The organism is Micromonospora sp. NBC_00860, assembly GCF_045207375.1.
Taxonomy (GTDB): domain Bacteria; phylum Actinomycetota; class Actinomycetes; order Mycobacteriales; family Micromonosporaceae; genus Micromonospora; species Micromonospora vinacea.
Genome location: NZ_CP108825.1, coordinates 1,086,565 through 1,547,937 on the forward strand (window position 1 = coordinate 1,086,565; position 461,373 = coordinate 1,547,937).

The 461,373-nt window shown below is 69.1% G+C and carries 409 protein-coding genes, 5 tRNA genes and 12 pseudogenes (1 of these 426 only partly in view); 222 read left to right on the forward strand and 204 right to left on the reverse strand.

Features of this window, described 5'->3' with window-relative positions; genetic code table 11:
- A protein-coding gene (locus OH804_RS04870) for a CHAT domain-containing protein (protein ID WP_406063072.1) crosses the window boundary here: on the reverse strand, positions 1-829 show its 5' portion. 464 nt of this gene lie to the left of the window's left edge; only the first 829 of its 1,293 coding nucleotides appear in the window; it begins with the start codon at positions 827-829; its stop codon lies off the left edge, out of view.
- 160 nt (positions 830-989) lie between these two features.
- On the opposite strand from OH804_RS04870, the gene OH804_RS04875 reads away from it, so the two are divergent.
- From OH804_RS04875 to OH804_RS04885, 3 genes are read left to right on the forward strand one after another with little or no spacing between them, the layout of a single operon-like run.
- Positions 990-1,346 (forward strand): CATRA system-associated protein, encoded by a 357-nt coding sequence (locus OH804_RS04875; protein ID WP_406063073.1) that lies wholly within the window; start codon positions 990-992, stop codon positions 1,344-1,346.
- The gene (locus OH804_RS04880; protein ID WP_406063075.1) at positions 1,315-2,802 is read left to right on the forward strand and encodes a CATRA conflict system CASPASE/TPR repeat-associated protein; all 1,488 of its coding nucleotides are present in this window, start codon (positions 1,315-1,317) and stop codon (positions 2,800-2,802) included. The genes OH804_RS04875 and OH804_RS04880 overlap by 32 nt, the downstream gene beginning before the upstream one ends.
- A 3-nt stretch (positions 2,803-2,805) precedes the next feature.
- The gene (locus tag OH804_RS04885) at positions 2,806-4,185 is read left to right on the forward strand and encodes a hypothetical protein (RefSeq protein WP_406063077.1); all 1,380 of its coding nucleotides are present in this window, start codon (positions 2,806-2,808) and stop codon (positions 4,183-4,185) included.
- Between the two features lie 1,094 nt (positions 4,186-5,279).
- Here the strand turns inward: OH804_RS04885 and OH804_RS04890 are convergent.
- A complete protein-coding gene (locus OH804_RS04890) occupies positions 5,280-6,449 on the reverse strand; it encodes an IS110 family transposase (protein WP_406063079.1) in 1,170 nt (389 codons plus the stop codon).
- A gap of 1,168 nt (positions 6,450-7,617) precedes the next feature.
- Here OH804_RS04890 and OH804_RS04895 point away from each other — a divergent pair.
- A complete protein-coding gene (locus OH804_RS04895) occupies positions 7,618-8,736 on the forward strand; it encodes a hypothetical protein (RefSeq protein WP_406063081.1) in 1,119 nt (372 codons plus the stop codon).
- 76 nt (positions 8,737-8,812) lie between these two features.
- Positions 8,813-9,154: pseudogene (locus OH804_RS04900) on the forward strand (transposase); the annotation flags it as partial.
- A 79-nt stretch (positions 9,155-9,233) separates the two neighbouring features.
- Here the strand turns inward: OH804_RS04900 and OH804_RS04905 are convergent.
- From OH804_RS04905 to OH804_RS04930, 6 genes and pseudogenes are all read right to left on the reverse strand, one after another.
- Positions 9,234-9,374 (reverse strand): annotated as a pseudogene (locus OH804_RS04905) (RNA 2'-phosphotransferase); the annotation flags it as partial.
- 60 nt (positions 9,375-9,434) lie between these two features.
- A complete protein-coding gene (locus OH804_RS04910; protein WP_406063083.1) occupies positions 9,435-9,647 on the reverse strand; it encodes a hypothetical protein in 213 nt (70 codons plus the stop codon).
- 209 nt (positions 9,648-9,856) lie between these two features.
- On the reverse strand, positions 9,857-10,510 hold the full coding sequence (locus tag OH804_RS04915; protein ID WP_406063085.1) for a hypothetical protein: 654 nt from the start codon (positions 10,508-10,510) through the stop codon (positions 9,857-9,859).
- Between the two features lie 15 nt (positions 10,511-10,525).
- Positions 10,526-12,271, reverse strand: a complete 1,746-nt coding sequence (locus OH804_RS04920; RefSeq protein ID WP_406063087.1) for a hypothetical protein — start codon at positions 12,269-12,271, stop codon at positions 10,526-10,528.
- A gap of 465 nt (positions 12,272-12,736) precedes the next feature.
- Positions 12,737-14,260: a recombinase family protein gene (locus OH804_RS04925; RefSeq protein WP_406063089.1), complete on the reverse strand. Its 1,524-nt coding sequence runs from the start codon at positions 14,258-14,260 to the stop codon at positions 12,737-12,739.
- Positions 14,257-14,523, reverse strand: coding sequence for a hypothetical protein (locus OH804_RS04930; protein WP_406063091.1), 267 nt, complete (start codon positions 14,521-14,523; stop codon positions 14,257-14,259). Before OH804_RS04930 ends, OH804_RS04925 begins: the two co-directional genes overlap by 4 nt.
- 974 nt (positions 14,524-15,497) lie before the next feature.
- On the opposite strand from OH804_RS04930, the gene OH804_RS04935 reads away from it, so the two are divergent.
- Entirely contained in the window at positions 15,498-15,956 is a 459-nt protein-coding gene (locus OH804_RS04935) for a DUF6924 domain-containing protein (RefSeq protein WP_406063093.1), read from the forward strand.
- A gap of 265 nt (positions 15,957-16,221) precedes the next feature.
- Here the strand turns inward: OH804_RS04935 and OH804_RS04940 are convergent, their stop codons facing one another.
- Positions 16,222-16,716 (reverse strand): hypothetical protein, encoded by a 495-nt coding sequence (locus OH804_RS04940; RefSeq protein WP_406063095.1) that lies wholly within the window; start codon positions 16,714-16,716, stop codon positions 16,222-16,224.
- 1,241 nt (positions 16,717-17,957) lie between these two features.
- On the opposite strand from OH804_RS04940, the gene OH804_RS04945 reads away from it, so the two are divergent.
- The gene (locus tag OH804_RS04945) at positions 17,958-18,542 is read left to right on the forward strand and encodes an IS110 family transposase (protein WP_406066430.1); all 585 of its coding nucleotides are present in this window, start codon (positions 17,958-17,960) and stop codon (positions 18,540-18,542) included.
- A 22-nt stretch (positions 18,543-18,564) separates the two neighbouring features.
- Positions 18,565-18,993, forward strand: a complete 429-nt coding sequence (locus OH804_RS04950; RefSeq protein WP_406063097.1) for a hypothetical protein — start codon at positions 18,565-18,567, stop codon at positions 18,991-18,993.
- Between the two features lie 386 nt (positions 18,994-19,379).
- Here OH804_RS04950 and OH804_RS04955 read toward each other — a convergent pair whose 3' ends face one another.
- A complete protein-coding gene (locus OH804_RS04955; RefSeq protein WP_406063099.1) occupies positions 19,380-23,780 on the reverse strand; it encodes a LamG-like jellyroll fold domain-containing protein in 4,401 nt (1,466 codons plus the stop codon).
- 515 nt (positions 23,781-24,295) lie between these two features.
- Between OH804_RS04955 and OH804_RS04960 the strand changes: the two genes are divergently transcribed.
- Both OH804_RS04960 and OH804_RS04965 read left to right on the forward strand, forming a co-directional pair.
- The gene (locus tag OH804_RS04960; RefSeq protein ID WP_406063101.1) at positions 24,296-31,099 is read left to right on the forward strand and encodes an RHS repeat-associated core domain-containing protein; all 6,804 of its coding nucleotides are present in this window, start codon (positions 24,296-24,298) and stop codon (positions 31,097-31,099) included.
- Positions 31,090-31,983, forward strand: coding sequence for a hypothetical protein (locus OH804_RS04965; RefSeq protein WP_406063103.1), 894 nt, complete (start codon positions 31,090-31,092; stop codon positions 31,981-31,983). Before OH804_RS04960 ends, OH804_RS04965 begins: the two co-directional genes overlap by 10 nt.
- Before the next feature lie 347 nt (positions 31,984-32,330).
- Here the strand turns inward: OH804_RS04965 and OH804_RS04970 are convergent, their stop codons facing one another.
- Together OH804_RS04970 and OH804_RS04975 are read right to left on the reverse strand one after the other, a co-directional pair.
- On the reverse strand, positions 32,331-32,543 hold the full coding sequence (locus tag OH804_RS04970; protein ID WP_406063105.1) for a hypothetical protein: 213 nt from the start codon (positions 32,541-32,543) through the stop codon (positions 32,331-32,333).
- A gap of 66 nt (positions 32,544-32,609) precedes the next feature.
- Positions 32,610-33,779 (reverse strand): IS110 family transposase, encoded by a 1,170-nt coding sequence (locus OH804_RS04975; protein ID WP_406063107.1) that lies wholly within the window; start codon positions 33,777-33,779, stop codon positions 32,610-32,612.
- A 298-nt stretch (positions 33,780-34,077) separates the two neighbouring features.
- Here OH804_RS04975 and OH804_RS04980 point away from each other — a divergent pair.
- The 11 genes and pseudogenes from OH804_RS04980 to OH804_RS05030 form a co-directional block, all read left to right on the forward strand.
- Positions 34,078-34,254: pseudogene (locus OH804_RS04980) on the forward strand (transposase); the annotation flags it as partial.
- Positions 34,255-34,473: 219 nt separating this feature from the next.
- Positions 34,474-35,511: a DUF808 domain-containing protein gene (locus OH804_RS04985; protein WP_406063109.1), complete on the forward strand. Its 1,038-nt coding sequence runs from the start codon at positions 34,474-34,476 to the stop codon at positions 35,509-35,511.
- 123 nt (positions 35,512-35,634) lie between these two features.
- Positions 35,635-35,910, forward strand: a pseudogene (locus tag OH804_RS04990) (IS5/IS1182 family transposase); the annotation flags it as partial.
- A 74-nt stretch (positions 35,911-35,984) separates the two neighbouring features.
- Positions 35,985-36,536: an RNA polymerase sigma factor gene (locus tag OH804_RS04995; RefSeq protein WP_406063111.1), complete on the forward strand. Its 552-nt coding sequence runs from the start codon at positions 35,985-35,987 to the stop codon at positions 36,534-36,536.
- A complete protein-coding gene (locus tag OH804_RS05000) occupies positions 36,533-37,411 on the forward strand; it encodes a zf-HC2 domain-containing protein (RefSeq protein ID WP_196924244.1) in 879 nt (292 codons plus the stop codon). The genes OH804_RS04995 and OH804_RS05000 overlap by 4 nt, the downstream gene beginning before the upstream one ends.
- Positions 37,408-38,103: a hypothetical protein gene (locus tag OH804_RS05005; RefSeq protein ID WP_196924243.1), complete on the forward strand. Its 696-nt coding sequence runs from the start codon at positions 37,408-37,410 to the stop codon at positions 38,101-38,103. The genes OH804_RS05000 and OH804_RS05005 overlap by 4 nt, the downstream gene beginning before the upstream one ends.
- The gene (locus OH804_RS05010; protein WP_406063113.1) at positions 38,100-38,915 is read left to right on the forward strand and encodes a hypothetical protein; all 816 of its coding nucleotides are present in this window, start codon (positions 38,100-38,102) and stop codon (positions 38,913-38,915) included. Before OH804_RS05005 ends, OH804_RS05010 begins: the two co-directional genes overlap by 4 nt.
- 33 nt (positions 38,916-38,948) lie before the next feature.
- On the forward strand, positions 38,949-39,875 hold the full coding sequence (locus OH804_RS05015) for an ATP-binding cassette domain-containing protein (protein WP_406063115.1): 927 nt from the start codon (positions 38,949-38,951) through the stop codon (positions 39,873-39,875).
- 343 nt (positions 39,876-40,218) lie between these two features.
- Positions 40,219-40,623 (forward strand): DUF1062 domain-containing protein, encoded by a 405-nt coding sequence (locus OH804_RS05020; protein ID WP_196924240.1) that lies wholly within the window; start codon positions 40,219-40,221, stop codon positions 40,621-40,623.
- A 147-nt stretch (positions 40,624-40,770) separates the two neighbouring features.
- A complete protein-coding gene (locus OH804_RS05025; RefSeq protein ID WP_406063117.1) occupies positions 40,771-40,968 on the forward strand; it encodes a hypothetical protein in 198 nt (65 codons plus the stop codon).
- Between the two features lie 3 nt (positions 40,969-40,971).
- Entirely contained in the window at positions 40,972-41,196 is a 225-nt protein-coding gene (locus OH804_RS05030; RefSeq protein ID WP_406063119.1) for a hypothetical protein, read from the forward strand.
- 138 nt (positions 41,197-41,334) lie between these two features.
- On the opposite strand, the gene OH804_RS05035 is transcribed toward OH804_RS05030, so the two are convergent.
- Positions 41,335-42,219: an alpha/beta fold hydrolase gene (locus tag OH804_RS05035; RefSeq protein WP_406063121.1), complete on the reverse strand. Its 885-nt coding sequence runs from the start codon at positions 42,217-42,219 to the stop codon at positions 41,335-41,337.
- 88 nt (positions 42,220-42,307) lie between these two features.
- Here OH804_RS05035 and OH804_RS05040 point away from each other — a divergent pair, with 88 nt between their 5' ends.
- Positions 42,308-42,817 (forward strand): CGNR zinc finger domain-containing protein, encoded by a 510-nt coding sequence (locus OH804_RS05040; RefSeq protein WP_406063123.1) that lies wholly within the window; start codon positions 42,308-42,310, stop codon positions 42,815-42,817.
- 565 nt (positions 42,818-43,382) lie between these two features.
- On the opposite strand, the gene OH804_RS05045 is transcribed toward OH804_RS05040, so the two are convergent.
- Complete coding sequence (locus tag OH804_RS05045; protein WP_406063125.1) at positions 43,383-43,712, reverse strand: aminotransferase class III-fold pyridoxal phosphate-dependent enzyme; 330 nt, start codon at positions 43,710-43,712, stop codon at positions 43,383-43,385.
- A 405-nt stretch (positions 43,713-44,117) separates the two neighbouring features.
- Here OH804_RS05045 and OH804_RS05050 point away from each other — a divergent pair, with 405 nt between their 5' ends.
- Positions 44,118-44,648, forward strand: a complete 531-nt coding sequence (locus OH804_RS05050) for a hypothetical protein (RefSeq protein WP_406063127.1) — start codon at positions 44,118-44,120, stop codon at positions 44,646-44,648.
- Positions 44,649-44,881: 233 nt separating this feature from the next.
- Here the strand turns inward: OH804_RS05050 and OH804_RS05055 are convergent, their stop codons facing one another.
- Complete coding sequence (locus tag OH804_RS05055) at positions 44,882-46,195, reverse strand: aspartate aminotransferase family protein (protein ID WP_406063129.1); 1,314 nt, start codon at positions 46,193-46,195, stop codon at positions 44,882-44,884.
- Between the two features lie 84 nt (positions 46,196-46,279).
- Between OH804_RS05055 and OH804_RS05060 the strand changes: the two genes are divergently transcribed.
- Positions 46,280-47,167 carry a LysR family transcriptional regulator gene (locus tag OH804_RS05060; RefSeq protein ID WP_406063131.1) on the forward strand — a complete coding sequence of 296 codons (888 nt, stop codon included), beginning with the start codon at positions 46,280-46,282 and terminating at the stop codon, positions 47,165-47,167.
- A 261-nt stretch (positions 47,168-47,428) separates the two neighbouring features.
- Here the strand turns inward: OH804_RS05060 and OH804_RS05065 are convergent, their stop codons facing one another.
- The 3 genes from OH804_RS05065 to OH804_RS05075 all read right to left on the reverse strand — a co-directional run bounded on the left by OH804_RS05065 (position 47,429) and on the right by OH804_RS05075 (position 49,438).
- Positions 47,429-47,830, reverse strand: a complete 402-nt coding sequence (locus OH804_RS05065; RefSeq protein WP_406063133.1) for a DUF4260 domain-containing protein — start codon at positions 47,828-47,830, stop codon at positions 47,429-47,431.
- 102 nt (positions 47,831-47,932) lie between these two features.
- Positions 47,933-48,130: a hypothetical protein gene (locus tag OH804_RS05070; RefSeq protein ID WP_406063135.1), complete on the reverse strand. Its 198-nt coding sequence runs from the start codon at positions 48,128-48,130 to the stop codon at positions 47,933-47,935.
- Between the two features lie 594 nt (positions 48,131-48,724).
- Complete coding sequence (locus OH804_RS05075; RefSeq protein WP_406066432.1) at positions 48,725-49,438, reverse strand: SDR family oxidoreductase; 714 nt, start codon at positions 49,436-49,438, stop codon at positions 48,725-48,727.
- Between the two features lie 110 nt (positions 49,439-49,548).
- On the opposite strand from OH804_RS05075, the gene OH804_RS05080 reads away from it, so the two are divergent.
- Positions 49,549-49,932, forward strand: coding sequence for a MerR family transcriptional regulator (locus tag OH804_RS05080; protein ID WP_406063137.1), 384 nt, complete (start codon positions 49,549-49,551; stop codon positions 49,930-49,932).
- Between the two features lie 490 nt (positions 49,933-50,422).
- Here the strand turns inward: OH804_RS05080 and OH804_RS05085 are convergent, their stop codons facing one another.
- From OH804_RS05085 to OH804_RS05095, 3 genes are read right to left on the reverse strand one after another with little or no spacing between them, the layout of a single operon-like run.
- The gene (locus tag OH804_RS05085; protein ID WP_406066434.1) at positions 50,423-50,881 is read right to left on the reverse strand and encodes a MarR family winged helix-turn-helix transcriptional regulator; all 459 of its coding nucleotides are present in this window, start codon (positions 50,879-50,881) and stop codon (positions 50,423-50,425) included.
- Positions 50,882-50,932: 51 nt separating this feature from the next.
- Positions 50,933-51,328 (reverse strand): nuclear transport factor 2 family protein, encoded by a 396-nt coding sequence (locus OH804_RS05090; RefSeq protein ID WP_406063139.1) that lies wholly within the window; start codon positions 51,326-51,328, stop codon positions 50,933-50,935.
- A gap of 2 nt (positions 51,329-51,330) precedes the next feature.
- Positions 51,331-51,672: a MoaF-related domain-containing protein gene (locus OH804_RS05095; protein ID WP_406063141.1), complete on the reverse strand. Its 342-nt coding sequence runs from the start codon at positions 51,670-51,672 to the stop codon at positions 51,331-51,333.
- Positions 51,673-52,363: 691 nt separating this feature from the next.
- Here OH804_RS05095 and OH804_RS05100 point away from each other — a divergent pair.
- The 6 genes from OH804_RS05100 (at position 52,364) to OH804_RS05125 (ending at position 56,077) form a co-directional block, all read left to right on the forward strand.
- Complete coding sequence (locus tag OH804_RS05100; RefSeq protein WP_406063143.1) at positions 52,364-52,672, forward strand: GNAT family N-acetyltransferase; 309 nt, start codon at positions 52,364-52,366, stop codon at positions 52,670-52,672.
- 39 nt (positions 52,673-52,711) lie between these two features.
- Positions 52,712-52,993 (forward strand): (4Fe-4S)-binding protein, encoded by a 282-nt coding sequence (locus tag OH804_RS05105; protein ID WP_406063145.1) that lies wholly within the window; start codon positions 52,712-52,714, stop codon positions 52,991-52,993.
- A 75-nt stretch (positions 52,994-53,068) separates the two neighbouring features.
- Positions 53,069-53,236: a hypothetical protein gene (locus OH804_RS05110; RefSeq protein WP_406063148.1), complete on the forward strand. Its 168-nt coding sequence runs from the start codon at positions 53,069-53,071 to the stop codon at positions 53,234-53,236.
- 193 nt (positions 53,237-53,429) lie between these two features.
- Positions 53,430-53,669, forward strand: coding sequence for a hypothetical protein (locus OH804_RS05115; RefSeq protein ID WP_406063150.1), 240 nt, complete (start codon positions 53,430-53,432; stop codon positions 53,667-53,669).
- A 4-nt stretch (positions 53,670-53,673) separates the two neighbouring features.
- A complete protein-coding gene (locus tag OH804_RS05120; RefSeq protein WP_406063152.1) occupies positions 53,674-54,576 on the forward strand; it encodes a DUF5996 family protein in 903 nt (300 codons plus the stop codon).
- 589 nt (positions 54,577-55,165) lie between these two features.
- Positions 55,166-56,077, forward strand: coding sequence for a replication-relaxation family protein (locus tag OH804_RS05125; RefSeq protein ID WP_406063154.1), 912 nt, complete (start codon positions 55,166-55,168; stop codon positions 56,075-56,077).
- Positions 56,078-56,457: 380 nt separating this feature from the next.
- Here the strand turns inward: OH804_RS05125 and OH804_RS05130 are convergent, their stop codons facing one another.
- The 5 genes from OH804_RS05130 to OH804_RS05150 all read right to left on the reverse strand — a co-directional run bounded on the left by OH804_RS05130 (position 56,458) and on the right by OH804_RS05150 (position 63,359).
- The gene (locus OH804_RS05130) at positions 56,458-58,614 is read right to left on the reverse strand and encodes a hypothetical protein (protein WP_406063156.1); all 2,157 of its coding nucleotides are present in this window, start codon (positions 58,612-58,614) and stop codon (positions 56,458-56,460) included.
- A 208-nt stretch (positions 58,615-58,822) separates the two neighbouring features.
- Positions 58,823-60,535, reverse strand: coding sequence for a carboxylesterase/lipase family protein (locus tag OH804_RS05135; protein WP_406063157.1), 1,713 nt, complete (start codon positions 60,533-60,535; stop codon positions 58,823-58,825).
- Between the two features lie 260 nt (positions 60,536-60,795).
- Complete coding sequence (locus OH804_RS05140; RefSeq protein ID WP_406063159.1) at positions 60,796-61,137, reverse strand: hypothetical protein; 342 nt, start codon at positions 61,135-61,137, stop codon at positions 60,796-60,798.
- A gap of 206 nt (positions 61,138-61,343) precedes the next feature.
- On the reverse strand, positions 61,344-62,222 hold the full coding sequence (locus OH804_RS05145; protein WP_406063161.1) for an LLM class flavin-dependent oxidoreductase: 879 nt from the start codon (positions 62,220-62,222) through the stop codon (positions 61,344-61,346).
- A 117-nt stretch (positions 62,223-62,339) separates the two neighbouring features.
- Positions 62,340-63,359, reverse strand: a complete 1,020-nt coding sequence (locus OH804_RS05150; protein WP_406063163.1) for an aldo/keto reductase — start codon at positions 63,357-63,359, stop codon at positions 62,340-62,342.
- 157 nt (positions 63,360-63,516) lie between these two features.
- Here OH804_RS05150 and OH804_RS05155 point away from each other — a divergent pair, with 157 nt between their 5' ends.
- Positions 63,517-64,095: a TetR/AcrR family transcriptional regulator gene (locus OH804_RS05155; RefSeq protein ID WP_406066436.1), complete on the forward strand. Its 579-nt coding sequence runs from the start codon at positions 63,517-63,519 to the stop codon at positions 64,093-64,095.
- 134 nt (positions 64,096-64,229) lie between these two features.
- Here the strand turns inward: OH804_RS05155 and OH804_RS05160 are convergent, their stop codons facing one another.
- Both OH804_RS05160 and OH804_RS05165 read right to left on the reverse strand, forming a co-directional pair.
- On the reverse strand, positions 64,230-64,538 hold the full coding sequence (locus OH804_RS05160) for a DUF4260 family protein (RefSeq protein ID WP_406063165.1): 309 nt from the start codon (positions 64,536-64,538) through the stop codon (positions 64,230-64,232).
- Positions 64,539-64,770: 232 nt separating this feature from the next.
- Positions 64,771-65,502, reverse strand: a complete 732-nt coding sequence (locus OH804_RS05165; protein WP_406063167.1) for an NmrA family NAD(P)-binding protein — start codon at positions 65,500-65,502, stop codon at positions 64,771-64,773.
- Between OH804_RS05165 and OH804_RS05170 the strand changes: the two genes are divergently transcribed.
- The 4 genes from OH804_RS05170 to OH804_RS05185 all read left to right on the forward strand — a co-directional run bounded on the left by OH804_RS05170 (position 65,420) and on the right by OH804_RS05185 (position 69,043).
- On the forward strand, positions 65,420-65,800 hold the full coding sequence (locus OH804_RS05170) for a GbsR/MarR family transcriptional regulator (RefSeq protein WP_406063169.1): 381 nt from the start codon (positions 65,420-65,422) through the stop codon (positions 65,798-65,800). The two genes, OH804_RS05165 and OH804_RS05170, sit on opposite strands and share 83 nt — an antisense overlap.
- A 464-nt stretch (positions 65,801-66,264) precedes the next feature.
- Positions 66,265-67,629, forward strand: a complete 1,365-nt coding sequence (locus OH804_RS05175; protein ID WP_406063171.1) for a TrkH family potassium uptake protein — start codon at positions 66,265-66,267, stop codon at positions 67,627-67,629.
- The gene (locus OH804_RS05180; protein WP_347662510.1) at positions 67,622-68,296 is read left to right on the forward strand and encodes a TrkA family potassium uptake protein; all 675 of its coding nucleotides are present in this window, start codon (positions 67,622-67,624) and stop codon (positions 68,294-68,296) included. The genes OH804_RS05175 and OH804_RS05180 overlap by 8 nt, the downstream gene beginning before the upstream one ends.
- A 144-nt stretch (positions 68,297-68,440) precedes the next feature.
- Complete coding sequence (locus OH804_RS05185) at positions 68,441-69,043, forward strand: hypothetical protein (protein ID WP_406063173.1); 603 nt, start codon at positions 68,441-68,443, stop codon at positions 69,041-69,043.
- 25 nt (positions 69,044-69,068) lie between these two features.
- On the opposite strand, the gene OH804_RS05190 is transcribed toward OH804_RS05185, so the two are convergent.
- The 3 genes from OH804_RS05190 to OH804_RS05200 form a co-directional block, all read right to left on the reverse strand.
- A complete protein-coding gene (locus OH804_RS05190) occupies positions 69,069-69,542 on the reverse strand; it encodes a hypothetical protein (RefSeq protein ID WP_406063175.1) in 474 nt (157 codons plus the stop codon).
- Complete coding sequence (locus OH804_RS05195; protein ID WP_406063177.1) at positions 69,539-69,721, reverse strand: recombinase family protein; 183 nt, start codon at positions 69,719-69,721, stop codon at positions 69,539-69,541. Before OH804_RS05195 ends, OH804_RS05190 begins: the two co-directional genes overlap by 4 nt.
- A 127-nt stretch (positions 69,722-69,848) precedes the next feature.
- Positions 69,849-70,115, reverse strand: coding sequence for a hypothetical protein (locus OH804_RS05200; protein ID WP_231392743.1), 267 nt, complete (start codon positions 70,113-70,115; stop codon positions 69,849-69,851).
- Between OH804_RS05200 and OH804_RS05205 the strand changes: the two genes are divergently transcribed.
- Together OH804_RS05205 and OH804_RS05210 are read left to right on the forward strand one after the other, a co-directional pair.
- Positions 70,092-70,517, forward strand: coding sequence for a pyridoxamine 5'-phosphate oxidase family protein (locus OH804_RS05205; protein WP_231392742.1), 426 nt, complete (start codon positions 70,092-70,094; stop codon positions 70,515-70,517). The two genes, OH804_RS05200 and OH804_RS05205, sit on opposite strands and share 24 nt — an antisense overlap.
- Positions 70,518-70,722: 205 nt before the next feature.
- Positions 70,723-73,275, forward strand: a complete 2,553-nt coding sequence (locus OH804_RS05210) for an excinuclease ABC subunit UvrA (protein ID WP_406063180.1) — start codon at positions 70,723-70,725, stop codon at positions 73,273-73,275.
- A gap of 189 nt (positions 73,276-73,464) precedes the next feature.
- Here OH804_RS05210 and OH804_RS05215 read toward each other — a convergent pair whose 3' ends face one another.
- Together OH804_RS05215 and sigJ are read right to left on the reverse strand one after the other, a co-directional pair.
- Complete coding sequence (locus OH804_RS05215; RefSeq protein WP_406063182.1) at positions 73,465-75,522, reverse strand: MMPL family transporter; 2,058 nt, start codon at positions 75,520-75,522, stop codon at positions 73,465-73,467.
- Between the two features lie 103 nt (positions 75,523-75,625).
- A complete protein-coding gene (gene sigJ, locus OH804_RS05220; protein WP_231392741.1) occupies positions 75,626-76,567 on the reverse strand; it encodes an RNA polymerase sigma factor SigJ in 942 nt (313 codons plus the stop codon).
- Positions 76,568-76,897: 330 nt separating this feature from the next.
- Here sigJ and OH804_RS05225 point away from each other — a divergent pair, with 330 nt between their 5' ends.
- Together OH804_RS05225 and OH804_RS05230 are read left to right on the forward strand one after the other, a co-directional pair.
- Positions 76,898-77,560: a DoxX family protein gene (locus OH804_RS05225; RefSeq protein ID WP_406063184.1), complete on the forward strand. Its 663-nt coding sequence runs from the start codon at positions 76,898-76,900 to the stop codon at positions 77,558-77,560.
- Between the two features lie 208 nt (positions 77,561-77,768).
- Positions 77,769-78,890, forward strand: a complete 1,122-nt coding sequence (locus OH804_RS05230; RefSeq protein WP_406063186.1) for an NAD(P)/FAD-dependent oxidoreductase — start codon at positions 77,769-77,771, stop codon at positions 78,888-78,890.
- 167 nt (positions 78,891-79,057) lie between these two features.
- Here the strand turns inward: OH804_RS05230 and OH804_RS05235 are convergent, their stop codons facing one another.
- A complete protein-coding gene (locus OH804_RS05235; protein WP_406063188.1) occupies positions 79,058-80,401 on the reverse strand; it encodes an OmpA family protein in 1,344 nt (447 codons plus the stop codon).
- A 530-nt stretch (positions 80,402-80,931) separates the two neighbouring features.
- Between OH804_RS05235 and OH804_RS05240 the strand changes: the two genes are divergently transcribed.
- The 4 genes from OH804_RS05240 to OH804_RS05255 all read left to right on the forward strand — a co-directional run bounded on the left by OH804_RS05240 (position 80,932) and on the right by OH804_RS05255 (position 83,573).
- On the forward strand, positions 80,932-81,579 hold the full coding sequence (locus OH804_RS05240; RefSeq protein ID WP_406063190.1) for a TetR/AcrR family transcriptional regulator: 648 nt from the start codon (positions 80,932-80,934) through the stop codon (positions 81,577-81,579).
- An 80-nt stretch (positions 81,580-81,659) separates the two neighbouring features.
- Positions 81,660-82,721 carry an amidohydrolase family protein gene (locus OH804_RS05245; protein ID WP_406063192.1) on the forward strand — a complete coding sequence of 354 codons (1,062 nt, stop codon included), beginning with the start codon at positions 81,660-81,662 and terminating at the stop codon, positions 82,719-82,721.
- Positions 82,722-82,817: 96 nt separating this feature from the next.
- On the forward strand, positions 82,818-82,937 hold the full coding sequence (locus tag OH804_RS05250) for a transposase (RefSeq protein WP_406063194.1): 120 nt from the start codon (positions 82,818-82,820) through the stop codon (positions 82,935-82,937).
- Positions 82,938-82,997: 60 nt separating this feature from the next.
- The gene (locus OH804_RS05255) at positions 82,998-83,573 is read left to right on the forward strand and encodes a hypothetical protein (RefSeq protein ID WP_406063196.1); all 576 of its coding nucleotides are present in this window, start codon (positions 82,998-83,000) and stop codon (positions 83,571-83,573) included.
- A 122-nt stretch (positions 83,574-83,695) separates the two neighbouring features.
- On the opposite strand, the gene OH804_RS05260 is transcribed toward OH804_RS05255, so the two are convergent.
- Positions 83,696-84,064 (reverse strand): DoxX family protein, encoded by a 369-nt coding sequence (locus OH804_RS05260; RefSeq protein WP_406063198.1) that lies wholly within the window; start codon positions 84,062-84,064, stop codon positions 83,696-83,698.
- A gap of 120 nt (positions 84,065-84,184) precedes the next feature.
- Here OH804_RS05260 and OH804_RS05265 point away from each other — a divergent pair, with 120 nt between their 5' ends.
- From OH804_RS05265 to OH804_RS05295, 7 genes are all read left to right on the forward strand, one after another.
- Positions 84,185-85,102: a sigma-70 family RNA polymerase sigma factor gene (locus tag OH804_RS05265; protein ID WP_406063200.1), complete on the forward strand. Its 918-nt coding sequence runs from the start codon at positions 84,185-84,187 to the stop codon at positions 85,100-85,102.
- Entirely contained in the window at positions 85,089-85,628 is a 540-nt protein-coding gene (locus OH804_RS05270) for a TetR/AcrR family transcriptional regulator (protein WP_406063202.1), read from the forward strand. The genes OH804_RS05265 and OH804_RS05270 overlap by 14 nt, the downstream gene beginning before the upstream one ends.
- 114 nt (positions 85,629-85,742) lie before the next feature.
- Positions 85,743-87,377: an FAD-dependent oxidoreductase gene (locus OH804_RS05275; protein ID WP_406063204.1), complete on the forward strand. Its 1,635-nt coding sequence runs from the start codon at positions 85,743-85,745 to the stop codon at positions 87,375-87,377.
- Between the two features lie 180 nt (positions 87,378-87,557).
- On the forward strand, positions 87,558-87,911 hold the full coding sequence (locus tag OH804_RS05280; RefSeq protein ID WP_406063206.1) for a DoxX family protein: 354 nt from the start codon (positions 87,558-87,560) through the stop codon (positions 87,909-87,911).
- A 167-nt stretch (positions 87,912-88,078) separates the two neighbouring features.
- Positions 88,079-91,120 carry a tetratricopeptide repeat protein gene (locus tag OH804_RS05285; RefSeq protein ID WP_406063208.1) on the forward strand — a complete coding sequence of 1,014 codons (3,042 nt, stop codon included), beginning with the start codon at positions 88,079-88,081 and terminating at the stop codon, positions 91,118-91,120.
- A 440-nt stretch (positions 91,121-91,560) separates the two neighbouring features.
- Positions 91,561-92,592 carry a hypothetical protein gene (locus tag OH804_RS05290; protein WP_196924176.1) on the forward strand — a complete coding sequence of 344 codons (1,032 nt, stop codon included), beginning with the start codon at positions 91,561-91,563 and terminating at the stop codon, positions 92,590-92,592.
- A gap of 296 nt (positions 92,593-92,888) precedes the next feature.
- Entirely contained in the window at positions 92,889-94,043 is a 1,155-nt protein-coding gene (locus tag OH804_RS05295; protein WP_406063210.1) for a hypothetical protein, read from the forward strand.
- 59 nt (positions 94,044-94,102) lie between these two features.
- Here OH804_RS05295 and OH804_RS05300 read toward each other — a convergent pair whose 3' ends face one another.
- Both OH804_RS05300 and OH804_RS05305 read right to left on the reverse strand, forming a co-directional pair.
- Positions 94,103-94,258 (reverse strand): hypothetical protein, encoded by a 156-nt coding sequence (locus OH804_RS05300; RefSeq protein WP_406063212.1) that lies wholly within the window; start codon positions 94,256-94,258, stop codon positions 94,103-94,105.
- Positions 94,255-94,746 (reverse strand): serine hydrolase domain-containing protein, encoded by a 492-nt coding sequence (locus OH804_RS05305; protein WP_406063213.1) that lies wholly within the window; start codon positions 94,744-94,746, stop codon positions 94,255-94,257. Before OH804_RS05305 ends, OH804_RS05300 begins: the two co-directional genes overlap by 4 nt.
- Positions 94,747-95,533: 787 nt before the next feature.
- Between OH804_RS05305 and OH804_RS05310 the strand changes: the two genes are divergently transcribed.
- The gene (locus OH804_RS05310; RefSeq protein WP_406063215.1) at positions 95,534-97,210 is read left to right on the forward strand and encodes a family 43 glycosylhydrolase; all 1,677 of its coding nucleotides are present in this window, start codon (positions 95,534-95,536) and stop codon (positions 97,208-97,210) included.
- A gap of 81 nt (positions 97,211-97,291) precedes the next feature.
- Here the strand turns inward: OH804_RS05310 and OH804_RS05315 are convergent, their stop codons facing one another.
- The 3 genes from OH804_RS05315 to OH804_RS05325 form a co-directional block, all read right to left on the reverse strand.
- Positions 97,292-100,351 (reverse strand): immunoglobulin-like domain-containing protein, encoded by a 3,060-nt coding sequence (locus tag OH804_RS05315; RefSeq protein ID WP_406063217.1) that lies wholly within the window; start codon positions 100,349-100,351, stop codon positions 97,292-97,294.
- Between the two features lie 411 nt (positions 100,352-100,762).
- On the reverse strand, positions 100,763-101,878 hold the full coding sequence (locus OH804_RS05320) for a hypothetical protein (RefSeq protein ID WP_406063219.1): 1,116 nt from the start codon (positions 101,876-101,878) through the stop codon (positions 100,763-100,765).
- Between the two features lie 247 nt (positions 101,879-102,125).
- On the reverse strand, positions 102,126-102,926 hold the full coding sequence (locus OH804_RS05325) for a helix-turn-helix transcriptional regulator (RefSeq protein WP_406063221.1): 801 nt from the start codon (positions 102,924-102,926) through the stop codon (positions 102,126-102,128).
- A 122-nt stretch (positions 102,927-103,048) separates the two neighbouring features.
- Between OH804_RS05325 and OH804_RS05330 the strand changes: the two genes are divergently transcribed.
- Positions 103,049-103,498: a VOC family protein gene (locus tag OH804_RS05330; RefSeq protein ID WP_406063222.1), complete on the forward strand. Its 450-nt coding sequence runs from the start codon at positions 103,049-103,051 to the stop codon at positions 103,496-103,498.
- Between the two features lie 152 nt (positions 103,499-103,650).
- Positions 103,651-106,347 (forward strand): AAA family ATPase, encoded by a 2,697-nt coding sequence (locus OH804_RS05335; RefSeq protein ID WP_406063224.1) that lies wholly within the window; start codon positions 103,651-103,653, stop codon positions 106,345-106,347.
- Between the two features lie 68 nt (positions 106,348-106,415).
- Here OH804_RS05335 and OH804_RS05340 read toward each other — a convergent pair whose 3' ends face one another.
- The 6 genes and pseudogenes from OH804_RS05340 to OH804_RS05365 form a co-directional block, all read right to left on the reverse strand.
- Positions 106,416-107,051 (reverse strand): SRPBCC family protein, encoded by a 636-nt coding sequence (locus OH804_RS05340; protein ID WP_406063226.1) that lies wholly within the window; start codon positions 107,049-107,051, stop codon positions 106,416-106,418.
- The gene (locus tag OH804_RS05345; RefSeq protein ID WP_406063228.1) at positions 107,048-107,533 is read right to left on the reverse strand and encodes an SRPBCC family protein; all 486 of its coding nucleotides are present in this window, start codon (positions 107,531-107,533) and stop codon (positions 107,048-107,050) included. The genes OH804_RS05340 and OH804_RS05345 overlap by 4 nt, the downstream gene beginning before the upstream one ends.
- Before the next feature lie 709 nt (positions 107,534-108,242).
- Positions 108,243-111,128 (reverse strand): glycosyl hydrolase family 95 catalytic domain-containing protein, encoded by a 2,886-nt coding sequence (locus OH804_RS05350; protein ID WP_406063230.1) that lies wholly within the window; start codon positions 111,126-111,128, stop codon positions 108,243-108,245.
- Positions 111,129-111,168: 40 nt separating this feature from the next.
- Positions 111,169-111,369, reverse strand: coding sequence for a hypothetical protein (locus OH804_RS05355; RefSeq protein WP_406063232.1), 201 nt, complete (start codon positions 111,367-111,369; stop codon positions 111,169-111,171).
- Positions 111,370-111,780: 411 nt separating this feature from the next.
- Positions 111,781-111,981 (reverse strand): annotated as a pseudogene (locus OH804_RS05360) (VOC family protein); the annotation flags it as partial.
- A gap of 40 nt (positions 111,982-112,021) precedes the next feature.
- Positions 112,022-112,654 (reverse strand): CatB-related O-acetyltransferase, encoded by a 633-nt coding sequence (locus OH804_RS05365; protein WP_372433016.1) that lies wholly within the window; start codon positions 112,652-112,654, stop codon positions 112,022-112,024.
- 105 nt (positions 112,655-112,759) lie between these two features.
- Here OH804_RS05365 and OH804_RS05370 point away from each other — a divergent pair, with 105 nt between their 5' ends.
- The 3 genes from OH804_RS05370 to OH804_RS05380 all read left to right on the forward strand — a co-directional run bounded on the left by OH804_RS05370 (position 112,760) and on the right by OH804_RS05380 (position 114,851).
- Complete coding sequence (locus OH804_RS05370; RefSeq protein ID WP_196924166.1) at positions 112,760-113,338, forward strand: TetR/AcrR family transcriptional regulator; 579 nt, start codon at positions 112,760-112,762, stop codon at positions 113,336-113,338.
- Positions 113,339-113,588: 250 nt separating this feature from the next.
- On the forward strand, positions 113,589-114,299 hold the full coding sequence (locus tag OH804_RS05375; protein ID WP_196924165.1) for an SDR family oxidoreductase: 711 nt from the start codon (positions 113,589-113,591) through the stop codon (positions 114,297-114,299).
- Between the two features lie 240 nt (positions 114,300-114,539).
- Complete coding sequence (locus OH804_RS05380) at positions 114,540-114,851, forward strand: pyridoxamine 5'-phosphate oxidase family protein (protein ID WP_196924164.1); 312 nt, start codon at positions 114,540-114,542, stop codon at positions 114,849-114,851.
- Between the two features lie 17 nt (positions 114,852-114,868).
- On the opposite strand, the gene OH804_RS05385 is transcribed toward OH804_RS05380, so the two are convergent.
- Together OH804_RS05385 and OH804_RS05390 are read right to left on the reverse strand one after the other, a co-directional pair.
- Positions 114,869-115,834 (reverse strand): ABC transporter substrate-binding protein, encoded by a 966-nt coding sequence (locus OH804_RS05385; protein ID WP_196924163.1) that lies wholly within the window; start codon positions 115,832-115,834, stop codon positions 114,869-114,871.
- A 513-nt stretch (positions 115,835-116,347) separates the two neighbouring features.
- Positions 116,348-117,325: a LuxR C-terminal-related transcriptional regulator gene (locus OH804_RS05390; protein WP_196924161.1), complete on the reverse strand. Its 978-nt coding sequence runs from the start codon at positions 117,323-117,325 to the stop codon at positions 116,348-116,350.
- A gap of 188 nt (positions 117,326-117,513) precedes the next feature.
- Between OH804_RS05390 and OH804_RS05395 the strand changes: the two genes are divergently transcribed.
- Entirely contained in the window at positions 117,514-118,548 is a 1,035-nt protein-coding gene (locus OH804_RS05395; RefSeq protein WP_196924160.1) for an NAD(P)-dependent oxidoreductase, read from the forward strand.
- A 14-nt stretch (positions 118,549-118,562) separates the two neighbouring features.
- On the opposite strand, the gene OH804_RS05400 is transcribed toward OH804_RS05395, so the two are convergent.
- Together OH804_RS05400 and OH804_RS05405 are read right to left on the reverse strand one after the other, a co-directional pair.
- On the reverse strand, positions 118,563-119,954 hold the full coding sequence (locus OH804_RS05400; RefSeq protein WP_196924159.1) for an MFS transporter: 1,392 nt from the start codon (positions 119,952-119,954) through the stop codon (positions 118,563-118,565).
- A 51-nt stretch (positions 119,955-120,005) separates the two neighbouring features.
- Positions 120,006-120,377 (reverse strand): annotated as a pseudogene (locus tag OH804_RS05405) (sulfotransferase domain-containing protein); the annotation flags it as partial.
- A 251-nt stretch (positions 120,378-120,628) separates the two neighbouring features.
- Here OH804_RS05405 and OH804_RS05410 point away from each other — a divergent pair.
- On the forward strand, positions 120,629-122,221 hold the full coding sequence (locus OH804_RS05410) for an FAD-dependent monooxygenase (RefSeq protein WP_406063236.1): 1,593 nt from the start codon (positions 120,629-120,631) through the stop codon (positions 122,219-122,221).
- Positions 122,222-122,441: 220 nt separating this feature from the next.
- On the opposite strand, the gene OH804_RS05415 is transcribed toward OH804_RS05410, so the two are convergent.
- From OH804_RS05415 to OH804_RS05440, 6 genes are all read right to left on the reverse strand, one after another.
- Positions 122,442-122,849, reverse strand: a complete 408-nt coding sequence (locus tag OH804_RS05415; RefSeq protein ID WP_406063238.1) for an arsenate reductase ArsC — start codon at positions 122,847-122,849, stop codon at positions 122,442-122,444.
- Positions 122,849-123,025, reverse strand: a complete 177-nt coding sequence (locus OH804_RS05420) for a hypothetical protein (RefSeq protein WP_196924155.1) — start codon at positions 123,023-123,025, stop codon at positions 122,849-122,851. The genes OH804_RS05415 and OH804_RS05420 overlap by 1 nt, the downstream gene beginning before the upstream one ends.
- Positions 123,022-123,768, reverse strand: a complete 747-nt coding sequence (locus OH804_RS05425; protein ID WP_196924154.1) for an MIP/aquaporin family protein — start codon at positions 123,766-123,768, stop codon at positions 123,022-123,024. The genes OH804_RS05420 and OH804_RS05425 overlap by 4 nt, the downstream gene beginning before the upstream one ends.
- 60 nt (positions 123,769-123,828) lie before the next feature.
- Positions 123,829-124,491, reverse strand: coding sequence for an arsenate reductase ArsC (locus OH804_RS05430; protein WP_196924153.1), 663 nt, complete (start codon positions 124,489-124,491; stop codon positions 123,829-123,831).
- The gene (locus tag OH804_RS05435) at positions 124,484-125,185 is read right to left on the reverse strand and encodes a helix-turn-helix domain-containing protein (protein WP_196924152.1); all 702 of its coding nucleotides are present in this window, start codon (positions 125,183-125,185) and stop codon (positions 124,484-124,486) included. Before OH804_RS05435 ends, OH804_RS05430 begins: the two co-directional genes overlap by 8 nt.
- A 212-nt stretch (positions 125,186-125,397) precedes the next feature.
- A complete protein-coding gene (locus tag OH804_RS05440) occupies positions 125,398-125,727 on the reverse strand; it encodes a helix-turn-helix transcriptional regulator (RefSeq protein WP_196924151.1) in 330 nt (109 codons plus the stop codon).
- 62 nt (positions 125,728-125,789) lie between these two features.
- Between OH804_RS05440 and OH804_RS05445 the strand changes: the two genes are divergently transcribed.
- Positions 125,790-126,899 carry a flavin-containing monooxygenase gene (locus tag OH804_RS05445; RefSeq protein WP_406063241.1) on the forward strand — a complete coding sequence of 370 codons (1,110 nt, stop codon included), beginning with the start codon at positions 125,790-125,792 and terminating at the stop codon, positions 126,897-126,899.
- On the opposite strand, the gene OH804_RS05450 is transcribed toward OH804_RS05445, so the two are convergent.
- The gene (locus OH804_RS05450; protein WP_196924150.1) at positions 126,871-127,248 is read right to left on the reverse strand and encodes a metalloregulator ArsR/SmtB family transcription factor; all 378 of its coding nucleotides are present in this window, start codon (positions 127,246-127,248) and stop codon (positions 126,871-126,873) included. The genes OH804_RS05445 and OH804_RS05450 overlap by 29 nt on opposite strands.
- A 265-nt stretch (positions 127,249-127,513) precedes the next feature.
- Between OH804_RS05450 and OH804_RS05455 the strand changes: the two genes are divergently transcribed.
- The 4 genes from OH804_RS05455 (at position 127,514) to OH804_RS05470 (ending at position 131,125) form a co-directional block, all read left to right on the forward strand.
- Positions 127,514-127,864: an ArsR/SmtB family transcription factor gene (locus tag OH804_RS05455; RefSeq protein ID WP_406063244.1), complete on the forward strand. Its 351-nt coding sequence runs from the start codon at positions 127,514-127,516 to the stop codon at positions 127,862-127,864.
- Positions 127,864-128,361, forward strand: a complete 498-nt coding sequence (locus tag OH804_RS05460; RefSeq protein ID WP_406063246.1) for a GNAT family N-acetyltransferase — start codon at positions 127,864-127,866, stop codon at positions 128,359-128,361. The genes OH804_RS05455 and OH804_RS05460 overlap by 1 nt, the downstream gene beginning before the upstream one ends.
- Before the next feature lie 77 nt (positions 128,362-128,438).
- Complete coding sequence (locus OH804_RS05465) at positions 128,439-129,854, forward strand: FAD-dependent oxidoreductase (RefSeq protein ID WP_406063248.1); 1,416 nt, start codon at positions 128,439-128,441, stop codon at positions 129,852-129,854.
- On the forward strand, positions 129,854-131,125 hold the full coding sequence (locus OH804_RS05470) for an MFS transporter (RefSeq protein ID WP_406063250.1): 1,272 nt from the start codon (positions 129,854-129,856) through the stop codon (positions 131,123-131,125). The genes OH804_RS05465 and OH804_RS05470 overlap by 1 nt, the downstream gene beginning before the upstream one ends.
- Positions 131,126-131,289: 164 nt before the next feature.
- Here OH804_RS05470 and OH804_RS05475 read toward each other — a convergent pair whose 3' ends face one another.
- The gene (locus OH804_RS05475; protein WP_406066438.1) at positions 131,290-131,628 is read right to left on the reverse strand and encodes a hypothetical protein; all 339 of its coding nucleotides are present in this window, start codon (positions 131,626-131,628) and stop codon (positions 131,290-131,292) included.
- A 224-nt stretch (positions 131,629-131,852) separates the two neighbouring features.
- Here OH804_RS05475 and OH804_RS05480 point away from each other — a divergent pair, with 224 nt between their 5' ends.
- Together OH804_RS05480 and OH804_RS05485 are read left to right on the forward strand one after the other, a co-directional pair.
- Entirely contained in the window at positions 131,853-131,969 is a 117-nt protein-coding gene (locus OH804_RS05480; RefSeq protein ID WP_406066440.1) for a hypothetical protein, read from the forward strand.
- An 82-nt stretch (positions 131,970-132,051) separates the two neighbouring features.
- The gene (locus tag OH804_RS05485; RefSeq protein ID WP_406063252.1) at positions 132,052-134,187 is read left to right on the forward strand and encodes an MMPL family transporter; all 2,136 of its coding nucleotides are present in this window, start codon (positions 132,052-132,054) and stop codon (positions 134,185-134,187) included.
- Between the two features lie 163 nt (positions 134,188-134,350).
- On the opposite strand, the gene OH804_RS05490 is transcribed toward OH804_RS05485, so the two are convergent.
- The 3 genes from OH804_RS05490 to OH804_RS05500 all read right to left on the reverse strand — a co-directional run bounded on the left by OH804_RS05490 (position 134,351) and on the right by OH804_RS05500 (position 137,281).
- On the reverse strand, positions 134,351-135,802 hold the full coding sequence (locus OH804_RS05490) for an ATP-binding protein (RefSeq protein WP_406063254.1): 1,452 nt from the start codon (positions 135,800-135,802) through the stop codon (positions 134,351-134,353).
- Positions 135,799-136,482 carry a response regulator transcription factor gene (locus OH804_RS05495; protein WP_406063256.1) on the reverse strand — a complete coding sequence of 228 codons (684 nt, stop codon included), beginning with the start codon at positions 136,480-136,482 and terminating at the stop codon, positions 135,799-135,801. Before OH804_RS05495 ends, OH804_RS05490 begins: the two co-directional genes overlap by 4 nt.
- 355 nt (positions 136,483-136,837) lie before the next feature.
- Entirely contained in the window at positions 136,838-137,281 is a 444-nt protein-coding gene (locus OH804_RS05500; RefSeq protein WP_357518310.1) for a peptidase inhibitor family I36 protein, read from the reverse strand.
- Positions 137,282-137,387: 106 nt separating this feature from the next.
- On the opposite strand from OH804_RS05500, the pseudogene OH804_RS05505 reads away from it, so the two are divergent.
- A pseudogene (locus OH804_RS05505) lies at positions 137,388-137,996 on the forward strand (conjugal transfer protein TraC); the annotation flags it as partial.
- Positions 137,997-138,162: 166 nt separating this feature from the next.
- On the opposite strand, the gene OH804_RS05510 reads toward OH804_RS05505, so the two are convergent.
- Both OH804_RS05510 and OH804_RS05515 read right to left on the reverse strand, forming a co-directional pair.
- Positions 138,163-138,855 (reverse strand): DUF6348 family protein, encoded by a 693-nt coding sequence (locus tag OH804_RS05510; protein WP_406063258.1) that lies wholly within the window; start codon positions 138,853-138,855, stop codon positions 138,163-138,165.
- A 71-nt stretch (positions 138,856-138,926) separates the two neighbouring features.
- Positions 138,927-139,595: a class I SAM-dependent methyltransferase gene (locus OH804_RS05515; RefSeq protein WP_406063260.1), complete on the reverse strand. Its 669-nt coding sequence runs from the start codon at positions 139,593-139,595 to the stop codon at positions 138,927-138,929.
- Between the two features lie 60 nt (positions 139,596-139,655).
- Between OH804_RS05515 and OH804_RS05520 the strand changes: the two genes are divergently transcribed.
- Both OH804_RS05520 and OH804_RS05525 read left to right on the forward strand, forming a co-directional pair.
- Positions 139,656-140,294: a TetR/AcrR family transcriptional regulator gene (locus OH804_RS05520; protein WP_196924135.1), complete on the forward strand. Its 639-nt coding sequence runs from the start codon at positions 139,656-139,658 to the stop codon at positions 140,292-140,294.
- Between the two features lie 61 nt (positions 140,295-140,355).
- The gene (locus tag OH804_RS05525) at positions 140,356-140,532 is read left to right on the forward strand and encodes a hypothetical protein (RefSeq protein ID WP_196924134.1); all 177 of its coding nucleotides are present in this window, start codon (positions 140,356-140,358) and stop codon (positions 140,530-140,532) included.
- Positions 140,533-140,538: 6 nt separating this feature from the next.
- On the opposite strand, the pseudogene OH804_RS05530 reads toward OH804_RS05525, so the two are convergent.
- Positions 140,539-140,769, reverse strand: a pseudogene (locus OH804_RS05530) (IS5/IS1182 family transposase); the annotation flags it as partial.
- 97 nt (positions 140,770-140,866) lie between these two features.
- On the opposite strand from OH804_RS05530, the gene OH804_RS05535 reads away from it, so the two are divergent.
- The 3 genes from OH804_RS05535 to OH804_RS05545 all read left to right on the forward strand — a co-directional run bounded on the left by OH804_RS05535 (position 140,867) and on the right by OH804_RS05545 (position 143,433).
- Positions 140,867-141,658 (forward strand): hypothetical protein, encoded by a 792-nt coding sequence (locus OH804_RS05535; RefSeq protein ID WP_231392737.1) that lies wholly within the window; start codon positions 140,867-140,869, stop codon positions 141,656-141,658.
- A 146-nt stretch (positions 141,659-141,804) separates the two neighbouring features.
- Positions 141,805-142,644 (forward strand): DUF4253 domain-containing protein, encoded by an 840-nt coding sequence (locus tag OH804_RS05540; RefSeq protein ID WP_406063263.1) that lies wholly within the window; start codon positions 141,805-141,807, stop codon positions 142,642-142,644.
- Positions 142,645-142,782: 138 nt separating this feature from the next.
- Positions 142,783-143,433 carry a hypothetical protein gene (locus OH804_RS05545; protein ID WP_406066442.1) on the forward strand — a complete coding sequence of 217 codons (651 nt, stop codon included), beginning with the start codon at positions 142,783-142,785 and terminating at the stop codon, positions 143,431-143,433.
- A gap of 180 nt (positions 143,434-143,613) precedes the next feature.
- Here OH804_RS05545 and OH804_RS05550 read toward each other — a convergent pair whose 3' ends face one another.
- Positions 143,614-143,934, reverse strand: coding sequence for a hypothetical protein (locus OH804_RS05550; RefSeq protein ID WP_406063265.1), 321 nt, complete (start codon positions 143,932-143,934; stop codon positions 143,614-143,616).
- Between the two features lie 111 nt (positions 143,935-144,045).
- On the opposite strand from OH804_RS05550, the gene OH804_RS05555 reads away from it, so the two are divergent.
- Genes OH804_RS05555 through ptsP form a run of 8 tightly spaced genes read left to right on the forward strand, consistent with a single transcriptional unit; the run spans position 144,046 to position 150,678 of the window.
- On the forward strand, positions 144,046-144,807 hold the full coding sequence (locus OH804_RS05555; RefSeq protein ID WP_112676261.1) for a DeoR/GlpR family DNA-binding transcription regulator: 762 nt from the start codon (positions 144,046-144,048) through the stop codon (positions 144,805-144,807).
- Between the two features lie 13 nt (positions 144,808-144,820).
- Positions 144,821-145,729 (forward strand): 1-phosphofructokinase, encoded by a 909-nt coding sequence (pfkB, locus tag OH804_RS05560; RefSeq protein ID WP_406066444.1) that lies wholly within the window; start codon positions 144,821-144,823, stop codon positions 145,727-145,729.
- A gap of 60 nt (positions 145,730-145,789) precedes the next feature.
- Positions 145,790-146,950, forward strand: a complete 1,161-nt coding sequence (mtlA, locus tag OH804_RS05565) for a mannitol-specific PTS transporter subunit IIC (RefSeq protein WP_406063267.1) — start codon at positions 145,790-145,792, stop codon at positions 146,948-146,950.
- Between the two features lie 4 nt (positions 146,951-146,954).
- Positions 146,955-147,263: a PTS lactose transporter subunit IIB gene (locus tag OH804_RS05570; RefSeq protein ID WP_124778212.1), complete on the forward strand. Its 309-nt coding sequence runs from the start codon at positions 146,955-146,957 to the stop codon at positions 147,261-147,263.
- Positions 147,256-147,690: a PTS sugar transporter subunit IIA gene (locus OH804_RS05575; protein ID WP_406063269.1), complete on the forward strand. Its 435-nt coding sequence runs from the start codon at positions 147,256-147,258 to the stop codon at positions 147,688-147,690. The genes OH804_RS05570 and OH804_RS05575 overlap by 8 nt, the downstream gene beginning before the upstream one ends.
- The gene (locus tag OH804_RS05580; protein ID WP_406063271.1) at positions 147,687-148,727 is read left to right on the forward strand and encodes a zinc-dependent dehydrogenase; all 1,041 of its coding nucleotides are present in this window, start codon (positions 147,687-147,689) and stop codon (positions 148,725-148,727) included. The genes OH804_RS05575 and OH804_RS05580 overlap by 4 nt, the downstream gene beginning before the upstream one ends.
- Before the next feature lie 9 nt (positions 148,728-148,736).
- Positions 148,737-149,012 (forward strand): HPr family phosphocarrier protein, encoded by a 276-nt coding sequence (locus tag OH804_RS05585; protein ID WP_124820844.1) that lies wholly within the window; start codon positions 148,737-148,739, stop codon positions 149,010-149,012.
- Positions 149,005-150,678 carry a phosphoenolpyruvate--protein phosphotransferase gene (gene ptsP, locus OH804_RS05590; protein WP_196924128.1) on the forward strand — a complete coding sequence of 558 codons (1,674 nt, stop codon included), beginning with the start codon at positions 149,005-149,007 and terminating at the stop codon, positions 150,676-150,678. The genes OH804_RS05585 and ptsP overlap by 8 nt, the downstream gene beginning before the upstream one ends.
- A 213-nt stretch (positions 150,679-150,891) precedes the next feature.
- On the opposite strand, the gene OH804_RS05595 is transcribed toward ptsP, so the two are convergent.
- Both OH804_RS05595 and OH804_RS05600 read right to left on the reverse strand, forming a co-directional pair.
- A complete protein-coding gene (locus OH804_RS05595) occupies positions 150,892-151,170 on the reverse strand; it encodes a MerR family transcriptional regulator (RefSeq protein WP_406063274.1) in 279 nt (92 codons plus the stop codon).
- Positions 151,171-151,604: 434 nt separating this feature from the next.
- Entirely contained in the window at positions 151,605-151,985 is a 381-nt protein-coding gene (locus tag OH804_RS05600; RefSeq protein WP_406063276.1) for a winged helix-turn-helix transcriptional regulator, read from the reverse strand.
- 84 nt (positions 151,986-152,069) lie between these two features.
- Here OH804_RS05600 and OH804_RS05605 point away from each other — a divergent pair, with 84 nt between their 5' ends.
- Positions 152,070-152,987: an NAD(P)-dependent oxidoreductase gene (locus OH804_RS05605; protein WP_406063278.1), complete on the forward strand. Its 918-nt coding sequence runs from the start codon at positions 152,070-152,072 to the stop codon at positions 152,985-152,987.
- Between the two features lie 255 nt (positions 152,988-153,242).
- Here OH804_RS05605 and OH804_RS05610 read toward each other — a convergent pair whose 3' ends face one another.
- From OH804_RS05610 to OH804_RS05630, 5 genes are read right to left on the reverse strand one after another with little or no spacing between them, the layout of a single operon-like run.
- A complete protein-coding gene (locus OH804_RS05610) occupies positions 153,243-154,634 on the reverse strand; it encodes a NarK/NasA family nitrate transporter (RefSeq protein ID WP_196924124.1) in 1,392 nt (463 codons plus the stop codon).
- 53 nt (positions 154,635-154,687) lie between these two features.
- Positions 154,688-155,017, reverse strand: coding sequence for a Rieske (2Fe-2S) protein (locus OH804_RS05615; RefSeq protein WP_196924123.1), 330 nt, complete (start codon positions 155,015-155,017; stop codon positions 154,688-154,690).
- Positions 155,017-157,611 (reverse strand): nitrite reductase large subunit NirB, encoded by a 2,595-nt coding sequence (nirB, locus tag OH804_RS05620; protein WP_406063280.1) that lies wholly within the window; start codon positions 157,609-157,611, stop codon positions 155,017-155,019. The genes OH804_RS05615 and nirB overlap by 1 nt, the downstream gene beginning before the upstream one ends.
- Complete coding sequence (locus OH804_RS05625) at positions 157,611-157,958, reverse strand: molybdopterin oxidoreductase (protein WP_196924121.1); 348 nt, start codon at positions 157,956-157,958, stop codon at positions 157,611-157,613. Before OH804_RS05625 ends, nirB begins: the two co-directional genes overlap by 1 nt.
- Positions 157,959-157,974: 16 nt before the next feature.
- Positions 157,975-160,101: a molybdopterin oxidoreductase family protein gene (locus tag OH804_RS05630; protein WP_406066446.1), complete on the reverse strand. Its 2,127-nt coding sequence runs from the start codon at positions 160,099-160,101 to the stop codon at positions 157,975-157,977.
- A gap of 844 nt (positions 160,102-160,945) precedes the next feature.
- Between OH804_RS05630 and OH804_RS05635 the strand changes: the two genes are divergently transcribed.
- Positions 160,946-161,323 carry a hypothetical protein gene (locus OH804_RS05635; protein ID WP_196924120.1) on the forward strand — a complete coding sequence of 126 codons (378 nt, stop codon included), beginning with the start codon at positions 160,946-160,948 and terminating at the stop codon, positions 161,321-161,323.
- A gap of 254 nt (positions 161,324-161,577) precedes the next feature.
- On the opposite strand, the gene OH804_RS05640 is transcribed toward OH804_RS05635, so the two are convergent.
- Positions 161,578-162,738 carry an epoxide hydrolase family protein gene (locus OH804_RS05640; RefSeq protein ID WP_196924119.1) on the reverse strand — a complete coding sequence of 387 codons (1,161 nt, stop codon included), beginning with the start codon at positions 162,736-162,738 and terminating at the stop codon, positions 161,578-161,580.
- On the opposite strand from OH804_RS05640, the gene OH804_RS05645 reads away from it, so the two are divergent.
- Positions 162,720-163,166 carry a DUF6896 domain-containing protein gene (locus OH804_RS05645; protein WP_196924118.1) on the forward strand — a complete coding sequence of 149 codons (447 nt, stop codon included), beginning with the start codon at positions 162,720-162,722 and terminating at the stop codon, positions 163,164-163,166. The genes OH804_RS05640 and OH804_RS05645 overlap by 19 nt on opposite strands.
- A gap of 260 nt (positions 163,167-163,426) precedes the next feature.
- On the opposite strand, the pseudogene OH804_RS05650 reads toward OH804_RS05645, so the two are convergent.
- The 17 genes and pseudogenes from OH804_RS05650 to OH804_RS05730 all read right to left on the reverse strand — a co-directional run.
- Positions 163,427-163,804 (reverse strand): annotated as a pseudogene (locus OH804_RS05650) (DUF4240 domain-containing protein); the annotation flags it as partial.
- A gap of 255 nt (positions 163,805-164,059) precedes the next feature.
- Complete coding sequence (locus OH804_RS05655; RefSeq protein ID WP_406063284.1) at positions 164,060-165,850, reverse strand: hypothetical protein; 1,791 nt, start codon at positions 165,848-165,850, stop codon at positions 164,060-164,062.
- A gap of 259 nt (positions 165,851-166,109) precedes the next feature.
- The gene (gene zwf / locus OH804_RS05660) at positions 166,110-167,603 is read right to left on the reverse strand and encodes a glucose-6-phosphate dehydrogenase (RefSeq protein ID WP_196924116.1); all 1,494 of its coding nucleotides are present in this window, start codon (positions 167,601-167,603) and stop codon (positions 166,110-166,112) included.
- Positions 167,604-167,937: 334 nt separating this feature from the next.
- Positions 167,938-168,801, reverse strand: coding sequence for an alpha/beta fold hydrolase (locus OH804_RS05665; RefSeq protein ID WP_406063286.1), 864 nt, complete (start codon positions 168,799-168,801; stop codon positions 167,938-167,940).
- Positions 168,802-168,984: 183 nt separating this feature from the next.
- Positions 168,985-169,734: a pyruvate formate-lyase-activating protein gene (gene pflA / locus OH804_RS05670; protein ID WP_406063288.1), complete on the reverse strand. Its 750-nt coding sequence runs from the start codon at positions 169,732-169,734 to the stop codon at positions 168,985-168,987.
- Positions 169,734-171,971, reverse strand: a complete 2,238-nt coding sequence (pflB, locus tag OH804_RS05675; RefSeq protein WP_406063290.1) for a formate C-acetyltransferase — start codon at positions 171,969-171,971, stop codon at positions 169,734-169,736. Before pflB ends, pflA begins: the two co-directional genes overlap by 1 nt.
- Positions 171,972-172,081: 110 nt before the next feature.
- A complete protein-coding gene (locus OH804_RS05680; protein ID WP_196924113.1) occupies positions 172,082-172,393 on the reverse strand; it encodes a hypothetical protein in 312 nt (103 codons plus the stop codon).
- Positions 172,394-172,402: 9 nt separating this feature from the next.
- Positions 172,403-175,060, reverse strand: a complete 2,658-nt coding sequence (gene ppdK / locus OH804_RS05685) for a pyruvate, phosphate dikinase (RefSeq protein WP_406063292.1) — start codon at positions 175,058-175,060, stop codon at positions 172,403-172,405.
- Between the two features lie 270 nt (positions 175,061-175,330).
- Complete coding sequence (locus OH804_RS05690) at positions 175,331-177,733, reverse strand: phosphoketolase (protein ID WP_406063294.1); 2,403 nt, start codon at positions 177,731-177,733, stop codon at positions 175,331-175,333.
- A gap of 115 nt (positions 177,734-177,848) precedes the next feature.
- Positions 177,849-178,325 (reverse strand): nitroreductase/quinone reductase family protein, encoded by a 477-nt coding sequence (locus OH804_RS05695; protein WP_406063296.1) that lies wholly within the window; start codon positions 178,323-178,325, stop codon positions 177,849-177,851.
- Positions 178,322-179,275, reverse strand: coding sequence for an Acg family FMN-binding oxidoreductase (locus OH804_RS05700; RefSeq protein ID WP_406063298.1), 954 nt, complete (start codon positions 179,273-179,275; stop codon positions 178,322-178,324). Before OH804_RS05700 ends, OH804_RS05695 begins: the two co-directional genes overlap by 4 nt.
- Entirely contained in the window at positions 179,272-179,841 is a 570-nt protein-coding gene (locus OH804_RS05705; protein WP_406063300.1) for an SRPBCC family protein, read from the reverse strand. Before OH804_RS05705 ends, OH804_RS05700 begins: the two co-directional genes overlap by 4 nt.
- Before the next feature lie 42 nt (positions 179,842-179,883).
- The gene (gene adhE, locus OH804_RS05710; protein ID WP_406063302.1) at positions 179,884-182,538 is read right to left on the reverse strand and encodes a bifunctional acetaldehyde-CoA/alcohol dehydrogenase; all 2,655 of its coding nucleotides are present in this window, start codon (positions 182,536-182,538) and stop codon (positions 179,884-179,886) included.
- A gap of 156 nt (positions 182,539-182,694) precedes the next feature.
- Positions 182,695-185,166: an ABC transporter permease gene (locus OH804_RS05715; RefSeq protein ID WP_406063304.1), complete on the reverse strand. Its 2,472-nt coding sequence runs from the start codon at positions 185,164-185,166 to the stop codon at positions 182,695-182,697.
- The gene (locus OH804_RS05720; RefSeq protein WP_091404619.1) at positions 185,163-185,924 is read right to left on the reverse strand and encodes an ABC transporter ATP-binding protein; all 762 of its coding nucleotides are present in this window, start codon (positions 185,922-185,924) and stop codon (positions 185,163-185,165) included. Before OH804_RS05720 ends, OH804_RS05715 begins: the two co-directional genes overlap by 4 nt.
- Positions 185,925-186,035: 111 nt before the next feature.
- On the reverse strand, positions 186,036-186,692 hold the full coding sequence (locus OH804_RS05725; RefSeq protein WP_196924109.1) for a response regulator transcription factor: 657 nt from the start codon (positions 186,690-186,692) through the stop codon (positions 186,036-186,038).
- Positions 186,680-187,906 (reverse strand): sensor histidine kinase, encoded by a 1,227-nt coding sequence (locus OH804_RS05730; RefSeq protein WP_406063306.1) that lies wholly within the window; start codon positions 187,904-187,906, stop codon positions 186,680-186,682. Before OH804_RS05730 ends, OH804_RS05725 begins: the two co-directional genes overlap by 13 nt.
- A 168-nt stretch (positions 187,907-188,074) precedes the next feature.
- On the opposite strand from OH804_RS05730, the gene OH804_RS05735 reads away from it, so the two are divergent.
- Positions 188,075-188,308, forward strand: coding sequence for a hypothetical protein (locus OH804_RS05735; RefSeq protein ID WP_406063308.1), 234 nt, complete (start codon positions 188,075-188,077; stop codon positions 188,306-188,308).
- A 124-nt stretch (positions 188,309-188,432) separates the two neighbouring features.
- Here the strand turns inward: OH804_RS05735 and OH804_RS05740 are convergent, their stop codons facing one another.
- The 4 genes from OH804_RS05740 to OH804_RS05755 all read right to left on the reverse strand — a co-directional run bounded on the left by OH804_RS05740 (position 188,433) and on the right by OH804_RS05755 (position 192,760).
- Positions 188,433-189,113, reverse strand: a complete 681-nt coding sequence (locus OH804_RS05740) for a hypothetical protein (RefSeq protein WP_196924106.1) — start codon at positions 189,111-189,113, stop codon at positions 188,433-188,435.
- Positions 189,114-189,428: 315 nt separating this feature from the next.
- Positions 189,429-190,502, reverse strand: coding sequence for an aromatic acid exporter family protein (locus OH804_RS05745; protein ID WP_196924105.1), 1,074 nt, complete (start codon positions 190,500-190,502; stop codon positions 189,429-189,431).
- Positions 190,503-190,834: 332 nt separating this feature from the next.
- The gene (locus OH804_RS05750) at positions 190,835-191,098 is read right to left on the reverse strand and encodes a hypothetical protein (protein ID WP_406063311.1); all 264 of its coding nucleotides are present in this window, start codon (positions 191,096-191,098) and stop codon (positions 190,835-190,837) included.
- A 465-nt stretch (positions 191,099-191,563) separates the two neighbouring features.
- On the reverse strand, positions 191,564-192,760 hold the full coding sequence (locus OH804_RS05755; protein WP_196924103.1) for a DUF2254 domain-containing protein: 1,197 nt from the start codon (positions 192,758-192,760) through the stop codon (positions 191,564-191,566).
- Positions 192,761-193,214: 454 nt separating this feature from the next.
- On the opposite strand from OH804_RS05755, the pseudogene OH804_RS05760 reads away from it, so the two are divergent.
- Positions 193,215-193,529, forward strand: a pseudogene (locus tag OH804_RS05760) (ChaB family protein); the annotation flags it as partial.
- Positions 193,530-193,639: 110 nt separating this feature from the next.
- On the opposite strand, the gene OH804_RS05765 reads toward OH804_RS05760, so the two are convergent.
- Entirely contained in the window at positions 193,640-195,619 is a 1,980-nt protein-coding gene (locus tag OH804_RS05765) for an acyl-CoA dehydrogenase (protein ID WP_196924102.1), read from the reverse strand.
- Positions 195,620-196,169: 550 nt separating this feature from the next.
- Between OH804_RS05765 and OH804_RS05770 the strand changes: the two genes are divergently transcribed.
- The 5 genes from OH804_RS05770 to OH804_RS05790 all read left to right on the forward strand — a co-directional run bounded on the left by OH804_RS05770 (position 196,170) and on the right by OH804_RS05790 (position 200,254).
- Positions 196,170-197,417, forward strand: a complete 1,248-nt coding sequence (locus tag OH804_RS05770) for a glycine betaine/L-proline ABC transporter ATP-binding protein (protein WP_406063313.1) — start codon at positions 196,170-196,172, stop codon at positions 197,415-197,417.
- Positions 197,414-198,307 (forward strand): ABC transporter permease, encoded by an 894-nt coding sequence (locus tag OH804_RS05775; protein WP_406063315.1) that lies wholly within the window; start codon positions 197,414-197,416, stop codon positions 198,305-198,307. Before OH804_RS05770 ends, OH804_RS05775 begins: the two co-directional genes overlap by 4 nt.
- 86 nt (positions 198,308-198,393) lie before the next feature.
- Positions 198,394-199,272: a glycine betaine ABC transporter substrate-binding protein gene (locus tag OH804_RS05780; protein WP_196924100.1), complete on the forward strand. Its 879-nt coding sequence runs from the start codon at positions 198,394-198,396 to the stop codon at positions 199,270-199,272.
- Positions 199,273-199,465: 193 nt separating this feature from the next.
- The gene (locus tag OH804_RS05785; RefSeq protein WP_196924099.1) at positions 199,466-199,894 is read left to right on the forward strand and encodes a PRC-barrel domain-containing protein; all 429 of its coding nucleotides are present in this window, start codon (positions 199,466-199,468) and stop codon (positions 199,892-199,894) included.
- A gap of 81 nt (positions 199,895-199,975) precedes the next feature.
- Entirely contained in the window at positions 199,976-200,254 is a 279-nt protein-coding gene (locus tag OH804_RS05790; protein ID WP_196924098.1) for a BON domain-containing protein, read from the forward strand.
- Between the two features lie 105 nt (positions 200,255-200,359).
- Here the strand turns inward: OH804_RS05790 and OH804_RS05795 are convergent, their stop codons facing one another.
- Together OH804_RS05795 and OH804_RS05800 are read right to left on the reverse strand one after the other, a co-directional pair.
- Entirely contained in the window at positions 200,360-201,103 is a 744-nt protein-coding gene (locus OH804_RS05795; protein WP_406063318.1) for an ATP-binding protein, read from the reverse strand.
- Positions 201,104-201,460: 357 nt separating this feature from the next.
- Positions 201,461-201,958, reverse strand: coding sequence for a MarR family winged helix-turn-helix transcriptional regulator (locus tag OH804_RS05800; RefSeq protein ID WP_372433054.1), 498 nt, complete (start codon positions 201,956-201,958; stop codon positions 201,461-201,463).
- A 271-nt stretch (positions 201,959-202,229) separates the two neighbouring features.
- Between OH804_RS05800 and OH804_RS05805 the strand changes: the two genes are divergently transcribed.
- Entirely contained in the window at positions 202,230-203,543 is a 1,314-nt protein-coding gene (locus OH804_RS05805) for a cation:proton antiporter (protein ID WP_307788767.1), read from the forward strand.
- 25 nt (positions 203,544-203,568) lie between these two features.
- Here the strand turns inward: OH804_RS05805 and OH804_RS05810 are convergent, their stop codons facing one another.
- The 4 genes from OH804_RS05810 to OH804_RS05825 form a co-directional block, all read right to left on the reverse strand.
- Positions 203,569-203,868 (reverse strand): BON domain-containing protein, encoded by a 300-nt coding sequence (locus OH804_RS05810; protein WP_196924095.1) that lies wholly within the window; start codon positions 203,866-203,868, stop codon positions 203,569-203,571.
- A 63-nt stretch (positions 203,869-203,931) separates the two neighbouring features.
- Positions 203,932-204,207, reverse strand: a complete 276-nt coding sequence (locus OH804_RS05815) for a GlsB/YeaQ/YmgE family stress response membrane protein (protein WP_196924094.1) — start codon at positions 204,205-204,207, stop codon at positions 203,932-203,934.
- A 67-nt stretch (positions 204,208-204,274) separates the two neighbouring features.
- Positions 204,275-204,892, reverse strand: coding sequence for an STAS domain-containing protein (locus OH804_RS05820; RefSeq protein ID WP_196924093.1), 618 nt, complete (start codon positions 204,890-204,892; stop codon positions 204,275-204,277).
- Between the two features lie 129 nt (positions 204,893-205,021).
- The gene (locus OH804_RS05825) at positions 205,022-205,438 is read right to left on the reverse strand and encodes an STAS domain-containing protein (protein ID WP_372433015.1); all 417 of its coding nucleotides are present in this window, start codon (positions 205,436-205,438) and stop codon (positions 205,022-205,024) included.
- 154 nt (positions 205,439-205,592) lie between these two features.
- Here OH804_RS05825 and OH804_RS05830 point away from each other — a divergent pair, with 154 nt between their 5' ends.
- The 3 genes from OH804_RS05830 to OH804_RS05840 are packed head-to-tail and all read left to right on the forward strand — an operon-like array spanning position 205,593 to position 208,191.
- Positions 205,593-206,282, forward strand: coding sequence for a response regulator transcription factor (locus tag OH804_RS05830; RefSeq protein ID WP_406063322.1), 690 nt, complete (start codon positions 205,593-205,595; stop codon positions 206,280-206,282).
- A complete protein-coding gene (locus OH804_RS05835) occupies positions 206,279-207,634 on the forward strand; it encodes a sensor histidine kinase (RefSeq protein WP_406063324.1) in 1,356 nt (451 codons plus the stop codon). The genes OH804_RS05830 and OH804_RS05835 overlap by 4 nt, the downstream gene beginning before the upstream one ends.
- A complete protein-coding gene (locus tag OH804_RS05840) occupies positions 207,631-208,191 on the forward strand; it encodes a GerMN domain-containing protein (protein ID WP_406063326.1) in 561 nt (186 codons plus the stop codon). Before OH804_RS05835 ends, OH804_RS05840 begins: the two co-directional genes overlap by 4 nt.
- A 524-nt stretch (positions 208,192-208,715) precedes the next feature.
- On the opposite strand, the gene OH804_RS05845 is transcribed toward OH804_RS05840, so the two are convergent.
- Together OH804_RS05845 and OH804_RS05850 are read right to left on the reverse strand one after the other, a co-directional pair.
- Positions 208,716-209,576 carry a PhzF family phenazine biosynthesis protein gene (locus OH804_RS05845; RefSeq protein WP_406063328.1) on the reverse strand — a complete coding sequence of 287 codons (861 nt, stop codon included), beginning with the start codon at positions 209,574-209,576 and terminating at the stop codon, positions 208,716-208,718.
- 76 nt (positions 209,577-209,652) lie between these two features.
- Positions 209,653-210,192, reverse strand: a complete 540-nt coding sequence (locus OH804_RS05850; protein ID WP_406063330.1) for an RNA 2'-phosphotransferase — start codon at positions 210,190-210,192, stop codon at positions 209,653-209,655.
- Between the two features lie 450 nt (positions 210,193-210,642).
- Between OH804_RS05850 and OH804_RS05855 the strand changes: the two genes are divergently transcribed.
- From OH804_RS05855 to OH804_RS05870, 4 genes are read left to right on the forward strand one after another with little or no spacing between them, the layout of a single operon-like run.
- Positions 210,643-213,111 carry an NB-ARC domain-containing protein gene (locus OH804_RS05855; protein ID WP_406063332.1) on the forward strand — a complete coding sequence of 823 codons (2,469 nt, stop codon included), beginning with the start codon at positions 210,643-210,645 and terminating at the stop codon, positions 213,109-213,111.
- Positions 213,112-213,144: 33 nt separating this feature from the next.
- On the forward strand, positions 213,145-216,525 hold the full coding sequence (locus OH804_RS05860) for an NB-ARC domain-containing protein (protein WP_406063334.1): 3,381 nt from the start codon (positions 213,145-213,147) through the stop codon (positions 216,523-216,525).
- On the forward strand, positions 216,497-217,780 hold the full coding sequence (locus tag OH804_RS05865; protein ID WP_406063336.1) for a CHAT domain-containing protein: 1,284 nt from the start codon (positions 216,497-216,499) through the stop codon (positions 217,778-217,780). Before OH804_RS05860 ends, OH804_RS05865 begins: the two co-directional genes overlap by 29 nt.
- Positions 217,777-218,559: a hypothetical protein gene (locus tag OH804_RS05870; RefSeq protein ID WP_196924084.1), complete on the forward strand. Its 783-nt coding sequence runs from the start codon at positions 217,777-217,779 to the stop codon at positions 218,557-218,559. The genes OH804_RS05865 and OH804_RS05870 overlap by 4 nt, the downstream gene beginning before the upstream one ends.
- Before the next feature lie 90 nt (positions 218,560-218,649).
- Here OH804_RS05870 and OH804_RS05875 read toward each other — a convergent pair whose 3' ends face one another.
- Positions 218,650-222,012 carry an FG-GAP-like repeat-containing protein gene (locus OH804_RS05875; RefSeq protein WP_406063338.1) on the reverse strand — a complete coding sequence of 1,121 codons (3,363 nt, stop codon included), beginning with the start codon at positions 222,010-222,012 and terminating at the stop codon, positions 218,650-218,652.
- Positions 222,013-222,253: 241 nt separating this feature from the next.
- On the opposite strand from OH804_RS05875, the gene OH804_RS05880 reads away from it, so the two are divergent.
- Complete coding sequence (locus OH804_RS05880) at positions 222,254-224,092, forward strand: NAD-binding protein (protein ID WP_406063340.1); 1,839 nt, start codon at positions 222,254-222,256, stop codon at positions 224,090-224,092.
- Positions 224,093-224,120: 28 nt separating this feature from the next.
- Here OH804_RS05880 and OH804_RS05885 read toward each other — a convergent pair whose 3' ends face one another.
- Complete coding sequence (locus OH804_RS05885) at positions 224,121-224,477, reverse strand: STAS domain-containing protein (protein ID WP_406063342.1); 357 nt, start codon at positions 224,475-224,477, stop codon at positions 224,121-224,123.
- 322 nt (positions 224,478-224,799) lie between these two features.
- Here OH804_RS05885 and OH804_RS05890 point away from each other — a divergent pair, with 322 nt between their 5' ends.
- Positions 224,800-226,008: a CehA/McbA family metallohydrolase gene (locus OH804_RS05890; protein WP_196924080.1), complete on the forward strand. Its 1,209-nt coding sequence runs from the start codon at positions 224,800-224,802 to the stop codon at positions 226,006-226,008.
- A gap of 101 nt (positions 226,009-226,109) precedes the next feature.
- Here the strand turns inward: OH804_RS05890 and OH804_RS05895 are convergent, their stop codons facing one another.
- Complete coding sequence (locus OH804_RS05895; protein ID WP_406066449.1) at positions 226,110-227,450, reverse strand: M1 family metallopeptidase; 1,341 nt, start codon at positions 227,448-227,450, stop codon at positions 226,110-226,112.
- Positions 227,447-231,304, reverse strand: a complete 3,858-nt coding sequence (locus OH804_RS05900) for a Pls/PosA family non-ribosomal peptide synthetase (protein ID WP_406066451.1) — start codon at positions 231,302-231,304, stop codon at positions 227,447-227,449. Before OH804_RS05900 ends, OH804_RS05895 begins: the two co-directional genes overlap by 4 nt.
- A gap of 560 nt (positions 231,305-231,864) precedes the next feature.
- Here OH804_RS05900 and OH804_RS05905 point away from each other — a divergent pair.
- Genes OH804_RS05905 through OH804_RS05915 form a run of 3 tightly spaced genes read left to right on the forward strand, consistent with a single transcriptional unit; the run spans position 231,865 to position 240,710 of the window.
- Entirely contained in the window at positions 231,865-238,806 is a 6,942-nt protein-coding gene (locus OH804_RS05905; RefSeq protein ID WP_406063345.1) for an amino acid adenylation domain-containing protein, read from the forward strand.
- Between the two features lie 26 nt (positions 238,807-238,832).
- The gene (locus OH804_RS05910) at positions 238,833-239,744 is read left to right on the forward strand and encodes a pyridoxal-phosphate dependent enzyme (RefSeq protein WP_406063347.1); all 912 of its coding nucleotides are present in this window, start codon (positions 238,833-238,835) and stop codon (positions 239,742-239,744) included.
- A gap of 30 nt (positions 239,745-239,774) precedes the next feature.
- Complete coding sequence (locus OH804_RS05915; RefSeq protein ID WP_406063349.1) at positions 239,775-240,710, forward strand: fatty acid desaturase family protein; 936 nt, start codon at positions 239,775-239,777, stop codon at positions 240,708-240,710.
- 82 nt (positions 240,711-240,792) lie between these two features.
- Here OH804_RS05915 and OH804_RS05920 read toward each other — a convergent pair whose 3' ends face one another.
- From OH804_RS05920 to OH804_RS05935, 4 genes are read right to left on the reverse strand one after another with little or no spacing between them, the layout of a single operon-like run.
- Complete coding sequence (locus OH804_RS05920; RefSeq protein ID WP_196924075.1) at positions 240,793-241,449, reverse strand: response regulator transcription factor; 657 nt, start codon at positions 241,447-241,449, stop codon at positions 240,793-240,795.
- Positions 241,446-242,600, reverse strand: coding sequence for a sensor histidine kinase (locus tag OH804_RS05925; protein WP_196924074.1), 1,155 nt, complete (start codon positions 242,598-242,600; stop codon positions 241,446-241,448). Before OH804_RS05925 ends, OH804_RS05920 begins: the two co-directional genes overlap by 4 nt.
- A 23-nt stretch (positions 242,601-242,623) precedes the next feature.
- A complete protein-coding gene (locus OH804_RS05930) occupies positions 242,624-243,373 on the reverse strand; it encodes an ABC transporter permease (RefSeq protein WP_196924073.1) in 750 nt (249 codons plus the stop codon).
- Positions 243,370-244,266, reverse strand: a complete 897-nt coding sequence (locus OH804_RS05935; protein ID WP_406063352.1) for an ABC transporter ATP-binding protein — start codon at positions 244,264-244,266, stop codon at positions 243,370-243,372. Before OH804_RS05935 ends, OH804_RS05930 begins: the two co-directional genes overlap by 4 nt.
- A 549-nt stretch (positions 244,267-244,815) precedes the next feature.
- On the opposite strand from OH804_RS05935, the gene bla reads away from it, so the two are divergent.
- Positions 244,816-245,715 carry a class A beta-lactamase gene (gene bla, locus OH804_RS05940; protein WP_406063354.1) on the forward strand — a complete coding sequence of 300 codons (900 nt, stop codon included), beginning with the start codon at positions 244,816-244,818 and terminating at the stop codon, positions 245,713-245,715.
- Between the two features lie 283 nt (positions 245,716-245,998).
- Complete coding sequence (locus tag OH804_RS05945; RefSeq protein WP_406063356.1) at positions 245,999-246,886, forward strand: CPBP family intramembrane glutamic endopeptidase; 888 nt, start codon at positions 245,999-246,001, stop codon at positions 246,884-246,886.
- Here the strand turns inward: OH804_RS05945 and OH804_RS05950 are convergent, their stop codons facing one another.
- Together OH804_RS05950 and OH804_RS05955 are read right to left on the reverse strand one after the other, a co-directional pair.
- Positions 246,887-247,807, reverse strand: a complete 921-nt coding sequence (locus tag OH804_RS05950; RefSeq protein ID WP_196924069.1) for a serine hydrolase — start codon at positions 247,805-247,807, stop codon at positions 246,887-246,889.
- Positions 247,804-248,676, reverse strand: coding sequence for a LysR family transcriptional regulator (locus OH804_RS05955; protein WP_406063358.1), 873 nt, complete (start codon positions 248,674-248,676; stop codon positions 247,804-247,806). Before OH804_RS05955 ends, OH804_RS05950 begins: the two co-directional genes overlap by 4 nt.
- Before the next feature lie 251 nt (positions 248,677-248,927).
- Here OH804_RS05955 and OH804_RS05960 point away from each other — a divergent pair, with 251 nt between their 5' ends.
- Positions 248,928-250,127, forward strand: a complete 1,200-nt coding sequence (locus tag OH804_RS05960; protein ID WP_307788766.1) for a low temperature requirement protein A — start codon at positions 248,928-248,930, stop codon at positions 250,125-250,127.
- 219 nt (positions 250,128-250,346) lie between these two features.
- Here the strand turns inward: OH804_RS05960 and OH804_RS05965 are convergent, their stop codons facing one another.
- Positions 250,347-251,390 carry an NAD(P)-dependent alcohol dehydrogenase gene (locus OH804_RS05965; protein WP_406066453.1) on the reverse strand — a complete coding sequence of 348 codons (1,044 nt, stop codon included), beginning with the start codon at positions 251,388-251,390 and terminating at the stop codon, positions 250,347-250,349.
- Positions 251,391-251,655: 265 nt separating this feature from the next.
- Between OH804_RS05965 and OH804_RS05970 the strand changes: the two genes are divergently transcribed.
- Both OH804_RS05970 and OH804_RS05975 read left to right on the forward strand, forming a co-directional pair.
- A complete protein-coding gene (locus tag OH804_RS05970; protein WP_406063360.1) occupies positions 251,656-251,832 on the forward strand; it encodes a hypothetical protein in 177 nt (58 codons plus the stop codon).
- Between the two features lie 99 nt (positions 251,833-251,931).
- Positions 251,932-252,180, forward strand: a complete 249-nt coding sequence (locus OH804_RS05975) for a hypothetical protein (RefSeq protein WP_406063362.1) — start codon at positions 251,932-251,934, stop codon at positions 252,178-252,180.
- Between the two features lie 51 nt (positions 252,181-252,231).
- On the opposite strand, the gene OH804_RS05980 is transcribed toward OH804_RS05975, so the two are convergent.
- Positions 252,232-252,354 (reverse strand): hypothetical protein, encoded by a 123-nt coding sequence (locus OH804_RS05980; protein ID WP_406063364.1) that lies wholly within the window; start codon positions 252,352-252,354, stop codon positions 252,232-252,234.
- A 127-nt stretch (positions 252,355-252,481) separates the two neighbouring features.
- A complete protein-coding gene (locus OH804_RS05985; protein ID WP_406063366.1) occupies positions 252,482-253,261 on the reverse strand; it encodes an SDR family NAD(P)-dependent oxidoreductase in 780 nt (259 codons plus the stop codon).
- 127 nt (positions 253,262-253,388) lie between these two features.
- Here OH804_RS05985 and OH804_RS05990 point away from each other — a divergent pair, with 127 nt between their 5' ends.
- Entirely contained in the window at positions 253,389-254,069 is a 681-nt protein-coding gene (locus tag OH804_RS05990) for a TetR/AcrR family transcriptional regulator (RefSeq protein WP_406063368.1), read from the forward strand.
- Between the two features lie 220 nt (positions 254,070-254,289).
- On the opposite strand, the gene OH804_RS05995 is transcribed toward OH804_RS05990, so the two are convergent.
- Positions 254,290-254,649: a DUF1801 domain-containing protein gene (locus OH804_RS05995; RefSeq protein ID WP_269215351.1), complete on the reverse strand. Its 360-nt coding sequence runs from the start codon at positions 254,647-254,649 to the stop codon at positions 254,290-254,292.
- 879 nt (positions 254,650-255,528) lie between these two features.
- Between OH804_RS05995 and OH804_RS06000 the strand changes: the two genes are divergently transcribed.
- The 3 genes from OH804_RS06000 (at position 255,529) to OH804_RS06010 (ending at position 259,704) form a co-directional block, all read left to right on the forward strand.
- Positions 255,529-257,271 carry a hypothetical protein gene (locus OH804_RS06000; RefSeq protein ID WP_406063371.1) on the forward strand — a complete coding sequence of 581 codons (1,743 nt, stop codon included), beginning with the start codon at positions 255,529-255,531 and terminating at the stop codon, positions 257,269-257,271.
- 491 nt (positions 257,272-257,762) lie between these two features.
- Entirely contained in the window at positions 257,763-258,314 is a 552-nt protein-coding gene (locus OH804_RS06005) for a hypothetical protein (protein ID WP_406063373.1), read from the forward strand.
- 325 nt (positions 258,315-258,639) lie between these two features.
- On the forward strand, positions 258,640-259,704 hold the full coding sequence (locus OH804_RS06010; protein ID WP_406063375.1) for a trypsin-like serine peptidase: 1,065 nt from the start codon (positions 258,640-258,642) through the stop codon (positions 259,702-259,704).
- A 179-nt stretch (positions 259,705-259,883) separates the two neighbouring features.
- Here the strand turns inward: OH804_RS06010 and OH804_RS06015 are convergent, their stop codons facing one another.
- From OH804_RS06015 to OH804_RS06035, 5 genes are all read right to left on the reverse strand, one after another.
- Positions 259,884-260,255, reverse strand: a complete 372-nt coding sequence (locus OH804_RS06015) for a hypothetical protein (protein WP_406063377.1) — start codon at positions 260,253-260,255, stop codon at positions 259,884-259,886.
- An 87-nt stretch (positions 260,256-260,342) separates the two neighbouring features.
- Positions 260,343-261,062 carry a VOC family protein gene (locus OH804_RS06020; protein WP_196924057.1) on the reverse strand — a complete coding sequence of 240 codons (720 nt, stop codon included), beginning with the start codon at positions 261,060-261,062 and terminating at the stop codon, positions 260,343-260,345.
- A 119-nt stretch (positions 261,063-261,181) separates the two neighbouring features.
- Positions 261,182-262,003: an S-methyl-5'-thioadenosine phosphorylase gene (locus OH804_RS06025; RefSeq protein ID WP_406063379.1), complete on the reverse strand. Its 822-nt coding sequence runs from the start codon at positions 262,001-262,003 to the stop codon at positions 261,182-261,184.
- 40 nt (positions 262,004-262,043) lie between these two features.
- Positions 262,044-262,583 (reverse strand): hypothetical protein, encoded by a 540-nt coding sequence (locus tag OH804_RS06030; RefSeq protein WP_406063381.1) that lies wholly within the window; start codon positions 262,581-262,583, stop codon positions 262,044-262,046.
- Positions 262,576-263,943, reverse strand: coding sequence for a molybdopterin-dependent oxidoreductase (locus tag OH804_RS06035; RefSeq protein ID WP_406063383.1), 1,368 nt, complete (start codon positions 263,941-263,943; stop codon positions 262,576-262,578). Before OH804_RS06035 ends, OH804_RS06030 begins: the two co-directional genes overlap by 8 nt.
- A 115-nt stretch (positions 263,944-264,058) precedes the next feature.
- Between OH804_RS06035 and OH804_RS06040 the strand changes: the two genes are divergently transcribed.
- Positions 264,059-265,120: an NAD-dependent epimerase/dehydratase family protein gene (locus tag OH804_RS06040; protein ID WP_406063385.1), complete on the forward strand. Its 1,062-nt coding sequence runs from the start codon at positions 264,059-264,061 to the stop codon at positions 265,118-265,120.
- A gap of 25 nt (positions 265,121-265,145) precedes the next feature.
- Here OH804_RS06040 and OH804_RS06045 read toward each other — a convergent pair whose 3' ends face one another.
- Positions 265,146-266,558: a hypothetical protein gene (locus tag OH804_RS06045; protein WP_406063387.1), complete on the reverse strand. Its 1,413-nt coding sequence runs from the start codon at positions 266,556-266,558 to the stop codon at positions 265,146-265,148.
- Positions 266,559-266,703: 145 nt separating this feature from the next.
- On the opposite strand from OH804_RS06045, the gene OH804_RS06050 reads away from it, so the two are divergent.
- The 3 genes and pseudogenes from OH804_RS06050 to OH804_RS06060 all read left to right on the forward strand — a co-directional run bounded on the left by OH804_RS06050 (position 266,704) and on the right by OH804_RS06060 (position 268,876).
- A complete protein-coding gene (locus tag OH804_RS06050; protein WP_406063389.1) occupies positions 266,704-267,378 on the forward strand; it encodes a glycosyltransferase family 2 protein in 675 nt (224 codons plus the stop codon).
- A pseudogene (locus OH804_RS06055) lies at positions 267,375-267,977 on the forward strand (DUF2064 domain-containing protein); the annotation flags it as partial. The gene OH804_RS06050 and the pseudogene OH804_RS06055, both read left to right, overlap by 4 nt.
- Before the next feature lie 206 nt (positions 267,978-268,183).
- Entirely contained in the window at positions 268,184-268,876 is a 693-nt protein-coding gene (locus OH804_RS06060) for a class I SAM-dependent methyltransferase (protein ID WP_406063391.1), read from the forward strand.
- Positions 268,877-268,996: 120 nt separating this feature from the next.
- Here OH804_RS06060 and OH804_RS06065 read toward each other — a convergent pair whose 3' ends face one another.
- Positions 268,997-270,598, reverse strand: coding sequence for a hypothetical protein (locus OH804_RS06065; RefSeq protein ID WP_406063393.1), 1,602 nt, complete (start codon positions 270,596-270,598; stop codon positions 268,997-268,999).
- Positions 270,595-271,485 carry an ABC transporter ATP-binding protein gene (locus tag OH804_RS06070; RefSeq protein WP_406063395.1) on the reverse strand — a complete coding sequence of 297 codons (891 nt, stop codon included), beginning with the start codon at positions 271,483-271,485 and terminating at the stop codon, positions 270,595-270,597. The genes OH804_RS06065 and OH804_RS06070 overlap by 4 nt, the downstream gene beginning before the upstream one ends.
- Before the next feature lie 208 nt (positions 271,486-271,693).
- On the opposite strand from OH804_RS06070, the gene OH804_RS06075 reads away from it, so the two are divergent.
- Genes OH804_RS06075 through OH804_RS06085 form a run of 3 tightly spaced genes read left to right on the forward strand, consistent with a single transcriptional unit; the run spans position 271,694 to position 274,496 of the window.
- Positions 271,694-272,620: an ABC transporter ATP-binding protein gene (locus tag OH804_RS06075; RefSeq protein ID WP_406063397.1), complete on the forward strand. Its 927-nt coding sequence runs from the start codon at positions 271,694-271,696 to the stop codon at positions 272,618-272,620.
- Entirely contained in the window at positions 272,598-273,386 is a 789-nt protein-coding gene (locus OH804_RS06080; protein ID WP_196924045.1) for an ABC transporter permease subunit, read from the forward strand. Before OH804_RS06075 ends, OH804_RS06080 begins: the two co-directional genes overlap by 23 nt.
- Before the next feature lie 60 nt (positions 273,387-273,446).
- A complete protein-coding gene (locus OH804_RS06085; RefSeq protein ID WP_406063399.1) occupies positions 273,447-274,496 on the forward strand; it encodes a PucR family transcriptional regulator in 1,050 nt (349 codons plus the stop codon).
- Between the two features lie 15 nt (positions 274,497-274,511).
- Here the strand turns inward: OH804_RS06085 and nhaA are convergent, their stop codons facing one another.
- The 3 genes from nhaA to OH804_RS06100 form a co-directional block, all read right to left on the reverse strand.
- Positions 274,512-275,831: a Na+/H+ antiporter NhaA gene (gene nhaA, locus OH804_RS06090; RefSeq protein ID WP_406063401.1), complete on the reverse strand. Its 1,320-nt coding sequence runs from the start codon at positions 275,829-275,831 to the stop codon at positions 274,512-274,514.
- A 151-nt stretch (positions 275,832-275,982) separates the two neighbouring features.
- Positions 275,983-276,264, reverse strand: a complete 282-nt coding sequence (locus OH804_RS06095; protein WP_406063403.1) for a hypothetical protein — start codon at positions 276,262-276,264, stop codon at positions 275,983-275,985.
- 233 nt (positions 276,265-276,497) lie between these two features.
- Positions 276,498-276,632, reverse strand: coding sequence for a hypothetical protein (locus OH804_RS06100; protein WP_269215350.1), 135 nt, complete (start codon positions 276,630-276,632; stop codon positions 276,498-276,500).
- Positions 276,633-277,242: 610 nt separating this feature from the next.
- On the opposite strand from OH804_RS06100, the gene OH804_RS06105 reads away from it, so the two are divergent.
- The 11 genes from OH804_RS06105 (at position 277,243) to OH804_RS06155 (ending at position 282,333) form a co-directional block, all read left to right on the forward strand.
- Positions 277,243-277,755: a hypothetical protein gene (locus OH804_RS06105; RefSeq protein ID WP_406063405.1), complete on the forward strand. Its 513-nt coding sequence runs from the start codon at positions 277,243-277,245 to the stop codon at positions 277,753-277,755.
- A gap of 121 nt (positions 277,756-277,876) precedes the next feature.
- On the forward strand, positions 277,877-278,395 hold the full coding sequence (locus OH804_RS06110; RefSeq protein WP_196924040.1) for a SigE family RNA polymerase sigma factor: 519 nt from the start codon (positions 277,877-277,879) through the stop codon (positions 278,393-278,395).
- Positions 278,395-278,892: a hypothetical protein gene (locus OH804_RS06115; RefSeq protein ID WP_196924039.1), complete on the forward strand. Its 498-nt coding sequence runs from the start codon at positions 278,395-278,397 to the stop codon at positions 278,890-278,892. Before OH804_RS06110 ends, OH804_RS06115 begins: the two co-directional genes overlap by 1 nt.
- Before the next feature lie 202 nt (positions 278,893-279,094).
- Positions 279,095-279,616: a hypothetical protein gene (locus OH804_RS06120; protein ID WP_196924038.1), complete on the forward strand. Its 522-nt coding sequence runs from the start codon at positions 279,095-279,097 to the stop codon at positions 279,614-279,616.
- Between the two features lie 355 nt (positions 279,617-279,971).
- On the forward strand, positions 279,972-281,201 hold the full coding sequence (locus OH804_RS06125; RefSeq protein WP_406063408.1) for a cytochrome P450: 1,230 nt from the start codon (positions 279,972-279,974) through the stop codon (positions 281,199-281,201).
- Positions 281,198-281,425: a ferredoxin gene (locus tag OH804_RS06130; protein WP_406063410.1), complete on the forward strand. Its 228-nt coding sequence runs from the start codon at positions 281,198-281,200 to the stop codon at positions 281,423-281,425. The genes OH804_RS06125 and OH804_RS06130 overlap by 4 nt, the downstream gene beginning before the upstream one ends.
- 331 nt (positions 281,426-281,756) lie before the next feature.
- A tRNA-Trp gene (locus tag OH804_RS06135) sits at positions 281,757-281,829 on the forward strand.
- 186 nt (positions 281,830-282,015) lie between these two features.
- Positions 282,016-282,092: transfer RNA gene (locus OH804_RS06140), tRNA-His, on the forward strand.
- A gap of 1 nt (position 282,093) precedes the next feature.
- Positions 282,094-282,177 (forward strand) — tRNA-Tyr (locus OH804_RS06145).
- A 5-nt stretch (positions 282,178-282,182) separates the two neighbouring features.
- A tRNA-Arg gene (locus tag OH804_RS06150) sits at positions 282,183-282,253 on the forward strand.
- Between the two features lie 9 nt (positions 282,254-282,262).
- A tRNA-Cys gene (locus tag OH804_RS06155) sits at positions 282,263-282,333 on the forward strand.
- Between the two features lie 35 nt (positions 282,334-282,368).
- On the opposite strand, the gene OH804_RS06160 is transcribed toward OH804_RS06155, so the two are convergent.
- On the reverse strand, positions 282,369-282,803 hold the full coding sequence (locus OH804_RS06160; protein ID WP_406063412.1) for a hypothetical protein: 435 nt from the start codon (positions 282,801-282,803) through the stop codon (positions 282,369-282,371).
- A 240-nt stretch (positions 282,804-283,043) separates the two neighbouring features.
- Positions 283,044-285,314, reverse strand: coding sequence for a glycoside hydrolase family 44 protein (locus OH804_RS06165; RefSeq protein ID WP_406063414.1), 2,271 nt, complete (start codon positions 285,312-285,314; stop codon positions 283,044-283,046).
- Between the two features lie 344 nt (positions 285,315-285,658).
- On the opposite strand from OH804_RS06165, the gene OH804_RS06170 reads away from it, so the two are divergent.
- The 4 genes from OH804_RS06170 (at position 285,659) to fxsT (ending at position 292,688) form a co-directional block, all read left to right on the forward strand.
- Entirely contained in the window at positions 285,659-286,432 is a 774-nt protein-coding gene (locus OH804_RS06170; RefSeq protein ID WP_406063416.1) for a hypothetical protein, read from the forward strand.
- Between the two features lie 120 nt (positions 286,433-286,552).
- Positions 286,553-287,098 carry a GNAT family N-acetyltransferase gene (locus tag OH804_RS06175; protein ID WP_406063418.1) on the forward strand — a complete coding sequence of 182 codons (546 nt, stop codon included), beginning with the start codon at positions 286,553-286,555 and terminating at the stop codon, positions 287,096-287,098.
- Between the two features lie 269 nt (positions 287,099-287,367).
- Complete coding sequence (locus tag OH804_RS06180) at positions 287,368-288,870, forward strand: effector-associated domain 2-containing protein (protein WP_269215349.1); 1,503 nt, start codon at positions 287,368-287,370, stop codon at positions 288,868-288,870.
- Positions 288,867-292,688: an FxSxx-COOH system tetratricopeptide repeat protein gene (fxsT, locus tag OH804_RS06185; RefSeq protein WP_406063420.1), complete on the forward strand. Its 3,822-nt coding sequence runs from the start codon at positions 288,867-288,869 to the stop codon at positions 292,686-292,688. The genes OH804_RS06180 and fxsT overlap by 4 nt, the downstream gene beginning before the upstream one ends.
- A gap of 12 nt (positions 292,689-292,700) precedes the next feature.
- Here the strand turns inward: fxsT and OH804_RS06190 are convergent, their stop codons facing one another.
- Complete coding sequence (locus OH804_RS06190) at positions 292,701-294,497, reverse strand: HEXXH motif domain-containing protein (protein ID WP_406063422.1); 1,797 nt, start codon at positions 294,495-294,497, stop codon at positions 292,701-292,703.
- Positions 294,498-294,538: 41 nt separating this feature from the next.
- Entirely contained in the window at positions 294,539-294,799 is a 261-nt protein-coding gene (locus OH804_RS06195) for a hypothetical protein (RefSeq protein WP_196924029.1), read from the reverse strand.
- A gap of 118 nt (positions 294,800-294,917) precedes the next feature.
- On the opposite strand from OH804_RS06195, the gene OH804_RS06200 reads away from it, so the two are divergent.
- Positions 294,918-295,919: an effector-associated domain 2-containing protein gene (locus tag OH804_RS06200; protein ID WP_406063424.1), complete on the forward strand. Its 1,002-nt coding sequence runs from the start codon at positions 294,918-294,920 to the stop codon at positions 295,917-295,919.
- 15 nt (positions 295,920-295,934) lie between these two features.
- Here OH804_RS06200 and OH804_RS06205 read toward each other — a convergent pair whose 3' ends face one another.
- Positions 295,935-297,416 carry a protein kinase domain-containing protein gene (locus OH804_RS06205; RefSeq protein ID WP_406063426.1) on the reverse strand — a complete coding sequence of 494 codons (1,482 nt, stop codon included), beginning with the start codon at positions 297,414-297,416 and terminating at the stop codon, positions 295,935-295,937.
- Between the two features lie 296 nt (positions 297,417-297,712).
- Between OH804_RS06205 and OH804_RS06210 the strand changes: the two genes are divergently transcribed.
- Positions 297,713-298,108 (forward strand): VOC family protein, encoded by a 396-nt coding sequence (locus tag OH804_RS06210; RefSeq protein WP_406063428.1) that lies wholly within the window; start codon positions 297,713-297,715, stop codon positions 298,106-298,108.
- A 79-nt stretch (positions 298,109-298,187) separates the two neighbouring features.
- On the opposite strand, the gene OH804_RS06215 is transcribed toward OH804_RS06210, so the two are convergent.
- Both OH804_RS06215 and OH804_RS06220 read right to left on the reverse strand, forming a co-directional pair.
- Entirely contained in the window at positions 298,188-298,502 is a 315-nt protein-coding gene (locus tag OH804_RS06215) for a hypothetical protein (RefSeq protein WP_406063430.1), read from the reverse strand.
- Positions 298,471-298,830, reverse strand: a complete 360-nt coding sequence (locus tag OH804_RS06220) for a hypothetical protein (RefSeq protein WP_406063432.1) — start codon at positions 298,828-298,830, stop codon at positions 298,471-298,473. The genes OH804_RS06215 and OH804_RS06220 overlap by 32 nt, the downstream gene beginning before the upstream one ends.
- Positions 298,831-299,023: 193 nt before the next feature.
- Between OH804_RS06220 and OH804_RS06225 the strand changes: the two genes are divergently transcribed.
- Both OH804_RS06225 and OH804_RS06230 read left to right on the forward strand, forming a co-directional pair.
- Positions 299,024-300,034: a mechanosensitive ion channel family protein gene (locus OH804_RS06225; protein ID WP_406063434.1), complete on the forward strand. Its 1,011-nt coding sequence runs from the start codon at positions 299,024-299,026 to the stop codon at positions 300,032-300,034.
- 193 nt (positions 300,035-300,227) lie between these two features.
- A complete protein-coding gene (locus tag OH804_RS06230) occupies positions 300,228-300,923 on the forward strand; it encodes a DUF1345 domain-containing protein (protein ID WP_406066455.1) in 696 nt (231 codons plus the stop codon).
- 64 nt (positions 300,924-300,987) lie between these two features.
- Here OH804_RS06230 and OH804_RS06235 read toward each other — a convergent pair whose 3' ends face one another.
- The 6 genes from OH804_RS06235 to OH804_RS06260 all read right to left on the reverse strand — a co-directional run bounded on the left by OH804_RS06235 (position 300,988) and on the right by OH804_RS06260 (position 306,222).
- Positions 300,988-301,833, reverse strand: coding sequence for a hypothetical protein (locus tag OH804_RS06235; protein ID WP_406063436.1), 846 nt, complete (start codon positions 301,831-301,833; stop codon positions 300,988-300,990).
- Positions 301,834-301,883: 50 nt separating this feature from the next.
- A complete protein-coding gene (locus OH804_RS06240; RefSeq protein WP_406063438.1) occupies positions 301,884-302,291 on the reverse strand; it encodes a DUF2267 domain-containing protein in 408 nt (135 codons plus the stop codon).
- A 73-nt stretch (positions 302,292-302,364) separates the two neighbouring features.
- Positions 302,365-302,997 carry a TMEM175 family protein gene (locus OH804_RS06245; protein ID WP_406063440.1) on the reverse strand — a complete coding sequence of 211 codons (633 nt, stop codon included), beginning with the start codon at positions 302,995-302,997 and terminating at the stop codon, positions 302,365-302,367.
- A gap of 189 nt (positions 302,998-303,186) precedes the next feature.
- Positions 303,187-304,362, reverse strand: a complete 1,176-nt coding sequence (locus OH804_RS06250; RefSeq protein ID WP_406063442.1) for a zinc-dependent alcohol dehydrogenase — start codon at positions 304,360-304,362, stop codon at positions 303,187-303,189.
- Positions 304,359-305,279 carry an SRPBCC family protein gene (locus tag OH804_RS06255; protein ID WP_406063444.1) on the reverse strand — a complete coding sequence of 307 codons (921 nt, stop codon included), beginning with the start codon at positions 305,277-305,279 and terminating at the stop codon, positions 304,359-304,361. The genes OH804_RS06250 and OH804_RS06255 overlap by 4 nt, the downstream gene beginning before the upstream one ends.
- Positions 305,280-305,640: 361 nt before the next feature.
- Entirely contained in the window at positions 305,641-306,222 is a 582-nt protein-coding gene (locus tag OH804_RS06260; RefSeq protein WP_406063446.1) for a type 1 glutamine amidotransferase domain-containing protein, read from the reverse strand.
- Between the two features lie 172 nt (positions 306,223-306,394).
- Between OH804_RS06260 and OH804_RS06265 the strand changes: the two genes are divergently transcribed.
- Positions 306,395-307,237: an aldo/keto reductase gene (locus OH804_RS06265; protein ID WP_406063448.1), complete on the forward strand. Its 843-nt coding sequence runs from the start codon at positions 306,395-306,397 to the stop codon at positions 307,235-307,237.
- A gap of 45 nt (positions 307,238-307,282) precedes the next feature.
- Positions 307,283-307,417, forward strand: coding sequence for a hypothetical protein (locus OH804_RS06270; RefSeq protein WP_406063450.1), 135 nt, complete (start codon positions 307,283-307,285; stop codon positions 307,415-307,417).
- 26 nt (positions 307,418-307,443) lie between these two features.
- Here the strand turns inward: OH804_RS06270 and OH804_RS06275 are convergent, their stop codons facing one another.
- Complete coding sequence (locus OH804_RS06275; RefSeq protein ID WP_406063452.1) at positions 307,444-308,571, reverse strand: hypothetical protein; 1,128 nt, start codon at positions 308,569-308,571, stop codon at positions 307,444-307,446.
- Positions 308,572-309,463: 892 nt separating this feature from the next.
- Here OH804_RS06275 and OH804_RS06280 point away from each other — a divergent pair.
- Entirely contained in the window at positions 309,464-311,641 is a 2,178-nt protein-coding gene (locus OH804_RS06280) for an MMPL family transporter (protein WP_196924023.1), read from the forward strand.
- 123 nt (positions 311,642-311,764) lie between these two features.
- A complete protein-coding gene (locus OH804_RS06285; RefSeq protein ID WP_406063454.1) occupies positions 311,765-313,057 on the forward strand; it encodes an MFS transporter in 1,293 nt (430 codons plus the stop codon).
- Between the two features lie 74 nt (positions 313,058-313,131).
- On the opposite strand, the gene OH804_RS06290 is transcribed toward OH804_RS06285, so the two are convergent.
- The 3 genes from OH804_RS06290 to OH804_RS06300 are packed head-to-tail and all read right to left on the reverse strand — an operon-like array spanning position 313,132 to position 314,547.
- Positions 313,132-313,464, reverse strand: coding sequence for a hypothetical protein (locus OH804_RS06290; RefSeq protein ID WP_231392727.1), 333 nt, complete (start codon positions 313,462-313,464; stop codon positions 313,132-313,134).
- Positions 313,451-314,218 carry a cation transporter gene (locus tag OH804_RS06295; RefSeq protein ID WP_196924021.1) on the reverse strand — a complete coding sequence of 256 codons (768 nt, stop codon included), beginning with the start codon at positions 314,216-314,218 and terminating at the stop codon, positions 313,451-313,453. Before OH804_RS06295 ends, OH804_RS06290 begins: the two co-directional genes overlap by 14 nt.
- Complete coding sequence (locus OH804_RS06300; RefSeq protein ID WP_196924020.1) at positions 314,218-314,547, reverse strand: helix-turn-helix transcriptional regulator; 330 nt, start codon at positions 314,545-314,547, stop codon at positions 314,218-314,220. Before OH804_RS06300 ends, OH804_RS06295 begins: the two co-directional genes overlap by 1 nt.
- 157 nt (positions 314,548-314,704) lie before the next feature.
- Between OH804_RS06300 and OH804_RS06305 the strand changes: the two genes are divergently transcribed.
- Complete coding sequence (locus tag OH804_RS06305) at positions 314,705-315,205, forward strand: LURP-one-related/scramblase family protein (protein WP_196924019.1); 501 nt, start codon at positions 314,705-314,707, stop codon at positions 315,203-315,205.
- A 60-nt stretch (positions 315,206-315,265) separates the two neighbouring features.
- Here the strand turns inward: OH804_RS06305 and OH804_RS06310 are convergent, their stop codons facing one another.
- Positions 315,266-316,618: an FAD-binding oxidoreductase gene (locus tag OH804_RS06310; RefSeq protein ID WP_196924018.1), complete on the reverse strand. Its 1,353-nt coding sequence runs from the start codon at positions 316,616-316,618 to the stop codon at positions 315,266-315,268.
- Between the two features lie 47 nt (positions 316,619-316,665).
- Here OH804_RS06310 and OH804_RS06315 point away from each other — a divergent pair, with 47 nt between their 5' ends.
- From OH804_RS06315 to OH804_RS06325, 3 genes are all read left to right on the forward strand, one after another.
- Positions 316,666-318,120, forward strand: coding sequence for a PLP-dependent aminotransferase family protein (locus OH804_RS06315; protein ID WP_406063458.1), 1,455 nt, complete (start codon positions 316,666-316,668; stop codon positions 318,118-318,120).
- Between the two features lie 86 nt (positions 318,121-318,206).
- A complete protein-coding gene (locus tag OH804_RS06320; protein WP_196924016.1) occupies positions 318,207-319,013 on the forward strand; it encodes an alpha/beta fold hydrolase in 807 nt (268 codons plus the stop codon).
- Positions 319,014-319,096: 83 nt separating this feature from the next.
- Positions 319,097-320,263, forward strand: a complete 1,167-nt coding sequence (locus tag OH804_RS06325) for a PP2C family protein-serine/threonine phosphatase (RefSeq protein ID WP_406063460.1) — start codon at positions 319,097-319,099, stop codon at positions 320,261-320,263.
- Positions 320,264-320,305: 42 nt separating this feature from the next.
- On the opposite strand, the gene OH804_RS06330 is transcribed toward OH804_RS06325, so the two are convergent.
- Positions 320,306-321,598 carry a serpin family protein gene (locus tag OH804_RS06330; RefSeq protein ID WP_406063462.1) on the reverse strand — a complete coding sequence of 431 codons (1,293 nt, stop codon included), beginning with the start codon at positions 321,596-321,598 and terminating at the stop codon, positions 320,306-320,308.
- 102 nt (positions 321,599-321,700) lie between these two features.
- Here OH804_RS06330 and OH804_RS06335 point away from each other — a divergent pair, with 102 nt between their 5' ends.
- Both OH804_RS06335 and OH804_RS06340 read left to right on the forward strand, forming a co-directional pair.
- The gene (locus tag OH804_RS06335; protein ID WP_196924013.1) at positions 321,701-322,093 is read left to right on the forward strand and encodes a nuclear transport factor 2 family protein; all 393 of its coding nucleotides are present in this window, start codon (positions 321,701-321,703) and stop codon (positions 322,091-322,093) included.
- Positions 322,094-322,353: 260 nt separating this feature from the next.
- Positions 322,354-323,220, forward strand: coding sequence for an alpha/beta fold hydrolase (locus OH804_RS06340; RefSeq protein ID WP_196924012.1), 867 nt, complete (start codon positions 322,354-322,356; stop codon positions 323,218-323,220).
- 106 nt (positions 323,221-323,326) lie between these two features.
- Here OH804_RS06340 and OH804_RS06345 read toward each other — a convergent pair whose 3' ends face one another.
- Positions 323,327-324,172, reverse strand: coding sequence for an alpha/beta fold hydrolase (locus OH804_RS06345; RefSeq protein ID WP_196924011.1), 846 nt, complete (start codon positions 324,170-324,172; stop codon positions 323,327-323,329).
- Between the two features lie 11 nt (positions 324,173-324,183).
- Positions 324,184-325,017 (reverse strand): alpha/beta fold hydrolase, encoded by an 834-nt coding sequence (locus tag OH804_RS06350; RefSeq protein WP_196924010.1) that lies wholly within the window; start codon positions 325,015-325,017, stop codon positions 324,184-324,186.
- A gap of 126 nt (positions 325,018-325,143) precedes the next feature.
- Between OH804_RS06350 and OH804_RS06355 the strand changes: the two genes are divergently transcribed.
- The 4 genes from OH804_RS06355 (at position 325,144) to OH804_RS06370 (ending at position 330,396) form a co-directional block, all read left to right on the forward strand.
- Positions 325,144-328,101 carry a BTAD domain-containing putative transcriptional regulator gene (locus tag OH804_RS06355; RefSeq protein WP_406063465.1) on the forward strand — a complete coding sequence of 986 codons (2,958 nt, stop codon included), beginning with the start codon at positions 325,144-325,146 and terminating at the stop codon, positions 328,099-328,101.
- Between the two features lie 92 nt (positions 328,102-328,193).
- Entirely contained in the window at positions 328,194-328,625 is a 432-nt protein-coding gene (locus tag OH804_RS06360; RefSeq protein ID WP_231392725.1) for a LuxR family transcriptional regulator, read from the forward strand.
- 26 nt (positions 328,626-328,651) lie between these two features.
- On the forward strand, positions 328,652-329,899 hold the full coding sequence (locus tag OH804_RS06365) for an FAD-dependent oxidoreductase (protein WP_406063467.1): 1,248 nt from the start codon (positions 328,652-328,654) through the stop codon (positions 329,897-329,899).
- A gap of 8 nt (positions 329,900-329,907) precedes the next feature.
- Entirely contained in the window at positions 329,908-330,396 is a 489-nt protein-coding gene (locus tag OH804_RS06370; protein ID WP_406063469.1) for a MarR family winged helix-turn-helix transcriptional regulator, read from the forward strand.
- 94 nt (positions 330,397-330,490) lie between these two features.
- On the opposite strand, the gene OH804_RS06375 is transcribed toward OH804_RS06370, so the two are convergent.
- A complete protein-coding gene (locus OH804_RS06375; protein ID WP_406063471.1) occupies positions 330,491-331,081 on the reverse strand; it encodes a GNAT family N-acetyltransferase in 591 nt (196 codons plus the stop codon).
- A gap of 258 nt (positions 331,082-331,339) precedes the next feature.
- Here OH804_RS06375 and OH804_RS06380 point away from each other — a divergent pair, with 258 nt between their 5' ends.
- The gene (locus OH804_RS06380; RefSeq protein WP_406063473.1) at positions 331,340-334,525 is read left to right on the forward strand and encodes a penicillin acylase family protein; all 3,186 of its coding nucleotides are present in this window, start codon (positions 331,340-331,342) and stop codon (positions 334,523-334,525) included.
- A gap of 132 nt (positions 334,526-334,657) precedes the next feature.
- On the opposite strand, the gene OH804_RS06385 is transcribed toward OH804_RS06380, so the two are convergent.
- Positions 334,658-335,086: a carboxymuconolactone decarboxylase family protein gene (locus OH804_RS06385; protein WP_406063475.1), complete on the reverse strand. Its 429-nt coding sequence runs from the start codon at positions 335,084-335,086 to the stop codon at positions 334,658-334,660.
- A 350-nt stretch (positions 335,087-335,436) separates the two neighbouring features.
- On the opposite strand from OH804_RS06385, the gene OH804_RS06390 reads away from it, so the two are divergent.
- Positions 335,437-335,922: a YkgB family protein gene (locus OH804_RS06390; protein WP_406063477.1), complete on the forward strand. Its 486-nt coding sequence runs from the start codon at positions 335,437-335,439 to the stop codon at positions 335,920-335,922.
- Between the two features lie 82 nt (positions 335,923-336,004).
- Here OH804_RS06390 and OH804_RS06395 read toward each other — a convergent pair whose 3' ends face one another.
- The 5 genes from OH804_RS06395 to msrB form a co-directional block, all read right to left on the reverse strand.
- Complete coding sequence (locus tag OH804_RS06395; protein ID WP_406063479.1) at positions 336,005-337,900, reverse strand: Na+/H+ antiporter NhaA; 1,896 nt, start codon at positions 337,898-337,900, stop codon at positions 336,005-336,007.
- Positions 337,901-338,083: 183 nt separating this feature from the next.
- On the reverse strand, positions 338,084-338,512 hold the full coding sequence (locus OH804_RS06400) for an OsmC family protein (RefSeq protein WP_196924002.1): 429 nt from the start codon (positions 338,510-338,512) through the stop codon (positions 338,084-338,086).
- A gap of 391 nt (positions 338,513-338,903) precedes the next feature.
- Positions 338,904-339,560, reverse strand: coding sequence for a TetR/AcrR family transcriptional regulator (locus tag OH804_RS06405; RefSeq protein WP_196924001.1), 657 nt, complete (start codon positions 339,558-339,560; stop codon positions 338,904-338,906).
- A gap of 284 nt (positions 339,561-339,844) precedes the next feature.
- Positions 339,845-340,306, reverse strand: a complete 462-nt coding sequence (gene msrA / locus OH804_RS06410) for a peptide-methionine (S)-S-oxide reductase MsrA (protein ID WP_406066457.1) — start codon at positions 340,304-340,306, stop codon at positions 339,845-339,847.
- Between the two features lie 41 nt (positions 340,307-340,347).
- Complete coding sequence (gene msrB, locus OH804_RS06415) at positions 340,348-340,839, reverse strand: peptide-methionine (R)-S-oxide reductase MsrB (protein WP_196923999.1); 492 nt, start codon at positions 340,837-340,839, stop codon at positions 340,348-340,350.
- A 481-nt stretch (positions 340,840-341,320) separates the two neighbouring features.
- Between msrB and OH804_RS06420 the strand changes: the two genes are divergently transcribed.
- Complete coding sequence (locus OH804_RS06420) at positions 341,321-342,238, forward strand: NADP-dependent oxidoreductase (protein ID WP_406063482.1); 918 nt, start codon at positions 341,321-341,323, stop codon at positions 342,236-342,238.
- A gap of 172 nt (positions 342,239-342,410) precedes the next feature.
- Here OH804_RS06420 and OH804_RS06425 read toward each other — a convergent pair whose 3' ends face one another.
- The 7 genes from OH804_RS06425 to OH804_RS06455 all read right to left on the reverse strand — a co-directional run bounded on the left by OH804_RS06425 (position 342,411) and on the right by OH804_RS06455 (position 353,992).
- Positions 342,411-342,818: a GNAT family N-acetyltransferase gene (locus tag OH804_RS06425; RefSeq protein ID WP_196923997.1), complete on the reverse strand. Its 408-nt coding sequence runs from the start codon at positions 342,816-342,818 to the stop codon at positions 342,411-342,413.
- 49 nt (positions 342,819-342,867) lie between these two features.
- A complete protein-coding gene (locus tag OH804_RS06430) occupies positions 342,868-343,167 on the reverse strand; it encodes a DUF6510 family protein (RefSeq protein WP_196923996.1) in 300 nt (99 codons plus the stop codon).
- The gene (locus OH804_RS06435) at positions 343,164-343,904 is read right to left on the reverse strand and encodes an FAD-binding oxidoreductase (protein ID WP_406063484.1); all 741 of its coding nucleotides are present in this window, start codon (positions 343,902-343,904) and stop codon (positions 343,164-343,166) included. Before OH804_RS06435 ends, OH804_RS06430 begins: the two co-directional genes overlap by 4 nt.
- Entirely contained in the window at positions 343,874-344,470 is a 597-nt protein-coding gene (locus OH804_RS06440; RefSeq protein WP_196923994.1) for a sulfite oxidase-like oxidoreductase, read from the reverse strand. The genes OH804_RS06435 and OH804_RS06440 overlap by 31 nt, the downstream gene beginning before the upstream one ends.
- Before the next feature lie 182 nt (positions 344,471-344,652).
- Complete coding sequence (locus OH804_RS06445; protein WP_406063486.1) at positions 344,653-350,841, reverse strand: S8 family serine peptidase; 6,189 nt, start codon at positions 350,839-350,841, stop codon at positions 344,653-344,655.
- Between the two features lie 14 nt (positions 350,842-350,855).
- Positions 350,856-351,017 (reverse strand): hypothetical protein, encoded by a 162-nt coding sequence (locus tag OH804_RS06450; protein ID WP_406063488.1) that lies wholly within the window; start codon positions 351,015-351,017, stop codon positions 350,856-350,858.
- An 80-nt stretch (positions 351,018-351,097) separates the two neighbouring features.
- Positions 351,098-353,992 (reverse strand): ATP-binding protein, encoded by a 2,895-nt coding sequence (locus tag OH804_RS06455; protein ID WP_406063490.1) that lies wholly within the window; start codon positions 353,990-353,992, stop codon positions 351,098-351,100.
- A 390-nt stretch (positions 353,993-354,382) separates the two neighbouring features.
- On the opposite strand from OH804_RS06455, the gene OH804_RS06460 reads away from it, so the two are divergent.
- The 3 genes from OH804_RS06460 to OH804_RS06470 all read left to right on the forward strand — a co-directional run bounded on the left by OH804_RS06460 (position 354,383) and on the right by OH804_RS06470 (position 355,904).
- Positions 354,383-355,219 (forward strand): TIGR02452 family protein, encoded by an 837-nt coding sequence (locus OH804_RS06460; protein WP_406063492.1) that lies wholly within the window; start codon positions 354,383-354,385, stop codon positions 355,217-355,219.
- Between the two features lie 141 nt (positions 355,220-355,360).
- Entirely contained in the window at positions 355,361-355,540 is a 180-nt protein-coding gene (locus OH804_RS06465) for a hypothetical protein (protein WP_406063494.1), read from the forward strand.
- Positions 355,541-355,634: 94 nt separating this feature from the next.
- Positions 355,635-355,904, forward strand: coding sequence for a hypothetical protein (locus tag OH804_RS06470; protein WP_406063495.1), 270 nt, complete (start codon positions 355,635-355,637; stop codon positions 355,902-355,904).
- A 74-nt stretch (positions 355,905-355,978) separates the two neighbouring features.
- Here the strand turns inward: OH804_RS06470 and OH804_RS06475 are convergent, their stop codons facing one another.
- Positions 355,979-356,740, reverse strand: coding sequence for a DUF5984 family protein (locus tag OH804_RS06475; protein WP_406063497.1), 762 nt, complete (start codon positions 356,738-356,740; stop codon positions 355,979-355,981).
- Positions 356,741-356,952: 212 nt separating this feature from the next.
- Between OH804_RS06475 and OH804_RS06480 the strand changes: the two genes are divergently transcribed.
- Entirely contained in the window at positions 356,953-358,038 is a 1,086-nt protein-coding gene (locus tag OH804_RS06480) for a branched-chain amino acid aminotransferase (RefSeq protein WP_406063499.1), read from the forward strand.
- A 25-nt stretch (positions 358,039-358,063) separates the two neighbouring features.
- On the opposite strand, the gene OH804_RS06485 is transcribed toward OH804_RS06480, so the two are convergent.
- Positions 358,064-359,293 carry a PucR family transcriptional regulator gene (locus OH804_RS06485; RefSeq protein ID WP_406063501.1) on the reverse strand — a complete coding sequence of 410 codons (1,230 nt, stop codon included), beginning with the start codon at positions 359,291-359,293 and terminating at the stop codon, positions 358,064-358,066.
- A gap of 255 nt (positions 359,294-359,548) precedes the next feature.
- On the opposite strand from OH804_RS06485, the gene OH804_RS06490 reads away from it, so the two are divergent.
- The 5 genes from OH804_RS06490 (at position 359,549) to OH804_RS06510 (ending at position 365,805) form a co-directional block, all read left to right on the forward strand.
- Positions 359,549-360,466, forward strand: coding sequence for a dihydrodipicolinate synthase family protein (locus OH804_RS06490; RefSeq protein WP_406063503.1), 918 nt, complete (start codon positions 359,549-359,551; stop codon positions 360,464-360,466).
- Positions 360,467-360,646: 180 nt separating this feature from the next.
- Positions 360,647-362,692, forward strand: coding sequence for a M6 family metalloprotease domain-containing protein (locus OH804_RS06495; RefSeq protein WP_307788761.1), 2,046 nt, complete (start codon positions 360,647-360,649; stop codon positions 362,690-362,692).
- Positions 362,693-362,779: 87 nt separating this feature from the next.
- The gene (locus tag OH804_RS06500; protein WP_406063505.1) at positions 362,780-363,214 is read left to right on the forward strand and encodes a hypothetical protein; all 435 of its coding nucleotides are present in this window, start codon (positions 362,780-362,782) and stop codon (positions 363,212-363,214) included.
- On the forward strand, positions 363,211-363,789 hold the full coding sequence (locus OH804_RS06505) for a TlpA family protein disulfide reductase (protein ID WP_406063507.1): 579 nt from the start codon (positions 363,211-363,213) through the stop codon (positions 363,787-363,789). The genes OH804_RS06500 and OH804_RS06505 overlap by 4 nt, the downstream gene beginning before the upstream one ends.
- A 120-nt stretch (positions 363,790-363,909) precedes the next feature.
- Positions 363,910-365,805, forward strand: coding sequence for a CocE/NonD family hydrolase (locus tag OH804_RS06510; RefSeq protein ID WP_406063509.1), 1,896 nt, complete (start codon positions 363,910-363,912; stop codon positions 365,803-365,805).
- 133 nt (positions 365,806-365,938) lie between these two features.
- Here the strand turns inward: OH804_RS06510 and OH804_RS06515 are convergent, their stop codons facing one another.
- Entirely contained in the window at positions 365,939-367,279 is a 1,341-nt protein-coding gene (locus OH804_RS06515; protein ID WP_406063511.1) for a carbohydrate-binding protein, read from the reverse strand.
- Between the two features lie 563 nt (positions 367,280-367,842).
- Between OH804_RS06515 and OH804_RS06520 the strand changes: the two genes are divergently transcribed.
- A complete protein-coding gene (locus OH804_RS06520) occupies positions 367,843-369,816 on the forward strand; it encodes a heavy metal translocating P-type ATPase (RefSeq protein WP_231394499.1) in 1,974 nt (657 codons plus the stop codon).
- Positions 369,817-369,947: 131 nt separating this feature from the next.
- On the opposite strand, the gene OH804_RS06525 is transcribed toward OH804_RS06520, so the two are convergent.
- Entirely contained in the window at positions 369,948-371,033 is a 1,086-nt protein-coding gene (locus OH804_RS06525) for a hypothetical protein (protein WP_406063513.1), read from the reverse strand.
- Between the two features lie 198 nt (positions 371,034-371,231).
- Positions 371,232-373,469, reverse strand: a complete 2,238-nt coding sequence (locus OH804_RS06530) for a hypothetical protein (RefSeq protein WP_406063515.1) — start codon at positions 373,467-373,469, stop codon at positions 371,232-371,234.
- A gap of 289 nt (positions 373,470-373,758) precedes the next feature.
- Between OH804_RS06530 and OH804_RS06535 the strand changes: the two genes are divergently transcribed.
- Entirely contained in the window at positions 373,759-374,973 is a 1,215-nt protein-coding gene (locus tag OH804_RS06535) for a low temperature requirement protein A (RefSeq protein ID WP_406063517.1), read from the forward strand.
- 223 nt (positions 374,974-375,196) lie between these two features.
- On the opposite strand, the gene OH804_RS06540 is transcribed toward OH804_RS06535, so the two are convergent.
- Both OH804_RS06540 and OH804_RS06545 read right to left on the reverse strand, forming a co-directional pair.
- On the reverse strand, positions 375,197-376,303 hold the full coding sequence (locus OH804_RS06540; protein ID WP_406063519.1) for a Gfo/Idh/MocA family protein: 1,107 nt from the start codon (positions 376,301-376,303) through the stop codon (positions 375,197-375,199).
- A gap of 46 nt (positions 376,304-376,349) precedes the next feature.
- A complete protein-coding gene (locus OH804_RS06545; RefSeq protein WP_406063521.1) occupies positions 376,350-377,321 on the reverse strand; it encodes an aldo/keto reductase in 972 nt (323 codons plus the stop codon).
- Between the two features lie 123 nt (positions 377,322-377,444).
- Between OH804_RS06545 and OH804_RS06550 the strand changes: the two genes are divergently transcribed.
- Positions 377,445-377,957, forward strand: a complete 513-nt coding sequence (locus tag OH804_RS06550; protein ID WP_406063523.1) for a MarR family winged helix-turn-helix transcriptional regulator — start codon at positions 377,445-377,447, stop codon at positions 377,955-377,957.
- Positions 377,958-377,974: 17 nt separating this feature from the next.
- Here the strand turns inward: OH804_RS06550 and OH804_RS06555 are convergent, their stop codons facing one another.
- From OH804_RS06555 to OH804_RS06570, 4 genes are read right to left on the reverse strand one after another with little or no spacing between them, the layout of a single operon-like run.
- On the reverse strand, positions 377,975-379,039 hold the full coding sequence (locus OH804_RS06555) for an alpha/beta hydrolase family esterase (RefSeq protein WP_406063525.1): 1,065 nt from the start codon (positions 379,037-379,039) through the stop codon (positions 377,975-377,977).
- 32 nt (positions 379,040-379,071) lie between these two features.
- Positions 379,072-379,752: a GPP34 family phosphoprotein gene (locus tag OH804_RS06560; RefSeq protein WP_406063527.1), complete on the reverse strand. Its 681-nt coding sequence runs from the start codon at positions 379,750-379,752 to the stop codon at positions 379,072-379,074.
- Positions 379,749-380,468: an ABC transporter permease gene (locus OH804_RS06565; protein WP_196923972.1), complete on the reverse strand. Its 720-nt coding sequence runs from the start codon at positions 380,466-380,468 to the stop codon at positions 379,749-379,751. The genes OH804_RS06560 and OH804_RS06565 overlap by 4 nt, the downstream gene beginning before the upstream one ends.
- A 26-nt stretch (positions 380,469-380,494) precedes the next feature.
- Positions 380,495-381,376, reverse strand: a complete 882-nt coding sequence (locus tag OH804_RS06570) for an ABC transporter ATP-binding protein (protein WP_196923971.1) — start codon at positions 381,374-381,376, stop codon at positions 380,495-380,497.
- A 108-nt stretch (positions 381,377-381,484) separates the two neighbouring features.
- Here OH804_RS06570 and OH804_RS06575 point away from each other — a divergent pair, with 108 nt between their 5' ends.
- The 3 genes from OH804_RS06575 to OH804_RS06585 all read left to right on the forward strand — a co-directional run bounded on the left by OH804_RS06575 (position 381,485) and on the right by OH804_RS06585 (position 383,825).
- Entirely contained in the window at positions 381,485-382,639 is a 1,155-nt protein-coding gene (locus OH804_RS06575; protein ID WP_196923970.1) for a sensor histidine kinase, read from the forward strand.
- Complete coding sequence (locus tag OH804_RS06580; protein WP_196923969.1) at positions 382,636-383,238, forward strand: DNA-binding response regulator; 603 nt, start codon at positions 382,636-382,638, stop codon at positions 383,236-383,238. Before OH804_RS06575 ends, OH804_RS06580 begins: the two co-directional genes overlap by 4 nt.
- An 80-nt stretch (positions 383,239-383,318) precedes the next feature.
- Positions 383,319-383,825 carry a GNAT family N-acetyltransferase gene (locus OH804_RS06585; RefSeq protein WP_406063530.1) on the forward strand — a complete coding sequence of 169 codons (507 nt, stop codon included), beginning with the start codon at positions 383,319-383,321 and terminating at the stop codon, positions 383,823-383,825.
- A gap of 161 nt (positions 383,826-383,986) precedes the next feature.
- On the opposite strand, the gene OH804_RS06590 is transcribed toward OH804_RS06585, so the two are convergent.
- Positions 383,987-385,309 carry a ricin-type beta-trefoil lectin domain protein gene (locus OH804_RS06590; protein ID WP_406063532.1) on the reverse strand — a complete coding sequence of 441 codons (1,323 nt, stop codon included), beginning with the start codon at positions 385,307-385,309 and terminating at the stop codon, positions 383,987-383,989.
- Between the two features lie 164 nt (positions 385,310-385,473).
- Entirely contained in the window at positions 385,474-387,918 is a 2,445-nt protein-coding gene (locus OH804_RS06595) for a non-reducing end alpha-L-arabinofuranosidase family hydrolase (protein ID WP_406063534.1), read from the reverse strand.
- 578 nt (positions 387,919-388,496) lie between these two features.
- Between OH804_RS06595 and OH804_RS06600 the strand changes: the two genes are divergently transcribed.
- A complete protein-coding gene (locus OH804_RS06600) occupies positions 388,497-388,997 on the forward strand; it encodes a hypothetical protein (RefSeq protein WP_406063536.1) in 501 nt (166 codons plus the stop codon).
- 182 nt (positions 388,998-389,179) lie between these two features.
- Here OH804_RS06600 and OH804_RS06605 read toward each other — a convergent pair whose 3' ends face one another.
- Positions 389,180-390,091 carry a GNAT family N-acetyltransferase gene (locus OH804_RS06605; RefSeq protein ID WP_406063538.1) on the reverse strand — a complete coding sequence of 304 codons (912 nt, stop codon included), beginning with the start codon at positions 390,089-390,091 and terminating at the stop codon, positions 389,180-389,182.
- A 480-nt stretch (positions 390,092-390,571) separates the two neighbouring features.
- Here OH804_RS06605 and OH804_RS06610 point away from each other — a divergent pair, with 480 nt between their 5' ends.
- The 5 genes from OH804_RS06610 to OH804_RS06630 all read left to right on the forward strand — a co-directional run bounded on the left by OH804_RS06610 (position 390,572) and on the right by OH804_RS06630 (position 394,234).
- Positions 390,572-391,462 (forward strand): hypothetical protein, encoded by an 891-nt coding sequence (locus OH804_RS06610; RefSeq protein ID WP_406063540.1) that lies wholly within the window; start codon positions 390,572-390,574, stop codon positions 391,460-391,462.
- Positions 391,455-391,955 (forward strand): SigE family RNA polymerase sigma factor, encoded by a 501-nt coding sequence (locus tag OH804_RS06615; protein WP_196923962.1) that lies wholly within the window; start codon positions 391,455-391,457, stop codon positions 391,953-391,955. The genes OH804_RS06610 and OH804_RS06615 overlap by 8 nt, the downstream gene beginning before the upstream one ends.
- A gap of 248 nt (positions 391,956-392,203) precedes the next feature.
- Complete coding sequence (locus OH804_RS06620) at positions 392,204-392,797, forward strand: hypothetical protein (RefSeq protein WP_406063542.1); 594 nt, start codon at positions 392,204-392,206, stop codon at positions 392,795-392,797.
- On the forward strand, positions 392,790-393,713 hold the full coding sequence (locus OH804_RS06625; protein ID WP_406063544.1) for a serine hydrolase: 924 nt from the start codon (positions 392,790-392,792) through the stop codon (positions 393,711-393,713). The genes OH804_RS06620 and OH804_RS06625 overlap by 8 nt, the downstream gene beginning before the upstream one ends.
- Positions 393,714-393,874: 161 nt before the next feature.
- Positions 393,875-394,234, forward strand: a complete 360-nt coding sequence (locus OH804_RS06630; RefSeq protein ID WP_307788760.1) for a VOC family protein — start codon at positions 393,875-393,877, stop codon at positions 394,232-394,234.
- Between the two features lie 170 nt (positions 394,235-394,404).
- Here the strand turns inward: OH804_RS06630 and OH804_RS06635 are convergent, their stop codons facing one another.
- From OH804_RS06635 to OH804_RS06645, 3 genes are all read right to left on the reverse strand, one after another.
- Complete coding sequence (locus OH804_RS06635) at positions 394,405-395,010, reverse strand: lytic polysaccharide monooxygenase (protein ID WP_091405127.1); 606 nt, start codon at positions 395,008-395,010, stop codon at positions 394,405-394,407.
- Between the two features lie 266 nt (positions 395,011-395,276).
- Positions 395,277-395,855, reverse strand: a complete 579-nt coding sequence (locus tag OH804_RS06640) for a hypothetical protein (protein WP_196923957.1) — start codon at positions 395,853-395,855, stop codon at positions 395,277-395,279.
- A gap of 361 nt (positions 395,856-396,216) precedes the next feature.
- Positions 396,217-396,972 (reverse strand): alpha/beta fold hydrolase, encoded by a 756-nt coding sequence (locus tag OH804_RS06645; protein ID WP_196923956.1) that lies wholly within the window; start codon positions 396,970-396,972, stop codon positions 396,217-396,219.
- A gap of 62 nt (positions 396,973-397,034) precedes the next feature.
- On the opposite strand from OH804_RS06645, the gene OH804_RS06650 reads away from it, so the two are divergent.
- The 6 genes from OH804_RS06650 to OH804_RS06675 all read left to right on the forward strand — a co-directional run bounded on the left by OH804_RS06650 (position 397,035) and on the right by OH804_RS06675 (position 404,771).
- Entirely contained in the window at positions 397,035-397,562 is a 528-nt protein-coding gene (locus tag OH804_RS06650) for a PadR family transcriptional regulator (RefSeq protein ID WP_196923955.1), read from the forward strand.
- Positions 397,563-397,794: 232 nt separating this feature from the next.
- Positions 397,795-398,340: a carboxymuconolactone decarboxylase family protein gene (locus OH804_RS06655; protein ID WP_406063547.1), complete on the forward strand. Its 546-nt coding sequence runs from the start codon at positions 397,795-397,797 to the stop codon at positions 398,338-398,340.
- A gap of 133 nt (positions 398,341-398,473) precedes the next feature.
- Positions 398,474-401,071 carry a class III lanthionine synthetase LanKC gene (gene lanKC / locus OH804_RS06660; protein WP_406063549.1) on the forward strand — a complete coding sequence of 866 codons (2,598 nt, stop codon included), beginning with the start codon at positions 398,474-398,476 and terminating at the stop codon, positions 401,069-401,071.
- Positions 401,072-401,076: 5 nt separating this feature from the next.
- Positions 401,077-401,196, forward strand: coding sequence for a SapB/AmfS family lanthipeptide (locus OH804_RS06665; RefSeq protein WP_013734295.1), 120 nt, complete (start codon positions 401,077-401,079; stop codon positions 401,194-401,196).
- A 72-nt stretch (positions 401,197-401,268) separates the two neighbouring features.
- Positions 401,269-402,996, forward strand: coding sequence for an ABC transporter ATP-binding protein (locus OH804_RS06670; RefSeq protein WP_406063552.1), 1,728 nt, complete (start codon positions 401,269-401,271; stop codon positions 402,994-402,996).
- Positions 402,993-404,771 (forward strand): ATP-binding cassette domain-containing protein, encoded by a 1,779-nt coding sequence (locus tag OH804_RS06675; RefSeq protein ID WP_406063554.1) that lies wholly within the window; start codon positions 402,993-402,995, stop codon positions 404,769-404,771. Before OH804_RS06670 ends, OH804_RS06675 begins: the two co-directional genes overlap by 4 nt.
- 30 nt (positions 404,772-404,801) lie before the next feature.
- On the opposite strand, the gene OH804_RS06680 is transcribed toward OH804_RS06675, so the two are convergent.
- The 4 genes from OH804_RS06680 to OH804_RS06695 all read right to left on the reverse strand — a co-directional run bounded on the left by OH804_RS06680 (position 404,802) and on the right by OH804_RS06695 (position 408,969).
- Entirely contained in the window at positions 404,802-405,386 is a 585-nt protein-coding gene (locus OH804_RS06680) for a response regulator transcription factor (protein WP_196923950.1), read from the reverse strand.
- Between the two features lie 283 nt (positions 405,387-405,669).
- On the reverse strand, positions 405,670-406,278 hold the full coding sequence (locus tag OH804_RS06685) for a response regulator transcription factor (RefSeq protein ID WP_196923949.1): 609 nt from the start codon (positions 406,276-406,278) through the stop codon (positions 405,670-405,672).
- Between the two features lie 197 nt (positions 406,279-406,475).
- A complete protein-coding gene (locus OH804_RS06690; protein ID WP_406063557.1) occupies positions 406,476-407,645 on the reverse strand; it encodes a hypothetical protein in 1,170 nt (389 codons plus the stop codon).
- Between the two features lie 184 nt (positions 407,646-407,829).
- Positions 407,830-408,969 (reverse strand): substrate-binding domain-containing protein, encoded by a 1,140-nt coding sequence (locus tag OH804_RS06695; protein ID WP_406063559.1) that lies wholly within the window; start codon positions 408,967-408,969, stop codon positions 407,830-407,832.
- Positions 408,970-409,265: 296 nt separating this feature from the next.
- Between OH804_RS06695 and OH804_RS06700 the strand changes: the two genes are divergently transcribed.
- The 10 genes from OH804_RS06700 (at position 409,266) to OH804_RS06745 (ending at position 419,721) form a co-directional block, all read left to right on the forward strand.
- Positions 409,266-411,269, forward strand: coding sequence for a DUF2264 domain-containing protein (locus OH804_RS06700; RefSeq protein WP_406063561.1), 2,004 nt, complete (start codon positions 409,266-409,268; stop codon positions 411,267-411,269).
- A gap of 42 nt (positions 411,270-411,311) precedes the next feature.
- Positions 411,312-412,616: an ABC transporter substrate-binding protein gene (locus OH804_RS06705; RefSeq protein WP_196923945.1), complete on the forward strand. Its 1,305-nt coding sequence runs from the start codon at positions 411,312-411,314 to the stop codon at positions 412,614-412,616.
- Between the two features lie 116 nt (positions 412,617-412,732).
- Entirely contained in the window at positions 412,733-413,596 is an 864-nt protein-coding gene (locus tag OH804_RS06710; protein ID WP_307788758.1) for a sugar ABC transporter permease, read from the forward strand.
- Positions 413,596-414,492, forward strand: a complete 897-nt coding sequence (locus tag OH804_RS06715; RefSeq protein WP_406063564.1) for a carbohydrate ABC transporter permease — start codon at positions 413,596-413,598, stop codon at positions 414,490-414,492. The genes OH804_RS06710 and OH804_RS06715 overlap by 1 nt, the downstream gene beginning before the upstream one ends.
- Before the next feature lie 5 nt (positions 414,493-414,497).
- Positions 414,498-415,175, forward strand: a complete 678-nt coding sequence (locus tag OH804_RS06720; RefSeq protein ID WP_406063566.1) for a hypothetical protein — start codon at positions 414,498-414,500, stop codon at positions 415,173-415,175.
- Positions 415,176-415,259: 84 nt separating this feature from the next.
- Positions 415,260-416,444 carry a glycoside hydrolase family 88 protein gene (locus OH804_RS06725; protein ID WP_406063568.1) on the forward strand — a complete coding sequence of 395 codons (1,185 nt, stop codon included), beginning with the start codon at positions 415,260-415,262 and terminating at the stop codon, positions 416,442-416,444.
- 45 nt (positions 416,445-416,489) lie between these two features.
- Positions 416,490-417,314 carry a 5-deoxy-glucuronate isomerase gene (iolB, locus tag OH804_RS06730; protein ID WP_406066459.1) on the forward strand — a complete coding sequence of 275 codons (825 nt, stop codon included), beginning with the start codon at positions 416,490-416,492 and terminating at the stop codon, positions 417,312-417,314.
- A gap of 126 nt (positions 417,315-417,440) precedes the next feature.
- Positions 417,441-417,830 (forward strand): GntR family transcriptional regulator, encoded by a 390-nt coding sequence (locus OH804_RS06735; RefSeq protein WP_196923939.1) that lies wholly within the window; start codon positions 417,441-417,443, stop codon positions 417,828-417,830.
- Positions 417,827-418,708 carry an ABC transporter ATP-binding protein gene (locus tag OH804_RS06740; protein ID WP_196923938.1) on the forward strand — a complete coding sequence of 294 codons (882 nt, stop codon included), beginning with the start codon at positions 417,827-417,829 and terminating at the stop codon, positions 418,706-418,708. Before OH804_RS06735 ends, OH804_RS06740 begins: the two co-directional genes overlap by 4 nt.
- Positions 418,705-419,721: a hypothetical protein gene (locus OH804_RS06745; RefSeq protein WP_406063570.1), complete on the forward strand. Its 1,017-nt coding sequence runs from the start codon at positions 418,705-418,707 to the stop codon at positions 419,719-419,721. The genes OH804_RS06740 and OH804_RS06745 overlap by 4 nt, the downstream gene beginning before the upstream one ends.
- Positions 419,722-419,738: 17 nt before the next feature.
- Here OH804_RS06745 and OH804_RS06750 read toward each other — a convergent pair whose 3' ends face one another.
- Entirely contained in the window at positions 419,739-420,716 is a 978-nt protein-coding gene (locus OH804_RS06750; protein ID WP_406063572.1) for a phosphotransferase family protein, read from the reverse strand.
- Between OH804_RS06750 and OH804_RS06755 the strand changes: the two genes are divergently transcribed.
- Positions 420,715-421,020, forward strand: a complete 306-nt coding sequence (locus OH804_RS06755; protein ID WP_406063574.1) for a hypothetical protein — start codon at positions 420,715-420,717, stop codon at positions 421,018-421,020. The two genes, OH804_RS06750 and OH804_RS06755, sit on opposite strands and share 2 nt — an antisense overlap.
- A 31-nt stretch (positions 421,021-421,051) precedes the next feature.
- On the opposite strand, the gene OH804_RS06760 is transcribed toward OH804_RS06755, so the two are convergent.
- Both OH804_RS06760 and OH804_RS06765 read right to left on the reverse strand, forming a co-directional pair.
- On the reverse strand, positions 421,052-422,566 hold the full coding sequence (locus OH804_RS06760; protein ID WP_406063576.1) for a DUF4419 domain-containing protein: 1,515 nt from the start codon (positions 422,564-422,566) through the stop codon (positions 421,052-421,054).
- A 316-nt stretch (positions 422,567-422,882) separates the two neighbouring features.
- On the reverse strand, positions 422,883-424,103 hold the full coding sequence (locus tag OH804_RS06765; protein WP_406063578.1) for a PP2C family protein-serine/threonine phosphatase: 1,221 nt from the start codon (positions 424,101-424,103) through the stop codon (positions 422,883-422,885).
- Positions 424,104-424,285: 182 nt separating this feature from the next.
- On the opposite strand from OH804_RS06765, the gene OH804_RS06770 reads away from it, so the two are divergent.
- From OH804_RS06770 to OH804_RS06795, 6 genes are all read left to right on the forward strand, one after another.
- On the forward strand, positions 424,286-424,720 hold the full coding sequence (locus OH804_RS06770; RefSeq protein WP_406063580.1) for an ATP-binding protein: 435 nt from the start codon (positions 424,286-424,288) through the stop codon (positions 424,718-424,720).
- 137 nt (positions 424,721-424,857) lie between these two features.
- Positions 424,858-425,619 carry a cyclase family protein gene (locus tag OH804_RS06775; protein ID WP_406063582.1) on the forward strand — a complete coding sequence of 254 codons (762 nt, stop codon included), beginning with the start codon at positions 424,858-424,860 and terminating at the stop codon, positions 425,617-425,619.
- A 12-nt stretch (positions 425,620-425,631) separates the two neighbouring features.
- Positions 425,632-427,269 (forward strand): thiamine pyrophosphate-binding protein, encoded by a 1,638-nt coding sequence (locus tag OH804_RS06780; protein ID WP_406063584.1) that lies wholly within the window; start codon positions 425,632-425,634, stop codon positions 427,267-427,269.
- 108 nt (positions 427,270-427,377) lie between these two features.
- Complete coding sequence (locus tag OH804_RS06785) at positions 427,378-427,761, forward strand: VOC family protein (RefSeq protein WP_406063586.1); 384 nt, start codon at positions 427,378-427,380, stop codon at positions 427,759-427,761.
- Between the two features lie 4 nt (positions 427,762-427,765).
- The gene (locus OH804_RS06790) at positions 427,766-428,065 is read left to right on the forward strand and encodes a hypothetical protein (protein ID WP_406063588.1); all 300 of its coding nucleotides are present in this window, start codon (positions 427,766-427,768) and stop codon (positions 428,063-428,065) included.
- 71 nt (positions 428,066-428,136) lie between these two features.
- Entirely contained in the window at positions 428,137-428,346 is a 210-nt protein-coding gene (locus OH804_RS06795; protein WP_196923928.1) for a hypothetical protein, read from the forward strand.
- An 8-nt stretch (positions 428,347-428,354) separates the two neighbouring features.
- On the opposite strand, the gene OH804_RS06800 is transcribed toward OH804_RS06795, so the two are convergent.
- Entirely contained in the window at positions 428,355-429,068 is a 714-nt protein-coding gene (locus OH804_RS06800) for a GAF and ANTAR domain-containing protein (RefSeq protein WP_196923927.1), read from the reverse strand.
- Between the two features lie 553 nt (positions 429,069-429,621).
- Here OH804_RS06800 and OH804_RS06805 point away from each other — a divergent pair.
- From OH804_RS06805 to OH804_RS06840, 8 genes and pseudogenes are all read left to right on the forward strand, one after another.
- A complete protein-coding gene (locus OH804_RS06805) occupies positions 429,622-430,017 on the forward strand; it encodes an STAS domain-containing protein (RefSeq protein WP_196923926.1) in 396 nt (131 codons plus the stop codon).
- Between the two features lie 155 nt (positions 430,018-430,172).
- Positions 430,173-430,838, forward strand: a complete 666-nt coding sequence (locus tag OH804_RS06810; protein ID WP_196923925.1) for a GntR family transcriptional regulator — start codon at positions 430,173-430,175, stop codon at positions 430,836-430,838.
- Between the two features lie 85 nt (positions 430,839-430,923).
- Positions 430,924-432,363 (forward strand): annotated as a pseudogene (gene atzF / locus OH804_RS06815) (allophanate hydrolase); the annotation flags it as partial.
- A gap of 77 nt (positions 432,364-432,440) precedes the next feature.
- Positions 432,441-432,725, forward strand: coding sequence for a hypothetical protein (locus OH804_RS06820; protein WP_406066461.1), 285 nt, complete (start codon positions 432,441-432,443; stop codon positions 432,723-432,725).
- Positions 432,726-432,762: 37 nt separating this feature from the next.
- The gene (locus tag OH804_RS06825; protein ID WP_406066463.1) at positions 432,763-433,452 is read left to right on the forward strand and encodes a cysteine hydrolase family protein; all 690 of its coding nucleotides are present in this window, start codon (positions 432,763-432,765) and stop codon (positions 433,450-433,452) included.
- A gap of 9 nt (positions 433,453-433,461) precedes the next feature.
- The gene (locus OH804_RS06830) at positions 433,462-434,154 is read left to right on the forward strand and encodes a cysteine hydrolase family protein (RefSeq protein ID WP_406063591.1); all 693 of its coding nucleotides are present in this window, start codon (positions 433,462-433,464) and stop codon (positions 434,152-434,154) included.
- Between the two features lie 12 nt (positions 434,155-434,166).
- On the forward strand, positions 434,167-435,795 hold the full coding sequence (locus OH804_RS06835; protein ID WP_406063593.1) for a regulator: 1,629 nt from the start codon (positions 434,167-434,169) through the stop codon (positions 435,793-435,795).
- A gap of 83 nt (positions 435,796-435,878) precedes the next feature.
- Positions 435,879-436,265 carry an AtzH-like domain-containing protein gene (locus OH804_RS06840; RefSeq protein WP_406063594.1) on the forward strand — a complete coding sequence of 129 codons (387 nt, stop codon included), beginning with the start codon at positions 435,879-435,881 and terminating at the stop codon, positions 436,263-436,265.
- Positions 436,266-436,323: 58 nt separating this feature from the next.
- On the opposite strand, the gene OH804_RS06845 is transcribed toward OH804_RS06840, so the two are convergent.
- The 9 genes from OH804_RS06845 to OH804_RS06885 all read right to left on the reverse strand — a co-directional run bounded on the left by OH804_RS06845 (position 436,324) and on the right by OH804_RS06885 (position 444,625).
- Entirely contained in the window at positions 436,324-437,613 is a 1,290-nt protein-coding gene (locus OH804_RS06845) for a ricin-type beta-trefoil lectin domain protein (protein WP_406066465.1), read from the reverse strand.
- Positions 437,614-437,732: 119 nt separating this feature from the next.
- A complete protein-coding gene (locus tag OH804_RS06850; protein ID WP_406063596.1) occupies positions 437,733-439,085 on the reverse strand; it encodes a ricin-type beta-trefoil lectin domain protein in 1,353 nt (450 codons plus the stop codon).
- A 371-nt stretch (positions 439,086-439,456) separates the two neighbouring features.
- Complete coding sequence (locus OH804_RS06855) at positions 439,457-440,041, reverse strand: DM13 domain-containing protein (protein WP_406063598.1); 585 nt, start codon at positions 440,039-440,041, stop codon at positions 439,457-439,459.
- A gap of 66 nt (positions 440,042-440,107) precedes the next feature.
- Entirely contained in the window at positions 440,108-440,947 is an 840-nt protein-coding gene (locus OH804_RS06860) for an S-methyl-5'-thioadenosine phosphorylase (RefSeq protein WP_406063600.1), read from the reverse strand.
- A gap of 43 nt (positions 440,948-440,990) precedes the next feature.
- Positions 440,991-441,416 carry a hypothetical protein gene (locus OH804_RS06865; protein WP_406063602.1) on the reverse strand — a complete coding sequence of 142 codons (426 nt, stop codon included), beginning with the start codon at positions 441,414-441,416 and terminating at the stop codon, positions 440,991-440,993.
- Complete coding sequence (locus OH804_RS06870; RefSeq protein ID WP_406063604.1) at positions 441,413-442,567, reverse strand: molybdopterin-dependent oxidoreductase; 1,155 nt, start codon at positions 442,565-442,567, stop codon at positions 441,413-441,415. The genes OH804_RS06865 and OH804_RS06870 overlap by 4 nt, the downstream gene beginning before the upstream one ends.
- Positions 442,564-443,277 (reverse strand): class I SAM-dependent methyltransferase, encoded by a 714-nt coding sequence (locus OH804_RS06875; RefSeq protein ID WP_372433013.1) that lies wholly within the window; start codon positions 443,275-443,277, stop codon positions 442,564-442,566. The genes OH804_RS06870 and OH804_RS06875 overlap by 4 nt, the downstream gene beginning before the upstream one ends.
- Positions 443,274-443,951 (reverse strand): DUF2064 domain-containing protein, encoded by a 678-nt coding sequence (locus tag OH804_RS06880; protein WP_406063607.1) that lies wholly within the window; start codon positions 443,949-443,951, stop codon positions 443,274-443,276. The genes OH804_RS06875 and OH804_RS06880 overlap by 4 nt, the downstream gene beginning before the upstream one ends.
- Positions 443,948-444,625 (reverse strand): glycosyltransferase family 2 protein, encoded by a 678-nt coding sequence (locus OH804_RS06885; protein WP_406063609.1) that lies wholly within the window; start codon positions 444,623-444,625, stop codon positions 443,948-443,950. The genes OH804_RS06880 and OH804_RS06885 overlap by 4 nt, the downstream gene beginning before the upstream one ends.
- 147 nt (positions 444,626-444,772) lie before the next feature.
- Between OH804_RS06885 and OH804_RS06890 the strand changes: the two genes are divergently transcribed.
- Entirely contained in the window at positions 444,773-446,137 is a 1,365-nt protein-coding gene (locus OH804_RS06890) for a hypothetical protein (RefSeq protein ID WP_406063610.1), read from the forward strand.
- On the opposite strand, the gene OH804_RS06895 is transcribed toward OH804_RS06890, so the two are convergent.
- A complete protein-coding gene (locus tag OH804_RS06895; RefSeq protein WP_406063612.1) occupies positions 446,109-447,188 on the reverse strand; it encodes an NAD-dependent epimerase/dehydratase family protein in 1,080 nt (359 codons plus the stop codon). The two genes, OH804_RS06890 and OH804_RS06895, sit on opposite strands and share 29 nt — an antisense overlap.
- Positions 447,189-447,347: 159 nt before the next feature.
- Between OH804_RS06895 and OH804_RS06900 the strand changes: the two genes are divergently transcribed.
- Together OH804_RS06900 and OH804_RS06905 are read left to right on the forward strand one after the other, a co-directional pair.
- Complete coding sequence (locus OH804_RS06900; protein ID WP_406063614.1) at positions 447,348-448,043, forward strand: response regulator transcription factor; 696 nt, start codon at positions 447,348-447,350, stop codon at positions 448,041-448,043.
- Entirely contained in the window at positions 448,036-449,052 is a 1,017-nt protein-coding gene (locus OH804_RS06905; RefSeq protein ID WP_196923910.1) for a sensor histidine kinase KdpD, read from the forward strand. The genes OH804_RS06900 and OH804_RS06905 overlap by 8 nt, the downstream gene beginning before the upstream one ends.
- Positions 449,053-449,127: 75 nt before the next feature.
- Here the strand turns inward: OH804_RS06905 and OH804_RS06910 are convergent, their stop codons facing one another.
- Complete coding sequence (locus OH804_RS06910) at positions 449,128-449,595, reverse strand: VOC family protein (protein WP_196923909.1); 468 nt, start codon at positions 449,593-449,595, stop codon at positions 449,128-449,130.
- 111 nt (positions 449,596-449,706) lie between these two features.
- Here OH804_RS06910 and OH804_RS06915 point away from each other — a divergent pair, with 111 nt between their 5' ends.
- From OH804_RS06915 to OH804_RS06955, 9 genes are all read left to right on the forward strand, one after another.
- A complete protein-coding gene (locus OH804_RS06915; protein WP_406063617.1) occupies positions 449,707-450,690 on the forward strand; it encodes a helix-turn-helix transcriptional regulator in 984 nt (327 codons plus the stop codon).
- A 58-nt stretch (positions 450,691-450,748) separates the two neighbouring features.
- Positions 450,749-451,216 (forward strand): SAM-dependent methyltransferase, encoded by a 468-nt coding sequence (locus tag OH804_RS06920; protein WP_406063619.1) that lies wholly within the window; start codon positions 450,749-450,751, stop codon positions 451,214-451,216.
- Between the two features lie 189 nt (positions 451,217-451,405).
- Positions 451,406-451,828 carry a YbaB/EbfC family nucleoid-associated protein gene (locus OH804_RS06925; RefSeq protein WP_196923906.1) on the forward strand — a complete coding sequence of 141 codons (423 nt, stop codon included), beginning with the start codon at positions 451,406-451,408 and terminating at the stop codon, positions 451,826-451,828.
- The gene (locus OH804_RS06930) at positions 451,825-452,148 is read left to right on the forward strand and encodes a hypothetical protein (protein WP_196923905.1); all 324 of its coding nucleotides are present in this window, start codon (positions 451,825-451,827) and stop codon (positions 452,146-452,148) included. Before OH804_RS06925 ends, OH804_RS06930 begins: the two co-directional genes overlap by 4 nt.
- A gap of 4 nt (positions 452,149-452,152) precedes the next feature.
- Positions 452,153-452,647, forward strand: a complete 495-nt coding sequence (locus OH804_RS06935) for a hypothetical protein (protein ID WP_196923904.1) — start codon at positions 452,153-452,155, stop codon at positions 452,645-452,647.
- Positions 452,640-453,170 carry an endonuclease gene (locus OH804_RS06940; protein WP_196923903.1) on the forward strand — a complete coding sequence of 177 codons (531 nt, stop codon included), beginning with the start codon at positions 452,640-452,642 and terminating at the stop codon, positions 453,168-453,170. Before OH804_RS06935 ends, OH804_RS06940 begins: the two co-directional genes overlap by 8 nt.
- Before the next feature lie 8 nt (positions 453,171-453,178).
- Positions 453,179-453,709, forward strand: a complete 531-nt coding sequence (locus tag OH804_RS06945) for an SUKH-4 family immunity protein (RefSeq protein WP_406063622.1) — start codon at positions 453,179-453,181, stop codon at positions 453,707-453,709.
- Positions 453,706-454,245, forward strand: a complete 540-nt coding sequence (locus OH804_RS06950; RefSeq protein WP_196923901.1) for an SUKH-4 family immunity protein — start codon at positions 453,706-453,708, stop codon at positions 454,243-454,245. The genes OH804_RS06945 and OH804_RS06950 overlap by 4 nt, the downstream gene beginning before the upstream one ends.
- 108 nt (positions 454,246-454,353) lie before the next feature.
- Positions 454,354-455,361 carry a hypothetical protein gene (locus OH804_RS06955; protein ID WP_196923900.1) on the forward strand — a complete coding sequence of 336 codons (1,008 nt, stop codon included), beginning with the start codon at positions 454,354-454,356 and terminating at the stop codon, positions 455,359-455,361.
- 168 nt (positions 455,362-455,529) lie between these two features.
- Here OH804_RS06955 and OH804_RS06960 read toward each other — a convergent pair whose 3' ends face one another.
- Positions 455,530-456,699 (reverse strand): IS110 family transposase, encoded by a 1,170-nt coding sequence (locus OH804_RS06960; RefSeq protein WP_406063625.1) that lies wholly within the window; start codon positions 456,697-456,699, stop codon positions 455,530-455,532.
- Positions 456,700-456,991: 292 nt separating this feature from the next.
- Here OH804_RS06960 and OH804_RS06965 point away from each other — a divergent pair, with 292 nt between their 5' ends.
- Positions 456,992-457,438 (forward strand): hypothetical protein, encoded by a 447-nt coding sequence (locus tag OH804_RS06965; protein ID WP_406063627.1) that lies wholly within the window; start codon positions 456,992-456,994, stop codon positions 457,436-457,438.
- An 86-nt stretch (positions 457,439-457,524) separates the two neighbouring features.
- Here OH804_RS06965 and OH804_RS06970 read toward each other — a convergent pair whose 3' ends face one another.
- Positions 457,525-458,313, reverse strand: a complete 789-nt coding sequence (locus OH804_RS06970; protein WP_406063629.1) for a GNAT family N-acetyltransferase — start codon at positions 458,311-458,313, stop codon at positions 457,525-457,527.
- Between the two features lie 154 nt (positions 458,314-458,467).
- Here OH804_RS06970 and OH804_RS06975 point away from each other — a divergent pair, with 154 nt between their 5' ends.
- Complete coding sequence (locus tag OH804_RS06975; protein ID WP_406063631.1) at positions 458,468-458,911, forward strand: hypothetical protein; 444 nt, start codon at positions 458,468-458,470, stop codon at positions 458,909-458,911.
- A 47-nt stretch (positions 458,912-458,958) separates the two neighbouring features.
- On the opposite strand, the gene OH804_RS06980 is transcribed toward OH804_RS06975, so the two are convergent.
- The 3 genes from OH804_RS06980 to OH804_RS06990 are packed head-to-tail and all read right to left on the reverse strand — an operon-like array spanning position 458,959 to position 460,595.
- A complete protein-coding gene (locus OH804_RS06980; RefSeq protein WP_145794049.1) occupies positions 458,959-459,465 on the reverse strand; it encodes a polyketide cyclase in 507 nt (168 codons plus the stop codon).
- Positions 459,466-459,492: 27 nt separating this feature from the next.
- A complete protein-coding gene (locus tag OH804_RS06985; RefSeq protein ID WP_406063633.1) occupies positions 459,493-460,023 on the reverse strand; it encodes a GNAT family N-acetyltransferase in 531 nt (176 codons plus the stop codon).
- A 44-nt stretch (positions 460,024-460,067) separates the two neighbouring features.
- Positions 460,068-460,595 (reverse strand): MarR family winged helix-turn-helix transcriptional regulator, encoded by a 528-nt coding sequence (locus OH804_RS06990; RefSeq protein ID WP_406063635.1) that lies wholly within the window; start codon positions 460,593-460,595, stop codon positions 460,068-460,070.
- Between the two features lie 39 nt (positions 460,596-460,634).
- Between OH804_RS06990 and OH804_RS06995 the strand changes: the two genes are divergently transcribed.
- Positions 460,635-461,261 (forward strand): disulfide bond formation protein DsbA, encoded by a 627-nt coding sequence (locus OH804_RS06995; RefSeq protein WP_406063637.1) that lies wholly within the window; start codon positions 460,635-460,637, stop codon positions 461,259-461,261.
- Positions 461,262-461,373: the final 112 nt, after the last annotated feature.

Consider the following 461,373-nt stretch of genomic DNA (forward strand, 5'->3'; position numbering starts at 1 on the left):
CCTCGCCGCACAGCAGCTCGAGCCGATCGGGCAGCAGCCGTTGCAGCAGTTCCACCTCGCGGGTCACGTTCGGCAACGACGTCTGTCCGGGGGTGTCGCTGAGTGCCACCACCGCCATCGAATCGCGCACTGCGGTGGCGGGCGCCGACGTGGAGCGGGTCTGTGCTTCCAGCAGTGCGCGAAGCGTCGGTGTGTAGGAGGACACCACCCGGTCGATCACGGATGCTCCGGGTATGTCGTGACGGCCGGCGGCGTGCATGGGCAGCAGCGTCAGCGCCCCGGTCGGGCACCACCACAACCGCGGCGGATCCTGATCGGCCGGCGCAGACCCGTTCAGTTTGAGCGCGTCGAGGACGGGTTTGGTGATCACGTCCCACATCCAGGCGAGGAGGCCGGTGAGATGAGCCTCGGTGGCCGCGTTCACCTGTTCATAGGCTTGTATCGCGGCGAGCAGGTCAGCACGGGAGATGTTTCCGGCCAGCTCCTCGTCGCGGGCATCCACCATCGCTAGGTGCGCTGTTTGATCGTCGTGCAATGCAATGAGGTAAGCCTGGACTCGGTCGGTTACCGCGTCCAGCGTTAGGTCACCGAGTTCGACTCCAGCGACCTCGACGCCGGCTCGCACGATCAACGCGTCGCAGCGCCACTGGCTGACATTGATGATTACCACCGGGCCGCCGGCGGCTGCCTCGCGCAACCGTTCGATGCGCGGCGGGCGCAGGAAATCCTCGAAACCCTTCAGGGCGCGGACCTGTTCGACGAGCTCGTCCCACTCGCGCGCCAGCGCCATGCGACGGTCGATTTGGCGGGATAGGTCGGGTTCGGTCACGTCGATCCTCTCCGCAGACAGAATTGGTATCAATGCATATCGCACCGAGACGGAGATCGGCGAGTGCCGCCGTGCCACGCCTGAACGAGGGTAGGAGGAGACCGAAAGCCCCCTCGGCTGTCAAGCGGGTGCGGGGCGGCGTTCGGCTAAGGTGAGCACTGTGGAACACGATCGGTACCGCGAGCGTGTCGAGTCCATCATGACGCTGCAGCTGACCTCCGCCGAGTGGGACCGCGTCCACCGGGAGCTCACGGCCGCCGTTACCGCGCTCGCCATCGGCGACGAGACCGCCTTGCAAGAGCCGATGACCCTGCTCCGGGCCTACGACGGTCTGCGGACACGCCGACGGTTCAACCCCGACATGGGCACGTCGGAACTGTCGCCGATGCCGGACTCCGTGCGCGCGGTCGCCAACGACCTGGTGCACCGTCTCACACCCGAGCCGCCGGATGAGCAGCCGCAGCCCAATACCCGCGAAACCTCCGATGACGATGCCGGCATCGTTGACCGTCACTGAGCCGGCGCTGCTGGCCCATGCGTTCTTCGCGGCGGACGGCCGGGGACCCGAGCACGGCGGCGAAACGGGCCTGCGTGCGTTGTGGGATGCGATGGCGAAGATCGGCCTGGTTCAGGAGATCGCCGGTATCCCCGAAGAGCTGCGGCCCGTCGCGGTCGGCGGTTTCACCGAGCGGCTGACCGTCCTGGGCGGGCTGCAGACGGCCGACGGCGCCGGACAGTTCATCGTCTACCAGGACCACGATGTCCTCGGAGCCAGCCTGCTCCTTGCTCCGGACACGGCAGGCACCTCCTGGATCGGCTTACAACGGGAGTGGGAAAAAGTACTCGGAGAGGAGCTGGCGGTCACCGGCGCATTCGGATCTGCGGTCGTTTATCTGGCTCAGGTCAACGGTGAGATTGCCGCCCACACATCGATCAAGCCGTTACTGGCGCTATTACCCGCCGCTGACCGGGCGAATCCGGCCAAGGCCATGTTCGATCGCGGAATCAGCTTGTGGGAGCTGCCACCGATCGGTGCCGGCGCGGTCGCCCAGCATCGGCGTTTCGCCGCGATCGCTCCTCCATCAGAGAAGGACGCACTCGACCGCTGGCTCTGGAGTGATGACCGCCCGGGGCTGGTGCCCTTCACCCGCTACCTGCTGCACGCCGCGAAACTGCGCTATCAGCAGCTCGTCCTGGTACGGGACCTCCCCGCCGTCCGCGAGGCCATCGCCGATGCCAGGAAACAATGCGACGCCCTGACCGCGGAGCTTCAACACCCCCTGCCGCCGGTCCGGCTGCGGGCCACCAGCGGACGGCTTGCTGGCGCTCAGTCGCGGGAACGAGGCCTGGTGGACTCACTGAGCCGCATCCGGGCGATGGCCGGAACCGTGCATACCGCCGAGCGCAACATGACGGCGGCACTCGAGAAGCCTGCCATCGACCAGCCGGGCAGCCCGCTCGACAACGACCGGCACATCGCTGCCTGGCTTACCGATCAGCTCGCAACCGAGGAGACGTATCTGCAGGCCACGAACGAACGCGTCAGCCAGGTAACCGGCATCGTCGCCACCGCCGTCGAGACAACACAGAGAACACGGCAAGAGTCGCTCACCCTGCTGCAGACCTCGCTACTCGGCGGCCTGGTCACCATGCTCGCCGCGATCCAGAGCCTGGAGTACAAGCTGCCAATCCGGCCGGCGCTCAACGCCCCGCTCATCGCCGCGCTGTCTGCGATCGCCGTGTGGCTGCCCACCGCGATCCTGCACTGGCCGCCAGGATCCCGGCGCGGCCGGTGGAGGCTGTTCGACGGGCTGCTCTACGGCTTCGTCGGGGGCACACTCGCCTGGCTAGCGACCGGGATCGTCGGCGTGCTCACCACAGGCGACACGCCGCACCCGCATTGGACACTGCCGATCGCCGCCATTGCCGGGTTGTGTGCCACCGCGGTGCCCCGGCTGCGCCGCGGAGCTTGACAGGTGGGTTCCGATCTGGCCGAGCTCGTGTTGGCCGCCAGCGAGACGCAATTGATGCGGCTATTGGATTCTTGGGCGAATCCCACCGATCCGCGCCTGACGAGCGAGCCTCGCGAGGTCATGGCGGCCGCGCTGCCGTCGGCCTTGCTGCTGAGGTACCAGGAGTCAGGCAACGCGACACTTCTCGACCGGGCAATCACCTTCATCCGAGGCTGCCTGCACGACGGCGGATTCGCCGCCGACCTGCAATCCAGCCTTCGCTCCAACCTGGCGACCTTCCTGTTGCTGGTATACGAGCGGACCGGCGCGGCCGCCCTGCTCCAGGACGCCATCGCCACCTTCCAGGCAGTTGTCGATGACGGCACCGCCCGAGGCGACGAACTCGCCGGGCGGCTCGCGGCTCTGGGCCATTCCTACGCCTTACGTGCTGACGGCTTCAACTCCCCGGACGACCTCGACCGAGCGATCACCTCGCTGCACGCTGCGGTCACCGTGCCCGGGCTAAGTGCGGACAAGGCCGCTGAGTGCTGGTCTGACCTTGCCGGCGCGTGGCGCGACAAGTACGCCCGAAGCAAGGATCCGGCCGCCCTGGCGAACGCGGTGAACGCCCTGCGGCAAGCCGTCCGGTCTGCGACACCCGGAACCCGGCCGGAACTTGTCAACCGGATCAACCTCGCTGGCACTATGCGGATACACGCCGGCCTGATCGGGGATCTCGCCGAGCTCGACGAGTCGATCCGAGAGCTGCTCGAGATCGCCGCCGGGCCGACACCCGATGGCCATCATCTTCAGTACAACCTTGGACGAGCTTACCTGGAGCGGCACAAGCTCACCGGAGCCGACGACGACCTGACGGAGGCGATCTCGGCGTTGCAGGGCGCGCTCGTCGCCGCGGACGCTGATGGGCAACGCTACGCCCGCATCGCGCTGGACCTGGCCGGTGCGCTGATCCGGGCCGGGAACGGATCCGGCGCGGCACTGCGACTGATCACGATCGCTGCACGGCATCCGTCCGCGACGGTCATGACGCGATTCGAGGCGGCGACGGCTGCCGCCCAAATGGAAGCGGCGCCCGCATCGCTGGCGTGGTGGCGTGCGGCCGTCGACCTACTACCCGTTCTGGCCTGGCGGGGTTCGCGACATCGGGACCGGCAGATGGCGATCAAACGGTCCGCCGGAGCTGCCCGGACCGCTGCCGCCTGTGCCAGCGCCATCGGAGAGCCTGCTGAGGCGGTCAGCATGCTGGAGACCGGCAGGACAATCCTGTGGAATCAGCTCTTGGAGGCCCGTGCCGGTCTGGACGAACTGGCGGCAGCACGGCCCGATCTGGCTGAACGCATGATCGTCATCCGACGCGATCTCGATCGAACGCATCACGGGTGACTGGCGAGCCCGGATCCTCGCTCGGCCACGGATGCCAGCCACCGCCGATGACGATGTGCTCAGGAGGGTGAGTCCAGTTGGGTACGAAGCCCATTGGGGCGCTGTGCGAGGTCGGTGCTACAGCGGAGACCTTACCGGGGTCATTAGCAAGCCCGCTGTGAGGCGGCCGGAGATCCCTGGGTCGACTCCGGCTACGTGTTCGTACGCAAGACGGCAGTCCCATCCACCCCGGCTACGGCATCCGCCGATTCCGGCTACTGACTAACCGGGCAGGTGGCCCGCTGATGTGGCTGCACGATCTGCGCTACGGCGCTGCGTCCCTCGCCCACGAAGCCGGCGTCGACCTCAAAGCTTGGTGAACGGTTCGGACACAAGCATCCTGGTTAACGGCACCTGCACCAGCGTCCTACCCCTCGCCGAGCGCCGCTGCGTCGATGCTCCCACCTAGGTCCGCGACCGTGCCTGAGAACCCGTGCACAGGTCCGCGGCCTACCGGTCGCAACGCAATGGGATACGGCGGGCCGAGCGTTCAACGGCGGCGACATGCGCGGGCGATGATGGCTGCGCGATCTACGGCAACGAGCGGTGCGCCGTCCGAAGGTACGGCGGCTATCGGAGGGTATTGATAGCAGGTGCCGGTGGGAACAGTTGACGCAGCGTCGGGCCGATGGCCGTGGCCAGTGTGCGTCGTCGCCGGAGTGCATGATCAGGTTGATTGCCCCTGTCGCAACGTGTCCGGTGCGGGTTTCGGCGGCCGCGGCCGCGATGTCGGGCAGGCTGAGGTCGGCGAGTAGTCGCCGTACCAGGACGCCTTCACCCCTCAAGGCCTCGGCGTTCGGATTCTCGCCGAGCAGCCGCGCACTCTCCAGGCACAAGTCTTCGCCGAACAGTTGGTTGCCGTGGGAGTCGGTGCCCCACGCGTAGTCGGCGCAGGCAGCGATGGCCCGCCATGTATAGCCTTCAGCCCGCCATTGCCTCACTTGGCGCGCGATGTTCGTGGTCAGGGTCAGCCCCCACGCCTCCAGCACTTTGCCAATCTAGGCTGAGCGTCCTGACGTAGCCGCCGGTGCGTCCGGATATGGCTCCCCTCTGTGTCAAGACAACGCTGGGAGCGGAGTTCTAAGCTGGGTCTTGGCGGGTCCGGGAAGTGACTTCTCCGAAGAGCCGGCTTGGGGATGCGAGCTGGTCACGCTGGAGTCAGTGGTCGTTCCCCGTTGTCCTCCCGGGCCCGCTGCCGTGGCGGCCACGGCGTCGTTGATCATGCACCGGTAGACGATGTCGGATAGGCGTCGTTTCAGCGCGCGCAACGCTTCCATTGACGTCTTGCCGGAGGCTTTCTTGCGGTCGAAGTAGGCGCGTCCTTCGGTGGGGTTGCGGAGCTGGACGGTGGCCATGATGTGCAGCACTCGGTTGATCTGCCGGTTTCCGGCGCGGGAGAGCCGGTGTCGCACCTGCTCGCCGGAGGATGCGTCGATGGGGGCGGTGCCGTTCCAGGAGGCGAAGTGGGCCCGGTTCGGGAACCGGGTGATGTCTCCGACCTCGACCAGGAGCCGGGCGGCGCCGGATGGTCCGATGCCGTGCAGGTCCATGAGGGTGGTGCCGGTGGAGGCGACGAGTTCTTTCAGTTCCTTGTCGGCGTCCTTGGTGCGTTGGTAGACCCGTTCGAGGTCGCTGATCAGCTCCGCGGCGACCCGGCGTCGGGCTTTGCCGACCGTGTCGCGGGGTCGGACCTTGGCCAGCAGTGCCTTGGCCTGGGCGGCGGACAGGCTCTTCTTCGCCCCACCGGGAATCAGTTCCAGCAGCAGTTGGTGCAGCTGGGAGACTATTCGGGTGTGGTCGACACCGAGGGAACGGCGCCTGTCGATCAGGATCCGCAGCAGGGCGAGCTGTTCGTCGTTGACCACTGGGCGCAGTCCGGCCATGCGGGTGCCGACCAGCGCGATGGAGTGAGCGTCGGTGGCGTCGGTCTTGCGGCCTTGGCCGGTGGCGAACACCCGCGCCCTGGCGGACAGCTTCGGCGGGACGTCGACGACCTGTTCGCCGTCGGCGAGTAGCCGGTTGGCGATGTGCCGGCCGATGCCCTGGCAGCCCTCGATCGCCCAGACCCGGTTCGGCCACTGCTTGGCGTACTTTGTCATCGCCGCATAGCCGTCGCGGTCGGTGTCGAACCGGCCGCCGCCGACGATGGTCTCGTCGCTGGTCATGACCTCGATCGTGGCGGAGCGTTTGTGCGGGTCCATCCCGATGACCACACGATCTGACATGCCACTCACCGCGCTCTCCGATGCTCGATCCGCTTGGGTTGTCGAGCCGGGAGGGCAACGCTACTTCGAGCCGAGCAAACCCCTCTTGAGCCTCTCCCCGCCCTGGGGCGGCGCCCGGGCCGCGCAGGCCAAATGAGAGCCACACGACCAGCGTGGGCAGCCGCAATGAGAGCGACAGCCCGGGCGCCTCGACCGAAGCCTGGCCGGGCCACGGTCGCAGGTCAATGAAACAAGTAGCCGCTGACAAGGCGCGGCGATCGTGGGTGGTCTCCCCGATCGGCCGATGCGGCTGCGGGAGCCAGCGCTGGTGCCCACCAGGGCCCCGGGCCGGCAGCTAATGATCGGCGGCCTGGTGCGAGCCCGGTTTGGGGGAGCAGGTTGGGAGCAATGGGCTGCCCTGAACGGCCCTGAACTGCGTCCAGCGGCATCGAACGGCGCTCAACTGCATCCACCCCTGCCTGCGGTTTCACGTTGCCGCAGGTCAGAGTCGGTGCGGCGTCCTGTTTCACACCGGAGTGCTCCGCGGTTCTGCATAGCGGTCGACAGCGCTCTATGTCGCCTGGCAGTGGAGTGTGCGCGGGTCACGGCGGTAAGGAGCCGTCAGGTGCTCCGGCCTTGCAACTGGGAGCAGGTTGGGTGCATGTTGGCGAAGTGGTCGGCGCGCCCGAAGTGCTCACCGATGTTGGACAGGGTGGCGGGCGTTGACCTGCGATGATGCGGACGATCGGTCCGGCGTGAGCTCCCAGAGAAGATCGAAGAGGTCAGCCTTCGCTGCTCCCGACCTGGCCGGTGCCGGCTGTCGTCGTGGAGTCCTCAGGCGCCCATTGAAGAGAGTCGGTCCCATCGACGTACCGCGCTTGGCCGTCCGTGCTGCTGTCGGTATGGATCCCGGAAGCCGAGACTCAAATCCCACCAGCAACCTTCTGACCAGGGCTTCTTGCTACGAGACCTCTTCGGCGGGCCCGAAGGCATCAGCACGAGCGGCTCACGCCTCAGGAGCGGGCTTCGTGCATACATAGCCGCTGTTCGCGAAGACGTGTGCTTATCTGCACCTGTGCGGGTGTCAACTACCGGCAAGGCGCTTGACGGGTGTTGCCGCTTGCTGAAGGGTGCGCGAGGGTGGGATCATCGCGGCCATGATCGAAAGAATCGAGTCCGCCGTCCGCCGGTGAGCGTGACGACCGAGCCTGAACTGCTCGGACCCCAGATTCCTCTGTTCGAGCACGCTCTGCGTCTCCATCAGCAACATCCCGACTGTGCTCTGCCTCGCGACGGTGAGCCGTATCCGGACGAAGACCGTCACCATTCGCGGCCGTCCACTCGACGTGTGAGGGATCGACGACTTTACGGAGCTGATGTCGCCGTCATCCTCGACAAGCACTTCAGCCAGCCTGACGCGCAGGCGAGTGAACTTGTCGACGCCTTCCGCGATGCCTACGTCCCGATCCATCGCAACGACCACATCGTTGCCGCGGCGCTGCGCGCGGATCGGCAGCGCATGCAGCAGACCGGCCGGTGGTTGGTGCGGCACAGCAACGAACGCAATGCCGCAACGGTCGGACTCGCGCTGCTGGCCGCCGGTTGGGCCGAGGAAGACATCCCGCTGATCCAAACCATCGGTCTACTGTCGAACCAGTTCGGGCCGTTAGCCGCAGACGCGTTGCAACGCCGCCGTGGAGGTGCAGAAGCACTGCAGTGGCTCGGCGAGCGTGTCGCTGGCTGGGGCCGGGTCTACATCGTTGAGGCGCTTTGTCGACAAGGCGCTGCCAGTTCCCGGCCATGGTTGCTGCGCCATGCCTGCGACGGCGACTACCTCAACGGCTACTTCGCCGGCAAGGTGGCGACCACAGCGCACCTGCACGAAGCGATCACTAGCACTGATGCCGACGACGAGCTGATCGATCACACCGGCCGGCTCCTGAGGACCATGGCGGACTGTGGTGGCATGGGTATGACTCTCGAGTACTACCCGTCGGCACCTGTCGTGCTGGCCGCGCATGCTGCTCACCTCGCCCAGCAGCCGCCGACCGCGAATCGGTACATGGATGCCGCGATGATCGCCAATTATCTGGTGGCCAAGGCTCCGAACCGATGTGGCTGCACTGCGGAGCAGCGGGACCGCATTGTGCAGCATTACCTCGCAGTACTCGACCAGCCGGATTGGCGCAACGCGGTCCGCGCAGGCTTCGGCCCGACCAGCAGCTTCTTCGCCTGGTTCGTCGACCACGTAGCAGCGCGGCTGCGTCTCGGCGCGTTGTCCGACGTGGCTGAAAGTGACGAGCGATGAACCCCGTCTCCCAATAGCGCTTGGTCGAAGCAGAAGGCTGTCCCTGACCGGTCCGGAGGGGCTGCTCCGGCAGTTGACCAAGATCTACACCGCCGTCAGCGCGAAGCTGCCAGGGCGGCGTTCGACGACCTGCCGGAGAAGTGGGGCGGGCGGTATCCGGCGGTGATCCGCCTGTGGGACAACGCTTGGGCGGATTCATCCCGTTCCTCGACTACGACGTGGAGATCCGCAAGGTCATCTGCTCCACGAAGGCGATCGAGTCGTTTACCCCCGCTCCCGGCGGGCGGTCAAAGCCCGCGGCCACTTCCCGAACAAGCTGGCCGCGATGAAGTGTCTGTATCTGGTGACCCGGTCCCTGGACCACACCGGAGCAGGCAAAACCCGATGGACGATGCGCTGGAGACCCGCATTGAGCGCCGCGCCGGATGTCTGGTGCCGCATCCCGTTCGAGGCCGCCCGCACCCCGCCGGAAACAGCGGCGCGGGCCGGGCCAGGGCTCAGGCGAGCAGATAGCTGGCAGGGACCGCGTTGGTGAGCCAGACGCCGTTGGCGCTGCGGTGGAACACGTGCCCGTCGGCGGCCATCGTCGCCGCGTTGATGGTGAGGATCACGACCCGACCGGCCCGTCGGGCGCCGACCCGGTGGGCGGTCTCGGTGTCGGGCCCCGCCGCGGAGTAACCGCGAAAGCGGACGGGCGATCAGTTCCAGGGATCGGCGTTCGGATTCTCGCCGAGTAGCCACGCACTCTCCAGGCACAAGTCTTCGCCGAACAGTTGGTTGCCGTGGGAGTTGGTGCCCCACGCGTCGTCGGCGCAGGCAGCGATGGCCCGCCATGTATAGCCTTCAGTTCGCCATTGCCTCACTTGGCGCGCGATGTCCTTGGTCAGGGTCAGCCCCCACGCCTCCAGCACGTTGCCAATCTAGGCTGGGCGTCCTGACGTAGCCGCCGGTGCGTCCGGATCTGCCGCTGAACATGCGCGACCCCTGCCAGCTATAGATGGTCGCGGTATGGAGAGCAACGACGGCCGAGGGGAGTAGGGCTCTCTGCTCGGTGACCTCTTCGGCGGACCCTAAGGTGCCAGCGTTGGCGCCCTCCGCAGCGGTGTAGGGCGGCGTCCGCTCATGCCGTTGAGAGTGCGGCCGCCGTCACTAACGCGTTGCGCGCAAGGGCTTCGCGGGCACCGTCCGGGCCGAGGGCAATCACCGCGCGAACGCGTTCGAGGATCTCATCCTCCCAGGCGACCGGGTGCGGGCGAGAACGGTTCAGTTCGCCGGCCTCCTCAGCCAGCGCTGCTGCGGCCAGCGCCGCGTCCCAGTCACCGCGGATCACCTGCAGGTAGGCGATTTCCTCGGACGCAACCATGTCGGGGTCGGTCAGGCCACGTTCCGCGTCCCGGGCTTCCCACTCTCGCCGGTACGCGAGGAAGCCCTCCACATCTCCGTAACGGTCCAGAAACGGAACGCCCTCCCTTAGAATAACGTCCCGGATGCCGGCCATCACCGGTTCGTAGCCGGCCAGGGTGTCCGGCTCAGGGAACACCCCGTGTAGCCGCCGGGCGCACGTGTAGCTGTCGGCGACCGGCACCGCGAGCAACCAGACGACTACCTCCATCTGGAAGTTGGGCCGTCGGTGCCGTGGTGGTAGCGGTTGCACCGTCTGTGCGGTCCAGCCGACCGACCCCCGCACCAACCGGCCCTCCACAGCGCGCCAGCCGTCACCCAGAGCGGGTAGTAGATACGTGTCGACGGCCTTCTCCCACCTGCCGACATCCACGTGCTCATCCCCTTCTCAGCATCGAACCGTGATCGCCACAACGTCTCTATATCTTGCCGGGAGCTGGTTCTGCAGGTCCCCGTACCACTTGGTCTCGAGTCCTTTGGCGCCGGTCTTCAGGTCGAGGAAGAGTTCCGGTTCCACTTCGTCCACGCCGAGCACGACATCCGGCGCCTTAGTACCCTTCTCCCAGCCCTCCCGCCCGGTGACCGGGTTTTTCCACTTGCCAGCGAGACGACCGCCGCGGTAGCCGACTTCCGCGAACAGGTTGGCCGAGGCCGGTTCCGCACCGACGAGTTCCGCGAGTCGTTTATGCACCCGGTCGCCCCAGTGCTGCGGTGACTCCCCGGGCCAGCGCTGCACGTCTTTGCAGGCCTGCTTCGCGAGCTGTTCGACACGGGTCTTCGCCTGCTGCTGACGGGTGTTCAGGGTCGGCGGATTCGCGCCGGTCGGCAGGTACTCGTGGGGTTTGTCCGCCGGCTTGACGCCCAACGCGCCGTTGCGCTTGATCTCGTCAGCGAGGTCCGCGGCCATCTTCTTGGCGTCCGCCGTGGTGATCGCACGGGCGATCGCCGTGTACGCGGCGTACACCTGGTAGGTCTTGGGTCTTCGGGACGGCGGAATGTAGTAAGACGCGCGGCACTTGATCGTGGCGGTGTCCTTCGGCTTCATAGTCAGGATTTGTGGTTGCGGGCAGGTATGCACCGGCTTGCCGCTCAACGTCATGGTGATGCTGACCTCGACGGTAACTTGCTTACCGACCGTCACGTACTTCGATGCCGACGTCACCCTGCTACGGAGATTCAGGTTCGCGGTGCAGCCGCTGGTGTTGCAGGGGCTGAGGGTCACCTTGCCGGTGAGCGACACCTGGACGATGCTGTCAAGGGACCGGGCCAGGACGCCCATCTGGCGTTGCACCTCGTCGAACAGCAGCTGCCGCTGGTCGTCGGTGAGGACCTGCAACTTCGCGCGCAACTCGACGGCGCTGACTCGGTGCGCGATCGTCTGGAAGCCGTTTCCTCCGTCGGCCACCCGGGCGGTGCTCACGCCCAGCAGCTGTTTCGGTTCGATCGTGCTGATCAGGTACGTGACACCGTTGAGGATCACCGCTCGTGCCTCAACGCCGTCCACCGAGGTGACCACGCCGAGTTCTAGCGACTCATCCTGTTGCGGGTAGCCGTCCTCCTCGATGCTCGGCACCATGCCGGTGGCGAGCAGAGCGGGCGCCAGGACGTCGCCGAAGTCGAATCCGAAGAGGTCGCCGGCTACCCGCACCCACCGGTTGGCAAAGGCGTTTTCGCGCCCGTCGGTGAGTCCGGCCTCGCGCCAGAACGCGGCGCCGACCTGGAGGAATGTTCGATCGCTCAGGTCCAGGATTTCGGCGGTCTGGCCTCCGATGGTCAGCTTGCCTCGCACCGTGCCTTCATTGGTGACCTGGACGTCCATGCTGATGCGGTCGCCGTCTGGTCCGGTGAACGATCCTCGGTAGCGGACCGCTGGCGTGGTGAGCAGCTGCTCAGCCGCCTGCCTCAGCTCCTGATCGGCGGTGTTCGCCGCCGCCTGCGCCTCAGTGGCTCGCTCCTCCTTGTCACCGGGCTTGCCGGTGAAACGGGGCACCATGATGAGCGCGCTGGTCACGCAGATCAGCAGAAAGGCCAGGGCCAGGCCACCGAACAGCAGCCCGAGCCGTCGCGGCCGTGTCTGTGCCTGCGGCGAAGGCGGTGGGGGCGGAGGAAATTGCGGCGGCGTTGGGAAGCTCATGGCCTCGGCCCCCGATCCATTGACGGTGAATAGGCCTTTGCCAAGGTATATGGTTCCGCAAGCCCGCATGTGCCACTGCGCTGGCGACTGGCAAGCAAGATCGAGTTCCCTCTTCTGCCGCTGACAAGGGGCGGCCATCGGGGGCGTGCTCCCCGATCGACCGATGCGGCCGCGGGAGCCAGCGCTGGCGCCATCCAAGGCGCTGACCGGCAGCTCAGGCGGTCGTGCGGTTCCGCCGTGCCGGACCAGGAGTTAGTCCCGTCGGCTGAGTCACCGATCCCACCCGCGAGGCGGTGGACAGCGCATCGTCTGTGGTGACATCCTCGGCGGGCCCGAAGAGGTCAGCATCGCAGCTAAGCCTGCGCGAGCTTCAGAGTCGCGCTGAGCGTTATCGGTTGTGGGGTAATGGTTCGTGTCGCCCCTCGGACACGAACCATAGGCCCACGGTGCGCGCTGAGATCGGTTTCAGCGTGCACCGTTTGCGCTTCCGGGTGGTACGTCAGCCGCAGACCGAGCTGACGGTAGACCTCGGCTTTGTCCGCAGGGTCCGCATCGCGGAGCACGGTGACGATGTTCCCGAGGGCGTGAACAGTTGCTGACGATCGAGGGGTCGGCTCCGGCGTCCAGAGCCGCCCGGTAGCGCTGAAGTTTCGCGTCGCACTCGGTGATGGTCGCGCGGGCGGCGGTGATGGCGGGGGATGGGTGGTCGCCCAGCTGGGCGTCTCCCATCGCGGTGATCGTGTTCTCGATCTGGTCGGGGTGGAACGCGGTAGCGAGCCAGGTGTCGAGTGGATCGGTGAGGGTCTCCTCGCGCAGGTAGACGTTGCGGGGATGGTCGACGTCGTTGGCGAGGGCGTATTCCTGGGGGAAGCGGCAGCGGTAGTAGGCGGCGCCGTGGTTGTACTGGCCCTGCATGCGCCGGTTGCAGGCGGCGCAGTAGATCAGGCCGCGGAAGACGTACGGGTTGCGGGCGCGGCGTTGTCTTTGCGGGATGTCCAGGCCCAACCGGTGTCGTGCGAGCAGTGTCTGCGCCTGTTCGAAGGCGGCCTCATCGATGATCGGTGGGTGGGTGATCTCTTTGGAGATGACCCACTTGTCCCGCGGGTTCCAGCGCATGACACCGGTGTGACCGAGCGCGACGTCGTCGACGTCGAGAAGGACCTCGTCGGTGCGTTGCTTGTTCCAGACCTGCCGGCCGGTGTACCGGGGGTTGGTGAGGATGACGCGGACGGCGCTCTTGGACCAGGCGATGCCGCTGCGGTGGGGGTTACGGGCCCGGTCGTGTGCGGAGGGGCAGGGCACGTGGTTACTGGTGAGTGCTTCGGCGATGGCGTAGGGGCCGCTGCCGCTGAGGAACTCGTGGAAGATCTGGCGGACGATCGGGGCGGTCCGCGGGTCGGGGGTGAGGCCGCGTAGGTGTTTGCCGTCGGCTGCCTTCGCCGGGTTGGGGTGGGGGCCGAGGTCCTGCAGGGTGTAGCCGTATGGGGGACGCCCGCCGAGGTAGCGGCCTTCGAGCAGGGTCTGAGCGGCCATGGCGGTACGGACGCGCAGCTTGATGCGGTTGCGTTCACCTTTGGTCATGCCGCCGAAGACGGACATGACCAGTTCGTGGGCTTCGTTGCCCGGGTCGATCGGACCGCCGACCTCCGGTACCCACAGTTCGACGCCGTAGTGGGCGAACAGCGGCACGGTGAGACCGAACTGGTTGCCGTAGAACGCGCGGTGGGGTTCTCCGACGACGACGGCGGAAAATCCGCGTCTGGGGTCGCGGAGCGCGGCGAGAAGTCGGCTGGCGTGCGGGCGGCGCTGCCACGGCAGCGAACGGCTCTGGCCGATGTCGAAGTACTCGGCGGTGATCTGGCCGCCGTGGGGCTGGATGAGGGTTGTCGCCCGACTGAGTTGCCAGCTGCGGGAGGACTCGGGGTCTTGGTTGTCCTCGGTCGACACGCGGCCGTAGAACGCGAAGGGTTTCGGTTGAGGGGCGGTCATCGGTTCTCCTGGTTCGAGTTGTCGGTGCGGCGGTCGTTCACGTGTCTGAGTAGCTTCAGGAGGGCGGCAGCGGCGCCGGGGTGCAGCTCGGGTGGCTGCCCGGGTATCACCACGCTGGTAACGCCGGGCGGTGCGCTGCCGTCGATGGTCCCGACCGTCCATGAACCGTTGTCTTCGCTGGGCTGGTCAAGTCGCTCGTCGGCCGGCGCGGTCGAACCCGGCTCTTTGTGATGTTCAGATTGGTGGTCGGGCGGCAGTGTCATGCGCCTCCGTCCCGCGGTCGCCCCGGCCGGGACGCGCGGCGGTGGGCGTGTGCCGTTCGCTCCTTTGCCTCCGTCATTTCGCGGTGAGAGGGGGCGGCTTGAAGGGCGATGCCAGCATCGGCCGTGTGGTTGGGCGGGATCGTGGCGCTGTAGCTCGTAACGCTGGTCACTCGTGTCGTGGCAGATGAGTGGGTTGTCATGGGAGACGTCCTTCGGGTTGGTCGGTGCCGGTTGCTCCGGCGGGCATGAAGAAGCGGCCGGTGCCGTCAGGCACCGGCCGCTCGCTGAGCAGCGGGGGCATTACGTCTCTGCGGTCGTCAGGTTGGTTGGCGGCGGCCGTTGAGGTGGGGGCAAGCGCATGATGGCGCGGCTTGCCGCGCGCCCGGGTGGGCCAACTTGCTGGGAAGACCACTCTGTTCACACCGGAGTGCTCTGCGGTTCTGCATAGCGGTCGACGGTTCTCTATGTCGCCTGGTGGGGGAGTGTGCACAGGTCAAGGCGTAAGGAGCCCTTGGTTGCGCTGGCCTTGCAACTGGGAGCAGATTGGGTGCAGGTTGGCGAAGAGGTCTCCGCGCCCGAAGTGCTCACCGTTGCCGGATAGAGACGAGCGGCCTTGGCCTGCAGTGATGGAGGTCGACTGGTGTGGCGCGACCTCCCAGTAGAGGTCGAAGTGGTCAGGCGTGTTGTTCACGTATGGCTGGCGTCGGCCGGTGTCTCGGGTCGCCTAACGCTACGCCTGTGGGTCTGCTGTAGATCGATGTGGAGCATTGCGGCGAGCCTGCTGGAGTCCGTCACGGTTCCGTCATCTGAGACGCCGATCCCACGGGCAGCGCGGTGACCAGGCCCTTCAGTCTGGAGACCTCTTCGGCGGCATCGAAGATATCAGCCATGGTGCTCCCGGCCGTCACTTGGGCGACGTCCGCTCATGTCGATGAGAGTGCGTTCGATGCTGCCGGTGGCCTATCCTCCCGTGCGTGGATGAGCGCATGTGGCACCAGAGTTCCGACGTATCCCTTGTCATCCGTACCGATTTTGCCCATCCGCAGGAATGGGCAGCGATTCAGGCGGCGATCGCTGAACCCCAAACAGAAGACGGGTTCACCGCTTTCGCTGCATTCGTCGATGATCGTGCCTTCGAGGGGATCACGCCGTCGCAGCTCCTGGAGGTGGTGCCCGCGGATTTCAATCATGCCGTTGCCTTCCTCGTCGACACGAAGGCGCTGACCCACCCTGATCGGCCGATCCTGGTAGTCAACCTCTACGACTACGTGGAAGATCTAGAGGACCAGGGCAAGGGGCCGCAGTACGGTGCCACGTTCCGAGTCCTGCCGTCCGAGATGTGGTCGGTTCAGAACAACCTCACGATTTCGAACATGGACTGGGAAGAGTTTGCCGACAATGCGAACGGCGAAGGCATCTTCCGCGGCTTCTAGTAACACGCAACCTGATGCGAACATCTGCCGCCGGCATGGCGCATTAGCCGTCCGTACACTCCCACGGCCAGTGCGGCACCGAGGTCGCCCGCCGAATCAGCAGGCGATGATCGTGGCTGCAGACCCGGCCGCCAGCGCCGTGGTCGGCGTGACTCACCATGATTGCTGGACGAGTCAGCTGACGGACCTACCCGAGCAGCGCCGCCGCTGCGGATGCCCCGCCGATAGCGTGGGCGGCAGCCGGTTCGGGTGGGCACACGTCCTGCTACTTGAGGATCGAGGGCTTCACCGCGGTGATGATCAGGACAGCGGCGGCGGCAAGGCCGAAGACAGACAGGCCCGCCATCCACACCTGGAACCCCTTAAAGCGTGCTAGGAGGCCGCTTCCTTGCTCTCGGTTGCGGTGTGCGGCCCAGGCGTGGCCATGCCAGGCTCGCCCGAAACGGGCAAGTTCGTAGTCCTCGATCCAGTGAGCATCTGTATGTTCGGCCTGCCGGTGGCGTGACATCAGGTGCATCGACAGAATGGTCATGACGATGGACAGCGTCGAAGCCACGATCCGCGCCATGCGGCTGCTGTCCGCCCCCAACGCGATCGTGAACAGGAAGGCTTGACCGGTCAGACTGAGAGTCGGGACCTGCCACAGCATGTTGTCCCATTGCAGGCGTCGAGCGGCAATCGCCGAATACATCACGGCGTCGTCGGGCTGAGCCGGAGCGTGGTGAGTCTCTCTTGCTGCGGGTAGATCGGCGGCTGTCACCCTTGCAGAGTGCCATCGCCATGCAAAGGGGTATGCACGCACTTCTGCAGCTTCGCGTGGGCGTAAGTAGACGAAGAGCGGTCACTCGGTGTTCGGCGCCCCTGCTGTAGGGCATCCTCCGCCAACGTGAAGTGGCTGGGTGAGTCGGCGACCATCTGACACGAGCGGTAGGGCTCAGGACTTGGTTGCCACCCGGACGACGCTTGCTCCGCTCACGGTTCCCCCACCCTGACGTACGGAAGTGATCAGGTTGTAGTAACCGGACAGGGCATCCGTGCCGATTGAGATGACGCTGACTGGCCGTTCGTCTGCCGCCCCGGATGGCCGCACCAGCGGAGCCTCGAAGGTCACCTCTCCCGAGGCGGGCTGAGCTTTGCCCCTCGAGGCGTTCTTCAGGTCGCCGACACTTGAATAGGGGCCGGTCAGACGAGCGGCGAGCTCAACCTGTGAGGGCCTTGCGGCGGGGTCAGTCCCCAGTTCGACGGTCCAGTGAACCGCCACGTGGTGACCAGGCTCGTAGATCGTGTCGACGTCCGTGCTATTGCAACACGTGTACGTCGTCGGAATGCTTGCCGTGGTTGTGGACGGCTCAGGGCCACAGCCCGATAGGACCGGTGAGACCAGGCAGGCAACAACCATCAGCCGCCACGCTCTCATGTGCATGATCGTAGCTCCAAGAACTCAACAGGCTCCCGTGCATCGTGTCTCCCAAGGTCTACAGCAGTCCCCAGCATGACTGCACTGCAAGACTGGCAAGCGTCGATTGAACGAGCGGATTCGCTCCGGAGTGCTCGCTCTCCAGAGGAGAGCCAGGTTTCCTACGTGCTCGGCATGTACGTGCTGGACGGGCTGAACGGACCACCCGTCGCCCGGGTCATTCGGCAGGTCGACCCGGGTCTGACCAGACTATTCCAGACCTCGATGGCCGCGGTGAGGTGCACCCAAGTACGGACCAGCTCTACCGGCCGGCGTCGCAGGGCAGCGGCCTGCCTCGGGCACCGCGACCAGCGCGGATCGGCTTACCCTTACCGTCCGAGCCGACGTTCGCCGCCAGCGCGGTGCCGAGAGTCCATGGGTGACTGCTGGAGGTGTTTGCTTGGCACCGCGCGGCGGCGGTCGCCCTCGGGCAGATGGCCGCCGAGATCCTCGCCATCAAGCACCGCATTTATGGCGTCGATGACCTCATCGCCGAACACCTCGATCAACACCCACTTGCACCGATCGTGAGCAGCCTGCCCGGCATGGGCACCCTGCTCACCGCCGAACTCCTCGTCCACACCGCCGGCATGACCGAATACCCGACCGCTGCGAAACTTGCCGCCCACGCCGGCCTGGCGCCTGTCAGCCGCGACTCCGGTGCCATATCTGGCAACCACCGCGGGCCCCGCCGATACCACCGAAAGCTGCGCCACATCCTTTGGATGGCCACGTTCACCGCCATCAGGCAATGCCCGACATCCCGCGCCTACTGCGACAAGAAACGCGCCGAAGGCAAGCAGCGCCGCCAAGCCAGATCGCCCTCGCCCGACGACACGTCGACGTGCTCTTCGCGCTCGTTCGCGACGGCACGACCTCACCCAACCCGCCCCACCCGCCAGCACCCCAGACTGACCGGCAACCTCCACCGACGACGCCTTGACCGCGCCGGCCGGCAGCATCCTGACCTGCAAGATCAGCCAGATTCGCATCGGGGCCCCATGTGCCTCTGCGGCCCCGTGTTGACCGCTCATCGGGCACGCAATCAGGCAAGGCCGGGCACCCGCGCCAATCGCCGCCGGCTTGCCAGAGGCCTGCGCGTATGGGGTGGTAGCTTACGGCTCCCTTGATCAGGAGAAGTGAGACCCAAGAATGCATGACTCCCAGGCCGCCCTCGGTCCCTCTACTGGCTCGAAATCTCGGCGCCGGTGGATCGGCCTGGCGGCGGCGTCGGTTGTTCTGCTCGCTCTGGTGGGTGGCGCCGCGATGTACTGGCAGCTAGCCGACCCTGGGGATGAAGACCCGGGGGTGACGGGATGCCGGTCGGCGGGGATGTTGTTACGCGCCGAGGACGGGCAGGTCGCGCCCGCTGACGAGCTGCGGCGAATCGGTGAGCTGTTCGAACGCTCGACTCACGAGGACCTGAAGACTGCGGGCGTGACAGCGGTGGGAATGGTGCAGCGTGTGCAAGACCCCCGCAATACGGGTCCGGGAGGGGACTTCCTGCGTGCCCGGTTACGTCAAGCCATTCCGGCGATGATCGCTGCCTGCGGGAACCACCAGGTCACCGTCAAGGCATAGCGCGGGCGTCCACGACGGCGCTTGCCTTCGCCTGTGGCACTCACTATCGCTCAGTCGTTAGCTTCGCCGAGCGGGACACCCAGAAAAGATCGGAGCGCCAGGGCTCGTTGTCGAGGAGGCGTTCGGCGGCGGTCGCTCTGCTTGGCCCGAGGGACGGACGTGGCCGCTCGTGCGGCGGGGCAGGAGCCGTCGAATCGGTATCAATCGCATCCGAGCGGTGACGCAGGTCCGAGTGCAGGGCCCGGGGCAAGCATCAATCAGGAAGAACAGCGGGATTTCGCGGGGTCCTTCTCGCGACGCGAGTGGCGTTATGCCTCTGCGCTCACTCGTTGTTCTGGACCTGGGGTGGGGCCGGGCACCACGGTGCCCGGCCCCACCCCAGCGGTTCACCAGCCGCTAGAGATCTGTGCGCGGGTGCCCAGCAGACCGTTGGCGGCACCGGGGTACATCCAGAGGATCCCGGTCGAGTTCTCTCTGGCGATGACGTCCGGTTTGCCGTCGCGGTTGAAGTCGGTGAGCCCGAATGAGGTGTAGCCACCCCAGCCGATCCCCGCCTGCGATACCGCGCCCGCCGGGAAGTCGTAGAGCCGCAGGATGCCGGTGCTCGTCAGTCGGGTGTATACGTCCGGTGTGGTGTCACCGACGACGTTGGCGATGCCGAACGGTGTGAAGTCGGTCGTCCATCCTTCGCCGATCGCCAGCCTGGTCGCCTTGCCGCCCTTCAGGTCTCCGGGGTAGTTGTACATGTCCGTGGAGGTCGCGGTGATGACGTCCTGGTATCCGTCTCTGTTCCAGTCGACGACACCGAAGGGGCGGTAGCTACACCATCCGCTGCCGAGGAAGGTGGGCGTCGGGCTCAGGTCGTCTGCTGTGCCGAGGAAGACTTGAAGGTTGCAGGAGATGTTGTCCCGAACCACTAGGTCTTGGTATCCGTCATGGTCCATATCCGCGATGCCGAACGAGGTGAACTGGTTCCATCCTGTCGATACAAGGCGGGGGGTGGGGTTCATCTGGGCGTTCTGCTTGCGGTACTTCCACAAGTTGCCGGCGGGGTCGGCGGCATAGACGTCGGTCTCGGTCGTTCCGGTGCCGGGAGGCGTCCAGGTGGTCGCACTGAACGGCGTGAGAGAACCAAGCCTGGTGGTGTTGCTCACCCCTACCTGCGTCGGCGTGAGCGCGCGTTTCCACACCTGGAGGTTGCTGATCTTCCCGGCGTAAAACGCGGTAGGTGCGGCTTGGTACTTGTACCGGCCGACGACGAACTTGCCGGTGCTCGGCCAGGTCGGGGTCGCGGTGAACTGGGCGCTGCCCTTTACCACTCCGTTGACGATGAGCGTGAGCATCCGGGTCTCAGCGTTGTAGGTGGCGACCAGGTGCGTCCAGACACCCAATGCCGTGCCGGCCGGGGTGACGACCTGCGTGTAGGACCAACCGCTGTCGGCGTTGCCCATGCCGAAGCGCCAGGTGTTGTCACTCTCGTTGTTCCACAGAAGGAAGCGTGAGGCGTTCGCTCCGTCTTCGGAGGCGATGACTCCTCCGGCCGTGGTGGGCTTGACCCAGGCCGAGATGCTGAACGATTTCGTCGTGTCGATCAATAGTTCGCTTCGTGACAGCTCACCTTTGAGACCGGTGTTCGGGGCCGCTGTTGCGGGGTCCATGTTCAGCATGAGGCTTGGGCTGAACATGTCGCCGCTGCGCCATTGCACCCCACTGGCGGTGGCGGTGAGGGTCTTGCCTCCGGTGGAGTCAATGGCGGATGCGGCGGCGCCGTCACTGCCGTTGGCGGTGCCGTCGTTGAGGAGCCAGGTGTGTTGTGAGGTGATCAGGGACTGGGCCGGCTGCGCCTCGATGGGGTTGGGGTTGGTCGTCGCGCCCACGAGCCAGGATGTGGCGGTTCCACTGGCGCCGATGGCCCAGAGGTCCGGGTTGGTGTCGCCGTCGATGTTGGCGGCCCGCAGGGTCAGGGTCGCCGCCTTGTTCCAGTTCGCGGTAGCGAGGGTGCGGGTGCTGTGGGTGAGTTGGGCGGTGTCGAAGTCGAAGTTGAGGTTGGTCCAGAGGTGCAACGCGCCGGTGGCGCGGTTCCAGAGAAACATGGCGGTGCCGGTGGCGGTTTGGGCGGTGGCGAGGGTCCAGTTGTTCCAGTCGGTGCCACCGGTAGGGGTCAGCGCGGTGGTACGGGTGGCTTGTTGGTATCCGCCGGGATACCCGGTGGGGTAGTAGGTGAGGTAGTAACCGCTGGTGCTGTTGCCGCTGGTGCCGATGAGGTCCGGATAGGGGGAGTCGACGTGGCGGGTGTCGCCCGCGTTGACGATCTGGATGGGCGACGTACCGGCTTCGTCGAGGAGTGACTCGCGTTGGATCAGGGCTTGTTGGTCGCCGCCTCCCTCCGGCTGAATCACGGAGCCGTCACCGTTGGCGTGCAGCATGACCCCGTTACCTGCAGTGGGGTGGTAGACCAGAATGTCCTGCAGACCGGTGCCGAAGAAATGACCGGAGAGCACCTGGGAGCCGTCGTAGTTGGCGGCGGTGCTTTCAGTGGCGACGCCGGTGCCCTCTACGCCGATGTTGGTGATGTTCGGGTTGACGCCGAGCCCTCCGTTGTTCTCGGCGAGCCAGAGACCTGACGACAGGTTGTTGGTCGCTCCTGGGGTAATCAGGTCCGCCTTGCCGTCGCCGGTCATGTCGCCGTCGGGGGCGGACGCGGCCGGGTCGGCATTGAACATTTTCAGCGCCGTGTCGCCGGCGTTGCCGCCAGCGGAGATGCCGGTAACGACGAGGGTGTTGGTGTATCGGGTGGGCTTAAGCGTGATTGAGGCGTTGCCGGCCGACGCGGCGATGATGATTGGTGGGGCGCTGTTCAGTTGGTAGCTGTAGCTGGTGGGGGTGCTGCCGCCGCTCGGCGCGGTGACGGCGAAGGTGACTGGTTGGCCGACGACGATAGGAGCGTCGGGGGAAGCCAGTTCGACCTCGGGCTTGCCCGTACGAGTGGGGTCGAAAATGAACTTGCAGGTGACCGACCAATCGCTGGGAGTACGGAAGTCGGTGGCCTGGACCCTCCAGGAAAAGCTGGTCACCGTGCCCGTGCCGGGACCGGTGTAGCCCGCGTACTTACGCAACTCACTCTGCGGAACGACGAGGACGGGGGTACTGCCGGAAGAGGCGGTGAGCTTGTTGGGGTCTGATGTGGCGACGCTCGCCCCGTCGCTGGTCCGGGTGACCTTGAAGCTGACGCCGAGAACGCCACCGTTGCGGTCGGAGACCGGCGCGTACAGCGACACCGAGGAGTCGCCGACCACCGTTGGTGTTGCCGCGGTGCATGAGGTTGTCGGGGAGGTCTTCAGGCCGGTTGGCGTGTTGGGCTTGTGGTTGTAGAGGATCTCCAGCGTGGGACTGTTTTCCTGGAACTCTTTCCAGCTCTGCACATCGCTGGCCTCGCTGGCGGCCTTCATCCAGAGGGTTCTGGTTCCCCTCTTGTCCGCCACGTCTCTCTCTACCTGTGCTTTGACATCGAAGGAGACCGGTAGGGCCGCGCATCCGCTGTATCCGTAGGCGAAGCTCTTGCTGGCAGCGAGCGGGCCGTTGCTTTGGTCGTCCCAGAAGTTCCAGGTCGCGTTTCCCGCGCTGAGCGTCGTGGCAGGGGCGTAGACGTTGACCGTCTTCGCCGTGCAGCTCCACGACCGAGTGTTCGTGATCTTGAAAGTCGCGGAGCTGATTTCGGCATTGGCGAGGGTGGCGTGCGGGATGGAGAAGTTGATGAGTGTGTTGGAGCGTTGCTCTCCGGAGTTGCCGACCTGCATCCGGTTGTACGGATCGGGCGTGTTCATCCAGTAGTTCGATGATGGGTGCTGGTAGGAGATGCTGGCCCACCCGCCCCGGCCAGATCCCGTGGGTGTCCAGTTGAACGTGGGGTCGATATAGACGGGGTAGACCGTCTTCGTATCGGTGAGAAGCTTCCGGTCCGGGGTGAGTTCGAGTCTTCCGGTGCTGATCTTCACCTTGATCGGAGCAGTTCGGGCGCTGCGTCCCGCGGTGGTGGGGGACGAGGTCGCCGCGCCGCGGGCGGCGGTGCCACCGGTCGCGTCGGTGGAGGAGTCCCACATGATCGGGGCGGGGGCGGTGATGACAGCTATGCCGGATCGGTCTCGACCCGCGATGTTGCCGTCCGCGTCGGCGGAGAGGGCGAACCCGGTGGCCTCGGTGCTCATGGCAAGAGTGGTGAGCTGCGGGTTTGCCGCCGCCTCCGGGGTATGCACCACAAAGACGTGGGAGAAGGCGCCGTCTTGGCCCACGGTGACGTTCAGGTCGACGTCGGGAAGCACGCCCGGGTAGGTAGCCGTGGCCCCGGACAGGGTGGGAGTGGGAAGTGGGAGCGGCGCGCCAAAGGTCAGCGCGCGGTCACCGGAAATCATCTCCGCCAGAGGTTCGGTGCCCCCTGGGGACAGACGGACCTCGTTGGTGGTCAGCGTGGAGGTGATGCTGCCGTCGGCGTGCCGAACCAGCGTCGGATTCAGTGCCTCCCACTTGCCGCCGACCCAGCTTCGGGTCGGCCCGGCGGACTGGGTCAGCTGGATTTGACCATCAGGCCGAGCGGTGACGACGGACGTCGACGTGCCAGACGCAGTTGCCTCGACTGGCTGGCCGGTGCGCCGAGCCTCGGCAACCGCCTGATCAATGCCCAGCGACGGGGGAGCGGAGCGTTGCGGCGACTGGGCGCTCGCTGGCTTGGCCACGGCGGGTTCCGGACTGTGCCAGTTGACGGCGGCGGTGAGGAGCAGGCTTGCCGCCACCGCGGACGCTGTTACTCGCGTCCGATGTAGAGGACGGTTTCCGGGCATGAAGAGGTGTCTCCCCGTGGGTCAGAGGGCGTGCCGGTGCACGCTCGGTGGCGGGCACAGTGAAGCAGCCAGGTTCGGATGCGGGAACGCCACGCGTCGGATCGGGGTGTCCCTTTAGGGGACTCTTCGGCAGGTCTGACCAACCCCAGACGATCTTTCGTTATGGTCCCGTGACCTGCGCTACCTCGGGACGTGAAACATTGTTCGCGCCACGGGGGTGTGCGACCTGACACCCTGCGTGGTTTTTGTCGGTCATCACTCAGGCTGGGGTTCGCATGGTCAGGCACGGTGGATCACGGCTGCTGACACAGCGCAGACGTCTGATCGCGCTTTTCTCAGTGGCGGCGGTCGCCGCAGGAACGCTGACGGGGACACCGGCGGCTGCGAGCCCGGACGGTCCCGCCCGGCCACCGGTACCGTCACCGGGCAGGTCGGTCAAGGGTGTCAAGCCCCTGCCCAGCACGTTCGTGACCCCACGCGACGCGGCGAAGGACAACTACCGGCCCACGCGCACCACCTGGCCGAAAGCGGCCGCCGCCCAGGTCGACCTGCTCACCCCCAGCGCCCGTACCTCGGCCCCGGTCAAGACCCACGCTGCGGGCACCCCGGTCTGGGTGCAGCCGGTAACCAAGCCAGGCGCCGCCTACGACGGCCCGACGCACGTCGACGTACGAGTGCTCGACCGTGCGCTGACCGAATCAGCTGGCATCGACGGCGTCCTGGTCAGCGTCGCATCCTCGGCGACGCCAGCCTCGACGGCGGCCACTGACGCATCGGTACGGGTCGGCGTCGACTACGCCGACTTCGCTGAGGCCTACGGCGGCAACTACGGCCTCCGGCTCAAGCTGGTCCGACTGCCTGCCTGTGCACTGACTACCCCGAAGCTGGCACAGTGCCGCACCGTCGAGCCGTTGGCCGCGACCAACGACGCAGCGGCGAAGACGGTTTCGGCAGAAATCCCGGTCAGTCCCGCCTCGGCGCAGGCCGGCTCGGCGAGCTCTGCCCCCTTTGTTCTGGCGGCGGTGGCCGGCGCTGGCGACGAGGGTGGTGCCGGCGGCACCTACGCGGCAACGGATCTGAAGCCGTCAGGTTCATGGAACGCCGGCGGCAGCACCGGGTCCTTCAGCTACTCCTACCCGTTGACGGTCCCGCCGAGCCGCTCGAAGCTCGCACCGCAATTGGCCCTGTCGTACGACTCGAGTGCCGTCGACGGGCAGACCTCCGCCACCAGCGCTCAGGCGTCCTGGGTGGGCGACGGCTGGTCAACCCCCCGCAACTACGTCGAGCAGACCTTCGTCTCCTGCGAGGACGAGCCGGGTGGCAGCGCCTCGCCAAAGGAAACCTTCGATCGCTGCTACACCGGACCCATCCTGACGCTGTCGCTGAACGGCTCGTCGACGTCAATGATCTGGGATGCCGGCAAGAAGACCTGGAAGCTGCGAAACGACAACGGCTCGGTCGTCACCCAGGTGACCAACTCGAACAACGGCAGCGGCACGTACAACACCGACTACTGGCGGATCACGGAGCCCGACGGCACGACATACGAGTTCGGCCGCAACCGGCTGCCCGGTTGGGTCGCCAACAAACCGGAAACCAAGTCGGTGGACTACGTACCGGTCTACTCGCCGCACGACGGCGACCCCTGCTACAACTCCGCCGGCTTCGCCTCCTCAGTGTGCACCATGGCCTACCGATGGAACCTTGACTACGTCAAGGACGTCCACGGCAACGCCATGGCCTACTACTACAAGCAGGACACCAACTACTACGGCCGCAACGAGGGCACCACCGACGTTTCCTACATCCGCGACAGCTGGCTCACCCGCATCGACTACGGCTTCACCGACAACAACGCCTTCGGCACCGTGCCGAACCAGGTTGTCTTCACCACCGGTGACCGCTGCCTCTCAGGTACCTGCCAGCCCTTGAACGCCGCCAACAAGGCCAACTGGCCCGACGTGCCGTTCGACCTGATCTGCAATGAGGGAACCGACTGCAAGTCCTGGAGCCCCTCCTTCTTCTCCACCGTTCGCCTCACCTCCATCCAGACCCAGCAGTACGACACCGCCACCAGCAAATATCTGCCGGTTGACTCATACGCGCTGGCTTACACGATCCCGCCCACCCTCGACGTCACCGCCCCGACCCTCTGGCTGAGTTCCATCACCCGCACCGGCCACGACCTCACCTCCGGCGGATCGACCACCCCGATCAGCCTGCCCTCGGTGTCGTTCACCAGTGTCAAACTCCCCAACCGGGTCGACACCTTGGGTGGCCTGCCCTCGTTCTTCCGGCAGCGCGTCGAGACCGTGACCACTGAAACCGGCTCGGTCATCACCGCCAGCTACGAGTTACCGGAACCCTGCACCGCTCCCGTCAGCGTCAGTCCGGCCTCGAACACCAAGTCCTGCTACCCCGTGTATTGGACCCCCGAAGGCCTCACCGACCCGCTGCGGGACTGGTTCCACAAGTACGCCGTCACCCGCGTCACGGCCACCGACCCAACCGGTGGAGCCCGGATCACGTCGACGAATTACAAGTACCTCAACGGCGCGGCGTGGCGTTATGACGACAATGAAGTGGTCAAGGCCAAGTACCGCACCTACGGCCAATTCCGCGGCTACGGCAAGGTCGAGACCCGCAACGGTGATGGGGTCAACGACCCGTACACGCTGACGACGTCCACCTACTACCGCGGCATGTCAAAGAACAACAACAGCACCGTCGTCAACGTCACTGACTCCGCCGGAGGAGCCCACGAGGACGTCGATCAACTAGCCGGCCGTGAGCTCGAGACCACCACCTACCGTGGCGACGGAGGCCCGGTAGAGACCTCCGCGGTCACCTCCTACTGGGTGTCCGAGGCGAGCGCGACGCGGTCCCGCACAGGCCTTTCCGCGCTGACGGCCAACAGGATGGCGCCGATCCAGACCTGGACCCGCCAGGCAGTCACCACCACCGGCGCCACCACGTGGCGCTACAGCCAAACCGACAAGGCCTACGACACGTCCGTCGACTCGCCGACCTTCGGGCTACTCAGGCACTCCTACGACCACACCGTGCCGACCAACCCGGCCTACGACCGGTGCACCACCACCGAGTACGCGCCCGCCAACGCAGCCAAGAACATCACCGGGCTGATCAGTCAGGTCGAGACCGTGTCGGTGGCCTGCGGCAGCTTCACCCAGGGATCACCCGCCTCCCAGCCCGGCAGCATCAACACCCTCACCGCTCCGGCCGCCGTCAACCGGCCGGCGCAGGTCGTCTCGCACCTGCGGACCTACTACGACGACCCGAGCTTCGCCACCGCCTTCCCGCAGACCACCGCACCGACCGCGGGCAACGTGACCATGGTGCGCAAGGCGTCGGACTACGTCTCCGGCGCGTACGTCTACCAGACCACCGACCGCGCCGAATTCGACTCCTACGGCCGGAGCACCGCGTTCTACGACGCGAACGGCCACAAGACCACCACCACCTACACGGACAACACCGTCGGCCTCACCACCGGCATCTCCACCACCAACGCCGAAGGCCACACCTCCTCCACGACCGTCACGCCGATGCGGAACCTGACCACCGTCTCCACCGACGTGAACCTGGTGTCGACCCGTCGGCAATTCGACGCGCTCGGTCGCGTCAAGGCGGTCTGGGCGGCAGGCCGTGCCACCAGCAACCCGCCCCACCATCGCTACACCTACACCGTGCAAAAGACCGGACCAACCGCGACGACGACCGAGACGTTGAACAACATCGGCGGTTATGCCACGTCCACGGTCATCTACGACGCCCAGCTGCGGGTCCGCCAAACCCAGGCCACCAGCCCGACCACGGGCCGCCTCATCACCGACAACTTCTACGACAGCCGGGGCTGGGTTCGCACCACCTACAACGGCTGGTGGGACGCCGCGAATAACCCCGGCACCAGCCCGGTCTCCGCCACCGACCTCAAAAAGACGGTCTACAACCAGACCTTCAACACCTACGACGGAGCCGGTCGCATCACCCTGACCGAAAATGCCCGCGACAACGAGGTGGTCTCCTCCACCAGGACCGTCTACAACGGCGACCGCACCACGGTCATCCCACCTGCAGGCGGTACCACCACCGCCACCACCACCGACCCGATGGGTCGCACCGAGAAGGTCCTCCAATACACCTCGGCACCAACCCTGAACACGCCCGCGAACGCCGTCACGGGCACCTACTACCTCACCGGCGGAACCACCGTCGCGACCAGCTACGGCTACGACGAACACGGCAACCAGTCAAACCTCACCGACGCCGACAACAACCCGTGGAGCAGCCAATTCGACCTGCTCGGCCGAGTGACCAGCAAAACAGATCCGGACGCCGGAACCAGCAGCACCAAGTACGACGCGGCCGGCAACGTCACCGAAGCCACCGACGCCCGACTCAAGACCGTCTCGTACACCTACGACAAGATCAACCGGAAGACCGGTAGTTACGCAGCAGCGGCCTCCGCTCAGTCATCGACGAACCGGCTCGCGTCATGGGTGTACGACAACGACAACTCCGCTGTCCTGAACATGGAGAACCCCGTCGGCAAGCTGACCACGGTCACCGCCTACCGCCAGGGCGCCGCCTACGTCACGCAGTACAAGGGATTCACCGCATTCGGCGCCTCCACCGGAGAGGCGATCACGATCCCCGCGGCTGACGGAGTGCTGCTCGCCAACACCTACAGCTTCGATCACAAGTACCTCGCCGTAACCGGCAATCCGTACAGCAACACCTACGAGGCCAAGGGCGGCCTGCCCTCGGAGACGGTCACCTACGGCTACACCAGCGCCTTGGAGTTGCCCAACACGGTCGGCAGCCTTCTGGGTGCCTACGGCAACTCGACCTACTACGACGCCTGGGGCCGGCCCACCGGCGGCGGCATCAACGCAAGCAACAGCCAGGCGACGCTCCTCAACGTCTACGACGAGCACACCAGTCGACTGAAGCACCAAAAGATCACCAAGACGACGACCACCACCAAGGACATCGGCCAGAGGAACTACGAGTACGACCTGTTCGGCAACATCATCAAGCAGGTCGAGACCCGCTCCGATCCCACCGCAGCCGCTGAAACCCAGTGCTACTCGTACGACTCGCTGCGCCGAATGACATCCGCCTGGACAGCTAAAGACAGCTGCGCGACCAAGCCGAGCACCGGTAACCGCTCGATGATCGGCAGTGGAATCGGTTCCACCAGCGCCTACTGGACCGAGTGGACTCTGGACTCGCTGGGCAACCGCAAGAGCCAGAAGCAGTACTCCACCAGCGGCGGCACCGACACCACCACCGATTACGCCTACAACGGCAACGGCAAGAAGCAGCCCCACACACTGACCAGCACCACCACCACCGGCGGGCTGACTGGCACCACCGCCTACAGCTACGACCAATCAGGCAACATGGTCACGCGCAGCGCGGGCCAGGGCAGCCAAACACTCACCTGGGACAACACCGGGGAGCTGACCGCCGTCACCGGCGGCACCGGCGGGACCAGTTCGTTCCTGTACGACGCCGATGGCAACCTGATGATCCAAAAGGATCCCGGGAAAACGACCCTGTACCTGCCAAATCAGCAGATCACCCTCAACACCGCCACGCAGACCCTCACCGGCGTGCGGTATTACCCGCTGCCGAATGGTGCCACCGCCGTGCGCACAGGCACTGGCACCAACTACAGCTACATGCTCCCCGACCACCAGGGCACACCAAGCCTCTACCTCAACAACACCGCCCAAACCCCGACCTGGCGCCAGTACACCCCCTACGGCAACCCACGCGGAGCCACCGTCACCACCCCCGACAACCGCGGCTTCCTCAACCAACCACTCAACACCAACACCGGCCTAACCCAGGTCGGCGCACGCAACTACGACCCCACCACCGGCCGCTTCGTCTCACTCGACCCCCTGCAAGACCTGGCGGATCCACAACAGTGGAACGGCTACGCCTACGCCAACAACTCACCAGTCACCTCCAGCGACCCCAGCGGACTGATCCCGGCAGACTGCGCCGAATTCGACTGCTACGGCTACAGCCCCACCACCGGCTGCCCCGGAGGCTGCGGCACCCCCGAGAACGAAGCCTGGGGCGAAGGCGGCGGCCAAACCGGAAGCGCACCCACAAAGCGAAACGACGTCCGGATCCTCGGCCACGTCATACGCGTACCCGAGACCGTGCCGCTGGAAGAATTCAGCCGCCGGTGGAACGAACAGCGCGGTGAATGGTTTGGGCGGGAATTCTTCTCCAACGCTGAGTTGGAGGCTGACGACGAGCGCACCCTTGCCATGAACATCTGCCACGAGATGGGCCGTCCTGGCGGCTGTCAGCAGTGGATCGAGGAGCTTTACAACCCCCACATCGATTTCCTGGCGGCCAACCTGCCCTCCGACGACATGATTCCGGGCGGGATCGGTGGACTGGGTGCCGCGGCGAGCGCGGGGCGCGCGACCGGGTCTGGTGTTGTCGGTCGACCATCTACCGGCGGTTGCAGAAGCTTCAGCGGCGACACCGAAGTGTTGATGGCGGACGGCAACACAAAGCGCCTCGACGAGATTGTAGTCGGCGACGAGGTGTTTGCGGCAGATCCGCAAACCGGCACCCAAGGCCCACGAACGGTAATGAATGTCTGGGTTCACCCAGATGAGCTGATTGACATGGAAATCGGCGGGGCAACCCTCACCACGACCGAGGACCATCTCTTTTGGAACCGCACGGATAATCAATGGCAGCAGGCCAACGAACTCGATCCCGGCGATCTGATCCTTAGTCCTGACGGTCAAATGCGCGCCGTCGGCGGTCTTCGTCCCGCTACCGCTCACGTTGCTTCGGCTTTCAATCTAAGCGTGAGCGGTATCCATACGTACTTCGTTCGAGCCGGCGACTATCTCGTCCTTGTTCACAACGATGGCGATTACTCAAGGCCTGGTTTTAGTAACTACGTCTTGTTAGACAAGTCCGGGAAGGTCTATTACTCGGGAATGTTTGGACCGGGTGATACGGCCGCCGGTGTTCAGTATCGGCATTCGAAAAACCACAATCGCTTTAACGGCGCGAGCGGTGACACGATGAGGGTGATGCCTGGAACTCGGACTTACGGTGAGTCTCGGTTGATGGAGCAGCGGCTGGCGGAGAAGCACGGTACAGTCATTGGACGAGGCGGGCAGAACTATCGCGGAAATCGGCAGAACCCGCTGTCCACCAAAAAGATGGCTAAGTATGAGGCCTACGAGAAGGGATGCCGGTGACGCACTTTTTGCCTCCAGCTGATACGCGCGCGGAGGCGAAGCGCCGTCTCCGCTTGGTGGTTCAATATCTTCAAGACGAGATCGGAACTCAGCCTCGGCTCGGCGATTTTCTCGAAGTTCTTAGCCTTTCCGTTCCAGGGAATAGCGAGGCCGTTCGTGATCTGCCGGTTCCGATAAGGTTGACTGTCAAGATGGCGGGTGGCGGGCGCTACTCATTCGAACGGAGTAATGCGGTGTCCGGGCTAAATGACGCCGCGTTCGTCGAGACAGCAGAACTGATTTCATTCGTGTCTGAGAACTCTCGGTCAGATTCGAGCAAGCCTACGTCGCGGGGAGAATTTGCATCCGGAATCCTATCCGCTATCCAGGATTCAGGGCGGTTGTTCGGTGATGTTGATGGCGGGCAAATCTCCTCCCTCTCGATAGAGTCGCCAGTGAGGAATGTTCGACCGAAACCCGGGGATGTAGTAGCGATACGCCCCAGGAATAACGACTTTCGACTCGCGGTCGTGCTGGCGCACAATCGGTTTGGCATGGCCGTCGCGTTCCTGCAGGGCACTTCTCGTTCTTCATTGAAAATACCTGATCGTCCGAAGTCTGCAACCCTACCCGTTTACACCGATGACCATCTGATCAGAAATGGTACCTGGCCTATTGTTGGGCACGACGAGGGACTGCTAACCTTATTCTCATCGGATCCCGAAATATACCACGCGCCTGATCCGATCTTTGCGGATGTTGGAATAGGCGAGTATGGCTCGGCCGAGACGGCTGCTGGTGTTCTGCGAAATTTGTCTGAGCGGGAAGCCCGCGAAGTTGGCCTTCTGGACGGAACGTACCGCCAGATCGTTACTAGTGAAGAAATCCACCGCAATCCTTCCTAGCCTTGAACCTCTCTTCCCTGGTGATCTTCATGGAGGTTCAGGTGTACCCGTCAGGAAGCTGCGGGGCATGTAGGCCTTGAGGACGACATCGTCTACGGCCGTCGCGGTGGCCCTGTAGTCGACGGGTACCAGGCACGGAGCAGCCATTGCTGGACGCGCTTGTGGTCACTTGCGGTGGTGCCGTGGTCCGGCATCGAAGCTGCCGTGCTGTGGACGCAACATGCCGGCCGACCACAGTCCCGTACGTCGGCCTGCAGCGGCGGCCGGGTCCGCCGCTGCTGTCAGGCGCAAGGGCACATGCTGCCCTCAGGCCGCGCCGTGGAGAAGCCGCGAAGACGGACGGGCGATCAGTTCCAGGGGTCGGCGTTCGGATTATCGCCGAGCAGCCGCGCACTCTCCAGGCACAGGTCTTCGCCGAACAGTTGGTTGCCGTGGGAGTCGGTGCCCCACGCGTCGTCGGCGCAGGCAGCGATGGCCCGCCACGTATAGCCTTCAGCCCGCCATTGCCTCACTTGGCGCGCGATGTCCGTGGTCAGGGTCAGCCCCCACGCCTCCAGCACGTGGCCAATCTACGCTGAGCGTCCTGACGTAGCCGCCGGTGCGTCCGGATCTGGCTCCCCTCTGTGTCAAGACAACGCTGGGCGCGGAGTTCTAAGCTGGGTCTTGGCGGGTCCGGGAAGTGACTTCTCCGAAGAGCCGGCTTGGGGATGCGAGCTGGTCACGCTGGAGTCAGTGGTCGTTCCCCGTTGTCCTCCCGGGCCCGCTGCCGTGGCGGCCACGGCGTCGTTGATCATGCACCGGTAGACGATGTCGGATAGGCGTCGTTTCAGCGCGCGCAACGCTTCCATTGACGTCTTGCCGGAGGCTTTCTTGCGGTCGAAGTAGGCGCGTCCTTCGGTGGGGTTGCGGAGCTGGACGGTGGCCATGATGTGCAGCACTCGGTTGATCTGCCGGTTTCCGGCGCGGGAGAGCCGGTGTCGCACCTGCTCGCCGGAGGATGCGTCGATGGGGGCGGTGCCGTTCCAGGAGGCGAAGTGGGCCCGGTTCGGGAACCGGGTGATGTCTCCGACCTCGACCAGGAGCCGGGCGGCGCCGGATGGTCCGATGCCGTGCAGGTCCATGAGGGTGGTGCCGGTGGAGGCGACGAGTTCTTTCAGTTCCTTGTCGGCGTCCTTGGTGCGTTGGTAGACCCGTTCGAGGTCGCTGATCAGCTCCGCGGCGACCCGGCGTCGGGCTTTGCCGACCGTGTCGCGGGGTCGGACCTTGGCCAGCAGTGCCTTGGCCTGGGCGGCGGACAGGCTCTTCTTCGCCCCACCGGGAATCAGTTCCAGCAGCAGTTGGTGCAGCTGGGAGACTATTCGGGTGTGGTCGACACCGAGGGAACGGCGCCTGTCGATCAGGATCCGCAGCAGGGCGAGCTGTTCGTCGTTGACCACTGGGCGCAGTCCGGCCATGCGGGTGCCGACCAGCGCGATGGAGTGAGCGTCGGTGGCGTCGGTCTTGCGGCCTTGGCCGGTGGCGAACACCCGCGCCCTGGCGGACAGCTTCGGCGGGACGTCGACGACCTGTTCGCCGTCGGCGAGTAGCCGGTTGGCGATGTGCCGGCCGATGCCCTGGCAGCCCTCGATCGCCCAGACCCGGTTCGGCCACTGCTTGGCGTACTTTGTCATCGCCGCATAGCCGTCCCGGCCGGTGTCGAACCGGCCGCCGCCGACGATGGTCTCGTCGCTGGTCATGACCTCGATCGTGGCGGAGCGTTTGTGCGGGTCCATCCCGATGACCACACGATCTGACATGCCACTCACCGCGCTCTCCGATGCTCGATCCGCTTGGGTTGTCGAGCCGGGAGGGCAACGCTACTTCGAGCCGAGCAAACCCCTCTTGAGCCTCTCCCCGCCCTGGGGCGGCGCCCGGGCCGCGCAGGCCAAATGAGAGCCACACGACCAGCGTGGGCAGCCGCAATGAGAGCGACAGCCCGGGCGCCTCGACCGAAGCCTGGCCGGGCCACGGTCGCAGGTCAATGAAACAAGTAGCCGCTGAACATGCGCGAGCCCTGCCAGCTATAGATGGGGTGGCCTTGTCCTGCCGTCCGCGCCGGGCATAAAACACCACGTCATCACCGACGGGGTGGCATTCCCGTCGCCGCGTCCCTGACGGCGGCAACCGTCACGACGTCACCCAACTACTGCCCCTGGTCGACAAGATCCCGCCGATCAAGGGCATCCGGGCCGATCCAGACAGCGACCGATACGCATCTACGCCGACCCTGGCTAACGGTTGACTGCGGCGGACGGGTTCGGCCTGAGCTGGCGCCAGGTGATGACCCGGCCGCGGTGGTGGTGGGTCGTCGGCTGAGCGCGATAGCCGGTCACCTCGAGCTCTCGCCCGGCTTCCCGCCCCAGATGCGACCGGGCGGTGGCATGCCGCGCGCGAGGACTTGGGCGAGAATGGGCCAGTTCGGACTCTGCGCAACCCTGGAAGGACCCTCCCTTGGCCAGTGGACTCGTAGCCCTGCTGGATGACGTGGCGGTGCTGGCCCGTGCCGCTGCCGCGTCGATCGATGACATCGGGGCGGCCGCCGCGAAGGCCGGCGCCAAGGCTGCGGGCGTCGTCGTCGACGATGCTGCCGTCACGCCGCAGTACGTGCGGAGCCTGGCGGCCGAGCGCGAATTGCCGATCATCAAGCGCATTGCGCTGGGGTCGCTGCGCAACAAGTTCTTCATCATCCTGCCGGCGGTGCTGCTGCTCAGTCAGTTCGTGCCTTGGCTGCTCACTCCGATCCTCATGCTCGGCGGCGCCTACCTCTGTTACGAAGGCGCGGAGAAGGTGTGGGCCAAGATCGCCCATCACGGTGCCTCCGGCGCGGGCGAGGAAGAGGTGCAGGACGAGACGACACTGGTGTCTGGGGCGGTACGAACCGACCTGATCCTCTCGGCGGAGATCATGGTCATCAGCCTTAACGAGGTGATCGATGAGGCGTTCGGGTCCCGCCTGGCGATCCTGGCTGTCGTCGCCGTCGTCATAACCGTCCTGGTGTACGGCGTGGTGGCCCTGATCGTAAAGATGGACGACGCCGGGCTGCGCCTGTCGCAACGTTCCGGCGCCGTCGCCACGTTCGGCCGCGGTCTGGTGAGGGCGATGCCGGTGGTCCTCACCGTGCTGACGGTAGTCGGCACCGCGGCGATGCTGTGGGTGGGCGGGCACATCCTGCTGCTAGGCACGAACGAGCTGAACCTGCACTTCCTGTACGAGGCCGTGCACCACGTGGAGGTCGCCGCCCACGACGCCACGGGTGTTCTCGGCGGGCTCGTCGGCTGGCTCGTCAACACGGTGGCCAGTGCGATCCTCGGGCTGATCGTCGGAGCGCTGGTCGTGCTGGTCATGACTCTCACGCTCCACCGCCGCAAATCCAAGGCTGCGGCTGCGACTGCGGCGGGCCCGACTCGTGCTGACGGCACCATCCCCGCGCCGCCGAGCCGTGCAGCTCAGCGTCGCGACGCTCCTGCGGACCAAGCGCCGCGCGGATGACCGGAAAATCATTGCAACTCGACCACGCGGTCAGGCGTTCTGGTGCCGAGCCGCGCTCAACCCGGCTGAGCTGCGCGGGTCGTCCCGGGCCGACCCGCGGCCCTTCGTGCTCTTCCTGGCCGCGGCGTGCTCACCGGCGGCAACCGCCACCACGTCACCCAGCTCATGCCCTTGGTCGACAAGATTCCACCGATCACAGGCATCCGAGGCAGGCCGCGACGACGACCCGAGCGGATCTACGCCGACCGCGGCTAACACTGCTACCGCCGTGAGTTACGTGCCAAGGGCATCACCCCGGTCATCGCCCGACGTGGCACCGGACACGGCTCAGGACTCGGTACCCGACGCTGGGTCGTCGAACAGACCATCGCCCTACTGCACTGTTCCGCTCGAGATCGGCTCGCCCGCCCGCATACTCGTCTGAACCTTTCGCCCCGGCGGCTGCTACCCATTTGGAGTAGGGGGGTGAGCGCATGGATCCGGGCAGTGACGACGCGTTGCTGCGGTCGGTCGCGTCTGGTGACGCCGCCGCGCTGTCCCGGCTCTACGAGCGGTACTCCGGCGCGCTCTTCGGCTATCTGCACCGGCTGGCCGGCGACCGGATGACCGCCGAGGAGATCCTGCAGGACACGATGCTTGCGGTCTGGCGGTCGGCCGGCGGCTTCGAGGGGCGGTCGAAGGTGACGACGTGGCTGTTCGGCATCGCCCGCCGCCAGGCGCACAACCGCTTACGCGGCCGGTCCGCGCCCGAGCCGGCCGGCGCCGACCTTCCCGACCGGCCCGATCAGGGCACCGGCCCGGAGGACCTCGCGATCGCGGCGGCCGGCGGGACCCCGGTGGCCGCCGCCATCAACCGGCTCCCCGCGCATCACCGGGACGTGATCGCGCTGGTGTTCGTGGCCGGCCTGCCGCTCGCCGACGTCGCCGAGGTACTCGCGATCCCGGTCGGCACGGTCAAGAGCCGGCTGTATCACGCTCGGGCCGCCGTCGCTGCGGCGCTCACCGCTCAGGAGGTGCCCGAATGAAGGACCTGTTGCCCGCATACGCCGCCGGCTCGCTCTCCGGGCCGGACCGCGATCGGGTCCGCGCGCATCTCGCCGGCTGCCCGCGCTGCCGCGCCGACCTGGCCTCCTGGCAGGCTATCGCGCTGGCGGCCGCGCCGGCCGCGACGCCGCCGGACCCGGCGTCGCTGGTGCGGACGGTGCTGAGCCGCAGCACCGTCGAACCCACCGTCCGCCGGCCCCCGCGGCGGGTGCGTCACCTCGTCGCGCTGGTCGCGGCCGAGGCGCGGCTGATCCGGCCGGCCACGCCGATCGCCTCGGCGCTGGTGATGGCCCTCGGCGCGGGGCTCGTGCTGCTGCGGACCACGGCCGGCGCGGACCTGATGCTCTCCCTGATCGCGCCGATCGTCGCCGCTGCGGGGGTCGCGGGCACCTACCGTTCCCGCCGCGACCCGGCCGCCGAGCTGCTCGCCGCCACACCTACGTCCGGCCGGCTGCTGCTGCTCATCCGCATCGTGCTGGTGTTCGGCTACGACCTGGTGCTCGCCCTGGGCGCCTCTGCGGTGCTGACCGCCACCGGCGCGGCGGGCGCGGACGGCCTGAACGAGCTCGTCGGTGCCTGGCTCGGGCCGATGGCGCTGCTGTCCTCGATCAGCCTGTTGATCGCCGTCTTCCTCGGGCCGGACGCGGCGCTGGGCACGGCCGTCGGGTTGTGGGCGGTGCGGGTGCTGGCGGGCGGCGTGCTGATCCCCGACGACTGGCCGGCCTGGTTCATCGTGGAGGTCTGGTCGACGAAGGCGCCGGTGCTCTTGGTCAGCGCCGCCCTCGCGATCGTCGCGGTGGTGATGTCCGGCCGCGGTGAACCTCACGGCGGCGGACGCGCTACCCACCCGATGTGAGACCACTGACCCTTTGGCGGTACGAGATGCGCCGGGCGGGATGGACGGCCTTCCTCGGCCCGCCCATCGCCCTCGTCCTCGGCATCACGGCCGCGCTCGCGAATCCGCAACCGAGCGACCCGACCACCGCCCGCATCTTGCTCGGCGCCCTGGAGATGGCGATACCGCTCGCCGCCGCGGTCGCCTGTTCCTCCCTCGTCGGCCGGGATCCGGCCCGCGAGCTCCAGCTCGCCTCGCCGACGCCGTACCGCGTCACGCTGCTGCGCCGGATGGTCGTGACGCTCGGCTGGACCGCGGCGGTCGCCGTGCCGGCGGCGGTCGTGCTGATCGCGACCGGCTGGTGGGCCCGCTGGCCGGAGAACCACGGCCCGTTCGCCGGCCAGCTCACCTGGCTGGCGCCGACCCTGGGCCTGAGCGGCCTGGCCTTCGCCGCGGGCGCCGTCTTCCGCAGCCCGGGCGCGGCCGGCGCGCTGGTCACCTCCGTGTGGGCGATCCAGCAGTTCTTCGCCGGCTCGGCGCAGGCGCACCTGCCGGGCCGGCTGCTCTACCTCTTCGCGACGACCCGGGGCGCGGCGCCCGGCGACTGGACCGCGAACCGCCTGACGTTGCTCGGCGCGGGCGCCGCGCTCATCGTGTTCGCCCTGGTCCTGCTGGGCCGCTCGGAGCGCCTCATCGGCGAGGAGGACGAATGACCACCTTTGTTGCCAGCCTGCGGTACGAGTTCCGGATGCAGGTCCGCAAGCGGACGGTGTGGATCGTGCCGGCGCTGACCCTGGTGCTGTTCGTGCTGATCGGGGGTAGCCTGCTGCGGGACCTGTTCGATCCGGGCGAACGGTCGGTCGATCCGCGGACCGCCGTGGTCGGTCTGGCGGTCCAGCTCCACGCGCTGCTGTCGATCGGGTTCGGCTGCCTGCTCGCCGACCGGCTGATCCGCGACGACCGGCTGCAGGTGGCGTCGATCCTGGACGCGACACCCGCGTCGCCGAAGGCGCGCCTGCTCGGCAAGTACGTGGGCGCCGGCGCCGCGACGGCCATCCCGGTCGCGGTGGCGTACTTCGGCTTCGCCGCGGCGTACGCGGTCGACACCGGGGAGCCCCGGGCGCTGGGCTGGGCCCTGGCCGCCTTCGGGGCCGTGTTCATCCCCGGCCTGCTGTTCGTGGCCGCCTTCGCGCTGGCCGCGCCGCTGGTCATGCCGGCGCCGCTGTTCCGCGTCCTGTTCGTCGGCTACTGGCTGTGGGGCAACGTGGTCTCGCCGGACATGATGCCGACGCTCGCACGGACCCTGGTCCACCCCCTGGGCGGCTATCCGCTCGCCGCGCTGTTCGACTTCCACGGCATCGACGGCCAGGACACCTGGGCCGGCCCGATACCCGGCGCGACACTCAACGCCCTGCGGCCCGACCCGACGCCGGCGCTGGCCTGGCTGTCCATCGCCCTGCTGTTGATCATCGCCGCCGCCGTGCTCGCGGGCGGCCACGCCCTGCGCGCGCGCCGCGTCCGATAACGAGCCCGCGTCCAACAACGAGAAGGAACTCCCATGCGAATCGAGATCTCCGGCCTGACAAAGACGTACCGAGGTGGGGTGGCCGCCATCGACGGCCTCGACCTGGCCGTGCCCACCGGGATGTTCGGCCTGCTCGGCGCGAACGGCGCCGGCAAGAGCACGCTGATGCGCATCCTGGCCGGCATCGTCCGTCCGACGTCCGGCCGGGTCACCGTGGGCGAGCACGATCTCGGCACCGGCGCCGGGCGGACCGCCGTGCAGCGTGACCTCGGCTACCTGCCGCAGGACCTCGGCGTCTACCCCGACCTGACCGCCCGGCAGTTCCTCGACTACGTGGCGCTGCTCAAGGGCATGGACGACCGGACCGTCCGGCGCCGGCGGGTCGGCGAGCTGCTGGAGGTGGTGGCGCTCACCGAGCACGCGGACCGGCGGCTGCGCGGCTTCTCCGGCGGAATGCGGCAGCGGGTCGGCATCGCCCAGGCCCTGCTCGCCGACCCGCAGCTGCTGATCGTGGACGAGCCGACCGCGGGCCTCGACCCGGAGGAGCGAATCCGTTTCCGCACGCTGCTGTCCCAGTTCGCCGGCCGGCGCACGGTCCTGCTGAGCACGCACATCGTCGACGACATCGGGCAGACCTGCCGGGAGGTGGCGGTGCTCGCCAAGGGGCGGCTCATCTTCCGTGGCACGGTCGAGGAGCTGACCCGCCGCGCCCAGGGGCAGGTCTGGTCGGTCGTCACGGACGGACCGGCGCCGACCGAGGGGACGGTGGTGTCCGCGCTGCCGCACGACGACGGCATGCGCTACCGGATCGTGGCACCGTCCGCGCCGAGCCCCGGGGCGCGTCTCCTGGAGCCCGGCCTGGAGGACGGCTACCTCGCGGTGGCTACGGTCGCGGTAACGCTTCGCGGCAGCCAGCTTCGCCGCCAGGACCTCGGCCGTGACCCGGGCCTTCTGCCCTAAGTTCTTAGGATTGCACCAGCGCTTTTAGTGTTTCGCATGGCCGCAACCAACGGGGCGGCCGGAATACGGCAGACAGGGGCCGCGAGGGCGAACGACGCGTGCTAGATGCCTGGTTCGCCGGCCCCGACCCTCAGCGCTCGGTACCAACACAAAAATCGGTGGCCTGGCCAGCCCGTCCCGCCCTACCTTGCAACTGGATCTTCTTTCTCCGACCCTCTCACGAGAGGACTTCACCCCGCGTGACGCCGCCTGCTCTTTAGACCTGACACCCTTCCCCACGCATCGGTCGCCGACGTCGCCGTCGGCTCTTTCCCATGCCTTTCGTCAGGTCTTCAGAGGGATCATGTCTACGCGTCCTCATATCGTTGCGTCCTGGACTCTTCGGCGCACGCACCTTCCCCTGCTCGCGTTCCGCTGCGTCCACTGCCATTCCGGCCTCGCCAGCGCTGGCGACGGCAAGTTCCGCGTCAATGCCAACGGCAAACTCTTCGACATCCCGCTCCTGGTCACCTGCGTTCCCTGCGACCACGCCAGCAAAATCGCGGTTCACGATCGCGTCCCGGTCCGGTACCCGGATCCGCTCCTTCTGGGGGGCTACTCCGCCAACTCCTCCCGCGGTTGGCCTGAGCTGGGGCGAGAGGCAAGGTGGCCTTGCCCCGGACTGCATCATGCGGCGGTCCGCGCGCGGTCGCTCATGACCGGGCGCGAACGAAGATCAGGGCCGGCCCGATACCGGCGACGAAGGTAAACGGCCGGGTGCACATCCGGTGCGGCTGCTGCTCCGCTCAGCCGATCCGGCGACCTGCGGCAGGCTGTCCGCCAGCTGCGGCCCGGCTGGGCGGAGACCGTCGCGGCTGCCGGCGATGCCAGGGGTTCCGAGTAGCAGCGCGTCTACGTGGGCCGCAAACGCGTCGAGCGGCTGATGGCGCAGCAGGGATGGCAGGGTGAGTTCCTGCGTCGAGGCTGGCGCGGCGGCTCCACGAGGCAGGACCCACGGCACACGCCGGCGCCGGATCTGGTCAACCGGCAGTTCACCGCCGACGGGCCGAACCGGCTCTGGGTCGCCGATGCCACCCGCATTCCCTGCGGTTAGGGCGTGTTCTGGCTCGCCGCGGTCCGCGACGCGTTCTCCCGCCGCATCGTGGGGTGGAAGACCTCCGACCGCTGCGACACCGACCTGATCCTCGCCGCCCTCGAATACGGCATCTGGTCCCGGGATGTCCGCGACGGCCAGTTGATCCACCACCGCAGCGTCATGGACGCTGGGAGATCGGGCTGTATCACGCTCGGTGCGCGTCGCCGTCACATCGCGATGCAGTGACGTCGCGAGGCTGAGCCGGCGTAGCCACCCCTGGGTCGACTCGCTGAACGCGGCGATCCTGCGGCCACCCCCTCAGTATCCGGCAGCCACCGGCCCTGGCCAGTGGCGCCATGTCACACGTATCGGTGAGGAGCAGCCTCAGGGTTGGTCCGGGCCGGACGTTACGAGCGCTCGGCCGAGGAAGTCGTTGATGAGTTCCGCCACTGTCCGCCCTTCGCTCTCCAGCAGAAAGTGCCCGCCGTCCAACAGGTGAATCTCCGCGTTGGGCAGGTCGTCCCGGAATGCCTCCGCACCCTCCGCGGAGAAGATCTCGTCGTTGCGACCCCAGACCGCGAGGAGGGGGATCTGGCTGTCACGCAGATACTCCTGCAGCCGAGGGTAGAGCTCACGGTTGGTGTGGTAGTCGCCGAACAGCCGCAGCTGCACCGCGTCGTTGCCGGGCCGCTGCAGCAGTGCGTGATCGAGCGTCCAGGTGTCGGGGGCGACCACGCTGGGGTCCGGTACGCCATGGGTGTACTGCCAAACGATCGCGTCGAGGCTGAGGGCGGGTCGGAGGGCGGCTTCGTTCTGTGCGTTCGGGTCGTCGCCGTACGCCCAGATCGGGGCCCAGAATTCGGGCACGAAGCCGGCCTCGTAGCCGTTGCCGTTCTGGCTGATGATGGCGGTCACCGGGGCGGTCGGCTGAAGCGCGAGGCGCCACCCGATCGGCGCGCCGTAGTCCTGGACGTAGATGGCGTAGCGGTCGACCCCGAGGTGGCCGAGCAGCCCGGCGGTGAGTCGCGCCAGGGCGTCGAAGCTGTAGTCGAACTCGTCAACCGTCGGGGCGTCCGACTGGCCGAAGCCAAGGTAGTCCGGCGCGATCACGTGGTAGCGATCGGCCAGCCTCGGGATGAGGTCGCGGAACATGAACGAGCTGGTCGGGTAGCCGTGCAGCAGTATGACGGCAGGAGCGCCGGCAGGGCCCGCCTCGCGGTAGAACAGTCGCCGCCCTTCGATGGTGGCGTACCGGTGATGAACCCGCATCCCTAACCTTCATAAACTAGTAGGAAGGTTAGGAGCCTACTGATAGACTTCTACCCTGTCAAACTCGTGAAGATGGTTAGGCGGTGCGATGCCGGTCTCCACTGGCGAGGAACTCCTCCTGTTCATTCTGAACAGCACCCCGCTGGTCAACGGCGATTCACAGGATCTGCTCGCCGATCCGACCGGCGCTCCCCCAGCGCTGCGGCGATTCGGCGGTACGGGCTCGCCCGAGGAGTTGGAGGCCGTACGCGCCATTCGTCCCCTACTGCAACAGGCGGTCCGCGGCGATATCCCGGCCGACGCTCTCGCTTCCGCCCTGACCGGTGTCCACCGGACACCGCGACTGACCGCGACCGGCCTCACCTGGCCGCTGGTGGTCGCTCCGGACCGGAGGCTCGCTGTCCAGGCCGTGCTCGCCTGGGCCGAGATGCGCGAAAGCGCCCCCGGACGGCTACGCCCCTGTGCCAACGACGAGTGCCGCCTGTTCCTGGTCGACCGCAGCCGGGCGAACACCGCCCGGTGGTGCTCGATGGCGACGTGCGGCAACCGACTCAAGGCTCGACGTCACTACCGCCGTTCGGTGAGCCCGGACGTCTGACGCTCCCGCTCGGTCCAGCCGGGATCGTCTACCTCCAAGCAGGCGACATCGTCCGACATGCTTTTCCACCCTGGGCCGATCGCTTCAAGGGCCTCGCCCTCTCGCTCGTGCAGCGTCGTAGGCGGTAGCCACCACGTCGAGAACGGACCTACGCCGGTTGAAAAACGCTCAAGGAAGGGCGTCAGATGAACTCACAGGTGCCACTGTGGTTCCACGCTTCGCCCAAAATGCCAGGCCTCCACTATTCCCCGCCGCCGAGGGCTGGACGTGTCCACGCTCAGGCAGCGCAGGGTGCGCCCGACCGTGAACCGCCGGCCGGACATGCCGCCGTCGCTGAGTTGGCCGATGCCGAACGGAACCACCAGTCATGCCCCTGCCGGTGCTTACCGTCTCGGTGATTCCCGTAAGGCGACAAGAACACCTGTCGCGCACCCTCGCCGAAGCTCTCGAGTTACCCGGTGAACCCGCTGACTATCACTTCGCAATCCCGGAGGTCATCTCCATCCTGTGGTCACGTCGCACCGAAGGGCCACAGGAATTGGTCGAGTTGGAACGGCTGTGCTGGCTAGACCTTCAACTGATCCAGGGCGTGCCCCAATGCGGTCACTACGATTTCGAGCTTGCCGGTGACCAGCTTCGCCATCCGGATCGCCGCCTCGTTCGACTCCGCGCCGGTGGTGAGCAGCAGCACCTGGGTAAGCGGCTCGGGCAGCGAATCGGGCAGCCGCCGCGCGAGGTCTACGACGGGACGGCTGAGCATGCCGCTGAACAGGTGGTCGAGCGTCGCCGTCTGCCGCTGGATCGTCGCGACGATGTGCGGGTGCGAGTTGCCGAGGATCCCACTCATCTGCCCCGATGTGGGGCCGAGCAGCCGCCGGCCCGACTCGGTGAACACCCACGCTCGACAGACCCGTGACCGGGGCGCGAGCACCGGCATGGTCTAGCCAGCGGGCCGCTCGCCCAGCGCGGCGCGGCCCCGCACGCCGCACTCGTAGGCAAATGGGTAGGTGGCGGGCGGTTCGGATCTTCACCACCAGCGTGGTTGGGCGCAAGCCCAACGGCTCATGCGCCAGTCGCCGCACGACCGTGGCAGGCCCTCGCAGCCACAGCGGTGACACCATTGAGGTGCTGATGATGCTCACGGTTCCTTCCGTGCGTCGGGTACTCGCGCCTGAACGCATGGACTTGGCACCTCGAAATGGCGAGACTGCGAATACGCACACGCCCTCCTCGGTCGCCCGTATGGTGACCGAGAGACTGCCGTCGGGACATCTTCCATGCTGAAGGGGAGTCGGTCGCGATGCGAGAAATTAGCGACGAGTTTTTTTTGACTATGGCAGAAGTTTCTGCTGCTCTTGTCGGCACACTTCTCGTCGGAGTCTTCTTCTACCTCGACTCCGACCTGCACAAGACCCGCCGGGGCGCAGCTGCGGCCGACCGCTACATGCGCTCGGGAGTGCGGTGGATCTTCTTGGTCTCGGCCATGCCGCTCATCGTGTCCCTCACACTCGCCGGCCTGGAGCCGATCTGGGGTGCTCTTACTTTCATCGCGCTCTCGGTCGTGCTGGTTGCCGCCACTGCCAACACGACCTACCGCACAGTCGCCCGCGGCGGCTCGGCAATATCGACCGCATTCATTGTCAACGAAGTGGCCACCACGGCAGCGGTCGTCGTCCTTGTCACGCTGCCCTGGGTGCTTGGTGGCTGGGTGCCACCACCATCTGCCTTCGTGCCCTCGCTTCTGCTGGCCTTGGGATCTGGCTTCTTCAGCATTGTGGCGCTCGTCATGACTCTCTTCGGTCCGGCGCGGCAAGACGACACCCCTGGATAGCCCCCGCCGTGCGCTCGGGCGGGCTTCGCCCTGCTTGAGGGGTGCTGCACCGTGGTACGCCGATTACAGAAGTTGAGGTCCTCGGTGGACAGTTGCTGATTCAAGCCACGGCTGGCGCGATGATCGCGCGGACGGCTCCGAAGATCTCCCGCACGATGTAGTGCTTGAAGCTGCTCGACGGCGCCGCGAAGTGGTCATTCATCCAACCGGGATCACGATCCCCGACTCATGTATCAGGGTATGAACTGCGGCACCACGTCGGCGAGTGCTTGGTCGAGGATTTCCAGGCCCAGGTCCAGCTCGGCGTGGGTGGAGGTGAGCGCTGGCGCGATGCGGAAGACGCCGCCCATGCCGGGCAGCTGCACCACGTTCATGTGCAGGCCCAGCTCCAGGCAATGCCCTGTCACTGCGGCGCCCAGCGCGTCGGCCGGTCGTTTCGACTCCCGGTCGCTGACCAGCTCGAGCCCGACAAGCAGCCCGCGGCCCCGCACGTCACCGATCACCGGGTGCCGTTGGCTGATCTCTTGAAGGCCCTTCCGCAGGTACGAGCCCAGCTGCGCCGCCTGTTCGTCGAGCCTGTCGGCCTCCAACACGTCCAGGACCGTGTTGCCGACCGCGGCCACCATCGGGTCCGAGACGTGCGTGGTGAAGAAGAGGAAGCCGCGCTCGTGCGCCGTCTGCTCGATCTCCGGGCTGGTCACCACAGCGGCCAGCGGCAGGCCGGCGCCGAGCGTCTTGGACAGGGTCAGGATGTCCGGCACCATGCCGTCACGCTGGAACGCGTACCACTCTCCGGTGCGGCACAGACCGGTCTGCGCCTCGTCGAGGATCAACAGCCCGCCCCGCTCGTGCACCTTGTCGCGCAGCGCCACGAGGTATCCCGGCGGCAGGTCGATCACCCCGCCGGAGCTGAGGATCGGCTCGACGATGCACGCCGCCAGGCTGCCCACCGACTGGGCGTCGAACAGCTCGAACGCGAACTCCAGCTGATGCCGCCAGTCCAGCTCGCCGCTGGGAAGGGTGAAGTCGGGACGGTATGCGTTCGGCGTGGGGATCGCGAAGTTGCCGGGCGCCGCGGGCCCGTACCCCTTGCGCCCCGAGCTGTAGGTGGCGCTCGCCGCAGCCTGCGTCATCCCGTGCCAGGACCGGGCGAACGAGATGATTTCGTGCCGGCCGGTGACCAGCTTCGCCATCCGGATCGCCGCCTCGTTGGACTCCGCGCCGGTGGTGAGCAGCAGGACCTTGTCCAGCGGCGCGGGCAGCGAGCCGGCGAGGCGGCGTGCCAGCTCGACCACGGGCCGGCTCAGCATGCCACTGAACAGGTGGTCGAGAGTGGCTGCCTGCCGCTGGATCGTGGCGACGACGGCAGGGTGGGAGTGGCCGAGGATCGCGCTCATCTGCCCCGAGGTGAAGTCGAGCAGGCGGCGGCCGTCGGCGGTGAAGACGAAACTGCCCTCGGCGCGGTCGATGATCTCGCGTACGAAACTGCCCGCGCCGATGTAGCGGACCAGGTGACGATCGGCGTCGGCCCAGAACGAATCAGTCATGGACCGACGCTAGGCAGCCCGGACAGGCGCGTCCATCGCACATTTCCGCTGTCGCTGTTAAGCAAATCCGTACAGTCGGGGGTCATGACGCTGAATCCGTGGCGGCTGCGCCTGCTCGCCGACCTGGCGACCTACGGCACCGTTCGGGCCGTTGCGCAGCGCGGCAACCTGAGCCCGTCGGCGGTGTCGCAGCAGCTGAGCACGCTGGAACGGGAGACCCGGACCGCTCTGCTGGAACGCACCGGGCGGCGGGTGCGGCTCACTGCGGCCGGAATGTTGCTCGCCGGCCGGGCTCGGGAGATCCTCGCAGCCATGGATGCGGCCGAGTCGGAGCTGCGCCGCCTTGCCGACGAGCCGGTCGGCACGGTCACCGTTGCCGCGTTCCAGAGTGCGGTGCAAGCCCTCGTCGAACCGGCGCTTGTCCGTCTTGCGGCCCGACACCCGGACGTGAGCGTGGTGTTGCTGGAGCTGGAGCCGCACGAGAGCATGCCGGCGCTGCGTCGCGGCGACGTCGACCTGATCATCACGACGGCCGACTTCGCCGGCGCCGAGCTCTCCCCGGAGATTCACCTGGTGCCGCTCGCCACCGACCCGATTGTGCTCGTGCTGCCCCCGGAGCATCCGCTGACCAGCGCCGAGTCGGTCGCCCTTGAGGCGTGCGCGCAGCAGCGCTGGACGTTCGACGTCGCCGGCTCGTACATGTCCGAGCTGTCCACCCGGCTGTGCCGGGAGGCCGGCTTCGAGCCTGTGGTGATCTGTCGGTTCAACAACTACATGCTGGCGCTCCAGCACGTGGAGAACGGCCGCTCGATTACCATGCTGCCGAAGCTGGCGGTGGACCCGCGATACCGGGTGGTGACCCGCCCGCTGAGCCCGCCGCTGACCCGGCGCATCACCGCCGGGGTCCGGCGACCGGCCGCGTCGCGCCCCGAGGTGACGGCCGTGCTCAATGCGCTGAGAGCAGGTGACTGACCTTGGCGGGGCCGTCGGTCGGCCAGCGCCCGCTCCTCGGCCTCGCGATTGGACCCGGTCGGCCCGCCGCCGTGCGTCTACGGTCGCCGACGGCCGGGCGGCGGATGCGTACGGGCCTGAGCCGCAGCGGCCCACGGGTCACCCCCCGGGCAGGCGAGGGTCGGTTGCCCGACCCGCTACCGCAGTCGGCCTACGACACCATCGCCGAGAACTCACGCGGTGCCGACGACAACCCATCGGGTTTTTGATCCTGGATGTCCGTCAAAGCGGGTCAGGCCCTCGGGCCTTGCCGATCAAGCCGAGGTGGGTGTGCTCGAATCCTTCGGCCGTCTTGAGGCCGTAGCCGAGGCCGCGATCGACGGCGATGTGGAACACCCAGGCAAGAGCCAGAACTCCGAGCCAACCGATCCGGTAGCCGAACCCGGCCGCGGCCACGGCTACCGCGCCCAGCGCGGCCGGCAGCGTGTAGGAGTGCGCCAGGTTGTAGCAAAAGGCCCCGAGGCGTGGCCCGCGCAGGTAGCCGAGCATGGACAGGTCGAAGACGAGGAAGAGGGCGAGCAGCGACCACCACGGGTACCCGGCGGTGACGGTCACGACGACGGCGAGGGCCGCGACGACGAGGCCCTCGACGCGCTGCACTGCGACCGGACTCAGATACGGCATGTCACACCTCAATGTCGGTCAGGGACACGGGTGGGTTGTCTTCCCGTCGCTGGCCTGACCTCGGGAAGAGGATAGACCGGCGGTGACGACCCTCGTGCTCCGTTACCGGACAACAGCTTCGTCGAAGGCGACGATCCGCCCCGCGAACCAGGCGGGGTCGGCCAGATGGGGGTAGTGGGTGACGGCCGGCGCCGACTTGACGAGCGCACAGGGAAGGCGGCTGCGCAGCCAGTCGGGGTAGCCGTCGGCGAGGGGCAGGCCGCGCAGTGACAGGTACGGCGTGGGTTGCTGCGGCGGCATCAGGTTCTCCACGTATGTGGTCAGGTCCTGCGGTCCGAGGTCGAGCAGAGGAGCCCACTCCGAGTAGGGCGTCCTGGCGTGCCTTGCGGCGTGCCTGGAGGTGTTCGGCGACGGGGGGGAGTTGCCCGTACATCTGGGTGAAGGTCGACATCATGACGTCGGCGATGGCGTCGCCGCGCAAGGGCTGGGCCATCGGTGTCGGCACGGGCGTCACGTCTGGTCTCGCTGGTCCTGCTGCCGCCCGGCCGGTTGCAATCGCCCCTGCAGCAGGTGGCCGGCCTGACCCACTTCGACTACCTGACCCCTCAGCCACATGTCGGAGGCACCCGACCGGCGCTGCGCGTTTCCAGGTGAGGTGGACCCGCCGATCATGGAGTTGTGGTGCCTGACTTGGCGTTTTGCGGGCGTTTTGTTTCCCACCACAACTCCATGATCGGCGAGGTGCGTGCCTCGTGCGGAGGTCGCGCGGGCCGCCCGGCTCCTGGACGCCATACGGGGAGGCGGCCCGGCTCCCGCGGTACGGCGGGCCTGCGCGTCCCCACCGGCCGCGCAGAAGTGGCCGACGTGCCCGGGGCCTCCCGTCGACCTGCTTTGTCAGCTCGCCGAGGCGGAGGCGGCGGTGTAGAACTCGCTCGGGTCCCCGGCGAGGGATGCCTTGACGTAGGCGCTCCATTCGTCGGCAATGACCTCGAGCTTGTCGGCCTCGATGCCATCGAGTGCGGCACGGACAACCTCGGCGGGGGCCATCTTGTCGCCGTCATAGCCGGCTGCCATGTCGGTGTCGGCAGCGCCCAGGTGCAGCCCGGTCACGAGGGTGCCCTGCTCGGCGAGTTCGATGCGGATGCCGTTGGTCAGGCTCCACGCGGCTGCCTTCGCCGCGCTGTAGGCGTTGGCCCCGTCGTAGGAGAACCATGACAGAGCTGACAGGGCGTTGAGAATCCCCCCGCCGCCGTTACTGGCGAGCACTGGCGCGAATGCCCGAACCATGCCGAGGGTGCCGTAGAAGTGTGTGTCCATTTCCAACCGGATCTTGCTCAGGTCGCCGCTGACCAGGTTTGCCCCGGTGGCGAGCCCGGCGTTGTTGATCAGCAGGGTGACATCGGGGGCGGCGGCCGCCGCGTCCGCGACCGACTGTGGGTCGGTGACGTCCAGGCGCAGCTTCTCAACGCCGGCGATGTCGATCAGTTCCGGGTTGCGGGCCGTGGCATACACCTTGCTCGCGCCCCGCTCCAGCAGGTGTTGGGTGAAGTGCTTGCCGAGTCCACGGTTGGCGCCGGTGACGAGCGCGACCGAACCAGAAATACGCATGGGTGCCTCCACAGGCTCAAGATGTTCCGTTGCGTGGGCTACGCTAGAACCTGACGCTGACGTTAGAGGCAAGTGTTGTGTCTGGCGTCACCAGTTGAGGGGGAGAAGTCGTGCGGATCGGTGAACTCGCCACCAGGACCGGGGTGTCGGTGCGAGCGCTGCGCTACTACGAGGAACAAGGACTGCTGACCAGCACACGCAGCAACGGCGGTCAGCGTCACTATGGCGACATGGCGGCCGACCGGGTGCACCTGATCCAGATGCTGTACGGCGCAGGCCTGTCCAGCAAGACGATCCTGGACCTCCTGCCGTGCGTCGACGCGAAGGTCACCACACCGCAGTCTCGAGCCATGATGGACAGCGAGCGCGACCGCATCGACAAGCAGATCACCCGACTCGTCGAGGTCCGGGACCGGCTCGACGCGGTCATCGCGCTCAGCCTGAGCCCGGCCAGTGGCTGCACCACGGTGGACACCGTCACCGCGACGGCGTAACGCACACCAGCGGCCGCGCGGTCAGCTCAGGACGTGCCGCCGCCGACGATACTGGCCTGCATCTTCATGCTGGAACTCGGTGGGGATCTGCGGTCGACCAGCCACCAAGCGGTGCAGCGACTGGTCGACCAGAATCAGTGGGAGGTACGCAGCGCCGGCACGGGTCTGGCCACCGCGCACCATGACGACGCCTCGCCGCTGCACTCGGCGAATGCGCCACTGGTGGAGCGGGCCGCCGCCCTGCCGGACCGGGCCAAGGCGGCCGGCAATGTGGCCGGAGAGTCACCGCGAACGAGGTGTTCGAACTGGGACTTGCCCTGTCCTGGGCGATCGACGGCTTCGGCGACGACGAGGCCGAGGCGCGGGCGTGGCTTGGTGCACACGCAGGTCAGTGATCACGTAGACGGTCTGAACTACGGCACACTCGCCCGAGAGCAACTGGTGTCAACTGGATAGTACTAAGCCACCACACCGTCCTGTGGCATCTTCACTAGGCTTCTGCCTCGTCGAAAACTCGCACAACACGCGCGCTGATCCTGCCGAGGGCGGCGGCATCCGCTGCGCCCAGGCTATCGAAAAGGACGTCTCGAATCTCTGCACGTTGCGCGCGTAGCACGCGTACCACGAGCAGTCGACCTTGCGAGGTCAAGGTGGCTTCGTAGGCGCGTCGTCCCGTTGGTACACGACCGCGGGTGACCAGATCCTGGCGTTCCAGAACGTTTAGCGTGTGGCTGACGCGGCTGGGCGAGAAGCGCAGCATGCCGGCGAGCGCTTTCAGGCCCAGCGTCTGATTCTCCGCGGCGCTAAGCAGGACCAGCAACTTGAAGTGCCCGTGCGAGATGTTCCCGTCGCGCTGGGATTGTCGTTCCAGCGCGACCTCGAGGAGGTGGGCCGCCAGCACGAAGTCCTGCCATACTGCGGCCCGGTCGAGGTCGTCGTCACGTCGCATCGTCACGGTGTTCATTTTGCGCCGACGCACCGGCATGTCGACCTTCCGGGCCTACACCATGGCGTTGCCGTTGGCGGAGGCTTCGGCGGTGACGATGTCCTGAACGACGTCCCAGTGTTCCACGATACGTCCGTTCTCCAGCCGGAAGATGTCGACGATGGCCACAGGGTTCGGGGCCCAGCCACGGACGATGCTGTGGGTAAAGACCAGATCGCCCTGAGCGGCAACCCGTTGCGGCTCCCAGGAGAAGCCCTCCAGCCCCGGGACGACGTTGCGCAAGGTGTCAAGCCCGTTGGGCATCTGCGGGCTGTGCTGGACATAGGGTTCGGCCCAGTATCGGTCGATCGCGGTGAGATCCTTCTCCGCGAACAACTCTCGCATCGCGGTGAGCACGATTTCGGTGTTTCGCTTTGCCTGGTCGTCCTGGGTGGCGGGGTACTGGGTCATGTTCAGGCCTCCTTGATCGTTCCGACGAAGTTGTAGAGCTTGCCGTCGACGGTCACGTTGGAATAGACCGTCCCGTTCTCGAAGTCCTCCAGGTGCGTGACGGTGGCCCCGCTCGCCTCGGTCCAGGAGTTCAGATAGACGCCTTCACGAATCTCTTGCAAGTTCAGAGCCACCGTTTCAGCGTGACCGTCGGGGGCGAGCCCCGCGCCCTGCACGACGACGAAGCTGCCCTGGGTCGGCGAATCAAAGGTGAACCGCACCTTCAGGTCGCCCAGATCGAAGCGGTAGCTACGGCCCGTTAATTGCCTGGTCATGACACTGCCCTTCTGTTGCTCGCGCGGCACGACTCGCCCCTGAGTTGAACTCTCAACTCAGGGGCGCGTTTCAGCAAGGGATTGGGATGCAAGTCACCCAGCCGCTGCGAGCGGCTCGTCCCGAACGTCCGGGAGAGCCCGCTCTCCTAGCAGGACACCCATCGGGGACGTACTCGCCGTGGATCGCGCGGACTGCGCCTGAACACAGGCACTGCCGGAGATCCGAGCACGGGCGCTGTGCCGGAGTTCGGCGTCCGGTGCCCCTCAATGACCTCCAGGGTCGAGGTCCTCCCGGCATCGTTGTTGCCGAGCGGCACGCGTTGCTCGCCTCGCCGTACCTGGAAAGACGGGTCCTTCACTGAATGAGTGCCGCTGTAGATGACGGTTAAGCCGTTCGACTTCGTGACTGGTTGGTGGACAGGCCTCCTCGAAACGCGTTCGCAGCCGGTCCGGTAGTGGCGCCGTGTCATCACCGCATGTGACGCAGTGTCACTGGTCGCGGCCGGTTGCTGACGCACACTGGATGGTGACCGCGGGATCGCCGCGTCACCGAGACGACGCGGGGACAGCTGCGCCCGCACAACTTGGCGAAGTCCAGCGACGCGTCGTCCACCAAGTCCTGACAACGGGTCGGCCCCGGAGGCCGGTGACGTTAAGTGACGCATCAACTAGACCGAACCACCGTGGCTTGAGATCCACGCTAAAGACACCTGGAGGAGACATGGCGGTAAGAGTGAGTGATGTCCCCGAGGCCAAGCGATACGAGGCCCGCGTCGACGGAGAGTCCAAGGTCGCGGGCGTCGCGCAGTACATCCGCACCACGGAACTCGTCGCGTTCGTACACACCGAGGTCTCGCCGGAGTACGAGGGAAGGGGAGTCGGGGCAGCACTGGCCCGCACCGCCCTCGACGAGGCGCGCGCCGCGAACCTGCTGGTCCTGGCCACCTGCCCATTTATCGCGGGGTGGATCGCCAGGCACCCCGAGTATCAGGACCTGGTGTACCAGGCCTACAGCAGGGTCAGTGACTGAACGGCCGAGCATGGCGACGACGCGACGACGGAGGCCGCTATGAGCAGCGGAGCCAACAAGAAGGCGTACAAGGGCCAGAAGATCACTGTCACGTTCGAGGCGAGGCGTTGCTTGCACGCCGCCGAGTGCGTCCGCGGCTTGCCGGAGGTCTTCGACACGGGCCAGCGCCCGTGGATTCGGCCCGACCTTGCCGAGGCCGAGCGCCTGGCCGAAGTGGTGGGGCGCTGCCCCTCGGGGGCACTGCAGTACGAAATCGTGAACGGCGGGGCCGAGACCCCGACCGGCCCACGCAGATCACGCGCAACTCCGTCGGACAGTTGAGGAGAAGAACTACGCCGCCGGGCAGTGGGTCGTTACCTATGACGCCACCCACGGGCTCGACCCGGCCGCCTCGCGATGGCCGGCGACTCCGTCGGCGGGAACGCGGCTATCGCTCTCACCCTGGCTGCCAAGCAGCACTGCGCCGTGCCGCTCGCCGGGCAGGTCTGTTCTCCCCGGTTACCGACGCAAGTTTCGACACACGCTCTACCGGCAGTTCGCGGAGGGCTTCTTCCTGTGCCGTGACGTCATGCAGTGGTAATGCGACCAGTACTCCACCGACGCCGCGCAGCGTGGCGAGATCACCGCCTCGCCGCTGCGCGCCATCGCCGAGCAACTGGCCGGGTTGCACGCTCCGCGGAATCCGAGCGGCCGAGGCGATCCGCCAGGCCGCCAACTTCCTGTCCGCCCTTCTGTCGACCCGATGAAAGGTACTGGAATGAAACCCACCATCGTCCTTGTCCACGGCGCGTTCGCCGAGTCCGCCAGCTGGAACAGAGTAGTCCAGCGGCTGCACGCCGACGGCCCGCTCGCGGCACACCGCTTCATGGCCGAGCCCGCCGATGCTCGCGCCAACGTGGAACTTCCCGGGACGTCGCATGCTATCGCCGCCTCAGAGCCCACCGCGGTGGCCGAGATCATTCGCAAGGCGGCCACGTCGAGCGGCTGGGAGGGTTAGGGCGATGCAGAACGCGATCACCGGGTCATGGCCCCGGCTGCGCGTGGCGGACTGGGCCGATACCCGTGACACGCTGCACATGTGGACCCAGATCATTGGCAAGATCCGGATGGCCTACGCGCCGACGGTCAACCACTGGTGGCACGTCACGCTCTATCCGACCGCGCGCGGCCTGACCACGTCGCCGGTGCCGTACCGCGAGGGGACCTTCGACATCGAGTTCGACTTCCTCGATCACCGGCTTCGCCTGCGCACCAGCGACGGCGGCTTGAGCGACATCGCGCTCGAACCGAAGCCAGTTGCGACGTTCTACCTCGAAACCTTCGAGGCGCTGGCAGCGCTCGGACTCAAGCCGCAGATCCATGCGATTCCCAACGAGGTCGAAATCGCGATCCCCTTCGCCGACGACCACAAGAACAAGTCGTACGACGGGGAGGCCGCGCGACTTTTCTGGCAGCAACTCTCGCAGGCCGAACGGGTTCTCGGCCACTTCCGCTCCGAGTTCGTGGGCAAGGCAAGCCCGGTGCACTTCTTCTGGGGAGCGATGGATCTGGCCTATACGCGCTTCTCCGGCCGCGTCGCCCCGGCCCACCCGGGCGGCGTGCCCAACTGCCCGCCGGCGGTGATGCATGAGGGCTACTCGCACGAGCTGGCGAGCTTCGGGTTCTGGCCGGGCGGCGGCGAGGAGGGCGCCTTCTATGCGTACGCCTACCCGGAGCCGCCGGGCTATCCAGAGCGCACGGCCGCCTTCTACGACAAAGACCTGCGGGAGTGCGTGCTGCCCTATGAGACGGTCGCCAGCGCGCCCGATCCCGACGCCGTGCTGACCGAGTTCCTCCGCTCGACCTACGCGGCCGCCGCCGACCTGGCCAGATGGGAACGCTCCGCCTTGGAGGCGAAGCGCTAGCGCGGTGAGAGACGCGGATCGTGCTGGCCTGCGGAGACAGGCCCGAACACCCCTGGTTGCTGCCCAACCGGCGATCGACCGGGACTCGGTGTGGACCTGTCGGTCACGGTTCGGCGGCACCGGCCCGGACGGGTTGCTGGACGACCCTGTCCGGGCCGGCCGCGGGTGGGGTGACTGCGGAGCAGGTGAAGCGCAGGTCGTGGTCGCGACCTTGAGAAAGCCTCGGCGGACGCGACGCACTGGTCGACCCGGTCTTTGGTCGCACGCCCCAGCATGAGCCGCCTGAGCGACGTGACAGAGCTGCGAAGGTAGTGCCACCCGTTGGCAGGGTTCAGTCATTGTCGTTCGGGTCGGGCAGATGAACGCCTTCTGGACCAGATGGCGCTGTCACAACCGATCACCGGTTTCATTGACGCCCTCTGCTGCGGCTTCACTGAACCTGCACCACCCGTGCCGCTGACTGGCGCCCGGATGCGGCTTGTCAACGCAGCACGCCGCCCGTGACCGTCCACCGTCATCAAGGGCGACAGTTCCAGGCTCCCTCTCCACGGGAGAGGTCCCGTCCCTCTACTCCCTGAAGAAACTCCTTATGAACAGCGATTCCTCTATTCCCCTGTTCCGTCCGTCGTCGTCCCGAAATCCGTTCAATAAGTCTCAGCGATTGTCGCAACTGCGTCGGCTGACCCTGCTCGACCGTGAGCTCCTCCCGTGGCTCGCTGAGCACTACGTGCTGTCCACCGCCCAGATCACCCGGGCGCTGTTCCCCTCGGAGCACTCGGCCCGGCTGCGCCTGGACACTCTGCACCGCATCGACGCCGTGCACCGGTTCGTTGATGTCACCACCGGCGATAACCAGCACCTCTACACCCTCGGCCCGCTCGGGATGCTCGTACATCCCACCACCTACACCGATCCCGAGCGGCCGGACACTCGACCGCCACGCAGCAGCATCGAACGCACCGAACGCATCATCAGCAGCCCTCGACTGCGGCACTTGCTCGGCGTCAACCAACTCTTCGTCGACCTGGTCGCCTACTCCCGCACCGACTCGCGTGCCCACCTGCGGCGCTGGTGGTCCGAGCAGCACGCCACCGCCGCCTACCATCTCGCCAAGATCCGCCCCGATGGTCACGGCATTTGGACCGCCTGCGGCCAGACCGTGGGATTCTTCCTCGAACACGACAACGGCACCGAACCGCTTGCCACGGTGCTGCGCAAGCTGCGCGCCTACGAGCGCCTCGCCGAGTTCGGCCCCCGATACCCCGTCCTGCTGCGCGTGCCGCACCGCCGCCGTGAGGCTAGCCTGCTCGACGCCCTCGCCGGGGTGCCCATCGCCATGCCCGTGGCCACCGGCCTGCACGACGAGCACCCCGCCGGCCCCGCCTGGACCCTCACCACCGACCCCGGCCTGCGCCATTGGCTGCACCATCTGCCGTCGGACCACGGCCCTCACAACACTGCCACCAACCCCGACCGGTACATCGATCCCGACGACCACTGACCCCATCTCGCGTGGCGGCTCACCCCCGCTCACACCGCAGGTCACTGTCCCCGGCACGCCCCTTGCCAGGGGCATCCCGGCGGGAGCCGGCCATTCCTATTGCGTTGGACCGGTGGATGACGCGACAGCCGTCGATCGCTCGCCCTGCTTGGCATCACCTAACGACTTTGCCGGGCCCTGCACCATCAGCGGAGACAGGCCAAGTGACGTTGCAGTAGCGCCCACGGAGCACCGGCGGACTCTTTACGACAACCTCGGACGCTGTCATGTGCGACGTCGTCCGCTCGATCGGGGACCGGCACACGCGGCTCTTGCGGGCACCGCAGGCCGGTGGAACCACACGCCGCAGCGCCCTGAGGTTCGACGACAGTTACAGCACCTCAGCCGGTCCGGAGCCGCTCGGACAGCTCGCAGACCGCCGCCTCGTATCGGTCGTCCGTCACGCACGGCTGATGACCGCACATCGGAGGCCACACGGTGTCACGGCCTCGGGCATCGAGATCCTGCGGATCCCGAAGCCGGCGGTCCACCTCGGACCGCTGCCGTAGTGCGTCGTCACCCCCGCGTCCGGACGTGAAGATCCAACTGCCGATGGGATCGGTGTCACGCCACAAGTTCACCCAGCGCCAGCCCAACCGGCGGCCGGCCTCACTCAGCACATCCCTGCCCACGTACGCCGGGAACAGCGTGCTGTAGAGGCATCTCAGCGGTGAACCGTGCGTCAGCAGGGCAACCCTGGAGAACGCGGACGGCTCTAGTTGCAGGACGCTCGCCAGAGCGAGTACCGACCCGTGGCTGTGCGCCGCTACCAACACGTATCTTCCTTGCCGGACCAGCATGCTGATACGGCAGGCGAGTTCGGGTACGGCGCGTTCGGCGTAACACGGTGGGGCGAAGGGGTGAGCGGCGCGCGGCCAGAACATCCCGAGGTCCCAGAGCGTACCGATATAGCGACGAAAAGTGGCCGTACGGTAGGCGAACAGCCCTCCGAAGAACAGGCCGAGAAACAGCAACGCCATCAGGTAGCTCCCCAATTGGGTGCCCGCGCTGACGAAATCCGCCGGCAGGCTGACCAGGCCCTCCACGGCGACACTGGGCTGCAGCTCGTCCAGGGCCAGAGTGGTGAAACCCAGGCTCAGCGCGACGAGGCAGCAGTAGGTCAATCCGAGCGTAAACAGCCGTTCCGTGAATTGCGCCCGGGCGATTGCGTCGCGCACTTGTGCCCGCCGTCGGGCCGTCCCCGCATCTGCGTCAGGAAAGTCGCGCGCGACGATTTCTTCCGCTGACCGTCGTCGATTCCTCCGCGTGAACAGCACCATCACCGCACCCGCGACCGCTGCGCCAATGACCGACACGAAGAACCCGAACATCGTCCACTTGTATGCCAGAACAGGGCTGGTGGGCAGCACGTCGGGGGTGGGCAGATCGCGGTCGAGGTAGTCCGATACGCGGTAGTTGAATTCGGTGGCAAAGCCGACCGCCAGTCCCACCGCCAGACACGCGAACAGCGGCGCACCCGACCAGCGCAGCCTCCTCAGGCTGCCCTCCCGGCCCACCAGTGCGGCGATCCCGAGCAGCGCGAGTAGGACGCCCTGCGTCCCGAAGAGCAGGACGACCGCGACGTCGTGGCCGGGCAGTCCGTTTTCGGCGGGCCACTCGCTGCGATCGAACGCGACCCGCCCGATGACGGCGATCGTCACCACCACGGCAGTCGACCGCAGGGCATGGACCACCCCATCGACCACCAGGGTGCCGGCTACGGCGTCGATGACGGAAGGTATGCACAGCAGTACGACAGTGACGACAAGGGTGAGCGCGGCGCCAAACGTGAGCAGAACGTCGAGGAGGTTCGGTCTACGAGCGGTCCACAACGTCGCAATCAAACTGAGATCGAGCACGGCGAGACCGGTCGCCACATGGATGGAGCGAAGTCGCACCACTCCCGGCGTGGCGTGACGTGTCCCGATCGCGCCCAGTGCCGTGTCGGCCGGCTCACCCGTAGGTGGGATGAAGTCGTCGTACCAGCGAGGGCACCGGGAGCCCACCAGCCACAACACCCAGATCGCGGCGACGGGCACCAGCGACAGCAGCGCAATGCGCAATCCGACCGGTTGACCGCCGAGCCAGGACAGCCAGGTCCGGCCCCCGAGGCAACTACCCAGGGACATGCACTTGCAGGCGAGCAGGTCCAACGCCACACCGACGAAAGACAAGACGTACAGGGCCGTGAGGCTCAGGCCGACCAGCCTGCAGCCTACCCAGACCACACCGCCGCTGACCTTCGCCCGCGGCCGCATCCATGCCGCCGCGTTGCATGCCATGAACGGCAACAGCAGCACCAGCGACAGCGTCCTCGCGGCGGCCCCGCTGCGTAGATCGCTCCACCGGTATGTCTCCAACACCACGCCGCAGGCGCCTCGGGAGTCACCGTAGCCTCTGCGGGGCCGGTAGAAGCCGCCCTTGCTGTCGCCGCCGACCCGCTGCACATGCGGCCGATCCAGGATGTCATCCGCGCCGGCACCCATCACGCCGTGCACCCGCAACTCAACGACGTCACCCGGCGGGTGGCACTCACCCTGTGCACGGCGCGGCGATGATTCGGGCATTCCTACCTCGCAGACTGGGACAGGCCTCGGAGCGAAGCGCTGGCCAGCCGCGCATACCCGAACGGGCCTATTCCAGACGGGGGACCCCCACCACCCTTCGTCTATGCCGACTACCCGGGGGTCGTGTAGGAGTGCTCGTCTAGGGGATCGGCCCGTCGTAGTCCATCCAGAAGTCGACGGCGTCGGAGCGTGGGTGAAGTGCCATCCCGCTGCCGCCAGTGAACTCCATGACGTGGTCGGGTGCTTGCTCGACCGTCGGCCAGGCCGGCAGGCCTGGCGCGTTGGGGTCGCCGGTGCGGACGAAGTTGACCCAGTACGCGCTCATCTGGTCGCGGAGCCGGTAGTCGGCCTCCGTGTAGTCGGCGGCGCTGTCGGCGCCGAGGTTGTCGTATGCGTACGCGACCTCGGCGCCGTGGTAGGCGCCGTACTTTTCGAGACCCTTCTCGGGAGGGATGTGTGAGAAGAAGTAGAGGTAGGCGTCCGACTCACCCGTCTGCGTCTGCAGCTGACCCCAGCGCCGCATGGCTCGGGTCATGATCTTGTCGGTTTCGGCCCGCAGGAGCGACTCGAGAACCTGTTCCGCTGTCTCCCCTGGATACAGATCGAGGAACCGATCCGCATCCTCACCGTATGTTTCGCGTGCGGACGCCCGGTACTCGTCGACGTCCGTGTCCGGTGGGCTGGCCAGCGCGAGCGAGGCCTCGTCCGCGTTGCTGCCGACCAAGGTCGGCACGTCCAGTTGCTCTCCGGACGCGTAGGTCTCCGCCGGCGATCGCTTGAGCACATGGCCGTCGACGGAGGGCTGCCAGTGCGCATCGAGCGCGCCCGCCGCGTCCACGACGCGCTCGACGGGCATCTCGCGCATCTCCTCGATGGTCGCCCCGCCCAGTTGCTCGCTCAGGCGGCGGCCGGCATCCTCTGCCGCCTCGCGCGTGTCAGTCTGGTCGCCGCGCTCGGTGTTGCCCGTGGTGCCCATGCACGCTCCGCTGCCGGCGACGATGCCGTCCACGAGGTCTTCGGCGAGTGGTGTCGCACCTAGGATGCAGACGCTCTCGCCCCCGGCGGATTCGCCCGCGATCGTGACCCGGTCGGGGTCGCCGCCGAATGCCGCGATGTTGTCGCGCACCCACGCTAGGGCGGCGATCTGGTCGAGGATCCCGTAGTTGCCCGACGCGTCGTGCGCGGACTCGGCGGAGAGTTCGGGATGGGAGAGGAAGCCGAGTACCCCCAGCCGGTAGTTGATGGTGACGGTGATCACCTCGCCGCGGGAGGCGAGCGACTCGCCATCGTAGAGGGGGAGCGCGCCGGAACCGGTCGCGAAGCCGCCGCCCGGGATGTAGACGAGCACGGGAAGGTCCTCCGAGGCGGGTCTCGTGCTCCGCCAGATGTTGAGGGAGAGACTGTCCTCGCTCACGGGATACGGATTGAGGAACGTGCCTTCCAGGGGCACCTCCACGATCTGGGAGAGCGCCCGCGTGAAGAACGTGGAGGTGCCCTGAACCGGAACGGCGGAGAACCGGTCTGCGGTGAACACGCCCTCGTGCGGCTTCGGCGGCTCAGGCGCACGCCAACGCAGATCCCCCACGGGAGCCTGCGCGTACGGGATGCCCGCGAAGACCTCGACGGTGCGCTCGTCGTTGTAGACCCCGGTGATCGGCCCCTGCTGCGTCTGCACCGGCCCGGACGGCGAGCGGTCCTCGCCGCCCGCGATGCGGGTCTGCGGCGGTGGATAGGCGAACACCGCCGCCCCGAAAACGAGCGTCCCGGCGAGCAGCCAAGCACCTATCCGGAGCAACGCGTGCCCTCGGGCCCACGAGCGCACGGTCGCACCAAGCACCACGAGCAGCCCCACGACAAGTACCCAACCCCACCACGGACTCCGGTTGAGCCACGCGAGCACGAACGCGACAGCCGTCAGCGGGAACAGGGGGACCCAGGGGCGGAGGGACCTCGCAAACCGTCGGCGCCCACCAAGCCTGGCACCCTCCTGGACGACACCGATTGGGCGCTGTTGCCGCTCGCTTCCCACTCTTCACTCCTGTTGCTGAATTCAAAACCGACACACGTTCGCGCGAAGCGCTTCACTGGCGTCGCACAGTGACGCGTTGCCTATCAGCGGACACCCTGGCCCCGAAACAGGGTCAAGCGCGGCGTCGCGGCATTCGACAGCGGGGGATTCACGAACGGCGCAGCGCTCGTCTGGCGGTGCGTGGTGGTCATCGGCGGGGTTCCCAGTGGAACAGTCGGGTGGTGAGGGCGGCGGCGATGGCGACCGAGGTCAGGGTCGTGCATGGTGCCGGAGGCCGGCCTGCGGCCGGACCGTACCTGGAAGGTGAGGTCCTTGACGGCGTGGAAGTCGCCGTAGGTGAGGTTCAGCCGGTCGACGTCGATGACAGGTGTAATGGACATGTACCCATGACAGCGCGGGCGCGGCCGACCCGTCAGTGGCGCCATGTCACGACCGCGTGTGACGTGGTGTCACTGGCCCCCGGCTGCCGGATACCCGACTTCGACTCCGGCGAACGCGTGCTCTCGGCCTGCCACCAGGGGAAGCTCTCCCGCGACGACGCGGTGCGGTATGGCCTGGGCGCGGTGCGCTCGCCCCGGTCTGTTGCGCCGCCCGGGGTCGGAGATCAATTCAGGCCGACCCGCCGGGGCCGCTATGCGGTCGACGGGGTGATGAGCTCATCGGCGACCCAACGTGCGACGCCAGCGGGGTAGGGCGCCGGCAGTATGAGCACGATGTGCCCGAAGCCGGCGCCGATCGTCCTGCCGATGGCGTCCCGGGTGAGCCCGGGCTGGTCGTAGGAGACGGGCAGGTTGATCGAGCGGGTGATCGACGCTGGGTCGCGGCCGATTTCGGCGCAGTAGCGTTCCAGCAGGGCGCTGCGGCTGACGGCGTCGTCGACGTCCCCGCTGGCGATGTTCCAGATGTCCGCGTGCTCCGCGACCACCCGCAATGTGGCGGCGGAGCGGCCACCGATAACGATCGGCGGGTGCGGGCGCTGCACGGGCTTGGGGCTGGCGAACGCTCCGGTGAGGTCGACGTAGGTTCCGTGGAAGTCGAACGGCTCGTTGTCGGTCCAGAGTCGCCGGATGACCGTGAGTGCCTCGGCGAGGCTGCCCACGGCGTCGGCGGTGTCGGCGAAGGGCAGGCCGTGCGCGGCGTACTCCCGCCGGGCCAGGGGGTGACCAGGCCGTGACCCGACGCCGATGCCGAAGTCGAGGCGCCCGCCGGAGACGATGTCGACGACCGTGGCGATCTTGGCGAGCATCGCGGGGGGTCGGAAGCGGTTGCTGGTCACCATTACGCCCAGTCGCAGCCGCTCGGTCTGCGCGGCGAGGGCGGAGAGCAGGGTCCAGCCTTCGTACGCCGATCCGCCCGGATCGCCACCGATGGGCATGAGGTGGTCGAACAGCCACGCGTGCTCGATCTCGGTGATGGCGTCCGCTTCCTGCCATACCCGCAGGATGTCGTGGTAGTCGACGTGCATCGGGGCGGTCATGAGCCCGAAGCTGGGCGAGGGCTTGCTTGGCATGGGTCCGTTCGTCCTTTCGGCGCCGAGCCTGGAAGGTCTGGCTGTGCGGCGGGTCAGCGGCAGGCGGACGCGCGGGCACACGTCCGTCTGCCGTCTGGTCACTGACGTGCCGAGTGATCAGCGGCGGCGCAGCGCCGGCTCGAGCAGAGCGGGCGGGGTGTCGTTCTTTTCGTGGGCGGCGAGGTCGACGCCGGGAGCCACGATCGCGTCGATCGCGTCCAGCACGTCGGCCGAGAGCACCGTGTCCGCGGCGGCGAGCTGCGAGCGGAGGTGGTCCATCGTGCGGGGGCCGATGATCGCGCTGGTCACGCCCGGGTGCGCGGTAACGAAGCCGAGCGCGAGTTGGATGATGCTGAGGCCGGCCTCGTCGGCGACTGTGGCGAGCTGCTCGACGGCGTCGAGCTTGGCGCGGTTGGCGGGGATGCTGATGTCGTAGCGCTGCTGCATGAAGCCCGAGCGGTTCGTGCTGATTTCCTGGCCGGCGCGGATCACGCCGGAGAGCCAGCCCGATGCCAGCGGGCTCCAGGCGAGCACTCCCATGCCGTACTCCTGGGTCGCGGGCAGCACGTGGGTTTCGATGCCGCGCTGCAGGATCGAGTAGTTCGGCTGCTCGGTGACGTACCGGCTCAGACGTCCCTCGCGGGCGGCCCACTGCGCCTGCACGATGCGGTAGGCGGGGAAGGTCGAGGAGCCGAAGTAGCGGATCTTGCCCGCGCGCTGCAGGTCCGTCAGCGCCGACAGCGTCTCGTCGTCGCTGGTCGTCGGATCCCACCGGTGCATCTGGTAGAGGTCGACGTGGTCGACGCCGAGGCGACGCAGGCTGTTCTCCAGCGCGGTGGCCAGCCAGCGGCGCGACCCGCCCCGCTGGTTGCGCTCGTCGCCCATCGGCAGGGTCGCCTTGGTGGCCAGAACGACGTCGGCGCGGCGGCCGGCGATGGCCTTGCCGACCATCTCCTCGGACTGGCCGCCGCTGTAGGCGTCGGCGGTGTCGATGAGGTTGATCCCCGCGTCGAGCGCTGCGTCGACGATGGTGGTGGCGTCCTCCTGGGTGGTGTTGCCGATCTTGCCGAAGTTCATGGCGCCGAGCACGAGGGTGCTGACCTGCACGCCAGTGCGACCCAAGGTGCGGTATTGCATGACTGCTTCTCCTTCAGACGTCCGGCGGTCCACGGGTTTGGTGGTAGCGCGCCCGGTTCATTATGCTGAGCAAGCGGAGCGCTGTTCCGGTAAACACCATACGGAACGGCGTTCCGGATGCCAAGTGGAGTGACGGAGGTAACGCGACGTGGCTGACATCGACAGCGACTCGGAGCAACCCGTCCCGCGCAAGCGGGCCGACGCCCGGCGCAACGAGAGGGCCCTGCTCGACGCTGCCGCCGCGGCGTTCGTCACGTCCGGCGTCGACGTGCCCGTGCGCGACATCGCCGTCAGGGCGGGCGTCGGCGTGGGCACGATCTACCGCCACTTCCCCAGCCGGGCCGACCTCATCGTCGCCGTCTACCGGCACCAGATCGAGGCGTGCGCCGAGGCGGGACCGGCCCTGCTGGCCGAGAGTGAAACACCGCACGTCGCCCTGGCGAAGTGGATCGATCTGTTCGTCGACTTCCTGGTCACCAAGCACGGTCTCGCCGCTGCGCTACAGTCCGACGACGCCGCCTTCCAGAGCCTGCACGCCTACTTCCTCGACCGGCTCGTCCCGGTCTGCGGCCAGCTCCTCGATGCCGCCGTCGCCGCCGACGAGATCCGCCCCGACATGAACGCCTACGGGCTGCTGCGCGGCGTCGGCAATCTCTGCATCGGCGCGGGCAACGATCCCCGTTACGACGCACGCCGCCTGGTCGACCTCGTCGTGGCCGGGCTTCGCGTCCGCTAGTGCGGTGTCCACGAACGTTCACCGGGTCCGGAGGTCGTTGTGGATCCTCGCCTGTGGGCGAGCGACTCCCCTCCGGCTGGTGGGCGGGCCTCCGCGGGCCACCTGAGCCTCGCGCCGCGCGTGGGCGGCGGGGATCACGTCGGGACCGGCCGGCACCGGGAAGGTGCCGGCCGGCTCGACGGTGCGTGGGCACCTCCGACAAGGTCGACCGCGATGTGGAATGCCCACGCGATGGCCAGCACTCCGAGCCAGTCGATTGGGTCGCGGAGTGCGGCCGTGATCACGGCCACCGCACCGAGTAACGCCGGCAGGGTGTAGGAGTGCGCCAGGTTGTAGCAGGTGGCGCCGAGGCGTGGCCCGTGCAGGTAGCCGAGCATGGACAGGTCGAAGACGAGAAAGAGGGCGAGCAGCCACCACCACGGGCACCCGGCGGTGACGGTCACGACGACGGCGAGGGCAGCAACGACAACGGCCTTGTGCGCTGCGCTGCGACCGGGTTCACATCTGGCATGTCACACCTCGGTGTCTGTCAGGGCTCCTGGCGCCGATTACGCGTGCGTCGACCGGACGGTGCCGCTCCCCACCGGCGCGCATTAAGAAACCTTTCCATGTGCGGTCAGGCGGCACGCAGGGTTCAGTCGAGGAAGGCCCTCGTGAGGCCGGCCGTCCCGGGTGTCAGCGATCCCTGCGCCGCAACGCCGGCTCGGTGTCGGCGAGAAAGCTCCGCAGCGTATGCGCCGTCCGTCCGGTGACGTGCTCGACGGTGTCGGTCACCTCCGCGAAGCTGCCGGCGCGCACCCGCTCGAACGTCAGCGCGGAGAGGTCTCGTTCGAAGCCCTCAAGACCGGCAACAGCCTCGTCGACGGTCACGTCCCGGTGGGTCACGGGATGCCCGGCCGCGGCGGAGAGCAGCTCCGCGGTGCGCGGCAACGACAGTGCCTCCGGACCGGAGATCCGGTACGTCCGGCCGGCATGCCCGTCCTCGAGCAGCGCCCGCGCGGCGACTGCCGCGATGTCCCGGGCGTCGATCCAGGCAACCGTTGCGTCGCTGCTGGGAAACGGCAGCTCACCGGCACCGACAATCTGGTCGCGGTAGAAGCGCGGATCGGTGAGCACCTGCATGAACCAGCCCGGCCGCAGGACCGTCCAGGGGCGCCCGCTGTCGCGTACCACACGCTCGACACGCGGCGCCCAACCGACGGGCCCCGGATGGTCCGGGCAGGGGTGGCCACCGTCCTGGTCGGACAGCAGGATCGAAGTGTCAGCCTTGCGCGATCCGGCGGAGCGACTCGCCTTGACCCTCACACAGGGGGGAATGCAACGCATGACCGCACGGGTCCTGGCAGCCTTGCTGTTCGCCGAGCGGGACACACGGACCGCAGGTGAGATCACGGAGCTGCTCACCATCAGCTCGGGCAGCGTATCGACCGCGTTGAAGTCACTCACCTCAGTCGGGTTGATCGAGAAGGTGCCCGCCCCCGGCAGCCGCCGGGAACACTTCCGCTTCCGCGAAGGCGCCTGGGCCACCCTGATGTCGGAAGAGAACCAACTGGTGAAAGTGATGCGGGAGGCCGCTGAGCAGGGCATCGCCGCCACCGGTGAGGACAGCCCAGCTGGTCGCCGCCTCGCCGAGATGCGGGACTTCTACAACTACCTGTGGCAGGAGCTACCGGCCCTGATCGACCGGTGGAAGGCCCAGAGGTAGAGCCATCAGCCGTTACGGGAGCCAGATGCGATGCGACCCCGCAGAAGGAGACAGCGACAGGCTTCGGCCCGACCGCCCCGACTCAAGCGGGAAGAGACGCCGCCGAGCCTGGCGGCAGCTTCGCCCGCGACCCAGGTCCATCGGCTACTGGATGCGCCGGCCAGAACCGTCCCTCGCCGCCGGAGCGTTGTTCACGGTGAGATCCCTGCTGTATGCGGGGCTCGGCGACGACGCGGCGGCGCTGATCCCGGCCTTCCTCATGGCGCCGTTGACCATCTTCGTGGGTACTCCCGGAACATCTGGCATCGCAACGCGGAACAGTAGCGCCTGCGGCGTCCGGACGCCTTCTGACCAGCCGCCGTCGGTGACGGCAGAATACGGTCAAGCTAGGGTCGTCGGGCTACGGCCCGTGGACGAGAGCTTCCTGTGGGCGTGATCGGTTTGGCAACGGGTGGGGGAACCGGATGCGTGGGTGGCGGCGACGGCTACGGCTGGGTGTGCTGGCCCGCTTTCAACAGCCGGCGCAGGTCGTCGTGGGTGGGTTCGCCGCCGCGGTCGCGGTCGGCACCGGGCTGTTGTCGTTGCCGGCCGCTACCGAGTCGGGGCAGCGGGCCGCGGTGGTAGACGCGGTGTTCACCGCCACCTCGGCGGTGTGTGTAACCGGGTTGGTCACCGTGGACACCAGCGGGCACTGGTCCCGGTTCGGCGAGATTGTCATCCTGGCACTGATCCAGGCCGGCGGGTTGGGCATCATGACCCTCGCAACCTTGTTCACGGTGCTGCTCGCCGGGCGGCTCGGCCTACGGGGCAGGTTGCTGGCGCAGGTGGAGACGAAGACACTCGGGCTGGGTGACATCCGCCGCCTGGTGCGCAACATCGTGCTGTTCAGCCTCCTCAGCGAGGCCGTCGCAGCAGTAGTTCTGACCGCCCGGTTCGCGGTCGGCTACGACGAGCCGTTCGGGAGTGCCGTGTATCACGGGGTGTTCCACGCGGTGTCAGCGTTCAACAACGCCGGCTTCTCCCTCAACACCGACAGCATGATGCGCTACGTCGCCGACCCCTGGGTGACTCTGACCGTGGCGGCCGCGATCATCATCGGCGGTCTCGGGTTCCCGGTGGTGTTCGAACTGGCCCGGAACTGGCGGCGGCCCGGGATGTGGTCGGTGATGACCCGCATCACCGTGTTCCTCACCGTGACGCTTCTGACGGCCGGCACGGCGGTGTTCACCCTGGCCGAGTACTCGAACCCGGCGACGCTCGGCCGGCTGGACGCCCCGGCCAAGCTGCTTGCCGGCTTTTTCCACTCAGTCAACACGCGCACGGCCGGGTTCAACAGCATCGACGTGTCTGCGCTGCGCCCCGAGAGTCTGTTCACCACCGATGTGCTGATGTTCATCGGCGGTGGTAGCGCCGGCACCGCCGGCGGCATCAAGGTGACCACCTTCGGGCTGCTCGCGTTCGTCATCTGGTCGGAGATGCGCGGCGAGCCCAAGGTTAACGTCGGGCGTCGTCGGGTTCCGGTGAGCAACCAACGCCAGGCGCTCACCGTCGCGCTGCTGGGTATCGGCGCGGTGACGGTCTCCACGTTCATCCTGCTGTCCCTGACCGCCCACAGTTTCGACCGGGTGCTGTTCGAGGCGGTCTCCGCCTTCGGCACCGTGGGCCTGTCCACCGGCATCACCGCCGACCTGCCGCCGGCCGCGGCGCTGCTCCTGGTCGGGCTGATGTTCCTGGGCCGGACCGGGCCGCTGACCCTCGCCTCCGCGCTCGCGCTGCGGGAGCGCACCCGCCGGTTCGAACTTCCCGAGGAAAGGACGATCGTTGGCTGACGTCACGGAAGAAATGGTGGTGGTCGTCGGGCTCGGCCGTTTCGGCGGCGCGCTCGCCGTGGAACTGCACCGGCAGGGCACCGAGGTACTCGCCGTCGACCACCGTCCGAAGGTGGTACAGAGCTTCGCGGGGCAACTGCCGCACGCGGTGACCGCCGACACCACCGACATCGAGGCGCTGCGGCAACTCGGCGTACCGGAGTTTCCCCGCGTGGTCGTGGCGATCGGCACCGACGTCCAGGCCAGCATCATGACTACCTCGCTGCTGGTGGACCTGGAGATCCCGGATATCTGGGCCAAGGCGATCAGTCGCCAGCACGGCAAGATTCTTGAACGGGTTGGCGCCCACCATGTGGTGCTGCCCGAACATGACATGGGGGAGAGGGTCGCTCACCTACTCACCGGACGCATCCTTGACTATATTCAGGTCGACGAGGACTACGCCATGGTCAAGACCAAGCCTCCCCGGGATGTCGTCAGCGTGCCGCTGCGCGAGTCTCGACTCCGCAGCCGGTACGGCGTGACTGTCGTGTCGGTCAAGCGGCAGGCCGACGGACGGGGCGCCGCCTTCACCTACGCCACTCCGGATGACGTGCTGATGTATGGCGACATTGTCCTCGTCGTGGGCAGGATCAGCGACGTCGAGCGGTTCGCCAACGCCCACTGACCCGCCCCGGGCAGGATCCCGATCGACTGGTCCTTCCTCTTCTATCTTTCGGCGGGGACGTGTCATCAGCTTGTACCGGGACGCCGACGAAGGAATCGGCCTCCTCGGGTAGGCAGCCGCACCGACCGGAGCCGTGCGAATCGCATGTGTCGCAGGAACGGCGCCTCCTCGTCGGTGACCGTGTACGGCTCACTGGTGCAGGTCGGTCTGCCGGAGGGTGACACGATTGGCTTCACCAAACGTACCGCCACCGTCTTCGATCCCGAGGTCGGTATTGAGTTCCTCAAGCTGACGTACATCTCCACGGGCGACTCGTACGCGATGACGGACGAGGACGGCAACACGGTGCTGTCCACCCGGGTCACCGGGACTGCCGCGGGCAAGTACTTCCCGACGTCGGTGACCGTGCCGGGCAGCAACCAGACCACGACGTTGGGCTGGGAGAAGGTCACTGTCACAGGCAAGGAGGTCGTCCGGCCGACCCGGATGCTGGCTCCGGTCCAGGATGGGGTGAACTGCACGACGCTGACCCGCGGATGCCGGGCGCTGACGTTCACCTACGCCACGACGACGACGGCGACCGGCACCGCCGAGTCGGCCTGGGGCGACTACACCGGCCGGGTGAAGGAGATCTCCTTCACCGCTTGGGATCCGGACCTAGCCACACCAGCGATGCGGACCGTGCCGATGGCCCGGTACGCGTACGACAACGCAGGCCGGCTACGTGAGTTCCCCCCCCCGCTTTGATGGAGCGGTGGGTACCTGCTGCCGGCTAGGTGAGCTTCAAGATCGTGCCGATCAGCATCGGTGGTGGGGCAACGGTTCGTGTTGCCCCTCGGACACAAATGTTTTGCCCAGGGTGTGCGCTGAGATCGATTGCAGCGCGCACCGTTTGCTTTTCGGTCTGGTAGTTCAGCCGGAGTCCGAGTTGCCGGTAGACCTCGGCCTTGCCGGCGGGATCCGCATCGCGGAGCACGGCGGCGAGATCGCCGAGCGCATTCACCAGGGTCGTGATTTCTGCTCGGCTCATCCTGCGCGGGGCGGTGCCCGTGTTCGCGCGGAGGTCTGTCTCCGCACGAGCGCGTTCGGCCTGGGTCTGTGCGATCCAGCCGGTGACCATCGTCAGGTCGGCTCCGGCGTCGAGGGCGGCGCGGTAGCGCTCCAACTTGGCGTCGCACTCGGTGATGATCGTCTGAGCTGCTGTGCTCGCTGCGGGCGAATGATCTAAGGGCTGGGCTTCGGTCATCCGGTTCCCCGCCCGTGTCGTTGCAGTGTCGCTTGGGCCTGCTTGAAGGTCGCGTCGTCGATGAGTGGCTCATGGGTGATGTCCTTGGAGACCACCCATTTGTCGCGGACGTTCCAGCGCATGACGCCGGTGTGGCCCATTGTCAGGTCGTTGACGTCGAGGCGGCCCGCGACACCCACATCGACCCCCGCGGCGGACGCATCCCCCCTCGCGCCCGGCGAGCCGTCGTCGGGGCCTCGGGTCTGCCGACGTGGGTAGGTCGACCGGCAGGATTTCCTGCGAGCGTCGTCAGTCCGGCTGTTCCGTTCAAGTGGTGTGCGCGAAACCGATGAAGAAATCAAGACACAAGGTGTCAGGTTTTGGGTCGAGCATGGGTTGCTGGTCGACGCCGATGGTGCGGCGTAAGCCGGGAACTCGGATAGATACGAACAGATAAGGACTTTCGTGCGCGAAACTTCGGAAGATCTCACAGAGCTTCAGGCTCTCCTTGATGCCTCCCTGTCCCGTTCCACCTCGCACCTCCGCTCGATCATCAGCACCGAACGCACCTTGACCGCGCAGCAGCTCACCCACGTCCTCAGTGGCATGTGCACCCTCGCCCTGTCCACCGTGACGGCGAAGGGCGAGCCGCGGATCAGCGGTGTCGATGGGCATCTCCTGCACGGCAAGTGGCTCTTCGGCACGGCGCGCGGCTCGGCCAAGGCGCGCCATCTCTCGGCGCGGCCCGCCGTGAGCGCCGCGCACATGCGCGGTGAGGACCTGGGCGTGTTCACGCACGGAAGGGCCGAGATCCTCAACCCCCACGACGGCGAGCCGGCCGAGGACTGGCCGGACCTGCTCGCGTACCTCAAGGACTTCTACGGCGAGGACCTCTTCGACTGGGACAACGACGTCGTCTACTACCGGCTGCAACCGCACTGGATGGCCGCCTACGCGCCCGACGTCGCAAAGTTCACTGCGCTGTCCCGGCCCTGAGCCCGCAGCAGTGGCCGGATCGGGACCAGCCATGTCATGAGAGATCGGTGAGGCATCCACGCAGGGCCCCTGGACGGCGACCTGCGGTGAAGCCCGTGTTCGGTTTGTTCGGCAGGGGCAGGGGCAGGGGCTGCACGCCCATGCCCTGCCTCATGGGCGAGAGGGTGGACGAAGGTTGACTGAAATCGGATCGGGCGTCGCAAGGATGGGACGCGACACCATCGACGTGGTGGGGGCTCGTACCAACAATCTGCGGGACGTGTCCGTCAGCATTCCCAAAGGACAGCTCGTCGCCTTCACCGGAGTGAGCGGCAGCGGCAAGACCTCGCTGGCCATCGACACCCTGCACAACGAAGCCCAGCTACGGTATCTGGAAGGGCTTTCGCCCTTCGTACGGCAGTACATAACGCAGCGCAATCGGCCGAAGGTCGACCGCATTCTGGGCCTGGGCGCGACCCTCGCGGTCGACCAGCGCCGCCTGAACCGTAACCCCCGTTCCACCGTCGCAACGATCACCGGCATCGACGGGCACTTGGGGCTGCTCTACTCGCGCCTTCCAGGCATCGGCGCAGAGCTGGCGGCGGGAAGTGGAAACGAGCATCTGACGACCGCTCACTTCGACCGCAATACGCCGGAGGGGAGCTGTGCGGACTGCCACGGGGTGGGCGGAAGCTGGCAGGCGCATGAGGACCTGGTCATCACCCACCCGGAGCTTCCGCTGTTCGAGGGGGCCTCGCCCTGGTACGCGAAGTGGCGCTCGGGGGAACACGTGTTCGTGCCGGCGCTTGCCGAGAAGCGGGGCGTGGACCTCGGCCGGTCGTGGCAGTCGCTGCCCGAGGAGTTCCGCCGTTGTGTGCTCCATGGCACAGGTGACGAGAAGATCGAGGCGACCGTCGACATGACGAACAGGAATGAGCGGGCCCTGGTGACCTACACCTCGAGCCAGCCGCTGCGGGGCGCGCTCGCCGAGGTGGAGCGGGTGTTCGTGAACGCCCAGACGTCCAGCGCCAAGCAGCGCTACCTGCCGTACATGCGCAAGCAGCCCTGCGGCACCTGTAGCGGCAGCGGATACGACGAGGTGGCCCGGTCCGTGCAGCTCGGTGGATTGACCTACCCCGACCTGCTCGAGGTGGAGGTGCGGGAGGTACGCGACTGGGCTAAACGCGTCGCGGATGAGCTGGACGCCCGGCAGCGTGAGGTGGGCGAACCGCTGCTGCAGGACCTTGGCCGCCGGCTCGGAATCCTTGATCGGCTCGGCCTGGCCCATCTCCAACTGTCCCGGAGCGCAGCGACACTGTCCGGGGGTGAGTTGCAGCGCACCCGACTCGCCGCGCAGCTCAGCACCGAGCTGAGCGGCATCATCTTCGTCCTGGACGAGCCCGGCACCGGGCTGCATCCGGCGGACAAGGCACATCTGCTCGACATCGCCCTGGAGCTGCGCGAGGCCGGCAACACCGTACTCCTCGTCGAGCACGACCCGGAGCTGATCGCCCGAGCCGATTGGGTGATCGACATGGGGCCCGGCGCCGGCCGATTCGGCGGTGAGATCCTCGTGTCCGGGCCTCCCGCCGACGTGGCCGCTCATCCCACGTCGCTGACCGGGCGCTATCTGGCCGGCGAAGGGCCGCGGCTGCACCGGACCCGCCGCCCGGCCGGGGACGACACCGACTGGGTAGAGCTGCGCGGCCTGCGTGCGCACAACGTGACCGCGAGCCTGGTGAGGTTCCCCGCCGGTCGGCTCACCTGCCTGACCGGCGTGAGCGGCAGCGGCAAGAGCAGCCTCCTCGCCGCGCTCGGGGCGAGCGTGGGGGCCGCCCTGGACGGAACGGCGACCGACGCGGTGCGGGAGGTGACCGGCGTCGAGGGATTCAGCTGGGTCGCCGTCGTCGATCAGGAACCGCTCGGACGGACGCCGCGATCCAACCCGGCGACGTACAGCAAGGCGTTCGACATCGTCCGCAAGCTGTTCGCCGAGACCGACATCGCGCGCGGGCGCGGGGTCGACGCCTCCTGGTTCAGCTTCAACACCGCAGGCGGTGGCCGCTGCGAAACCTGCACCGGTTATGGCCGAAAACTGGTCGACATGCACTTCCTGCCGGACGTGTGGGTGGTGTGCGACGGGTGCGAGGGCCGGCGCTACAAGCCGGATGCGTTGGAGGTTACGTACCGGGGATTGGCCATCGATCAGGTGCTGGAGCTCACCGTCGCCGAGGCCGTGGAGCAGTTCTCTGAGCCCCGGCAGCTCGCAGAAACCCTGGGAACTCTGAACCAGGTCGGGCTCGGCTATCTCCAACTCGGGCAGAGCGCTACAGAGTTGTCCGGCGGCGAGGCGCAGCGGCTGAAGCTGGCGACCGCCATCCAACGCGGTGCTGCGAGCCGCAAGGCTGGTCTCGTCGTTCTCGACGAGCCCGTCTCGGGCCTGCACCCGTCTGACATCCAGCGTGTGGTGGACGCGCTCGACGTGTTGCTGGACTCGGGCAACACCGTCGTCGTGGCCGAACACGACATCCCCGTCGCCGCGTCCGCGGACTGGGTGATCGACCTAGGGCCGGGAGCCGGTCCGGATGGGGGCGCGGTGGTCGCGGCGGGCGCCCCGGAGGCCGTCGCGACAGCCGACACCCCGACCGCCAGCTTCTTCCGGCGGTACGCGGCGGGCCTACCGCTCCTGGAGATACGTGAAGACCTGCGCTGCCCAGGGGCCGAGGCGGGTGCTGCCCCCCTGTCCAGGCACCAGTCGAGGAGGAGCGTCCATGCCTGATATCGGTTCGGGCTGCTCTGGTTGAACGAGTCAATCCGCACCAGCCGCCGCCGGATCTCCGCCCAGTCCTCCACGCGCCGCACCTCCCGTGCGTCAGGAGGTGGTCCGAATTCAGCCGGAACCACGCGGTCAGGTTTCAGCCATACTGGGCCGTCCGGCCCTCGCCGGACGGCCCAGTTCCGACGGTTGTCAGCTGCGTGCAATCAGGAGAGTGGGTTCGGGCGTGCCCGCCGGCGGCCGGGGGTCGTCGTGATGCGTGAACAGTTTGCTGGGCCACCACATCCATCGATCAACGTCCACTGTTAGTGCGGTGACCAGCACCGAGCGGACGATCATGGTGTCCAGTAGTACGCCAAACGCCACAGTGAACCCCAGTTGCGCCGCGAACACCAAGGGCAGTGATCCCAGCGCCGCGAAGGTACCGGCCAGGACCAGACCCGCTGAGGTGATCACACCGCCGGTGGCGGACAGCCCAGCCCGGGCACCCTGTCGGGTGCCGTGTAGCTGTGCCTCCTCCCGTACCCGGCTGACCAGGAAGATGTTGTAGTCGATGCCGAGGGCGACCAGGAACACGAACACTAGGAGTGGGAAGTTCGCGTCTGCCCCGGCGAAGTCGAACACGTGATTGAACGCCAGCGCGCTCACGCCGAGGGACGCTCCGAGCGACAGCACCACCGTCGCCATGAGCAGCAGCGGTGCGACGATCGCCCGTAGCAGCAGTGCGAGGATGAGGAAGACCACGATCAGTACGACGGGGATGATCACTTTGGCGTCGCGGGCGGCCGAGTGTTGTGTATCGAGTGCGATCGCCGTGCTGCCTCCGACCCGCGCATCCGCACCCTCGATCTTGTGGACCGCGGCTCTGGCCTGCTCGACGGTGCGCATCGCGGCCTTGCTGCCGGGCGCGTCCTCGAGCGTCCCGAGAACGAAGACGTCACCATCCTTGACCATCGGTGCCGCGACGTCGGCGATCCCTGGGACGCCTGACAGCGCGGTGACGACCTGCTCGGCCGAGGCGGCCTTGGCCACGACGTAGATGGGGTCACCCGACCCGGCCGGAAAGTGCCTGGACTGGATCTCCTCGCCGACGACCGCCTGCGGCTCGTTGGTGAACTGGCCCTTGCTCGGGATCCCATCGGCCTTGAGCCCCGTCATCCCGATCGCTATGACGCCGAGGACGAGCGAGGTGGCGACCCACACGATCCGCGGGCGGCGGGAGATGGCGGTGCCGATCCGCGTCCAGATGCTGTCCCTGGCCGTTCCGACCGAACCGTACGACGGCTTCACCGGCCAGAAGATCCAACGGCCGCAGATGACCAGGAGGGCCGGCATCAGGGTGAGCATGGCAAGTAGCCCGACGACGATACCGATGGCACAGGCCGGGCCGAGGCCTTTTGTGGAGTTGAGAGTGGCCAGCAGCAGCACCAGCAGGCTGACAGCGACGGTCGCGGCGCTGGCGATGATCGCGGGACTGGAGCGGTACAGGGCTTCCGCCATCGCCTCGTGCCGGTCCTCGTGTCGCCGCAACTCCTCCCGGTACCGGGAGATGAGCAGTAGCGCGTAGTCGGTGGCGGCGCCGAACACCAGTACGGTCAGGATGAGGCTGGTTTGCGTGTTGACGACGAGTCCGGCGTTCTTTGCCAGCAGGTAGATCACCGCTTCTGCCGTGACCAGGGCGCCGCCCGCGGTCAGGAGCGGCAGCAGTGGCAGCAGTGGACTGCGGTAGGTGAACAGCAGGATGACCACCACTACCAACGCCGTGATCATCCCCAGGGCGCCTCCTCCGCTGAAGGCCGTTATCGAGTCGGATGCGTAGCCGGCCGGCCCGGTGACGTGGAACCCGAGACCGTCGGCGCGCTGTTGACCTATCGTGGTCATTTCGCCGACCACCGTGTGGGCCCCGTCCCAGCCCTCACGACCGTCGTCGACCTGGACCACGGTCAGGATGGCCTTGCCATCCTGGGACTTCGACGGCCCCTGTGGCGGCCCCACGACCTTTTCGATGCCCTGGAAGGCTTCGGCGTCAGCTTGGGCCTTGGCCATGTCCGCAGAGGTGACGCCCTCGGGCCGGTCATAGATCACGATCGCGGGCAGGGTCTCGGCGGGCTGGAACTTCTTTGCCTGGTCGAGGACCCTTGTCGCCTCCGCGTTGCTGGGCAGCCAGGCCGAACTGTCGTTCTTCTCAACATCGCCCAGGTTGGCGGCCAGCAGGAAGGCCGGCACCATCAGGGCGACCCAGATGGCCACGATTGCCCATTTCGCAATCCTGCCACTGGGCAAGGTCATCACTTTCCGCAACATGGGAATTCCTCAGTGCTCAGTCGACGAAGCCGTGCCGGAGCGGGGAGCCCTACAGGCGTCCCACCGTCCATGGCCGGAGTTTGTCGGGGTGGCGTACCGCCCAGATGCGCTTGATCCGGTCGCCTACGACGTCGAAGGCGTACACCGATACGGTGACGCCGTCCTGTTGGGCGATAAGGCCGTTTTGGCCGTTGACCGTACGCTCCAGGATCGTCAGGTTTCGAAGTCTGCCCTCAAGGTGGATCAGGGAGCGAACGATCTGCTCGGCGCCTTCGATCGGGTGGAGCACGGCGCCGACAATGCCGCCGCCGTCGGCGATTGCCGTGGCGTTGGGGTCGAGAAGGCCGATGAGGGCGTTGATGTCCTTGGCTTCCCATGCCTGTTTGAAATTCCTGACGATGTCGGCGTGCTGGGCTGTCGAGGTCGCGGAGGTCTGTGTTGCGCGTACGCGCCGGCGGGCCGAGGAGGCCAACTGGCGGCACGCCGCAGGGGTACGACCGACGATGTCGCCGACTTCCGCGAAGGAGTAGCGGAAGACGTCGTGCAGGATGAACGCGACGCGCTCGGCCGGGGTCATCGATTCGAGTACGACGAGGAAGGCCATGTTGATCGACTCGTCGAGGGTGATGCGGTCAGCCGGGTCGATGGTGGTGGCGTCGGACCGTCCGCTGGTCCACTCTGTGGGTTCGGGTAGCGGCTCGGGGATCCATTCGCCCACGTAGGTCTCGCGCCTAACCCGCGCCGAGGAGAGCAGGTTGAGGCAGATCCGGCTGGCGACCTTGGTCAACCAGGCGCCGGGGGATCGGATCGCCTCCTGCTGTTGGTGGGACATGGCGTACCAGCGGGCATAGGTCTCCTGGACGGCGTCTTCGGCGTCGGCCAGGGAGCCGAGGAGCCGGTAGGCGAGATTGATCAGCTGACGCCGTTCGTTCATGACCGCGGTCAGGCTCGGATCGGGTCCGGCGTGTCCTGGCTCGGTTGGTCTGGTCATGGTGTCGCCGACTCCCCTTGGTCGCGTCTGCCCTCACTTGGTTCGACAAGACAGCACACCGAACTGTGAGGTTCGCGCGTCGCCTCACATTCCGAGGCGCCCTGTTGTCGTACCACTGAGACGAACAGCCACCCAGCCGGCCCAAAGCGCAGTGAGACCGTGGCCCTTCCCTCCGTTCTGACGATCGCAACTGACCGGAACCCTGGCCCGTCCCGACGGCACCGACTACACCGCCAGCGTGGACAGCTGCTTCCGGCCCCGACGGTCTACTTCCAGTGCGCGATCCCGGCAATCTCCGACACATCAGACCGACTTGACGAGGCGACTGAGATGCGAACTCAAGCGACCAGAAAGTTCCAGGAAGCGACCGACAAGAGGTCGGCTACCGTCACACGAAGCGGCTGGAACTGGAGCCGGATCAGCCCCATCGCCTTCTGGGCCACGACGTTTGTAATCGCCCTCGAGTTGGCTGCTGGATCGGTGTGGAACCTGCTGACGATCGAATGGGTGGAAGTCCAGTTGCACCACCTGGGGTACCCGCACTTCTTCGCCTACATTCTCGGCGCGTGGCAGGCCGGCGCGGCCGTCGCGATCGTCGCGCCCGGGCTCCCGCTACTCAAGGAATGGGCGTACGTGGGCGCCTTCTTCCTGTGGTCCGGTGCCGTGGCGTCGCACCTGTCAGTCGGTGACGGCCTTCAATCGTGGGGGGTGCCGCTGATGTTCGGTGCGTGCGCGATCGCCTCGTGGGTGCTGAGGCCAGCCGACCGCCGGCTTCCGGAGACGCGGCTCCGTCGGGCCCGCCCTGCCGACGCTGGACCGGATGGCTTCGGGACGTTGGAGATCCGTCCTCGCACGTGGGCAGCCCGTCCTCGCGCTTGGATCGTCCCGATCGGACTCATCGCTGTTCTGTATGCCGTCTCGTTCCTGACGCTACCCGTGATGGAAGACGTCATGCTCGAGCAGGCAGTCGAGCTCGGCTGGATTGACAGGTAACGAGTAGGGCCTCGACGTTGCGCGATGCTTCCTCGCCCTGTCGTGGGCGCACGACATCCGTGTCGGAACCGTTCAGGGCGCTAGGTGATGCCACGGCTGGTAGCTCGCCCAGCACCCCGCAGAGTCGTCGAAGACCACGCCTGCGCTGGAAGACGGTCACGAAGCTGCCCCGTCACCCGTCAACCAGTGAATATCAAAGGAGACGACCATGACTCACCGCCTGGTGGTACTCGGCGCCGGGTACGCGGGCCTAGGCGCCGCTCGGCGCGCCGCCCGCCGGCTGCGCCGCACCGACGTCGAGGTGACGCTGATCAACGCCACCGACCGATTCGTGGAACGAATCCGGTTGCACCAGCTCGCCGCAGGGCAGACCCTGCGAGACCGGCCGCTGCGAACCATGCTGGACGGTGCCGACGTGAAACTCGTCGTGGCCCGGGTCACCGCCATCGACGTCGACGCCAGCATCGTCCGAATGGACGCCGAGCCGTACACGGCCGGTTACGACACCTTGGTGTACGCGCTGGGCAGTGGCGCGGACGTTGGCAGCGTGCCGGGGGTACAGCAGCACGCGTTCACGATCGCGGAGGCGGCTCAGGCGCAGCGGCTACGGTCGCATCTGCTCGGTGCCTCGGCCGGCGATGTCGTTGCCGTCGTCGGCGGTGGCCTGACCGGCATCGAGGCCGCCACCGAGCTTGCCGAGGCATATCCAGGGCTACGGATCGAACTGGTGACGAGTGACGACCTCGGTGGTTGGCTGTCTCCGCCCGCGCGGCGCCACCTCGGCCGGGCGTTCGGCAGGATGGGCATTGGCGTCCACCAGGGTGTCCGGGTCGAGACGGTCTCGGCGGCAGGCCTGCGCCTCGACGACGGGCGAGATCTCGACGCGGAGGTCGTCGTCTGGACAGCCGGCTTCCGGGTGTCCGCGCTGGCCGATCGGGCCGGTCTGGCCGTCGACGGCCGTGGCCGGATGATCGTTGACGAGACCTGTCGATCGGTGTCGCACCCGCAGGTGTACGGGATCGGTGACGCCGCAGCGGCACCCGCACTCGGCGGTGAGACCCGGATGTCCTGCCAGACCGGCCTTCCGATGGGTCTGTACGCGGCGGACGCGATCGCGGCCGTTCTGAACGGACGGACGCCGAGGCCGCTTCGGATCCGTTACGTCTGGCAGAACATCAGCCTCGGTCGACGGGACGCGATCACCCAGTTCACCCGAGCCGATGACTCCCCGATCGGTGCGGTACTCACCGGCCGATCCGCCATCAGCTTCAAGGAGGCGATCAGTCGCAGCACGGTGTACCGCCTGCGCCACTCCGGCCCGGTGCGCTGAGGGGAAGGGTGTCGTCATCGTGGAGGTGACGTCGTGGCGCACGCTGACGGCGGCGAGCACCGCAGCGACCAGTCCGGACAGGACGCGTCGAGATTCACGAGGTTCTTCCTGATGGTCAACAGGGTGAGTGCCCTGATGGGTTGACGTGGGCAGGCAGCGGGATGCCGTTACTGAGTGGGGACGTTGAGGTCGCGGAACGGGCCGATCTTGACTCTTCTGAGGGTGTCGGCGGTGTCGGGTAGGGCGAAGAGGGTCCAGAACTCGCGGGTCTGGCCTGGTGCGAACTTTTCGGTGTTGATGCGGACGCCGGAGACGGCTGTGCATGCGCAGTAGGAGTCCACGCCGTCGTCGGTGGGAACCTCGAGGCGGCCTGGCCGGTACTGGCGGCGGGCCGCGAGGTCGGTCAGGCGGACGTTGGTGGCGGCCTGGTATTTGTACGCCTCCCAGTCCTGAGCGTGGTGCAGGTCTCTGAACCAGGCCTCGGACGAGCCCTTATTGGTGATCTTGTAGGTGAGCAGGCCGAGGCCTCCGGGTAGCCGGCGCAGGCCGGTGACCTCCATCGCGATGGGCTGACCGTCGGCCTGGGCGCTGCCGGTCAGGTCGGTCGAGCCGGTGGTGGTCGTGGTCACCGGTTCCTGGACAGCGGGTTGAGGTTTGGGGAAGGTCACCGTGACGCGGCGATTGCGGCGTTTTCCCTCGTCGCTGTCGTTGCTGTAGAGCGGGCGGCGTGAGCCGTACCCCTCAGTCTGGAAGCGGACCCCGTTCCTGGTCAGCAGGGCCGACAGGGCGTGTTGTACGGCCTGGGCGCGGCGCAGCGACAGTGGGTTGTTGATGGCGTCGGTGCCGGAGGAGTCGGCGTGGCCCGCCACCGTCACCACCGTGGCGGGCGAGGCGTCGATGAGCGTTGCCGTGCGGGCCATGACCGACCTGGCTTTGGGGGTGAGGGTGGCCCGGTCCACCGCGAACAGTACGTCGGCGGAGAGGTTGACCTGTAGGTCCTTGCCGTCGTCGGCGGTTTCCTCGGACTTGTCCAGGGATTCGGAGGGGAGGATGAGGCGGCGGGTGACGGGGGTGACGGGTTCGGCATCGGGGTCGGGGAAGTCGCCGGCCGGAGCGTCGTCGCTGATGGGCACGTTGAGCATCGGTGGGCCCACGGGGGTGACGACGGTTGTTGTCGCGGGGTTGCCCGACGGTGCGGGCAGCACCGCGTAGACGCTGATCGAATGGCCAGGGTCGATGAAACGGCTGGGGACGTCGCGGTCCACCGCGCTGCACAGGCAGGGGGAACTGGCGGGTTTGTAGGGCAGGAGCCAGGTGCGGGCCTGGGCGTCGAGGATGCCGATGCCGGAGGCCCACTTGATCTCGCCGAGCGGGCGCGTGTGGTCGCCCAACTCGCCGGGCCAGGACAGACGCTTCTCGGTGCCGGTGTTGGACAGGCGGATCTGGGCGATGAGGTGTTTGCCCTTGACACGGTTGAGGCCGACGACCTCGACCTTGAGGTTCTCGGTCATGGTACTGCGGGTTCCGGCCAACGCCGCGCCGGTGCTGGCGCTGCCGGTGGCTGCCGGAGTGTTGGAAGCGGGCGGGGACGGGGAGTCCTTATTCGGCGATCCCTCGCACCCGACCATTGCCAGGGTGAGTACGGCGCTCAGGGCCAGCCTTCGGCTGGAGCTGGGGGAGGCGTCCTGCCATCGGAAATGACGGAGCTTGGTCATGATCCTCGTTCTCGGTCGATGCGGTTGGTTGCGAGCGGACCCCGGGGTGGCGCAGCAGGTGGTAGTACGCGCCGTTGTTCGCACCGGGCCGCGTCCGTTGTTCCGGCCTATGCCCGGCTCCTGCCTGTCAACCGTGGTCTCACCACACGCACTGGACGAAGCTTCATCCCGTTTTGTGACAGCCACGACCACCTCCCACGCCGAGGACTGTCCAGGGTGGGAGTTGCCGGCGGATCCTGTAGTGCTCACTACAATTAGAGTGATCGTTACGGTAGATTCGTGGCCCCGGCATCGTCAAGGTCGCGGTGAGGCGGGAGGCGTGCGGAATGACAGGGACACGGCCCACGCGCAGGAAGCGCGCCAACGGCGTGGAGTCGCGGCAACGCATCCTCGACGCCGCCGTGCAGATCGCGAGTGAACGTGGGTATGAGGGGACCTCGATCGCGGCGGTGAGTGCCCGCTGCGGGTTGCCCGCGAGCTCGATCTACTGGCATTTCAAGGACAAGGACGACCTGCTCGCCGCAGTGATCGAGCGCAGCTTCGAGACCTGGCTGGCGGCCCTCGACCTGCCCGGCGAGGAAACCGGTACACCGCTGCAGCGTTTCGTCGCCGTCGGCGCGGCGGTGGCCGCGTCGCTCGTCAACGCCCCCGACTTCCTGCGCCTGGGTCTCATGCTCGCCCTGGAGCGGCGGCCCGAGGAGCCCCGAGGGCGGGCCGTGTTTCTCCAGGTCCGCGAGGTCGCCCGAGAGAGGTTCATCGAGGTGATCGAGACGCTGCTGCCGGGCCTCGATCCGGCGGACGTGCGGACCGTCGTGACGTACGCCCTGGCCGGGGCCGACGGACTGTTCCTGCAGCGCGAGATCCACGGCGATGCCGTCGATCTCGCGGCGATGTTCGAGCTGCACGCGCGGCTGGTCTACGAGGCGGCCCTCCGGATGGCCCCAGGGGCTTCCCATGACCATGCCAAGCCGTAGCTGCGGTCAGCGGTGGTGGGGGATGGAGTTCACAGCCGTTCCGCAGCAGCAGTGTCTAGCGCGTCGAGAGGAACCACAGTATGACCGGCCAGTTAGCCAGGATCGACGTCCATCAGCACATCCTGCCGCCCTTCTACCGCGCCCTGCTCGCTGAGGCCGGCATCGCGGCAGCGGGCGGTCGGGCGCTGCCCACCTGGACACCCGAGTCCGCATTGGACCAGATGGACCTGCTCGGCACCGCCGTGGCCCTGCTGTCCGTCTCGACCCCCGGCACCAGCTTCCTCACCAGCCCGACCGAAGCCGGCGACCTTGCGCGGCAGCTCAACGACTACGCCGCGGGGCTGGCCGCCGAGCATCCAACCCGATTCGGGTACTTCGCCACCCTGCCGATGCCCCACATCGCGGCCGCCACCACCGAGGCCCGCCGCGTCCTCGACGAACTCCGCGCCGACGGCGTCACTCTGCTCGCCAACAGCAACGGCGACTACCTCGGTGGCCCCGACCAGGATGCGCTGTGGCAGACCCTGGACGAGCGCGCCGCCGTCGTCTTCGTCCACCCCGCTGACCTGCCCGGACCGGCCATCGACGGCATCCCACCGTTCGCCGCCGACTTCCTGCTCGACACCACCCGAGCGGCCTACCTCCTCGTCCGAACCGGCGTCCTCCGGCGATACCCCAGAATCCGGTTCGTCCTCAGCCACGCCGGAGGCTTTCTGCCCTACGCCTCACACCGCATGGCCCTGGCCATCGCCGCCGGCACCGCACGCAGCCCGCTGGACATCCTGGACGACTTCCGCACCTTCTACTTCGACACCGCCCTGTCCTCGAGCCCGGCCGCCCTGCCCACCCTGCTTGCCTTCGCCCGACCCGGGCGTGTGCTTTTCGGCAGCGACTGGCCCTTCGCGCCCATCCCGGCCGGGCAGTACTTCGCCAACGGAATCGACACCTGCCTCGAACTCGGGCAACTGCGAGCGGTAAACCGCGCCAACGCCGAAGCCCTCTTCCCACGCCTGGCCACCGGCAGCACGCCAGACCCGGACCATCGGGTGGCCGCGCGCCTGCAACGGGCAGCGCAGCGGAGCGCCGCCCGGTTCTTCTTCCGACTCGTCCAATCCGGCGACGGGGAGAAACAGATTCCGTGAGCGCGACGGCGGACCGTCTGTCCGGCGGCGTCATGACCTGAGGTGACGCGCGTCACGTCGTGTCAGGTGTCGGTGTTCCGCGGTGTCTTGATGGGCATGACTGAGCACACGGAGGAGTTCCAGCGTGACGCGGTCGACCTGGTCCGCTCGTCGGGCCGGCCGATCAATCAGGTCGCCCGTGAGCTGGGTATGAGTCACGAGTCGCTACGACACTGAGTTCGTAAGCAGGAGCAGCGGTTTGGGACGGGTACCGCGGCGGCCGCGGAAGGGCTGTCGGTGGTGGACAGGGACGCCGAGATTGCCCGTCCGCGGCGCGAGATAGCTGAGCTGCGGCAGGAGAAGGAGATCCTGCGCAAGGCAGCCGCCAGCGGCGACATCGTCGGCCGTACCCCTGCGGCGTGCCGCCAGTTGGCCTCCTCGGCCCGCCGGCGCGTTCGCACGGCGCATGCCCCCGCGACCTCGGCAGACCGGCGCGCCGACATCGTCAGGCGTTTCAAGCAGGCATGGGAAGCCAAGGACATCGACGCCCTGATCGGCCTTCTCGACCCCGACGCGACGGCGATCGGCGGCGGCGTCGTCGGCGCCGTGCTCCGCCCGACCGAAGGCGCCGAGCAGATCGTGCGCTCACTGGTCCATCTCGAGGGCAGACTTCGAAACCTGACGATCCTGGAGCGTACGGTCAACGGCCAACCCGGCCTGATCGCCCATCAGGACGGCGTCACCGTATCGGTGTACGCGTTCGAGGTCGTCGGCGATCGGATCAAGCGCATCTGGGCGGTACGCCATCCCGACAAGCTCCGGCCGTGGACGGATCGCCGGCCGGGTGGTCGGGGTCGCGCGGGATCGGCCTGAACTCCGTCCTTTCGGTCGCGTGCAGGGGTGTGCAGCCGCCTCATCTTCTTCGGCGGCACGGATCGGCGGCCCCGTCACACGGACCCTCAGCCCCTGCACCGCAAAGGCCGATCAGCGATCGATCAGGCGCTCGTCGACGCGAAATGCCCCACGGCGGCGACGGCGAGGACGAGGAAGACCGCGGGAAACGCGATGTTGTGGAACGCCCGCGCGCGGGCGTGAGCCAGGAGCGCGCCGACGAAGAACAGGACGAGGCCGAGGGCTGCGGCCAATCCGAAGGGACGTACGCCGAGAAGGCCGAGCACCAGACCCACGACGCCGGCCCCCTCGACCAGTGCGAGGTAGGGGATCCACCGCGCGGACAGCCCGACCTCGGCGCAGTTGCGCATCACGAAGTCGGCCCTGATCACCTTGGCGGTCACCTCGATGGCGTTGGCGAGGGCGCACAGGATGGTCGCGACGACCAGGACTCCCTCCAGTACGGCGATCATGACGCGCGCCGGCGCGATCGAGCAATCGGTAAACTCACAGGTGCCTCCACGTGCGCGGGTTCATCAGGTTGTGGTCTCTCGCCCCTTCTGACGCCCGGCACGCAGGAAAGGTGACCAGACGTGGAACTCGTCGAACACTTCGAGGCATCGAGGGCCCGACTGATGTCGTTGGCCTATCGCATCGTCGGCTCGCACAACGATGCCGAAGACGCGGTGCAGGCCGCCTGGCTGCGCGCGCGGTCAGCCGACCCGGCGCAACTGGTCAACCCCGAGGGCTGGCTCACCACGGTGACGGCACGCCTGTGCCTCGACCAGCTTCGCGCCCGCCATCGCCGGCGCGAGGTCGCGCTCACGGCCGACGACATCCCCGCCGAGCAGCTCGCGGCCGACGAGGCGTTCATCCGTCGTGAGGACGTCTCCCGGGCGCTGCTGGTCGTGCTCCACGAACTGTCTCCCCCGCAGCGGGTGGCCTACGTGCTGCATGACCTCTTCGCCGTCCCGTTCGACGAGATCGGACCCGTGCTCGACACGACGGTGGCCGCGGCGAAGAAGCTCGCGAGTCGAGCGCGGATCCGGCTCAGGGACGCTCCCGCGGTCGACCTGCCGGGATCCGCCCACCAGATGGAGATCATCGACGCGTTCCTCGCCGCAGCGCGTGGCGGCGACATCCCGCGGCTCGTCACGCTCCTGGCGCCGGACGTCGTCCGCACGGCCGACCTCGGATTCCTCGCCGACGGCACCGCGCCTGTCGTCCGGGGCGCCTGGGCGGTCGCGGAGGAGACCAGGGCGTTCGTGGACCGCATCGCGGCCGCCGCCCCGGTCCTCGTTGAGGGTCACCCGGGAGCGGTGATCGCCCCTGGTGGGCACCCATTCGCATTGATCCGGATCGGCGTCCACGACGGCCTCGTCACGAGCATCGACATCACCCCCTACGAGCGCGGCACCGTGTCCCTCCCGGCGGCCTCGGTGCGTGATGCTCAGTCCACTCAAGATTGCATACCATACCGTATGGTATGCTCGATTGATGGGAACACGTGATCTCTGGCTCGGCGAGGGCATCGTGGTATTGACCGACGAGGGGCCGGCGGGTCTGCGGATCGACCGTCTGGCTGCCCGCCTCGGCCTAACGAAGGGGTCGTTCCATCACCACTTCACGGGGGTCGCCGACTACCACGCGGCGTTGCTGACTCATATCGAGCATGGACAGGTCAACCTGTTGGATGGGCTGTCAAGCGAACTCGCGACCGTCGATCCGGTCGACGCCCTGCGGGCCCTTCCCTCGCGGCTCGACGAGCTGTTTGACGCCGAGCTGGATCGGGCCCTTCGGGCGTGGGCGATCGCGAACGACGGTGCGCGTGGCGTGGTCGAACGCGTCGACAGCGCACGGCTCACTTTCCTCGAGACCCTCTGGAACCGCGCTGTGCCCGACCCGACCCGGGCGCACACCGCCGCCCTGCTGCCGCATCTCCTCCTGATCGGAGCGAACGCCATCCGCCCACCGCTCGACGCTGCCAGTCGACGTGCGGTGTTCGACCTACTGCCAGACCTGATTCCCCACGTCTGAGGTCCCGTTCGGGCGCCCCCGCCTGCGGACGGGCCCCGTAATTGCCGTCGCTGTTGCGCTCGCGCCGAGCATCGTGACTGCTACCGGGCTTCATCGCCTAGAAGGAGGAGACAGATGCCCGCCGTCGATGTGCTGATCGTCGGGGCCGGCCCGACCGGGCTCACCCTCGCTGTCGATTTGGCCCGCCGTGGAGTTCGCGCGGTACTGATCGAGGCCGCGCCCGCACTGCCTCGTCAGTCCCGAGGCAAGGGCCTGCAACCTCGAAGCCTGGAGGTGCTTGACGATCTCGGTGTTATCGACGCGGTTCTGGGACACGGCCAGTCGCGCCAGGACATCACCCTGTACCGCGATGGCCGGCGCCTTGCGCGGATACCCGCCGGTCTCGCCGAGCCGCGCGCGGACTTGCCGTACCCGAACATCGTGATGATTCCCCAGTGGCGCACCACCACGCTGCTCGCACGGCGGCTGCACGAACTCGGTTCCGCGATTCGGTTCAACACCCGCCTTGAGTCGTTCACCGCTGGTAGCGACGCGGTGCGCGCCGTGGTCACCACACCGGACGGCGGCCGGGAGGATCTGACCGTCCGCTACCTCGTCGGCTGTGACGGCGCGCACAGCATCGTGCGCCGCACACTCGACCTGGAGTTCGCCGGCTCGTCCGACGAGACGCAGCGCTACCTGCTCGGTGATGTCACAGTTCCCGGTTGGCGCCCCGAAGTCGACGGAGCCGTTCGCTCACACGCATGGCTCGGCACGGACGGGTCATTCCTCGGTCTGGCTGGCCTGCCCGGGACCGGGCAGTGGCAGATCGGCGCGAGCATCGCCGTCGGCGACGACCTCGAGCCCACCCTGGAGGCCCTCCAGCGGCTATGGGACGAACGCACCGGCCACCCGCAGGTCCGCCTGTCCGACGCGACCTGGTTGTCGAACTTCCGGGTCAACGTCCGCATGGTCGAGGGCTACCGCCGCGGCCGAGTCCTGCTCGCCGGCGACGCCGCGCACGTGCACCCGCCCACCGGAGGGCAGGGAATGAACACCGGCATCCAGGACGCCTACAACCTGGGATGGAAGCTGGCCGCCTGCCTCAACGGCCACGACGACACCCTGCTCGACACCTACCCGGCCGAACGCCTTCCCGTCGCCCGTCGTGCGTTGGCGCAAAGCACCAACATCCTCGACGTGGTCACCAACCGCAACCCACTCGTCCGGTTCGCCGTGCAACGACTGCTCCTGCCGCTACTCAGCCGACCCTCGATCAACCGCAGGCTCACCGCTCGTGTGTCCCAGATCGACATTGGCTACCACGACGGGCCCCTGGCAGACGACGAGCTGTCCGGCGGCCGCGTCCGACCCGGCGATCGGGCCCCCGACGCCCGCCTCGTCGATACCGCAACCGGGCAGCCGCTGCGGCTGTTCGACCTACTGCGCGGGCCACAATGGACGCTGCTCCTCGTTGGCGACGCCTCCGCCGGTCGCCTCGACTGTGATGCTCTTCCCGACGAGGTGCACACCTGCTTGATCACGCCCGCGCGGTCGACGTCGTTCTCCGGCCGGGTGGTCATCGACCGCGACGGGACGTTTCGCCGGGCCTACCGAGCAAAGCCCGGCACAGCGTTGCTCATCCGCCCGGACGGCTACCTCCACTGGCGCGCGCACACCCCCTGCGCCGACGCGGTGGCCAAGCACGTCCTCGGCGCGGGCGCGCACCCCCCACCCGCTGCCGCCACCCGACGACAGCCGGGCACGTGAGAAGGCCAAGACACCGAGGAGGGCTGAGCCTTTCCGCTGAGGCAGGGTGGCTGACTGGCACGGCAGCAGAAGTCGAGAACGGGCCGTAGACGATGGCGGGTCACCGTTGTCCGACATGGTGAGGCTCCATTCACGTCCAGTGTGGTTGATCATGACCCATTACCTGAGGAGTCCTTCGAGATGGTGCAACCCTGGTGGCCGCTGGCCTTGTTGGCAGTGATCCAGCTCTGCGACGCGCTGCTATGCGTAAAGCCGGTCGCCTTCATTCGGCAATGTTTGACCGACGTCCGGTTCCCCGAACGCTTCTGGAAGTTTCTCCCCCCGCTCAAGGCTGCCGCAGCGGCTGGGCTCATCGTCGGGATCTGGGTTCCGCCGTTGGCGGTGCTCGTGTCTGCGGCGCTGGTCTGCTACTTCGCGGTGGCGGTCTCGGCGCACGTCCGCGCCCGCGATTTCGGCCGCAACCTGTTCCTGAACGCGACGGCCATGTTGGTCATCTGCTCGGCGACGCTGGCCTTCACCGTCCAAATTGCATGATCGAACACGCGACGACGGCGCGGGGGTTGGGTCATCGCGTGTAACGCTTCGTATTCGGCTGGTGGGACGTTGAAGCGCCTGCGCCGGATCGCAACCTGCAGCGCGTCCAATGCCAGGTCGATCTAATCGATCGCGGCATAACGGCGAACAATCGGGGGGTTAGGACCGTGGAGTTTCGGATCCTGGGCACAGTCGAGGCATGGGCGGGCGGGAAACAGGTCGATCTCGGTTCGCGCAAGCAGCGCCTGGTGCTCGCGGTCCTGCTGCTGGAACCCAACCGAATGGTGCCGCTGGACCGGCTGGTCGACCTCGTCTGGGGCGAGGATGTGCCGGCGTCCGCACGAGCCTCGATCCAGACGCTCGTATCCCGGCTACGTGCGGCGCTTCGGCAGGTCGGCGACGGGCCCGCCATCGTCGGCCGGGGAGCAGGTTACGTCATACACGTGGATCCGCTCGTGATCGACGCGCATCGGTTCACGGACCTGATTCTCGCGGCCCGCTCGTCGGACGACGAGCGCGCGGTCGAGCTGTTCGACCAGGCGCTCGCCCTCTGGCACGGCGAGGCACTCGCAGGCGTGGCGTCCACCGAAGTCGCCGAACGCCTGTGCGGTCACCTCGATGAAGCCCGATGGACCGCCCTGGAAGACCGCCTGGACGCCCAACTGCGGCTGGGCGACGGCCGGCGGCTGCTCGCCGAGCTCACCCGGCTCGTGACCGACCACCCGCTGCGGCAGCGGCTCGTGGGCCAACTCATGCTGGCCCTGCACCGCGACGGCCGCACCGCCGCCGCGCTCGACGTCTATCGCACGCTGCGGAAGCGACTGGCCGGCGACCTCGGCCTCGATCCGGCACCAAAACTTATGCGGTTGGAATCCGCGATCCTGCGCGCGGACCCGGCTCTGGATCCGGCCGCGAGACCCATGGACACATCACCACCCGAGCCGGTACGACCGGCGCAGTTACCGCCCGCCGCCCACGGATTCGCCGGACGCGCAGAAGAACTCGCCCGGCTCGACACCGCATTGGAGTCCGCGTCGGGCATGAAGATCTGGGTGATCAGTGGCACCGCCGGCGTCGGCAAGACGGCGCTCGCCCTCCACTGGGCCCACCGCCACCGGGAGAGGTTCCCGGGTGGGCAGCTCTACCTCGACCTCCGTGGCTTCGACGCCGAGCACGACCCGCTCAGCGAGTCCGCCGGACTCCTCCAGTTGCTCAGCAGCCTCGGTGTCGATCACCGGCTGATCCCGGCGGATGCGGCGGGCCGGGCTGCCCTGTTCCGCTCACTGCTGGCCGGCCAACGCGTCCTGCTGGTGCTGGACAACGTGCGCGACGCCGCCCAGGTGAACGCGCTGATCCCGTCGGCGGGAACGGTCATCCTCACCAGTAGGCAGCGGCTCGGAGAGCTGATCGCCCGCACCGGCGCGCAAACACTGTCGCTGTCCGTGCTCACCGCCGCCGACTCTCGCCGGCTGCTGGAGGCCGCGCTCGGCGTCGACCAGGTCGCCACCGAAGCAGCCGCAGCCGGGAAGCTGGCGGATCTCTGCGGTCACCTGCCGCTCGCACTGCGGATCGCGGTGGCCAACATCGTCGCTGTCCCGAAGGCGGAGATCACCGGGTTGGTGCAGGAACTCTCCGATGGCGACCGGTTGGCCGGGTTCACCGTGGACGGCGCCGAGGAAAGTGCTGTCACGAGAGCGTTCGCCTCGTCCTACTGGGCGCTTCCGGCGGAGCATCGCCTGCTCTTCCGTCGCCTCGGGCTGCTGCCGGGACCGACGTTCACTGCGCTGCCCGCGAGCGTGGCCGCCGGGCTGCCCCCGGCTCGGACTGACCGACTGATAAAGGCATTGGCCGCGGCACACCTGATCGAGCAATACACACGCGGGCGCTTCCGGCTCCACGACCTGCTCCGAAGGTATGCGGTCGGCCGGGCGCTGGTAGAAGACACTGCTGTCGAGCTCGAACACGCTCGCGGACTCGTCCTGGACCATTACCTGCACACGGCTGACGCGGCGGGCAGGCAGCTCATTTCTCACTTTCTGCGGCTGCCGAGGAAGGTGGAGAACGGGATCAGCTTCCCGGACAACAACAGTGCGCTCGCCTGGCTCGACGCCGAGTGGCCGACTCTCGCCGCCGCGGTCGGTCAGGCAGCGGCGCGAGGTCCACGACCGCTGGCATGGCACATCGCCGACGCCCTCCGCGCCTATTTCCACCAGCGCGGTCACCGGACGGAATGGGTGGAGATGGCCTCGTTGGGGCTGGAAGCCGCGCACGGCGAGGGCGACGAACGGGCGCAAGCTGCGATGCACCAGAGCATCGCGCTCGCCTACGTCAACATGGGCCACTACGCCGAGGCACAAGACCATCTCGACAGTGCACTACGGCGGAACGCAGCCGACGGCTGGCACGAAGGCCGCGCCGCCGTGCTGAACAATCTCAGTGCGGTGCACCAGCGCCTCGGTAATCCCCACGCGTCGATCGACTGCGGGCTGGAATCGCTGGACCTTCAACACGAGTTGGGGAATGGCGCCGGGAGCGCCATGACACTGGCGAATCTCGGCTTCGCCTATTGGCAGTTGGGCCTGCTGGATAAAGCGCTGGAGCACTTCGGCCGGGCGCTGGAACTGGGGGAGCGGCAACGCGCCAGCTTCAGCGTCGCCGTCCTGCTCGTGGATCTAGGGAACGTGCACCGTGACCTCGGCAACCCGGACACGGCCGAGGAGTTCTACGCCCGGGCGCTGGCCGCCAACCGTGAACTCGGGTATCACTACGGCGAAGCGACCGCGCTGTCCGGCCGCGCGCTGCTGCACTGCCAGACCGGCCCCTCGGAGCAAACCCTCGACGACGCCCGGTCGGCAGTCGAACTGACCAGGAAGATCAGTGACCGCGGTACCGAAGCGTGGGCGCTCAACGCCCTCGGTGATGTCTGTCTGCGGTTGGGCCTGCCCGCCGAAGCCGCAGACCATCACAACCGAGCCCTGCAGGTGGCGCGCTCGACCAGCTTCCGCTGGTGTGAGGCTGACGCGTTGCGCGGCTCGGCCATGGCGCTGCTGAACCTCGACGTCCTCGACGAAGCCGAGGCCCGAGCCACGCTCGCCATCGACCTCGCTCACCGGGCCGGGTACCGGCTCGTCGAGGCCCGCGCATCGCACGCCCTCGCCGAGATCCAGGCGAGGCTAAATGGGGCGTCTCGTAATTCGGTGAAGGAGTAGCCGGGGAGGGCTGCTGGTGTCACCCGACGTTCAGGTAGAACGGTCCTCACGTCGACTGGACACGGCCGACATCATTAAGAGCTCCTAACTCTTTGAGTGGTGGAGTCGGCACCAGCAGGTGATAGCGCGGGCGAGGGTGAGGAAGGCTTCGTGGATGTCGTCGCGGATCTCCCAGCGGATGCGCAGGCGGCGAATCAGTGCAGTAGGGCTCAATCGAGCTTCAGGCCCTCCTTGACGACTCCCTCTCCCGCTCGGCCGCGCACCTGCGGGACGGGGCGCGCGTCAGAGGGGTCGGGATGCTCACTACGTCACGGCTGCGCTGTCGCCCCTACTCCCTAGTCGAGGTCGATTTGCGAGCCGACCCGGACGAGTGCATGGCTTTTGCAAGCGCGTCACGTGACAGTGGCCGGACTCGCCCATCAACTGGCAGGAGCCGATACGTGCGGAAGATCCTCAGCCTGGTCTTGACTGTTCTGTCAGTCGTCATGTCCGCGGCGACAGTCGCGCATGCCGACGACGGGCCCGTGACCCGGGTGACGCTGACCAGCGCGAACAGTTTCCACTCGCGGGTCGAGGAGCGTCTGCTGAGCAGGACGGTCACCCTCGCGGCCGGTGAATCCCGGCACGTGCGCGGACGCCTCCAGGCGACCAGCAGCGTGCAGCAAATCGTGTCGATGAACAACACCCTGAAGTGTGTGAACCCAGCCGGAGCAGTCGTCGGCACCACATCAACGTCCTCGCGGAACCACGAGGGCTCGGACACCACCTACTACGCCAGGCCTGGGCACCTGCCGATCTACGCCGACCTGCTCTTCACCGCGCCATCGGCGGGCACCTACACCTGCGGCATGTACGGGTACACGGCCTCCACCTCGCTCGACGGCTACTACCTGACCGCTGTCGCGACAGACACCTGGCTGGAGGTGAGCGACACCAACCAGGTGGGAGCGCGGTGGTGGCAGAACCCCGCTTGCAGCAGCACCGGCACGTCGAGCACCTGCACCTACGTCGGCGCCGGCACGTCCACGGCCTGGGTGTTCTACGACGACGGCACCCCCGTGCACAAATGGAACGCCGCCGCCAACGCGACCTCGGCTCAGGCGCTGGCGACGCTGGAACTGACCACCTGCTACACGGGCACCGCGTCATGCAAGAGCGCCATCGACGCCTACGAGCAGCCGCGCGGGACGAATGCGGTGGTCGACGTGCGTTTCGAGTTCATCCAACTCGACCCGACCGCCCACACGTGCCGGACCACGAGCACCGCAACCTCACGCAAGACGATTCGCGACGACGCCCACCACTACGTCGCGAACTTCGCCCTCACCGGCGTGCCGATCGACCCGACCTGCGGAACCCGGACCTTCATCATGCGGATCTTCGTGAAACACGTCTCTGGCAACCCGATCAAGATCGACGGGGTCCAGAGCACGACGTCCTTGACGAACGGCATCGCCATGAACATCTTCTGACCGTCGCCGGTCCCGGTCGCCCGACCGGGACGGCCGTCAAAGAAGGACATTGAAAGGATGCGGGCCCTCCACGGGAGGGGCCCGCATTCGTGCGTTCCGCAGGCCGAGGTGGGGGCCACCGCGATCCGGCGGGAGGCGGACTGCAGGCGGATTGCAAGCGGACTGCGGGCATCCCGCGCGAAGGTAGCGGCATCGAGCCCATCGCCCCAACAGGAGGTTCCGTGCGTAGACGCATGGTGTTTGTGAGTTGTGTACTCGTAGCGGTCGCGGGTACGACGTCCGCAGCCCAGGCAGCGGTGTCCCCGGACCGAGCGGCCGCACAACCGTCGCTCGCCGGTTTCGCCCCGGCCGTCGACGTCGACGCGATGAACCGGCAGTTCCACCACCTGGAAGCCATTGCCGCCAGAAGTCCGGAGGGCTCGGGCGGCACGTACTTCGACGAGAAGACCGGGCAACTGGTCGTCCGGCAGGTGGCGAACGCCGACGGCGCGCGACTGCGGTCCGAGGTGACGGCACGTTCGCGACAGGCGGGCGAGGTGCCGGTCCGGTTCGAGACCACGACGGTGTCAATGCAGCGGCTGGAGGCCGCCACGAAGGCGTTGAAGAGTTCCCGGGCCTGGGCCGGCGGCAGCGCCGGGAGTGTGCACCAGGTATGGCTGGACCGCCTGACACCGCAGATCGTCATCGACGCCTCCGGCGACGCCGAGGCCCTCGTCGCGGCGGCGGTCAAGGCCACCTCCCTGACGCCGAAGGTGTCCCTGTCGAAGACCGGAACCGTCGAGGCGAGCCGCCGGGTCGACAGCGTCCCCTACTACGGTGGGCTGGCACTGTTCAACAGCGTTCCCGGGAACGCCCGTACCGCGGACGCGTGGTGCACGACCGGATTCCGGATGACCCGCGGCGGGACCAACAGCAACTGGGTGACCACCGCCGGACACTGCGGCCCGAACCAGCGCAACTTCTGGCACGGCGGCTGGAACCTGCGGGTCAGCTCGAATTACTACAGCCTGGGCACGGACGTCGCCATGCTGGCGGGGGAGAACGGCGCTTACTTCAGCCGGCACTCCTGGTTCGGTGGGCGGGACACCAGCACGTCGCACCCGGTGACGGCGAAGTTGACCGGATGGCCCGCCATCGGGTCGGCGGTCTACCTGTCCGGCGCCAACGGCGGTCTGGTGTACGGCCTGGTCCGGGACACCAACAACACCGACTGCAACGGCACGCCGACGGTTGTCGTCGACACGGTCACCGGGCACCCGAGCGACGGTCCGGTACTCGGCGGCGACTCGGGCGGGCCGGTCACGCGGTGGAACACCGCCACCTCGGCGACGAACGACCTTACCGCCGAGGGCATCATCACCTGTAGCGACAGCTCGAGCCGGGCGGACTTCACGCCCATCCACCGCGTCGAGGCGGCCACGGATGCCGTCGTGGTGATCGGCGGCAACTGACCGGTCCGGTACGCGGGCGGCGAGCGTGCCGCCCGCGTGCCGGTGCCTTGGGGTCGGGGTCAGTTCGTGTACGACGACGTTGTCGGCTCGGAGGCGAAGGCGCGGCGAGTCCAGGTGCCGTTGCTGTCGGTCCAGGTGGAGGTGGCCTCCCCGGTCCGGAAGTCGGTGATGTCGGTGAGCCACTGCGGCCGGGTGTAGAACGCCGAGCCGGTCATGCCGCAGGGCTTGAAGATGTCCTCCTGGATGTAGTCCCAGTACGTCTGCCGGCCACGGCCTCCACGATCAGCGCGGAAATGGTGACCTCCGCCTCGGCATGGGTGGTGGTGGGAATGCCCGGGACGCCCACCAGTTTCGCTTGCCGGGCCCGCTGCTCGTAGTATTCGTGCACCTCGTCCCGGCTCTGGAAGACGCGTTGCACGTCCTCATCAGGGGAGTCCAGGCCGGAGGTGCCGGACAGCAGGTGGTGGATGTTCGCCTGGTCGGCGATGTCCGTGGCGAAGCCGTTCAGGTGGGCGCCTACCGTGTCTGACAGCCGCAGCTTGCCCTGCTGGGCCAGCTGCAAGATGGCCGCCACATGGAGCGGCTTGCCCGCCGAACTGAGGCTGAATGCCGTGCCCTCGTGGTTGCGGATCCCCTTCTCCTGGTCGCCCATGCCGTAGCTGCGGGACAGCACCGTCCGGCCCCGGTGCGACAGCAGCACCACGCCGGAGAACCTGCCTGCCTCGGCGAGCTGAGCAGGGACGTGCCGTGTCCGGACCGCCTGGCGCCGAGCCGTACGACGAGGAACGCCAGGTGGTAGTGGGGCTCACTGGGTGGGAGCCTGAACGGCCTTCAACTGCGGCCAACGGCGTCGAACGGCCTCAACAGCACCCACCCCTACCCGGGGCTCTACGTTCCCGCAGGCCAGAGCGGGTGCGGTGTCCTGTCTCCCGCGGAGTGCTCCGCGGTTCTGCGCAGCGGTCGACGGCGCTCTATGTCGTCTGACAGGGGAGTGTGCGCAGATCAAGGCGGTAAGGAGCCGTTGGTTGGCCTGGTCTTGCAACTGGGAGCAGATTGGACGCAGGTTGGCGAAGATGGTCAGCTGCTCCACCCAACAGCCCGACACCATGATCAGCCTAGTCGCATCGCATTGATGCTCTTGACACGCTCCAAATAGCACCGTTAACATCACTGAAACGTTGTTAGCGCTAACAGCCGCCGGTCGCTGATCCGCGCCGGACGAGGCCGAGTCGATAGCGTGTGCGCTGGAAGCCCAACTGGTCGAGCGGAAAGCCCTTCTCCCACCCTTCGTTATCACCGTCGAAGGATGCCTCACATCCAGCAATTAGCCACGTCAGGCCGGCTGATCGTGAAATCGGACGTTTTCTGCCCGTTGTTAGCGCTAAATACGCTCAGACGGAAGGTGGGACCTAATGGTTATCGAGAAGACTGCCGGCAATCGACGTCGAGGTTTAGCGGCGATTGGCCTTGCTCTCGCGATAGGAGTGGGCGTGGGTCAACTGACACCGATCGTGCCGGCCTCGGCGGAGAAACCCGTGCCGCCGGCAGCACCCGGCACCGGACCTCAAACCCCGTCCGCCAAGGTGCCACTGGCCGGCGTCGACATGGCTCAGACATACGTGAACCCGATCAATTTGCCCGGAATGGCCGTGCGCAACATCGTAGGGACGATGCCGCCTACGGACGAGAATGTCGCAAACACTTCGCAAATCCCGGCCAGCTTGAACCTGGAGACGTGGACGGCAGCGTCCGGGCGGACTCTCGCGAGCCGATCCACCGCCGGGTTCACCAGGATTTCCGAGAACTCTGCACGAACCGGGGCGGACTGGTCCGCCCTGAACGTCGACGGGGCCATCTATCTCTATGCATCAGGCGCCATGCAGAACGCCCCGAACAACAACCGCACTGTCTGGTCTACCACTGACTACCTCACGTGGACGCCCCATCAGATGAACCTGGGCTTGGTCGCACCAACCGTCGTGCAACTCGGCGACAAGTTCTACATGGCCGGCAACAACACGCCGGTCTATCAAGCGGACTCGCCCACCGGGCCGTGGACCAGCATGGGAAGTTTCCTGCGCCCGAGCGGCCAGACCCTGAGCGTTGGCGACGTGCAATTCTTCCCGGACACGGACGGCCGGCTGTACTTGACGTACAACATCGGCTCGCCGATCATGGGCGCCGAGCTCGACCCGAACAATCCTCGGCAGCTCATCAGCGACCCGGTCGTGCTCTGGACCTTTGACCCGCGCCAGGAGTGGCAGCACATCGGTGACAACAAGGCGACCTACACGCATGGGTACGTGGAGGGTTCGCAGCTGTTCAAGGTGAGGGACACGTACTACCTATCGGTCGCATCCGGTGGCACGGAGTTCACCACGTACGCGACCGGTGTGATGACGTCGAACAAACCGCTATCCGGGTTCAAAGTCACCCAGCAAAACCCGATCGGCTACGGAAACAACCACCCGAGTGCGGTATATCCGAACGCTGGGCACGGCAGTTTCGTGCTCGACAAGTCCGGCAACCTGGTGTTCTTCTACACCTATGTCATCGCGTACGAGGAGTTCTTCGAGCGGCGACTGGGGATGGACATCTGCAACGTGATTCCCGCCGGTCCGAAACGGGGAGCAATCGATTGCGAGTTGTCCAACACGCCGCAACTGGCCCCGGGGAAGAAGATCTCGGGCAGGGACGACACCGGACTCTACAATGTGGCCACCAACAGCCAGGCCTACTGGGCAAGCAGCTATGCGCCCGGGCGCAACCCGTACTACGGAAGCGACCGCTCCCTATCCACCTGGTGGGAGCCGGCTGACAGCGATACCGCGCCCACGTACATCAGGGGCTTCGGGACCGTTTTTCACATCTCCGCCGCGCAGATTCAGTGGAAGGAGCTCGGACGCACGTTTACCAAGGACAACGCGGTGCAGTACACGCTGGAGTACAAGGATATCCCCACCAACACGTGGCGGCCCTTGGTCGACAGGAGTACGAACTCCACCGCGTACACGGCTGACTACGTCACCTTCGACCGGGTGCTGACGAACGCAGTCAGGCTGAAGGTCCTGGGTACGACCGAGACCGTCAAGGTCGGAGTCCACGAACTGAACGTTTTCGGGGAGAACTACAACCTGGCCGTCGAGAAGGGCATGATCACTCGATAGTCCGGTTGCTGGGCCGTGCAGTAGGAGCGGGCGAGATCAACAGATCTCGCCCGCTCCTACTTGTGCCGCATCTCAGCACGCCTAGGGGTGCCTATGCGGCTTCCGCACCGTCAGCTTCTGGTAATTGGCGGCGTGGGGCTGGTAGGTCGGGTTGCCGGAGTAGGCAACGTGGACCCGGTAGGCCCCGGGCTGCAGATCGGCGGTCGGCAGTTCGACGACGGCCTTACCGTCCGCCAGTGGCACGACGTGCACGGTGCCGCCGAAGGTGACGGTGACCTCGCCGGTCGGGGTCGGAGCGTGGTGCTTGTGCCCGCCCGCCGGTCCAACAGTCACGTTCAATCTGAACGTGCCCCCGCGGACAACCGATGCCGGCGCGGCTTTCGCCTGGACCTTGACGGCGGCCGGGCCGGAGGGCACCCCGAACGAAGCCGTACCCACCGACGCCTTCAAATAGTCGAAGCCGAGGTACTCGGCCTTGACCGTCCGGGCACCCGCGGGCAGACCTGTCGGCAGCGTGACCGTGGCTGCGCCGTCGCTCAGGCGGGCGAGCTTCGACCACGAGCCGATGCTGAGCCGCACCTGACCGCCGGTCTCGAACCCGTCAGCTGCCGTGACTGTCACGGTGGCCGTGGTCGTCTGGGCGCCGCCCGCGTACGGCTCGACAGCCACCTCGGTGGTGGTCGTGACGTCGCTGTTCGGGATTCCGCGGATATCGTTCCACTCGCGAACGGTCAGCGGGATCACGGTGCCGTGACGCGGACGGACGACACCCGCGTTGGTCATCGTGATCGCCTTGGCGTTCCAGGTCGGGGCCTCGACGTTCTCGTGACACGCGGCCTGGTAACCCCCACCGTTCGTGTACCGGTCACCCCAGAGGTAGAACTGGCCGGGGCAGGAGGTGTCACCGGGGTTCGCCTTGAAGATGACCGGCCCCTCGTACCCCTGGTTGGCGACCCACGTCGTGCGCCCCAGAGCCGGCGCGACCAACGTCCAGTTGTCGATGTTGCTGTCCAGGAAGTCGGTGTGCTTCTCCGAGAAGATGTCCGAGCCCTGGTTGCCAGCCTCGTTCTTGGTCACCCGGTAGTAGTGGTCACCGACCCGGATCGCGGTCGTGTCGATCCGCGACAGCGGGGCCGGATCCTGCCAGACCTGGGGAGCGGAGAACGTCTGGAAGTCTCGCGTCGTGGCATACCACATCTGCGCGTTCCCCTGACCGGTGCGGTTCACGGGGTCGCTCCACAGCGACTGCGCCCAGAACACGACGTAGGCGCCGATTTCCTCGACCCACAGCGACTCTGGTGCGAAGGCGTTCCCCGCGTTGCCGGGCGCGACCTTCACGTGCCGCTGAGGGGTCCAGTTCACAAGGTCGTGTGATTCGAACACCTCGATGTACTGGGTGTCGTTGATGGCGTATCCACCCTGGTCGTACCAGTTCAGGTCGGTGGCGATCATGTAGAACGTGTCGCCGTCAGGTGAGCGGACGATGTGCGGGTCACGAAGCCCCTGGTCACCCAGTTGGGAGATGAGTGACGGCCGACCTCCGGTCAGACCGGTCCAGTCCAGGGCGGTGTTTCCGTTGGATGTGGCGAACATGATCTGCTCGCCGTCGGCAATTCCCTCGCCCTTGAAGTACCCCATGAAGTACCGCTCGTACTCCTCGGAACGTGGCATGGCGGTGATGGTCACCGGGAACGACTTCTTCCGCGAGGCCGTACCCTTGGTGATGGTCGCCGTCAGGGTGGCGGCAACATTCTCATGGCCGAAGGCCGGGCGGGTTACCTCACCCGTCGGGGTGACGAGGCTTGTGGTCGACCTCCAGGTGATCGTGGATCCGAACTCGCCCCTGGCAGCGAGGTCGAGGTTTCCACGTACGTCATCGGTAGCGTCCAGGGTCAGGTCGGAGGCGTCACGGTCGGCCGCCTGCCCATCGTCGAACTCGGCCTTCACCACGACGGGGATCTCCCGTGTGGTGACCTCCTCGGCACCCTTGCGGACAGTCGCCGTGAGCATGACTGTCGCGTCGGGCTGCCCCTGGGCGGGCCGGGTGATCCTGCCGGTCACCGCAACCTTGCGTGCGCTGGCGAGGGCGGGCGGGGTGTAGACCTCGACGACCGACGGGTCCGAACTACTCCAGGTGATGGCCGAGCCCGCCACGGAACCCACCTTGGGCAGAACGACATCTCGTACGACCGCACTGGTCAGGCCGAGGTCGATGGCCGCGGCGTCGGCGCGAACGCCATCGGAGACGGTCTTCTCCGCCAGGACGAGTGTCTCGTCGAGACTCACTGCCCGGTCGTACACGCGGAAGTCCCGGATTGTTCCGCGGAACGAGTAGTGGCCCGACGTCTGCGAGCGACCGAGGAAGTTGCAGTTGGTCCCCGCAGCGTTCACCGACGGCGCCGTGGTCAGGTCAGTCGACGTCGCGTGCAGCACGCCGTCGAGGTAGAGCCTGCCGGTCCAGCTCGTGCCGTTCGAGTTCAGTGACTGGGTGTAGGTGACATGGGTCCACGCTCCCTCGAGCATACGGACCCGGTTCTGTTGGAGGTTCGCCGGACCCACCGCGACCCGGAACCGCTGCGTGTTCGACGCGAAGATGGAGCCCTCGGCGCCGGTGTCGACGTCGCACGACCCGGACTTACGGCCAAAGCCCCACATCTGGTGCTCGCCGACGTTTGCTGGGTCGACCCACACGTCATAGTCGACGGTGAGGTTGGACATACCGGCGGTAATGTCGTTCGGCAGTGCCACGTATGCGCCGTCGCGGGCGCCCTGGTAGGAGTCGGGGTTGAACCTGACTCCTTCGCCGGTCAAGGCCGCCTTCTCGGGATTCACGAGCGTGGCGTTCGCCGCCGCGCCCGCGCTACCCGAGTTGACCAACGTCGTCCCACTGGTCTCGTCGAGGGCGAAGTGGTGGACCAGACCCTCGTTGAGCTGCTCCTCGGCAGCGTGCGACGGCGTCGCCGCGAACGAGACCGAAAGAAGCACACCCAGTGCCAGGACCGCGACACCTCTACTCTTGCGACTCAGCCCGAGACGTGGCCTTCGCTGTCGCAGTCTCAACTGATCCTCCTTGATCGGGGTGGGGTTCTCTCTAAGGTGGACGGAACTGTTAACGCTAACTACGGTGTGCTGCCAGGTCAACGCAGTGCGTTGCGGCCCAAGGGTCACGGAGCCCCGAGGTGGATGTGCCCACCGGTCGGCCTGTCGGGGTTCAGATGGCGATGCGGTACGCCAGTTGTCCCGGATCCCTTGCCGGACCGGGCCGTACGCGGGCCAGGAGGCTAGCCATCAGTGGTGGAGGCCGGACCGGCCGGGCGTCCAGAACGCCGCTACCTCGCCGACCCGATCCTCTAGTGGCTGGCCGATCAGTCTCCGCGCCCGAAGTGCTCACAGATGCCGGACGGAGACGGGTCTTTGACCTCCGGTGATGGAGCTCGAGCGGTGCGGCGTGACCTCCTAGTAGAGGTCGAAGTGGTCAGGCCTGTTGTTCCGGAATGGCTGGCGCCGGCAGGAAAGCGCGGACGTGCTCCCCGCCGGCCTTTTCTCCGGACGCTACTCGTCGTTCACGGTGAACGCTCGAAGCCCAAGGCTTGGTGCCAGCGCTTCGACAAGCCAGGTAACACGGTGATCACCAGCGGCCAGCCCAGCGCGAGCGACCGTGCACCAGTCGTCGCGATCGAGCAGGGAAAGATAGCCGCTCAGAACGCGCTCTCGTCCGCCCTCGGGCCAAGCTATTCGTTGCGCCGCTGGGTGATGTAAATGCTCAGCCAGTTGCGCGGCGATGACGAAACGCTCTACCGACGGCTCTAGGCGGCCGGCGTGTTCGCAGTGGGCCTCTAGAACGGCGGAGGCGGGCGGGTAGTGCTCGAGCGTGATGCCCGTGCCGCCGCTGTCAGCCATGATGGTCAGCAGCAGGCCGGTGTGATCGACCAACTCGCTGTCCGGATTCGCTGCGGTGATCGCCTCATGTAGGTGCGCCGCAGTGGCGACCGTTCCGGCGAAGTAGCGGTTGAGGTAGTCGCCATCACAGGCGCGTCGCAGCATCCACGGCCGCGCTGCGGTGCTGCCGATCGTGCACAGGGACTCCACGACATAGACCCGTCCCCAGCCCGTGACCCGCTCGGCCAGCCACAGCAGTGCCTCCGAGCCGCCGCACCACGACCGCCGTTCGAGCGCGCGGGCGGCCAGTGGGCCGAAGTGGTTCGACAACAACCCGATCGTCTTGATCAACTCGATGTCGTCGTCATCCCATACGGTGGTCAGCAACGCCAGACCAACAGTTGCAGCGCAGCGATCGGTCGCGTGCTGGACAAGCCAGCGACCGGTCGCTCGGACACGTTCGGCGTCCACTCGACAGGCAGCAGCCGCGATGTGTTCGTTGGGATGGATCGGAACATAGAGGTCATGGAACGCCCCGGCAAGATCGCCTGGAACGGTGGACCGATCGGCGAAATGCCTGTCCAAAACGCTGGCGACATCAGCACCGCTGCGGCGCCGATCCTCCGGCTCTCGAGGACGGGACTTCCGACCTCGGTGCTGTCCATCATCCGGATACGGCTCACCGTCACGGAGAAGAGGCACGTCGGGATCCGCGCGATGCATCCGCAATGCATGATCAAATAACGACAAGTTGGGTCCGAGCAGTCCAGGCTCGGGTGTCACGCTCACCAGCGGACGGAGGACTCGATTCTTTCGATCATGCCCAGATCATGCCAGGCACTTCAGCCGACCAGCAACCGAGCCCCGCCCCGCGTCGGTAGAAATTGCCTGTTCGGGCCGGGGTAGGCTGGCCGGCGTCCGATCCGCCGCTACCTCTCGGGATTTACATGCGGACGGGGTCAACGCGGACGCGGTGATGGGCGAGTTCGGACGCCGCCTATTGCCTGAGCGGCCTCCAGGTCCGGATCCGGTCCCGTCAACCCAGTCGATCCAGCTTCTCGCGAGCGGTGGTGTCGGGCCGAGGCGTGAGGACCACGAGGCGCAGGTCGGTGTTCTGGGTGGTCAGGACGTTGGCGTCCAGCGGGATGGCGCCCACGTCCGGGTGTACGGCGGTCTTGTGCGCGCTCTCGTGATGGGCCACCGCGCGGAGGGCCCAGAGGTGGCAGAACCTGTCGTTCCCGGCCATGCGCGAGATCAGTGCCGCCACGTCGGGATCGTTTGGATAGCGGGCGCTGGTCGCGCGCAGGTCTGCCACCAACGACTGCTCGAAGTAGGCGCGCTCGGTGTCGGTCTGGCGGACTCGGGGGTTTCGGGATTCGAACTGGACGATCAAGGCGTTGCGATCGTCGGCGGTGGCGCCGGCGGGGTCGCCGAAGACGGCTGCGAACAGCCGGTTCCAGTGCAGCAGCCGCCACACGGCGTCGTAGACGGCCACCGGGGTGTCGTCGAGGTGGTCGATGACGCGGTGCAGGCTGGTGGGGATCAGGTGGGGTATCCGGTCCGGGGTCGCGGCGAAGCCGGCAAGGCGCATCAGGTGCGCCTCCTCGTCGTCGGAGAGTCGTAGCGCGCGGGCCAGGGAGGTGCACACCTGCGCCGATGGTGTGGCGGCCCGGCCTTGTTCGAGGCGTGCCACGTATTCGGGGGAGATGCCGGCCAGTGCTGCCAGCTCACCGCGCCGTAGCCCGGCGACGCGGCGAGGTGATGCGTTCGTGAGGCCGACCGCGGCCGGATCCATGCGATCCCGCCAGGCCCGCAGCGCGGCTCCGAGGTCATTCATGAACCCCATGATCCGCCATCGGCCCGGGGAGCTGGGTGGTACCAGCGGTACGCGGATGAGCTGTGCCTTCCACAGTGGTGGTTCCGCCCTCGAAGATGGGGATCATGAGCAGAGTGACAAGGATGCATCACATCGGAGTGCCGGTAAGCGATTTGGCGCGGTCGGTGAGGTGGTACGAGGATGTCCTCGGCATCGCGCCGAACGGCGTGACGATCTCGGCGACGAACCCGGCGATCGGTGCGGTTGTCGAGGTCGAGAACGCGTCGATGCGGGCATCCTTCGCGTTGGCCGGTGACAACGTCCTGCTGGAACTCATCCAGTACGACAGCCCGCAGCCGAGGCCCTTCACCGGGCGCAACTGTGACGTTGGGGTGATGCACCTGTGTTTCGAGGTCGACGACCTCGACGCGGCGCACCGCGACCTGGTAGAGCGGGGGGTGCACGTCAACGCCGATCCGGTCGTGCTCCAGGACGGCGATGGCGTCGAAGCGGGGGCGCTGGCCGGGACGAAGATCCTCTACCTACGTGACCCCGACGGCATCCAGCTGGAACTGTTCGAGTTGCCCTCGTAGGAGCGCCGACTCCGAACCCGGCGGCCGCCCCCGGTGAGCTGTCGACCCCATCGGTGCACTGCTGTGGATACCATCGTTCGGGCCGCTACCGACACCGCCGTGGGCACCGCACCGACCCCCACCACCATTCGTCCGGCGACATGCAGAAGTTGATGACAGACAACACATCCGGATCTTTCGTCGCTCGAGAGGCGGAGCTGGGTGAGATTGCCTCGGTGACGGCAGCCGCGGCGCGGGGCCGTGGCGGGGCGATGCTCGTTCTCGGTGACGCGGGGATCGGCAAGTCGACGCTCATCGGTGAGGCCGCTTCGCGGCTCGACGGATGGCAGGTGCTGCGGGCCGGTGGTGTCGAGTTCGAGAGCGAACTGCCCTACTCGGCCCTGCACCAGTTGTGCGCGCCCGTGCTCGACCACCGCGCTGGGCTCCCCGTACCGCAGCGGAGCGCGCTCGACGCGGTGTTCGGGCTGCACGCCGGGGTCAGGCCGACCCCGATGCTTGTCGGGCTGGCCGTCCTGGGCCTGCTGAGTGCCGTAGGCCGGCGCAGGCCGGTGTTCTGCGCGGTCGACGACGTGCAGTGGATCGACGCCGGCTCGCGGCTGGTACTGGCCTTCGTCGCGGCACGCGTGGCTGTGGAGCCGGTCGCCATGGTGTTCGCTGCCCGCGACGCCGCCTCGGTGTCGGAGTTCGGTCGCCTACCCGCCCTCACTCTCACCGGGCTCTCCGATTCGGAAGCCCTCACCCTGCTGCGGTATCGGGCACCCTTCGGCCACGAGGCAGCGATCGTGCAACGGATCCTCGCCGAAGCAGCCGGCAACCCTCTTGCCCTGGTGGAGTTCGCCCGCGACGCCGGACCGTTCGGGCTACCCGGGGACGCCGGGCACCGCGCCGTGGAGCACCGGTTCGTGAGTCGGTTCCTGCGGCTGCCGGCACCCACGCGCTCGGTTCTGGCGCTGGCCGCGGCGGAGCCGACAGGTGACCTCGTTCTGCTGCGGCGTGCGATGGCGATCCAGGGGCTGGACGCCGTGGACCTGACCGCGGCCGAGGACAGCGGCCTGTTGGTGACCTGGCCCCGGGTGCACTTCCGGCATCCGTTGGCGCGTTCCGCGGTGTACCTGTCGACTGGCGCCGGGGCGCGACGGCAGGCACACGCGGCGCTCGCCGCCGGTACCGACGTCGACGTCGACCCCGACCGTCGCGCCTGGCACCAGGCGAACGCGCTTACCGGCCCGGATGAGGAGACCGCGGCCGAGCTGGAGCGTTCGGCCGGGCGGGCACAGCGCCGCGGCGGACTCGCGGCCGTGGCCGCGTTCCTCGAGCGCGCGGCTCGACTGACACCTGGCCGGTCGCGGCAGGCCCGCCGGTTGTTGGCCGCGGCCCGGGCGCGGTTGGGTTCGGGGGCGCCTTCTGCCGCCCGGGAGTTGGTGGACGAGGCCGAGCGTCTCCAGCCGGACCCCGTCGACCGCCGGGCCGCGCGACTGCTGCGCGCGACGATCGACTATCACGTGGCGCGCAGTATTCCGGCGACGATCGCGCTCATCGAGGCGGCCGACGGCGTGGGGCCCGACGAGGTCCGCGAGACCTACCTGGAGGCGTTCGCATCGCTCATGTTCAGCGTCGACGAGCCGGGGAGGTTGCGGCGGCTCGCCCTGCACATCCGGGAACGGGTGCCCCAGCGTCAGCCGCCACGCCCGGTCGACCTGCTGCTGCAGGCGTTGGTCGAGCAGAACCTCCGCCCGGTGGACGAGGCGATGCCCCTGATGCGCCGCACGGTCGACGCCTTCCGGGACCACGCCCGCACGTCCGACGCGGATCCGTGGTGGATGGAACGCGCCTGCGTGCTGAGCGTCGACCTCGGTGACAGCGACGCCATGGAGGAGATCGCCGACCGTCAGGTGGATCTCGCCCGGGCACAGGGCGCCTACGCGATCCTTCCCCATGCGTTGCGCTTCCAGGCGGCAGCCCGGACGATCGTGGGCCGCTTCGCCGACGCGCAGGTCTGCATCATCGAGGCGCGTGCGGTCGACGAGGCCGCCGGGACATCCAACCTCGTCGGGTCCGACCTGATGCTTGCCGCCTGGAGCGGGGACGTCGACCGGTACCGCGAGATCCGGGAGAAGCTGCGCGGCTGGGTGGGGGTGAACTTCACCGCGCTGCACTACGCGGAGAGCGTGCTGTGCAACGGCAGCGGCGATCATCAGGCCGCGCTCGACGCGTTGCTGCTCGTGCGGGACCAGCACCGGCGCGGCGCGTACGCCGTCACCGCCTTCCACCACGAGCTGGTCGAGGCAGCCGCGTACCTCGGACGTCCCGAAGAAGCCAAGGAATCGGCTGACTGGATCGGGGATGTCGCACGGGTCAACCCGAACGCGTGGACGACGGGCGCGCATCTGCTGGCGTGTGCGCTGCTCGACCCGGGGCTCGGCGCGCAGGACCACTATCGTGCCGCGATCAGCCGGTTCGCCGGGAGCAGGATGCGGGTCCACTACGCGCGTGCCCGACTGCTCTACGGACAGTGGCTGCGACGGGTCGGCCGTCGCGCCGAGGCACGGGTGGAACTGCGCGCCGCGCACGAACTGCTCTCCACCATCGGCGCGCGCGGGTTCGCCGGCCGCGCCGCCCGCGAACTGGATGCCATCGGCGAGCCGACCCTGACCGACGACGCCGATCCGCTCGCGGGGCTGACCGCACGGGAACTACTCGTCGCCCGCAAGGTCGCCTCCGGCGCAGGCACCAAGGAGGTCGCCGCGCTGCTGTTCGTCAGCCCGCGAACGATCGACGCCCACCTGCGCAACCTCTACCGCAAACTGGGCATCACCTCACGCCGGCAGCTACGAGAACTACTCCGCTGACGGAGCCGGGCCGACCGAGCGACGAAAGGGCCCCGCCGGTACGAGACCGGCGGGGCCCTTGGGTCACGTCAGCGCCGGGCCCGATCACACTCCCGTTCGGCACGTGTCTTCAGCTCCGTCAGCCACGTCTCCAGGCCCGCCCCGAGAGCCACGGTGGAGAAACCGACGTCCTGCTCCACCTGGTCACCGCGCCACGTCTCCTCGGTACGCACGAGAACCCGGCCGCCGATCTCGGTGAAGGTCCACACGTGCACCCCCTCGTCGATGCGCAGACCCGCACCGACCGCCGGACCGTCCCACCGAAGACACCTCTGGTGCTGAAGCTGCCGGACGGTGGACGTGACGACGAGGGTCGTGGCGGGATTCAGCGCGGTCTCGAGGACCGGTGTCGTCCATCGAAACGACGATCCGGGACGCAGTGGTCCACGATCGAGCCGCTTGCTGGAGGAGACCGGCTTCTGCCACGACGGCCAGCGTTCCACGTCGGTCTGGATCTTCCAGACGGTCCGCAGTGGAGCGTCGATCGTCGTCTCCGTCCGATAGCGAATCTTCGCCGCGGTGTCGACAGTCCTTCCCGCACATCGCACCGTCGCGTGGTCGGAGCCGACATCGCGCCTGACCTCGGCCCGAGCCGGCGCACCTGCGGTGCCCACGAGGCCGGCCACGACCACTGCCGTCGCGACGGCAAAAACTCGATTCTTCACGAGGCGGTCACCGCCTCGGCGGTGCCCTTGAGTCGTTCCAGCCACATGGCGAGGGTCGTGTCGAGGCCCTCCTGGAAAGGCCCAGGGTCGGCATCGACAGGCGGGCCGGCGAAGGACTCCTCGGTCGACACCTCCACACCGTCGCCGGCCGGAGTGACCGCCCAGACGTGGACGCCGAGGACCCCGTCCGGTCCGTCACCGTATCCCCGCCACACGAGGCGTTCCCGCGGTCGTACCTGAACGATCGTCGACTCGATCTCCATGCCCGCGGCCGACCAGCGGAACACGGAGCCCGGGGCGAGCGGACCGGGTGTTTCCACGCGTGCGTACGGGATTTCTGGCAGCCAGGTTGTCCATGCGTCGATGTCGGTGAGGATCCGCCACACGGCTTCCGCCGACGCGGTCACCGTGACGCTGTGGCGGCTGACCACCGGGGCCGACACGTCAATGCCGGCCTCGTCGGTGTCCGTAATGTTCTCCATCGTGAAGCCTCTCTGCGGTCACTGACCATCGGATCGCCGGGCATGAGAGCGAGCCGCTAGATCCACACCCGGCAGATGCGATCGTGCCAAGACGGCAACCGCTACACATCGGCAAGAACTACCTAGTTCGCGGTACGTGGGCCGGCCACGGTGAAGGGTGCGCTCCACGACCCACCGGCGTGGGTGGACCGCAAAGCCGCGCTGGTCGGCGGGTTTGCGGACGATCTCCAGCCTGGTGCGCAGGGTCTCACGGGTCCGTCTGCCACGGCGGCAGGTCGGCGGGCAGGTACCGCCACGGGCACCCCGACCGCACCACGTAAAGGGCCGGAGGCACGCCACTCACGGCGCCTCGCGCTATTCCCTATACAACCGAAGAAGGTCCTGGAAACAAGGTCTGCTACTGCCGCATGCCCTGGGGTACGACGATGGAATTCATCACCACTCCGGACCGCATGCCCTATCATGACCAGACGGATGTACGCAGGTGGCAGGACGAGGACTGAGCAGGGACCTCCACGGACCGGACTCACTGTGCGACACACCCGGCCGACCCACATACCAAACGCGCTCTGACCCACCCGGCGTGGCGGCGCTTGGCGTGGCACAGGTACTGGCGGCCGTCGACGGGGTCGAAGACTGGCGGGCGCCGGCCGGAAGTCTGGCGGCCCATTGCCGGAGCCGCTGCGACCGGTGCCTCTGACCGCCTGTCTCAGGCATCAAGGATTTGCCATTCCTGGCTGATCTCGCCGCTGACCGGTTGCTGGACCGCCCTGGCGCCGTCTGCAGTGGAGCCGCCTTCGACCCCGACACACCAACCATTACCCACGTTGACGAACCGGTAGTATCCGCTGGTCGTCGCCGGGACGAGATTCCACCACTGGTTGCGTCCGCCATTGTCGGCCCATTGAACGAGTCCCGCGCCCTGGCCCGAGCCACCTGGACTGTCCAGGACCTTCCCGCTTTTGACACCGGACAGCCGGAACGAGCCATCGGTGTTGGGCAGCAGCCGCCACTGCTGGTTGGTCGCGCCAGTCCACGGCCACTGGATGACAGCCGCCCCGTCCGTGGTGGAGCCACCGTTGACGTCCAGCACCTTGGCGCTGCGCCGGTTGACCAGTCGAACGACGCCGCCGGTGGCGGGCAGACCTACGACAACCTGTATCTGTTGCCCGGCCGTCAACGAGATCACCCGGGCGTGCGGGCCGAGCGGCGAGGGGGTGACCGTCGCGGACGTGGTGATGGATGCCATCCCGCGCCGGCTGAGGAGGGTGATCGCCTGGGTGATCGTCGAGGTGAGTACCACGGTTACCGAACGGCCAGGAAGATCCCAGGAGAGGCTGTGGATGCGGACCTGGTTGCGTCCACGGACGCCGGTGATGGTGCCCCTGGCGAGCTGACCGGGCACGGCGGGCAGCAGTTCGATGACGCCGGGCCTTGTGTACACAAGCGCTTCGCTGAGCACGGCCGGCAGCGTGTTGGCCGCATCGGCGTTGTAGGTCTCCAGATTCGGGTTGTGTGCCGTCATCAGCGACCGGAAGATCATGTTGTTGCCGATGATCTTCCGGAGATTGCTGTAGACGCCGGCGCCGTCCTTGAGCCGGGCGGAGGCGAGGGCTCGATGCAGGCTGCCGTGCGCCGAGGTGTTCTCGTCACCGCGTAGCGCCAGGGCCCTGAGCGCGGCGGTGACCAGACCGGGCGCCTCCTCGGGATTGATCTCGTGCAGGGGCCACGCGCCGTACAGGTGATGGACGTGCCGATGGTTGTAGCGGTCTGTGAGTCCCGGCCAGGACCATTCGGCGAGGGCGCCGCTGCCGTTGACGGTGTACGGCGGTAGCTTCGCCAGCAGGGCCGTCCAGCGTGCGACGCCTTGGCCGGCGCCCTGTTCGACACCGAGCGCGTTGGCGGCCTCGACGGCCGCCCGCAGGGCGTGTCTGCCGGCCTGGATGTCGCCGGTGGCGTTGATCGCCAGCAGGACGTTCGTGCTGGCCGGCGAGTTCTCCATCGAGAACGACGGCACGAACACCACACGGCCGGCCGAGTCGGTGCGGGTCAGGAAGTCCTCGTAGAACAGCGCCAGCTCCATCAGCGCCGGTCCCAGCTTCTCAGCCAGGAACGTCCGGTCCCCGGTGACCTGGTAATACTCCAGCAGCGGGTAGAGCAACCAGTCCGCGCCACCGGTCCAGCACTGGCCGGGGAAGCCGGGGTCGAAGTGCAGCATGTACCCGTACTCGCCGTCGGTTCGCGATGGGGCCAGGAAGCCGCGGGCGCCGTACAGGTTGCGAGCGTTCGTGCGCCAGTGGGCGAGCTGACCGAGGATCAGGTTGAAATAGCCCTGCATGGCATCGGTGAGGTCGAGAATGTTGCCGCCGGCGACCTGCAGGTTGATGTTGGCATCGGTGGTGAAATCGTCGGCCCAGGCGCCATTCCATGTGCCGGCCCAGATTCCGGTCAACCGCGGCGGCAGCACGCCGCTGGAGCTGATGAACAGGTAACGGCCGCTGTCGTAGAGCCGTTCCAGCAGGGCCACATCGATGGTGTTGCGGTTGGCGTTCTGCCGGGCGATCAGCTCGGTGGTCGGCAGCTGCCGGTCGACGGCGGACACGTTCAGGTCCAGGCGGGAGCGGTCGTACATCGCCGAGTGAAGGGCCACATGCCGCGTCCGTAGCTCGGCATAGTCGGCGCGCACCGCGGCCAGCGCCGCGTGCAACGGCCTGCTGTCCCAGGCCGTGGGGGACTCGTACCGATCGAGTTTGGTCAGCAGGAGGAGCCTGGTTGCCGCGGTGACGACGATGCTCGACCCGTTCGCGGCTACCGTGCCACCGGTGGCGACGACCCGGGTGACGCCCTCGAAGCCGAACGCGCCCTGCCCGGACGGGTAGGTGCCTCGCAGGTTCAGGTAGCCAGAACCGTCAATGACGCTGGCCAGGGTGGTGAAACGGACCGAGCCGGGGACACCGGCGAGGGAAGTGTTGGCGCTCAGCGTCGCGTCGATCGATCGGCCGGATGCCGGGGTCAGTTCGTGTACGACGACGTTGTCGGCTCGGGAGGCGAAGGCGCGGCGGGTCCAGGTGCCGTTGCTGTCGGTCCAGGTGGAGGTGACCTCCCCGGTCCGGAAGTCGGTGATGCGGGCGTACCCGTTGGCGGTGGTCATGCCGGGGGTGCTGATCTGCAACTCGAAGCCGGGGTGGTAGGTCTGGGTCCAGCGCAGGCTCCAGCCGGCCGCGAAGTCCGTGTTGGCTCCGCCGTAGTTTCCGGCCAGCGCCTTGTCTCGTACGCCGGCCAGCCGCCCTGAGATTACTGGCGGGGTCACGCCCCGGCTGCCGTTGGGCATCACGAAGCGATGGTGATTGAAGATCACCTTTTCGAGGGTCGGCGTTCCGTACAGGACGGCGCCGTACTCGCCGTTGCCGGTGAGGAACCCGTCCGTCCAGGTTGTCGCCGCGGTCGCGTCGTAGATCCCGCGCTCGGGCAGGATGACCTGAGGCGCAGCGGCGGCGCCCCGTCCGGCGCCCACGGCCGGGATCAGGGCCGCCGAGCCGGCGGTCAGGGCGGCGGTGGCGAGCAGGCGCCTACGGCTCACGGGCAGGTCCGTCATCAGGAGTTCCTCTCGACACCGAGGCTGAAGGGGTTGTGCGTCATATCGTCCGGCGCCCGCAGCCCGTCGGGTCTGGGCTACGGACAACGGTTCTGCATGTTCGAATCGATTCGGCAAGAAAACCGCCGTAGTTGGCCCGGTCGTAGTCGGTGCCCTGCAGGCTGTCGCCCGGCGCGGCCAGGGCCGGCTCGGGGGTCGCCAGGGTCAGGCCGGCCAGCGTCAGAGGCAGGCTGAGCGCCACGGTCGCGGCCAGTCCTCTGGCCGACGCCGACGGTCGGCCGCCGCAGCGGACGTTCGTATGGTGCACGGCAACCTCCTGTGACTCACCCGGCAGCCTCACGACTTCGGGTCAAGGCTTGGCCGCTGACGGTGGTCGAATCGATTCGACGGCCGGCCGGCGTCGTCGGTCATCCGGGAGGGTGAACACGGCCGACACGTAGATGTGATTAACCAGCAACATGGGCACTGAGTCAAGGATTTAGGCTCGTCTATCTTGCATCGAAGCCTGAATTTCTATCAATCCCGACAAAATCCGCAGCAAAGGTAGGATGAAAGGCCCATGATGTGGTTGCACGCGGGCCGCGAGACAGCTCTCAAACTGCTCGTGGAGACATCGCGTGACGTGGCCGGCGATCGGCGGGACGGCTGTCTGCTACGGCGCGATGCTACGCAGAACGCAGAACTCGTTGTCTTCCGGATCAGCCAGCACGACCCAACTCTGCCTGCCCTGACCGATGTCGACTCGCCTGGCGCCGAGATCGATCAGCCGCTCGACCTCCTCGTCCTGGCTCACGTCGATCGGCATGACGTCAAGATGGAGCCGATTCTTCGTGACCTTGTCCTCCGGGACCCTGATGACGGGCCGGCACCCACAATGGTCACATCGGTGTGCTTCATGCGCACCTGTCCAGGTCGTCGATGCTGCCGGACATGATCGTGCGGACGTGCTCGGTGATGCGCTCGAACGGCCAGTCCCACCAAGCTACGGCGAGGAGCCGGTCGATGTCGGCGTCGCTGTAGCGGCGGCGTAGCAGCCGGGCCGGGTTGCCGCCGACGATGCCGTAGTCGGGGACGTCGTCGACCACGACGGCGCCCGACGCGATGATTGCTCCATGGCCGATATGGACACCCGGCATCACCATGGCTCGGTAGCCCAGCCAGACGTCGTTGCCCACGACGGTGTCGCCTCGCCCCGGCAGACCGGTGATGAGGTCGAAGTGCTCGGCCCAGGAACCACCCATGATCGGGAAGGGGAACGTCGACGGGCCGTCGAGGCGGTGGTTTGCGCCGTTCATTATGAACCGCACGCCTTCGCCCAGTGCACAGAACTTACCGATGACGAGCTTCTCGGGCCCGTAGTGGTAGAGCACGTTGCGAGTCTCGAACGCGGTTGGATCATCCGGGTCGTCGTAGTAGGAGAACTCTCCGGCTTCGATCAGTGGCGAGGTGATCAGCGGTTTCAGCAGCACCACCCGCGGTTGGTCCGGCATCGGGTGCAGCGCGGTGGGGTCGGCGGGAACGGGCATCGCAGTCTCTCCTCGTCGGAACGGCACGGGCCGTGCCGATAGGATCATGCCGGGGAGGCCTCTCCGAGTCAAGTACGGCACGTGCCGTACCGTTAAGGTGTCGGAATGACCGACGCACCCCGCCGCCGTGGCGCCGAGCGAACCGAAGCCATCATGCTGACCACGCTGGAGCTGGGCCGGGAGATCGGCTACGCCAGGCTGAGCATCGAAGCGGTCGCGGCCCGCGCCGGCGTCGGAAAGCACACGATCTACCGCCGCTGGTCATCCAAAGGAGCCTTGCTACTCGACTCGCTGCTGTCGCTGAACGAGTCCAGCCTGGACTATCCCGACACCGGCGACATCGCCGCTGATCTGCGGGCGCAGATCTACGCGGCCGTGGACCTGCTCGGTGGGCCGCCCTTCGGCCCGCTGTTCCAGGCCTTGGTAGGCGAGGCCCAGCATGATCGCCAGGTCGCCGTCACGCTGAACGAGCGCTTTATCGCCCCGCAGGCGGACAAGACCGTCGCCCGGCTCAAGGCGGCCCGCGACCAGGGTCAGGTGGCACCCGACTTCGACCTGGAACTGGCGATGGCGATCCTGTCTGGGCCGCTGTACTTCCAACTGCTGATCACTCAGGAACCGCTGACCCACGAGTATGTGGACCGGGTCCTCGACGCACTCTTCGCCGGGCTGCGGCCTTCCTGATCCGCGCTGGTCAGGTGATCGGGTCGCCGTTGAGGGCGGTGGCCTGTGTGTATGGGCGGTGGCGCCGATCGCCCCGGCGTTGCGGGCGATCTCGCGGGCCAGCGTCCGCGCCCCGGCCTCGCCCCCGGTGTCCCGGCCAGCACGCGCGCGAACACTGACCCGCGTCTGGGTCGCCGGACCCTCGATCCGCACAGTGACTTACTTCGCAATACTTGCCTCTAACGCCAACGTTAGGTTTTAGCCTGGCGGCATGCAGATCAACGGCAAGAAAGCCCTCGTAACAGGCGCCAACCGTGGGCTCGGCAAGGCCTTTGCCGAGGCTCTCCTCGCCCGCGGCGCCACCACCGTCTACGCCACCGCCCGCCGCCCTGACCGCATCAACATCCCTGGCGTCGTCGCCCTCCAGCTGGACATCACCGACCCGACATCCGTCGACGCCGCGGCGGCCGAGGTGGGCGACCTTGATGTTCTCATCAACAATGCTGGCATCTCCACAAACGCGCCCCTGCTCGGGCCCTCTACGGAAAACGTCCGCCGCGAATTCGACACCAACTTCTGGGGCACCCTCAACGTCACCCGCGCCTTCGCCCCCAGGCTTGCCGGGGGCGCCATTCTCAACGTCATCTCAGCCCTGAGCTGGTACGCCTTCGCCCCCGCCAGCAACGGCTACGCCGCCTCCAAGGCTGCGGAGTGGTCTCTCACCAACGGCATCAGGCTCGAGCTGGCCGACCAGAAAACCCAGGTCACCGCCTTGGCCCTGGCCATAGCCGACACCGACATGATGGCCGCCTACGACATCCCTAAACTCCCACCCCACGAGGTGGTCACCATGGCACTGGACGGCTTGGAAGCGGGCAAGCTGGAAGTCATCGCCGACAGTCCCACCGCCAACGTCAAGGCCTCGCTCTCCCGCGATCCCGCCCTCTTCTACGCCGACATCCCCGCCGCCCTCTTCGGCTGACCATCCTCACGGCAAGCCCCGCCAGCCGCAGGCGTTCCTGAAGATCATTCGACGGACCTTACCCAAACCCGACCGGTTGGCGGGGCACGTCAATCCCGTGAGCCGGCAACAGCGCCGACAGCCGCCGGTGCGGATCCTCCCAGCGTTGTCTGACGACTGCCCCCCGTGCGTTCCCGCCGGGAATGAACACTTTGGTGGACCCGAAGGCGTCAGCGCTGGCGCTCCCGCGGCGAGATCCGGATGTTGACCTACGCCACCTCCCAGAAGGTGGCCAACCTACGCCGCGATCCCCGCGTGGTGTGCCTGGCCGAGGACGGCGACGACTACTCCAAGCTGCGGGCGGTCCAGCTGACCGGGACGATGGAGCTGATCACCGATCCGTTGTGGATCGCCGACGTCGTGATGCGCCTGCGGATGAAGTACGAGCGGATCCCGGTCGATGACCCGGCTGCCGCCACGCGCGCCGCCCTGGACGGCGTCGCGAAGCAAATCGGCCTGCGGGTCCGCGTCGACCGGGTCGTCTCCTGGGATCACCGCAAGCTGCGCCGTTGACGGCACCGCCCGGCCGGTCAGCGTGGCCAGCTCGCGTCGATGGCGCGCAGGGTCGTGTCGAGATCCTGCCGGCCGGCGATCCACGCGGTGGTCTCGCGCCAGAAGGATCCGGCGCCGACCGCGGGCGGCATGGAGTCCGAGCCGTCGAACCGGAAGGTCCGCACACGGTTCAGGATCTGCGCATGGGTCGCGTCGACCGGATGCGCGTAATCGCCCGGGCTCACGTCGGTGAAGGCCGAGAGGGTGCCGCCCTCGTGCGCCCGCGACTGACGGAACCAGTCGGCAGTCGTCATCAGCCGGGCGGTCTCCCGCACCGCCGGCCGGTCCTGGACCAGCGCCAGGATGTCGCCGCCGATGACCGCCCGGCTGCCGTCGGCCGCGCCGGAGCCGGCCGGGGCCGGGAACGGGAAGACGTCGTAGTCGCTGCCGGCCTTCGTGCCCTCCGGAAAGGAGCCCACGATGAAGCTGCTCTGCTTGTTCAGCCAGCATCCGGGCGGGGACTGGAACATCGGCTTGAGCGCCTCGGGAAAGGTGGTCGACACGATGTGGCCGCGTCCGCCGAGCGCGTTGCCGTCGGCGAGAGCGACCTGCTCGAACATCGTGAACGCCCGCTTGATCTCGGGCGCGGTGAACGGCAGCTCGCCGGCCACCCAGCGGTCGTAGACCTCCGGTCCGGCGGTCCGCAGGACCAGGTCCTCGATCCAGTCCGTGGTCATCCACCCGGTCGCCCCACCGTCGGCGATGCCGATGCACCAGGGCGCCGCCTTCTGCTCGTCGCGGATGCGCGCAGTGAGGGCCAGCATCTGCTCCCAGGTGGCCGGCGCCTGGTACGCCGCCTTACGGAACGCCTGGGGCGGGTACCAGACCAGGCCCTTGAGGTTGAGCGAGAGCAGCACGCCGTGGAGGTTCCCGCCGATCACCCCGTTGTCGATGAGTCCCGGGCGCATCCGGCGGCCGAGCTCGTCGCGGTCGAAGAGGCCCATCTCCTCCAGATCCTTGACGTCGCCCTTCTCGGCGAACTGCGACAGCAGTGCGGGCTGGGCAGCAGCAGCAGGTCGGGCGGGTCGGCCGAGCGTAGGCGTTCGGGGGCCTCGTTCTCGAAGTCGCTGGAGGTCACGTATGTGACGTGGATGCCGCTCGTCTTGGCCCACTGGTCAAAGTGTCTCTGCATGTACTTCTTGTGATCGGAGGTCGCACCGAGGATGGTGACGGTCTCCGGCGGGCCGGTCTTCGCGCTGCCGTCCGGTTCTTGTTCGCTGCATCCGGCGGCCGCGGCCAGCAGCACCGCCAGGGCGTAGATCCCGGCGCGATGACGCAACATCGTTGTCCTACCTCCTGTGACAGCCTGGGCGGGGACCACGACAGCAACCACATCGTTGCCCTTCGGTGGCCATTTCTGCCGGACCGTGCCCGGCGCGGAGGGCGGCAAACCGACCCCGCGGTGGCCACGGCCGGACAATCCCCGCGATGACCGGTTCCTGCCCGGCTACCCGGCGCTACAGCCAGCCCCGCTGTGCCGCCTGGACACCGGCCTGGAATCGGCTGGCAGCGCCGAGCCTGTCGAGCAGCAGGGAGACATGGCGCCGGACGGTCCGCACCGAGATCCCCATACTGCGCGCCGCCGACTCGTCGGTGACACCGAGCGCCAGCAGTTGCAGCAGCCTGCGGTCACTGTCGCTGAGCCCACCACCGGCCGACGCCGTATGGTCCGGGCCGCCGAGCCGCTGGGAGTGTGCCCAGCAGGACTCGAAGAGGGCCGCCAGCGTTTCGGAGACGGCGGGGTCGATGACGATGACGGTCTCGAGACGGCCTTCGTGGCCGGTCGTGAGCACGGCGGTGACCCGGTCGACGACGATCGCCGTGGCAGCCACATCGGCTGCCGTCCGAACCTGACCGCCCTCGCTGACCAACTCGCCCACGTACGCCAGGTCGTCCTGATGCACCAGCCGGCCGTGGGGATAGAGCGCCCGGATCGCCACGCCTCGGCGCAGCGCACAGCGGTCCAGGTCGGCAGAGGCGCCGGTGAGCCCGTGCACGGCGGGGCGGTGGCTCTGCAGGGCGACGATCTCACGGCTGGCGCCGCGGACCAGCTCGTCAAGCTTGGCCTGGCGCAGCGGCCAGCTGCGGATGCGCTGCCCCGGGCCGCCGCCGTCACCGGTCAGCTGCGCCGCCATCATCGCGGAGAGGTGTACGCGCGCTCGCATGGCGTTCGCACGCTGACGGGCCGCGGCGGCCTCGATGTCGGCGAGCCGCTGGGCGAGCACGACGTCGGGCACGACCGGCGCGAGCTGCCCGAGGCGCCGAGGATCGTCGACCAGCAGACCCTCCCGGATCAGCGCCGCCCGGCTGGCGAGTACGGCGTCCTCTTTCTCACCGAGGTGCCGGGCGACCTGCGCCGCTGTCCATGACGGGTTCCGCAGCCAGGTTTCGTACGCCTCCTGGTCGATCGTCGTCAGTCCCAGTGCTTCGAGCATCGATACCCCGATCGTCGATGTTGTCGGCCGGGTCCGCGAGCCCGTGCCGGTGACCCGCTGCAGGTGGGTGCCAAAAGGGGTGGCGGCATCGGCATGCCAGCCGATCGGCGTTTGACCGAAGCCGGCCCGGAAACCGGACCGGTGAGCAAAATTCGACGTACGTCGATACTTTCGGAAGGGGAGCGTCCATGACGAGTGCGCAGGAACCGCCCGACGACGAGATCACCGCGGAACTCGAGCGGTACTCCCGGGTAGCGGTCACCGGAGGATCCGGATTCGTCGGCCGTCATCTGGTTTCGGCCCTGGCCGCGCGGCACGGGGATGTGGTCGCCCTTGACGTGGCACCCCCGCCCGTACCGCATCCGCGCCGCACCCAGACCCGCCATGTGGACCTGCGCGACGCCCAGGCCGTCGAGGCCGCCGTCGCCGATGCCGACCTGGTCATCCATCTGGCCGGGAACGCCAGCGGAACGGTCTCGGTCGAGCGGCCCCGCTTCGACTTCGAGACCAACGCGGTGGCGACTTTCAATCTCTGTGAAGCGCTGACGAAATCGGGCGTCGCCCGGCTCGTCTACCTCTCCTCGGCGATGGTGTACGGCGTCCCGCAGGTGGCTCCCTTGCCGGAGACGCACCCCGTTGCCCCCTTTCTGCCGTACGCGTCGTCGAAACTGGCCGGCGAACACGCGGTGATCGGCTTCTGCCACGCCTTCGGCCTCGAGGCCACCATCGGCCGGGCCTTTACGCTGTACGGCCCGGGGGAGAAGCCGCAGATCGCCGGCGGCGAGGTGTCCCAGTTCCTGCGCTGGCACCTGCGGGGCCGGCCGATCCACGCCGCCGGTGACCCGGACCGCAAGACCCGCGACTTCTGCCACGTCGAGGACCTGGTCCAAGGCCTGCTCCTACTCGCGGTGCGGGGCCGCAGTGGGGAGGTCTACAACATCGGCTCCGGCACCGAGACGTCTCTGCGGGAGCTCGCCCACGTCATCGAGACCGTGACCGGCGAACCCGCCCGGCTGGTCAGCGACGGAACGGTCACTGAGGACACGTACCGCATGGTTGCCGACATCACCAAGCTGGGTGGGCTTGGCTACCGTCCTCGCATACCCCTGCTGGACGGCGTCCGGAACCTCGCCGACGCGCTGGGCGACCGGCCCGAGTTGCCCGGCGTGGACACCATCTTCCGCGCGGAGCAGCGCCTCGCCGCCAGTTCCGGTCGGGCCTGACCAGCACCCCGCCCTCATGCCCGGTGCTCCGGGTCCCGCGCCGGAGCACCGGGCATGATGAGCAGAGTCGTGAGGACCGACGCACCGACGACCACGGCCCCGATGAACTGCGTGGAGCTGTATCCGGAGCCGGCACCGATCATGGTGAGGTAGACGGCGACCGAGATCGCACCGCCGACGTGCGTGGTCGACTCGAACAGCGCGGAGGCGAGCCCGCGATCCTCCGGCGCGGCGTCGCCGATGCACTCTCGGGTCAGCCCCACGTAGATGGGGCCCGCGCTCAGTCCCCAGAGGACCAGGTACACCACCAGCACGGTCAGGGACCCGGCGGTGCCGAACGCCACCAGGGCCAACGTGATCGAACACAGCAGGAGAGCCAGCGCCACGACGCGGCGGGAGCCGTAACGCCGTACCAGCCGGCCGGCCGGAGCGGCACTGATCACGGCGCCGAGCAGCACCGGAGCCAGCGCGATGCCGGCCTGCGCCGCGGACAACGAGTACACGTCCTGCAACTGCAGGCTGCCCACGACCACGACCGCGGCGTACGCCGCCGAATGCGCACCGAATGCCAGGCAGCTGGCCACCAGCCGGCGGGACCGCACCACCGACGGCTTGATGATCGGGTTGCGAACCCGCCGCTCCCACCACACCAGCGCGTTCAGCATCAGCACGCCAGCCAGGACCGGCGACACCGTCGCCAGTCCTGGCCCGTGCTCACCGATCCGGGTGGCTCCGTAGATCACGGCGAGCAGCCCACCGGTGACCAACGCCGCCCCGGTGACGTCGAGCCGCTCCTGCCGGCTGCCGGACGGCTCGTCGGCCGGCAGCAACAACAGCCCAGCCACCACGGCGAGCGCCGCAGCCGGGACAACGACGATGAACACCCACCGCCAGCCGAGGTACGAAGTGATCACGCCGCCGAGGACCGCCCCGGCCATGCCGGCCGTGTTCGCCGCGGCCGCCACCACGGAGAACACCCGGCTGCGCCACGGCTCATCAGGAAAGAGGGTGGCAGCCGACGCCAGCGCCGCGGGAATGGCGAACGCCGCCCCGAGGCCCTGCATCACCCGGCCCACCAGCAGGAGCGCCAGCGTGCCCGCCACCCCGGAGAGCAGCAGCCCGGTCCCGGTCAGCGCGAGACTGGCGACGATCACCCGGCGCCGGCCCCAGACGTCGCAGACGCGGCCGCCGAGGACGAGGAAGCCACCGATGGTCAGCGAGTAGAGGGTCACCACCCACTGCAGCTGCGCGGGCGGGACTCTGAACTCCGCGCCGATGTCCGGCAGCGCCGTGGCGACGGCGAGGCTGTCGAACAGCACCAGGAACATAGCGCCGGCAAGCACCAGAGCGGTGGGCCAGCCATGCCTCACCGGCCGCGCCGCGGGCGCCATCGTCTGCGATTCCATCAGTCCTCCGTGCTCGCCGTATGACCGTCCTCGCCCTCATCCCCGGCTCGGCTATCCGGCCGATTGCGCCTGTCCAGTGGGCGCCGGCAGGTCGTATCCGTACTGCCGGGCCACCGCACCGAGCTCGGGATCGGAGAAGTACCCGGCCAGGCCCGGTGTCATCCAGGATGTCCAGCCCGACACCGCGCCCTTGCGGATCATCCGCGGTTGCTGCTCCCCTGCGGCGTCCTGCGCCAGCACGGCGTCCTCGTGCGCCCGCATCCGCTCGAAGCTGCTGGCCTCCGCGGCGGCGCGGAGGGTGTCCGCGGTGACGTCCACCGGAAGCTCGCGCAGCGCCGGCTCGAGTACCTCCACCGGGCGCTGCTTGAGGTCCTCGAAACGCAGTACCGTGGCATGGTCGTACCCTTGGGCCCGTTCTTCCCAGGCCTGGTAGGAGCGGCGACTGGTAGAAACGGCGGCAGTGCCTTAACCGCTAACCCCAGTCGTCGCGTCGCGCCGGTGACCGGCCTATGCAGTTGGCGATACGGGGTTAGCGTGGGGTCGAGGCGGGTCAGTCGCGCGTCGCGCCGAGGGATCTGGGTGATCGACATCGTGGACATGTTTGCGTTCGAGACTTCAGCCGGCCTGTTGGAGACACCGGTCGGGGTCGTCGGCTCGCGCCGGGTCGAGGTCCGGTGAGCGCCGTCGAGGTTTTGGTGGTCGGGGCGGGGCCAACCGGACTGGCCATGGCCGGGCAGTTGGCCGCCTTGGGTGTGCGGGTCCGGGTGGTGGATCGATCTCTCGACCGGGTGCGGGAGTCCCGTGCCCTGGCGATTCAGCCCCGCACCCTGGAGGTGCTCGCCAGTCTCGGGGTGACTGACGAGATGGTCGCCGTCGGGAACCGCGCCGTGCGGCTGTGTCTGCACGCACGGGGGCGGGCGCGTACCGTGCCGCTATTCGATTTGGGTCTGTCCGGCACCGCGTATCCGTATCTGCTGTTCCTGTCGCAGGCGGAGACCGAGCGGATCCTAGGTGAGCACCTCGCGGCGGTGGGGCTTGACATCGAACGGGGTGTCGAGCTGGTGGGGCTGGACCGTGCCGCCGACGGTGCGGTGGCGACGCTGCGGCACGGAGACGGCCGGGCGGAGCGGGTGGCGGCCCGGTACGTGGTGGGTTGCGACGGCGCACACAGCGCCGTGCGGCACCTCGCCGGCATCGGCTTCGAGGGCGCTGCGTATCCGCAGACGTTCGTCCTAGCTGACCTGGAGGCCGACGGCCTCGACACGGGGACGGCGCATGTCTTCTTGTCCGAGCGGGGAATGCTGTTCTTCTTCCCACTCGGCCATCCGAGGACCTGGCGGCTGCTGGTCATGCGGCCACCCGCCGAGGTGGCCTCACCAGACGCCCCGGTCACCCTGCACGAGGTGCAGGCACTCGCCGACACCTACACCGATGCGACGGTGCGACTGCGTGATCCTGTCTGGATGACCAATTTCCGGCTGCACCACCGCGCCGCCACCCACTACCGGGCCGGGTCGGTGTTCCTGGCTGGCGACGCCGCGCACATCCACAGCCCCGCCGGCGCGCAGGGCATGAACACCGGCATCCAGGACGCCGTTAACCTCGGCTGGAAACTCGTCCAGGCCCTGCGGGGCAACGCCACCTCGGCCCTGTTGGATACCTACGAGATCGAACGGGCGCCTGTTGGCCGGATGGTGCTGCGCTTCAGCGACCGGGCGTTCATTGTCGCGACGTCCACCAATCCGGCAGTCCGGTTCGCTAGGACCCGGATCGCCCCCGCCCTCATCCCGGTCGTGCTCGCGTCGCGGTTCGTGCGGGCCTCCGCCTTCCGGACGGTGTCGCAGCTGGGCATCAGCTACCGGAACAGCCCGCTGTCGGTGGAAGGGCCGCGCCCATCGAGGACCGGTCCACGCCCTGGGGACCGGCTGCCCGACGCCCCGCTGCCCGGCACCGGAGACGCCAGCACGTTGCATCGGCTCACCTCCACGCCCGGATGGCACCTGCTGCTGTGTGGACTATCCGCTGCCTGGCCTGCCGGCGACACCGTGAGGCTGGCTGGGGAGCAACTCACCGTGCACCGGTTGGCCGAACCCGACGCCACCGCAGCGGCCGCCACGTCCGATACTCAGGCCTTGCGACGGTTGGGGTTCGGCCCCGGCGCTAATGGCGTGTTACTGGTCCGTCCCGACGGACACATCGGCTACCGGGCTGGTGGCACCGACCTGACCGGGCTGTTCGCCTACCTGGACCGCTGGCTCGGCTCCTAACCCCGCCCGCTGCTGTCATCGGGCGTACTGCGCTGGAGCAGCGACGGTGCGGCAGCCGAGGCCAAGGGGCAGCCGGTTGACGAGCGTCGCGCCCCGCCGGCCGATACCCCGTCTGTCCGGGCGGTACTGCCGGAAGCGGTTTCCTGAGGGCGGGGTGCTGTGGCTTCCCAGTGCTGCTACTCGAGGCCAAGGCGCCGACGGCGGGCAGCGATTCGACGGGTCAGGCAGCAGGGATGAGTTCGGCGAGGAGCTTCTCCACGCGGCTGCGGATCTCGTCGCGGATGGGGCGGACGGACTCGACGCCCTTGCCGGCCGGATCGTCGAGCTTCCAGTCCTCGTAGCGCTTCCCGGGGAAGACAGGGCAGGCGTCACCGCAGCCCATGGTCACGATGACGTCCGACGACTCGGCGGTGGCGTACTCGAGGAGCTTCGGGCTCTGGTCGGTGATGTCGATGCCGACCTCGTGCATGGCCTGCACGGCAGCCGGGTTGACGGTTTCTGCGGGGGCGGAGCCGGCGGAGCGGACCTCGACGGTGTCGCCGGCGAGGTGGCGCAGCCAGCCGGCGGCCATCTGGGAGCGACCGGCGTTGTGCACGCAGACGAACAGGACGCTGGGCTTGTCGGGCATCAGGAGCCTTCCTTGCAGTAATGGGTCGTGGGGCCGGTGGAGCAGCGCCTGGTCAGGAAACCCGGCGAGGTGCCGGCGGGGTCGCTGTTGCGGTCGAGTAGCTGGTAGCGGCCGGCGGGCCAGGGTGGATTGACCAGGCCCCGGTGTGCCTCGTCGTTCTGCGGCACGGTGTTCACGTGCGAGGGTCGAGCGCTGGATCGCGCTCGCTGGTCGGGACGACAACCTGGTCGGCGGCCTTCCCGGCGTCGGGGTAAAGGGCGGCCAGGAGGCAGATGCCGATGGCGAGGCCGACGATCTGGGCGATGACGAAGCCGGGTACGGAGGCGGGGGCGATGCCGGCGAAGGTGTCGGTGAACGCCCGCCCGATTGTCACGGCCGGGTTTGCGAACGAGGTGGACGAGGTGAACCAGTACGCCGCGCCGATGTAGGCGCCGACGGCGGCGGGGGCGACCGGCGCGCGACCGGAGCGGGCGAGGGCGAAGATCAGCAGGATCAGCCCAGTGGTCGCGACGACCTCACCGAGCCACAGGTGTCCGGCCGCGCGGTCCTTGCCGGCGAAGTCAACGGCGGTCAGGTCGAACATGAGGTTCGCGAGGATCGACCCGCCGATTGCCCCGAGGATCTGGGCGGGGACGTAACCGGCGAGATCACGGCTGGTGAGGCCGGTGCCGGCGCGGCGGCCGAGGAACCAGTCCGCGGCGGAGACGACCGGGTTGAAGTGCGCGCCGGAGACCGGGCCGAAGATCAGGATCAGGGCGCCCAGGGCGAACGCGGTGGCGATCGAGTTCTCCAGCAACTGGAGCCCGACATCGTCGGGGGAGAGGGTGGTGGCCATGATGCCGGAGCCGACCACGGCGGTGACCAGCAGTGCGGTGCCGGTGAACTCGGCCAGCAGGCGCCGCCGGAGTGCGATGGTCATCAGTCTGTTCTCTTCCATTGCAGTGACGTCCCGGAGCAGGGTGTGGGCGGGGTGCGGTGATTACCGGTTCGCGGGGACGTTGAGGTCGTCGAGCAGGCGGCGGACGCGGCGTTCTATTTCGTCGCGGATGGGTCGGACGTCGGCCAGGTCGAGGCCGGCCGGGTCGTCGAGGTCCCAGTTTTCGTAGCGAGTGCCGGGGAAGACGGGGCAGGCGTCGCCGCAGCCCATCGTGACCACCACGTCGGCGGCGCGGACGACCTCGTCGGTCCAGGGCTTGGGAAACTCGTCGGAGATGTCGATGCCGCGCTCGGCCATCGCGGCGACCGCCGCCGGGTTGACCTCGATTCCTGGTTCGCTACCGCCGGACCAGGCGACGGCTTTGGCGCGGGCGAGATGGGTGAAGAAGCCGAGCGCCATCTGAGAGCGACCGGCGTTGTGGGTGCACAGGAACAGCGCCACCGGGAGGCCGTCGTGGTGGTGCCCCTCGACGCGGGCAAGAGCCTGCAGGCGCTGGCGGGCGAAGCGCTCGGCCAGCAGGGGCAGGTAGTTGGGGACACTCCCGACAGTGGCGAACTGGTCGTAGCTGGCGTGCAGAAACCGCTCCACAGTCTCGGTGCCGTAGGTGCCGTCGAACTCGGCGGCGAGGCGGGCGGCGGCGGTGCGCAGAGCGAGCTGCTGGTCGATGGAGAGGTCTTCGCGCAGGTACGCGCTGGTGTCAGTCATGGCGGTCTCCCGAACTCGTGGCGGGGGTGATGACGGGGGCGACGCGGTCGATGCGGGCGGCGAGGTCGGCGAACGCGGCCTCGAACGCGGCGTCGGTGTCGACGCGAACCGGGTCGGGCACCGACCAGTGCAGCCGGGGCCGGACCGGGCCGTTGAGTTCCTCGTGGGCGTTGTCGCAGACGGCGATGAGCAGGTCGTCATCGCGCACAATGTCCGTGACGTGCGCCGTGCCGGCCACGTCCAACTGCAGCCCATGGCGGTGAGCCACGGCGACCGCGCGCGGATGAATCCGCTCTGCGGGCTTCGTTCCGGCGGACGCCGCCGAGGTGTGGGTGCGGTCGGACCAAAGGGCGGCGGCGAGCTGCGAGCGGGCCGAGTTGTGGGTGCAGACGAAGACCACCCGACCCACGCCGGTCAGTGGCGCTGGCGTCAGCGTGGCCAGGGCCTCGGGTCGCAGGCGCAGGTAGGTGCGACGGCGGTCTCCCTCGGACCGGCCTCGGACGAGCAAACCGGCTTCGCTGAGGACCTTGACGTGGTGGGCGACCAGATTCGTCGGCATCTGAAGGTCGTGGGCGATCTCGCCGGGAGAGGCGTCGCCCAGGGTGAGCGCGTCGACGACCGCCAGGCGCGCAGGATCGCCGAGCGCGGCGTGGACCCGGGCGCGCGCCTGCAGGGAAGCAAACTCAATAGCCATTGACTCAACTATCACTGAGCAATCGCGATGTTGTCAAGCGACGACGAGTCAGCGGTCGGTGTGGAGCGCTATGGGTGCACGCGGCGAGCTGAGGTTGGGCCGAGAGGCTGCTTCTCCTGGGCCTGAAGTGGCTGTTCTTCCAGGTGATTCCCGCCGGGGTGATGGGCGCGGACGAGAGGGGTTGGCGTCTCGGCTCGGCCGTGAGGCTGCGGTCAGCAGCAGGTCATGAGGTACGACTGCAGCTCGGCCAGCGCCGCGACAGCGCCGTCGCGGTCGGCGCGGTAGTACACCGTCTTCCCCGCGCGCCGCGAGGTCACGATCCGACCCCGGCGCAACAGGGTCAGCTGCTGCGACGCCGTCGCCTGGCTGATGCCGGCCTGCTCAGCGACTTCCCCGACGGACAGCTCAGCGCCTCGGGAGAACAGCATCATGATCCGCTGTCGCGTCGGGCTGCCCAACGCCTTGAGGAACTCCTGCGTGTCCGGCGCCAGTCCGGTCGGTCCGACGCCGGGCGCGACCGCTGCCGGCTCTGGCTGATCCATGGTCACACCTTCCCGCATCACCATCATATTGTCATTCAACAAAACGACGATATGATCATTGAGTGATCACCTCCTCAGAGCCGGTCGTCATCGTCGGTGGCGGCCAGTCCGGTCTCGCCGCCGCCCGCGCCGCCCTCTCCGCTGGCCTGCGCCCCGTCGTCCTGGAAGCAGGCGCCGCACCGGTGGGGTCCTGGCCCGACTACTACGACAGCCTCACCCTGTTCTCCCCGGCCCGATACAGCTCCCTGCCCGGCGTGGCGTTCGACGGGGGAGACCCCGACCGCTACCCGGCCCGCGATGAAGTCGTCGCCTATCTGCGCCGCTACGCCGGGAGCATCGACGCCGAGATCCGCACCGGCGCCCGGGTCACCGCTGTGCACCCGCGCCCGAGCGGTGGCTACCTCGTCCACACCGACAACGGCGACGAGATCGCCGCGGCGGGCATCGTCGCCGCGAGCGGCTCCTTCGGCAATCCGTACCTGCCGGTGCTGCCCGGCCAGGACGCCTACGCTGGCGAGGTGCGGCACGTCGCGCACTATCGGCGGCCCGTGCCGTATGCCGGCAAGCGGGTCCTCGTCGTGGGCGCGGGGAACTCCGCCGTCCAGGTCGCCTACGAACTCGCGCCACACGCGAGGGTCACCCTGGCCACCCGGGCGCCGATCCAGTTCCTGCCGCAGCGCATCCGCGGCCGGGACCTGCACCACTGGCTCCGCGTCACGGGCGCGGACCTGCTGCCCAGGGCGATACTCGCCCGCCTGATTCGCCACGCGGCCGTGCTCGACACCGGCGTTTACCGCGACGCGACCACAGCCGGCCTGCTGACCCGCCGGGAGATGTTCACCGCCTTCACCGCCGACGGCGTCATCTGGGCCGACGGTACGCACGAGCCGGTCGACGCGGTGCTCTTCGCGACCGGCTACCGCCCGAACCTCGACTACCTCGCCCCGCTTGGAGCCCTGGATGACGGGATGCCCCGCCATGTGGGGGGTGTCTCCACGACCCACCTGGGACTGGTCTACCTCGGGTTGGAGTTCCAGCGGTCGTTCTCGTCGAATACCCTGCGCGGCGTCGGGCGCGACGCGTCCCACGTCGTCGCCGCCCTGGCTGGCGACGAGTCCGGCGGATCGCGGCGCCGCCGGCAGTCTACGAAGCGGTCACCGGTTCGACGGTGAGCAGCGCCGCGAGTTGGCGCAGCACCGCCGGTCGGGCTCGGTAGTACACCCACGTGCCGCGCCGCTCGGAGTCCACGAGGCCGGCCTCACGCAGGCTCTTGAGGTGATGCGAGATGGTCGGGCCGCTGAGGTTGAAGGCGGGGGTGAGGTCACACACACACGCCTCGCCGTTGTCAGCGGAGGCGATCATCGACATCAGCTGCAGGCGGACCGGGTCACCGAGGGCCTTGAACGCCGGCGCGAGCACCGCGGCGGTCTCGGCCGGCACACGGTGCTGCGCCAGAGGCTGGCAGCAGAACGCCTCGGCGGTCACGTCGGCGAGGGTGAGAGACGCAGCTTGCTTCGACATTTCTCTAGGTTGACATCCCTCTAATCAATGTGCAACTGTCTGTTTTGACAGACGTCAAGACAGTAGGGGAATGGAGGAGATCATGTTCAGGCTCACCCGCCGACAGAGGGCATCCACCATCGGTGTCCGATTCTGCGACTCCTGTGCCGAGGTCAGCACCGCTGAGCAGCGTGCCCAGCGCCGCTTCGACGCGGCACGGACCGCCCACGCGACCTTCGGCCGATAATCGCCGCCTGCGGTTGGTAGGCTTCATCGTCTATCGGCGATGAACGATGAAGGGGTGGTGGGGGTGACCGAGCTACTCGATCGGACGACAGCGCAGACATACGCGTCGTGGTTCCGGGCGCTGGCCGACCCAACCCGGGTGCAGATCGTCGAGTACCTTGCCCGCCAGGCTCAGGCGATGAGCGTGGGGGAGATCGTCACCGCGATCGGCCTGGCGCAGTCCACCGTCTCGCAGCACCTGAAGATCCTCACCGAGGTGCGATTCGTCCTCGTCGAGCCGGTCGGCAGTGCCCGGCACTACCGGATCAACGACGCCTGCGTCGACTGCTTCCCCTCCGCCGCGGACGTGGTCATGGGTCGGCCCGCTCCCAGTCCGAACGGAGCCTGCTGATGCCCGACATCACCGTGCGCCCCCTGCGGGACGACGACGCCGAGCGGGTACTGGCCATCTACCAGTCGGGACTCGACGCCGGCAACGCCAGCTTCGAGACGACCGCACCGACCTGGTCGGTGTTCGACGCGGCGAAACTGCCCGAGCACCGCTTCGTTGCCGTCAACCCGGATGACACGGTGCTTGGTTGGATCGCAGTCGCACCCACCTCGGCCCGTGCGGTCTACGCCGGTGTGGTGGAGCACTCCGTCTACGTCGACCCCGCCGCGCAGGGCCGCGGCGTCGCCCGGCTGCTGCTGGACACGCTGATCGCCTCCACCGAAGCCGCTGGTATCTGGACCATCCAGTCCGGAGTGTTCCCCGACAACGCCGCCAGCCTCACCCTGCACGAGCGGGCCGGCTTCCGGGTCATCGGCGTGCGCGAGCGGGTCGGTCGCCATCACGGCCGCTGGCGCGACGTCGTGCTGCTCGAGCGGCGCAGTCCCGTCGTCACCTGACCAGCCCCAGCCCCCGCACCAGTGGGTTCCGTTTACGTATTTGATTCGACAGTTATCAACACAGAGGAGTTTGCTCGATGAGCACTATGAACGGCCTACCCGTCGTGGTCATCGGCGCCGGCCCGGTCGGCCTGGCCGCCGCCGCGCACCTGCACGAGCGGGGCATCGCTTTCACCGTCCTCGAAGCCGGCGACACCCCCGGCGCCGTGGTCCGCCAGTGGGGCCACGTGCGGGTGTTCTCCCCATGGCGCTACAACATCGACCCGGCCGCCCGCCGGATTCTCGACGAGGCGGGTTGGGTCGCCCCTGACCTGGAGGCGTTGCCGACCGGTGCGGAGCTGGTCGGCGACTACCTCCGGCCCCTCGCGCAGCTGCCGCAGCTCAAGCCGCACCTGCGCTACGGCGCCCGGGTCGAGGCGATCAGCCGCCTGGGCCTGGACCGGCTGCGTACCGCTGGCCGTGAGTCCACCCCGTTCCTGATCCGTCTCGCCGACGGCGATGAACTGCTCGCCCGTGCGGTGATCGACGCGTCCGGCACCTGGGGTACCCCGAACGTCCTGGGTGCGTCCGGCTTGCCGGCCCGCGGTGAGAGCACTGTCGCGGCGTTCCTGGAGCACGCGTTGCCCGATGTTCTCGGCGCGGCCCGGGACCGCTTCGCCGGCCGGCACACCCTCGTCGTCGGGGCCGGGCACTCCGCCGCGAACACGCTGCTGTCCCTGGCCGAACTGGCCGAGTCCGCGCCGGGCACCGAGGTGACCTGGGCGATCCGGACCGCCTCACCGTCGCGCACCTACGGCGGCGGAGACGCCGACGCGCTGCCCGCCCGCGGCGCCCTGGGCTCACGGCTGCGCGCGCACGTCGACGCCGGCCGGATCCGGCTGCTCACCGGCTTCTCGGTGCACGCCCTCACCCCGACCGACGGCCGGGTCAGTGTGGTGGTGCGCCACGCCGACGGCAGCGAGGAATCGGTCACCGTGGACCGGATCGTCGCCGCCACCGGCTTCCGCCCCGACCACTCGATCGCCGCCGAGCTGCGCCTGGACCTCGACCCGATCATGGGCGCCACCCGCGCCCTCGCGCCGCTGATCGACCCGAACGAGCACTCCTGCGGCACCGTGCCGCCGCACGGCGTGAACGAACTCACCCACCCTGAGGTCGGCTACTATGCCGTCGGTATGAAGGCCTACGGCCGGGCCCCGACGTTCCTCATGGCCACCGGCTACGAGCAGGTCCGCTCCGTCGTCGCCGCCCTCGCCGGCGACTGGGCCGCCGCCCGCGACGTCCAACTCGACCTGCCCGAAACCGGCGTCTGCAACAGCAACCCCGCCGACACCGCCACCGGCGACAGTTGCTGCGGCCCGGCACCCGCCGCCGAACCCGCAGCGCGCGGACTCGCCACCGGCATCTCCGGCGGGCTGCTGTCCACACCGTTGAACCTGGTCACCCTCGACGCCGCCCCCGGCGGCGCTCAGGCCGGCGGCTGCTGCAGCTGATGCCCACCACCGCGACGGTGCCTGCCGACCCCACAGTCGGCGGGCACCACGCCCACGGTTGGCGAATCGTCGCCGCCCTGGCCATCACCTCCACCGTCGGCTACGGCACCCTCTACTACGCCTACCCGGTGCTGCTGCGCCCCATGGCCGCGACCCTCGACGCCTCCACCACCGCCGTCACCGGCGCGCTCACCGTCTCCGTCCTCGCGGGTGCCCTCATGGCCATCCCGGTCGGCAGGTGGCTCGACCACCACGGCGGACGCGCGCTGATGACCATCGGGTCGATCGCCGCAACCGCCCTGCTCGTGGCCTGGTCCCAGGTGCAGACCATCGGTCAGCTCTACGCCGTCATGATCGGCATCGGAATCACCGGCGCGATGGTGCTCTACGAGCCAGCCTTTGCCGTCATCATCGCCTGGTTCACCCCCGACCGGCGCGCCACAGCCCTGCTGGCCGTCACCATCGTGGCCGGCTTCGCCAGCACCATCTTCATGCCCCTGACCGGTCTGCTGGCCGCGCACCTCGGCTGGCGCGGCGCGCTGCTCGTCCTCGCCGTCATCCATGGGCTGCTCACCGTGCCCCTGCACGCACTCACCATCCGCCGACCCCGCACACCATCAGCGGCGCCGACACCTGCTGACCCCAGTCCGCCGGCCCACGCCCAGCGGCGCACGATCGTCAAGACCGCGATGCGCGACGCCCGATTCTGGATCCTGACCGCAACGTTCATCGCGCAGGGCGCGGCCACCAGCACCATGACCGTCCACCTCGTCGGCTACCTGATCAGCCGCGGCCACCCCGCCACCTTCGCCGCCACCGTCACCGGCCTGCTCGGCGTCCTGTCGGTCACCGGCCGGCTCGTCCTCACCGCCGCCCGCCGACACCTACGCGTCACCACGATCGTGGCCGCCGTCTTCGCCACCCAAGCCGCCGCCATCCTCACCATGCCCCTGCTCGCCGACACCCGCACCGGCGCTGTCGTCACCGTCGTCGGCTTCGGGCTCGGCTTCGGCATCACCAGCCTCGCCACCCCAGCCCTGCTCGCCGACCGCTACGGCACCACCGCCTACGCCAGCGTCGCCGGACGCCTCGCCGCACCCGTCACCATCGCCAAAGCCACCGCGCCCCTGGCAGCCGCCGCCCTCCTGCACACCACTGGCGGATACACGCCGCTGCTCGCCGCCGCCGCCACCTGCTGCGCGCTCGCCGCCATCGGCATGACCACCCGAGCAAAAACCGCCGTGCCACGGCCTTTCACCGTCCAGACCTGAGGCGATCGCCGCAGCCTTCGCCCATATAGCGGGGCGGTCGCTGTTGTACCGATGTGTTCGCCGAGAAGTGGCCGTGGGTGCCGGCCTGGCCGCACAGGTCTCGCATTGCGACCGTACTCCTCGGCGATGTGCGGGCCCGCTGGCAAACGCTGATTGTCGGCGGGCTACAGGTTGTTGATTCGGGCCAGTAGGTCTGCCTCGGTCAGGTTTTCCAAGACCGCGTCCTGCTTGCGGCCCAGGACCGCCAGCAGCTTCTCCTTCTCCAGCTTCTTGGCCGCCGCCGCCTTCGCCGCCTGGTCCTCCATGAGGCGGACGGCGATGACGTGCTTGACGACCTCCAGCTTGGTCTCCAAGGTTGCCTTGGCCGGATTGGCCTCGGTGGCCACGAACGACTCAGTGTCGACGGCCTTGAGCTCGGCGTTGACCGCCTTGGCCACATCATCGAGGCTGAAGCCGGACCTGGCGGTCAGCGGAAGCTCCCACAGCTGTTCCGTGGTCAGCAGTCCCTTGGCCGACGGATAGCGGAACCTGCCCCCACCCGCGGCTTCTCGTTCTGCGGATCAGAGTGAGTGCAGCGTCCTGTTTCCCGCGGAGTGCTCCGCGGTTCTGTGGTGCTTCTGCTGGGCCTCGCCGACCGCGCGGAGGTCCGCGACGGCGCAGCCGCGTGGACGGACGAGTCAACACCGTTACCGCCCGCGCGGACCGTGTGGACGTCGACGCGTAGCTGATCCGGCCCGACGGCTGCGTCGCCTGGGCCTTGCCCACCGCGCAGGATCTGGATCTGGACCTGGACACCTCCGCGCTGGTGCGTGCGCTCGGCACCCGGTTCGGCCACCCGGCCTGATCGGCGCATTAACGGTCGTCTCAGATTCGCTCGGTACGAAGTTGGCCTCAGACAAGCGATGCAACCCGTCAGGAGGCTATTGATGTCAGTCAACGCAGCGCCGCCCAGGGAAGCGCCGCCCGGTCGCTTGGCAGGCCGGTGGGTGCCGTGGCTGGTGATCGGCTTGTGGCTGGCGCTGGCGGCGGTCATGGTGCCGTTGAGCGGGAAGTTGAGCTCGGTAACCACCGACAGAGCTGTGGACACCCTGCCGGCCAGCGCCGAGTCCACCAAGGTGGCGGTGCTGGAGGACAGCCTCCCCGGCGGTGAGGACAACACGTTCGTCTTCGTGTACCACCGCGCCGGCGGCATGACCGACGCCGACCGCGCGACGGTCGAGCGCCACTACAACACCCTTGCCGAGCGGTACCCGCCGAAGGCGGCGGCCGGCGAGGACGACGAGGGCCCGGCGACAAGACTCTCCACCGACGGCAAGGCGATGATGTTCACCCTCGACGTGAGCACGACCTACGGCGCACCGGAGGCCATCGTCGGCCCGTTGCGTGACGCCGTGAAGGACCGCCCCACAGGCCTGGAACTCGACGTGACCGGCCCGGCCGCGATCGACGGCGACATGGACGCTGTCTTCGACGGCATCGACCTGCAGGTCTTCCTCACCACGGTCGCCGTCGTCACGGTCCTGCTTATCCTCACCTACCGCAGCCCGGTGTTGTGGTTCATCCCGCTCATGGCTGTGGGCGCGGCCGCACTGACCGCGATGGCGACCGTCTACCTGCTCGTCAAGGGCTTCGGCATCGTGGTCAATGACCAGAACTCGGCGCTGCTGACGATCCTGGTGTTCGGCGTCGGCACGGACTACGCGCTGTTGCTCATCGCCCGGTACCGGGAGACACTGCACCACCACGAGAACGTCCGGGTCGCGATGGTCCACGCGCTACGCGGCGCGGCGCCGGCCATCGTCGCGTCCGCGGCCACCGTGGTCGCCGGCCTGCTCTGCCTGCTCGTCGCCGACCTGAACAGCACCAGCGGGTTGGGCCCGATCGGCGCGGCCGGCATCCTGTGCGCGCTGGTGGCCATGCTGACGCTGTTCCCGGCGATGCTCGTGGTGCTCGGCAGGCGAATCTTCTGGCCGGCCATCCCGCGGTTCAGCAGGGCCGTGCAGGACAAGCCGGGGTTGTGGGGACGGCTCGGCACCGGCATCAGCCGCCGACGGTGGGTCGCCACGCTCGGCTCGCTCGGAGTCCTCGGCGTGCTCGCCATCGGGCTGATGGGCAACACCGGCGCCCTGCGGGAGCAGGACCAGTTCCTGTCCGCGCCGGAGTCCGTCACCGGCTTCACCGTCCTCCGCCAGCACTTCCCGGAGCTCGGCGGCCAGCCGATGACGATCTATACGCGGCCGGCGTACCAGGAGCGGGTGGTCGACGTCGTCAAGCGCACTCCCGGCGTGGCAGAGGCCGTCCCGGGCCAGACCGTCGGAGGCTGGGCCGACATCTCCGTGTTCCCGACCGACGCGCCGGACACCGCCGCGGAGTACGACACGATCAAGCGGGTGCGCACCGCTGTGCACGCGGTGAACGGGGCGGAGGCGATCGTCGGCGGGCCGAGCGCGGAGAACCTCGACACCGAGGTCACCACCACCCGCGACGAGAAGCGGGTGATCCCGCTGGTGCTCGCCGTCGTCCTGATCGTCCTCGGGCTGCTGCTCCGCGCGATCGTGGCCCCGCTGGTCCTGATGGCGACTGTGATCGTCTCGTTCGCGGCGGCCTTCGGCGGCAGCGTGTTCGTCTTCGACACGATCCTCGGGTTCAAAGGTATCGACTATTCGGTGCCGCTGCTGGCATTCCTGTTCCTGGTGGCGCTCGGCGTCGACTACAACATCTTCCTGGCCAGCCGGGCCCGGGAGGAGACCGTGCGCCTCGGCACCCGAGAGGGCATGCTGAAGGCCCTGTCGGCCACCGGTGGCGTCATCACCTCGGCAGGCCTGGTCCTGGCGGCCACGTTCGCGGTCCTCGCCACACTTCCGCTGGTGATGCTGATCGAGGTCGGGTTCCTGGTCGCCTTCGGCGTGCTGCTCGACGCCCTGCTGGTGCGGTCGGTCCTGGTGCCCGCCCTCACCCTGCTGATCGGCCGGCGGATGTGGTGGCCGAGCCGGTTGTCCCGACCGGTGGAGCTGCCGGACGATCAACGGCCGCTCGTGGAGGGGCCCGCGCCGCAACGGTGAGCGCGGCGGCACAGTCGAGATCCGGGACGGGCTCTTGCCCGTCCCGGATCTTTGTCATGGCCCGGCGGTCGTCACCGCGTCCGCCGCCCTTGTCCTGCGCCGCCCGCTGCGGCGGGTCCTGGCACCGCGCGCCGTGGCGGTCCCGGCGCCGTGCCGCAGCGGGTCAGCGCGCCACCGTGCCCAACCCCTCGGTGAGCCGCGTGATCCGAGCGGGCGGGGCGGCGGCCGGAAGGATGATCCGCAGCAGCGCGCCACCGCGTGCGGACCGGGCGACGGTGACGCGGCCGGCGTGGGCGTCGACGACCCGCTGCACGATCGACAGCCCCAGACCTGATCCCGGCAGCGCCCGGGCGCTGTCGGCACGGTAGAACCGGTCGAACACCCGCGGCACGTCGACTGCGTCGATGCCCGGCCCGGCGTCGTCGACCTCGAGCACCGCCGACGCGCCCTCGGCACGAAGCCGGACCTGGACCGGCTGGTCAGCGGGGGACCACTTGCCGGCGTTGTCGATGAGGTTGAGCACCGCCCGCTGGAGCGCAGCGGGACGCCCGCTCATCCACACGGAGGTCACGTCGAGCGCGACCTCGATGTCAGGCACGCGGGAACGCGCCCGGGTTGCGGCGGCCACCACCACGTCGGCGAGGTTGAGCAGCTCGGTGCTCTCGTCGCTGACGTCGCCGCGCGCCACCTCGGTCAGCTCGGCGGCAAGGGTGCTCAACTCGGCCACCTGGGCGCCGAGATCGTTGAGCAGCCGGGTCCGGCTCTCCGCCGACAGTGCGCTGTCCAGGGTGCCGCGCCGATCGAGCCGGATCAGCAGCTCGACGTTGAGGCGCAGGCTGGTGAGCGGGGTCTTGAGCTCGTGGGCGGCGTCCTCGGCGAGCAGCCGTTGGGCCTGCCGGGAGTCCCGGAGCGCGGCGAGCATCTCGTTGATCGACTGGATCAGCCTCCGGATCTCCCCACCGCCCTCGTCCGGGATGTCGGCGTCGAGAACCCGGGTGTGCGCGACACGTACCGCTGCGGCAGTCAGCCGGTCGATCGGTGCCAGCCCGGCCCGCGCCACGGTCCGCCCGACAAGGGCGCCGCCAACCACGCAGAGCAGCCCGATCAGCAACATCCCGAACCCGAATCGGTTGATCGGGCTGTCGTCGGCGACGCGGGCCACCTGGACCGCGCCGTCGCCCGCCCGCAGCGTGTAAATGCGGTAGCCGTCGTCGTCGCTGTCGTTCGACTCCATCAGGGCGGCCGACGCGCCCTGTGCCACGCGCCACGCGTGCCCGCTGACCGGAGGCAGCGCGGGTTGGCCGACCGGCGTCCGGGTCGAGCCGTCGGGCAGGATGACCCGTACCAGCCGACCGGACCCGGGATACGGCGGTAGCTGGACCTGCGCCACACCGGCGTGCTCCGCGTCCGCCGCCAGGACGCGGGAGTCGGCGCGCAGCTGATCCTCGGCGGTGTCCCGCAGCTCCCAGTCCATTAGCTCGCTGGCCACCTGGAAGGCCACGAACACGCTGACCGCGATGGCCGTCGCCGCGATCACCGTCAGCCTGGTCCGCAGGGACCGCCGGCGCCACCATCGGGTCAGCCGACGCGGTTCCCGGCCGGCGGGCCTGCTCACGGAGGAGTCTCCCGCAACGTGTATCCCAGGCCGCGCAGCGTGTAGATCAATCGCGGCTCACCCTCGGCCTCCATCTTGCGGCGCAGGTAGCTCACGTACACCTGGAGGTTGTTGGCGGTGGCGCTCATGTCGAAGCCCCAGATCGCCTCGAACAGCGCGTCGCGGGTCAACACCCGGGTCGCGTTGCGCACGAGAACCTCCAGCAGGGAGAACTCGGTCCGGGTCAAGCGCAGCGGCCGCCCGCCACGCCACGCCTCGAACCTGTCGGGATCGACCCGGACGTCGGCGAACGACAGGATCTGCGACTCCCCGTCGGCCGGCGTGCGCCGGCGCAGCAGGGCGCGCACCCGGGCCAGCAACTCCTCGGTGGCGAACGGCTTGGGCAGGTAGTCGTCAGCGCCCGCGTCGAGCCCCGCGACCCGGTCGGAGACCTGGTCACGGGCGGTCAGCATCAGCACCGGCAGATCCCGACCCGCGGCCCGCAACCGCCGGCAGGTCTCCAACCCGCCGAGGCGGGGCATCATCACGTCGAGGATCAGCAGATCCGGCGCCGCGCCACCGATCCCGTCGAGCACGGCGAGACCGTTGGCGGCGGTGCTAGTGCCGTAACCCTCGACCTGGAGAACCCGCTCCAGCGACTCACGGATGGCCGCCTCGTCATCGGCGATCATGATCCGCACGCCGGCCCGCCCCCTTCCAGTCGATGCTTTGCCGCTCATCCTCCCCGATCAACCTGAAGCCAGGATTAGAACCGTCGCCTCTGTGGTGCCCGCGGGCCGTGCCCTTACGGATGCCTGAGCTCAGGCTTGACCACTGACGGGACGGCAACGGTCGAACCGGCCCAACCATCCGTCCTCGACCAGGGCGATCCACGCCTACCTGCGGTGGCGCGACGCCAACGCCCGACACCCAGACGTCCTCGCCGCACAACGCCGCGAGCGCGCTCGCATCCGCTCCGAACGCCAACGATGATGGGGTCAGCCCGCCGTACGAACGGCAGCCTGACCCACACCGTGAACGTTCAGCATCAGAGCACTAGCAGGGCTTGGCGTACCAGTACGGGTCGAATTCCACCCAGCTTGCGCCGGCTCCGTCGACGAAGCCGTGGGCTTCATTGCCGTTCTGGTCCAGCAGATAGGCCCAGTAGCTCGGAGTCTGGTTGTTGTAGACGGACCCCCAGCCGTTCCAGTTGAACAGCGCGTAGTTGCCGCAGGCGTAGATCACGAACATGCGGCCGCGGAAATCGCCCTCGGTGTAGAGGCACAGGGCGGTGTAGGGGCAGGAGCCAGCGGTCTGCGAGGAGATCCCGGAAACGCTTGCGTTGTTGTTGTCGTCGGGGCCGGCCTGGATGGCCTGCGCGGAGATTCCGGCAACGCTCGCGCGGTTGCTGTCGTCGGGGTTGGCGTGGGCGGCCGAGGGCACCGTGAGGGTGGCGACGACAGCGGCGAGTGCGGCGATGAGGAACAGCCGTGGTTTCATGCGACTACAGTCATCAATACATGGCACTGCGTCAATAGACTCGATCTGTGGGGAAAATAACGCATGCGTCCCGTTCTAGTGAATCGGGCCCGTGCCCAGCACTGACGCCGCCGACACCCTCGCCGCCCGGCTGACGCCGTGGACCACCGGATCGTTCCGGGACCTCTTCGACGGCCCCACCACCACCGTCCCGAGCGGGCAGCTGGTGTGCTGGTCCACCCGGCACCTCGCCGACGAACTGCGCGCCCCCGGCATGCTCCTGGCGCTGGATGCGATCTGGCGGGAGGTCGACACCCCGGCCGTCCGCTGCGCGCAGACACCCCGGCGGCTCGTCGTCGTCGACGAAGCCTGGACCCTGCTGCGCGACGGTGAGGGCGCCCGGTTCCTGTCGCGGCTCGCGAAGTCCGCCCGCAAACGTCGGGCCGGGCTGGCGGTCATCACCCAGGACGTCGGGGACCTGCTCGGCTCCGAGCTCGGGCAGGTGGTCATCGCGAACGCCGCCACCCAGGTGCTGCTGCGGCAGGCACCGCAGGCCATCGACGTCATCGCCGACGTGTTCGGCCTGACCGCCGGTGAAGCCCGGGTACTGCTCTGCGCCGGCCGCGGCGAAGGCCTGCTGATCTCGGGCACCCACCGGGTGGGTTTCCAGGCGGTGGCCTCCCCGCAGGAGCACCGGCTGTGCATCGGGGACCTGGAGGTGCCCGACGACGAGTGACACCCGACCGGCCGGGACCGATCACATATCCGGGGGCCGCGGGCCGTCGGCAACGGCGGCGCCCGGCCCCTCTTGTCGGTGCTCTCACTGACGGGTCCGACACGTGAACATCAGCTGCACCACGAGGGCGGCCTGACCAACCCCGACCAACGGTGCGGTCACGGCGCTAGTCGGGGCCGACCAGGAGGACGAAGGTGCGTGCCAGGCCGAAACGGTCGGTACGCGGCCAGTCCAGGGCGGCGAGCGCCGCGGCGGACGGTTCGTGCCGCTGGCCGTTGATCCGGACCTCGCACTCGGTGGAGTCACCACCCTGGCCGACCAGCATGCGAACGCCATTGAGATACGGGCGGTCGAGCCCGGCCGCGATCACCGGCGCCAGGGTCGACCACGGCATCGCCTCGGCGAACCACTCCTGCTTAGCCTGTGATCCGTCAACGGACCACCCGGTCACACTGCCGACTATCGCATGCCAGCCGGCGAACCCGCCCTGGTCGCCGGACCTGAAGTGGTTCGCCAGTCGCCCTTGCTGCTCGATCATCTCCAGGACCGTCACCAGGCAGGTCTCCATCCACGCCTGGATCGCCTGACGGGCCGCCTCGACCGGATCAGCCGCAAGACCAAGCGTGCAGTCGACGACCGTTGGCACGTCCGGCCGGTCGACATTCAGCAGGATCTCCAGGTCCAGGTGGCGGTAGTCGTCGCTGTCCGACGGAAGAACCCGGACACCCAACGATCCCGACCGCAGCATCGGCCCTTCGGTCAGCAGCCACTCGCCACCGACCTCGGCAAGCATCGGCGCGGCAAGCTCCAACACACGCTCGGCAGGGAGGGGCTGTGGGGTCGGCCGCTGGTCGATCATGGTGGTTCACCATACCGGCAACGCTCAGTGCCGTGGGCCGAGCAACATCGTGAACGTTGGTGGTCAGGGCACTAGGCGTCGCGGCGCAGCGTGAACCAGAAGGTCGGCACCGAGTTGGTGCCCGGTGTGACGTCGATCAGTTCCCAGCCGGGGAACCTGGCGCGGAGCTCGTCGGCGGTGACGCCCGCCGCCCACGACGTGACGTCGTGGATCGGATTGCCGAGCGGCTCGGGGCCGTACCCGAACATCAGCAGCCGTGCTCCGGGGGCGGCGCGGTGGGTGAGCCCGGCGGCGTAGGCGTCGCGGCGGTGTAGCGGGATCCCGCAGTAGCAGCTCAGGTCGAAGAACAGGTCGAAGGGGCCCGGCACGTCCAGTTCGTCGAGGCGGGTGGCGTCTCCGTGCAGCAGTCGTACCGTCACTCCCGCCGCCGCGGCCTTCTCCCTGGCCTGGTCGACGGCGTGGTCGATCAGGTCGACGGCCGCCACCTCCCAGCCGTGCCGTGCGAGGTAGGTGGCGTTGGTCCCCGTGCCGCAGCCGAGTTCGAGGGCGCGGCCGGGCGGCAGTGCGTCGTGCCCCTCGACCAGGTCGACCAGCTCGGGCGGCGTTACGCCGGTGTCCCACGGTGGCGTGCCGGTGCGGTAGTAGCCCTCCAGTGCGCGGTGGACGGACTCCTCCTCCGGGTCTCGCTGCGTGGGGGTCAGGTCCGGTGGTGGCGTCCGAGTGGCGGGGGGCCGGTCCATGTCTCCTCCAAGAATTTAGAGTCGAACTCTAGTGACGTGCTCTAAAGATAAGCTCGCCATATGGACAGGGTCAAGCGGCCGGACAAGCGAGCCGAGCGTTCACGCCGTACCCGCGAAAAGGTCGTCGAGGCGGCTCGCGAGCTGTTCGTCGCGCAGGGTTACGGGGCGACGAGCCTGCAGGAGGTCGCGGACCGTGCGGGCGTCGCCGTCCAGACGGTCTACTTCGTCTTCGGCAACAAGCGCACGCTGTTCAAGGACGTCGTCGACACGTCCATCGCCGGGGACACCGAGCCGGTGGCCACCATGGATCGTGAGTGGTTCCGCGCCGCGTGCGCCGAGCCCACCGCGGCCGGGCAATTGCGCGCGCACGTCCACGGCACCCGCGAGATCCTGGGCCGGGTCGCCCCGATCATGCCGCTGATCGCGACAGCCGCAGCCACCGACCCCGAGATCGCCGCACAGTGGCCGGACGGCCCCGACCCGCGCTACACCGTGCAGTACGCAGCGGCCGAAGCCCTGGCCGGCAAGCCCGACATCCGTCCCGGCCTCTCCATCGAGATGGCGGCGGACCTGTTGTTCGGCCTTCTCAGCCCGCAGCTCTACCTGATCTTCGTCCGCGACCGCGACTGGTCACCGGACACGTGGGAAGAGTGGGCCCGCACCGCTTTGACCTCCCACATCTGCGCCGACCCCGGCTAGGGCCAGCCTGTCCTTCCGATCATGGATCGGTGCGGCAGGGTGTCTTGGCTAGAGTCTCGCCGTGGTTGTGGTCAACATGGTTGAGAAGTTCGGCGTGGACGATGTCCTCGAACGCTCGTGGGAGCTGCCATCAGCGGTCATCGAGCCGCTGCGCGCGCATGTTGAGGTGACGCCCGACGGGTGGGTCGTGGACGTGTGGCCCATGACAGCGCGGCTCGCCGCCATCGTGCAGCCTTGACGCGAGTCATCGGAGCCAGATGGTGGCGGCGATGAGGACTAGGCTGGCCCGGCAGAGGGATGCGCGTTTGGCGTAACGGATAGCCAGATCACGCCACTGCTTGAGCCGGTTGAAGCAGCGTTCCACGACGTTGCGCTTCTTATAGACCTGCTTGTCGAAGGCCGGTGGTCGGCCGCCGGCGCTGCCCTTGGCGGCCCGGCGAGCGACTCGGTCGCTGCGTTCGGGGATGACGTCTCGTGCGACTGACCCGCTTGGGCTTCACCGTCTGCCGGGGGTGGCGGTTTGCGTGGCTCTGACCTCCCGAGGCTGGAACTTGCCTGGAACCATCAGAGCCGTGACGACCTTCCGCCTCCTGCAGCAGACGAATCGCTCCTCGCGATTCGCCCAGGTCACCGTCGAGGTCGCAGCATCGAGCTGGTTCGACGTAGAGGTGACCGCCGCCGCGGTCGACGAACACCGGCGGGAAGCTGAGCTGGGCGCTCGGTGGGCTCTGCGTGGACTCCCCGCAGCGGCGAGGGTAACCGTCACCAATCTTGTCGTCACCGAGGTCGACACCAGTGTGGGCGACGTCTACGAGGCCACTGCCCGCGCTGTGTGGCAGGCGTTGCGCGTCGAGTACCCGGTGCCGTACCTGGGTTTCAGCGATCCTGGGATGGTCGCGTCGTGGCTGGGGAGCATGGTGGGCCGACGGCTCGAGGCTGTGACGGAGGCCCGGTACTGGTCTGAGGGACGGCGTGAAGCGGATGTCGAGAGCCTGCTGCACGCGTGGCTGTTCTTCGGAAGCGCGATGCCGGTGGGTCTGCACGGTGGTGGCGATCAACTCCTGCTCGCGAAGGAGGATCCGTACTGTTCCTACGACATGGACGAGTACGGAGAGACGAGGGTCGGACCGGCGCGGCGTCCGGACGTGCTGTCCGGGTTCGTCGGCGCCCGGCTCACTGACGGCGCTGTGATCGTCGGCCAAGACGTTGACGAGGTCTGCGCTGGTCTCGTGTTGCGGTTCGAGGACGGCGACCTCGTTATCGGCACGCTCGGCGACGAGTGGGTTCTCGCCGTTGGCCCGGTGCCGTCGGCCGCCGCTCAGTACTGGGCTGTGCAGCCGTTCGTGCATGGCGGTTGCCGGTAGGGTGCGACGGTCGACGTGCAGTCGGACCTGGCCGAGGATTACGTAATTGCGACACGGTGCCTGCCAGCGGCGTGATGCCCTTGCGGAGGTTGAGCGCCCCGTAGGGTCAGGCGGGGCGTGTCGGTGGCTGGAATTACCGTGCTTGTATGGCTGCACGGATGGACAACGCGACTGACATCGCATCTGCCCTGCGAGCGACCGCCCTGCGTGGGCATCCCGTCCGGGAGGGACTCGGCCGTACCTTCCTGGTGGAGGATGTCGATCCTGCTCGACTCCTTGAGGCTTGGCGGGCGGCTCATGCCGCCATGCCGGTTACCGGCCGATGGCCGGTTTTCACGTTGCCGGGCGACCTCGACCACGAACCGGACACTGATGAGATCGCTGAACTGGACCTGGCAGTTCGGACGCTGGACCCCTGGCCGGTGTATCAGCGATACGGCAGCGATGCCGTCCAGGGCCAGGCAGAGGTTGAGGGCTATGTTCGAGCGTTCCTGGGTGGCGAGATGGTCGCCGCGGCACTCGAGCAGTTGACCCTACCGACCACCTCGGCGGCGCTGCAGAGGTGGACCTATGACACCGTGCTCGCCGACCCGGAACTCGCCTCCCGAGCCTTCCGCGGGTCCGAATACCTTGTCGGCACGAGCAGATGGCACACCTGGCCCGAGGTGCAGCTGGTGCTGCTGCCCACGACGTCGCAGTGGCTGGCCCCCGGCTGGGTGCCCTACTTCGGAGCGACCCGCGACAACGGTATTCCGGCGTTGGCAGCGGCCATGTGGCAGTGGGAGCAGCGGTGGGGCGCCTCCCTCATCGCCGGCTGGGGCACCATGCTGCAGTTCACTGCCCAACGCCGGCCGCACTCGGGCTCGGAGGCGTGGGAGCTCGCCGGGCAGCACATGGCCGTCGGTGGCAGCTTGCAGTGCGAGCAGTGGCAACTCGCGATCGCGCTTACCCAGGGCGACGCATGGTTCCTGCACGATCGCCCCTGACCGGTGCCTCATCATCATTCACCGCTGGCCGGGATTGAGCCGTCGGCGCCAGCCGTCGGTGCCGAGACGGCACGCTAGGTAGTGGTGGCCTGTGCCTGCGGCATGAGGCTCTCGATGAGTTAAATTGCCGTCGTGGAAATGCGGATCCAGGTGCTGGAGGGTGCCCTCGTTGAAACCTCGACGGCCGACGCCACAGGCATGGACCGGCGGGCGTTCGGCGAGTTCGTGGGGCCGCACGGTGAGTTGGCCTCGTACGCGTTCGGCTGGACCAGCGGCTCGGACCCGCACGTCGCCCGTCTGTCCGTGGGGATTGGTGCCGGCAATCCTGGGGGTGGCACCTTCCACGCCGTCATCTTCGCGGACGAGGACGGTCACGCGTTCTCCCTCGTCGACGAGCCGTTCGAGCGGGTGCCGCAGGGCGGTCCGGACCTGACCGCGGAGCAGTCGCGGGCCCACGAGGACCTGCCGTTCGTTTGGTGGGTCACCGACCACGTCATGCGGCACGACCGGCGAGCCTGGTGGATGCGGCACTGGCTGCTGGGCACCGTCTGTATCCAGACCCCTGAAGTCTTCGAACGCCATGAGCCTGTTCTATTCGTCAGTCACGACGCCGACGACGGAGTCTGGCAGTTGATCGGAGCCTCCGACGCGAGCGGCAGCAACGGCAAAGCCGGGCACCTGCACCATGCCGCCGACGAGGACCCCACCCTGATAGATGTTCTTGACCTGTCACGTGGTCGCAGCGTGGTACGCGCGGGCGTGGGACAACCCTGGACCGGCCACGTCTAACCCGATCGAGAACTCTTTCACCCTCTTTCGGACACAGCAGCAGGGAAGCGGTGTACCTGTAGCTGGATCTGCCGCTGTCTGGACGATACGCGTCAGGGTGTCGGGGAAGGTGAGGCCGACGCAAGCGAAGAAGGTGCAGGCCGCTGTCGAGGCCATGTGACCAACGGCGGCCTGAGGTGGTCACCGCTGCGGCTCTGCCGCAGTTCCAGCGTCCTCGCCGTCGAACCGCCACGCCATCAGTCGATCCGCTGCCTTAGCGGGCGTCCCGTCCGCCAGCAAATCCTGGCGGTAGCCGCGCAGCGCATCCTTCACTCCGTCGAAGCGTTCCTTCACGACGAACGCCCGAGCGCTCGCCTCGTTTACCGCATCCTCGGCAGCGCGCGGGCGGCCCATCACGTCGTCAAGTTCGACAGCGGCGGCGCCAAGGGTGGCGTGGGATGTGGGCGCGGCGAGCGTGTCGTGTCGGCGACTGCGTTCGACGAGTCGGCCATGGAGGTCCACTCGTCCTGCTGGTATCGGCCGGTGTGGCTTTCTGTGGCGCTTCTCTTGACTTCCCTCAAAGCCGGGCGTAAACAAAGCACAAGCAAAACGAAACGGCGGTGAAACAACACCATGTACGCCGAAGAACGACAGCAGGAGATCCTTCGCATCGCCCGGGACGTGGGCCGGGTCGAGGTCGCTGGCCTGGCCGATGGGCTCAACGTGACGTCGGAGACCATCCGCCGCGATCTCACCATCCTGGAGCGGGCCGGCGTGTTGCGCCGAGTCCACGGTGGAGCGATCCCAGTCGAACGGCTCGGGTTCGAGCCCGCGCTGGCGGCGCGTGACGCGGTACTCATCGAGGAAAAGGAGCGCATCGCCAAGCTCGCCTTGAGCGAGGTGCCGGAGGAGGGCGCGATCATCCTCGACGCCGGCACCACGACCGCCCGGCTGGCCCAGCTGCTCCCGGTCGACCGTGAGCTGACCGTCGTGGTCAACTCGCCGGTCATCGCCACGACCCTCGGTACCTATGCCAACCTCAACGTCCTGCTGTTGGGTGGACGGGTCCGCGGGAAGACCCTGGCGACCGTCGACGACTGGGCGCTGTCGCCGTTGGCGGACCTCTACGTCGACGTCGCGTTCATCGGAACCAACGGCATCTCGGTCGAGCGTGGGCTGACCACCCCGGACCCGTCCGAGGCGGCGGTGAAGCGGGCGATGGTCCGTGCGGCCCGCCGCACGGTGGTGGTCGCCGATCACACCAAGCTCGGCAACGACTATTTGGCCCGGTTCGCTGAGCTGGCCGACGTCGACCTGCTCATCACCGACAGTCGTGCCGACCTCGACCTGGTCGGTGACCTGGAGTCCGCAGGCGTTCGGGTGGTACGCGCATGAGAGCGGGCCGGGCATGATCGTCACCGTCACCCTCAACCCCAGCCTCGACCGGGCCGTAGAGGTCGACTCACTCACCCGGGGCGAGGTCATCCGGGCTGCCACCGCTCACCTTGACCCCGGCGGCAAGGGCGTCAACGTATCCCGTGCCCTGCTGGCCAACGGGGTGCCGTCGGTAGCGGTGTTGCCGTGCGGCGGTGACGAGGGCAACCAGCTCATTCGCCTACTGAAGGCGGAGGGTGTGGACGTCCTCGCCGTGTCGATTTCCGGAAGGACCCGTTCCAACATCACTCTGGCCGAGCCCGACGGCACGGTCACCAAGATCAACGAGCCTGGCCCGGCCATGTGCCGCGCCGAGTTCGACGAGGTGATCGACCGTGTGCTCGCCCGTGCCAGCGGTGCCGACTGGGTCGTGCTGTGCGGCAGCGTCCCGCCCGGCCTGCCCGCCGACGCTTACGCTCAGTTGTGCCGGAAGTTGCGCGCTGCCGGCGTCAGGGTCGCCGTCGATACCAGCGGTCCTGCCCTGCGCGAGGCTGCCCTGGCCGGGGCGACCCTGCTCAAGCCCAACCGCGACGAACTGGCCGACGTGGTCGGCACCCCGCTGAAGGACCTCGGCGATGTGATCGATGCCGCTCAGCGCCTGCGGGCATGGGGAGCCAGCACCGTCGTGGCCAGCCTCGGCGCTGACGGCGCTGTCCTGGTCGATGCCGAAGGAGTCCGCACCGGCACCTGTCCGGTCGCCCGGCCCCGGAGCACCGTCGGCGCCGGCGATGCGCTGCTCGCCGGCTTCCTCGCTGCGGGCGCGCAGGGTGCCGTCGCTCTCGCTGAGGGCCTGGCCTGGGGCGCCGCCGCGGTGAGCCTGCCCGGCAGCCGGATGCCCGGCCCAGCGGATCTGTTCCGCCACGACGTCACCATCCACCCCTAGCCGGACGAGCTTCTTCCCCTGCGGCCGTCTGGACCGCCCCTCGATGAAGGAGATACCCCCGTGACCTCCTCTTCCTACACACCAGAGGTGAAGGGCCAGGGCCTCAGAGCCACTGTGCAACGCCTCGGCGGCTACTTGGCCGCGATGGTCATGCCCAACATCGGCGCGTTCATCGCCTGGGGCCTGATCACGGCACTGTTCATCCCGACCGGCTGGATCCCCAACAAGACCCTGGCCGAACTGGTCGGCCCGATGATCAGCATCCTGCTACCGGTGCTCATCGGTTACACCGGCGGCCGGCTGGTCCACGGCCAGCGCGGTGCCGTCGTGGGCGCGGTGGCGACCATGGGCCTCGTCGTCGGCGCGGATGTGCCGATGATCCTCGGCGCGATGATCATCGGGCCGCTCACGGCCTATGTCCTCAAGCTGTTCGACGGCCTGATCGAAAACAAGATCCGTCCCGGCTTCGAGATGCTGGTCGACAACTTCAGCGCCGGCATCATCGGCGCCGCGATGGCCATCGGCGGTGTCTACGGCATCGGTCCGGTGGTCGAATGGCTCACCAAGCAAGCCGGCTCGGGCGTCGACTGGCTCGTCGGCAAGGACCTGCTGCCGCTGACCTCGGTGCTCGTCGAACCCGCCAAGGTGCTCTTCCTCAACAACGCCATCAACCATGGCGTGTTCGGCCCGCTGGGCATCGCCGAGGCGGCCGACAAGGGCAAGTCGATCCTGTTCATGATCGAGTCGAACCCTGGCCCCGGCCTCGGTCTGCTGCTCGCCTTCATGGTCTTCGGCCCCCGCGCGCTGCGCCCCAGCGCCCCGGCCGCGATCATCGTGCAGTTCCTCGGCGGCATCCACGAGATCTACTTCCCGTACGTGCTGATGAAGCCGAAGCTGATCCTCGCCATGATCGCCGGAGGTGCGGCCGGCGTCGGCACCTTCGTGATCACCGGTGCGGGCCTGGTCGCCACCCCCTCGCCGGGCAGCATCTTCGCCTACCTCGCCGTCACCCCCAAGGGCGGCCACTTCGGGGTCATCCTCGGCGTCGTGATCGCCGCCGCCGTCACCTTCGCGGTCGCCTCAGCCCTGCTCGGCTTCGGCCGCGGCGAGCCCGCCGCAGACGCTGTCGGCCCCGACGAGGAGACGGCCGTCCGCCCGGACGAGGAAAGGGTTGTCGACCCCGACGAGACCCTGAACAAGTCTGCGAAGCAGGAGGTCTGAAGATATGTCCACCATCAACGGCACCGAGATCAAGAAGGTCGTCGTCGCCTGCGACGCCGGCATGGGCAGCAGCGTGATGCTGGCCAGCCAACTACGGCGGCAACTCGCGAAGAACGCGGTGACCGTCGAGCACACGCCGGTCAACTCGATCCCGGCGGACGCGGACGTGGTCATCTGCCACCAGGGGCTCGCCGCACGGGCCCGGGTCAGCGCGCCCGACAAGGTAATCGTGCCGATCCAGGTGTTCATCGGCGACCCGGCCGTCACCAGGGTCGTGAACGCGGTGCAGCGCGGGGGTGAGCTGAGTGGCTGAACTGCTGGCCCGTGACGCGATCCGGCTCCACGAGCGGGCCGGATCGCGGGACGAGGCGATCAGCCGCTGCGGCGCGGTACTCGTCGAGGTCGGCGCGGTCGCCCCGGCGTACGTGGACGCGATGCTCGCCCGTGAGCAGAGCGTCTCCACGTATGTCGGGGAGGGCGTCGCCATCCCGCACGGAACGCTGAACAGCAAGGAGTCGGTCCAGCGCGACGCCCTCGCGGTGCTGCGCTTCCCGGACGGCGTCGACTGGGACGGCTTCGACGTGCGGGTCTGCGTTGCCATCGCCGCGGCCGGCGACGGACACGTGGACATCCTGGCCCAGCTCGCCTCGGTGCTGATGGACCCAGCGCAGGCGCAGCGGCTACGAGAGTCGACGAGCGCCGATGACGTGATCACCATCCTTGAAGGGAAGCCCTCGTGAAGGTTGTCCGATTCCACGCACCCGGTGACGTCCGCATCGAGGACGCCCCCGAGCCCACGCCGGGTCCCAACGACGTGAAGATCCGCGTCCGGGCATGCTCCACCTGCGGCACCGACGTGAAGATCTCCCGCTTCGGCCACCACCACATCGCCCCGCCGCGCGTCATGGGCCACGAGATCGCCGGCGAGATCGTCGAGGTCGGCGCCGACGTCACGGGCTGGCAGCCCGGCGACCGGGTCCAGGTCATCGCCGCCATCCCGTGCGGTCAGTGCGCCGAGTGCCGGCGCGGCCGGATGACGGTGTGCCCCAACCAGGTGTCGATGGGTTACCACTTCGACGGCGGGTTCGCCGAGCACATGGTTGTGCCGCACAACGTCCTCGCCGTCGACGGACTCAACCGGATCCCCGAGGGACTCAGCTTCGCCGAGGCATCCGTCGCCGAGCCTCTCGCCTGCGTCCTCAACGGCCAGAACCTCGCCGGTGTGGGGGAAGGCGACGACGTGGTCGTCGTGGGCTCCGGGCCGATCGGCTGCCTGCACGTCCGCCTGGCCCGCTCGCGCGGCGCGGCCCGGGTGTTCCTCGTCGACCTCAACCGCGAACGCCTCGACCTGGCCGCCAACCTGGTCCGGCCGGACGCGGCGATCTGCGGCGCCGAGACCGACGTCGTCGACGCGGTACTCAAGCTCACCGAGGGCCGGGGTGCCGACGTCGTCATCACCGCCACGGCCGCCGGCGTCGCACAGGAGCAGGCGGTGCAGATGACGGCGCGGCAGGGCCGGATCAGCTTCTTCGGCGGCCTGCCGAAGGACAAGCCGGTCATCTCCCTGGACTCCAACCTCGTGCACTACCGCGAACTGACCATCGTCGGCGCCAACGGCTCCAGCCCGGAGCACAACAAGGAAGCGCTGCGACTCATCGCCAACGGCTCCGTGCCGGTCGCCGACCTCATCACCCACCGCCTGCCGCTCGACCGCGCCCTCGACGCCTTCGGCATCGTCGCGCGCGGCGAAGCGATCAAGGTGACGATCGAACCCTAGGGGGATCCGATGCCCACCAGAACAGTCCTCGTCGGCTCCGCCAGCGGGCTGCACGCCCGACCGGCGGCGCTGTTCGTCGCCGAGGCGGCGAAGCAGCCGGTGCTGGTCACCATCCGCAGCGGCGACAAAAAACCCGTGCCGGCCCGCAGCATGCTCGCCGTGTTGTCGCTCGGCGCCAAGAAGGGCACCGAGGTCACCCTGGAGGCCGACGGCGACGGCGCTCAGGCCGCCGTCGACACCCTGGCCGACCTCCTCGAACGTGATCTGGACGCCGTCGATGCGTGAACTTCGGGGGATCGGGGCCAGCCCCGGTGGTGCGGCGGGGCCGGTCTACCGGCTGGCCCCGCCGCCGGCCCTGCCGCCGCTGGTGGAGAGCGTTGATCCCGGGGCCGAGAAGGCGGCCGTCCGGGCCGCGGTCCTCGCCGTCGCCGCCGACCTGACCCGTCGCGCGGACACCGCCCTGGACGTGACCGCCGCCGAGGTCCTGCGCGCGCAGGTCATGATGGCGCAGGACGAGACGCTCATTGACGCGGCCGACATCGCCATCGACGGCGGTGCGGACGCGCCGCACGCGATCACCGACGTGCTCGCCGGGCACCGGGCCGCCTTCGAAGCCGCAGGCGGGTACCTCGCCGAGCGGGTCAGCGACCTCGACGACCTGCGGGACCGCCTCGTCGCGGCGTGCCTCGGGCTGCCGATGCCGGGCGTGCCGGACCCTGGCCATCCGTACCTGCTCATCGCCCGCGACCTGGCGCCCGCCGACACCGCCGGCCTCGAGCCGGGCCTGGTGCTGGGCCTGATCACGGCCGAGGGCGGGCCGACCAGCCACACCGCGATCCTGGCCCGGACACTCGGTATCCCGGCCGTGGTCCGCTGCCCGGGCATCCTGGACGTGACCGACGGCGTGCTGGCGAGTCTCGACGGCACGAGCGGCGTCGTGGTGGCCGGTGTCTCCGCCGAGACGGTGACCACTGTCAACGCGGACCGGCTCGCGGAGATCGACCGCCGCGCCCGCTCCCGAGGCCCCGGGCGGACCGCGGACGGCCATCCCATCGCGCTACTGGCCAACATCGGCTCCGCTCGCGACCTCACCGGCGAGGTTGAAGGCGTCGGCCTGTTCCGCACCGAGCTGCTCTACCTCGACCGCAGCGACCCGCCGTCTCACGAAGAGCAGGTAACCGCGTACCGCGACGTCTTCGCCGCGCTGCCCGGCCGCAAGATCGTCGTGCGCACCCTCGACGCCGGCGCCGACAAGCCGCTGCCGTTCCTGCGTCTGGCCGATGAACCCAACCCTGCGCTGGGCATCCGCGGTCTGCGGGTCGCGCGGCAGACACCTTCCGTACTCACCACGCAGTTGGCCGCGATCGCGGCGGCGGCTGCGGCGACGGACGCCGACGTCTGGGTGATGGCGCCGATGGTCGCCACGGCGGCGGAGGCGGCAGCGTTCACTGAGTCCTGCCGCGAGCACGGCCTGCCGACCGCCGGCGTGATGATCGAGGTGCCGGCCGCGGCCCTGCGCGCCAGCCAGGTGCTGCGCCACGCGGACTTCCTCAGCGTCGGCACCAACGACCTCAGCCAGTACACGTTCGCTGCTGACCGCATGTGCGGCGACCTCGCTGACCTGCTCGACCCGTGGCAGCCCGCGCTGATCGCGCTGCTCGCCTCCTGCGCGGCAGCCGGCGTCGAGGCGGGCAAGCCAGTCGGCGTGTGTGGAGAGTCCGCAGCGGATCCCGATTTCGCCCTGGTGCTGGCAGGCCTGGGCATCACCAGCCTGTCCATGGCGCCCCGCAGCATTCCGGCGGTGCGCGAGTCCCTGGCCCAGCACACCCTGGACGAGTGCCGCCAGATCGCCGAGGCGGCCCTGGCCGCCCCCAGCCCGGAGGCAGCCCGGGCGGCGGCGGCCGGTGCTTCGCGCCAGCTCCGGATCGGCGACGGCGTGTCCGTTCGGTGAGCCGGTCACGGTCAACGACGATGGTCTTGGCTGCCGACCGGCGAACCCGCCCGCGTCGACGCCGAAATGGCCGACATGGCAACCACCCTGCGCACCCTCGCCACCGGCCACCGGCCACCGGCCACCGGCCACCGGCCATCGGCAGCAGGCCCACAGCACATCCTGGGCGCCGCTCCCACCGGTGTCCATACCAGGTTGGACAGCGGGCGTGCGTCAGCCTTCCGGGTGTCCGTCGTAGACGCGGATCTTGTACTCGGTGGTCTCCAGCGCCAGCCTGAGCTCACGGATCTGCCGCGTGATCCGGTCGTGCTGGTCGCGCATGATGCGTCGGCGTTCCGTGACGGTGCTCGGGCCCTGCTCGACGAGCGAGATGTAGCGCTTGAGGTCGGTCATGGTCATGCCGGACAGGCGCATCCGGGTGAGGAAGACGAGGCGGCGCAGGTCGGATGCGGAGTACTCGCGGTACCCGGAGGCGTTGCGGGCGGGCCGCACCAGTCCCTCCCTGCTCGTAGTACCGGAGGGTGTGCGTCGGCCTGTGACGTAGCATTCGTGCAGCACCGTCTCCCGGGAGTCGGTGCACCTGCGCTGACACCCTTGCCTCCCCGCTGGCGGGGGTCAGGTGAGTCGTGATCGCCCGCGCCCTCGTTGGCGCGACGAGTAGATCGCCGAGGCGCTCGTACCTCCCACTGCCGGTCGCATCACCGGAGCCGGCGCCGCTGCCGACCTTGCCTGCGCCCGCTGCCCGCAGTGGCGATGGCGTGCAATTGACGTGGGCCGCCCCGACGCCGCCGGCCGCGTCACCGCTCGTGCACTGCTGCGGGCCTTGGGCTGGACGCCGGGCCTCACGCTGCACATCGACGTCGTGGCCGGCGCGCAGGTCGCCGTAGCCACGGCATTGCTGAGACACCGCGAATTGGACCCCCTGATCAGCGCAGGGCCGCGCGGTCTTCGGAAGCCGCGTCGACCATCTCGGCGGCCTCGCGACGGATCCGCTCGCTACCCCAGGCACCGAGCGGCCCGAGCGCCTGGTTGAGCGTGCGCCCGTGCTCGGTCAAAGAGTATTCCACCCGCGGCGGCACCTCGGCGTGGACCTTCCGGTGTACCAGGCCGTCCTCCTCGAGCTCGCGCAAATGCTGTGTCAGCATCTTTTCGCTCACTCCGGGCAGACCCCGACGCAGCTGCGCGAAACGGCGTACGCCATGGGCCTCGAGTTCCCAGAGGATCAGGCCCTTCCACTTGCCGCTCACCAGGTCGAGCGCCGCATCGATGCCGCAGATGTAGGGCCCGCGTCGGGGTGCCTTGGCCATCGCTGATCCCCTTACTTAAAGGTAAGTACCGCAGAACTTAGTGGGTACTTACGAGAATAGTGACACGTCGCCGAGCATGGAGAGGTGAACAACCAACAGCACAACAGCGCCGTCACCGTGATCGGGCTCGGCCCGATGGGCCAGGCGATCACCCGCACCCTCCTCGCCGCCGGCCATCCCGTCACGGTCTGGAACCGCACCACCGGCCGGGCCGAGGGCGTCGTCGCCGACGGCGCGACGCTCGCGGCGACACCCGCCGAGGCGGTCGAGGCGAGCAGCCTCGTCATCCTCAGCCTCACCGACTACCAGGCGATGTACGACATCCTCGGTCCGGCCACCGCGTCTCTCGCCGGCCGGACGTTGGTCAACCTAAGCTCCGACACCCCCGACCGTAGCCGCGAGGCGGCATCCTGGGCGGCGGCCCACGACGCGGCCTTCCTCACCGGTGGCGTCATGGTCCCAGCGCCGATGGTCGGCACGGACGCGGCCTACGTCTACTACAGCGGCCCCAGCGAGGTGCTGGACAGCAGCCGAGAGGTGCTGGCCCAGATCGGCGAGCCGAAACACCTGGGCGAGGACCCGGGTCTCGCCCAGCTGATGTATCAAGCCCAGCTCGCGGTATTCCTCGGCACCCTGTCCGCTCTGATGCACGCCACCGCGATGCTGGGCGCCACGGGAATGAAGGCCACGGAGGCTATGCCGGAGTTGATCGCCTCGGCCGAGTCGATCGGCGCCCTCCTCCGCGCCGGCGAGGAAACCCTCGGCGCCGCAATGGACGCCGGAGAACACCCCGGCCACCTCAGCACGGTCACCATGATGGGCGCGACCGCCGACCACATCGTCGAGACCAGCACGACACTGGGCCTCGACCTCGCGCTTCCCCTGGCCGTGCGAGCGCATTACCGGCATGCAATCGAGAATGGGCACGGCGGCGACAACTGGACCCGCATCATCGACAGCATCCGCGAGCCACGGGACAAGCGGCGACCTCTCATCAGCTGACTCGCGGAACCGGACCTTGCCGTCGTTCGTCGTACGGCGGGCGGCGGCGACGTCGGTATACAGGTGCAACCGGCCGCACGGCACGGTCTTGCGGGTGACCGGGCACTGGGTGGTGTCCGTCCACAGGTCCGCCCAGCCGCACCGGCTCGATGATCCCACTCGGCGTCGGTCAGGTCGGAAGGGGCATCGCCGCACTCGATCCACGCCTGTCTACCGACCGCGCTCTGACGCTGACCCGGGCCAGGCTGGCGGCTGTCAGACGCCCTCAAGTCTCCCGGGCGACGGGCGCATGTACACGAACCAGGTGATGACGAAGCAGATCGCGTAGAAGGCGATGAAGGCGATGTAGGCCGCATCCGCGGTCTTGTAGGCCAGGAACGACTGCCGGAAGGCAAGATTGACGAGGACTCCGCCAAACGCGCCGATGGCACCGGCGACGCCGATGAGCGCGCCGGAGAGGCGCCGGGCCTCGTGCTCCGCCGCCCGGTCATGCGGGTCGGCCGCACCGCCGGCGGTCAACTGCACACCGCACCTGGCCCGGAAGATCGCCGGGATCATCTTGTACGTCGAGCCGTTGCCGATGCCGCTGAACACGAACAGCGCGATGAAGCCGACCAGGTACAACGGCAGCGAACGTTGCTGGGAGGCGAGCAGGACGATCGACGCGCCGGCCGCCATCGCCACGAAGTTCACGAAGGTGACCCGGGCCCCACCGAGCCGGTCGGCCAGCACGCCGCCCACCGGACGGATGAGCGAGCCGAGCAGCGGTCCGAGGAACGTCAGGTACGCGGCCTTCACCGGGGTGTCGAAGGTGTCGGCGAACTGCACCTGAAGCACCTGGCCGAAGGCGAACCCGAAGCCGATGAACGACCCGAACGTGCCGATGTAGAGCAGGGACATGATCCAGGTGTGCGGTTCGCGGGTGACGTCACGCATGGCCCGTTTCTCGTTGCGGGCATGGCTGAGGTTGTCCATGAACATCGCGGAACCGAGCGCGGCCAGCACGATCGCCGGCAGGTAGATGCCGGCGACGATGCCGGGACTGGCCGTCCCCAGGACTGCCAGCACGAACAGGCCGACGAGCTGGACCGCGGCGACGCCGAGGTTGCCGCCTCCGGCGTTGATGCCCAGCGCCCAACCCTTGAGCCGGTCGGGGTAGTACGCGTTGATGTTCGCCATCGAGGAGGCGAAGTTCCCGCCGCCGACGCCGGCCAGCGCGGCGATGAGCACCAGCGTCGAGTACGAGACGCCGGGCCGGATCAGGAAGGCGCCGAGCAGGCTCGGGATCAGCAGCAGCGACGCGCTGATGACGGTCCAGTTGCGGCCGCCGAACCGGGCCACGGCAAGGGTGTACGGGATCCGCAGTACCGACCCGACCAGTGCGGGCACGGCGGTGAGCAGGAATTTCCCGGCCGGATCGATGCCGTACTGCGGCCCGAGGAACAGCACCAGCACCGACCACATCGTCCAGATGGAGAAGCCGATGTGTTCGGAGAAGATGGAGAAGATCAGGTTGCGCCGGGCGATGCGGGATCCCCGGCGTTCCCAGAAGATGGGGTCCTCGGGCCGCCAGTCGTCGATCCAGTGTCCGCGAAGGGTCAGGCTGCGCGGGTCCTGCTCGATGCTGCCGGGCACGGCCGTGGTCATGGTTCCTCCCAGGTGAGTCCTCGGTCCGCTCGACACCGTGATTGCTTCGTTCCTCAGGCCGGCGGCAGACCCACCACCAGGCGTCCGTCGGCGTCGGCGCGGACCGGGTACACGGTGAGTGGGGACTGGCCGGTGGTCGAACAGCCGGTCGCCAACTCGAAGGTGTTCTGGTGCAGGGGGCAGACGACGACCTTCATATCCACCAGGCCGTCCGCGAGCGGCCCGCCGGCGTGTGGGCAGACCGCCGACACCGCGCGCAGGCTGCCATCACGCAGCCGGAAGACGGCGATCATGTCGTCGCCCACGGCGTAGGCACGTCCCTCCCCGAGGGGGATCTCGTCGACCGGCCCGAGCTGGTGTTCCACGGCGACGAGCCTGGCCATCACACCCGCCTCGCGGATGCCGGACCGGCACCGTTCCCGTTGTCGGCCGAGCCGCCCCCCGGCACGGCGGAGCCGATCGACGGCACCACCGGCCCCGGGACAGCGACCGGTACGGTTTCGCGGACCGGCACCTGAGGCAGGACCGCCAACGGAAGGGAGGTGCGGAACTGCCCTGGAGTGACCGGGTCGCGCCGTTCCAGCCACGGGTCCCGGTACGCGGCGACGGAGGCAGCCATGGCCGCGTCGAGCCGCGCCGCGATGCCGTCGCTGTCGTCGACGACCACCGCCCGGATGTGGTCGATGCCGAGGCGCGGCACCCACGCGTACGTGCGTTCCAACCAGTTCGCGCTCTCCCGGTAGTACTGCAGGAACCGGCCGGTCAGCGTGATGACCTCGTCGGGCGAGTCGACGACGGCGAGGAGGTCCCCCTTGCGGACGTGGGCGCCGGCGGCCCCGCCGACGTAGATCTCCCACCTGCCGCCGTCGATGGCGACCACACCAAGATCCTTCACGTACGCCTCGGCGCAGTTACGGGGGCAGCCGGTGACGGCAAGCTTCATCTTGCCGGGGCCCTCGATGGCCTTGAACCGATCCTCGATCGCGATGCCGAGAGCGGTGGAGTCGCCGACGCCGAAGCGGCAGAAGTCGGAGCCGACGCAGGTCTTGACCGTCCGGAAGCTCTTGCCGTACGCGTACCCGGACGGCATGTCGAGGTCCGCCCACACGCTCGGCAGGTCTTCCTTGCGGATGCCGAGCAGATCGATGCGCTGGCCGCCGGTGATCTTTACCAGTGGTACGGAGTACTTCTCGGCCACCTCGGCGATCCGCTTGAGCTGCGCCGGTGTGGTCACGCCGCCCTTGATCTGGGGGACGACCGAGAAGGTGCCGTCTCGTTGGATGTTGGCGTGCACCCGGTCGTTGATGAAGCGGGCGTCGCGTTCGTCGACGTACTCGTCGCCCCACATCATCCGCAGCAGCGAGGCCAGGCCCATCTTGCTCTTCGCGTCCTCCTCGCCGCCGGGCACGAGGGTGGCGAACACCGCGGAGACGGATTTCAGGCCGTGTTCGCGGATCACCGCCATCAGCTCCGCCTTGGGCATCGGCACACCGGGGACATACCAGCTCGCGGCCGGGTCGTCCTCGACCTTGCCGTCAGCGGCCCACTCGACGATCTGGGCGACCAGGCCCTTGCACGACCCGCAGCCCTTGCCGGCACGGGTGGCGTCCATGACACCGGTGAGCGTCTTCACGCCGCCCTGCACGGTGTCGACCAGCGCCCGCTTGGTGACGCCGTTGCAGTTGCACACCTGCACGTCGTCGCCGAGCTCCGCGGCACTCACGTCGGCCGACGGCGCGCCGAGGTCGAACAACATCTCGACCCGCTCCTTCGGCAGGGCAAGCCCACGGTCGAAGGCCTGCATGAGGAACGCGACCTTCTGCACGTCGCCGAGGAGGGTCGCGCCGACAAGCCGGTCGTCGCGGATGATGATGCTCTTGTAGACGCCCTTGCGCGGCTCGGCGAAAACGACGGTCTCGTCGTCGTCGCGTTCCGCCTCCTTCAGGCCCATCGAAGCCACGTCCACGCCCGCTACCTTGAGCTTCGTGGCCAGCCGAGAGCCGTGGTACGCCGCGTTCGGGTTCGTCCCGGTGATGTGGTCGGCGAGCACTCGCGCCTGCTCCCACAGCGGAGCCACCAGGCCGTACGTCTCGCCGCGGTGCTGGACGCACTCGCCGACGGAGTAGATGTCGACCTCGTCCTGCACGCGCATCTGGTCGTCGACGACGATGCCCCGCTCCACCGGCAGCCCGCTGGTCGCGGCCATCTCGGCATTCGCCCGGATGCCGGCGGCCACGACGACGACGTCGCAGGCCACGGTCCGACCGTCCTTGAGCTTGACTCCCGTCACGGCGTGCTTGCCGAGCACCTCGGTGGTGTGCGCGCCGAGGACGACCTCGATGCCGAGTCGCTCGATGCTGCGCCGCAGGATCGCCCCCGCCTGAGCGTCCAGTTGAGCGTTCATCAGATGGCCGGCGGCGTGCACCAGGGTCACGTGGGCCAGGTGATTCTGTAGGCCGCGGGCGGCTTCCAGACCGAGCAGGCCGCCGCCGATCACCACCGCGCGCTCATGCTCGCGGGCGTACCGGATCATGTTGCGGGTGTCGTCGATGGTGCGAAATGCGAACACCCCCTGGTGGTAGCCGCGCCCCGGGCGGTGGATGCCGGGAATCGGCGGGACGAACGCCCGGCTGCCGGTGGCGATGATCAGCTTGTCGTACGGCGTCTCGGTGCCGTCGTCCGCGTAGATCCGTCGCGCGAAGCGGTCGATGCGGATGACCCGGGTGCCGGCGTGCAGGGTGATCCCGTTCTCGGCGTACCACGACATGTCGTTGAGGAAGATGCCCGCCTCGTCGTCGACCCCGGAGAGCACGTTGGAGAGCAGGATGCGGTTGTAGTTGCCGTACGGCTCCTCGCCGAACATCGTGATGGCGAACTGGTCGCCCCCGCCGCGTTCGAGGATCTCCTCGACCGTGCGGGCGCCGGCCATCCCGTTGCCCACCACGACAAGGCGCCGGCGCTGGTCGACGGCGTCCATCAGACCTCGACCAGCCCCAGGTCGACGATCACGGTGCCGGACACCCCGGCGGGCGCCGCCACGTGCACCTCGATACCGGTGCCGGAGTCGAGGTCCTCGACCACCCGCAGCGGCACGTGGACGTCGGACTTGGCGCCGATCGGGAAGTACCGCATCGGCTGGCCGTCGCGCATGAGCAGGACACAGATCAGCTCATCACTGGCATTGCCGCCCCGGAAGTAGACCGGCTGGGCAACGACGCCGCCCGGCACCACGTAGCTGAGCGTGCCGTCGACGAGCCCGGGCCGGTCGAGGCCCTTGCCCTCAAAGCTGTAGACGCCTTGCAAGAAACGGGGAGTGGTGTGCACAGCGACGCTCCCTTGCTCATTGAGGTGCTGGATTGGGCGGTCGGGTGGTCAACAGGTCCGTGTCGTCCGGGCCGCCCGCGCGCGCGATCGACACCGCGCAGGACTTGAAGGCCGGCATCCGCGAATGGCGGTCCAGCGCCGGGTCGGTCAGCGCGTTCACCGCGGAGCTGCCGGCCCAGTGGAACGGTGCGAAAATGGTGTCGCGGCGGATGCCGTTGGTCAGGCGCGCCCGAAAGAGAGCCCGCCCGCGTCGGCTGCGCAGTTCCACCACGTCGTTGTCGGCGATGCCGTGCCGGAGGGCGAGGTCCGGATGCAGCTCCGCCCGGGCATCCGGCAGCGCCATGGTCAGGGCGGCGACCCTGCGGGTCTGGTTGCCGCTCTGGTAATGCTGCATGTTGCGGCCGGTGGTCAGCACATACGGATAGTCGGCGTCGGGCAGTTCCGCCGGATCGCGGTGCTCCACCCGGAAGAACTTCGCCCGCCCATCGGCGGTCGGGAACTGGTCGGTGAACAGCCGCGGCGTACCGGGATGGTCCTCGCTCGGGCACGGCCAGAAGACTCCCTGCTCCGCCTCGATGCGCTCGTACGTGATTCCGGCGTAGTCGGCCGTCCCGCCGGCGCTGGCCCGGCGCAACTCGTCGAAGACGCGGCGCGGATCGTCGTCGAAGTAGCGGCCGCGCCCGAGCCGACCGGCGAGGTCGGCGAGCATCCGCAGGTCGGTGCGGACCTGCGGCGGCGGCGACAGGGCCCGCTTACGGCGGATGACGCGCCCCTCCAGGTTCGTCATCGTGCCCTCCTCCTCCGCCCACTGAGCCGTGGGCAGCACCACGTCGGCCACGGCTGCGGTCTCGGAGAGGAAGATGTCGGAGACGACCAGCAAGTCCAGTGCCTGCAGCCGGTCCATCACCCGGTTGGTGTGCGGGGCCGACACGGCGATGTTGCTGGCGAACACGAGCAGCACGCGTACTCCGTCGTCGGTCCCGAGCCGGTCGAGCATCTCCCAAGCCGACCGGCCCGGCCGGGGCAGCTCGTCCGGGTCGATGCCCCAGACGGCCGCGACGTGTGCGCGCGCCGCGGGGTCGTCCAGGCGCCGGTAGCCGGGCAGTTGATCGGCTTTCTGTCCATGCTCGCGGCCACCCTGCCCGTTGCCCTGCCCGGTGACCGTGCCGTAGCCGGAGAAGGGCCGTCCGGGTAGGCCCAGGGCGAGGGCCAGATTGAGGTACGCCTGCGCGGTGTCCGTGCCGTTGCTGTGCTGCTCGGCGCCGCGAGCGGTGAGCACCATCGCCGACGTCGCGGTCGCCAGCAGCCGTACCGTCTCCCGCAGGTCCCGTTCCGGTACGCCGGTCATCCGCTCCACCCGGTCCGGCCAGTACGCCGCGACGGTTGCCCGGACCGCGTCGAAGCCACTCGTACGATCGCGCACGTACGTCTCGTCGACCAGGCCCTCGCGGATCGCGATGTGCAGCAGCCCGTTCGCCAGTGCGAGGTCCGTGCCCGGCAGTGGCTGCAGGTGGAGATGAGCTCCCCCCACGGTGGTCGTACGGCGGGGGTCGACGACGACGTGCCGCGCGCCGGCGGCCCGTCCGGCGTCGAAGTACTGCATGGACGGCGGCAGCGCGTCAGCCGGATTTGCGCCCACCAGCAGCACGGCCTGCGCCTGGGCGATGTCGGCCAGGGGGAACGGCAGGCCACGGTCGATCCCGAGGGAGCGGTTCGAAGCGGTCGCCGCGGACGACATGCAGAACCGGCCGTTGTAGTCGATCGACGCCGACCGCAGCGCCACCCGGACGAACTTGCCCAGCGCGTACGCCTTTTCGTTGGTCAGCCCGCCGCCACCGAAGGCCCCGACGCTGTCGGGGCCGTACCGGTGTTGGCTGGTACGGATGGCGTCGACGATACGGTCGAGGGCCTCGTCCCAGCTTGCCGGTCGCAACGGGCTGGTGCGGTCGGCGGGATCCTTACGGACGAGCGGGCTCCGCAGCCGGTCACTGTGGTCGAGAAGGTCGGCAGCCGTCCATCCCTTGGCGCACAGACCGCCCCTGTTGACCGGGAAGTCGTTGGGCCCCAGCAGAGGCGGCCCGTCGCCGATCGTCAGGGATATCCCGCACTGCATGGCGCAGTAGGGGCAGTGCGTATCGATCATGGACGATGCGCTCACCCGTCCGATGTTTGCCGGGCACTGTTTCCGATCCATACCGAGGTCGTAACGCTCTGCGACCCTCGGCTGCTCCGCCAACCAGGAGGTCTTCGTGGCCCACGCAAACGCTGCTTTGAGATCCTCAACCGGATCCGGGAGATGTTCCCCAGTGCTGGCGCCGGCGCCTCGGTTCGCCTGATTCCGCGCCTGGTTGAGGTGGGCGGTCGCTCGGCGGGTGGGTGCATCTGACGTGGGTGGTGCTGTCGCCGATGTCTTCCTCGTCGCGTGACGCCGTCTGGACGATGTGCCGGCCGGATCGGCGTTGCCGTGGTTGTGCGGACTGGCGCGTTTAAGGGTGTGCGGGCTTCAGATCCCGTTGAGGCGCGGCTGCGGCCTGACGCACGGATGCTTCCTCAGTGGGGTCGTTGCGTAGCGTGAGCAGCCAGCGGTGCGTCTGTTCTGTGAGCGGGGCGTGCTGAGCGGCCAACAGCCACGTGGTTGGCGGTGAGTCCTTCGGCGATGGCGAAGAGGCCGATGCCGGCGAGGAACTCGGCGAAGATCCGCCGGAGTCGTGGTGGTGATGTGCGCTGTTGAGCAGCGGGGCGGAACGCGACGTGTTCCTGGTTGCTCTGCTAATGGCCTGCGCTATCGGACACTACGCGTAACCCCGGAGGGCGAACCTCGAAGGCACGTGACCAGCAGCTTTTCCTTCTCCGGCAAACGTTTGGCGCCCCGACAGTTATAACCGGGAGAATGCTCGCAACGCGGGGAGTGTAGGCATTGTTCATCGACGTGCGTGCCCGCTGACTCTGATCCCGCCGCTATTAACATCCCATAGGAGGTTCACGGAATGACCACACGCAGGACACGGGCGCGAGTAGGTTTTACGGCGCTCGCCGCGCTTGGGCTCGCATTGTCCGCCGCAAGTCCAGCCTTGGCCGCCAACACATACGCTTTTGAAGGTAGCGACTACGCCGCAACCAACCCAGCCTGGAGCAACTGGTTCGAGGTATGCGACGTGGAGAAGGACGGCAACGGCGTTTATGCACAATTCCGCGACAGCTACGAAAACTACATTGGGGGATTTGACGCCAAATACTGGGACAGTGATGGGTCGGCTGGCGGGTGCAGGAGCGGAAACCTCTCTGGTTATGTCGCAAAGATCCAGGTCTGCGAGGACGATTGGGGCGATGACACCTGTTCCGGCTGGAAGCCTGTAACTCATTAGTGCGGCAGTTCTTGCAGCGCCGTTGCACGAACATCGCAGCCACTGAACGGTAATGGAGACGGAGGCCCGCGGATCTCTCCGGGGGTCTCCGTCTACGACCCCACAGCACCGGCACCATGATGAGGCTTCAGCGGTGCGGCGATGGCATCCATCGGCTGAGTTATACCGACGAGTTTCCTCCTCGGCGGAGGCCCTCACCATCTGGTCGGCGTTGGCCATCAGTTGTTGTCAGAGCGCTGCGCTGCGCGAACGGGTCACACTTGCGCGCGCAGCGGGCGGAAGAACGCTCGCAGCTCCTCGGCGAGCAGCCGAGGCTCCTCGATGGCCGGGAAATGTCCGCCGCGCGGCAGCTCGGTCCAGCGTTCGACCTGGTAGAAACGCTCGGCCAGCTCACGCGGCGGCTTAGGCAGCGGCACGAACTCGTTGGGGAAGAGCGCGAAGCCGGCCGGCACCGGGATTCGCTCGGTCACCGGCGTGGGTTGCCGGCGGTGCTCGTAGTACATCCGGATCGACGGCGTAATGGTGCCCGTGGCCCAGTAGAGCGTGAGCGTCGCGAGGAGGTGCGCACGGCCGATCCGTGCGTCGACGTCGCCGTGACTGTCCGACCAGTCGCGGTACTTCTCGACGATCCAGCCGGCCAGCCCGGCGGGGGAGTCGGTCAACCCGTACCCCAAGGTTTGGGGTTTCGTCGCGTGTTGATGTGCATAAGCGCCCTCGGCGGCTTGCCACTCGTCCATCCATGCGAGGTACCGCTGCTCCGCGTCGCTCCACGGCTGCTGCGGCCGCGGCATCGCCGTGGCGCTCAGGAGGATGCCGGTGACACTCCTCGGATGCAGCTTGGCGAGCTGCGTGGTGACGCCCGCGCCGAGGTCGCTGCCGTGGGCGGCGAACGTGCGGTAGCCGAGCCCTTCGGTCATCAGCCGATGCCAGCGGTCCGCGACGAGGGCGTTGACCACGCCCGGGGATGCCGGCCAGTCGGAGAACTTAAACCCCGGCAGCGACGGCACCACCACGTCGAAAGCGTCGGCCGGGTCGTCGGGCTCGGTGAGCAGCGGGATGAGGTCGCGGTATTCCAGGAAACTGCCGGGCCAGCCGTGGGTGAGCACGATAGGTAGCGGGTCTGGCCCCCGGCCGCGGGCGTGGACGAAATGCGTACCCTCGAATCGGTAGTGCGGCAGCTCGTTGAGCGTCTTCTCGAAGGCCGGCCAATCGAAACCCTGCCACTGGCTCAGCAGCTCGCGCAGGTAACCCGGCTCGGTGCCCTCACCACCGGTTTGCGCACGACAAGCAGGTAAAGCCCGGTCGGCGACGACGCGGGCAGCCTCAGCGAGACCCAGCACCGGCGGGCCGAACAAATAGCCGCCTTCGTCAGCTGAGACACGCTCATACTCGACGCATGGCGCGGGATGCTTCACCGACTGCCGCTGTTCGGCGGTTCGCCGCTGATTTGCGCGATATTCGTGGTCGGCTACTTGCCGACTTGCTTCCCATCGCGGACATCGCGGATCTTCTGACAGCGGTTCGCTCGCGGCGGGAACTGCCCCGGGAGGGCCTCACCCGTAGCGGGATCGGGTACACCGTCCACGGCGCAGGGTGCCGCATGGTCAGCTCCGAAGGTAGAGAAGTCGACGTCGACTTGGTCACCGATCCCGTCCTCGGGTGCGCGGTTGAAGCATTCGACGCTTGGCGCGTTCGCTGGTTCCTTGATGAAGCCGCCGATGACGGCTACAACCATGAGGACATCGTCGAGGCCTGTAGCCGCCTTGCCCGGGCGGGTCACCTACGCGAGGTGGTCGAGGGCCGCTGGTTCGCGTTGCCTGATGCTTCAGGTGGCTCAGCCTGAGACACCCACACAGCAGCCAACCGCCGTCCGCCTTGAACCATCGCACGTCGCAGGAATCCGGATCTGCCGCTGGGTGGGTGCCTGGGCTGTCCGGTGTCGACCGCCATTCGTAGCGGCTCTGCCAGCGGGAGCGGGCTGCTGGGGACGTCGAGAGCTCCAACTCGCGAGGGTCATCCAAGGACTGTCAAGGCACCCCACTTCGACCTGGAACTGGCGATGGCGATCCTGTCTGGGCCGCTGTACTTCCAGCTGCTGATCACTCAGGAACCGCGGGCCTCGTCAACGCCGACCGCACTGTGCCGGCGGGCCTTCATCGCCTCGTAGAAGGCATCGTCGTCACCACCCGTTACCTGCTCGTAGGCCTCGCTGGCCACGTAGTTCACCGACTCGGCGAACAGCGTGCCGTCATCTGCCTCGATCGCCGCTTGTCGTACCACGGGATGGTCAGCCAGTCCGTCGGGCGAGGCCAGGACACGTTCGTACCACTCGCGCCCGAGCGCGATGACCCCCGCCCGGAAATCGATGAAACTGTCGTCCGAGCATCCCCCGCCGATCAGGTACGCCGCCGCCCACACGTCCCAGCGATAGAGGGCGTCATGGAGCTGATCGAACAGCTCCTGGAACTCGAGGATGCCCTGCGGTGATGTCGCCGAGTGCGGTCATCGGGGCCGTGATTTCTGCCCGGCTCATCCGGCGTGGGGTGGTGCCCGCAATCATGCTGGATCTGCTTCCGCACGTGGACATAACTTCAGATCTGGCGGTGGCCGCCTCGCGTCCACACCCGCGCCTGCTCCGATCCTTACGGTCGCACTTCGACGAGGGGGGCATCAGCCGGACGGAGTGGGCCGGCGCGGTGGAACTCCACCAGGTGCGGCCGGAGTACTTAAGAACTTCTAACGGCCGCTGTGGTGGCTGCCGGTGGAGCGGAGTGACCGGTGACCGCCTTGCTGATCCGGCTCGTTGTCCGCCACCGGATTGCCCAGCTGGGTCACCCAGTCGACGAACTCCGCGTCCTGCCTCGGCAGCGGCTCGCCGTCCGCTGGGGTGCCCCCGTCGGCCCGGGACTTGTTGCGCCGGAACAGGCCCAGCCGCCCGCTGGCCCGTCCCGCCTCGACGCCGGATGCCGGGTCGGCCGGCGCGGGGACCGGGTCGGTCCCGGCGGGGCGGGTCGGCACGCCATCGGTCGTGCGCGTAGGCCCGGCGCGCCGGGCGGTCGCGAGGGCGTCCCAGTTCGCGGCCCGGCTCAGGTTGGGCAGTGGCGGCCGGTGCCGAGGTGGGAGCGCCGGTTCGGGCCTCTCTTGCGTGCCGGCTGACGGGGTCGCCTCGGCACCCGGAGCGGGCTCGGCCGAGGGCGGCACCCGCCGCGCCGGAACGACCGGCCAGATCGCCTGAACCCGCGTCCGGTCGGTCTTCGGCGGCTGGTACATCCGGAGGGTCCCCGGAGCGACGAGGCCCCCGTCGGGCGGCATCCCTTCGGGCTCGGTGTTGTCGACCTCCGCCTCCGCCGTCCCGGAGCCGTCCCCGCCAGGTCCCGCGGGAAGGTGGGCCGCCGTAGCGGGGGCCGGTTCCGATGTCGCCGGGGTGTCGTCGAGGTCGGCGGGTGCGGCCAATGCGGCGGTAACAACCGGTGCACCGAAGCTCAGCGGTTCGGCTGCGGTCGGGAGCTTCGCTGCGGTCGCGCCGGCGACCGGCCCCGTGCCGGCCAGGTCGACGGGCTCCGGCTCGTCGGTCGTGCCACCAACGGCCGGCCTCGTGGCCTGCCGCACGGCGGGACCGGCGGCCAGCGGACGGAGGATGTCGGCTGACTCGTCGACCCGTGTTTCGGCGGTGCGCGGCAGGAGCGGCCATCGGAACGACGCGGCGGCGGCCGAGCCGAGCACACCGGCGGCGACGGCGAGCAGCGCCCCGTAGTACGGCGTGATCTGGTACCGGTCGACGGCGTCGCCGGGACCGGCGGTCAGATAGGTGAACGCGACCAGCACCGTGCCGGCTGCGCCGGTCACGCCGTTGACCAGCGGCGGATGCCCGCGCCAGCGGGCCAGCCCGCCGGTCGCCGCGCCGATGAGCAGGGCCACCGACGGCAGAGTCAGGATCGCCAGCCGGTGTGCCGCGTCGGCGTCGAGCCAGGCCGGCTCCAGCACACCGAGCCGTACGGCGGGCAACGGCCCAGCGGTTGCGAGCGACGGGACGACCGAGACGAGCGCCAGCAGCCAAACGATGCCGCCCACTGCCGCCATGTTCCAACCCAGTGGCGGCTTCACCAGTACGGCGATCGCGGCACCCGCGCCAACCAGCGCGCCGAGGGTCGCGCAGATGCCGAGGGCCCAGATCGGGTCCACAGAGAAGCGCTCGGCGGCCTGGGCTGGCCGGATGCAGAGCGGCGCCACGACGGTGGCGCCCAGTGCGGCGGCGGCGGCTACGGCCACCAATCTGCCCGTGCTCCGCAGCGCCCCGTACCGGCGGGCCAGGCGTGCGGCGACGACGGTGCCGGCTACGGCGGCGTGTGCCGCGAACCAGGCCACCCAGACGAGCTGTGCAGGCCACTGGTTGACGGCGGCGCCGGTGGAGGCGCCGGCGAGCTGGACGATGCCGAGGCTGAACGCGATGCCGAGTTGACCGGCACCGGCGAGCATGCCCATCCCGAGCGCTGTGAGCAACAGGTTACGCGTTGTGCGAGCGAACATGTCCGGCACGTTACGCACCTAGTGCGGCTATTTTTACGGAATTGCGGTTTTCGCGTCCGACCGCCGTGCCAGCTTTGCCTCAGTTCGACCAGGCGCGATGCACCTGGTGCCGCCCACATCGCTGAGCATGTGGACGCTGTCCGGGTCGCGACAGATGACGCCGGCGGTGGGTGCGAGCCGGCTCCCACCCACCGCTGCGCGCCGATGGTGCGACCAAGCGATCAGGCTCAGCAGCGCGGTCACACTCGTTGTGGCAGGGTCACGCGGAGTTGCGCCACTTGCGGCCGTGCCGGCCGATGAGCCGGTCGGCGTCGGTCGGGCCCCAGGAGGCGGCCTCGTAGGTGGGGATCGGCGAGTTGTCCTTCTCCCAGTTGTCGATGATCGGGTCGACGATCCGCCAGCACTGCTGCACCTCGTCGCTACGGATGAACAGCGACGCGTCACCGATCAACGCGTCCAGGAGCAGACGCTCGTACGCCTCCGGGGACTCCTCGACGAACGTCTGGTCGTAGGAGAACTCCATTGTGGCGGTGCGGACCCGGAACGAGTGGCCCGGCACTTTGGCACCGAAGCGCAGCGAGATGCCCTCGTTCGGCTGGATCCGCAGGATCAGCGCGTCAGCATCGAGGCCGGTGAGCTGGTCGGTCGGGATCGGCAGGTGCGGCGGCCGCTGGAACTGCAGTGCCACCTCGGTGAGCCGGGCCGGCAGCCGCTTGCCGGTGCGTACGTAGAACGGCACCCCGGCCCAGCGCCAGTTGTCCACGTTGAGCCGCATCGCGGCGTAGGTCTCGGTCCGCGACAGGGGGTCGACGCCGGCCTCGTCGCGGTAGCCGGCCATCAGCTCCTCCCGCGTGCCGCCCCGGGTGTACTGTCCCCGGACCGCGGCCTCGGCGATGTCCCGGTCGGTGGGGAGCCGGATCGCCTGCAGCAGTTTCACCTTTTCGTTGCGTAGGCCCTCAGCCTCGAATGAGGCCGGTGGCTCCATCAGTGCCAGCGCGAGAACCTGGAGCACGTGGTTCTGCACGATGTCCCGCATCGCGCCGGCGTCCTCGTAGAAGCCACCGCGGCTGCCGACGCCGAGGGTCTCGGCGACGGTGATCTGCACATGGTCGACCCAGGAGCGATCCCAGATGGGCTGGAAGATCGAGTTCGCGAAGCGCAGCGCCAGCACGTTCTGGACGGTGTCCTTGCCCAGATAGTGATCGATACGAAAGACCTGGTGCTCGTCGAACGCGCTGTGCACGACGCCGTCGAGCTCGCGGGCCGTGACCAGGTCGCGCCCGTACGGCTTCTCGATGACCAGGCGGGAGAAGGAGCCTTCGCGTGGCTGGTTGAGCCCGACACCGGCCAGTCCGTGGATCACCGGCTCGAACGCCCCGGCCGGAGTGGACAGGTAGAAGAGCCGGTTGCCGGAGGTGCCCCGCTGTGCGTCCAACTCGTCGAGGGTCTCCACGAGCCGCTTGTAGGTCTCCGGGTCGTCGTAGCCGCCGGCCACGTACCGCACGCCGCCCTGGAGCTGGCGCTTGCTGGCGAGGGTGCGTTCGCCGAGGGCGCTCTCGGCGAACTGCTCGTCGGTCATCGACGTGCGCGCGACGCCGACCAGCGCGAACTGGTCCGGGAGCCGCTCGTGCCGAGCCAGGCTCTCGATTGCGGGCAGCAGCTTACGCCGGGTCAGGTCACCGGAGGCACCGAAGATCACCAGCGTGGCCGGCGGGGCACTCCGCTCCTGGATGAGCTGAGAGGTGTGGTCCATGGTCTGCGTTCCTCCGGGCACAAGGGGTGTGGGGTCAGTGGGTGCCGTCTGTCATGCCAGGAATTGTGCGGCTATGGCGGTGGCGTCCGGGGGCCACGCGGCGTGGCCCGTTGGTCTTGGAGCTTGAGCGTCGCATGCCGGGCTGACGGGTAGGCGACTCGGTGGCGATTCGGTGCGGTCTGTCGGCGCGCGATGTGGTGGTACGAATGATCGTGGCTAGGCGGCCCGGGGCGGTCAACGGGCTCGCCGACGGCGGCGTCACTCTCGACCAGTTCGACACCGCGGGGATTGTGCCCTGGATAAGGTCCGGGTGGTTCCGTGCGGGGCCGGAGGCTCAGGACAGGAAGCGGTGCAGCGCTGCGGTCAGGTCGTCGGGGTTCTCCTCGGCGACGTGGTGGCCGGACTCAATCGAGTACCCGCGGAGATCGGCGGCCCAGGGGCGCCAGATGGCTAACGGATCGCCGTACAGGTCTTCCAGGTCGTCCCGGGTCGACCACAGCAGGAGAGTGGGGCAGCGGACAGTGCGGCCGTCACGCCGGTCGGCTTCCTCGTGCGCTCGGTCGACGCCGAGGCCGGCCCGGTAGTCCTCCAGCATGGCCCGCACGGTGGCCGCATCGTGGATGGCCTGCCGGAACTCCTGGTAGTTCTCGGCTCCCATGCTCTCGGGCCGGGCCTTATCGGCGTACCAGGCATCGGGGTCGGCGGCGATGGCTCGCTCCGGCTTGTCCGGCTGGGCAAAGAAGAACCAGTGGTACCAGTCATGGGCGAACTTCGCATCGCAGCGGGCGAGGGCCTCGCTGATGGGTACGCCGTCGATGACCACCAGATGACTGACCGAATCGGGGTGATCGAGCGCCAGGCGTAACGCCACGTACGACCCACGGTCGTGCCCGACCGTGGCGAACGCCGGGTGGCCCAGTTCAGCCATCAGCTGGATCAGGTCCGCGGCAACCACCCGCTTGGACTGCTGGGAGTGATCCGCGAGGATCGTCGCCTTGCCTGATTGCCCGTAGCCGCGCATGTCGGGGCAGACGACGGTGAACCCGCGATCAATCAGCTGCGGCGCGACTCGATGCCACGTCGATCCCGTACGCGGATGTCCGTGGATGAGGAGGACCGCAGGTCCGTGCCCCGCATACCGGACCCGGAGCTCCACCTCCCCGACGTCGATCCGCTCGTCCTCGAAACCGTCGAACATGGGCGACAAGTATCCGATCACCCGCCGAGCAAACATCCACTCATCGCCGTGACCGGGCACCGGAACTGTGCGGCGGCCGATGAGGGCGCTCGACACCCCGGGCTCACGCCGGCACCACCGCCTCAGATGCCGAATACCGGGCAACCCGTCGCCGGGGTCGGGTCGGTGTCAACGCCGCCCTGCTCAATACACTGTCAGCCCGTGATCGTGGAACTGGCCACGGACCCGATGCAGCAGCGCCTCATCCGGTGGCTGCGTGTCCGCCAGCGGGAACGGCAGGCCGAGGGCGGCGTACTTCTGAGCGCCGAGCCGGTGGAAGGGCAGCACCTCGACGCGTTCGACGGTGGGCACGTCTGCTGCGATGGAGGCGACCGCGTCGACGTTGCGCGGATCGTCGGTGAGGCCGGGCACGAGGACGAAACGGACCCAGATCGGCACGCCGCGGTCGGCCAGGCGGTGCGCGAACCGCACGGTCGGCGCCAGCCGCCCGGTTCGGGTCACCGTCCGGTACGTGGCCGGGTCGCCGGACTTGATGTCGAGCAGCACCAGGTCGGTGGCGTCGAGCAGGGCGTTGTCGGCGCGGTCGCCGAGCAGGCCGCTGGTGTCCAGGGCGGTGTGCAGCCGCATCTCCTTGCACTGGCGCAGCACCTCGCGGGTGAAGGCGGGCTGTTGCAGCGGTTCCCCGCCGCTGAGGGTGACGCCGCCGTGGGCGACCTTCAGGAAGCGTTCGTAGCGGCGGATCTCGGTGAGCAGGTCGTCGACGGAGGTGGGTCGGCCGAAACGACGGTACTGGGTGTCGGGGCTGTGGCAGTAGAGGCAGCGCAGCGGGCAGCCGGCCAGGAACGCGACGAACCGGGTGCCCGGCCCGTCCACTCCGGTGGAGATGTCGAAGGAGTGGAGCGAGCCGGTCACCGGGGCCGTGACGGCGGTCATCACAGCGATCCGTGGAAGGTCCGGGAGATGACGTCGCGCTGCTGCTCGGGAGTGAGCCTGACGAAGTTCACCGCGTACCCGGAGACCCGGATGGTCAGCTGCGGGTACTTATCCGGGTGGGCCATGGCGTCCTCGAGTGTCGCCCGGTTCAACACGTTGACGTTCATGTGGAAACCGCCGCTGTCGGTGTAGCCGTCGAGCACGCCGGCGAGGTTGATGATCCGTTCGTCACGGGTGTGGCCGAGGCCGTCCGGAGCGACGGTGATCGTCAGCGAGATCCCGTCGCGCGCGCAGCGGTACGGCAACTTGGCGACCGACAGCGCGGCGGCGACCATGCCGTGCGTGTCGCGGCCGTTCATCGGGTTCGCGCCCGGCGCGAACGGCTCACCGGCGCGTCGCCCGTCGGGCGTGTTGCCGGTGTGCCTGCCGTAGACGACGTTCGAGGTGATCGTGAGAACAGAGAGCGAAGGCTCGGCGCCCCGGTAGCTGGGCTGCCGCCGGATCTTGGCCATGAATCGTTCGACCAGGTCGACGGCGATCGCGTCGGCGCGGTCGTCGTTGTTGCCGAACGCCGGGAAGTCTCCGTCCACGGCGTAGTCGACGGCCAGACCGTTCTCATCGCGCAGCACCTTGACATGGGCGTGCTTGATGGCGCTCAGGCTGTCCACGGCGACCGACAGGCCGGCGATGCCGGTGGCGAGGAAGCGGTGCACGGGGTAGTCGTGGAGGGCCATCTCGATGCGCTCGTAGGCGTACTTGTCGTGCATGTAGTGGATGACGTTGAGCGCGTCGACGTAGGTCTCGGCCAGCCAGTCCAGCGTCCGGTCGTACGCGGCCAGGACCTCGTCGTAGTCGAGCACGTCGTCGGCGATCGGTTCGGCGACGAAGACCTGCTCGCCGGTCATCTCGTCGCGGCCGCCGTTGATCGCGTACAACAGGGCCTTGGCGAGGTTGGCGCGGGCGCCGAAGAACTGCATGTCCTTTCCCACCCGCATGGCCGACACGCAGCAGGCGATGGCGGTGTCGTCGCTGTACGCGGGCCGGATCAGGTCGTCGTTCTCGTACTGGATGGCGCTCGTGTCGATGGAGACCTGGGCGCAGAACCGCTTGAACCCCTCGGGCAGCGCCGGCGACCACAACACTGTCAGGTTCGGTTCCGGGGCCGGACCCAGGTTGTACAGGGTCTGCAGGTAGCGGAAGCTCGTGCGGGTGACCAGCGGGCGGCCGTCGCAGCCGATTCCCCCGAGCGCCTCGGTCACCCAGGTCGGATCGCCGGAGAACAACTGGTCGTACTCGGGCGTGCGCAGGAACCGGATGATCCGCAGCTTGATGACGAAGTCGTCGACCAGTTCCTGCGCCTCCCGCTCGGTGAGCCGGCCCTCTTCGATGTCACGCTGCAGGTAGACGTCGACGAACGTGGCGGTCCGGCCCAGGGACATTGCCGCGCCGTTCTGCTCCTTGGTGGCCGCCAGGTAGGCGAAGTACAGCCACTGGATCGCCTCGTGGCCGGTGCTCGCCGGGCCGGAGATGTCACATCCGTACCGGCTGGCCATGAAACGCAGCTCCTCCAGCGACCGAATCTGCTCGGCCAGCTCCTCACGGTCGCGGATCACGTCGTCCGATGACAGCTGAGCGTCGAGCGACGCCTTCACCGCCCGGCGCTCGGCGACCAGGCGGTCCACCCCGTACAGCGCGACGCGCCGGTAGTCGCCGATGATCCGGCCCCGGCCGTACGCGTCCGGCAAGCCGGTGATGATGTGCGAGCGGCGGGCGGCCTTCACGTCGGCCGGGTAGGCGTCGAAGACGCCGTCGTTGTGGGTCTTGCGGTACCGGCTGAAGATCGCCTGCACGGCCGGGTCGAGGGTGAAGCCGTACGCCTTGAGGCCGGCCTCCACCATCCGCAGCCCGCCGTTAGGCATGATCGCGCGGCGCAGCGGCGCGCTGGTCTGCAGGCCCACGATGAGCTCATGGTCCTGGTCGAGGTAGCCCGGCTCGTGTGAGGTGATCGTGGACGGGGTGTGCGCGTCCACGTCGTAGACTCCGCGACGGGTCTCCTCGACGAACATGCGCTGCAGCCGCCGCCAGATCCGTTCGGTACGGTGCGTCGGCCCGGTCAGGAACTCCGGCCCGCCGGTGTACGGCTCGATGTTGTCGTGGATGAATCCGCCGACGTCGATCGTCTCGCGCCAGCCGGTGCCGCGGAACCCGTGCCAGGCTTCGTGCGATGTGGTGGCCATTACTCCTCCTTCATCTCCTCCCAGCATTGCCGAGCGACCACTCGCGGCTTAAGGGTCAGAGGTCCCGGACGGGTCGGGACCGTCCGGGACCTCCAGGGCGGACGGAACGCTCAGCGCTGCTCGACGAGCCGGTGTGCCCGCAACAGGTGCGCCCACCAGGGCCGGCTCGTCGAAGCGGCGCGCAGCGGTGGCCTGCCGGTGCGCTTGAGACTGATCCAGCCGCCGGGACCCATCGTCACCGTGCCGATCGCCGGGCGCCGACGCATGGCCAGGCCCGCCGACACCGCCGCGGTGGCTACCGCCGCGGTGGCCAGCGCGGCCAGCGCGACGGTGGTGGCATCCACTGCCGGCACGAAGCGTCCGTCGATGTAGGCGCCGATCTCCCGATCGCCACGGCGAACCGGTGTCACCGTCGTTGTCATCGTGACCTCCTACCGGCTGTCCGAGCCGGCCGCTGCGCTCGCGGCGCGACCGGCCTCGAGCCGGGCGATCGGCACCCGGAACGGCGAGCAGGACACGTAGTCCAGGCCGGCGTCGTGGAAGAAGCGCACCGAGGCCGGATCGCCGCCGTGCTCGCCGCACACCCCGATGGTCAGGTCGGGCCGGATGGCGCGGCCGCGTCGGACGGCGGTGCGGACGAGCTCGCCCACGCCGTCGCGGTCGATGCTCTCGAACGGTGATACCGAGAAGATGCCCAGCTCGAGGTACCGGCCGAAGAACGCGCCTTCCACGTCGTCGCGGGAGAAGCCCCATGCCATCTGGGTCAGGTCGTTGGTGCCGAACGAGAAGAATTCGGCGACGCCGGCGATCTGCCCGGCGGTCAGGGCGGCCCGGGGCACCTCGATCATGGTGCCGAGCCGGATCGGCGGCGCACCGGGCACGCTCGCCAGCACCGACTCCGCTTCCGCGCGTACCGTCTCGAGTTCTTGAACCGCTCCGACCAGCGGAACCATGATCTCCGGCTGGGGGTCGCCGCCTGCGGCGATGCGAGCGGCCGCGGCCTGCGCGATCGCGCGGACCTGCATGGCGAACAGACCCGGGATCACCAGGCCCAGGCGTACGCCGCGCAGCCCGAGCATCGGGTTCTGCTCGTGCATGCGCCGCACCGCGGTCAGCAGTGTGCGGTCGTGGCCCGGGTCCACGCCGAGCGCCTCTGCGTGGGCCACCCGGGCGGTCAGCTCCTCCAGCGGGGGCAGGAACTCGTGCAGCGGTGGGTCGATGAGCCGCACGGTCACCGGCAGCCCGTCCATCGCGGCGAACAGCTCCTCGAAGTCGGCCCGCTGCAAGGGCAGCAGCGCCTGGAGGGCTTCGGAGCGGGCGGCGTCATCCTCGGCCAGGATCAGCCGCTCGACCAGCCGGCGGCGGTCGCCGAGGAACATGTGCTCGGTGCGGCACAAGCCGACCCCGGTGGCGCCGAAGCGGCGGGCTCGGGTGGCGTCGACGGCGGTGTCGGCGTTGGCGTGCACGTCGAGCCGGGCCTGGTGATCGGCGTGGGCCATCAGCCGCTCCACCGCGGAGAGCAGCGGGTCGCCGTGCGCCGCCAGCTCGCCCTCGAAGTACCGCACCACCGCGGAGGGCCGCACGGCGACCGATCCCGGGTAGACGTTCCCGGTGGTGCCGTCGATCGAGATGATGTCACCGGCGTGCAGGGTGCGACCCGCCACGGTGACGGCGTCGCCGTCGATGCGTAGTTCCTCGGTGCCGCAGACACACGTCTTGCCCATGCCGCGGGCGACCACCGCGGCGTGTGACGTCTTGCCGCCGCGCGAGGTCAGGATGCCTTGAGCAGCGATCATGCCGGGCAGGTCGTCGGGATTGGTCTCCCGGCGCACCAGGATGACCGGCTCGGTCGCCGCCACCGCGGCGGCCGAGTCGAAGACGATCGCGCCGACGGACGCGCCCGGAGAGGCCGGCACGCCGGTGGTCAGCGGTGGGGGAGCGGCGGTGGTGTCGAAACTGGGGAACATCAGCTGGGCCAGTTGCTCACCGGTGACCCGCTGCAGTGCCTCATGCAGGGTGATGCGGCCCTCGTCGACCAACTGGGCGGCGATGACGAACGCGGCGGCCGGGGTGCGCTTGCCGACCCGGGTCTGCAGCATCCACAACCTGCCGTTCTCGATGGTGAACTCGATGTCGCACAGATCGCGGTAACGCTGCTCGAGCCGCTGCATGATCGACAGCAGCTGCCGATGGCTCGCTGGATCGATGGCGGCGAGCTCGGCCAGCGGCACAGCGTTGCGGATCCCGGCGACCACGTCCTCCCCCTGAGCGTTGCGCAGGTAGTCGCCGTAGACGCCACGCCGTCCGGTGGCCGGGTCCCGGGTGAAGGCGACCCCGGTTCCGGAGTTCTCCCCCCGGTTGCCGAAGACCATCGCCATGACGTTGACCGCGGTGCCCAGGTCCTGCGGGATGCGCTCCTGCCGGCGGTACAGGATGGCGCGTTCGGCGTTCCACGAGCGGAACACCGCTGCGATCGCCAGGAACAGCTGTTCGTGCGGTGCCTGTGGAAAGTCTCGGCCGGTGTGCTGGTGGAACACCTTCTTGTACGCGTGTACCAGGTCCTGTAGTTGAGTCGTGCCGAGTTCCGGGTCCGTTGCGACGCCCGCGATCGACCGCGCGGCCGTCAGCTCCTCTTCGAAAGCTTCGCCGGGAACGTCGAAAACCGTCTTGCCGAACATCTGGATCAGGCGCCGGTACGAGTCCCAGGCGAACCGCTGATCCGCGCTCTGCCGGCCGAGGCCGACCACGCTCGCGTCGTTCAGGCCGATGTCCAGGATTGTCTCCATCATTCCCGGCATCGAGAACTTGGCACCGGACCGCACCGACAGCAACAGCGGATCTGCGGCGTCACCGAAGGTCTTGCCCATCCGGTTCTGCATCAGCCGCAGGTGGTGTTGGACCTCGGTGAGCAGGCCCGCGGGCATCGTGCCGGTGCGCAGGTAGGCGCGGCACGCCTCGGTGGTGACGGTGAACCCTGGCGGCACCGGCAGGCCCATCAGGGTCATCTCGGCCAGGTTGGCGCCCTTGCCGCCGAGCAGGTCCTTGAGGTCCTTGTTGCCGTCGGTGAAGTCGTAGACGTATCGGGTCATGGCACTTGTCACCCCTTCCCTTTCCTTCCTTTGTAGACCGGTCGGGGTTCTTCGCCGTAGGGCCGGACGACCCCCATCGACGGGCCGTGGCGCGACGCGCGTGGTGACGCGCTCTTGCGGCCCTGACCTGCGTCTTTGCGGGCCTCTACCGTCACAGGTGGGAAGCGGGGAGGCGGGTGGCTGACCGCCACCCGCCTCGAGGTCCCGCCGCTGCCGCCGGGCATCGCCGGGAGACGGCGGCGCCCGCCGGCGCCACCGTCTCGGTGAAGCTCAGCCGCGTGCGGCCCAGTCGCCGAGCGCCCAGTCGCGGACCTCGGGCATGTCCTCCAGGTGCTCCACCACGTACGCCTCGTGGCGGTCGAGCTGACTCTGGCACCAGGCCTTGAGGTCCGCGGCGCCGCGGGGGAGGCGCCTGGCGTTGTTGATGGCGTCCATCACGAGGTGGTACCGCGACGCCTTGTTGCGCACCGTCATGTCGAACGGGGTGGTGGTCGTGCCCTGCTCGATGAAGCCGCGGACGCGGAACCGGTCCGCGTCGGGGCGGCCGTGCACGAGCTGGTGGATCGCGCCGGGGTAGCCGTGGAAGGAGAACACCACGTCGACGGTGTCGGTGAACAGCTCGGTGAACAAGGTCTCGTTCATGCCGTGCGGGTGGTCCTTGGGCCGGACCAGCGTCATCAGGTCGACCACGTTGACCACGCGGACCTTGAAGCCGGGCAACCGGTCGCGCAGGATCTGTGCGGCCGCGACCGTCTCCATGGTGACGACGTCGCCGGCGCAGGCGAGGACGATGTCGGGGTCGCCGGTGCCGTCGTCGGTGCCGGCCCAGTCCCAGACGCCCGCGCCGCGGGCGCAGTGCTCGATCGCCTCGTCCATGGAGAGGTACTGCAGCTGCGGCTGCTTGTCGATCACGATCAGGTTGATGTAGGACCGCGACCGGAAGCAGTGGTCGGCCACCGAGAGCAGGGTGTTGGCGTCCGGCGGCAGGTACACCCGGGCGACGTCGCCGCGCTGGGTCAGCACCACCTGGATCAGGCCGGGCCCCTGGTGGGAGAAGCCGTTGTGGTCGTTGCGCCACGCCGTCGAGGTGAGCAGCACGTTGAGGCTGGGTACCTTCTCGCGCCACGGCAGATTCTTGGCCTCCTGCAACCACTTGCCGTGCTGCACGGTCTGGGAGGCGCTGACCATGGCGAACGCCTCGTACGTGGCGAACATGCCGTGCCGACCGGTCAGGTTGTAGCCCTCCAGCCAGCCGTGGCAGTTGTGCTCGCTGAGCACCTCCATGACCCGGCCGTGGCGGCTGATCGCCACATCCTCTGACGTCACGCGCTCCATGAAGGCGCGGTCGGAGACCTCGAAGACGGAACCGAGCCGGTTGCTGTTGGTCTCGTCGGGGCAGAACAACCGGAACCGGTCGGCGTTGCGGGCGTAGATGTCACGCATCATCTCGCCCAGCTTGCGCGTCGACTCGGCCCGCCGCTGTGCGGGCCGGGGCACGTCGACCGCGTAGGCACGGAAGTCCGGCAGGTCCAGATCGCGGGTCAGCACCCCGCCGTTGGCATGCGGGCTGGCGCTCATCCGTAGGTCACCGTCGGGAGCCTGGTCCCGGATCAACGCCACGGGCGCGCCGGCGGAATCGAACAGCTCCTCCGGACGGTACGACTTGAGCCAGCGTTCGAGCAGTGCGAGGTGCTCCGGATTGTCCTTGACGCCGGACAGCGGCACCTGGTGCGACCGCCAGGTCCCGGTGACGGTGATCCCGTCGACGGAGTCCGGCCCGGTCCAGCCCTTCGGTGACCGCAGGATGATCAGCGGCCAGGCCGGGCGGGTACCGTCCCAGGAACCGTCGCGCGCGGCGGTCTGGATGTCGCGGATCCTCGTCCAGGCAGTGACGAGGGCGGCGGCGAAGCGGTGGTGCATGCCGGGCAGGTCGGAGCCCTCGACCTCGATGACGTCGTAGCCGTGGCCACGCAGCAGGTTGCGTACCTCCTCGGGATCCTTGCGCCCCAGCACGGTGGGGCCGGAGATCTTGGCGTCGTTGAGGTGCAGGATCGGCAGGACCGCGCCGTCGCGCTCGGGGTTGAGAAAGGACACGCCCTTCCAGGAGCCCTCGAGGGGCCCGGTCTCGGCCTCACCGTCGCCCACCACCGCGATGGCCAGCAGGTCCGGGTTGTCCATGACCGCGCCGAACGCGTGGACCAGGACGTAGCCCAGTTCGCCGCCCTCGTGGATGGAGCCGGGGGTGGTCACCGACACGTGCGACGGGATACCGCCCGGGCTGGAGAACTGCCGGAACAGGCGCAGCATCCCGGCCTCATCCTGACTGACGTCCGGGTAGATCCCGCTGTAGGTGCCTTCCAGGTAGCCGGCGGCCACCAGTGCCGGGCCGCCGTGACCCGGACCGGCCAGGTAGATCGCCTGCTGACCGGTGTGCCGGATCAGCCGGGAGACGTGTGCGTAGATCAGCGACAGACCGGGGCTGGTTCCCCAGTGACCGAGCAGGCGTGGCTTGATGTGCTCAGCCGACAGGGGCTCGCGCAGCAACGGGTTGCCCTGCAGGTAAATCTGCCCGATGGTCAGGTAGTTGTTCGCCCGCCACCACGCGTCCAGACGGGCGAGTTCGGTGTCGTCGAGCTCGGCGAGCGTACGGGGCTCGGATACGACCGCGGTCACGGCGGCTCCTTTCACAGATCTCGGCTTGTCAGGAGTCACGCTAGGCCCGGCCGACGTCGCCCCCAAGGGCCAGAAGCCGTCCGCCGAGGGACGTTCGGCCCCCAGTTCCGGGACCTCAGGGCACCGCCGGTCTGATCAGGAATACCGGGTAATCCGGCGCGATCGTCATGAACTCAGCGAGTGGGGAATGCCGATCGACCGGGAAGTGCGGGCGGGCGCCCGGTGCCTTGGCGAGATACTCGCGCAGGATCGGCGCTCGTTCCGCCACGTCCACCTCGACCAACCGGACCGACTCCCGCCGGCCACGCCGAAGGGTGGCCGCACCGTCGGCAGCCCGCACGTTGGCCACCCAGTTGGCCCGGCGCCCGAGCATCGAGACCAGGTAGCGCTCCCCGCCATGAATGGTCATCACCAACGGCACGGCCACCGTCCGCCCGCTTCTGCGGCCGACCACTTCCACTGTCACCCAACCCGACGGTGCCAGGAATCCGCTGCTGTGCTGGGCAGCGGCGATCCGGTTGAGCACCCGCGCCAGGCGACCGGGGCGTCCTCCCCGGTACATCCGGGCGCGCCATGATCGTCGAATGGTCACTGGTCGCTCCTTCGCAGAACCTCGGACAGCGGCCGGCGCGGTGTCACCGCGGCCTGTGGTCCGTATCCGATCCGGATGATCATCTGGGCCCAACGGCCGGCCGCGGTGTCGGTGAGCAGTTCGCGGATCGCCGGAACCTCGACCGGTTGGCTGATGGGAGTGGTGGCCAGCCTCAGCCGGGTGGCCGCCAGCAGGACGTGCTGAAGGGCCTGACCGGCGCGTACCCAGTCGTGCGGGCCGTCACCGAGCGTCGCGAGCACGGCGATGGTCGGGTGCGCCTCGAAGAACTCACTTGTCCGCCAGGGTTGTGGGTGGACGAGGCCGAAGTCTCGGATCGGCATTCGTTCGAGGGCGTCCCACGGTCCGATGGCGGCGGCTGGGATGCCGTCGTGGCGGCCCGACGCGGGCCTCGTCCAGCGGCTCAGCTCGGCCCGGTAGCGGCCGCTCGTGCGCAGCCGGCGCTCAGCCTGGTGCCCGAGCCCCAGGATGGCGTTGCGGGTGACCGGACCGGCGACCGTGAGTGCCACCCCCTGGTCCGCGGCGGCCACGGTCAGCTCCTCGATCGCGTCGGCAGAAACCGCCGAGTCGGCGAACGGCCACCGATTGGTGTGCCGCCGGGCGATCGCTTCGGCCAACGTCGTCACGGTTTCCGGCGGTGGGGATTCGCGATCGAGCAGCACCCGGGCCACCAGGTCGGGCGAGTCCGGTTCCGGGAAGAGGACGTACGTCGTGCGCCAACCCTCTGCCCGCAGAGCCAGCCGCAGGGTGAACACTGCCGCACCGACACTGATCAGGAGTTCGCGCCCGGACGCGTCCAGCGCGTCGAGTTGGCGGCTGCGGTCCGCGTACACCCGCACCTCCCGGCCGCTGACGCGGAAGAGCCATGGCTGGCTGTTGTGCAGCGAGGGGGCCAGCGTCGCGGCCGCCACGCACCGGGCGAGCAGGTTCATGACGCGCCTTCCGCGCGCTGCTTGATACCCAGCAGCATCCGGCGTTCCATGATCAGACTGCCCGGTTCCATCACCAGGCGGTACGCGATCCGAACCGGTCCCGGACTGCCCGCCAGTGCGATCCGGTTGCGGCTGATCAGCCGGGTGCCCGCCCCGTCGGGCCGCAGGTGGAAGGCCCACACCCAGGCGCCATCGGCGGACCGGAACACCAGCGTCCGCTCCGGGTCGAGGATCTCGACCCGCATGGCGGGCCCGTTCCTGCCAAGCGGTAGTTCGTCGCCGGTGGCGAGGTGCTGGAACCGTGGCAGGATCTCGTCGGCGCTGTGCATGTCGAGCCCGAAGAGGTTCTCGATCCAGTCGTAGGTGTAGGCGCCACCGCGACCGCTGCCCATCTGCACGAGCCAGGGCCAGACCGCCTTGGGTGGTGCCTCGATGGTGACTGCCCGGGTGGAGACGATGTCCGGGTCGGCGAGGAACTCGTCGCCGGGCAGCGTGCCCGCCACCTCGCCCGTCGTGGCTCCCCACGTGAGCAACCGCCCGGGTCGTTGGAGCACTGTTCCCTTCATGGCCTCTCCCTTTCTGAGCGAAAGCGGCACCTCCCGGTCTACTCAGCCGGCGGTCGCCGATCCGTGGTACGCGGCGCGCATCAGTTCCTGCATGTCGGCGAGCATCGGCATCCGGGGATTGGCCGGCGCGCACTGGTCCTCGTACGCGTTGAGCGCCTGCTGCGGCAACGCCGCGAGGAAGGCCTGTTCGTCCACCCCGACGGCCGCGAACGAGGGTTCGATGCCGACCTCGTCGCGCAGCCTCTCGATCGCCGTGGCCAGAGCTTCGACCGCCTCGGCGTCGGTCGCCGCGGGCAGCCCGAGGGTGCGGGCGATGTCGGCGAAGCGTTGCGGCGCCCGGTAGCTCTCGTACTTGGGCCAGCTGGTGAGCTTGCTCGGCACGGCGCCGTTGTAGCGGATGACGTGCGGGAGCAGGATCGCGTTGGTGCGTCCGTGCGCGACGTGGAAGGTGGCGCCCAGGGTGTGCGACATGGCATGCACGATGCCGAGGAAGGCGCTGCCGAACGCCATGCCGGCGATCGTTCCGGCGTTGTGCATCTTCTCGCGGGCCTGCGGGTCTGCCGCGCCGTGGTGCACGGCCCGGGCCAGGTTGCCGAAGATGAGCCGGATGGCGTGCAGGGCCAGCCCGTCGGTGAAGTCGCTGGCGTAGACCGACACATACGACTCGATCGCGTGGGTGAGCGCGTCGAAGCCGCTGTCCGCGGTGACCACCGCCGGCAGGTCGGCGGCCAGCACCGGGTCGACGATCGCCACACTCGGCGTGAGAGCGTAGTCGGCGAGCGGGTACTTCTTGCCCGACGCGGTGTCGGTGATGACGGCGAACGGGGTGACCTCGGCCCCGGTGCCGGAGGTGGTCGGAACGCAGACGAGTTGGGCCAGCGTGCCGAGGGTGGGGAATTTGAAGGCGCGTTTGCGGATGTCGAAGAACTTCTCCCGCAGATCGGCGAAGACCACCTCGGGGTGTTCGTAGCGCAGCCACATCACCTTGGCGGCATCCATCGCCGAGCCCCCGCCGAGCGCGATGATGGTGTCCGGCCGAAACGAGCGCATCAACTCGGCGCCGCGGTCGACAGTGCGCACGCTGGGCTCCGGCTCGACGTCGTCGATGATCTGCAGAGCCACCTGCTCGCGGCGGCGGTGCAGCACGGACAGCACGCGGTCCACGTACCCCAGCTTGGTCATCGTGTGGTCGGTGACCACCGTGACCCGGTGTACGTCGGACATGTCGGCGAGGTAACGGATCGCGTTCGGCTCGAAGTAGATCTTCGGCGGAACCTTGAACCACTGCAGATTGTTCGTACGCCGGGCAACCCGCTTGATGTTGATCAGGTCGACCGCGGTGACGTTGTGCGACACCGAATTGTGGCCGTAGCTGCCGCAGCCCAGCGTCAGCGACGGCAGGAAGGCGTTGTACATGTCACCGATGCCGCCCTGCGAGGCCGGTGCGTTCCAGATGATCCGGACGGCCTTGACCCGACGGCCGTACGCCTCGGCCAGATCTGCGTCCTGCGTGTGGATGACGGCGCTGTGGCCCAGACCGTCGAGCTCGACCATCTGCTCGGCGTACGCGAAGGCCTGGTCGTGACCGGTGGCCGACAGCAGGGCGAGCACCGGGCAGAGCTTCTCCCGGGTCAGCGGCTCGGCCGGGCCGACCTGGTCGACCGGGGTCAGGATGATCGAGGTGTCCGGGGCGACCGGGAAACCGGCGTGTTCGGCGATCCAGGTCGCTGACTGCCCGACCACGTCCGGGTTGAGTTTTCCGGAGCCGAAAAGCAGCGTCTCCAGCAGCGTCTTCTCCTGTGGCGTCGCGACGTGGGCGTGCAGTCGCCGGAACTCGGCGAGGGCGGCGGACTGGATCGCGTCGTCGATGATGACGGCCTGCTCGGAGGCGCAGATCATGCCGTTGTCGAACGACTTGGACAGCACCACGTCGTTGACAGCGCGGGCCACGTCGGCCGAAGCCTCCAGGTACGCCGGGACATTGCCGGCGCCGACGCCGAGCGCCGGTTTGCCGGTGGAATAGGCGGCTCGGACCATGGTGTTGCCGCCGGTCGCCAGGACCACCGAGACACCGGGATGCTGCATCAATTCGTTCGTCGCGGCCACCGACGGCGCCTCGATCCACTGGACGCAGTGCTCCGGCGCGCCGGCGGCGACGGCGGCATCACGGACCGTGCGGGCGGCCTCCTGGCTGCAGCGTTGCGCCGCCGGATGGAAGGCGAAGATCACCGGGTTACGGGTCTTGAGGGCCAGCAGAGCCTTGAAGATGGTGGTCGAGGTCGGGTTGGTCACCGGCGTCACCGCGGCCACCACCCCGACCGGCTCGGCGATCTGAGTGATTCCCGCGATGTCGTCCCGGGCGATCACCCCGACGGTGCGGATGTCGGCCATGTGGTTGGTGACGTGCTCGCAGGCGAAGATGTTTTTCGCCGCCTTGTCCTCGAACACGCCGCGGCCGGTCTCCTCGACCGCCAGCATCGCGAGTGCGGCGTGCCGGCTGAGCGCGGCCACCGACGCCTTCTTCACGATCTCGTCGACCTGTTTCTGGTCGTAGGAGTCGTAGTCGGCCAACGCCTTGAGACCGTTCTCAACCAAGGTCTCGATCATGCTTCTGCCCTCCGTTGGTCCTTCCTCTCGAACGTAGGTCTCCGTCGATCGGTAGCGGCACGGCCGATGGGCCCGCGAGGACGGGACCACCGGCCCGCGCTCGTACCGGGCGGCCGCCCGTCTGGTTGACGGTGGACCGCCCCGGCCGGCCGGGGCGGTCCAGCGTTCAAACCAGAGTTCAGGCCTGCGGGATTTCCCGGACCACCGCCACCGTGCACGGCGACTGGTGCAGCAGGTGGGCTACGCCTACTCCTTCACACCGATGTTGTCGATCGGAGGAGCGCCGAGCAGGCGTCGGACGGGCCACACGGTCGTTGCCAACGCCAGCAGTGTCGTGCCGCCGAGCACCGCCACCCAACCGAGCGGCGGGACGTACGGGATCGGGCTGCCGGTCAGTCCGTTGACGATCGCGCTCAGGGTCAGCGCCGCGATCGTCACGCCGATCAGCACCGCGGTGCCGAGCAGCCCGGCCTGTTCGGCCTGGACCATCCTCCGGATCTGACGGCGGGTGACCCCGACCAGTTGTAGCAACGCCAGCTCGCGGCGGCGGGCCAGCGCGGCCAGCACCATCGTGGTGGCCGCCGCCAGCGCCGCGTACCCCACCATCACGCCGATCAGCAGCCGGTTCAGCCAGGCGCCGAACGCCATGTCGGTGCTGATCAGGCGCGTACGGGTGGCGGCGTCGAGAACCTCGGTGCCCGGATGCCCAGCCGACCAGGTGGCCAACGCGGTGTCGGCGTCCGGGCCGGCGCTGACCAGGATCTCGTCGTCGGTGCCCCCGGCCGTGTGCCCGGCGACCGTCTCGGCGGCCAGCGTGACGTCGCCGAAGCCGAGGCCACGGCCGTAGATCGCGATGACGTCCAACGTGACAGGGGTGCCGTCGCCCAGCCAGAGTTGCGCCTGGTCGCCGACGTCCCAGCCGGACGAGGACGCCTGCATCGCCGACAGGGCGACAGTGCCGGCGCGCAGCTCGGCCAGGTTGCCCTCGCGCACGGCGAGGTCCATCGTCGACGTGATGCCCGCCGGGTCGACCGACTGCGCGCTGACCGGCTCGATTCCGCCGAGCGCCCGCACCACCACCTGCGTACGGTGCACACCGGTGGCCGCCTGCACCCCGGGCAACTCACGGATCTCCCGCGCCGCGTCCTTCGGCAGCCCACCCGGAGCGACAAGCACCCGCTCGGCGAGCGTTCCCGCGCTGCTCTGCGTGGTGGTCTGCCGTTCCAGGTTGTTCTGCAGGAACCACACCGAGCCGCCGAACCCCACTGACAGCACAAGGGCGGTCAGGACGGTCGCCATGCCCTGCGCGTTGGCCCGCAGGTTGGCTGCGGCCAGGTAGCCGCTGACCCGCCACATCCGCGGCAACAACGGTGTGAGCAGACGTGCCGCGTACGCGTTGATCCTCGGTGCGAGCAGCGCCACAGCGATGACGAACAGGTACAGCATGCCGACCGCGCCGGCCAGTGCCCCGGTCGACCCGGCGGCACCGAGCGTGAACGCCCCGGAGGCGCCGGCCGCCGCCAGCGTCAGCACGCCGGCGATCAGCCGCACCCGGCCGCTACGCCGAGGCTCGACAGCGATCTCGCCGAGCGCCTCGATCGGCTTGATCCCGGTGACCCGGCGTGCCGCGAGCACCGCGGCGAGCACCGCCACGAGGACCGCCACGAGGACCGCGGCCGGCACCGCGAACAGGCCGTCGGCCATCGGGAAGCTGGCCGGCACGAACCCCCGTCCGACCAGCTCGCCGTGCACCCAACGGGCCGCCAGCAGGCCGGCCGGGCCGCCGATCGCAGAGCCGAGCAGGGCGAGCAGCGTGGCCTCGGCGACAAGCATGCGACGCACCTGCCCCGGCGTGGCCGCGACCGCGCGCAGTAACGCCAGGTCACGTCGACGGTGCCGGACGGACAGCCCGATGGTGCCGGCCACCACGAAGACGATCAGCAGGACGACGTACCCCCCGAAAACCGATCCGACCTCGATCAGCAACGTCTGGGCGGCCTGGTCCTCCGACTGCTCGACGTTCCCACGGTCTTTCCCGGCGTACGTCGTGGCGCCGGCCGCCGACGCGATCTCGCGTACCGCGCCGAGGTCGGCGCCGGGCACCATCCGCACGCCGATCGCATCCACCCGGCCCGGGTGGGCGGACAACCGGGCGGCCTGCGCGTCGCTGAAGAACACCGCCGCCGAACCGGTCTCGGCGGTTCCGCTCACCCGGTACGACCGGCTGACCCCGCCGACGACCAGGTCGATGCGGTCGCCCGGTGCCACGCCGAGACGGGTGTCGACAAGCACCTCGTCGTCGGCCCGTGGCGCGGCACCCGCGGCGATGGGACGACCGGTGAAGGCGTACGTGTCCCAGCCGTGTCCCACGGCAGCGGGTGAGCCGATCAGCAGCCCTTCGTCGCCGGTGACGGCCGCGACGCCCGGCACCTGGCGGATCTGCTCCACAAGGGCCGCGTCCACAGTGCCGCCCTCGGGCAGCGTGACGGTGCTCGTGGTGGTGTCGCCGCCGAACTCTTTGAACGTGTGGCTGACCGTGCGGTTGGCGACGACCACGTCGGCCGTTGCCCAGAGCCGTGGCTCCGGGCGGAAACGCAGCCCGGACTCGACGAGCGTGCCCATCGCCACCAGGATCAGCACGCCGGCGATCAGGGCCAGCAGGGTCGCGGCGGCCGGGCCGGCGCGGTGCCGCAGCAGGCGGGCGGCGAGGCCGATCATCGGAGGACCCGCCGATCCAGCGAAGCCAGGTGCTCGGCGATACCGGCGGCTCCGAGCTGCGGAAGGTCGGCGACTATCGCACCGTCGGCCAACACGAGCACGCGGTCCGCGTACGACGCGGCGATCGGATCGTGGGTCACCATCACCACGGTCAGCCCGTGTTCGTCCACGACCGCGCGAAGCAGCGTCAGCACCTCCGCCGCGGTCCGCGAGTCGAGGGCGCCGGTGGGCTCGTCTGAGAAGATCACCTCGGGGCGGGTGGCCAGCGCCCGGGCGATCGCCACCCGCTGCTGCTGGCCGCCGGAGAGCGCGGCCGGCCGGTGGTGCAGTCGGTCGGTGAGGCCGACCCGCTCGACCACCTGGGTCAGCCAGGCCCGGTCCGGACGGACGCCGGCCAGGCGCAGGGGCAGCACGATGTTCTCCTCGACGGTGAGCGCGCCGATCAGGTTGAATGCCTGGAAGACGAACCCGATCCGGGTACGACGCAGCTCGGTCAGGCGGGTCTCGGACAGCCCGGACAGGTCGGTGCCTCCGATGACCACCCGACCGGAGGTGGGCCGGTCGAGCCCGGCCGCAGTCTGCAGCAGCGTGCTCTTGCCGGAGCCCGAGGGTCCCATCACCGCGGTGAAGGTGCCCCGGTCGAAGCCGACATCGATGCCCGCGAGCGCAGTCACCTGGTTACGGCCGGCGCCGTACACCCGGGTGAGGTGTTCGACGCGTACCGCCGGTTCGATGGTCTGTCCCGGATAATCCGGCATTCTGGTGGCCTCTCTCCGTGTCATCGGCAAGAACTGCGCGCACCAGAAACGCTATTGACGTGGGAGAACGGCGACCATCCCGCGGGCTGCCAGGTCCGGGTACAGCAGGCGCTACCGCCGACCACCGTTCAGGTAGCGCAGTACCGCGGTGACCCGGCGGTCGGCCTGGTCGTCCGGTGGAAGCTGAAGCTTCGAGAAGATGCTGCGGATGTGCTTGTGCACCGCGCCGTCGGTGACGAACAGCCGCTCGGCGATCGCGCTGTTGCCAAGCCCTTCGGCCATCAGCCCCAGCACCTCACGCTCACGCGGCGACAGCTCGCTCAGCGCCGTGTCCGTCCGGCGGTTGCGGGCGAGCAACTGCGCCACCACCTCCGGGTCGATCACGCTGCCGCCGTCAGCGACGCGGTGCAGCGCGGCGAGGAACTCCTCGACCCGGCCCACCCGCTCCTTCAACAGATAACCGAGCCCGGCGGCGCCGACCGAGAACAGGTCGGTGGCGAACGCCTGCTCCACGTACGCCGACAGGACCAGCACCGCGAGGCCGGGGCGGCGCCGCCGGGCCTCCACCGCGGCCACGATGCCCTCGTCGGTGTGGGTCGGCGGCATCCGTACGTCCACGATCGCGACGTCCGGAGCATGGTCGTCGACGGCGACCAGGAACTCGCCCGGAGTACCGGCTGTGGCGACCACGTCCAGATCCTCGGCCCGCAGCAGCAGAGCCAACCCCTCACGCAGCAGCGGGTCGTCCTCGGCGATCACGATCCGCATGGCAGCTCCACGTCCATTCTCGTCGGCCCGCCCGGAGGGCTCGTCAGTGTCATCCGTCCGTCGTACGCCTCGACCCGTCGGCGGATACCGGTGAGCCCTGAGCCACGTGTCTCGTCCGCGTCGCCGTGCCCGTCGTCCATAATGGACACCAGCAGTCGGCCGCGCTCGCGGCGCACGGCCACGTCCACCTGGCTCGCACCGCTGTGCCGGACGACGTTGGTCAGCGCCTCGGCCACCACGAAGTACGCGGTGGCCTCGACCGAGGCCGCGCACCGCACAGCCACGTCCACCTCAAGTCGGCAGGGCACCACGCAGCTGCCGGCCAGGCCCGCCAGCGCGCCGGCGAGACCCCGGTCGTCCAGCACGGGCGGCAGGATCCCGCGCACCACCGTACGCAGCTCGCCGAGTGCCTGTTCCGCAGCGTCCTGCGCCTGCCCGAGGATCTCGTCGGCGCGGTCCAAATTACGGCGCGCGGCCCGCCGCGCGGCGCCCAGCAACACGTTGACCGCGACCAACCGGTTCTGGGTGCCGTCGTGCAACGAACGCTCGATCCGGCGCAGTTCGACGGCGTGGGCGTCAAGCGCCGCAGCGCGGGTGGCGGTCAGCTCGGCCACCCGCAGCGACAGGTCGACACCCGGCGGCGGAGGCAGCAGCAACCGGCCCGGCCATGCCTGAAGACGGGCCAGGACCGGGCTGAACCAGATCGCGGCGGCCAGCCAGCCCACCCCGAGCACCCCGACCGCGAGTGCCTCGGACAAACCGTCGATGCGCCACCAGACGATCCCCGGCCCGCCGGCGTCGGCAGGGAGCAACTCGTACCACAGCGGGAACGTGACGTACTGCACGGCAGAGAGTGGCAGCACGAGGCCGACCAGCCCGGTCACCAGGCCGATGAGCGAGTACAGCGCGACCCAGCCGAGCTCCCGGCGCACGAAGGGATCACGCGTCGCCGTCCGCAACCCGGCCGGCACCGGCCCCGGCGTGAGGATCGGCTCACCCCAGCGGGACAGCCGGGCCCGCTCGCGGTCGGCCACCGAGCGCACCGCCCGCAACGCACCGGGCGCCGCCAGCAGCCCCACCCCGCCCAGGCAGGTCACCGCCACGATCGCCGCCCAGAGCAGCGCGCCCAGCGCCAGCGCGGCGGTGCCCAGCCCTCCGGCGAGATGCTCCAGGGCGTCGACCGAGGCGCGAACCCGGGCCCGCACGTACGCCATCGACCCACCTCCCACGCCAACATAGGCCACCGCGGGCCCCGCCCGACAACGCCCGGCGCGGAAGGTACAGCCTGCTGTACCACTGTCGTCGAGCTGACGGGATCGTCCCCGCCGCGCCACCCGCCTAGCGTTGACGGCGTCGAGAAACGTTCACTGAAGGAGGTAGTCATGACCGATCCGTACCGCATCACCGAGACCCCGGTCGACGCACCGAAGAAGCCGGGCGGCGGCCTGCTACGCCCGCTGCTGTGGCTGGTGCTCTTCGTCAGCGCCGCGGCCAACGTGGTGCTGTCGACCGCGGCGGACAACCAGTGGATCAGCTCGGCGTTCGGCCTGGTGGCCGTGCTCTGCGCGGTCGCGTTGATCGTCCACCACCGCCGTAACCGCGCCCGAGAGTCGTAGGAACACGAACCTCACCCCCGTCGCGCTCGATCAGCCTCGCCACGGGGCGCCCGGTCCGTTCGGGTCCGTCGGTCCGCACGGGTAGGTCCGCTGGGGGTGTGGTCGATCTGAGGGCGGGCGGGCGCTACTCGCTCGGTTGACGGCGCTCGTTCTCGGCGCGCTCCCGGCTGAGGAAGAACGCACCGACCGCGCCTGCGAGGGTGCCGAACACCGCGACGGAGTACGCGGCGAGCGCGAGCTCCAGGATCTGCGCGAATGTGTCGTCGGCGCGCAGCGGTTCGCCGGTGATGGTGGTGAGGGCCGCGTCGTGTAGGGCCTGGGCGAGGCCGGGGTAGGAGCGGGTGACCACAAGCAGTTGCCCGGCCGCGAGGATGACGGTGACGGTCACCGCGGCGAGCCAGGCCAGCCGGTCGGTGAGCAGCCGGCCGGCGGAGCGGGACCCGCGTACGGCGGCGGCGACGACGCCGCCACCGCGGGCGGCTCGCAGTGCGCTCGCCGCGCGCAGGAAGCGCAGGAACGGCACGGCCAGGAAGATCAGTTGCCACCAGTTGTGTTTCCAGAACTCGCGTGCCTGGTGGCGGGCCAGCCAGGCGCGGAGCGTGAACTCGGCGACGAAGACCGCCCACAGGACCCAGCTGGTGACGGTGAGTCCGGTGCTGAGCGGTCCGTCGTGAACGAGCGCCTGCGCGAGGACGAGCAGCAGGAAGAGCAGCCCGAGGACGCCCATTGGCTTGTCGAGCCGGTGGGCGAGGCCGTTGAGGCGGGCGTCGTCCTCACGTGGTCGCCGGCCGGGATCATCGATCACCCTGCCGCAGCCTACCCGCAGCCTGGTCCGAAAACGGCCACTCCCGTCGGGACTGTCGACTCGCGAGGGCGGGCGAATCGGCACGGGGACGCTCGCGTCAGGGCAGGAGGTGGAGGCAGGGGGTCCGAACAGCGCAGCCAGCAGTGGGAGGCCGAGTGTCTGGGCGGGATGGTTGCGGCGATGCCGATGCGGCCCCGATGCCGTAGTTGGCCCGGAACAGGTTGGTGAGGAAGACCGCTGCGCTTTCGTCGAACGTGAACGGTGCAATCGACGCGGGAGTGACCATCAGCGTTTGGCCTGAGCCTTCGGCGATGATCATCCTTCCGGGGATGTCGCCTGTTCCGCGTGACGTGCGGTCTGCCGGACCTGCCGGTTCGCCTCGTCCGCCGAGCAGCCGGTTGCCCTGAGCAGGTCGCTGGCGGTCACCCGGACTTGCGTGGCGGTGGTGACACCGAAGTTCTGCAAACCGGTGGCTGTGGCCCGGCCGGCCGCGTCAGCGGCCCGCAGGGCGTGGCGTCGGGTCCGGTCGTGGGGTTTGTCGGCTCGTGTCTCCCGGTGCAACTGGCGAATGGCCTCGGCCAGGGCGGCGACGGCGTCGGGAAGGTGGTGGGGCAGCTTTTCCTGATACTGGATCATCGTGGCTGACCGTCGGGCCAGCGCTCTGCTGTCGTCGATGACTCGAACCAGGTAGTTGACACCTCGGTCGTAGCGTTCGACGTGGCGCCGCCAGTGCCACCGGGCCGGTGCGACAGTCACCACCTCTTCGGCGCCGCTGAGGGCTTCGCGGAGTCGTTCCAGGTCCGGTCCCATGGCGCGTAGTCCGTTCAGTGCGCGTGTCGCGCGGTCCGGGTCGCTGGTGCGCATCGCGGTCTCGATGTCACGCAGGTACGCGGCAAGGGCGTCGAAGACCGGCGCGGCTGCGCGGTGGAGGACGCGCATGGGGTTCAGGGGCAGCAGCAACGCCACCACGACCAGGCCGACCACGCTGCCGGTGACCGCGTCGACGACCCGGGGTAGTTCCAGATTCCGTTGGCTGGAGGAGAGCGTGGCGATCAGCACCGCGGTGCCGCCCACCTGACTGACCACGGTGCCGCCTCGGCCCACGAGGCCGAGGGCGACGGCGATGGCGAGGGTGACGATGATGCCTGTCTGCCATGCCCCGGTGCCGATGAGGAGGACCAGTCCGTCGCCGATGGCGATGCCGAGCCCCACTCCGAGCAGCAGTTCGAGGGTGCGCCGTGTCCGCTGGCCGATCGCCGCCGCGATGGTGCCGACCGCCGCTGTCGGGGCGAAGACGGGGTTTGGGTTTCCCAACAGGTCGTGTGCCAGCCACCAGGCGAGCGCTGCCGCGAGTCCGGCCTGCACCGCGATCAGCCCGATGATTTCCATTTGGCGCCGACGTAGCCGACCCGCTCGGCTTCCCTGCCGTCGGGTGCCGGCCGCCAAGCTCCGGATGCGGCTACCCACCGCGACGAGCGGCGCCTGATCACCGGATTCGGATCGGGAAGCGGCCACGTGGCGGACTACCCGTCACGTGGCCTCCCGAACCAGGCCACCGGCCGTCGGTAGGTGCGGCGCCAGCAGGCGGGGCGGAACCACTTCCGTGCCTGCCGAGGGTACGACGAGACTGGCATCCCGTAGTGGGGCCGACCATGGTGCAGCCACCCATACCGCCGACGAATTTGCCATAACGTCCGCGCTAATCACCTCTGTAGCCGAGGTTATCGGTCCCAGACCGTCACCTCCTGTGCGGCAAGTGCCCGGCCGCCTTCGAAGGTCCGGTACGGTCCCGCAGACCCGAGGTGGTAGCGACCGGATAGGTCGCGGTGCAAGAACGGGACCACCGTGCCCACCACGGTGACCAACTGCGGCGGAGCCGGCGCGGAGTGACCTGTCGACAGCACGAGCAGGGTCCCGTCGGTTAGATCCGCGTCGCGGACGACGAACGCGTTTTCGGTGATGACCTGCTCCACGGTGGCGGTCACGGTGAGGCGATCGCCCACCTCGGCCCGGGCGACAGTGCCTGCCTGGGTCGCCGCTTCGGGATCAGGGCGGGGTTCTGGAGTCGTATCCGGGTGAGTGCAGGCCACGGCGAGTAGGACCACCGGTGCGAGAGCTGCCAATGCCGGCCGCATCCGGTCACGCCACCTGTTCATACGCGGTTCCGCCTCCCTGTCCCGTTCCATATCAAGGAAGTTCCCTGAGATGTGGCGGTACGACGGCAGAACCATGACGGTCGTATGACACTCTCGACCACTTCCACGGCGAGGTGTTCAGCAGGGGTTTGGTCCGAATCAGCCCGGGTCCTGAGCATCCTCGTGCACGGCGTGACCGCGATGCCTGCTCGACTGGTACACCCGTGGTCAACACCGTCCGGGGGATTGAGCGGCCGGCACGCCGGGTTTCGCCGAGGCCTTCCCGCGGCATTGACGCGGGCACCATTGCAGTGGTCACGGGTTCAGGCGGCGGAGGATGTCCGGCAGGTGCTCCGGCAGCGCCACGGTTCGCAGATCTGCGAGCACGGCGTCCAGCAGCCGGGCGACACGGGGTTGGTCGCGGCCGGCCCGGCGTACGTCGTCGATCGCGACCGCGAGGAAGCTGTCGAAGCTCTGCGGTGTCGCATGGACCCGGAGCGTGCCGTCGTCGTCGCGTACGAGCCATGGATGCTGGAGCCGTGCGGCGAGACGACGCAGCAGGTCGTGCGCCTCCTGGATGGCTCGTATTGCGGTCGTGGTGTCGTTGAGACCGGGGGAGAGGGCCCGTTCGGCGATGTCGGCGAGCTGGCGAAACCCGAAACCCACGTCCTGACCTGCCTGTCGTTCCACCGCCAGGGTCACCGCGGCGCGTACCCGTGCTTCGGGCACAGGTGGTGGCGGCGCCGCCTCGGTGGCGTGCACTGTCACGAGCGGCTGCCCGGCGACGACGAAATCACCCGGCGTGGGCAAGACCGAGAAGGCGCAGGCGTGGGCTCGGGCGAGTCGGGCGAGGCTGCCCAGGTCGATGTCGTCGACCAGACCGGGTCCTGGCGCGGTGACCACGCTGACGGGCGGTGGCAGTCGTACCGTTGTCTCCTGCGCTGATGTGCGGGGAACGTGCTCGTCGATGCTGCGGCGCGTTTGTGCGCCGATGGCGGCGACGATGTGCGACACCCGCATGATCGACGTGATGTGGTGCAGGTAGTAGAGGAACAATCCACTGCTGACCAGCACGAGGATCATCGCGACGGCGAGGGACAGCTCCGGCAGTCGGGCGCTGGACAGGTCGGGCAGCGCGGCGAGCACCACCATGGCGAACAGTGCCGTGGCCAGGAAGGTGCCCAGGGCGAACTGGGTCACCCGGTCCTGCAGGAAGGTGCGCAGCACTCGTGGCGAGTACTGGCTGCTGGCCAGTTGCAGGGCGACCACCGTGATCGAGAAGACGAGCGCGGTGAACGAGATCATCGCGGTGATGATCGACGACAACAGGGACCGGGCGCCGGCCAGACCGCTGGGCAGGACGTTGCCGAAGGGCAGACCGACCCGCAGCTCCAGCACGGACAGGCCGATCGCCAGCAGGATGGCTCCCGCCGCGCACGCCGCTGGGACGGGCCAGAAGCTGGTCCGCAGGGCCGTCAGCCGGGATTTCACCGTGTGCGGAGTGCCCGTCATCCCTTGCGGTGTGCCCACTGCGTCCGTGCCCACACGTTGTCGGGAACTGAATCACGGTTCGTCCGTCGTGCTGCTGGACGACGACGAACGTGCCGTCCACCGGGTGCGGACGCGGCGCTCGACGGGGTATGACCGGTACATGTGGCTCAACGACCCTTCGGATCTGCTCGAGTCACCTGCGTGACCCTGCGCGACCAGCTAACCGACGTGCTCCGCCGGCTGCTCGACGTGGTGGAGTCCGCAGACAGGGTGCGGGTGGTGCCAGCCTTCGCCCGAGGACTGTGCGGCGAGGTGGATCAGCGACGAGACAGCGGAAACCGGGCGCGGCCAGTGTTGCGTGGCGCTCCTGGGGTACCCGTGGCCGCCGTGTTTCTGGGCCGTATCGGGCTGGCGCAGGTAGCTCGTCATACCAGGGGAGGACGCCGTGCCGGACAAGCATGAGCAGGCAGTGCAGATGCGCGAGAACGTGCCCTCGACCATCGCCAGGTCTGACGACAAGGCGGTTCGCACGTACAAGGAGACCCTGGAGTCCGCCGAGGACAGCTACGGCGACGGGGAAAGGGCGCACCGCACGGCGTACGCGTCGTTGAAGCACACCCATGAAAAGGTCGGGGACCACTGGGAACCCAAGGAACACAAGGGGCCCTCCGACCCGCAGGCGGAACAGGGCACGCCGGCCTCGCGCGACCGCGGGCGACCGACGGCGCAGGGCGTGGACGCCAACGCCAGCAAGGGCCATCTCGACGATGTGGCCCGCCGGGTGGGCATCGACGACCCGCCACCACTCGGCGCGGCGGCGACCGGAGAATCGGTGCGGCCGGCCTCCGGCGGTGATGGGGCAGTTTCCGCCGGGTCGACCTCTGCGGCCGGGTGGACCTCCTACGCTGGTACCACCTGCCAATCGCCAGCAGCGTCATGGGCGGTCATGGCGTCCTGCCGGCCGGGTTCCTCTCGCAGGATTGCGCAGTGCAACCACGTGTCCGGGACGGCGAAACCGTCCACGAGCGTGCGCAGATGCGGGCGCAACTCTTTGAGCAGGCCATTCACGACGCTGGTGATCGCCTTGGAGCGGGCCGGCGTGAGTCGGCCGTGTTCCAGGAACCAGCCCTTGTTGGTCTCGATGACGCTGAGCGCGTACAGGTCACAGACCCGGGACAGCAGCGCTCGAACTGCAGGGTCGGCGGTGTCCTCGATCCCGGCGACGAACGCCTCCAGGGTAATCCGGTCGATGTGCGCCGCGGCGACGGCGAGGACATGGTCCTGCACGTCGTTGAAGATGTCGAAGGGGTGACTCGCCTTCGCGGCCGCACCGTTGCGCAGCCGGCGGACCGCGCCGTCGAGGAGATGCCTCTCGCGGTCCTCGAAGACCTTGAGCTGCCAACCGCGGTCGGTGACGGCGACCTCGTCGTCACGGCCGGGCACGGCGCTGATCAGCCGCTCAATGAGCGAGCGTGCGGCGGTTCGCTCGAGCACCATCTCGCGGACCTGCTCGGCGACGAAGGAGGCGCGCCCCCAGCCGTCCAGCGAACCGAACTCGTCCCGGTAGCCGGTGAGCAACCCCTTCGCCACCAGTTGCAACAGCACCGTGTTGTCGCCCTCGAAGGTAGTGAAGACGTCGGTGTCGGCCTTGAGGCTGGGTAGCCGGTTCTCGGCCAGGTAGCCGGCGCCGCCGCACGCCTCCCGGCACATCTGGATGGTGCGCGTCGCATGCCAGGTCTGCGCGGCCTTGAGCCCGGCTGCCCGGGACTCCAGCTCGCGCTGCCGGTGTTCGTCGACCGGCCCGTCGCCGCCCTGCACCTCGTTCAAAGCGGCCACCAACTCGGCTTGGGCGAAGTGCAGCGCGTACGTGGTGGCCAGGGCCGGCAGCAGCTTGCGCTGGTGAGCCAGGTAGTCGTTGAGCAGCACCTCCCGACCCGCGTCGGGCGTGCCGAACTGCCGGCGGATGTCGCCGTAGCGCACCGCGATGGTCAGCGCCGACTTGGTGGCCGCAGACGCCGCGCCGCCCACGCTCACCCGGCCGCGGACCAGGGTGCCGAGCATGGTGAAGAAGCGCCGGGAGTCGTTCTCGATCGGGCTGGAGTATGTCCCGTCCGGCGCGACCTGACCGTAGCGGTCCAGCAGCATGTCCCGCGGCACCGTCACGTGGTCGAAGCTGAGCCGCCCGTTGTCCACGCCGAGCAGGCCGGCCTTGGGCCCGGCGTCGCCGATGCTCACGCCGGGCAGCGGGTGGCCCTGCGCGTCGCGGATCGGCACCAACAACGCGTGTACGCCATGCCGCTGACCGTTTGTGATCAACTGTGCGAAGACGACCGCCATCCGTCCGTCGCGGGCGGCGTTGCCGATGTAGTCCTTGCGGGCCGCCTCGTGCGGGGTGTGCAGGTCGAAGGTCTGCGTCTGCGGGTCGTACGTGCAGGTGGTGCGCAGCTGCTGGACATCGGAGCCGTGCCCGGTCTCGGTCATGGCGAAGCAGCCGAAGATCGTCCCCGAGATGATGTCCCGGAGATAGGCGTCGTGGTGCCGTCGGGTGCCGAGGGCCGCGACCGCACCGCCGAACAGGCCCCACTGCACGCCCGCCTTGACCATCAGCGACAGGTCGACCTGCGCCAGCATCTCGCTGGCGATGATCGAGCCGCCCACGTCGGAGCTGCCGCCGTACTCGGTGGGGAAGGCCGACGCCATACCCAGCTCGACGGGAAGCTCGGTGAGCAACCGGGTGATCCGCTCCCGTGCCTGGTCACCGGTCTCGCCGTACACCGGGAGGAAGCGCTCGTCGAGGTGCTCCCGGTGCGCATTGCGCACCGTGGCCCACGGTCCGTCGAGCACTTCGCGCAGGCGAGCGAGGTCGATGTGGTCGAGCATGGTTCCCCCCTCAGCTGACGGGCAATGGTGTCGGCAGTGCCCGATCAAGAATACCGACGCCTCGGTGAGTCGCTAAGGGAGACCGCGGTGAGAGGGCGCACTGATCACGTGACCCCGCGCCTGCCCGATCGCTTGTCACGACGATTCGGGGGTGTTGGCTGAATATGGAATATGACAGTTGTGTGACAGTTTTCTATCAACCCCAACAAATTCTGGAGCTGCTCTTCCGGTCGGGCGTCGACCCACTGGTGGGAGGTGTTCCAGCGGGACGATCGGCGCAGGCTGTGCCAATCCTGCCGGGTCTGACCGCTGAGGGGTGGTGGGTTGCGCAACATCTGCCGGACGACCAGTCGCCGCCGGTACTCGCGAATTTTTGTGTGCATATCCACAACCCTGCGGAGCCGACTGGATTTGTGGCGAGGGCGTCGGTAGGTTTCGCCGCCGGGCCTATGTGACCCGCGGATTGTGATCGATGTTGATATCGACGAAGAGACGCGAAGATGGCGCCGGTGATGCGATACACCAGCCGGTTTCCGTCGAGAGGGGGAGCGTGTCCGCGCTCATAGTGCAGTCGCTGTACAAGATTTTCGGCAGCCGGGCTGACGAAGCGGTACGACGCCTGGCGGACGGCAAGCCTCGCGCCGAGGCGCTCGCCGGGCTGCCCGCCACGGCCGCGGTGATCGATGCGAACTTCGAGGTACGCCCCGGCGAGATCTTCGTCGTCATGGGCCTCTCCGGTTCCGGAAAGTCGACCCTGATCCGGATGCTCAACGGCCTGCTGCAGCCCACCAGGGGAAGCGTGCGGGTCGATGGGGTCGAGTTGACCACGCTCAAGCCGGCGGCGCTGCGCAAGCTGCGTCGCGAGAAGATCAGCATGGTGTTCCAGCATTTCGCGCTCATGCCGCATCGGACGGTGCTGGAGAACGCCGGGTACGCGCTGGAGGTTGCCGGGCTGCCCAAGGCCGAGCGACGTGAGCGAGCCATGGACGCGCTGCGCATGGTGGGCCTGACGGAGTGGGCGGACAACCTGCCCCACGACCTTTCCGGCGGCATGCGGCAGCGAGTCGGGTTGGCCCGCGCGCTCGCGGCCGGAACCGAGATCCTGCTGATGGACGAGGCGTTCTCGGCGCTGGACCCGCTGATCCGCCGGGAGATTCAGGACCAGCTCCTGGAGCTTCAGGCCGAACTCGGCAAGACGATCATCTTCATCACGCACGACCTGAACGAGGCCATGCGGCTCGGCGACCGTATCGCGGTGATGCGGGACGGTCGGATCGTTCAGATCGGCACCGCCGAGGAGATCCTGACCGACCCGGCCAACGACTACGTGGCGCAGTTCGTCGCCGACGTCGACCGGACCCGGATCCTCACCGCCGCGTCGGTGATGGAGAAGCCCCAGCAGGTGCTGGACGTCAACGCCGGCCCCCGGGTCGCCGTCAAGGCGTTGCGGGAAAGCCAGACCTCGGTGGTCTACGTGACCGGTCCGATGAAGAAGTTCCTCGGCACGGTCACCGAGGACGAGGTGTTGCGGGCGCTCCGCGAGGGCCGCCCCCACCTCGACGGTTACGTATCGACCGAGCGGGTCCGCACGGTCACCGCGGACACCTCGGTGGCCGACCTCTTCGCCGACTGCGCGGAAAGTCAGCACCCGGTTGCCGTCCTCGACGAGCGCGATCGGCTGATCGGGGTGATCCCCCGGATCACCCTGCTCAGTGCGCTGGCCGCCGCGACCCCGGACGAGCCGACGCAGGAACAGGACCAGGTGGAACTCGTCGGAACGAAGGGAGAGCCGGCATGAGCCTGACGAAGTCGCCGCTCGACAGTTGGCTGCCCCGGGTGCCGCTGGGCGCCTGGACCGAGTCCGCCGTCGACTGGGCCACCGGCACCCTCGGCCCGTTCTTCGACGGTGTCGCCGCCGTGGTCGAGGCGTTGGTGCGACCGCTCAACGACCTGCTCACCGGCGTACCGGCGGTAGTGGTCGTGCTGGTGCTCGCCGGGCTCGGCTGCTGGCTGCGCGGGTGGAAGTTCGCCCTCGGTACCGCGGTCGGCCTCGGCCTGGTGGCCGGAATGCCGTACTGGGAGGAGACCATGAGCACGCTCGCGCAGGTGCTGGTGGCCAGCACCCTGGCGTTGCTGATGGCTATCCCGCTGGGTGTGCTCGTCGCCGAGAACAAGCGGGCCTCCGCGGTGGCCCGGCCGGTGCTGGACCTGATGCAGACCATGCCCGCGTTCGTCTACCTCATTCCGGCGATCTTCTTCTTCGGCATCGGCACCGTGCCGGGCGTGCTCGCCACCCTGGTCTTCAGCATGCCGCCCGGCGTCCGCCTGACCGAGCTGGGTCTGCGTCAGGTCGACAAGGAAATCGTCCAGGCGGCTGAGTCCTTCGGCGCGCCACCGTGGATGGTGCTGCTGCGGACCAAGCTGCCACTGGCACTGCCCACGATCATGACCGGTGTCAATCAGGTCATCATGCTGGCCCTGTCCATGGTGGTGATCGCCGGCATGGTGGGCGCCGGCGGCCTCGGCGACGTGATCATGTTCGCGTTGTCCCAGGTTGAGGTGGGCAGCGGCTTCGAAGGTGGGATCGCCGTCGTGATCCTCGCCGTGGTACTCGACCGCCTCACCGACTCGGCGGGCGACCGCTTTCCGTCCGCCCGGGCGCAACGCCTCGCGCGGCAGGCCGCCTGACCCCTCGCTCTCCGCCGGCAATCCCCTTTCCCGCGTACGCGGGGTCCGTCGGCATACCCGAAAGAGGAAGGACAACCCCTTTGTTCATGACACTGAAGCGCGCCCTCGCGCTCACGGTGACCGCCGCCCTGGCCCTCGGTGGCGCTGCCGCCTGCGGCGAGCAGGACGACGCGTCCGACAACGGCAAGAAGATCACCATCGGTTACATGGCCTGGGACGAGGCGATCGCGGCCTCCCACCTGTGGCAGGACATCCTGCAGGACAAGGGCTACGAGGTTGAACTCAAGAACCTGGAGGCCGGTCTCGTCTACGGCGGTCTCGCCAACGGCGACATCGACCTGTTCCTGGACAGCTGGCTACCCCAGACGCACGCCTCCTACCTGGAGAAGTACGGCGACAAGCTGGAAAAGCTCGGCGTCTGGTACGACGACGCCAGCCTGAGCATCGCCGTGCCGACCTACGTCGAGGGCATCAACTCGCTGGCCGACCTGGCCGGCAAGGCTGGAAGCTTCGACGGGGAAATCATCGGCATCGAGCCGGGTGCGGGTCTGACCAAGGCCACCCAGGAGAAGGTCATCCCCGAGTACGGCCTGGACGGCAAGCTGAAGCTGAAGACCTCCTCCACCCCGGCGATGCTGGCCGCGTTGGACGGCGCGATCGCCGACAAGAAGCCGATCGTTGTCACCCTCTGGCACCCGCACTGGGCCTACGCGAAGTACGAGTTGAAGGACCTCGCCGATCCGAAGGGCACCCTCGGCCAGGCCGAGCAGATCAACACACTCGCCCGTACCGGCTTCGGCAAGGACTTCCCCGAGGTCACCGCAATGCTCAAGAAATTCAAGATGGACGGTGAGCAGCTCGCGTCCCTGGAGGACCTGATGTTCAACACCCACAAGGGCGACGAGGAGAAGGCCGTCGAGGAGTGGCTGAAGGCCAACCCGGAGTATCTCAACACGCTCTCCTGAAGCCGCATGACTCGAGGGGCCCCGCCGGTTCGGCGGGGCCCCTCGTCGTCTCCGCCAGTCGCTCGACGACCCGTCAGGAACGGGCACGGCGAGCCGTCACGAAAGTGGGCAGGAACCGTCATCGATTCGTCGTCTAGTCCCGGCCGTTCCTTGGGTAGCGAACAAGAACCAGACGCTACGGAAGGAGCAGCTCATGCCACACGACACGACGGCGATTCTGGTCAAGCTCAGTGACTCCGGGCAGACGATCGCTGCTGCCGAGCAGGACGTGCGTGGCCGGCGGGTCCTCGACGTCGACGGTGACGACCTGGGCAAGGTCGAGGACCTGCTGATCGATCGCGAGGAGCTCAAGGTGCGGTTCCTGCGCGTCGAGCACGGAGGAATTCTCGGCATCGGCGCCACCGCCACCTTCCTCCCCGTCGAGGCGGTCAGTGACGTCACCGACGACACCGTGCGGGTCGACCTGACCCGGGAGAAGGTCGAGCAGGCCCCAACGTACGACCCGGAGGTCGTCGAGGAGGCCGGCTACTACGAGGACGTGTACTGGTATTACGGCTACGCGCCGTTCTTCAGCCCGCGTGGGGTTGCTGCGCCGTACCCGGTGCCCCCGACCCGACGCTGAGTTTCCGGGTGCCCGCGACCGACCGGTGTCTCGGCCGCTGGACACGGCCGCCGAAACACCAATCACCTGTGAGGAAACGTCATGACCTACGTTCCCTGGTTTCTGCCCGACGATTTTCCGTCCCTGATCCAGGTCCAGCCCGCCTCTCCTGATGCCCAGCTGGCCTGCCGGCTGCTGGAGAGCATGCAGCGCGATCCCCGATTGCGTCACGAACGCATCTGCATCGAAGTGCAGAACCGCGTGGTCATCCTGGACGGCGTGGTCACGTGCGCCGACGTGAGCAGGGAGGCCCACGCGCGCGCCTGGAGCACTGCGGGAGTGCACGACGTCAACAACCGGCTACGACCGTTGGAGCGATGAAGGGTCGTCCAGCGGACACCGCTGGCGACGAGTGTCCTGGCCGAGTACATGCAGGTGGGGCGGCTGGTCTGATGACAGAGGAACGGACCGGCCGCCTCGGCCTACCTACGGGCGTTCGCTGTCGATCTGAGCCCAGACGGTCTTGCCATCACCGAAGGCAAAGAAGCCCCAGTCGTTCGCCAGGGCGTTGATGATCGGTAGGCCTCGGCCGCCTTCGGCCAGCTGATCCGAGTCCGCCGCCACAGTCGGGCGCGGGACTCCTTTCGTGCGGTCCCGGACGCTGATCCTCAGCACGTTCGCCAGGGCGGCAACCGTGATGTCGACTTCGGTTTCGGCATGCATGACCGCATTGCTGATCAGCTCCGAGGCGACCACCATGGCCCGGTCGGCCGTCGAGTGCATACCCCAGTTGCGGCAGTGGTGGGCGATCAAGCGGCGACCGGCGGCGGGTGACTGATTGTCGGCGGCCAGGCGTAGATGGGCCCGGCGAGGGTCGGACGATTCGCATCGGAAGGATTCTCCGGTGGCGGCTAGCCTGAGCCTCTGACGATTGCCGAGGGTGGCGTGTAGCAACCGACCCGTGGGGGCCAGGGTGTCCACGGACAACACCAGCTCCGGTCCGTCCGGGCGGTCACTCGCCCATCTGCCAAGGAAGGCGGCGACGGTTGCCGCGTTCGAGGGCGGGATGGCATTGAGATCGACGATGAGCGCCAGTGGGGCGTCGAGACCGCCTTCGAACAGCAGGTCGGCGAGGCGTGGTTCCTCGTCCGGGGTGAGGATGCCCGTGAGTGTGACGGTGGTAGTGCCGAATTCGAAGTCGCGGAGAATTCGCCAGGTTATCCGTTTCACGGACACCGTTCCCGGACCGACGAGCCGTGGCTCGTTCCGGTCGGTCTGTTCCCGAGGTGACCGAGGGTGCCCGCCGCACCGGCGACGCTCTCGACGGCGTCGCTGAGGTGGCTCGAGGACGCCGTGCCCGGTTCTTCGGCCGGGAAGATCGGCTGTGGCCTAAGGCCGTCACCCGGGGTCCGGATGGTGAACACGAGGAATGTCGTCGCCTTCCCGGTCCATGCCGTCGCTGAAAGATGCGTGCACAGTTGCAGGTAATAGGGCTCGAGGCAACAGTAACGTTGCTGGTCGTGACCAGAACCGCAGGGATCGCCCGCAGGCAGGGCTGCGACGGCCGCAGCTTGGAGGCGGCAGGGACTACCGCGCAATCTGCTCCCAGTGGTGCCACCACTGTTCTTCCGTGGGCTCGCCGGCCGCGATCACCAGCGAGTTGATCAGCTCGGCGGTCGTCTGGGGCTCGCTGCCGACAGTCCGTACGAGTTGCCGGATCTCCTGGGTCCGGTGTCGCATCACGTCGCCCACCAGCGTCTTGCCGGCCGCGGTGAGAGTCAGCAGAGCGACTCGTCGGTCCGACGGCCGGTGGTGCCGGGCCACCAGGTCCCGACGCACCAGCCGGTTGCAGGTCCTCGTCGCTGTGGACGGGTGCACGTGCAGCGCGGCGGCCAGGTCCACGGTGCGGAGCGGACCGCGGGAGGCGAGGATGACCAGGGTCCGGTACTGCGAGAGGGTGACCTCGACATTCAGACTCGCCAGGGCTCGAGCGGTGATTCCCACCAGGGCCCGGCTGAGGGCCGAAAGTCCGTCGACCAGTTCCTCAACCCCGGCCGTCGACCCGACGTCACTCTCCGCATGGATCTCCACGGAAAAATGATTGCATGTGCCGATGCCTTCGGCGTCGGGCTCATGAGGTAGGCGAGTAACCACGACCGCGCGGTGACACGGTCCCGCTCGGTAGGGCGTTGACCATGACGTGGTCCGATGACCAACGACCGTCAACGCTCGCCGGTCGGTACGGTCACGCTCTCCAACGGCGGCATTGTTGGCAGGGCGTTATGATCTGCGGGATCCGTGGAGCGCCGGGAAGTCTGGTCGGCACCGTGTTGAACGCTGCGCCCCGGAGGCTCCTGTGCTGCTTCTCTGCTTCGCCGCTGTCCTGCTCGCCGCCGTGCTCGTGTCGGCGCTCGCGCACCGGACGATCCTGTCCACGGCGGCGTTGTTCCTGGTCGCCGGGTTCGTTCTCGGTGAGGGCACCACCGGGGTGCTGCACCTACAGGCAGACTCGCCGATCGTGGCGCAGTTGGCCGAGTTGGCCCTGTTCGCGGTGCTGTTCACCGACGGGATGCGCGTGGGGTGGGCGGACCTGCGCAGCGCGTGGCGGCTGCCCGGTCGGGCGTTGGGCTGGGGCCTGCCCCTGACGTTGCTGGTGACGGCATTGCTGGCGCACTATGTGGCCGGGTTGGGCTGGCCGGAGGCCTTTCTGGTCGGGGCGATCCTGGCGCCCACGGATCCGGTGTTCGCGGCCGCGTTGGTCGGCAACGACAAGGTGCCCACGCGGCTGCGCCATCTCCTCAATGTCGAGTCCGGGGTGAACGACGGATTAGCGCTGCCGTTCGTGGTGGTGCTGCTGGCGGTCGCGGCCGGCTCCGACAACCTGCACCTGGGCGAGTTGACCACCGAACTGGCCGTCGGCCTGGCGATCGGGGTGCTGGTGCCGCTGGCGGCGCTCGCGCTGGAGCGAACTCGCTTCTTCGCCGCCTCAGCGGCGTACGCGCCCCTGAACGGGGTTGCGATCGGGCTGCTGGTACTGGCGCTCGGGAAGGCCACCCACGGCAATCTGTTCCTGGCTGCGTTCGCCGCCGGCATCACCGTGGCGACCTTCGGACCCCGGGAACGCGCGGCGTTCGAGCACTTCGGGGAGAACGTCGCCGAATTGCTCAAGCTGGGGGCGCTGCTGGTGTTCGGAGCCCTGATCTCGGTGGAGTTTCTCGGCGATATCTCCTGGACCGGTTGGGTCTTCGCCGTTCTGGCGATCGTGGTCGCCCGCCCGATCGCGCTGTGGATCTCGTTCCTGCGGTCCGGGCTGAGCCTGCGGGAGCAGGCGGCTGCCATGTGGTTCGGGCCCAAGGGCTTCGCCTCGGTCGTCTACGGCCTGTTGGTGATCGAATCCGGCATCGCCGCAGCCGACGAGGTCTTTCACCTGGTCGCGTTGACGATCGTCATCTCGATCCTGGCGCACTCCTCGACCGACGTCGTGATCGCGCAGGCTTTTGACGACACCCGCGACACGCCCAACTGGCACCACGCGTTGCGTCGAGTGCGGCCGCTGCGCCGCAGGAAAGCGGTCTCGCGTCGGCCTGCCGGCGACCCCTGGGAGGCTGCCGCGCCAACCGCGACGCGAAGCGACAGTGAGGCTACCGACAGGCAGCCGAATGCCGAGTAGCACAACCCAGGTAGCGGATCGTTGGTCACCAGTGGGTTCGCCGCGGGCCGCTGAGCCGCAGTGTGTTGCAGATGTCGAAGACGCCCGGTACGTCGTAGGCGAGTTCCGCCGCGACCTGCCGCGCGTTCGCGTCGCTGACCACGCCGGCGAGGATGACGACCCGGTTCTGCACGGTGACGATGATGTGCTGACGCCGCGTGGTCCAGTCGATGCTCAGTCGCTGCGCGACCAGCGCCTCGATTCGTAGGTCCTCGCAGTCGGGCTCGGGCTGGTCCGAGGTGTCGGCGAACCAGTTCTCATCGGGTAGCGGCCATGGCATGTACACGGTCAGCTCCTAGATTGTGGCGAGGCCCGGGGGAACCGGGGACGGCGCTGCGTCGTTTCCGGTTCATCGCGGGTCGGATGGGTCGAGTCCGGCGGTGGCGACGACGAGCACGACGCTGCTGCCGGCGAGCCCGACCTGGATGATCAGGGCCAAGAGGTTGAGGGTGCTGGTATCGATGCCCGCCAGACGGGCGACGATGGTGCCCGCCAGCGCGGCGACCACCCCGACGGACACGGTCAGCCAGGCCGGGGCCTCCCGGCGTCCTGGGATGATGAGCTTGCCGAGCAGGCCGGCAGCGACGCCGACGAGGAGCGCGGTGACGAGACCAGCGATGCTCATGGGCTTTCCTCGGACGTTCTTCGAGACGGGGGTGCTCCAGCAGGTGGTGGCCGTGTAGGAGGTTCGATCAGGAACCGGCAGCGGTAGTGGCGATGGCGGTTGGGCGCTCCGACGCCGAACCCTCAGACAGTTTGGCGAGGGCGTCGTCGCGGCTGTCGAAGATGGGGAAGGCTCCGTCCAGGCGCATCGTGTGCAGGACGGTGCGAATGAACCGCGACGGCGCGGCCAGGCAGAGCGTGACCCCGCGGTCGCGGGCGTCGCGGTGGGCGCGGACGAGGTGCCCGAGGCCGGTGGAGTCGATGAGGTGCACCTGGCTCAAGTCGACCACGACATGTCCGCCCATGTCGGCCGCGTGGCGCAGGGCGGTGCGCAGGTTGTCCCCGGTGTCGAGATCGACGTCACCTGTCGCGGCGACGACGGTCACGTCGTCGAGGTGGTCGATGCCGAGGATGCCGCCAGGACCGTGGTCGCCGCACGACGCGTGGCCGCCAGCAGGGAGCGGCAGGAGGCTGCAGTGTGGGCAGCGGTGTGGGCCGGTAGCGAAGGGGGAACCGCTCCAGCCCTGTTCGGACACCAGGGTCCAGACGACCTCGGCATCGGGGAGCACGCACGCGGTGGCCTTGACGGTGTCGCCGCAGGTGTCGCAGATCAGGGTCATCAGGTGGTCGTCCGGGACAACTGTCATTCTGCTGGTCCTTCCTGGGGCCATGTCTACCGACGGGGTGGGACACGGCGATCGTGCGGAGCGATGCGGAGGCCCGCTCTCGAGCGTGACGTTTCCCCGATGGCGGGCAGGGGAGCCGGCTGGCGGTCGTCAGTGAGCGACCTTTACCGAGGCGCGACCATGAGCGACCAGCGTCGGCTGGGTGCGGCTGAGTTCCTGCCCGCCCGGCGGGGTGCCGGGCGGCGACGATGGGGCAGTGTCGACGACCGGAAGGATCTGGTCCAGGCGGGCGGCGTGCAGGATGCGCCGAATGCGCGGGTTCGGATCGCGGACGGTGAGGACCCCGTCGGCGCGGGCCAGCCGCCGGTGCACATCGAGTAGCAGGCCGATCGCAGCGGCATCGATGTGCCGGCATCCGGACAGGTCGACCACCACCTGTGCGGGATGCAGGGCGAGCAGGCGGTCGAACACTGCTCCGGTCGCCGGCATGCAAGCAAGGTCGAACTCGGTGACGCGTACCTCGACCAGCGGCAGCGTGCATGGCGTGGTTGCCAGTGGCCCTGTCACAGGCGCACCCCTCTCCCTCGCGGATCCGGTCGTCTGTCACCCTGCCGGGCGGGTTTGGCGGCCACCACGCGGATCTGTGACAGTTCCGTGACAAATCGGCCAACCGGACGCCACGGTTGGCCACCGAGCCGGTCGGCTGGGGATGATGCCGGGTATGACGGCCGTACTGGTGATCGAGGACGACGACCGCATCCGCTTGGCGTTGTTGCTCGCACTGGAGGACGAGGGTTACGACGCGGTGGGCGCGGCGACGGCCGAGGAGGGGCTGCGTGCGCAGCGCCGCGACCCCGCCGACTACGTGCTGGTCGACCTGATGCTGCCCGGTCTCGACGGCTTCGAATGTATTCGGCAGCTGCGCCGTGACGACGACGTCCCGATCGTGGTGGTCAGTGCCCGGGACGACACCCGCGACATTGTCGCCGCCCTCGAAGCCGGCGCTGACGACTACGTCGTCAAGCCGGTGGCGATCAAGGAACTGGCCGCTCGGCTGCGCGCCCTGCGCCGCCGGGCCCGTAGCGGCGTCGCGGGGCACACGCCGGCGCCGGTGCCCGTGCTCGTCGTCGGCGAACTGGAGATCAGCCCTGACGGGGGAGAGGTGCGCCGAGCCGGCCAACCCGTACCGGTCACCCGCACGGAGTTCCGGCTGCTGTGCGAGTTGGCAGAGCACGCCGGCCGGGTGCTGTCCCGCCAGCAACTGCTGGAACGGGTCTGGAGGTACGACAGCGGCGACGAACGGCTCGTCGACGTGCATGTGGGCCGACTGCGGCAGAAGATCGAGCCGGATCCGGCGAACCCACGCCATCTGGTCACCCTGCGGGGTCTCGGTTACAAGTTGCAGCGATGAGACGCCTCGGACTGCGTACCCGGGTCACCGCCGCATTCGCCGTCGGGGCCCTCCTGCTCGCCGCGTCGATGGCCCTGGTCTCGTACGAGTTGACCCGCCGCTCCCTGATCGACGAGCGGGAACGCGCGGCTCTGCGCGCCGCGTACTTCGACGCGACAGTCGTCCGTGCCGGGATCGACACCGACACCCCCGACGTCGTACAAGTGCTCCGATCGCTGGACACCGGAGGTGGCCGCCGCCCGGTGCTGCACCTCAACGGCGAGTGGTACGCCCGCACTGCGGATCCCGGCCCCACTGCCGCCATCCCCGTCGACTTGCGACGTCTCGTGGCGTCCGGGAAGCCAGCGGTGCAGCGGGTCCGCGTTGACGGACAATCCGCCCTGGTCGTCGGCGTGCCCCTCTCCGCGACAGCGACGTACTTCGAGGTCAACTCGCTGCGGGAGCTGGAACAGACTTTTCAGGTCCTGGCGCTCGCGCTGACCACCGTCGCGATCATGGTCGCCGGATCCGGCGCGGCCCTCGGCTGGTACGCCACCCGGCACGGGCTGCGCCCACTGACGGCTGTCGCTGATGCTGCCGAGAAGATCGCCGGCGGTGATTTCACCGCACGCCTCGACACGGCCAGCGACCCTGACCTGACCCGCCTGTCCTCCTCGTTCAACCAGATGGTCGACCGCCTCGCCCACCGCATCGAGCGCGACCGACGTTTCGCCGCCGACGTCAGCCACGAGCTGCGCTCCCCGTTGCAGACCCTCGCCGCCGCAGCCAGCGTCCTGGCCCGTCGTCGAGAACAGCAGGACGAGCGAACGGCGATCGCGGCGGGCCTGGTCGCCGACGAGATCGACCGCTTTCAGCGGCTCGTCAACGACCTGATCGACCTGGCCCGCAGCGACCAGCCCGCCCACCGCGCTCCCGTGGACGTCGTGGCGCTGGCCAGGGACGCCTGCCATGCCCTGGATCTGCCAGCGTCGATCGTCCGCCTCGCACCGGAGGTGTCCGCGACGTGGTTGGTCGAGCCGCGGCGTGTCGCGCAGGTGCTGGCGAACCTGTTGGACAACGCCGTCACCTACGGCGGTGGGCCGACGTGTGTTCTGCTCGATCGCGACGGCAGCGTGGGCGTCATCGAGGTCCAGGACGACGGCCCGGGTGTGCCTGTCGAGGACCGAGAGGTGATCTTCGACCGTTTCGTCCGAGGGCGGGCCGCCCACACCCGGGGTGCCGGCGACGGCACCGGACTCGGCCTGGCACTGGTCGCCCAGCACGCCGCCGCACACGGCGGACGCGTTACGGTCACCGACCGCCCCGGCGGGGGCGCCCGCTTCCGCGTCACGCTGCCGGAGAGCCTGACGTGAACCATCGCCGATTTCTCGCCGTGGGGCTCGTCGGGCTGCTGACCGGTTGTGGCATCCCCACCGACAACGCACCCCGCGTCGTGCAACCGCCGCGCGGGCCGTTCCCGACCTCCGCCCCCGCCGAGACCGCACCGGTCGGCCCGGCCACCGAGACCCTCTGCCTGGTCCGCGACAACCGGATCGTCCCGGTGCTCCGGCGCGTGGACCGCCCACCCACCATCGAGGACCACCTGCGGCACCTGCTCGCCGGGCCCACCGAGGCCGAACGTGACACCGACCTGACCAGCGCACTGCCGGGTGCGGTCAACGCCGCCGGTGCGACAGTGACCGGTACCCAGGCGGGCGTCACGGTCGACGAACCCGGCGATGACGCCGGGCGCAGCGACGAGGTCCTCGCCTTCGGGCAGATTGTCTGCACCCTCACCAGCCGCGATGACGTCACCAGCGTGGCGTTCCTGCGCGACGGCAGGCCGTTGGGCGTGCCCCGCGCCGACGGTTCACTGTCCGAACAGCCGCTCAGCCGAACCGACTACGCCCCACTGATCACCCCACGGTGAGCCGCCCTTGTCCCGCAGACCATTGGCCGGACCGCCGCGCAGAACCGCGTCGAAGCCGTGCGCGAGCAACTCGCCCCCGCCGAAGGTTCAGCGAACAGGCAGAACCGAAGTTGGCCCACACCTGGGCCTGACGGGCGACGTGCACGATGGCCGCCAGCACCTGCCGGTCGTCCGCGCGGCGTCGGCCGCTGCCCTGCGGCCGGCGTACGACCGTGACCGGCACTACCTGCCGGAAACTTCTCCGCCACCGGCAACAGCCTCCGCCATGTCCGGCTCAGCTATGTCGCCGCACCGTCGGCCTCCGACGTCGACGACGCCATCCGCCGGCTCGCACCGCTGCTCATCGAGCGCTGATCCCAGCCGCCCGGCGATGGCTTCCGCGAAACGCGTCGGCCGTTGGTCGGTGAACGGCAGGTTCAGCGACGGCTCGCACAACTCCAGTTCCAATAGGCAAAGCCCCGGCAGCCCACCGATGTGTCATCCTCACGTCGCTGCTTCCCGTGCCCGGGAACTGATACCCGCTGTCAGCCGAGATCGATGGGCGGGCCGAGGTCAACCGATCCGCTGATTCTGGCGACGATGCCGTCTGCGGTGTATGTCGCGCTGGCGAAGACCGATGATGGGCTTTGGAACCTGTCACCCTGGTGGATTTCGATTGCGCCGTTGCCGGAGGTGTCGAGCAGGTGGGCGGCGAGGCAGCCGACACTGTTGGCGTTCGCGATGTCCTCGTCGACGCCGATCGCTGGGGCGAACATCCGGGCGGCGCCCGTTCTCGCGGTCGGCGACAGCGCGTAGGTGAAGCAGCCGAGATACCCGAGTCGCCGACACTCGGTTGCCAGCCGGTCGAAGTCGGGCTGCATGGACAGCAGCGTCCGGCGATCCCGGACGGGGACGAGGAGTCGTGGCATGCCGGGCGAGGCGACCCGTACGTCGGCGGCGATGTCCGCTCGTTCCAGGCCGAGGGCCGCGATGATGCCACCGCCGGTCGCGTCAGCGTCGTCCGGTAGGGCGATGACGCCTTGGTCGAACCAGACCTCGATGCCGTCGTGGCGCCGGATGGCGGTCGTGGCGAAGGTGCGGCCTCCGGTGCACTGGCGGCCGTGGTGCTCAGTGGCGCCGCTGCGGTCCAGCAGCACGGCCTGCGCGGCGATGATGCCATGCCCGCAGTTCGTGAGTTCCCCGGCGCTGGTGAAGAACCGCACCCTGGGTGGACCCGCTGTGCTGGTATCGATGAACGCGGTGTGGGAGGTGCCGGCCCTACGGGCGATCGCGTGCCGTTCGTCGTCGATGAGCATGGCATCGTCAATCACGACTGTGGTGGGGCTACCGCCTCTCCCGTAGCGGGTACAGGCGTTCACCACCACCACCACTGGCGGGCCGGCCATCAGGCGGCCGTGACGTCGGCGACACGGCAAGCCCTCGGAACGACAGCGACGCCGATCCATACAGCAAGGTCAGGGCTCACTCGAGCAGATAGCCGGCCGGGACCGCGTCGGTGAGCCAGACGCCGTTGGCGCTGCGGTGGAACACGTGCCCGGCGGCGGCCATCGCCGCCGCGTCGATGGTGAGGAGCACGACCCGACCGGCCCGCCGGGCGCCGACCCGGTGGGCGGTCTCGGTGTCGGCGGAGAGATGGACGTGGTGACGGCCGCCGCGGTGCAGGCCGGTGGCCCGGATCGACTCCAGCGCACCGGCGCTGGTGCCGTGATAGAGCCGGTCCGGTGGGGTCACCGGGGGCAGCCCGAGGTCCACCGGGACCGAGTGGCCCTGGTTGGCCCGGATCCGCAACACCCCGTCGGTGCCGCGCTCGACAGCGAACCGCTGCTTGTCGTTGCCGGCGACGACCGCGTCCAGCTCGGCCCGCTCGATCCGTAGTGCGGCGAGCAGGGCGTCGACGGGGGTCCAGCCAGCTGGGTCGAGCACCAGGCCGGCCCGCTCGGGATCGTGCCGGAGCGCCTTCGACATCCGTTTGCTCAACTTCACCAGTCGCTCGCGTTCCATAGTGGCATTGTGGTCGGTCCGCGTCGCTCGAATCGAGAGGTTTTCCGGCGACACCGGTGGGGGGCGTACACCCGCTCGTGCTCGGCGGCGGCAAGCCGGTGCTTCACACCACAAAGGACCGGATCAACCTGCGGCTCGCGGGCTCGCGGACCTTCGACGGCCGGGGCCATACTGCTCCGCCACGAATCCGCGGAACAGGGACGTAACGCAAATGGCGGCACTTGCACCGGCGGCCGATCGGCTGACCAGGGGTCGGCGGGACCCCGAAATCAGCCCAGGGCTGGCGGATCTTTTCCGCAATAGGGCATCGGCCGTAAGGGCCACAGTGGCTCCTCAATAGGACCTACGTGCCTCGTCCCCGGCGACCACCATCGATCCCGAAGGGACCAGCGGCCTGGCTTTGGTTTGCCTTGGAGCGGCATGATGTAGTGACTCGACAGAGGAGTGGCGATGCGATCGGTTGACGCGGCACGCTCCATCCCGTTCGAGCTACCGTTCGGCTTTCCCAGCGCCACCACTTTGACGTACAACTATCTCTACCCGGCCGCCGCGTTCGTCGTGGCCTTCGTCGTCGGTGCGTTCGTCGCGCGGATAGTCCAGACGCTGATCCGTCGCCGCCGTGCGGCGGCGCCCGCGATGGCGGTCGTGCCCGGCGGTCTGGACCTGGCCTCCGGCAGCTCGCGACGGCAGCGGATCGTGCCCGCCGAACTGCCCCCGCCGCCCGGCCTGCTCGCCGGCCGGGACCGCGAGTTGGATGAGATGTGTGACCACCTTGCCCGGCCCGACCGGGACGGCGACGCGCTGATCGTCATCCACGGCGAACCCGGGGTCGGGAAGACCGCGTTGGCGATCAGGATGGCCCACCTGGTGTCGGACCAGTATCCCGACGGGCAGTTGATGCTCCGGTTCGACAGCTCCGACGACCAGTTGACCGAGGACCGGTTGGAGACGTTCGTGCGGGCCCTACGTGGGCCACGGGAGGACATGCCGGAGCGCGCGGATCTCGGCCGCTGGTACCGGGACCGGACGCGGCGCCGGCGGGTGCTGGTCATCCTCGACAACATCGGCGACCCGGACCAGATCCGACCACTGTTGCCGGCCGGCCCCGGGTGCCTCACCATGGTCACCGCCCGCGCTGCGGTCCCCGGGTTCCCCGGACAGTTCCCGGTGGCGCTGGAGCCGCTGCGGAACGACGCCGCCACCGCCCTGCTCGACCGGCTGGTCGGGGGCGACCGGATCGGCGCCGAACCGGAAGAGGCGAAGCAGATCGTGGCCGCCGCGGCCGGCTATCCGGTGGCGATCCAGATGGCCGGGGCGGTGCTCGCGGTACGCAAGAACTGGACCCTGGAGATCGCCGTCCGGCGCATGCGGGACATGGCCACCGATCTGCAACGAAAGAAGGTCGTCGCCTTCTCCGGCATCCTCGACCTGGCCTTCGCCCTGCTCACCCGCGAGGAGCGGGAGGCGCTGGTCCTGCTCGGCCTGACCGACCGGCGCCGGGTGGAGCGGTGGATGCTGGCGATGCTGTTCAACGGCGCCTTCACCGAGCGCACCATGCCCGAAAACGTCGCCGGCCGATTCCTCGACCGCCTCGCCTCCGCCCGGTTCGTGGAACGGCGGGTGGACGACCACTCCGGGCTGCTGACCTTCCGGGTGCCGGTCTACGTCCACGCCTACGCCGCCACCCATCTCGGCAGCCACCTGACGAGCCCGGAGCAGCAGCGCGCCCGGCGGGAACTCACCGAGGGACGGCGCCGACGCAACGAACGCAACGCCGACGAATACCTGCGCAGGACGGTCTTCGCGTTCCTGGAACGGGGTCAACTCGACGACGCCCTGAACTCCGCCCGGGAGTCACTCGCACTCTGCCGGGAACGCGCCGCCGCGCTGTCGAACAGCGACTCCGGGGCGCTGGCGTTCGCCACCGAGGAAGGTCTCACCCTCGCCGCGCTGGCCGAGGTCAACGCCGAACTCGGCTGGATCGACGAGGCCATGACCGGCGCCGAAGACGCCGGAGAACGCGGCAGCCAGTCGCCGCGCACGCTGGCCCGGGCACTGCGGGTGACCGGCAGCCTGCGCCGGCGGTTACGCCAACTGCCGCAGGCCGAGGCGGACCTGCTCGCCGCCGAGCGCAGCGTCCAGAACGCCGACGACCGCGACGAGCACATCCGGGTACTCCGCGAGTTGACCGCTCTGCAGGCGCCGCGCAAGGACCTGGAAACGGCCAAGGGGTACTTCGACCAGGCTCAACGGCTGTGTGCGGGCGGGGGACAGTCCGGCGCGCGGCAACTTCCCGCCGTGCTGCTGGCGTACGCGCAGGTATTGCGGGAGTGCGGGGACCCGGCGGCGGCGGCCACCACCCTCGCCGATGCCGAGCGGCTCACCGGTGACCCCGAAGGCTGGCAGCGGCTCCGCCGGCCGTGGATCCGGCTGCACCGCGCCCTGACCCTGCTCGACCTTGGGAAGTACGACCAGAGCCGCGAGTTCAGCTCCGCGGCGTTGGAAGGGTTCACCACGTTGCGGCACCGCTATGGCAGCGGAAACGCGCGACTCGCCCTCGGCCGGGCGCACCTCGCCGACGGAAACCTCAGCGGGGCCACCCCGGAGCTGGAGGAGTGTCACGGGACGCTCCGCCGCTGCGGGGACCGCTGGATCGAGGCGGAGTCGGCGACCTGGCTGGCGGTGGCGTACCACCGGGCCGGGCGCGGCCAGGAAGCGGTCGACCTGCTCTCCGCCGCCGAACAGGCGTTCTCGAAGCTCGGCGACGAACAAGGCGTGCGGCGGGCCGGCCGGCTGCTGTGGGAGGTGGAGTCCTCACTGCCTGTCCAACCGCTGAGACCGTTGCCGGGTGTCCGGGAGTGGATCACCGCGGTCGGTCGGCAGCCGACCGACCCGGCCGGCACCCGAGCGGGAATCTGATGCGCTCCACCCGGCCCAGATGGGATGGCTTCCTTGTCGTTACGCTGGTCGATCCGGCGGTTACGCCGACGCCTCAGGCGGTTCCGGCTCCTGATCGCCGCTGCGGTGACAGTGCTGGCCAGCGTGCTCGGCACCGTCTACGACAAGATACCCGCCGACCTGCAACTGGCGGCGCTGCTGGCGATAGGCACGCTTGGCGCGGCAGCGGTGATCCTGGTCGAGTCGCCGGAGGCCAGTTACGAACAGTCGCTGGTGGACCAGCCGGCCGCCCGCAAGAGCAAGCGCGCCAAGCTGGCCCGACCGCACCGGGGCCGGACGGAGCCGCGCTTCCGGTTCACCCAATGGCTGGGCTGGTGGCGCAACCAGGTGGTGCCCACCCTGCCGCCCCGGGACGAGCTCTTCCGGGGCCGCGAGCGTGAACTGGCCGACCTGCAAGAACTGCACGACCAGCAACGGGCGGCCCGCGCCGGCGGCGTAAGATCGATCTTCCGGCGCGGCGGACGGCGGCCGGCGGACCGACGCGGAGCCGCCGGCCCGGTGATCCTGCTCCTGCACGGCATGCCGGGGATCGGCAAGACCGCCTTGGCCGACGAGTTGGCCCGGCGGCTCGCCCGCCGCTACCCGCACGGGCAACTGTTCGTGAACCTCGGCACCGGTGGCGCCGCCCGTACACCGATGGAGATCCTCAACGAGCTCCTGCTGGCGCTGGGCTGGACCGACATGCCCGACACCGCGGTCGGCCGGGCGATGGTCTTCCGCTCGCTGACGGCGAAGAAGAAGATCCTGTTCATCCTGGACGCCGCCCGCAACGCCGACCAGGTCCGGCACGTACTGCCGAGCGACTCCGCCGCCGCCGTGATCATCACCTGTCGGCGCGGCATGACCTGGTCCGATCCGCTGGCCGAACCGTCGTACGCGTTGGGCCTGCCGGACGACGACGAGGCGCTGGCCATCTTCCGGGCCGTCTCCCGGACCGCCGAGAGCGTCCGGCCGGAATGTGCCGCCGAGATCGTCTCGTTGTGCGGACGGCTCCCGCTCGCCGTCCGGGCCGCCGCCGAGCGGGTCTCCAACGACGGCGCCGATATCTGCCAGATCGCCGGGCTGCTGCGCGAGCCACGGTCCCGGCTCGGCTGGTTGGACCGCCCCGGCCGGTCCCTGCGGGCCCACCTGCAGACCGAGTACGGCCGGCTGCTGCCGAAGGAACAGCGGGCGCTGGCCATGCTCGCGCTGATTCCGTCGCCCACCTTCGTGCCGTGGGTGCTGGGTCCGCTGATGGACCTGCCGCCGGCCGAGGTGGAGGCCCTGGTCGACCGGCTGTCCGCGGCCCAACTGCTGGAAGACCTCGGTATGGACGAGGTGTCCGAGGTGGCCCGGTACCGGCTCCACCCGCTGGTCCGGCTGTTCGCCGGCGCGCAGGCCGCCCGGATTCCGGCCCACCAGCGGGAGTGGGCGCTGGACCAGCTCACCGCCGCCTACGTCCAGGTGGTCAGCGCGGTCCTCACCGTCCTGCACGACGACTTCGCGTACGACGGGCCGATGGACTGGCTCGCGCCGGATTCGAAGTTCCCGCAGCGGATCGCCGACCATCCCGAGGCCTGGGTCCGGGCGGAGTACCCCAACCTGCTGCGGGTGATGGACGACACCGCGACCCTGCCGCACACCGGTTTCGGCACGCAGTTGCGCTGGCGGGTCGGCGCCTGGCTTGACGGCTGTGTCGCCGAGGGAGTGACCTCCGCCGCGACCCTGGCGGCGTACGGCCAGGCGGCCCGCGCCGCCGAGCGCGACGGCAACGTCCTCGCCCAGGTGGACGTGCTGCTCGCCAAGGGCACCTTCCTGGTGGCAGTCGAACGGTACCGGGACGCCGAGCAAGGCCTGGACCGGGCGATCGCGTTGTCGCACCTGCTGCTCGGGGACCGGTCGGCGGCGCGCGAGGAGGCCGAGCGTCGGATCGCGATCGCCCTGCGGAAGATGGGCGAGGGATTCCTGCAGGCCGCCGCGTACCAACGCGCGGTCGAGAAGCTGGAGGATGCGCTCGCCCGGGCGGAGACCATAGGGGACGGCCCGGAGCAGCGACTGATCCGGATCCTGTTCGCCGAGGCGCACCACGTCGACACGGCGGAGGCCGTCTACGACGAACTGCTCGACCCCGGGCTTTCCGACGCCACCCGCTACCGGATCTATCTCTCCCTGGCTGAGGCGGGTCGCCGACGGGGGGACTGGCAGTCCGCCGGTGACTACCTCGGTCAGGCCGCCCGGCTGGTCGACGGGGACCTGCGCCGGGTCGCGAACGTGCGGTACCGGACCGCACGTCTCGCGCTCGACCAGTACGAGGACAGGCCCGGCGGCGGTCGCGACCCGGAACTCGCCGCGACCGCGGTCCGGCGAGCCGCCCACGCGTTGCTGACCTTCCGCCAGATGGGCAACCCGCTCGGGACGGTGCGGACCCAGTGCCTGCTGGCCCGGGCGCTCCTGGCAATGGGCCGGCCGGTGGAGGCGGACCACGTCGCGCACGCCGCCGAGGGCGAGCTGGCCGCGGTGCAGGGATCAGGCGAGAAACCCGAGGTGCTGGCTCCGCTCACCGCGCGGCTGACCCGGGTCAAGGGCGAGATCCGGCTGCGCGCCGGGGATCGGACCGGCGGACGGCAGCTGTTGATGGACGCCGCCATGGCGTTCGGCGAGCTGAAGGACTGGGCCGGGCTGCGCGCGGTGCTCGGCCTGCTGGAGGAGGTCGCCCCGGCCGGGGCCGAGGCGCCCGGCGTCGGGCTGCCGGTGGCCGTCCCGGTCGACGGATGGCCGGGGCGCGGTCCGATGCCGATGGGCGGCGGTCCGGTCAGCTTGTCGCCGGCTGTCACCGATCGCCTGGCGGCCCGGCTGAGCAGCCAGGTGGTCGACCGGGTGCAGGATGAGCTCCGGCAGACGCTCACCCCGGCCGAACCGGTCGCGTTCCGCGGTGCGCTCGGCGCCGGGCTGACCGGCGCCGAACCGGCCCACGACGAGGACCTGCCACCGACGTGGCGCATCCCGGTCGGCGAGCTGTGCCACCTCACGGTGCTCGTAGCGACCGGGCAACGGGCCTTCGCGGACGAGCCGGGGCGGCGGCCCGCCCTGGCCGGCCCGCAGGTCTGGCGCCCGCTCGCCGTCAGCACCGGCGTCCGGGCCGACGACGTCGACCTCACCCTGTTGGTCGACGCCCCGTTCGTCGACGTGTCCGACCCGGAACTGCGTACCACCTGCCGGGTCGACGGCGGACTGGCCCGCTTGGACAGCACCCTGCGGATCGACGTACCCGGTGAGAACGAACTGCGGATAACGGTGCTGTCGTCAGGTCGGCTTGTTCAGTCACTGCCGATCCTGCTGGTGGCGGTAACCGGAGGGGAGGGCGCGGGTGGACCTGCCACTGTTCCGCTCTCCTGATGTGACGGCCCGGACCACGGTCAACGACAAGGGCATCTGCCTGCGACTCACGGCCGCCCGCGGGCCGGCGCCGACTGACATCCAACTGGTCGACGCGGATGTCGTGCGCGAACATTGCGCCAAGCTCGGGAAGCGAGTCGGTCGGGTAGCGGCGAGTTGCCGGCAGCGCTGGCCGGTGGCGACCGGCGCTGCGGGCGAGGCGCTCGGCAACCTCGCGGCTGCCGGGCGGATATTTCTCTTCGACGTGCTACACGACCCGCAACGGGACTTCCCCCGGTTGTCGCTGTTCCTGCAGGCGGCCTGCCCGACCTGGCAGAGCCGGCAGACCCGTACCCCGTTGATCCACGCCATCGCCGAGACGAACCAGTACTTCCCCTGGGAGTTGTTGCCGTTGTTCGCGCCGACGTCCACGGTGCGGGCCGGCAACCAGGCAGAGTTGGAACGGGCCGCGCTGGCCTTCCCTGGCTTCGCGGCTGTCGTCGAACGCCGCGACCCGGACCACCTGCCCGATTCCACCTCCCTGAACGGCTGGGACGGACTCCCGATCCGGATGGTGTACGACGCCAGTTTCCCGGGAGTGCAGCAGGAGGTGGGCTTCTTCCGGGGCAAGGATGCCCTGTTCCTGCTGAGGGGGCCGTACCCGAAAGACAGCGACGACCCGGCGGCACCGACGCTGGCGCAGCAGCTCTGTGACCCGGCGCTGGGGCTTGACCACAACCGGGACGGCCCGCTCGACCAGGTGGTCCACTTCTCCTGTCACTGCCAGGCCGCCGACGGCGACAGCACCAGGTATGCCTACCACCTCTCCGACGAGCAGGGCCGCAAGCTGGTGGTACCGCTGGAGGAACTCGTCGAGGAGATGATGCGGATCTGGGCCGCCGAGGTGATGGCCGCCCGACCGGGGCCGCGACCGGACATGCCGTTGGTGTTCCTGAACGGCTGCGGCACCGTGGCGATGGACCCGACGAGCGCGGCGTCGTTGCACAAGCCGTTCCGGCACAACCGCAACCGAGGCATCATCGGCACCATCGCGAACGTGCCGGACCGGATCGCCGCCGAGATCTCGAAGTGGTTCTACCTGAACCTACTCGTCGAGCGGCACGACGTAGGGCAGGCACTGCACGAGGCGAAGTGGCGGCTGCTGCAGGACCGCGGCAACCCGCTCGGACTGCTGTATTCCATCCACGCGTACGCGGGCCTGCGGATCGAGCCGGTTCCCACGTACGCCGGCCCCGCCGACGGAGGCGCCCGATGACCAGCCTGCTGACCAGTCTCTGGCACGAGACCCGGGGTCGGTTCGACCGGCTGCCGGTCTGGCTGCCCGGGGCCCGCATGGAACTCGGCGACGTCGGTGTCTTCGACGACGGGGGTTGGGTGAAGCACACCACCCTGGACGCACTCGGCATCCCCTTCACGCCGGACCTTCCCGGCGTTCCGACCGGCTACGACTACGCCTCGCACGACGGCGCCCAGGTGAGTACCTGGCTGGCGGCCGACGGCGACCCCACGGTCAGCGGCATCGCCCAGGGCAACGCCGGGCTGCGGATCCGGTTCTCCCGGGCCGGCGCGTTCGTCCTGAAGGCCGACGAGGTGACCGTCCAGAGCCTGGCCAATCTCGCCGACGTCGACCGGCGGATCCTCGCCCGGCACCGGGCCGGGAAGTGGGAGCGCGGCTGGGTGCTGGTGAGCGAGGTGGCCCGCGGCGGGCCGGCGATCACGGTCGTCTCGGGCAGCTCCGACGGCGAGGCCTTCGTCGACCTCGGCGTGACGGCGGCCGCCGCCGGCCAGCCGCTGGCCGCCGCCGGCGCGGGGATCGCCCTCGGTACCCGGCGGGGCCTGGCCGGCTACTTCGTCAGCCCCACCGAGACGACCCTGCTGTGGCGGGGCCGCTGCGTACGGGATCCCTGGTGGTCGTCGAAGACCTCGATGACCGACCGGGGCGACCAGATCCACGAGGAGTTGCCGGTCGACGGCCTGGACCCACATGTCGTCGAGATCGAGCACCTCGAGGACGTACCGACCGACGACCGGTAGTCCGCCCGACGCCGATTCCGCCGGCGGGTTCGGGGCAGCGGTGGGTGGAAGCCGGATCCCACCCACCGCTACCGACGCGGGGTGGGCGCATTACGTGTCGCAGGGGCCCCGATTGAGGTTGAGGACCAGTACGCAGGGGTCGAGGTCGATATCGACGTCAGACGTGGTCGGGGTGCCGGACATGGGCTCGTCCGGCGCCTTCTGGATCACGTAGTAGCCGTTGAACGTCCACGCGCGAATCTGCCCGCCTGGATCCTCGATGAGGTAGTCGGCCCTGCGGTCCCCGTTGAGGTCGGCGAACCGAACCCGGCCGCCGGAGACGCCGACCCCCGACGCGACCAGCCCGTCGAACCTCCAGCCGAAGCGTGATTCTTTGTATGCGTTGATCCAGACGTAGACCCGTCCTGCGGCGTCGACGACGAGGTAGTCGGCGCGCAGGTCACCGTTGAGGTCGGTCAGGTGGACCTGGTCGCGGCCCGCGCCGACGCCGGGTGAGATCTGCCCGACGTAGTCCCAGCCGTACCCGGAGGCGGAGCGCTTGTTCAACCACGCCCTGACCTCGCCGGCGTCGTCGACGACGACGTAGTCGTCCTTGCGGTCGCCGTTCATGTCGGCGAAGCGCACGCGTTCCTTCGCCGCGCCGACGCCGGCGGCGATGACTCCGGCGTAGTCCCAGACGAACCCACGGTCCGGGGCGTAATTGTTGATCCACGCCTTGACACCGCCGACGTCGTCGATGACGAGGTAGTCGTCCTTGCCGTCGCCGTCGACGTCGGCGAACCTGACCCGCTCCCGTCCGGGGGTGACGCCGGCGGTGATCTGTCCGGCGTAGTCCCAGCCGTAGCCGCCACCCTGGGTCAGCCGGTTGATCCAGGCGGCGACGGTGCCGTCCGCCCGGATCGCGACCCAGTCGGCCCGGCCGTCGCCGGTCAGATCGACCATGCCGCTGGTGGTGTCGGCGTTGGGGTTCTGGCCGACGACACCCTGCCAGTCCCAGGTGTCCGGCTGGCCGTACCGGTCGTTGAGCGCGCCGACGGCCTTTCCGGTGGAGTCGACGAGGAGGTAGTCGTCCTTGCCGTCGCCGTTGAGGTCGGCGAAGCCCACCTGGTCCCGGTTCGCGGCCGTCGCGGTCAGGGTCTGGCCGTGGTTCTGCCACTCGATGCGGGGCGTCGGGTGGCCCGGGGCCTGCACGACGAACCTGGGAACCGTGTTCAGCCATACCTTCACGTGACCCTCGTCGTGCACGACGAGGTAGTCGTCGCGGGCGTCGCCGTTGAGGTCGGCGAAGCGGACCCGGTCCCGGGCAGCGCCGACGCCGGCGGCCACCAGGCCCAGTGACGACCATCCGTACGCGCCGCCCGGGTGGAACTCGTTGGAGTAGGCGGTGATCCGGCCGCTGTCGTCGACGACGAGGTAGTCGTCGAGGCCGTCGCCGGTGAAATCGGCGAAGCGGATCTGGTCGCGGGTCGCGCCGACGCCGGTGGCGATGACCCCGGCGTAGTCCCAGCCGAATCCGGTTCCGGGAGTGAACTGGTTGATCCAGGCCGACACCCGGCCCGTGCCGTCCACGACGAGGTAGTCGTCGAGCCCGTCGCCGTCGACGTCGGCGAACCGCACGTTCTCCGGGACCGCGCCGACGCCGGTCGCGATGGTGTCGCGGCCACGCCAACCGAACCCTCCACCGAGGGTGTGCGCGTTCGTCCACGCCTTGACCCGGGCCTGGTCGTCGAGGACGAGGTAGTCGTCGAGCCCGTCGCCGTCGACGTCGGCGAACTGCACGCGGTCCCGGTTCGCGCCGACGCCCGACGCGACGACGCCCTGCCAGCGCCAGCCCTCACCCTGCGCGGAGGTGTCGCCGGAGACGGAGTCCGGAACCTTGCTGACCTCGCCCCCGCACGCGACCGGGCTTGCGCCGACCGGGTCCTCGATGAGGTTCTCGGCGCGGGCGCTCCGGACGGCGCCGAGGAAGGCGTCGGCCATCTTGCGGTAGCCCTCGGCGTTCGGGTGCACGGTGTCGGTCAGGTCGGCCCGGGTCACCGCGCCCATGTCGACCAGGCGTACGCGCTTGCCGGCCGCCCTGAACCGGTCGACGACGCCGGGAATCGCCGCGTTGTACCTCTGGACGTTGTTGTTGGCGCCGGTGTTGAACGCCGGAACGAGCTTCGCGACCAGCACCGTGGTCTCGGGAGCCAGTCTGACGATCTTGCCGATCAGCCCTTCCAGCCGGGCAGGGGCGTCGTCGACCGCATCGTTGAACTGCATGTCGTTGGTGCCGATGTGCAGCAGCACGACATTGGGGCGGTACCTCGGAATCACGCAGTCGACCTGCCGGTCGATATCCGCGATCCGCCACCACGGGTGGCCCTCGTGGTTCCGATCGGGCAGGGTCCCCGAGTTCATCGAGCCGACGAAGTCGAGCACCGGCGCGTCGGACAAGCCGCTCCAGAGCCGGGCTCGGTATCCGGTGCCCTCCGGGTCGGAAACACCGACGCCGTACGTGATCGAGTCACCGAGCGGCATCACCCGCAGGGCCGTCTCCCCGCGCGGGAGGATCGCCCGGAACGTCGTCGAGATCGCGGCGGACAGGCCCTGGTAGGCGGCGCCGAAGACCCCTCCGCAGACGACGCAGGCCCTGGAGAGCCCCGCCCACACGGCGTTGAGTACATTCGCGACGTTCGTCCAGAACGTTCCGCCGTCCCTCACGATCGCGCCCTGCAGGGGGTGCTCCCACAGGAAGGCGAACTTGCCGGCGACGGCCGCGGCGAGGGTGTTCGCCCCCCACGTGTGCCCGTCACCCAAGGTGCCGTCGTAGTGGCTCTGCACCGCCTTCAGGAGGAAGTTGCTGAGGAACTCGGCGATCCCGACGCACAATCCCTTCATCACCGTGTTGCCGGCGTCGACCTGCCGGTTGAGGGCGCCGCTCAGGCACGCGCTGCGGATCAGGAGCGTCGCCACGGTGATGCCGGCCGTGAAGCCGAAGTGCGCCCACGTCTCCCCGTTGGCCGACGGGGGCTTGTCGTCGTGGATCGTCACCGCGACCCGGTTCTCGCCTGGCCGTAGCTCGATCCTGAAGTCGTCCGGCGCGTCGTTCGACGTCGGCACGTCGTACACCTTGCGCACCAGGCACTCGCCCAGTTCCTCCGCGCTGAGCTGCTTGATGTCGCCCTCGCACAGAACGCCCCGCTTGAACAGGTCGTCGTTGTGTTCGATCAGGAAGCCCTGGTCGCTGTCGTAGTACTGGGCGTCGTAGTTCTCGTTCAACCCCTCCTCGATCAGGGGCTCCTCGTTCGCGGGATAGCTGAACTCGTACACCTGTGTGTAAGCGTCCGCGGCCCCTGCGGGCGTCGCGACCAACCCGGCCGAGACCAGGACGGCGGCGAGGATCGCGGCGACCGTCCTGGTGCGACCGCCGTGCGCCGACCTCCGGTGAGGGACTGTCTTCGAAGGGCTCAAGGCGGGGTACGTCCTTCCCGACGTTCTTCCGACCGGGCCCGCAGCGCTGAGTCCCCGGAGAGGCGCGAGGCACTCCAGGTCACAATCCTGCCGATTCCGGATGACCGTGAATTGGCGACCGTGTAAACAGGAGAGAGTCGTCAGCGAATGAGTAATTCCACACAAGCAAGTGGTAGACGCCAATAGCTGGGGAAATGCCCGATCCCAGACGGGCTGGAAGATCGGCTGAGCCCGACACCTCATGGTCGCCGCCACCCTGAGCCTCGTCGTTTACCATTCGCCTGTGTCCGAAGACACCAGACAGGGCTCCACCGCGGAGCCGGCACGGCAGCGGTTTGTCGTCTGTGGGGACGGTGCGGTGGCTCGCCGTCTGGTCACTGAACTAATAGACCGCTACGGTGTCGCGGCCACCGTGGTCCTACCAGCGTTGAGTGACCACCAGGCACCCGACTTTGCTGACCTCGCCTTGGAATTCAACGTGGCGGAGGGACAGCCAGAGATCGTCATGGCCCGCCGCCTGACCGGGGAAGTGCTCGATCAGGCTGGGGTCCGGGAGGCTGCGGCCGTGGCGTTCGTCGGTGTCGACGACGTGACCAATGTGGATGCCGCCATGATCACCAGGGAACTGGCTCCCGATGTTCGGCTCGTGGTCCGGCTGTTCAACCCGGTGCTCGGCGAGGGCGTGGCCGCGATGCTCGGGGACTGCGCCGTACTCTCCGGATCCGAGATTGCCGCACCGGCGTTCGTTGCCGCCACGCTCGGGGACGCCACGCCGACGTACCTGCGGATGCCCGACGGTGAGCTTCTGCGGAGCGCGATGCGCGGCGCCGTTGACCCGGCCGGTGCGGAGGTGGTTTGCGGCTTGGCCGACACGACCGGCACGGAGCCGGTCGTCCTTCCAGCGGACCAGGACTCGGCAGACCTGGTACTTGTCCGCGCATACGGGCGGCCCCGAACGGACCCGCCGCGTCGAAGGCCGCGCCTGCTTCGGGCCCTCGGCTTGGTGTTCAGCCGTAATCTGCGACTGGCCTTGATCGGCACGGCGGCGGTACTCGCCGCGGCCAGCGTCCTGCTGGCGTACACCCGCGGCGTGAACCTCGCGCAAGCCGTCTACCTGACGCTGCTGACAGCGATGGGAGCCGCCGACGTCGACTCCGCCGCACCGCTCATCGAAAAGGTGACCGCAGTGGTCCTGGTGACCACCGGGATGGCGCTACTTCCCACCGTCACGGCCCTGGTGGTCGACTCGCTGGTGCGCGCCCGGCTGACGGTCGCCGCTGGCGGCATGATCGAGCCGATCGACAACCACGTCGTACTGGTGGGACTCGGCAACATCGGCACCAGAGTCCTGGAGGAACTGCATTCCGCCGGCGTCTCAGTGGTCGCCGTCGACCGCACCGAGTCGGCACGAGGCATCGGTGTCGCCCGTGAGCTGGGTCTGCCGGTGATCGTCGGCGACGCGACCCGCCCCGAGACACTGCGGGCCGCGTCCGTACACACCAGCCGGGCGCTGGTGGTGTTGACCGACGACGATGTCACCAACCTCGAGACCGCCCTGTCCGGGCGGGCCTCGCATGAGGCGGACCGAGCGCGGTCGGCAGCAGTCAGGCCCCCATTGCGGGTGGTGTTACGGCTGTTCGACGACGGCTTTGCGGAGCGCACGCAGCGCATTTTGAACATTGACGAGTCACGTAGCGTCTCATCCCTGGCAGCGCCGGCGTTCGCAGCCGCCATGATGGGCCAGCAGGTCATCGACACCATCTCGGTCGGCCGCCGGGTGTTGCTGGTGGCCGAGTTCCCCGTCGGCGCCGGGTCCGAACTCGAGGGGCGGTACTGCCACGACGTCAACCAGCCGGGCGCAGTGTGGGTGATCGCGGTGCGGACCGGTCGGACGGGACAGACCATCTGGTCGTTGCCGGAACGTCGGCCACTGGTCCGCACCGACCGGCTGATCGTGCTGGCCACACGCGCCGGTCTCGCCGCGCTGCTGCCCCGAACCGTACCCAGCCCCGACGCCGAACCACTGGCCGATACCGCGCCCTTGCGGCTGCTTGCGCCGGCACCGCGCGACGGTGAGTGAACGGGGTTGTTCATGCTGATAGCCGGCTTCAAGGGTTTCCAGTCGGGCCGGCTTGAAGCGGGACACCGATATGCCGAAGGCGGTGTCTGGGGACACCAGCGGCGGCGAGGCGTTCGGCGATGGATGGGGAGGAGTGGTCGAGAAAGACGACGACCTGGTGATCGTCGCCGAGCTGACAGGCTGTAGCGAGGGTGCCGAGGTTGATCCCGTCCAGGTCGTCCAGGTCATGGAGGTCGAGGACCAGCCGCAGTGGGCGGATCCGTCGAAGGACTCGCACGAGGGTCTGGCGTAGCTCGACGGCATCCTCGGCGTGCAGCGTGCCATGCGGTTGGATGACCAGGGTGCCGTCGGTGGTGGTGTCGACGTCGACCGTCACGTCGCTCATCGCGTTACCTTCCGTTCCCCGCCGTTTTCCGAGCCGTTAGGTTAGAGCCTTTCGGGGGACACCGTCGAGCGTTCACCGACGTGCTGGACCAGGCGACCAGACGGTCGAACCGAACGGCCGGCAATAAGCGTCAAAGAGCACGCGCTTGCCGGCCGCTCTCCACTCCCATCCATGCTTCGGCCGATGCAGTACGAGGCGTACCGCACTGTTCGCCTGACCGACGACTGGGTGTGACGTCTCAGCCAGCTCCATCAACGCCTATGTATTCATGACTGGACATCACCCGCATCACTGCCATCACGATCATGGATCCGACGACGGCGTGCCGTACGGCCAGGTCGAGGTCCCCGCAGGCTTCGGCCGACGGGCGCTTCTGGCCGGTGCCGGCGGGACGCTGATGCTGGCCGCGCTACCGACCTCGGCCCGGGCGGCCAACACGACGATGGCCGGCGCCCCGACCGGTGCCGGCCGGACATCTCGGATCACCCAGGGCACGATGTTGGTCCACACGGACATGCACAACCACACGGTGATGTCGGACGGCGACGGCAGTGCCGAGGCCGCGTTCGCCTCGATGCGCGAGGCCGGCCTGGACGTCGCCGCGCTGACCGATCATGCGACGCTCTTCTCCATCGAAGGGCTCAGCTCGTCGGAGTGGCGGACCACCGGCGACCTGGCCAACGCGGCCAACGATCCCGGTCAGTTCACCGCGATCCGCGGGTTCGAGTGGTCGCATCCGTTGCAGGGGCACATCAACGTCTGGAACACCTCCGACTTCGCCGACCTGTTGCGGGCCGGCAGCCCCGGCAGCCTGTACAACTGGCTCACCGGCCGGCCCGGGGGGCTGGCGAGCTTCAATCACCCCGGTCGTGAGGCGGGCCGGTTCAACAACTTCTCCTTCAACGCCTCGGCCCGCGATCAGCTCGCGGGGCTGGAGATGTTCAACCGGACCGACGACTTCCTCTTCGAAGGCTGGTCGTCGGGTATGACGTCACCGCTGGTGGCGTGCCTGAACGCCGGTTGGCGGCCGGCGCTGACCGGTGTCACCGACGAGCACGGCACCACCTGGGGCTTCCACGAAGGTAAGGGACGCAGCGGCCTGTGGGTCGCCGAGAACACCCGCGCGGCGGTGTTCGAGGCGATGGCCGCCCGTCGTTCCTTCGCCACGCGCGTCTCCGGGCTGCGGGTGGACGCCACCGCCAATGGCGTACGCATGGGCGGGGTCCTGAACGTGACCTCCGGCGACGTCCGGTTCCTGCTGGACCTGGACCGCGGCGCGGCCTGGGACGGCAAGCCCCTGCGGATCCAGGTTCTCCGCCCCGGCACCTCGGCGCCGACCGTCGTCGACGTCATTGACACCGTCAACGGTCAGGTCACGGACTTCACCGTGCCGCTCAACGTCGCCGACGGCGACTGGGTGGTACTCCGGATCTCCGACCCGTCCCTGCCCAACGGCACCCCCGGCCCAGCCGGTCACCCGTGTAACGACTTCGCGGTGGCCTACACCAGCCCCTGGTGGCTCCGGCCCTGACCTCCGAGGTGCCGGTCCCGGAACGGCGTGCCGGCCGCAGGTGGCTGCGGCGGTCGTTCCGGGACCGGCATTCGGTTTCGCGTCATGGTCGTGTCATGTGCTCAGCGAGGTAGCGGGGGCAACGTCGGGCTGTCGAGCCAGGCACCGAACAGACCGTCCAGGGGCTCGCGGGCGAAGCGTTGGGCGTGCAGACGGAACTGCTCGGTCGTCACCGTCGCGTGTGGGTGCTCGGCGACCCAGGCTCGCAGGAGCGTGAAGAACGTCTCGTCGCCGACCCTCTTCCGCAGGGCGTGCACCGTCAGCGCGCCACGCTTGTAGACCAGCGGGTCGAACATCCGGTCGACGCCGGGGTCCGCGACGACGACGTGGCGCGGGCGAGCCGCGACCCACGCGTACCACTGCGCGGCGAGAGCGTCTGTTGACATTTCACCGCAGACGCCGGACCACAGCCACTCGGCGTACGTGGCGAAGCCCTCGTTGAGCCAGATGTGCCGCCAGTCCGCCACGGTGAGGCTGTTGCCGAACCACTGGTGGGCCAGTTCGTGCACGATCAGCCGCTCGTGCGTGCGCCGCCCGTCGACGTGGTTTCGCCCGAAGACTGCCATGCCCTGCGCTTCGACCGGATCGTCGAGGTCGTCGTCGGTGACGACGACGACGTACTCCCGGAAGGGGTACGGCCCGAAGAGCCGCTGCAGCGCCGACATGATCTCACCGTGTCGGCCGAAGTCGTGGGCGACGTTCCTGCGCAACGCGGGCGGGATCGCCGCGCGCTGCGCCACCTCACCGACAGCCAGATCAACCATCTCGTAGCGTCCGATCTGGACGCTCATCAGGTATGGCGAGGTGGGCTCGCGGCGTTCGTACACCCAGGTGGTGCCGCTCGCGCCCCGCCGCTGGAGCACGGGATCACCGGTCACCAGCACTGTGTACGGGGAGGGAGTCGTGACTGCCACCCGGAAGGTGGCCTTGGCGCCGGGCTGGTCATCGCAGGGGAACCAGGACGGTGATCCGTTCGGCTGGCTGGCCACGAGCACCCCGTCGGTGAGTTCCTCCCACCCGAGTTCGCCCCAGCGGCCGGAGATGGGCACCGGCTTTCCCGCGTACCGGATCTCCACCCGGAAGGTGTCGCTGGCGCCGATCGGCCGCTCGGGTTTGATCTGCAGTTTGTCCGGGCGGTGCAGGTACTTCGCCGGGCGGCCGTCCACCCGGACGTCCTGGACGCGGAGCCGACCGAGATCGAGAGTGAATCGGGACAGCGACTGGACGGCCACCGCGGTGATGTCCGCCCGGCCGCCGAGGCGGTTCGACACGACCCGGTAGTCGAGGTCCAGGTCGTAGTGCAGCACCCGGTAGCCGCCGTTGCCGTGCTCGGGCAGGTAGGAGTCGCCGGAGCGGCCGGCGCCGGGCGTTGCGCCGCTCGACGCCGACACCTTCGGATTCATGCCGACCGTGCCGCTGGCGCCGGCCAGGTGGTGATCGGATTGCCCCACCACCGGCTGTCGCAGGGTACGGCGTCGCCGCGGGTCACCAGCGAACCGGGCCCAACGGTGGTCCGCGCGCCGATGCTCGCGCCCGGCAGAACGATGCCGTGCGGGCCCAGCGCGGCACCCGCGCCCAGTGTCACCTCGTCCATACTCATCACACGATCATGGAACAGGTGGGTCTGCACCACACAACCGCGGTTCACCGTCGCGCCATCGCCGAGGCGCACCAGGTCGTACTCGGGCAGCCAGTAGGTCTCCAGCCAGACGCCCCGGCCGATCTTCGCACCGAGCGTGCGCAGCCACGCCGTCAGTAGTGGCGTGCCGGTCGCGAAGCGGACCAGCCACGGTGCGGCAAGGACCTCGACGAACGTGTCCGCGAGCTCGTTGCGCCACACGAAGGAGGTCCACAGCGCGCGCTCGGTGACCCGCAAGCGCCCGACCAGCAGCCACTTCGCGGCCGTCGCGAGGGCGGCGGCGACGATCGCCGCGCCCAGCAGCACCGGCCCGGCGCCGAGCGCGGCCGCCCACCACCCGGCGGCCCGCCAGACGAGTGCGAGTGCGGCTAGGACGCCGACCGCCAGGGCGCCGGCGCACATCACCGGAACGATTCGGCACAGCTCGATCGCGGCACGGGCCAGCTTCAGCCGGAAAGGCGGGTCGAAGGTGCGGCTGGTATCGGCGGCTTCCACCGTCCGGCGCAGCGGCATCGGCGGCGCGCCGAGCCACGACGAGCCCTTCTTCGCCTTGAACGGCGCCGACGACAACACCCCGACAAGCCCGCGCTTGGGCACCGAACGCCCGGGCGCCGCCATTCCTGAGTTGCCGAGGAATGCCTGCTTACCGATGCGAGCCGGGGCGACACGCAGCCACCCGTGGCTCAGCTCGTACGTCGCGACCATGGTGTCGTCGGCCAGGAATGCCCCGTCGGCGACCGTGGTCATCGCCGGCAGCGCGAGCACGGTGGAGGCCTCCACCCCGCGTCCCACCTTGGCGCCCAGCAGCCGCAACCACACCGGCGTGAAGAGACTGGCGTAGAGAGGGAACAACCCGACCCGGGCCATCCCCATCAGCCGCTCGGTCGTCCAGGCCTGCCACGCCACCCGCCCCTGCACCGGGTGGTGTCCGGCGCGAAGGCCGACGCTGAGCGCTCGGACCGCCCCGAGCACCAGCAGCGCATAGCCCGCGACGTAGGCGACGGTCGCCGCCGCGACGGCGGCCAGCACCGCGCCGACCGTCGGTCGGACGGTGAGCGTCCAACCGAGCAGGGCGAGCGCCGACAGGGCCGCCACGACCGGGACCAGCCCCAGCAATTGGGCGGTGATCCCGTACGCGAGCGGCCAGAGGCGTGCACCCGTGCGCGATCGAGGGGGACGCTGCCCGGGCCACCCGTCCGAACCCTTGACAACTGCGGCTGCGGCCGGTGAGCCGGCCCAGTGTTGGTTGGCCGGTACGGCGCCGGCCACCGTCGAGCCCGCGCCGACGCGGGCGCCCTTACCGATCCGAGCGCCGGGCATCAGGGTGCTGCGGGATCCGACCCGGGCGTCGGCACCGACGCGGACCCTGCCGATGCGGACGACGTCGCCGTCGACCCAGTGGCCGGACAGATCGACCTCCGGCTCGATCGCCGCGCCGCGGCCGAGCTTCAGCAGGCCGGTTACCGGCGGCGCGGAGTGCAGGTCGACGTCGGCCCCGATCTGCGCGCCGAGGGCCCTGGCGTAGGTGATCATCCAGGATGCTCCGGCGACGCTGGTGGCGCCGGTCAGCTCGGCGAGGCGTTCGGCCGCCCACAGCCGCAGGTGCACGCCGCCACCGCGCGGGTAGCTGCCGGGGCGCACCCCGCGCAGCAGCAGTCGCGCTCCCCCGGCGGCCAGGGCGATCCGGCCCAGCGGGCTGAACAGCAGGAGCCAGCCCAGTGCCACCCACCACCAGGACACGACCGGTGCCCACGGTGCCGGAGCGAGCAGGGCGAAAACGTTGCCGAGGGCAGCCAGGACGGTCAGCCAGCGCAGCCCGACCAACGTCAGCATCGGCACCATCATCGCCGCCTGGATCAGCCCGGCGCGCCTCGGCGTGGGCCGGACCTCACGGCGCGTCGCCGCCGAGCTGTCGAGCCCGTCGAGCACGGCCGCGAGCCGCGACAGTTTCGGGTGGAGGTAGATGTCGGCCACCGAGACGCGCGGGTGCCGGCGCCGAATCCATGCCACCAGTTGCGCAGCGTTCAGGCTGCCGCCGCCATGGGTGAAGAAGTCCGCGTCCGCCTCCGTGGGGCGTACGCCCAGGATCTCCGCCCAACCGCCAGCGAGCCAGTCCTCCGTCGCGGTCAGCTCACCCGCGGTGTCCTGCGGGGTCGCCAGCGGCCAGGGCAGCGCGGCCCGATCCACCTTGCCGGACGTCCGGGTCGGCAGTGCCTCCACCACGGCCAGCAGCGGCACGAGCGCGGCCGGCAGCTGTTCACGGATCCGCAGCGCCGCCGTCGCGGCATCGAACGTGACCTCGTCGTGCGGAACCACGTACCCCACCAGCAGTTGGCTGCCCGCGGCGGTGCGCTGCACCGCCGCGGCGGCGCCGGCGACGTTGGGTAGCGCCTGGAGTGCGGCGTCGATTTCGCCCAGCTCGATCCGGCGTCCGCCGAGCTTGACCTGTTCATCACCGCGACCGACGAACAGGAGCCCTTCGGGCTCCGCCCGGACGATGTCACCGCTGCGGTACGCCCGCTGCCAGCCGAGCGCGGGCAGCGCCGCAAACTTCTCGGCGTCCTTGCCCGGATCCAGATAGCGGGCCAGTCCCACCCCGCCGATGACCAGCTCGCCGGTCTCACCCATTGCCGCCGGAGCGCCGGACGCGTCGACCACGGCGAGCTCCCACCCGGCCAGCGGCAACCCGATGCGGACCGGTCCCTCGCCGGTCATCCGCGCGGCGCACGCGACCACCGTCGCCTCGGTCGGTCCGTACGTGTTCCAGACCTCGCGACCCTCGACGGCCAGGCGCTGCGCGAGCTCCGGCGGGCAGGCCTCCCCGCCGAAGATCAGCAGCCGGACCTCCTCCAGCGCTTCGACCGGCCACAGCGCAGCGAGCGTCGGCACCGTCGACACCACCGAGATGCGCTGCTCGGCCAACCACGGACCGAGGTCGACGCCGCTGCGGACGAGTGACCGCGCGGCCGGCACCAGGCACGCGCCGTGCCGCCACGCAAGCCACATCTCCTCACAGGACGCGTCGAACGCCACCGACAGCCCGGCCAGGACCCGGTCCTGCTGGCCGATTGCCTCGCTGGCCTCATCGGCGAGGAACAACCGCGCCTCGGCGTCCACGAAAGCCGCCGCCGCGCCGTGGCTGACCGCCACACCTTTCGGGGTGCCCGTCGAGCCAGAGGTGAAGATGATCCAGGCGTCGTCGTCGGGGCTGGGCCGGCCGGTCCGACCTGCGGGGGTACGACGCAGCGACACCGTCAGCCCGTCGCCGAGGACCGCGACGACCCCCGCCTCGGCGAACACGAGCTCGGCGCGTTCCGCGGGATCGTCCGCGTCGACCGGCACGTAGGCGGCGCCCGCCGCGAGAACGCCGAGGATCGCCAGGTACAGCTCGGCCGTACCGGATGAAATCCGAACTCCCACGCGGTCGCCGACACCGATGCCGTGCCCGGAGAGCGACCTCCGGACGGCCTCGACCTCGTTGGCCAGGTCGCGGTACGTCAAGGTGGTGGCACCGCTGTCGAGCGCAACTGCGTCGGCGTGCGCGCGCACGGAGTCGTCGAGAATGTCGACAAGCGTGCGGCGGGCCGGGGCCGATGCGGATCGGAACACCGCAGGAATCGTCGGTGCGGCAGCTGACGGCGGTAGCGCGACCACCTGGGGTTCACTCGTCAAGGGCACCCGACGTTCACCATTTTCGTCTTGCGGATCGGCGTCAACCAGGCGCGCGGCATGCGGACCCGCCCTGGGCAGCCCTCAACGCTACGTCGCATCGGGCCGGAAGCACGGGCAAAAGACGGCTTCGTGTCCACCACCACAGGGACCCGTTGCGGAAACGTCGAACGGCGCGACGTGCCGCCGGCCGATCACACTCGTGTCTCTGCTCAGGCCGTGTCGGCGGCCTGGCCGTCGGTCATGGGACTCCTCCTACCCTGCGCGGCCACGGCCCCACTCCTGCGTGGTCGAGTTCACGCACAGTTCATCGCAACTGGGTGTGAGTCATCGGTGTTCCCGCAGGCGGCGGCAGCGTTTGGCCGGTGGGCCGTGGCGTTCACCAGGTGAACGCGCCCGTGATCAGGATCCTTCCGAGCGACGGTCGGTGTTCATCCGCGAACCTCACTTGGTCCCTAGGGTCTTGCGCCGGCACGCCTTTCGCCGTCTGCGACACCCGGGAGCACGTCATGAGTCAGGCCATCGACATCCGCACATCGCCGGTGGGGGAGGGTCCACTGTGGCAGGCCATCGCCGCCCAGGCCCAGCGCCGGCCCGCGGCCGCTGCGGTGGTCGACGGCGCGGGTGAGCTGACCTACGCCGAGCTGGTTGCCCGCGTCGAGGAGCGGGCGGCGGAGTTGACGGTGACGGGGGTGTCGGACGGCGACCTGGTGGGGCTGCGCATGCCGCGTAGTCGGGACGCGGTCGTGGCGATGCTGGCGGTCCTGCGGGTGGGCGCGGGCTATGTGCCCATCGACCCCGCCTATCCGGTGGCGCGTCAGGAGCTCATCCTCGCCGACGCGAAGCCCCGCGCGGTCATCACATCGGACGGCGTCGTCGCGACGGACCCCCTGCTGCGAACGGAAGCGCACGCATCGGCTGGCGCGGGAGCGGCGTACGTCGTGTACACGTCCGGGTCGACCGGGCGGCCCAAGGGCGTGGTCGTGCCGATGTCCGCGCTCGCCGCGTTCTGCGCCGCCGCCCGGCAGCGCTACGAGCTCACCGAGGCCGACCGGGTCCTGCAGTTCGCGTCACTGAGTTTCGACGCCAGCGTCGAGGAGATCTTCCCGGCGCTGACCTGCGGGGCGGCCGTCGTGCTGCGCGACGATGACATGATCAGTCGCCCCGACCTGTTCCTGGACCGCTGCGCGGGACTCGGCATCACCGTGCTGGACCTGCCGACCGCGTACTGGCACGACCTGGTCGCCGCCCTGGACCGTGCCGAGGCGACAGTGCCCGCCACGGTCCGGCTGACGATCATCGGGGGCGAGGCCGCGCGGCCCGACGCGGTACGCCGGTGGCAGCGCGCCGCCGGCCCCGGGGTACGGCTGCTCAACACCTACGGGCCGACCGAGACCACAGTCGTCGCCACAGTCGCCGACCTGACCGGATGGGCCGGCGACGCCGTGCCGATCGGGCACCCACTTCCCGGCGTCACGTGTCGCGTACTGGCCGAGGACGACACCGAGACCCCGGACGGCGAAGCCGGGGAACTGGCGATCGGCGGAGCCCAGGTCGCCACCGGGTACCTGCGCCGGCCGGACCTGACCACCGAGCGATTCCGGCCGGGGCCTACCGGCCGGGAGTACCGCACCGGGGACCGGGTGCGCCGCGCCGCGGACGGGTCGCTGGAGTTCCTGGGGCGCCTCGACGCGCAGATCAAGATCCGTGGCTTCCGGGTGGAGCCGGGGGAGATCGAGGCGGCGCTACGGACCGCGCCGGGCATCGAGGACGCCGTTGTGGTGCTCGGTGAGCGGGGCGGCCAGGCGCGGCTGACCGGACACGTGGTGGCCGCCCGCGAGGTCGACCTGACCGCGGTTCGTGCCGCCCTGGCCGAGGTGCTGCCCGCGTACCTGGTCCCGGCTGCCCTGGTGCGCCACGACCGCCTGCCGCTCACCGTGCAGGGCAAGGTCGATCGACGGGCTCTGGCCGCGGTGGTCCCGGACAGCCCGGTCGTGGACCCCGGCCTCACCCCAGCGCAGCGCGCGGTGGCCCGGATCTGGACGGCGGTGCTCGGCATCCCGCAGGTACGCCAGGACGACGACTTTCTCGCACTCGGCGGCGACTCACTCGACGCCGTACGGATGATCAGCGCCCTGCGACACGAGCACGGTGTGGAGCTGACGTTGAGCCAGCTGTACGCGGCGCCCACCCTGGCGGAGGTGGCGAACCTCGTCACGAGCGCCGACACCGGCGGGGTGGCCGAGACGGTCGCCGTGGCCGAGGGCGTCCCGGTGGCGCTGAGCGCACTGCAGCGGGACTTCTGGGTCGCCGAGCAGGTCTGCGCCGACCTGCCCGCGCACACCCTGGGCATCCGCTACCGCTTCGCCGAGCCGGTCGACCCCGCCGCGCTGGCCCGAGCCCTCACTGCGCTGGCTCGTCGACACCCACTGCTGCGCGCCGGTTTTCCCGACGACGGTGCCGAGCCACGGATGGTGATCGGCTCCGACGCCCTGCTCGAGCTGGTGCAGGGGGAACCGGTCACGGCGAAGTTCGACCTCGCCGCCGGGCCGCTCGCGCGGGCGTACCTGGGCGCCGACAGTACGGAGCTGGTCCTGGTCGTGCACCATCTGGTGTTCGACGGCTGGTCCGCAACGGTCGTCGGGGAGGAATTGGCCGCGCTGTACCGCGCCGCCCGTACCGGCACGGAGCCGGACCTGGCCCCTCCCGCCGCGCTGCCCGATCTGGCGGCGCGGAACACGACCGCTCGCTCCGACGCGGACCTGCGGGAGTACTGGCGGCAGCGGTTCGTCGACGCGGACCTCGACCTGGAACTGCCCGCCGACCGGCCGCGCCCGGTGGCGCGGTCCTTCACCGCCGCGCGGCTGACCCGTCACGTCGACCCCGCGCTCCTGAATCGGCTGCGCGCCTACGGCCGAGGCGAGCGCGCGAGCCTGTTCATGGTGGTGCTGGCCGGGCTGCAGACGGTCCTCGCCCGCTACACCGGTCGAACCGACGTGACAGTGCTGACTCCGGTCGCCGGACGCACCGGACCGGGCGAGGCCGCCCTGGTCGGTCCGCTGCTCAACATCCTGCCCATGCGAGGCGACGTGGCCGGTGCACCGACGTTCGCTCAGTTGGTCGCGCGGGTCCGCGACGCCGTCCTGGCCGACCTCGACCACCAGACGCTCGCCCTGCCCGACCTGGTTGACGCGTTGGCGCGGCCCGGCAGCGGTAACCGGAACCGGGTCAGCCCGGTGATGCTCACCGTGCACAACACGCCGGCGCCGCGCGATACGGCTGTCCGGTACGCCGGGGAACTCGCGCCCGCCGCCACCATGGTGGACCTCGCCGTCGGCTTGGACTTCCCGGCCGACGGACCGCTGCTGACCATCGACTACGCGACCGAACTGTTCGACGAGCCACGGGTGGCGGCGCTGGCCGACCATCTGCTCACCCTGCTGGCCGCCGCCGCGAGCGACCCGGGCACCGAGGTACTACGCCTGCCGCTGCTGACCGCCGAGGAGCGGCACCGGATCCTGCACGACTGGAACGACGTCGCGGCGCCCGTGCCGGACGCGACGACGGTTCACGAGCTGTTCGAGCGGCACGCCGCAGCCACGCCCGACGCGCCGGCGCTGACGTTCCGCGGCGATACGATGAGCTACGGCGAGCTGAACAAGCGGGCCAACCGGATCGCCCGGCGGTTGCGGGCCGAGAGTGTCCGACCTCGCGACCGCGTGGCGATCTGCCTGGACCGGGGTCTGGACCTGTTCGTCGCGATGTGGGGCGTGCTCAAGGCGGGCGCGGCCTACGTGCCCCTCGACCCCGCCTACCCGCGCGAACGGCTCGACTACATGCTCGCCGACAGCGGCGCCGCAGTGCTCGTCGACGCCGCGTACCTACGGGACCCGCTGCCGGAGGACGGCAGCGACGTGCCGCCGGCCGCCTCGGCCGACGACCCGGCGTACGTCATCTACACCTCCGGCTCCACCGGCAAGGCCAAGGGCGTCGTCGTGACACACCGCAACCTGGTGCACGCCGCCGGCATGTGGCAGCGCGCCTACGACCTGCGGCCGGAATGGACCTACCAGCAGGCGGCCAGCTTCTCCTTCGACATGTTCGTCGGGGAGACGCTGCGGGCCCACACCATCGGCGGGCGGCTGGTCGTCGTGCCCCGGGAGACGCTGCTCGACCCCGCTGACCTGTACCAGCTGATGCGCACCGAACGGGTCGAGTGCACCGAACTGGTCCCTGCGGTGCTGCGCGGGCTGCTCGCGCACGCTGACCGCACGGGCGCGGGCCTTGCCTGGCTGCGGATGCTCATCGGCGGCGGCGAGAAGTGGCACGTGCACGAGTACGAGCTGGCCCGCCGCCTGGTCGGGCCGCACGGCCGGGTGGTCAACGCGTACGGCGTGACCGAGGTGACCGTCGACAACGTCTGGTTCGACGGCTCCGCGGCGCACCTGCCCGCCGAGGCGCCGCTGCCGATCGGCCGCCCGTTCCCCAACAACCGTGTGTACGTGCTGGACGCCCACGGCGAGCCGGTACCCGCGGGTGTCGTCGGCGAGCTGTACCTGGGCGGCGCCGGTGTCGCCCCCGGGTACCACCAGCGGCCCGAGCTGACCGCCGAACGTTTCGTCGATGACCCTTACGCCCCCGAACCCGGGGCCCGCATGTACCGCACCGGCGACGCGGCCCGCTTCCACGCCGACGGCACCGTCGATTTCCTCGGCCGCCTCGACGACCAGGTCAAGGTCAACGGCTACCGGATCGAACTGGGTGAGGTGGAGGCCGCGCTGGGCGCCCTGCCGGGCGTCGCGTCCTGCGCGGTCGCCGTGCACACCCCGGCCTCGGGTATCGCCCGGCTGATCGGATACGTGGTCACGGCGACCGGCCAGGAGGCCGACGAGGCCGCGCTCCGCGACGGGCTGGGCCGGGCCCTGCCCGTGCACATGGTCCCCGCCCGCGTGCTGACCCTGAGCGCGCTGCCGTTGACACCCAACGGCAAACTCGACCGGCGCCGTCTGCCGACGCCGCCGCAGACCGGTGCCACAGTGGCCGGCCCCGCGCCGGGGACACCACGGGAAAAGACGATCGCCGCGGCATGGTCCGCCGTGCTCGGTGTCGCCGACATCGGTCTTGACGACAGCTTCTTCGCCCTCGGCGGGGATTCGTTCGCGGCGCTGAAGGTGGTCCGGCAGATCACGCCGGCACCCACGCTGCTCGACCTCTACCAGCAACCGACCGTACGCCGACTCGCGGCACTGCTGGACGGCCGCGCGGAAAGCCCGCCCGTCGGGCGGCGGATGCTGCACCGGCTCACCCCGCGCGACGCGGACCTCGCCGCCGGTGGCATGACCGTCGTCGGCGTCCCGTACTCCGGTGGCAGCGCGGTCGCCTACCAGCCGCTGGCCGACGCGCTGCCGTCCACCTGGGCGCTGCTGGCCGTCGAGCTGCCCGGGCACGACTACGCCCGCCCCGACGAGCCACTGCTGCCCTCTGCCGAGGTGGCCGAGCGGGTGCTCGTCGAGCTCCAGGAGGTCAGCGGACCGGTGCTGCTGTACGGCCATTGCCTCGGCGTCGCCGTCACCATGCAGATCGCGCGGCGCGCCGAGGAGGCGGGCGTCGAACTCGCGGGTGTGGCGCTCGGTGCGGGCTTCCCGACGGCCCGGCTGCCGGGGCGGATCTTCGACTGGTTCTACCGGTTCGTGCCGACGGACGCGTTGACCTCGGACCGCGAGTACCTGGCCTACCTGCGGGGCCGCGGCGGCTTCACCGACGTGGACGACCCGCAGCAGCAGGCGTTCGTGCTGCGCAACGTGCGGCACGACGCCCGCGACGCCGAGGAGTTCTTCACGGCCGCCTACCTGGGGCAGACCGCCAGACTGAAGGCGCCCGTGCTGGCCGTCGTGGGCTCCCGCGACCGGGTGACCGAGCACTACCAGGAGCGCTACCGCGAGTGGGAGCACTTCGGCGAGGGCGGTGTGCACCTCGCGGTCCTGTCCAAGGCCGGGCACTTCTTCGTCAAGTCGCACGCGCAGCCGCTGGCCGCCGAACTCGTGGCGTTCGCGGGCGGCGTAACGACCGAACCGGTGCACCGGAACCACCAGGCGGGGCCCGCGCCAAGTCTCGCGCGCTTCGCGACGGTCGCCGCCGGTCAGTTCCTCTCGATGATCGGCAGTGGACTCAGCGCTCTCGTACTCAGCATCTGGGTCTTCCAACGCACCGGATCCCTCACCGACTTCGCCGTCGTCAACGCGATCGGCCTGCTACCCGGCATCCTCATCGGGCCGATCGCCGGCGCGGTCGTCGACCGCTGGGACCGGCGACGGGTGATGCTCGCCAGTGACGCCGTCGCGGGCCTGTCCATGGTGGCGCTGGCCATGACGGTGTTCGCCGGTGGCGGACTGCAGCTCTGGCAGATCTATCTGGCGGTGTCGGTCACCTCGATGGCTGGCGCATTCCAACGGCCCGCGTACCTCGCGGCCGTCGCCCAACTGGTGCCCAAGCGGTTCCTCGGGCACGCCAACGGCATCAGCCAACTCGGCGTTTCGGTCGGCACAGTGTTCGCCCCGCTGCTCGGCGCCGGCCTGATCGCCACCGTCGGCGTTTCCGGCGTGCTGCTCATCGACACCGCCACCTTCGCGGCCGGGGTGCTGTCCCTCCTGCTCGTGCGGTTCCCGAACCTGATGTTCCATCGACGGGAGGAGACGTTCCGCACCGAGATCGCGAACGGTTGGCGCTACATCACCCGCCGCCCCGGCCTGCGCGCCGCGTTGCGGTTCTTCATCGTCGACCATGCCTTCTACACGCTCGGCTTCGCCGTCATCACCCCGATGCTGCTCATCGAGCAGAGCCCGGCGGTGCTCGGTCTGGCCCTGGGCGCCGGCGGCGTCGGAGGGCTCGCCGGCAGTGTGGTCATGGGCGTCTGGGGTGGGACCGTCCGTCGCGCGCACGGCCTCATCCTCTTCATGGGCCTGGCCAGCATCGCGATGACTGTCGTCGGGCTCGGCGCCGGCCCGGTGTGGGTGATCGTGGGCATGTTTCTGCTGACTTTCGGTGAGTCGCTCGCCGAGGGGCACTGGATCGCCGTCGTACAGACGAAGGTCGGCTTCGAGTTGCAGGGCCGCATCCTGTCGATCTTCATCTCGCTGATGATGCTCACGATGCCGATCGGCTACCTGGTGGTCGGCCCTCTCGCCGAACGGTACGTCCAGCCGCTGCTCGAACCCGGAGGCGCCCTCGCCAACAGCGTCGGCGAGGTGCTCGGCACCGGACCCGGCCGCGGACTCGCGCTGCTGGTGACCATCAGCGGCCTGCTGCAACTCGCGTGGGCCGTTCGGGGCTGGCTCGACCGCCGGCTGCGCCTGCTCGAGGACGGCCTGCCCGACGCCCTCCCACCCGCCGAGATCGGCTCCCGCGACGACCTGCAGCGCGCCGCCGACGCCGCCCTGCCCACCCTCCGCTGACACCCACCCCCACGGAAGGCCACCACGTGTCCGTCGACACCCACATCGAGCACCCCATCGACGCGTACGGGACCCCGCTGATCGACGCACAGAACCTCGTACCCGGGGCCCGGATCCTCATCAAGGACGAGACCCGGTACGCGTCGGGAAGCCACAAGGAACCCGCCGCACGCCAGGTCGTCGCCCGGGCGATCGCCGAAGGTCGACGGCGCATCGTCATCGCCACCTGCGGTAACTACGGGCGCGCGATGGCCATGGCCTGCGGCGCCGTCGGCATGCCCTGCACCGTCGTGCTGCCCACCGGCTGGAGCGACGGCGGCGCCTTCATGCGCTCGGCCGGCGCGGACGTGCACCTGATCGACGGCAGCTACGAGGACGCGGTCGACGAGTCTCGACGACTGGCCACCTTCGACGGCGCGATCGACGGCAACGTCGACGGACCCTACGTCGAGGCGGTGTTCACCGGCCACGGCACCGTCGCCCACGCCCTGCACGCCGAGCTCGACGAACCGCCGGCGGCGTTGTGGATCCCGGTCGGCAACGGCACCACAGTCATCGCCGTACACAAGGCGCTGGGCCAGCTCGGGTGGGACGTGCCGCTGCACGGCGTCGGCTCGGCCGGCAACAACCCGCTGGTGACGAGCTGGCCGGGACCGTACCGGATGCTCGCCCCGGACGGCGTCACCACGACCGACCACAACCAGCCGCTGGTCAACTGGCACGCACTACAGGGCCCCGAGGCCCTCGATGCGATCAGAGCCAGCGGCGGTGCCGTGCACGCGGCCACCGACGACGAACTGCTCACCGCGCGACACCTGCTCGCCGAGTACGGAGCCCAGCCCACCGCCGCCGGCTCGGTCGCCCTGGCCGGGCTGCTCGCTCACGCCCGCAGCACCGCGTTGGCCGGAACCCACGTCGTCCTGCTCAGCGGCCGCTGATCCCACCCACCCGCCCCCGAGGAAAGAACCATGACGCTCACCGCCGCGCCCGCGTCCATCCCTACCCCCGCGCCCTCCCTGCTGTTCGCCCGCGCCCGCACCACCGGCGCCGACGAGCGCGTCTTCCTCGGCAAGCTGGGCGTCCTGGCCCTGATAACCGCGGCCGGGGCCACCCTCGCCCTGCGTCCGGAGCCGGTCGCGGTCGTCGCAGGTGTGCTGCTGCTGGCCGCCATGTACACCCACGCGGTCGAGCTCCAACACCAGGTACTGCACCACTCCGCGTTCCGCAGGGCGTGGCCCCACCGCCTGGTCGGGGTGCCACTCGGCCTCCCACTGTTCGTCGTCTACAGCCACTACCGGGTACGGCACCTGCAGCACCACCGCTTCCTGGGCACCCCGCACGACACCGAGTTCTTCGGATTCGACACACGCCAATCGCTGACGCTGGCCACGCTGCTGCGCGGATCGTTCGACTACCACCGCGTCCTGGTCGTGCTACGGGACGTCGTCCGCAGCGCGGCCGGCCGGTGGAACTACGAGTTCGGTGACATCAGTCCGAAAATGCGGCGTCACGTCGTGCAGGAGCACCTGGTCCAGGGCGCTGCGGTTCTCACCGCCACCGGTCTGGCCGTCGCGGGTCTCGGTGAGTACGTGTTGCTGCTCTGGGTGCTGCCGCTCGTCGCCGCCGTGCCGATGCACTTTCTCGTTGAGCTGCCCGAGCACATCCTCTGCGACACCGATACCACCGACGTGCTCCACAACACCCGTTCGATCCGAGGTAGCTGGTTGAGTACCTGGTACACCAACGGCAACAACCTGCACATCGAGCACCACGCCGCGATGAGCGTGCCCATCAACCAGCTCCCCGCCCGGCACGAGGAAACGAGGCGGCTCGCCACACACGTCGAGCGGACCTACACCGACTTCTACCGCACGCTGTGGCAGGCGCTGCGCGCCCCGAAGTAGCCCTCGAGCAGCCGCGAGCGGACGGTGGCAACCCCGATCACCCCCGATCTGGCCGAATACCGCTGAGTGTGACAGTAGGTACTCAGGCACGCGGTCCGACCAGGCCGTTGTCGTACGCGAAGATGACTGCCTGGATGCGGTCTCGCGCTCCGATCTTGGCCAGGACGCGTCCGACATGCTTCTTCACAGTGGATTCGGTGAGGGTGAAGCGTTCGGCGATCTCGGTGTTGGTGGCGCCCTGGCCGATTGCTTCGAGGACCTCTCGCTCTCGTTCGCTGAGTGTGGTCAGGCGAGGGTCGGCGTGCGTGGTCGGTTCCGGATGCTGGAGGTAGGCGTCCATCAGCTTGCGGGTCAGGCTGGGGGCTACCACTGAGTCTCCGCTCGCGACGGCGCGGATGCCGGCGATCAGCTCCTCTGGGCGGGCGTCTTTGAGCAGGAAGCCGCTCGCTCCGGCTCGCAGTCCGGCGTAGACGTATTCGTCCAGGTCGAATGTGGTCAGGATAAGCACGCGGGTACGTGAGCCGGCCGCTGTTATGCGGCGGGTGGCCTCGATGCCGTCCATGCCGGGCATGCGCACGTCCATCAGCACCACATCAGGCCGAATCTGATCGACTTTCCGCACTGCCTCGGCGCCGGCGGATGCCTCACCCACCACCATCATGCCCGGGGTGCCGTCGAGCAGCATCCGGAAACCCATCCGTTGCAACTGCTGGTCGTCGGCGATCAGGACGGTGGTCATGAGGGCTCCTTGAGGACCACGTCGACGAGCCAGCCTCTCTCGGCCGGGCCGGCGGTCACCTCGCCGCCGTACATGGCGGCGCGTTCCCGCATGCCGAGCAGGCCGTGACTCGGGTGAGCCGGCCCGCCGCGACCGTTGTCGCGTACCTGTACCCGTACCTCGCCGTCGGCGACAGCCAGAGTGACGTCTGCGGCCGCGCCGCGGCCCGCGTGTTTGAGGGTGTTGGTGAGCGCTTCCTGAACGATGCGGTAGACCGCGAGCTGCACGCCCCGACCGAGGGTGTGCAGCTCACCCGAGGTGGAGTAGGTGACTGGCAGCCCGGTCGCCCGCACGCTCGGCAGCAGCCGGTCGAGATCGTCGATTCCGGGCTGCGGGCTCAGCTGCGGATCGGCGTCTTCCTCGCGCAGGACGCCCAGCACCCGGCGCAGCTCGGAGAGCGCCTGCCGGCCGGTGTCACCGATCAACCGGAGCGGCTCGGCGGTCTGCTCAGCCCGCGCGGTGGCGAGCGCGGCGCCGCCGTCGGCCAGGCCCACGATCACCGAGACGTGATGTCCGACGATGTCGTGCATCTCGCGGGCCACCCGGGCCCGCTCCTCGGCGACGGCGAGGCGGGCCCGCTGATCCCGCTCGACCTCCAGGCGGGCGGCGCGGTCCTCGAGAGCGATGAGGTACGCCCGGCGGGTGCGCACCGCGACGCCGGACGCGACCGCGGCCCCCGACGTGCCGAGAACCAGGAACAGCGTGATGATGCGGTTCTCCGTCACCGGGTTGAGCAGGTAGATCTCGGCGACCAGCAGCGCGATGGTGATCACGGTGGCCCATGCCAGCGCCCGCCACGAACCGCGGGAGGCCACCCCGAAGAGCATCACGAGCAGGATCACCCCGGCGCCGACGCCGACGTCCAGCAGCCCCTGGATCAACTCGATGAGGGCGGTGACCAGGAACGCCGGGAACGGGTACCGCCGCCGCCAGTACAGCGGCGGCAGCAGGGCCAGCGTCGCGATCGTCGCCGACAGGGGATTCTCGATGATGTTCGGGATGCTGAAGAGCACGATAGGAATGGCCACCAGCGTGTCCATGACCCACGGGCGGAGCCGGTCGAAGGCCCGCAACCGCGCCTGCCGGTCCACCAGCCATCCCTGCGTGCTCATCAGCCGATTCTCCCCTTACGCGCTTACGCGTCGGTCCTTTTGAGCCGGTACGCCGCCGCGGCGAGCGTCACGATCACATACCCGGCGAAGACCGCGAGGCCGGCCCAGGGCGCCAGGGTGCCGTCCGCCTGGGTCAGCGCCATCACCGCGCTGCCGGCGTTGCTGGGCAGGTACGGGGTGATGGCCTCGGAGATCGAGTCCGGCAGCAGCGCGGCCAGACCGGGCACGATCAGCAGCAGGCCGGACAGGATCGCGATGGCGCCGGCGCTGGAGCGGACGAGCATGCCGAGCGCGACGCCGAGCACCGCGACCAGCCCCAGATAGAGGCCGGCGCCGACCAGGGCCCGCAGCACACCGTCGTCACCGAGGCCCAGCCCGGCGACCTTGTCGTTGAGCACGGCCGACCCCGACGCGAAAGCAGCGAAGGCGCCGGCGGTCATCGTGACGAAGGCGGCCGACCCGGCCACGAGGCTCTTCGACCACAGCACCGGCAACCGGCGCGGCACCGCGGTGAGGGTCGCCCGGATCATGCCGGTGGTGTATTCGCTCGCCCCCAGCAGCGCGCCGAGCACACCGACGGACAGAGCAGCCAGGGCGCTGCCCGACAGGGCCAGGTCGACCGAGGTCAAGTTGTCGCCCGAGAAGGAAGCCGAGGCGATCATGCCGAAGGCGATCAGGAGGAGAGCGGAGATGCCGGTCGTGATCCAGGTGGAACGCAGGGAGGAAAACTTGGTCCATTCGGCGGCGGCGACGCCACCAGGGGTGATCTTCATCGGGAGGCCTCGTATTCGACAGCGTCGCGGGTCAGGTCCATGAACGCCTCTTCCAGCGAGGCGTTCTGCGGGGTGAGCTCGAACAGCGGGATGCCGCGAGCGGCCGCGGCCAGGCCGATCTTGCGGGCGGAGGTGCCGGCGACGAGCAGTTCCTCGGCGCCGGTCGAGGTGACCGTGATGCCCGGGCCGGCAATCGTCGTGCGCAGCGCGTCGGGGGCGGGAGTGACGACCCGGACGCCCTCCGCGGTCACGAAGTCGGCCACGGTGCTGTCGGCCAGCAGCCTGCCCCGGCCGATGATGACCAGGTGGTCCGCGATCAGCGAGACCTCGCTCATCAGGTGTGAGGACAACATCACGGTGCGGCCCTCGGCGGCCAGGCCGGTGAGCAGGTTGCGCACCCAGAGGACCCCCTCGGGGTCGAGTCCGTTGACCGGCTCGTCGAGCATCACCACGGCTGGGTCACCGAGCAGCGCGGCGGCGATGCCGAGCCGCTGGCCCATGCCGAGGGAGAACGCGCCGACCCGCTTGTGCGCGACGGCCGAGAGGCCGACCATGTCGAGCACCTCGTCGACGCGGGAGCGCGGGATTCCGTGCGTGCGAGCCATGGCGAGGAGGTGGCTGACCGCCGTGCGGCCGGGGTGCATGGCCTTCGCCTCGAGCAGCGCGCCGATCTCGCGCAGCGGTGCCTGCGACGACGCGTACGGCTTGCCGTTGACCAGCACGTCGCCGGAACTCGGCGCGTCGAGGCCGACGATCATCCGCATGGTCGTCGACTTGCCGGCGCCGTTGGGGCCGAGGAAGCCAGTGACCTGTCCGGGCTTCGCGGTGAACGACAGGCGGTCGACGACCGTCTTCGCACCGTATCGCTTGGTTACTTCGCGTACCTGAATCATGCGAGCAACGCTAGATGTGCGCAGGGTCAGGATCGTGGTACCGCAGTCGACACTTCCCGGCCGACAGTGGTACCCGGGTACCACTGGCCACCCGTCGGCGGCTCACTCAGCGGCCTGCACATTGTGACTACAGAAAGTGACTAATTGAGCCGCAGTCCGCACCGACCAGTGGGCGACCAGTGACGCCACGTCATACGTCGGAGTGACGTGGCGCCACTGCCGGACGGCCACGGCGGCTGGTGGCATGGAGGCACCGAGCCGGCGCGAAAGACGCAGCCGTGAACAGCCGACCGAGGGGTAGGCCATGCGGCCGGTCACACCGAGGACGCCTCGGGCGTACGTGTGGAAGCGCGATGAAAGGAGCCCCCTCCTCGTCAAACGCCTCGTCGGATTCGCTCGGGCGGTGCCCTTTGATCGGCGCCGGTGATGCCAGATCAGCATGAACACCGCCAGTTCCGTCTTCGACCACATGGCGGATCCCTGTCAGGGTCGAGTCCTGTCCGACCAGCGCCGCCCGCGCTGGACCGACGCAGTGACCAAGGAGCGATGATGAGCGTTGCGACACACCGTCTGGTGGCCGCGGTGGCGGCGGTGTCCCTGGCCGCGTGCGGCCCCGCTGATGCCGCCCGGCAACCGACGCCCGACCCCGTGGCAACGGCCGCCTCCGCCGCCGACCGAGACCACGAGTTCCGGCGACTGGAGGGGATGTTCGACGCACGGTTGGGGGTCTACGCCATCGACACCGGCACCGGCCGGACCGTGCAGTACCGGGCCGACGAACGGTTCGCGTACGCCTCGACGTTCAAGGCGTTGGCCGCCGCCGAGGTCCTCGACGAGACCACCGACGCCGAGCTGGACCGGGTGGTGCGGTACTCGGCGGACGACCTGGTGACCTACTCGCCGATCACCGAGCAGCACGTCGCCGGCGGCATGACGCTGCGCGCCATCGCCGACGCCGCCGTGCGGTACAGCGACAACACCGCCGGCAACCTGCTGTTGCGCCACCTCGGCGGACCGCAGAAGTTCGAGAAGGAGCTGCGGGAGGTTGGCGACAAGGTCACCGATCCGGCGCGTTACGAGACCGAACTCAACGAGGCGCGGCCCGGTGACCGGCGGGACACCAGCACGCCGCGGGCGCTGGCCGAGGATCTGCGGGCGTACGCCGTCGGCGACGCCCTCGACCCGGCGGACCGCGACACCCTCAACGGTTGGCTGCGGGGCAACACCACCGGCGGCGAGCTGATCCGCGCCGGTGTTCCGGACGGCTGGGTCGTCGGGGACAAGACCGGCGCTGGTGGGTACGGCACCCGCAACGACATCGCGGTGATCTGGCCGCCGGACCGGGCGCCGATCGTCCTCGCGGTGCTGTCCAGCCGCGACGAGAAGGACGCCAGTTATGACAACGCCCTCATCGCCGAGGCGACGAAGGTGGTGATGGCCGGCTGGTGACCGGATGACCGGCACCCACTCGTCGCCGAGCGCCCGCACGGACGTTCCGGACACTGCGGGGCGGCAGCGGTGAAGGAGCCGACGGGGGCGTGGGACGCCGGTTGGCTGGCCGCTGCCGCCCTGCACCTTGCGGCCCGACGACCCCGAGGAACCCGACCGTGATGAGCGCTGCAATGGGAATGTCACGCCACCCGAGAGGAACCTCATGAACACCCCAAGATCCCACGACCCCTGGGAGACGACGAGTCGTCCGAGCACCTCTCCGGCAGGAAGCTCGCGCCCGGTGACGCCGGAGCATTCCCGGTCGGCGGTCGACAGCACCCGACCCTTCGGCGCCCACCTGCGCATGAGCTGGTGGAAGCCGCTCGTGGTCATCCTTGTGCCGTCGCTGGTGATGCTGGCTCTCCAGGTGGTGCTCTACCAGGTCGTGGGCGTCATCGAGGGCAGTGACAACCCGATGTCGCCCACGATGACACCGTTGAAGTCCCTGGCCATCAACATCAGCATCGGCACGACGGGGGTCGTGGCGGTCCTGCTCCTGGCGCGGATCGCCAAGGTGCCGTGGCGCAGCCTGATCAGCTCACCCCGGGCCTTCGACGCACGCCGCCTGACGTACTACCTGATGGCAGCCGCGTTGCTCGTCGGCGCGGGGATCGGCGTCGTGGCGCTGGTCGCACCCGACTCGACGCCTTGGGTCGGCTTCGGTGTCAGCGGCACGACGATCGGCCTGCTGGTGGTCACCGTACTGAGTACGCCGCTACAGTCCGCAGGCGAGGAACTGCTGTGGCGAAGCGCCGTGCTGCCCGCCGCCGCGTCCTGGGTGCGTGCGGTCCGGCCGGCTCTGGCAGTCGGGCTCGTCGTCTCCAGCCTGGGCTTCGCCATGCTTCACGGGTCGACCGACCCCTGGCTGTTCGGCTACTTCACCTTCATCGGCCTCTGCACCGGCCTGATGGCCATCATCAGCCGCGGCATCGAGGCGCCGGTCGCCTTCCACGTCGCCAACAACGTCCTGTTCGGGATCGTCAACACGGTGATGGCCGACGGCGAGCCCTACGCGATCGACCGGTCCACCGACACCGGCGACGCGTCCCTCTTGATCCTCGGCGGCGTCAACATCGCCATGGTGGCGCTGGTCTGGCTGCGCGAGCGGCGGGCCCGGGCCACCCGCTGACTAGCCCCACCAGGGCGGGGTTCCCGTCCGTAGGTGGTCGTGCAGGGCGCGGGCGACCTGTGCCATCGTCGCCTCACTGCCAGGCTGCGCGACGGCGGGCACCCGGGAGGCGGTGAGCGCGGCGACCGCGTACGACTGCCCGTCGGCGTGCTCCACCACCCCCACCTCGTGGCGCAGGTGCAACAGCGTGCCGGTCTTCGACGACCAGCGGGAGGCGTCGGAGGTGAAGTCGGGCGCGAGCCGCTGCCGATGCAGGTTGTCGCCCATCAGGGCACGTACCCGCGCGGCAGCGGTCTCCTGGATCGCCGACGGCCGCCAGAGGGCCTGCAACAGGTCGACGAAGGCCCGCGCCGACCCGGCGTTGGCGCGGGTGATGTCGAGTTGGGCGACCGGGTGCCCCTGCCCGGAGGTCGCCGCGCCGATGGCGAGGGAGTGAGCCAGGTGCACCTCGTCGGGGCCGAGACGTTCCGCCGGAGTGTCGGCGAGGTCACCGACCCGGTGCCGCACGGCGATGCCGTTGATGCGCAGTCGGCGCAGTTCGGCTGTGACCGTGGCCGGCGGGGTGAGGTCGAACAGGGCGTCGGCGGCGACCCCGTCGCTGATGGCGGTGCTCAGGTAGAGCAGGTCGTCCACGGCGATCCGCGCCGGATGGCGGAAGCGGCTCAGCCCGGTCGGGCCCGGTGTGGTGATCCGACCGGGCGCGATATCGACCGGCGTCGCCGGGTCGAGTTCCCCGCGCGCGACCCGTTCGAGCACGGCGACCGCCAGCGGCACCTTCACCAGCGACGCCGCCGGATACGGGGTGTCCACGTCGAAGCCGATCTCCTCGCCGGTGTCGAGGTGGCGGACCAGGAAAGCGCCGTGCAGCCCCGCCTCGTCGAGCAGTTCGCGCGCGTTGCGGACGACGGCGCTGGCGCTCATGCCGCCGCGCCCAGGCATTGCGCCAGGTCCGCGTGCAGGACTGTTCTCAGCTGTTCGAGGTCCTCACGGAGGCCGGCGGCGATGTCGTAGCCCCGTACGAGTGGAGGGCCGGCGAGGGGACACCAGTGCAGCCCGAAGTCCTCGGCCTGCTGACGGGAGCAGAGCAGCAGGTCGGGCGAGCTCAGCGCCGTCGCTGCGGCGTCGACGAGGGACGGCGCGACGGTGACCTGGGCCGGCGCCAGTCCGGCCGACTGGCCGGCACGGGTCAGTGGGTCCCGCAGGTGGGCGACGTCGTCCTCGGGCTGGATGAGGATCCGCCGTCGTGCCTGTGTGCGGGCTCGGCCGCTGCGCAGCGTCTCCAGGAACACAGTCGACGCCGGGAAGGGGGTCCGGGCGGCCAGCCCGAGCGGAACCCGCCAGGAAGCCGCCGCCTCCGTAACCGCTACGAGCCCCGCGCCGACCTCCAGGGTCTGGCAGAGCCGGGCGCGTTCCTGCGGGCCGGCCGGCCGTACCTCCAGATCGAGCCGATGACGTCGGCTCGCGACCACCAGGGCGGCGAGGCGGTGCGGCGGGCAGATTTCGGGTACGGCGACCCGTAGCGGGCGCAGCCGGGCCCGCTCGGCGTCGTCGGCCATCGCGTCGGCGAGATCGACCAGGCGTCGGGCCGTGGGCAGCATGTCCTGCCCGAACGGCGTCAACCGGACCGCGCGGGACGACCGGTCGAACAGCCGCGCCCCGAAGTGTTCCTCCAGCCCGGCGATCCGGCGACTGGCGACCGACTGGGGGATGCCCGCCGCGGCGGCGCCGGAGGTGAAACTGCCGTGACCGCTGACGGCGACGAAAGCCCGGCAGGCGGCGACCACATCCATCCACCGAACCTATACCTGGAACGCATGGAAGCGACGGCAGGAGGCCTGAGCGGGATTGTTCCCCTCCTGGCTCCTGCGCTCGGTGCCGACAATCCTGGCGCGGAAGGTGCCCAGCACGACGGCACGGTTGCCGTCCGCCAGGCTGTTCAGTCATCGGGGGTGCGTCTTGTCCGTGGGCGGCGCGGCGACGTGGTACGACTGCTTCAGTAACAAAGCCGACGAAGCGGGCGGGCCGGGTGGCGAGGAACAGAGTGGCCAATCTGCTGCGCAGGCGTGAGAGTCCGCAGCGGCCGACCTTCCTGGAACTGTTCTTCGATCTCGTCTACGTCTTCGCGCTCACCCGGATCGTGCACGAGTTGGTGTTGGACTACACCAGGGGTCACGTCGCGGAGCGGTTGACCACATCCCTTGCGGAGAACGGCGAGACTCTGCTGCTGCTTTTGGCCCTCTGGTGGATCTGGACCCAGACGGCATGGGTGACCAGCAGATTCGATCCATTCCAGCCGCCGATCCAGTTCGTTGTCGTTGCGACAATGTACGGGAGCCTGCTCCTGGCGGTCGCGATCTCGGGGGCTCTCGCCGAGACTGGCCTGCTCTTCGCGAGCACCTATGTCGCGATTCAGGTGGGCCGCACCCTCTTCTTCGTAGGCATCGTGCGCGGTCACAATCTGCGCCGCGTCAATATGCTGGCGCTCATCTGGTTCGGCGCGTCGGCCGTACCGTGGCTCGCCGGAGCCTTCGCTCCCGAGGTGACCCGCAATTCGCTGTGGACGGTGGCCCTGGCGATCGACTACCTGGGGGCCAGACTCGGTTGGCCGGTACCGGGGCTGGGTCGCTCGCGGGTGTCCCCGTGGGCCGTCGCGGGCGAGCACTTGGCCGAGCGCTACTGGCAGCTTGTCATTGTCGCGCTTGGTGAGACGATCCTGACCTCCGGATCGAGTCTTCTCCGCGGTCCGATCGTGGCGCAACGAACAATGGCCCTTACCTTGTCGTTCCTCACCACGGTGTTGCTGTGGCGGATCTACTTCTATCGAGCTGGCCAAATCCTGGGCGAGGCCATCGCGGCATCCGCCGACCCCGGCCGGCTCGGTCGGTTGGCCGAGTTCGCACACCTACTCATGGTGTCCGGCATCCTCGCCAGCTCAGCCGGCTCCGAACTCGTCCTCATAGATCCGTCCGGGGACGCCAAACCCGCCTGGGTCGGGGCCATCCTCGGAGGGCCTGCGCTCTACCTCGCCGGGCGCTCAGTATTCGAGTACGTGGCCTTCGCCCGAGTGTCCTGGCCGCGGCCGATCGGGATCCTCGTCCTCGCGGCCATGGCGCCGATCATGGTCGGCCTACCGCCCCTCGGGGTCGCTGCAGCAGCAGTCGCGGTCCTGCTCGGCGTCGCCGTCACTGACACGACCCGAGCCCGCGGACGTCCATTGGAGGAGGCCTCGCCGCCACGCTGACGCGTCCCGGGTACCCCACCAGACAAAGTCAGTTCGCTGGTGACGTTTCAGATCGGGATCAAGCCTGCTTGCGTGGCTGCTGCTGTCACCGTAATCGAGGAACGGGATGAACCCGGTTCAGGCGTTCTTCCACAGGTGGATCACCGCCGGCCACCGGTCGCCCCCGCCCGGCTGGGTGCCAGGGCCCGCCGTTCGACGGACCCTGGCACCCGGGGAAGATCAGCGCAGGGTGTCGATGTCGATGACGAACCGGTACCGCACGTCCGAGGCGAGCACCCGCTCGTAGGCGTCGTTGACTGCCTCGGCGCCGATGACCTCGACCTCGGGGGCGATGCCGCGCTCGGCGCAGAAGTCGAGCATCTCCTGCGTCTCGGCGATGCTGCCGATGCTGGAGCCGGCGAATGAACGTCGGTTGCCGAACAACGCGAAGACGGGCACCGGCAGCGGCTGCGGCGGGGCGCCCACGCTGACGAGCGTGCCGTCCAGACGCAGCAGGCCGAGGTAGCTGGCCATGTCGATCGGTGCGCTGACCGTGTTGATGATCAGGTCGAAGCTGTTCTTGAGCGCCTCGAACGTCGCCGGGTCCTTGGTGGCGTGGTAGTGCTCGGCGCCGAAGCGCAGGCCGTCGTCCTTCTTGCCCAGCGTCTGTGACAGCACTGTCACCTCGGCGCCCATCGCCGCGGCGATCTTGACTGCCATGTGGCCCAGACCACCCAGGCCCACCACGGCGACCTTCTTGCCGGGACCGGCGTTCCAGTGCGCCAACGGAGAGTACGTGGTGATGCCCGCGCACAGCATCGGCGCGGCCGCCTCGTACGGGATGCTTTCTGGCACCCGCAGCACGAAGTTTTCGTCCACGACGACGTGGGTCGAGTATCCGCCCTGGGTCACGGTGCCGTCCCGGTCGACGCCCGCGTACGTCTGGGTGTTGCCCTTGAGGCAGTACTGCTCGTTTCCGGTGCGGCAGTTCTCGCACTCGCGACACGAGTTGACCATGCAGCCCACACCGGCACGGTCGCCGACCGCGTGGCGGGTGACGTCGGCGCCGACCTCGGTGATCCGGCCGACGATCTCGTGGCCGACGGTGAGCGGGTAGGGAACGCTGCCCCAGTCGCCGCGCACGGTGTGGATGTCGGAGTGGCAGATGCCGGCGTAGCGGATTTCGATGAGAACATCGTGCGGGCCCAGGTCCCGCCGCTCGATCGTGGTACGCACGAGCGGTTCGGTGGCAGAAGGCGCGGCGATGGCGTTGACGGTGAAGATGGTGTCCTCCGGTGACGTGATGCTGACCAACCTGCACCTCACCACAGCCGTGGCGGCGCTGCGAGTCTCTGTCAAGGCGCGTACTGCTGTACCCCTCAGGAGCGCCGGGTGTCGCTCCGGCCGATCAGGGTACTTCTTTGCTGCGCCCACTTTCCTGGCAGCACCAGCGGGCAGGCGGTGATAAATGCCCTGCTCTAGGTGGTAATACCAGGGCATCCTTTTCTGGGTAGCCTGCAGCACGTGCTGAAGGCGATCGGTGGTGCGGGTGCGCGCCGGTGACACCGTCATCTGTCCGCCCGGTGAAGAGCACTGGCACGGTGCCACCGGCGACACCTTCCTGAGTCACTTCGCGTTGCTGGAGGCCAATCCCGACGGCTCTGATCCCACCACCTGGCTCGAGCCCGTCACCGACGAGCAGTACAACGCGGCGCACCAAGCCTGAGCACACGACCGGCGTCAGGAAGGCGACGGTGCTCGAAGCCGCCGATCAACCAACCCGTTCGATCGTCACCTTAAAACCATCCGGCCGCACTTCGAGCACATGCCGGTCGCCGTCTCGACAGCACCGCGCGCCGCTTCTACCCCGGCTGGAGGCACCAAGCAGTTCCACCACCACGTCGTCGGCGAGCTCACCCTGGCGTACGAGAGCTTGGACCTGCGTGCCGAGTCGGACCTCACCCTGACCATCTACGCCGTCGAGCCGGCCTTACCAACCGCCCAGGCGCTGGCCCTTCTCGCCTCCTGGGCCGCCACCGCCGTCGACAGCGACAAGTCGGTGCAACCGCAGTAAGGGTCGGCACGGCGGCCACCAGCGACTCCTGGCCACAGCATGCGAGGCGGCTCAGTCGAAGTCGATTCGCATCAGCCTGCTGGCGGTCCAGTCGTCTGGATGGGGCGGCCTGACGGTGCCGGGGTCGTGGGGCTGGTTGAGGTCGTCGACGATGGCCGCGATCACCGCGATCACCGCGGCCCGTTCCGTGGAATCGGTGACGATGGTCGCATGCGCCGGCAGGTCCGCTCTGATGCCGTTCTTGAGGTGAAAGGTGAAAGCGGGTCGAGCGCGCTGCGCTCACCGTGCTGGTCTGCGGGGTTCATGCGGCTTCTTTCTGCAGTGCGGGGCCGAGGAGCAGTCCTCCGTCGATGACGTACTCGGCGCCGGTGATGAAGGCCGCCTGCGGCGATGTGAGGAACAACAGCAGCGCAGTGATGTCGGCGGGCTGCCCGAGTCGCGGGACGGCGAACGGCTCGGGCGAGTAGAAGTCGGCGATCGGGGCGTCGCTGCCGGCCGCCGGCTCGGTGATGAACGGAGTGGCGACAACGCCGGGGTGGATGGCGTTGACGCGGATGTTGTCGCGGCCCAACTCGAGGGCAGCGGTCTGAGTGAGCCCGCGAACCGCCCACTTGCTGGCGACATAGGGAGCGTAGAAGGCGGTACCGCCGGTGCCCATGGTGGAGGCGATGTTGACGATCGCTCCTCCTCCCGCGCGACGCAGCGCCGGGGCCGCTGCCTTGATGCCGAGGAAGGTACCGGTGAGATTGATGTCGAGGATGCGAGCCCACGTAGCCCGGTCAGTGGACTCGATGAGGGCCGGCGGGTTCTGCACCCCGGCGTTGTTGACCAGGATCGTGAGCGCACCGAAGGCCCTCTCGGTCTCCGCGACGGCGGCGGCCCACGACTCCTCCTGGGACACGTCGAGGCGGACGAAACGTGCCCCATCTCCCAGCTCGGCCGCGAGGCCAGCACCACGCTCGGCGTTGATGTCACCGATGACGACGTTGGCGCCTTCGGCATGCAGGGCGCGAACGTGGCTGGCCCCCTGTCCACCGGTGCCGCCGGTCACGAGAACGGTCTGATTGGCGAAACGGGACATCAGATCCTCCGGGTACGTACGAGGGACGACAAACCCGAGACCGGGTGGTGAGTCGAGCGACTCACCACGCCGAAGTTACGCTCCCGCGAGTGGTGAGTCAACCCACTCACCTCGCTATGATGGGCGCATGACCCCAGCGCCGTCGGCCTATCACCAGCGCGTGGCGGAGGAGAAGCGCGCGCTCATCGTGCAGGCCGCTACCGAGCTGTTCCTTGAGGTGGGCTACGACCGGGCATCACTGGCGCGGGTTGCCGACAGCGCTGGCGTGTCGAAAGCAACATTGTTCAAGCAGTTTCCGACGAAGGCAGCACTGTTCGATGCCATCGTCATCGACTCGTGGGCCGAGAACGACGTCGACGACCTGCCGCCCGCCGGTGACCTGACGGCCGGCCTGACGGTTCTGGGACGGCGCTACGCGACGCTGTTGATCCAGCCGGAGATGACCGACCTGTTCCGCATCGTCATCGCCGAACTGCCACGCTTTCCCGAACTGGCCAAGGCACATTTCGCACAGGGCAAACTGCCGTACTTCGAGTCCGTCCGGCTCTACCTCCAGGCCGAGCGCGACGCCAGAGCCGCAGACATCGCTGACCCGGAGATGGCCGCTACGCAGTTCCTCGGGATGATCTCGAACTACCTGTTCTGGCCGCGCCTTCTGCTCCCGGACTGGACGGTGACCCCTGCCCGCACGACCGCTGTCGTGGAAGAAGCCGTCCGAACCATGGTTGCGCGGTACGGCACCGATGTTCACCACCGGGACCGTGAGGCCGTTACCGCAACTGCTGCGGAAAACCCGCAGGGCCGCTGACAAGTCCTGGCAACAGGCTCCGCGGACAAGCCCCGGCCGGATGCTTCTGCGGACCCTCGGTCCGCGACCCGTGCAGCGGCCCGCCGCCCGCGGCCCCCGGGCTGGCCCTCCGACGTCGCTCCCGTCCCCGCTGCCCGGCCGCGCCCGACGGGCACGGTGCCGGCCCACGCCGCGGGACGGACGCCGGCCGGCACCACATCTCGGTCGCGCACGCCGGTCGCTACAGGGCAGCGCTGGTCTTTCCCAGGATGCCGGCGAGTGCACCGAAGTCGACGTCCTGCCCTTCGGTGATGTCGACGGTCTTGCGCTCGCCGTTGCCCATCGCCCGGAGGAATCCCTTGACCTCGGGGACGTCCGCTGCGTTGAACACCATGAACGAGACCTTGGCCTTGGCCACCGCGATGACGGCCGCGTAGTGGCCGTTCTTGAGGTAGTGCGGCTTGCCGTACTGGAGTCGTTCCTCCACGCCTGGAACGGTCTGGTCGATCATCGCGCGCAGCTTCTCGCAGACCTCGATCTGCCACGGCTGCGTCTTGTTGATGTACTGGGTGACCTCGTCGTTCACGGCGTTCTCCTTCATCGGTGCTCACTGGTCTTCAGAACGTGTCGTAGCCGAGGGTCGGCGACCGCCTCGCTGCCCGACTGCCAGGGAAGCCGAGTCGATGAACCCAGGACCTGCCGGTGGACGGTCACCGTATCCAACGATCCGAACTGCAGTGATCCCTTGCGGTCAAACCGGGCGAGCACTCACTCGCCACAGCAGGCGCACGGGGCGCAGGGATCGCTACCTCCTCGGCGTCCGAGGGCCATCGATTCCAGCGACCGCACGTCTGGCGCTTCTGCCCCACGTGACAGGAGCAGGCCGGCGGCGGGCGTCGGCAGTGGGTTCGTCGGAGTAGATGCGGTACGGGATCCGGACGTGCTCTTCGCCGACGAAGACACCGAAGGACCCTCCCGGTGGGAGTCCAGCGGCCGGCATCACCGCCAGCCCGGCGGCGACATCGGCGCTGAGAGTCTTCGGGAAGGCGGCATCGAGACCAGAAACACCGCCGGGCTCAAGGCTGCCAGCCCTCGTTCCGGGAACGGGCTCCATGATCCGAAACTACGGAGCGGGCGTCGGGGTGGGCAACTGCGTTCGGTAGCTCTGCGGCAGCTGCCAGCCTGTTTGCCCGGGCGGCTCGGGGACCGACGCACTCCCGGAGCAGCTCAGCCAGACAATCGTTCTACGGCCCGCGCATGGCGTTACGCAGGGGGAGGGGCACTGAACTCGATTGCGAGCAGCGGCCAACTGGGTCACGATGGCGATCATGCGTGATGTGAAGGGCGGCCCGCGCCCGGTGCGGTGAACGGGTTGGCGCCGGCGGACGAGTCGGCTGACCTGGTCTGGTTGGACGCTGCGGTCGTCAGCGGTGACGTAGCCGTCGGTGGGAACAGGGTCCGGTCGAGGGTCTTCGCTGCGGTGAACGCGGACCGCACCGGCCCGGTCGTGCGCCGTCTCTTCCGGCTGGCTGGTGACCCGCGTTCTGCGGTGCGACTCACGGTGCTGACGTTGCTGAATGGTTTGTTCACTCCGGACGGCGGCGGGGATTCCGTTGCGGATGTCGCGGCGGTCGCCTTGGCGGATCCTGACGACGCCGTTCGACGCGCGGCGTGCTGGCTGTTCGTCGCTTCGGCCGGCGTTGATCGTGCGGCCGATGCGATGTCGTCGGCGTCGGATCCGGTGGTTCGGGTGGCGTTGGCCGAGGCGATCTACCTCGAGCCGCCGCAGCGTCCCGACGATGACCGGTGGTCGCGGTTGGTCGCACAGATGAGGCGCGACGAGTTGCCTGCCGTGCGGGTTCTTGGGTCGTTGGCCGCGCTGCGCACCGCAATCCCAGGGGACTGGACCGGGTTGGATGCGGCGCTCCGCGGGGACTTGGAGGCGGCGGCCGGGGCGCTCGGCGGGCAGGGCGGTCGCAGCACATGGGGAGCGGGGCAGCGGTGGGCTGCTGCTCTCAGCCGCCTCGACCGGGAAGAAGATTCGTACTCGTGGGTTGAACGGCTGCTGCGACGACACGAGCCGGAACGGGCACGCCAGGCCGGCCTGGATATCGCCGCTGAGGCGATGCGGACGTGGCGGGCTGCGCCAGCTCGGCTGACACCGGCGCTCTCGACGGTGTTGAACGAACCGCCGTCCCCGGTCCGAGTGACAGCGGTCGAGGTGGTTAGTGCTTCGCTGACCGCGACCCGTCTGGCCGCCGACAACCTCGTGCCGCTACTCGCCGAGCCCGCGTTGTCGACGACAGTGGCGGCCGCGCTCGGCAGCATCGGGGATCCACGGGCCTTGCCGGTGCTGCTTCGTATGCTGCGCGCCGGCGCCCGGAGTCCACGGCTTGCCAGGGCGCTCGCCGCGGTGGCGCCCGCACTGTCCGACCCCACCGAGGTGGTCAAGACCGCGCGGGATGTGCTGGCAGGGCACCGGGATCCGTGCCACGCAGGCCGATCGTGGCAGCCATGCCCGGCGGTGGCCGCCGTCCGCGCCCTGGCGACGATCGGCCCGGCCGCCCGTGCCGCCGTACCGGAGCTGACCGTACGCTTGCGCGCGGCTCTCGACCGTGGCGATCCGGCGGCGGCCGGTCTCGAGGTCTTCGCCCTGCAGCAGATTGGACCGCCCGCGACACCGGCGGTGGCGCTCCTGCGACCGCTGATGACCGGCGACCATCGCGACGCCGACTGTGCGGCCAAGGCGGTCCTGGCGATTACAGAGGACCGGACGGTCGCGGACGACTACCTCGACGCCCGCCCCGAACAGCTGCGCCGTTGCCGGATCGCCCCACACCTGCTGACATGGCTGACCCACCACGGCGGTCTGACCGACCGGCAGGTCCGCCAGATGAACCACCTGTTCACCCAACCCGGCGCGATGCAGGTCGGCGTCGCCGCCACCCTGTGGCGGCACAACGGTCCCGCTGCGGCGCCGCGCCTGCTCGCCGAGTTGCCCAAGTACCTCGACGACGACGCCTTCGGCCCGACCGCCATGGCGGTCCTTAGCGAGATGGGCCGGTACGCGGGGCCCGCGCTGTCGCATCTCGACCGGCTGATCGAGTCACCTCATCGGACACCCGTCTACCTCGGTGATCCCGACGCCGAGATGCGCGCCGATGAACAGCTCTTCGACCTGGCGGTGGCCACCAGGACCGTGGTCCGCGGCACCAGCGTTTGACCGACGCCGGATGCTCCGTACCGAGTAGACACTGATCAAGGAGGAACCTTTTGGGCCCTAGGGCCGAGCGTGAGCAGGCGAGCTTGCGCCGGCGGATGGAAGCCCTCCGGCTTCCTGCCGTGCCGCTGCGACATGCGGGCTACCTGCATCCGCCCTCCGCGGACCCGCAATGGGACAGGACCCCGCAGGCGGTCGGAGTGGGACCAGGTAACCAGGCCTACGCGGTGTGGGCGAGCAGGGACGGGTCGGGGCAGCGTCTCGTCACGATCCACGACGGCGACCGTCAACCGGTCCGATCCGTTCGACTCGACGGCTGTCTGGATCCCTCGTTCGTGCAGCCGCTGCCCGACGGCTGCGTCCTGCTCGTCAAGGCGCGCAGTCGCAGCGGCGCCAACGCAGAAGTCTGAAGCCCCGACGGGAACCGTCTACGGCAGGGCGACTTCGGCGACGCGATTGAGACCGTCCTGACCACGCCCAGCGGAGCGATCTGGGTGGGCTACTTCGACGAGGCGATGGGTGGCCACGGCCCGCAAGGTCACGGACTGGCCAGGTTCACGCTCGACCTCGAACCCGCCTGGGTCTACCCGCATCGAGCAGACCTGCCACCGATCGACGACTGCTATGTGCTCAACCTGGAGGGGGAGACGGCGTGGAGTTGCGCCTACACCGCCTTCCACCTCGTCGCCGTCCGCGACGATCAGCCAGTCGACTACGGAGCGGTCCCCTGCAAGGGAGCATCGGCCTTGCTGACCGACGGCGCCACGGGGGCGCTGATCGGCGGCTACGGACCCGAGTACGACCTGGTCGCGCCGTTCCGCATCGGCGAAGAACACGTGATGCCGGTCGGCGTGCCACGCCGGCTCGTCCGGCCCGACGGTCTTGAGGTGAGCGCACGTCGCATCTACGGCCGAGGGACGGAGCTCCACGTCTTCGTACAGCACTCCTGGTACCGGCTCGACCTCGCCCAGCTCGTGGAGTCGATGCGGCCGGCTGGTTGGCCGACCCAGCCCGAAGCCGACCAACGTCGCCCGGGCGGTGAGTAGGTAGGTCATTTGTTACACATCGGGGCGGACCCCACGGAATGAGGCAGATGAAGCGGAGCGGCAACCAGCTATGACATAGATGGGATTACATGTCTCGCGTGATCTCAGGTATGAAGGCCGAAGGCACGTCTCGGTACTGAATCCTGAGAAGGAGCGACAGATGACACATGCCCTGCGCCGCCTACGAACGGGGGCGGTCGCGCTCGCTGCCTGCACACTTGGGCTGAGCCTACTGTCGATACCCGCGGCCGAGGCGTACTCGGTTGCCCCTCTCGCGCCACGATCCGAGCGGGCACCGGAATCGAACCAGTTCTCGGCAGAGGGTGTGACAACGATCGGTGAACTCCGCACCGTCGACAGTTCCGTGTCCTACGCCCCCGCCGGCGGGACACAGATCATCCAGCACCCCGGTGCCACCTACGTCAAGGTGCACTTCAGCTCGCTGCGACTGGCCCAAGGCGACTACGTCACCGTGTCGAGCCGCGACGGCAAGGAGAGCCACCGGTACGACCGCCACCTGAACCGGGCGACTGGTTCGGACTACACCACCGACGGACAGCCGGGTTTCTGGGCGATGTCGGTGGAGGGCGACACCGCCGTGGTGACACTGCACAGCAACCGCCCCTCACGTGGCAGCGCCGCCACCATTGACCGGTTCTGGCGCGGATACGACAGCACGGAAATCGCCGCGCACAACTTCTCCACCCAGTCCGTGTGCAGCACCGACGCCCGCCGGGACGTGGTCTGCTACCAAAACAGCCACCCCACCGAGTACGCCCGCGGCAGGGCGGTGGCGCGGCTGCTGATCAGCGGCGGTGGACTGTGCACCACCTGGCGGGTCGGCAACACCAACCGGATGCTGACGAACAAGCACTGCTTCTCGACGCAGTCCGCTGTGAGCGGCAGCGAGATGCAGTTCAACTACCAGTGCGCCACCTGCGGCGGCGCGAATCCCGGCGCCGGCACCAAGGTCAGCGGAGCCACCCTCTACAGGGTGAGCAGCGGCGGCTCCAGCCAGCTGGATTACACCCTGTTCTCGGTCAACAACTTCGCCGCCATCCAGGGATTCGGCACGCTGTACCTGGCAACTACCGCCACCAGCAACGGCACCCGGATCTATGTCCCCGGGCACGGCGACGGCACCGCGAAGCGACTGTCGATCTACGAGGACACCCAGAACGGCGCGACCTGCGCCGTCCGGAACGCGAACTACAACACCTGGAACATCAGTTACAGCTGTGACACCTCCGGCGGCAACTCGGGTTCACCCGTGCTGAACGCCAGCCACCGCGTGATCGCCCTGCATCACCTCGGCGGTTGTCCGTCGAACCAGGGCGCGAAGGCGCACCTGATCTACAACGAGATCGCCACCCTGATCGACAACGGCTGAGACGGCGGGCCGCCGATGCGCGCTCTGCGCCTTGGCGGCCCACCGGCATCCCCGCCGCTCGACCTCCGTGACGCCGCCGGACGACGCCGTGCGTCGATGACGCCAAGCACGCGCCAGCTAGCCCTTGGACATCGAGGGCCCCGCGCCGACGCGGACAACGCGTCGGCGGAGGTGGGCGGTCAGGCGGATTGCCGGTGGCGGCCGAGTGACAGGAGCAAGCCGGCGGCGGCCAAGACGACTCCGGCGGCGGCGGTGTACGCCGGGAGTTGCGCGGGGATGCCGAGGTGGACGGTGATGCCGAGGATGCGGGACAGGCCCCAGGGCAGCAGCGCGAGCTGGTCGTTCCACACCGTCAGCGCGCGTTCCAGGCCCACCACGGAGACCAGGGCGGACAGCACGCCGAGGGGCACACCCGCGGCGGTGAGGGTCAGCCCGACAGCGCTTCGGCGGCGCAGGCCGTAGCGGTCCCGCAGGACCACGGCGACGACCACGAACAGCCAGCAGAACGCCGCGAACGGGTAGGGCCGGCGGACATGGGCAACGTGAGCCACGCTCGCATGGTAGTGGCCTCACCGGCCGCCGTCCTCGACGTGCGGCGACTGTTCATGCCGAGATGGCGGAGGCGTTCGAATGATGAGTCACCGCAGCGCCGCTGCGAGTTCGGCGGCGTTGTCGAACGCGGGTGCCGCCCTTTCGGACTCGTCTTTCGTGAGCGTGACGGACTGGGCGCGGGCCAGCAGCTCGGTCGCAGTCTGTGGATCGTGCAGCACCATCGCGAGTTCGGCGCGGTACACCAGGACCTCCACCTGCTCGACCGGGTCGTCGTCGGCTTGCGGTCGGGCCAACGCGCTGTCGAGGATCCGAACTGCCTGTCCGGCGTTTCCCCTGGAATCGGCCTGCACGACGGCATTCGCCAGGGCCTTGGCCAGCCGCCCGGCAGGCGTGGCGGCCGGCATGGGCGCGGTGGTGGCGTCCCGAAAGACGCGGATCCAGTTGCCGCCCGGGTCGATGACGCTGAATCCGCCCAACCCGTCGGCGTTCTTCCGCGCCCTGGGCCGGGTCATCCGCGGCGTCCCGGACACCAGTACCTTGCCGTACGCGGCGCGCATGCCGGCTACGAAGGCCCGATGTAGTCCTTCGATGTCCGCAGTGATGACGAGACAGGAGCCGTAGGACTGCTCCGGGTCGAATCCGGCGATCTCGAAGAACTGCAGGTGCAGGTCTTCCCGCTGCACCCCCACGCACGCGTTGGGCTTGCGTTGCTTGTACGTGGTGCGGAAACCGAGAACTCCGTAGAAGGTTTCGATGTCGTCGATGGACGCGCACGGCAGCAGGGGAACGGTCACCTCGTTGGTCATGCCTCCTTCCTAGGCGTCGCAGGGTGTCCGTCGCACATGGAAATAGCCGATCGCCGCCTTCGAACATCCGATCGGCTGATGACCCGGAACGCGACGCCACCCAGCCGACCGGCGGCGCGTCAGGGCAGGGTGATCGGGAGCGGCACACCCTCGTGGCCGCGGGCGCAGGCGCAGCCGAAGGAGTCGGGCGGCAACGCCGGAACCGCCCGGTGGAGCACCTCGCGTAGTCGCTCGACGTTCGCGGCGAAGATGCGCAGCACCTCTGCGTGGCCGACCGAGTCGGTCGCATCGACCCCGGCGTCAAGGTCGGTGACCAGGGCGATGGGGGTGTAGCACAGCTGCAGCTCACGAGCGAGGATCGCCTCCGGGTGCCCGGTCATGTTGATCACCTGCCAGCCCTGGTGGGCGTACCACTGTGACTCCGCTCGGGTGGAGAAGCGTGGGCCTTCCACCACCACCATCGCGGCGCCGACGACAGGTTCGAACCCGATCTCGCGGGCGGCGGCGGCGACGGTCGCGCGCCCGTTGGGGCAGTACGGGTCGGCGAACGACGTGTGGACCGCACCGTCGTCGAAGTAGGTGCAGGCTCGTCCGCTGGTCCTGTCGACCATCTGGTCGGGGAGGACGAGCGTCCCGGGGACCAGTTCCGTGCTGAGCGATCCGACGGCGCACGGTGCGAGAATCTGGCGTACCCCGAGCGCGCGTAGTGCCCAGAGGTTGGCCCGGTAGTTGATCCGGTGCGGGGGAAACCGGTGGTCGGCGCCGTGCCGCGGCAGGAACGCCACGGTACGGCCACCGACGCGTCCGACGGTGACCGGGTCGGACGGCGGGCCGTACGGTGTGGAGACCTCGACCGCCGTACCACCGTCGACCAGTTGGTAGAGGCCACTGCCACCGATCACCCCCACTTCGGCCTGGGGCAGTTCAGCGGACCTGGTCATGCTTGTGCCTTCCTTGGGACAACGACGGGGAGTCGCCTGTTCAACGCTCCGAACCATCGACCCGTCGCCAGCGGATCTGCCGCACGAGGTACCAAACGCCGCTGACCAGGAACAGCGCGGCGGTGAGTGCCAGCCAGCGGGCCAGGTACGGCTGCTGGTTCTGACCGGTGGCCGCGAGATAGGTTTCCCGGCCCTGCCGCAGGATGCCGGGGAGATACACCAGGAACAGCAGCCCGGTGGCGAGCGCAGGCACCCGGACGTGGTTCAGGAGGGAGGGCCGGAGCGGTGCCTGCCCGGCGCGAGCCGGCATCGGGTGGTGTACAGCCGGTGGCAGGCCCTCTCCGCCGGAGCGCCCGAGTGCACCGCGCAGCACCCGGTCGGCCGACGCGTAGATCGGAAAGAGGACGAGGTCGTGGGCGACGGCCGCCCCGACGAACCAGAGCAGCATTCGCCCAGCAGTGGCCTCCTCGGCGATTCGGAGCGCGACCCAGCCGGTGAGGGTGAAGCAGGCGATCATGACGATCAGGTGCTGCAGGGACGATCCGTAGGCCGCCCGGAATCGGAGGATGGGCTTATCCATCGGCACCGGTCCGGAAGGTGATCTCGGCGACCCACTTCGTGCAGTGCACGCCGGGCAGGGCGGGGACGATCACCCGGGCCGGAAAGCCGTGGTCGGCCGAAAGATCGACGCCGTTGACCCGCAGAGCGAGCAGAGAGTCGGCGTCGAGCACCTGATTGGCCTGGAGGATCGCCTGGTTGAACAACCCGGCCTTCTCCAGCGACCGGATCTGCGCCGACGCCGGGTCGTCCACACCGACCAGGGTGGCGAGGTCGCGCAGTCGTACACCTGACCAGGTCTGTCGCGTCGACCACCCCTCCACGCAGGCGATCGGCAGGCGGGCGGTGTGCTGACCCATGGCCAGCAGGCGGGGACGGTCGAGGGTGACGAGGCGGTCGCCGCCCCGCACGGTCAACCGCCATCGTTGCCCCACCTCGTCCGGTTGAATGCCTGCCGCGGCGGCGGTGCGGTTGATCGGGAAGCCGTTCGGTCCGGTGCCGGGCTCACGTCCGCGCGGTAGCAGCAGTGCGGTGCGGCGCCAGCGGCCGTCGAGGGTCTGCCCGATCGTGAGGGCGCCGAGCAGCACGGAGAGGCCACCGACCAGGGCAATCGCGCCGCGCCGGCTCATCGTCGCTGCGCCGGGTGCGGTGGCCACCAGGTCGTCCGGATCGGGTGGCTCGGGCCGGGTCGCGGCCAGCGGGGTACGCAACTCGGCCCGCAGTGGTTCGCGCTGCCCCGGTCGGCGGCGGTCCCGCAGGGCCGGCCGGGATCGGAGTGCGCTGACCATCCGGGGAAGCTTCAGTGTCACGTGCGCCACGAACGCTGCGATGAAGACCCAGGCGCCGAAGTAGTGCGCGGTGTAGAAGTCGAAGCCGAACAGGTATGCGTACTGGATGTTGAGCAGGCCGGTCGCGATCTCGAAGAGGATGCCGCCGACCAGCAGCAGCAGGGACAGCCGCTCCAGTACCTGGGCCAGGGACCGGGCCGGCGGCCAGCTGAAGAGCTTCGGGATCACCGACCAGAGCTTCGCCAGCACCACGGGGATCAGGATGATGCCGAGCGTCACGTGCAGGCCCTGGGTGACCCGGAACAGCCACGACGGTCGAGTCGGCCAGTCGAACGGCGGTAGCCGTAACCAGCCCACCTCGCGGGGTAGGGCCTGATCGAACTGGGGGCCGTAGGCGGCGTAGTCGAGCAGCCCGGTGATGATCACCAGCGGCAGCCCGACGAGGAGCACGGCGCCGTACACGGCGGTGAGCCATGGACCCCGCAGCGGGCTACGCCAGCGGTCCCCGGTCAGACCGGGGACCGGTGGGGGGTGTCGTTCCAGGGCACGCCACCACCGCTGGGGGAATCCCGTTTGCCGGTCCGTCACACCCATACCCCGGGACGCTAGACGCCACTGGCCCCCAAATTTGGGCATACCGGGATACCGATCGCCTGGCAGGCGGGCGATCCGGCCTCGCCCGGGCCGAGTGCGGTCTACGGTCACCGGGATGCGGGTACTGCTCACCGGCGCGGCCGGTTTCATCGGATCGCAGATCGCCGACCTGCTCGTCGCCGAGGGCCACGACCTGGTGGCGCTCGACGCGCTGCTGCCTCAGGCACACGGCAGGGACATCCCCGAGTGGTCCCGGCGGCACGCCCCGGTGGTCGGTGACGTCCGCGACGCCCCGCTGCTGGACCGGCTTCTTCCCGGTGTGGACGCGGTGTGTCACCAGGCGGCGATGGTGGGACACGGGCTGGACCCGTCCGACGCCCCCGACTACGTCAGCCACAACGACTACGCCACAGTGGTGCTGCTCGCTGCGATGTACCGCGCCGGTGTGACCCGGCTGGTGCTGGCCAGCTCGATGGTCGTCTACGGCGAGGGTCGGTACGTCTGCGCGACGCACGGCACCGTGCGGCCCGCCTCCCGCAGCATCGCCGATCTGGCCGCCGGCCGGTACGAGCCAACCTGCCCGGACTGCGCCGGCACCCTCTCGCCAGCTCTGGTGCCCGAGGACGCGCTACTCGAGCCGCGAAGCACGTACGCGGCCACGAAGCTTGCCCAGGAACACCTGGCCGCAGCGTGGGCGCGGCAGACCGGCGGAAGCGTCTGGGCGCTGCGCTACCACAACGTCTACGGCCCGCGGATGCCCCGGGACACCCCGTACGCGGGTGTGGCCTCGATTTTTCGGTCCGCGCTGGCGGAGGGTCTGCCGCCGAGGGTGTTGGAGGACGGCCGGCAGCGCCGCGACTTCGTCCACGTCACCGACGTCGCCAGGGCCAACCTGCTGGCGTTGACCGCCTCGCCACCGCTGGGCCTCGTGCCGGTCAACGTCTGTTCGGGCGAGCCGCACACGGTGGGTGAGTTGGCCGTCGCCCTCGCTGAGGCGATGGCTGGGCCGGCGCCGCAGATCGCCGGTGGTGGCCGGGCGGCCGACGTCCGACACGTGGTCGCCGACCCCCGGCGGGCGGCGGAACTGCTCGGCTACACCGCCCGGGTCGGGTTCGCCGAGGGGGTGGCCGCCTTCGCCACCGATCCGCTACGGGAACCGGCCGCCCTCACCGCCTGAGACTCTCGCACCACCTACCGCCGGATCAGGACACCGTCCAGAGCAGGTGACTGACCGCGAGAGCGGTGAGCACCTGCCCAGCCAGCCACAGCCGTTGGGCAGCCGGCGGCAGGTGGGCGGCGGCCACCAGCAGCCAGACCACGAACGGTAACCAGATCCGTTCCACCTCCGCCTTGCTCAGCCCGGACAGATCAGCCACGACGACCGCCAGCACGGCGACCAGCGGCAGCAGCATCGTGGGCCCGGCTCCCCGCAGGGCGTCAAACCAGGCGATCACCGGGGCGCGGTCAGGACAGCGCCATCGCCTCGCAACGGTCCGCGCCGGACCGATCGACGCGTGCGCGGTCCGGAGCAGCGCCGGCCCGAGCGCCGGGCCCGCACAGAGCAGAAGCGCCGCCACGTTCGCCCACACCCAATAGCCGTACGGGCGCTCCGCGGCCCAGCCCTGGTGATACCGCTCAACCACCAGGTGGTAGCCGTCCAGCCACCAGAAACCGGCCAACGTGAAGGTGGCAACCACCGCACCGGCACCGGCCAGTGCGGCGAGCACCGCCGGCCACCGGTCCCGCGGTCGCAGTGCCACCACCGCCAGGGCGAGGACGCCGACCAGTACGAGGCCGTATGACAGGTAGAGGGCGAAGCCGAGCAACAGGCCCCCGACCGCGGCGGCGGCCACTCCCCGCACCACCAACAGGGCCAGCCCCGCCGCGACCACACCGGCGAAGATGCCGTCGGCCGAAACTCCCACCCAGATCGCGCCGGGCAGCAGCACCAGAAACGGCAGCACCTGGCGGGCGGCCTCCTCCGCGCCGAGGGCCCGCAGCGTCACCGGCACCGACACGGTGACTGTCGCTCCCACCAGCACGCAGGCCAGGGCGGCGACGGTGGGGCCGCCGAGACCGATCCGGTCCAACCCGACGAAGAGCAGCAGCGGCCCCGGTGGATGGCCGGCGGTGTGGGTGGACCACGCGTGCGGCTGGAAATCGAGGATCCGGGCGCTGAAGCCGGCCAGCATGGCCGTGATGTCGGTGACTCGGGGCACCTCGTGCAAATACTCGGCCTGCGGGGTGAGTCGCCGGGTGAAACCGGCCGACCAGCCGTCCACCAGCGCCAACGACATCGTCCACGCCACCGCCGCGACGTAGGCCGCGACCAGCAGCCGGCCCCACCCGGCGGTCCGGGCCCACTGGACACCCCAGCCGATCACCCCGGTGGCGACCAGCAGCGCGGCCGGGGTACCCCAACCCAGGTGCGGACGCCAGCTGGCGTAGAGCGGCGCGGCGTCGGCGTGTAGACCGACACCGCGCGCGTTGAGCAGCACGCCCACCGCCACCGCAGCGGCGACCAACGCCACCTCGACGCCGAGCACCACGAGGTCGGCGTCGACCCGCCGGGCGGGCACGTCCGGTCCCCGGCGCAGGGGCGCGAGCACTCTCATGACGACCGGACGGTACGGCCATCGCCGGCCCGGTGGTGCGGGAATGGGCAGGACATCACCCTTCGATGAACGGGCGATGCTGGCAGAATCGCTGATGGTTCGATTTCGCCCATCCAGGGCGGCTTGGCGTCCTAGCGTTTCCGGTATGCCATCACCGATCGACGTGGTACTGCCGTGTCTCGACGAAGCCGCGGCGCTACCCGGCGTCCTGACCGCCCTGCCACCCGGCTACCGGGCGATCGTGGTGGACAACGGCTCCCGGGACGGCTCACCGGAGATCGCGGCCCGGCACGGCGCCCGGGTCGTCCACGAAGCGCGCCGGGGCTACGGCGCCGCCGTACACACCGGCCTGGAGGCGGCGCAGGGCGCACTGGTCTGTGTGCTCGACTGCGACGGCTCCTTCGATCCCACCGAACTCCCGGCGCTGGTCGCGCCGGTGGCCAGCGGGTCGGCTGATCTGGTGGTCGGTCGTCGCCGGCCCGTCGCCGCCGGTGTCTGGCCGTGGCATGCCCGGGCCGGCACCGCGCTGGTCGCGGCGCTGCTGCGGCAGCGGGGCATACCGCTGCGCGACCTCAGCCCGATTCGGGTGGCCCGCCGCGAAGCGCTGCTCGGCCTCGGAGTCACCGACCGCGCCTTCGGATACCCGTTGGAACTACTCATCCGCGCCGCCGCCGCGGGCTGGCGGATCCGGGAACTCGACGTGCGGTACTTGCACCGCGCTGCCGGCACCCGGTCGAAGGTCTCCGGCTCGGTACGCGGCACGCTCCGCGCGACCCGGGACTTCGCCGGGGTCCTGCGCACGGTGGAGCGATCGCGGTGACCGTCCTGCTGGTGATGGCGAAGGCACCCGTGCCGGGTGCAGTGAAGACCCGTCTCTGCCCCCCGGCCAGCCACCTGCAGGCGGCCCGGATCGCCGCCGCGGCACTGCTGGACAGTTTGGACACCGTACGCGCCACTCCCGGCGTCACACCCGTCCTCGCCCTGCACGGTCGGCTGGCCGACGCCGAAGAAGCCGCCGAGCTGACCGCGGCGACCGCCGGCTGGCAGATCCTGCCGCAGCGCGGCACCGACCTCGGCGATCGTCTCGCCAACGCTCACGCCGACGTGGCTGACGACTACCCGGGTCGACCGGTGCTCCAGATCGGCATGGATACGCCACAGCTGACGTCGGCGCAGCTCGATGCGGCCGTCCACCGCCTCACCCTCACCGACGCCGTGCTCGGCCCTGCCATCGACGGCGGGTGGTGGGCCCTGGGCCTGCACAACCCCCGGTACGCCGCCGTGCTTCGCGCCGTGCCGATGTCCACCGCGCTGACCGGGCACCACACCATCGTGGCCCTACGCAACGGGGGTTTGCGGGTAGATCCCTTACCCCTGCTTCGAGACGTCGACGAGTGGGCCGACGCACTCGCGGTGGCCGCGTCGACGTCCGGCGATGCGTCGACATGGTCGACCGACGTGATTGCCGACGGTCGTCCCGGGCGGCCCGCGGCAGTCTTGCCGGAGCGGCCCGGGGGCCAAGAAGCCGCCCACCTGGAGGCCCGCCCGGCGCGGCACGGTACCGGCAGCCGCTTCGCGCGCCACGTCGCGGCGGTTCAGCGCAGCCTGACGCCCGGGATCCCTCGATGAGCCGCAGCATCCGGGCCAGACCGACCGAGGCATTCGGCAGCGCGTTGCGACGCCGCACCGACGACCACTGGCTGGTGCACGGCGACAACGGTTGGCGCAGCCGCCTGCCGGTACGCCGGTGGCACGGCCCAGCCGAACCGGCGGTGGCCGCACTGGTCGCCCGATGCACCGGCCCGACGCTCGACCTGGGCTGCGGTCCAGGCCGGCTCACACTGGCACTCACCCGGGCCGGGCTGACCGCCGTCGGAGTCGACATCTCCGCGCACGCGGTTCGGTTGACCCGGGCCCGAGGCGCAATCGCCCTCCAGAGAGACGTCTTCGCCCCACTGCCCGCAGAAGGGCGCTGGGCTCACGTGCTCCTGATCGACGGAAACATCGGCATCGGCGGTGACCCCGTCACCCTCCTCGGCCGGTGCCACGACCTGCTGCGCCCCGGCGGCACCGTGCTCGTCGAACTCGAAGCACCAGGCCCAGGACTCTGGCGCGGTCAGGCCCAACTGGCCCTCCAGGCCGCGGGCGGTGGTTCGCGCCTCGGGCCACCCTTCCGGTGGGCCCGGCTCGACACCACGGCGGTCACCGGGGTGGCCTCCACCGCCGGGTTCACGGTCCCCGAGGTGTTTCGCCGCGACCGCCGCTGGTTCGCCGAGTTGGCCGAGGACAGCTCTGGCGCGGCCACCCCGATGAGGTGAGGTCAGTGCCGGCTTGCATCTGCCCGGCGGCGCGGGAGGCGTTGTCGTGCCGCCGCGCGTGAACCGCCAGCCACAGCGGGGACCGGCCCTCCGACATGCATGAGTTGGTGATGGGGTTGGTCAGGCAACCAGGTCACGCCGGCGGTAGCCGATTGTGCCGGCGACCACTCCTGCCGCGGCGATGCCGGCCATCACGGACGCCGCGACCCAGGCCGGCGTGGTGACCGGCACCGTGGCCAGGTGCGCGAACGGGGACAGCGCACGGATCCAGGAGGGCGCGTCGATGCTGTCGGCGATGACCTGCCACAGGAACCCGCCGGCGGCCGGAAGGGCGCCGATAGCCGCGACGGCGCGTGGTGCCCATCCGAGCGCCAGGACGGCAGCTCCCAGACACAGCAGCACAATCGGCACGACGTTCCAGGCCCCGGCGAGCGCGTCGCCGGCCCCAAGGCCGGCATGGACAGTGGCCGTACCGGCCCACATGGCGACGCCGGCCGCCGTGATCAGGACCAGCGCGGCGCAGCCAGCGACGGCCGCTTCGGCGGCCATCAGCCGTACCCGGGTCACCGGTGCGGCCAGCAGCAGTGTGAGACGCCGGGCATTCTCGTCCGCGGCTACCGCGGCGAGCCGCACGGCGACGAACACCCCGACCGGAACGGCCAACAGCGCGAACAGGGTGGCCGCGTAGCCCTCGACCGTGTCGAGCGCCGGGAAGCCAGCCTGGGCCGCCATCGTCGCGAACTCGGGGTTGCCGGTCAGGAACTCGGCCATGGACCGGGCGATCAGGCCCAGGAGCAGGAAGTACGCGCCGATCCCGGCCGACCATGCGGCCAGCGGCCGCACGGTCCGCCGTACGGCGAAGGCGGGCACCGAACCGAGCAACGCGGTACGCGCCGGCCGGCTGCCGGCCGTAGCAAGAATCGCCGCGCCGACGTCACGCCGAGCCGCAAGCCGACCGGCGAGGGCCAGTAGCAGCACCGCGGCGAACGCCAGCACCGACACCGGCAGCCCTCGATTGCTGTCGAACGGGCGGGTCAACGCCAACAACCCGAACGGGGACAGCCACCGAATCCAGGCCAGCGCGGGCACACCGTCGCCGACCATCCGCGTGAGGAGCCCGACGACCAGGACGGCCGCCGCGACACCGTTGGCCGCCGACCGGCTGACGAACATCTGCGCGGTGACGCCCCCGACGGCGACGAAGAAGAGCCCGACAACAGCGAGGCCGGTGCCGTGCACCAACGAACCTGTGGCGTCCACTCCCGCAGCGATCATCGCCGCGGCGGTCGCCGCGCCAACGAGGACCGGAACGACGGCCAGCACACCGAGGTGCTGGCGGACCGCCTCGGCGAGGGTGACGCGGCCGGATAACAACAAGCTCCACCGGCCAGCGTCCTCCTCCCCACGGGTGATCCGGGTGGCGGCCAGCATTGCCCACACTCCGAGCAGGACCGCCAGGACGGTGCCCGTGCGCCACACCGTGAACCCGCCCGCCTGATCGAGCGCGATCGGCTCGCCGAACAGGGTGCGGATCGCCGGGTTGCGGGCCAGCGCCGCCAGGGCCGCCGGATCCAGCGCCTCGCTGTGGTAGCCGACCACCACCAGGGCGGACATGCCCGCGCACACAGCGGTCACGACCACGGCACCACGGCGCACCTGGCGCACTGCGAGCCCTCTGAGCACCCGCTCCGGGCCGGCTGCTGCCGCCGTGGTCGCGATCATCGGGCGTTCTGCCCGTAGTAGGCGAGGAAGATCTCCTCGAGGCTCTGCTCCCGGACGACGATCGTCGCCACGTCTGCGTCGGCCAGGGCGCGCAGCGCTGCGGCGGGGGAGCCGCTCAGGGCGAACCGCACTGTCGCGGCGCCGTCTGCGTGCAGGTCGTGGACGCCGTGGACGCCGTCGAGGTCCGGTGGTGTGCCGGTGAACGTCGCGGCAACCTCGGTGTGGTGCAGTCGGCGCAGCTGTGCGACGGAGGCCACCTCCACCAGTTCGCCGGCGCGCAGGATGCCGACGCGGTCGCAGACGGCTTCGACCTCGGCGAGCTGGTGGGAGCTGAGGAACACCGTCTGCCCATTGTCGCGGGCAACCCCGACCGCCTGTCGGAACTGCAGTTCCATGAGCGGGTCCAGGCCGCTGGTTGGCTCGTCCAGCACCAGCAGAGGCGCCCGGGTGGCGAACGCCGCGATCAGAGCGACCTTCTGCCGGTTGCCCGTCGAGTAGGTGCCGGCCAGCTTGGAAACGTCGAGCGCGAATCGTTGGATGAGCTCGTCGCGGTACGCGGTGTCGGTGCCGGGGCCGATGCGGGCGAGCAGGTCCAGCACCTCGGCGCCGGTCATCCGTGGCCACAGCGCCACATCCGCCGGCACGTAGGCGAGCATGCGGTGGGCGGCGGCAACATCGGCGGCGTCGGTGTCGAAGATCCACGCTCGTCCGGAGGTGGGTCGGGCAAGACCGAGCAGCAGCCGGATCGTCGTTGACTTTCCGGCGCCGTTGGGGCCGAGAAACCCGAATACCTCGCCCGCCGCGACGTCGAGGGTGAGGTCGTCGAGGGCGAGCAGCCGCCCGTACCGCTTGGACAGATGTTCGGTGCGTAGGGCAGAAACGCCCATCGGAGCCTCCAGAAGCCGCAGCACGACATGACCTGCCGACCAGACTTCCCGGCGCACCTGATGCGAGAGTACTCCCGGCGGTCGGGGCGCGCCGCCCGCCCGGGCTGGCATTCGGGCTATTACCTTCCGATGTTCGGCAACGGCATCAGCGGTATGTCGACCGGATGCTGACCTGATGCCGGGACGGAAAGCCCGCGACGATGGGGGCATGACAAGCGACATCGCCCTACTCACCGAGGACCTGACCAAGTTCTATGGTCAGCGTCGCGGTATCGAGGGTCTCAGCCTGGAGGTTCGGGCCGGGGAGGTGGTGGGGTTCCTTGGGCCGAACGGAGCCGGGAAGACCACCACGATCCGGCTGCTGTTGGACTTTCTGCGCCCCACTCGTGGGCGCGCGACTGTGCTCGGGCTCGACCCGCGCAGGGACAAGGCCGCACTGCACCGTCAGATCGGCTATCTGCCCGGCGAGCTCGTGTTTCCCGGGCGGGACAAGGCGGAGGACCTGCTGCGCTTCTTCGCCGCAGCGCGCGGCGGCGTGGCCTGGTCGCAGGTGACCGACCTCGCGGAGCGGCTGGACCTGGACCTCTCGCGCTCGGTACGGACGATGAGTAAGGGCAACAAGCAGAAAGTCGGGTTGGTGCAGGCGTTCATGCACCGGCCGGCGGTGCTGGTCCTGGATGAGCCGACCAGTGGGCTGGATCCCCTCATGCAGCAGGAGTTCCTGGCCATGGTCCGCGACGCCAGTGGTGCTGGGCAGACCGTCTTCATGTCCTCTCATGTCCTGACCGAGGTGCAGCAGGCGGCCGACCGGGTCGCCATCGTCCGCGACGGCCAGTTGGCCGCGGTCGAGCGGGTTGAGTCACTGGGGAAGCGGGCGGTCCGCGCCGTCGAGATTCATTTCGACGACCCGGTGGACCCGGCGGAGTTCAGTGTCCTGCCCGGAGTCAGTGACGTGGTGGTGTCCGGCCCGGTGCTGAAATGCACCGTCGACGGCCGCATCGACCCGCTGATCAAGGCGGCGGCGCGTCATGAGGTGGTGGACATGTTGTCGGCCGAACCCGACCTGGAAGAGACGTTCCTGTCGTTCTACTACCACGGGGAAGGAGCCGGCGATGCTTCCCGCGCTGGTGCGTAAGACCTGGCGTGACGACCGCCTGGCACTGATCGGTTGGGCCGGTGGCGTCGCCGCCTTCACCGCCATCTACACCTCCTTCTACAGCCAGTTTCAGGGAGCCGCGGAGCTGAAGCAGGACGCTCTGCCCCAGGGCATGCTGGACTTCCTCGGCATCGCCGACATGCTGTCGCCCGCCGGCTATCTGCAGGCGACCATCTTCAGCCTGATCGGCCCACTGCTGGTCCTGATGGGCGCCATCACGCTGACTGCCCGCACGATCGCTCGGCCGGAGGAGGACGGCGGCATGGAGCTGATGCTGGCCAACCCGGTCTCGCGCACCGCTTTCGCCTGGCAACGGGTGGCCGCAGCCGGCAGCGCACTCACCGGGATCGCCGCCATCCCCGGGATCCTGCTGATGATCATTGTTCCCTGGATCGGCATGGACATCTCCCTGTCCAACGTCGCCGCCGCGTCCGCTGGCCTGGTCGCCCTGGTGTGGAGCTTCGCCGGCGTCGCCTTCCTCGTTGGCGCCGCCACCGGAAAACGGGCTGCCGTCCTCGCGATCACCGGTGGCCTTGCCGTGGCCGCCTACATGGCCAACGCCATCGGCGGCATGCTCGACGGGTGGCACTGGGTGCGCTGGCTGTCACCGTTTCACTACTTCATCGGCACGGACCCGCTGCACACCGGCTGGCACCCGCCCGAGCTTCTCGCCCTCGTGCTCCTCGGTGCCGCAGCCACGACCGCCGGAGTCATCGTGTTCGACCGCCGCGACATCGGTGTGTAAACCTGAGGCTGGTGGCCTCCGGTTACCGGCGGCCACCAGCACGCCGACAAGGAACAGCCCATGAACGACGCCAATTGGCTGGCGGCAAACTGCCAGGATCTGCTGTACGTCCCGGCCACTGCCCGGCGTCAGGCAGCGGTCAACCTGGGCGCCCGCGCAGCGGATGAGGGGCTGACGCTGCCCGAGCTCGTTACCGGTCTGCTGGCTGCCGCCACCGCCTACTGGAGCGCCACCCCGGTCGCGTCGACCGACACCGCCGTCGCCGTGCATTCCCGCGCCGAGACACTGCTGGACACCGCCCGTGTCCTGCTCACCGACGCCGTGGACGGGTACACCCGGCAGAACCGCGCCGAGCTGGATCGCCACGACAACGAACGTGCCGCGTTCGTCAACGACCTGCTCACCGGCCGCGCCGACCCGGGCGGTCTGGCCGAGCGCGCACACCGGTACGGCATCCGCCTGTCGGCCACCCACACCGTCCTCATCGCCCGTGCGGCGGGCCTGACTCCCGGTATCACCCACCGCATCGATGGCGCACTGGCCTCCAGGTTCGGCGAAGGAAACACCCTCACCACCCTCCGCGACGGCGATGTGGTCTGCATCAGCGCCGGTGGCCTACGCGGCATCGCTGCCGAACTCGCCCACCTGCTCGTCACTGAGCTCGGCGCGGGTAACTGGCAGATCGCCGTCGGCCGCACCCAACCCGGTGTCCATGGCCTGGCCACATCCCTCGACGAGGCCCGCCAGACCCTCGACTACGCCGTCAGGCTCGGCTTCACCACGCCCGTACTCAATGCTGCCGACCTGCTGGTGTTCCCCGTGCTGCTGCGTGACCGCGACGCCATCACCGACCTGGTGACCACGGTCCTCGGGCCACTGACTGCGGCGCGCGGCGGTGCCGGGCCGTACCTGGAGACCCTGACCGTGCTCTTCGACAACCAGGGCAACCACACCGCGACAGCGCGGCAGATGCACCTGTCCGTCCGCGCGGTCACCTACCGACTCGACCGCATCCGGGACCTGACCGGCTACCACCCCGGCGAGCCGACCCAACGCTTCACCCTGCAGACAGCTGTACTCGGCGCTCGACTGCTCGGCTGGCCGCCATAGCCCAGGAGCGCCGGATCAGGACGGCGTCGTTTTTGTCGGCTGCTCCTCATAGACGTCTGGCACCCCGTCGGCGTCGCTGTCGCGCTCCTCCAGCGCGCAGACCCCCTGGTAATGCCGATTACGAGCGCGTAGAACGACGGTTGCCAGCACCGCCGACAGCAGCGACCCGAGCAGAACGCCGATCTTGGAGTGGTTGTCGCGTTCGGTGCCGGCGCCGAACGCCAATTCACCGATCAGCAGGGACACGGTGAAACCGACTCCGGCCAGCAGCGCCAACCCCACCATGTCCCACCAGGTCAGCCCTTCCGCGAGCCGGGCCCGGGTGAACCGCTGCACGAGCCAGCTGGCGCCGAGAACGCCAGCCGACTTACCCACCACCAACCCCACCATCACGCCCAGGGCGACCGAGTCGGTCAGGGTTGCGCCGAGACCGCCCGCCCCGGCTACCGAGACTCCGGCGGCGAAGAACGCGAACACCGGTACCGCGACCCCCGCGGACAGGGGCCGGATTCGGTGTTCGAAGTGCTCCGCCAGGCCAGGGCCAGGTCCCGGCTTGCGGCGTAGCACCGGCACGGTGAAGGCCAGCGCGACCCCGGCGACGGTGGCGTGCACCCCGGAGGCGTGCACCAGCGCCCACGTCGTGACCGCCAGCGGCAGCAGCAGCCACCAGGACCGCACCCGGCGCTGAACCAGCAGACCGAACAGCGCCATCGGGGCCAGCGCGAGCAGCAGCAGCCCGAAGTGCAGGGTACTGGTGTAGAAGACCGCGATGATCACAATGGCCAGCAGGTCGTCGACCACCGCGAGGGTGAGCAGAAACGTCCGCATCGCCGAGGGCAGGCTTGTGTTGATCACTCCGAGCACGGCCAGGGCGAACGCGATATCCGTGGCGGTCGGGATCGCCCACCCCGTCAAGGTCCCGTCGCCGGCCCCGACGTTGAACGCCACATAGATCAGCGCCGGCAGCGTCATACCGCCGAGCGCGGCGGCGACGGGCAGCATCGCCCGGCGGGGCTCGCGCAGGTCACCGGCGACGAACTCGCGCTTGAGTTCCAACCCGGCGACGAAGAAGAAGATCGCCAACAGGCCATCGGCGGCCCACTGCGCCAGTGAGAGGTCCAGATGCAGCGCCTCGGGGCCCACTGTGACGTCAGCGAGCGAGCGGTACGCGTCGGACCAAGGGGAGTTCGCCCAGGCGAGGGCAAGCACGGCGGCGACCAGCAGCAGCACCCCACCGACCGTTTCGGTCCGGAGAATGTCTCCGATGCGGCGTACCTCAGGCCAACTCCTGCGGCTGAGCAGGAGTGGCGTGCGGTTGGCCGGGGGGCGGCTCATCGTGGTCCTCCGGTGGGGTCGGTGACGAAGTCGCCGACCAGTCTTCCCGGCACACCGGCTACTACGTTAGCCAAACGACGACCATCAGCCTGTCACCGCCCCTGAGGACGGGAGCGTGTCATCCACGGCCAGGCAGCGTGCAGCCTGGGGGTCATTCGCGCCTGGTACCGCATCTCATGAACTGACGCAGCGCATCGAGTGTCGCCGGGGCGAGCACGTCTGGATTCGCGGGGTCGGCCAGATCGTGAGCCACGCCGGCCAGCACGATTCGGCCGGGCCCGCTGGTGTGCGCCCGCTCCAGCGCCACTGCCAGCGGCGTGGTCGTGTGGCACGGGACCTGTTGGTCGATGGTTCCGCAGGTGAGCAGGGCAGGAGTCCGAGGCGGAAGCTGGTGTGCGACCGAGGCAGGGTTGATAGCGTCGATGGTTTCCACGTACCGCCGGCTGGTGCCTTTATCAATTCGCCCTTGCTTCTGGTGAAGTTTCGCCCCTCATTCTCGTCGATGACGTTCTCGTCGAGAGAAGCTGGCGCTCGCCGGACACATCCACAATTCCGGGCCACTGCCACCTGCCGCAACTCTGCGGCCGCAGCGGCAGGTGGGGATCCGACGATCGTCAGCCCCCACCTTCATCGCCGCATTCGGATAATTGAGCGATGCTGCCGGCTTTAGCGGCCGGTGGGCACGATGTTTGAGGACTGCCCGTTCTGCTCGTCGCGCTTCAGGCGCTTCGCAGTCTGCTTCTCCTTGATCGTCTTACCCTTCTTCTTGACGTTCGCCTTGGTCGTCGAGTCCTTGGACATGATCGAACCTCCTGAAGCAGGTCGGTGAACGTGCAGCGTGGTACTCGCCTGATCGCGGCGTGCAGGTGACGGAAGTACCGCGCGGCGGGCGCGAAGTCTTCACTGCACGCCGACCCTACGCTGTTTCAGCTCTTGCGGACGTTGGGAGTGCATCGCCGCTGCTGGGGCAATGGCTCGTGTCGCCCCTCGCCACCGTGGGTCGCCGCCCAGGGATCTCCGTCACTGGCTGCGTCACCCACCCTCATCTGGATAGCCGTGGCTGACGGGCGCGAGACGTCATTGGGCATGACCTGCGGTGAACACCGTCTGAGCGGGGTCGCCGAAAGATCTTGAAGAAAAAATCTCGTTGGCGGCAACCTGCGGGCGACGGATCGCATGTACCCGGATGTAAGCGATGATCGCCACGAGCCATAGGGGCCCGGAAATGTCTGCACGTCACCTTCTGCTGCTGCCCGTTGCGACTGTCCTTATTGGACTGTCCGCCTGCGACTCCGCGACGCCGTCCGGCCCCAGCCCAACCGCACCTGCTCCGACGTCGGCTGCTGCGGCCACTGGCACCCCCGGTGCGTCGCCCGATGCCCCGGCGGCCGGGATTGCCGAATGTCCCTCGGTGACGACCCTCCAGACGCTGGTCGAGCTGCCGAAGGGCTGGTCTCTCGGGAAGGTGAACTGTTTCAAGGGCTGGGCGGCGGCCGATCCGCAGGGCCCGACCGCGGGTGACGGGGTCTACCTGTTCCGCTACGTGGCCGACACGGGCTGGAAGTACTACGACCAGGGCAGCGGATGGGACTGCAAGGACCTCGGCCTCAACGAGCCGGCGCCGTTCTGCATCTCGGATCCGGCGACGACGACCAAGCCGGCGACCAAGCCGGCCACGAGTGCCAAGTGTCCTTCGGCGAAGACCCTCGCGGGCCTGGTGGAGCTGCCGAAGGGCTGGACGTTCGGCAGTGTCCAGTGCGTCAAGGACTGGGCGGGAGCCGATCCGCAAGGCCCGACCGCTGGAGACGGCGTCTACCTGTTCCACTACGTGACCGGCACGGGCTGGAAGTACTACGGCGACGGCAGCGGATATGACTGCAAGGATCTCGGCCTCAACGAGCCGGCGCCGTTCTGCATCTCCTGACCCAGGAGACCCCAGTCCTTGCTGTGGCGCACACCAGCTAAGGTGTGCGCCACAGTCAACCGGCCGCATCGACGCCGCCGCTGCCTGAAGGACTTGGGGTACGTGGGGGGACGAGCGGGGCATGGCGGACTCCATAGACGATCTTTTCTGTGAGTTCGTGCGGACCCGCTCGTCGGCGTTGCTGCGGACGGCGTTCCTGCTGACCGGCGACCGGCACCTCGCCGAGGACCTGGTGCAGGATGCCCTGGCCCGCACGCATCGGGGCCGGCGCCGGCTACATGATCCCGGGCACTTCGAGGCGTACACCCGTACCGCCATGTACCACCAGCACGTGAGCTGGTGGCGGCGCCGCAAGATAGCCGAGTCCCTGCCCGGCGAGCTGGCCGACGTGGTTCAGCCCGGCAGCGATCATGCTCGCCGCACCGATCTCAAGGTCGCCCTGCACCAGGCTCTCGCCCAACTCACCCAGCGGCAACGGGCCGTGCTGGTGGCACGGTTCTTCGAGGACCGCAGCGAGGCCGAGGCCGCGGATCTGCTGCAGTGCTCGGTCGGCACGATCAAGAGTCAGACCAGCAAGGCGTTGGCCCGCATGCGGCAGATAGCGCCGGAGCTGCTCTCGGCCGTGATGGAGGAGGCCTGATGACCGACAACCTCGGCCCCCTGCGGCAGGCCATGTCCGATCTGAGCGAGCTCGGCGGCACCGCCGACATGTACGAGCGCGCCCTACGCAAATCACGCCAGGTACAACGACGGAGGGCGGTCACCACCGGCGCCGCGGCCGCGGCGGTGGTGTTCGCCATCGGCGGTACGGTCGCCTTCGCCACCCAGAACCGGCCCGACCCCCCGACGCCACCCGCATCCACCCGCACCAGTGACGGACCCCAGAATCCCACCTGTCCATCGACGCAGACCCTCGGGAACCTGGTAGAGCTGCCGGCCGGCTGGACTTTCGCCTCCAGGGCAGTGGAGTGCGTCGAGACGTGGGCGGCGGCCGACGTGCAGCGTCCGGACGCCAGCGGCGTCATCTACCTGTTCCATTACACCGCCGGCACGGGCTGGCGATTCCAGGACCAGGGCACCGGATGGGACTGCAAGGACCTCGGCCTTACCGAGCCGGCGTCGTTCTGCACCTCCTGAACGCCCGCCTGGAAATCCCCGGCCGACGACGGCCGTCAGTCGGGTGCCCATCAAGGCCCGTCGCTAAGCCGGGCGCACCTCGCGCTGGCACAACGCCGCCGGCTCTCGGGTCCCTTCGTCATGCCACCTCCTTCAGCCATGCGAAGGCGATGCACGCCGCGTGCGGCAGCGAGACCGGTCGGGCACAGCTAGCATCTGCGGCGTGTCGATCTTTCCGTACGCGCCAGACAGCCCGCAGGGGTTGGCGGCCCGGTGGGTGCAGTGGGCCGCCGCGACCGGACCGTTCCGCAACCCCATCCTGGACCGGACCGGCCGGCATGCGCACCACCGTCAGCCCAACGACGTGTGGTTCCTCGCCGGCTGCTTCGGCGGAAACGTCGAACGCCGGTGCACCGTGCCCGTAGGGCGCCCGCTGTTCTTCCCGGCCTTCAACATGTGGTGCCCGCACGGTACGTACATTCCACCGCTGCCCGCGGCGACCGGCGAGGCGCACGTCGACCAGGTGCCGCATCCGGTCACCACGATCGACGTGACAGAGCTCTTCGACGTCCGGGGCGCTTTCCTGAACCCGGTCACCCGCCGCCGGCGCCGGGTACCCATGCGGGTGTGGGGCATCTGGGCTCGCGTGGACCCGCTCGCCCCAGGACCCCATACGGTGGCCTTTGCCGGCACCGACGGGCACGGCTTCCACGTCGCCGCGACGTACCAACTCCAGGTGGCCTGAGAGTTACGAGCCGTCCCTCAGGTCTCCCACATCCTCGGTCGTTCGCCAGCGGAAGGCAGCCTGCTGGGCCGCCCCGCTGCACGCCTCGGCTGGCCGGGCCAGGCGGCGGCGACCGCCGTGGGGGAGTGGCTGGTCGTCGGGGACGAGGCACGGCAGGCGGTTCGCCACGAGAACGCTGTCGCGTACGGACGTGGACCAACCTCCATGGCGATCAACGACATCTATCGCTACGATCCGATATCGAAAGATTACCGAGCGTTGATGTGTGCTGTCCATGAACCCTGGACGCTGGCAGTCCGGCGCCGTGCGAACGTACCGGCCCGAGGATCACGCCGTCTCGACGAAGGGAATCCGGATGACCGAGAGCGCGCAGACCACCGAGAGCCGAACCGTTCCGCCCGCGCGGCCGTACCCGTTCAGCGTGCCCGACCGCCTCGTCGTCGATCCGACCTATGGCGAGCTGCGCGAGAACGAACCGATGACCCGGGTGAAACTCCCCTACGGCGAGGAGGCGTGGCTCGCCACCCGGTACGAGGACGTCCGTACGGTCCTCGGCGACGTACGGTTCGGCCGCGCCCCAGCCGTTCACCGCGACGAGCCCAGGCTCACCGCGCGCCAGCAGTACAGCGGCATGCTGACCATGGACCCGCCCGATCACACCCGGCTACGCCGGCTGGTGGCGAAGGCGTTCACGGCACGTCGGGTAGAGGCCCTCCGACCCCGAACCCAGGAGATCGCCGACTCCCTGGTCGACAACATGCTCCGGCTCGGTCCTCCGGCCGACCTGGTGGAGCACGTCGCCACACCGCTGCCGATCCAGGTGATCTGCGAGCTGCTCGGGGTCCCGTACGCCGACCGCGACCGCTTCCACCTCTGGTCCGAGGCAATCGTCTCGACCACATCCCTGCCAATGGAAACGATCCAGGAGTACCTGAACAATCTCTGGGGCTACATGGGTGATCTCGTCGCCGAGCGCCGCCGCGAGCCGGGGATCGACGACCTGCTCGGCGCGTTGGTGCGGGCCCGCGACGAGAATCAGGATCGGCTCAGCGAGACCGAACTGGTCGAGCTGGCCGGAGGGCTGCTCGCGGCTGGCCACGAGACCACGGTGACCCAGATCCCCAACTTCGTCTACGTCCTGCTGCACAACCCGGACCAGCTCGCCCGGCTGCGGGCCAACCCGTCGCTGGTGCCGGCCGCGGTCGAGGAACTGCTGCGGTACGTGCCGCTCGGCGTCGGCTCCTCCTTCGCCCGGTACGCCAAGGAGGACGTCGAGGTCGGCGGGGTGCTGGTCCGGGCCGGTGAGCCGGTTCTCGGCTCACTGTCGTCGGCGAACCGGGACGGCACCGTCTTCGCCGACCCGGACCGGCTGAATCTCGACCGCGAGCAGAACCCGCACCTGGGCTTCGGGCACGGCGTACACCACTGCGTCGGCGCGCAGCTGGCCCGCATGGAGTTGCAGGTCGCCGTCGCCACCCTCGTGACCCGCCTGCCCGGATTGCGGCTCGCCGTACCGGAAGCCGAGCTGCAGTGGAAGCGGGGCATGCTGGTGCGGGGCCTGCTCAGCATGCCGGTGGCCTGGTGAGCACCGCCTGGCGGATCGCCGTGGACACGCGCCGCTGCATCGGCACGAGCATCTGCGCCGGCACCGCCCCCGAGCACTTCCGCCTGGTCGACGGCCTGTCCACGCCGCTGGCCGACGTCGTCGCCCCGGCAGAGGTCATCCTCGACGCCGCCGACTCGTGCCCGGGGGAGGCAATCACGGTCCACGACGCCACCGACAATCGGCTGCTCGCGCCCCAGGAGTGACCCGAACACCCCCTATAGCTGGCTGCCAGTCACATGAAGGTGGCTCGGAATATCCGTTGCCATTCGATCGACACAGCGCCTACCTTGAATGAGCAAGGCCGGCCCAACGAACCCAAGGAGTTCCCCGTGTTGCAGTACGCCTACGCCGAAACCACGCGGTTCATGCCGCGCGGCGGTGTCGTACTGCCCTCGATCGGGCGAGCCCACGATCTGTGCGCGAGTGAGCAGAACTGGAAGCCGGGGTGGCGGCGCGAATAGCGCCAGCGCAAGCTGCGAAGCCGCCCACCCCGACAGGGATAGGGCGGCTTTCTCGTTGCTGGAACAACTTCATAGGGGCGTAGCTCAACTGGTAGAGCACCGGTTTCCAAAACCGAAGGTCGCAGGTTCGAGTCCTGCCGCCCCTGCTTTTCGTCCCGGCTGCGGCCGGAGGCGTTGCAAATTCTCAACTCCACAGTGGATGGCATAAGAAGTACCCCGGCCGGCGCCGGTATGGGCCGGCCGGGGGCACTACCTCCGGGACGAGGGAGACGGCTGACCCGCTCGCTTTGGGAGCGAGAGACACGGGGTTCGACACCCCGGTCCCGGACTTTGGGGTTGTAGCTCAGCTGGGAGAGCGCCGGCTCGGTGGCACCGGAGGACGAGGGGTCAGCACCCTCCAGTCACCCCAAGGGAGTGCGCCACCGATGGTGAGGTGGGCCGGGCTGTAACCCCGGTGCGTTCGCGCTCGGAGAGTTCGAATCTCTCCACTCCCACGCATGCCCGCGTAGCTCAGGGGAGAGCACCAGCTTCCGGAGTTGGGTGTCGGGGGTTCGATTCCCTCCGCGGGCGCTTCTGCCTGGTCGTGTGCCCGAGTGGTCAGGGAGCGGTCTGCAAAACCGCGCACGCCGGTTCGATTCCGGTCACGGCCTCGAATGCCATCCATTGTGGAAGAGAACTGGTTCGGTCAGCCGCCGGGGCAGCGGGTGTCACCGCCGCTGTGTTCCACGCAGTGCCCCGGCGGGCCGGGCGTCGTCGCTGCCGGCGCGGGATCGAGGTCCCGGCCGGCGAGGGCGGCGATCGGTACGGCCGGCACGCCGATCACGACGGTCAGCACCAGGAAGACGACTGCGGTGCGTACGAGCCGGAGTTGGTACGCGACGAGCGCGATGATTGCCGGTCCGGCGGTCGCGACCAACGCGGCGACCATCAGGGCCACGCTCGCCCAACGTTTGAGGTCCTCGAATGCGCCGGGCTGGTCGCCGTAGCTGACGCTCCACTGCTGCAGGCCGATGCCCACCCACCACACGGCGGTCGCGATCAGTGCGCAGATCCAGACCAGAACGAGGAGTCCCACGGTCGGGGTGCCCCGTCGATCCGTGCTGACCGCCTCAGACGTCATGCGGTCCAGCATGGTTGGCTCAACTTGGCCGGGCATGAGTTGGCGTACTCAGGTTTACTCGGCGAGGGCTTCGCTCAATCCGCACCCTGCCTGCGGCTCCGGGTTGCCGCAGGTCAGGGTGGGTGAGCCGCTGTCTCGGGCTTTGCCCGGACCGCCGCTGGAGGGGGCGGGGTCCGGGGCGCTGCTGCGCCCCGGACCCTTCCAGCCTGCTCCGCTGGTGGGGAGTAGGGGTCTCTCAGGTCAGCCGCAGCGTTGTCCGTTGAGGGTGAAGGCGGTTGGTGCCGGGTTGGTGCCGCTCCACGTGCCGTTGAAGCCGGTGCTGGTGGATGCGCCGGGGGCGAGTTTGCCGTTCCAGCTCATGCTGTCCGCGGTGACGCTCGTTCCGGTCTGTTTCCAGGTGGCCGACCAGCCCTGGCCGACCTTCTGGGCGGTGGTGGGGAAGTCGAAGGCGAGTTTCCAGCCGTCGATCGCGGTGGTGCCGGTGTTCTTGATTGTCACGGTCGCGGTGAAGCCGCCCGGCCAACTGGTCGCCGTGTAGCCGACCGTGCAGCGGACGGTCGGGGCGGTGGGCGCGGTCCGCACGGTCAGGCCGGGCGAGGCCGTCGAGACGTTGCCCGCCGCGTCACGGGCGGTTACCACGAAGGTGTACGGGGTGTCGGGCGTCAGCCCGGTGACGGTGTACGTGGTGCCGGTGGTGTTGCCCACCTTCACGGTGCCGGTGGTGTCGGCCCGGTGCACGTCGTAGCCGGTGACGGCGGTGTCGTCGGTGGATGGCGTCCAGGCCAGGGCGACGCTGTCGCCGGTGATCGTGCCGGCGGTCGGCTTGCCCGGGGCGGTCGGCGCCTGGGTGTCGGCGGGCGTGGTGGCGCGCGGCAGCACCAGGTGGGTGATCGAGTTGGCCGGGAAGGTGGCCGTGAGGCCGCCGGCGGTCACCGGCTGGTCGGCCTCCCGGACGACGCCGGCGAGGTTCGCCTCGCTGTAACGGTAGACCTGGGCGGTGCTGGCGGAGGCGCCGGTGAGGGCGACCGGGCTGGTCAGGTCGTCGCCGGTTTTGTTGACTACGACCAGGGTGAGCGCCTTGTCGGCGCTCCGCTCAGCGGCGTACACGGCCAGCTTGCCCTGGTCGGCGCTGGTCGCCTGGACGGAGGTTTCGCCGAACGCGCCGCCCTTGCCGTCGTAGTTGCGGTAGACGCGGAAGGCGTTGGCCACGGGCTGGTCGGCGGCGGGTGCGGTCCAGAGGGTGGCCAGGTCGAGCCCTTCGCGGCCGAAGATGCCGAGGACGTCAGCCTGGGCGAGGGCGCCGTTGAGCGACCCGTGGGCGCCCCAGTTGTATTCGGTCATCGCGATCTTCGTACCCGGGTAGTGCTGGTCGACCAGCTCGCGTAGGCGCGGGATGTACCGGACCGGACTGTTGATCCAGCTCTCGTCCACGTAGGTCGGGTCCCAGAGTTGGCGGGTCGAGCGCAGTCGCAGCGCCTGGGTGTTGGCGTCGCCGGCCGCTTCGCCCAACACGCCGGACTGCTGCGGGTAGAGGTGGACGTCGAAGTAGTCGAGGATGCGTGTGCCGTGTTGCTGCTCGTACTCGCGCATCCGGTCCAGGTACCACGGGCCGAGGTCCTGGCCGCCGTGCGCGGCCTTGTCCGGCGGGTTCGACCAGCAGCCGGTGCGCGAACAGGTGTCCTGGTCGAGGCCCGAGTAGATGATCGAGTTCAGGCCCCAGCCGACGGGACCGAGCGTCTTCGCGCCGGGGTCGGCGGCCTTGATCGCGGCGGCGTATTCGTAGGTGCGGTCGCGTAGTTCGTCGTAGCCCAGCCCGGTCGGGCGGACGTCGCGGTGGGTGGAGTGCCACAGGTCCGGCTCGTTGTCCAGGTTGTAGAACTGGACCCCGCCGTCGGCGGCGGCGCCGAACTGTCCCTTGAGGTGGTTGACGAAGTCGGTGGCGTACTCCGGACCGACGGCGACGCTGGTGTCCTCCGGGTCGTTGCCGGTGACCGGTGATCCGTCCGGCTTGGTGCCGTTGCCGCAGTCCGGTGCCCACTGGTCGGTGGACTGCTGCGGGCCGTACTTGGCGACGCTGAAGCCACACGCCCGCGACCGGTCCTTGGCGATCCAGCCGAGCATCGGCATCGTCATGACGGTGGCGGCGCCGGTGGCCTTGTTCTCCTGCACGAACCGGTCGCTCTCGGAGCCCTCTGGGAGGTCTTCCGGACTTGGGTTGTCGTTGGGGATGTTTTCGAAGTACCAGTCCGATGCGCGGTTGGTGGTGTCGGCACGGAAGTTGTAGCGGGTGGTGGCGTTGCCGCCGTAGCGGTGCACCGGCAGCCGCAGGTCGCGGGCGAGGGCCTGGTCGGCGAAGTTCATGCCGTAGATGTACGGGCTGATCTGGTGCCGGGCGGCGGTGGTGTCCACGGTCAGCGCCGGGCCGGTCGCGGCGATGGCGGGCTCCGGCAGGGCCAGACCGCCGAGGGCCGTGGCGAGCACGACGGGGAGTAGAGCGGTGGTGGGTCGCACGAGCATTCCTTTCGAATAGAAGCTCGACGATGGGAGCGCGCCCACAGCGTTACGCCTTCCTGGCTCCGAGTCAACGCCGGAAGGCTCATTGTGGATCATGTCGAATCGACTCGACCTGTGACGGTCGGCCGGCTGCCGGCCAGCCGAAGCCAGCCTCGTCACCTATAATGACGCCCATCGATGCGACCGGAGCTGGTGCTGTCGTGCCGGAACAGCTCGGACGCCGCAGCGCGGAGGCAACCGCGCCGCAGCGGAGCGAGCGGGAGCACCTCAGCGTCGCATGGCCGGAAAGTTCCCGCTGGCCCCGCCCCTGTGGTGGGGACCAGCCGTCCTGGAGGATGACGATGCGCAGTTTTCTCGCGGTGTTCAGTGCCGCCCTGATCCTCGGCGCCGCAGTCGGCAGCGTTCCGGCCGGTGCCTCCGGGGCCTCCCCGCCCTCGTGCCCCCGCGGCCTGCTCTTCTGTGAGGACTTCGAGCGACTCCCTCCCGGGGGTCCCAGCACGTTGAACTGGGGCGTCGACACCCGCCACGGCACGCTCACCGTCGAACGTGCCCGTCGCGGCAACCAGGTGCTGCACATCCACACGGTTGACAACGGACGCGCCTTCCTGCGCGTCGACGATTTCGCCGCGCCGGGCAACCGCTTCTACGGCCGGATGCGTCTGCGCGTCGATGCCTTCCCCACGGCCCCGGACTGGGCACACTTCACACTGGTGGAAGCGACCGGCACCGGCAGCACGGAGGTCGTCCGTCCGGTCGGCGGCCAGTACGCGCCCACGGTCCCCGGAACCTTCTGGGGGGTCGGCGCCGACGGTGGTCCGACCGGCGACTGGACCAACTGGCGGGAATCCGCCCCGGTTGCTGAGGACACCTGGCAGTGCTTCGAGTGGAAGATCGACGCGGCGGACAACCGCGTCGCGGTGTGGATCGACGGCGTGGCGAATCCGGAGCTGACGGCCTCCACGACTGACCACGGTGGCAACGATGTTCCCTTCGTCCTGCCGACGGTCGACACGGTGAAGATCGGCTGGCAGCTCTACCAGGGCGGCACGACACCGGGCGAGTTCGACCTCTGGATCGACGACGTCGCCCTTTCGAGTAAGCGGCTCGGCTGCTGATCCGGAGCCCCGGGTGGCTCGGTCCGACCGGTCCGGGCACCTTCCTGGCCGGCTGGCCGGCGGCATCTCCCGGCCGGCTGAACCATCGCCCCGTGGGCGCCGAAATGCTACGAAGGGGTGGTGCCTGACCTGACAAGTTCTCGTGATGCCCTGTCCCTGGAGACTCCGCGGCTGCTGTTGCGCCGCTGGCGAAGCGGTGATCTGGACGGGTTCGCCGCGGTCAACGCGCAGCCCGAGGTGATGCGCTACATCCATGACGGCCGCACCCTGGACCGGGCCGCGTCCGCGGAGCGTCTGGCCATCTATCAGCGGCAGTGGGACGAGCACGGCTTTGGCCTGTACGCGGTGGAGATCAAGGAGACCGGCGAACTGGCCGGTTTCACCGGACTGGCGGTGCCGACCTTCCTGCCCGAGATCCTGCCGGCCGTGGAGATCGGCTGGCGGCTCGGCCGCGCGTACTGGGGGCGGGGCCTGGCCACCGAGGCGGCCCGGGCCGTCGTCGCCCACACTCGTGCCGAGCTCGGCCTGCGGCGGCTGGTCAGCATCCACGTCGTCGGCAACGAGGCGTCCGCGCGGGTGATGGTCAAGCTGGGGATGTCGCTGGAGCGCGAAACGGTGCAGCCGGACACCGGCCGCCAGGTCCGGGTCTACGCGATGGACCTGTAGGACGAACAGCATCGCGGCATCGAGCCCGGCGGACGCCACGGAATTCCAGCGTCGGGCGGCGGCCGAATCGGCCCGCCCGCGACCGTCCACCTCGCCCCCGCCCCAACGTGCAGGAGCGATGTCCTGTCGCAACGAAGCAGCCTCGTCGTCGCTGTCGGACATCGTTTCTGATCGTGGTCATAGGTCCCGTCGGGGACCGTCAGAAGGTAGCCTGTGACGACCGGGGCCCGCCCGGTCGCGAACCGCCATGCCCTTAAACCTGTGAGTACATGAAGACTGCGCAGACCAGCGGTGAACAGGTGCGGCACCGGATTCAGACGGTGCTCGTCGGTGTGCTTGAACGCACCCGGCTGATGCGGGGTCAGGCCAGCCGCCAACTCCTCGTCGAACAACTCCAGGATCGTCTCGGCCCCTTCTCGCTGCGTGAGCACCCCGAGTTGCGGCTGCAGATGGCCGAGCTGGTGCGTGCGTGCAGCAGGCGCGCCGACGGGCTGCAGATTCTGGTGGAGACGGTCGAGCACCTGGAGCCGGGCACTGAGGAAGTCGTCTGGTTGCAGCGTCTCCGGGACGAGTGGGAGGCGGTCGAGGTCCTGACCGAGGAGGACTGGAGCCGGCTGCGTCCGCTCTTGAGCAACCTCGCGCCCGTCAACCTGACCGTTCTGTATCAGCGCGCCACCGAGCACCGGTCGCCCGGGCCGCCGTCGTGGTGCGTCGACGCCTGGCAGGCGTTCGTCCACCTGGCCGGGCAGAACGCCGGCCCCGACGGCCTGCCGCCGAGCATGGCCTTCCTGGCGTTGCTCGAGGACCAGGTCGACGCGCAGGACGCCCGGTGGATCCGGCTGCGGAACAGTCGGGTGGCCACCGGACAGGGGCTGACGTCACAGCTGGAGGATCGGCGGGCATACCTGCACCGCGGCGGTGAGCAGCCGATGGGCACCACTGCGTATCTGGTCGTCCAGGTCGAGCCGCACCTGGATCCCGACGGCAGCGACGACACCTACGCGTTGTCGCACTTCCGCCAGTGGTATGGCGCAGACTCCTGGCATTCCCGGCAGGGTGAGCCCCGCCTGGTCCATCTTCACGACCTGGAGCGTGAGGTGGAGCGGGTGATCGAGCAGATGGAGATCGAATGGTCGGACCGGACCGGCACGGTCGTGGTCGAGTTCGTCCTGCCGTGGGAACTGCTCAACGTCGGGGTGGATCGCTGGCGCAAGGAGATTGACAGCTCGCGACCGATCGCTCTGGCCATGGACTATCCCGTGGTGGTTCGCAGTCTGGAACGGCTGCGCACCCGGCGGTGGCACCGTGCCTGGCACCAGCGCTGGCGGCAGCTGCTCGCGGCTCCCGCCCACAGCGTCGTCCTGTGGAGCCAACCCAGCGGCACGGACTACTTCACCCGGCTCGAGACGGAGCTCAAGGCGGACGATCGTGTGGTCTCACTCGTTCTCAGCGAGCCACCGACGCAGCGCGGCGAGACCGGTCAGCAAGAGATCGAAGCGGCCCTGCGGGCCGGGCTGCCGGTGATCATCTGGCATCGGGGTGACTGTAGCAGTGCCGAGTTCCGGGAAGCGGTCTCCAGTCTGGTAGATGATGGAGGTCTGGGACAGCTGCCGATGCGTGTTAAAGAATTGCGGCATCAGGCGCTACAGCTCGAGCCCGCGTTGCGGGACGGCCACATCGGCCACCACCTGACGATCCTCTGGGACGATCCGGAGCGCAGGCCCGACGCGCTGGGCGCTCCCGCTGGTCGAGGAACAGGGGAGAGTTGGTGACCGGAGGTGACGCGGAGGGCACCTGGGAGGCGATCTCTCAGGCGCTGGGCCCGCTGTCCGGTTCCTTGCCCGCCCCGGCGGCCGGGTGGGGCGTGACGGTGCTGGTCGATGCCGTCCGCTCGATGGCGGTGTGGCGCGACACCGTCGACCGCGTGGTGGCGGTGTTGCGCGATCACCAGGGTTTCGCCGACGTCGAGGTGGTCCCGTTCGACTCCTCCGAGACGGGGCAGGCCGTCCTGGCCGGGCAGGTCGCGGTCGACGGGCGGATCGTGCTGGTGCTGTCCGACGGCGCCGGACCGGCCTGGCACGCCGGGACGATGTCGGCGTTGCTTCGGGTCTGGGGCCTGCGCGCGCCGGTCGCCATCGTGCACCTGCTGCCGCAACTGCACTGGTACCGGACCGGTATCCGGCCTCGTCGCCTGCGGATGCGGCGGACCGCGCTCGGCGGTGCCGCCAACGCCGATCTCACGTGGGAGGTGCACAACCCGGTCCCGGACGTCCTCGACGATCCCGGGCCCGAGGGCGGCGACCCCATCCCGGTGCCCGTGCTCGAACTCGACCCCCGCTGGCTCGGCGCCTGGGTCCGGCTGCTCACCGGCGGCGAGGCCCAACTGCCCGCGGTGCTGGCAGCCACCGGGCTCCCGGACACCGTCGCGCTGCCCACCCCGGCGGGGGCACCGTCCGCGCGGACGCGGGTGCGCGAGTTCACCGCGTGGGCGACGCCGACCGCGGTCACGCTCGCCACGCAGCTCGCCGCCGCCCCGCTCAACCTGGCCGTGATGAAATGGGTGCAGCGGGCCCTGATCCCGGAGTCGCAGACGTCACATCTGTCCGAGATCCTCAACAGCGAGCTGCTGCATCCGGTGGCCGTCGCGGCGTCGATGGCCGAAAGCGCCGAGGTCACGTACGAGTTCCACAGGGGAGTCCGCGAGGAGCTGCTCGCGGCCGGGCGCCGCGCGGACGCGGTCCGGGTGTTGCGGGTGGTCGATGAGCAACTGGGGCCCACGGTGCCGGCGGTTCGTGGGCTCAGCCGGATGCTCGATGACCCCGACGCCACGCCGGTGCCCCCGGTGACCCCGGAGACCGCCCCGTTCGTACGGATCGAACAGGCCGTGCTCCATGCCCTGTCCGGCCGCTATCTCGCCCGCGCGCGCCATCTGCACGAGGCGCTCGGTAGCGACGCCGAAACGCCGTCGAGCACTGCTCCGCCGAGCACGCCCCCTGTGACAATGGTGGCGGCGGTGGGCACCGATGATCGGACGTCAGAAGGAGTGCCAGTCGTGTCGAGCAGCGTGGCGGATGTGGTCGTACCGCAGAGAACCCCGGCCGGCGCGCCTGCCATCTGGGGCAACGTCCCACCTCGCAACCCGAACTTCACCGGCCGCGAGTCGCTGCTGGTGCACCTGCACGAGCAGATGCTGCAGGGTGTGACGGCGGTGCTGCCGCACGCGCTGCACGGCATGGGCGGCGTCGGCAAGTCGCAGCTCGCGATCGAGTACGTCTATCGCCACCTGGACGAGTACGACGTGATCTGGTGGATCCCGTCGGAACGTCCGGCCCAGATCGGCAACGCGCTGGCCGAGCTGGCCCAGCGCCTGCAACTGCCGGTGGGGCTGGAAGCCAACGCCGCCGTGCCGGCCGTGCGGGAGGCGCTGCGGCTGGGGCAGCCGTACGCGAACTGGCTCTTGATCTTCGACAATGCGGAGAGCCCGGAGGCGGTGCGGCGTTACTTCCCCAACGGTGGATCCGGCCGCATCATGGTCACCTCCCGCAACCCGCAGTGGTCGAACGTCGGCCGCCAGCTCGCGGTGGACGTGTTCGCCCGGCAGGAGAGCGTCGATCTGCTCCGTCGCCGCGGCCCGGACCTCAGCGAGGAAGACGCTGATCGGCTGGCCGAGGCGCTCGGCGACCTTCCGCTGGCCCTGGATCAGGCGGCGGCCTGGCTCGCCGAGACCGGCATGCCCACCGACGAATACCTGCGGCTGTTCGAGGAGAAGCGCATCGAACTGCTCGAAGTGTCGGTGCCGCTGGACTACCAGCTCCCGGTCGCCGCCGCCTGGAACGTGTCCCTCGATCGTCTGGCCGACTCCAGTCCCGGTGCGCTGCGACTCCTGCAGGTGTGCTCGTTCCTCGCCCCCCAGCCCATTCCCCGGACCCTGTTCAACCGTGGCCGAGCCGGCAACGTCCATCCGGTACTCGACGAGGTGCGTCGCGACCCGATGCGGCTCAACCGGGCCATCCGCGAGATCAACCGGTACGCCTTGGCCAAGATCTACCATCGGACCAACTCGATCGAGATGCACCGCCTGGTCCAGGCGGTGCTGATTGACCGGCTCGACGACGCCGAGCAGGCGACGATGCGGCACAGCGCGCACCTGATGCTCGCCGACAGCGACCCGAACGACCCGAATTCACCGGCCAACTGGCGTGCCTACGCGGACCTGTACCCGCACGTCATCGCGGCCCAGGCGTTCCGGTCCATCGATCCCTGGGTGCAGCAGCTGGTCGACAACATCTCCCGCTATCTCTACTGGTGGGGCGACCACCAGACCGCATTCGACCTGGCCGAGGTGGCCTACGAGGCCCGGCGCGACCAGCTGGGCGCCGCTGACGCGTCCACCCTGCGGATGGGCCACTGGATGGGCTGGCTGCTGTTCGTCCTCGGCCGGTTCGAGGAGGCGGCCCGTCTCAACCAGGAGGTGCTCGACACCTACCAGGAGACCGTGGGGGAGGACGACGAGGACCTCCTGCGCGCGCTGGGCGCCGTTGCCGCCGACCGCCGGGTGGCCGGGGATTTCCAGGGTGCCCTGGAACTCGCCGAGGAGATCTATCAGCGGCACGTGCGGGCACTGGGCCCCGACGACGTGGAGACCATCACGGCGGGCCACAACCTCGCCGTGAGCCTGCGGCTGTGCGGTGACCTGAAACGGGCCTACGAGATCGACCAGCAGAACCAGCGGCTGCGAATCCAACTCTACGGCGCGGACCATCCGATCACCCTCGAGAGCACCCGTAGCCTCATCACCAACCGGCGTGAGCTCGGCGACTACGTGGGTGCCCGCGCCGAAGCGCAGTCGGTCGCCGACCAGCTGCGCCATCAGCTCAGCCCCGGCCATCCGCAGACCCTGCGGGCGTTGCGGTTACTGGCGGTGGCGCTGCGTACAGCCGGTGACCACCAGGGGGCCCGCCAAATCTCCGGTGAGGTCCGCGACAGCTTCGTCCGCCGCTACGGTGAGAACCACCCGGACACCGTCGCCGCCTCCCTGAACCTGTCGACCGACCTGCGGGAGACCGGCGACCTCGACGGCGCCGCCGAGCTGGGCGAGCAGGTGTACACCAGCTACCAGCGGCTGCTGGGCAACGACCGGCACCCGCACACCATCGCCGCCCGGCTCAACTGGGCGGTCACCGAGCGGCTGCGCGGCCGGGTGGCGCGGGCGCGGCAGATGGACGAGGAGGGTTTCGCCCAGTTGCGGGAGCAACTCGGTGACGACCACCCGCTCACCCTGGCCGCGGCGCTCAACCTCGCGAGCGACCACTACGCCGAGGGGCACTACGCGCAGGCGTACGAGCGGGATGTGGACGCGACCGAACGGCTGCGGCGGGTCCTGGGCGCGGAGCATCCGACCACTCTGGCCGGCTACGGCAATCTCGCCATGGACCTGCTCAAACTGGGTCGCGAGCAGGAGTCCGCAGAGCTGCACGCGGCAACGGTGGCACAGTTCCGGCGAATCCTCGGCGACAATCACCCGGCCACTGCTGCCGCAGTGGACCTGAACCTGCGGGCCAACTGCGACATGGATCCACTGCCGCTGTAGAAGGCCAGCCCGTCACCGCGGCCCGATCCAGGCGGCGAGCTCCACCGGACCGGCGTCACCGCCGCAACCGCGGATGGCCCGGTGCACGGCACGTACCAGCTCAGGCCGGTCGCACAGCGCATCCGCGGCGGGGCCCGGCCGGGTTTCCGCCAGGATCAGCCCGAGCCCGGCCCAGGCGCCGGGCCGGTCGGAATCCGTCGACAATTCGTGCAGATATCCGCGCCGGGCGGTTTCCCGATCACCGGCCACGAGGGCCAGGTCGGCGGGGCGCGCGCCCGTCACCAGCGCGCCGATCGCCGCCGGGTCCGCCCGAAGGCGCTCGAATCCGGCGGCGTCGGTCAGGCGCCAGAGCTCCAGGACCGCTCGCGCGTCGAGCCCCTGGGCGTTCGGGTCGGCTTCCACGGCCGGCGCGACGGCAGGCAGGTCCGGTCGGTCGGCGCCGGCCATCCAGCACTCCGTGAACGCGGTGACCACCTCTGCGGGCGGCCGCAGATGATGAAGCCGCCACCGGGCCCGATGGTCGGCGACGGCGTCGTGGGCGGCGGCGAGTGGTTGGTCGGGGACGCTGTCGGTCTGCCAGCGGTCCGCGGTCACGGTGAGGCCTGCCACGACTCGACGACCGACCTCGGTGAGCTGCGGCAACTGCGCTATCAGAGCGAGTACGGTGCGCACCTGCCGACGCCACCGGGCGAACTCGAAGTGCGCCAACGCGCCGGCGTCGTCAGTGGCCCAGTGGCTTGCCGACCGCCAGAACTCGGTGATGCCCGCGAACGCGTACACCCCCTGCAGCAGGCCACCCAGCGGCCGGGGGTCGTCTCGCCACGGCGCGTACAGCCGCCCGGCGGGCTCGCCGGTGTGCAGGGGAGCCAGGTGCAGGAGCGCGCCCAACTTGATGTGCTGGAACTCGTGCACCATCGTCACCGCGAGCTCGGTGGCATCCCGCGGCTCCGACATGGTCATGCAACCGAAGGCGTCGCCGGCCGAGGCGCTCATCGTGCGAAATCGCTCTGCCGGCGGCTGCGGCACCACCGAGAAGAGGCCCCGGGTCATGGGCAATGCAAGCGCTGGGCTGGTCTCGACGAGCAACTGCCAGGCCTGCGTGAGCAGACCGCGCCAATGATTGAGCTCCGGCTCGCTCAGCGCCCGGGGCGGCGTCGGAGCCCGCAGATTCCGGTACGGGTCGAGGCAGTCCAGCCGCACCGCGAGGGTGTGCCCGTCAGCCTGGATGTGCACACTGGGCATGGCCTGCCAGCCGTCGCCGCCGATCCGCACCTCGCCTGCCGGCGTGCCGACGACACAGTGGCCGGCGGACCCGCGCACCTCGGTGCTGTCCCACCGGGTTGCTCCCGGCACCGCGACGGCACCGAGGGTCGGCAGCACCGCGAAGCCGTCGCGGACCGGCACGGTCATCCGGAAATCGATGCCGGCAGACAGGGCTGCCGCGGCGGCGAGGGAATGCAGATAGCCGAGGTCGACCCAGAGCGGCACCGTGGAGCGGGCGGTGCCGCGGAGACGCCGCAACGTGTAAGCCGCCCAGGCACCCGCCTGGGGGTGCAGCAGCAGGTCGTCGACCTTGGCCGGGTCGTGTCGTTCGGCTTCGATGAGCAGGTCCCAGGCGTCCCGGACGGACGGGAGCGGGCCGGTGTCGTGGTCGGGGCCGACGATGTCGAGCAGGGCGCGCAACTGCAGGAGACGCCAGCTCCGCTCGACGGTGAGGAGCTCAGCGATCGTGTTCACATCACCGCCGCCGGAGGCGAGCGCGCTGACGTGCTGCTCGTCGAGTCGGTGTTGGCGGAGCGGCCTGCTCACGGCGTCGTCACCGCCCATCCAGGAGCTCCAGGCCACACATGTCAGTCGACGCGTTGAGGGTTGTAGCCACTGGTGATGCTTTCGGGATCGTCAATGCGACGCAGTAGTCGCCGTATGGTCGGAGCGAGGATCCGCTCGTCATACGTCGGCAAATCGGCAAGTGTCACCTCCGTGAGGTCTATCAGATCCGACTCGATGTCGTCGATCGATCGGCTCACTACCGGCTTCTCCTCACGTCGTGCGGTCCCTGCAGCCATCATGTCGCACGCAGAGACGATTCCGGAAGCGGCAGGTGACGTCATGGGTCCACTCCGGACGCCGCCAGAATTTGCCCACTCACGGTAGCTTGTCGCTATGCCCGAGCCCCTCGGAGTCGTTTTCGTACATGGGTTTCTGTCATCGGCGGCCACGTGGTCGCCGATGCTGCGGCTGATCGAGACCGACGCCGCCCTCGGGTTCCTCGACCCCCATACCTTCGAGTACCCGAGCCCACCGGTCTCGCTGAACCCACTGCGCCGTATTCCGGACATCAATGACATCGCCGACAGTCTTCGCACCTATTTGTCACATCTCCGCGACGACCACTCCGGAATTGTTCTGGTCACGCACAGCCAAGGCGGCCTTGTGGTGCAGCGGATGCTGGCCCGGACCCTCGCCGTCGGATGCGGACCCGAACTGGCCCGCATCCGCCGAATCGTCATGTTCGCCTGTCCCAACTCCGGGTCCGACCTGGCCCTGCTGCTTCGCCGGAGCGGCCTGTGGCGACACCCCCAGGAACGCGAACTGCGACCGCTCGACCAGGCCATCTCCGACGCGCACCGGATCGTCGTCAACCAGATCATCCACGCCACCGCGGTCACGGCCGCCACCTGCCCGATCCCGGTCGTCGCGTACGCCGGCGAACGCGACGGAGTCGTGACGCCCGCCTCGGCGAGGAGTGTCTTCCCCGAAGTGGGTGTGCTGCCCGGCGACCACTTCTCGATCATCAAGCCGGACTCGCACGGGCACCGGTCCTACGTGGCCCTGAAACGCCACCTGACGGAAGCCCACTCGATGACCGACATTCCGGCGCCGCGACCGTCCGGCGAACGACTGACCCCGACGCCGCCGCCGGCCCCCTTGACGGCCGCCGGGTACCGCGCGCTGGTGGATCGGCTGCTTGCCGTCCCGCGGATGACCGAGCCGGCCTTCCGCGAACAGGTCTACGATCTGCTGCCGCCGGTGATCGTGCACCAGTTACGGCGCGACACCGCGGCCCGGGTGGAACTGTTCTCTCTGGTGCGGAGTTTCGAGCACTACCGGCACCTGGCGCCAGGGGACTCCCTCGCCTCCGCCCTGGAGACACTCGTCCCCGACCATCCGGCGGTCACCGACGTGATCGACGCGCTGAACGGCGCGGGTCTGCACGACCCGTCGGTGTGAGCGCGCGTCAACCGCTCACCGCGGGCTCTCCTTTATCTTCGGCAATAGTGTGCCGTCGTCGCACCGCGCCCTGATCTCGCTCTTGTTGCCTGCGGACAGCAGCACCACCTGGATCTCCTTGACCGGCCCGGCGCGGTAATCCCTGAGGCTGTAGCCGGGGGCAGGATCGACGTTGAGAACGCGAACCTGATCGCCCGTGCAGAGCACAGTCACCACGCCACCGAGCGCCCGAAGGGGCGTACCTGGACTCGGGGAGGTTGGCGCCGGCGCGGCACTGGAGGGCCCCGCCAGTTGCTCGGCACTCGGTGACGTCGCAGGGGCAGGGCCGGCCGAGGAACCGGCTCTCGCGGTCGGCCCAGCCGGAGCGGTCAGCGTACGGCTTGGTCGTGAGACTGGTGCAGGCCCCGCGGACGTCTGCAGCGGTGCAGGTGACTCAGTGGCTGACGCATCGAAGGCGGCGTCGGGCGGGTTGGCACCGTCACGTGTGGCGACCCCGCCCGATCTGCCATCGGCAGGTACGAACTGGGGGAGCACGAGCGAAATGGTCAGTGCCGTCGCCGCGAGAACGGGGATCAACACGGCGTTCGGGATGCGGCGCCGCCGACCGGCAGAGGAACCGGCGGTAGTCGGTGCCGACTCGGGTACCCGCTGCGTCGCCTGTTCCACAGGCCGCTCGGCGTCATCGGTCAAATCGTGCAGGGCCGTCGCCACCTCCGCGGCGGCCGGCCGATCGGCGGGATCCCTGGCGAGGCAACGGTCGAGGAGGCGGTGAACCTCGGGTGACACTCCCTCGATGTCAGGCAGCGGCGCCGGATCGACGTACACGTGAGCGGTCAACATCTGCGTGGGGGTCTCCACCGACCACGGCAGCTCATTGGTCAGCGTGCGGTACAGCAACAGCCCGAGCGCGTAGACGTCGGAGGCAGGCAGGACGGTGCCACCGGCGAGCCGTTCGGGCGCGAGGTAGGCCGCGGTGCCCAACAGTTTGCCGTCCGCCTCCAGCTCCGGCCGGCCGACAGTTGTGGCGATGCCGAAATCGACCACCTTCACACCAGCCGGTGTCAGCATCACGTTGGACGGCTTGATGTCCCGGTGCACCAGATGGCGTTCATGCGCGGCGGCAAGCGCCTCGGCGACCTGCGCGCACGTCCGCAACGCGGCGGCCGGCAGCAACGGGCCGGCGGCAAGTCGCTGAGACAGGGTCTGGCCGGGCAGCAGTTCCATCACCACGTACGAGACCTGGCGGCCGGCGGCATCGGTGTGCTCGCCATAGTCGTACACACTCGTCACGTGTGGGTGCCAGAGGCCGGCCGCGGCCCTGGCCTCTGCCTGGATGCGTTGTCGTGCGCCTCGGGCGGTAGCCTGTGCGCCGGCCAGGACCTTGACGGCCACCGCGCGTTCGAGGACCCGGTCCCACGCCCGCCAGACGGCCGACATGCCACCAGTACCGAGACGGCTCTCGACCTGGTACCTGCCGTCCAATAGATCACCGACCATCACTGGGACAGCTTGCCAGAGTGGACTCGCAGCGGCATGGCGACTCAAGTCGATGCTGTTCAGAAGCCTTCAGCTTGAAGGCTCTGGGCGCTTACCGGCCTCGGACGCCACCGAGGTTTTGCGACCCGCTGGGGCGGCCGAGGCTTGAAGGAACATCTGTTCCGAGATGATCCGCCAGCCTGACCAGCCCGCCAGTAGAGGGCACCTCATCCTGGCGGCATTCGACGCCACCGACGGTGATGGCGTTGGCTGGTGAAGACGCGCGCTGGCGAGCGGCCTGTCCCACGTACGCTGCCTTGGTGCAGATCGATTTGGTTGCCCTGATCGTCGACGAGTACGACCCCGCGATCGCGTTCTTCACCGAGGTACTCGGCTTCGACCTCGTCGAGGACTCCCCATCGCTGACCAATGACGGTCGACCCAAGCGGTGGGTCGTCGTTCGCCCACCGGGCGCCCAGACCGGGATCCTGCTCGCTCGCGCCGACGGAGAACACCAACGCGCCACAAGCGGTAACCAGGTGGCCGGCCGAGTCGGGTTCTTCCTCCGCGTCGACGACTTCGACGCCGCATACCGGCGGATGGTCGAGGCCGACGTCACCGTCGTCCGGGAGCCGCGGACCGAGCCCTATGGCCGGGTCGCGGTCTTCCTCGACATTGCCGGCAACCGGTGGGACCTGCTGGGAGCCAGCTGACGTCGCGCACGTGCCGGCTGAGGCGCCAGGGTCAACCATCCGGATCGCCGCTGGTGGAGTGGTTTTGCCGGTGCCAGCGCTAGTGGAAGGGCTCTACGTCCAACGGCGCCGTGATCGCGAAGTTCTTGTCGATCGCTTCAACCAGAGCAGCCCCGCGCTGCTGCAGTCCTACTCGCGTGGCCCATCGGGTGAGGGCCTCGAGGAAGCCGACCAGGTCCCGTTGCACGCCGTTCAGTAGCCCGGGTAGCGCACGGTGTGGCAGGTCGACGTGGACGCCGGCCCATCGGCCGCGATGCCGGTTCGGGCCGCCGTCCTGCCACACCCGCAGACCGTCGCTGACGAGTTCGACCTCCGGACCCGGGTCATGTCCCAGCCACGGGGAGTCGCCGCTCACCACCTGCGCCCAGTCGCGCCAGTCCTCCAGCCCGGCACAGCAGCCTGGCGTCCACCACCGTCGCGGTCGTGCTGTCGCGGACCTGCAACCCGCCGGGAGCGATGAGAAGCTCGTCAGCCAGCAGCGCGTTCACTACCTCGTCGCGGCTGCCAGGAGGCTGAACCTCAATCCGAGCGGCGAGCGCGGCCACGAACAGCCCGACCTGGTCATCGGCACAGCTGGCGTCGAGCACCAACCACGAACCGGGTGCCATCGCTGCCACGGGCCACGGCGGTGACGACCCAGCGGTGACCGCGGGGATCTCCATGACCGCTTCCATCGTGATCACCACGGTATTCAACCGGATGCTGCGGGCACGGCGGTGATGGCCGGCGGTGGAATCGCACCTTGCTCACCCAGCCGTGGTCGGCGGCTGTTCGCCGATGTTGGCCCCTGGCACTGGACGGGGTGACACCCTGGGCACGTGGACTGGGCAGTGAGCCGGGGGAAGCTGGCGTCGGGATTACGGTGAACGGCCTCTGATGCGTACCGCGTTGATCGTAGTAGCCGTGCTGGCCGCGGCGGTGGTCGTGGACCTGATCTTTGGCGTGCTGGTCCGTCGCGTGGCCCATGGCCGTTACCAGTGGTTGCTGGAGCCGCTGCGGCAGGGTTGCCGGCGCCCGGCGGCAACGGTCCTGCTGGTTGGGACGCTGTACTACGCGCTGCCGTTGGGTCCGGCCGGGTGGCAAGATCATCTGTGGCACGTCGTCGTTGTGGCTCTGGTGTTATCCGGGGCATGGTTAGTGATCAAGGCGTTGCACGTCGCCGAGGCGGTCGCGTTCAGTCGACTCCGGGATGACACGATCGCCAGCCGGCGGGTCCGGCGGGCCCGGACGCAGATTCGCCCCGTGCGGCGGCTCACCGTCGCCGTGGTCACGATCGTCGCGATCGGCCTGATCCTGATCACCTTTCGGCCGGTACGCCTCTTCGGCGTCTCCGTATTGACGTCGGCGGGGGTGGTCGGCGCGTTGATCGGTCTGTCCGCGCGTACCGCGCTCGGCAACGCGTTCGCCGGTGTCCAGATCGCTTTCGCCGACGGTCTGCACGTCGGGGACGTGCTGGTGGTCGACGGCGAATGGGGCCGGGTTGAGGAGGTGAAGCTGACCAACGTGGTGATCCGGCTCTGGGACGAGCGGATGCTCGTCCTGCCGACCACGTACTTCACCGAGCGGCCGTTTCAGAACTGGACCCGGAACGAGTCCCGGGTCGTCGGCAAGATCCAGATTCATGTCGACCACACCGCCAACCTGGACGACCTGCGCCGGGAGGCGCGCCGGCTGGTCGAGTCCTCACCGCTGTGGGATCGCCACCAGTGGGTGCTCCAGATGGTCGATTCCACCCCGCAGACAGTGGTCATCCAGGTGCAAGCCTCGGCCGCCGACGGCGCCAGCGCCTGGGACCTGCGCTGCGACCTACGCGAGGGACTGGTCGGCTACCTGCGCGAATGCCATCCCCAGTGGCTGCCCCGCACCCGCGGTCAGTATCAGCCCTGAACGGGCGGGCCTGGTTCTCACATCTGCTCGATGGTGATCACAATCCAGACCGCATCTCGTGCGCACGACCCGTCAAGTACTTGGCGTCGAAGGCGGGGCGTTCGGAGCGGATCCGGGGCATGCGATCGAAGTTGCGCAGCGGCGGCGGGCAGGTTGTCGCTATCTGCAACCTGATCCGGTAATCGCTTCGGCTATTCCCTACATGATCCGTTCGAGCTGGAACGCTGAGCAGGTGGAGCAGCTATCGGGACGACCGGCGCGGGGACGGCTGCTGTCGGTCAGGCGTGCCCTGTGGTCGTTGGCCGTCGGTGTCGTGGCAGGGATCGCCACCGCGCTGGTCGGGGCACCGGAGTTGACGCCGCTGGTGATCTGGACGATCGCGGCGGGCACTGTCCTCGTCTGGGTGTGGCGGGTCTGCTGGTCGGCGAGCCCACGGCGTACGGAGCAGCTTGCCGAGGCGGAGCAGCAGTCCCGTTCCACGGATGCCGCGATCCTGATCGCGTCGGCCATCAGCCTCGCCGCCGTGGCCGAGGCGCTCGTCCGCTCCTCGAACCAGCAGGACAGGGTGGCTGTCACTTTGGTGATCCTCAGCGTCGTCGCGGTGGTCCTGGCGTGGGCGCTGGTGAATACGGTCTTTGCGTTCAAGTACGCCCGGCTGTATTACCGCCATGACGGTGGCATCGACTTCAAGCGGGAAGATCCACCGGCGTATTCCGACTTCGCCTACGTCGCCTTCACGGTCGGCATGTCCTACGCCCCGGGCGAGAACGAACCGAGCAGCAACCGTGTGCGCCGGGTCGCGCTCGGGCACGCGCTGCTCTCGTACGCCTTTGGAACTGGCATTCTGGCCGTCGCCGTCAACCTGGTCACCAACCTGGGCCAGTCGTGACGTCTGCGGAGCATGCAGTGGCCTGACTTGGCCGACGCTGTGCCACCACCACGGCGGGCGCCGATCAGCCCGGCGGCTGTTGCCCCTGCGGTCCTGCTAGCCGCGTCGTGACCTGCCTCAGTGGCTGACTGCTGTGGATGGTTTTCTTCATTCGTCGCCACGCCGCTCGGGCCGGAGACCCGCCCAGCACGCTGCCGAGACCACCCGCACCACCGCCGGCCGCCGTCTCGGCGTTCTGAGCCAGTTGCTGGGTCGTCTGTCCGAGCTGCTGGGTGGTCTGTCCGAGTTGTTGACCGAGCTGCTGGGTGGCCTGCTGCAGCGTCTGCGACAGCGGCCCATTGGGCCCCAGCGCCTCCTGCGCTGTCTGCCCGACCTGGTTCACGGCGGTGTCCACCGTCTTTAGCACCGACTCGATGATCTGAGGGTTCCGCTCGATCGTGCGGAGGGCGCTGTCGAGGATGCCCCGGACCTCATCGAGCCGAACCTCGAGCATCGCCTCGGCCTCGACGCCCTTGATGTCGATCTTCACCGTGCCGAGATGTGCCTGAACGCCCACGTCCAACTGGAGTAGGCTGCCCAGCCGCGCTCGCAGAGAAACAGAGGCGTCCAGATTGTCGACCTCGACGTAGATCTGTTCGACCTTGACCTGCGGAATCTGGAGAACGACGTCCGGGTCTGACATCGTCTTGCTGCTGTGCCCGCCAGCCGGCTGAGGAAGGCCCTGTTCACCACTCGGGACGACAGGGCGTCCGCCGGGCTTGGCACCTGTTGGCCCGTTGGTGCCGTCGAGGTTCTGGCCTCGACCGGCGGATTCCGCGCCTTCCTCGGCGTCGCGCTGCCGATCAACCTGCTCGTGCGGTTGCGCGCGCGACTCCCGTGCACCCGTGTACCGGCTCTCCGGTTCGGCCATCCCGCACTCCTCGGGCCTCGCCTAGCATGCGGACCGTGGGGTTGTGTGGCCTAGGTGCCGATCCGGCGGGGCTGGAGCTGTCCCGACCCCGGCCCGGTCAACTGCCAGAACTCCTGCGGCAACTGGTCGACAAAGTCCCCGTACTCCTTCGCGCTGGCAGCCTCATGGAGGGTGTCGAACACGGCCCGCGCTCCGTCGGTGGCCACCTGGCGATCCACCCCGGCCCGGGACTGCACCCGTTCCAAGAATTCGGTAAGGCCGAACCGTTCCGGATCTTCGGTGGGTCTGGACACCAGGCCTCGTAGCTCCTCGGGGAGCTGGGAGGCGAGGTCCCTTGCCTGGCCACCAGTGATCCGGTTTGCCACGGTCTCGAGTGTGGCGCGGGTGATCGGTTCGGCTTTCCCCGATGGAACCTTGGGTCGTGCTGCCACAGACTGAATGAACTCGCTGTAGTTCACCTCGGATCCCCTCTCGAAGCGGATTGCGGCGGGTACCCACCCCCATCGGGGTGAAACGGCGGTTCGCCCGCCCTCAGGGTGGTGGTGGCGGAGGTCGGTGGGTGATACGTCGGGTCATCCGCAACTGGTACAGGCCGGCGCTGGTGATGGCGTAGAAGACGGGTAGGAGGAGAAAGATGACCAGGCCGATCAGGGGCGCCACCAGGTAGCCGATCAGCCCCGCGACGAGGTACAGGACGACCCCGGCGAGGGCCCGGAACCGCTCGACGTGAAAGAAGCTGCCCGTGACCTGCTCCTTCAGCAGATCAGGGTTTCGGGCCAGGTAGTGGTAGAACGCCAGCCACGTCGCGCACAGCAACGCGCCGATCAGCGCGTAGAAGGCGATCGCCACACGCTGGTCCGCGTTGTTGTGCTCCTGTAGCGCGTGCGACACGACGATCGTCGGAAATGGCAGCAGCGCCGTGCTGAACAGTACGAGTAGGTTCATCCAGTGCAGGCCACGATCGACCTGCCGAATGCGGTTGAACGCCGCCTTGTGGTTGAGCCAGACGACGGCCACGTACGAGTAGGACGCGAGATAGGCGACGTACGACGGCCACTGATCGAGCAAGCCGGACAGGAGGCGACCGGGCGGGACGTCCGGTACCCGGAGGTCCAGGACCAGCAGCGTGATGATGATGGCGAAGATGGCGTCGCTGAACGCCACGGCACGGCTGGTGTCCGATCGGGTGCCTAGGTCTGTTTCTGGCCCGCTCACCGATTGCGCCTACCCGTGGTCATCTGCGGCAAACAGCTGAGCAGCTCGGTGCGAATGCAGGTGCCGCAGACTGGTTCCTGGGGACAGACGCCGCATCCGGCCACCGCGTGTGCCACGGTGGCCGGATGGGGGTGGTGGTCAGGGTTTGAGGACGACCTTCTCGCAGTTTTCCTGCTTGTTCTTGAAGATCTCGAAGCCGCGTTCTGCCTGGTCGAGCGGCAGAGTGTGGGTGATGACCCGGGTCGGGTCGATCTCCCCGCGTTCGATGCGCTGCAGCAGCGGCTTCATGTAGCGCTGCACGTGGCATTGACCGGTGCGCAGGGTCAGCGACCGGTTCATCCACGCCCCGGCCGGGAACTTGTCGAGGAAGCCGCCGTACACGCCGATCACCGACACGATGCCACCGCTGCGGCACGACAGGATCGCCTGCCGCAGCGCGTGCGGGCGCTCGGTCTCCGAGCGGACGGCCTGCTTGACCCGGTCATAAGCGTGCACGTGCGCGCTGCCGTGGCTGGACTCCATGCCGACCGCGTCGATGCACTTGTCCGGTCCCCGCCCACCGGTCAGTTCCAGCAGCCGCGACCGCACGTCCACCTCCTCGAAGTTCACCGGCGTGTGGCCCGCCCGTTCGGCCATCTGCAGCCGGTACGGCTCCTTGTCGATGGCGATGACCTTTGCGGCGCCGAGCACCCGGGCGCTGTCCATCGCGAACTGGCCAACGGGGCCGGCTCCCCACACCGCCACCACGTCGGTGGACTGAATGTCGCACATCTCGGCACCCATGTAGCCGGTGGGCAGGATGTCCGAGAGGAACAGCACCTGCTCGTCGCTCAGGTCTGACTCGATCTTCAGCGGGCCGACGTCGGCGAACGGCACCCGCGCGTACTGCGCCTGACCGCCGGCGAAGCCGCCGGTCAGATGTGAATACCCGAAAATCCCGGAGACCGGGTGACCGAACATCTTCTCCGCGATCCCGGCGTTGGGGTTGGAATTCTCGCAGCAGGAGTACAGCTCGGCGCCGCAGGCGCCGCAGGCTCCGCAGGCGATCGGGAACGGCACGACGACCCGGTCCCCGACGCGCAGCCGGCCCGGATCGACGCCCCGGCCGACCTCAATCACCTCGCCCATGAACTCGTGGCCCATGACGTCACCGTCCTGCATGGTGGGCACATACCCGTCGAGCAGGTGCAGGTCCGAGCCGCAGATCGCGGTGGAGGTGATCCGTACGATGGCGTCGCGCTCGTTCAGGATCTTCGGGTCCGGCACGTCACGAACCTTTACCTTGTTGCGGCCCGCCCAGGTGGTCGCCCTCACGACTCGGCCCCCTTCGCGAGCTCGGAATCCGACAGCGGTTGCGCCGGACGCTGCGGGAACTCCTTGCGGGCCCGCTTGCCCCACGGGGCGCCGTCGGATCGGACCACCTGGCCGGTCTCCAGCACCTGCTTGAGCCGGCGCAGGTCGTCGTCGAGCTGCTGGTGCGGTTCCTCGCCGAAGTACCTGGCGACCGCCTTGCCGATCGCGCCGCCCGGGATGTCGTACGACAGAACGACGTGCACCTCGGTGCTCACACCGTCCGGGGCCGGCACGAACCGGACCGTACCGGCGTTGGGCACGTCGGCGTTCCCGGTCGACCGCCAGGCGATCTTCTCGCCGGGCGTCTCGTCGACAATCTCCGCGTCCCACTCGACGTTCTTGCCGAACGGAGCGCTGGCAGACCAGTGGCTCGTACGGTCGCCGGTGGTGCGGATCTCCTCAAGGTGGGCCATGAACGTCGGGAGGTTGTCCAGGTCGCGCCAGAACGCATAGACCTTGGGCGGGGGTTTGCGGATGGTTGTCGTGGCTGTCAGCTCCATGGCCCCTCCTTCGCGTACGCCTCGTACCGCCGGCGCTGAGCCGGTCTTCCTCGCCCGGGTGGCCTGCACGGCGGTCAGCAGGTCCACCACCGTGATCCCGACGACGGCGCCAGTGACAGCGAAGAGGCGACGCCGGCGGCGCCCGCTGCGGTGGGCGATGGCCACCCCGAGCGAGGCCAGGTCCATCGCGTCGCCCACGACCCGGGTCCATGTCCAGATGCTCTTTCGCCGGCTCGTCAGCAGCCCGGCCGCGTGTACCAACTCCCGCGCCCCGACCAGCGGCACCACCGCCCGGGTCGTCGCAGAGTCGTCCACTCCGCTGACGCGGCGCACAGTGTCCGGTGCCGCCAGTTGTGCCACGCCCAGGCCGAGACTCATCCAGCCGAGCCGGCGCCCTCGCCGCTGCACATCGTCCTGCCTGACCTTCGCTGCCTTTCGGGTTTCTAGTTGAGTCACGGGTAGCCTCCGTATCCGGTCGCACCCCGGTCGCGCCTTCCCGGTTCACGACGGTCCGGGGCGACCCGTAGAGGCCGGGATACCCCTCGGAAACCGCCTCAACCCGCCCATCGGGCCGCAATGTGGAGCCGATCCCTGTCCCGCTGCTCAGCCCGAGGCCACGGTCGCGATCACCAGCACCGGTACGGCCAGGTCGTCGGTCACATACCGCGCTTCGGGCGGCGGGATTGCCGCCGCCTCGGGCTCAGGACCGGCCTGATCCTCCCGGCCCTGAGCCCATCGGTCAGGCCGTCGCCATCTGGCGGACGTTTTCACCCTGGGCGAACTCCTCGACCATTTTGGCGCAGAAGGCCGGAAGGTCGCTGGGGTTGCGGCTGGTGACGAGGCCATTGTCCACCTGCACTTGTTGGTCGACCCAGTTCCCGCCGGCGTTGCGGATGTCGGTGCGCAGGCTGGGGAATGAGGTGAGGGTCCGACCCTTGACCATGCCGGTCTCGACCAGGGACCAGGGGCCGTGGCAGATTGCTGCCACCGGCTTCTGCTGTTGGAAGAACGCCCGGACGAAGTCCATGGCCTGCGGGTTCATCCGGAGGCGGTCGGGGTTGACCGTTCCGCCCGGCAGCAACAGGGCGTCGTAGTCGGCTGCATTGACGTCGTTCACGGTCCGATCCACCCGGTAGCGGTTGGCGGGTTCGATGTCCTGGTTCATCGACTGGATCTCGCCGGATTGCAACGAGATCAGGTGAACCTCGGCTCCGGCCTGCTCCGCGGCGGCTCGGGACTGGGTGTATTCCACGTCCTCCACTCCGTCGGCGGCGAGGCAAGCGACTCGCTTGCCGTTCAGCGGCTGTTGGCTCTGTGCCATTTCTGCGGCCTCCCCTTCGCAGCGCCGCCCCGTCGGCGGGCGCGTCGCTAGATCGCGGTCGGCTTCCCGGTGTGGGGGACGGGCAAACAGGCCAACGAAGCCCCCGCTCCGCGGTGTGCTGCCTGTCGCAGCGGGTACCGCAGACATCCCACTGGTACTCGGGAAGGCCGACATGACCCTCGCCCACGATGCGATCGAGTTGCCGTCTGGTCAGACCATGCCCGTGCTCGGGCAGGGAACGTGGTATCTCGGCGAGCACCCCGCGCGGCGGCCGGACGAGATTGCCGCCCTGCGCACCGGGCTCGACCTGGGCATGACCATGATTGACACGGCGGAAATGTACGGTGACGGCGCTTCCGAGGAACTCGTCGGCGAGGCGATCGTCGGACGACGCGCCGACGTCTTTCTGGTCGACAAGGTGCTGCCGTCAAACGCCAGCCGACGGGGAACCGTGGAGGCCTGCCGGCGCAGCCTGCAACGACTCGGCGTCGACCACATCGACCTCTACCTGCTGCACTGGCGCGGCACGCATCCACTCGCGGAGACGATCGAGGCGTTCACCGAACTCGTCGACGCCGGCGACATTGGGCAGTGGGGTGTGAGCAACTTTGATCTTTCGGACATGACGGACCTCCTTGAGGCGGGCGGAAGCGCCTGCGCGACCAATCAGATCCTGTACAACCTCACCCGCCGCGGCCCCGAGTACGACCTCCTGCCGTGGCTACGCGAGCACGGCATCCCGGTGATGGCGTACTCGCCGATCGAGCAGGGACGACTGCTCGGCCACCCCCAGGTCGCGGAGGCCGCCGCCCGGCACGAGGCCACGCCCGCTCAGGTCGCGCTGGCCTGGCTGCTGCGGCAGGAGATGGTCGCGGCCATTCCCCGATCGTCCAAGGCCGAACACACCCGGGAGAACGCCGAGGCGCGCGACGTGCAGCTGACCGAGGAGGACGTGGCGGCACTCGACACGGCGTTCCCGCCGCCGGCAGGCCCGCAACCGCTGGAGATGTTGTAGGGCCTGCGACCGTTTCGGCGGGAGCCGCTTGACAGCGCACACTCGATGGCCCGCGGCGAGCTGGTCACCGAGCATCTCGCTACGCACACCATGCCGTTGGACGAAGCGCCGCGCGGCTACGAGATGTTCAAGCAGAAGCTTGACGGCTGCGTCCGGGCCGTCTTCCAGCCCACCAGCTGAGCGTCGCGACTCGGGCCTACGCCCACTTACCTTCCGCTGTGGGGCTGCCCGTTCTTCTGGTCCCGCCAGCCGTCGGGTTCGGGGTGATAGCCGTAAGCGGCAGCCCGGACCGTTTCCTCGTTTTCCAGCCCGGAGCCGATCGCGCCGCCCACGGTGGCCAGCGAGCTGGTGATCCAGGCGAGCGTCAGATAGTCGGTAAAACTGACCGGCCGCTCCAAGATCTGTTCCAGCACGGATGTGTCGATCAGCAGTGCCCCGACGAGCACCGTTCCCACGAACAACACCACGTAGGACACCGCCGTGGCCAGAGTGAGGGTGAGGATCGTACCCAGGTTGAACAGCCGAGCCAGTTCAGCCGGCGTGTCACGGTCTGGTTTCTCCCACAGGTCGTGCGCGACGATCAGCCAGGCCACCAATGCGGCCAGCCCGAGCAGCATGATCACGCTGAGCCGGAGGCCGCCGAGCGCATCGCCCATCTGCCAGATGGTGTCGGTGGTGAGCGCGAAGGCGGCCGTGCCGAACGCGCCGACCAACAGCTTGGACAGGCCCAGCAGGGCGCGCCCGGGGCGGTTGGCGCGGACCATGCCGGTCAACAGCCGCGCCCGGCCGATCAGCCCCGAGGCGACGTAGCGCTGCTCGCCGGCGTCGGCCTCGCTGAGCACCCGGTGGACGGCGGGAAGCCGACGTGCCATCTCGGCCGGTGCCTCGCCGGCTGACGACACACGCTGGTCGGAGACGTCGCTCAGCAGCCCGCTCACCAGATCCGGAACAGCCGCGCTGGCTGCCCGCAGCTGGTGCAGTCCCAGCGCGGGCAGAGACACCACCGCGACTCGGCGCCGGGCGGAGGTCTGCGCGACCAGGGGCATCCGCTCGGCGTGCAGTGGCAGGTCGGTCAGGCAGATGGCGACGTCCCACTGGTCGTCGGCGCGCCGTTGGGCAAGATCGTCGAGCAGGGCCTCGGCGCCCCCGTCGCGGCGCGGCGCCACCTCCCCCCAGCCTTCCCGGACGATCCACCGCACATCCGCGCTCACCCGCTCGGTGAGCCCGCTGGCCAGCTCCGCAGTGAGCCTCTCGGCCACCCGGGCCGGTTGGTCCGGTGGGGTTGCCACCAGTCCCACGACGATCTCCGGGCGTTGCTGTTCGCTCTGGGTCATCGGTGCTCCTCACCGGTAGCCGGGCTCGGCCGCCGAACGGCGAAAACCGGGGGCGTCACGCACCGTTGCGGCAGCTCCTGTGCCAACTGACGTACTGGTAGAGCCAGGCCGCCGAGAGAAGCACGCCGGCCAGCCGGTACAGCGCCACCTACGACGCCCTCGTCGAACGGGCGCCCCGCCCAGGCAGCCTAAGAGACCACCCCGAAAGGTGCAGCGGATTCGGTGGATGGCGCTTACGTGTACCGGGTGGTCGACCAGGACCCGGGCCATGGAGCTGCTCGCCCCATTCGCAGGGGCCCGGGCGGTGAGACCGGGTCGTTCCGGTGGGCGCCTCGATTGTGGACAGCCGGAGACATTGACGGGCATCGGGTGGACGGCCACGGCGGGCGATCTGATCATCGCGCGAAAGGCGGCTACGGCAGCGGTCTCGGTGGCCGGCTGGCCCCGCTGCTCGTACCGCAGATCACAGCGATGACCGAGCGGGCGAGAGGTGGCGCGTTACGGCCGGTCGGGCGAGCCTGGCGATAGTGACGACTGGCCAATCGGCAATCGGGTGCCCGACGGCGGTAGTTCATGGGCGGAGAAAGCAGTTCGCCGTCGTGAGCAGATGTTCGTGTGGAGAATGTGCGAAGTGGAGCCCAGCAGTGAGGCGGAGATTGACGCGGGTCGCGGGTGTGCCGGATTGCTCTCGGCTCATTCCGCCGCTGACCGCTGCTGTGGTGAGGGCACCGGCTGCTGGTGTGATCGCGGGTGCCGAGGTGGTGCCACCCTGAGCCATGGTGGTTGCATCCTGAGCCAGATGGTGCCAGAGTGGCACCATAAGAGGTTGGTAGGCGGCCCGTCACGGGTGACCGTCGCGGCAGCTCATCATCGATGACAGGAGTTCTCCCGCATGTTCGCCAGATTCGGACGCGCCATCGTCCTCAATCCATGGAAAGTGATCGCGGTATGGCTCGTGCTGCTCGTCGGCTCCTTCTTCGCGCCGTCCCTCGCTGATCAGGTCAGCACCGATCAGGCCAGCTTCCTGCCGTCCCGCTACGAGTCTGTGCAGGCACAGGAGGTCGCGGAACGCGCGTTCGGCCAGGGCGACGGGGCGAGCGCCACCATCGTCGTCAAGCGCGCCGATGGGAACCCGCTCGGCGCTGCCGACACCGAGCGGGTCGGGCAACTCGCCCAGACTCTCCAGGGTGCCGGCATCGACCGGGTCGGCGCCGCGGTCACCGGGCCGCAGGCCGTCTCACCGAACAAACTGGTGCAGCTCGTCAACGTCTCGCTCACCGGCCCACCCGCCGACCCGGTGCTCGGCGACGCAGTCGTGTCGATCCGCGACAAGGCAAAATCCACACTGGAAGGTTCGGGCCTGTCGTACGCGGTGACCGGAGATGTCGCCCTGCTCGTCGACAACCAGGACGCCTTCGACACCGCTCTGCTGGTCGTCAGCATCGTGACCCTGGCCCTGGTCGTCGGCCTCCTGCTCATCATCTACCGCAGCCCGGTCGCGGCCTTCCTGCCGGTCGTCGTCGTCGGCGTGGTCTCCGCGGTGTCGAGTGCGGTCATCACCCTGTTCGTCAAGGCCTTCGGCATGCAGGTGGACCAGTCACTGCTGACCATCCTCACCGTGGTGCTCTACGGCGTCGGCACCGACTACATCGTCTTCCTGCTGTTCCGCTACCGGGAGCGGCTACGCGCTGGTGACGACCCGAAGAACGCGCTCGCCACCGCGGTCAGCCGGGTCGGTGAGGTCATCGCGTCGGCTGCCGCGGCGATCGTGATCGCGTTCGGCGCACTCCTGCTCGCGGTGTTCGGCGGCTTCCGGAGTCTCGGCCCGGGCCTTGCCATCGGGGTGGTCGTCATGGCGATCGCCGCGGTCACGCTGGTGCCGGCCATCGTTTCGCTCATCGGCCCCAAGGTGTTCTGGCCGTCGAAGTCGTGGCAGCGCACCCCTCGGGGCAGCGTCTTTCAACGCCTGGGCCGGTTCACCGGGCGTCGGCCGGCCGTGGTCGCCCTCGCCTCGGGCGGCGTCATGGTCGCGTTGGCGCTGGGTGTGTTCGGCCTGAAGGTCGACTACGACCAGGTCGCGCAGCTGCCCGCCAACACCGAGTCGGCGCGCGCCCTGGATGACCTGAAGACCGGGTTCCCCGCTGGAGCCCTCAATCCGACCACCGTCTTCGTCCGCGCCGACAACGGCCAGCGTCTCGACCCGGCGACACTCACCGGGTACGCGCAGTCATTGGCCCAGGTGCCCGGGGTCGGCAGTCTGATGCCCGCCGCTGACGGCAGTCCTGCCGCCATCAGCTCGGACGGCACGGTCGCCCAGATCAGCCTGCTGCTGAACACCAGCCCGTACTCGACGGCGGCCCTCGACCTGGCCGGTGACGACCTTCGGCAGGTAGCCCACGACCAGGCCCCGGCAGGAACGACCGCGCTGGTCGGCGGCGTCAGCTCGGTCTTCGCCGACATCCGCGACGCGAACAACCGCGACCTGTGGGTGATCTTCCCGGTGGCCGGGGTGCTGATCGCCGTGATCCTGGGGCTGCTCCTGCGCAGTCTCGTCGCCCCGGTGTACCTCATGATCGCGGTCGGCCTCGGCTTCATGGCGACGCTCGGCGCGACCGTCCTCGCCTTCCAGGGCATCGGCGGCCGGTCGGGCCTGTCATTCTCTCTGCCGATCATCCTGTACCTGTTCGTGGTCGCGATCGGCACCGACTACAACATCCTCATGATCGCCCGGCTCCGCGAAGAGGCACGAGCCGGCAACGATCCGCGCACCGCCGCCTCGTTGGCGATCCAACACGCTGGACCGTCGGTGGCCGCCGCCGGTCTGATCCTCGCCGGTACGTTCACCTCGATGCTGTTCGCCGGGGTGTCGTTCCTGACCGAGATGGGCTTCGCGGTCTCGGTGGGAATCGTGCTGTCCGCGTTCATCATGTCCCTGTTCCTCGTCCCGGGGGTCACCGCGATCCTCGGTCACACCGCCTGGTGGCCGGGGCACGGCGACGCCACCCGATCCGACCGGTCGGAGCCGACCACTGCCGGCCATACGGAGTCCGAGGCCACACCAGCGCACTGACCGACCGCGACACGCGGTGGGCGAGGCGAACAGCCCCGCCCACCGCGACCGCGGTTTCCGGTCGGCGTGCTGGCTTCCGAGCCGGTGCCCCGCCTGAAGAGGGTGGTGCGGATAATTTCCGGCATGTCTGCTGGAGCGAATCGTGTCGACGATGCTGCGGACGCGGGGCACGTGGCCCCCACCACCGGTCGGACCCAGGTGGCGGTGGGCAATCGTCAGGCATGGCGGGTGGTCGTCGGGTTCGGTGTGGTGAGCCTGGCCGCGGACATGGTGTACGAGGGCGCCCGCTCGATCTACGGGCCGCTCCTGGCCTCGTTGGGCGCATCGGCCGTCCTCGTCGGCCTGATCACGGGTGCCGGGGAGGCCGCGGCGTTACTGCTGCGTCTGGTGTCCGGGCCGATGGCGGACCGGACCCGCTGGTACTGGACCCTGACGATCGTGGGCTACGGGCTGACTGCGGTCTGCGTACCGCTGCTTGCGGTGACTCCGATTCTGGGCGGCGCCGGCCTGGCAGTGGCCGCGGTGCTGATCCTCGCCGAGCGGCTCGGTAAAGCCATCCGCAGCCCGGCCAAGTCGGCACTGCTCGCCGATGCCGCGAGTCGGGTCGGGATGGGCCGCGGGCTGGGCGTACACAAAGCCCTCGACCAGATCGGCGCGTTCGCTGGTCCGCTGCTGGTCGCCGCGGTCGTCGCGGTCACCGCCGGCGCGCTGTGGCCGGGGCTGGCGGCGCTGACCGTGCCGGCCGTGGTGGCGATGCTCCTGCTGACCACGCTTCGGGCACGGGCCCGTAGCTCTCCGGCAGAGCGGGACACCAGCACACGGTCAGAGGCTGCGGCGAAGACCGGTCGGGAACCGCTGCCGCGCAGATTCCACTGGTTCGCGGCGGCGATGGCGGTGTGCACAGCGGGCCTGGTGACCTTTGGGCTGATCGGTTTCCATCTGGTGCGCGCGGGCGTGGTCGCGACGGCGGCGGTGCCGCTGATGTACGCGACGGCGATGGCCGCTGGTGCGCTCGCCGCACTGGTGACCGGGGTGCTCTACGACAGGGCCGGGGCGTGGGTCTTGCTGGCGCTACCCGCCATGATTGCCGTCGTGCCGCCGCTGGCGTTCGGTGGTGATCTGCCGGCGGCGGTGTTCGGGGTCGTGGTCTGGGGCGCTGCCGTCGGGCTGCAGGACTCCACCGTCAAGGCCATGGTCGCCGATCTCGTGCCACGGGAGCGGCGGGCCACCGCGTACGGCATCTTCGCCGCCGTGCAGGGCACCGGAGCCCTGGCCGGCGGTGCCGCGGCGGGGCTGCTCTACGACCGCTCGGTGCCAAGCCTGATCGTCGCCGTGGTGCTCGCCCAGGCCGTCGCCCTGCTCATGCTCATCGGCGTACTGGCTCGAACGCGCCAGCACCGACGCGACCCTGCCTGAATCCGGCTCGTAGTAGCGCAGCGTCTGCGGGTTCACCCCGGCCGCAACGGCGAGCTGGCTGCTACGCAGCCCGTTCATGACGTCATCCTGGCGGTGGCCCGCTGCGCGAGCGCGTCGAGGACGTCGACGTGCGTGGCCGGCACCTGCACGTCGAGGCGCAGCGCATCGGTGTCGCCGGTGATGGTGAACGAGAAGAACGAGCAGCAGGAGCTTTCCCGGTCGGTCAGGTCCCGGGCGGTCGTCTCGGCGGTGGAGTCGAGACGCCACAGCAGGTGGGTGGGGGACAGTCGATGCTGCCCTCGCAGGGCGGTGGTGAAGAGGTCGTCGAACTCGGCCAGCCGCAGCGGCCGTTGGACGTTCGGCAGGGTGCACGACTCGGGCACCCATGCCTGGTCATCGCTGCTCATATCCATGACGGTAAGCCTGTACCTGGGAACCGGATGCAGGCCCACGCGCGGTGGTGCAGCAGCCGTCGGCGCATTCGCTGGTGTCGCCGCCTGCGGCGGGGTATCGCAGGGCCGCAGCCGAGGCGCAGCAGCTGTCGCCGCGCCAGGCTTCGCGGCCTTCCTTGACCGCGACTGCGGCGATGATCAACGCGGCGGCGGGGTCGGCCCACCACCAACCGAAGAGCGAGTTGACCGCGAGCCCGACCAACAGCACCGCCGAGAGGTACGTGCACAGCAGGGTCTGCTTGGAGTCCGCGACGGCCGACGAGGATCCGAGTTCGCGTCCCGCGCGGCGTTGCCCGGCCGACAGGACCGGCATCACCGCCAGGGACACCGCGGCCAGGACCAGACCGATCGTGGAATGCTCCGCGCGGTCCGCGCCGACGAGCGCGCGCACCGACTCGACGGACACGTACGCGGCGAGGGCGAAGAACGACAGCGCGATGACCCGCAGCGCGGCGCGCTCCCGGCGTTCGTGGTCGGGACCGGAGAACTGCCAGGCGACGGCGGCGGCCGAGGCCACCTCGATGACGGAGTCGAGCCCGAACCCGATCAGCGCTGTCGAGGAGGCCATCCTCCCGGCGCTGATGGCGATGACCGCCTCGATCAGGTTGTAGGTGATCGTCGCGGCGACGAACAGGCGCACCCGCCGGATCAGGATCAACCGGCGGGCCGGTGACGGGCCGACCGACATCGACGGAAGTGGCGCGTTCATCAGCAGCACCCCTCGGACTGGGCGGCGGAGCAGGCGGCCGGATCGACGGCCAGGACCAGACCGAGGAGGTCTCCGAGGGCGTGCGCGAGGCGGGCGTCAGCCAGTGCGTAGCGGCTACGGCGACCCTCCGGCACCGCGACGACGAGGCCGCAGCCCCGCAGGCACGCCAGGTGGTTGGACAGGTTCTGCCGGCTCGTGCCCAGCAGGTCGGCGAGGTCCGCCGGGTAGCCGGGCCCCTCGCGCAGAGCGAGCAGGAGCCGGGCGCGGAGCGGGTCGGACAGGGCGTGACCGAAGCGGGCCAGGACCTGTCCGTGCGTCAGAGTCTCCATCACCCGACAGTACATCGCCCAGTGAATAAACAGTACACTGAACTGTCCGGTCCTGGGCCTTGATGGGCCACGACCACGGTCACTTGTGGAGCGGACCGACGACGGCGGCGTGAGGGCACGGCCGGCACTTCCCCGCCTGGTGGGGGAGAATCGAATCATGTTTGTCATCAGGGAGCGGTTCTTCTCGATCGGCGACGACTTCGACGTGCTCGACGAGCACGGCACCAAGGTCTTCCACGTCGACGGCAAGGTGCTCAGCGTCCGCAACAAGGTCGTGATCGAGGACGCCGCCGGCCAGGAGGTCGCCACGCTGCACCGGCACCTGGTGGCGCTGCGTCCCACGTACGAGATCCGGATCGGCGGCGAGAAGGCCGCGGAGGTTCGCAAGAAACTGCTCACGCCGTTCCGCGACAAGTTCACCATCGACGTGCCGGGGCCCGACGACCTGGAGATGAAGGGTGACCTGCTCGACCACGAGTACGTGATCGAACGCGACGGCACCGAGGTGGCCGCGGTCTCCAAGCGGTGGCTGACGATCCGGGACACCTACGCCGTGCAGGTCAGCGCCGGCGTCGACCCGCTGCTCATCATCGGCAGCGTCCTCGCGCTCGACCTGGCCTTGAACCGTGACAAGAAGAAGAAGGTCGACGACGACTGACCCCTCGGCCGTGCGTCGTGAACAGCCCTAACCCAGGCTGGGCGGGAGTAGGCGGCTGCGCTACTGGCTGTCGGGCCGGATGTTGTGGTTGAGGTGGAACACGTTGTGCGGGTCCCAGACCGTCTTGAGTGCGGTGAGCCTGGCGAGCTTGGCGGCCGGATACGCGCGGCGTATCCCGCGTTGCCCCTCGTCGGCGGCGAGCGAATTGACGTAGACGCCGTCGGCGTACGGGTCGAGTGCGGCTCCGGCACTGCGAGCCGCTGCCATCCGACTGTCGTCTTCGGACGGGTCGGTCCAGCGGGAGCCGGCGCCGAACTCGAACATGGTGGCGCGGTGGCTGAACGCCGCGTCGGCGTCCGCGACGTCGGCGATGGCGCCGCCGTGCGCCTGCAGGCCGACGCTGGGCAGTTGGGTGTCGGCCCGCAGGTCCGACGCGCCGCGCAGCAGGAACGCCTCGATCGCGGCGGTGGGGAACTGCCGCAGGTAGTGCGCGCTGGAGTACCGGCGGTAGGCGTGGCCGCCGACGGTGTCGTCGCGTTGCTGCAGTTCCAGGTACGACGGGGTGGTGACCCGCTCGGCGACCGGGCGCCCGAGCGCGCGCATCGTCGGCAGCAACCGGCGACCCTGTGCCGGGTCGCCGACCCAGACGAAGCCGACGGTGGCGACTGGGCCCCCGGCCGTGCTGTTGACGTCGGCGGTGAAGGTCGCCTGCCGCGGCGCGACGGCGTTGAGGTCCCGCCAGCCTTCGAGAACCGGTACGGCGTCCTCGGCGGGGAAGTCGAACTCGGCGACCAGGGTCTGCGTTCCGGTGTGGTGCAGGTGGAAGTCGAAGTCGGTGACGATGCCGAAGTTGCCGCCCCCGCCGCGCAGACCCCAGTAGAGGTCGGGGTTCTCGGTTCGGCTCGCGGTCACCACTTCCCCGTCTGCGGTGACCATCGTGTAGGAGACGACGTTGTCGCAGGCCAACCCGTGTTGGCGGGCGAGCCAGCCCATGCCACCGCCGAGGGTCAGGCCGCCGACCCCGGTGTGCGAGACGTTACCCGCGGTCGTGGCGAGGCCGTATGGCTGCGACGCCCGGTCGAGTGCGCCGAGCAGCGCGCCGCCCTGGACCCGGGCGCGTCGCCGGATCGGGTCGACCCGTACCCCGTTCAACGGGGTCAGGTCGATCATCAGACCGTTCGCGGGGACGGCGAGGCCGGACACGTTGTGCCCGCCGCAGCGCACCCCGATCTCCAGGTCGAGTTCGCGGGCCAGGCGCACAGCGGCCACCACGTCGGTGACGCTCGCGGCCTGCACGATAATCCGCGGGCGCCGGTCGATCATGGCGTTCCAGACGGTGCGGGCCGCGTCGTAACCAGGATTACCCGGCGTGAGGACGCGGCCGTCGAAGCGGGGACTGGTCGTTGTCGTCATAGGTCTGAGCCTGACGGAAATTGGTACACCCGGTAAGGTCCGATTCCATGGGCCGAACCAGGACCAATTCGAGCACTGCGGAGGACCTGCTCATCCAGGTCGACCGCTTCGCGGGCGAAGCGCTGCACCGGCAGATAGCCGCCTCGATCCGGGGCAGCATCCGGGCCGGCCGGTTGCGTCTCGGGACCTCCCTGCCGCCCACCCGCACCATCGCCGCCGACCTGGGAGTCTCACGCGGCGTCGTGGTCGAGGCCTACCAGCAACTCGCCGCCGAGGGCTACCTCACCAGTCGGGCGGGCGGCTACACCCAGGTCGCGGTCGAACCGGTTCCGCCCGCGGCGGGGCGTCGCGGCGGGGATCGGGCGACGGCCCGGATCGACTTCGGGTACGGCCGCACCGACGTGTCGTCGTTCCCCCGGGCCGCCTGGCTGCGCTCGGTGCGAACCGTCCTCACCACCACGCCGAACGAACGCTTCGCCTACCTCGACGGGCGTGGCGTACCCGAACTGCACGCCGCCCTGACCGACTACCTCAGCCGGGTCCGCGGCACATCGGCCCGCCCGGAGAACGTCGTGATCTGCAGCGGCTACGGCCAAGGCGTCGCCCTGATACTCCAGGTGCTCGCGGCGCGCGGCGCCCGCAGGGTGGCCGTCGAGGACCCCTCCGCTGATGACGACGCCCGCCTCGTCGCGGCCGCACTCGGCCTGGACATTATCGGCGTCCCGGTCGGGCCAGACGGCATCCTCGTCGAGAAGCTCCAACAGACCGACGCGGATGCCGTCGTGCTGACGCCGTCGCACCAGTGGCCCACCGGCGGGGTCCTGTCAGCCACCGCGCGGGCCGGGGTCATCAGCTGGGCGCAGCGTCGCGGCGCCGTGGTGATCGAGGACGACTACGACGCGGAGTACCGCTACGACCGCTCGCCCGTCGGCGCCATGCAGGGGCTGGCACCCGACACCGTCGTCTACTGCGGCACAGCGAGCAAGACGCTGGCGCCAGGGCTGCGCCTCGGGTGGCTGCTCGCGCCGTCACACCTGGTCGATGACATCACGGCGGCCAAGGTACGGGCCGATCGCGGCTCTCCCGTCATCGACCAACTGACCTTCGCCGACTTCCTCACCTGCGGCGAATTCGACAGGCACCTACGGCGCATGCGCCCGGTCTACCGCCGCCGCCGCGACGTACTCCTGGCCGCGCTGCGCGCATGGCTACCCGACCTGGAACCGGTCGGTGTCGCGGCGGGCCAACACGTCGTGACCTGGCTCCCGCACGACCTCGACGAGGACCTGGTGGTGGCTGCCGCCGCCCGGCGCGGACTGGTCGTGCAAGGCGTCTCCCGGTACCGACTGAGCCCCGACGGACCCGGCGGGCTGATCTTCGGGTACGCCACCCTCACCGAACGCTCCATCACCGACGGAGTGGAAGCCCTCGCCGACGCGGTCGCGGAGGTCCGTGCGCGGATCTGCCGCGGGTATGAACATCCCCAATTGGAGGAGACATAAAGGTCATACCGGTGTCCGTGCACACGACGATCGCCCAGGTGACCTGACGCTTGGCCCCCGAGGTGAGGGTGATGGAGGATGGGCGAATGCGTGCGCGGGACCGTAACAACGTGATGCTGACCGGTCGTGAGGGTGGCCCTACTGTCGTGCTCGCGCACGGCTTCGGTTGTGATCAGCACATGTGGCGCCACGTGGTCAGCGAAATCGGACAGTGGGCCCAGGTGGTGCTATTTGACCACGTCGGATCCGGCAAGGCTGATCCGGCGGCCTGGAACGCTGACCGGTACGCCTCCCTGGATGGCTACGCCGACGACGTGCTGAGCATGTGCCGGGACCTTGACCTCCAGCAGCCGATCTTCGTGGGGCATTCGGTCAGTTCGAGCATCGGGGTCCTTGCGGCGAACCGCGAACCGGATCGCTTCTCCGCGCTTGTCCTGGTCACGCCGTCACCGTGCTACATCGACGACGAGGACTACCGGGGCGGTTTCACTCGGGAGGACATCGACGACCTGCTCGAGTCACTCGACAGCAACTACCTCGGCTGGTCGTCGAGCATGGCACCCCTGATCATGGGCAATCCGGAGCGGCCGGAGCTGGGCGAGGAGCTGACCGCGAGCTTCTGCCGGACGGATCCCGCGATGGCGCAGGTGTTCGCGCGTGCCACGTTCCTGTCCGACAACCGTGCCGACCTCGCCGCGGTGAGCGTTCCGACCCTGGTCCTGCAATGTGCGCAGGACGCCATCGCGCCGCCCGAAGTCGGCGCGTTCGTGCACGCGCAGATCGCCGGAAGTCAGCTCGTCACACTGGATGCGACCGGGCACTGCCCGCAGCTGAGCGCTCCGGAAACGACGGCCGCGGCGATCACGTCGTTTGTCAGGGCCGCCTACCGATGACCGCCACCGGGGGGCGTGATCCGCACGGCCCGGGTCCCAACGATGACGGAAGCGCCCGACCGAGCGAGGCGGGGTTTCCCGCGTTGCTGGAAGACGACCTCGAAGACCTGTACGAGAACGCGCCGTGCGGGCACCTGTCCACCCTCCTGGACGGCACCATCGCGAAGATCAACGGCACGCTGCTGGCCTGGCTCGGCTACCGCCGCGAGGAACTCGTCGGCCGGCGCCGCTTGAGCGACCTGCTCACCGGTGGGGGCCGGATCTACCACGAGACCCACTTCGCGCCGATGCTGGCCATGCGAGGCGAGATCGGCGGTGTCGCCCTCGACCTTCGCACGAAGGACGGCGTTCGCATGCCGGTCCTCGTCACGTCCGTCGTCAAGGCTGGCAGCGAAGGTCAACCGCAGCTCATCCGGACGGCCATCTTCGACGCCACGATGCGCCGCTCCTACGAACGAGAGCTCCTCAGTGCCCGCAAGGCTGCGGAACGCGAGGACGAGCGGCTACGACATCTCGTCGGCAAACTGCAGCGCAGTCTCCTCCCGGCCGTGCTGCAAACCCCGCCGGGACTGGAAAGCGCCGCGTACTACCGGGCAGCCTCCACCGACGAGGTCGGCGGCGACTTCTACGACCTGTTTCCCCTTGAGGACGGCCGCTGGGGCTTCTTCCTCGGCGATGTCAGCGGCAAAGGCGTCGAAGCGGCCGCCGTCACCGCCCTGGCCCGCTACACGTTGCGGGCCGCGACCGTCTACAACCCGGACCCTGCCGCCGCGCTGCACAACCTCAACACGGTGCTCTGGCAGGAGTACCGCCAGGACGCGCGCTACTGCACCGTTGTGTCCGGCATCCTCACACCCACGCCGGCCGTCAACGGGTTCACCGCGATCATCGCCAGCGGCGGGCACCCCGAACCACTGCTGCTGCGCGCCGATGGCTCCGTGCACTACCACCCCACGAAGGGCCGCATCGTCGGGGCCTTCCCCAACTCCCGATACACCAACACCACCGTCGTGGCGAACCCCGGCGACACGTTACTTCTCTACAGCGACGGGCTCACCGAGGCGCGTCCCGCCAGCAGCGAGACTGCCGATGGCCGTTACGGAACGGCAGCCCTCGCTCGATTCGCCCACTCCCTCGCGCCGACCAACGCCACCACTGTCGTCGCCGCGGTCACCGAGCTGCTCCGCACCTTCGGCGCCGGGCTGAGCGACGACACCGCCATCCTGGCCATCAGCGCACCACCTGCCTGACCCGAGTGCTCATACCGCCGATGTCGTCTGACCCCGGGCCGGTCAGGCTGGACCGTCCACCAGCGGGTCGTGAACCCGGCCGAGGAACAGCGGTACGCCGGTGAGCCGGTCGTGGATGACGTACAGGAATGGCCGGTTGACGAAGAACTGCGGTCCTTGCGGGATCGACGGCGGCCGGACGATGACGGCCGACGCGGCGGCGGCCTCGGTACCCTTCTCGTCCACCGCGATGAACGTCTCGTGCACCACGTCGTCGATGCACAGGGCCGGCTCGGTGCTCATGCCGGTGAAATCGGCCTGTGACGTGAATGCCGTGGGCATGCCGAGGCTGCCCAGCGCGGCACCCAGCTCGGCCGGCAGGCGGAACGTCCACCGGGGCAGGCGCAGTTGGACGTCGGTGATCTGGAACCCGGTCAGCAACGCGCCCAGCCAGGTCGCGTCGAGGTTCGCCTCGACCGCTGCGAGATCGTCTCGGGTCGGCATGACGATGGCCATGGCAAGCCCGTCGCCCGCGTACGGCACGTCGACCGCGCGCCACCCGTCCCCCTCCAGGTAGCCCATCCTGTCGAACGGCCCGCGCATGACCGGGACGTCGACGACGGCTCCGTCATCCCTGGTGAACGGCTCCACCGCCGTGGCCGTGAGGTTGAACGAGTACTTCCAGGCCGCTCTGAGGTAGATCGTGTTGGTCAGCATCAGGCTGGTGTCGGGGCCCACGGCGTCGGGCTGCAACAGCTCCGGGATCTTCGCGTTGGTCCGATCGGACACCCAGGTGTTGATCTCCTGACGGGCTGCCTCCGGCGCGCCGCGGAAGTCGACCGGTAGCGGCGCAGCGCCGTAGTAGCCGGCCAGGGTGTCCCGGAACCCGGGTCGCAGGACCAGGTCGAGTCGTGTCCACAGCGCGTTGGCAGTGGTCAGCCGAGGCTGCTTGATGCCGTCACCGTCCTGGTACCGGCCGGCGAGCATCTGCTCAACGGTGTTGAACCCGCTGTCGAGCGCGCGGGGACGCGGATGCGGCGCGTGGAGCACCGCGTCCATCTCGTCCGCTGTGGTCGAGCCGGCACCCGCCCTGGTCATCGCGAGCGCGAGCCCAACCGAGTACGGCGCGCACACCACGTTGCCGCCCGCCCGGGTCGACGCGAGCGTGCGGTAGAGGTCGGCCGTGAAGCCGCGAACGGCGGTAGCGGCGGCCTGCATCGTGGCCGGGTCGGGTGGTACGCGTTCCGTATTCGTCGAGGTGGACGGCGAGCCGAACCGCTCGGGATCACCTGGGACGGCGGTAAGGGCAGCGGCCGCAAGCGGCACCGCCCGCAGAACCGATCGACGCGAGACCATGTGTCGACGGTAGAGCAGTCCCATGACGACCCACCAGAGACAGACCCAAATTCATCGATGTTCAGCAATGGGCCATCGTGGCGATACCCGTACGCTGGTGTGATGATCGACTTTCGCGCGGCGGTTGAGGCACGGGATCCGGACGCCGTCGCGGCGGCCCTGGCCGACAACGTGGTGTTTCGCAGCCCGGTGGCGTTCAAGCCCTATCCGGGCAAGGCGATCACCGCAGCGATCCTGCGGGGCGTGCTGCGGGTGTTCGAGGACTTCCGGTACGTCCGTGAGCTGAGCGGTGACGGCGGTCGCGATCACGCGCTGGTGTTCGAGGCCCGGATGGGCGACGTCGCCATCGAGGGCTGCGACTTTCTGCACCTGGACGAGAGCGGCCTGATCGACGAGTTCACGGTCATGGTTCGTCCGCTGTCCGCCGCGCAGGCCCTGGCCGCCGCGATGGCCGCTCAATTCGCGCAGATCCAGCGTGAGGCCGCCGACGGTTAGTGGCGAGCAGGTTTGGGGGTCTGTCCTCCAGTCAGGTGAAACCTGAGCGATTCTCCTCTTCTGTCCGAGGCTTCCGCTGAACGCCGTTACGGTGTGATTTGGGCGATCAGGCACGTCGCCGCGGGACCGGAGCCCGGCCGCTGTCGGGGCACGCGCCGCTCGATGGTGCGTCCGACCGGTCGCGGCTTCGGCGAGTTCGCGTAGACGCCATGCGCATCTGCCCGCGTTCGGAGACCACTGACCAACGAGGGGGAAGAGACATGCTCGGTATCTCGCTACGTCGGCCGAAGACCATCGCCGCAACGCTCGTCGCCGCAACGCTGGTGACGGTGCTCGGCTCAGCAGCCCCAGGCGTGTCCGCGGACGGCGGTCCGCGACCATCCCCGGACGAGGGGCGTCGCACCAAGCCGACAATCGTCCTGGTGCACGGCGCCTGGGCCGACGGCTCGAGCTGGAGTGGGGAGGTCCGCAGACTCCAGGCACGCGGTTTCGAGGTCCAGGTTGCGCCGCAACCCAGCCGGGGGCCGACGATCGACAGCGGCTACCTGAAGGATTTCCTGTCCACCATCGAGGGTCCCATCGTGCTCGCGGCGCACTCGTACGGCGGGTTCGTGGTAAGCGACGCCGCGACCGGCAACAGCAACGTCAAGGCACTCGTGTTCGTCGACGCCTTCGCCCCGGACAAGGGGGAGACCGTGGAGGAACTCACCGCCGGCTCCGGCTCGGTGCTGGAGCCGGCCTTGACCGACCCCGCGAGCGTTTTCAAGCTCGTGCCGTTCCCGGGTGCCCCGGAAGGTGCGGTCGACGCGTACGTCCTGCCGAAGGTGTTCATCCCCGGCTTCGCCAACGGTCTGCCCCGGCGGCAGGCGGAGGTGCTCGCCGTGACCCAGACCGCCCTGGCCACGAACGCTCTGGGGGAGCCCGCCACGGAGCCGGCGTGGAAGACGATCCCGGTATGGGCGGTGATCGGCACCGAGGATCGGGTCATCCCGCCGGCCCGCCAGGAGGAGATGATGAAGCGGGCGGGAGCCGACATCACCCGGATCGACGCCGGTCACCTGGGCCTGATCTCGCACCCCGGTGAGGTTACCGAGGTCATCCTGGAAGCGGCCCGGACGACCGACTGACGGGACCTCGGGACATCAGCAGCAACCGTGGCCGAGTCCCGCGTGGTGACGGGTTCGCCAAAAGGCCGTGGCATCGCGGAAAGCGATGCCACGGCCGGTTGTCGTGTCAGTTGGTCGCCTTGGCGGCGGCCTCGATCTGGTTGGTGACCGCACCCGCATCCGTGACCATGGACAGGTGGGGGGCATTGATCTCGATGGTGTGCGCCTTGGCCCTCTTGGACATGGCGATCTGCTGAGCGGCGGGGATGACGGCGTCCTGCTTGCCGATCACGGACCACGAGGGGATGGTGGTCCAGGCCGGCGCGCCGGCCTCCTCGACCAGGGCGTTGTAGGCCAGGGGGCGTTGCCGGGCGGCGAGTACCGCGACGTCCTTGGCGGGGATGCTCTTGTCGGCGAACGCCTTGCCGAAGACCGACGGCTTGACGTAGAGGTTGGGGTAGTGCGGGTCGCCACCGGGGATCGCGACCTGGTCGAAGACGGTGGACGCTTCGGCGGCGAAGACCGAGCCCGGCACGGCCGAGGTCAGCGAGTAGACGGTGTCGTGCTGGTCCGGGATGTACGCGTCGACGTACACCAGGGCCTTGACCTGCTTGTCACCCAGGGCGGCGTTCGTGATGACCATGCCGCCGTACGAGTGACCGACGAGGACGACCGGTCCGGTGATGGTGTCCAGGTACGCGCGGAGATTCGCGGCGTCGTTGTCCACGCCCGACAGCAGGTTCGGCGGCGTGACCACCCGGTAGCCGTCGTGCTGGAGCTTGGCCGCCACCTTGTCCCAGCTGGACCCGTCAGCCCATGCGCCGTGCACGAGCACGACTGTCGGCTTGACCGATGCGGGGCGCGAATGCTGGGCCGTCGAGGCCTGCGCGGTGCCGATACCGGCACCAACCAGGGTCAGGGCGCCGATGGCCACGCCTACGGAAAAGAGGCGCCGCCGGAAGAGCAATTTCACGGTGTTTCCTTTCACTTCTGAAAAAAGTCGAGCAGGGCGGCGTTGACCTGATCGCTGTGGGTCCAGGCAATGGCGTGCGGCCCGCCCTCGATGACGAGCAATCGCGTATCCCCGATGAAGGCGGACACCCGCTGGCCGGTCACCCCGATGGGTAGGACCCGGTCCTGGTCGCCCTGAATCACGAGTACCGGCACGTCAATCTTGGACAGGTCTTCACGGAAGTCGGTGAGCCAGGTCGGGATACAGGCCACCGCGGCGAGGGGAGATCCGGCCACGGCTACGGCCAAACTGGCCTGGAACGCCTCGTCGCTAACCAGCGAGCCGCCGTAGACGTCGAGGTTGTAGAAGTTCTCCAGGAACTGCTTGAGCCACCCGTTCCGGTCCGCCCGCGCCGCCTGGATGAACCCATCGAACAACGACTGCGGTGCGCCTTCGGGATTGTCCTCCGTACGCAGGAGGAACGGCGGGATCGGCGACATCAGGACGGCCTTCGCGACCCGCCCGGTGCCGTAGCTGCCCAGGTAACGGGCAACGTCGCCGGTTCCCATCGAGTGACCCACGAGGATGGCGTCGCGTACGTCCAGTTCCGTGAGCAGCACGTCCACGTCGCTGGCGAACGTGTCGTAGTCGTATCCACCGGCGGGCTGGCTGGAATTGCCCCAACCCCGCCGGTCATACGTGATGACCCGGTAACCGGCAGCGAGTAGTGCGGAGACCTGCTTCTCCCAGGCCTGCCCGCTCAACGGGTAGCCGTGACTGAGTACCACTGGCGTACCGGCGCCGTGATCCTCGTAATAGATCTCGATGGGGTTGGCTCCCTCTGAGCCAACTGTGACACGGGGCATGCGCACTCCTTGGGCTTGCGTTCCGCGCTGGGAACCTTGCCGAAGGTACTGATCTGGCACCGCTTCTCGAATCACCCGAATCACGTAGTCCCCGTGTGTGGCGACCGACTCGACGGACAACGAGAGATGGGGGATGCGGGGACCCCGGGGCAGGCCGCAGGCTGGGCCGAAAAGCGAAGCCGCTGCCCTTCCATCTCTAGGATGTCAATCGTGACGACGCCCGACCGCAGGCTCCCGGACGGGCCGCAGTCCCACTGCGAGTTCAAGGTATTCGGCGGTCTTGGTTGCCGACGGGACGGCTCGGACGTCGATCTTGGCCCGGTACGCCAGCGGATCATCCTGGCGAAGCTCCTCGCCGCCGGGGGTGACGCGGTCAGCCTCGAGAACGTCATCGACAGCCTGTGGGACGAACAACCGCCGGCCAGCGCCGCCAACCAGATCCACCGGCACGTCGGGAACCTCCGGCGGATTCTCGAACCGGACCTGGACGTCCGCGAGACCGGTCGATACCTCCTACCGGCCGGTACGGGCTACCGCTTGATCCTTGCGACCGAGGCCTCCGATCTGGCCATGTATCGCGAGTTGGTCCGGCGGGCCCGTGAGGCGCTCGCCGGCGGGGACGCCGTGGCTGGTGTGCGGGCGTACCTGACCGCACTGGAGCTTGGCCGCAGCCCCGCGTTCACCGACCTGCCAACCAGTGCGTTGAGTTCGCCGGAGTTCGTCGCCATCGAACGGGAGCGCGTCGCGGTGGCGCTCGCGGCCGGCGAAGCCGCGATCGCCCACGGCATGGCCGGCACGGCGCTGACCCCACTGCTGAGCGTTGCCGCCGCGGCGCCGCTGGACGAGGCGCTACAGGCGTGCCTGATGCGCGCGTACGTGGCCACCGGTCATCGGGCGGAAGGGGTGCGGGTCTTCGAGCGGACCCGTCAACGTCTCGCCGAGGAACTGGGGGTGGACCCGGGGCAGGAACTGCGGGAGGCGTATCGGGAACTGCTCGCCAGTGGCTGGACCCTGCAGGAGGAACTGCGCCCGCCGGAGGCTCCCCGGCCCGCACAGCTGCCGCCGCAGGTCGCGGGCTTCGTCCGCCGAAACGACGTGGCAGCCGTGCTTGACGACCAACTGTCCGACGCGTTCAGCGATGCGACCATCGTGATCACCGTGCTCGGCGGGATGGGTGGCGTCGGCAAGACCGCGCTCGCCGTGCACTGGGCCCACCAGGTCGCCAGCGAGTTTCCCGATGGCCAGTTGTTCCTGAACCTGAGGGGTCTCGATCCGGACGGACGCGTCATGTCATCGGAGGAGGCGCTCGCCACGTTGCTCGCGTCCCTGGGCGAGCCGGCGGTCTCGTCACCGCAGGAGAACGTCGACGCGCAGGCAGCGCGTTACCGCAGTCGCCTCTTCGGTCGTCGGCTCCTGATCCTCCTGGACAATGCGCGCGACTCCGAGCAGGTCCGCCCGCTGTTGCCAGCCTCCCAGGGCTGTCTGGTCATCGTGACGAGTCGCAACCGGATGACGAGCCTGGTCACCCGGGAGGGCGCGCGTTACCTGCAGGTCGATCGGCTGACCGGGGCCGAGTCCCGCCAACTTCTGATCAACCGCCTCGGCGCCCGTCGCGCCACCACGAACCCGGACGCGTTGGACAAGGTCATCGCGCTCTGTGCCGGGCTGCCGCTCGCACTGGCGATCGTGGCGGCCCGCGTGGCCCTCAATCCGGCCCTGCCATTGAGCGCGGTCCTCAGCGACGTCTCGGCGCCGTCCGCCAGACTCGACGCGTTGTCCAGCGCGGACTCGTCCGACGATGTCCGGTCGGTGTTCTCGTGGTCTTATCGCGCCCTCGATCCGTCGACGGCGCAGGTGTTTCGTGCCCTCGCCGTCCATCCGGGCCCAGGGATCTCGCTGGAGTCGGCGGCCAGTGTCGCCGGAGTCGGGCGCGCACAGGCGCGCGCACTGCTCATGGAACTGGTGACCGCGAATCTGCTCGACGAGTCGCAGTTGGGGCTTTACGGTCTGCACGACCTGTTGCGGGCCTACGCGGGCGAGCTCCTCGACGAGGATCAAGAGCGACCGGGGTACGAGCGGCGTCTCGTCATGCACTACCTGCACTCGGCCCGCGCCGCCTACGCGAGCCACCACCGGCAGCCAGTCGGCACCGTCCGCGAACCGCCGTCGGAGGTGACGCCTGAATCGTTCGACAGCGTGCCACAGGCTGCCGCCTGGTATGCGCGGGAACGGTCCGCGTTGTGGGCGACGATCGATCTGGCCCTCGCACACGGCCTGGGGCGCGACGCGGCGGCCATGGTCCTCGCCGCCTCAGCACCGGGCAGCAACTCCGTACCCGCGGGCCGGACAGAGACCGTACTCGCGATCCTCGACCTGGTCAGCGTGCTCGGCGAGCCGCTGATGGAGGCGGAACTTCTTCGTACCGTCGGTGAGGTCTTCGCCCCGCTGCCACAGGCCGACGAATATCTCCGTCGAGCCCTGTCCATCTTCGACGGCGCCGGAGAACTCGCCGGACAAGCCGAGGTCCTGCGGAACCTCGCCGTACTCTCGTTGTCGCGTGGCGACCACGACGCCGCCAACGCCTACGGTGAACGCTCGGTGGGTCTTGCCCGGCAGACGGGGCACCAGGAACTGCTCGCCGTTTCGCTGCTGACACTCGCGAGAGCGCTCCTGGGATCCGACCAGTTCGAGGCTGGCACGCGGGTCGCGGACGAAGGGCTGGCTATCGCAGTGGCGCAGCACCTCGATCACCTGAAGATCTACTACGCCCAGCTCATCGCGGAGTCCTCCTGGAAACTCGGCCGGCTCGAACGAGCGGCGAAGGTGTCGGAGTGGGGGTTGACGGTGGGTGTCTGTGAGTCGAACGGTCCCCGGTGTGCCGTCGCGGCGATCCTCGCGCGGGCCGCATTCGATCTGGGCGACCTGGTGCGCGCGGAACGGGGGTGCCAGCAGTTCGAGAACCTGATCGCCGACAACGGCTTCCGGGAACTCATCGAGTTCTCCGGCATCGAGGAGGCCGAGGCATACCGGACCATGGTCGCGTATGTCCGGGCCCGGCTGAGCTTGATGAGGGGCGCTTCGTGAGCGGGTAGGGCGAGCACTGAGTCTGCACTCGTCGTGCACAACGGCGCGATCGGATGGTCGTCGAGACCCCGATCCCTCGCCCGAGGAGCACCATGCACTGCGTCGTAGCCGAGCCTGCCCGAGTCCTTCCCCGTGCGGCGCTGACCCCACGACAGGAACAGATCGCCCTGCTGGTGGCGGCGGGCTCCACGAACATCGAGGTCGCGACGCACCTGGTCATCAGCACCCATACCGTCAAACATCACCTACGCGGAGTGTTCCACAGGCTGGGCGTCGCGTCTCGCCGCGAACTACGCAGCAGGCTGGCCTGCCACGACACGACCAACCACTTCGCCCGCAGCTGCTGCCTGACCAGCCAGGAGCGGGACATCGCGCAGCGGGTCTCGAACGGCGCGTCCAACCGCGAGGTGGCGGCACAACTGTTCATCAGCCCGAGCACTGTGGACTATCACCTGCGCAAGATCTTCCGCAAGCTCGGCATCAGCTCACGCCGAGAACTCGCGAGACGAGACACCCTTGCCTAAATTATCTTAGTCATTAAGATAACCGCATGGGCATATCGACCGACTTCTCAGTGGCGATCGCCGGCGCTGGCCTCTCCGGCCTCTGCCTCGCCCAGTACCTGACGCGCGCCGGCATCGACGTGCACGTCTACGAGCGGGATTCGGGCCCCTTCGTCCGGCGGCAGGGCTACCGGATCATTCTCGACCGGTACGGGCTGGAGGCGCTGCGCGAGAGCCTGCCCCGCTCGCTGTACAACCTGGCGCTGACCACCGGCGACGAGCCCGGAGGGCACCTGCGCTTCACCGACAGCCGGCTGCGGGACGCCTTCACCATCACCTTCAAGGACGAGCCGCACGCGACCCGCCAGGTCGACCGGCTGACCCTGCGGTCGATCCTGCAGTCCGGGCTGGACGGGCGCATCCACTACGGCAAGGACGCCGTCGCGGTGGACAGCGCCGACCCGGCACGGCCGCGGCTGCTGTTCTCCGACGGCGGGGCCGCGGCGGCAAGCGTCGTCGTGGGCGCGGACGGCGTCGGCTCGGCGCTGCGCGCGCAGCTCATGCCGGACGCCGACCCGGCGAACACCCCGATGGCGGGCATCTACGGTCGGTCGCCCCTCCTGCGGAACGGCGAGAGTGTCATCCCGGACGCGCTGCGTACCAGCGGGGTCCTGGCCATCGCCGACCGGCCGGGCCGCGCCTTCTTCTTCACCTCCATGCGGTTCGGCGAGAGCCCGCGGGAGGCGTTCACGCGCCTGGCCCCGGGCAGCTATGCGCCCACGGGCGACGACTACGTCATGTGGGGACTGCTGCTCCGGCAGGAGGAGGTGCCCATGGGCATCCGGGGCGACCTGCTGGCGCTGTGGAGACTGGCCTCCGGGATGAGCATGGACTTCCACCCGGTCATCCGGCGGCTGGTCGGCACGGCCGAGTTGGACGCCACGGTGCTCAACCTCTTCGCCACCGGCCGGCGCCCGCGCCGGTGGGCGGTGCCCCGGGCCACGATGATGGGCGACGCCGTACACGTCATGCCGCCGTTCGGCGCCCACGGCGGCAACACCGCCCTGCGCGACGCCGCAGTGCTCGGCCACAGGCTGGTCGAGGCCCGGGCCAGCGGCGCGCCGGTGGAGGAGGCGATCGCCGGCTACCAGGACGAGATGGTTCCCTACGCCTTCCGCGCCGTCGACACCGCCGCCGGGCTGATGCGCCGACTCACCGGGGGAGCGGCAGCACCACACTGGGTGCTGACCCGCGTGTTACCTCGACTGCACCGGGTCACCGTACCGGAGGCATGATTGCGGGCATGCTCCACGAGCCGGCCCGCGCGTCCGCGACCGCCGACCTGATGCGCGCCGGGCGGGAGACGGCCCGGCTGTCCATGGTTTTCCGGTACGCCATCGCGGAGCGGTTGGGCCTCACCGTGAGCGACCTGGAGTGCCTGGACTACCTGGCGGACGTCGGATCCGCTACCGCGGGGCAGGTCGCCGAGCGGACCAACCTCACCACCGGGGCGGTGACCAGCATGCTCCGCCGGCTCCAGCAGGCGGGCTACGTGACGGCCGATCGCGATCCGGCGGACCGGCGGCGGGTGATCGTCACCCTGCGGCCGGAACGGAGCGCCGAGTTGGAGCGGCCGTACGAGCGGTTCGCCGAGCGGGCGGAGCGGCTCATCGAGGGCTACAGCGTCGAGGAGGTCGAGCTGTTGGTCCGGCACTATGACCGCATGCAGGCGATGTACCTCGCCGAGCTGGACCGCCTCCGCAACGGCGACAGCGCGCAGCGGTCCTCCTGAGGCGACGGGGCGTCACTGACCGCGTTCCCGGTCCGCTGTCCGACGACGAGATGCTGCCGTCATCGAGAAGCCTGCTGCTGCGCTCACCAGTGCTTCATGGCCGCCCGAGAGCATTCGATTGCTCCTGCGGTGCTGCCTCCCGATGCCATGTCTCGGCGAGGAGGGCGTAGGTGTAACCGTCCACCCAGCCCAGTTCGGCGTGCCAGGAATCGCCGAGGCCGTGCTGCTCACGACGCATGCCGACCTTTTCGAGGATTCGCACCGAAGCGAGGTTGTCCGCGAAACAGCCGGCGGTGATTCTCCGGATTCCCAGCCGTTCGATCGCGTACGCCACCACCGCGGAGACCGCCTCGGTCGCGTAGCCATGCCCGCCGTAGGCCGGATCGAAGATGTAGCCGAGATCGGCCTCGGTCCGTGGCGGCATGCCGGGTTGACCCATGCCGTCGACGACCTCGAGCGAGACGGTTCCGATCACCACACCGTCGAGCGTGGCCGCCATGCTGTGGTCGTCGGGGTCCGCGGCCGCGCGTCGCCACGTCGCGCGGAAGGATGCGGGGTCGACCTGCGTGCGGAGTAGCCAGCGCGTGACCTGCGGCAGATTGCGGTACTCCAGGATCCGGTCGACGTCATCGTCACGCACCGGGCGAAGCTCGAGGCGCTCGGTGCGTACGGTGCTGTTCTCCATGCGGCGGACGCTAGTGGATGCACCCCGGTGAGACCCGCGAATTTCGAGCCGCCGACAGCGCTATGCGGCGAAACGTCGGCATTGGCGCCTGGTGAACGACGGGTATCCCGGACGGGGATTCGGCGTCGATCATTGCCCGAAGATAGATGCGAGTCACTCTCACCTCCTGGCACGACGCCCGGGCGCGGAGGGCGAGACGTCGGCACCGTAAGCCGGGCGTGACCGAACGGCCCGACTCCGCGTCCCCGGAGGATCGCCATGCCCCGTCCCGCTGTCCGTACCCGGCTCGCGGCGTTCACCGCCGCCGTCCTGACCGCGAGCGTCCTGACGGTGACCCCGCCGTCGCCGGCGCTGGCCGCCAGCACGTTCGCCGCCAACGACTACTGTCTCGGCCAGTGCGCCGACATCCTGCCCCCGGGGCAGAACGGCAACGCCACGCTGGTCGCCATCCTGGCGCACCAGGCGCTCGGCACCCGCCCGGCGCACTCCAGCGACCAGCTCGACGAGTACGCGAACCTGGTCTACAACTACGCCGGGCTGACCGACGAGCAGATCGCCCACTTCTACAACGACGCCTCGTTCGGTGTCCCCGCCGCGCAGGTGGAGAGCACCGTCTCGCCGCGCGCGGACGTCACCATCGTGCGGGACAAGGCCACCGGCGTCCCGCACGTCACCGGCACCACCCGCGCCGGCACCATGTTCGGCGCCGGCTACGCCGGGGCGCAGGACCGGCTCTGGGTGATGGACCTGCTGCGGCACGCCGGTCGCGGGACGCTCACCTCGTTCGCCGGCGGCGCGCCCGGCAATCGTGAGCTGGAGCAGAGCATCTGGGCCAACTCGCCCTACTCGGAGACGGACCTGCAGGCGCAGGTCGACGCGCTGCGCCTCAAGGGTGCCCGTGGCCAGCAGCTCTACACCGACGTGGTCGACTACATCGCCGGCATCAACGCCTACATCGACAAGTCGATCGCCGATGACAACTACCCCGGTGAGTACGTCCTCGCGGGCGCCGGCAAGCCGACGCACTTCACAATGACCGACCTCATCGCCACCGCCGGGGTCGTCGGCGGGCTCTTCGGTGGGGGCGGCGGCAGCGAGATCCAGTCCGCGCTGGTCCGGGTGGCCGCCCGCGCCAAGTACGGCGCCACCGAGGGCGACCGGGTATGGGCGGCGTTCCGCTCCCAGAACGACCCGGAGACCGTGCTCACCCTGCACGACGGACAGAGCTTCCCGTACGGGGCGACGCCGCCCGGCGCGACAAGCGCGGTGCTCCCCGACGCCGGCTCGGTGGTCGCCGAGCCCCTGGCGTACGACGCCAGCGGCGGGGCCGCCGCCCGCACCGGTGTCAGCACCGCCACGCAGGGGCTGCTCGGCGGCCTGTCCAACCTGCGCGCGCACGGCATGTCCAACGCGGTGGTGGTCTCCGGACGGCACACCACCACCGGCAACCCGGTCGCCGTGTTCGGGCCCCAGACCGGCTACTTCGCGCCGCAGTTGCTGATGCTCCAGGAGTTGCAGGGGCCGGGCATCAGCGCTCGTGGCGCCGCGTTCGCCGGGCTCAACCTCTACGTGCTGCTCGGACGGGGCCAGGACTACGCGTGGAGCGCGACCTCCGCGTCCCAGGACCTCACCGACACGTACGCGGTGCCGCTGTGCACCACCGACGGCAGCGCCCCGACGTTGCGCACCAACCGCTACCTCTACCACGGGCAGTGCCTCGCCATGGAGGCGCTGGAGCAGCGCAACTCCTGGTCGCCGACGCTTGCCGACTCCACCCCGGCCGGTTCGTACACGCTTCGCGCGCTGCGCACCAAGTACGGGCTGGTGTCCTACCGGGGCCTGGTGAACGGGCAGCCGACCGCGTTCACCAAGCTGCGCTCGACCTACCGGCACGAGGCTGACTCGGCGATCGGCTTCCAGGCATACAACGACCCGTCGGCTATGGGCAGCGCGGCGGCCTTCCACGCCTCCGCGGCCACCGTCGGGTACGCGTTCAACTGGTTCTACGTCAACTCGACCGAGGCGGCGTACTTCAACTCCGGCTCGAACCCGGTCCGTCCGGGCACCGTCGACCCGAACATGCCCACGAAGGCCGAACCGGCGTATGAGTGGGCCGGCTGGAACCCGGACACCAACGACGCCACCTACACCCCGGCGTCGGCACACCCGCAGTCGGTCAACCAGGACTACTACGTCAGCTGGAACAACAAGCAGGCGCGGGACTTCGGGGCCGCTGACGGCAACTTCAGCTTCGGCTCCGTACACCGGGCTCAGTTGCTCGACGGCCCGGTGCGCGCCGCGATCGCCCAGCGCAAGCTCGGCCGCGCCGACGTCGTCAAGATCATGGCGGATGCCGCGGTGACCGACCTGCGCGGCCAGCAGGTTCTCGGTGACCTGCTTCGCGTGCTGGACAGCACGCCGGTCACCGATCCGGCGTTGGCCGACGCGGTGGGCAAGCTGCGCGCGTGGCAGCAGGCCGGGGTCCGCCGGGTGGAGACGTCCCCCGGCTCCAAGGTCTACCAGCACGCCGACGCGATCCGGATCTTCGACGCCTGGTGGCCGCTGCTGGCCTCGGCGCAGTTCCGCCCGGGCCTCGGGCCGGACCTCTACGCTGCGCTGGTCGACGCCATCGAGGTGAACGAGGCACCGTCGGGCGGCCAGAACGGGGGACGCGACGGCGCCGCGAACTGGGCGTTGCAGGGGCAGGCCCACAAGGGCTCGTCGTTCCAGTACGGCTGGTGGGGCTACGTCGACAGGGACCTGCGCACGGTCCTCGGCGACCCGGTGGCCGGTGGGCTGGGCCGCGCATACTGCGGCAACGGCAACCTCGACGCGTGCCGGCAGGCTCTGCTCGACGCGCTCGGCCAGGCCGCCGCGGTGCCGGCCACCACTGTCTATCCCGGAGACAAGTCCTGCGGGGCCGGCGACCAGTGGTGCGCCGACTCGATCGCCCAGTCCGGGCTCGGCGGCATCACCCACCCGCTGATCGCCTGGCAGAACCGCCCCACCTACCAGCAGGTCGTCTCGTTCCCGGCGCGCCGGGGCGACGACGTCACCAACCTGGCGCAGGGCCGCCCGACCACTGCGTCGAGCACCCAGTTCCTGACCGGCCACACGCCGGGCAAGGCGGTCGACGGCAGCCTCGGCAGCCGGTGGGCCAGCAGTTACAACGACAACCAGTGGCTCCGGGTCGACCTCGGCGCGGCCCGCAGCGTCAGGCGGGTCGTGCTGCGCTGGGAAGCCGCTTACGGCACCTCGTACCGGATCGAGGTCTCCGGCGACGGCAGCTCCTGGACGCAGGTGTTCACCACCACCACCGGCAACGGCGGCGTCGACAACGCCACCTTCGCCCCGGTCACCGCCCGCTACGTGCGGGTGTACGGGGTCAAGCGGGCCACCTCGTACGGGTTCTCGCTCTACGAATTCGAGCTGTACGGAAAGTGAGCCTGCCCGGAGGGGTCGGCCGGAACCACCCGCCGGCCCCTCCGGACGTGCGCAGCGCCATGGCTGGCAGCCGGGGTCTGAAGCGATCAGCACGGCTGCGAGCCTGCTCCGATCACAGCGCCGGGTATCACCTCACACGGCAGGCGCCGTCGTGGGCATGGCACCCTCGGCGAGCTTGAGTCGCGTCCAAATGTTCATGTTGATGACAACAGCCACGATCTCCTGGATCTCGTCCTCCGTGAAGTGCGCAGACACCCGGTCGTGTGCCCCCTGAAGCCGCGTGTTGACTGTGACGTCGGAGGCCCGGGTCAACGCCTCGGCGTAGGCCAGGGCGGCTTGTTCCTCTTCGGTGAACAGGTGCGTCTCCCACCACGCGGTGAGGGTTTCGACCTTGGACGGCGGGATGTCGGCGACGCGGGCGGCGGCGTGGTGCACCAGAAGGCAGTAGCTGCAATTGTTGATCTGCGCGACGCGTAATCGCAGCAGCTGAGCCAGGGCCTGGTCCACCTGGAGCGTCGCGGTATGGCCGAAAGCTGCGGCCCCGGCGTTTGCCAGAGCCATGAGTTGTTCGTTTGTGACGTTCAGTCGGACGTTCTGAATCCTGGTATCCAAGAGGTGACCTCCTATAGGTGACAACGACAAGACCAGTGGTGGGGACGTCCACTTGGTGCGCAGCCCCCAACATCGGAAGAAATCCTCCGACCTCGCCGGAACGGGCTGAACGCTCACAGGTCGGCGCCGGGTCGTCGCCGAGATGGGTGACGGGCGCGGACCCGCGGCGTGTGATCAGATGGTGCGACGAGCGCCGGAATGTGGTAAGCGCGGAGACGCGCCCACGGTGCGTGTTGCTGGTCCTAGCGGGTAATGATCCCCAGCAGGCCGAGCGTCGACGCAGCGAATAGGAGCGAGCGATGGGCACACGACACTCGTACGCCGATGGCCTCGCCTCCGTGGGTTTCTCAGTCCTGCGCTGCGCGTTGGCGACGAACATCTTGTGGATCGGTGCGCTCAAGTTCAAGCCGTACGAGGTGGAGAACGACGAGCCCCTGGTCACTGCGAGTCCGCTGTTCTCGCGGCTCCGCGCGAGGCTGGGCGCAGAAAAACTCAACCGACTCATCGGGGTCACGGAGATTACTCTGGGTTCTCTGATTGTCGCCAAGCCCTTTGCACCCAGAGCCTCGGCGGTCGGTAGCTTCGGTGCGATGGGGATGTTCGTTACCACGCTCAGTTTCCTGGCCACGACGCCTGAGGCCCGGCAGAAAGGGCAGGGGATATTGAGCCTTTCTCAGCTGGGACAATTCCTGCTCAAAGACACAGTGCTTCTCGGTGCCGCTCTCGTGACAGCTGTCGAGTCGCTGCGCGCGGCCGCCCTGCTGACCGGCCCGCGAGCGCGATGAATCAGGAGCTTCGCGTCGGGCAAGAGTCCGCGTGGCAAGATCTGCCGGCCGACGGACGTGCCGTCGTGTCAACAGAACGCGTCTAACTACGAATCGATGGCGCGTCGCGGCCGAGGCGGGCGCGGGCCCGGGCCCGGGCCATACGAATGGCCGCGGTCAAGGCCGTGATGTCGTAGGCGCCGTAGTGGCGGCGGCCGTTGATGAAGAACGTCGGGGTGCCGGACACTCCGCTGTTGTCGGCGGACTCGATGTCACTGTCGATGCGGGCGGCGTGGGCATGGCTGGTCAGATCGTCGTGGAACCGTTTCTGATCCAGACCGAGGTCGTCGGCGTACTTGATCAGAGCGGTGACGTCCAGTTCGCCCTGGTGGTCGAGCAACAGGTCATGCATCTGCCAGAATTGGCCCTGAGCGGCGGCTGCTTCGGTGGCCTCGGCCGCGAGTCGGGCGTGCGGATGCACGTCTGACAGAGGCAGGTGACGCCACACGAAGCGCAGGTCGGCGTCGCCCAGCAGCTGCCGGATGACTGGTTCGGCCTTCCCGCAGTACGGGCACTGGAAGTCGCCGTACTGCACCAGCGTTACCGACGCATCGGCTGGGCCGCGGACGTGGTCCTGCTTCTCGTCGACCGCCGGGGTGAGGTCGATCAGCTCCGTCATGTGGCCGAAGAGCGCCCGGATGCGCTTGTCCTGAGGCAACGTGTTGGTGGCGCGGAACGCGATCCACGTCAGTGCTGAGGATACGATCGCGGCGCTGAGCACCCCGACTTTGGCCTCGGCCAGTTGGTCGCCGGTGAAGGCCAGGCTGGCGACCAGCAGTGACACCGTGAAGCTGACACCGGCGATCGTGCCGCTGCCGAGCACACCCGCCCAGCCCACGGCCGGACGGATACGCCCGTGGGAGAGCCAGGTGAGCCCGGCCGAGGTGCCGATCACGGCGAGCGGCTTGCCGACGACATACCCGAGCAGCACGCCCCAGGTGACAGGCGACGCGAACGCCTGGGCCAGGAACGGACCGTCGATGCTGATCCCGGCGTTGGCCAGGCCGAACAGCGGCACGATGACGTAGCTGGACCATGGGTGGTAGATGCGCTGAAGGCGGTCGTTGGGCGATAGGGTGTTCGCCAGGCCGATCGAAGCCGTACGCGCGAGCGTGGGCGTCGGCTGCTCACGGAATGACCGGAACAGCCCGGTGACTTTTTCGAGGTCAGATCGGCCGGGAGAGTAGGCAAACGCGGTCAATCCGATGGCCAAGCCGGTCACCACAGGGTCGACTCCGCTGACCAGCAGCGCGCCCCACATCACGACGGCGACCGGCACGTACGCCCAGCCTCGTCGGACGCCGCCTGCGCCGATGGCCAACATGACCGCGAATGCCGCCCCGGCCACCACGATGGGCAGGACCCTGATGTCCTCGCTGTAGACCAGGGCGATGACGATGAGTGCGACCAAATCGTCGACCACGAACACGGTGAGCAGGAAGATCCGGACCCGGTCGGGCACACCTCGGCCGAGCAGGGCCAGCAGACCCAGCGCGAGGGCCGTGTCGGTCGACATAGCCACGCCCCAACCATGCGCGCCCGGCCCGCCGTGGTTGATCCCCAGGAAGATCAGTACCGGGATCAGCATGCCAATCAGGCCGGCCACGCTGGGCAGCACGAAACGTCGCCGGTCGCGGAGGTCACCGAGGTCGAACTCGCGCCGCGCCTCAAGGCCGACGACAAGGAAGAACAGCGTCATCAAGCCACTGTTGATCCAGGTTTGCAGGTCGCGGGAGAGTTCGAGGTGCCCGAGGCGAAGGGACAACTGGGTGCGCCATACGGCTTCGTAGGAGCCGACGTCGATGTTGGCCCAGAACAGTGCGGCGACGATGGCGGCCACGAGCACGCCGGCGCTGCCGGACTCGATTCGCAAGAATGCTCGCAGCGGTGACGCCAGGTTCCGCTTCCGGATCGTTCGGCCGGTCTTGGTTTCGGTCACACGTCACCTTCCGACGTGCCGGCCGCGCCAGCACGGATAGCTAGACCACGTGGCGCACGCGACCCCCCGACCCGGCGCTGCTGGTCACCACTCAGCAGCACCAGGCGTCCGGTTCAGTACTGATCGCGCCGCCCTGGCGGCCGTCGGCTGCCGAGAGAGCGCCGAGCAGCAGACGGCCTGTTCTCAGCGCGGCCCGACGAACGCGGTCCGCACGCTCCACGCGAACTGAATCAGCAGGGTCACCGGGGACCTCTCGGCAATGTCGTGCATCACCTTCAGGTCGTCGGGGTCGGGCTCCTCGCTGAGCGTGATCGTGCGCTGCAGGTAGCGCTCTGCGCCTTCCTGCTCGGGTTCGTGGTAGTCGATTTCGACGGTGATATCGCCGGCGGTGTCGTACTTGTAGTCGACATACTGCCGCAGCGTCTGAGCAGTGCACGACGCGAGCGCCATCAACAGGTACTCCGTCGGCGTCGGGCCGTCTCCGAGTGCGCCGTTGTGTGGTTCATCGGCGACGAACGTGAAGCCGCGGGTAGTCATGTCCGTGCGCCGACGCTCGGTGGCCGGAAGGACAACTCGGGCCGATGCGACGACATGATCATGAGTGGTTTCCATCAGCCGTGCCTTCCTGTAGATCCAGTGGTGAGGGTCCAGGGATACGCAGCCAGCAGCAGCCGGAGCCGCAGTCTGAGCAGGGGGCCGTGGCCAGGCGTATCACCTCATGGCCGGGTGCCTTCGGAGGTTAGCCTCAGCGGACTAGTTAGTCCAATCGTCCGTTCGCTCCAAGGGTTGGGTGCTGGGCGAATCTGGACGGCGTGGTGTATCAAGCTGCACTGACAGCGGCGAGGGGTCAGCATTGCCCCGGATGGCTCGATCAACACCAGGCCCGATAATGGACCAGAAGGTCTGTTGATCCTGCGTTGGCGGAGGGCCTGCCGGATGGGATCCAGGGTCGCCGCCGGGATCGATCCCGCTGGTGGTGGTTACGGAGGTCGGGGTGCCCCAGTTAAGGGGTCGGCTCACCGGACGGCTGCACGAGGAACGATTTGATGTGTTCCAGTGCCATGTCCAGCGCGACTCCCATCGGTGCGACGTCGTGCGCGGCGTTCGCCAGCAGGTAGCCGCCCTGCAATGCGGCCATCAACCCCGTGGCCAACTTCTCCGGGTCGGCGTCCTGGCGCAGTAGACCGCTGTCCCGCATCCGGTGCAGACCGTCACTGATCAGCTTTTCCCATGCCGCGAACGTCTCCGACAGCGACGATCGAGCCTGCTCATCTTGGTCGGACAGCTCAAGAGCCATCGACCCGAGGCCGCACCCGTATTTGCCGTTGTTCAGCGAGTTGGCCTGGACCAGCGCGTTACGCCATCGGACCAGCCCTGAGAATGATCTCAGTCGTTCGAGCCCTGCACGCTCACGCTGAAGCACAAGCGCGCCTCGATACTTGACCAAGGCGCGCACAAGTTCCTGCTTGTCGGCGAAGTGGTGGTAGAGCTGAGACTTGCTCGTCTGGCTTGCCTCGCGGATGTCGTCAAGGGTCGTCGCGTTCACTCCGCGTACGAGCATCAGCCGGTTCGCGGCCTCGAGGATTCGTTCGCGGGTCGCGATGCCCCGCTGACTGATCCTCCGCCTATTTGTCGGCGCAGCCACCTGCTCGTCGCTCATCTGTCAAGTGTATCCAGCGCACCAGATAATCCAGGGAGAATGGGACCTTGGAGTCCATAGGTGTCGTGTCCGCTCGATGAGCGTGCTACAGCTCATCAGACCATCTTTCGGGGGAGTCTTAATGGACTATTTGGTCCTGCTGGAAACAGGTTCCTGCTGTTGTTGGGCGATGCCTCGTGAGCGGCACTCCGGCTAGAGCCCGAACCGATCTGGCGGACTCCTCGTCCGGGCCGATCACTTCGGCCCGGACCGGCGCGCGGACCCGGGTCCGCGCGCCGGAGGTGTCAGGCCGTCGGCCGCTTCGGAAGCTTCCACCCCGGGCGGGGGAAGTGGCAGGTGTATCCGTCGGGGTAGGTCTGCAGGTAGTTCTGGTGCTCAGGCTCGGCTTCCCAGAAGTCGCCTGCCGCGGTGACCTCGGTGACGACCGTGCCAGGCCACAAGCCCGAGGCGTCGACATCGGCGATCGTGTCCTCGGCGACCCGCTTCTGCTCGTCGTTGGTGTAGAAAATCGCCGAGCGGTAGCTCATGCCGATGTCGTTACCCTGGCGGTTCTTCGTCGACGGGTCGTGGATCTGGAAGAAGAACTCGAGCAGCGAACGGAAGTCGGTCTGGTTGGTGTCGTAGACGACCTCGATGGACTCCGCGTGGGTGCCGTGGTTGCGGTAGGTGGCGTTCGGGACGTCGCCGCCGCTGTACCCGACGCGCGTGGACACGACGCCGGGCTGGCGGCGGAACAACTCCTCCATGCCCCAGTAGCAGCCGCCGGCCAGAATCGCCTTTTCGGTGTTCACATCGTCTCCTTGCCTGTCGTCGTGCTGGTGTTGGTGTCGCTCGTGAACAGGGCGCGGTATTCGCCGTACCCTGCGTTTGCCAGGTCGTCGAGGTGGATGAACCGCAGCGACGCCGAGTTGATGCAGTAGCGCAGTCCGCCCTTCTCGGAGGGACCGTCGTTGAAGACGTGGCCGAGGTGGCTGTTCCCGTGCAACGAGCGGGCCTCGGTCCGGATCATTCCGTGGCTGGAGTCTTCGCGCTCGACGACGTTCGTCCTGGCGATCGGCTGGGTGAAGCTCGGCCAGCCGGAGTTGCTGTCGTACTTGTCGACAGATGCGAACAGCGGCTCGCCGGACACGACGTCGACGTAGATGCCGGGCTCATGGTTGTCCCAGTAGGCGTTGGCGAACGGTCGCTCGGTGCCGTCCTGCTGGGTCACGCGGTACTGCTCCGGGTTGAGCCGCGAAACGGCCTCCGGGTTCTTGCGGTACTGGGTGTGCTGGTGCACAGCTCTCCCTTCATGGCCTTGCGACGCACAGCTGCGGAGCCAGGCGGGGTGCACCTGGACACGTAAGTACAGACAATCCCCGGGTTGGCCATATTCCCGCAGCCGCTGTCTTGAATGGACCGCAGAGTCCAGGGCGAAATCTGCGGCAGGGACGGAAGATCACCTTTCGCTGATGCTGAGCTGGGATTTATCCTGACCTCAGCCGTGACTGCCTGACTCAATAGTGGACTTGACAGACCAGTTTCGCCGCAACTAGGTTCGGGATCTCCGACGGGATGCCTCCGGTAGCGATGCGCTGCCCGACCTGCCCGCCGGCTTTGAGTTCGGCAGACGTCCCCGCCACTCGGCGACAACCTCGCGCCGCAGCCGCTGCCGGTCAGCGTGGTGTGGCACGGCGCCGAGGCTTGGCGCCGCCAATGCTGGGAACGGAGTTGTGCTCCTCGTGGCAGTGCGGCGAGGACCGGATGCAAGGAGGTATCTGATGAAGGCGATCGTGGTGACGGACGAGGCTGCGGGAACGGCCGGGATGACGCTGGTGGAGCGGCCTGAGCCGGAACCGGCCATCAACGACGTCGTTGTCCAGGTTTATGCGTCGGGGTTCGTCCCGACCGAGATGGCATGGCCCTCGACCTGGACAGATCGCCTCGGCCGTGACCGGACTCCGTCGATACCCGGGCACGAGCTGGCCGGAGTGGTAAGCGCACTCGGCTATGGCACGACGGGACTGTCGGTGGGACAGCGGGTCTTCGGCCTCACGGACTGGACCCGCGACGGCACCCTGGCGGAGTATGTGGCCGTCGAGGCGCGCAACCTCGCACCGCTGCCCGGCGACGTCGACTTCACGGTGGGCGCGAGCCTGCCGATCTCTGGTCTGACCGCGTGGCAGGGACTGTTCGAGCACGGCCGCCTTCGGGCGGGGCAGAGCGTCCTCGTGCACGGCGCGGCCGGCGCAGTCGGTTCGATGGTGACGCAGCTCGCACGTGAGTTCGGCGCCTACGTCATCGGTACCGGACGCGCTGCCGACCGGCAGAAGGCGTTCGACTTCGGCGCGCAGGAGTTCGTCGACCTCGAGAACGACGTCCTCGAAGACGTCGGTGGAGTTGATCTGGTTTTTGACGTCATCGGCGGCGACATCGGGAAACGGTCGACAGGCCTGATTCGAGCCGGAGGAACGCTCGTGTCCGTCGTCGGGCCGCCCGAGGTGCGGCCCGTGGACGCCCTGACGATCGATTTCGTCGTGACGTCTGATCGCGGCCAACTGGTTGAAATCGTCCAACGGGTACGAGACGGGCGACTGCGGACGAACATCGGCAACGTCGCGGGCCTCGACGACGCCGTCGCCGCTCTCAACCCGACCGAGCGGATCACCGGAAAGACGATCATCCGCGCTCGCTCGTAAGGATTCGGGGGCGGCTACCGGTTCCGCTGTCCTCGGGGATCACCGCCGACGGCATGGTCGGCGGCAACTGGCCCTCGGAACGTAACACCGCGATCTCGCCGGCGGAGCTGCGGACGTGCCCACGCGTTCGCAGCCCGCAGCCGCCGGGGAAGCCGAGCGCGACGACGCGTGTTCAATGCCCCCGCTCGGTGGGGTGCGACCGAGGGGATGCCGGGTCCAGCACGTCGGCATACTCCAGATGAGCGCTGACGAATGCCGCCGCGAACGGACACGTCACGGTAGCGGTCTTCCCCTGCATGCGCAGCTCGTCGAGGACGCCGGCGATGAGCCTGCTCGCTACTCCCTTCCCCCGGAACTCGGGGAACACGGATGTCGCCGACAGGATGACGCGGCTTCCGACCTTGCTGTAGACCAGCCCTGCGGCTGTCCGGCCCCCGATCGCAGCCTCGTAGATGCCGCTCGCGCCGTTGTTGGTGATGACGAAGTCTTCCGCGCCGGGCGGGGTGGCTACCGACAGGTTCGAGCCACCCGAGTCCTGCTCGGCGCTGGTCAACGTGATCATGTCTCCGGTGTTGTTCACCAATTTCTCCTCAGATCACTCCGCCGCGATTGTGCGGATTCCTCGATGTTCAGGTGATCGGCAGCGGGATGCTGACGACGAGCGACCCACGCAGGTCGACCAGGGCCCGATCGGCCGTGCGCACCAGGCGCATGACGACGTTCTCGCAGCCGGGACATCGGGCGACGAGGCCCGGCGCTCGGTCGAACACGCGCATCGCTGCCAGCGGACGGGTCATCCGGCAGCCGGCGCAGGTGAGCTCGGCAACGGTGAGGTCAGCCCCGATGATCTCACCGAGCGGTCCGGCGAGGGCGTTACCGTCCACCCAGGGTCGATCGTCTGCTCCGACGTCGGTGGTCGGCACGGTCATCCTCCAGTGGGTCCGAAACGTTCGGTGCGGATGTTCGAGGGGTTGTAGCCGATGTCGACGAGAAGGTCGGCCACGGTTTCGACGAATCCGGTGGGCCCGCAGACGAACGCGACAACGTCGGCATCGCGGGGCCAGGCGACGCGGGCAAGGATGTCCGCGTCCAGTCGTCGAGGTGGGGCCGGCCAGCCGGACGGCACAACCCTGGTATAGACGTGGGTGACGGCGACGGGAGTATCGCCTGTGGCTTGTGCAGTCGCAAGATCCGCCGTGAACAGTGCATCCGACGGGGACCGGGTCGAGTAGAGCAGCCTGGTGGGAGTCGTCGCCGCACGCACCATCGACATCAGGGGCGCCACGCCGGATCCGCCGCCGATCAGCAACGCCGGGCGCGGGTCGGCGGGTCGGCGCACGAACCAGCCGCCGAGCGGTCCACGGATCTCGAGGTGGTCACCCGGCTCCGCAACCTCGACGAGGTGCGGCGAGACCTCGCCGTCAATCACCGCCTGGACGGTCACCTCGAGCCGGCCGGGCCCCGGGGCGGACGAGATCGAGTAGCTGCGGTGCGCCATGTAGCCGTCGGGAGCCGACAACCGGACGTCGACGTGCTGGCCCGGTACGTGACCTGTCCAGCCGTCGACGTCGAGGACCAGGGTCCGCGCCGTCGCAGTCTCCGCGCGCGTGGCGGCGACGGTCGCCGGCTGCCAGGTCAGTCCTCCAGGTATCGCTGCTCGCGCCATGGGTCACCGTCGTTGTGGTAGCCGGCCGTCTCCCAGAACCCGGGCTCGTCGTCGAGACGCAGTTCCAGAGCGCGCAGCCATTTCGCGCTCTTCCAGAAGTACAGGTGAGGAACGAGGAGGCGAGCTGGCCCGCCGTGCACAGGAGCCAGCGGCTCGCCGTCAAACTCGTACGCCACCCAGGCCTGGCCGTCGAGAAGGCCCTCGAGCGGGATGTTCGTGGTGTAGCCGCCGTAGGAGTGGGCGACCACGTACTCGGCAGTGGTCTCGACGTCGGCCAGCAACGTGTCCACGGAGACGCCTCGCCAGCTCGTGCCGAACTTCGACCAGCGTGTGACGCAATGGATGTCCACGGTCGGCTCGTCGGCAGGAAGGGCGGTGAACTCCGCCCACGACCACGTGCTTCGCTCACCGGTCTCGGTGACGACGGCGAGCTCCCACTCGTCGAGGTCGATGCGCGGTGTCGGTCCCGCCGACAGTACCGGGAAGTCGTCCGTGCGGTACTGGCCGGGTGGGAGATCGGCGTCGTCGCGTCTGCGGCCACCGAAACCGCGGGTGATCACTGCCATGCGCCCCGCCCTGAGTTGTGGCCGCATGGCCGCACTCCGGCGTAAGTTAACTGGACCATATCGTCCAGAGTACGCTGATGTGGCGACTGTCGGCAACCAACCGTGGGTAGTCGTGGTCAGAGCCTCCCCGGCGAACTTGCCGAGGAGGCTCTGACCACTGCTGGTGAAACTGGTTCTCCAGCTCAGAGGCGCGGGTCCTGCTGGACCTTCAGGGCGTTGAGGATCGGGTCGCTCTCGCCCTTGTCGCGGCGAAGCTCGATCTTCAGATCGCCACCGGCGTGCTCGACGGTGACCGCGTTCAGGTCCGCGGTCAGCGCGCCCACCTTCGCCTGCACGTCGTGGTCGTAGAGCACGACCTTGCCGTCGGCCAGGACATCGAAGGCACGCTTACCGGCCTTGACCTTCTCGATCTCGGCGAAGTCGAGGCCGATCCGGTACGTCCCGGCGGGGGCGTTCTTGAACACGTAGCTGAACGTCTGGCCGCTCCGCTGGGTGCGGAACAGCGCGTCGTCCTCGGTGCCGGCGATGTCGGCCTTGGTGGCATGCGCCTTGCCGCCGACGTAGCCCCACTGCCGCGAGCCGAGCGCCTGGTCGGGCGCCCAGAAGAAGCCGTCGGCATCGACGTACCCGGACCCGCCCACGTCGACGCCCTTCCAGTAGGCCGAGGTCGCCAGGCGGACCGGCTTGAGCTGGGTCTCGCCCTTGCCGGCGTTCGACGCCACCAGCACGTCCCCGACGAGCACGCCCGGCTCGACGCCGGCGTTGTTCGCCGTCGCCCTGACAGTGGTGGACTCGCCGGCCGCGAGTGTGACCGTGCCGGTTGCGGCCGGGCCCGTGAGGGTCAGCCAGGAAAGGTCGGCGGCTTCGTGCCCACCGTCGCTGGCGCGCTTCTGCTCGCTGACCCGCACCTCCAGCGGAGCGGAGCCGCTGTTGGTCACTGTCACGTCGGCCGTCGCCGTCTGGCCCTTGTCGAGGAGCCAGTCGAAGTCCCCTCCGGTGACGGTGGCGACGCCCGTGGTCAACGCCGCGTCGACCACCTCGGCCTGGTCCTTCTTGGCGATGGTCACCGGCTGGCTGGCGGTTACGTAGTTCGGCGACTCGACCTGCACGGTGGTCTCGCCGACCAGTGCCTGAGCCTTCCAGCGGCCCTTGGCGTCGGCGGTGATGACCCGTTCACCGGCCGGCCCCTTGAGCGTGATGATCGCGCCTTCGATCGGCTTGCCGTCGTTCTTGTCGGTGACAGTGCCCTCGATCGTGCCGGCGGCCGGGAGGGTGTACTCCAGGCCCATGCCGGCCTTCAGGACGGGCTGGTTGAAGGAGTACTGACTCGCGGGGTTGCGGTTCAGGCTCTCCACGCCGACCGTCGCCGACGAGCCCTTGGTGAGGGGGTTGTCGCCGCCGACGCCGTCGCCGTACCCGATCTGGATCCGTCCGTCCGCGATCAGGGTGACCGAGAAGTTCACGCGAGCGGTCCGGTCGCTGTAGAAGGCGATGTTGCGCCACTCGATGACCTGCGCCGCCAGCCCGTCCACCTCGGTCGTGCCGAAGTAGATGCCCGCCTCGTCGTCGACGATGAGGTCGTCCCAGAGCGGATAGATCGCGTCGATCGGGTACGACGACGGCAGTGCCGTGTTGTTGCCCAGCGTGCTGGCGCGGTCGAAGGTCAGCGTGCCGTTCGTCGTCACGCACACCCCGTCCCAGGCCGTGTCGTAGAACGGAGCCAGGAAGCTGGAGTCGAACCACAGAGGGCCGCAGAGGTCGTCGCCGTGCCACCCGGACTCCTGCGTGCCCTGGCGGTAGAGCCCGTCGGTCACCTTCATGGAGTACGAGCGACCGGCGGGGGCCACCGGCACCGGGCCCGGCTCCGGCTCCTCGGGCTGAGGCTCCGGCTCCGCCTCGTCCGCGCGCGGGTCGAGCGTCACCCGCAACGCGGCGATGGTCGGGGCCTTCAGGCCCTTCGAGCCCCGTAGCTCCACGGACAGCGGACCGCCCTCGTGCTTCACGACGGCGGTGCGCCAGTCGGCGACGTTCGGCCCCACGGCCGCGGCCGGGTCGTACGCGTAGTCGGTCAGCGTGCCGTCCACGAGGACGTCGAACACCCGCTTGCCCTTGGCCACCTTCTCGATCTCGGCGAAGCCGAAATCGATCGCGTAGGTGCCCTTGGGCGCGTCCGGGAAGCGGTAGAACAACTGCTTGTCCGGCGTGGTGCGCTGCGACTGGAACAGGGCGTCGTCAGTCGTGCCTTCGATTCCGGCCTTCGTGGCGGTGACCCTGGTCTTCCCCTCGTAGCCCCACGCCTTCTTACCGGCGGCCTGGTCGGCGAGCCAGGTGTAGCCGGAACCGTCGGTGAACTTTGCGCCGCCGGCGTTGACGCCTACCTGGTACTTCGTGGTCGTGAGCGTCACCGGGACGTAGGTCTTGGACTGGCGTCCGGAGTCGGACCTCACCACGATGTTCGCGCCGAGGACCCCTGGCTTGGCGTCCTTCGAGGAGATCGAAACCTTGACTGTCGTCGACTGACCAGGGGCGAGGGTGCCGCCGGTCGAGGAGAGCGACAGCCACGGCAGGTCGGTGAGCAGGTCGTCCTCGACGTCGACAAGCACGACGTCGTCGGCGATCTGGTCCGCCGCCCACAGCGCACCGGTCGAGTCGGTTTCGAGGCCGCCGCCCTGGCCGGCCTTCTGGCCGGGGAACCACCACGCGTTCACCAGCGAGCAGTCGTCGGGGTCGACCTGCAGCAGGCGGGTGGGCCGGTTGGAGGTGAGGTCGGTGTACCAGATGGTGTCGGACGCCTGGTTGTAGGCCAGGCCCATCACCTCGGGCAGCGGCGGGGCGCAGAAGGACAGCAGCGCACCCGGGTTGTCGTGCGACGTCCCGGCGACGGTGCCGATCATGCCGTTCCGCCGGCCGCCGACGTAGAACACGTCTTCGGTCGGGTTGTAGGCGAGGCCGGTCAGTTGCAGAGTCGACCAGTCACCCTTGATCTGCCGCGTCTCCTTCCCGGTCTGCCTGTCGAAGCAGTGGATGTAGCTGGCCGGGCTGTCCTCCATCTGGCACATGTCACCGGTCTTGGTGTCGAGCGCCATGTCGAACGCCCGGTACGCCGGGTTCCACGACGCGTCGAAGACCTTCCCGGTCGGCTTGCCCGCCACCGTCCAGGCGGTGTTCGTCCGGGCGTTGTAGTCATGGACCCAGACGTCGCCGTCGTACCCGACGCCGGACGGCTCCTTGTCCTCGATCTTGCCCGGGATGGCGATCCGGGTGATGACGTCACCGCCGGAGGTCGGACCGACCTTGCCAGCCGCCTGTGCCTCCGCGGCGGGTGCCGTCGCGGCCTTGCCGTCGACGCTCGACGGCTTCATGCCGCTCGCACCGGCCTTCCACGCGGCGAGGTCGATCGTGCTGGCCGCACCCGTGCCGGTGCGCGTGGTGGCGTCGGCGGCGTCGAGTTCGGGGTGGCGGGCGGCCTCGCCCAGGTCGTACGTGAGTGGGGCGGAACCGTTGTTGGTCAGCGTCAGCGAGCCCACGCCGTTCTGGTCGGTACCCAGCAGCGCGTCGAGGCCGTCAGCCTTCAGGCCGGCGGCGCCCGTGGTCAGGCGCGCGTCGATCTTGGCTTTCGCGTAGAGCTTGTCGAGGGAGAACGGGTACGCCGCGGTCGTGTAGTTCGGGGCGTCGACAGTCATCGTGTAGTCGCCGACCGGAAGCTGGCGATGCACGATGCCCGTTCCGTTGGTCGTGACGGCCTCGACGAGCCCGGACTTGTTGGTGAAGGAGACCTTGGCCCCGGCCACCGGTAGCCCGTCGTTCTGGTCGACGACTGTCGCGTCCAGGTACCCGAAGTCAGGCATGTCGTAGGTGACGATCATCCCGTCGCGCAGCACCGGGGCCTTGTCGGAGAACCGGATGCCGTCGACGCCGGCCCAGCCCTGGATGCCGGTCACGGCGTGCGCGCCGGCGGTCACCGGGTCGTCGGTCCCGACGCCGTCGCCGTACCCGAAGATCATCGTGCCCGAGCGGGTGAGCGTGGCCGAGAAGTTGACCGGCTCCGTGTATTCCGTCCGGTCCGGATAGGCCCAGAGCTTGGCCTTGCGGTACTCGATGACGAACGCGTCCTCACCGTTGACCTTGGTGGCCGCCGTGAAGACGCCGCCGTCGGGAGCGAACTCGACGGGGGTCTCGACGTAGAAGGGGAAGATACCGGCACCGCCATAGCCGGGTCCGGTGGCGCCGTCCGGGGCGATCACGCCGCGCAGGCCGATGCCAAGGGTGTCGTGGCTGCCGTTGTAGAGCGCGATCGGGAACGGCAGCTTCACCGTCGCCCACACGCCACTGCTGAACGCGACCGGGTCGGTGCCGCGCAGGTACTCGCCGTCGGAGACGGCGCAGCTGTAGCCGCCCTCGTCGACGACGAGCCCGACGTGGTACTCGCGCGACTCGTTCTGCGCGCCGACGGTCAGCGGCACTGTGGTGGGGGAGAAGCAGGCGTTGGGCTTGACGCCCAGCGTGTACCCGCCCTCGGGGACAGCGGTGATCGTGAACGCGCCGTTGGCATCCGTGCGTACCGGCTTCAGCGGCGTGTCCTTGACGGAGACGTCGGCGTTCGGGACGGGGCGCTTCTTGTCGTCGACGACCCTGCCGCTGATGTCGTGCTTCACGGCGGCCGTGAGCGGCAGCTTGACGGCGGTGTCCTGGCCGAGGGTGATCGTGACGTTGGCGCTCGAGGTCAGGTAGCCGAAGACCTTGGTGCTGAGCTGGTAGTCACCGACCGGGAGGTTCGTGGTGAACCGGCCGTCCTTGTCGGTTCCGATCGACCGGCTGAACGGCCCGCTGATTGTCACCTCGGCAGCGGGGACCGGGGCGCCGTCGGCGGTGACGACACCGGTGAGGGTGCCTCCCTTGCGGGGTGCCAGCTCGAGCAGGCGGACGAGGTCGAGCCGGCCCTCGCCGTACTTGTTGTTGACCTCGGCGGTGCCGCCGCACTCGGTGTCGTCGACGTCGACGGCCGACTCGCCGAGCAGGCGGCGGGTTTCCTCGACCTGCCCGATGAGGGTCGGGTCGTAGCTCCACAGCGCCGCGACCGCGCCGGCGACGTGGGGTGCCGCCATCGAGGTGCCGGACATCTCGACGTAGCTGCCGCCCGGGTAGGACGAACGGACGCCGTCGCCCGGAGCGGAGATCTCGGGCTTGATCCGGCCACCTTCACCCTCGCCCTTGCGGGAGAACAACGCGAGCGTGCCGTCCGGCCGGTACGCGCCGACGGAGTAGGCGCTCTCGGCGGAGCCGGGCGAGGAGACGGTGTCGCAGGCCGCGTACGGCGTGGTGTTGCCCGACGACCAGACGCTGAAGATGCCCGCGGCACTCCAGGCCTCGTCGATGGCCTGGAAGAAGTCGTCGAAGTTGTGCTCGACGTTCTGGCCCCACGAGTTGTTGATGACGTGGGGGCGCTTGGACGGGTCGGGGTTGTTCCCCTGGACGTCGGTCGGGGCGAGCAGCCACCAGCCGGATCGCAGCAGCGACTCGACGCCGGTGCTCTCACAGCAGCCGTTCGTCGCGATCCACTGCGCGTCCGGGGCGACGCCGACGTGGTTGGTGCCGTCGTCGCCGACCATGGTGCCCATGGTGTGCGTGCCGTGTCCGTTGTCGTCGCACGGTGCGCCCGTGCAGGTGCCCCGGGTGCCCATCCAGTTGTAGTTGTGGTCGACGGTGCCGTCGGGCTTCGTGCCGCGGTACTGGTGCGCCAGGGCCGGGTGGTCGAACTGGACGCCCGAGTCGAGGTTGGAAACGGTGATGCCCGCGCCGGTGGCGCCCATGGCCCATGCCTGCGGGGCGTGGATGGCGTCCAGACCCCACGAGACGGTGCCTGCCTCGGCGGTGGCCTTCGGGGCGGCGGGGCGGGCCGCCTGGTCAGTGGGAACCTTCTCGTCGACGGGCTCGACCAGCGCGACCTGCGGCGTCGCGTGGATCTCGGCGACCTGCACCTTCGTGGCCACGTCGAGGGCGAGCTTCTCGGTGCCCCCCTTGACGAGCACGGCGTTGGCGATCGGGTAGGAGGTGTACTTGACGCCCGCCCGGTCGAGGTCGCTGGAGACCGATGCCAGGGAGTCCTTCGCCGCCGCGGTCAGCGCGTCGTAGACGAACTGACCACGAGCCGTCCAGTCGGCGAGCTTCTTCGCTGGCCCGAGGTCGGCTCTGGTCTCGAAGGTGATCCAGAAGTCGGAAGCCGGAGACGTACGGAAGCGGTCCTTCAGGGGCGACGCGATCTTCTTGGCGGCCGAGCCGGGATCCGGCTCAGCGGCGGACGCCGGTGGTGCCTGGATCAGGCTCAGGCCGACCGCTGCGGCAAGCGTTGCCGCGAGGGCTTTGAGTCTCATGAGAATCCTTCGACCTACAGGGGTTGGTAGGGGTCGTGGTTCTTGTGGTCGTCGGCACCGTCGGCGTCGCGGGCGTCGGAGGCGTCGCGGGCGCTGTCGTGCGACTCGCGGGACAGCTCGAGAGGTGGCTGGTGCTCGATGACGGAGTCGTCACGCGAGACAGGTCGCTCAGGCATGCATTGCCCGATGGCTATGAATCATGGAGTCATGCTCGGCGCGAAGGGTGACCGTTGCTATCCAGCGGATACGTCAATTTTCACGACGCGTCGTCGAGGGAGTCCTCTTCGGCGAACACTCCGGCCTCCACTGCTTTGACCGCGAGCGCGGTCCGGGAGCTCACCTTCAGCTTGCGCATCGCCGCACGCAGCTGCTGATCCACTGTGGCCGGCGACTTGGCCAGGATCCGGCTGATCTCCCGGTTCGTCTTTCCGGCGACGACCAGTTGGACCACGTCGAGTTCGCGAGGTGAGAGCTGGTCGCCGTACCCGCGTCGGCCGCCGCGCCACAGTCGCGGGACCTCGGCGCCGTGTTCACGCAGCCGCTGCGCGACCCGGTCCGCGTCGCCGCGGGCGCCAAGCCTGAACAGCTGCTCGTACTGTGCGGCCAGCAGCTCTCGGCCCTGGTCGACCCGGCCTTGCGCGATGAGCGCCTCGGCCTGACGTTCACGGGCGAGCAGAGCATCGTAGGGGCGCGGCAACGCGCTCCAGGCGCGCGCCGCCCGATCGAATGCCGTCGCCGCGCGGGCGTGGTCTCCGACGGCCGCGAGCAGCAGGGCACGGCACACGGTGAGCGCCGCGCGAGGCGCAGGCGCCGTACGGCCACGCAGCCCTCTGCCGAACTGGTCGCCCAGGCGTGTCGCGGCCTTCAGGTCGCCCGCGGCGAGGTGCGCCTCGATCCGGGCCGGAACGAGGTCCGTCGCCCAGACCCAGATGCCCTTTCTCCGGACGGTGTCCATCGGCTCGTCCGTGATCTGCAGCGCCCGACCGCTGTTGCCGTCGGTCAGCCACAGCCTGGCCAGCGCAGCGGCGGCCTCCATCGTGTCGTCGGCTGCGCCGAGACGGGCAGACTCCTCGAGGACCAACCGGAACTGCTCCTCCGCGGCGCGCCGCCGTCCGGCTGCGGCTGCCAGCCGGGCAGCCAGGCGAATGCTGCCGAGGTAGTGCGCCGGCCGGTCTCGGTCGGCATCGGCGAGTGCCGCGCTCCGCTCCGCGAGGCCCTCCCACCGACCGGTGAGCCACGCCAGATTGGCCTGTTCGAGTCGGACGTTGTGGTGCAACCGGGACGCCTGCTCGGCCTCGGCGAGGCGCATCGCCACGGCGAGGTGTTCCTCCGCGTCGGCGTACCGGCCCCAGATCAGTGCGCCGGTCCCGATATTCGCGTGGATGCGGGCCACGTCGAGACGCTCCGCCGCGGTCGCGCCGTCGGTGGGCAGCTCAGCGACGACGTCCCAGGCCTCCTCCTCACCGAGCATGAGCAACGCCGCGGCCCGGTTGCCGGCCAGATTGAGCCGCTCGGCGGGGGAATCGAATCCGGCGGTGAGGTCGGCGGCGCGATCCAGCCAACGCCGATGGGTCGACGCCGGCCACGGCCCCGCATAGGCCCAGCCGAGATAGGTCATCGCCCGAGCCGCCTCGACCGGGTCATGGTCGAGGTTGGCCACCGCCTGCTCCAACTCGCTGAGTGCTGCCTGCGCCTCACCCCCGGTGATCAGGAGCCGACCGAGAGGGTTGCGGATCTCGGCCTGCTGACGGGCGGAGAGACCGGGGGTCTCCAGCACCGAGCGCAGGGTACGGATCACGCGGTGGTAGACCTCGTCGACCTGTTCCCGACGGCCCAGGGCGGCAACTCCGGCGCTGCGCGCGACCCGTGCCCGGTCCACCGGCGGCAGCACTGCCCACGACATCAGATCGACCAGCAGGTCGACCGCCTTGGTGTGGTCACCCGAAGCCATGGCCAGCTCGGCGCTCTGCTCGGCGTACCGCGCCCAGGACTGCGTATCGCCGGCCTCGCGGAAGTGGCGGGCAAGACGTGCCACCGGCGGTGGATGGCTGTGCTCCAGGGCCCGGCCGGCCAGCAGGTGGAAGTGTCTGCGGTCGGTCAACGGAATCGCCTCGTAGACGGCCGTGGCCGCCAGCACGTGCCGGAACCGCCACCGGTCGCGGTCGTCTCCGTCCAGGACACCGGCGGTGGCCGCCTCCGCGACAGCGCCTCGGCAGGCAGCTGGTGACAGACCGGCGGTCATCGCGATCGTGGCCACCGACGACCGCTGAGCCAACGTCGCCGCGGCTCGCAACACCTGCTGTGCGATCGGCGACAGGCGGCCCACCCGCTCCCGGGTGGAGTCGCGCACCGTCGGCGGCACCTGTAGCTCGCGCAGCTTCAGTCGAACCCACTGTCCGTCGCGGAAGACGAGGTCGGCGCGGTCGCACATGAGGCGGACCGACTCCTCCACGGCCAGCGGAACGCCACCGGTCCGCTCGTGCATGAACGTCGTGAACTCCTGTGAGATCGCGTTGCCGTCCAGCATCGAGGACACCAGCGCTGCCGTGTCGTCGGGTCGCATGGGCGCCAGGGCGATCCTCAGCTGGGTCACGCCGGCAGGCAACCGGGACGTCAGCCGCAGCAACAGCGACCCGTCGTCCACCTCCTCCGGCCGATAGGAGACCACGAGGCTGGGCCCGTGCGCCTGCTGTCGGGAGGTGACGAACAGCAGGAACTCCAGGGTCACCTCGTCGGCCCAGTGAGCGTCCTCGAGCACGAGAACGTCGACACGCAGAGCCCGAAGCAGCTCGTCCAGGGCGCGGAACAGACGATGCCGGGCCGCCTTCGCATCGTCCAGGGGCGGCAACGCGGGTGGCAGGTCCGAGGACCACTCCGGGAACAGGGGCCGTAACGCACCCGCGAGCTCGGTGAGCCGCGATCGCGACACCGGGCGGTCGATCCCACGGAACGCGTCGACGATCGGCCCCAACGTCAGCGACTCGCGAAGCGGTGGGCACACCGACACCAGGGCGGTGCGCTGGTCCGGTGCGGCCAGCCACTCCCGCAGCAGGCGGCTCTTCCCGATCCCCGCCTCGCCCTCGACCAGCACGATCGCCGGTGGCCGGGCCAGGGCGCCCCGAAGCGCCGCCATCTCCCGGTCACGACCCACGAAGTGCGGCGTGGAAACGGTTGGTGAAGTCCGGTCGTCCTCAGGCGAGGGGTCGAGCATGCGTGATGATCTCGCTTTTCGCTGCTCGGACACAAGTACCCTCACGTGACCCGCGTCGCGGGATGCTCATGCAAGGGCTCTGCGCGACGCCACCGCCACCACACTCGGTACCGACCGGGATGCACTGGTCCAACGCCTCGACGGCGCCGGCTTCGGTCACCTGCTCCGCCCCGACATCATCGACGCCTGCCGCAAGCGTGCCCGAGAACTGCGCAGCCATAACGATCTTCTCAGGTGACGGAGAGCACCAACCCGGTTGTCGGTCGGGGCGGGACTGCCTAGCGTGCTCATCGTGGAGCACGAGGGTCGTAACGCAGACGAGTACGTCCGATGAGCGGTCGTCTTCGCGAGATCGCCCGGCAGACGGTCGCCATCGCTGATTCGGGTCGCTATCGCAATGGCGCCGGTGACGAGGTCGGCATCGGCGAGATGGTCCGTGCCGCAGTCGCCGGCACGCATCTCCACCTGCCAGACGAGGAACCCGGGGCGGACAACGCGGAGCCCGGCGAAGGCAGGGTGGAGGTGACGAACGAGTCGACGTTGCAGGCAGCCCGTCGACTGGCGCCCGGAGCGGCCTGCCTGGTGTTCGCCTCGGCAAAGAACCCGGGTGGGGGATTCTTGGGCGGGGCGAAGGCGCAGGAGGAAAGCGTCGCCCGCTCCTCGGCGCTGTACCCGTGTCTCCTTGCCGCCCCGGAGTTCTATGCGTTCCACCGTGAACAGCGGGACCTGCGGTACAGCGACCGCGTCATCTTCTCCCCGGACGTGCCGGTGTTCCGGGACGACAAGGGCAATCTGCTCGACCAGCCGTACACGACGTCGTTCCTGACCGCTGCGGCGCCGAACCTGGGCGCGATCCTCCGCAACCAGCCCGAACACGTTACGGACGTACCCGCAGTGCTGGCCCGGCGTGCCCGCCGCGTGCTGGAGGTCGCGGCCGCGCACGGACAGCGGACGTTGGTGTTGGGCGCGTGGGGATGCGGCGTGTTCCGCAACGATCCCGCTACGGTCGCCGAGACCTTCGCCGACGCGCTGCGGGAGGTCGATCGCTTCGACCACGTGGTGTTCGCCATCCGCGACAACCTGCCGGGAACACCTGTGTACCGCACGTTCGCGGAACACTTCCCGGGAACCGCCGCGGACCCGGCGGTGGACAGCGAGCGCGGGTGAGCGGCGCAATTGTCACCGGATGACGGAGCGCGTCGTCAGTTAGCGGAGGTCCACCACGTATGTCCATGCCCTCGTCGCGAGATGAAGCTGTACAGCAGCAACCGCTGACCTTCGATGTGACGCTCGCCCGGATCAACGAAGGTGTGCAACTGCATCATCATCAGGGCCAGCCTGCGGCTGCCCGTGACCTGTTCACGCGGATTTGCCCGCGAATACCTCCACCGTGCACAGGCGGGCATCGGCGCGCTCGGCGACGACCAGTACGGCCAGCTGATCAAGGGCGGCCTGGATCGGCTGACTCAGCAGCTGACCCCCAGGTAGACCGGAGCCCGCGTTAGGGGCGAGAAGAAGAGGGCGGGGTGACATACGGGATATCCGGGGAGCGGGCGGCCGGCGGTACGCGGACAATGGCGGGATGAAGCGAGAGGTACGCCTGATGCGGTTGACCGGGGCGCGCGCCAACGGCGCGGTGGCGACGGGAGCGGCGGCGACGGGCGCGCGGGCTGCGGGGGCGGCCTCGCTCGGCGCGCTCGCCGTGGGGGCAGTGGCCGTCGGGGCTGTGGCAGTCGGGGCGCTGGCCATCGGGCGGCTGGCGATCCGCCGGGCGGTCGTGCGGGAGCTGCGCGTCGGTCGGTTGGAGATCGACGAGTTGGTGGTGCACAGCCGACCCACCGCTGAGGGATAACCGCCCCGCCTGTGGGCGAGGTGCGGGCAGAGGCGCGACATGAGCCTGCCGGGCATCAGCGACTGCGCGCTGCGCTAGGACGCCGGTGGCCACGAGGCAAGCTCAGCGGCACCGAGACGTATCTTCGTCCAATCGACATCGCGACGTGAAGCCAGACGCTGCTGGAGCCAGTCGCTGCGCTGCGTGTGCTCCACCCGCAGCTGCTGGAGATCCAGATCCACGTCTGAAGGCGGCCCGCTGTGCTCCAGGCCAGCGACTCGAACCTCCATCGCCGCAACGAGCCGCCGATCGAAGTCGTCAATCGCTGCGAGGACCTCTGCGGCCGGCATGGTGACGTCCAGCCGATCGGGACCCTCGAACGCACCCCGCGTCCAGGGCGGAATCTGCTGGCTCAGCGTCACCACGTCCGAGCCGTCAACGGCATGCCGCCAGCACCTCAGGTCTGGCGCGTTCCTCAGGTGACCCAGGTCGAGGGCGTAGTCGCTCTGAATGTCGAACGCGGCGTCCACGTCGTCGCCGTAGTCGTCTCGGTCGGGGAACTCCCGTGGCAGAAACGTCCCATCGACAAACGGGATCAAATCCTCCGGTACCGGCGCTTGCAGCGCCCAGCGCAGGACGATCAGGTCTTCCCACAGCCGCGCGACGTAATAGTCGGGGTATGGCCGCTCAAGGTTCCAGACGCCGACAGCCGCGTCGGTGTAGCGCAGGAACTCGCCGTCCTGGACCCTTATCCAGTACCAACCGCTGGTCAACCCGAACCAATGCAGGCTCGGGCGGTCGCCTCCCCAAGGCGGCACCTCGGTCAGGGGTCGAAGCTCAAACTCGAAGCGGACCACCGATCACCTCAAGCTCGGTCGACACGGGCACGTCGGCGATCCGCTCGTCAGCCCGGCTTCCGGCCGCACCGTCCCTCGGGGTCGCCGCAGTCTGTCCACGATCGGCGACACTACTGTCGGTATTCTGCACCTGTCATCCGACAAACTCCCCTGCGTGTTCGTCCTCGGTTGACCTGAGCGCCCAGGGATGCGGCCATTGAGAGGACCCGGCCATGCGCCTGTCGTTCCCGTTGCACCAGAATCCGAGCCCGGCGAGCGCGGAGCGGCGAGCCGAGATCATGGCGAATCCGGGGTTCGGCACGTACTTCACCGACCACATGGCACGGGCCGTGTGGAAGCCGGACGGCGGCTGGCAGGCCTCCGAGATCATCCCCTTCGGGCCGATCCTCATGCACCCGGCGGCGGCCGTGCTGCACTACGCCCAGGAGATCTTCGAGGGGATGAAGGCGTACCGGCACCGTGACGGGTCGATCTGGTCCTTCCGGCCGGAAGCCAACGGCGAGCGCTTCGCCCGGTCCGCCCGGCGGCTGGCGCTGCCCGAACTGCCGGTGCCGGACTTCATGGCCTCGGTCGAGGGCCTGGTCCGCGCCGATCAGGCCTGGGTGCCCGAAGAGGATGAACACAGCGTCTATCTGCGGCCGTTCATGTTCGCGTCCGAGCCGTTCCTGGGCGTTCGCCCGGCGAAGGAGATCACCTACATGGTGATCGCATGCCCGGTCGGGGCGTACTTCTCCGGTGGTGTCAAACCGGTCTCCATCTGGCTCTCCACTGAGTACACCCGGGCGGCGCGGGGCGGCACTGGCGAGGCGAAGTGCGGCGGCAACTACGCCTCCAGCCTGGCGCCGATGGTCGAGGCCGCCGAGCACGGCTGTGAGCAGGTCTGTTTCCTGGACGCCGCCGAGGGCCGCTACGTGGAGGAGCTCGGCGGCATGAACGTCTACTTCATCACGGCTGACGGCCGGATCATCACCCCGGAACTCGGCACGATCCTTGAAGGTGTCACCCGGGGGTCGATCCTCATCCTTGCCAAGGATCTGGGTCTGGAGGTCGAGGAACGCCCGGTGGAGATCCGGGAATGGCAGGAGGGCGTGGCGTCCGGCGCGATCACCGAGGTGTTCGCGTGTGGCACCGGCGCGGTGGTCACCCCGGTCGGTCGCCTGGTCTGGGAGGGCGGCGAGGTGACGGCCCCGAAGGCCGGCGCCGAGGACTCGGTGACCATGCGGCTGCGCCGCCATCTGCTCGACATCCAGTACGGCCGTGCCGCCGACCCGTACGGCTGGATGACCCGCCTCGTGTGACGAGGAGCGTTCCAGCCGCGCGTCGTCACGGCGTGCGGTAGTCGCCGCTGAGCCGACCGAGCTTCATGGCCAGGTGCAGACACAGCCGCTCGTTGCCGTCCTTGAGGTCGGTCCCGGCGAGCTGCTCCACCCGTTGCAGCCGGTAGTAGAGGGTCGTCCGGTGCAGCCGGAGCTTCTCGGCGGTGGCGTGTGCGTTGCCCGCCAGGTCGAGGTAGGCCTCCAGGGTCTCCAGCAGCACCTGGTGGGCGTCGTCGCGTAGCAGCCGTTCCAGCCCGGGATGGACGCCCGCGACGTCGAGGTGCTGGCTGTCCAGTTGGGACAGAACCCGGTAGATGCCCAGGCCCGCCCAGGAGACGACCTGGCCCAGCGCGGGCAGTTGGGTACCGACCCGGGCGGCCTGCGCGGCCTCCTGGTAGGACTCGACCGCGCTGGACAGCCCGGCGCGGGGCTGCCCGATCCCGGTAACCGTCCGATCCACCGACGCCAGACCGCGGGTCGCGATGCGCAGCGCCTCGTTGAGGTGCCCGGCGGAGGCTTCCGGCGAGGGTCGGCCGGCGATCCGGTCGCCGCAGACCAGCAGCACCCCGTGGTCGTGCCAGACCAGGTGCAGTGTCTCCCGTACTCCGATCCACCGACGGGTGGTGACCAGGGCCTGTTCCAGGGCGATCCGGGCCACCTCGTCGGGCTGCCGCCCGCTGGCCGGCACGAGTTGGGCGACGAGCGCGACGGTCGACCCGTCGGCGACCACGACGCCCTCCTCCAGCAGCGCCCGCGCCGCGTGCTCGCGTGCCTGCCGGCTCTCCACCAGTAGGGTGCGGGTGGCCTCGGTCTCCCGCTGGGAGGCGAGCTCGCCGAGCAGGTTCTCCCGGTACAGCGCCAGCGACAGGTCGGTGAAGGGACCGGTCGCGGTGGCGATGTCGGCGTCGGTCATCGAACCGTCCGCGTCGATGAACCAGACGAATCCGAGCAGCAGGTCGTCGTGTCGGATCGGCACGCAGACCCTTGCCAGCAGGTCCAGTTCGGCGCACGCGGGGGTGCGGACCGGCGCGTGGGCGGTGAGCACGCCCATGCCTCGGAACCAGGCGATCACCTCCGGCGTCGTCTGCCGGCGCAGGATCGACGTGCGGCGGACGTCGTCCATCGGGCCGTCGTGCTCGCTGTAGGCGACCACCCGCTGTCGCCGGTCCTCGATGAGGGCGGGTCGCCCCACCCGGGCGGCGACGGCGTCGACGATTCGCTGGAGCTCACCGTGCATGTAACTCCCAAGGTTGCGCTGCGTGACAGGGATCGCGCGACCGCCAGTCCTTACCCTCCGGTGCGGGTGGGTCGTCGCGCAAGGTCCACTGTCGAAGTCGCGACAAAAAGACGGGCGGCGACGCGGTGGTTCCGGCATCTGTCCGAAGACCGGGGGCGACAGACGTTTCTAGGGTTCCGGTACGGACCGCACCAGCGCCGCCGCGCACGGCGCGGGTCTGATGACGGGCGGTGCCGGCGGGGAGGGGACTTCGGAGTGGGAACTGGTCGGCCCTGGCGGGGCGTACTGGTCGCCGTCACCACGCCGTTTCGCGCCGACCTGTCGGTCGACTTCGACAAGCTCCAGGAACACGTCCGTTGGCTCGCCGCCGAGGGGTGCCACGGGGTCGCGCCGTGCGCGTCGTTGGGGGAGTACCGGGCCCTCTCCGACGACGAGCGGGCCGCCGTGGTGAGGGCGACGGTGCAGGCCGCGCCGCCCGGCTGCGCGGTGGTGCCCGGCGTCGGCGGCTACGGCAGCAGGCAGGCCCGCCGCTGGGCGGAGCAGGCCGCCGAGGCCGGCGCCCACGGCGTGCTCGCGCGGCCACCCGACGGGCCCGCAGCCCGCGCCGCCGACGTGGTCGCCCACTACCGGGAGGTGGCGGCGGTCGGCCTGCCGGTGGTCGCCCACAACGACCCGTACGACACCCGGCTGGACCTCACGCCGGACCTGTTGGCGACCGTCGCCGAGATCGACGGGATCGTCGCGGTCAAGGAGGTCACCGGCGACGTCCGCAGGTTGCACCGCCTGCGGGACCTCTGCCCGCATGTCGACGTGCTGGTCGGCGCCGACGACGTGGTGCTCGAACTGGTGCTGTGCGGCGCCACCGGATGGGTGGCCACCCTGCCCAACGCCCTGCCCCGCCACGCCGTGCGCCTGTACGAGCTGTGCGTCGCCCGCGACCTGGGCCGGGCGCTGCCGCTCTACGCTGAGCTGCACCCGATCCTCGGCTGGGCCTCCCGGCCGGAGGCCGTGCAGGCCGTCAAGCTCGCCATGGAGTGCGCGGGGCGTTTCGGCGGGCGGTGCCGCCCACCGCGCGGACCCCTGTCCGGGGCTGCCGCCGATCGGGTGCGCCGGGACGTGCTGCGGGCCCTCGCGGCCACTGTCGATCCGGCTTCCGGGGCCGGTCCTGGCTGATCCGCCGGTGGGCACCGGTCCTTCAGGTGTCGGAAGTCGCCGGCCCACCTGCCGACATCTGCACGGTGACCGGCACCGGCCCGTACTCCTAGATTCGCTGCGCGGCCTGCTGACAAACGTTCCGCGACACCCCCCATCGGGACGCCGGCGCCGCGTTTCCCTCCGACGAGAGGTGGTTCCGTGCACCGTGCTACCCCCCACCGCACCCGGCTGAGGCGGGCCGTGCTGGCCGCTGCCGTGGTGACCACGCTCGTGGCGACCGGGGCGGCGCAGGCCGCCGCGGCCCCGGCCAACCCGGCCGGCGGCACTGCGCCGTTCCAGGTCCTCGACCCGCAGGCCTGGCAGAACCCGGACACGATGACCTGGAACGACTACAAGGCTGTGCCCGGCAAGAACTGGGCCGACCCGAGCGTGTCCGGCTCGGTCCGCAACTTCAAGATCGCCCTGGTGGCGCTGGACTATCCCGACGAGACGTTCGCGGTCTCCCAGCGGGCCCGCTCCACGGTCTTCGGCAACCCCCAGTCCGTCGCGACCAACATCCCCCGAGCGGACGTGCCGAAGTTCTACCAGGACTTCCTGAACACCCCGAACACCCTGAACAAGGGCCACACCCTGCACGAGTACTGGATGCAGGACTCCAACGGCCGCTACGGCGTCGACCTCACCGGGTTCGGGCCGTACCAGATGCCGGCCAAGTCCTACCAGTACGGGCTGGACAACGGGTTCAACCCGGGCGCCTGCCCGAGTGGGGACGTGTGCAGCAAGAACATCCGCACCGACGGCCTGGGCGCCTGGCGGGCGGCCGTCGGCGAGGAGGTCGCCAACCAGTACGAACTGGTGTTCATCCTCAGCGCCGGCCAGGACGAGTCGTCGACCTGGCAGGAGTTCGGGCAGATGATCTTCCAGAACAAGGAGGACGTGCCGGACGCCTGGGGCCCGCCGGACCCCAACCTGCCGAACTGGGCGAAGACCCGCTACGTGGACTGGACCTCGTGGAAGGCGGCGGCGACACTGTGGCCGAACGCCGGCGGTGGCTCCTCGACGCAGGGGGAGAGCTCCGGCATGGGCGTCTACGCCCACGAGCTGACCCATCTGCTGGGCATCGGCGACAACTACAACAACCCGTACGGCGAGCCGCTGCGCAGGGCGTACACCGGGATCTGGAGCATGATGTCGCGCGGGTCGTTCAACGGCCCGGGCGGTCCGCACACCCGCTGGCAGATTCCGCCGACCAACGGCGGCTCGATGGGCTCGCTGCACACGGTGCGGGACAAGCTCAAGATCGGCCTGCTCGGTGAGGAGCACGTGCTGCGGCTGTCGCGGGAGTCGCTGGCCTCCTCGGGCCTGGTGGTCGCGCAGGTCACGGCCCGGGCGGTCGACGCCGGCCCGAAGGGTCTGAGCGGCGTGAACATCGCGCTGAACAAGGACCTGTCACCGACGTGCGGTGTCAGCACCGACCCGTTGTGCGACGGTGGCAGCTTCAACAACTACACGGTCGAGGTGGTCGACCGAATGGGTGCGGACTCCTTCACCCCGGACAGCGGCGTGCTGGTGAGCAAGACGAAGAACGCCGACAGCGCGCCGTTCCAGTGGGTGGTGGACGCCAACCCGCAGGACATCGACATGATCGACTTCTACCGGCCCGACGGCACCCCGCAGAAGATCACCATGGGTGACTACCGGCAGCTCTCCGACGCGCTGTTCCACGCTGGCGCGGACACCGGCAGCCAGTACGAGTACGTCGATGAGGCCAACCGGCTGCACTTCTACATCATCGACCTCAAGCGGGACTCGGCCGGCTCGCTCTCCTACACGGTGGCGGTGCGGTCGTTGGACGGCACCGGCGGGCCGAGCAGCCACGACGTGCTGCTGGGCAAGGGCGAGGTGACCGGCGGTGGCAAGCCGACGAACCGCGGGGTGACCTGCTCGTTCGAGCTGACCAACACCGGTTCGTACTCGGCCGGCGGGCAGCAGCACCCGGAGGACGTCAGCGCGTACCTGAAGTCGGACGTCTACCGCCTGTCGGCGGAGGTGGCCGGCAAGGGCTGGCGGACCTGGCTGCCCAACCAGCTCGCCACCGCGCAGTTCGGCAAGGCCACCACTGTCAAGGTGTCGGTGGGTGCCACCGCCGCCGCCGCGGACACCGGTTTCGTGAAGCTCACCGCGACCTCGGAGAGCGACCCGACGAAGACGGTGACCAAGCAGTGCCGCGTCGAGAAGTCCTGACCGGCGCCCGAGGTTGAGCCCGTTCCTGCTCGGGTCCGCGGCGGCCTGCCGCCGCGGACCCGAGCAGGCGGGCGGAAGGAGGATGACGTGCGGCGAAGCATCATGACTCTGCTGCCCCTGCTGCTGGCCGGCGCCACCGGCTGCGGCGCCGTCGGCGCCGCCCAGGAGGCGGCCTCCCCGACGACCGTCCGGGTCCTGGTTCGCGACATCAACATCCGGGCCGCTGGCGTGGACTGCGCCGGCACCGGCCCGTACCAGCACTTCCACAACCGGGCGCCGTTCCGCGTGCTCGACCCGGATGGGGCGGCGCTGGCCAGCGGGCAGCTGCCGGCGGGGACCGCGGTGGCCGCCTTCGCCGAGGATCTGGGGGTCGAGCGCGTGCCCACCTACTGCGAGTTCGCCGTCGGAGTGCGCGTGCCGCAGCGGGCCTCCTACCGGTTGGAGGTGGACGGCCGGCCGGCGCTCGACCTGACGCCGGACAGCAGCGAGGGTCCGGCGTTGGTGGCGGTGGTCCCGTCATGAGGCAGGCACTCCTGCCGCTGCTGCTGGCGGCGGCGCTGCTGGGCGGATGCAGCACGCCCGAGCCCGCTCCCGCGCCGGCGCCCGCCGGAGGGGCGGCGGCGCTGCCCGGGCCGGTCCCCGCCGACCTGGCGTTGCGCCCGGCGCCCGGCACCGCCCCGGCCGCCCCGGCGTTCACCGGTGTGCTGACCGACGGCACCCCGTTCACCGCTTCCGAGGTGTGGGCGCAGCGCCCCGTCGTGCTCACCTTCTTCAGCTCCTGGTGCACCACGTGCGCCAGCCGCCAGGCCGCCCTCGGTGAGCTTGCCCGCGCCTATCGGGACCGGGTGGTCTTCGTCGGTGTGGCCGGCGCGGACCAGGCCGACGAGGTCCAGGACTACCTGCGCGCGCACCGGGTGGAGTATCCGGTGGTCCTGGACGACCAGCAGACGATCTGGCGTTCGTACGCGGTGCGGGAGCCGCCGACCGTCGTGCTGGTGGCCAAGGGTGGCGCCCTGCTCCGGGGCTGGCCGGGTGGGCTGGACGCCCCGACACTCGACCGGCGGCTGCGGGAGCTGGTGCTGGCCGACCAGCCGTAGTCCGGTCGCCCAGGGTCGCACCCCGTCGAACCACACCCGGCGAAGTTCCTACACGTGCAGGTGGTGGCACCGGCCACCGGCTCGTAGCGTTCGCAGCCTCGGACACATCAAGGAGACTGCATGGCTACAGTGGGAACGCGCTGGCGCACAGGCGTGGCCGTACTGTCCGCGACGGTGCTCGCCGCCCTCGGCGCGGCGCCGCAGGCGCAGGCGGCGGACGGCCCGCCGATGATCGTCGTCCAGGACGGCGTCACCCAGCCGGTGTTCGGCTACGCCGACGCCATTCGGGAACGCCTGTTCATCGACTCCACCTTCGACAGCGACAACGACGGTCTGCGCGACATCATCGCGTTCGACCTGATGCGGCCGGCGGCCACCGCGCAGGGGCTCAAGGCCCCGGTGGTGATGGACGCCAGCCCCTACTACTCGACGGTCTGCCGCGGCAACGAGGCCGAGTGCAAGGCGGACCTCGACGGCGACGGCCTGCTGGACAAGTGGCCGCTGTTCTACGACAACTACTTCGTGCCGCGCGGCTACGCGGTCATCCTGCTGGACATGGTCGGCACCAACAACTCCACCGGCTGCCCGACCACCAACGCCAACCAGGACAACCTGAGCGCCAAGCAGGCCGTCAACTGGCTCAACGGCAGGGCCACCGCCCGTAACGCCGCCGGTGAGATCGTCAAGGCGGACTGGCACAACGGCAAGACGGGGATGATCGGCAAGTCGTACGACGGCTCGCTGGCCATGGCCACGGCGGTGACCGGCGTGAAGGGCCTGACCACTGTCGTGCCCATCAGCGGACCGACCGAGTACTACGACTACGTGCGCAGCAACGGCGTGGTCACCCGCGGCAACAGCTACGTGGCGTCGCTGGCCAACACGGTCACCAACCCCGAGCGCCGGGACTACTGCAAGCCGGTGCGCGACGCGATAGGCGCCGCCGACGGCGACGAGCACGGCGACTACACGGCCTTCTGGAACGAGCGCAGCTACGTCAAGAAGGTCCCCAACGTCACCGCCAGCGTGCTGCTCTACCACGGCCTCAACGACGACAACGTCCGGCCGGACCACTTCAGCAAGTTCTGGTACGCCCTCGCGGAGAACAACGTGCCGCGCAAGCTGTGGCTGTCGCAGGAGGGCCACGTCGACCCGTTCGACTCGCGCCGCGCGGTGTGGGTGTCGACGCTGCACCGGTGGTTCGACTTCTGGCTGCAGGGCGTCGCCAACGGCATCATGGATGAGCCGCGGGTGGACCTGGAGCGGTCCGCCGACGTGTGGGAGACCCACGCCGACTGGCCGATCCCCGGCAAGGCCGACACGGAGGTGTTCCTGCAGCCCGGCACCACCGGCGCGGGCGGTCTCGGGCTGGTGCCCACCGCGAAGCCGGCGACCGGGGCGTTCCAGGACAGCCGCACGCAGAGCCAGAACACCATGATCCTCAACCCGGACGTGGTGCAGCCCAACCGGCTGGCGTTCGTCTCCGCGCCACTCTCCGCGCCGCTGCACATCTCCGGCACCCCGACCGTGCAACTGCGGGCCTCCGCCGACCAGACCGACACCAACCTCGGGGCGATCCTGGTCGACTACGGCACCGACGAGCGGGTCGCGCACCGGGCCTCCGGCGAGGGGATCATCACCCTGACCACCGAGGACTGCTGGGGCCAGAGCAGCCCGACCGACGACGGCTGCTACAAGCAGACGACGAAGCGGGTGGCTACGGCGGACTACGAGCTGGTCACCAAGGGCATCATGGACGCCCAGAACCGGCAGTCGATCCGCGTCGGCGTGCCGCTGGTGGCGGGGGAGTCGTACAACTTCAGCTTCCCGCTGCTGCCGGAGGACTACGTCTTCAAGCCCGGCCACCGGATCGGCGTGATCATCGTGGCCAGCTACCCGCAGTACTCCAGCCAGGCGGACACCACCGCCGCGAACCTGCAGGTCGCGCTGAAGAGCAGCAACATCGTCCTACCAGTGGTCGGCGGCACCGCCGCCGCGCACGCCGCCGGCCTCTGACCGGCTGAACGGCGGGCCGCCCGGCGCGGCTCACCACCGGGGCGGCCCGGCGATCACCCCTCCACGGAGGGTCCTCGATCGCCGGGCTGTCCCGTCGACGTCGCGCCCTCGACAGGTTCGACGCCGTCGCCCGTCAGCGGCCCTGCAGGCGCTTCACGTTGTCGCCGAAGGTCCACCCCTTCGACCCGTCCCAGTTCGCCGACCAGGTCATCAGGCCCTTGAGTCCGGGCACGGAGTTCCAGGCCTGCGTGACCAACGACGTCGACAGGTGGCCGCCGCCCGCCCCGATCTGCGCCGGCAGGCCCGGGACCTGCCTGTCGTACGGCACCCGGATGGTGGTGCCCTGGATGGTGAGGCCGTTGTTCAGGCACTGCGTCTGCACAGTGAAGCCCTGCACCGTGCCCGCCGGGTACGAGTCGCCGGCGCAGCCGTACATGCTGCCGTTGTAGTACTGCATGTTCAGCCACCAGAGCCGGCCGTTGTCGACGTACTTCTTGATGATCGGCAGGTACGAGCCCCAGATCGAGCCGTAGACCACGCTGCCGCCGGTGACGTACGCCGTCTCGGGTGCCATGGTCAGGCCGAAGTTCGACGGCATCCGGGCCAGCACGCCGTCGATGATCCGGATGAGGTTGGCCTGCGACGTGGACAGTGTGTTGATGTTGCCGCTGCCGGTCAGGCCGGTCTCGATGTCGATGTCGATTCCGTCGAAGTGGTAGGCCGTCAGGATCGGCACGATCGTTGCGATGAACCGGTCGGCGACCGCTGTGGAGCTCAGGTCGATGCCTGCGGCGGCCCCGCCGATCGACATGAGGATGGTGGCGCCGGCCGCCTTGGCCTGGCACATCTCGGCCGGGGTGGCCACCTTGACGCCAACATCCATGCCGTTTTCCCAGAGGACCGTGCCGTCCGAGCGGATCACCGGGAACGCCGCGTTGATCACGTTGTAGCCGTGCTGGTTGAGCCGGCTGTCGGTGATCGGGATCCAGCCGAGGCCCGGGTGTACGCCGTTGGAGGCCCCGTCCCAGTTCTCCCAGTAGCCCTGCAACACCTTGCCGGTGGGCCGCGACTTCACCGCGCAGGTCCCACCGGTCGGCGGCGGCGTGGTGGGCGGAGGTGTGGTCGGTGGTGGCGTCGTGGGCGGCGGGGTCGTCGGTGGTGGCGTCGTGGGCGGCGGCGTGCTTCCCGAGCACGCGCCCAGGTCGCGCCAGAGCGACGGGGTCGCGGCGGGGTTCCAGCCGGCGCCGGGGTGGGCGGTGTGGGTGACCAGTGCCTGGTAGAGCCGGCCGCCGTAGGTGACCTGGGCGCCCGCCTGGTAGGTGGTGCCCTCGGCCCAGGCCGGGGCAGCGCAGGCAACCATCGGGACGGCGTTGGCCGAGGACACGGCCGCCATGCTGCTGGGGACGAAGGCGACGGCGGCGGTGAGGGTCATCGCCGCCCCGGCGACCACTGCGAAAATCCGACGGCTTCTCATGGCTCACTCCCCAGGGTTCGACGACCCGCGACCTCCACATATTGACGTTCGTGAAGTTTAATATCAAGGGTTGTTTACAGATCCGGGGGAAGTTGGAGTGGTGCTGCTCGTTCATGAGCGCTTGCGCCGTTCGACGACATCCACAGCCCGCCGATCGTGACCGACGCCGTTGACCGCTGCTCCTTTGGTGGCGAAGTGGACCAACCACGGTCTTCCGTCCTGCGCCGCTGACAATGCTGGGTTCGCACGCGGGTGACGTCCGGAACATCGACACGCCTGGACAGGCATACCCCCTGGGGGTATATCGTGAGGGTGAGGAGGCGATGAGGATGTCGCACGAGAACGAGCACCAGGTAGAGCCCATGGGTGGGGCGGTGGACCGACACGGCGACCACGGTGATCATGGGAGCCGCCGAGGGGACCCGAGCGGCCAGCCGGTACAGCCCGGCGCCCACGGCGGCCATGCCGGGCACGCGGGGCATGACAAGCACGCCGGGCACGCAGGGCATGACAAGCATGCCGGGCACGCAGGGCATGACAAGCATGCCGGGCACGACCCGGAGATGTTCCGCCGCAAGTTCTGGCTGAGCCTGGTCCTGACGGTGCCGATCGTGGTCACCAGTCACATGGTGATGGACTGGTTCGGCTATCAGCTGGACTTCCCGGGCGTCGACTGGGTGGGCCCGGTGCTGGGCACTGTGGTGTTCGTCTACGGCGGGTGGCCGTTCCTGCAGGGCGCGGTGCGGGAGGTCCGTGACCGGGCGCCGGGGATGATGCTGCTGATCGCGATGGCCATCACCGTCGCGTACGTGGCCTCGGCGGCGACCGCGCTCGGCGTGTTCGACCTGGACTTCTGGTGGGAGCTGGCGGCTCTGGTCACGATCATGCTGCTCGGGCACTGGCAGGAGATGAAGGCCATCGGTCAGGCCCAGGGCGCCCTGTCGGCCCTGGCCGCGCTGCTGCCCGACGAGGCCGAACGCCTCGGCGGTGACGGACAGCCCGAACGGGTACGGGTCAGCGACCTGCGCGTCGGCGACGTGATCCTGGTGCGCCCGGGCGGGCGGGTGCCGGCCGACGGCCGCATCACCGACGGCCGTGCGGAGTTGGACGAGTCGATGATCACCGGCGAGTCCCGGCCGGTCGGCCGCGAACGCGGCGACCGGGTGGTGGCCGGCACTGTCGCCACCGACGCGGCCATCCGGGTGCGCGTCGAGGCCGTCGGCGAGGACACCGCTCTGGCCGGCATCCAACGCCTGGTCGCGCAGGCCCAGCAGTCCAGCGGCAGGGCGCAGGTCCTCGCTGACCGGTTCGCGGCCTGGCTGTTCTACATCGCCACCGCCGCTGCCGCCGCGACGCTGCTGATCTGGACACTGGTCGGCAACCTCGACGAGGCCGTCGTCCGCACCGTCACAGTGCTGGTGATCGCCTGCCCGCACGCGCTGGGGCTGGCCATCCCGCTGGTGATCGCCCTGTCGACCGCCGTGGCCGCGAAGGGCGGCATCCTGGTCAAGGACCGCCTCGCCCTGGAGCGGATGCGCACCGTCGACACGGTGCTGTTCGACAAGACCGGCACCCTGACCCGCGGCGAGCACGTCGTCGCCGGTGTCGCCGCCACCGGCGGCGTCAGCGAGACCGACGTACTGGCCGTCGCGGCGGCGGTCGAGGCCGACAGTGAACACCCCCTCGCACGGGCCATCGTCGCCGCCGCTGCCCAGCAGGGCGCCCGGCGCACCGCGACCGGTTTCCGGTCGCTGACCGGTCGCGGGGTGCGCGCCGACGTCGACGGCGTCAGCTACGCCGTCGGTGGACCCGCCCTGCTGCGCGAACTCGACGCCACGGTGCCCGGCGACCTCGACGAGCGTCGGGCCGAGTGGTCCCGCCGGGGAGCGGCGGTACTGCACCTGCTGCGTCTCGACAGCGAGCAGGCACGCGTCATCGGTGCCCTCGCCCTTGAGGACCAGATCCGCCCCGAGGCTCGGCAAGCCATCGCCGAGCTACGTGAGCAGGGCATCCGCAAGATCGTCATGATCACCGGGGACGCGCGGCCGGTGGCCGAGGCGGTCGCCGCCGACCTGGGCTTCAGGCCCGGCGAGGACGAGGTGTTCGCCGAGGTGCTGCCCGCCGACAAGGACGAGGCGGTCGGTGAGCTGCAACGCCGGGGGCTGCGGGTGGCGATGGTCGGTGACGGCGTGAACGATGCTCCCGCGCTGGCCCGCGCCGACGTCGGCATCGCCATCGGCGCCGGCACCGACGTCGCGATCGAATCCGCTGGCGTCGTGCTCGCCTCCTCCGACCCGCGCGGGGTCACCGGGGTCATCCGGCTCTCGCGCGCCTCGTACCGCAAGATGATCCAGAATCTGGCCTGGGCCGCCGGCTACAACGTCGTCGCCCTGCCCTTGGCCGCCGGCGCTCTGGCCTGGGCCGGAGTGAGCCTGAGCCCCGCGGTCGCCGCGGTGCTGATGTCCGCCTCGACCATCGTGGTCGCGCTCAACGCCCAACTGCTGCGCCGCGTGCAGCTGCGCCACCCGGATCTCTGATCGGGGTACGCGGGTTCACCCCGCCGGGAACTGATGAGGTGGCACCGGGCGCGCGGTCGGGTCTGCCACGAGCGCCCGGTCCTCACCGCGCCGGCGGCAACGAAAACAGCCACCGCCGGCGCGGCCCGGCCTCAGAGCCGGGAGGTGAAGGTGGCCAGGAAGCGGTGCGGGGTGACGACGCCGGCGTTGTCGAAGCAGATGACGTCGACGTCGGCGTTGGTGGTGTACGTCCAGGGCTGGGTGAGGTGGCAGTAGTTGCTGCCGGCGCCCTGCGCCACCACCTGGGCGTGCGTCTCCTTGACGCCGACCTGCGGGAAGGTCGCCAGGTAACGGCCGGCGGGCGCCAGCGGTGCCACAGCGTTCGCACCGACACCGAGCACCGAGTTGTCGTTGGTCGGCCCGCCGACGGCGGTACCCAGGTAACCGAAGTACGACGGCGGGCCGAGGGAGCCGATCACCGGCCGCCGACGGTGGTACGAGAGGACGAAGTCGGTGTTGATGAACGCACCAGCCTGGTCATAGCAGAAGACGTACACCTGCACACCGGTGCCGACAGCGCTCCAGGAGTAGACCTTGCAGCGGCGGGGACCGGCGTTCGGCTGCACGGCGGTGACCTGCACGTTGCCGGCGAGCACTCCGGCCAATCCCACACCAGGCAGCCGCACCAGGTACTGCCCGACGCCCACCGGCCCGACAGTGTTCACGACGCCGGTGGAGTTGTACGACTGCGCCACCAGGCCGCTGCTCCACTGCACGTACGCGTGGGAGGTGCCGGCCGGCAGTACGCCCGAGCTGGTCGTCCAGAGCACTGTGAACGGAGTGTCCTCGCGCGTGCCACCCGGCTTGTGGCACTGCACGTCGACGATCTCGTCGGTGCCGGACTGGAACCAGCGGACCACCTCGCAGTAGTGACCGGTCCGGTTCACCGGGGTCACGTGCGGCACGCCCCGTGAGCTGGCACCTATCTGTGGGAAGCGGACCTGGAACCGGCCGGGTGCGAGCTTGATGCCGTCGGCCCAGGCGGCCGGGAAGGCGGTCTTCCAGCTACCCCATTGCCGGCTGGTGTCCAGCACTGTCCAGACCGGCGCGGTGGGGTCCTTGACGTACGCGAAGCCCCAGCGGTCGGCGGTGGCCGCCGCAGCCGGTGCCGGCGGCACGAGTGCGCCGGCGGCCAGGACGACGGCGAGTGCCGCGGTGACGAATGATCGGAGACGCATCTGTTCCTCCAGTCGACGGGAACATGTCGGGGAGGAGTGTGCGCCTAGTGATCTGATGGTCACAGTCGGCTACGTCGTGCTCAGGTGTCGGCTGTCCGCTACTCGTGGTCGAGCTTCTGGGCAGCGCCTCGACATCGGCGCGTGGGAAAGATGGCCGCTGCAAGGCCCGGAAGGCGTGAGCCGTAGGCCCACGGATCATCAGCGGAGCTGAGCCGGCGCGACTGCTTGCTCAGCGGAGGTGGTCGGCGAGGTGACGCACCGACTCAGTGAACGCCTCCTCGGATTCGCAGGGCCGGTGGCTTTGATCGGTGGCGGGAAGATGTCGCCGGACGGAGGTATGACGCCGTACGGGTCGCAGAGCCGTCGGTCCACCGTCGCCTCTCTGTCGGATGCGGCGGGTGTCTCGTCGGGGCCGTGCGGCGGAAAGACGCGGCCACCGATGGGATCGGTGTCCCGCCACAGATTCACCCACCGCCAGTCCACTCGGTCGGCGATCTCGTGGATCACCTCGTCGCTGACGTATGCGGGAAAGAGGCGGGCGTACAACCGTCGGAGCGGCGAGCCGTGGGTCAGCAGCGCGATCCGCTCGGTGACCCGTGGCGGCAGTTGGAGCACGGTCGCGGCGAGCAGGACGGAGCCGTGGCTGTGTCCGGTGAGCACCACCGTGTTGCCGGAGTCGACGAGGTGGGTGATCCGGCAGGTCAGTTCGGGAACGGCCCGTTCGGCGTAGCAGGGTGGCGCGAACGGGTGCGCGGCTCTGGGCCAGAAGGTGCCCAGGTCCCACAGCACGCCGACGTACCGGCGAAAGCCGGGGGTGCGATAGGCGAAGATGCCGCCGACGATCAGACCGACGATGATGGCGGCGATCAGGTAGCTGCCGACACCGATGCTGAAGTTGACGAAGCTGACCGGTAGCCCCACGTAGCGCTGGATCAGTTCGCCCGGTGGCGTCGGCAGCAGGCCGAGCGCGACCATCGTCATGCCGATTCCGGCCAGGCAGGCGTAGAGCACCGCGAGTGGCACCAACCGCTCGGTGAACTGGGCATGGGCGATGGCCTTGCGCACCTGCCGCAGCCGTGGTCCGGCATCGTTCGGCGCGTCCGGGAAGTCACGAGCAACTATCGACGCCGCTGCGCGTTTCCGTCCCGGTCGTGACGTCAGCGATACCACGCCGCCGACGGCCAGCGTCACCAGCACCGCCAGCGTGAAGCCGAGGATCGCCCAGATGCAGGCACGCGGAGGGCTGGTGATGAGCGCCTCCGCGGTCGGTGCGCCTCTGTTCAGGACGTCGGACACCCGGTAGGCGAGTTCGGCGGAGTATGTGAGCGCCAAACTGATCGCGGCGACGGAGGCCGCCAGAGCGCCGAACCCGAGCGAGGGCGAGGCGTCCGACTGTCGATCCCGGTGCCAGAACAGCACCGCACCCAGGGCAGCCAGCAGTATCGCCTGGCCGATGAACAGCCCGACGACCGTCAGGTTGTAGCCGGGTAACCCGTTGCGCTCCGGCCAGGGGGCGGGATTGGTCAGGACGTGGATCCAGACCAGCACAGTCAGACCGAGGGTGATCGTGCGTAGCACGCTGACGAGGCGGTCGAGCCGGCCTTCCGTGGGTGCGGTCAGGGGCGGGGTGCAGAGCAGGACCGCGCAGGTGACCAGCAGAAGTCCGGCAACTGCCGTCAGCGCGACGGTGCCGATCGACAAGCCCTGTGCCGCCCGGGCGCCGAGCAGGCTGAGGTCCAGCGTGGCGAACGCCGCCGCGACGTGAATCGAGCGCAGTCGGCCGACCAGCGGCTCGTTGTCCCACCGGCCGACGGCGGTGAGCCGGTGCGCCGGAAGGGGTTGGTCGGCCGCGCGGAAGACGTGAGACGGGAGTGCCGGGCGGGCGCTGAGCCCCCACACCAGGCTGATGGCCGCGGCCGGCGCGAGCGCGAGCACCGCCAGGCGCAGTCCGGCGGGACGCCCCCCGAGCCAGGAGAGCCAACTGCGTCCGGCCAGGCACTCGGGCGAGGACATGCACTTCCACGCGATCACATCCAGCGCGATTCCCACCATGCTCAGCACGTACATCCCGGTCAGGGTGAGGGCCAACAGCCGGCACAGGGCCTTGATCACCGGGTCGCCGGCTCCGGCCGGACGCATCCAGATGGCGAGGTTGATCAGCATGAAGGGCAGCAGGATCACCATCGACAGCGTTCGCACCGCGGTGCCGGCGGGCAGGTTGTTCCAGCGGTAGGCCTCCAGCGTCACGCCGTCCGCCTCGCCGCCCTCGTGGTTTCCCGGTCGGGGTCGGTAGAAGCCGCCTCGGTGGTCACCCGCCACCTGCTGCACATGCGGCCGATCCAGGAGGTCATCCGGGCCGGTGGCGGACACCCCGTGCACCCGCAGTTCCACGAAGCCGTCAGCCGCAGCGCGCCCGTCCGCGTCTTGCTGATCCATCCGGTACCGGCCCCCCGGCGTGTACGCGGCTCACACCGACCCGCTCGGCTGATCCGACGGCGCCCGCGTGGCGCAACGGGCGTACCCCGCGAAGGGAGATGCAACCCCGTGCTCGTAGCGCGCTGCTTCGTGCCGATTACCGGTGGCGGACCGACCATCGGAGGAATGGGGATCGCGACGCCTACCAAAAGGTGTGTGGTCCGCTGGCATTCTTCGGGTATCGACTCGATGACCTGCCCGGCGTGGTACCAATACCCAGATAGGCGAAGCCGGCGGGGATGGGCGGCCCATGTCGACAAGGGCAGCAGCGCTGCTTCGGAAACCCGGGCAACCGCAGCGACCGAGCCTTCTGGAACTCTTCTTCGACCTGGTCTTCATCTTTGCCCTGAATCGGGTCTCGCAGCGGCTGGTCGAGGAGCTCTCCGAGCAGCGAGTCGTCCTCATCGAGGCTGGCGAGACGCTGTTGTTGCTGCTGGCCTTCATGGTGCTGTGGTTCGTCACGGCGTGGGTCACCGACCTCTATGATCCGCAGCGGCCGCAGCTCCAACTGCTCGTCTATACGGCGATGCTCGGTGCGCTGGTGATGGCGGTCGCGGTGCCGCACGCGTTCGGGGACAGAAGTCTGGCCTTCGCTGGTGCGTACGTCGCGGTCCACATCATTCGTGGGCTGATCATCGTTCCGATGCTGCGCGGCCACGAGGCTCAGCGTCGAGCGGCTGGGGTGTTCTTCTGGTTCACGCTGTCGGCCGTGCCGTGGTTCGCCGGCGCGATCGTGACGGACCTGGCCCGCACCCTGTTGTGGACGCTCGCGATCGCCATCGACGGCGCGGCACTGCTGCTGTTCTATCCCGCGCCGTGGTCTCGCCCCACCCAACGGCAGTGGCCCGTCCTGGCCGAGTACCTGTCTGAGCGCTACCGACAATTCTTCATCATCGCCCTCGGCGAACTGATTCTGACGACCGGCTCGGCCTACAGCGACACGTCGTTCCGGCACGGCGGAGCCGCGGCAGCCTTCGCGGTCTCATTCGCCACGACCGTGCTGCTGTTCCGCGTCTACCTTTTTCGGGCGGGCCAGCTGTTGCCCGAAGCGATCAGAGTCGCCGTTGAGCCCGCGCACCTCATCCGGGAGGCTTTCCTCGCCCACGTACTCATGGTCGCCGGGATCGTCGTCGTCGCCGTCGGATACGAGATCGTGATCGAACATCCGTTCGGGCACACCAAGCCGGCGTGGATCCTCGTTGTCCTCGGCGGACCGATGCTCTTCCTGATCGGGCGAGCCCTGGTGGAACATGCCGTATTCAACCGCGTCTCCCGCCCTCGGATGATCGGCGCTCTGGCGCTCGCCGCCGCCTCGCCGTTCATGATCTTCCTGCCGCCGCTGGCAGTGGCCGTCACCGCCGTCTTCGTCCTCGCCGGCATCGCCGTTTCCGACGCCGTGCACGCCAGGGGGAAACCGCCCGAACGGCCGCACCCACCCAATTCCAGAAAGGACATTGCAGACTAGCTGGGGCCACCACCCACCTCTAACGCCGACTTCGCCATCAGTCCGTGGGAGGCCGGGACCTGAGTAGCGGGATGATTTCCCTTATCAGGGTTTCCTGACCGCTTGAAAGCTCCGGGTCGGGAAACCTCTGGGATAGCCCACCTGGGTGCGGGCGGCCGTCTCCATGCGCCGCAGGACATCGGCACGCGCGATTTGCTCTTGATCATGCATGGTCATGTTCTCCCTACTGGCGGGTGCCGGTTCGGGCGGCCCGCTCAACTCTGGCGATGAGGCGGCTGTTGTGAACGGCGTGCCCGAAGCCGGGCGTGTGGTGGGTTCCGTTGGCGATGTCGCGTGCCAGGCTGGCGTACACCTCGCCCACGTTGATGGAGGCGCCGCTCCAGATCTCCGCGGCGGTCGGGCCGGCCCCGGTGGCGACGGGGCGGTCGGGTACGGCGAAGTCGACGCTCGACGACAGCATGAGGTCGCCGACCTGAACGCCCGCCGGGTGGTTGCCGGTCAGTCTCAGCCAGCCATCGGAGCCGCGGACCTCCAGGCTGAATGCGGCGTCCGTCGGGGGCACGCCGGCCAGGATCTGCACACCTACGGGGGCGCCCGACGAGGTCTTGACGATGGCGTCGAGGTGGTCCGGCACCTCCCGGACGGAGATGGCACCGGTGTCCATCAGCTTCACCTCCGGCCAGAGGGTCTCCGTGCGCGCGTCGACCTCGGTGATGTCACCGAGTACGGCCTCGACCACGTCCAGAACGTGGCCCGCCGCGATCGTCAGGAATCCGGCGCCCGTTGCGGCCCTGTCGAAGTACTCGTAAGCGCTCACCGACTCGGGGCCGTTTCCGAAGGTCGTCGCGGCGACCCGCGCCGAGAGCAGCCGGCCGAGTCGCCCCGCCTTGATGATCTCTGCCGCGCGGCGGACCGAGGGGTTGAGCCGGCCCTGGAGGCCGATTGCGGTGTGCAGCGATCCGGCGGCTTCGGCCATCTCCTCTGTCTGCGCGACGGTGGCTCCCAGCGGCGACTCGGAATACACGGCCTTGTTTGCGGCGAGGGCGGGAAGCACGAGGTCGCGGTGGGCGGGGACCTTGACCGCCACGGTGACGAGGTCGATCGACGGATCGTTGATGAGCTCGAGGGGATCGGCGTACCAGCGCTCGGCACCGAAAGCCCCTGCGGCATCGCGAGCGCTCTTCTCGTGACGTGTGGCCACGGCGGCCAGGACGAACTGCGGCTGTGCCGCGAGTGCGGGGATGTGTGCTGCCCCGGCCCAACTTGCCTTCGTGTCCGCACCGATGATGCCGACCCGAATCATCTTGCCCTGCATGCTGTTCGGCTCCATTCCTTGACCTGCGAACGTGGGGCGGCCGCTGGTACGTCTGCTCTGCTCAACCGTCGATGGCGGCCATGTCGGCCTGTGCGTGGCGATCGCCGGCCGCCGGGGTCAGGTTGTTCAGCCGGGCGATCTGGCCAGCGGTGAGTTGGATGTTGTCGGCGGCGCAGTTCTCCTCGACCCGGTCGACGCGCCTGGTGCCCGGGATGGGCGCGATGCCCTCGCCCTGCGCCAGGAGCCAGGCCAGGGCGATCTGCGCGGCCGTGGCACCCACCTCGCCGGCGACGTCGCGGACCTCGTCGGCGATGCGCAGGTTGTGCGTGAGGTTGTCGCCGGTGAACCGGGGATTGGTGCGCCGCCAGTCGGTGGCATCCAAACCGTCGAGGGAGCGGATGTCGCCGGTGAGGAAGCCATGCCCGAGCGGCGAGTAGGGCACGAGGCCGATGCCGAGTTCCCGCAGCGTGGGCAGCACGTCGGTCTCGGGGTCGCGGGTCCACAGCGAGTACTCCGTCTGGACGGCGGCCACCGCATGAACCGCGTGAGCCCGACGGATCGTGGCCGCGGACGCCTCCGACAGGCCGATGTGGCGCACCTTGCCCACTGTCACCAGCTCGCTCAAGGCTCCCATCGTCTCCTCGATCGGGGTGTCCCGGTCGACCCGGTGCTGGTAGTAGAGATCGATGTGGTCGGTGCCGAGCCGCCGCAGTGACCCGTCCACGGCCGCGCGGATGCTGGCGGGGGTGCTGTCCGGCCCTGGCCTACCGGTGTGGGAGATGAGGCCGAACTTGCTGGCAAGGATCACCTCGTCCCGGCGGCCGTTGATCGCGCGACCCACCAACTCCTCGTTGACGTACGGGCCGTACACCTCTGCGGTGTCCAGGTGGGTGACGCCGAGGTCCAGGGCGCGACGGATGGTGCGGATCGATTCGGCTTCGTCGCGGCCGGCGCCGGTGTAGAAGGCCGACATTCCCATGGCTCCGAGCCCGATGCGCGAGACCTCAAGGCCTCCCACTGATGTGCTGTGCATCGCATGGTCCTTCCTAGATCGACGGGCGGTCCGCGCTCCGATGAAGCGTCCGGCTGAACTTGACGCTTCAAGTTCTACACCCTCGAACTTGAAGCGTCAACAAGTGGTCAGTAGGGTGACCTCATGACTGAGAAGGAGACGGGTAGGCCGGCCGGGACCGATGCCGGAACGCCGTGGCTGAATGACGACGAGCGGGCAGCGTGGCTGGCCAACTCCGCGCTCATGATCAGCCTGCCGGCTGCCCTGGATGCGCGTATGCAACGCGAGTCCCAGTTGACCTTCTTCGAGTACGTGGTGCTCTCGGTCCTCTCCGAGGAGCCGGAGCGCATGATGCAGATGAGCCGCCTCGCCGAACGAACGGCGGCGTCGCTGTCCCGCCTGTCGCACGTCGTCGGACGGCTGGAGAGACGCGGCCTGCTCGCGCGCGCCCGGATCCCTGGCCCCGGCAGAGCCACCAACGCGATCCTGACCGAGGCCGGTTACGAGGTTGTCGTGGCCGCGGCACCGGGACATGTCGCGGCGGTCCGCGAATACCTGATCGACCAGCTCGAACCCCACGAGCTGACCGCGTTGACGCGCATCGGCACCGCGGTCGAGGCCGCCGTCAACCGCCCCTCGGCGACGTCCGCACCGTAGCCGCCGAGGGGCGGACGTCACCGCATCGGGTGGCGCTCGGCGAACCGCCATACGATCTCGCTGGCGTCGGGACCCGCGTGATCGGTGTAGCGGCCGTCGCCGTCGGGGCCGGGCCAGGCGTGCCCCATGTCCTGGACGCGGTACGACTCGACGATCGACGAGCCGTCCGGTGCCGTGATCGTCGAGTGCGTGTACGCGTGCCGGCCCGCTTCGGCCGGCACCGACACGGTCTTCTCGGTCAGGTCGAGGCTGTCGTTGGGTAGTCCGTCGTCGACGAGGTCGCCCACTGCGGTCCAGTGCGCGACGAGTCGGGTGGCGACCAGGGGTGGCACGACCTCGTCCTGTTCGCCCTGGATGACCAGCAGCGGCACCCGCCGGGCCCGCTCACCCATCTGGGCCCAGGCTTGACGGGCCGTGTCCAGCGGCGACGTCGAGTCCGGGTCGTCCGGGTCGACCTGGTCGAGCCCGTACTCCCCGCCGGCGACCGAGGTCGCCGTGGCGAAGACGTCCGGGTGGGTGACGGCGAGGATGACCGCGGTCCCCGCGCCCGACGAGGCGCCGGCCACGTGCACCCGATCCGGATCCGCGTCGTACCTCTCGACCACCTGGCGGGCGACACCGGCGAGCAGCGCGGGTTCGCCGCTGTCTCGATGCTGCTCCCGGGGGTCGGTCGAGTTCCAGCAGGCGATCACGTTGCGGGAGATCAGTTGCGTGGGGTAGACGACGATGAAGCCCTCCCGGTCGGCCAGGCGGTTGAACTGGGTCGTGGACTTCATGGAGTTCCACCCGTAGCCGGTCATCGCACAGCCGTGGATCGCCATGACGACCGGCAGCCGGGCCGTCCCGTCGTGTTGGGGAGGAAGGTGGACCTGGTAGCGCTGCGAACCGGCGTCGCCGTCATAGACGTGGTTGCGGTCGCCCTCGCCCATCTGCCAGGGCAGGCCGAGCTGAAGAGCGGCGACACCGATGCTGACGGCGGCCACGACAGTGGCGAGGACGCCGGAGACGATCCGCAGCCAGCGCCGTCGCACGCGACGGGTGGGCCTGCTGCCAGCAGGCGAAGCGGGAGGCGGGGAGGTCACGCGGGCCTCCTTTCCAGATACGGGGACAGGCCCTAGCTTCGAGGAAGCACGGTGATGGCCACGATGGCGCTGTTGACGACAGTGGCCGTCACGGTGCGGGTCACGGCTGCCGCCGCGGCGTCGGCACCCCAGTCGCCCCGCTCGAGTTCCTTGGCCCGGCTGATCACCGGTGACGTCCACGGGATCTCGCGGTGGAACTGTGGGAGCGTTCCGCTCGCCGAGAGCAGCGCCGTGAGCGCGGCGATACGGGCTTGCGGCTCCGCGCCGTCCACGAGGACCCGCCGAACGTCGGCGAGCAGGCGGGCCCGTCGTTCGGTTCTGCCCTCCCGCAGGGCCGTCGTCCGGAACAGGCCGAGCACCTTACGGGGCTCCTGGTCGATGTCGCCTCGTGCGACGAGCCGCTCCAGAACCGGCTTGCGCAGGGCGGGGCCGATCGCGGCCAGTGCCGTCTGCACCCCCCTCGGTTTCTCGACGAGGTAGTCCCATGCCGGCCGCAGGAGGCCATCCGACGGTGGGTGACTCGCCACGCTTCTGACCCGCCCCCGGGCCTCCGTGGTCAGGTGATCGCCGAGGGCGAGATCCGCGAGGACGGCCCCGCCGAGGACGTAGAAGAGCGTGTTCTCTCCCGCGATGGTCCCGGATCTGGGTTGGAACAGAAGCAGTAGGAGATCTTCCACCAGGGTCGGGGCGTCGAACTGGGGTTCGGTGGTCATCGGCGGGGCTCCCAGCGGAAGAGTCGGGTGGCGAGGGCGACGGCGATGGCGACCCAGGCGAGGGTGGGTGCGAGCAGGAGCAGGGAGTCGGTTACGGCGACGCCGCCGTTCCAGGCGTTCATGGTCAGTTCGGTGGCGGCGCCGCCGGGCAGGAGTCGCTTGAGCCAGGCGAGGTTCTCGGTGCCGGAGATGCCCACCCAGGTGGTCACGGCGATCACCCCGAGTGTGACGGGCAGGGTGGTGACCTGGGCGTGTTCGGGGGAGTTCGTCAGCCCGGCGGTGGCCAGCGCGAGGCCGATCAGCATGGCCAGGGCCGCGATGGTCGCCACCACCAGCAGGGCGACGTTCGCCGGTCCGCCGGCGACCACGGCCAGGGCGGTCAGGATCGCTGTCACCTGCACCACGGCGAGCACGACCACGGGCAGCAGCAGCCCGGCGAGGATGCTCGTGTCGCTTGCGGCGGTGGAGCGCAGCCGCTTGAGGAAGAGATTCTGCCGCCGGGAGGCCAGGGTGGTGACGGCGGTGGCGTAGAGCCCGAACGCGGCGATCGTGAACATGACGATCGCGGCGATGTAGCCGAGACTCCCGATGTCGGCGAAGGTCTCGTGCTGACGGACGAAGTACGCGCTGACGACTACCGGGATGATGAGGCTGGTGATCAGCACCAGTCGGTTGCGGAAGAGTTGGATCAGTTCGCTGGACGCGATGGACAACACGGTGACGCTCCTGTCGGAAGAACGAATCAACTGTTGATGGCACGGAAGACGTCGTCGAGCCGGGTCGGCCCCGCCGCCAGGTCGCGCAGCTCCACGCTGTGGTCCTGCGCCCAGCCGAGTAGGAGGTGCAGGTCCCTCTGCAGCTCGAAGGTCTCGACGACGGCCTTCCCGTCCGCGTCGACGGCGGCCCGCACCGGCAGCGTCGGCGCCGATGCCGGGAGGGAGAAGCGGATGACCGCGGGCAGTGTTCGGGTCAGCTCGGAGACGGTGCCCTCCCGGTGGAAGGCGCCCTCGTGCATCAGCCCGATCCGGTCCGCGCGCTGTTGGGCCTCCTCCAGGTAGTGCGTGGTGAGCACGATGGTCGCGCCGTTCTCCCGCAGCCGGTCCACCGTCGCCCAGACGGCGTCGCGGGACTGGATGTCGAGGCCGGTGGTCGGCTCGTCCAGGAAGATCAGCTCCGGGGTGCCGTAGACCGCGGTGGCGAAGTCCAGCCGCCGCTTCTCCCCGCCGGACAGCTGCGACACCTTGCGGCGGGCCCGGCCGGTGAGGTCGACCAGGTCGAGCACCCGGTCGACGTCGTCGGTGCGTCGGGTGAGCCGGCCGACCAGACCGACGGACTCACGGACGGTGAGGTCCGGGGAGAATCCGCTCTCCTGGAGCATGACGCCCATTCGGGGACGTACCGCTCGCCGGTCGTCGGGGCTGCGCCCGAAGACGCGTACGGTGCCCGAGGTTGGCCTCCGGTGTCCCTCGACAACCTCCAGGGTCGAGGTCTTTCCAGCTCCGTTGGTGCCCAGCAGCGCGTAGAGCTCTCCGGGCCGTACCTCGAAGGAGAGGTCCTTCACGGCGTGGAAGTCGCCGTAGGTGAGGTTCAGCCGCTCGACTTCGATGACAGGTGTGGTGGACATGTACCCAATGACAGCGCGGGCGCGGCCGACCCGTCAGTGGCACCACGTCACCACCGCATGTGACGTGGTGTCACTGGTCGTGACCCCTTGCTGCCGGATACTGAGGTGGTGACCGGGAGATCGCCGCGCTTCACCGAGTCGACGCAGGGAAGGCTGCGCCGGCTCAACCTGGCCACGTCACTGCCGCCGGTGGTGTTCGCCGCGGCGGTCCTGCTCTACACCGATGCGCGTACCTGGTGGCACGTCGTCGTCCTGGCGCCGGGGGCCGTGGCGGGCGTGGTGGCCTTCGAACGGTGGACGGCCAACGACCTCGCCCGGGTCGCGCTGCCCTGCCTGGTCGTAGCGGCAGCGGTCTGGCCGCTCGGGGTCCTGGTGGTTGGCAGCCCCAACGCCTACTGGGGTTTCTGCGCCGTCGGCTCGCTTGCCCTGCGCGAGGTGCGACGACACCGGAAGCTGGTGGTGGCGGGACTGTTCACCTACGTCGCCGCCGTCGGCGCGGCGCGGCTGCTGGTGCAGCGGGACGACGTAGGTCACGTCCTGGTCACCTACGTCCTCATCCCGACCGCCCTCACCGTCATCGTGACGGTCTTCACCGTGGTGGGCGAGCGGTTCTACGACCTCATCCGGGAGCTCGAACAGACCCGGGAACGCGAGGCGGAGCTGGCAGTGGTCCGGGAGCGCGTGCGGTTCGCCAGCGACCTGCACGACATCCAGGGCCACACCCTGCACGTGGTCAAGCTGAAGATCGCCCTCGCCCAGCGACTGCTGCTCAACGACACAGCTCGGGCGGAGAAGGAACTGCGGGAGACGTACACGTTGGTCAGCGACACCATCGCGCAGACCAAGGAACTCGCCTACGCGCAACGGCGGCTCAACCTCACCGCGGAGATCGAGAACGCGAAAAACCTGTTCGAGGCCGCCGGCATCCGGGTCCGGGTGACCCGGGAGGCCGAGGTCGACGCCCGCGTCAGCGAACTGCTCGGGCAGGTGCTGCGGGAGACGACCACCAACATCCTGCGGCACGCGCAGGCCACCCAGGTGCAGATCACGCTCACCGCGTCGGGCATCACCATCGTCAACGACGGCGTGACCGCCACCACGGCCCCCGAGCTCAGGGGACTGGCGGCGCTGAGGCAACGGGTGGCAGGCGACGGAGGCGACCTGACAGTGGAACAGAAGGACCAGCGGTTCCTGACCGCAGCGGTCTTCCCACCCGCGCGGGCCGACGCGGCCCCGACCGTCACGGGAAAGGACCGCCGATGACCACAATCGTGCTCGCCGACGACGAGGCACTGCTGCGCACGGCCCTGGCGGCGCTGCTGCCGATGGAGGGCGACATCACTGTGCTCGCCGAAGCGCAGGACGGCCAGACAGCGATCGCCGCCACCCTGCGACACCGCCCCGACGTGCTGGTCATCGACCTGGAGATGCCGGGTGTGGACGGCCTGGGCGCGGTCGCCGAGATCCGCCGCGAGCGACCGGAGCAGGTGATCCTCATGCTGACCCGGCACGCCCGCCCCGGCGTGCTGCGTAAGGCGCTGAAGCTCGGCGTCCAGGGCTTCGTCAGCAAGTCCGCCGAGCCGGCCCACATCACCTCGGTCATCGCGACCCTGCACGCGGGAAAACGCTGGATCGACCCGGACGTGTCCGCGCTCGCCGTCACCGAGGACTGCCCGCTCACCGACCGTGAAGTCGACGTCCTGCGGGTCACCGGCGAGGGCTACTCGGTCGTCGACATCGCCGCGCGGCTCCACCTCGCTCCGGGCACCGTCCGCAACTATCTCTCCAACGCGATGCGGAAGACCCAGACCCGGACCCGCCACGAAGCGGCCCGCTACGCCCGCGAACACGACTGGCTGTAGACGCACCGTCATCAGCACGGATCGGACCGTTCGTGTAGCCGGCAGCCGCGCATCGAACCTCGCCTGGGTAGCCTGCCGGCATGGCGAAGGTTGTCACCTACCTGGAGATGAATGACCCCACGGACCTGCGACCGGGGAAGGTGGTGCCGGAACTTCTCCTGCGGCGCGTCGACGGTGGCCTGCCGCTCGTGCGTGCCACCAATGCTCAGGTCGGAGCCCCTTACGGGTGGCGGAGTGCGTCTCGCACTGACGAAGAGTGGCAGGAACTGATGCGGTGTCGTCCGCTGCGCCAGTACTGGTTCATCAACCTGGAGGACGAGACCGTGGGGGTTGCGAATCTGGAACCCCAGCCTGACGGAGATGTGGAGATCACCGCCTTTGGGCTGTTGCCCGAATATGTCGGGAGGGGTCTCGGTGGCCATGCGCTGACGCTGACCATCCGGCAAGCTTGGGACAGTGAGGCCGTGGAGTCTCCGGCTATACGCAGGGTTTGGCTGCACACATGCTCGTTGGACCATCCGAATGCATTGCGCAACTATCAGCGACGCGGCATGACTGCCTACCGCACCGAGGTCGAAGCCGAGTAATAAGCGGCTGGCCGAATCAAGGCGTGGCCTTCACCGGATGCGGGCGGACCCGGCGTGACGCCGGGCCCGCCCGTTCCAGTCCGTCCTGTGTCAGGTGTTTCGCCCTACCGCTGGCGGGATCTGCACACCCTCGAACAGGTTGTGCGCGGAGCCAGCCGTGATCATCGTGCGAGGGCGGCGAGTCGGAACTGCTGGTTGGTTCGTCCGTGGCAGTCGTAGAGCTGGATCTGGGCTCCGTTGGTGGTGCTCCAGGTGTCGAGGCAGCGTCCGGACTGGACGTTGCTGATGGTGCCGTTGGAGTTGAGGTTCCACTGTTGGTTGGTCTGGCTGTGGCAGCTGTAGATCTGGACCGCCGCACCGTTGCCGGTACCTGCCGCGTCGAGGCACATGGTGCCGTACACCTGCAGTTGTTTGCTGGAGGTGTAGGTCCATGCCTGGTTGGTCTGCTTGTTGCAGTCGTAGAGCTGGACCCGCGTGCCGTTGTTACGCGAGGCGTTGGGTACGTCGATGCACCGGCTGGACTGGCTGCCGACGATTTCGCTGGCGGAGCCGGGCGGGACGGTGGGCGTCGGGGTGGGGGTCGGCGGATCGGTGGGGGTCGGCGTCGAGGTGGGCGGTGTCGAGGGCAGCAACGGGCACGTGCTGCGGTAGGTGACCACGCCGCTGGAGTCCAGCAGTGGGCAGAGGAACTGGCTGTACCGGGTGTCGTTGTCGATGAACATCTTGACGAACGGCAGCATGGTCCGGACCATCACCGGGTTCGACCGTCCGACCATGAAGCCATGATCGGCACCGGCGACCTCCAGGTAGACGCTCTCCGTCGTAGCCGGGAGGCTGTTGTACAGGCCGGTGGCGTAGGACGGGGTGACCACCGTGTCCGCCTGTCCGGCGAAGATCATGGTGGGCACCCGGTCGTTGGCCAGGTTCGACGACGGCGAGTACGGCGCGATGCCGACCACTGCTTTCAACGACGGGCGGCGGGTGGCTGCGCTCAGCGCGCCACCGCCGCCCATGGAGTGACCGGCGACCGCCAACCGGTTGGGGTCGACCCGGTCACGTACCGGGCTCTGCTGGGTGAGGTAGTCCAGTGCGGCGAGCAACTGGGTGCCTCGGGCGGTGTCGAAGTCGTTGCGGCTGTTGGTCTCGATGCCGATCACGACGAAGCCGTGGGAGGCCAGCCACGGTCCCATCCAGGCGAGTTCGGCGGAGAACAACGCTGTGTAACCCGGCGAGATCGCGATGGCCCCGAAGGTGCCCTGACTGGTGTCGGTCGGGTAGTAGATCCTGCCGCCGTTGAAGCCGTACCCGGTCGGGACGCTGACCGAGGTGTTGGCGAAGGGGCCGTTCACGGCGGTGACGCTGGCCTGCGTGGGGTCCGGGCCCCGCTGGTACGGGTTGTCGGCGGCCGACGCCGAGCCGGTCGCCACGGTGATGGTGAACAACCCGACGACGGCTGCGATCCCGGCCGCGGCGAGCTTGACCATCCGTCCCCGAAACCGGGCGGACCCTCGGTCGCCATGGGTGTTCCCCGAGGGCGGGGGGTGGTGTCCGTGTCCTCGCACTATCGCTACCTCCTGGTGGTGGATGGGTGCGGGGCGGGTGGGCTCGGTGTGGTGCCGAGCCCACCCGCCCCGGCGATGTCCGGTCGTCAGCGTTGCAGCGTCAGCAGACCCGGCCGGTACGGCAGGAGCCCGTAGTCACCGCCAGAGCTGGGAGAACGGCCCTGGTAGAGCAGTTGCAGGTTGCAGGCGTCGACGGTCATGGTCTGATCGGCGTTGGTGCGCAGCAGCTCGCCGTGGCTGATGTCGTTGGTCCAGGTGGCGCTGCTGTTGGCCTTGCCGGCGAACGGGTTGCTCTCGGACGTGGCCTGCGGCGTCCACGTACCACCGAGGCTGGTGGCCGTGAACGACCGGAAGTAGCGCCCGTTCGCGCCGATCGCCTCGACGATCATGAGGTACTTGTTCAGGCCCTGGAGCTTGTAGACCTGAACGGCCTCGAAGAGGTTGTTTGTCGTGTCGGTCATGATCGTCGTGTAGTTGGAGCCGAAGCTGCCCGGGAAGTTCCCGATGGGCATGCTGGCCCGGTAGATCCGGCCGTTGTCTCCGGCGAAGAACAGGTACATGTTCTGGTCGTCACCGATGAGTGCCTGGTCGATCGGGCCGGTGCTGGAGTTGGAGATGCTTCCGGTGAACAGTGTCTGCGGCGACGACCACCCGTTCGGGTTGGTCGGGTCGCTGGAGGTCCGGTACGAGAAGGCCGTGCCGCCCCACTGGTAGGCCAGCACCCAGATGTTGCGCGGCGCGAAGTAGAACAGCGACGGTGCGACGGTTGCCGAGTTCATCGCGTTCTGGCTGGCCGAGCCCATCTGCGAGTAGTTGCTGAAGAGGCCAAAGTTCATCGAGCCCCACGTGGTGCCGGTGTCGTGGGTGGTGGCGTAGACGAGTTGCTGGCCGTTGTAGGGGGCGACGGTGAAGTCCTTGAGCGACACCCACCCGGACCTCGGCTGCGCCAGCGCGCCCGTCGACGACCAGCGGTACGACGAAGGAAGGTCACACGTGCCGCCGGTCGGCGGCGGCGTCGTCGGTGTCGGCGTCGGGGTCGAGCCGCCGCCCAGGGCGGCAAGCCGGAACTGCTGGTTGGTCTGTCCGTGGCAGTCGTAGAGCTGGATCTGGGCACCGTTGGCGGTGCTCCAGACGTCCAGGCATCGTCCCGACTGCACATTGCTGATGGTGCCGTTGGAGTTGACGTTCCACTGCTGGTTGGTCTGGCTGTGACAGCTGTAGATCTGCACCGCCGCACCGTTGCCGGTCCCGGCGGCGTCGAGGCACATGTTCCCGTACACCTGTAGCTGTTTGGCCGAGGTGTAGGTCCATGCCTGGTTGGTCTGCTTGTTGCAGTCGTAGAGCTGCACCCGGGTGCCGTTGCTGGTCGAAGCGTTGGGCACATCGACACACCGGCCCGACTGCGTGCCGACGATCTCGCTGGCGGAGCCGGGCGGGTTGGTCGGTGGGTTGGTGGGCGGGTCGGTGGGTGGGTCGGTGGGCGGGTTGGTGGGGCCGGCGCTGTTCAGCGCCTCCAGGGTGGAGGTGTAGGCGGCCTTCTTGTTGCCGTTGCACTCGAAGAGCAGCGGAGTGCCGCTGGAGCGCCACGAGTCGCAGTCTCGCACCCCCCACACGGTGACCCCGTTGCAGCGAGCCACGGCAAGGCAGTCGTTGACCACACTGCGGTAGGTGTTGGCCTGCGTCGTGCCGGATCCCTCGATGTCCAACTCGGTGATCTGCACGTCCACCCCGAGAGCGGCGAAGCTGGACAGCGTGGTGCGGTAGTTGCTGTTGTACGGCGAGTTGGCGTTGAAGTGCGACTGGAAGCCGACGCAGTCGATCGGCACCCCACGAGACTTGAAGTCGCGAACCATGTTGTACACGGCCTGCGTCTTGGCCCAGGTCCAGTTGTCGGTGTTGTAGTCGTTGTAGCAGAGCTTCGCGTTCGGGTCGGCCGCGTCGGCGGCGCGGAACGCCGCCTCGATCCAGTCGTTGCCGGTGCGCTGCAGGTTCGAATTGCGGCGGGCGCCGCTGTTGCCGTCCTCGAACGCCTCGTTCACCACGTCCCACGAGTCGATCTTGCCCCGGTAGTAGGTGGCCACCCGCGTGACGTGGTTCAGCATCGCGTTGCGCAGCGCGGTGCCCTCCATGCTCTGCATCCAGCCCGGCTGCTGCGAGTACCAGGCCAGGGTGTGGCCCCGGACCTTCCAGCCCCGGGAGATGGCGTGGTTCACGATCCGGTCCGCGTTGCTGAAGGTGAAGTTGTTCTGCTGCGGCTCGGTCGCGTCGATCTTCATTTCGTTCTCGGGAGTGACGCTGTTGAACTCGCGGTTCAGGATCGTCGTGTAGGCGCTGTCGTTGAGTTTGTTGGCGGCGACAGCGGCACCGAAGTACCGGCCAGACTGGGCTGCGGCGGCGCCGAGGGTCGTCTCTGCGGCCTGGGCGAGATTGGGCAGCAGCGACACGGCCAGGGCCAGAATTATCGCCGCCGTTCCGGAAAAAGTGAGAGTTCGTAGTCGGGTACGCCCGGTGGGACGGGTCCGGGAAACCATGCTGATCCTCCAGTGGTGGGGTAGGGGATTGCTGTCGCTGTTCCGGTGGGAGGCCCCGATCGGATCGCGGCGGGCACGATGGTGAGTCCGCCCGATCGGGCCGGGACTCACCTCAGGCGTCCGCCCGGATACGAGTCGACTTGGGCTGCCTGGCCAGGGGTGAAGCGTGGTGGCGTGTAGGCCCGGTCGCCCGTGGGGAGTGATCGTGAACGTTGGGCTCTTCCGGTGGTGGACGTGGTCACCTGGCAGGTGGTGGGCCTGATGGTCGCGTGAAGCGCCTCCAGTGCTGAGGGGATCTTGTTAACGTTCACACTTGTCGATGGCTCTCAGGCTGGCAGAAAATTCCAGAGTTTTCAACCGGTAGTTTCGGGCCTGTTACGGATCAGAGGGGTAGGGACCTTCCGGCCTCTGGGGTGGGGCGTCAGCTCACACCTACCGCAAGCGCCGGACGCCGGCGTTACCAGCCAAGACGAGGGCGGTCCGGCCAGAGGTGACACTGCCGCACCTCGCTCGCCTGGGGGAGTGGAAGCAACCCAGGGAGGGAGGCGTCACGGTGCTGGCGCGGCCAGGGTGCTGGTATGCCCGCTATCAGAGGTCCTCGCTGGGCGTACGGCGCCTTCGCTTGGCTGATCTTCTTCGTGGTGTCCCATGTGATCCTGGTGTTCTTTCCAGGCGACGATCCGACCGGTGATGGCCCCTGGGACATGAGGGCCTACGTGATCTTCAACGTCGTGCTCATCTCGATGTCGGCCATCGGAGCAGCCGTCGTTCTCGCCACAGTCCGCCCGCGGGCCCGGCATCTTCCCCGGTGGTTACTTCTGACGCCACTGTTGTCGGGCAGCGTGCTGCTCGTCATCCGGGGTGTCCCAGGGATGGTCGAGAATATTCTGATGGTCACGGGTGTCCGTCGCGGCGGCTTCGTGGGGGTAGCCGACATCTCCACAGGAGAGTTCTGGACCGGCATCGGAATCAACACGTACTTCTTCGCAGGAGCGGTGTTGCTGGTTGGGACAACCGTTTCCTACGGCCACCGATCGGCGGAAAGCGCTCCGAAAGGATCGTCCGACCCGCCTCGGTGAGGCGTACCGGTTGTCCATGGCGGGCGTCGTTTCCCGATCTCACCGCATCCTGTGGACCGCGTCGGCGACCTCCTGTCTCAACACCGCCGCCTCGTCGTCGCGTGAGTTTGTGCCCGGGAATCAGCACTGTACGACGGGCAGGGCTCGACCGAATGGCCGGATCTGCCGTGCCCCGTTCGGTGTCAGCGGACGATGACGAGGTTGGCCATGTCGACGACCGGCCGGTAGCCGAGGGCGGCGTAGATCTTGTTCGACGTCGGGTTGGCCTGGTCGGTGAACAGGCAGACCCGCTCGCCCTCGGCCTGGATTCGTCGGGAAACCTCGGCGACCGCGTTGCTGGCCCAACCACGCCCGCGCTGAGCCGGCGGTGTGTACACCGGGCCCACCCGGGCCACCCCGAACGACGGTGGGTTGGCACCGGTGAGGTGCACCGGCTTCCCCGTCTCGTCGACCCACAACCACAGCCGTCCGGCGTGGAGTCGGCGCAGCATCTCCGCCTGGTCGGGCGCTTCGTGCGCACTGGAACCGCGCGGACGGCCCGCCTGTTCGTCGGCGTCGCCCATGAACGCGGCGACCCACTGCGTGACCAGTGCCACGTCGTCCTCGGTCGCGGCCACCAGGTTGCCTGGCGCTGGTGGCGGCCACGTCAGCTCGCCGAGCTCGTGCAGCCGAGTGTGCTGGGTGACCTGGACTCGACCTCCGCCGAGCCGGGTCAGCTCGGCGGCGCACAGCTCAACGGCAGGCAGGGCCCCGTTGACCGCGAGGACCTCCTCCCCGCGGTTGTGCAGGGCACGAGCCAGCGCAACGGCTGCCTCATCGGGCATGGGCAGCAGGAACGGCGGGTACGGGGCATACGGCGCGGTGCGCATCCCGGCGCCGACGACCGTGCCGGAACCGTCGCTGACCACCAGCCACCAGGTGCGGTCGGACTGCGGGATTCCCTCGGCCCGCTGCGACAACAGCCGGTGCGCGATGGTGGTCACGACCGTGCTGACGACCGGATCGGCACCCAGGTAGTCACCCGCAGCGGCGAGGAACTCGCCCGGACCGGTGCAGAACCACAGGCGCAGGCCGGCATTCGGGACAGTGCTCATCCGCGTACGCTAGCCACCGCCTGCGTCGTGGCGACACGGATATCTCCTGGCTGAGGACTGCGAACGCTGAGCCGAAGTTATCTCCCGGCCGCTTGGACGCCACACACGGCAGCCTTCGACGTCCGCCTGGCGCAACGCTCCGTCAGCGGGACGCGGCGGGCTGAGCCCGAACGACGCGATCGCCAACGGTGATGGCTGATGCCTGGCTCCGGGACGGGACATTCGACGACCTAACCTCCTAGGACGCTCTGCGGGTTGTGCCTTGACCGACTGTGCCGCCCGCGCGGCCAGGGCCAGGACCGGCGGCAAGGAGAACCTGACGCTACGGAAGTGGCCGCACACGTACTGGAACGCCGCGTCCCGCCGACACAGGTGGCTGAGAATTCGCCCCGAAAATTCGGTAACCAAAACGGCGGGTCAACCCGTCAGGTCAGTGATGGATCGCCACTGCGGGCGGTCGGCCGAGGAGGGGTACGGGACATGGGTGACGTGCGTGGGCGTTTCAGGGACGACCTGGCCCGGCACCCCGCCCCACCGTTGGGTGACCTGGTCCAGCAGTCGGTGGTGCAGGGCCGCCGGCTGCGCCGTCAGCGGCGCCTGGCGCAGTTCGGCGTCGGCGGATCGGCGTTGGCGATGCTGCTCGTCATCGGCCTGGCCGCCGGGCCGCTCGGCGTCGGTGCGGATGATGCCGGTCAGGCCGGCGTGCCGAACGCCGGCTCGCCGGGTGGGTCGGTCGACGCCGCCACGCCGTCTCCGGCTGGGTCCCCGGACGGCGCCCCGGGCGGGTTGGAGGGGGGCACCGACGAAGAACAGCGCAGAGACCCCTTTCGGCCAGGGCCGCCGGTTTCCTCGACCACGGTGATCGACACCCTGAGGATCGGGGCCGGGCCGGACGGTGAACTGCTGACCACCACACCGCAGGGCGCTCTGGAGTTGCTGACCCGGCTTCTACCCAAGGGAAAGACCAGCGGTTATGCGAGCCTGGAGAGCATCGGCGCGCGCCCCGGCATGCCCTACGTCCAGGTCTACCTGGACCGGGGATATGGGCCGGGGATGGTGCGGCTTGCCATCTACCGGGACGACCGCGGCGGCGACCCTGTCCCGGGAACGGTGGAGCTGACCGAGATGCCCGACAACTGCGTGCAGAACAAGATGGTCACCGTGCACCACCCCGGTGGCCTCCGGGTCGATCTGATGATCTCCACCTGTCTGGTCTGGGACGCCAAGGGGACGGTGCCGACACCGCCCGTCCTCTCCGTGAAGGAGGCGACCGAGATTGCCGGCAACCCGACCTGGGGGACGGAACTGCCGGCCGAGTACGTCGTCAACGGTGCCAAGAGGTTTTCGACGCTGGCCCGGTCGAATGGCTGACGAAGACTTCGTGGAGTTTGCGCAGGCGGCCGCTGGCCGGCTGCGCGACGCCGCGTTCCTGATGTGCCGCGACTGGCATCTCGCCCAGGACCTCACGCAGACCACGCTGGCCAAGGTGTACGCCAACTGGAGGCGGGTCCGCCGGGCCGACGACCCCCACGCGTACGCCCGCAAGATACTGCTGCGCTGCATGATCGACCAGCAGCGGCGCCGCTCCAGCAGCGAGTTGGCGATGTCGGCGCCGCCGGAGCGGGGCGAGGAACATCCGGCCGAGCTGCGCATGACGTTGCTGGACGCGGTCGCCACACTGCCGTTGCGGGATCGGGCGATCATCGTCCTGCGCTACTGGGACGACCTGAGCGTGGAGACGACCGCCGAGGTTGTGGGCGTCTCCACCGCGGTCGTCAAGAGCCAGAGCATGCGCTCCCTCAACCGCCTGCGCGAGTTGCTGGGTGAGACCCGTTCCGAGTTGTTCGCCGAGGAACGCCATTGACCGGTCCCGTCTGCGGTCGAGGTGCGACCGATCCCGGTGGTGTCGGGCCGTCGACCGACAACCGCCGCGCCCTTGCTGCGACGGCGAACGCGCCACCACGCATCGTCGCCTGAAGCGCCACCCGCGGTGGCAAGTATCTGCGTCTGGGGAGGTTTTCGGTGTCCGTATCGAGCGGCAGGACAGGCCGAGGCCGGACTCGCGGCAGCGGCCGAGGTTCGGTCGCTGTCGTGCCGGCGGTCCTGTCGGCGTTGCTGGTGATGGCCGCAGGGTGCCATCGGGAGTCCGGCGCCGGCCCCGATGAGCGACACACCGCGAACGCGGATCGCGGTGAACTGAGCCTGCTGCTGGGTGCGGGCGAGCTGGGAGCGGACTGGCATGAGGGCGGCGCTCCTCGCACCGGCCTGCCGCCCTGGCCGTGGGAGCAGGACAGCTGCCCCGACTATCGGAGCAGCGACTACCCGGCCAAGTCGCATCGGCGCAGTGCCGTGGAGCGCTACTACCGGCTGTCCGACGGCTCGTCGCCGGCCCACCACGTGGTGGAGACGTACGAACCTGGTTGGGCCGAGCGGAACGTCGACGACGTCCGTCGGGTCATCCTGCGGTGCGCGAGCTACTCGGTTCTCGGATCGCAGGTCTCGTTCGACGTCGTCGATCCCCATTATCTGAAAGGCGCCGGCATGCTCATCCGAGGTCGCATCGCGCATGCGGACGGCCCGAACACCGTCACGTACTTCGTCATGCTGAAACGAGGCGAGACGGTCTCGACGGTCCGCCTGCCCGACCCGGGCAGCCAGGCCGTGGTGGACTCGATCGCGGCGAGGGCGGTGGCCCGCCTTGGCTGAGCGCGAAGGTCGGCGGCTGCCGCGCCGCTGGGTCGTCTCCGCGGTCACGCTGTCTCTGGCCGGTGTCGCGACGGGCGCCTTCGGTGCCACGCGCGCCCGCGACGGCGATCGTGCCGGCCCATCGCACGGTCCTTCCCCCGCCAGTCCGATCCCCACCACGCCGGCCATCGACCGGATCGACCAGGCGAGAACGCGTATCAAGGCCTACGTGCAGCGGTACGACGGTCACCTGGCGGTCGCGGCACTGGACCGACAGGGAACGGCCGCGGTGACGGTCGGCGCCAGACGATTCGAGACCGCCAGCATCGTCAAGGTCAACATCCTCGCGGCCCTTCTGCTGCGCCAGAACCCGCCGGGCAAGGCCCTGAGCGCTGACACCCGACGGTCGGCCGAGGCCATGATCGTGTCGAGTGACAACGACGCGGCGGTAGCCCTGTGGGAGCGGATCGAGGGCTCGCGCGGCCTTGCCGCCGCGAACCGTGAACTCGGTCTGCGGGAGACCAGGCCCAACGTGCACTGGGGAATCACCACGACCACGGCTGCCGACCAGCTCCGTCTGCTGACCGCGCTGACGTCGCCGACGGGACCGCTGACCCCGCAGGACCGTACGTTCATCATGGGCCTGATGAAGAAGGTGACCCCCGAGCAACGATGGGGGGTCAGCGCCGCCCGGGAGTCGGGCAGTCGTTCCTACTACGTCAAGAACGGCTGGGACACCGCCGATGTCGACGGCGGCCGCTGGCTGGTCAACAGCATCGGACGGATCGTCGAGGCCCGTCATGACTGGCTGATCGCCGTGCTCTCCGACCATCACGTGAGCCAGAAAGAGGGCATCCGCGTCGTCGAGAGGGCCGCCACGTACGTGCTCAAGGAGCTGCGCGCCGCCACGGCGGACGACCATCCTCCGCAGGGATAGGCCCCACCCTCCGGGCACACCGACAGTGGGTTGGGTCGACCTGCCCCGACCCACGCCCGGGGCCGGGTGGGGCGTCCGTCGATTCGGCGCCACGATTCGTGAAGCACCTGCCAGAGTGGTTCATGCCCTTGAGTACGTACCACCTCAGAGCCTCGGTCGCCGTGTCCGACATTCAGACGGCCGTGGCCTTCTACGAAGGCGCGCTGGGCCTGCGGGCGTTGCGGTCCGGCCCCAGCGCCACCATCGCCGACGGCAGCCGCGTCTACGGTTCCGGTGGCGGGCCGGCGCTGAACGTGTACCAGTCGGTCACTGCCGGACAGACCTCTGCGACGGTGGCGACGTGGTACGTCGACGACATCGACCAGATGGTCGACGAACTCACCTCGTCCGGCGTCGAGTTCGTTCGTTACGAGCAGTTCGAGCACGACGAGAAGGGGATTACCGCGCGGGCCGGAGGTGGGCGTATCGCCTGGTTCCAGGACCCGGACGGCAACACCTTCGCTCTCGAAGCCGACGCGTGACCCTCCACCCGAGCTGCGGACCTATCGCCGCCACACATTGATGACCTGTGGTGGCGCCGGTGGGCGTACGAAAGTCCGTGCCGCAGTTGGTTGGGCGGACGGAAGACTGATCCGGCTCAGGGCGTCAACGCCCTGAGCCGGATCAGCGTCCTAGTTGTCGGTCCTGCCGATCAGGTGACGTTGATGTCGCTGCACCACATGTAGGTCTGGTCCAGGTGCGACGCCCTCCAGAGCACGAACAGGATGTGGTTCCCGCTGCGTGACGGAAGCGAGACGTTGAACGAGATGTTCTGCGCTGGTGCGTAGCGCCCGGTCGTCGTGATCAGGTCGAGGTTGCCCCACCCGAGTTTCTGGGTGGACGGGTTGAACCCCTGCTTGGTGACGTAGACCTGGAAGTAGTCAGCGCCGTGGCTGGCCTGGTCGTACAGCTGGACCGTGAGGTTGCGGCTGACGGTGGTCGTCTTCCACGCCCCGGGCTGGTTCACGCTGTCGTTCCGGGACAGGGCGTTGCTGCACAGCTGCCCGTCCGGGGTGCGAGCCTGGTACTGGCCGCCGAGGCCGTCCCGCAGCTGGCTCATCCAGTTCCACATGGTGTCGGGGTTGGCCTGGAAGGCCCGCCAACACATGGGGTCCTGCTGCTGCATGGCGGGGTTCATGTGCTGGTTGCCCCAGGTCTTCCAGCACTGGTAGGCGCGACTCATCGGGTTGATGATCGTGCCGTGGGCCTGGGCGGCCCCGGTGAAGGGCAGCATGCCGGCCACGATGGCGAACACCATGACGAACGCTCGCAGGGACCGACGGACTGGTGACCGGGATCGTCCGCCGGATCGATCGGACTTGAGTGAACGCACTGTTCATCCTCCGCTCTTCGGGACTACAGATCAGAATGGGAACGCTCCCAAACCAACTGTTGCATCTATCGACTCAAATATCAATCGTTATCTATCTTTGGTCGGATGTGGATCGAGCTGACCGGGCTGTCCGCAGCCGCCCGGTTCGGATCAGGGCGCGGTGCGACCTCGCTCCCTGCTACCCGGCACGGTCAGAGGCCGGCTGCGGCGTCGTACCGGCGACGCTGGTCGGCCATCTCCGACTCGGTCAGCGCCTCCTTGAGCGCCAGGTCCGCGTACTTGGGCGGGAGCATCTGCCGCACCCGGTCGGTGAACATGACCTCGGCGGTCGCCTCGACCACCTGGATGCCCGGCGGCTCGGTGGACATGTCCATGATCACGGGACCGGCCAGCTTGACCGCCACGTCCCAGGGGCGCTTCTGCTCGGCGACCCCGCAGAGGTGGAAGCCGTAGACCGTCTGCACGTCGGCGAGCGCGGTGACCTCCGACGGCTCGTAGCCGTAGACGCGGACCCCGCAGATCACTGCCGGCTTCTCCGTGGCGGCCGCCTGCTGGACGTTGTGTCCGGCGTGGTTGTGCTGCCCCGGGTCTGCCTGTTCGAGCGTGCTCCGCATCCGGGCGGTGATCTGCGCCTGCAGATCCGCTGGCTCCGCCTCCGGGCCGGCCCGGTTGACCAGTACGACAGTGCCGGCCGACACCGCCAGCAGGATCACCGCCACCCACACGAAGCGGTTCCGGTACCAACCCGCGAAGTTCACTCGGGAAATCATGATTGCTTCTCACCTCGTCGCCGGTTCTGGTGGTGGCAGGCCGAATCGGACGCCCCCGGCGGGTCAGGCGTCGAGTGCGTCAGCCGTTGGGGACACGTGCCGGGGGTTACCTACGGCGGGCGAGGATGATTGCCCGGCAGGGCGCCCGTCGTCGTGGAGATGGCCCGGCGATCCGCCAGGCGAGCGTCCGCCAAAGGCGGCGCGCTGCCGGCGCTGCGTTGCTCCCGTGCTGGCCGTTCCCAGCGCGGTTGCCCCCGCGCTGCGGCGATATGAGCCATTCCAACACGTCTGGATCGGCTTTGGCAACATCGACGAGCATCAGCGTGGAGCCGGCCCGGTCACCCGCTCCTTTGGTTGGGGATCACCGCGCCCGCAATGCCGCCTCTGTGGCCGCGACGAAGCCGTCGGGGTTGTCCAGCATGATGTTGTGGCCAGCCTCTGGTACGGCGACCACCCGCACGCCGGCATCGGTCAGGGCGCGCGCACCTCGCGGCTCGTTGTCGGCCGGATGGAGGTATGTGCGGGGCACGGGCAGGTCGACCAGCAGCTCACGCACGGTGGGGGTGGTGCCGCGGCCGAGGTGTGCCGCGGTGCGGTAGAGCGCCTCCGGGCCGGTAAGCCGCATTGTCGCCGCCCAGGCCGTGCCGACCCGGGTGAGCGTCTCGGACCGGCCGCCGCCGTGGACGAACTGCTCCTCTGTGTAGCGGGCGCCGATGCCTTCGCCCGGAGGCTGCGGGTCGAGGGTGGCGTCGACAAGGACCAGTGCGGAGACAAGGTGCGGGTGGCGGGAGGCCAGGACGACGGCGACGGCGCCGCCCATGCTGTGTGCGATCACCTGCGCGGCGCTGACCCCGGCTGCCGACAGGGCGACAGCGAGGAGATCGGCGTGCTCCTCGAGTGTGTACGAGGCGTCGGTCGGCCGGTCGCTGATGCCGTGTCCGAGCAGGTCCATCAGCAGGCTGCGCTGTCCGCTGAGGACGGGGTTGGTGGCCACCGCCGCGTAGTACGCCGGCGAGGAGGCGCCGAGCCCGTGCAGGTAGATCCGAGTGGGTTCGGTCCCGGGGAGTTCCACCCAGCGGATCGTCGTGCCATCTGGTCGCACCTGGGCGCCGCGCATCACATACCTCCTGACCGGTACCTCGTGTTCGAGGTATCTCCTGGCCGATGTAACCTAGCAGGGTGTTGGAGTTCGCGATAATGGGCTTCCTGGCCGACGCCCCGCTGCACGGTTACGAGCTGCGCAGGCGCGTGGCCGCACTCACCGGCCACGTCCGGCCGATTGCGGACGGGACGCTGTATCCGACGATCAAGCGCATGGAACGTGCGGGCTTGCTGCGCCGCGACGTGCAGGCTGGCCAGATGGCAGCACCACGACACGTGCTGACCCTGAGCCCGGCCGGGCAGGCGGAGTTGCTGCGTCAGCTCCGCGCACCCGACGAGCTGTTCATCACCGACGAGAACCGCTGGTTCACGCTGCTGGCCTTCCTGCGCCACCTTGACGACCCGGCGGCCCAGGGGGCCGTACTGCGTCGGCGGCTGAATTTCCTCACCCAGCCGGCGAGCTTCTTCTGGGACGGCGACCGGCCACTGCGCGCCGACGACTTCCCCGACGACCCCTTTCGTCAGGGACTGTTCCGCATCGCCACCGTCACCAGCCGCACGGAGATTGCCTGGCTGCGGGAAATGCTGACATCCCTCACGCGATGACCACCGGACCGACTTCCGGTAGGCCGACTGTCCGCAGCCCCGCGTCAATGCGCGCATCTGCTGCTGGTCGTGCGCGCCGGCCTGTGGGAACCCAAGGTGCAGTCCGGTGAGTGGCCTGCTTCGCGAACGTCATCGTGGTCGGAACAGCGGTATCCGAACAGATCGGCGGCGGGCGCAACGGGGATCGGGATATGGTCCGTAACACCCGATTTGCCGCTTGTAAGGGGAAAACGTGAGTCGCCTGCCGTACGTGAACCCCGCCGATGCCCCAGCGCCGGTCGGCGACGCGCTGCAGGCCGCGCTTCCCCTGAACTTCTTCCGCGTCATGGCCCACGCCGAGACGGCGTTTCCGGCCTGGATGCGCTGGGGCGGCACGCTACTCAAGGACCTGGCCCTCGACCCGCTGCTCCGCGAAATCGCGATCCTGCGAGTCGCCCAACTGAGCGACGTCACATACGAGTGGGTTCAGCACGAGCCCATCGCCCGATCCGTCGGCGCCACCGACGAGATGATCCACGCCCTCGGGCGCAACGAGATCGAAACCGACTGTTTCACGTCGGACCAGCGGATCGTCCTGCGTTTCACTACCGAAGTCGTCCGCGACGTCTGCCCGCCCGACGACACCACCGCCGCACTGACCGGGTTGCTCTCCCCGCGCGAGGTGGTCGAACTCCTGATGGTGATCGGGCAGTACATGATGATCGCCCGCGTCGCCGCGGTAGCGGACCTGGAAGTCGACAAGCCGATGGGCGCCGCCGTCTACGGTGTGCGGGCCTGACTAATGTCATGAGTACCTGTGCACCCCACATCGAAGGTCGTGACTAAGCGCACTGGGGCGCACCACGTCCCGTCGATGAGACTCGATTCGACGCCGGAACAGCAGCCGGCCGGATTCGAGGGGCGGCGGGACGGTGGACGAACGCTACGACAGCTACTGCGCCGCGGATCCGCTGTTCTACGACTCGCTCGGCAGCGCCGTCGCACAACCCGTCTTCCCGGCCGCCGAACGGCCGATGCCGACCGGCTGGCGCCGCGAGCCGCTCGACGACTGGCTGATCTACGCGCCCGACGGCGGCTCGCTGCCGCAGCAGGGCTGGAAGATCCATGTCTCGGCGGGTCTGGCGAACGCCGAGCGGGTGCTGGACGCGGTCTGGGACTACTGCGTCCCCCGCGGCCTGTCCTTCAAGTTCCTGCGCGGGCCGCGCACGATGCTGCTCCGCAATTCCAAGTACGCCGCCCGGGCCGCCAGCGGCAAGTTCGTCACTGTCTATCCCCGCGACGACGCGGAACTGGAGCTGGCCTGCAAGGAACTCGACGAACTGCTCACCGGCGAACCCGGGCCGTACATCCTCAGTGACCTCCGCTACGGCGCCGGCCCGGTCTACGTGCGCTACGGCGGCTTCGCCGCCCGCTACTGCCACTCTCCCGACGGCCAGGTGGTGCCGGCGATCGAGGACGACTCCGGCACGCTGGTGCCGGACCGCCGGGAGCCGGTCTTCCACGTACCGTCCTGGGTCACAGTGCCCGACTTCCTCGGCCCGCACCTGGCCGCCCGCGGCGGCACCAGCACAGACCAGGTGCCGTACCGGATCGAGCGGGTGATCCACTTCTCGAACGGCGGCGGGCTGTACGTGGGCAGGGACCTGCGCACCGACACCGCTGTGGTGCTGAAGGAGGCCCGACCGCACGCCGGCCTGGACGCCGACGGCACCGACGCCGTCGCCCGGCTGGCCCGCGAGGCGCAGGCCCTGCGGCAACTCGCCGACCTGCCGCAGGTGCCCCGGGTGCACGACGAGTTCGCGCTCGGCGAGCACCGGTTCCTCGCGCTCGAGTTCATCGAGGGGCGACCGCTGAACAAGGTGCTGGTCGACCGGTACCCGCTGATCGACGCCGACGCGACCGACGGCGACCGGGCGGCCTACGCCCGATGGGCCCGCCAGACGTACGAGCAGGTCGAATCCGTCGTGGCGGCGATCCACGAGCGCGGCCTGGTCTACGGGGACCTGCACCTGTTCAACATCATGATCCGACCGGACGACCGTGTGGCCCTGGTCGACTTCGAGGTGGCCGCCCCGATCGCCGGGCACCGCCGTCCCGGGCTGCGCAACCAGGGCTTCGCGGCGCCGAGGGACCGGACCGGGCCGGCGGTCGACCGGTACGCCCTGGCGTGCCTGCGGTTGGCGCTGTTCCTGCCACTGACCCAGCTGGTCCGGCTCGCCCCGGCGAAGGTGACCCACCTCGCCGACATCATCGCCGCGAACTTCCCGGTGCCGAGGTCCTTCCTCGATCCGGCGGTCGAGGAGATCACCGGTGGTCAGCAGGTCACCGCGGGCCCCGCAGGGGAGTTCGGCGCGCACGACTGGCGCACCATGCGCGAGCGGCTGACGACGGCGATCGTGGCCAGCGCCACCCCCGAGCGCGACGACCGGCTCTTTCCCGGAGACATCGAACAGTTCCGCAGCGGCGGTCTCAACCTCGCCCACGGGGCGGCGGGAGTGCTGTACGCGCTCGACAAGAGCGGTGCCGGTCGGTGGCCCGAGCACGAAGACTGGCTGGTGCGGCGGGCGACAGCGCCTCCGTCCGGCACCCGCTGCGGCTTCTACGACGGGCTGCACGGCGTCGCGTACGCCCTCGAGCACCTCGGACGCCGGCAGGACGCGCTGGACGTTCTCGACATCTGCCTGCGGGAACCCCTGGACGGGCTCGACCACAGCCTGGCGAGCGGACTGTCCGGCATCGCGCTCAACCTGGCCGAACTGGCCGCGCGGACCGGGGAGGCGTCGCTGTACGACGCCGCGTGGCGGGCGGCCGAGCAGGTGATCGGGCAGCTGGCCGACGACCCGGGCCCGGACATCAGCGGCGGACGTAACCCGTACGCCGGGCTGTTGCGTGGCCGGACCGGGCCGGCGCTGATGCTGGTGCGGCTCTACGAGCTCAGCGGCGACGACGAGCTGTTGGGGCACGCCGCCACGGCGCTGCGTCAGGACCTGCGCCGGTGCGTGCTGCGTCCGGACGGTGCCCTGGAGGTCAACGAGGGCTGGCGCACCATGCCCTACCTGGCGCACGGCAGCGTCGGCATCGGGCTGGTCCTCGACCAGTACCTGCGCCACCGGGACGACGACCGGTTCGCCGAGGCGAGCGCGGGGGTCCGCCGCGCCGCACGTTCACCGTTCTACGCACAGTCCGGGCTCTTCGCCGGCCGGGCCGGCATCATCACCTACCTCGCCGCCTCGGCCGACGACACCGACCGTCGCGAACTCGACGCGCAGGTGGATCGGCTGGCCTGGCACGCGCTGCCGTACCGGGACGGGACCGCCTTCCCCGGTGAGCAGTTGCTGCGCCTCTCCATGGACTTCGGCACCGGCACCGCTGGCGTGCTGTACGCGCTGGCCAGCGCGCAACACGATCAGCCGCCGGCGCTGCCCTTCCTCGCGCCCCTGCCGGGCGCGAACAGACTCCCTCGCGACAGCGGGGGCGACCTGATCGGCGAACGGATGGAAGGGAGGTGAACGACATGGCACTTCTGGACCTCCAGGGCCTGGAGATGGCTCCGGCCGACCGCACCGGTGGCGGTAGCCGGGCGAGCCTGCTGCTCTGCGGCGACAGCTCGCTCTCCGTCACGACCTGCAACTGATCCACGCACACGTGGGGCCCTGGGTGGGTAGACGTGCCCACCCAGGGCAACCGCGTACCAACGGGAGGACCGATGCCGACGTTCGCCGTGGGGGACAGGCTGCTGCGGCAGACGGTCCTGGCGGGCGGCGGCTGGACCGCCGCACTCGCGGCGGTCGCGCTGCTCGGCGCGGCCGCCGAACTGCTGCTCCCCGCGGTCCTCGGCCGCGCCGTCGACGCCGCCCTCGACCACGGCTCCGGCTGGTGGGCGGTGACCGCCTGCGCACTGGTCGTCGTCCTCATCTGCGTCGACACCCTCACGGACCTGGCCAGTGGGTTCGGTGCGGCGCGCGCCACCGCCGGTCTGCGCCGGCGCCTGCTGCGTCACCTGTTCGCCGTGGACGTCCGCGCCACCCGCCGGCACCCGGTGGGTGATCTCGTCGGCCGGCTGGTCGGCCAGGCCGCCGACGCGGGGCAGGCCGGCAACGCCGTGGTCCTGTCCATCGTGGCGGTGCTCCCACCGCTCGGCAGCGTCGTCGCGCTCGTCATCATGGAACCGGTCCTCGGGGTCACCCTGCTCGCCGGTCTCGGCCTGCTCGCCGTCCTCATGCGCGCCTTCGTGACCGACGCCTCGGCCGCGACCGCCCGGTACCAACGGGTGCTCGGCACCATCGCCGGCCGGCTGCTGGAGTCGCTGACCGGTGCCCGGACCATCGCCGCCGCCGGCACCACCCCTCGCGAGGAGGACCGGGTGCTGGCGGCCCTACCGGAGCTGGACCGGCACGGCCGACGCACCTGGGGACTGCTGGCCCGGGCGAGTGCCCGCACCTCGGCCGTGGCGCCACTGGTGAACCTGAGCGTCATCGCGGTCGGCGGGTACGCCCTGACCGCAGGCTGGCTCACGCCAGGTGAACTGGTCGCCGCGGTCCGGTACGCGGCCCTGGGCGCCGGGCTCGGTGCAGTGCTCGCCACCCTGAACCACCTGGTCCGCAGCCGCGCGGGCGCACACCGGGTCGCCGAGCTGCTGACGCAGCCCGCCACACCGGCAGGCGATCGGCCCCTCCCACCCGGTCGCGGCGCCCTGCGACTGCGCGGGGTGTGCGTGCACGCCGGCGACGGCCGGCCCATCCTGGACGGCATCGACCTGGACGTGCCGGCCGGGGCCACAGTGGCCGTCGTCGGAGCATCCGGTGCCGGCAAGTCGACACTGGCGGCCGTGGCGGGACGGCTGTACGACCCCGACGGCGGTGAGGTGCGACTGGACGGTGTGCCGCTGCGGGACCTCGACGACGCGGCGCTGCGCCGGGCCGTCGGCTACGCCTTCGACCGGCCGGTGCTCATCGGCGCGACCGTCCACGACGCGATCGGCTTGGCGCTGCCGGCCGACTCGGCGGCGCCGCCGGCCGATCGGAGCCCGGCCACGCCGGCGGTTCTGCGGGCGGCCCGGATGGCGGCGGTCGCCGACGTGATCGACCGCCTGCCCGGCGGCTACCGCACCCCGCTGGTGGACACACCGCTCTCCGGGGGCGAGACCCAACGCCTCGGCCTCGCCCGCGCGTTCGCCGCCGAACGGCTGCTCATTCTGGACGACGCGACGTCCAGCCTCGACACCGCTACCGAACACCGGATCACCGAGGCGGTGCTCGGGCGCGCCGGGGGCCGTACCCGACTGGTGGTCACCCACCGGACCGCGGCGGCCGCGGCGGCCGACCTCGTCGCCTGGCTGGACGGCGGACGGCTACGTGGCCTGGCGCCGCACCGGCAACTGTGGGCCGACCCGGACTACCGGGCCGTCTTCCAGCCGGCCGGCGGTGGGTCGTGAGCCGTCCCGGCGTACGCCAGGTGACCTGGCGGGCGCTGCGGGCCCGTCGGCGGGAGCTCGCCCGGCTCGGCGGCTGGTCGCTCGTCGAGTCGCTGCCCGCGCTGCTCGCCGGCTACCTGGTCGCCCGCGCCGTCGACGAGGGATTTCTGGCCGGACGTCTCCTCAACGGCCTGGCCTGGTTGGGGGTCCTCGCCGTGGCCGTGCTGGTCGGCGCGGCGGCCACTGGCCGGACGTACCGGAGCCTCGGCGCCGTGGTCGAGCCGTTCCGCGACGAGGTGGCCGCCCAGGTGGTTCGGGGCGCGCTACGCGACGCCACCAGGGCGGGTGGCCGCCCGGACAGCGTCGCCGTGACCAGGCTGACCCACCAGATGGAGATCGTCCGCGACACCTTCGCCGGTCTGCTGATGGTGACCCGCGGTTTCCTCTTCTCCGCTGGCGCGGCAGTGCTCGGCCTGCTCGCCCTGGCACCGGTGGCGACGGCGCTGGCGGTCGCGCCGCTGGTCGCCGGTCTGGTCGTGTTCCTCGCCGCGCTGCCGGCGATGGTGACGCACCAGCGCGCGTACGTCCGGGCCGGTGAGCAGCTCGGCCAGTGCGCGGCGACCGCGCTGGCAGGTCACCGTGACGTGCTGGCCTGCGGCGCCCAGGCACGCGTGACGACGGAGGTGGCGCGCTGGGTGTCGGCGCAGGCCGCCGCCGAACGCATGCTCGCCCGGATGGCGGCGATCCGCAGCCTCAGCCTCGGCATCGGCGGCTGGCTGCCACTGCTGGTGCTGATGGTGGCCGCCCCGTGGCTGGTCGAGCGGGGTCTCACCGCCGGCGCGGTGCTGGGAGCGCTGATCTACGTCTCCACCGGGTTGCAACCCGCCCTGCACACCCTGGTGCAGGGCCTCGGCGGTGGCGGGCTGCGCTACGCGGTCACCCTGGAGAACATCCTGCGCACCTGTCCGGTCTCGGACGACCCCCGCCCGTCGACCCCCGCCGCCCGGACGCCCCGCCGCCGACCGCCCACCGGTCCCACCGGCCGCCCGCCAGCCGTCGAGGTGCGGGGACTGACCTTCGGCTACGGTCCGCACGCCCGGCCCGTCCTGCAGAACTTCTCACTGACACTGGCCGACCGGGACCATCTCGCCGTGGTGGGCCCCAGCGGTGCGGGCAAGTCCACACTGGCCGCCCTGATAGCCGGTCTGGTGCCGCCGCAGGCAGGCACTGTCCACCTGGCCGGCACGACTGTCGCCGAGATCGAGCCGGCCGCCCTGGCCCGGATGCGGGTGCTGGTGCCCCAGGAGGCGTACGTCTTCACCGGCAGTCTCGCCGACAACCTCCGCTACCTCCGGCCGGACGCCGACGACCACACGCTGGAAGTCGCCCTCGACGCGCTCGGTGCGCGTCCCCTGGCGACCCGCCTGGGCGGCCTGGGGGCGCCGGTCGCGCCGGCCCTGCTCTCCGCCGGCGAGCGGCAGCTCATCGCGGCGGTCCGGGCCTGGTTGGCACCCGCGCCGTTGGTGGTCCTCGACGAGGCGACCTGTCACCTGGACCCGGCGCTGGAAGCGACAGTCGAGGCCGCCTTCGCCCGGCGGCCCGGCACTCTCGTGGTGATCGCACACCGGATCAGTTCCGCGCTGCGGGCCGGTCGGGTGCTGGTCCTCGACGGCGACGCGCCAGTGGTGGGCACGCACGAACAGTTGTTGGCCCGCTCGGCCACCTACCGGGTGCTCGTCGGCTGCTGGGACGACTCGGTGGTGCCATCCCCGGCGGCGTCAGCGCGTCAGGGCTGAAGCCCGTACATCCGCGCCCGACTGTGCCGGTCAGATCCAGCCCGCCTCGCCTGCCATCCGCACGGCCTCCACCCGGGTACGCGCGCCGACCTTGCGGGTGATCCGGCCGAGATGGTTGCGGACGGTGCCTCGGGTGAGCCCGAGCGCCGCCGCCACCTCCGCGACCGGCGCGCCTGCGGCCGTCAGCCTCAACACCTCGGTCTCGCGGCTGGTCAGTGGGCCGTCCGAGTGCAGTGCCGCGACGACGAGATCCGCGTCGAGCACGGGTTCCCGGCGGGCGAGCCGCCGGATCCCGTCGATGACCCGCTGGGGGCCGGCGTCACTGCGCAGGATGCCGACCGCCCTGGTCGGGCACAACATGCCTCGCAGCCGCCGGGCCCGATGCGGGTGGGCCAGCACCAGGACGGGGCACCGGCCGAGGCGGTCGGGATCGACTCCCTCGACGAAGTCGAGGTCGGCCACCACGACGTCGGGGCGCTGGGCGCGGACGGCCGCGGAGACCGCGTCGCCGCGATCCACCTCCGCCACGACACGGATGTCCTCCTCGGCGGCGAGGACGAACGACAGCGCGCCCAGAACCAGGGCGCCGTCCAGGGCGAGCAGGGTACGGATCACGATGAGCCTTCCCGCACTCCGATGGCGATCACACAACGTCAACATTCAAACACGCTCCCGGCGGGGCCGCACGGCGACGGGGGCGGGTCCGGCGGAGTTTCCGGACCCGCCCCGACGGCTAGGGCCTGTTTCATAAGAACTGGCCGGCCTGCGGCGGGCCAGGACGACGACCGGCGGCGTTGCGGTTTCGTCCGGATACGACACCGGTATCCGGACGAAACCGCGCCTTGCCGGATCGCCGCCCGGACTCCGCCTCGGCTCGACCGCCCTTATGAAACAGGCCCTAGAGCCAGCCGTTACGCCTCGCGCGCGACACCGCCTCCAACCGGTTGCGAGCCCCGGTCTTACGCAGAATCACCGACAGGTGATTGCGCACCGTCCCGTGCGCCAGGTAAAGGCGGACCGCGATCTCCTTCAGCGGCAGACCTTCGGCCGCCATCCGCAGCACGTCCATCTCCCGGGGCGTCAACGGCATCTCCGGTGGACTCAGCGCTGCCACGGCCGCGGCCGGGTCGATCGCCCGCTCGCCAGCCGCGAGCGCGCGGATCGCCCGCACCAGCTCGGCCAGCGAGCTGTCCTTCCCGACCAGGCCCCGCGCGCCGGCTGCCAGCGCCGCCTCGACCAGCGCCGGGCTCCACCGTGGGCTCATCGCCAGCACGGCGGCGTGCGGCGCCTCGACGTCGATCCGGGCGACCACCTCCACCGGGTCGGGCAGCTCCGGTGTCAGTGCCAGCACCACCACCTGTGGTCGACACCGCCGGACCACCGTCAACAGTTCGCCGACACCCTCGACGTCGGCGACCACCTCCATGTCCTCCTCACGTGACAGCGCGGCGCAGAGCGCCCCGCGGAGCAAACCCATGTCCTCGGCGATGACAACGTGGATCACCACGTCTTCTCCGATCTCAGGTACGCGTCACGACGGCCACTGATCCCGGAACATCCACGGTTGGTCAGTGCGGTCGTGCGCTACAGACGAGTAGGCGTCGGCCCGCCGCACCGTCGCGGCGGACGGGCGCGGGCACTGATCGACCGACCAGCGGGTGGAACAGGCCGCGTGGACCAGCCACCGGGGTCGGTCGACCCGCCTCAGCCAGGGCGGGCGATCGCAGAAGGGGTTTGGCTCTCGACCAGAAACGGCACGAGATCGCAGGGTTGCCCGGCACCGAGGTGCGACTGCCGGTCGAGCGGCCGGACCAGCCCCGGACCGGGCGCCGATCCATTGTCAACACCGGCGGCGTCCTGGTCGGCGGGCGCGACCGGCTCACCAGAAGGCACACCCCGCGCGGCCACCGGTGCCCGGCGTGCGGCGAGGTGCCCCGTCGGGGCCGTGGACCGCGTGGGGCCGACGACGGACATCGGCGGTGGCGCGGCCGGGGTCGACGGCACTGCGACGCGTACGGAGGCCAGCGCCGGACCTGCCGGTGGCGTCGGCACTGTCGGTACGGGAGCCGGCTCGGTCACCGGCACGGCGGTCGGCCCGAGTGCTGGGGGAGCGGGCAGTGCGGGTGCCGTCCCCGGAACGATCACCGGGCAGAGAGCGGGTGGTAGAACGGCATCGGCCACGCGGAGGAGCGCCATGACGACGGGCCTGATCGGCACCGTGCTCACGATGTCGACGACGTACGGCAGAGGGGCGGTGACCAGGCCGACCACTGGCGAATCGGCCGGAGCGTGCACCGCCGACGCGTCGGGGACGGCGGTGGCCGGCTGTCGCGGTGGATCGGTGGACGGCCGCGACAGGTCCAACCGCGAACGATGAGCCGCGCGGGCCACGGAGGCCGGTCGGAGCCGTTCGCGCTCCGCCGCGCGGGGTGCGACGGATGCGCCAACCCGGTGCAGCGGCACGGACACGGGCGGAGCGCTCGTCGGCCGTCGAGGCTCCGTCGAGGGTGCCTTCTCGCGGGGAGTGACGACGCCAGCGATGGGCCCTGCCAGCGGGGCACGGGATTTGTCCTGGCGGCTGTCGTCGGCGGTCGCTGCTCTGTGACGGTCCTGGCTGGGGCGGTCGGCGACCGCGAGCCGCGCGACCGACTCGACCAGACCGCCGATCCTCCGATGAGGCTCGTCACCGGAGCCGCTGCGCATCCCGTCGGCGGCGGCCGGCCCCTGAAACAGGGCGGCCACGACGAAACCGGCCCCGACGGCGGCCGCGATCAGCACCAGCCGCCGGGCGAGCCTGCGCAGCCGGCCGGCCGCAGGCGGCGCGGACCGCTCCGGCGCAGACGCCGACGGGGTTCCGTTGACGGGACTTCGCACGCGGGCACGACCCCTTCCCTCTGGGTTGCTGACCCATGGTAGCGATGCGCTCACGTATCCGCATCCGGTGGAGGTGCGCGTGCTCGTCGGCAGGATGCGGCAACACCACGTCTGATGTGGAGGCCGGTTGCCCGCTGCCCGGCGGGTCCCTGACCGGCGGACGTCCTGGTCCGGGGGAGACCGCCTACGCGGGTGGCGGCGCGGTCGACCCCCGGATCCGCAGCGACGGGCTGATGACGATCCGGTGGGTGGGGCGGTCGGGGTCGGCGAGCCGGTCGGCGACGAGACGTACGGCGGCTCGTCCGATCGAGCGTCGCGGCGGTCGGACCGCGGTCAGTGGCGGGCTGAAGAGCCCGGCGACCTCGTCGTCGTACGCGACGATGGAGAGGTCGCCGGGAACGGACAGGTGCCGCTCCTCGCAGTGCTGCACCAGCGCGATCGCCTCAGCGTCGGCGTGCACCAGCAGCGCCGTCGTCCCGGTCGCCTGGCACTGGTCGAGGATGCCGTTGAGCACGGTGTCCCGCTCGGGTGACCGGGCGTCGGGTACCACAGCCACCACCGTCGCGTCCGAGTCGAGGCCGCACTCGGTCGTGGCGTCGAGCCAGCCGCGCCGCACGTGCTGGCTGGTGGGGCTGTTGGCGTCGAGCACCAGGCCGACCTTGCGGTGTCCGAGCGAGGTGAGGTGGCGCACCGCCATGGCCGCACCGAGCGCGTGGTCGGTGACCACCGACTCCATGACGGCGTGGTGGCTGCCTACCGTGGCGGTGCGTTCCAGCAGGACGACCGGGACGCCGACCTGGTCGAGCCACTCGATGGTGCGCTCGGCGGTCGGTGCCGCCATGCTCGGCGCGATGATCAGCGCGTCGACGCCCATCCGCTCCACCAGGCGGGCCAGTTGCGGCTGGTCGTCCTCACTGTCGTAGGAGGAGCCGCGCAGAACCACACGCATGTCGAGCTCGCGGGCGGCCGATTCGACGCCGCGAGCCACGTCCGGCCAGTAGTAGTCCAAGGAGGGCACGAGCATGCCGAGGGCGCGCCCGACAAGTGGGTCCTGACCTGCGGCGGGTGGCTCGTCGGCTGCCGGGACGTCGTCCGGCAGGATCAGGGCGACCCCACCGTGGACCCGACGAACCAACCCGTCGGCGGCGAGCTCCGCGATGTCGCGCCGGATGGTGACCGGCGCGGCGCCAAGCACGTTCGACAGGTCAGAGACGCGCATCGAGCCGTCGCGTTGCAGGGCCGCCAGCAGTTGCTGGCGGCGGGCGACCTGAAGCGGCCCTCGGGAGGCCTCCGCCGTGGCGACGACGGGGGTGTCCTTGGTCATGGGGGACCTCCGAGGAACGCTTCGTGCGACGCGAGCACCCGTGCCGGCAGTTCCGTCCTCCTCGGACGGTAGAGCGGCTATGAACGATTGTGATCGTATCAGACCGCTTGACGCTTCAGGGCGGTGTTGTGCGCCTACTTGATCGATAGTGTCCACATCGGTTTGGGAGCGGCATTGACTTGCTCCGTTGTGAGCGTTTTACTTCGGAAACCCTGCGGATGCCTGCGCGTCACATTCATGGGCAACGCCCCGCTCGCCACATTCCATGGAGACGGATCGATGCGACAGGACCACGGATGACGTACGGGACGACCGGCCAGGTGACCCCGGGGACGGGCTCGGATGTCGCCACCGCCGGGACCTGGAACCGGGATGACTGGTTGGCCCTCGCCGACCGGATGCTCGCCGCCGCCCGACCGTTCGCGTCGCCCGGACACGCCCTCGTCACCTTTCCCGGCCCGGAGGGCGGTTATGGGCGGGCCGTCGACGGACTGGAGGGTTTCGCCCGCACCTTTCTGCTGGCTGGTTTCCGCATCGCGGGTGCCCGGGGAGTGGGCGTGGACGAGCTCGTGGACCGGTACACGGCTGGTATCACCGCCGGCACCGACCCGCGCTCTCCAGACCGTTGGGTGCGCTTGGACGAGCACCCCCAGGCCAAGGTGGAGGCCGCCTCCATCGCGCTGGTCCTGGACATGACCCGCCCATGGATCTGGGATCGGCTGCCGTCCGTGGTGCGCGGGCGGGTGGTGGACTATCTGCGCCCGGCGGTCGGCGACGACACGTACCCACGGATCAACTGGGTCTGGTTCCGGCTGGTCGTCCAGACGTTCCTGCGTTCGGTGGGCGGGCCGCACTCGCTCGACGAGATGAACGAGGACCTGACCACCCATGACGGCTTCGTCCGCGGGAACGGTTGGATGTCCGACGGGTCGCACCGCGCCTACGACCACTACGTGGGCTGGGCCCTGCACCTCTACCCGACGCTGTGGGCCCGGATGGCCGGCGCCGCGGGCCTGGCCGAGCAGCGCCGCGAACGGGACCTGGCCGGCCTCGACCGCTTCCTGAGCGACGCTGTCGCGCTCGTGGGCGCCGACGGATCACCGTTGATCCAGGGGCGAAGCCTGACCTACCGTTTCGCCGCGGCGGCGCCGTTCTGGATCGGCGCCGTCGCCGACGTGCCCTCGGTCAGCCTCGGCCGGTTGCGCGGCGCGGCCACCCGCATCGTGCGTCACTTCGTCGCCAACGGCGCCCCGGACGAACGAGGCCTGCTCACCCTCGGCTGGCACGGGCCGTGGCCGCGACTTGCGCAGTCGTACTCCGGGCCGGGCTCGCCGTACTGGGCCAGCAAGGGCCTGCTCGGCATCGCGCTGCCCGTCGACCATCCGGTGTGGACGACTCCCGAGGAGCCGCTGCCGGTGGAGGAGCGGGACGCGGTGCGGGCGATACACGCGCCCGGCTGGCTGGTCTCCGGCACCCGTGCCGACGGTATCGTCCGCGTCGTCAACCACGGCACCGACCACGCCGTCGAGGGCGCCACCGTCTCAGATTCCCCGCTCTACGCCCGACTGGGTTACTCCACCGCCACCACCCCGGTCCTCGACGACAGCGGCTGGGCCAGTCCGCTCGACCAGTCCGTCACTCTCGTCGACGACGCGGGCCGGGTCACCCACCGCGCCGGTATGCGCCTGCTGACCGTTCAGGTCGACCCCGACGGTGTGGGCGTGGCCGGGTCACGTGCCCTCGCCCACTGGGTCGACCCGGAACCGGGTCAGCGCGATCACGGCGGCGGTCGCGTGGGCCGGTCCCGACCGGCCGGGCACCTCACCGTGTATTCGCTGGTCCGCGGCCCCTGGGAGCTACGTCTGACCCGCGTCGACGGCCTCGCCGACGGCGTCGAGGCGGCTGCGCTGCGGCTACGGATCGGCGGCTGGGCCGTTGCCGGGGATGCCACGGCCACGGCCGGTGGCGGTGTAGCGGTCGTGACGGGGGCCGACCTGACCAGCTGGCTCGAGAGCGTTCACGGCGGCGGAACGGCCGGCGTCACCGCCGTTCCGCACGGCGGGCCCCTTGCCGGCGGGCTGGTCGTGCCCTGGCTGGACCACCCCGTCCGGCCGGGGGCATGGGCCGCCACCTTCACGGAGCTGTCCAGGGCGCCGGTGGCCACGGCCGGGCAGGCATGCCAGGCCGTGGTCGACGAGGACGGCCGCGGCCTCCACCTGGCGGTCGACTGGCCCGACGGGATCAGCACGTCGACCCGTCTGGACACGGAGCATGCCAGGCCCACCCAGGCGACCTGGTAGCAGTGCGGGCCCGTCCGGGCCCCTTGACCTGAAGGAGCGAGCATGAAGCGTGCGATACCGGCCGTCATCAGCGCCGCGACGGCCCTGGCGCTGGTTCTCGCGGGCTGCGGGGGCGGAGACGAGCCAGTCGACCCCAATGCCCCGGTGACCATCACCCTGGCCGGCTGGAGCCTGTCGTCCACACCCGAGTTCAAAGCGCTCGCCGACGGCTTCAAGGCGACCCACCCGAACGTGACGGTGGAGCTCAAGGAGTACGCCCCAGGCAACGACTACGACACCCAGATGATCACGGACCTGGCCGCCGGCACCGCCCCGGACGTCTACGTCATGAAGAACCTCAAGAACTTCTACACGTACCAGAGCGGTGGTCAGCTGCTCGACGTCTCCGACGCCACTTCCGGTCTCGGCTCGAGCCCGGCGCTCGCGTCGTACCAGGTGGATGGCAAGGCGTACGCGGTGCCGTACCGGCAGGACTCCTGGGTGTTGTTCTACAACAAGGACCTGTTCGCGAAGGCGAAGGTGGCGCCGCCGGACGGCAACTGGACCTGGGACGACTACACCGACGCGGCGAAGCGGCTGCACACCGGGCTGAAGGGGGCCGGCTCGAACGCGACCGGCGCCTACCAGCACACCTTCCAGTCGACGGTGCAGGGATTCGCGCTCGCCCAGACCCCCAACGCGGACCTGCTTTCCGGGGACTTCGGCTACCTGAAGCCGTACTACGAGCGGTCACTGGACCTGCAGGCGGCCGGGGCGCAGCCGACCTTCGGCACCGCGAAGACCAACAAACTCACCTACCAGGCGCAGTTCGGCAAGCAGCAGTCGGCGATGCTGCTGATGGGTACCTGGTACGTGGCCACGCTGCTCAACCAGCGACAGAGCGGTGACGCCGACACGTTCCAGTGGGGGATCGCCCCGGCGCCGCAGTTCGACAAGTCCACCACCGGCACCTCCGCCACACCTGTCACCTTCGGCGACCCGACCGGCCTGGGGATCAACCCGAAGATCAGCAAGTCCAAGACCGCCGCGGCCAAGGCCTTCCTCCAGTACGCGGCCGGCCCGGACGCCGGCAAGGCGCTGGCCGGGATCGGCATCACCCCGGCCCAGGTCACCGACGCGGTCACCGCGACGCTGTTCGGGCTGGCCGGCGTACCGCAGGACGACCTGTCGAAGTTCGCCTACGCCAAGCACACCGTCAAGCCGGAGAACCCGGTGTCGAAGCACACCGCCGGCCTGCAGAACCTCCTCAACGAGACGCACTCGGCGATCCTCTCCGACAGCAAGGGCGTCGACGCGGAGCTGAGCAAGGCGCAGGCCCGCGCCAAGAACGAGGTCCTCAACCAGTGAGCTGATGGCGGGTCCGGCGCGCCTCCGCCGCACGCCGGTCCCGCCACCACGCCGAACGCTCCCGGAGACTCCCTATGGCAACATTGCCGCGCACGAGACCCAGGAACCGGCGGCTGGTGTCGCGCAACACGGTCGCCGGCTGGTCGTTCATCCTTCCCAACTTCGTCGGCTTCGCCGTGCTCACCCTGCTACCCGTCGTCGTGCTGTTCTACGTGGCCTTCACCAACTGGAACGTCTTCGGGGTGGCCGAGTGGACCGGCACCGCCAACTTCCGGCGGATGTGGGACGACGCGAGCTTCTGGACCGCGTTGCGCAACACCGTCTACTACACCGTCTTCCACATCCCGCTGACCCTCGCGGCGTCACTCGGGCTGGCGCTGCTGCTCAACCGCAAACTGCGCGGCGTACGGTTCTTCCGCACCGTCGCCTTCTTCCCCTACATCACCTCGATCGTGGCGATCGCGGTCGTGTGGAACCAGCTGTTCAGCCCGGAGTACGGCCCGATCAACGCTCTCCTCGGTGCCGTGGGGGTGGACAACCCGCCGGGCTGGACCACGTCGTCGACCTGGTCGATGCCGGCGGTCATCATCGTCGGCACCTGGCGGTACATGGGCTACTACATGCTGCTGTTCCTGGCCGGCCTGCAGACCATCCCGGCCCAGCTCTACGAGGCGGCCGAGACCGACGGCGCCACACCGTGGCAGCGGTTCGTGCACGTGACCCTGCCAGGGCTGCGACACACGACCTTCTTCGTCACCGTGCTGCTGACCATCGAAAGTTTCAAGGTCTTCGACCTCATCCTCGTGATGACCGGCGGCGGACCTGGCCAGTCGACACTGGTGCTCTCGCAGTACATCTACCAGAAGAGCTTCGAGGAGAACCAGTTCGGCTACGCCTCGGCGGTCTCCATCGTCCTGTTCGCCATCTGCTTCAGCATCACGGTCATCCAGTTCATGGTCAACAAGCGGAGGAACAGCTGATGACCGCGACCGACCTCTCCCTGGCCACCCCCGCCGTCGCCGCGCCCGACAACCGCAGCGCGCCCGGCCGACCGGTCCGGTCCCGGGGCTGGCGGCTCGTCGGGTACGCCGCCCTCGTGCTCGCGGCGGCCGGGCTGCTGCTGCCGTTCTACTGGATGGTGGTGGCGTCGTTGAAGACCAACAGCGACGTCTTCACCATCCCGATCACCTGGCTCCCCGATCCCGTGGTGTGGCGCAACTACCTCGACATCTGGCAGCGGTCGGACATGACGACGTGGTTGGGTAACACCCTGCTGCTGTCGGTGGTCGTCACCCTCCTGCAGGTGGTGACCGGCAGCTTCGCCGCCTACGGCTTCGCCCGGGTCCGCTTTCCCGGCCGCAACGCGCTCTTCCTGGCGTACGTCGGAACGATCGCGGTGCCCTGGCAGTCGTACATGATTCCGCAGTTCATCCTCATGTCGAAGTTGCAGTTGTCGAACACGCTGTGGTCGATCGTCGCGCTGCAGGCGTTCGGCGCGTTCGGCGTGTTCCTGATGAAGCAGTTCTACGAGACGATCCCCGAGGAGCTGAGCGAGTCGGCGCGGGTCGACGGTCTCAGCGAGTTCGGCATCTACCGTCGGATCATGCTGCCGCTGTCCCGACCGGCGCTGGCCAGCCTGGCCCTGCTGACGTTCGTGACCACCTGGAACGACTACCTCGGCCCGCTGATCTACCTGCGCAGTCCGGAGCTGCGCACCATCCAACTCGGGCTGAACACCTTCATCTCCCAGTACAACGCCGAGTACGCGCTGATCATGACGGGCTCCGTGCTGTCCGTGCTGCCCGTCGCGGTGATCTTCCTGCTCGGCCAGCGCCACTTCATCGAGGGCATCGCCTCGACCGGACTGAAGGGTTGAGGCCCATGCGTTCGCGCCACCACACCATCACCGCCGTCTTCGACGGGTTCTACGTCGCGCTCGTCACCAACCTGCTGCTGGTGCTCGGTTGCCTGCCACTGGTGACGCTCGCGTTCACCACCGAGGCGGCACGCTCGTGGCCGCTGTACGCGCTGACCGCCCCGCTCTGCGCGCCCGGGCTCTGTGCGGTCTTCGCGGTCATGTCCGCCTACTCCGCCGGCGACTCCGGCGGGGTGCTGCGCACCTACGGCCGTGCCTGGCGAGCCACCGCCCGGCCGGCGATGCTCTGGACGGCGGCAGCCATGGCCGCACTGGTCGTGCTCGCCGTCGACGCCCGCGCCGCGTGGGGCCATCGGGTCGGCGCACTCGCCCTTCCGGTCCTGGCGACCCTGATCGTCCTCACCATCGCGACCACGCTGCTCGGGCTGGTGACCCTCGCCGACCGACCCACCGCGCGGTTGCGTGACGTGGCCCGTGCCTGCCTGTATCTGGCGGTGCGCCGCTGGTACCTCACCGCCGTGTCTCTGCTCGTCCTCGTGCTGCTCGCCCAGATCCTGGCCGCCCGCCCCGCGATCGCGCTCGGCCTCGCCGCCGCGCCACTGCTCTACGTCGTGTGGGCCAACTGCCGCTTCACCATGCGCGCCGCCCTCGACCCACCGACGACAGCACCCCAGACCACGTGAACACCAGGTTCCGGCCACCGATCCGGGACGCCGATGAGACACCTGCCCGGCACCGGACCGGACACACGAGGGAGATCAGCATCCATGACGGCGACCGACGTCCGTCCCAACTCCGACGCAGAAGCCACGGCGGCCGCGGTGGCCGCCGCGATACGTACCGTCGGCGCGAACATCGCCACCTTCGGCGACCGGTACCCCGCGGACACCACCGACGCCAACCGCTACCCGCTCCGGCCACCGAGTGCTGGCCAGCCCGAGGGTGCCAACGTCGGCTGGACCACCAGCTTCTGGCCGGGCATGCTCTGGCTGGCACACGACCTGACCGGTGACGATCGCCACCTGCGGGCCGCGATGGCGCACGTGGACAGCTTCGCGGCCCGGATGACCGACGGCATCGACCTGGACACCCATGATCTCGGGTTCCTCTACACCCTCGCCTGCGTCACCCCGACCCGTCGTACCGCCGACCAGCGGGCCCGAGACGCGGCTCTCGCCGCCGCCGACCACCTGATGACGCGCGTTCTCGAACCCGCCGGAATCATCCAGGCCTGGGGCGACCTGAACGACCCCCGCCAACGCGGCCGCACCATCATCGACAGCCTCATGAACACGCCGCTGCTCTTCTGGGCCAGCGAGACCACCGGCGACGACCGCTACGCCGCCGCGGCTCGCCGGCACACCGCTCAATTGCGCCAGCACATCCTGCGTCCGGACGGCACCACCTTCCACACCTTCTACTGGGACACGGACAGCGGCGCGCCACTGCGCGGGGAGACCGAACAGGGCCACGCCGACCACTCCTGCTGGGCGCGTGGGCAGGCCTGGGGCATCTACGGGTTCAGCCTCAACCACCGGCACATCGGCGACCCCGCGCTGCTCGCCGCCGCGAGGACCTGCGCCGACCACTTCCTCGCGCGCCTGCCCGACGACCACGTCGCGTACTGGGATCTGGAGTTCGGCGACGGCAGCGGCCAGGAGCGGGACAGCTCGGCAGCGGCGATCGCCGTCTGTGGCCTGGTCGAACTGGCGGACGGCCTCGCCGACACGCCCGGCGCCGGCCGGTACCGGACAGCCGCCACCAAGATCCTGCGCTCGCTCATCGACAACTACTCCACGGGCAGCCATCCGGCCTCGAATGCGCTGATCCTGCACGGCGTCTACGACAAACCCAAGAGCGTCGGCGTCGACGAGGGAACCCTCTGGGGCGACTACTTCTACCTGGAAGCCCTCACCCGGGCCACGATCCCTGGCTGGATCAGCCCCTGGTAGCCGCCCCGACCGACCCGCACTGCCCGCATTCTGCGAAAGGTGATCATGAACTACCGCTACCACTGCTCCATCCCCGCCCTCGACGGCCGGAACACGCTGCCCTTCAACCCCTGCCGGCTGCTGGACTTCACACTGCTGCGGCTGTCGGCCGGCGAGTCCTGGACCGGCGGGTCCGGCGACCGGGAGATCCTGGCCGTCATCCTCGGTGGCACGGCCAGCTTCACCGTCGCCGACCGCCACTTCCCGCAGGTCGGTCAGCGTGCCGACGTCTTCTCCGGTAAGCCGCACTCCGTCTACATCCCGGCCGGCTCCGAGGTGACCGTCGAGGCCGTCACCGACGTGGAGATCGCCCTGCCCAGTGCACCCAGCGAGTTGGCCACCGACCCCTATGTCATCGCACCGGAGCAGGCCGCGAACGGCCGCTGGGGAGCGGCCAACTTCGGCCGTACCTACCACCAGATCCTCACCGAAATCTCGCAGCCGGACCTGCCCGCCCGCCGTCTCATCGTCGGCGAGACCTACACGCCCTCGGGCAACTGGAGCACCTACCCGCCACACCGGCACAAGGTCGACGACCTGCCAGCCGAGGCCGCACACGAGGAGATGTACTACTACCGCGTCAACCCGGCGAACGGGTTCGGCATCAGCCGGGTCTACACCGACGACGGGTACGAGGAGAACGTCACCATCCGTGATCATGTCATGCAGATGATGCCGGAGGGGTACCACACAGTGGTGAGCGCGCCCGGCTACACCACCTACTTTCTGTGGTTCCTGGCCGGCACGCAACGCACCCAGGGTGCTCGCGAGGACGCCGACCTCGCCTGGGTGGGCCAGACCGTACCGACCCTGCGGAGCCTGGGCCTGTAGTGACGTCCGGTGGAACCCATCGCACCGTCGACGGGTAGTCGTCCGAGATCCCACGACGTCATTCGGTAGCGGAGAGGCCGTCCATGGCCCTATTGTGCTAGGCAACTAGTGGAATGGGGTGGCGAGGTGATCGAGTTTCACCTGGACGCACGGTCCGGGGTTGCGCCGTACATGCAGCTCATCCGACAGGTACGGCACGCACTCCGGCTCGGGGTCCTGAAGGAAGGCGACAAGCTGCCCACCGTCAAGGAGGTGGTGGCCCGGGTCGCGATCAACCCGAACACGGTGTCCAAGGCATACCGCGAGCTGGAGTACGAGGGCCTGGTCACCGCCCGGCCAGGACTGGGCACGTTCGTCACCCGCACGCTGGGCGGCGACTCGCTGAGCAAGCACGAACCGCTGCGGCAGGACCTCGCGCGCTGGCTGACCGAGGCACGGGAGGCCGGCCTGGACGACGAGAGCATCGAGGCGCTCTTCCTCAGCAGCTTTCGCGCGTTTTCGGAGGCCCGAGCATGACTAGCGCGCTGATCACAGACGGTCTGACCAAGCGGTACGGGCGGCGCTCCGCACTGAAGGACTGCACTCTGGACATTCCGGCCGGCCACGTCGTGGGCCTGGTCGGGCCGAACGGCGCCGGTAAGTCCACGCTGCTGCAACTGGCCTGTGGGCTGCTCGATCCGACCTCGGGGCGGATCGAGGTGCTCGGCGCGCGGCCGGTCAGCGGGTCGCCGCAGGTCGGGTTCGTCGCACAGGACACACCGGTCTACGCCGGCCTGACCGTCGCCGACCACCTCCGGATGGGTGCACACCTGAACCCGTCCTGGGACGGTGCGCTCGCCGAGCGGCGGATCGCCCAGGTCGGCCTGGACCCGGCACAGAAGGCGGGCAAGCTCTCCGGTGGCCAGCGCGCCCAACTGGCCCTGACCGTCGCCGCGGCGAAGCGCCCCAATCTGCTGCTGCTCGACGAGCCGGTGGCGGCACTCGACCCGCTCGCCCGACGCAACTTCCTGCAGGGGCTGATGGAGCTGACCGCCGAGCAGGGCATGAGCATCGTGATGTCCTCACACCTGGTCGCCGACCTGGAACGGGTCTGCGACTACCTGATTGTGCTGGTCGCCTCTCGGGTGCGGGTGGCCGGTGACGTGGACGACCTGCTCGCCACCCACCACCGCCTGGTCGGGCAGCGGCGCGACACCGCCGACCTGGGCGCCGGGCGAGCCCTGGTCGAGCAGAGCCACACCGATGTGCAGTCGACCCTGGTGGTGCGCAGCACCGCGCCGATCGTCGACCCGACGTGGCAGGTCGACCGGCTGGACCTGGAGGACATCGTGTTGGCGTACATGAGCGGTGCCACCGGCGACGGGCCGGATCGGGTTCTGGAGGGACAGCGATGATCTGGATGACCTGGCGGCAGTTTCGCACCCCGGCCCTGGCCACCGGCACCCTGTTGCTGCTGCTCCTGGGCGGTCTGGCGCTGACCTGGGCCGAGGTGACGGAGCTGGCCACGCAGACCGGGTACACCGGCTGCCAGGGCGACGCCTGCCTCGCCGCCGGCGAGGCATTCCTCCAGGCCCTGCAACCGGGGTGGGCCAGTGAGTTCCACATCGCCGCCATCGGCGCCCTGTACCTGCTGCCCGCCCTGGTAGGCATCTTCTGGGGTGCGCCGTTGGTGGCCCGGGAGTTGGAGACCGGCACGTACCGCATGGTCTTCAGCCAGTCCGTCAGCCGCGACCGCTGGCTGCTGGTCAAACTCGCGGTCGGTGGCGGTGCCGCCGCGCTCGGTGCCGGCGTGCTCAGCCTGGTGCTGAGCGAGTGGGCGCAGCCGATCGACGGGGCCTCGGCGGACCGGATGAACCCGCTGGTGTTCGCGGCCCGGGGGATCGTCCCGGTTGGCTACGCGACGCTGGCCTTCGTGGTGGGTGTCGCCACCGGACTGCTGCTGCGGCGGACCCTCGCCGCGATGGCGGTGACCCTCCTGGTGGTCGTCGGCCTCCAGATCGCCGCTCCGTTCGCGATCCGCCCCTGGCTGGCTCAGCCGATCACCACGGTCAGCCCCCTACGGTTCGACGGTGATTTCGGGATCTCGATGAGCCCCGACACCGGGCGGATGATGGTCCATGTCGAGCCCGACCGCAGGGGTGACTGGGTCGTGTCGAGCACCACGATCACCTCGACCGGAGCGGAGTTCACCGGTCCGGCCGATATGACCCAGTGCGGGCCGAGGGCGCTCGGCGGGCGCGATGCGTGCCAGAGATGGCTGGGGGAGCAGAACCTCAGCCTGAAGGTGAGCTACGTGCCCGGCTCGAAGTTCTGGACCCTGCAATGGCGGGAGTTCGGCGTGCTGATCGCGCTGACCGTCGTGCTGGCCCTGTTCTCCCTCTGGTGGGTCCGCCGCCGACTGGTCTGACCGCACAGCCGGAGGCATCAGATCGCGGCGAGTGCCTTGGCGATGTTCCGCTCGGCGAGGTCGCGCATCCATCGTCGGTCCGGGAAGTCGGTGTCCGCGATGCGCAGTGGACCCTCGATCAGCGACAGCACCTGCGCGTACCGGTAGAGCTCCAACCTGTCCGCGTCCAGATCGACCGGACGCAGCGCCGGATACGCCTCGCCGAAGCGCATCTGCAGCCAGGCGTGCTCCCATTCGACGTCGAAGTAGGACAGCCCTTCGATGTCGATCATCACCGGCTCGCCGGCCGGTGTGACGAGTACGTGATCCGGTCCGAGTTCACCGTGCACCAGCGCGTACTCCCGCCGTGGCGCGACCCTGCCATGGAGGTGATGCAGGTGGGCGGCAATCCTCTGCTGCGCAGCAGACAGCCTGGGGTCGCGGGCTGCTGCTGCGTCGAGGTGGCCGAGCGCCCGGTCCACGATGATGTCCTCGGTGCGTCGAGTCTGGGACGCCTCGCCCTGGGCGATGGCCGCGAGCCTGCCATAGCGTGGGTCGAAGGTGGTGTGCATACGGCGCAGGGCGTCGCCGAGAATCGACAGCGGCGCGGCGGCCGCAGCGGGATCGCGTTCCATGAGGGTCTCGAGCCGTAGCGCGCCGGCGTCTTCGAGCAGCGCCATGTCAGCGTCGAGGTAGCGGCCGTCGCGGTCGAGCATGATCAGTCGCGGCACGCGCACACCAGCGGCGACGAGTACCGCGTGGTTGGCTGCGAAGAGTTCCGCGCCCGACGCGTCGGTGAACGGGTCATCCGGGACCGTCGGCGACGGCGGCCAGTAATTCTCGCCCGCTGCCCACACATACAGAATCACGGTCTTCTGATCGTCGAGACCAAGCCGGTAGACGCCCTTCTTGCTGCCACCGGTCAGCCGCTCCAGGTCGGTAAGCCGGCTCGTGGAGCCGAACTGCTCCGCCACCAGATCGTGCAAATCATCCGACTGCAGAAACGTCCGCATCATGGGTGCCTCTCCTCAGGTCGCGGCGCTCGCCGGCCACGGCCGACGGCTCGCCTCGATCGGCGCGGCGTTGCTGGCCCTCACCGCACTGCCTCTGATGGACACGTGCATTGGCATGGTCCCGATGCCCCGCTCCGTCGGCAGGGACAACGCCCGGTTCGCGTGGCATGCCATCACGCCCACGCTGTCCCTACCGCAACCGATGCCGGCGCTCACGGCGGTGGTCGAACTGACCGCGTACCTGCTGCTCGTCGCGGGCCTCACCGATCGTCCCGTCCGGACGCGCGCGCCAGCGGCCGGGGTCTGAGAGCATTCTGTCGACCGGGCGTACTCCTGGATCAACCGCTGGGCCGGTCGAGCTGGTGGAGTCGGCCGGTTTCCAGGTGGGAGATGTCGCCTTCGGAGTCGAGGGCGGCGTCGAGCAGCTGCGCGAGCGAGGTGCCGTACACGGGAACGTCGGCGGGCTCGTCGATCAGGCGGACGAGCGCGTCGAACTCCTCCGACTGTGCGGCCGTCACTTCCTCGGCTCGGCAGAGGATCCAGTGGGTCGACTGCGTTGCGTAGTCGACGGCAGCACAGATCTTTCGGCCATCGGCGAGGTCGATGATCGGCAGGAGTGACCGCTCGTCGTCGTCGCGGTAGATCCAGCGGTGCTCGGCGGCCGGCAGTAGCCGCCATGCGCCGAACAGGGTGGCGGCACCGATGCGCTGGTAGAGCGCCACGACCTCGGCGGGCGCGTTCAACAGGCGTACGGGCTGGGGCGGTGTGGTCTCGTGGTCGCGCACCATCCGGTCGATGACGTCGTCGATCTCCACCGCGCTCGGCGCGAGGTACCAGCCGGCAATGGGCCGCAGTCCACCGTTGTCGTCCTGCGCGACGCCGACCAGGCCGGCGTGCAGGGCGACCGCCCGGTTCTCGCCCGCCACCAGATCGTTGACGTTCACTGTCACCCGTGACAACGTCGCGGGGACCTGATCGGTGCGGAGGCCGGGACCGTGGTAGAAGCCGCGTCCGTCGACTGTCGCGTCGCGAGGCTCGTCGATGGGCAGCTCCAGCAGCGGGTTCGGCCGGTCGAACATGCCCTCACCGCGAAGGTACGGGTACAGGCGCGCGGCCCAGCCGGTGACCACGTCACCGCCGTACGCGTCGACCGGGTTGTAGATGCGCCGCCAGAACGCCACGTCCTCGTCCCCTGCCGCGGCGCGGACGAACTGGTCGGCGATCGGCCCGAGCGAGCCGCACCACTTCTGCAGGCCGAACCCGGCGAGCGCGTCCACCCGCGCGCGAATCTTCTGCCAGTCCGCCACGTCGCCGGTCAGCGTGATCGACGGGATTCCGCACACGCATACCAGCCAGAGCGAGAAGTACGGCGAGTAGGCGTCGAGCAGGGCAACTCGTCCCGCGATCCGGTCGACGTCAGTGCTGGTGGAAAAGTCGCACTCGAACAGGTCCGCGTCGGTGATCTCGGCCGCGAGCAGTTCATGGAAGGACGCCACCAGGTCCTGCCAGGAAGCGGCGTCCTGCGGCATCTGCCCATCGACGGTGACGGTGAGCCGCTTATGGCCGGCGTGACTCACCAAGCGGGGGCGCAACTCCTCGGCGTGCAGCCGGATGTGTTGCGCGACCCCCTGCGCGATGGTCAACCACACCGCGTCCGGAGACAACACCAGCGGGCGATGGTCGGCGAACGCCCGGCCGACGGCGTCGAGCAGCGGATGCACTCCGTCGGGCACGAGCACCGGCATCGCCGGATCGCCGCCAATCACCAACGCGTCATCGAACAGTTCGTTGAGCGGCCGGGTGGGCAGGCGCACGGTCGCGGGGCTCACCTCGTCGACCCGGAAGATCGCCATTGGGCGACTCTAACGCTCCTTCGCCCGGACCAGATCCCACCCTGTCAGCTTCAGGCAACGCCAACCAGTGCGGAGTGTCGCTCGACGGCTGCGCTCGTGATGGCCATCCGTCGACCAAGCTGGGTTGAGCGGCGGCTCAGTCTGCCGGTGCTGGAGCGGCACCCACCGCAGCCCGCGTGCCGGTGCCGCGGTTTCTGGTCGTCGCTGTGCGACCTGCTCGGGCCGGCGCGGCTGCGGACCAGGCCAGCAGCCACCGCCGAGCCATGATCAACTCGCCGACGGGAAACCGGTCGCGGCCCAGCGGTTGCCCGGAGGCTCAGTCCGACGGTGGTTGCCGGCGGATGACCAGCAGAGCGATGTCGTCGACAGGGTGCTCCTCCGCGGTGGTGGCCATGATGTGGTCGCACAACGCTTCGGCTGGCCCGGACTGCACGGCATCGGCGAGGCGCTCGATGCCGGTGTCGATCAGTTCGCTGCGGCGTTCGATGAGTCCGTCGGTGTAGAAGACGAGCGCTGCGCCCGGCGGTAGGTCCAGAACCGTGGTGCGTCGATTGGTTGATGGTCGGCCCACACCGAGTGGCCGGTCCACCGTCAGGTTGACTGGCTGGGTGGGATGACCGGGGACAGCCAGCAGCGGTGGTAGATGGCCTGCGGAGGAGAGGTGCACCCTCGTGCGGTCGGGTGTGATCAGGGCGTAGACGGCGGTGGTGAGGGTGCCCGCTTCGAAGTGGTGGATCTTGCGGTCGAGGGAGGTCAGCGCCTGGGCGGGATCGTCGGAATCGAGCGCGTAGGCGCGTAGCGCGCTGCGGATGCGTCCCATGACGACGGCGGAAGGCAGCCCATGGCCGGAGACGTCACCGATGACCGCGCCCAGCCAGCCCGAGGGCAACGTGAACACGTCGTACCAGTCGCCGCCGATGCCCAGGTCGTGGCCGGGCACGTACCGGGCGGCAAGGTCCAGGCCGGGAATGTCGGGTAGCCGGCCGGGCAGCAGGCTGTGTTGCAGGGCCAGCGCAGCCTGCCGGTCGAGGACCTGCACTCGGGCCTGACCCGCCAAGCTGGCACGATCGGCGACGAGCTGCAACAGCTGCACGTCGTCGGGCCCGAACCGCCGCATTGCCAGGGAGCCGACGTGCAGTACGCCGACGAGGTTGCCGTTGGCAATCATGGGCACGCCCAGCAGGGCACGGATGCCCGTGGCGAGCAGGATCGGATTCACCACGTCGTCGGGCGTCACGTTGTGGATCGTGACCGGGGCGCGTGTCGCCGCCACTCGGCCGGCGAAGCCGCGTCCGACCCGGATACGGAACCCGCGGCGCACCTCCTCCTCCAGGCCCTTGGCCGCGGTCGCGACGAGCTCGCCGGTGTGGTCGTCCAGCAGGAGGATGGTGGCGGTATCGACCTTCAGTAGGTCCCGGACCCGTTCGAGTAGCTCGTCGAGCAACTCGGCGATGTTGAGCCCTGACAGGGCGGCGTCGGTGATCGCCTCGATACGTCTCAGCCGCTCGTCGTTCGTCACCAGTTCGGCATCGGGCACCCAGGCAGCCTAGACGCCGACACGCGGCCGATGGCACGTCAGGAGCGAGATCAACAGTGTCGTGCCGTCGGCGTGGGGTACCTTCCCATGTCACATCGATGCAATGGTCGCCGGGTGAACCCGTTGCGGAGCGCTATCCTCCCTCGTGCCACCGGCTCCACGTCCGACAGGGAGGGGAAGCAGTGGGTGACCCACCGCTCGGCCACCACGTCCCCACCGCCAGCAAGCCCCTGTTCTCGACGTCGTTCACCCTCGCCGACCTCAGCCGCGTCCGACACGAGGTCGAGGTCGTCGGTCGCCAATGCGGCCTCGACCACGACGAGATCGAGAACTGGGTCATCGCTGTCAACGAACTCATGATCAACGTGATCCGGCACGGGGGAGGGGCAGGTTGGCTACGCCTGCTCCTGGACGGTCAGCTCACCTGTGAAGTCACTGACCAGGGGCTGGGCTTCAACGCCGCTCGCTACGTTCCGTGCGCCGAGCGACCGCCTCTGTCCGGTACGGGAGGAATGGGCTTGTGGGTGGTGGGGCAGATGGCCGACTACCTCCTCGTCGACAGCGGACCCGTAGGCACCACCATCCGCATCGCGGCACGCAGCCGCCGCCTCGGATAGCCGTCAGTGGTCGACCGAGAAGGCCGGCAGGCAACGGTGGCAGCCATACGCTGGTTCGTGGCAGCGGCACGGAGGCCTCGCCAAGTGGCTCCGTTCGATGGTCCATCATGGAACATGAGCGGGTGTACCGTCGCCGCATGACGGTGCTCCAGGAGTTTGTCGCCGCTCTTTCCAGCGGCCGGATCCAGGTTGTCGACCTCACCGCTCCGCTCTCGGACCAGACCCCGATCCTGGGTCTGCCCGAGCAGTTCGGCCAGACCTGGCCGTTCCGGCTCAGCGAGATCAGCCGGTACGACGACCGAGGCCCGGCCTGGTACTGGAACAACTTCTCCACCGGCGAGCACACCGGCACCCACTTCGACGCCCCGGTGCACTGGGTCACCGGCCAACAGGGCGCCGACGTGTCGCAGGTCCCGGTGAGCCAGCTGATCGCCCCGGCGGTGGTGATCGACCACGCCTCCGACGCCGCCGACGACAGTGACTTCCTGCTGGAGGTCGAGCACGTCAAGGCGTGGGAAGCGGAACATGGCGCCCTGCCCACCGGTGGCTGGCTGCTCTACCGCACCGGCTGGGACGCCTACGGCGACGACCCGGAACGGTACGCCAACGCCGGGCGTACCCCGGGCATCTCCGTGGAGTGCGCCCGCTGGCTGGCCGAGGAGTCACCGATCCAGGGCGTCGGGGTGGAGACGGTCGGGACCGACGCGGGCGCCGCGCATTCGTTCGACCCGCCGTTCCCGTGCCACTCGTACCTGCTCGGCCAGGACAAGTACGGCCTGACCCAGCTCCGTAACCTGGCCCTGTTGCCGGCGACCGGCGCGGTGGTGATCGCCGGACCGCTGCCGATCGTCTCGGGGTCGGGCAGCCCGTGCCGGGTCCTCGCGCTGGTCGAACGGTAGGCCGGACCACCGATGCGGGTAGCCGAGGTGGTCGGGCGGGTCCTGTACGGACACGGCGCACGGCACGTCTTCGGGGTGGTCGGCAGTGGCAACTTCCATGTCACGAACGCGCTTGTCGCGGCCGGCGCCCGGTTCGTGGCGGCGGCCCACGAGGGCGGTGCGGCGAGCATGGCCGACGGGTACGCCCGCACCGCCGGGGCGGTGGGACTGCTCTCGGTGCACCAGGGTCCGGGTGTCACCAACGCGCTGACCGGCCTCACCGAGGCCGCGAAAAGCCGTACCCCGATGGTGGTCCTGGCCCCGGAGGCGACAGCGCCGCGGTCGAACTTCTTCATCGACCTGCCGGCGCTCGTCGCCGCGGTCGGGGCCGACTTCCACCGGGTACGCGCGACGCACGCGGCCGAGGACACGGGCGCGGCGTACCGGGCTGCCGCCCGGGGCGCGACGGTGGTGCTGGGCCTCCCGTTGGAGGTGCAGCAGGCCGTGACCGAACCGTGGTCCGGCCCGGTCCAGGCGGCCGTGCCGTCCCCGGCCACCGTTCCGCAGGTCGAGCCGTTGCTGGCCGCGCTCCAGGCCGCCCGTCGACCGGTCTTCATCGCCGGTCGGGGCGCCCGGGCAGCCCGAGAACCGCTGACCGGGCTCGCCGACGCGTGCGGCGCGCTGCTCGCGGTATCGGCCGCCGCGAAGGGCCTGTTCGCCGGGAACCCGTGGAACCTCGACGTCGCCGGCGGCTTCGCCACCCCACTCGCCGCCGAGCTGATCGGCACGGCGGATCTGGTCGTCGCGTGGGGCAGCACGCTGAACATGTGGACCACCCGGCACGGCGAACTGATCCCGCCCTCCGCCGTCGTCGTCCAGGTGGACCACGACCCGGCCGCGTTCGGGGTCAACCGCCCGGTCGACCTGACGGTGGCCGGCGAGGTGTCTGCGGTCGCCGAGGCGGTGCTCGGGCGGTTGGGGGACCACTTCACGGGGTCCGTCGACGGCGGGTGGCGTACGCCGGAACTGGCCCGACGGATTCGCGACCACGGCCGGTGGCGGACGGTTCCGTACCAGGATGAGGGCGGCGGCGCGCCGGCGACGATCGACCCGAGGACGCTCTCGGCCGCCCTGGACGACCTGCTGCCACCCGACCGGACGGTGGTGGTCGACTCCGGCAACTTCATGGGCTACCCGTCGATGTGGCTCGACGTGCCGGACGTGGCCGGGTTCTGCTTCACCCAGGCGTTCCAGTCGGTCGGGCTCGGCCTGGCCAGCGCGCTCGGCGCGGCTGTCGCCCGCCCGGACCGGCTCACCGTGGCCGCGGTCGGCGACGGCGGCTTTGTCATGTCCGCGACCGAACTGGTCACCGCCGTTCGGCTGGCGCTACCCCTGCTCGTGGTGATCTACGACGATGCGGCGTACGGCGCGGAGGTGCACCACTTCGGTCCGGACGGGCACCCGCTGGAGACCGTCACCTTCCCCGACTCCGACCTGGCCGCGATCGCCCGCGGTTACGGCTGCGACGGGATGACCGTCCGGACCGTCGACGATCTCGCACCGGTACGCCGCTGGCTCGCCGGTCCCCGTACCCGGCCGCTGGTGATCGACGCCAAGGTCTGCGCCGCGCGCGGCTCATGGTGGTTGGAGGAGGCGTTCCGTGGCCACTGAGCCACCACCGCCGTGCCTGATGCCACGCCCCAACGCCGTCGGGTGTCAGCCGGGCAACACCCGGTCGGGTCGGTGACAGGGGTGTCACAGCTGACGTACGTTGGCGGGGTGGCCACTCTCTGGACCTTGGGATGCGATGCCGACGATCCCCAGCGGATCGCCGCTTTCTGGGCGTTGGCCCTCGGCTATGTCAAGGAGCCCGGTTTCGACGAGCCCGACAACGCGTCCGTCGTCGACCCGGACGGTCGGGGTCCTGCCATCAGCTTCCTGAAGGTCCCCGAGGGAAAGTCCGCCAAGAACCGTATGCACATCGACATCCGGGTGGCCGGTCCCGGCTCCACGGACATGGCCGAGCGCGCCCGGTTGATCCGGCAGAAGGTGCCCGACCTGGTTGCCGCTGGCGCGACGGTGGTCCGCGAGGAGTGGTACGGCGACGTCCTCGGGCACGTCGTCATGCAGGACCCCGAGGGCAACGAGTTCTGCGTCGCCTGATGCCATGATCACTGCCGTGGCGACGCCGCGGGCTGCTGATGGCGTCCCGGCCAAACAGGTGCCGATCGGGCAGCGCCGGCGGGACCGTTTGCTGGTGGAGCCGGAGGGTAGGTGGGAATTCATGACCACGCCTGAGCAGAGTCAGCAGGAGAGAGCCCTCGAAACCGGCGCGGTGTACCAGGACGCCGAGGGACGCCGAACGACGGATCCTGGCTCCGGGACCGCGAATGCGGACAGTGAGGCCGACCGCAACGCGGAGCACCTGAAGAGGGGCGAGGTCGGGCCGCGCGTCCCGGAGGAGTAGCGGGCCGGGGTGTACGGAAACCCCCTCGGGGTAGCGGTAGGGGACGAGCGAAAACCCCCGAGGAGGACGAGATGACCGATCCCAGGTACGTACCGATCGGACTGGCCGACGCCGGGCGGCTGATCGACGACGACGGCGCGGACACCGGCCCTGCCGGGGAGATCGTCGGCGCGGACGACGCGAAGGCGGACGCCGCCCGGACCGGCGCCGACGTGGACCTGTCCCACGCGGCCCGCGACGGCGATGGCGCGGCGGACGCCGACGCCGACGCCGAGCGGTAAGCCCCTGGTCAGCGCCTGGTTTCTCCGGCTGCCCCGTCCACCAGGGCCTGCGCCACGTCGCGGAGCTTGCGGTTGGAGTCCTGCGACACCTTCGCCAGGATGTTGAACGCTTCGGTGGCGGTGCACCGGCGTTCAGCCATGATGATGCCCTTCGCCTGTTCGATGACCGCACGGCTGGCCATCGCGTCCTGCATCTGGCGGGCGAGGTTGGCTGTGCTCTCGTAGAGCTGGGCGTTGGCCAGGGCGACGGCGGCGTACGCGGCGAAGGTCTCCAGCACGGCGACCGTGTCGTCGTCGAAGGCGTGCGGGGTGCGGGCATAGACGTTGAGCGCGCCGACCACCGCCTCCTGGATCGGCATGCCGATCGACACGGAACTGCCGACTCCCGCCTTGCGGCCGCGTTCGGCCCAGTCGGGCCAGCGATCCTCGGCGGTGATGTCGGGCACGGAGAGGATGTCGCCGCCGGCGGCGGCGGCCAGACACGGGCCGCTTCCCTGGGCGTACTGGCGTTCGTCCAGGTCGAGAGCCAGCTCGTGGGTGAACGCCGCGGTGTGCCCGGTTCCGCCGCGAACCAGCGTGACCGAGACCTCGACCGGCACGGGCAGCACCCGTTTGGCCAGTTCCGCGACGCGCTGCAGAACGTCGTCGAGGCTGGTCTCAGCGAGTTTGATGCGGCCGAGCTCGGCGAATGCGTCGGCGGGGTCCGTCGGCGAGTGGGTCATGGCACCGAGTCCTCACGGCCGGCGCGCCCATGGAGAATCGAAGCTCGGGATGGCGTGGGCGCGCGGATGGCAGCCCGCGTGACGCGGACCGCTGCACGGACCCCCAACCGGGCGGAGCCGGGACCAACGCCGGTTGCTCGACGCTGGTTCGTCACATCCGGTACGCGGATGTGAACTACAGGCCCGCCAGGATACCCGGGATATCAGTCGGCGACGACGAGCGCCTGGGGCGCGGAGGCCGGTAGCCGAAGACCTGGCCCACGCCCCAGCCGGCCAACCGGGCCGCCACCAGGTCCGCCGCTGTCGCCTCCTCGCCTCGACCGCCTTCCAGCATGTGGCCCTACCCCGGGCCGGCGGACCGAACCGGACGGGTAGTACCTCTTCGGGATCTTCGCGATCAGTGTCGGATCGGACTCGTCCCCGGCGATGGGTGTCGGCAGCGCACGTCGTGGGTAGGGTGGTCCGCGGGTCAAGACATGCGCCCAGGTCCGCCGCCCGCGCCTCGTCGCCGCGGGAGGGTCCGACTCACCGATGAACCAGATCGGGAGGCGTCATGTCCATCCTCGAACAACCCACTCGGCAGCACGCTCAACCCATTCGGCAGCACGCTCGGCCCGCCAAACCGATCATGACGCTCGACCTGAACAATGACCCGCATGCGCCACTGATCGTCGTTTCCGGCGAGGTCGACATGAGCACCGCTCATCTCATCAGTGAGCTGGCCGAACACGTGATCACCCGGCGGCCCGCACGTCTGGTGCTCGATCTCTCCGGGGTGACCTTCTTCAGCGCCCATGGCATCAGCGCCCTGCTGCGAACACAGCGTGCGGCCGAGTCTGCCGAGGTCGCGTTGGCCCTGCGCGCCGCGGCTCCGTGCGTCACCTACCTGCTGGCGGTCACCGGCACCCGGCTAGACCTGGATATCCCGGTGACCAACGCGAGTCGGTGATCCCGTTTTCGATTGGGGCTGCGCCGCTCGGGGTGAGAAGCCCTCCGACTGTGCTCCAGGGAGGCTGAGCCGATGCCGCGCGCAGCCGACCCGACCCCGCCGAGGGAGGACGCGCCCACGCCGGCCGCCCGGTGGCAGGTGGCAGACTCATCGGCGTGGACGACGTGGCCGCATCGACGGTGGATGGTGAGCTGGAGAGCGTCAGCCTGGTGGACCTCGCCGTCTCCCGGCTGACCCGGGAAATCCTCAGCGGCAAGAGCGACCCGGGCGAGCGCCTGGTGGAAGAGCAGTTGACGCGGCGGCTCGGGATCAGCCGGGCTCCGTTGCGGGAGGCGCTGCGGTTGCTGGCCCAGCAGGGGCTGGTCGAGCACGTGCCCCGGCGTGGGGTCCGGGTGGCCACCCTGTCGGACCGCGACGTGCGGGAGCTGTACGAGCTGCGTGACGTGCTGGAACGCTTCTCGGTGCGGGCGGGGATCCCCGTCGGCCGGGAGAGCGACCTCGCCGGGTTGCGGGCGACACTGGACCAGCTGAGGGAGGCGACCCGGGTCGGCGACCGGATGGCGGTCGCCGAGTCGCACCGGGAGTTCCACGTCGCGTTGGTGGCGCTCGCCGGCAACCGGCAGCTCTCCGCTGTGTACGGCTCGATCCTGGTGAAACTCCAGCTCTACATGGCGATCAACCTGCGCCGGGAGGCGGAGCTGGCGCAGCCGCTGGACGGGGTCCACCGGCACGAGCGGTTGTTCGAGGCGGTCGCCGGGGGAGACCCGGAGGAGGTGCTCGCCGTGCTCTCTGGGCACGGCGCGCGTTCGTACCTCGGCTAGCTGGAGTCAGCCGTGGGCACGCCCCGTCATGTCGTCGTTACGTGACGCGCGGTTTCCCGAAACAGAACAGTCGACAATCGACTGTATGCCAGAGCGAGTGAAGTCCATTGCGGAGCTTCGGTCGGCGTACCGCGAGGGCGGCCTGACCCCGGCGGACCACGCCGAACGCGTCCTGGACGGGCTTGCCGGGCACGACGACGGGCCGGTCTGGATCAGCACCGTCCCGGCCGAGCGCCTCCGTGAGCGCGCCGAATCGCTGACCCGCCACGGTGATCCCGCGCTGCCGCTGTACGGGATCCCCTTCGCGGTCAAGGACAACATCGACGTGGCCGGCATGGTCACCACGGCGGGCTGCCCCGACTTCGGGTACCTGGCCGCCGAGGACGCACCGGTGGTGCGGCGGCTCCTCGACGCGGGCGCGCTACTGGTCGGCAAGACCAACCTCGACCAGTTCGCCACCGGCCTGACCGGCGCCCGCTCGCCGTACGGCAGTTGTCAGAGCGTGTTCGGCGGCGGCCTCATCTCCGGGGGCTCCAGCTCCGGCTCGGCGGTCGCGGTGGCCGCGGGCCAGGTCAGCTTCGCCCTGGGTACGGACACCGCCGGCTCCGGCCGGGTGCCGGCGGCTCTCAACGGGATAGTGGGCCTCAAGCCCACCCGGGGTCTGCTCAGCACGGCCGGCGTGGTGCCCGCCTGCCGCTCACTGGACTGCGTGTCGGTCTTCGCCCCCGACGTGGCCGGCGCCCTCGACGTCCTGCACGCCGCCCGTGCCGTCACCCCGGCAGACCCCTGGGGACGCCCGTTCCCGGCCGAGCGGGTCGCGCCCCGCCCGCCGGGGACGCTCCGCCTCGGGGTGCCCCGAGCGGAAGACCTGGAGTTCTTCGGCGACACCGGGCAGGAGACCCGCTTCGCCGCGGGCGTGGAACGGCTGCGCACCTTCGTCGGGTCCCCCCGGTCGGTGCCGCTCGGCGCCTTCTTCGAGGCGGGCGACCTGCTCTACCGGGGGCCCTGGGTGGCCGAGCGGCTCGTCGCCCTGGGCGGCTTCCTGCGCTCGCACCCCGAGTCGGTCCTCGCGGTGACCCGGGCCGTACTCGAGACCGGGTGGCGCTACGACGCGATCGACGCCTTCCGGGGTCAGCACCGCCTGCGCGAACTGCGAGCGCAGGTCGAGCAGCTCTGGCAGGACATCGACGTGCTGGTGGTGCCCACCGTCGGCACCACCTTCACTCTCGACGAGATCGCCGAGGACCCGATCGGGCGGAACGCCATGCTCGGCCGCTACACCCAGTTCGCGAACCTGCTCGACCTGGCCGCGGTGACCGTACCCAACGGGTTCACCAACTCCGGCCGCCCGGCGAGCCTGACCCTGGTCGGCCCGGCGTTCAGCGACACCACACTGGCCCGGCTGGCCGCCACCCTCACCGAGGGCGGTGCGCCGACCGGCGCGGTCGAGGCCGGCTCACCGCCGCCCCAGCGTACGGCGGAACTGCTGATCGCCGTGGTCGGCCGGCACCTGACCGGCGAGTCCCGCAACGGCGAGTTGCTCGGGCACGGCGCGGTCCTCGCCGGCACCGCCCGCACCGCACCGCCTACCGGCTGTACCGGATGGACACCCCCGACGGCGACGGACTGCCGGGCCTGGTCCGGACCGGCCCGGACGGGTCGCCGGGCCACCCGATCGAGGTGGAGCTGTGGCGGCTGCCCAGCGCCGCGCTCGGTGGGCTGCTGGCCGGCGTGCCGGCCCCCCTCTCGGTCGGCTGGGTCCGGCTGCACGACGGGCGGGATGTGCTCGGTTTCCTCTGCGAAGCGTATGCGGCGGGCCCGCCGGCCGAAGACATCAGCGCCAGCGGCGGGTGGCGGGCGTACCGCCGTTCCGCGGCCCGGCGCTGACGCGGCAGCACCAGCGATCACGACAGGAGGCGAGAGGATGGGCAGCATCGGGCCGGTAACGGCCAACCCCTACCCGTGGCCCTACGACGGCGCGGCGGACACCGCGCGTACCGCACTGCTCTGCATCGACTGGCAGACCGACTTCTGCGGACCGGGCGGCTACGTCGACGCGATGGGTTACGACATCGGCCTCACCCGGGCCGGCCTGCCGGCCACTGCCCGGCTGCTGGAGCACGCACGATCGCTCGGGATGCTTGTCGTACACACCCGGGAGGGGCACGACCCGCAGCTGTCGGACCTGCCGCCGAACAAGCGGTGGCGTTCGGCGCGCATCGGCGCCGAGATCGGCGCCGCCGGCCCGGCCGGCCGGATCCTGGTCAGGGGCGAGCCGGGCTGGGAGATCGTGCCCGAGGTGGCCCCGGTGGCCGGTGAGGTGATCATCGACAAGCCCGGCAAGGGCGCCTTCTACGCCACCAACCTCGACCTGGTGCTCCGCACCCGGGGCATCACCCACCTGATCCTCACCGGCATCACCACCGACGTCTGCGTGCACACCACAATGCGCGAGGCGAACGACAGGGGATACGAGTGCCTGATCCTCTCCGACTGCACCGGCGCCACCGACAAGGCCAACCACGACGCGGCACTGCACATGGTCACCATGCAGGGTGGCGTCTTCGGCTGCGTCACCACCTCCGACGACGTCATCGCCGCCACGGCCAGGTGAGGTGCGCCCATGTTGACCATCGCCGCCGCGCGGCCCGGCCCGTACTCCTTCGACCTCTCGACCACCGCGCTGCTCGTCATCGACATGCAGCGCGACTTCCTGGAACCCGGCGGGTTCGGTGAGAGCCTGGGCAACGACGTCGGCCAGTTGCGCCGGACCATCGCGCCGCTCGTGGCGCTGCTGGCCGACGCCCGCGCCGTCGGCCTGAGCATCCTGCACACCCGCGAGGGGCATCTGCCCGACCTGTCCGACTGCCCGCCGGCCAAGCTCAGCCGGGGCGCGCCGAGCAAACGGATCGGTGACCCCGGACCCAAGGGCCGCATCCTGGTCCGTGGCGAGTACGGCCACGACATCATCGACGAGCTGACGCCGCTGCCCGACGAGCCGGTCATCGACAAGCCCGGCAAGGGCGCCTTCCACGCCACCAACCTGGACGTCCTGCTCACCGAGCGGGGCATCCGCAGCCTCCTGGTCACCGGGGTCACCACCGAGGTGTGCGTGCACACCACCGTCCGGGAGGCCAACGACCGCGGGTACGAGTGCCTCGTGCTCGCCGACTGCGTCGGGTCCTACTTCCCCGACTTCCACCGGGTCGGGCTCGACATGATCGCCGCCCAGGGCGGCATCTTCGGCTGGGTCGCCGACTCGGCGCAGGTACGCGCCGTGCTGCCCACCACCCCCGTGTTGCAGCCCTCCTCCTGACCGGGAGCAGCCATGACATCGACCAAATCCACAGTCGCCCCGCTCCCGTACTGGGTCCGCGGCGACACCAACGCGTTCTTCGGTTTCGGCGTCAACGTCCTGGTCAACGTGCTCACCCTGACCGGGCTCTGCCTCGCCGTGGTGAACCTTCCCGAGGGGGAGGTGTTCGGCACCATCCTGCCGGCGCTCGGCATCGCCCTGGTCGCCGGGAACGTCTACTACACCTACCTGGCCCGCCGGCTGGCCCGACGGGAGAACCGCGCCGACGTGACGGCCCTGCCGTACGGGCCGAGCGTGCCACACATGTTCATCGTCATCTTCGTCATCATGCTCCCCATCTACCTGCGCACCCAGGATCCCGTGCGCGCCTGGGAGGCCGGGCTGGCGTGGGCCTTCATCATCGGCGTGATCGTGCTGATCGGCGCGTTCGTCGGGCCGTACATCCGCCGGTACGCGCCCCGGGCCGCGCTGCTCGGCACCCTCGCCGGAATCTCCATCACGTTCATCTCGATGAACCCGGCCGGGCAGATGTGGCGGATGGCCTGGGTCGCGCTGCCGGTCTTCGCGTTGCTGCTGATCGGTCTGCTGACCGACGTGAAGTTGCCGTTCAACTTCCCGATCGGGCTCGCGGCGCTGCTGCTCGGCACCGCGATCGGCTGGGCCGGCGGGGCGATGTCGGTGCCGGACGTCACGGCTGCGGCCCGGGACATCGCCATCGCCGTCCCCTCGTTCAAGCTGGACCTGCTCTTCACCGGGCTGGCCGACATGGCGCCCCTGCTGGCGACGGCGATCCCGCTCGGCGTCTACAACTTCACCGAGGGCATGACGAACGTGGAGAGCGCGGCCACCGCGGGGGACAACTACAACCTGCGCAGCGTGCTGCTCGCCGACGGTGCGGGTGCGGTGATCGGGGCCGCGCTCGGCTCGCCGTTCCCACCCGCTGTCTACGTCGGGCACCCGGGCTGGAAGGCCGCCGGTGGACGCAGCGGCTACTCGATGGCGACCGGTGTGGTGATCGCGTTGCTCTGCTTCCTCGGCATGTTCGGGCTGCTCGGCGCGATCTTCCCGACGGCGGCGATCGTGCCGATCCTGCTCTACATCGGATTGTTGATCGGGGCGCAGGCGTTCCAGGCGACCCCCAGGGCGCACGCCGCGGCAGTGGTCGCCGCGCTGATCCCGAACATCGCGGCCTGGGCCACCGGGCAGATCGACAACACCCTGGCGGCGGCCGGTACCACCGCCGCGGCGGTCGGCGACGATGCGCTCAACGGCGCCGGCGTGATCTACGACGGGCTGCTGGTGCTGGGTCAGGGCGCGATCCTCGCCGGCCTGGTGCTCGGCGCGGTGGTGGTCTTCATCATCGACAAACGGTTCGGTCGGGCCGCGATCTTCGCCGGCTCCGGCGCGCTTCTGTCGTTCATCGGGCTGATCCACGGCGAGCGGATCGAGTGGAACGCCAACGGTCAGGTGGCACTGGGCTACCTCTTCGTCGCGGTGATCTGTGTGGTCTTCGCGCTGGGCCGCCCCACGCCCCGCGAACCGGACCCGGAGGAGGTCGAACCGGAACGGGAGCCCGGTCGGGCCGATCCCGCCAATGACCCGTCGGCCGACGGGCAGCGGACGTCAGCGCTGAGCGGCTGAGCCGGTCGGCCCGGTCGGGAGCGTCACGGCTCCCGACCGGGCCGGCGAGTTCCCTGACCGAACGGACCGAAGGGACGTACCGCATGGAGATCGACCGGACGGACGTTGTCGCCGAGGTGGCGGCGGCCTTCGCCGACTACGAGCGGGCGCTGGCCGACGGCGACGCCGACCGGATCTGCGGGTACTTCTGGGATTCCGAGCGCACCGTGCGGTTCGGCCTCGCCGACCATCAGTACGGGCTGGACGAGCAGCGCAAGTGGCGTGCCGCGCAGCCACCGCTGCCGCCCGGTCGCCGGCTGGTCGATCCGATCATCACCACGTTCGGCCCGGACCTGGCGGTCGTGACAACCCGATTCGGGTACGACGGCAGCGCCGCCACCGGTCGGCAGACCCAGACCTGGGTACGCCTGCCCGTCGGCTGGCGGATCGTCACCGCGCACGTCTCGGTCTCCGCCGCTGCCACCGCCTGACGCGACGCGCCGCTCGGGACAGGACCCGAGCGGCGCGTCTCCGACCTGGCGGGCCGTGCTAGTTGCGCGTGCTCCACTGCTGGTTGGCCCCGCCGTGGCAGGCCCAGAGGTGCAGCTGCGTGCCATTGGCCGTGCCGGATGCGACGGCGTCGAGGCACAGCCCCGACTGGGCGCTGGTGATGGTGCCGTTGGCGTTCAGGTTCCACTGCTGGTTGGCTTGGCCGTTGCAGTCCCAGATGAGGACCGCCGTGCCGTTGCTGCTGCCCGCCCCGCTGGCGTCCAGGCACTTGTTGCCGTAGACGGTCAGGGTGCGGTTGGCGGTGTGGGTCCAACGTTGGTTGGTGCCACCGTGACAGTCCCACAGTTGCGGGCGTGCGCCGTTGCTGGTGCTGGAGTTGGGGACGTCGATGCACCGACCGGACTGGCTACCCGCGATCAGCACGTTCTGCTGGCCGGCCGGCGGGGTCGTCGGCGGGGGAGTGGTGGGCGGCACGTCCGACCCGAACTGGGTGAAGAACCGCCACACCTCCTGCTTGACCCAGCTCCGCGCGCCGCTCTCACAGCCGGCACACCCGTCCACCGGGCCTTGCTGGTGGCCGCCGTCGAACGCCGCCCAGACCACCGGATAGCCGGCCCGGCAGCCCGAGTAGGCGGTGGTGATGTGGGTCAGGCTGCCCGCCCTCGGCTCGGGTGGGTTCTGTGCGGCGCATCCGTTGTTGCGGACGAACCTGTCGCGCAGCGACCGTCCGCTCGGAATGTTGTCGTTGATGCCGTGAATCCCCAGGTACGCCACCGGCTGGGTGCCGCCGCTGCATCCGCTGATCGCCCCCGGGGCCGCGATTGCCGCGACCGCACGGAACACCGTCGGCCGGGAACACGCCAACGAGTAGCTCATCGCGCCGCCGTAGCTGAACCCGACCGAGAAACGTTGGGTGGTGTCGACGCAGAGAGCGTTGTCGATCGTGCGGATCATGTCGTCGGTGAAGGTGACGTCTTCACCGTTGGAGTTGCCCCAGCCGTTGTTGAGGCCCTGTGGGGCGACGAAGATCGTAGTGTTGTTCGACTGGGAGAGCATGCCGTAGTAGGCCCACGCAGCTCCGTCGGAGCCGCCACCCGCGACCTGACTGGCGGTGCCACCCAACCAGTGGTACCCGAAGGCCAGCCGGTGTGCATAGGTGTTGTTGTAGTTGTCCGGCAGCCGAAGGATGAAGCTGCGGCTCTTCCCGCCGCTCTGGATGGTGTGGGTGCCGCTGTTCAGCCCGGGCGCCTTGCCGCAGCCGGCAGTGGTGGCCGCCGCCGCCGGTGCGACGGTCGTGACGACGTACGTTCCGACGGCGATCAGGACCATGACCGCCATGGCTGCCCCCAGCCAGGGGGCGGAAAGTTTGCGAAGTGGCACGGCTGAGCCTCCTTGTGGGTGGTGGAACATCCGTTGGGCCGGTCCCCTCTGCGGGAACCTCGCCGGGCTCAGCTCCGGCTCCATCGTTGGTTGGCCGCGCCGGTGCAGTCCCAGATCTGGACGCGCGTGCCGTTGGCAGTGCCGTTGCCGACCATGTCCAGGCACCGGCCCGAACCAACTCCGGTGATCGAGCCGTCGGTGTTGAGCCGCCATTTCTGGTTGGACTGGCCGTTGCAGTCCCAAATGATCACCGAGCTGCCGTTGGCGGTGCCGGCGCCGTTGACGTCGAGGCACTTGCCGCCGAAGACACGCAGCTCCTGAGCGGCGGTCGAGGTCCAGCTCTGGTTGCTCTGGCCGTGGCAGTCCCAGATGATCGCCGCCGCGCCGTTGGCCTGCGAGGCGCCGTTGACGTCGAGGCACCGTCCGGAGGACGTGCTGCGCAGGGCCGACGTGCCGCTCGGTGGCGGGGTGGTCGGTGGCGGCGTCGTGGGGTCGGTGCCGCTACCGAACTGGGTGAAGAACTTCCACACCTCGCCCTTGGTCCAGGTCCTGGCTCCGCTGTCCCCGCCGCCGTCCACCGGCCCGGGGGTGTGCCCGCCGTCGAAGGCGGCCCAGACCACCGGATAGCCGGACCGGCAGCCGGAGTAGGTGGTGGTGATGTGGGTCAGGCTGCCCGCCCTCGGCTCGGGTGGGCTCTGTGCGGTGCACCCGTTGTTGCGCACGAACCTGTCGCGCAGGGACCGTCCGGCGGAGACGTTGAGCACCGCGTCCCCGATGCCGTGGATCCCCATGTACGCGACCGGCTCGGTGCCGCCGCTGCACCCGCTGAGCTGTCCGCCGGAGTAGACCGCGACAGCGCGGAAGACACTTGGCCGTGAACAGGCCAGCGAGTAGCTCATGCCCCCGCCGTAGCTGAAGCCGAGCGCGAAGCGTTGCGTGGTGTCGACACAGAGGTCTGCCTCGATCACCCTGATCATGTCGTCGACGAAGGTGACGTCCTGGCCGCCGGGGTTTGCCCAGCCGTTGCCGTTGCCCTGGGGGGCGACGAAGATGGTGCTGTTGTTCGCCTGCTGCCGCAGCCCGTAGTAGGACCAGGCGGCCCCGTCGGACCCACCGCCGTCGACGTCGTTGGCGGTGCCGCCGTTCCAGTGGAATCCGAAGATCAGCCGGTAGGCGTGGTTCCTGTCGTAGTTGTCGGGAATCCTCAGGATGAAACTACGGTTCTGGCCGCTGCTCTGGATGGACCGTTGGCCGCTGGTCAACGTGGGCGCCTTGCCGCACCCGGCGGTCGCCGCGGCCGCGCCGATGTCCGCGGCCGACGCGGTGGTGCTCACGCCACCGGCCAGTGCCGCCGCGCTCACGGTCACGACGACGGCCGCCGCCGTCGCGAGAAGACCAAGGATGGGTCTACGTCTTGTCATGAAGGGGCTCCCGCCACTCGGCACGAACTGGTTGGAAGGGGTCCGCGGCAACCCGTACGCCGTCACGACGCGGCACTCCGGGTCACCCCGCGACCACTGTCGTCGCGAACGAACCCCAGAAGACGCGACGCGTCGGCGGCGCCCCCGGCCGGCTCATCGACACAGGTTTCCGCCACTGGTCTCGCCGCCCACGCAGGACCAGTCGGTTGCCGAATCGATGGTGGCCACCAGTGCGCCCGAACACCACGCGACCGTTCGACCGGAGGTGCCGGAGCACCTGGCTCGGCGTCGAATCGATTCGCTCCGACGCTAGATCCCGCAGTGAAAGATGTCAATGCCGTGTCCGGCTGGTTGCGGCCAGGGTGGCGCGGTCAGGCCCCCGCGAGATCCGCCGCGCCGAAGGAGACCGCGAAGCGCTTGCACCAGATCGAGACGCTCCGGAAGTCGCTTGGGTCCACCGATGCCGGTAGCGCGTACACCTGGTTGCCCTTGTTGCCCTTGAGCTTCGCCAGCTCGACCCACTCGCCGTCGTCGAACACGCGCCAGCCGGCCGTGCCCCGGATGACCGGCTGATCGGTCAGCCACACCCGCAGGTCCGGACCGTTCGACGTGTTCAGGTCTCGGATGACGAGCTGATGGCGACCGTCGGCGAGCCGGTGGATCTCGGCACTGCCTGTCGTCCGGTGCTCATGGGTGACGAACTCACCGCTGGTCAGGATCTCGTTCGCCGCTGGGGTGGCTGCCGAGATCGCGGGGGCCGGCGTCGAGGACTCCGGGCTCGCGGACGCCGGGACCGGGGTGGCCGATACCGTTCCAGAGCCGGGAATCGCTTCGTCGACATAGGTGTCGGTGAACAGCTTCCACGGCTGGAACCAGTAGAGGCCCAGCATCGCCACGACGACAGCACAGGCGAGACCGGCTCGGACCAGCGGCGAGCGGAACATCCGTTTTCCCACCCCCGCAGCGTACGGCCACGGCTGCCGTCGAACCGTTCGCGAACCCTTTCGGAACTCTTACGACGCTCACGGCTCCATATCGGCCAGCGCCTGTCCGCACGGGCAGGCCCCCTGCTCCGCTGGCAACGTCTTCACCGCGTCGCCGAGCAGCAGGCGCAGGCGATCGATGTTCCGGGCGAAGACCGTGAACACCTCCTGCTGGGTCACGCCGTGACCAACCTCGACGCCCGAGTCGAGGTCGGTCACCACTGACACCGCTGTGTAGCAGAGCGCCAGTTCACGGGCCAGCACCGCTTCCGGGTGGCCGGTCATTCCGACGACGGACCAGCCCTCCCGGCCGTACCACTGTGATTCGGCCCGGGTGGAGAATCGGGGCCCTTCGATGACGACCATGGTTCCGCCGTCGACCGGCTGCCAACCGGCGGATCGGGCGGCGTCGAGGACCGTGGCCCGTCCGACCGGACAGTACGGGTCGGCGAAGGGCACATGGACGACCTGGGGGAGTTGCCCGTCCGCGCGTGGCTGGCCGTCGTGGTAGGTCTGCGCGCGGCCGCTGGTCCGGTCGACCAGCTGGTCCGGTACGACGAGGGTCCCGGGGCCCAGATCCGGTCGTAGGCCGCCCACGGCACCCGGTGCGAGTACCTGGCGTACCCCGAGCGCTCGCAACGCCCAAAGGTTGGCCCGGTAGTTGATGCGGTGCGGAGGGAGGGTGTGCCGGCGTCCGTGGCGGGGCAGGAACACCACCGGCCGCCCGGCGAGACTCCCGACGGACAGCGCGTCGCTCGGCGGTCCGTACGGTGTGTCCACGGTGACCTCGGCGACGTCGTCGAGGAACTCGTAGAAGCCGGATCCGCCGATCACGCCGATCGGCGGACGGTCGGTCGTGCTGATGTCTCCTGCTGACATGGGTATCCCTCCTGGGCGAAAGTGGAGAACGTGTGGGGCCGGCTCAGGAGCGGTCGGTTCGCCGGTCCGTGCCACGCCGGTCGAGCGCCGTGGCGACGACCAGGACGATCACGATCGCGGCCCAGAGGACAGCCAGCCCGACGGTGAGCCCCAGCGGGTAGTCGCGGTCCGGTAGGCCGGGGTTCGGAGGTGCCGAGGGCGGTCGCCACAGCAGGGGCACCGCGATCAGCAGCAACGTGGCGCTGGCCAGCAGACCCGCGGCGATCCAGGCCCGGCGTAGCCGGTTCGTCACCAGTCGGCTCAGCGCCAGGCCGACCAGTCCGACCAGCGGCGCCACCAGGAGGTCGTGCAGCACCGGGCCGCCGATCAGCCACGGCACCGTGGTGCCGAGCTGGGGGAGGAGCAGCCAACCGCCGTACGCCGTGAACGCGGCGCCGACCACGAGCAGGAGCAGTCGGATGGCTCTCACCGCAGCACCTCCAGCCGGGCCACCCACTTGGTCTGGAGGACGCCCGGCCGGCTCGGCGCGATGAGTCGGCAGGGGTAACCGTGGTCGGGCGACAGTTGCTCGCCATTGATCCGCAGGGCGAGCAGGGTCAGCGGGTCGCGGGCATGGGCCGCCGGGAGTGTGCTGGCCGCGTACAGGCCGTCGGTCTCCAGTGAGGTGACCCGAACCGGTCGGCCGGTCGGTGCGCCGGCCCGTCGGAGCAGCTCGACGACGGGCACGCCGGTCCAGTGGGCCGAGGCGCTCCAGCCCTCGACACAGGCGATCGGCAGCTCCGCCGTGCGTTGCGGCAGGGCCGCCAGGTCGGCCAGGGACACCGTGTCCCGCCCGCCCGGCCAGACGATCTCCAGTCGCCAGTCCGGTGGAACGGCGATGCGCGCGGCAGCCGCCGTACGGTTGATCGGTACGCCCTGCGGCCCGGTCGCGGACCGCCACGCCAGCGGCGACACCCGACGGAGCCACGGCACTGTGACCCCGGCGGTGGCCAGTACGGCGACTCCCGCGACGCCCGCGGAGGTACGCAGGAACGCGCGTCGCTGCGCCGTGTCCCGATCTTCAGGCCCCGGCGCCGCTCTCCTGCGTCGCAGTGGCGTTTTCAACGCCGCGCGGGCGACGGGCAACTTCACAGCGACGTGCAGCAGCATCGCCCCGACCACCAGCCAGGCGACCGCGTAGTGCGCCGTCGGGAAGAAGAAACCCCACGGGTACGACTGGGCGACGTTGAACAGGCCCGTGACCAGTTCGAAGAACGCGGCGCAGACCAGCACCAGGACGGAGATCCGTTCGAGGGCGTGGGCGGACAACCGGATCGGCTGGCGTACTGGCGGGCGGACGAACAGCCGGGGGTAGACGCTCCACAGCTTGGCCAGCAGCAACGGAATGGCCGCGACCCCGGAGAGCACGTGGACGCCCTGGGTGATCCGGTACAGGTTGACCGGTCGGGTCGGCCAGGTGAACCAGCCCGGCGGGTGCTGAAGGTAGTGGCTGAGCAGTCCGGTGCCGAAACACAGCCCGAACGCCACCCCGAGCCAGAGGCCGAGCCGGGCGGTGACCAGCGGTGAGTGCGAGGGCGCTGTGAAGTCCTCCGGGGCGGGGAGACGTGGCCGGCGGATCATGAGCGTGCCAACTCGGCGAACCAGCGTGGACCGAACCGGAAACGGTCGGCGACCCGCAGGCCGGCGGCGTCGGCAGCCTGGGCCACCGCCTCCGTGTCGACCCGCGCCCAGTGAAACGCCGGTCCCCGCAATTGCCGTTCGCCGGACGATCCCGACAGGACGTACGCCTGTCCCTGCCACAGCCCGGCTCCCGGCGGTTCCACCTCGACCACGAGCGTTCCGTCGGCTGCGATCAGTGCGCCGCACCGGCGCAGCAGTCGGACCGGGTCACCGCCGATGCCGATGTTGCCGTCGATGAGCAGGGCGTGCGCCCACCTGCCCTCGCCGGGGAGTGGTTCGAAGACGTCGCGTCGCAGGGCGACGACCCCCCGGTCCTGAGTCAGACGTACCGCCTCGGCGGAGATGTCGACCCCCAGCGCGACGAGGCCGCGTTGGGCGAGCGCCCGGGTCAGCCGGCCTGGGCCGCAGCCGAGGTCGATGGTGGGCCCGGTGCAGCGTGCGGCGACGGACTCGATCGCCGGTTCGGGCGGGCCGTGCCAACGCCGCACCGGCAACAGGTCACGCCGCCCGTCGGTGTGCACGAGCCAGTGGTCGGGTTGGGCCGCGGGCATCGGGCCGACCGGTGCACCGCGCAGGTCATGGTCGGCGGACCATCCGCCGAGTCTGCGCAGCACCACGTCGAAACCGTCGAGACTGATCGTCGAGGTCACCGGGGGCGTCCAGTCACCAACTGGCCTACCGACGCGACGGCCTGCGCGAACCGGGTGCCGGGCAGATCGGCCGCGACCGCCAGCGCCGCCGGCCAGTCGTCGACGTCCCGCTGCACGGGCAGGATCGCCGGACGGACGCCGTGCTGCCGCAGGGCGGCGAGGGTGCGGCGACCGGTGTCGCCGGTCGACATGGGTACGTCGCGTAACACGCTCGCGTACGCCGGGTCGCGCAACCCGAGTGCCCACCAGCCGCCGTCGAGCGCCGGCCCGAACACCGCCTCGTGTTCGGCGAGCCGCTCCAGCGCGGTGGTGAGCAGGGCCGGCCGGATCTGCGGTGTGTCCATGCCGATCTGCAGCACCGGTCGGCCGGGGAACGACGCGGCGGTGTCGGCGTGGGCGTTCGCGAGGCGGTCGGCGAACGTGCCGCCGCGCTGCGGAAGCAGGTGCCAACCCGCCAGCGCGGCGGTCAGCTCACCGCCGTACTCGGCGTCGGCGAACCGACCGGTGTGGGCCAGCACGGGAATGGTCGAGGCGGTGGCGCGCACCGCCGCGAGGGTGTCCAACAGTGACGCGGCCGCGATCCGGGCCGCCTGGGTCGGATCAGCCGGCGGGCAGAGGCGGGTCTTGGCCAGCCCGGGGACCGGCGCCTTCGCGACCAGGAGCAGGACGTTCACCGGCCACCACCGGCGTCGGCGCGCAGCACTCCGGCGAAGTCCCGGGTCGCCCGCCACGTGCCCCGGACCGACCCGGAGACCTTCGAGCTGGTGCCGGCCGCCCGGGGCGCGTACGCGACGTCCAGTTCGAGGATCCGCCAGCCCGCCCCGGCCGCGCGCAGCAGCAGTTCCAGGGGGTAGCCGAACGCGCGGTCGTTGACACCGAGGCCCAGCAGCGCCGCCCGGTGGGCAACGCGGATCGGGCTGATGTCGTACACCGGCACGCCTCGACGCCGCAGCAGGGCGGCGACCAGCGCGTTTCCGGTGCGGGCGTGCCACGGCCAGGCGTCCGCCGAGACCGGCCGACGCCGCCCGACGGCGAGATCGGCTCGACCGTCACACACCGCCGCGACGAGCCTGGGCAACTCGGCCGGGTCGAACGAGCCGTCCGCGTCGAGCACGCAGACCAGATCCGCCTCCGCAGCCAGCAGGCCGGTGTGCACGGCGGCGCCGTACCCGCGTCTCGGCTCGTGGACGACCCGGGCCCCGTACTCGGCCGCGATGACCGGCGAACCGTCGGTGGAGCCGTTGTCGACCACGATGGCGCGGTAGCCGGGCGGAAGCCCGCTCAGTACGGCAGGCAGTGCGGCCGCCTCGTCCAGACACGGCAGCACCACGTCGATCGTTGTGTGCATACCGGCGACGCTAGGCCCGCCACCGCCCGTCCGGACCGCCGTTTCTCCTTACGAATCGCTTACGCGGCAACGGATCTTACGACTCGCTGACGTCTCACCGTTCGGCCATCGAATCCCTGGTCGGAGGTCGTAGCGTCGGCCGTCACCATGACCATGATGACCCGGCCGGGACGACCCCGGTCCGCCGACCTGATCGTCCTCGGTGCCGAGGTGGTCCTGCTCGCCGTTGCCGTCGCCGTCGGCGCACTGCTCAATCGGCAGGGCGTGCGGCTTCATGCCGACGCGGCGCCGATCTACGCCTCCTGGCAGCCCCACCTGGGGCCCGGCACTCCCGTCGCGCTGCTCGTCGCGGCGCTGTTCGTCTGGCGGGGCACGCGCTGGGGAACCCACACGCCGTGGCCGCGGCTACTGGGGGTCGGCTATCTCGCCTCGGTGCTCTGGACACTGTCGTTGGCCCTGGTCGACGGCTGGTCCGCAGGGTTGACCGAGCGGCTCACCGTGCAGGCCGAGTACCTGCACGAGGTGCCCCGGGTGACCGATGTCGGCATCATGCTGTCCGGCTTCGCCGACCGGATCCTCGACTTCCAGCCCGATTCGTGGTCCACGCACACCGCCGCTCATCCACCGGGCGCGTTGCTCCTCTTCGTCTGGCTGGAGCGGATCGGCCTGGGCGGCGGGACCGCCGCCGGGCTCGCCTGTGTGCTGCTCGGCGCCACCGTCTCGGTGTCGGTTCCGGTCACGTTGCGGGCGCTCGGTGCCGAGGACGCGGCCCGGGCGGTGTGGCCGTTCGTGGTGCTCCTCCCGGGAGCGGTCTGGGTGGGCGCGTCCGCGGACGGGATCTTCACCGCTGTGGTCGCCGCCGGGCTGGCGCTGCTGGCGGTGGGCGGACGATCCGGGGCCGCACTGGGCGGGTTGCTCCTCGGCTTCGCGCTCTACCTGTCGTACGGGTTCGTCCTGGTCGGGTTGCTCGCGTTGACAGTGGTGCTGCTCAGGGCGCGGGACCGCCTCGGTGTGCTCCTGGTCGCGGCGACGGGGGTCGCGGCCGTCGTCGCCGTGTTCACCCTCGCCGGCTTCTGGTGGCTCGACGGCTACCACCTGGTGGCACGTCGTTACTACCAGGGTTGGGCGGCGGATCGTCCGTACGGTTACTGGGTCTGGGCGAATCTCGCCGCCCTGCTCCTCTCGGTCGGCCCGGTGGTCGGGCCGGCGCTGCGGCGGGCGGTGACCGCCGTGTCGATCCGAGCACCGCACCCACCGCTCGCGACCGCTCTCCGGCAGCGGATCGCCGGCCCCGGACCCACCGTGTGGTTACCCGTCGCCGCGATGGTGGCCGTGCTCGCGGCGGACCTGTCCGGGCTCAGCAAGGCCGAGGTGGAGAGGATCTGGCTACCGTTCGCCGTCTGGCTGCTGGTCGCCACCGCCCACCTGCCCGCCGGTCACCGGCGGTGGTGGTTGGCGGCCCAGGCCGCCACAGCTCTCGCCGTCAACCACCTACTGTGGACGGTGTCGTGACCGATGCCGGATCCCGCATCACCGCTGTGGTGAAGTCGGCGATGCCAGCGACGAAGCCGACTCGGGCGGTGAAACCGAGCAGCCGGGCGGCGCGGGCCGGATCGGCCACGACGTGCCGCACGTCCGCCGTCCGCCCGCCCCCGACCGTGACCGGCGCCGGTCCCCCCATCGCCGACGCCAGCTCGTGGGCCAACTCACCGACGGTGTGCGGCTCACCCGAGCAGACGTTGACCGGGGTCAGGGGCTCCGGTGCCGGTGTCGTCAGGGCCAGCAGGTTGGCAGTGGCCACGTCGGTCACGTGCACGAAGTCGCGCCGTTGCCGGCCGTCCTCCAGCACCCTGGGCGGTCGCCCGGCCGCCAGGGCCGACCGGAAGATCGACGCGACCCCCGAATACGGAGTGTCACGCGGCATTCGCGGACCGTAGACGTTGTGGTAGCGCAGGGCCCAGACCGACCCGCCGGTCTGCCGGGCCCAGGCGCCGGCGAGGTGTTCCTGGGCCAGCTTCGTGGCGGCGTACGTGCTGTGCGGCTCCAGCGGTGCGTCCTCGGGCACGAGACCGGGGGAGAGCGCCTTGTCGCAGCGAGGGCAGGTCGGCTCGTACTGGCCCTCGGCCAGGTCGGCGGCACGGCGGCCGGCGGGCCGGACGATCCCGTGGGTCGGGCAGTGGTAGCGGCCCTCGCCGTAGACCACCATCGAGCTGGCCAGCACCAGTCGGCGTACCCCGGTGGCGTGCATCGCCGCGAGGACGGTGGCCGTACCGAGGTCGTTGTGAGCGGCGTACCGGGGGGCGTCGGCCGGGTCGATGCCGTGGCCGACCATGGCCGCCTGATGGCAGACCGCGTCGACCCCGGCCAGTAGCCGGGTCAGCAGCTCGCTGTCGCGTACGTCGCCGACCACCAGGTCGTGCCGCTCGGTCCAGGGCGGTGCCGTCGCACCGTGCGCCTCCGGTAGGAGCGCGTCCACGGCCACCACCTCGTGCCCGTCTTCGGTGAGCAGGTCAGCGACGTGGGAGCCGATGAACCCGGCCGCACCGGTGACAAGTATCCGCATTCCGGTCACCGTAGGACCTCGCGTACGCCCGCTCGGGTTTTCGCACGCAGCCGTAAGAACCTCGCAAGCTTTGCCGTTGCGGGCCGAGCCCGGTGCGTGGCTACGCTGGGCCGATGGACATCTGGGGGAGACGTTGACGACGCGGGACGGGGAAGGTCCGTGACGCAGCGCGTGCTGGTGGTCGACGACGATCAGACAGTGAGCGACGTCATCCGTCGTTACCTGGAGAACGACGGCTTCCAGGTCAGCCTCGCCGCGGACGGCGCGGCGGCACTGGCGGCGGTGGAGCGGCAGGTGCCACACCTGGTCGTGCTCGATCTGATGCTGCCCCGGGTCAACGGCCTGGAGGTGTGCCGGGCGCTGCGGGTACGACCGGACGGCGTACCGATCGTCATGCTGACCGCACGCGGTGACGAGGCCGACCGGATCCTCGGGCTGCAACTCGGCGCGGACGACTACCTGACCAAGCCCTTCTCTCCCCGTGAACTGGTGCTGCGGGTCCGTTCGGTGCTCCGTCGCGCCGGTGGTGGGGCACCGTCCGAGCGGCCGGAGGCGCTCACCGACGGAAATCTGGTGGTGCACACGTCCTCCCGAACCGCCCGCCTCGCCGGTGCGGATCTGGCGCTGACGCTGCGCGAATTCGACCTGCTCGTCCACCTCATGCGGCATCCGTCCCGGGTGTTCGGCCGGGCCGAACTTCTGGAGCAGGTCTGGGGCTGGAACTTCGGGGACCACTCGACAGTGACGGTGCACGTACGCCGGCTGCGGGAGAAGATCGAGGCCGACCCGGCCGATCCGCAGCGGATCGTGACCGTCTGGGGCGTCGGCTACCGCTACGAGCCAGCCCATGCGTGACGTACTCCTGATCTTCGCGATCGCCCTCGTCGCGGCACTCGGCATCGGGCTCGCCGGTGCGGTGCTGCTCCGAGCGCTTCGGCGTAGCTCGATCACCGTGCACCTCAGCGTGCTGCTCACCACCACTGTGGTCGCCGTCGCCGTCGGGGTGATGGCGGTCGCGGAAGCGATGTTCCTCTCCGCACACGACCTTGAGGTCGTGCTGATCACCGTCGCGGCGGCAGCGGTGGTCAGCCTCGCCGTCGGCGGGCACTTCGGGCGGCGGCTGGCCCGCGCCGCGGTGTGGCGCGACCAGGCCCGGGAGCGGGAACGACAACTGGAGAAGGGCCGGCGCGACCTGGTCGCCTGGGTCTCCCACGACCTGCGTACCCCGCTCGCCGGGCTGCGGGCCATGGCGGAGGCGTTGGAGGACCGGGTGGTGCGTGATCCGGACACTGTCGATGAGTACCACCGACGCATCCGGCTGGAGACCGACCGGATGACCCGACTCGTCGACGACCTGTTCGAGCTGTCCCGGATCAACGCCGGAGCGCTGCGGTTGTCGTTGACGGCGGTGCCGCTCGGAGAGGTGGTCTCGGACGCGTTGGCCAGCACCATCCCGCTGGCCGACGCTCGCCGGATCAAGCTGATCGCCAGCGAGTCGGGGTGGCCGACGGTCGCCGCGAGCGAGCCGGAGCTGGCTCGGGTCGTGGCCAACCTGCTGCTCAACGCGGTCCGCTACACCCCCGAGGACGGCACCGTACGTATCGAAGCCGGACGGGAGGAGGACCACGCCTGGCTGTCGGTAGCCGACACCTGCGGCGGCATCCCCCCGGCCGACCTTCCCCGGCTGTTCGACATCGCGTTCCGTGGCGAGCCGGCCCGCACTCCCGGCCCCGGCGACGGTGGGGCCTCCGGTGGGCTCGGCCTGGCCATCGTTCATGGCCTGGTGGAGGCGCACGGCGGTCGGGTCGAGGTGCGAAACACCTCCGACGGCTGCCAGTTCATGGTCCGCCTGGCCACCGCCTGACGGAACGAACGCTCGGAGTGGCGGGATGGGGCCGTCGGGTTGCGACGGACCCACCCCGTTGGCTGAGGGCGAGGATCAGGCGTCGGCGTGCTGGGCGGCGACGTCGAGGATCCAGGTGATGCCGAAGCGGTCGGTCAGCATCCCGAACGCTGGTGCCCACTGCGCCGGGCCGTACGCCTCGACGACAGTGGCGCCATCGGCCAGCTTCTCCCACAGCGCGCCGACCTCTTCGACACTCTCGCCGCGGACGGACAGGAAGAACGGCTCGCTGGTCAGCGTCATGCCGTTCTCACGGCGCGTGGAGGGCAACGGGGCGATGCCGGCTCCAGCCCGGCTGGGCACGTCGTAGACCATGACGCGGAATCCGTCGTCGGTGGCGACCTGGCCCCAAACGGCCTTGCCGGCGTCGGGCAGCTCCTTCGGCATCCCGAAATCGCCGTACGTGATCACCATGATCTCGCCGCCGAACACCGAGTGGTAGAACTCCAGCGCCTCCCGGGCGTTGCCCCGGAAGTTGAGGTGGGTGGTCGTGGTGATGCTCATCGAGACTCCTGGTGAAGTTTGTTTCCGGCAACGGTGTCCGGCCGGCGTCAGCACCAAGGGTCGACGACGTAGGTGACAGGATGTGTCACCTACTGCGAATAGATTCCATTCATGCCGAAGGCCTCGGGTCGACTGTTGGCCCTGTTGTCGCTCCTTCAAGCGCGCCGCGACTGGCCGGGCACGGTCCTGGCCGAGCGGCTCGACATCAGCCTGCGGACGGTGCGCCGCGACGTCGACCGGCTGCGCGAACTCGGCTACCCGATCGCGGCCGTGAAGGGTCCCGACGGTGGCTACCGGCTCAGCGCCGGCACCGAACTACCGCCTCTGCTCTTCGACGACGAGCAGGCCGTCGCCCTCACCCTCGCGCTGCAGATTGCCGCCACCACCCTGGGCGACGGCACCGGCGAAGCGGCAGCACGCGCGTTGACCACGATCCGGCAGGTCATGCCGTCCCGGCTCCGGCACCGCGTCAACGCCCTCCAGGTCACCGCCGTCGAACGGCCCGTCACCCGACCGGCCGGCCCGATCGACGACGACGTGCTCCTGGCGATCAGTTCCGCCGTGCAAGCTCACGAGATCCTCCGCTTCGGCTACGGCCCCGAGGCTGTGGACAAACCCCCGCGCCGCGTCGAGCCGCACCACCTCGTCACCTGGGACGGACGCTGGTACCTCGTCGCGTGGGACCTCGACCGGTCAGCCTGGAGTACCTTCCGCGCCGACCGGATGACCCTGCGCATCCCGAACGGACCCCGCTTCACGCCGAGGGAACTGCCCGGCGACGACGTGGCCACCTTTGTCACCGGCAGGTTCCGCGGTGCCGACGACGGCGTCATCGGCTGGCCCTGCCAGGGCACCGCGATCCTCGACCTGCCGGCCGCCACAGTGGCCCTCTACACCCGCGACGGGACCGTCGAGGACCTTGGTTCGGGCCGCTGCCGGCTCACTCTCGGCTCCTGGTCCTGGCCCGGCCTGGCCGCTGCCATGGCCCGGTTCGACACCGAGATCGACGTTGTCGGCCCCACCGAACTTGTCGACGCCTTCGACCACCTGGCCCGCCGCTTCGCCAGGACCGCCGCCAGCGCAACCCTGGCCTGACTCCTTGATCGGGTGCTCGTGCATGCCGCCGGTCGCGTGCGGCAACTAGCCTCAAGTCATGCTCAGCTTCGAGATCACCCCGATCGGTACGGTCCGGAATGACAGGACCGATGTCCAGCACACGGACAACTGGGGTGCCGTCCGCAGCACGATCACCATCGACGAGCGCTTCGGTGATTTGTGCCTCCAGGGCCTGGAGGGCTTCTCCCATGTGGAAGTCCTCTTTATCTTCGACCAGTTCCCAGCACACGGTGATCACCGCGAACCCCGTCCCTACCGTGGTCGCTCCGACCTCCCGCCCGTTGGTGTATTCGCAGGCCGCGGCCCTCGCAGACCAAACCGCATCGGAGTGACGTGCTGCGCCATCGAATCCGTCCACGGCCGCGAATTGACGGTAGTGGGTCTCGACGCGGTCTCGGGCACCCCGGTCGTCGACCTGAAGCCGACGATGGTGGAGTTCGTCCCGGTGAACGTCGAGCAGCCAGAATGGGTCAGCCGCCTGATGTCGGAGTACTTCCAGCCTTGAGCGGTAGTTAGCCGCTGTCAGGTGCGCCGGTCGAGGGACCTGCGTCGGGCGTACCCCCGCTGCGTGCAGCTTCGTCGATGGGCCGCATCCGTCGACGGGCTTCGATGGAACATCCGCCTCCCGGGACCACACGATTTGCCGGTTCTGACTACGCTTTCCACTGTCTCGGACGCGATCGAGGGAGGGCGCATGTCGGTGAATGAGCCGGCGAGCGGGGAGTTCGCTCGCATGCTTGACGCGACGGTTGGCGCGTTGCGCGCCGCCGGCACCGCGCCGGAGGACGAGGAGGCCGTGCGCCTGCGCCGGGTCGGTGAGTCCGCCGAGGGGCAGGTCCGTGCCGAGTTCGGCGCCGATGGTCGGCTGGAATCGCTGACGCTGGACCCGCGGATGATGCGGCTCGGCGCGGCCGAGGTTTGTGACCACGTGATCGCGGCCGTGAACGCGGCGATCGACTCGATGCGCGGCGGCGGCCCGGCGGTGGCCTCCGGCGACCTCTCGCAGCTCACCGAGCAACTGGAACAGGTTCGCGACACGGCCGTGCCGCGGCTCGGTGCGTTCCTGCAGGCGCTCACGGACGCACAGGAGCGGATGGCCCGAGGAGGTTCCCGATGAACGGCTTCGAGGTAGAGCCCGCGCTGCTGCGTTCCGGCGGTGACGAGGTCATCGGCGCCGCCGAACGCTTCATCGGGCAGTTGGAGAGCTTCGAGGCACAGATGCAGGGGTACGGCGAGCCGTGGGGCGCCGACGACATCGGCTCGCTGATCGGCATCGCGTACACGGAGGCGTCCACCTGGGTTCTGGACTGCATCGGCGTGGCCGCCGAGGAGATCGGCGCGGCCGGCAGCGACCTGACGAAGATGGCCGACAACTTCGAGTTGGTCGAGGAAGCCTCAGCGGGCGCGCTGCGGGACATCCAGGGAATGCTGGGGTGACGACATGGGACTCCAACTGCCGGGTGAGTTGATCACGGCACTCGGCTGGATCGGCTACACCTGGCCCGAAGCCGACGAGGAGAAGCTGTTCGAGATGGGCCAGGCCTGGCTGGACTTCTCCGGCACGGTCGCCGAGGCCTCCGGGGAGGCCAGCTCGGCTGCGGCGGCGGTCTGGTCACAGCACCAGGGCGAGTCGGTGCAGGCGTTCCAGAAGTGGTGGTCCAAGCCGGAGAGCGGCCCCGGAACGCTGCCGGACTACTCCGAGGCCGCCATGCTGATCGGCACCGGGCTGATCATCGCCGCCGCGATCGTGCTCGCGCTGAAGATCCAAGTGATCGTGCAGCTGGCGATCCTCGCCTTCGCGGTGGCTCAGGCGATCGCCACCGCCGTCGTCACGTTCGGCGCGTCGCTGGCCGAAGTCCCGATCTTCCAGATGATCACGCGTGAGATCGTCGGTCTGCTGATCGACCAGGTGGTCCAGGAGCTCCTCGATGCCTAGCAGGGCGCCGAAGAGCTCGAAGAAGCGCGGCGGCGCGGGTAAGCCGAAGGTTGGTAAGGGCGTCCGCGCGGCGGTGAAGAAGGCCGCCGCGAAGCCGGTGGTGCGCAACAACGACCTGCCCGAGGTCACGATCAAGGTGCAGCGCAAGTCGTTCCACGCGCGCGGCCAGTTTGACCGCAAGATGAACGCGCTGAAGAAGCTCAGCGACGAGGGCAAGCTGTTCAAGCAGGCGAACCCGGTCGGCCGGGACAAGAAGATCACGGCCGACTACAAGAAGCGCATCCGGCAGAAGATCTTCGACAAGTACTGGCCCCACGACAAGAAGATGGCGAACGCCCTCGCCGCCCGACTCCGCAAGCAGCAGCCCGACCATGTGTGGGAGCTGCAACTCGGAGGCGCCGACGACGTTAGTAATCTGAAGCTCCTGCACGGCAGAACAAACTGGGATGTCGGCGGGCAAATCTGGCATCAGATCAAGAACCTGCCCGATGGCACACCGATCCGAATAGAGGTAGTGGGTTGAATCCCGAGTTGCGGGAGCTCATCGCGGAGCTGCGTACCGACCTGGAGGCGGACCAGCCGGCGACGCTGGCGTGGGCCCAGATCAACGAGGGCGCTCCGGCCGACCAGATTCCCGCCGAGCTGCCGCAGCCGGTCCGGGAGCTGCTCGAAACCGCCAACGGCATCCTGGCCGGCGCGTTCGACCTGCCAGCGGTCGCGGACCTCGACGACATCCAGTACTACCTCGAGCAGATGCCCGAGTTCACCGGCGTCGCCGACGAACCCGCCGAGTGGCTGGTCATCGGCACATTGAACGACGAGCCGCTGCTGATCCGACGCGACACCGGCGCGGTCTGGTACTTCCCGGCGGAGACCACCGACGAGTGGTTCATGCGTGAGATGTTCCTCGACGTCGCGCCGGACCTCGACTCGTTCCTCGCCTACTACGTCTTTGGCGCCGGGTACGGCGAAGTCGCCTCCGACGACGACGAGTGGTGGGACTTCCTCGACGAACACGGTCTGACCACGCCCGGTGACGATGACGAGGAGGCGGACGATTGACCGCGACGCATGAGGAGCTCACCGCGCTCTGGGGCGCCGATGGGATGATCTACTTCCCGGTCGACCGGTTCGACGACGTCCTCGGCCCCCTGACGCCAGAGGTCTTTCCGCCGTTCGGGGCCATCCCGGTCGACGTGCCGATCCTGTTCACGGTCGACGTCGACGTCCCCGGCATGGAGCTGTTCTCCAAGCTGAACATCGAGATCGGCGACGCCAGCCCACGCATCCACATCGTCCTCGGCAGCTCGCCCGAGGACCCGCAGCTGCTCTTCTGCCTCGACGCGCTGACCGGAGCCGTCGTGTTGCTGGACCTGGAAACCCCCAACTTCGAGGCGGTCAACGCGACCTTCGCCGCGTTCGTCGAGTTCCTCTACCGGCTCGGAGGGCTCATCGCGACGGACCCGGGCGGTCGGGCTCGCGCGGCCCGCGCCGCAGCGATCCGGGCCGACCTGATGGACGTCGACGCGTCCGCGTTCGCCGACCCGAAGTCGTGGTGGAGCCTGGCCTTCGAGCAGCTGGAATCCACCAGCGGCTAGCCCCGTCGCTGCGAGCGGCCCGCACCTGATGACCAGCGGGGCTCTCCGACGGCTCCTCCTGTCAGCGCCACGTGGTTGGATGCAGGCCGCTGATCAGGAGAGGGAATCATGACGCGCACCACCCCACCGCGTCCGTTGGATGTGGTCTCGTTGTTCCCGGAACTGGCAGCGAGGGCCAGGACCGCCACCCGCCTTCATCCCCGCCCGGGAGACCCGACGGTGCATGACAGCTCGGTGGGCGGGCCTTTGCTGTGGCCGGAAGACGAGGCCTGGCCGACATGCGGCGACGAGCACGAGCCGTACGGGTTGACGACGCTGGAGGACGTCCGCACGCGTCGACGTGTCCTCGCCGCGGCGTGGCAACGGCCCAGGCCGCCGGGAACGAATCTGCTGACTCCCGATGAGAAGGTGGTCGTGGACCGCGTAGATTCCGGTTACGACCCGGCGCTGCTGCCGGTGGAGCCGCTGCCGCTCATCCCGCTGGCCCAGCTCTACGCCCGGGACGTCCCTGATCTGCCCTGTCCCCCTGGCACGGACATGCTTCAGGTGCTGTGGTGCCCGTTCGACGAAATCATGGATGCGCGGTCGGCGGTGCGCCTACGGTGGCGGCAATCCACAAGCGTGCGGAACCCGCTGATGCACCCGCCCGAGCCGGCCTTCGTCGGTCAGGGCTGTTACGTGCCGGAACCTTGCGTTCTGCACCCAGAGCAGGTCACCGAGTACCCGGCTTATCACGAGCTGGATGACAAGCTGGCGGAACGCATCATCTCCCGAGAAAGGGAGCTCCTCCAGTCACCGGACGAGAAGCAACCGGGTTACCGGGGCGATCTGTCAATCGCTCCCGGTTGGAAGGTCGGTGGCTGGGCCGCCTTCTTCACCTTTCGGAGCCCGGCGGGCCCTGATGAGCTCCGGTGCTGCGGCGCTCCGCTGGAACCACTTCTCACCATCCCCAGCGACGAATGGGACGGCGACAGCCGCAGTTGGCGTCCCATCGCTGAGGAGGACGAGTCGGCCGATCACACCCCGACCCAGGTGGAGATCGGCCGTGGCTACACGCTCCAGGTCTATCGGTGCACCGCCTCACAGGAGCACCCACCGGTCACCATCATGCAGTAGCTATCCGTAGCTGCTCTTCTGCCTCGGCGCGCTGACCGTAGCCGTCGTGTTGCCGGACCTGGAACGGCCGCGCTCGTGCGAGCCACCTCCGCACTGCGGCCGTCCACGAAGGAGCGGAGGTCGTCCACCAGAACGACCCGGGTCATCCGGATATGGCTCCCCTCTGTGTCAAGACAACGCTGGGCGCGGAGTTCTAAGCTGGGTCTTGGCGGGTCCGGGAAGTGACTTCTCCGAAGAGCCGGCTTGGGGATGCGAGCTGGTCACGCTGGAGTCAGTGGTCGTTCCCCGTTGTCCTCCCGGGCCCGCTGCCGTGGCGGCCACGGCGTCGTTGATCATGCACCGGTAGACGATGTCGGACAGGCGTCGTTTCAGCGCGCGCAACGCTTCCATTGACGTCTTGCCGGAGGCTTTCTTGCGGTCGAAGTAGGCGCGTCCTTCGGTGGGGTTGCGGAGCTGGACGGTGGCCATGATGTGCAGCACTCGGTTGATCTGCCGGTTTCCGGCGCGGGAGAGCCGGTGTCGCACCTGCTCGCCGGAGGATGCGTCGATGGGGGCGGTGCCGTTCCAGGAGGCGAAGTGGGCCCGGTTCGGGAACCGGGTGATGTCTCCGACCTCGACCAGGAGCCGGGCGGCGCCGGATGGTCCGATGCCGTGCAGGTCCATGAGGGTGGTGCCGGTGGAGGCGACGAGTTCTTTCAGTTCCTTGTCGGCGTCCTTGGTGCGTTGGTAGACCCGTTCGAGGTCGCTGATCAGCTCCGCGGCGACCCGGCGTCGGGCTTTGCCGACCGTGTCGCGGGGTCGGACCTTGGCCAGCAGTGCCTTGGCCTGGGCGGCGGACAGGCTCTTCTTCGCCCCACCGGGAATCAGTTCCAGCAGCAGTTGGTGCAGCTGGGAGACTATTCGGGTGTGGTCGACACCGAGGGAACGGCGCCTGTCGATCAGGATCCGCAGCAGGGCGAGCTGTTCGTCGTTGACCACTGGGCGCAGTCCGGCCATGCGGGTGCCGACCAGCGCGATGGAGTGAGCGTCGGTGGCGTCGGTCTTGCGGCCTTGGCCGGTGGCGAACACCCGCGCCCTGGCGGACAGCTTCGGCGGGACGTCGACGACCTGTTCGCCGTCGGCGAGTAGCCGGTTGGCGATGTGCCGGCCGATGCCCTGGCAGCCCTCGATCGCCCAGACCCGGTTCGGCCACTGCTTGGCGTACTTTGTCATCGCCGCATAGCCGTCCCGGTCGGTGTCGAACCGGCCGCCGCCGACGATGGTCTCGTCGCTGGTCATGACCTCGATCGTGGCGGAGCGTTTGTGCGGGTCCATCCCGATGACCACACGATCTGACATGCCACTCACCGCGCTCTCCGATGCTCGATCCGCTTGGGTTGTCGAGCCGGGAGGGCAACGCTACTTCGAGCCGAGCAAACCCCTCTTGAGCCTCTCCCCGCCCTGGGGCGGCGCCCGGGCCGCGCAGGCCAAATGAGAGCCACACGACCAGCGTGGGCAGCCGCAATGAGAGCGACAGCCCGGGCGCCTCGACCGAAGCCTGGCCGGGCCACGGTCGCAGGTCAATGAAACAAGTAGCCGCTGTTCGAGGGCGGGTCTGGCCGGTGCGCTCTGCTCCTGCTACACAGGGCGCGTGGGGGCGGACATCTACGACCGGTACGAGCGGGACGCGGAGGACCACTTGGCGGCCTACGGCTTGCGCGTCAGCGATGACCAGGTCCCGATCATTCGGAACATTCTCGTACGGGAAACCCGGCACGAGGCGGACACCTACGCCGGATTGGGCAGCGTCCCCGGCAATACCCAGCTGATGCGGATCTGTGCCATCCAGCTCTGGCACGCTGGCGCCGTCGAGGACGTGTTGCTTGTTCACCGCGCTCGCGGCACCAGCATGGACGCGACCGGCGCGGTCGATGTGGAGTTGATGCTGGGGGCAGGCGTGGCCAGGACAAAGGAGTACCTAGCCGCCCTGGGCACCGCGGAAGCCCAGGGGATCCTCGACGAGATCGCGTGGGTGGAGGAGTCCTACGACGCCGGGCACTATGGGGCTTTCCTCGACAGGTACTACCTGACCACGTGATTGGCTGGGGACGGTTGTGACTCTTCCCCACGACAATGGTGTCAGCCAGGGCGACGTCCGCTCACCGCGCAGCCCGTGAGGACCGCTCAGGTGGTCGGACTCCATACCCACGGGGTGGTGGTGCCCACGGCGTGGAGGCCGAGTCGTTGGAGAATCGGCCTGCTGTCCTTGGACGCATCGACCAAGAGGTACCTGATGCCCCGGTCGGCAGCGACCTGCGCACGGCGGGCAACAAGCGCCCGGTAGATGCCCTTTCGGCGCCATTGCGGCAGGGTAGAGCCACCCCATAGTGCGGCGAACTCGGTGCCGGGGATGACGACCAGCCAGGCGGCCGATACGACCTCGCCCGCGGCCTCCGCAACGAGAATGATGATGTTCTCCGGGGCGGACTCGATGCGGTCGCGTAGGTCATCAGCCAGCCAGGACCAATCGACGCTCCAGACCTCGGATTCCATGGCCGCGATCCGGCGTAGGTCGGCCAGGTCGGTCGTCGCGCGGATGGCGATGCCGTCGGGGGCTTCGCCGGCGCCGGTCAGGTCGGCTGCCAGACCGATGACGACTGTTTCCTCGTCCTCCGGCGCGAACCCGGCCAGCCGCAGCCGCTCGGTGAGATCCTGCCGGTCGTGGCCGTACGTCTTCCACTCCATTGCCTGGCCGCGCGCCGCGGAGCGGTCACGAACTCGACCAATGAGCGCGTCCAAGTCGCCAACGCTGAGGTGATCGAGGTTCTGGGCGAAGGCCAGTCCTCGCGTCGGGGTAGCAATCTGCAGGACGGGGCCATCCCAGGACGGCTTCCAGTTGTTCGGCAGCCGGGCCGCGATGGTGCCGCGCACCTGCTGGTCGTGCAGCGCGAGAAGATCACTCCGTGTCGTCATCACGGCGGAGGATGGCATCGGTGTTGCCGGTCAGCAAACCCTTTTCGTCGTGTCCGCGACGGCCGTGCCGGCACAGGAACGCCCACATCAGCCGCGTGACGCAAACGAGCACGAGTGTCGCGACGCGTCTCCTCGGTCGCCGTAGACTTCGATCATGAGGCGAAACCTCACCGAGGTCGCGGCTGAACTGCAGGCACTCGAGTTGGTGGACTTCGACGTGATGCGGCTCGACGCCAGTGGCAGCGAACAGCTCGACGCGATCTGTACGGAATTGGCCGGGCGGGACGACCCACAGCAGTGGGCTCCGCTGCTCTACGCCTTCTTGGAACGTCTGGACGCGGCGGATCTGGGGAGTCCCGGGCCTCTCGTGCACACCTTGGAGACCTGGCCTGGCTACCGTCCCCTGTTGGTCGAGTCGATGCGGCGCAAACCGACTCCGTTGACCGTCTGGATGGCCAATCGCGTGCTCAACGGGAATCCGTCGGATGCTCCTCAGTGGCTGCAACTGCTGCGGGAGACGATGAGCCATCCCATGGCATCGCCTCAAAACCAGGCCGATGCCCGCGGCTTCCTCGAGTACCAGGCCACGCGCTCGTAGCAGGGGCACCGGCTCTCCGGTCAGCTCAACGAGGGTGCCTTCCAGGCTCAGCGGCGTGGACCACTGCGCTCGGCGAGTTTTTTCAGGTTGAGCAGCTGCCGCCGAGCCATGACCAGGTCGCCGATGGACAACCCGGGTGCGGCCCAGCGGGTCGTCCGCATGACGACCTTGAGCAGCAAGCGCGTCGTGTCATGCTCCTGAGGCACGAGGACGTAGGACATGAAGGCGCCCATGATGGTGCTCGTCAGTTGGCTGCCGGGATCGACCGAGACGATCCTGCCCAACCTTCGGCCGCCAGCGGTGGTGAACGCCTCTCCGACCTGGGGCTCGGGCAGGCCCTCCAGTTGTCGAGGTGAGCGGCGGCCGAGGTTGTCGATCCAGTCGTACGAGTACGGGGCAAGCCTCACTTGGGCTACCCACGGCCACACCGCTGCCGCGGGCGCATCGATCCCCACTCCCCGCCACGCTCGGAGAGTGGGCGAGACGACGAAGTCGTCGCAGGGATAGGTGCGCAGGGTCTCGCTGGTGGTCACGCCCCACCGGTCACCGATCACGCATCCATCGTCCGCCATGTGGCGGCCTCAGTCGACCCGCTGGGCCAGCACCTGCCCTGGCCAGGATCCGACCAGGAAGGTCTCGGTGGGAGTGAACCCGTGGCGCTCGTAGTACGCCACCAACTCACCTCCGCCGCCCGCCCAGCAGTCGACCCGTAGCAACCGCACGCCGGCTCGCCGGGTTTCCTCCACGGCACGTGCCAACAGGGCCGACCCGAGTTTCTGGCCGGCGAATCGACGGTTGGAGACCAGGAGGCGAACGTACCGCTCGGGTTCTTCCACGGGCGCGATCGGTACCCGCGGATCGGGCCCGGAGTCCAGCACCAGGGCCGCGGCCGGGGTCCCGTCCACTTCCGCGATGTACGGGAGGTATTCGGTCAGGTACCGATCGACCTGTGCGGCCCGTTCGGGTTTTTCCGAGAACGGCGTCGTGCCCCACTGCTCGGTGTTGCCACGCTCGTTCATCCAGCCCACCGCGGAGTCGAGCATGTCCAGTACGGCAGGTGCGTCGGCCGGGCCGCCGCGTCTGATGCGTACGCCGCGGGTGGTGTCGTCCATGGCGGAATGGTAATCCGCGGGTCGGCCCGTCACGACCGAGGCCGTCATCCGGCCGGACCTCCGTCCTCTGGTCCGAAATCTCCGGAGTCCAGGGTCTGGTTCATCGCCGCCAGTAGGCGCTCAAGGGTTTTGCGGTCGTTGTCGGTGAGGTCACGAAGGATGGCCGCCTCGTTTGCCAGGTGTTCCTCGATGAGCCGGTCGGTCAACGCCACGCCGGCCGGAGTCAGCCCGACCACTCTGCCGCGCGCGTCGGCTGCGGAGACCGAGCGGGACACGAGGCCGCGGGCGATCAGTCGGTCGACCCGCTTGGTCACGGCGCCGGTGGTCACGAGCATCCGGTGACTCAACTGGCCCGCTGTGAGCGTGTAGGGCTTGCCCTCGCGGCGCAGTGCCGCGAGCACGTCGAAGTCGCCGTTGCCGAGGTCCGCCGCGGCGAAGGGCGGCCGCAGGGCCACATCGAGTACGGCGGCCAGCTGCTGGATGCGGCCGATGATCAGCAACGGAGTGGGGTCGAGGTCTGGTCGCTCGCGGCCCCACTGACAAACGATCTCGGTGATCCGGTCGTCATCCACTGTTGCATCTTACCTTCCAGGGAAGATAACTTGTCTTCCATGGAAGACAAGTTGACCCCAACGTCGGCTCCGGTGGTCACGGCATACGTGGATCCGTCCTGCCCGTTCGCCTGGATCACCTCCCGCTGGCTCATGGAGGTCGCCACGATGCGGCCGCTCGCTCTGCGGTTCGAGGTGATGAGCCTCGCGGTGATCAACGAGCATCGGGACCTGGAGCCCTGGTACCGCGAATTCAACGACCGGGCGTGGGGACCGGCCAGGGTGTGTGTGGCGGCAGCCGCGCAACACGGCTCCGCCGCGCTTGCCCGGCTGTACCCGGCGCTCGGCCGCCGGATCCACGACGCCGGCGACAAGGACTTCGATACCGTCGTTCCGCTGGCACTGGCCGAGGCCGGCCTCCCCGTGGGTCTGGCCGAGGCCGCCCATCGGAGCGACGTCGACCCACAGATGCGGGCCAGCACCGCCCGCGCACAGCAGTTGGTGGGCGAGGACCTCGGCACCCCGATGGTCGTCGTCGACGACGTGGCCTTCTTCGGTCCCGTACTGACCTCTATCCCTCGCGGCGAGGAGGCCGTCCGCGTCTTCGACGGCGCCCGCCTGCTCGCCGGCTGCCGGGCCTTCTCCGAACTCAAACGCGCCCGGTCCGACGGTCTCACTTTCGCGTAGCTCCACCACGGCCACCGGCAGAGCCGGTCACCCCGCACCGGCCGACCCAGGGCCGTCGATCCTTCGTTACCGGCCGTTCGACATCGCGTTCACTCGAATCGATACGGTTCGT

What these genes read in the sequence shown, in the direction of transcription:
- OH804_RS04880 (WP_406063075.1), top strand. Translation starts at nt 1,315, where the DNA reads ATGACGATGCCGGCATCGTTGACCGTCACTGAGCCGGCGCTGCTGGCC.
- OH804_RS04890 (WP_406063079.1), bottom strand. Translation starts at nt 6,449, where the DNA reads ATGTCAGATCGTGTGGTCATCGGGATGGACCCGCACAAACGCTCCGCC.
- OH804_RS04920 (WP_406063087.1), bottom strand. Translation starts at nt 12,271, where the DNA reads ATGAGCTTCCCAACGCCGCCGCAATTTCCTCCGCCCCCACCGCCTTCG.
- OH804_RS04925 (WP_406063089.1), bottom strand. Translation starts at nt 14,260, where the DNA reads ATGACCGCCCCTCAACCGAAACCCTTCGCGTTCTACGGCCGCGTGTCG.
- OH804_RS04930 (WP_406063091.1), bottom strand. Translation starts at nt 14,523, where the DNA reads ATGACACTGCCGCCCGACCACCAATCTGAACATCACAAAGAGCCGGGT.
- OH804_RS04945 (WP_406066430.1), top strand. Translation starts at nt 17,958, where the DNA reads ATGGGCACCCTGCTCACCGCCGAACTCCTCGTCCACACCGCCGGCATG.
- OH804_RS04950 (WP_406063097.1), top strand. Translation starts at nt 18,565, where the DNA reads ATGCATGACTCCCAGGCCGCCCTCGGTCCCTCTACTGGCTCGAAATCT.
- OH804_RS04965 (WP_406063103.1), top strand. Translation starts at nt 31,090, where the DNA reads ATGCCGGTGACGCACTTTTTGCCTCCAGCTGATACGCGCGCGGAGGCG.
- OH804_RS04975 (WP_406063107.1), bottom strand. Translation starts at nt 33,779, where the DNA reads ATGTCAGATCGTGTGGTCATCGGGATGGACCCGCACAAACGCTCCGCC.
- OH804_RS04995 (WP_406063111.1), top strand. Translation starts at nt 35,985, where the DNA reads ATGGATCCGGGCAGTGACGACGCGTTGCTGCGGTCGGTCGCGTCTGGT.
- OH804_RS05000 (WP_196924244.1), top strand. Translation starts at nt 36,533, where the DNA reads ATGAAGGACCTGTTGCCCGCATACGCCGCCGGCTCGCTCTCCGGGCCG.
- OH804_RS05010 (WP_406063113.1), top strand. Translation starts at nt 38,100, where the DNA reads ATGACCACCTTTGTTGCCAGCCTGCGGTACGAGTTCCGGATGCAGGTC.
- OH804_RS05015 (WP_406063115.1), top strand. Translation starts at nt 38,949, where the DNA reads ATGCGAATCGAGATCTCCGGCCTGACAAAGACGTACCGAGGTGGGGTG.
- OH804_RS05020 (WP_196924240.1), top strand. Translation starts at nt 40,219, where the DNA reads ATGTCTACGCGTCCTCATATCGTTGCGTCCTGGACTCTTCGGCGCACG.
- OH804_RS05035 (WP_406063121.1), bottom strand. Translation starts at nt 42,219, where the DNA reads ATGCGGGTTCATCACCGGTACGCCACCATCGAAGGGCGGCGACTGTTC.
- OH804_RS05040 (WP_406063123.1), top strand. Translation starts at nt 42,308, where the DNA reads ATGCCGGTCTCCACTGGCGAGGAACTCCTCCTGTTCATTCTGAACAGC.
- OH804_RS05050 (WP_406063127.1), top strand. Translation starts at nt 44,118, where the DNA reads ATGCGAGAAATTAGCGACGAGTTTTTTTTGACTATGGCAGAAGTTTCT.
- OH804_RS05055 (WP_406063129.1), bottom strand. Translation starts at nt 46,195, where the DNA reads ATGACTGATTCGTTCTGGGCCGACGCCGATCGTCACCTGGTCCGCTAC.
- OH804_RS05060 (WP_406063131.1), top strand. Translation starts at nt 46,280, where the DNA reads ATGACGCTGAATCCGTGGCGGCTGCGCCTGCTCGCCGACCTGGCGACC.
- OH804_RS05065 (WP_406063133.1), bottom strand. Translation starts at nt 47,830, where the DNA reads ATGCCGTATCTGAGTCCGGTCGCAGTGCAGCGCGTCGAGGGCCTCGTC.
- OH804_RS05070 (WP_406063135.1), bottom strand. Translation starts at nt 48,130, where the DNA reads ATGCCGCCGCAGCAACCCACGCCGTACCTGTCACTGCGCGGCCTGCCC.
- OH804_RS05075 (WP_406066432.1), bottom strand. Translation starts at nt 49,438, where the DNA reads ATGCGTATTTCTGGTTCGGTCGCGCTCGTCACCGGCGCCAACCGTGGA.
- OH804_RS05085 (WP_406066434.1), bottom strand. Translation starts at nt 50,881, where the DNA reads ATGCGACGTGACGACGACCTCGACCGGGCCGCAGTATGGCAGGACTTC.
- OH804_RS05090 (WP_406063139.1), bottom strand. Translation starts at nt 51,328, where the DNA reads ATGACCCAGTACCCCGCCACCCAGGACGACCAGGCAAAGCGAAACACC.
- OH804_RS05100 (WP_406063143.1), top strand. Translation starts at nt 52,364, where the DNA reads ATGGCGGTAAGAGTGAGTGATGTCCCCGAGGCCAAGCGATACGAGGCC.
- OH804_RS05105 (WP_406063145.1), top strand. Translation starts at nt 52,712, where the DNA reads ATGAGCAGCGGAGCCAACAAGAAGGCGTACAAGGGCCAGAAGATCACT.
- OH804_RS05110 (WP_406063148.1), top strand. Translation starts at nt 53,069, where the DNA reads ATGGCCGGCGACTCCGTCGGCGGGAACGCGGCTATCGCTCTCACCCTG.
- OH804_RS05115 (WP_406063150.1), top strand. Translation starts at nt 53,430, where the DNA reads ATGAAACCCACCATCGTCCTTGTCCACGGCGCGTTCGCCGAGTCCGCC.
- OH804_RS05120 (WP_406063152.1), top strand. Translation starts at nt 53,674, where the DNA reads ATGCAGAACGCGATCACCGGGTCATGGCCCCGGCTGCGCGTGGCGGAC.
- OH804_RS05125 (WP_406063154.1), top strand. Translation starts at nt 55,166, where the DNA reads ATGAACAGCGATTCCTCTATTCCCCTGTTCCGTCCGTCGTCGTCCCGA.
- OH804_RS05140 (WP_406063159.1), bottom strand. Translation starts at nt 61,137, where the DNA reads ATGGCGCCACTGACGGGTCGGCCGCGCCCGCGCTGTCATGGGTACATG.
- OH804_RS05145 (WP_406063161.1), bottom strand. Translation starts at nt 62,222, where the DNA reads ATGCCAAGCAAGCCCTCGCCCAGCTTCGGGCTCATGACCGCCCCGATG.
- OH804_RS05150 (WP_406063163.1), bottom strand. Translation starts at nt 63,359, where the DNA reads ATGCAATACCGCACCTTGGGTCGCACTGGCGTGCAGGTCAGCACCCTC.
- OH804_RS05170 (WP_406063169.1), top strand. Translation starts at nt 65,420, where the DNA reads ATGACCGCACGGGTCCTGGCAGCCTTGCTGTTCGCCGAGCGGGACACA.
- OH804_RS05165 (WP_406063167.1), bottom strand. Translation starts at nt 65,502, where the DNA reads ATGGTGAGCAGCTCCGTGATCTCACCTGCGGTCCGTGTGTCCCGCTCG.
- OH804_RS05175 (WP_406063171.1), top strand. Translation starts at nt 66,265, where the DNA reads ATGCGTGGGTGGCGGCGACGGCTACGGCTGGGTGTGCTGGCCCGCTTT.
- OH804_RS05185 (WP_406063173.1), top strand. Translation starts at nt 68,441, where the DNA reads ATGTGTCGCAGGAACGGCGCCTCCTCGTCGGTGACCGTGTACGGCTCA.
- OH804_RS05190 (WP_406063175.1), bottom strand. Translation starts at nt 69,542, where the DNA reads ATGACCGAAGCCCAGCCCTTAGATCATTCGCCCGCAGCGAGCACAGCA.
- OH804_RS05210 (WP_406063180.1), top strand. Translation starts at nt 70,723, where the DNA reads ATGGGACGCGACACCATCGACGTGGTGGGGGCTCGTACCAACAATCTG.
- sigJ (WP_231392741.1), bottom strand. Translation starts at nt 76,567, where the DNA reads ATGACCAGACCAACCGAGCCAGGACACGCCGGACCCGATCCGAGCCTG.
- OH804_RS05225 (WP_406063184.1), top strand. Translation starts at nt 76,898, where the DNA reads ATGCGAACTCAAGCGACCAGAAAGTTCCAGGAAGCGACCGACAAGAGG.
- OH804_RS05230 (WP_406063186.1), top strand. Translation starts at nt 77,769, where the DNA reads ATGACTCACCGCCTGGTGGTACTCGGCGCCGGGTACGCGGGCCTAGGC.
- OH804_RS05235 (WP_406063188.1), bottom strand. Translation starts at nt 80,401, where the DNA reads ATGACCGAGAACCTCAAGGTCGAGGTCGTCGGCCTCAACCGTGTCAAG.
- OH804_RS05240 (WP_406063190.1), top strand. Translation starts at nt 80,932, where the DNA reads ATGACAGGGACACGGCCCACGCGCAGGAAGCGCGCCAACGGCGTGGAG.
- OH804_RS05245 (WP_406063192.1), top strand. Translation starts at nt 81,660, where the DNA reads ATGACCGGCCAGTTAGCCAGGATCGACGTCCATCAGCACATCCTGCCG.
- OH804_RS05250 (WP_406063194.1), top strand. Translation starts at nt 82,818, where the DNA reads ATGACTGAGCACACGGAGGAGTTCCAGCGTGACGCGGTCGACCTGGTC.
- OH804_RS05260 (WP_406063198.1), bottom strand. Translation starts at nt 84,064, where the DNA reads ATGATCGCCGTACTGGAGGGAGTCCTGGTCGTCGCGACCATCCTGTGC.
- OH804_RS05270 (WP_406063202.1), top strand. Translation starts at nt 85,089, where the DNA reads ATGGGAACACGTGATCTCTGGCTCGGCGAGGGCATCGTGGTATTGACC.
- OH804_RS05275 (WP_406063204.1), top strand. Translation starts at nt 85,743, where the DNA reads ATGCCCGCCGTCGATGTGCTGATCGTCGGGGCCGGCCCGACCGGGCTC.
- OH804_RS05280 (WP_406063206.1), top strand. Translation starts at nt 87,558, where the DNA reads ATGGTGCAACCCTGGTGGCCGCTGGCCTTGTTGGCAGTGATCCAGCTC.
- OH804_RS05300 (WP_406063212.1), bottom strand. Translation starts at nt 94,258, where the DNA reads ATGACCGGCTCGGCGTTCTACACCCGGCCGCAGTGGCTCACCGACATC.
- OH804_RS05325 (WP_406063221.1), bottom strand. Translation starts at nt 102,926, where the DNA reads ATGAATGACCTCGGAGCCGCGCTGCGGGCCTGGCGGGATCGCATGGAT.
- OH804_RS05330 (WP_406063222.1), top strand. Translation starts at nt 103,049, where the DNA reads ATGCATCACATCGGAGTGCCGGTAAGCGATTTGGCGCGGTCGGTGAGG.
- OH804_RS05335 (WP_406063224.1), top strand. Translation starts at nt 103,651, where the DNA reads ATGACAGACAACACATCCGGATCTTTCGTCGCTCGAGAGGCGGAGCTG.
- OH804_RS05345 (WP_406063228.1), bottom strand. Translation starts at nt 107,533, where the DNA reads ATGGAGAACATTACGGACACCGACGAGGCCGGCATTGACGTGTCGGCC.
- OH804_RS05350 (WP_406063230.1), bottom strand. Translation starts at nt 111,128, where the DNA reads ATGACGGACCTGCCCGTGAGCCGTAGGCGCCTGCTCGCCACCGCCGCC.
- OH804_RS05365 (WP_372433016.1), bottom strand. Translation starts at nt 112,654, where the DNA reads ATGCCCGTTCCCGCCGACCCCACCGCGCTGCACCCGATGCCGGACCAA.
- OH804_RS05370 (WP_196924166.1), top strand. Translation starts at nt 112,760, where the DNA reads ATGACCGACGCACCCCGCCGCCGTGGCGCCGAGCGAACCGAAGCCATC.
- OH804_RS05375 (WP_196924165.1), top strand. Translation starts at nt 113,589, where the DNA reads ATGCAGATCAACGGCAAGAAAGCCCTCGTAACAGGCGCCAACCGTGGG.
- OH804_RS05380 (WP_196924164.1), top strand. Translation starts at nt 114,540, where the DNA reads ATGTTGACCTACGCCACCTCCCAGAAGGTGGCCAACCTACGCCGCGAT.
- OH804_RS05385 (WP_196924163.1), bottom strand. Translation starts at nt 115,834, where the DNA reads ATGGGCCTCTTCGACCGCGACGAGCTCGGCCGCCGGATGCGCCCGGGA.
- OH804_RS05390 (WP_196924161.1), bottom strand. Translation starts at nt 117,325, where the DNA reads ATGCTCGAAGCACTGGGACTGACGACGATCGACCAGGAGGCGTACGAA.
- OH804_RS05395 (WP_196924160.1), top strand. Translation starts at nt 117,514, where the DNA reads ATGACGAGTGCGCAGGAACCGCCCGACGACGAGATCACCGCGGAACTC.
- OH804_RS05400 (WP_196924159.1), bottom strand. Translation starts at nt 119,954, where the DNA reads ATGGAATCGCAGACGATGGCGCCCGCGGCGCGGCCGGTGAGGCATGGC.
- OH804_RS05415 (WP_406063238.1), bottom strand. Translation starts at nt 122,849, where the DNA reads ATGCCCGACAAGCCCAGCGTCCTGTTCGTCTGCGTGCACAACGCCGGT.
- OH804_RS05425 (WP_196924154.1), bottom strand. Translation starts at nt 123,768, where the DNA reads ATGACCATCGCACTCCGGCGGCGCCTGCTGGCCGAGTTCACCGGCACC.
- OH804_RS05430 (WP_196924153.1), bottom strand. Translation starts at nt 124,491, where the DNA reads ATGACTGACACCAGCGCGTACCTGCGCGAAGACCTCTCCATCGACCAG.
- OH804_RS05435 (WP_196924152.1), bottom strand. Translation starts at nt 125,185, where the DNA reads ATGGCTATTGAGTTTGCTTCCCTGCAGGCGCGCGCCCGGGTCCACGCC.
- OH804_RS05440 (WP_196924151.1), bottom strand. Translation starts at nt 125,727, where the DNA reads ATGGATCAGCCAGAGCCGGCAGCGGTCGCGCCCGGCGTCGGACCGACC.
- OH804_RS05450 (WP_196924150.1), bottom strand. Translation starts at nt 127,248, where the DNA reads ATGTCGAAGCAAGCTGCGTCTCTCACCCTCGCCGACGTGACCGCCGAG.
- OH804_RS05455 (WP_406063244.1), top strand. Translation starts at nt 127,514, where the DNA reads ATGAACGATGAAGGGGTGGTGGGGGTGACCGAGCTACTCGATCGGACG.
- OH804_RS05460 (WP_406063246.1), top strand. Translation starts at nt 127,864, where the DNA reads ATGCCCGACATCACCGTGCGCCCCCTGCGGGACGACGACGCCGAGCGG.
- OH804_RS05465 (WP_406063248.1), top strand. Translation starts at nt 128,439, where the DNA reads ATGAGCACTATGAACGGCCTACCCGTCGTGGTCATCGGCGCCGGCCCG.
- OH804_RS05470 (WP_406063250.1), top strand. Translation starts at nt 129,854, where the DNA reads ATGCCCACCACCGCGACGGTGCCTGCCGACCCCACAGTCGGCGGGCAC.
- OH804_RS05485 (WP_406063252.1), top strand. Translation starts at nt 132,052, where the DNA reads ATGTCAGTCAACGCAGCGCCGCCCAGGGAAGCGCCGCCCGGTCGCTTG.
- OH804_RS05500 (WP_357518310.1), bottom strand. Translation starts at nt 137,281, where the DNA reads ATGAAACCACGGCTGTTCCTCATCGCCGCACTCGCCGCTGTCGTCGCC.
- OH804_RS05510 (WP_406063258.1), bottom strand. Translation starts at nt 138,855, where the DNA reads ATGATCGACCAGCGGCCGACCCCACAGCCCCTCCCTGCCGAGCGTGTG.
- OH804_RS05515 (WP_406063260.1), bottom strand. Translation starts at nt 139,595, where the DNA reads ATGGACCGGCCCCCCGCCACTCGGACGCCACCACCGGACCTGACCCCC.
- OH804_RS05520 (WP_196924135.1), top strand. Translation starts at nt 139,656, where the DNA reads ATGGACAGGGTCAAGCGGCCGGACAAGCGAGCCGAGCGTTCACGCCGT.
- OH804_RS05540 (WP_406063263.1), top strand. Translation starts at nt 141,805, where the DNA reads ATGGCTGCACGGATGGACAACGCGACTGACATCGCATCTGCCCTGCGA.
- OH804_RS05545 (WP_406066442.1), top strand. Translation starts at nt 142,783, where the DNA reads ATGCGGATCCAGGTGCTGGAGGGTGCCCTCGTTGAAACCTCGACGGCC.
- OH804_RS05555 (WP_112676261.1), top strand. Translation starts at nt 144,046, where the DNA reads ATGTACGCCGAAGAACGACAGCAGGAGATCCTTCGCATCGCCCGGGAC.
- pfkB (WP_406066444.1), top strand. Translation starts at nt 144,821, where the DNA reads ATGATCGTCACCGTCACCCTCAACCCCAGCCTCGACCGGGCCGTAGAG.
- OH804_RS05570 (WP_124778212.1), top strand. Translation starts at nt 146,955, where the DNA reads ATGTCCACCATCAACGGCACCGAGATCAAGAAGGTCGTCGTCGCCTGC.
- OH804_RS05585 (WP_124820844.1), top strand. Translation starts at nt 148,737, where the DNA reads ATGCCCACCAGAACAGTCCTCGTCGGCTCCGCCAGCGGGCTGCACGCC.
- ptsP (WP_196924128.1), top strand. Translation starts at nt 149,005, where the DNA reads ATGCGTGAACTTCGGGGGATCGGGGCCAGCCCCGGTGGTGCGGCGGGG.
- OH804_RS05600 (WP_406063276.1), bottom strand. Translation starts at nt 151,985, where the DNA reads ATGGCCAAGGCACCCCGACGCGGGCCCTACATCTGCGGCATCGATGCG.
- OH804_RS05610 (WP_196924124.1), bottom strand. Translation starts at nt 154,634, where the DNA reads ATGACCACGGCCGTGCCCGGCAGCATCGAGCAGGACCCGCGCAGCCTG.
- OH804_RS05615 (WP_196924123.1), bottom strand. Translation starts at nt 155,017, where the DNA reads ATGGCCAGGCTCGTCGCCGTGGAACACCAGCTCGGGCCGGTCGACGAG.
- nirB (WP_406063280.1), bottom strand. Translation starts at nt 157,611, where the DNA reads ATGGACGCCGTCGACCAGCGCCGGCGCCTTGTCGTGGTGGGCAACGGG.
- OH804_RS05630 (WP_406066446.1), bottom strand. Translation starts at nt 160,101, where the DNA reads ATGATCGATACGCACTGCCCCTACTGCGCCATGCAGTGCGGGATATCC.
- OH804_RS05635 (WP_196924120.1), top strand. Translation starts at nt 160,946, where the DNA reads ATGACCACACGCAGGACACGGGCGCGAGTAGGTTTTACGGCGCTCGCC.
- OH804_RS05645 (WP_196924118.1), top strand. Translation starts at nt 162,720, where the DNA reads ATGGCGCGGGATGCTTCACCGACTGCCGCTGTTCGGCGGTTCGCCGCT.
- OH804_RS05655 (WP_406063284.1), bottom strand. Translation starts at nt 165,850, where the DNA reads ATGTTCGCTCGCACAACGCGTAACCTGTTGCTCACAGCGCTCGGGATG.
- zwf (WP_196924116.1), bottom strand. Translation starts at nt 167,603, where the DNA reads ATGGACCACACCTCTCAGCTCATCCAGGAGCGGAGTGCCCCGCCGGCC.
- OH804_RS05665 (WP_406063286.1), bottom strand. Translation starts at nt 168,801, where the DNA reads ATGTTCGACGGTTTCGAGGACGAGCGGATCGACGTCGGGGAGGTGGAG.
- pflA (WP_406063288.1), bottom strand. Translation starts at nt 169,734, where the DNA reads ATGACCGCCGTCACGGCCCCGGTGACCGGCTCGCTCCACTCCTTCGAC.
- pflB (WP_406063290.1), bottom strand. Translation starts at nt 171,971, where the DNA reads ATGGCCACCACATCGCACGAAGCCTGGCACGGGTTCCGCGGCACCGGC.
- OH804_RS05680 (WP_196924113.1), bottom strand. Translation starts at nt 172,393, where the DNA reads ATGACAACGACGGTGACACCGGTTCGCCGTGGCGATCGGGAGATCGGC.
- ppdK (WP_406063292.1), bottom strand. Translation starts at nt 175,060, where the DNA reads ATGACCCGATACGTCTACGACTTCACCGACGGCAACAAGGACCTCAAG.
- OH804_RS05700 (WP_406063298.1), bottom strand. Translation starts at nt 179,275, where the DNA reads ATGAACCTGCTCGCCCGGTGCGTGGCGGCCGCGACGCTGGCCCCCTCG.
- OH804_RS05705 (WP_406063300.1), bottom strand. Translation starts at nt 179,841, where the DNA reads ATGAAGGGAACAGTGCTCCAACGACCCGGGCGGTTGCTCACGTGGGGA.
- OH804_RS05715 (WP_406063304.1), bottom strand. Translation starts at nt 185,166, where the DNA reads ATGATCGGCCTCGCCGCCCGCCTGCTGCGGCACCGCGCCGGCCCGGCC.
- OH804_RS05720 (WP_091404619.1), bottom strand. Translation starts at nt 185,924, where the DNA reads ATGCCGGATTATCCGGGACAGACCATCGAACCGGCGGTACGCGTCGAA.
- OH804_RS05725 (WP_196924109.1), bottom strand. Translation starts at nt 186,692, where the DNA reads ATGCGGATCGTGATCGCCGAGGACGACCCGCTGCTGCGTGAGGGGTTG.
- OH804_RS05730 (WP_406063306.1), bottom strand. Translation starts at nt 187,906, where the DNA reads ATGGCGTACGTGCGGGCCCGGGTTCGCGCCTCGGTCGACGCCCTGGAG.
- OH804_RS05735 (WP_406063308.1), top strand. Translation starts at nt 188,075, where the DNA reads ATGACCGATCCGTACCGCATCACCGAGACCCCGGTCGACGCACCGAAG.
- OH804_RS05745 (WP_196924105.1), bottom strand. Translation starts at nt 190,502, where the DNA reads ATGGAAATCATCGGGCTGATCGCGGTGCAGGCCGGACTCGCGGCAGCG.
- OH804_RS05755 (WP_196924103.1), bottom strand. Translation starts at nt 192,760, where the DNA reads ATGACGGGCACTCCGCACACGGTGAAATCCCGGCTGACGGCCCTGCGG.
- OH804_RS05765 (WP_196924102.1), bottom strand. Translation starts at nt 195,619, where the DNA reads ATGCTCGACCACATCGACCTCGCTCGCCTGCGCGAAGTGCTCGACGGA.
- OH804_RS05775 (WP_406063315.1), top strand. Translation starts at nt 197,414, where the DNA reads ATGAGCCTGACGAAGTCGCCGCTCGACAGTTGGCTGCCCCGGGTGCCG.
- OH804_RS05780 (WP_196924100.1), top strand. Translation starts at nt 198,394, where the DNA reads ATGACACTGAAGCGCGCCCTCGCGCTCACGGTGACCGCCGCCCTGGCC.
- OH804_RS05785 (WP_196924099.1), top strand. Translation starts at nt 199,466, where the DNA reads ATGCCACACGACACGACGGCGATTCTGGTCAAGCTCAGTGACTCCGGG.
- OH804_RS05790 (WP_196924098.1), top strand. Translation starts at nt 199,976, where the DNA reads ATGACCTACGTTCCCTGGTTTCTGCCCGACGATTTTCCGTCCCTGATC.
- OH804_RS05815 (WP_196924094.1), bottom strand. Translation starts at nt 204,207, where the DNA reads ATGAGCATCGCTGGTCTCGTCACCGCGCTCCTCGTCGGCGTCGCTGCC.
- OH804_RS05820 (WP_196924093.1), bottom strand. Translation starts at nt 204,892, where the DNA reads ATGACAGTTGTCCCGGACGACCACCTGATGACCCTGATCTGCGACACC.
- OH804_RS05830 (WP_406063322.1), top strand. Translation starts at nt 205,593, where the DNA reads ATGACGGCCGTACTGGTGATCGAGGACGACGACCGCATCCGCTTGGCG.
- OH804_RS05835 (WP_406063324.1), top strand. Translation starts at nt 206,279, where the DNA reads ATGAGACGCCTCGGACTGCGTACCCGGGTCACCGCCGCATTCGCCGTC.
- OH804_RS05845 (WP_406063328.1), bottom strand. Translation starts at nt 209,576, where the DNA reads ATGGCCGGCCCGCCAGTGGTGGTGGTGGTGAACGCCTGTACCCGCTAC.
- OH804_RS05850 (WP_406063330.1), bottom strand. Translation starts at nt 210,192, where the DNA reads ATGGAACGCGAGCGACTGGTGAAGTTGAGCAAACGGATGTCGAAGGCG.
- OH804_RS05855 (WP_406063332.1), top strand. Translation starts at nt 210,643, where the DNA reads ATGCGATCGGTTGACGCGGCACGCTCCATCCCGTTCGAGCTACCGTTC.
- OH804_RS05870 (WP_196924084.1), top strand. Translation starts at nt 217,777, where the DNA reads ATGACCAGCCTGCTGACCAGTCTCTGGCACGAGACCCGGGGTCGGTTC.
- OH804_RS05880 (WP_406063340.1), top strand. Translation starts at nt 222,254, where the DNA reads ATGGTCGCCGCCACCCTGAGCCTCGTCGTTTACCATTCGCCTGTGTCC.
- OH804_RS05885 (WP_406063342.1), bottom strand. Translation starts at nt 224,477, where the DNA reads ATGAGCGACGTGACGGTCGACGTCGACACCACCACCGACGGCACCCTG.
- OH804_RS05895 (WP_406066449.1), bottom strand. Translation starts at nt 227,450, where the DNA reads ATGAATCCGAAGGTGTCGGCGTCGAGCGGCGCAACGCCCGGCGCCGGC.
- OH804_RS05905 (WP_406063345.1), top strand. Translation starts at nt 231,865, where the DNA reads ATGAGTCAGGCCATCGACATCCGCACATCGCCGGTGGGGGAGGGTCCA.
- OH804_RS05915 (WP_406063349.1), top strand. Translation starts at nt 239,775, where the DNA reads ATGACGCTCACCGCCGCGCCCGCGTCCATCCCTACCCCCGCGCCCTCC.
- OH804_RS05920 (WP_196924075.1), bottom strand. Translation starts at nt 241,449, where the DNA reads ATGACCACCGTCCTGATCGCCGACGACCAGCAGTTGCAACGGATGGGT.
- OH804_RS05925 (WP_196924074.1), bottom strand. Translation starts at nt 242,600, where the DNA reads ATGAGCACGCAGGGATGGCTGGTGGACCGGCAGGCGCGGTTGCGGGCC.
- OH804_RS05930 (WP_196924073.1), bottom strand. Translation starts at nt 243,373, where the DNA reads ATGAAGATCACCCCTGGTGGCGTCGCCGCCGCCGAATGGACCAAGTTT.
- OH804_RS05935 (WP_406063352.1), bottom strand. Translation starts at nt 244,266, where the DNA reads ATGATTCAGGTACGCGAAGTAACCAAGCGATACGGTGCGAAGACGGTC.
- bla (WP_406063354.1), top strand. Translation starts at nt 244,816, where the DNA reads ATGAGCGTTGCGACACACCGTCTGGTGGCCGCGGTGGCGGCGGTGTCC.
- OH804_RS05950 (WP_196924069.1), bottom strand. Translation starts at nt 247,807, where the DNA reads ATGAGCGCCAGCGCCGTCGTCCGCAACGCGCGCGAACTGCTCGACGAG.
- OH804_RS05955 (WP_406063358.1), bottom strand. Translation starts at nt 248,676, where the DNA reads ATGGATGTGGTCGCCGCCTGCCGGGCTTTCGTCGCCGTCAGCGGTCAC.
- OH804_RS05975 (WP_406063362.1), top strand. Translation starts at nt 251,932, where the DNA reads ATGCCGGTCGCCGTCTCGACAGCACCGCGCGCCGCTTCTACCCCGGCT.
- OH804_RS05985 (WP_406063366.1), bottom strand. Translation starts at nt 253,261, where the DNA reads ATGTCCCGTTTCGCCAATCAGACCGTTCTCGTGACCGGCGGCACCGGT.
- OH804_RS05990 (WP_406063368.1), top strand. Translation starts at nt 253,389, where the DNA reads ATGACCCCAGCGCCGTCGGCCTATCACCAGCGCGTGGCGGAGGAGAAG.
- OH804_RS05995 (WP_269215351.1), bottom strand. Translation starts at nt 254,649, where the DNA reads ATGAAGGAGAACGCCGTGAACGACGAGGTCACCCAGTACATCAACAAG.
- OH804_RS06020 (WP_196924057.1), bottom strand. Translation starts at nt 261,062, where the DNA reads ATGACCAACGAGGTGACCGTTCCCCTGCTGCCGTGCGCGTCCATCGAC.
- OH804_RS06025 (WP_406063379.1), bottom strand. Translation starts at nt 262,003, where the DNA reads ATGACCAGGTCCGCTGAACTGCCCCAGGCCGAAGTGGGGGTGATCGGT.
- OH804_RS06030 (WP_406063381.1), bottom strand. Translation starts at nt 262,583, where the DNA reads ATGGATAAGCCCATCCTCCGATTCCGGGCGGCCTACGGATCGTCCCTG.
- OH804_RS06035 (WP_406063383.1), bottom strand. Translation starts at nt 263,943, where the DNA reads ATGGGTGTGACGGACCGGCAAACGGGATTCCCCCAGCGGTGGTGGCGT.
- OH804_RS06040 (WP_406063385.1), top strand. Translation starts at nt 264,059, where the DNA reads ATGCGGGTACTGCTCACCGGCGCGGCCGGTTTCATCGGATCGCAGATC.
- OH804_RS06045 (WP_406063387.1), bottom strand. Translation starts at nt 266,558, where the DNA reads ATGAGAGTGCTCGCGCCCCTGCGCCGGGGACCGGACGTGCCCGCCCGG.
- OH804_RS06050 (WP_406063389.1), top strand. Translation starts at nt 266,704, where the DNA reads ATGCCATCACCGATCGACGTGGTACTGCCGTGTCTCGACGAAGCCGCG.
- OH804_RS06060 (WP_406063391.1), top strand. Translation starts at nt 268,184, where the DNA reads ATGAGCCGCAGCATCCGGGCCAGACCGACCGAGGCATTCGGCAGCGCG.
- OH804_RS06065 (WP_406063393.1), bottom strand. Translation starts at nt 270,598, where the DNA reads ATGATCGCGACCACGGCGGCAGCAGCCGGCCCGGAGCGGGTGCTCAGA.
- OH804_RS06070 (WP_406063395.1), bottom strand. Translation starts at nt 271,485, where the DNA reads ATGGGCGTTTCTGCCCTACGCACCGAACATCTGTCCAAGCGGTACGGG.
- OH804_RS06075 (WP_406063397.1), top strand. Translation starts at nt 271,694, where the DNA reads ATGACAAGCGACATCGCCCTACTCACCGAGGACCTGACCAAGTTCTAT.
- OH804_RS06080 (WP_196924045.1), top strand. Translation starts at nt 272,598, where the DNA reads ATGCTTCCCGCGCTGGTGCGTAAGACCTGGCGTGACGACCGCCTGGCA.
- OH804_RS06085 (WP_406063399.1), top strand. Translation starts at nt 273,447, where the DNA reads ATGAACGACGCCAATTGGCTGGCGGCAAACTGCCAGGATCTGCTGTAC.
- nhaA (WP_406063401.1), bottom strand. Translation starts at nt 275,831, where the DNA reads ATGAGCCGCCCCCCGGCCAACCGCACGCCACTCCTGCTCAGCCGCAGG.
- OH804_RS06100 (WP_269215350.1), bottom strand. Translation starts at nt 276,632, where the DNA reads ATGTCCAAGGACTCGACGACCAAGGCGAACGTCAAGAAGAAGGGTAAG.
- OH804_RS06110 (WP_196924040.1), top strand. Translation starts at nt 277,877, where the DNA reads ATGGCGGACTCCATAGACGATCTTTTCTGTGAGTTCGTGCGGACCCGC.
- OH804_RS06115 (WP_196924039.1), top strand. Translation starts at nt 278,395, where the DNA reads ATGACCGACAACCTCGGCCCCCTGCGGCAGGCCATGTCCGATCTGAGC.
- OH804_RS06125 (WP_406063408.1), top strand. Translation starts at nt 279,972, where the DNA reads ATGACCGAGAGCGCGCAGACCACCGAGAGCCGAACCGTTCCGCCCGCG.
- OH804_RS06160 (WP_406063412.1), bottom strand. Translation starts at nt 282,803, where the DNA reads ATGACGTCTGAGGCGGTCAGCACGGATCGACGGGGCACCCCGACCGTG.
- OH804_RS06170 (WP_406063416.1), top strand. Translation starts at nt 285,659, where the DNA reads ATGCGCAGTTTTCTCGCGGTGTTCAGTGCCGCCCTGATCCTCGGCGCC.
- OH804_RS06180 (WP_269215349.1), top strand. Translation starts at nt 287,368, where the DNA reads ATGAAGACTGCGCAGACCAGCGGTGAACAGGTGCGGCACCGGATTCAG.
- OH804_RS06195 (WP_196924029.1), bottom strand. Translation starts at nt 294,799, where the DNA reads ATGACGTCACCTGCCGCTTCCGGAATCGTCTCTGCGTGCGACATGATG.
- OH804_RS06200 (WP_406063424.1), top strand. Translation starts at nt 294,918, where the DNA reads ATGCTGCGGCTGATCGAGACCGACGCCGCCCTCGGGTTCCTCGACCCC.
- OH804_RS06205 (WP_406063426.1), bottom strand. Translation starts at nt 297,416, where the DNA reads ATGGTCGGTGATCTATTGGACGGCAGGTACCAGGTCGAGAGCCGTCTC.
- OH804_RS06225 (WP_406063434.1), top strand. Translation starts at nt 299,024, where the DNA reads ATGCGTACCGCGTTGATCGTAGTAGCCGTGCTGGCCGCGGCGGTGGTC.
- OH804_RS06235 (WP_406063436.1), bottom strand. Translation starts at nt 301,833, where the DNA reads ATGGCCGAACCGGAGAGCCGGTACACGGGTGCACGGGAGTCGCGCGCG.
- OH804_RS06255 (WP_406063444.1), bottom strand. Translation starts at nt 305,279, where the DNA reads ATGAGTCTCGGCCTGGGCGTGGCACAACTGGCGGCACCGGACACTGTG.
- OH804_RS06260 (WP_406063446.1), bottom strand. Translation starts at nt 306,222, where the DNA reads ATGGCACAGAGCCAACAGCCGCTGAACGGCAAGCGAGTCGCTTGCCTC.
- OH804_RS06265 (WP_406063448.1), top strand. Translation starts at nt 306,395, where the DNA reads ATGACCCTCGCCCACGATGCGATCGAGTTGCCGTCTGGTCAGACCATG.
- OH804_RS06270 (WP_406063450.1), top strand. Translation starts at nt 307,283, where the DNA reads ATGGCCCGCGGCGAGCTGGTCACCGAGCATCTCGCTACGCACACCATG.
- OH804_RS06275 (WP_406063452.1), bottom strand. Translation starts at nt 308,571, where the DNA reads ATGACCCAGAGCGAACAGCAACGCCCGGAGATCGTCGTGGGACTGGTG.
- OH804_RS06280 (WP_196924023.1), top strand. Translation starts at nt 309,464, where the DNA reads ATGTTCGCCAGATTCGGACGCGCCATCGTCCTCAATCCATGGAAAGTG.
- OH804_RS06285 (WP_406063454.1), top strand. Translation starts at nt 311,765, where the DNA reads ATGTCTGCTGGAGCGAATCGTGTCGACGATGCTGCGGACGCGGGGCAC.
- OH804_RS06290 (WP_231392727.1), bottom strand. Translation starts at nt 313,464, where the DNA reads ATGAGCAGCGATGACCAGGCATGGGTGCCCGAGTCGTGCACCCTGCCG.
- OH804_RS06295 (WP_196924021.1), bottom strand. Translation starts at nt 314,218, where the DNA reads ATGAACGCGCCACTTCCGTCGATGTCGGTCGGCCCGTCACCGGCCCGC.
- OH804_RS06300 (WP_196924020.1), bottom strand. Translation starts at nt 314,547, where the DNA reads ATGGAGACTCTGACGCACGGACAGGTCCTGGCCCGCTTCGGTCACGCC.
- OH804_RS06305 (WP_196924019.1), top strand. Translation starts at nt 314,705, where the DNA reads ATGTTTGTCATCAGGGAGCGGTTCTTCTCGATCGGCGACGACTTCGAC.
- OH804_RS06310 (WP_196924018.1), bottom strand. Translation starts at nt 316,618, where the DNA reads ATGACGACAACGACCAGTCCCCGCTTCGACGGCCGCGTCCTCACGCCG.
- OH804_RS06315 (WP_406063458.1), top strand. Translation starts at nt 316,666, where the DNA reads ATGGGCCGAACCAGGACCAATTCGAGCACTGCGGAGGACCTGCTCATC.
- OH804_RS06320 (WP_196924016.1), top strand. Translation starts at nt 318,207, where the DNA reads ATGCGTGCGCGGGACCGTAACAACGTGATGCTGACCGGTCGTGAGGGT.
- OH804_RS06330 (WP_406063462.1), bottom strand. Translation starts at nt 321,598, where the DNA reads ATGGTCTCGCGTCGATCGGTTCTGCGGGCGGTGCCGCTTGCGGCCGCT.
- OH804_RS06335 (WP_196924013.1), top strand. Translation starts at nt 321,701, where the DNA reads ATGATCGACTTTCGCGCGGCGGTTGAGGCACGGGATCCGGACGCCGTC.
- OH804_RS06340 (WP_196924012.1), top strand. Translation starts at nt 322,354, where the DNA reads ATGCTCGGTATCTCGCTACGTCGGCCGAAGACCATCGCCGCAACGCTC.
- OH804_RS06350 (WP_196924010.1), bottom strand. Translation starts at nt 325,017, where the DNA reads ATGCCCCGTGTCACAGTTGGCTCAGAGGGAGCCAACCCCATCGAGATC.
- OH804_RS06355 (WP_406063465.1), top strand. Translation starts at nt 325,144, where the DNA reads ATGGGGGATGCGGGGACCCCGGGGCAGGCCGCAGGCTGGGCCGAAAAG.
- OH804_RS06360 (WP_231392725.1), top strand. Translation starts at nt 328,194, where the DNA reads ATGCACTGCGTCGTAGCCGAGCCTGCCCGAGTCCTTCCCCGTGCGGCG.
- OH804_RS06365 (WP_406063467.1), top strand. Translation starts at nt 328,652, where the DNA reads ATGGGCATATCGACCGACTTCTCAGTGGCGATCGCCGGCGCTGGCCTC.
- OH804_RS06370 (WP_406063469.1), top strand. Translation starts at nt 329,908, where the DNA reads ATGCTCCACGAGCCGGCCCGCGCGTCCGCGACCGCCGACCTGATGCGC.
- OH804_RS06375 (WP_406063471.1), bottom strand. Translation starts at nt 331,081, where the DNA reads ATGGAGAACAGCACCGTACGCACCGAGCGCCTCGAGCTTCGCCCGGTG.
- OH804_RS06380 (WP_406063473.1), top strand. Translation starts at nt 331,340, where the DNA reads ATGCCCCGTCCCGCTGTCCGTACCCGGCTCGCGGCGTTCACCGCCGCC.
- OH804_RS06385 (WP_406063475.1), bottom strand. Translation starts at nt 335,086, where the DNA reads ATGGCTCTGGCAAACGCCGGGGCCGCAGCTTTCGGCCATACCGCGACG.
- OH804_RS06390 (WP_406063477.1), top strand. Translation starts at nt 335,437, where the DNA reads ATGGGCACACGACACTCGTACGCCGATGGCCTCGCCTCCGTGGGTTTC.
- OH804_RS06400 (WP_196924002.1), bottom strand. Translation starts at nt 338,512, where the DNA reads ATGGAAACCACTCATGATCATGTCGTCGCATCGGCCCGAGTTGTCCTT.
- OH804_RS06405 (WP_196924001.1), bottom strand. Translation starts at nt 339,560, where the DNA reads ATGAGCGACGAGCAGGTGGCTGCGCCGACAAATAGGCGGAGGATCAGT.
- msrA (WP_406066457.1), bottom strand. Translation starts at nt 340,306, where the DNA reads ATGGAGGAGTTGTTCCGCCGCCAGCCCGGCGTCGTGTCCACGCGCGTC.
- OH804_RS06420 (WP_406063482.1), top strand. Translation starts at nt 341,321, where the DNA reads ATGAAGGCGATCGTGGTGACGGACGAGGCTGCGGGAACGGCCGGGATG.
- OH804_RS06430 (WP_196923996.1), bottom strand. Translation starts at nt 343,167, where the DNA reads ATGACCGTGCCGACCACCGACGTCGGAGCAGACGATCGACCCTGGGTG.
- OH804_RS06435 (WP_406063484.1), bottom strand. Translation starts at nt 343,904, where the DNA reads ATGGCGCGAGCAGCGATACCTGGAGGACTGACCTGGCAGCCGGCGACC.
- OH804_RS06440 (WP_196923994.1), bottom strand. Translation starts at nt 344,470, where the DNA reads ATGGCAGTGATCACCCGCGGTTTCGGTGGCCGCAGACGCGACGACGCC.
- OH804_RS06445 (WP_406063486.1), bottom strand. Translation starts at nt 350,841, where the DNA reads ATGAGACTCAAAGCCCTCGCGGCAACGCTTGCCGCAGCGGTCGGCCTG.
- OH804_RS06450 (WP_406063488.1), bottom strand. Translation starts at nt 351,017, where the DNA reads ATGCCTGAGCGACCTGTCTCGCGTGACGACTCCGTCATCGAGCACCAG.
- OH804_RS06460 (WP_406063492.1), top strand. Translation starts at nt 354,383, where the DNA reads ATGAGCGGTCGTCTTCGCGAGATCGCCCGGCAGACGGTCGCCATCGCT.
- OH804_RS06470 (WP_406063495.1), top strand. Translation starts at nt 355,635, where the DNA reads ATGAAGCGAGAGGTACGCCTGATGCGGTTGACCGGGGCGCGCGCCAAC.
- OH804_RS06480 (WP_406063499.1), top strand. Translation starts at nt 356,953, where the DNA reads ATGCGCCTGTCGTTCCCGTTGCACCAGAATCCGAGCCCGGCGAGCGCG.
- OH804_RS06485 (WP_406063501.1), bottom strand. Translation starts at nt 359,293, where the DNA reads ATGCACGGTGAGCTCCAGCGAATCGTCGACGCCGTCGCCGCCCGGGTG.
- OH804_RS06505 (WP_406063507.1), top strand. Translation starts at nt 363,211, where the DNA reads ATGAGGCAGGCACTCCTGCCGCTGCTGCTGGCGGCGGCGCTGCTGGGC.
- OH804_RS06510 (WP_406063509.1), top strand. Translation starts at nt 363,910, where the DNA reads ATGGCTACAGTGGGAACGCGCTGGCGCACAGGCGTGGCCGTACTGTCC.
- OH804_RS06515 (WP_406063511.1), bottom strand. Translation starts at nt 367,279, where the DNA reads ATGAGAAGCCGTCGGATTTTCGCAGTGGTCGCCGGGGCGGCGATGACC.
- OH804_RS06520 (WP_231394499.1), top strand. Translation starts at nt 367,843, where the DNA reads ATGTTCCGCCGCAAGTTCTGGCTGAGCCTGGTCCTGACGGTGCCGATC.
- OH804_RS06525 (WP_406063513.1), bottom strand. Translation starts at nt 371,033, where the DNA reads ATGCGTCTCCGATCATTCGTCACCGCGGCACTCGCCGTCGTCCTGGCC.
- OH804_RS06530 (WP_406063515.1), bottom strand. Translation starts at nt 373,469, where the DNA reads ATGGATCAGCAAGACGCGGACGGGCGCGCTGCGGCTGACGGCTTCGTG.
- OH804_RS06535 (WP_406063517.1), top strand. Translation starts at nt 373,759, where the DNA reads ATGTCGACAAGGGCAGCAGCGCTGCTTCGGAAACCCGGGCAACCGCAG.
- OH804_RS06540 (WP_406063519.1), bottom strand. Translation starts at nt 376,303, where the DNA reads ATGGAGCCGAACAGCATGCAGGGCAAGATGATTCGGGTCGGCATCATC.
- OH804_RS06545 (WP_406063521.1), bottom strand. Translation starts at nt 377,321, where the DNA reads ATGCACAGCACATCAGTGGGAGGCCTTGAGGTCTCGCGCATCGGGCTC.
- OH804_RS06550 (WP_406063523.1), top strand. Translation starts at nt 377,445, where the DNA reads ATGACTGAGAAGGAGACGGGTAGGCCGGCCGGGACCGATGCCGGAACG.
- OH804_RS06560 (WP_406063527.1), bottom strand. Translation starts at nt 379,752, where the DNA reads ATGACCACCGAACCCCAGTTCGACGCCCCGACCCTGGTGGAAGATCTC.
- OH804_RS06570 (WP_196923971.1), bottom strand. Translation starts at nt 381,376, where the DNA reads ATGTCCACCACACCTGTCATCGAAGTCGAGCGGCTGAACCTCACCTAC.
- OH804_RS06580 (WP_196923969.1), top strand. Translation starts at nt 382,636, where the DNA reads ATGACCACAATCGTGCTCGCCGACGACGAGGCACTGCTGCGCACGGCC.
- OH804_RS06585 (WP_406063530.1), top strand. Translation starts at nt 383,319, where the DNA reads ATGGCGAAGGTTGTCACCTACCTGGAGATGAATGACCCCACGGACCTG.
- OH804_RS06590 (WP_406063532.1), bottom strand. Translation starts at nt 385,309, where the DNA reads ATGGTCAAGCTCGCCGCGGCCGGGATCGCAGCCGTCGTCGGGTTGTTC.
- OH804_RS06595 (WP_406063534.1), bottom strand. Translation starts at nt 387,918, where the DNA reads ATGGTTTCCCGGACCCGTCCCACCGGGCGTACCCGACTACGAACTCTC.
- OH804_RS06600 (WP_406063536.1), top strand. Translation starts at nt 388,497, where the DNA reads ATGCCCGCTATCAGAGGTCCTCGCTGGGCGTACGGCGCCTTCGCTTGG.
- OH804_RS06605 (WP_406063538.1), bottom strand. Translation starts at nt 390,091, where the DNA reads ATGAGCACTGTCCCGAATGCCGGCCTGCGCCTGTGGTTCTGCACCGGT.
- OH804_RS06610 (WP_406063540.1), top strand. Translation starts at nt 390,572, where the DNA reads ATGGGTGACGTGCGTGGGCGTTTCAGGGACGACCTGGCCCGGCACCCC.
- OH804_RS06615 (WP_196923962.1), top strand. Translation starts at nt 391,455, where the DNA reads ATGGCTGACGAAGACTTCGTGGAGTTTGCGCAGGCGGCCGCTGGCCGG.
- OH804_RS06635 (WP_091405127.1), bottom strand. Translation starts at nt 395,010, where the DNA reads ATGGTGTTCGCCATCGTGGCCGGCATGCTGCCCTTCACCGGGGCCGCC.
- OH804_RS06640 (WP_196923957.1), bottom strand. Translation starts at nt 395,855, where the DNA reads ATGATTTCCCGAGTGAACTTCGCGGGTTGGTACCGGAACCGCTTCGTG.
- OH804_RS06645 (WP_196923956.1), bottom strand. Translation starts at nt 396,972, where the DNA reads ATGCGCGGCGCCCAGGTGCGACCAGATGGCACGACGATCCGCTGGGTG.
- OH804_RS06665 (WP_013734295.1), top strand. Translation starts at nt 401,077, where the DNA reads ATGGCACTTCTGGACCTCCAGGGCCTGGAGATGGCTCCGGCCGACCGC.
- OH804_RS06670 (WP_406063552.1), top strand. Translation starts at nt 401,269, where the DNA reads ATGCCGACGTTCGCCGTGGGGGACAGGCTGCTGCGGCAGACGGTCCTG.
- OH804_RS06695 (WP_406063559.1), bottom strand. Translation starts at nt 408,969, where the DNA reads ATGACCAAGGACACCCCCGTCGTCGCCACGGCGGAGGCCTCCCGAGGG.
- OH804_RS06700 (WP_406063561.1), top strand. Translation starts at nt 409,266, where the DNA reads ATGACGTACGGGACGACCGGCCAGGTGACCCCGGGGACGGGCTCGGAT.
- OH804_RS06705 (WP_196923945.1), top strand. Translation starts at nt 411,312, where the DNA reads ATGAAGCGTGCGATACCGGCCGTCATCAGCGCCGCGACGGCCCTGGCG.
- OH804_RS06715 (WP_406063564.1), top strand. Translation starts at nt 413,596, where the DNA reads ATGACCGCGACCGACCTCTCCCTGGCCACCCCCGCCGTCGCCGCGCCC.
- OH804_RS06720 (WP_406063566.1), top strand. Translation starts at nt 414,498, where the DNA reads ATGCGTTCGCGCCACCACACCATCACCGCCGTCTTCGACGGGTTCTAC.
- OH804_RS06725 (WP_406063568.1), top strand. Translation starts at nt 415,260, where the DNA reads ATGACGGCGACCGACGTCCGTCCCAACTCCGACGCAGAAGCCACGGCG.
- iolB (WP_406066459.1), top strand. Translation starts at nt 416,490, where the DNA reads ATGAACTACCGCTACCACTGCTCCATCCCCGCCCTCGACGGCCGGAAC.
- OH804_RS06740 (WP_196923938.1), top strand. Translation starts at nt 417,827, where the DNA reads ATGACTAGCGCGCTGATCACAGACGGTCTGACCAAGCGGTACGGGCGG.
- OH804_RS06745 (WP_406063570.1), top strand. Translation starts at nt 418,705, where the DNA reads ATGATCTGGATGACCTGGCGGCAGTTTCGCACCCCGGCCCTGGCCACC.
- OH804_RS06755 (WP_406063574.1), top strand. Translation starts at nt 420,715, where the DNA reads ATGGGTGCCTCTCCTCAGGTCGCGGCGCTCGCCGGCCACGGCCGACGG.
- OH804_RS06750 (WP_406063572.1), bottom strand. Translation starts at nt 420,716, where the DNA reads ATGATGCGGACGTTTCTGCAGTCGGATGATTTGCACGATCTGGTGGCG.
- OH804_RS06760 (WP_406063576.1), bottom strand. Translation starts at nt 422,566, where the DNA reads ATGGCGATCTTCCGGGTCGACGAGGTGAGCCCCGCGACCGTGCGCCTG.
- OH804_RS06775 (WP_406063582.1), top strand. Translation starts at nt 424,858, where the DNA reads ATGACGGTGCTCCAGGAGTTTGTCGCCGCTCTTTCCAGCGGCCGGATC.
- OH804_RS06780 (WP_406063584.1), top strand. Translation starts at nt 425,632, where the DNA reads ATGCGGGTAGCCGAGGTGGTCGGGCGGGTCCTGTACGGACACGGCGCA.
- OH804_RS06790 (WP_406063588.1), top strand. Translation starts at nt 427,766, where the DNA reads ATGATCACTGCCGTGGCGACGCCGCGGGCTGCTGATGGCGTCCCGGCC.
- OH804_RS06795 (WP_196923928.1), top strand. Translation starts at nt 428,137, where the DNA reads ATGACCGATCCCAGGTACGTACCGATCGGACTGGCCGACGCCGGGCGG.
- OH804_RS06800 (WP_196923927.1), bottom strand. Translation starts at nt 429,068, where the DNA reads ATGACCCACTCGCCGACGGACCCCGCCGACGCATTCGCCGAGCTCGGC.
- OH804_RS06805 (WP_196923926.1), top strand. Translation starts at nt 429,622, where the DNA reads ATGTCCATCCTCGAACAACCCACTCGGCAGCACGCTCAACCCATTCGG.
- OH804_RS06820 (WP_406066461.1), top strand. Translation starts at nt 432,441, where the DNA reads ATGGACACCCCCGACGGCGACGGACTGCCGGGCCTGGTCCGGACCGGC.
- OH804_RS06825 (WP_406066463.1), top strand. Translation starts at nt 432,763, where the DNA reads ATGGGCAGCATCGGGCCGGTAACGGCCAACCCCTACCCGTGGCCCTAC.
- OH804_RS06830 (WP_406063591.1), top strand. Translation starts at nt 433,462, where the DNA reads ATGTTGACCATCGCCGCCGCGCGGCCCGGCCCGTACTCCTTCGACCTC.
- OH804_RS06835 (WP_406063593.1), top strand. Translation starts at nt 434,167, where the DNA reads ATGACATCGACCAAATCCACAGTCGCCCCGCTCCCGTACTGGGTCCGC.
- OH804_RS06840 (WP_406063594.1), top strand. Translation starts at nt 435,879, where the DNA reads ATGGAGATCGACCGGACGGACGTTGTCGCCGAGGTGGCGGCGGCCTTC.
- OH804_RS06845 (WP_406066465.1), bottom strand. Translation starts at nt 437,613, where the DNA reads ATGGTCCTGATCGCCGTCGGAACGTACGTCGTCACGACCGTCGCACCG.
- OH804_RS06850 (WP_406063596.1), bottom strand. Translation starts at nt 439,085, where the DNA reads ATGACAAGACGTAGACCCATCCTTGGTCTTCTCGCGACGGCGGCGGCC.
- OH804_RS06860 (WP_406063600.1), bottom strand. Translation starts at nt 440,947, where the DNA reads ATGTCAGCAGGAGACATCAGCACGACCGACCGTCCGCCGATCGGCGTG.
- OH804_RS06870 (WP_406063604.1), bottom strand. Translation starts at nt 442,567, where the DNA reads ATGATCCGCCGGCCACGTCTCCCCGCCCCGGAGGACTTCACAGCGCCC.
- OH804_RS06885 (WP_406063609.1), bottom strand. Translation starts at nt 444,625, where the DNA reads ATGCACACAACGATCGACGTGGTGCTGCCGTGTCTGGACGAGGCGGCC.
- OH804_RS06890 (WP_406063610.1), top strand. Translation starts at nt 444,773, where the DNA reads ATGACCATGATGACCCGGCCGGGACGACCCCGGTCCGCCGACCTGATC.
- OH804_RS06895 (WP_406063612.1), bottom strand. Translation starts at nt 447,188, where the DNA reads ATGCGGATACTTGTCACCGGTGCGGCCGGGTTCATCGGCTCCCACGTC.
- OH804_RS06905 (WP_196923910.1), top strand. Translation starts at nt 448,036, where the DNA reads ATGCGTGACGTACTCCTGATCTTCGCGATCGCCCTCGTCGCGGCACTC.
- OH804_RS06910 (WP_196923909.1), bottom strand. Translation starts at nt 449,595, where the DNA reads ATGAGCATCACCACGACCACCCACCTCAACTTCCGGGGCAACGCCCGG.
- OH804_RS06915 (WP_406063617.1), top strand. Translation starts at nt 449,707, where the DNA reads ATGCCGAAGGCCTCGGGTCGACTGTTGGCCCTGTTGTCGCTCCTTCAA.
- OH804_RS06920 (WP_406063619.1), top strand. Translation starts at nt 450,749, where the DNA reads ATGCTCAGCTTCGAGATCACCCCGATCGGTACGGTCCGGAATGACAGG.
- OH804_RS06925 (WP_196923906.1), top strand. Translation starts at nt 451,406, where the DNA reads ATGTCGGTGAATGAGCCGGCGAGCGGGGAGTTCGCTCGCATGCTTGAC.
- OH804_RS06930 (WP_196923905.1), top strand. Translation starts at nt 451,825, where the DNA reads ATGAACGGCTTCGAGGTAGAGCCCGCGCTGCTGCGTTCCGGCGGTGAC.
- OH804_RS06935 (WP_196923904.1), top strand. Translation starts at nt 452,153, where the DNA reads ATGGGACTCCAACTGCCGGGTGAGTTGATCACGGCACTCGGCTGGATC.
- OH804_RS06940 (WP_196923903.1), top strand. Translation starts at nt 452,640, where the DNA reads ATGCCTAGCAGGGCGCCGAAGAGCTCGAAGAAGCGCGGCGGCGCGGGT.
- OH804_RS06955 (WP_196923900.1), top strand. Translation starts at nt 454,354, where the DNA reads ATGACGCGCACCACCCCACCGCGTCCGTTGGATGTGGTCTCGTTGTTC.
- OH804_RS06960 (WP_406063625.1), bottom strand. Translation starts at nt 456,699, where the DNA reads ATGTCAGATCGTGTGGTCATCGGGATGGACCCGCACAAACGCTCCGCC.
- OH804_RS06970 (WP_406063629.1), bottom strand. Translation starts at nt 458,313, where the DNA reads ATGACGACACGGAGTGATCTTCTCGCGCTGCACGACCAGCAGGTGCGC.
- OH804_RS06975 (WP_406063631.1), top strand. Translation starts at nt 458,468, where the DNA reads ATGAGGCGAAACCTCACCGAGGTCGCGGCTGAACTGCAGGCACTCGAG.
- OH804_RS06985 (WP_406063633.1), bottom strand. Translation starts at nt 460,023, where the DNA reads ATGGACGACACCACCCGCGGCGTACGCATCAGACGCGGCGGCCCGGCC.
- OH804_RS06995 (WP_406063637.1), top strand. Translation starts at nt 460,635, where the DNA reads ATGGAAGACAAGTTGACCCCAACGTCGGCTCCGGTGGTCACGGCATAC.